The sequence below is a fragment of the Gordonia sp. G4 genome, from assembly GCF_057770005.1.
This window is the reverse complement of the sequence record NZ_CM173442.1, coordinates 4,881,406-5,342,778: the sequence shown is the minus strand read 5'-3', so window position 1 is coordinate 5,342,778 and position 461,373 is coordinate 4,881,406. Positions and strand designations below refer to the sequence as shown.

Annotated in this window: 416 protein-coding genes, 5 tRNA genes, 1 other RNA gene, 8 pseudogenes and 2 riboswitches (1 of these 432 only partly in view); of the genes and pseudogenes, 271 read left to right on the top strand and 159 right to left on the bottom strand. The window is 68.3% G+C overall.

Going from position 1 to position 461,373, the window contains the following annotated elements:
• Positions 1 to 157: 157 nt before the first annotated feature.
• From AC3B5T_RS24170 to AC3B5T_RS24125, 10 genes are all read left to right on the top strand, one after another.
• A complete protein-coding gene (locus AC3B5T_RS24170; RefSeq protein ID WP_488358794.1) occupies positions 158 to 673 on the top strand; it encodes a DM13 domain-containing protein in 516 nt (171 codons plus the stop codon).
• Positions 674 to 677: 4 nt separating this feature from the next.
• On the top strand, positions 678 to 1,778 hold the full coding sequence (dapE, locus tag AC3B5T_RS24165; protein ID WP_055475891.1) for a succinyl-diaminopimelate desuccinylase: 1,101 nt from the start codon (positions 678 to 680) through the stop codon (positions 1,776 to 1,778).
• 46 nt (positions 1,779 to 1,824) lie between these two features.
• Positions 1,825 to 2,616, top strand: a complete 792-nt coding sequence (locus AC3B5T_RS24160) for an LOG family protein (protein WP_010841403.1) — start codon at positions 1,825 to 1,827, stop codon at positions 2,614 to 2,616.
• Positions 2,617 to 2,659: 43 nt separating this feature from the next.
• The gene (locus AC3B5T_RS24155; protein WP_010841402.1) at positions 2,660 to 3,196 is read left to right on the top strand and encodes an LOG family protein; all 537 of its coding nucleotides are present in this window, start codon (positions 2,660 to 2,662) and stop codon (positions 3,194 to 3,196) included.
• 76 nt (positions 3,197 to 3,272) lie between these two features.
• Positions 3,273 to 5,075 carry a long-chain-acyl-CoA synthetase gene (locus tag AC3B5T_RS24150; protein ID WP_488358024.1) on the top strand — a complete coding sequence of 601 codons (1,803 nt, stop codon included), beginning with the start codon at positions 3,273 to 3,275 and terminating at the stop codon, positions 5,073 to 5,075.
• Positions 5,076 to 5,089: 14 nt separating this feature from the next.
• Positions 5,090 to 5,971, top strand: coding sequence for a dihydropteroate synthase (gene folP, locus AC3B5T_RS24145; protein ID WP_035717038.1), 882 nt, complete (start codon positions 5,090 to 5,092; stop codon positions 5,969 to 5,971).
• Positions 5,968 to 6,999 carry a glucosyl-3-phosphoglycerate synthase gene (locus AC3B5T_RS24140; protein WP_010841399.1) on the top strand — a complete coding sequence of 344 codons (1,032 nt, stop codon included), beginning with the start codon at positions 5,968 to 5,970 and terminating at the stop codon, positions 6,997 to 6,999. Before folP ends, AC3B5T_RS24140 begins: the two co-directional genes overlap by 4 nt.
• A 112-nt stretch (positions 7,000 to 7,111) precedes the next feature.
• Positions 7,112 to 7,495, top strand: coding sequence for a DivIVA domain-containing protein (locus AC3B5T_RS24135; RefSeq protein WP_044508070.1), 384 nt, complete (start codon positions 7,112 to 7,114; stop codon positions 7,493 to 7,495).
• 102 nt (positions 7,496 to 7,597) lie between these two features.
• Positions 7,598 to 7,765, top strand: a complete 168-nt coding sequence (locus tag AC3B5T_RS24130) for a DUF3117 domain-containing protein (RefSeq protein WP_004019232.1) — start codon at positions 7,598 to 7,600, stop codon at positions 7,763 to 7,765.
• 2 nt (positions 7,766 to 7,767) lie between these two features.
• Positions 7,768 to 8,739: a putative RNA methyltransferase gene (locus AC3B5T_RS24125; RefSeq protein WP_488358023.1), complete on the top strand. Its 972-nt coding sequence runs from the start codon at positions 7,768 to 7,770 to the stop codon at positions 8,737 to 8,739.
• Here AC3B5T_RS24125 and glgA read toward each other — a convergent pair.
• Positions 8,718 to 9,884: a glycogen synthase gene (gene glgA / locus AC3B5T_RS24120; RefSeq protein ID WP_488358021.1), complete on the bottom strand. Its 1,167-nt coding sequence runs from the start codon at positions 9,882 to 9,884 to the stop codon at positions 8,718 to 8,720. The two genes, AC3B5T_RS24125 and glgA, sit on opposite strands and share 22 nt — an antisense overlap.
• A gap of 130 nt (positions 9,885 to 10,014) precedes the next feature.
• Here glgA and glgC point away from each other — a divergent pair, with 130 nt between their 5' ends.
• Positions 10,015 to 11,229, top strand: coding sequence for a glucose-1-phosphate adenylyltransferase (gene glgC / locus AC3B5T_RS24115; RefSeq protein WP_010841395.1), 1,215 nt, complete (start codon positions 10,015 to 10,017; stop codon positions 11,227 to 11,229).
• Here glgC and AC3B5T_RS24110 read toward each other — a convergent pair.
• Genes AC3B5T_RS24110 through cofD form a run of 3 tightly spaced genes read right to left on the bottom strand, consistent with a single transcriptional unit; the run spans position 11,226 to position 14,202 of the window.
• A complete protein-coding gene (locus AC3B5T_RS24110; protein WP_055475899.1) occupies positions 11,226 to 11,822 on the bottom strand; it encodes an NUDIX hydrolase in 597 nt (198 codons plus the stop codon). The genes glgC and AC3B5T_RS24110 overlap by 4 nt on opposite strands.
• Positions 11,819 to 13,168, bottom strand: coding sequence for a coenzyme F420-0:L-glutamate ligase (locus AC3B5T_RS24105; protein ID WP_055475900.1), 1,350 nt, complete (start codon positions 13,166 to 13,168; stop codon positions 11,819 to 11,821). Before AC3B5T_RS24105 ends, AC3B5T_RS24110 begins: the two co-directional genes overlap by 4 nt.
• Positions 13,165 to 14,202: a 2-phospho-L-lactate transferase gene (cofD, locus tag AC3B5T_RS24100; protein ID WP_055475901.1), complete on the bottom strand. Its 1,038-nt coding sequence runs from the start codon at positions 14,200 to 14,202 to the stop codon at positions 13,165 to 13,167. The genes AC3B5T_RS24105 and cofD overlap by 4 nt, the downstream gene beginning before the upstream one ends.
• A 691-nt stretch (positions 14,203 to 14,893) precedes the next feature.
• Here cofD and AC3B5T_RS24095 point away from each other — a divergent pair.
• The gene (locus AC3B5T_RS24095) at positions 14,894 to 15,151 is read left to right on the top strand and encodes a WhiB family transcriptional regulator (protein ID WP_171011557.1); all 258 of its coding nucleotides are present in this window, start codon (positions 14,894 to 14,896) and stop codon (positions 15,149 to 15,151) included.
• An 87-nt stretch (positions 15,152 to 15,238) separates the two neighbouring features.
• Here AC3B5T_RS24095 and AC3B5T_RS24090 read toward each other — a convergent pair whose 3' ends face one another.
• The gene (locus AC3B5T_RS24090; protein ID WP_035717019.1) at positions 15,239 to 15,760 is read right to left on the bottom strand and encodes a metallopeptidase family protein; all 522 of its coding nucleotides are present in this window, start codon (positions 15,758 to 15,760) and stop codon (positions 15,239 to 15,241) included.
• 122 nt (positions 15,761 to 15,882) lie between these two features.
• On the opposite strand from AC3B5T_RS24090, the gene AC3B5T_RS24085 reads away from it, so the two are divergent.
• The 3 genes from AC3B5T_RS24085 (at position 15,883) to manA (ending at position 19,093) form a co-directional block, all read left to right on the top strand.
• Positions 15,883 to 16,392 (top strand): DUF3499 domain-containing protein, encoded by a 510-nt coding sequence (locus AC3B5T_RS24085; RefSeq protein ID WP_014927557.1) that lies wholly within the window; start codon positions 15,883 to 15,885, stop codon positions 16,390 to 16,392.
• A gap of 260 nt (positions 16,393 to 16,652) precedes the next feature.
• On the top strand, positions 16,653 to 17,810 hold the full coding sequence (locus AC3B5T_RS24080; protein WP_488358020.1) for a hypothetical protein: 1,158 nt from the start codon (positions 16,653 to 16,655) through the stop codon (positions 17,808 to 17,810).
• On the top strand, positions 17,807 to 19,093 hold the full coding sequence (gene manA, locus AC3B5T_RS24075; RefSeq protein WP_035717018.1) for a mannose-6-phosphate isomerase, class I: 1,287 nt from the start codon (positions 17,807 to 17,809) through the stop codon (positions 19,091 to 19,093). The genes AC3B5T_RS24080 and manA overlap by 4 nt, the downstream gene beginning before the upstream one ends.
• Positions 19,094 to 19,127: 34 nt before the next feature.
• Here the strand turns inward: manA and eccE are convergent, their stop codons facing one another.
• Entirely contained in the window at positions 19,128 to 20,843 is a 1,716-nt protein-coding gene (eccE, locus tag AC3B5T_RS24070) for a type VII secretion protein EccE (RefSeq protein WP_488358019.1), read from the bottom strand.
• Positions 20,844 to 21,066: 223 nt separating this feature from the next.
• Between eccE and eccB the strand changes: the two genes are divergently transcribed.
• Entirely contained in the window at positions 21,067 to 22,563 is a 1,497-nt protein-coding gene (gene eccB / locus AC3B5T_RS24065) for a type VII secretion protein EccB (protein ID WP_488358018.1), read from the top strand.
• 24 nt (positions 22,564 to 22,587) lie between these two features.
• Here eccB and hpxO read toward each other — a convergent pair whose 3' ends face one another.
• A complete protein-coding gene (hpxO, locus tag AC3B5T_RS24060; RefSeq protein ID WP_488358016.1) occupies positions 22,588 to 23,745 on the bottom strand; it encodes an FAD-dependent urate hydroxylase HpxO in 1,158 nt (385 codons plus the stop codon).
• Between the two features lie 109 nt (positions 23,746 to 23,854).
• Complete coding sequence (locus AC3B5T_RS24055; protein ID WP_488358014.1) at positions 23,855 to 24,481, bottom strand: TetR/AcrR family transcriptional regulator; 627 nt, start codon at positions 24,479 to 24,481, stop codon at positions 23,855 to 23,857.
• A gap of 117 nt (positions 24,482 to 24,598) precedes the next feature.
• Here AC3B5T_RS24055 and AC3B5T_RS24050 point away from each other — a divergent pair, with 117 nt between their 5' ends.
• From AC3B5T_RS24050 to nrdF, 6 genes are all read left to right on the top strand, one after another.
• On the top strand, positions 24,599 to 25,156 hold the full coding sequence (locus tag AC3B5T_RS24050) for an NAD(P)H-dependent oxidoreductase (protein WP_010841382.1): 558 nt from the start codon (positions 24,599 to 24,601) through the stop codon (positions 25,154 to 25,156).
• 395 nt (positions 25,157 to 25,551) lie between these two features.
• A complete protein-coding gene (locus AC3B5T_RS24045; RefSeq protein WP_004019249.1) occupies positions 25,552 to 25,785 on the top strand; it encodes a redoxin NrdH in 234 nt (77 codons plus the stop codon).
• A gap of 196 nt (positions 25,786 to 25,981) precedes the next feature.
• A complete protein-coding gene (nrdI, locus tag AC3B5T_RS24040; RefSeq protein WP_238553925.1) occupies positions 25,982 to 26,449 on the top strand; it encodes a class Ib ribonucleoside-diphosphate reductase assembly flavoprotein NrdI in 468 nt (155 codons plus the stop codon).
• A gap of 85 nt (positions 26,450 to 26,534) precedes the next feature.
• Positions 26,535 to 28,727, top strand: coding sequence for a class 1b ribonucleoside-diphosphate reductase subunit alpha (gene nrdE / locus AC3B5T_RS24035; RefSeq protein ID WP_035717016.1), 2,193 nt, complete (start codon positions 26,535 to 26,537; stop codon positions 28,725 to 28,727).
• Positions 28,728 to 28,905: 178 nt separating this feature from the next.
• Positions 28,906 to 29,820, top strand: a complete 915-nt coding sequence (locus AC3B5T_RS24030; RefSeq protein ID WP_055475912.1) for a hypothetical protein — start codon at positions 28,906 to 28,908, stop codon at positions 29,818 to 29,820.
• A gap of 283 nt (positions 29,821 to 30,103) precedes the next feature.
• Positions 30,104 to 31,111 (top strand): class 1b ribonucleoside-diphosphate reductase subunit beta, encoded by a 1,008-nt coding sequence (nrdF, locus tag AC3B5T_RS24025; protein ID WP_055475913.1) that lies wholly within the window; start codon positions 30,104 to 30,106, stop codon positions 31,109 to 31,111.
• A 49-nt stretch (positions 31,112 to 31,160) separates the two neighbouring features.
• On the opposite strand, the gene AC3B5T_RS24020 is transcribed toward nrdF, so the two are convergent.
• A complete protein-coding gene (locus AC3B5T_RS24020) occupies positions 31,161 to 31,973 on the bottom strand; it encodes an SWIM zinc finger family protein (protein ID WP_055475914.1) in 813 nt (270 codons plus the stop codon).
• Complete coding sequence (locus tag AC3B5T_RS24015) at positions 31,970 to 34,972, bottom strand: DEAD/DEAH box helicase (RefSeq protein ID WP_055475915.1); 3,003 nt, start codon at positions 34,970 to 34,972, stop codon at positions 31,970 to 31,972. Before AC3B5T_RS24015 ends, AC3B5T_RS24020 begins: the two co-directional genes overlap by 4 nt.
• Before the next feature lie 180 nt (positions 34,973 to 35,152).
• Between AC3B5T_RS24015 and AC3B5T_RS24010 the strand changes: the two genes are divergently transcribed.
• Complete coding sequence (locus AC3B5T_RS24010; RefSeq protein ID WP_193748540.1) at positions 35,153 to 35,323, top strand: hypothetical protein; 171 nt, start codon at positions 35,153 to 35,155, stop codon at positions 35,321 to 35,323.
• A 9-nt stretch (positions 35,324 to 35,332) separates the two neighbouring features.
• Here the strand turns inward: AC3B5T_RS24010 and AC3B5T_RS24005 are convergent, their stop codons facing one another.
• Both AC3B5T_RS24005 and AC3B5T_RS24000 read right to left on the bottom strand, forming a co-directional pair.
• On the bottom strand, positions 35,333 to 35,821 hold the full coding sequence (locus AC3B5T_RS24005; protein WP_055475916.1) for a beta-class carbonic anhydrase: 489 nt from the start codon (positions 35,819 to 35,821) through the stop codon (positions 35,333 to 35,335).
• Positions 35,822 to 35,956: 135 nt separating this feature from the next.
• Entirely contained in the window at positions 35,957 to 36,997 is a 1,041-nt protein-coding gene (locus AC3B5T_RS24000) for an ABC transporter substrate-binding protein (protein ID WP_197282778.1), read from the bottom strand.
• Positions 36,998 to 37,288: 291 nt separating this feature from the next.
• Here AC3B5T_RS24000 and ctaD point away from each other — a divergent pair, with 291 nt between their 5' ends.
• From ctaD to AC3B5T_RS23980, 4 genes are read left to right on the top strand one after another with little or no spacing between them, the layout of a single operon-like run.
• Positions 37,289 to 39,073 (top strand): aa3-type cytochrome oxidase subunit I, encoded by a 1,785-nt coding sequence (gene ctaD, locus AC3B5T_RS23995; protein WP_055475917.1) that lies wholly within the window; start codon positions 37,289 to 37,291, stop codon positions 39,071 to 39,073.
• A gap of 3 nt (positions 39,074 to 39,076) precedes the next feature.
• Entirely contained in the window at positions 39,077 to 40,318 is a 1,242-nt protein-coding gene (gene serB / locus AC3B5T_RS23990; RefSeq protein WP_055475918.1) for a phosphoserine phosphatase SerB, read from the top strand.
• A 15-nt stretch (positions 40,319 to 40,333) separates the two neighbouring features.
• Positions 40,334 to 41,095 (top strand): peptidyl-tRNA hydrolase, encoded by a 762-nt coding sequence (locus AC3B5T_RS23985; RefSeq protein ID WP_055475944.1) that lies wholly within the window; start codon positions 40,334 to 40,336, stop codon positions 41,093 to 41,095.
• The gene (locus tag AC3B5T_RS23980; RefSeq protein ID WP_055475919.1) at positions 41,092 to 41,541 is read left to right on the top strand and encodes a cupin domain-containing protein; all 450 of its coding nucleotides are present in this window, start codon (positions 41,092 to 41,094) and stop codon (positions 41,539 to 41,541) included. Before AC3B5T_RS23985 ends, AC3B5T_RS23980 begins: the two co-directional genes overlap by 4 nt.
• Positions 41,542 to 41,545: 4 nt before the next feature.
• On the opposite strand, the gene AC3B5T_RS23975 is transcribed toward AC3B5T_RS23980, so the two are convergent.
• On the bottom strand, positions 41,546 to 42,550 hold the full coding sequence (locus tag AC3B5T_RS23975; protein WP_035717013.1) for an LLM class flavin-dependent oxidoreductase: 1,005 nt from the start codon (positions 42,548 to 42,550) through the stop codon (positions 41,546 to 41,548).
• A gap of 122 nt (positions 42,551 to 42,672) precedes the next feature.
• On the opposite strand from AC3B5T_RS23975, the gene AC3B5T_RS23970 reads away from it, so the two are divergent.
• Positions 42,673 to 43,509, top strand: a complete 837-nt coding sequence (locus tag AC3B5T_RS23970) for an ABC transporter ATP-binding protein (RefSeq protein ID WP_055475945.1) — start codon at positions 42,673 to 42,675, stop codon at positions 43,507 to 43,509.
• Complete coding sequence (locus AC3B5T_RS23965) at positions 43,509 to 44,333, top strand: NUDIX hydrolase (RefSeq protein ID WP_055475920.1); 825 nt, start codon at positions 43,509 to 43,511, stop codon at positions 44,331 to 44,333. The genes AC3B5T_RS23970 and AC3B5T_RS23965 overlap by 1 nt, the downstream gene beginning before the upstream one ends.
• Before the next feature lie 11 nt (positions 44,334 to 44,344).
• On the opposite strand, the gene AC3B5T_RS23960 is transcribed toward AC3B5T_RS23965, so the two are convergent.
• Complete coding sequence (locus tag AC3B5T_RS23960; protein WP_055475921.1) at positions 44,345 to 44,944, bottom strand: maleylpyruvate isomerase family mycothiol-dependent enzyme; 600 nt, start codon at positions 44,942 to 44,944, stop codon at positions 44,345 to 44,347.
• A gap of 108 nt (positions 44,945 to 45,052) precedes the next feature.
• On the opposite strand from AC3B5T_RS23960, the gene AC3B5T_RS23955 reads away from it, so the two are divergent.
• Positions 45,053 to 45,457: a MarR family winged helix-turn-helix transcriptional regulator gene (locus tag AC3B5T_RS23955; RefSeq protein WP_035717031.1), complete on the top strand. Its 405-nt coding sequence runs from the start codon at positions 45,053 to 45,055 to the stop codon at positions 45,455 to 45,457.
• Here the strand turns inward: AC3B5T_RS23955 and ligD are convergent.
• Positions 45,438 to 46,418, bottom strand: coding sequence for a non-homologous end-joining DNA ligase (gene ligD, locus AC3B5T_RS23950; RefSeq protein ID WP_010841364.1), 981 nt, complete (start codon positions 46,416 to 46,418; stop codon positions 45,438 to 45,440). The two genes, AC3B5T_RS23955 and ligD, sit on opposite strands and share 20 nt — an antisense overlap.
• Before the next feature lie 101 nt (positions 46,419 to 46,519).
• Here ligD and AC3B5T_RS23945 point away from each other — a divergent pair, with 101 nt between their 5' ends.
• From AC3B5T_RS23945 to AC3B5T_RS23935, 3 genes are all read left to right on the top strand, one after another.
• A complete protein-coding gene (locus tag AC3B5T_RS23945) occupies positions 46,520 to 47,308 on the top strand; it encodes an enoyl-CoA hydratase/isomerase family protein (RefSeq protein ID WP_055475922.1) in 789 nt (262 codons plus the stop codon).
• A gap of 63 nt (positions 47,309 to 47,371) precedes the next feature.
• The gene (locus tag AC3B5T_RS23940) at positions 47,372 to 48,346 is read left to right on the top strand and encodes a class I SAM-dependent methyltransferase (protein WP_055475923.1); all 975 of its coding nucleotides are present in this window, start codon (positions 47,372 to 47,374) and stop codon (positions 48,344 to 48,346) included.
• A gap of 170 nt (positions 48,347 to 48,516) precedes the next feature.
• Positions 48,517 to 49,716, top strand: a complete 1,200-nt coding sequence (locus AC3B5T_RS23935; RefSeq protein WP_055475924.1) for a class I SAM-dependent methyltransferase — start codon at positions 48,517 to 48,519, stop codon at positions 49,714 to 49,716.
• A 25-nt stretch (positions 49,717 to 49,741) separates the two neighbouring features.
• Here AC3B5T_RS23935 and AC3B5T_RS23930 read toward each other — a convergent pair whose 3' ends face one another.
• A complete protein-coding gene (locus AC3B5T_RS23930; protein ID WP_055475925.1) occupies positions 49,742 to 51,079 on the bottom strand; it encodes an outer membrane protein assembly factor BamB family protein in 1,338 nt (445 codons plus the stop codon).
• Positions 51,080 to 51,208: 129 nt separating this feature from the next.
• Between AC3B5T_RS23930 and AC3B5T_RS23925 the strand changes: the two genes are divergently transcribed.
• Positions 51,209 to 51,955, top strand: coding sequence for an acyltransferase (locus AC3B5T_RS23925; protein WP_010841357.1), 747 nt, complete (start codon positions 51,209 to 51,211; stop codon positions 51,953 to 51,955).
• Between the two features lie 120 nt (positions 51,956 to 52,075).
• Here AC3B5T_RS23925 and AC3B5T_RS23920 read toward each other — a convergent pair whose 3' ends face one another.
• From AC3B5T_RS23920 to AC3B5T_RS23910, 3 genes are read right to left on the bottom strand one after another with little or no spacing between them, the layout of a single operon-like run.
• Complete coding sequence (locus AC3B5T_RS23920; RefSeq protein WP_055475926.1) at positions 52,076 to 53,416, bottom strand: glycosyltransferase family 4 protein; 1,341 nt, start codon at positions 53,414 to 53,416, stop codon at positions 52,076 to 52,078.
• On the bottom strand, positions 53,413 to 55,020 hold the full coding sequence (locus AC3B5T_RS23915) for a 1,4-alpha-glucan branching protein domain-containing protein (RefSeq protein ID WP_055475927.1): 1,608 nt from the start codon (positions 55,018 to 55,020) through the stop codon (positions 53,413 to 53,415). The genes AC3B5T_RS23920 and AC3B5T_RS23915 overlap by 4 nt, the downstream gene beginning before the upstream one ends.
• Positions 55,021 to 55,023: 3 nt before the next feature.
• Positions 55,024 to 55,842 carry a class I SAM-dependent methyltransferase gene (locus AC3B5T_RS23910; protein ID WP_055475928.1) on the bottom strand — a complete coding sequence of 273 codons (819 nt, stop codon included), beginning with the start codon at positions 55,840 to 55,842 and terminating at the stop codon, positions 55,024 to 55,026.
• Positions 55,843 to 56,027: 185 nt separating this feature from the next.
• Between AC3B5T_RS23910 and AC3B5T_RS23905 the strand changes: the two genes are divergently transcribed.
• From AC3B5T_RS23905 to ligA, 10 genes are all read left to right on the top strand, one after another.
• A complete protein-coding gene (locus AC3B5T_RS23905) occupies positions 56,028 to 56,813 on the top strand; it encodes an electron transfer flavoprotein subunit beta/FixA family protein (protein ID WP_010841353.1) in 786 nt (261 codons plus the stop codon).
• 53 nt (positions 56,814 to 56,866) lie between these two features.
• Positions 56,867 to 57,823: an electron transfer flavoprotein subunit alpha/FixB family protein gene (locus tag AC3B5T_RS23900; protein WP_010841352.1), complete on the top strand. Its 957-nt coding sequence runs from the start codon at positions 56,867 to 56,869 to the stop codon at positions 57,821 to 57,823.
• Between the two features lie 100 nt (positions 57,824 to 57,923).
• Positions 57,924 to 58,910, top strand: coding sequence for a GNAT family N-acetyltransferase (locus AC3B5T_RS23895; protein WP_055475929.1), 987 nt, complete (start codon positions 57,924 to 57,926; stop codon positions 58,908 to 58,910).
• Positions 58,907 to 59,851, top strand: a complete 945-nt coding sequence (locus AC3B5T_RS23890) for a lysophospholipid acyltransferase family protein (protein ID WP_488358013.1) — start codon at positions 58,907 to 58,909, stop codon at positions 59,849 to 59,851. The genes AC3B5T_RS23895 and AC3B5T_RS23890 overlap by 4 nt, the downstream gene beginning before the upstream one ends.
• 61 nt (positions 59,852 to 59,912) lie before the next feature.
• Positions 59,913 to 60,392: a DUF4334 domain-containing protein gene (locus AC3B5T_RS23885; RefSeq protein ID WP_010841349.1), complete on the top strand. Its 480-nt coding sequence runs from the start codon at positions 59,913 to 59,915 to the stop codon at positions 60,390 to 60,392.
• A 143-nt stretch (positions 60,393 to 60,535) separates the two neighbouring features.
• Positions 60,536 to 61,756, top strand: a complete 1,221-nt coding sequence (locus AC3B5T_RS23880; RefSeq protein WP_488358012.1) for a cysteine desulfurase family protein — start codon at positions 60,536 to 60,538, stop codon at positions 61,754 to 61,756.
• Positions 61,756 to 62,874 (top strand): tRNA 2-thiouridine(34) synthase MnmA, encoded by a 1,119-nt coding sequence (gene mnmA / locus AC3B5T_RS23875; protein ID WP_055475931.1) that lies wholly within the window; start codon positions 61,756 to 61,758, stop codon positions 62,872 to 62,874. The genes AC3B5T_RS23880 and mnmA overlap by 1 nt, the downstream gene beginning before the upstream one ends.
• Entirely contained in the window at positions 62,871 to 63,890 is a 1,020-nt protein-coding gene (locus tag AC3B5T_RS23870; RefSeq protein ID WP_014927516.1) for a uroporphyrinogen decarboxylase/cobalamine-independent methonine synthase family protein, read from the top strand. Before mnmA ends, AC3B5T_RS23870 begins: the two co-directional genes overlap by 4 nt.
• Positions 63,891 to 63,931: 41 nt before the next feature.
• The gene (locus tag AC3B5T_RS23865; protein WP_010841345.1) at positions 63,932 to 64,318 is read left to right on the top strand and encodes an MmcQ/YjbR family DNA-binding protein; all 387 of its coding nucleotides are present in this window, start codon (positions 63,932 to 63,934) and stop codon (positions 64,316 to 64,318) included.
• A gap of 171 nt (positions 64,319 to 64,489) precedes the next feature.
• The gene (gene ligA, locus AC3B5T_RS23860; RefSeq protein WP_488358011.1) at positions 64,490 to 66,580 is read left to right on the top strand and encodes an NAD-dependent DNA ligase LigA; all 2,091 of its coding nucleotides are present in this window, start codon (positions 64,490 to 64,492) and stop codon (positions 66,578 to 66,580) included.
• A 4-nt stretch (positions 66,581 to 66,584) separates the two neighbouring features.
• Here the strand turns inward: ligA and AC3B5T_RS23855 are convergent, their stop codons facing one another.
• Both AC3B5T_RS23855 and AC3B5T_RS23850 read right to left on the bottom strand, forming a co-directional pair.
• Positions 66,585 to 67,100: an O-acetyl-ADP-ribose deacetylase gene (locus AC3B5T_RS23855; RefSeq protein ID WP_055475933.1), complete on the bottom strand. Its 516-nt coding sequence runs from the start codon at positions 67,098 to 67,100 to the stop codon at positions 66,585 to 66,587.
• 29 nt (positions 67,101 to 67,129) lie between these two features.
• Positions 67,130 to 67,798, bottom strand: a complete 669-nt coding sequence (locus AC3B5T_RS23850; protein ID WP_035717011.1) for an ACT domain-containing protein — start codon at positions 67,796 to 67,798, stop codon at positions 67,130 to 67,132.
• Between the two features lie 176 nt (positions 67,799 to 67,974).
• On the opposite strand from AC3B5T_RS23850, the gene gatC reads away from it, so the two are divergent.
• Together gatC and gatA are read left to right on the top strand one after the other, a co-directional pair.
• The gene (gatC, locus tag AC3B5T_RS23845; RefSeq protein WP_010841341.1) at positions 67,975 to 68,286 is read left to right on the top strand and encodes an Asp-tRNA(Asn)/Glu-tRNA(Gln) amidotransferase subunit GatC; all 312 of its coding nucleotides are present in this window, start codon (positions 67,975 to 67,977) and stop codon (positions 68,284 to 68,286) included.
• Positions 68,283 to 69,788: an Asp-tRNA(Asn)/Glu-tRNA(Gln) amidotransferase subunit GatA gene (gene gatA / locus AC3B5T_RS23840; protein ID WP_010841340.1), complete on the top strand. Its 1,506-nt coding sequence runs from the start codon at positions 68,283 to 68,285 to the stop codon at positions 69,786 to 69,788. The genes gatC and gatA overlap by 4 nt, the downstream gene beginning before the upstream one ends.
• 41 nt (positions 69,789 to 69,829) lie before the next feature.
• On the opposite strand, the gene AC3B5T_RS23835 is transcribed toward gatA, so the two are convergent.
• Entirely contained in the window at positions 69,830 to 71,074 is a 1,245-nt protein-coding gene (locus tag AC3B5T_RS23835; protein ID WP_055475934.1) for an alpha/beta-hydrolase family protein, read from the bottom strand.
• On the bottom strand, positions 71,071 to 71,772 hold the full coding sequence (locus AC3B5T_RS23830; protein WP_231632715.1) for a hypothetical protein: 702 nt from the start codon (positions 71,770 to 71,772) through the stop codon (positions 71,071 to 71,073). Before AC3B5T_RS23830 ends, AC3B5T_RS23835 begins: the two co-directional genes overlap by 4 nt.
• A gap of 165 nt (positions 71,773 to 71,937) precedes the next feature.
• On the opposite strand from AC3B5T_RS23830, the gene AC3B5T_RS23825 reads away from it, so the two are divergent.
• From AC3B5T_RS23825 to AC3B5T_RS23815, 3 genes are all read left to right on the top strand, one after another.
• A complete protein-coding gene (locus AC3B5T_RS23825; RefSeq protein ID WP_055475936.1) occupies positions 71,938 to 73,230 on the top strand; it encodes a sensor histidine kinase in 1,293 nt (430 codons plus the stop codon).
• Positions 73,231 to 73,239: 9 nt separating this feature from the next.
• Entirely contained in the window at positions 73,240 to 73,890 is a 651-nt protein-coding gene (locus AC3B5T_RS23820) for a response regulator (protein ID WP_010841336.1), read from the top strand.
• Positions 73,891 to 74,039: 149 nt separating this feature from the next.
• Entirely contained in the window at positions 74,040 to 75,074 is a 1,035-nt protein-coding gene (locus AC3B5T_RS23815) for a 6-phosphofructokinase (RefSeq protein ID WP_014927505.1), read from the top strand.
• 14 nt (positions 75,075 to 75,088) lie between these two features.
• Here the strand turns inward: AC3B5T_RS23815 and AC3B5T_RS23810 are convergent, their stop codons facing one another.
• The gene (locus tag AC3B5T_RS23810; RefSeq protein WP_010841334.1) at positions 75,089 to 75,322 is read right to left on the bottom strand and encodes a PspC domain-containing protein; all 234 of its coding nucleotides are present in this window, start codon (positions 75,320 to 75,322) and stop codon (positions 75,089 to 75,091) included.
• Between the two features lie 133 nt (positions 75,323 to 75,455).
• On the opposite strand from AC3B5T_RS23810, the gene gatB reads away from it, so the two are divergent.
• The gene (gene gatB, locus AC3B5T_RS23805) at positions 75,456 to 76,961 is read left to right on the top strand and encodes an Asp-tRNA(Asn)/Glu-tRNA(Gln) amidotransferase subunit GatB (RefSeq protein ID WP_055475937.1); all 1,506 of its coding nucleotides are present in this window, start codon (positions 75,456 to 75,458) and stop codon (positions 76,959 to 76,961) included.
• A gap of 287 nt (positions 76,962 to 77,248) precedes the next feature.
• Positions 77,249 to 78,334, top strand: a complete 1,086-nt coding sequence (locus tag AC3B5T_RS23800) for an IS110 family RNA-guided transposase (RefSeq protein ID WP_014924910.1) — start codon at positions 77,249 to 77,251, stop codon at positions 78,332 to 78,334.
• Positions 78,335 to 78,682: 348 nt separating this feature from the next.
• Here the strand turns inward: AC3B5T_RS23800 and AC3B5T_RS23795 are convergent.
• Both AC3B5T_RS23795 and AC3B5T_RS23790 read right to left on the bottom strand, forming a co-directional pair.
• Positions 78,683 to 79,901, bottom strand: a pseudogene (locus AC3B5T_RS23795) (IS110 family RNA-guided transposase).
• Positions 79,902 to 80,345: 444 nt separating this feature from the next.
• On the bottom strand, positions 80,346 to 81,542 hold the full coding sequence (locus AC3B5T_RS23790; RefSeq protein ID WP_231632676.1) for a PQQ-dependent sugar dehydrogenase: 1,197 nt from the start codon (positions 81,540 to 81,542) through the stop codon (positions 80,346 to 80,348).
• Positions 81,543 to 81,649: 107 nt separating this feature from the next.
• Between AC3B5T_RS23790 and AC3B5T_RS23785 the strand changes: the two genes are divergently transcribed.
• Entirely contained in the window at positions 81,650 to 82,849 is a 1,200-nt protein-coding gene (locus AC3B5T_RS23785; RefSeq protein ID WP_055475520.1) for a DoxX family protein, read from the top strand.
• A gap of 69 nt (positions 82,850 to 82,918) precedes the next feature.
• Here AC3B5T_RS23785 and ilvD read toward each other — a convergent pair whose 3' ends face one another.
• The 3 genes from ilvD to AC3B5T_RS23770 all read right to left on the bottom strand — a co-directional run bounded on the left by ilvD (position 82,919) and on the right by AC3B5T_RS23770 (position 86,960).
• Entirely contained in the window at positions 82,919 to 84,763 is a 1,845-nt protein-coding gene (gene ilvD, locus AC3B5T_RS23780; protein ID WP_014927502.1) for a dihydroxy-acid dehydratase, read from the bottom strand.
• A gap of 273 nt (positions 84,764 to 85,036) precedes the next feature.
• Complete coding sequence (gene mgtE, locus AC3B5T_RS23775) at positions 85,037 to 86,383, bottom strand: magnesium transporter (RefSeq protein WP_488358010.1); 1,347 nt, start codon at positions 86,381 to 86,383, stop codon at positions 85,037 to 85,039.
• Between the two features lie 97 nt (positions 86,384 to 86,480).
• Positions 86,481 to 86,960: a PH domain-containing protein gene (locus AC3B5T_RS23770; protein ID WP_010841328.1), complete on the bottom strand. Its 480-nt coding sequence runs from the start codon at positions 86,958 to 86,960 to the stop codon at positions 86,481 to 86,483.
• 346 nt (positions 86,961 to 87,306) lie between these two features.
• Between AC3B5T_RS23770 and AC3B5T_RS23765 the strand changes: the two genes are divergently transcribed.
• The 3 genes from AC3B5T_RS23765 (at position 87,307) to ilvC (ending at position 90,901) form a co-directional block, all read left to right on the top strand.
• Entirely contained in the window at positions 87,307 to 89,271 is a 1,965-nt protein-coding gene (locus AC3B5T_RS23765) for an acetolactate synthase large subunit (protein ID WP_044506995.1), read from the top strand.
• On the top strand, positions 89,268 to 89,771 hold the full coding sequence (gene ilvN / locus AC3B5T_RS23760) for an acetolactate synthase small subunit (protein WP_004019305.1): 504 nt from the start codon (positions 89,268 to 89,270) through the stop codon (positions 89,769 to 89,771). The genes AC3B5T_RS23765 and ilvN overlap by 4 nt, the downstream gene beginning before the upstream one ends.
• Before the next feature lie 116 nt (positions 89,772 to 89,887).
• Positions 89,888 to 90,901 carry a ketol-acid reductoisomerase gene (ilvC, locus tag AC3B5T_RS23755; protein ID WP_010841326.1) on the top strand — a complete coding sequence of 338 codons (1,014 nt, stop codon included), beginning with the start codon at positions 89,888 to 89,890 and terminating at the stop codon, positions 90,899 to 90,901.
• Between the two features lie 292 nt (positions 90,902 to 91,193).
• On the opposite strand, the gene AC3B5T_RS23750 is transcribed toward ilvC, so the two are convergent.
• On the bottom strand, positions 91,194 to 91,859 hold the full coding sequence (locus AC3B5T_RS23750; protein WP_010841325.1) for a chymotrypsin family serine protease: 666 nt from the start codon (positions 91,857 to 91,859) through the stop codon (positions 91,194 to 91,196).
• A 342-nt stretch (positions 91,860 to 92,201) separates the two neighbouring features.
• On the opposite strand from AC3B5T_RS23750, the gene serA reads away from it, so the two are divergent.
• Positions 92,202 to 93,797 carry a phosphoglycerate dehydrogenase gene (gene serA / locus AC3B5T_RS23745; protein ID WP_010841324.1) on the top strand — a complete coding sequence of 532 codons (1,596 nt, stop codon included), beginning with the start codon at positions 92,202 to 92,204 and terminating at the stop codon, positions 93,795 to 93,797.
• A complete protein-coding gene (locus AC3B5T_RS23740) occupies positions 93,794 to 94,801 on the top strand; it encodes a 3-isopropylmalate dehydrogenase (RefSeq protein ID WP_014927493.1) in 1,008 nt (335 codons plus the stop codon). Before serA ends, AC3B5T_RS23740 begins: the two co-directional genes overlap by 4 nt.
• 155 nt (positions 94,802 to 94,956) lie before the next feature.
• Here AC3B5T_RS23740 and AC3B5T_RS23735 read toward each other — a convergent pair whose 3' ends face one another.
• Positions 94,957 to 96,186 (bottom strand): MFS transporter, encoded by a 1,230-nt coding sequence (locus AC3B5T_RS23735; protein WP_055475511.1) that lies wholly within the window; start codon positions 96,184 to 96,186, stop codon positions 94,957 to 94,959.
• A gap of 149 nt (positions 96,187 to 96,335) precedes the next feature.
• Here AC3B5T_RS23735 and AC3B5T_RS23730 point away from each other — a divergent pair, with 149 nt between their 5' ends.
• From AC3B5T_RS23730 to AC3B5T_RS23710, 5 genes are all read left to right on the top strand, one after another.
• Positions 96,336 to 97,106, top strand: a complete 771-nt coding sequence (locus tag AC3B5T_RS23730; protein WP_010841321.1) for a fumarylacetoacetate hydrolase family protein — start codon at positions 96,336 to 96,338, stop codon at positions 97,104 to 97,106.
• Positions 97,103 to 97,927 (top strand): alpha/beta fold hydrolase, encoded by an 825-nt coding sequence (locus tag AC3B5T_RS23725; RefSeq protein ID WP_014927491.1) that lies wholly within the window; start codon positions 97,103 to 97,105, stop codon positions 97,925 to 97,927. Before AC3B5T_RS23730 ends, AC3B5T_RS23725 begins: the two co-directional genes overlap by 4 nt.
• 46 nt (positions 97,928 to 97,973) lie before the next feature.
• Positions 97,974 to 99,452: a glutamate--tRNA ligase gene (gltX, locus tag AC3B5T_RS23720; RefSeq protein WP_488358008.1), complete on the top strand. Its 1,479-nt coding sequence runs from the start codon at positions 97,974 to 97,976 to the stop codon at positions 99,450 to 99,452.
• 86 nt (positions 99,453 to 99,538) lie between these two features.
• Positions 99,539 to 99,610, top strand: a tRNA-Gln gene (locus tag AC3B5T_RS23715).
• Between the two features lie 54 nt (positions 99,611 to 99,664).
• A tRNA-Glu gene (locus AC3B5T_RS23710) sits at positions 99,665 to 99,737 on the top strand.
• Positions 99,738 to 99,868: 131 nt separating this feature from the next.
• Here the strand turns inward: AC3B5T_RS23710 and AC3B5T_RS23705 are convergent.
• Complete coding sequence (locus AC3B5T_RS23705) at positions 99,869 to 100,366, bottom strand: PPOX class F420-dependent oxidoreductase (protein ID WP_010841318.1); 498 nt, start codon at positions 100,364 to 100,366, stop codon at positions 99,869 to 99,871.
• 60 nt (positions 100,367 to 100,426) lie between these two features.
• Positions 100,427 to 101,161: an IclR family transcriptional regulator gene (locus AC3B5T_RS23700; RefSeq protein WP_010841317.1), complete on the bottom strand. Its 735-nt coding sequence runs from the start codon at positions 101,159 to 101,161 to the stop codon at positions 100,427 to 100,429.
• Between the two features lie 108 nt (positions 101,162 to 101,269).
• Between AC3B5T_RS23700 and leuC the strand changes: the two genes are divergently transcribed.
• The 3 genes from leuC to AC3B5T_RS23685 all read left to right on the top strand — a co-directional run bounded on the left by leuC (position 101,270) and on the right by AC3B5T_RS23685 (position 104,181).
• Entirely contained in the window at positions 101,270 to 102,733 is a 1,464-nt protein-coding gene (leuC, locus tag AC3B5T_RS23695; RefSeq protein WP_488358006.1) for a 3-isopropylmalate dehydratase large subunit, read from the top strand.
• Between the two features lie 51 nt (positions 102,734 to 102,784).
• Complete coding sequence (gene leuD, locus AC3B5T_RS23690; RefSeq protein ID WP_010841315.1) at positions 102,785 to 103,378, top strand: 3-isopropylmalate dehydratase small subunit; 594 nt, start codon at positions 102,785 to 102,787, stop codon at positions 103,376 to 103,378.
• 173 nt (positions 103,379 to 103,551) lie between these two features.
• Entirely contained in the window at positions 103,552 to 104,181 is a 630-nt protein-coding gene (locus AC3B5T_RS23685) for an HU family DNA-binding protein (RefSeq protein ID WP_488358004.1), read from the top strand.
• A gap of 117 nt (positions 104,182 to 104,298) precedes the next feature.
• Here the strand turns inward: AC3B5T_RS23685 and AC3B5T_RS23680 are convergent, their stop codons facing one another.
• The 3 genes from AC3B5T_RS23680 to cofC all read right to left on the bottom strand — a co-directional run bounded on the left by AC3B5T_RS23680 (position 104,299) and on the right by cofC (position 108,265).
• The gene (locus tag AC3B5T_RS23680) at positions 104,299 to 105,216 is read right to left on the bottom strand and encodes an NUDIX domain-containing protein (protein ID WP_488358002.1); all 918 of its coding nucleotides are present in this window, start codon (positions 105,214 to 105,216) and stop codon (positions 104,299 to 104,301) included.
• A 44-nt stretch (positions 105,217 to 105,260) separates the two neighbouring features.
• Positions 105,261 to 107,459, bottom strand: coding sequence for an RNA degradosome polyphosphate kinase (locus tag AC3B5T_RS23675; protein WP_035717008.1), 2,199 nt, complete (start codon positions 107,457 to 107,459; stop codon positions 105,261 to 105,263).
• A 74-nt stretch (positions 107,460 to 107,533) separates the two neighbouring features.
• The gene (gene cofC / locus AC3B5T_RS23670; RefSeq protein WP_231632674.1) at positions 107,534 to 108,265 is read right to left on the bottom strand and encodes a 2-phospho-L-lactate guanylyltransferase; all 732 of its coding nucleotides are present in this window, start codon (positions 108,263 to 108,265) and stop codon (positions 107,534 to 107,536) included.
• A 144-nt stretch (positions 108,266 to 108,409) separates the two neighbouring features.
• Here cofC and AC3B5T_RS23665 point away from each other — a divergent pair, with 144 nt between their 5' ends.
• The gene (locus AC3B5T_RS23665) at positions 108,410 to 109,417 is read left to right on the top strand and encodes an NAD(P)H-dependent glycerol-3-phosphate dehydrogenase (RefSeq protein ID WP_488358000.1); all 1,008 of its coding nucleotides are present in this window, start codon (positions 108,410 to 108,412) and stop codon (positions 109,415 to 109,417) included.
• A gap of 18 nt (positions 109,418 to 109,435) precedes the next feature.
• Here the strand turns inward: AC3B5T_RS23665 and AC3B5T_RS23660 are convergent, their stop codons facing one another.
• Together AC3B5T_RS23660 and AC3B5T_RS23655 are read right to left on the bottom strand one after the other, a co-directional pair.
• On the bottom strand, positions 109,436 to 110,038 hold the full coding sequence (locus AC3B5T_RS23660; protein ID WP_010841309.1) for a DUF3515 domain-containing protein: 603 nt from the start codon (positions 110,036 to 110,038) through the stop codon (positions 109,436 to 109,438).
• Positions 110,039 to 110,122: 84 nt separating this feature from the next.
• Complete coding sequence (locus AC3B5T_RS23655; RefSeq protein ID WP_014927483.1) at positions 110,123 to 110,368, bottom strand: Lrp/AsnC ligand binding domain-containing protein; 246 nt, start codon at positions 110,366 to 110,368, stop codon at positions 110,123 to 110,125.
• 228 nt (positions 110,369 to 110,596) lie between these two features.
• Between AC3B5T_RS23655 and AC3B5T_RS23650 the strand changes: the two genes are divergently transcribed.
• Genes AC3B5T_RS23650 through AC3B5T_RS23640 form a run of 3 tightly spaced genes read left to right on the top strand, consistent with a single transcriptional unit; the run spans position 110,597 to position 112,895 of the window.
• Positions 110,597 to 111,637, top strand: coding sequence for a thiamine-phosphate kinase (locus AC3B5T_RS23650; RefSeq protein WP_488357998.1), 1,041 nt, complete (start codon positions 110,597 to 110,599; stop codon positions 111,635 to 111,637).
• Positions 111,638 to 111,663: 26 nt separating this feature from the next.
• Positions 111,664 to 112,185 (top strand): gamma carbonic anhydrase family protein, encoded by a 522-nt coding sequence (locus AC3B5T_RS23645; protein WP_010841306.1) that lies wholly within the window; start codon positions 111,664 to 111,666, stop codon positions 112,183 to 112,185.
• A 26-nt stretch (positions 112,186 to 112,211) separates the two neighbouring features.
• On the top strand, positions 112,212 to 112,895 hold the full coding sequence (locus AC3B5T_RS23640) for a uracil-DNA glycosylase (protein ID WP_010841305.1): 684 nt from the start codon (positions 112,212 to 112,214) through the stop codon (positions 112,893 to 112,895).
• Between the two features lie 220 nt (positions 112,896 to 113,115).
• Here the strand turns inward: AC3B5T_RS23640 and AC3B5T_RS23635 are convergent, their stop codons facing one another.
• The 3 genes from AC3B5T_RS23635 to rpmB all read right to left on the bottom strand — a co-directional run bounded on the left by AC3B5T_RS23635 (position 113,116) and on the right by rpmB (position 115,878).
• The gene (locus tag AC3B5T_RS23635; RefSeq protein ID WP_488357638.1) at positions 113,116 to 114,504 is read right to left on the bottom strand and encodes an IS1380 family transposase; all 1,389 of its coding nucleotides are present in this window, start codon (positions 114,502 to 114,504) and stop codon (positions 113,116 to 113,118) included.
• A gap of 226 nt (positions 114,505 to 114,730) precedes the next feature.
• The gene (locus tag AC3B5T_RS23630) at positions 114,731 to 115,579 is read right to left on the bottom strand and encodes an enoyl-CoA hydratase/isomerase family protein (RefSeq protein ID WP_488357996.1); all 849 of its coding nucleotides are present in this window, start codon (positions 115,577 to 115,579) and stop codon (positions 114,731 to 114,733) included.
• Positions 115,580 to 115,686: 107 nt separating this feature from the next.
• The gene (gene rpmB / locus AC3B5T_RS23625) at positions 115,687 to 115,878 is read right to left on the bottom strand and encodes a 50S ribosomal protein L28 (protein ID WP_004023092.1); all 192 of its coding nucleotides are present in this window, start codon (positions 115,876 to 115,878) and stop codon (positions 115,687 to 115,689) included.
• Positions 115,879 to 116,159: 281 nt separating this feature from the next.
• Between rpmB and AC3B5T_RS23620 the strand changes: the two genes are divergently transcribed.
• The 3 genes from AC3B5T_RS23620 (at position 116,160) to AC3B5T_RS23610 (ending at position 120,960) form a co-directional block, all read left to right on the top strand.
• Positions 116,160 to 117,809: a DAK2 domain-containing protein gene (locus tag AC3B5T_RS23620; RefSeq protein ID WP_055475499.1), complete on the top strand. Its 1,650-nt coding sequence runs from the start codon at positions 116,160 to 116,162 to the stop codon at positions 117,807 to 117,809.
• Positions 117,810 to 117,817: 8 nt separating this feature from the next.
• Positions 117,818 to 120,052, top strand: coding sequence for an ATP-dependent DNA helicase RecG (gene recG / locus AC3B5T_RS23615; RefSeq protein WP_055475529.1), 2,235 nt, complete (start codon positions 117,818 to 117,820; stop codon positions 120,050 to 120,052).
• 119 nt (positions 120,053 to 120,171) lie between these two features.
• Positions 120,172 to 120,960 (top strand): HNH endonuclease family protein, encoded by a 789-nt coding sequence (locus tag AC3B5T_RS23610; protein WP_055475498.1) that lies wholly within the window; start codon positions 120,172 to 120,174, stop codon positions 120,958 to 120,960.
• 2 nt (positions 120,961 to 120,962) lie between these two features.
• Here AC3B5T_RS23610 and AC3B5T_RS23605 read toward each other — a convergent pair whose 3' ends face one another.
• The gene (locus AC3B5T_RS23605; RefSeq protein ID WP_010841300.1) at positions 120,963 to 121,301 is read right to left on the bottom strand and encodes a DMT family transporter; all 339 of its coding nucleotides are present in this window, start codon (positions 121,299 to 121,301) and stop codon (positions 120,963 to 120,965) included.
• Between the two features lie 246 nt (positions 121,302 to 121,547).
• Here AC3B5T_RS23605 and AC3B5T_RS23600 point away from each other — a divergent pair, with 246 nt between their 5' ends.
• The 10 genes from AC3B5T_RS23600 (at position 121,548) to AC3B5T_RS23555 (ending at position 131,321) form a co-directional block, all read left to right on the top strand.
• Positions 121,548 to 122,861: a glutamate-5-semialdehyde dehydrogenase gene (locus AC3B5T_RS23600; protein ID WP_055475528.1), complete on the top strand. Its 1,314-nt coding sequence runs from the start codon at positions 121,548 to 121,550 to the stop codon at positions 122,859 to 122,861.
• The gene (locus AC3B5T_RS23595) at positions 122,861 to 123,805 is read left to right on the top strand and encodes an AAA family ATPase (protein ID WP_197282763.1); all 945 of its coding nucleotides are present in this window, start codon (positions 122,861 to 122,863) and stop codon (positions 123,803 to 123,805) included. The genes AC3B5T_RS23600 and AC3B5T_RS23595 overlap by 1 nt, the downstream gene beginning before the upstream one ends.
• Entirely contained in the window at positions 123,805 to 125,202 is a 1,398-nt protein-coding gene (locus AC3B5T_RS23590) for a vWA domain-containing protein (RefSeq protein WP_010841293.1), read from the top strand. The genes AC3B5T_RS23595 and AC3B5T_RS23590 overlap by 1 nt, the downstream gene beginning before the upstream one ends.
• A gap of 48 nt (positions 125,203 to 125,250) precedes the next feature.
• Positions 125,251 to 126,030 (top strand): nicotinate-nucleotide adenylyltransferase, encoded by a 780-nt coding sequence (gene nadD / locus AC3B5T_RS23585; RefSeq protein ID WP_010841292.1) that lies wholly within the window; start codon positions 125,251 to 125,253, stop codon positions 126,028 to 126,030.
• A gap of 10 nt (positions 126,031 to 126,040) precedes the next feature.
• Entirely contained in the window at positions 126,041 to 126,403 is a 363-nt protein-coding gene (gene rsfS, locus AC3B5T_RS23580; RefSeq protein WP_010841291.1) for a ribosome silencing factor, read from the top strand.
• Positions 126,400 to 127,113: a histidine phosphatase family protein gene (locus AC3B5T_RS23575; RefSeq protein WP_010841290.1), complete on the top strand. Its 714-nt coding sequence runs from the start codon at positions 126,400 to 126,402 to the stop codon at positions 127,111 to 127,113. The genes rsfS and AC3B5T_RS23575 overlap by 4 nt, the downstream gene beginning before the upstream one ends.
• Positions 127,114 to 127,127: 14 nt before the next feature.
• Positions 127,128 to 127,925 (top strand): diglucosylglycerate octanoyltransferase, encoded by a 798-nt coding sequence (gene octT, locus AC3B5T_RS23570; protein WP_055475527.1) that lies wholly within the window; start codon positions 127,128 to 127,130, stop codon positions 127,923 to 127,925.
• Positions 127,926 to 127,956: 31 nt separating this feature from the next.
• Complete coding sequence (locus AC3B5T_RS23565; protein ID WP_055475496.1) at positions 127,957 to 128,817, top strand: DegV family protein; 861 nt, start codon at positions 127,957 to 127,959, stop codon at positions 128,815 to 128,817.
• Positions 128,818 to 128,936: 119 nt separating this feature from the next.
• Positions 128,937 to 129,920: a ComEA family DNA-binding protein gene (locus tag AC3B5T_RS23560; RefSeq protein WP_055475495.1), complete on the top strand. Its 984-nt coding sequence runs from the start codon at positions 128,937 to 128,939 to the stop codon at positions 129,918 to 129,920.
• A gap of 3 nt (positions 129,921 to 129,923) precedes the next feature.
• Positions 129,924 to 131,321 carry a ComEC/Rec2 family competence protein gene (locus AC3B5T_RS23555; protein WP_055475494.1) on the top strand — a complete coding sequence of 466 codons (1,398 nt, stop codon included), beginning with the start codon at positions 129,924 to 129,926 and terminating at the stop codon, positions 131,319 to 131,321.
• A 31-nt stretch (positions 131,322 to 131,352) separates the two neighbouring features.
• On the opposite strand, the gene AC3B5T_RS23550 is transcribed toward AC3B5T_RS23555, so the two are convergent.
• On the bottom strand, positions 131,353 to 132,765 hold the full coding sequence (locus tag AC3B5T_RS23550) for an amino acid permease (RefSeq protein ID WP_010841285.1): 1,413 nt from the start codon (positions 132,763 to 132,765) through the stop codon (positions 131,353 to 131,355).
• 165 nt (positions 132,766 to 132,930) lie between these two features.
• Between AC3B5T_RS23550 and holA the strand changes: the two genes are divergently transcribed.
• Positions 132,931 to 133,899, top strand: a complete 969-nt coding sequence (gene holA, locus AC3B5T_RS23545) for a DNA polymerase III subunit delta (RefSeq protein ID WP_010841284.1) — start codon at positions 132,931 to 132,933, stop codon at positions 133,897 to 133,899.
• Between the two features lie 116 nt (positions 133,900 to 134,015).
• Here the strand turns inward: holA and rpsT are convergent, their stop codons facing one another.
• Complete coding sequence (gene rpsT, locus AC3B5T_RS23540; RefSeq protein WP_010841283.1) at positions 134,016 to 134,276, bottom strand: 30S ribosomal protein S20; 261 nt, start codon at positions 134,274 to 134,276, stop codon at positions 134,016 to 134,018.
• Between the two features lie 239 nt (positions 134,277 to 134,515).
• Here rpsT and AC3B5T_RS23535 point away from each other — a divergent pair, with 239 nt between their 5' ends.
• From AC3B5T_RS23535 to AC3B5T_RS23520, 4 genes are all read left to right on the top strand, one after another.
• Positions 134,516 to 135,661, top strand: coding sequence for a hypothetical protein (locus tag AC3B5T_RS23535; protein ID WP_055475493.1), 1,146 nt, complete (start codon positions 134,516 to 134,518; stop codon positions 135,659 to 135,661).
• Positions 135,662 to 135,754: 93 nt separating this feature from the next.
• The gene (locus tag AC3B5T_RS23530) at positions 135,755 to 137,605 is read left to right on the top strand and encodes a circularly permuted type 2 ATP-grasp protein (RefSeq protein WP_055475492.1); all 1,851 of its coding nucleotides are present in this window, start codon (positions 135,755 to 135,757) and stop codon (positions 137,603 to 137,605) included.
• Entirely contained in the window at positions 137,602 to 138,579 is a 978-nt protein-coding gene (locus tag AC3B5T_RS23525) for an alpha-E domain-containing protein (protein ID WP_014927458.1), read from the top strand. Before AC3B5T_RS23530 ends, AC3B5T_RS23525 begins: the two co-directional genes overlap by 4 nt.
• Complete coding sequence (locus AC3B5T_RS23520) at positions 138,576 to 139,424, top strand: transglutaminase family protein (RefSeq protein WP_010841279.1); 849 nt, start codon at positions 138,576 to 138,578, stop codon at positions 139,422 to 139,424. Before AC3B5T_RS23525 ends, AC3B5T_RS23520 begins: the two co-directional genes overlap by 4 nt.
• Before the next feature lie 13 nt (positions 139,425 to 139,437).
• Here AC3B5T_RS23520 and AC3B5T_RS23515 read toward each other — a convergent pair whose 3' ends face one another.
• Complete coding sequence (locus AC3B5T_RS23515) at positions 139,438 to 139,863, bottom strand: type II toxin-antitoxin system PemK/MazF family toxin (protein WP_010841278.1); 426 nt, start codon at positions 139,861 to 139,863, stop codon at positions 139,438 to 139,440.
• Positions 139,864 to 140,550: an alpha/beta hydrolase family protein gene (locus AC3B5T_RS23510; RefSeq protein WP_055475491.1), complete on the bottom strand. Its 687-nt coding sequence runs from the start codon at positions 140,548 to 140,550 to the stop codon at positions 139,864 to 139,866. It abuts the gene before it with no gap.
• Positions 140,551 to 140,681: 131 nt separating this feature from the next.
• Between AC3B5T_RS23510 and lepA the strand changes: the two genes are divergently transcribed.
• From lepA to AC3B5T_RS23495, 3 genes are read left to right on the top strand one after another with little or no spacing between them, the layout of a single operon-like run.
• Entirely contained in the window at positions 140,682 to 142,589 is a 1,908-nt protein-coding gene (gene lepA, locus AC3B5T_RS23505; RefSeq protein WP_269432775.1) for a translation elongation factor 4, read from the top strand.
• 31 nt (positions 142,590 to 142,620) lie between these two features.
• Complete coding sequence (locus tag AC3B5T_RS23500) at positions 142,621 to 144,669, top strand: M3 family metallopeptidase (RefSeq protein ID WP_055475489.1); 2,049 nt, start codon at positions 142,621 to 142,623, stop codon at positions 144,667 to 144,669.
• 13 nt (positions 144,670 to 144,682) lie between these two features.
• Positions 144,683 to 145,594: a cation diffusion facilitator family transporter gene (locus AC3B5T_RS23495; RefSeq protein WP_055475488.1), complete on the top strand. Its 912-nt coding sequence runs from the start codon at positions 144,683 to 144,685 to the stop codon at positions 145,592 to 145,594.
• 21 nt (positions 145,595 to 145,615) lie between these two features.
• On the opposite strand, the gene AC3B5T_RS23490 is transcribed toward AC3B5T_RS23495, so the two are convergent.
• Complete coding sequence (locus tag AC3B5T_RS23490; RefSeq protein ID WP_055475526.1) at positions 145,616 to 147,616, bottom strand: glycoside hydrolase family 15 protein; 2,001 nt, start codon at positions 147,614 to 147,616, stop codon at positions 145,616 to 145,618.
• 151 nt (positions 147,617 to 147,767) lie between these two features.
• On the opposite strand from AC3B5T_RS23490, the gene AC3B5T_RS23485 reads away from it, so the two are divergent.
• Positions 147,768 to 147,968 carry a hypothetical protein gene (locus AC3B5T_RS23485; protein ID WP_055475487.1) on the top strand — a complete coding sequence of 67 codons (201 nt, stop codon included), beginning with the start codon at positions 147,768 to 147,770 and terminating at the stop codon, positions 147,966 to 147,968.
• Positions 147,969 to 148,244: 276 nt separating this feature from the next.
• On the opposite strand, the gene AC3B5T_RS23480 is transcribed toward AC3B5T_RS23485, so the two are convergent.
• Genes AC3B5T_RS23480 through AC3B5T_RS23460 form a run of 5 tightly spaced genes read right to left on the bottom strand, consistent with a single transcriptional unit; the run spans position 148,245 to position 153,796 of the window.
• On the bottom strand, positions 148,245 to 148,994 hold the full coding sequence (locus tag AC3B5T_RS23480; protein ID WP_055475486.1) for a sirohydrochlorin chelatase: 750 nt from the start codon (positions 148,992 to 148,994) through the stop codon (positions 148,245 to 148,247).
• A complete protein-coding gene (locus AC3B5T_RS23475) occupies positions 148,991 to 150,286 on the bottom strand; it encodes a sulfate adenylyltransferase subunit 1 (RefSeq protein ID WP_055475485.1) in 1,296 nt (431 codons plus the stop codon). Before AC3B5T_RS23475 ends, AC3B5T_RS23480 begins: the two co-directional genes overlap by 4 nt.
• A complete protein-coding gene (gene cysD, locus AC3B5T_RS23470; protein WP_189340120.1) occupies positions 150,286 to 151,275 on the bottom strand; it encodes a sulfate adenylyltransferase subunit CysD in 990 nt (329 codons plus the stop codon). The genes AC3B5T_RS23475 and cysD overlap by 1 nt, the downstream gene beginning before the upstream one ends.
• Positions 151,257 to 152,036, bottom strand: coding sequence for a phosphoadenylyl-sulfate reductase (locus AC3B5T_RS23465; protein WP_055475483.1), 780 nt, complete (start codon positions 152,034 to 152,036; stop codon positions 151,257 to 151,259). The genes cysD and AC3B5T_RS23465 overlap by 19 nt, the downstream gene beginning before the upstream one ends.
• On the bottom strand, positions 152,033 to 153,796 hold the full coding sequence (locus tag AC3B5T_RS23460) for a nitrite/sulfite reductase (protein ID WP_055475482.1): 1,764 nt from the start codon (positions 153,794 to 153,796) through the stop codon (positions 152,033 to 152,035). Before AC3B5T_RS23460 ends, AC3B5T_RS23465 begins: the two co-directional genes overlap by 4 nt.
• Positions 153,797 to 154,164: 368 nt before the next feature.
• On the opposite strand from AC3B5T_RS23460, the gene hemW reads away from it, so the two are divergent.
• The gene (gene hemW / locus AC3B5T_RS23455; RefSeq protein WP_055475481.1) at positions 154,165 to 155,364 is read left to right on the top strand and encodes a radical SAM family heme chaperone HemW; all 1,200 of its coding nucleotides are present in this window, start codon (positions 154,165 to 154,167) and stop codon (positions 155,362 to 155,364) included.
• A gap of 19 nt (positions 155,365 to 155,383) precedes the next feature.
• Here hemW and AC3B5T_RS23450 read toward each other — a convergent pair whose 3' ends face one another.
• Entirely contained in the window at positions 155,384 to 155,842 is a 459-nt protein-coding gene (locus AC3B5T_RS23450) for a type II toxin-antitoxin system VapB family antitoxin (protein ID WP_055475480.1), read from the bottom strand.
• A gap of 163 nt (positions 155,843 to 156,005) precedes the next feature.
• On the opposite strand from AC3B5T_RS23450, the gene hrcA reads away from it, so the two are divergent.
• The 14 genes from hrcA (at position 156,006) to AC3B5T_RS23380 (ending at position 169,887) form a co-directional block, all read left to right on the top strand.
• A complete protein-coding gene (gene hrcA, locus AC3B5T_RS23445) occupies positions 156,006 to 157,040 on the top strand; it encodes a heat-inducible transcriptional repressor HrcA (protein ID WP_055475525.1) in 1,035 nt (344 codons plus the stop codon).
• 166 nt (positions 157,041 to 157,206) lie between these two features.
• Positions 157,207 to 158,376 carry a molecular chaperone DnaJ gene (gene dnaJ / locus AC3B5T_RS23440; protein WP_055475479.1) on the top strand — a complete coding sequence of 390 codons (1,170 nt, stop codon included), beginning with the start codon at positions 157,207 to 157,209 and terminating at the stop codon, positions 158,374 to 158,376.
• Positions 158,377 to 158,439: 63 nt separating this feature from the next.
• Positions 158,440 to 159,189, top strand: coding sequence for a 16S rRNA (uracil(1498)-N(3))-methyltransferase (locus AC3B5T_RS23435; protein ID WP_055475478.1), 750 nt, complete (start codon positions 158,440 to 158,442; stop codon positions 159,187 to 159,189).
• Positions 159,186 to 159,965, top strand: a complete 780-nt coding sequence (locus AC3B5T_RS23430; RefSeq protein WP_055475524.1) for an alpha/beta hydrolase family protein — start codon at positions 159,186 to 159,188, stop codon at positions 159,963 to 159,965. Before AC3B5T_RS23435 ends, AC3B5T_RS23430 begins: the two co-directional genes overlap by 4 nt.
• Positions 159,966 to 160,103: 138 nt before the next feature.
• On the top strand, positions 160,104 to 161,186 hold the full coding sequence (locus AC3B5T_RS23425; RefSeq protein WP_055475523.1) for a PhoH family protein: 1,083 nt from the start codon (positions 160,104 to 160,106) through the stop codon (positions 161,184 to 161,186).
• Entirely contained in the window at positions 161,183 to 161,770 is a 588-nt protein-coding gene (ybeY, locus tag AC3B5T_RS23420) for an rRNA maturation RNase YbeY (RefSeq protein WP_065631468.1), read from the top strand. Before AC3B5T_RS23425 ends, ybeY begins: the two co-directional genes overlap by 4 nt.
• Positions 161,767 to 163,191, top strand: coding sequence for a hemolysin family protein (locus tag AC3B5T_RS23415; protein WP_055475476.1), 1,425 nt, complete (start codon positions 161,767 to 161,769; stop codon positions 163,189 to 163,191). Before ybeY ends, AC3B5T_RS23415 begins: the two co-directional genes overlap by 4 nt.
• A complete protein-coding gene (locus tag AC3B5T_RS23410) occupies positions 163,188 to 163,532 on the top strand; it encodes a cytidine/deoxycytidylate deaminase family protein (RefSeq protein WP_055475475.1) in 345 nt (114 codons plus the stop codon). Before AC3B5T_RS23415 ends, AC3B5T_RS23410 begins: the two co-directional genes overlap by 4 nt.
• A complete protein-coding gene (gene era / locus AC3B5T_RS23405) occupies positions 163,525 to 164,436 on the top strand; it encodes a GTPase Era (RefSeq protein WP_055475474.1) in 912 nt (303 codons plus the stop codon). Before AC3B5T_RS23410 ends, era begins: the two co-directional genes overlap by 8 nt.
• A 56-nt stretch (positions 164,437 to 164,492) precedes the next feature.
• Positions 164,493 to 165,905 (top strand): YhgE/Pip domain-containing protein, encoded by a 1,413-nt coding sequence (locus tag AC3B5T_RS23400; RefSeq protein WP_055475473.1) that lies wholly within the window; start codon positions 164,493 to 164,495, stop codon positions 165,903 to 165,905.
• Positions 165,906 to 165,960: 55 nt separating this feature from the next.
• On the top strand, positions 165,961 to 167,820 hold the full coding sequence (locus AC3B5T_RS23395; RefSeq protein WP_197282762.1) for a pyruvate kinase: 1,860 nt from the start codon (positions 165,961 to 165,963) through the stop codon (positions 167,818 to 167,820).
• 54 nt (positions 167,821 to 167,874) lie between these two features.
• Positions 167,875 to 168,678, top strand: coding sequence for a DNA repair protein RecO (recO, locus tag AC3B5T_RS23390; protein ID WP_055475472.1), 804 nt, complete (start codon positions 167,875 to 167,877; stop codon positions 168,676 to 168,678).
• Positions 168,659 to 169,480 (top strand): isoprenyl transferase, encoded by an 822-nt coding sequence (locus AC3B5T_RS23385; protein WP_055475471.1) that lies wholly within the window; start codon positions 168,659 to 168,661, stop codon positions 169,478 to 169,480. The genes recO and AC3B5T_RS23385 overlap by 20 nt, the downstream gene beginning before the upstream one ends.
• Positions 169,477 to 169,887, top strand: a complete 411-nt coding sequence (locus AC3B5T_RS23380) for a hypothetical protein (RefSeq protein WP_010841219.1) — start codon at positions 169,477 to 169,479, stop codon at positions 169,885 to 169,887. Before AC3B5T_RS23385 ends, AC3B5T_RS23380 begins: the two co-directional genes overlap by 4 nt.
• 55 nt (positions 169,888 to 169,942) lie before the next feature.
• On the opposite strand, the gene AC3B5T_RS23375 is transcribed toward AC3B5T_RS23380, so the two are convergent.
• From AC3B5T_RS23375 to AC3B5T_RS23365, 3 genes are all read right to left on the bottom strand, one after another.
• Entirely contained in the window at positions 169,943 to 170,371 is a 429-nt protein-coding gene (locus AC3B5T_RS23375; RefSeq protein ID WP_055475470.1) for a Fur family transcriptional regulator, read from the bottom strand.
• Positions 170,368 to 170,742: an ArsR/SmtB family transcription factor gene (locus AC3B5T_RS23370; protein ID WP_010841217.1), complete on the bottom strand. Its 375-nt coding sequence runs from the start codon at positions 170,740 to 170,742 to the stop codon at positions 170,368 to 170,370. Before AC3B5T_RS23370 ends, AC3B5T_RS23375 begins: the two co-directional genes overlap by 4 nt.
• Positions 170,743 to 170,827: 85 nt before the next feature.
• Positions 170,828 to 172,366, bottom strand: coding sequence for a M28 family peptidase (locus AC3B5T_RS23365; protein WP_055475469.1), 1,539 nt, complete (start codon positions 172,364 to 172,366; stop codon positions 170,828 to 170,830).
• Positions 172,367 to 172,569: 203 nt separating this feature from the next.
• Here AC3B5T_RS23365 and AC3B5T_RS23360 point away from each other — a divergent pair, with 203 nt between their 5' ends.
• The 5 genes from AC3B5T_RS23360 to AC3B5T_RS23340 all read left to right on the top strand — a co-directional run bounded on the left by AC3B5T_RS23360 (position 172,570) and on the right by AC3B5T_RS23340 (position 178,633).
• Entirely contained in the window at positions 172,570 to 173,955 is a 1,386-nt protein-coding gene (locus AC3B5T_RS23360; protein ID WP_010841215.1) for a glycine--tRNA ligase, read from the top strand.
• Positions 173,956 to 174,090: 135 nt separating this feature from the next.
• Positions 174,091 to 174,576 carry a cold-shock protein gene (locus AC3B5T_RS23355; protein ID WP_055475468.1) on the top strand — a complete coding sequence of 162 codons (486 nt, stop codon included), beginning with the start codon at positions 174,091 to 174,093 and terminating at the stop codon, positions 174,574 to 174,576.
• Positions 174,569 to 175,885, top strand: coding sequence for a deoxyguanosinetriphosphate triphosphohydrolase (locus tag AC3B5T_RS23350; RefSeq protein WP_035716997.1), 1,317 nt, complete (start codon positions 174,569 to 174,571; stop codon positions 175,883 to 175,885). The genes AC3B5T_RS23355 and AC3B5T_RS23350 overlap by 8 nt, the downstream gene beginning before the upstream one ends.
• A gap of 149 nt (positions 175,886 to 176,034) precedes the next feature.
• Entirely contained in the window at positions 176,035 to 177,957 is a 1,923-nt protein-coding gene (gene dnaG / locus AC3B5T_RS23345) for a DNA primase (RefSeq protein ID WP_044506955.1), read from the top strand.
• Between the two features lie 124 nt (positions 177,958 to 178,081).
• Entirely contained in the window at positions 178,082 to 178,633 is a 552-nt protein-coding gene (locus AC3B5T_RS23340) for a dihydrofolate reductase family protein (protein WP_055475467.1), read from the top strand.
• A gap of 51 nt (positions 178,634 to 178,684) precedes the next feature.
• Here AC3B5T_RS23340 and AC3B5T_RS23335 read toward each other — a convergent pair.
• Positions 178,685 to 178,758 (bottom strand) — tRNA-Ile (locus tag AC3B5T_RS23335).
• A 141-nt stretch (positions 178,759 to 178,899) separates the two neighbouring features.
• Here AC3B5T_RS23335 and AC3B5T_RS23330 point away from each other — a divergent pair.
• From AC3B5T_RS23330 to AC3B5T_RS23310, 5 genes are all read left to right on the top strand, one after another.
• Positions 178,900 to 179,613 (top strand): GntR family transcriptional regulator, encoded by a 714-nt coding sequence (locus AC3B5T_RS23330; protein WP_055475466.1) that lies wholly within the window; start codon positions 178,900 to 178,902, stop codon positions 179,611 to 179,613.
• 78 nt (positions 179,614 to 179,691) lie between these two features.
• Positions 179,692 to 181,119: an allophanate hydrolase gene (locus AC3B5T_RS23325; RefSeq protein WP_055475465.1), complete on the top strand. Its 1,428-nt coding sequence runs from the start codon at positions 179,692 to 179,694 to the stop codon at positions 181,117 to 181,119.
• Between the two features lie 32 nt (positions 181,120 to 181,151).
• Complete coding sequence (locus tag AC3B5T_RS23320) at positions 181,152 to 181,856, top strand: cysteine hydrolase family protein (RefSeq protein WP_014927395.1); 705 nt, start codon at positions 181,152 to 181,154, stop codon at positions 181,854 to 181,856.
• 88 nt (positions 181,857 to 181,944) lie between these two features.
• A complete protein-coding gene (locus AC3B5T_RS23315) occupies positions 181,945 to 183,543 on the top strand; it encodes a permease (RefSeq protein ID WP_010841207.1) in 1,599 nt (532 codons plus the stop codon).
• Between the two features lie 154 nt (positions 183,544 to 183,697).
• Positions 183,698 to 183,770: transfer RNA gene (locus AC3B5T_RS23310), tRNA-Asn, on the top strand.
• A gap of 87 nt (positions 183,771 to 183,857) precedes the next feature.
• Here the strand turns inward: AC3B5T_RS23310 and AC3B5T_RS23305 are convergent.
• Both AC3B5T_RS23305 and AC3B5T_RS23300 read right to left on the bottom strand, forming a co-directional pair.
• Positions 183,858 to 184,046 carry a hypothetical protein gene (locus AC3B5T_RS23305; RefSeq protein WP_010841205.1) on the bottom strand — a complete coding sequence of 63 codons (189 nt, stop codon included), beginning with the start codon at positions 184,044 to 184,046 and terminating at the stop codon, positions 183,858 to 183,860.
• Positions 184,047 to 184,106: 60 nt separating this feature from the next.
• Positions 184,107 to 184,499 (bottom strand): winged helix-turn-helix transcriptional regulator, encoded by a 393-nt coding sequence (locus AC3B5T_RS23300; protein WP_010841204.1) that lies wholly within the window; start codon positions 184,497 to 184,499, stop codon positions 184,107 to 184,109.
• A 104-nt stretch (positions 184,500 to 184,603) separates the two neighbouring features.
• Between AC3B5T_RS23300 and AC3B5T_RS23295 the strand changes: the two genes are divergently transcribed.
• The 5 genes from AC3B5T_RS23295 to AC3B5T_RS23275 all read left to right on the top strand — a co-directional run bounded on the left by AC3B5T_RS23295 (position 184,604) and on the right by AC3B5T_RS23275 (position 188,654).
• Positions 184,604 to 185,464 (top strand): SDR family oxidoreductase, encoded by an 861-nt coding sequence (locus AC3B5T_RS23295; protein WP_055475464.1) that lies wholly within the window; start codon positions 184,604 to 184,606, stop codon positions 185,462 to 185,464.
• A gap of 175 nt (positions 185,465 to 185,639) precedes the next feature.
• Positions 185,640 to 186,287 (top strand): dihydrofolate reductase family protein, encoded by a 648-nt coding sequence (locus tag AC3B5T_RS23290; RefSeq protein WP_014927392.1) that lies wholly within the window; start codon positions 185,640 to 185,642, stop codon positions 186,285 to 186,287.
• A 114-nt stretch (positions 186,288 to 186,401) separates the two neighbouring features.
• Positions 186,402 to 187,154, top strand: coding sequence for an isocitrate lyase/PEP mutase family protein (locus AC3B5T_RS23285; RefSeq protein WP_055475463.1), 753 nt, complete (start codon positions 186,402 to 186,404; stop codon positions 187,152 to 187,154).
• 67 nt (positions 187,155 to 187,221) lie between these two features.
• Positions 187,222 to 187,647 carry a pyridoxamine 5'-phosphate oxidase family protein gene (locus AC3B5T_RS23280; RefSeq protein ID WP_010841200.1) on the top strand — a complete coding sequence of 142 codons (426 nt, stop codon included), beginning with the start codon at positions 187,222 to 187,224 and terminating at the stop codon, positions 187,645 to 187,647.
• 62 nt (positions 187,648 to 187,709) lie between these two features.
• Complete coding sequence (locus AC3B5T_RS23275) at positions 187,710 to 188,654, top strand: hypothetical protein (RefSeq protein WP_055475462.1); 945 nt, start codon at positions 187,710 to 187,712, stop codon at positions 188,652 to 188,654.
• Between the two features lie 5 nt (positions 188,655 to 188,659).
• On the opposite strand, the gene AC3B5T_RS23270 is transcribed toward AC3B5T_RS23275, so the two are convergent.
• Positions 188,660 to 189,859 carry a TetR/AcrR family transcriptional regulator gene (locus AC3B5T_RS23270; protein WP_055475461.1) on the bottom strand — a complete coding sequence of 400 codons (1,200 nt, stop codon included), beginning with the start codon at positions 189,857 to 189,859 and terminating at the stop codon, positions 188,660 to 188,662.
• Between the two features lie 200 nt (positions 189,860 to 190,059).
• On the opposite strand from AC3B5T_RS23270, the gene AC3B5T_RS23265 reads away from it, so the two are divergent.
• The 5 genes from AC3B5T_RS23265 to AC3B5T_RS23245 all read left to right on the top strand — a co-directional run bounded on the left by AC3B5T_RS23265 (position 190,060) and on the right by AC3B5T_RS23245 (position 195,402).
• Entirely contained in the window at positions 190,060 to 190,866 is an 807-nt protein-coding gene (locus AC3B5T_RS23265; protein WP_010841197.1) for an enoyl-CoA hydratase-related protein, read from the top strand.
• Positions 190,867 to 190,948: 82 nt separating this feature from the next.
• Entirely contained in the window at positions 190,949 to 192,553 is a 1,605-nt protein-coding gene (gene fadD5, locus AC3B5T_RS23260; RefSeq protein WP_014927383.1) for a fatty-acid--CoA ligase FadD5, read from the top strand.
• 229 nt (positions 192,554 to 192,782) lie between these two features.
• Positions 192,783 to 193,913, top strand: a complete 1,131-nt coding sequence (locus tag AC3B5T_RS23255; RefSeq protein WP_010841195.1) for an NDMA-dependent alcohol dehydrogenase — start codon at positions 192,783 to 192,785, stop codon at positions 193,911 to 193,913.
• 23 nt (positions 193,914 to 193,936) lie between these two features.
• Positions 193,937 to 194,755 (top strand): serine hydrolase domain-containing protein, encoded by an 819-nt coding sequence (locus AC3B5T_RS23250; RefSeq protein ID WP_055475460.1) that lies wholly within the window; start codon positions 193,937 to 193,939, stop codon positions 194,753 to 194,755.
• Between the two features lie 128 nt (positions 194,756 to 194,883).
• The gene (locus AC3B5T_RS23245) at positions 194,884 to 195,402 is read left to right on the top strand and encodes a DUF3145 domain-containing protein (RefSeq protein WP_010841193.1); all 519 of its coding nucleotides are present in this window, start codon (positions 194,884 to 194,886) and stop codon (positions 195,400 to 195,402) included.
• 188 nt (positions 195,403 to 195,590) lie between these two features.
• Here the strand turns inward: AC3B5T_RS23245 and AC3B5T_RS23240 are convergent, their stop codons facing one another.
• The 6 genes from AC3B5T_RS23240 to aceE all read right to left on the bottom strand — a co-directional run bounded on the left by AC3B5T_RS23240 (position 195,591) and on the right by aceE (position 204,116).
• Positions 195,591 to 197,042 (bottom strand): acyl-CoA carboxylase subunit beta, encoded by a 1,452-nt coding sequence (locus AC3B5T_RS23240; RefSeq protein WP_010841192.1) that lies wholly within the window; start codon positions 197,040 to 197,042, stop codon positions 195,591 to 195,593.
• A 37-nt stretch (positions 197,043 to 197,079) separates the two neighbouring features.
• Positions 197,080 to 198,348 carry a KasA/KasB family beta-ketoacyl-ACP synthase gene (locus tag AC3B5T_RS23235; protein ID WP_010841191.1) on the bottom strand — a complete coding sequence of 423 codons (1,269 nt, stop codon included), beginning with the start codon at positions 198,346 to 198,348 and terminating at the stop codon, positions 197,080 to 197,082.
• Positions 198,348 to 198,650: a meromycolate extension acyl carrier protein AcpM gene (gene acpM, locus AC3B5T_RS23230; RefSeq protein ID WP_010841190.1), complete on the bottom strand. Its 303-nt coding sequence runs from the start codon at positions 198,648 to 198,650 to the stop codon at positions 198,348 to 198,350. Before acpM ends, AC3B5T_RS23235 begins: the two co-directional genes overlap by 1 nt.
• Positions 198,651 to 198,781: 131 nt before the next feature.
• The gene (locus tag AC3B5T_RS23225; protein ID WP_010841189.1) at positions 198,782 to 199,690 is read right to left on the bottom strand and encodes an ACP S-malonyltransferase; all 909 of its coding nucleotides are present in this window, start codon (positions 199,688 to 199,690) and stop codon (positions 198,782 to 198,784) included.
• Between the two features lie 195 nt (positions 199,691 to 199,885).
• Positions 199,886 to 201,157 (bottom strand): PucR family transcriptional regulator, encoded by a 1,272-nt coding sequence (locus AC3B5T_RS23220; protein ID WP_014927379.1) that lies wholly within the window; start codon positions 201,155 to 201,157, stop codon positions 199,886 to 199,888.
• Positions 201,158 to 201,233: 76 nt separating this feature from the next.
• On the bottom strand, positions 201,234 to 204,116 hold the full coding sequence (gene aceE, locus AC3B5T_RS23215; protein WP_442902690.1) for a pyruvate dehydrogenase (acetyl-transferring), homodimeric type: 2,883 nt from the start codon (positions 204,114 to 204,116) through the stop codon (positions 201,234 to 201,236).
• Positions 204,117 to 204,268: 152 nt separating this feature from the next.
• Here aceE and AC3B5T_RS23210 point away from each other — a divergent pair, with 152 nt between their 5' ends.
• The 4 genes from AC3B5T_RS23210 (at position 204,269) to AC3B5T_RS23195 (ending at position 207,339) form a co-directional block, all read left to right on the top strand.
• Positions 204,269 to 204,886: a hypothetical protein gene (locus AC3B5T_RS23210; protein ID WP_081637169.1), complete on the top strand. Its 618-nt coding sequence runs from the start codon at positions 204,269 to 204,271 to the stop codon at positions 204,884 to 204,886.
• A gap of 216 nt (positions 204,887 to 205,102) precedes the next feature.
• A complete protein-coding gene (locus tag AC3B5T_RS23205; RefSeq protein ID WP_055475459.1) occupies positions 205,103 to 205,525 on the top strand; it encodes a DUF3052 domain-containing protein in 423 nt (140 codons plus the stop codon).
• On the top strand, positions 205,522 to 206,004 hold the full coding sequence (locus AC3B5T_RS23200) for a peroxiredoxin (protein WP_014927376.1): 483 nt from the start codon (positions 205,522 to 205,524) through the stop codon (positions 206,002 to 206,004). The genes AC3B5T_RS23205 and AC3B5T_RS23200 overlap by 4 nt, the downstream gene beginning before the upstream one ends.
• A gap of 129 nt (positions 206,005 to 206,133) precedes the next feature.
• Positions 206,134 to 207,339, top strand: a complete 1,206-nt coding sequence (locus AC3B5T_RS23195; protein ID WP_055475458.1) for an RtcB family protein — start codon at positions 206,134 to 206,136, stop codon at positions 207,337 to 207,339.
• Positions 207,340 to 207,423: 84 nt separating this feature from the next.
• Here the strand turns inward: AC3B5T_RS23195 and AC3B5T_RS23190 are convergent, their stop codons facing one another.
• The 7 genes from AC3B5T_RS23190 to AC3B5T_RS23160 form a co-directional block, all read right to left on the bottom strand.
• Positions 207,424 to 207,621: a CsbD family protein gene (locus AC3B5T_RS23190; protein WP_010841182.1), complete on the bottom strand. Its 198-nt coding sequence runs from the start codon at positions 207,619 to 207,621 to the stop codon at positions 207,424 to 207,426.
• Positions 207,622 to 207,708: 87 nt separating this feature from the next.
• On the bottom strand, positions 207,709 to 208,257 hold the full coding sequence (locus AC3B5T_RS23185) for a hypothetical protein (RefSeq protein ID WP_055475457.1): 549 nt from the start codon (positions 208,255 to 208,257) through the stop codon (positions 207,709 to 207,711).
• Positions 208,254 to 208,847 carry an Asp23/Gls24 family envelope stress response protein gene (locus tag AC3B5T_RS23180; RefSeq protein WP_055475456.1) on the bottom strand — a complete coding sequence of 198 codons (594 nt, stop codon included), beginning with the start codon at positions 208,845 to 208,847 and terminating at the stop codon, positions 208,254 to 208,256. The genes AC3B5T_RS23185 and AC3B5T_RS23180 overlap by 4 nt, the downstream gene beginning before the upstream one ends.
• On the bottom strand, positions 208,844 to 209,398 hold the full coding sequence (locus AC3B5T_RS23175) for an Asp23/Gls24 family envelope stress response protein (RefSeq protein ID WP_055475455.1): 555 nt from the start codon (positions 209,396 to 209,398) through the stop codon (positions 208,844 to 208,846). The genes AC3B5T_RS23180 and AC3B5T_RS23175 overlap by 4 nt, the downstream gene beginning before the upstream one ends.
• The gene (locus AC3B5T_RS23170) at positions 209,391 to 209,570 is read right to left on the bottom strand and encodes a hypothetical protein (protein WP_004022968.1); all 180 of its coding nucleotides are present in this window, start codon (positions 209,568 to 209,570) and stop codon (positions 209,391 to 209,393) included. The genes AC3B5T_RS23175 and AC3B5T_RS23170 overlap by 8 nt, the downstream gene beginning before the upstream one ends.
• Positions 209,567 to 209,905, bottom strand: a complete 339-nt coding sequence (locus tag AC3B5T_RS23165; RefSeq protein ID WP_055475454.1) for a hypothetical protein — start codon at positions 209,903 to 209,905, stop codon at positions 209,567 to 209,569. The genes AC3B5T_RS23170 and AC3B5T_RS23165 overlap by 4 nt, the downstream gene beginning before the upstream one ends.
• Positions 209,905 to 210,414 (bottom strand): Asp23/Gls24 family envelope stress response protein, encoded by a 510-nt coding sequence (locus tag AC3B5T_RS23160; protein ID WP_055475453.1) that lies wholly within the window; start codon positions 210,412 to 210,414, stop codon positions 209,905 to 209,907. Before AC3B5T_RS23160 ends, AC3B5T_RS23165 begins: the two co-directional genes overlap by 1 nt.
• Before the next feature lie 124 nt (positions 210,415 to 210,538).
• On the opposite strand from AC3B5T_RS23160, the gene AC3B5T_RS23155 reads away from it, so the two are divergent.
• The 3 genes from AC3B5T_RS23155 to AC3B5T_RS23145 all read left to right on the top strand — a co-directional run bounded on the left by AC3B5T_RS23155 (position 210,539) and on the right by AC3B5T_RS23145 (position 212,334).
• Positions 210,539 to 211,192, top strand: coding sequence for an RNA polymerase sigma factor (locus AC3B5T_RS23155; protein ID WP_055475452.1), 654 nt, complete (start codon positions 210,539 to 210,541; stop codon positions 211,190 to 211,192).
• The gene (locus AC3B5T_RS23150; RefSeq protein ID WP_055475451.1) at positions 211,185 to 211,652 is read left to right on the top strand and encodes a hypothetical protein; all 468 of its coding nucleotides are present in this window, start codon (positions 211,185 to 211,187) and stop codon (positions 211,650 to 211,652) included. The genes AC3B5T_RS23155 and AC3B5T_RS23150 overlap by 8 nt, the downstream gene beginning before the upstream one ends.
• Positions 211,653 to 212,196: 544 nt before the next feature.
• On the top strand, positions 212,197 to 212,334 hold the full coding sequence (locus AC3B5T_RS23145; protein WP_156354211.1) for a hypothetical protein: 138 nt from the start codon (positions 212,197 to 212,199) through the stop codon (positions 212,332 to 212,334).
• Between the two features lie 178 nt (positions 212,335 to 212,512).
• Here the strand turns inward: AC3B5T_RS23145 and AC3B5T_RS23140 are convergent, their stop codons facing one another.
• The 3 genes from AC3B5T_RS23140 to AC3B5T_RS23130 all read right to left on the bottom strand — a co-directional run bounded on the left by AC3B5T_RS23140 (position 212,513) and on the right by AC3B5T_RS23130 (position 214,237).
• Positions 212,513 to 213,079, bottom strand: a complete 567-nt coding sequence (locus tag AC3B5T_RS23140; protein WP_055475449.1) for a hypothetical protein — start codon at positions 213,077 to 213,079, stop codon at positions 212,513 to 212,515.
• Positions 213,080 to 213,350: 271 nt separating this feature from the next.
• Positions 213,351 to 213,758: a hypothetical protein gene (locus tag AC3B5T_RS23135; RefSeq protein ID WP_055475448.1), complete on the bottom strand. Its 408-nt coding sequence runs from the start codon at positions 213,756 to 213,758 to the stop codon at positions 213,351 to 213,353.
• Positions 213,758 to 214,237 carry a P27 family phage terminase small subunit gene (locus AC3B5T_RS23130; RefSeq protein ID WP_055475447.1) on the bottom strand — a complete coding sequence of 160 codons (480 nt, stop codon included), beginning with the start codon at positions 214,235 to 214,237 and terminating at the stop codon, positions 213,758 to 213,760. Before AC3B5T_RS23130 ends, AC3B5T_RS23135 begins: the two co-directional genes overlap by 1 nt.
• Positions 214,238 to 214,548: 311 nt before the next feature.
• Between AC3B5T_RS23130 and AC3B5T_RS23125 the strand changes: the two genes are divergently transcribed.
• The 3 genes from AC3B5T_RS23125 to AC3B5T_RS23115 all read left to right on the top strand — a co-directional run bounded on the left by AC3B5T_RS23125 (position 214,549) and on the right by AC3B5T_RS23115 (position 217,269).
• Entirely contained in the window at positions 214,549 to 215,442 is an 894-nt protein-coding gene (locus tag AC3B5T_RS23125) for a DUF2971 domain-containing protein (protein WP_055475446.1), read from the top strand.
• 74 nt (positions 215,443 to 215,516) lie between these two features.
• Positions 215,517 to 216,494 carry a hypothetical protein gene (locus AC3B5T_RS23120; protein ID WP_055475521.1) on the top strand — a complete coding sequence of 326 codons (978 nt, stop codon included), beginning with the start codon at positions 215,517 to 215,519 and terminating at the stop codon, positions 216,492 to 216,494.
• The gene (locus tag AC3B5T_RS23115) at positions 216,481 to 217,269 is read left to right on the top strand and encodes an HIRAN domain-containing protein (RefSeq protein WP_055475445.1); all 789 of its coding nucleotides are present in this window, start codon (positions 216,481 to 216,483) and stop codon (positions 217,267 to 217,269) included. The genes AC3B5T_RS23120 and AC3B5T_RS23115 overlap by 14 nt, the downstream gene beginning before the upstream one ends.
• A gap of 5 nt (positions 217,270 to 217,274) precedes the next feature.
• Here the strand turns inward: AC3B5T_RS23115 and AC3B5T_RS23110 are convergent, their stop codons facing one another.
• Together AC3B5T_RS23110 and AC3B5T_RS23105 are read right to left on the bottom strand one after the other, a co-directional pair.
• The gene (locus AC3B5T_RS23110) at positions 217,275 to 218,132 is read right to left on the bottom strand and encodes a hypothetical protein (protein ID WP_156354205.1); all 858 of its coding nucleotides are present in this window, start codon (positions 218,130 to 218,132) and stop codon (positions 217,275 to 217,277) included.
• 45 nt (positions 218,133 to 218,177) lie between these two features.
• Positions 218,178 to 219,431: an IS256 family transposase gene (locus tag AC3B5T_RS23105; protein WP_488357822.1), complete on the bottom strand. Its 1,254-nt coding sequence runs from the start codon at positions 219,429 to 219,431 to the stop codon at positions 218,178 to 218,180.
• Between the two features lie 541 nt (positions 219,432 to 219,972).
• On the opposite strand from AC3B5T_RS23105, the gene istA reads away from it, so the two are divergent.
• Positions 219,973 to 221,484, top strand: a complete 1,512-nt coding sequence (istA, locus tag AC3B5T_RS23100) for an IS21 family transposase (protein WP_488357390.1) — start codon at positions 219,973 to 219,975, stop codon at positions 221,482 to 221,484.
• On the top strand, positions 221,481 to 222,269 hold the full coding sequence (gene istB, locus AC3B5T_RS23095; protein WP_457138401.1) for an IS21-like element helper ATPase IstB: 789 nt from the start codon (positions 221,481 to 221,483) through the stop codon (positions 222,267 to 222,269). Before istA ends, istB begins: the two co-directional genes overlap by 4 nt.
• 743 nt (positions 222,270 to 223,012) lie before the next feature.
• Here the strand turns inward: istB and AC3B5T_RS23090 are convergent.
• From AC3B5T_RS23090 to AC3B5T_RS23070, 5 genes and pseudogenes are all read right to left on the bottom strand, one after another.
• Positions 223,013 to 223,261, bottom strand: coding sequence for a hypothetical protein (locus tag AC3B5T_RS23090; RefSeq protein WP_055476619.1), 249 nt, complete (start codon positions 223,259 to 223,261; stop codon positions 223,013 to 223,015).
• On the bottom strand, positions 223,261 to 224,346 hold the full coding sequence (locus AC3B5T_RS23085) for a hypothetical protein (RefSeq protein WP_488357993.1): 1,086 nt from the start codon (positions 224,344 to 224,346) through the stop codon (positions 223,261 to 223,263). Before AC3B5T_RS23085 ends, AC3B5T_RS23090 begins: the two co-directional genes overlap by 1 nt.
• A gap of 9 nt (positions 224,347 to 224,355) precedes the next feature.
• Positions 224,356 to 224,592, bottom strand: coding sequence for a hypothetical protein (locus AC3B5T_RS23080; RefSeq protein ID WP_156354316.1), 237 nt, complete (start codon positions 224,590 to 224,592; stop codon positions 224,356 to 224,358).
• A gap of 322 nt (positions 224,593 to 224,914) precedes the next feature.
• Positions 224,915 to 227,209, bottom strand: coding sequence for an AAA family ATPase (locus AC3B5T_RS23075; protein ID WP_055476617.1), 2,295 nt, complete (start codon positions 227,207 to 227,209; stop codon positions 224,915 to 224,917).
• 103 nt (positions 227,210 to 227,312) lie between these two features.
• Positions 227,313 to 227,441 (bottom strand): annotated as a pseudogene (locus tag AC3B5T_RS23070) (hypothetical protein); the annotation flags it as partial.
• A 334-nt stretch (positions 227,442 to 227,775) separates the two neighbouring features.
• On the opposite strand from AC3B5T_RS23070, the gene AC3B5T_RS23065 reads away from it, so the two are divergent.
• The gene (locus AC3B5T_RS23065; protein WP_055476616.1) at positions 227,776 to 229,041 is read left to right on the top strand and encodes a tyrosine-type recombinase/integrase; all 1,266 of its coding nucleotides are present in this window, start codon (positions 227,776 to 227,778) and stop codon (positions 229,039 to 229,041) included.
• Here the strand turns inward: AC3B5T_RS23065 and AC3B5T_RS23060 are convergent.
• From AC3B5T_RS23060 to AC3B5T_RS23035, 6 genes are all read right to left on the bottom strand, one after another.
• Positions 229,038 to 229,559, bottom strand: a complete 522-nt coding sequence (locus tag AC3B5T_RS23060) for a hypothetical protein (protein WP_055476615.1) — start codon at positions 229,557 to 229,559, stop codon at positions 229,038 to 229,040. The genes AC3B5T_RS23065 and AC3B5T_RS23060 overlap by 4 nt on opposite strands.
• A 139-nt stretch (positions 229,560 to 229,698) precedes the next feature.
• Positions 229,699 to 229,773: transfer RNA gene (locus tag AC3B5T_RS23055), tRNA-Val, on the bottom strand.
• Between the two features lie 184 nt (positions 229,774 to 229,957).
• Positions 229,958 to 230,665: a type II CAAX endopeptidase family protein gene (locus AC3B5T_RS23050; protein WP_055476614.1), complete on the bottom strand. Its 708-nt coding sequence runs from the start codon at positions 230,663 to 230,665 to the stop codon at positions 229,958 to 229,960.
• 51 nt (positions 230,666 to 230,716) lie between these two features.
• Entirely contained in the window at positions 230,717 to 231,808 is a 1,092-nt protein-coding gene (locus AC3B5T_RS23045) for an NAD(P)H-binding protein (RefSeq protein ID WP_055476613.1), read from the bottom strand.
• Between the two features lie 103 nt (positions 231,809 to 231,911).
• Positions 231,912 to 232,895, bottom strand: a complete 984-nt coding sequence (locus AC3B5T_RS23040; RefSeq protein WP_488357991.1) for a helix-turn-helix transcriptional regulator — start codon at positions 232,893 to 232,895, stop codon at positions 231,912 to 231,914.
• Between the two features lie 75 nt (positions 232,896 to 232,970).
• Positions 232,971 to 234,536: a serine/threonine-protein kinase gene (locus AC3B5T_RS23035; RefSeq protein WP_488357989.1), complete on the bottom strand. Its 1,566-nt coding sequence runs from the start codon at positions 234,534 to 234,536 to the stop codon at positions 232,971 to 232,973.
• 158 nt (positions 234,537 to 234,694) lie between these two features.
• Here AC3B5T_RS23035 and AC3B5T_RS23030 point away from each other — a divergent pair, with 158 nt between their 5' ends.
• Positions 234,695 to 235,519, top strand: coding sequence for a maleylpyruvate isomerase family mycothiol-dependent enzyme (locus AC3B5T_RS23030; RefSeq protein WP_488357986.1), 825 nt, complete (start codon positions 234,695 to 234,697; stop codon positions 235,517 to 235,519).
• Between the two features lie 117 nt (positions 235,520 to 235,636).
• Here the strand turns inward: AC3B5T_RS23030 and AC3B5T_RS23025 are convergent, their stop codons facing one another.
• A complete protein-coding gene (locus tag AC3B5T_RS23025; RefSeq protein WP_488357984.1) occupies positions 235,637 to 237,625 on the bottom strand; it encodes a protein kinase domain-containing protein in 1,989 nt (662 codons plus the stop codon).
• A gap of 131 nt (positions 237,626 to 237,756) precedes the next feature.
• Positions 237,757 to 238,566: a spermidine synthase gene (locus AC3B5T_RS23020; RefSeq protein ID WP_488357982.1), complete on the bottom strand. Its 810-nt coding sequence runs from the start codon at positions 238,564 to 238,566 to the stop codon at positions 237,757 to 237,759.
• 120 nt (positions 238,567 to 238,686) lie between these two features.
• Here AC3B5T_RS23020 and AC3B5T_RS23015 point away from each other — a divergent pair, with 120 nt between their 5' ends.
• Entirely contained in the window at positions 238,687 to 239,724 is a 1,038-nt protein-coding gene (locus AC3B5T_RS23015; protein WP_488357979.1) for a cobalamin biosynthesis protein, read from the top strand.
• Here AC3B5T_RS23015 and AC3B5T_RS23010 read toward each other — a convergent pair.
• Positions 239,702 to 240,696, bottom strand: a pseudogene (locus AC3B5T_RS23010) (SURF1 family cytochrome oxidase biogenesis protein). The gene AC3B5T_RS23015 and the pseudogene AC3B5T_RS23010 overlap by 23 nt on opposite strands.
• A gap of 35 nt (positions 240,697 to 240,731) precedes the next feature.
• Here AC3B5T_RS23010 and AC3B5T_RS23005 point away from each other — a divergent pair.
• The gene (locus AC3B5T_RS23005) at positions 240,732 to 241,736 is read left to right on the top strand and encodes a zinc-binding metallopeptidase family protein (protein ID WP_488357977.1); all 1,005 of its coding nucleotides are present in this window, start codon (positions 240,732 to 240,734) and stop codon (positions 241,734 to 241,736) included.
• A gap of 114 nt (positions 241,737 to 241,850) precedes the next feature.
• Here the strand turns inward: AC3B5T_RS23005 and AC3B5T_RS23000 are convergent, their stop codons facing one another.
• Both AC3B5T_RS23000 and AC3B5T_RS22995 read right to left on the bottom strand, forming a co-directional pair.
• Positions 241,851 to 242,330 carry a low molecular weight protein-tyrosine-phosphatase gene (locus AC3B5T_RS23000; RefSeq protein ID WP_010841157.1) on the bottom strand — a complete coding sequence of 160 codons (480 nt, stop codon included), beginning with the start codon at positions 242,328 to 242,330 and terminating at the stop codon, positions 241,851 to 241,853.
• 48 nt (positions 242,331 to 242,378) lie between these two features.
• Positions 242,379 to 243,065 carry an HAD hydrolase-like protein gene (locus AC3B5T_RS22995; protein WP_014927357.1) on the bottom strand — a complete coding sequence of 229 codons (687 nt, stop codon included), beginning with the start codon at positions 243,063 to 243,065 and terminating at the stop codon, positions 242,379 to 242,381.
• 30 nt (positions 243,066 to 243,095) lie between these two features.
• Between AC3B5T_RS22995 and cobC the strand changes: the two genes are divergently transcribed.
• From cobC to AC3B5T_RS22965, 6 genes are all read left to right on the top strand, one after another.
• On the top strand, positions 243,096 to 244,301 hold the full coding sequence (cobC, locus tag AC3B5T_RS22990; protein ID WP_488357975.1) for an Rv2231c family histidinol phosphate aminotransferase CobC: 1,206 nt from the start codon (positions 243,096 to 243,098) through the stop codon (positions 244,299 to 244,301).
• On the top strand, positions 244,279 to 245,421 hold the full coding sequence (locus AC3B5T_RS22985) for a Nif3-like dinuclear metal center hexameric protein (RefSeq protein ID WP_488357973.1): 1,143 nt from the start codon (positions 244,279 to 244,281) through the stop codon (positions 245,419 to 245,421). Before cobC ends, AC3B5T_RS22985 begins: the two co-directional genes overlap by 23 nt.
• An 80-nt stretch (positions 245,422 to 245,501) precedes the next feature.
• The gene (locus tag AC3B5T_RS22980; protein ID WP_010841153.1) at positions 245,502 to 246,239 is read left to right on the top strand and encodes a zinc ribbon domain-containing protein; all 738 of its coding nucleotides are present in this window, start codon (positions 245,502 to 245,504) and stop codon (positions 246,237 to 246,239) included.
• A gap of 4 nt (positions 246,240 to 246,243) precedes the next feature.
• The gene (locus tag AC3B5T_RS22975) at positions 246,244 to 246,936 is read left to right on the top strand and encodes a histidine phosphatase family protein (RefSeq protein ID WP_488357971.1); all 693 of its coding nucleotides are present in this window, start codon (positions 246,244 to 246,246) and stop codon (positions 246,934 to 246,936) included.
• 70 nt (positions 246,937 to 247,006) lie between these two features.
• An RNA gene (gene rnpB, locus AC3B5T_RS22970) (RNase P RNA component class A) lies at positions 247,007 to 247,422 on the top strand.
• Positions 247,423 to 247,503: 81 nt separating this feature from the next.
• Positions 247,504 to 248,952 (top strand): RNB domain-containing ribonuclease, encoded by a 1,449-nt coding sequence (locus AC3B5T_RS22965; RefSeq protein ID WP_488357969.1) that lies wholly within the window; start codon positions 247,504 to 247,506, stop codon positions 248,950 to 248,952.
• Positions 248,953 to 248,975: 23 nt separating this feature from the next.
• Here AC3B5T_RS22965 and AC3B5T_RS22960 read toward each other — a convergent pair whose 3' ends face one another.
• The 3 genes from AC3B5T_RS22960 to panB all read right to left on the bottom strand — a co-directional run bounded on the left by AC3B5T_RS22960 (position 248,976) and on the right by panB (position 252,390).
• Complete coding sequence (locus tag AC3B5T_RS22960; protein ID WP_010841150.1) at positions 248,976 to 250,469, bottom strand: CYTH and CHAD domain-containing protein; 1,494 nt, start codon at positions 250,467 to 250,469, stop codon at positions 248,976 to 248,978.
• Between the two features lie 68 nt (positions 250,470 to 250,537).
• Positions 250,538 to 251,521 carry a prolyl aminopeptidase gene (gene pip, locus AC3B5T_RS22955; protein WP_055476602.1) on the bottom strand — a complete coding sequence of 328 codons (984 nt, stop codon included), beginning with the start codon at positions 251,519 to 251,521 and terminating at the stop codon, positions 250,538 to 250,540.
• Positions 251,522 to 251,544: 23 nt separating this feature from the next.
• A complete protein-coding gene (panB, locus tag AC3B5T_RS22950; protein WP_055476622.1) occupies positions 251,545 to 252,390 on the bottom strand; it encodes a 3-methyl-2-oxobutanoate hydroxymethyltransferase in 846 nt (281 codons plus the stop codon).
• Between the two features lie 327 nt (positions 252,391 to 252,717).
• Between panB and glnA (AC3B5T_RS22945) the strand changes: the two genes are divergently transcribed.
• The 4 genes from glnA (AC3B5T_RS22945) (at position 252,718) to AC3B5T_RS22930 (ending at position 258,886) form a co-directional block, all read left to right on the top strand.
• On the top strand, positions 252,718 to 254,058 hold the full coding sequence (gene glnA / locus AC3B5T_RS22945; protein ID WP_010841147.1) for a type I glutamate--ammonia ligase: 1,341 nt from the start codon (positions 252,718 to 252,720) through the stop codon (positions 254,056 to 254,058).
• A 66-nt stretch (positions 254,059 to 254,124) separates the two neighbouring features.
• Positions 254,125 to 257,175, top strand: a complete 3,051-nt coding sequence (locus AC3B5T_RS22940) for a bifunctional [glutamine synthetase] adenylyltransferase/[glutamine synthetase]-adenylyl-L-tyrosine phosphorylase (protein ID WP_488357967.1) — start codon at positions 254,125 to 254,127, stop codon at positions 257,173 to 257,175.
• 77 nt (positions 257,176 to 257,252) lie between these two features.
• Positions 257,253 to 258,203, top strand: coding sequence for an endonuclease/exonuclease/phosphatase family protein (locus AC3B5T_RS22935; protein ID WP_488357965.1), 951 nt, complete (start codon positions 257,253 to 257,255; stop codon positions 258,201 to 258,203).
• A complete protein-coding gene (locus AC3B5T_RS22930) occupies positions 258,200 to 258,886 on the top strand; it encodes a biliverdin-producing heme oxygenase (RefSeq protein WP_010841144.1) in 687 nt (228 codons plus the stop codon). Before AC3B5T_RS22935 ends, AC3B5T_RS22930 begins: the two co-directional genes overlap by 4 nt.
• Before the next feature lie 42 nt (positions 258,887 to 258,928).
• Here AC3B5T_RS22930 and AC3B5T_RS22925 read toward each other — a convergent pair whose 3' ends face one another.
• The 3 genes from AC3B5T_RS22925 to glnA (AC3B5T_RS22915) all read right to left on the bottom strand — a co-directional run bounded on the left by AC3B5T_RS22925 (position 258,929) and on the right by glnA (AC3B5T_RS22915) (position 261,182).
• Positions 258,929 to 259,114, bottom strand: coding sequence for a hypothetical protein (locus AC3B5T_RS22925; RefSeq protein WP_010841143.1), 186 nt, complete (start codon positions 259,112 to 259,114; stop codon positions 258,929 to 258,931).
• Positions 259,115 to 259,350: 236 nt separating this feature from the next.
• On the bottom strand, positions 259,351 to 259,608 hold the full coding sequence (locus tag AC3B5T_RS22920; protein ID WP_044506934.1) for a hypothetical protein: 258 nt from the start codon (positions 259,606 to 259,608) through the stop codon (positions 259,351 to 259,353).
• Between the two features lie 140 nt (positions 259,609 to 259,748).
• Positions 259,749 to 261,182 carry a type I glutamate--ammonia ligase gene (gene glnA / locus AC3B5T_RS22915; RefSeq protein ID WP_010841141.1) on the bottom strand — a complete coding sequence of 478 codons (1,434 nt, stop codon included), beginning with the start codon at positions 261,180 to 261,182 and terminating at the stop codon, positions 259,749 to 259,751.
• 321 nt (positions 261,183 to 261,503) lie between these two features.
• Here glnA (AC3B5T_RS22915) and AC3B5T_RS22910 point away from each other — a divergent pair, with 321 nt between their 5' ends.
• On the top strand, positions 261,504 to 262,007 hold the full coding sequence (locus tag AC3B5T_RS22910) for an RDD family protein (protein ID WP_055476600.1): 504 nt from the start codon (positions 261,504 to 261,506) through the stop codon (positions 262,005 to 262,007).
• A 181-nt stretch (positions 262,008 to 262,188) separates the two neighbouring features.
• Here the strand turns inward: AC3B5T_RS22910 and AC3B5T_RS22905 are convergent, their stop codons facing one another.
• The 6 genes from AC3B5T_RS22905 to AC3B5T_RS22880 form a co-directional block, all read right to left on the bottom strand.
• Complete coding sequence (locus tag AC3B5T_RS22905; protein ID WP_010841139.1) at positions 262,189 to 262,929, bottom strand: DUF4191 domain-containing protein; 741 nt, start codon at positions 262,927 to 262,929, stop codon at positions 262,189 to 262,191.
• A 64-nt stretch (positions 262,930 to 262,993) separates the two neighbouring features.
• On the bottom strand, positions 262,994 to 264,070 hold the full coding sequence (gene lipA / locus AC3B5T_RS22900) for a lipoyl synthase (protein ID WP_010841138.1): 1,077 nt from the start codon (positions 264,068 to 264,070) through the stop codon (positions 262,994 to 262,996).
• A complete protein-coding gene (gene lipB, locus AC3B5T_RS22895; RefSeq protein WP_055476599.1) occupies positions 264,067 to 264,819 on the bottom strand; it encodes a lipoyl(octanoyl) transferase LipB in 753 nt (250 codons plus the stop codon). The genes lipA and lipB overlap by 4 nt, the downstream gene beginning before the upstream one ends.
• A complete protein-coding gene (locus tag AC3B5T_RS22890; protein WP_055476598.1) occupies positions 264,812 to 265,711 on the bottom strand; it encodes a TIGR01777 family oxidoreductase in 900 nt (299 codons plus the stop codon). Before AC3B5T_RS22890 ends, lipB begins: the two co-directional genes overlap by 8 nt.
• 36 nt (positions 265,712 to 265,747) lie before the next feature.
• Positions 265,748 to 267,559 (bottom strand): 2-oxoglutarate dehydrogenase, E2 component, dihydrolipoamide succinyltransferase, encoded by a 1,812-nt coding sequence (gene sucB, locus AC3B5T_RS22885; protein WP_488357963.1) that lies wholly within the window; start codon positions 267,557 to 267,559, stop codon positions 265,748 to 265,750.
• 229 nt (positions 267,560 to 267,788) lie between these two features.
• Positions 267,789 to 269,333 carry a leucyl aminopeptidase gene (locus AC3B5T_RS22880; RefSeq protein ID WP_055476596.1) on the bottom strand — a complete coding sequence of 515 codons (1,545 nt, stop codon included), beginning with the start codon at positions 269,331 to 269,333 and terminating at the stop codon, positions 267,789 to 267,791.
• Positions 269,334 to 269,515: 182 nt separating this feature from the next.
• On the opposite strand from AC3B5T_RS22880, the gene gcvT reads away from it, so the two are divergent.
• Together gcvT and AC3B5T_RS22870 are read left to right on the top strand one after the other, a co-directional pair.
• Positions 269,516 to 270,634 (top strand): glycine cleavage system aminomethyltransferase GcvT, encoded by a 1,119-nt coding sequence (gcvT, locus tag AC3B5T_RS22875; RefSeq protein WP_055476620.1) that lies wholly within the window; start codon positions 269,516 to 269,518, stop codon positions 270,632 to 270,634.
• Positions 270,635 to 270,724: 90 nt separating this feature from the next.
• A complete protein-coding gene (locus AC3B5T_RS22870) occupies positions 270,725 to 271,831 on the top strand; it encodes a branched-chain amino acid aminotransferase (protein ID WP_055476595.1) in 1,107 nt (368 codons plus the stop codon).
• Positions 271,832 to 271,859: 28 nt separating this feature from the next.
• On the opposite strand, the gene AC3B5T_RS22865 is transcribed toward AC3B5T_RS22870, so the two are convergent.
• Genes AC3B5T_RS22865 through AC3B5T_RS22855 form a run of 3 tightly spaced genes read right to left on the bottom strand, consistent with a single transcriptional unit; the run spans position 271,860 to position 275,242 of the window.
• A complete protein-coding gene (locus AC3B5T_RS22865) occupies positions 271,860 to 272,654 on the bottom strand; it encodes an adenosylcobinamide-GDP ribazoletransferase (RefSeq protein WP_055476594.1) in 795 nt (264 codons plus the stop codon).
• A 17-nt stretch (positions 272,655 to 272,671) separates the two neighbouring features.
• Entirely contained in the window at positions 272,672 to 274,549 is a 1,878-nt protein-coding gene (gene cobT / locus AC3B5T_RS22860; protein WP_055476593.1) for a nicotinate-nucleotide--dimethylbenzimidazole phosphoribosyltransferase, read from the bottom strand.
• 3 nt (positions 274,550 to 274,552) lie between these two features.
• The gene (locus tag AC3B5T_RS22855) at positions 274,553 to 275,242 is read right to left on the bottom strand and encodes a DUF3043 domain-containing protein (protein WP_010841129.1); all 690 of its coding nucleotides are present in this window, start codon (positions 275,240 to 275,242) and stop codon (positions 274,553 to 274,555) included.
• A 238-nt stretch (positions 275,243 to 275,480) separates the two neighbouring features.
• Here AC3B5T_RS22855 and AC3B5T_RS22850 point away from each other — a divergent pair, with 238 nt between their 5' ends.
• From AC3B5T_RS22850 to AC3B5T_RS22835, 4 genes are all read left to right on the top strand, one after another.
• On the top strand, positions 275,481 to 276,578 hold the full coding sequence (locus AC3B5T_RS22850) for a glycerate kinase family protein (protein WP_055476592.1): 1,098 nt from the start codon (positions 275,481 to 275,483) through the stop codon (positions 276,576 to 276,578).
• Between the two features lie 216 nt (positions 276,579 to 276,794).
• A complete protein-coding gene (locus AC3B5T_RS22845) occupies positions 276,795 to 277,154 on the top strand; it encodes a HesB/IscA family protein (protein ID WP_004022921.1) in 360 nt (119 codons plus the stop codon).
• A gap of 180 nt (positions 277,155 to 277,334) precedes the next feature.
• Entirely contained in the window at positions 277,335 to 278,312 is a 978-nt protein-coding gene (locus AC3B5T_RS22840; RefSeq protein WP_014927333.1) for a carbohydrate kinase family protein, read from the top strand.
• Positions 278,313 to 278,379: 67 nt separating this feature from the next.
• Positions 278,380 to 278,446, top strand: a riboswitch (guanidine-III (ykkC-III) riboswitch).
• A 9-nt stretch (positions 278,447 to 278,455) separates the two neighbouring features.
• Positions 278,456 to 278,770, top strand: a complete 315-nt coding sequence (locus tag AC3B5T_RS22835) for a DMT family transporter (RefSeq protein WP_010841126.1) — start codon at positions 278,456 to 278,458, stop codon at positions 278,768 to 278,770.
• A gap of 126 nt (positions 278,771 to 278,896) precedes the next feature.
• Here AC3B5T_RS22835 and AC3B5T_RS22830 read toward each other — a convergent pair whose 3' ends face one another.
• A complete protein-coding gene (locus tag AC3B5T_RS22830) occupies positions 278,897 to 280,588 on the bottom strand; it encodes a transposase (protein ID WP_488358755.1) in 1,692 nt (563 codons plus the stop codon).
• A 162-nt stretch (positions 280,589 to 280,750) separates the two neighbouring features.
• Complete coding sequence (gene asnB / locus AC3B5T_RS22825; protein WP_055476108.1) at positions 280,751 to 282,676, bottom strand: asparagine synthase (glutamine-hydrolyzing); 1,926 nt, start codon at positions 282,674 to 282,676, stop codon at positions 280,751 to 280,753.
• A gap of 403 nt (positions 282,677 to 283,079) precedes the next feature.
• On the opposite strand from asnB, the gene ctaC reads away from it, so the two are divergent.
• Together ctaC and AC3B5T_RS22815 are read left to right on the top strand one after the other, a co-directional pair.
• A complete protein-coding gene (gene ctaC / locus AC3B5T_RS22820; protein ID WP_055476109.1) occupies positions 283,080 to 284,177 on the top strand; it encodes an aa3-type cytochrome oxidase subunit II in 1,098 nt (365 codons plus the stop codon).
• A 2-nt stretch (positions 284,178 to 284,179) separates the two neighbouring features.
• Positions 284,180 to 284,596 carry a cytochrome c oxidase subunit 4 gene (locus AC3B5T_RS22815; RefSeq protein WP_055476110.1) on the top strand — a complete coding sequence of 139 codons (417 nt, stop codon included), beginning with the start codon at positions 284,180 to 284,182 and terminating at the stop codon, positions 284,594 to 284,596.
• Positions 284,597 to 284,694: 98 nt separating this feature from the next.
• Here the strand turns inward: AC3B5T_RS22815 and AC3B5T_RS22810 are convergent, their stop codons facing one another.
• From AC3B5T_RS22810 to ctaE, 5 genes are all read right to left on the bottom strand, one after another.
• Complete coding sequence (locus tag AC3B5T_RS22810) at positions 284,695 to 286,143, bottom strand: bifunctional phosphatase PAP2/diacylglycerol kinase family protein (protein ID WP_055476111.1); 1,449 nt, start codon at positions 286,141 to 286,143, stop codon at positions 284,695 to 284,697.
• Between the two features lie 200 nt (positions 286,144 to 286,343).
• Complete coding sequence (gene qcrB, locus AC3B5T_RS22805; protein WP_014927327.1) at positions 286,344 to 287,966, bottom strand: cytochrome bc1 complex cytochrome b subunit; 1,623 nt, start codon at positions 287,964 to 287,966, stop codon at positions 286,344 to 286,346.
• Positions 287,963 to 289,120 (bottom strand): cytochrome bc1 complex Rieske iron-sulfur subunit, encoded by a 1,158-nt coding sequence (qcrA, locus tag AC3B5T_RS22800; RefSeq protein WP_010843624.1) that lies wholly within the window; start codon positions 289,118 to 289,120, stop codon positions 287,963 to 287,965. Before qcrA ends, qcrB begins: the two co-directional genes overlap by 4 nt.
• Positions 289,117 to 290,013: a cytochrome bc1 complex diheme cytochrome c subunit gene (gene qcrC / locus AC3B5T_RS22795; protein WP_488357962.1), complete on the bottom strand. Its 897-nt coding sequence runs from the start codon at positions 290,011 to 290,013 to the stop codon at positions 289,117 to 289,119. The genes qcrA and qcrC overlap by 4 nt, the downstream gene beginning before the upstream one ends.
• A gap of 55 nt (positions 290,014 to 290,068) precedes the next feature.
• Positions 290,069 to 290,680: an aa3-type cytochrome oxidase subunit III gene (ctaE, locus tag AC3B5T_RS22790; protein WP_083888978.1), complete on the bottom strand. Its 612-nt coding sequence runs from the start codon at positions 290,678 to 290,680 to the stop codon at positions 290,069 to 290,071.
• Between the two features lie 153 nt (positions 290,681 to 290,833).
• On the opposite strand from ctaE, the gene AC3B5T_RS22785 reads away from it, so the two are divergent.
• Together AC3B5T_RS22785 and trpD are read left to right on the top strand one after the other, a co-directional pair.
• Positions 290,834 to 291,319 carry a hypothetical protein gene (locus AC3B5T_RS22785; RefSeq protein WP_488357961.1) on the top strand — a complete coding sequence of 162 codons (486 nt, stop codon included), beginning with the start codon at positions 290,834 to 290,836 and terminating at the stop codon, positions 291,317 to 291,319.
• Positions 291,320 to 291,416: 97 nt separating this feature from the next.
• Positions 291,417 to 292,487 (top strand): anthranilate phosphoribosyltransferase, encoded by a 1,071-nt coding sequence (gene trpD / locus AC3B5T_RS22780; RefSeq protein WP_488357959.1) that lies wholly within the window; start codon positions 291,417 to 291,419, stop codon positions 292,485 to 292,487.
• Between the two features lie 7 nt (positions 292,488 to 292,494).
• Here the strand turns inward: trpD and AC3B5T_RS22775 are convergent, their stop codons facing one another.
• Both AC3B5T_RS22775 and AC3B5T_RS22770 read right to left on the bottom strand, forming a co-directional pair.
• Entirely contained in the window at positions 292,495 to 292,773 is a 279-nt protein-coding gene (locus AC3B5T_RS22775) for an Lrp/AsnC family transcriptional regulator (protein ID WP_014927322.1), read from the bottom strand.
• A 40-nt stretch (positions 292,774 to 292,813) separates the two neighbouring features.
• Positions 292,814 to 294,646, bottom strand: coding sequence for a DEDD exonuclease domain-containing protein (locus AC3B5T_RS22770; protein WP_488357957.1), 1,833 nt, complete (start codon positions 294,644 to 294,646; stop codon positions 292,814 to 292,816).
• Between the two features lie 246 nt (positions 294,647 to 294,892).
• Between AC3B5T_RS22770 and AC3B5T_RS22765 the strand changes: the two genes are divergently transcribed.
• The 5 genes from AC3B5T_RS22765 to AC3B5T_RS22745 all read left to right on the top strand — a co-directional run bounded on the left by AC3B5T_RS22765 (position 294,893) and on the right by AC3B5T_RS22745 (position 299,966).
• Positions 294,893 to 295,123 (top strand): hypothetical protein, encoded by a 231-nt coding sequence (locus tag AC3B5T_RS22765; RefSeq protein WP_231632728.1) that lies wholly within the window; start codon positions 294,893 to 294,895, stop codon positions 295,121 to 295,123.
• A 107-nt stretch (positions 295,124 to 295,230) separates the two neighbouring features.
• Positions 295,231 to 295,462: riboswitch (cyclic di-AMP (ydaO/yuaA leader) on the top strand.
• 16 nt (positions 295,463 to 295,478) lie between these two features.
• Positions 295,479 to 296,162 (top strand): C40 family peptidase, encoded by a 684-nt coding sequence (locus AC3B5T_RS22760; protein WP_014927320.1) that lies wholly within the window; start codon positions 295,479 to 295,481, stop codon positions 296,160 to 296,162.
• A 232-nt stretch (positions 296,163 to 296,394) separates the two neighbouring features.
• Positions 296,395 to 297,432 (top strand): NlpC/P60 family protein, encoded by a 1,038-nt coding sequence (locus tag AC3B5T_RS22755; protein WP_488358793.1) that lies wholly within the window; start codon positions 296,395 to 296,397, stop codon positions 297,430 to 297,432.
• A gap of 6 nt (positions 297,433 to 297,438) precedes the next feature.
• Entirely contained in the window at positions 297,439 to 298,842 is a 1,404-nt protein-coding gene (locus AC3B5T_RS22750; RefSeq protein WP_488357956.1) for a hypothetical protein, read from the top strand.
• On the top strand, positions 298,842 to 299,966 hold the full coding sequence (locus AC3B5T_RS22745) for a glycosyltransferase family 4 protein (protein ID WP_488358792.1): 1,125 nt from the start codon (positions 298,842 to 298,844) through the stop codon (positions 299,964 to 299,966). The genes AC3B5T_RS22750 and AC3B5T_RS22745 overlap by 1 nt, the downstream gene beginning before the upstream one ends.
• 41 nt (positions 299,967 to 300,007) lie before the next feature.
• On the opposite strand, the gene AC3B5T_RS22740 is transcribed toward AC3B5T_RS22745, so the two are convergent.
• Positions 300,008 to 301,816 carry an AMP-dependent synthetase/ligase gene (locus AC3B5T_RS22740; RefSeq protein WP_010843635.1) on the bottom strand — a complete coding sequence of 603 codons (1,809 nt, stop codon included), beginning with the start codon at positions 301,814 to 301,816 and terminating at the stop codon, positions 300,008 to 300,010.
• A 108-nt stretch (positions 301,817 to 301,924) separates the two neighbouring features.
• Between AC3B5T_RS22740 and AC3B5T_RS22735 the strand changes: the two genes are divergently transcribed.
• The 6 genes from AC3B5T_RS22735 to AC3B5T_RS22710 all read left to right on the top strand — a co-directional run bounded on the left by AC3B5T_RS22735 (position 301,925) and on the right by AC3B5T_RS22710 (position 306,612).
• On the top strand, positions 301,925 to 302,383 hold the full coding sequence (locus AC3B5T_RS22735; RefSeq protein WP_488357954.1) for a hypothetical protein: 459 nt from the start codon (positions 301,925 to 301,927) through the stop codon (positions 302,381 to 302,383).
• Positions 302,383 to 302,820 carry an SRPBCC family protein gene (locus AC3B5T_RS22730; RefSeq protein ID WP_014927314.1) on the top strand — a complete coding sequence of 146 codons (438 nt, stop codon included), beginning with the start codon at positions 302,383 to 302,385 and terminating at the stop codon, positions 302,818 to 302,820. Before AC3B5T_RS22735 ends, AC3B5T_RS22730 begins: the two co-directional genes overlap by 1 nt.
• Before the next feature lie 20 nt (positions 302,821 to 302,840).
• Positions 302,841 to 304,070, top strand: coding sequence for an ArsA family ATPase (locus tag AC3B5T_RS22725; RefSeq protein ID WP_055476112.1), 1,230 nt, complete (start codon positions 302,841 to 302,843; stop codon positions 304,068 to 304,070).
• Positions 304,071 to 304,236: 166 nt separating this feature from the next.
• Positions 304,237 to 304,740 (top strand): hypothetical protein, encoded by a 504-nt coding sequence (locus AC3B5T_RS22720; RefSeq protein ID WP_055476113.1) that lies wholly within the window; start codon positions 304,237 to 304,239, stop codon positions 304,738 to 304,740.
• The gene (locus AC3B5T_RS22715; RefSeq protein WP_010843640.1) at positions 304,740 to 305,747 is read left to right on the top strand and encodes an ROK family protein; all 1,008 of its coding nucleotides are present in this window, start codon (positions 304,740 to 304,742) and stop codon (positions 305,745 to 305,747) included. Before AC3B5T_RS22720 ends, AC3B5T_RS22715 begins: the two co-directional genes overlap by 1 nt.
• 154 nt (positions 305,748 to 305,901) lie before the next feature.
• The gene (locus AC3B5T_RS22710; RefSeq protein ID WP_014927312.1) at positions 305,902 to 306,612 is read left to right on the top strand and encodes a lysophospholipid acyltransferase family protein; all 711 of its coding nucleotides are present in this window, start codon (positions 305,902 to 305,904) and stop codon (positions 306,610 to 306,612) included.
• Between the two features lie 28 nt (positions 306,613 to 306,640).
• Here the strand turns inward: AC3B5T_RS22710 and AC3B5T_RS22705 are convergent.
• Positions 306,641 to 308,211: pseudogene (locus AC3B5T_RS22705) on the bottom strand (mannosyltransferase).
• Positions 308,212 to 308,313: 102 nt separating this feature from the next.
• Here AC3B5T_RS22705 and AC3B5T_RS22700 point away from each other — a divergent pair.
• Both AC3B5T_RS22700 and AC3B5T_RS22695 read left to right on the top strand, forming a co-directional pair.
• Positions 308,314 to 308,796: a polyadenylate-specific 3'-exoribonuclease AS gene (locus AC3B5T_RS22700; RefSeq protein WP_010843643.1), complete on the top strand. Its 483-nt coding sequence runs from the start codon at positions 308,314 to 308,316 to the stop codon at positions 308,794 to 308,796.
• Positions 308,797 to 308,839: 43 nt separating this feature from the next.
• The gene (locus tag AC3B5T_RS22695) at positions 308,840 to 310,231 is read left to right on the top strand and encodes a class II 3-deoxy-7-phosphoheptulonate synthase (RefSeq protein WP_014927310.1); all 1,392 of its coding nucleotides are present in this window, start codon (positions 308,840 to 308,842) and stop codon (positions 310,229 to 310,231) included.
• Between the two features lie 61 nt (positions 310,232 to 310,292).
• On the opposite strand, the gene AC3B5T_RS22690 is transcribed toward AC3B5T_RS22695, so the two are convergent.
• Positions 310,293 to 311,507, bottom strand: coding sequence for a protein kinase domain-containing protein (locus AC3B5T_RS22690; protein WP_055476115.1), 1,215 nt, complete (start codon positions 311,505 to 311,507; stop codon positions 310,293 to 310,295).
• A 104-nt stretch (positions 311,508 to 311,611) separates the two neighbouring features.
• Here AC3B5T_RS22690 and AC3B5T_RS22685 point away from each other — a divergent pair, with 104 nt between their 5' ends.
• Positions 311,612 to 311,977, top strand: a complete 366-nt coding sequence (locus tag AC3B5T_RS22685) for an Rv2175c family DNA-binding protein (RefSeq protein ID WP_010843646.1) — start codon at positions 311,612 to 311,614, stop codon at positions 311,975 to 311,977.
• On the opposite strand, the gene AC3B5T_RS22680 is transcribed toward AC3B5T_RS22685, so the two are convergent.
• Positions 311,965 to 313,548: an alpha-(1->6)-mannopyranosyltransferase A gene (locus AC3B5T_RS22680; RefSeq protein WP_055476144.1), complete on the bottom strand. Its 1,584-nt coding sequence runs from the start codon at positions 313,546 to 313,548 to the stop codon at positions 311,965 to 311,967. The genes AC3B5T_RS22685 and AC3B5T_RS22680 overlap by 13 nt on opposite strands.
• Positions 313,549 to 313,556: 8 nt before the next feature.
• Entirely contained in the window at positions 313,557 to 314,699 is a 1,143-nt protein-coding gene (locus AC3B5T_RS22675; protein WP_055476116.1) for a polyprenyl synthetase family protein, read from the bottom strand.
• 11 nt (positions 314,700 to 314,710) lie between these two features.
• Here AC3B5T_RS22675 and AC3B5T_RS22670 point away from each other — a divergent pair, with 11 nt between their 5' ends.
• Complete coding sequence (locus AC3B5T_RS22670) at positions 314,711 to 315,688, top strand: methylenetetrahydrofolate reductase (RefSeq protein ID WP_035717842.1); 978 nt, start codon at positions 314,711 to 314,713, stop codon at positions 315,686 to 315,688.
• Between the two features lie 48 nt (positions 315,689 to 315,736).
• On the opposite strand, the gene AC3B5T_RS22665 is transcribed toward AC3B5T_RS22670, so the two are convergent.
• The 3 genes from AC3B5T_RS22665 to AC3B5T_RS22655 all read right to left on the bottom strand — a co-directional run bounded on the left by AC3B5T_RS22665 (position 315,737) and on the right by AC3B5T_RS22655 (position 319,187).
• A complete protein-coding gene (locus AC3B5T_RS22665) occupies positions 315,737 to 316,714 on the bottom strand; it encodes an LppM family (lipo)protein (protein WP_055476117.1) in 978 nt (325 codons plus the stop codon).
• Between the two features lie 176 nt (positions 316,715 to 316,890).
• Positions 316,891 to 318,510 carry a phytoene desaturase family protein gene (locus AC3B5T_RS22660; RefSeq protein ID WP_055476118.1) on the bottom strand — a complete coding sequence of 540 codons (1,620 nt, stop codon included), beginning with the start codon at positions 318,508 to 318,510 and terminating at the stop codon, positions 316,891 to 316,893.
• Positions 318,511 to 318,512: 2 nt separating this feature from the next.
• The gene (locus AC3B5T_RS22655) at positions 318,513 to 319,187 is read right to left on the bottom strand and encodes a GNAT family N-acetyltransferase (RefSeq protein ID WP_055476119.1); all 675 of its coding nucleotides are present in this window, start codon (positions 319,185 to 319,187) and stop codon (positions 318,513 to 318,515) included.
• A gap of 374 nt (positions 319,188 to 319,561) precedes the next feature.
• On the opposite strand from AC3B5T_RS22655, the gene AC3B5T_RS22650 reads away from it, so the two are divergent.
• The 23 genes and pseudogenes from AC3B5T_RS22650 to AC3B5T_RS22540 all read left to right on the top strand — a co-directional run bounded on the left by AC3B5T_RS22650 (position 319,562) and on the right by AC3B5T_RS22540 (position 347,578).
• The gene (locus AC3B5T_RS22650) at positions 319,562 to 320,035 is read left to right on the top strand and encodes an SAV_6107 family HEPN domain-containing protein (protein WP_055476145.1); all 474 of its coding nucleotides are present in this window, start codon (positions 319,562 to 319,564) and stop codon (positions 320,033 to 320,035) included.
• 165 nt (positions 320,036 to 320,200) lie between these two features.
• Entirely contained in the window at positions 320,201 to 320,605 is a 405-nt protein-coding gene (locus AC3B5T_RS22645) for a DUF3040 domain-containing protein (RefSeq protein WP_014927300.1), read from the top strand.
• A gap of 613 nt (positions 320,606 to 321,218) precedes the next feature.
• Positions 321,219 to 321,659, top strand: coding sequence for a division/cell wall cluster transcriptional repressor MraZ (gene mraZ / locus AC3B5T_RS22640; RefSeq protein ID WP_055476120.1), 441 nt, complete (start codon positions 321,219 to 321,221; stop codon positions 321,657 to 321,659).
• A gap of 243 nt (positions 321,660 to 321,902) precedes the next feature.
• A complete protein-coding gene (gene rsmH / locus AC3B5T_RS22635) occupies positions 321,903 to 322,889 on the top strand; it encodes a 16S rRNA (cytosine(1402)-N(4))-methyltransferase RsmH (RefSeq protein WP_055476121.1) in 987 nt (328 codons plus the stop codon).
• 2 nt (positions 322,890 to 322,891) lie between these two features.
• The gene (ftsL, locus tag AC3B5T_RS22630) at positions 322,892 to 323,740 is read left to right on the top strand and encodes a cell division protein FtsL (RefSeq protein WP_055476122.1); all 849 of its coding nucleotides are present in this window, start codon (positions 322,892 to 322,894) and stop codon (positions 323,738 to 323,740) included.
• A gap of 109 nt (positions 323,741 to 323,849) precedes the next feature.
• Positions 323,850 to 325,774: pseudogene (locus AC3B5T_RS22625) on the top strand (peptidoglycan D,D-transpeptidase FtsI family protein).
• A 277-nt stretch (positions 325,775 to 326,051) separates the two neighbouring features.
• Complete coding sequence (locus tag AC3B5T_RS22620; protein WP_055476124.1) at positions 326,052 to 327,728, top strand: UDP-N-acetylmuramoyl-L-alanyl-D-glutamate--2,6-diaminopimelate ligase; 1,677 nt, start codon at positions 326,052 to 326,054, stop codon at positions 327,726 to 327,728.
• A complete protein-coding gene (locus tag AC3B5T_RS22615; protein WP_010843660.1) occupies positions 327,728 to 328,213 on the top strand; it encodes a UDP-N-acetylmuramoyl-tripeptide--D-alanyl-D-alanine ligase in 486 nt (161 codons plus the stop codon). Before AC3B5T_RS22620 ends, AC3B5T_RS22615 begins: the two co-directional genes overlap by 1 nt.
• Before the next feature lie 127 nt (positions 328,214 to 328,340).
• A complete protein-coding gene (gene mraY, locus AC3B5T_RS22610) occupies positions 328,341 to 329,438 on the top strand; it encodes a phospho-N-acetylmuramoyl-pentapeptide-transferase (RefSeq protein ID WP_010843661.1) in 1,098 nt (365 codons plus the stop codon).
• Positions 329,431 to 331,014 carry a UDP-N-acetylmuramoyl-L-alanine--D-glutamate ligase gene (gene murD, locus AC3B5T_RS22605; RefSeq protein WP_488357951.1) on the top strand — a complete coding sequence of 528 codons (1,584 nt, stop codon included), beginning with the start codon at positions 329,431 to 329,433 and terminating at the stop codon, positions 331,012 to 331,014. The genes mraY and murD overlap by 8 nt, the downstream gene beginning before the upstream one ends.
• A gap of 5 nt (positions 331,015 to 331,019) precedes the next feature.
• On the top strand, positions 331,020 to 332,939 hold the full coding sequence (gene ftsW, locus AC3B5T_RS22600; protein WP_488357949.1) for a putative lipid II flippase FtsW: 1,920 nt from the start codon (positions 331,020 to 331,022) through the stop codon (positions 332,937 to 332,939).
• 153 nt (positions 332,940 to 333,092) lie between these two features.
• Positions 333,093 to 334,223, top strand: coding sequence for an undecaprenyldiphospho-muramoylpentapeptide beta-N-acetylglucosaminyltransferase (gene murG / locus AC3B5T_RS22595; protein WP_010843664.1), 1,131 nt, complete (start codon positions 333,093 to 333,095; stop codon positions 334,221 to 334,223).
• Between the two features lie 88 nt (positions 334,224 to 334,311).
• On the top strand, positions 334,312 to 335,871 hold the full coding sequence (murC, locus tag AC3B5T_RS22590; RefSeq protein WP_231632731.1) for a UDP-N-acetylmuramate--L-alanine ligase: 1,560 nt from the start codon (positions 334,312 to 334,314) through the stop codon (positions 335,869 to 335,871).
• Entirely contained in the window at positions 335,868 to 336,569 is a 702-nt protein-coding gene (locus AC3B5T_RS22585) for a cell division protein FtsQ/DivIB (RefSeq protein ID WP_055476127.1), read from the top strand. Before murC ends, AC3B5T_RS22585 begins: the two co-directional genes overlap by 4 nt.
• A gap of 312 nt (positions 336,570 to 336,881) precedes the next feature.
• Positions 336,882 to 338,048, top strand: a complete 1,167-nt coding sequence (gene ftsZ, locus AC3B5T_RS22580; protein WP_014927289.1) for a cell division protein FtsZ — start codon at positions 336,882 to 336,884, stop codon at positions 338,046 to 338,048.
• 8 nt (positions 338,049 to 338,056) lie between these two features.
• Positions 338,057 to 338,821 (top strand): peptidoglycan editing factor PgeF, encoded by a 765-nt coding sequence (pgeF, locus tag AC3B5T_RS22575; protein ID WP_055476128.1) that lies wholly within the window; start codon positions 338,057 to 338,059, stop codon positions 338,819 to 338,821.
• A gap of 25 nt (positions 338,822 to 338,846) precedes the next feature.
• Positions 338,847 to 339,614, top strand: coding sequence for a YggS family pyridoxal phosphate-dependent enzyme (locus tag AC3B5T_RS22570; RefSeq protein ID WP_055476129.1), 768 nt, complete (start codon positions 338,847 to 338,849; stop codon positions 339,612 to 339,614).
• Positions 339,615 to 339,727: 113 nt separating this feature from the next.
• Positions 339,728 to 340,435, top strand: coding sequence for a cell division protein SepF (locus AC3B5T_RS22565; RefSeq protein ID WP_010843670.1), 708 nt, complete (start codon positions 339,728 to 339,730; stop codon positions 340,433 to 340,435).
• 56 nt (positions 340,436 to 340,491) lie between these two features.
• Complete coding sequence (locus AC3B5T_RS22560; RefSeq protein ID WP_014927286.1) at positions 340,492 to 340,833, top strand: YggT family protein; 342 nt, start codon at positions 340,492 to 340,494, stop codon at positions 340,831 to 340,833.
• 325 nt (positions 340,834 to 341,158) lie between these two features.
• The gene (gene wag31, locus AC3B5T_RS22555; protein ID WP_010843672.1) at positions 341,159 to 341,974 is read left to right on the top strand and encodes a DivIVA-like cell division protein Wag31; all 816 of its coding nucleotides are present in this window, start codon (positions 341,159 to 341,161) and stop codon (positions 341,972 to 341,974) included.
• 33 nt (positions 341,975 to 342,007) lie between these two features.
• A complete protein-coding gene (locus tag AC3B5T_RS22550) occupies positions 342,008 to 342,958 on the top strand; it encodes a hypothetical protein (protein WP_055476130.1) in 951 nt (316 codons plus the stop codon).
• A gap of 353 nt (positions 342,959 to 343,311) precedes the next feature.
• Positions 343,312 to 346,455, top strand: coding sequence for an isoleucine--tRNA ligase (gene ileS, locus AC3B5T_RS22545; protein WP_425307035.1), 3,144 nt, complete (start codon positions 343,312 to 343,314; stop codon positions 346,453 to 346,455).
• Between the two features lie 223 nt (positions 346,456 to 346,678).
• Complete coding sequence (locus AC3B5T_RS22540; protein ID WP_010843675.1) at positions 346,679 to 347,578, top strand: sigma-70 family RNA polymerase sigma factor family protein; 900 nt, start codon at positions 346,679 to 346,681, stop codon at positions 347,576 to 347,578.
• Positions 347,579 to 347,582: 4 nt separating this feature from the next.
• On the opposite strand, the gene AC3B5T_RS22535 is transcribed toward AC3B5T_RS22540, so the two are convergent.
• Positions 347,583 to 348,275: a TetR/AcrR family transcriptional regulator gene (locus tag AC3B5T_RS22535; protein ID WP_055476131.1), complete on the bottom strand. Its 693-nt coding sequence runs from the start codon at positions 348,273 to 348,275 to the stop codon at positions 347,583 to 347,585.
• A 115-nt stretch (positions 348,276 to 348,390) separates the two neighbouring features.
• On the opposite strand from AC3B5T_RS22535, the gene AC3B5T_RS22530 reads away from it, so the two are divergent.
• Both AC3B5T_RS22530 and AC3B5T_RS22525 read left to right on the top strand, forming a co-directional pair.
• Entirely contained in the window at positions 348,391 to 348,846 is a 456-nt protein-coding gene (locus AC3B5T_RS22530; RefSeq protein ID WP_010843677.1) for a nitroreductase family deazaflavin-dependent oxidoreductase, read from the top strand.
• 115 nt (positions 348,847 to 348,961) lie between these two features.
• Complete coding sequence (locus AC3B5T_RS22525; protein WP_231632732.1) at positions 348,962 to 350,437, top strand: DNA polymerase IV; 1,476 nt, start codon at positions 348,962 to 348,964, stop codon at positions 350,435 to 350,437.
• Positions 350,438 to 350,473: 36 nt separating this feature from the next.
• Here AC3B5T_RS22525 and AC3B5T_RS22520 read toward each other — a convergent pair whose 3' ends face one another.
• A complete protein-coding gene (locus AC3B5T_RS22520; RefSeq protein ID WP_010843679.1) occupies positions 350,474 to 351,457 on the bottom strand; it encodes an asparaginase in 984 nt (327 codons plus the stop codon).
• A 12-nt stretch (positions 351,458 to 351,469) separates the two neighbouring features.
• The gene (locus tag AC3B5T_RS22515; RefSeq protein ID WP_156354262.1) at positions 351,470 to 351,631 is read right to left on the bottom strand and encodes a hypothetical protein; all 162 of its coding nucleotides are present in this window, start codon (positions 351,629 to 351,631) and stop codon (positions 351,470 to 351,472) included.
• A gap of 59 nt (positions 351,632 to 351,690) precedes the next feature.
• Here AC3B5T_RS22515 and AC3B5T_RS22510 point away from each other — a divergent pair, with 59 nt between their 5' ends.
• Positions 351,691 to 352,218, top strand: a complete 528-nt coding sequence (locus AC3B5T_RS22510) for a WKL family lipoprotein (RefSeq protein WP_488357947.1) — start codon at positions 351,691 to 351,693, stop codon at positions 352,216 to 352,218.
• Positions 352,219 to 352,343: 125 nt separating this feature from the next.
• Here AC3B5T_RS22510 and AC3B5T_RS22505 read toward each other — a convergent pair whose 3' ends face one another.
• The gene (locus AC3B5T_RS22505; RefSeq protein ID WP_078112843.1) at positions 352,344 to 353,291 is read right to left on the bottom strand and encodes a hypothetical protein; all 948 of its coding nucleotides are present in this window, start codon (positions 353,289 to 353,291) and stop codon (positions 352,344 to 352,346) included.
• A 40-nt stretch (positions 353,292 to 353,331) separates the two neighbouring features.
• Between AC3B5T_RS22505 and lspA the strand changes: the two genes are divergently transcribed.
• From lspA to AC3B5T_RS22480, 5 genes are all read left to right on the top strand, one after another.
• On the top strand, positions 353,332 to 353,985 hold the full coding sequence (gene lspA / locus AC3B5T_RS22500; RefSeq protein ID WP_249356492.1) for a signal peptidase II: 654 nt from the start codon (positions 353,332 to 353,334) through the stop codon (positions 353,983 to 353,985).
• Entirely contained in the window at positions 353,978 to 354,904 is a 927-nt protein-coding gene (locus AC3B5T_RS22495; RefSeq protein ID WP_078112878.1) for an RluA family pseudouridine synthase, read from the top strand. Before lspA ends, AC3B5T_RS22495 begins: the two co-directional genes overlap by 8 nt.
• Positions 354,905 to 355,002: 98 nt before the next feature.
• Positions 355,003 to 356,574 (top strand): serine/threonine-protein kinase, encoded by a 1,572-nt coding sequence (locus AC3B5T_RS22490; RefSeq protein ID WP_137808492.1) that lies wholly within the window; start codon positions 355,003 to 355,005, stop codon positions 356,572 to 356,574.
• A 218-nt stretch (positions 356,575 to 356,792) separates the two neighbouring features.
• On the top strand, positions 356,793 to 360,335 hold the full coding sequence (gene dnaE, locus AC3B5T_RS22485; RefSeq protein WP_055476139.1) for a DNA polymerase III subunit alpha: 3,543 nt from the start codon (positions 356,793 to 356,795) through the stop codon (positions 360,333 to 360,335).
• A 141-nt stretch (positions 360,336 to 360,476) separates the two neighbouring features.
• Complete coding sequence (locus AC3B5T_RS22480) at positions 360,477 to 360,746, top strand: hypothetical protein (protein WP_488357945.1); 270 nt, start codon at positions 360,477 to 360,479, stop codon at positions 360,744 to 360,746.
• Here the strand turns inward: AC3B5T_RS22480 and AC3B5T_RS22475 are convergent.
• Positions 360,689 to 361,675, bottom strand: a complete 987-nt coding sequence (locus tag AC3B5T_RS22475) for an SMP-30/gluconolactonase/LRE family protein (RefSeq protein ID WP_065632317.1) — start codon at positions 361,673 to 361,675, stop codon at positions 360,689 to 360,691. The two genes, AC3B5T_RS22480 and AC3B5T_RS22475, sit on opposite strands and share 58 nt — an antisense overlap.
• 232 nt (positions 361,676 to 361,907) lie before the next feature.
• Here AC3B5T_RS22475 and ilvA point away from each other — a divergent pair, with 232 nt between their 5' ends.
• A complete protein-coding gene (ilvA, locus tag AC3B5T_RS22470; RefSeq protein WP_488357943.1) occupies positions 361,908 to 363,284 on the top strand; it encodes a threonine ammonia-lyase IlvA in 1,377 nt (458 codons plus the stop codon).
• 147 nt (positions 363,285 to 363,431) lie between these two features.
• Positions 363,432 to 363,758: a hypothetical protein gene (locus tag AC3B5T_RS22465; protein WP_065632318.1), complete on the top strand. Its 327-nt coding sequence runs from the start codon at positions 363,432 to 363,434 to the stop codon at positions 363,756 to 363,758.
• A 45-nt stretch (positions 363,759 to 363,803) separates the two neighbouring features.
• Here AC3B5T_RS22465 and treZ read toward each other — a convergent pair whose 3' ends face one another.
• Entirely contained in the window at positions 363,804 to 365,594 is a 1,791-nt protein-coding gene (gene treZ / locus AC3B5T_RS22460; RefSeq protein WP_083207473.1) for a malto-oligosyltrehalose trehalohydrolase, read from the bottom strand.
• Positions 365,595 to 365,907: 313 nt separating this feature from the next.
• Here treZ and AC3B5T_RS22455 point away from each other — a divergent pair, with 313 nt between their 5' ends.
• The 9 genes from AC3B5T_RS22455 to AC3B5T_RS22415 are packed head-to-tail and all read left to right on the top strand — an operon-like array spanning position 365,908 to position 375,377.
• On the top strand, positions 365,908 to 366,765 hold the full coding sequence (locus AC3B5T_RS22455; protein ID WP_006868314.1) for an MlaE family ABC transporter permease: 858 nt from the start codon (positions 365,908 to 365,910) through the stop codon (positions 366,763 to 366,765).
• Position 366,766: 1 nt separating this feature from the next.
• A complete protein-coding gene (locus AC3B5T_RS22450) occupies positions 366,767 to 367,633 on the top strand; it encodes an MlaE family ABC transporter permease (RefSeq protein WP_005198851.1) in 867 nt (288 codons plus the stop codon).
• 10 nt (positions 367,634 to 367,643) lie between these two features.
• A complete protein-coding gene (locus AC3B5T_RS22445; protein WP_182371913.1) occupies positions 367,644 to 368,966 on the top strand; it encodes an MlaD family protein in 1,323 nt (440 codons plus the stop codon).
• Entirely contained in the window at positions 368,963 to 369,997 is a 1,035-nt protein-coding gene (locus AC3B5T_RS22440; protein WP_182371914.1) for an MCE family protein, read from the top strand. Before AC3B5T_RS22445 ends, AC3B5T_RS22440 begins: the two co-directional genes overlap by 4 nt.
• Complete coding sequence (locus AC3B5T_RS22435; RefSeq protein ID WP_006868317.1) at positions 369,994 to 370,983, top strand: MCE family protein; 990 nt, start codon at positions 369,994 to 369,996, stop codon at positions 370,981 to 370,983. The genes AC3B5T_RS22440 and AC3B5T_RS22435 overlap by 4 nt, the downstream gene beginning before the upstream one ends.
• On the top strand, positions 370,977 to 372,080 hold the full coding sequence (locus AC3B5T_RS22430) for an MCE family protein (RefSeq protein ID WP_182371915.1): 1,104 nt from the start codon (positions 370,977 to 370,979) through the stop codon (positions 372,078 to 372,080). The genes AC3B5T_RS22435 and AC3B5T_RS22430 overlap by 7 nt, the downstream gene beginning before the upstream one ends.
• Positions 372,077 to 373,234: an MlaD family protein gene (locus AC3B5T_RS22425; RefSeq protein ID WP_239582370.1), complete on the top strand. Its 1,158-nt coding sequence runs from the start codon at positions 372,077 to 372,079 to the stop codon at positions 373,232 to 373,234. Before AC3B5T_RS22430 ends, AC3B5T_RS22425 begins: the two co-directional genes overlap by 4 nt.
• The gene (locus AC3B5T_RS22420; protein WP_488357940.1) at positions 373,231 to 374,403 is read left to right on the top strand and encodes an MlaD family protein; all 1,173 of its coding nucleotides are present in this window, start codon (positions 373,231 to 373,233) and stop codon (positions 374,401 to 374,403) included. Before AC3B5T_RS22425 ends, AC3B5T_RS22420 begins: the two co-directional genes overlap by 4 nt.
• A 59-nt stretch (positions 374,404 to 374,462) precedes the next feature.
• Positions 374,463 to 375,377 (top strand): hypothetical protein, encoded by a 915-nt coding sequence (locus tag AC3B5T_RS22415; RefSeq protein ID WP_165629919.1) that lies wholly within the window; start codon positions 374,463 to 374,465, stop codon positions 375,375 to 375,377.
• Positions 375,378 to 375,458: 81 nt separating this feature from the next.
• On the opposite strand, the gene treY is transcribed toward AC3B5T_RS22415, so the two are convergent.
• The 4 genes from treY to AC3B5T_RS22395 form a co-directional block, all read right to left on the bottom strand.
• Positions 375,459 to 377,810 carry a malto-oligosyltrehalose synthase gene (gene treY / locus AC3B5T_RS22410; protein ID WP_165629920.1) on the bottom strand — a complete coding sequence of 784 codons (2,352 nt, stop codon included), beginning with the start codon at positions 377,808 to 377,810 and terminating at the stop codon, positions 375,459 to 375,461.
• Between the two features lie 5 nt (positions 377,811 to 377,815).
• A complete protein-coding gene (gene glgX, locus AC3B5T_RS22405; protein ID WP_165629921.1) occupies positions 377,816 to 380,407 on the bottom strand; it encodes a glycogen debranching protein GlgX in 2,592 nt (863 codons plus the stop codon).
• A gap of 115 nt (positions 380,408 to 380,522) precedes the next feature.
• Complete coding sequence (locus AC3B5T_RS22400; protein WP_055476562.1) at positions 380,523 to 382,700, bottom strand: acyltransferase family protein; 2,178 nt, start codon at positions 382,698 to 382,700, stop codon at positions 380,523 to 380,525.
• A 159-nt stretch (positions 382,701 to 382,859) separates the two neighbouring features.
• Entirely contained in the window at positions 382,860 to 383,417 is a 558-nt protein-coding gene (locus tag AC3B5T_RS22395) for a TetR family transcriptional regulator (RefSeq protein WP_055476563.1), read from the bottom strand.
• A gap of 130 nt (positions 383,418 to 383,547) precedes the next feature.
• On the opposite strand from AC3B5T_RS22395, the gene AC3B5T_RS22390 reads away from it, so the two are divergent.
• The 6 genes from AC3B5T_RS22390 to AC3B5T_RS22365 all read left to right on the top strand — a co-directional run bounded on the left by AC3B5T_RS22390 (position 383,548) and on the right by AC3B5T_RS22365 (position 389,009).
• Complete coding sequence (locus AC3B5T_RS22390) at positions 383,548 to 384,876, top strand: adenosylmethionine--8-amino-7-oxononanoate transaminase (RefSeq protein WP_055476564.1); 1,329 nt, start codon at positions 383,548 to 383,550, stop codon at positions 384,874 to 384,876.
• Positions 384,873 to 386,072 (top strand): 8-amino-7-oxononanoate synthase, encoded by a 1,200-nt coding sequence (locus AC3B5T_RS22385; RefSeq protein ID WP_055476565.1) that lies wholly within the window; start codon positions 384,873 to 384,875, stop codon positions 386,070 to 386,072. Before AC3B5T_RS22390 ends, AC3B5T_RS22385 begins: the two co-directional genes overlap by 4 nt.
• Positions 386,073 to 386,380: 308 nt before the next feature.
• Positions 386,381 to 387,064, top strand: coding sequence for an ATP-dependent dethiobiotin synthetase BioD (bioD, locus tag AC3B5T_RS22380; RefSeq protein WP_254859655.1), 684 nt, complete (start codon positions 386,381 to 386,383; stop codon positions 387,062 to 387,064).
• A gap of 41 nt (positions 387,065 to 387,105) precedes the next feature.
• Positions 387,106 to 388,143, top strand: a complete 1,038-nt coding sequence (gene bioB / locus AC3B5T_RS22375) for a biotin synthase BioB (protein ID WP_058251749.1) — start codon at positions 387,106 to 387,108, stop codon at positions 388,141 to 388,143.
• A 33-nt stretch (positions 388,144 to 388,176) separates the two neighbouring features.
• Positions 388,177 to 388,416: a biotin synthase auxiliary protein BsaP gene (gene bsaP, locus AC3B5T_RS22370; RefSeq protein WP_055476568.1), complete on the top strand. Its 240-nt coding sequence runs from the start codon at positions 388,177 to 388,179 to the stop codon at positions 388,414 to 388,416.
• Positions 388,413 to 389,009, top strand: a complete 597-nt coding sequence (locus AC3B5T_RS22365) for a DUF2567 domain-containing protein (RefSeq protein ID WP_488357937.1) — start codon at positions 388,413 to 388,415, stop codon at positions 389,007 to 389,009. The genes bsaP and AC3B5T_RS22365 overlap by 4 nt, the downstream gene beginning before the upstream one ends.
• Here AC3B5T_RS22365 and AC3B5T_RS22360 read toward each other — a convergent pair.
• Both AC3B5T_RS22360 and map read right to left on the bottom strand, forming a co-directional pair.
• Entirely contained in the window at positions 388,972 to 389,700 is a 729-nt protein-coding gene (locus AC3B5T_RS22360) for an NUDIX hydrolase (RefSeq protein ID WP_055476570.1), read from the bottom strand. The two genes, AC3B5T_RS22365 and AC3B5T_RS22360, sit on opposite strands and share 38 nt — an antisense overlap.
• 406 nt (positions 389,701 to 390,106) lie before the next feature.
• A complete protein-coding gene (gene map, locus AC3B5T_RS22355) occupies positions 390,107 to 390,880 on the bottom strand; it encodes a type I methionyl aminopeptidase (protein WP_165629925.1) in 774 nt (257 codons plus the stop codon).
• A 101-nt stretch (positions 390,881 to 390,981) separates the two neighbouring features.
• Between map and AC3B5T_RS22350 the strand changes: the two genes are divergently transcribed.
• The 4 genes from AC3B5T_RS22350 to nadC all read left to right on the top strand — a co-directional run bounded on the left by AC3B5T_RS22350 (position 390,982) and on the right by nadC (position 393,940).
• Entirely contained in the window at positions 390,982 to 391,242 is a 261-nt protein-coding gene (locus AC3B5T_RS22350) for a helix-turn-helix domain-containing protein (protein ID WP_055476572.1), read from the top strand.
• The gene (locus AC3B5T_RS22345) at positions 391,239 to 391,745 is read left to right on the top strand and encodes a DUF1990 domain-containing protein (protein WP_488357936.1); all 507 of its coding nucleotides are present in this window, start codon (positions 391,239 to 391,241) and stop codon (positions 391,743 to 391,745) included. The genes AC3B5T_RS22350 and AC3B5T_RS22345 overlap by 4 nt, the downstream gene beginning before the upstream one ends.
• 195 nt (positions 391,746 to 391,940) lie before the next feature.
• On the top strand, positions 391,941 to 393,014 hold the full coding sequence (gene nadA / locus AC3B5T_RS22340; protein WP_431839640.1) for a quinolinate synthase NadA: 1,074 nt from the start codon (positions 391,941 to 391,943) through the stop codon (positions 393,012 to 393,014).
• Positions 393,011 to 393,940, top strand: a complete 930-nt coding sequence (gene nadC, locus AC3B5T_RS22335; RefSeq protein WP_431839639.1) for a carboxylating nicotinate-nucleotide diphosphorylase — start codon at positions 393,011 to 393,013, stop codon at positions 393,938 to 393,940. The genes nadA and nadC overlap by 4 nt, the downstream gene beginning before the upstream one ends.
• Before the next feature lie 9 nt (positions 393,941 to 393,949).
• Here the strand turns inward: nadC and AC3B5T_RS22330 are convergent, their stop codons facing one another.
• Together AC3B5T_RS22330 and AC3B5T_RS22325 are read right to left on the bottom strand one after the other, a co-directional pair.
• The gene (locus AC3B5T_RS22330; RefSeq protein WP_277243790.1) at positions 393,950 to 394,141 is read right to left on the bottom strand and encodes a hypothetical protein; all 192 of its coding nucleotides are present in this window, start codon (positions 394,139 to 394,141) and stop codon (positions 393,950 to 393,952) included.
• A gap of 382 nt (positions 394,142 to 394,523) precedes the next feature.
• The gene (locus tag AC3B5T_RS22325) at positions 394,524 to 396,161 is read right to left on the bottom strand and encodes an HNH endonuclease signature motif containing protein (protein ID WP_488357933.1); all 1,638 of its coding nucleotides are present in this window, start codon (positions 396,159 to 396,161) and stop codon (positions 394,524 to 394,526) included.
• Positions 396,162 to 396,649: 488 nt separating this feature from the next.
• Between AC3B5T_RS22325 and hisD the strand changes: the two genes are divergently transcribed.
• The 26 genes and pseudogenes from hisD (at position 396,650) to AC3B5T_RS22195 (ending at position 425,882) form a co-directional block, all read left to right on the top strand.
• Positions 396,650 to 397,993, top strand: a complete 1,344-nt coding sequence (gene hisD / locus AC3B5T_RS22320; RefSeq protein ID WP_259936186.1) for a histidinol dehydrogenase — start codon at positions 396,650 to 396,652, stop codon at positions 397,991 to 397,993.
• Complete coding sequence (locus AC3B5T_RS22315) at positions 397,990 to 399,135, top strand: histidinol-phosphate transaminase (RefSeq protein WP_488357932.1); 1,146 nt, start codon at positions 397,990 to 397,992, stop codon at positions 399,133 to 399,135. Before hisD ends, AC3B5T_RS22315 begins: the two co-directional genes overlap by 4 nt.
• Positions 399,132 to 399,785 (top strand): imidazoleglycerol-phosphate dehydratase HisB, encoded by a 654-nt coding sequence (gene hisB / locus AC3B5T_RS22310; protein ID WP_488357931.1) that lies wholly within the window; start codon positions 399,132 to 399,134, stop codon positions 399,783 to 399,785. Before AC3B5T_RS22315 ends, hisB begins: the two co-directional genes overlap by 4 nt.
• Positions 399,782 to 400,420, top strand: coding sequence for an imidazole glycerol phosphate synthase subunit HisH (gene hisH / locus AC3B5T_RS22305; protein WP_010842326.1), 639 nt, complete (start codon positions 399,782 to 399,784; stop codon positions 400,418 to 400,420). Before hisB ends, hisH begins: the two co-directional genes overlap by 4 nt.
• Positions 400,417 to 400,755 carry a hypothetical protein gene (locus tag AC3B5T_RS22300; RefSeq protein WP_010842327.1) on the top strand — a complete coding sequence of 113 codons (339 nt, stop codon included), beginning with the start codon at positions 400,417 to 400,419 and terminating at the stop codon, positions 400,753 to 400,755. Before hisH ends, AC3B5T_RS22300 begins: the two co-directional genes overlap by 4 nt.
• Positions 400,756 to 400,811: 56 nt before the next feature.
• A complete protein-coding gene (gene priA / locus AC3B5T_RS22295) occupies positions 400,812 to 401,555 on the top strand; it encodes a bifunctional 1-(5-phosphoribosyl)-5-((5-phosphoribosylamino)methylideneamino)imidazole-4-carboxamide isomerase/phosphoribosylanthranilate isomerase PriA (RefSeq protein ID WP_055476580.1) in 744 nt (247 codons plus the stop codon).
• Positions 401,555 to 402,376 carry an inositol monophosphatase family protein gene (locus AC3B5T_RS22290; RefSeq protein ID WP_010842329.1) on the top strand — a complete coding sequence of 274 codons (822 nt, stop codon included), beginning with the start codon at positions 401,555 to 401,557 and terminating at the stop codon, positions 402,374 to 402,376. The genes priA and AC3B5T_RS22290 overlap by 1 nt, the downstream gene beginning before the upstream one ends.
• Before the next feature lie 67 nt (positions 402,377 to 402,443).
• Complete coding sequence (gene hisF / locus AC3B5T_RS22285; protein ID WP_055476581.1) at positions 402,444 to 403,217, top strand: imidazole glycerol phosphate synthase subunit HisF; 774 nt, start codon at positions 402,444 to 402,446, stop codon at positions 403,215 to 403,217.
• Positions 403,218 to 403,257: 40 nt separating this feature from the next.
• The gene (gene hisI, locus AC3B5T_RS22280) at positions 403,258 to 403,659 is read left to right on the top strand and encodes a phosphoribosyl-AMP cyclohydrolase (RefSeq protein WP_010842331.1); all 402 of its coding nucleotides are present in this window, start codon (positions 403,258 to 403,260) and stop codon (positions 403,657 to 403,659) included.
• A gap of 76 nt (positions 403,660 to 403,735) precedes the next feature.
• Positions 403,736 to 403,915: a tautomerase family protein gene (locus tag AC3B5T_RS22275; protein WP_004021167.1), complete on the top strand. Its 180-nt coding sequence runs from the start codon at positions 403,736 to 403,738 to the stop codon at positions 403,913 to 403,915.
• Positions 403,912 to 405,486 (top strand): anthranilate synthase component I, encoded by a 1,575-nt coding sequence (locus tag AC3B5T_RS22270; protein WP_010842332.1) that lies wholly within the window; start codon positions 403,912 to 403,914, stop codon positions 405,484 to 405,486. The genes AC3B5T_RS22275 and AC3B5T_RS22270 overlap by 4 nt, the downstream gene beginning before the upstream one ends.
• Positions 405,483 to 406,271, top strand: a complete 789-nt coding sequence (locus AC3B5T_RS22265; protein WP_055476582.1) for a TIGR02234 family membrane protein — start codon at positions 405,483 to 405,485, stop codon at positions 406,269 to 406,271. Before AC3B5T_RS22270 ends, AC3B5T_RS22265 begins: the two co-directional genes overlap by 4 nt.
• A 163-nt stretch (positions 406,272 to 406,434) precedes the next feature.
• The gene (trpC, locus tag AC3B5T_RS22260) at positions 406,435 to 407,253 is read left to right on the top strand and encodes an indole-3-glycerol phosphate synthase TrpC (RefSeq protein WP_010842334.1); all 819 of its coding nucleotides are present in this window, start codon (positions 406,435 to 406,437) and stop codon (positions 407,251 to 407,253) included.
• Positions 407,254 to 407,315: 62 nt separating this feature from the next.
• Positions 407,316 to 408,662, top strand: coding sequence for a tryptophan synthase subunit beta (gene trpB / locus AC3B5T_RS22255; RefSeq protein ID WP_010842335.1), 1,347 nt, complete (start codon positions 407,316 to 407,318; stop codon positions 408,660 to 408,662).
• On the top strand, positions 408,659 to 409,468 hold the full coding sequence (gene trpA, locus AC3B5T_RS22250) for a tryptophan synthase subunit alpha (RefSeq protein ID WP_010842336.1): 810 nt from the start codon (positions 408,659 to 408,661) through the stop codon (positions 409,466 to 409,468). Before trpB ends, trpA begins: the two co-directional genes overlap by 4 nt.
• Positions 409,469 to 409,548: 80 nt before the next feature.
• Positions 409,549 to 410,970: pseudogene (gene lgt / locus AC3B5T_RS22245) on the top strand (prolipoprotein diacylglyceryl transferase); the annotation flags it as partial.
• Positions 410,879 to 411,244: pseudogene (locus AC3B5T_RS22240) on the top strand (hypothetical protein); the annotation flags it as partial. The pseudogenes lgt and AC3B5T_RS22240, both read left to right, overlap by 92 nt.
• A 493-nt stretch (positions 411,245 to 411,737) precedes the next feature.
• Complete coding sequence (gene gltB / locus AC3B5T_RS22235; protein ID WP_055476584.1) at positions 411,738 to 416,309, top strand: glutamate synthase large subunit; 4,572 nt, start codon at positions 411,738 to 411,740, stop codon at positions 416,307 to 416,309.
• The gene (locus tag AC3B5T_RS22230; RefSeq protein WP_055476585.1) at positions 416,302 to 417,807 is read left to right on the top strand and encodes a glutamate synthase subunit beta; all 1,506 of its coding nucleotides are present in this window, start codon (positions 416,302 to 416,304) and stop codon (positions 417,805 to 417,807) included. The genes gltB and AC3B5T_RS22230 overlap by 8 nt, the downstream gene beginning before the upstream one ends.
• A 160-nt stretch (positions 417,808 to 417,967) precedes the next feature.
• Entirely contained in the window at positions 417,968 to 419,392 is a 1,425-nt protein-coding gene (gene pyk, locus AC3B5T_RS22225; protein WP_010842340.1) for a pyruvate kinase, read from the top strand.
• 64 nt (positions 419,393 to 419,456) lie between these two features.
• Entirely contained in the window at positions 419,457 to 420,335 is an 879-nt protein-coding gene (locus AC3B5T_RS22220; protein ID WP_010842341.1) for an acyl-CoA thioesterase, read from the top strand.
• Between the two features lie 24 nt (positions 420,336 to 420,359).
• The gene (locus AC3B5T_RS22215) at positions 420,360 to 420,869 is read left to right on the top strand and encodes a hypothetical protein (protein WP_055476586.1); all 510 of its coding nucleotides are present in this window, start codon (positions 420,360 to 420,362) and stop codon (positions 420,867 to 420,869) included.
• A 218-nt stretch (positions 420,870 to 421,087) separates the two neighbouring features.
• A complete protein-coding gene (locus AC3B5T_RS22210) occupies positions 421,088 to 423,076 on the top strand; it encodes an ABC transporter ATP-binding protein/permease (protein WP_055476591.1) in 1,989 nt (662 codons plus the stop codon).
• 108 nt (positions 423,077 to 423,184) lie between these two features.
• On the top strand, positions 423,185 to 425,014 hold the full coding sequence (locus AC3B5T_RS22205; RefSeq protein ID WP_055476587.1) for an AMP-dependent synthetase/ligase: 1,830 nt from the start codon (positions 423,185 to 423,187) through the stop codon (positions 425,012 to 425,014).
• A gap of 55 nt (positions 425,015 to 425,069) precedes the next feature.
• Entirely contained in the window at positions 425,070 to 425,540 is a 471-nt protein-coding gene (locus AC3B5T_RS22200; protein WP_055476588.1) for a DUF6325 family protein, read from the top strand.
• A gap of 42 nt (positions 425,541 to 425,582) precedes the next feature.
• Positions 425,583 to 425,882, top strand: a complete 300-nt coding sequence (locus AC3B5T_RS22195) for an SHOCT domain-containing protein (protein WP_055476589.1) — start codon at positions 425,583 to 425,585, stop codon at positions 425,880 to 425,882.
• Between the two features lie 365 nt (positions 425,883 to 426,247).
• Here the strand turns inward: AC3B5T_RS22195 and AC3B5T_RS22190 are convergent, their stop codons facing one another.
• From AC3B5T_RS22190 to AC3B5T_RS22175, 4 genes are all read right to left on the bottom strand, one after another.
• On the bottom strand, positions 426,248 to 427,636 hold the full coding sequence (locus AC3B5T_RS22190) for an IS1380 family transposase (RefSeq protein ID WP_488357638.1): 1,389 nt from the start codon (positions 427,634 to 427,636) through the stop codon (positions 426,248 to 426,250).
• 209 nt (positions 427,637 to 427,845) lie between these two features.
• Positions 427,846 to 428,652 (bottom strand): ethanolamine ammonia-lyase subunit EutC, encoded by an 807-nt coding sequence (eutC, locus tag AC3B5T_RS22185; RefSeq protein WP_055477268.1) that lies wholly within the window; start codon positions 428,650 to 428,652, stop codon positions 427,846 to 427,848.
• A complete protein-coding gene (locus tag AC3B5T_RS22180; RefSeq protein WP_055477269.1) occupies positions 428,649 to 430,058 on the bottom strand; it encodes an ethanolamine ammonia-lyase subunit EutB in 1,410 nt (469 codons plus the stop codon). Before AC3B5T_RS22180 ends, eutC begins: the two co-directional genes overlap by 4 nt.
• Before the next feature lie 128 nt (positions 430,059 to 430,186).
• Complete coding sequence (locus AC3B5T_RS22175; RefSeq protein ID WP_055477270.1) at positions 430,187 to 430,789, bottom strand: TetR/AcrR family transcriptional regulator; 603 nt, start codon at positions 430,787 to 430,789, stop codon at positions 430,187 to 430,189.
• A gap of 78 nt (positions 430,790 to 430,867) precedes the next feature.
• Here AC3B5T_RS22175 and AC3B5T_RS22170 point away from each other — a divergent pair, with 78 nt between their 5' ends.
• Positions 430,868 to 431,755 (top strand): alpha/beta fold hydrolase, encoded by an 888-nt coding sequence (locus tag AC3B5T_RS22170; protein WP_055477271.1) that lies wholly within the window; start codon positions 430,868 to 430,870, stop codon positions 431,753 to 431,755.
• Positions 431,756 to 431,772: 17 nt separating this feature from the next.
• Here AC3B5T_RS22170 and AC3B5T_RS22165 read toward each other — a convergent pair whose 3' ends face one another.
• Positions 431,773 to 432,000 (bottom strand): dodecin, encoded by a 228-nt coding sequence (locus AC3B5T_RS22165; protein ID WP_010842351.1) that lies wholly within the window; start codon positions 431,998 to 432,000, stop codon positions 431,773 to 431,775.
• 95 nt (positions 432,001 to 432,095) lie between these two features.
• Between AC3B5T_RS22165 and AC3B5T_RS22160 the strand changes: the two genes are divergently transcribed.
• Positions 432,096 to 432,503: a YchJ family protein gene (locus AC3B5T_RS22160; RefSeq protein WP_014927231.1), complete on the top strand. Its 408-nt coding sequence runs from the start codon at positions 432,096 to 432,098 to the stop codon at positions 432,501 to 432,503.
• 7 nt (positions 432,504 to 432,510) lie between these two features.
• Here AC3B5T_RS22160 and AC3B5T_RS22155 read toward each other — a convergent pair whose 3' ends face one another.
• From AC3B5T_RS22155 to AC3B5T_RS22135, 5 genes are all read right to left on the bottom strand, one after another.
• Entirely contained in the window at positions 432,511 to 433,443 is a 933-nt protein-coding gene (locus tag AC3B5T_RS22155; protein WP_010842353.1) for an antibiotic biosynthesis monooxygenase, read from the bottom strand.
• A 57-nt stretch (positions 433,444 to 433,500) separates the two neighbouring features.
• Complete coding sequence (locus AC3B5T_RS22150) at positions 433,501 to 434,898, bottom strand: amidohydrolase family protein (protein ID WP_055477272.1); 1,398 nt, start codon at positions 434,896 to 434,898, stop codon at positions 433,501 to 433,503.
• A gap of 49 nt (positions 434,899 to 434,947) precedes the next feature.
• Positions 434,948 to 435,943 carry an antibiotic biosynthesis monooxygenase gene (locus AC3B5T_RS22145; RefSeq protein WP_055477273.1) on the bottom strand — a complete coding sequence of 332 codons (996 nt, stop codon included), beginning with the start codon at positions 435,941 to 435,943 and terminating at the stop codon, positions 434,948 to 434,950.
• A gap of 266 nt (positions 435,944 to 436,209) precedes the next feature.
• Complete coding sequence (locus tag AC3B5T_RS22140; protein ID WP_014927228.1) at positions 436,210 to 436,842, bottom strand: DUF2461 domain-containing protein; 633 nt, start codon at positions 436,840 to 436,842, stop codon at positions 436,210 to 436,212.
• A gap of 5 nt (positions 436,843 to 436,847) precedes the next feature.
• Positions 436,848 to 437,507, bottom strand: a complete 660-nt coding sequence (locus tag AC3B5T_RS22135) for a CHAP domain-containing protein (RefSeq protein ID WP_442902739.1) — start codon at positions 437,505 to 437,507, stop codon at positions 436,848 to 436,850.
• 109 nt (positions 437,508 to 437,616) lie between these two features.
• On the opposite strand from AC3B5T_RS22135, the gene AC3B5T_RS22130 reads away from it, so the two are divergent.
• Positions 437,617 to 439,101, top strand: a complete 1,485-nt coding sequence (locus tag AC3B5T_RS22130; RefSeq protein ID WP_010842358.1) for a phospholipase D-like domain-containing protein — start codon at positions 437,617 to 437,619, stop codon at positions 439,099 to 439,101.
• A 3-nt stretch (positions 439,102 to 439,104) separates the two neighbouring features.
• Here AC3B5T_RS22130 and AC3B5T_RS22125 read toward each other — a convergent pair whose 3' ends face one another.
• From AC3B5T_RS22125 to AC3B5T_RS22100, 6 genes and pseudogenes are all read right to left on the bottom strand, one after another.
• Positions 439,105 to 439,707 (bottom strand): TetR/AcrR family transcriptional regulator, encoded by a 603-nt coding sequence (locus tag AC3B5T_RS22125; RefSeq protein WP_010842359.1) that lies wholly within the window; start codon positions 439,705 to 439,707, stop codon positions 439,105 to 439,107.
• Complete coding sequence (locus AC3B5T_RS22120; protein WP_055477275.1) at positions 439,704 to 440,909, bottom strand: NAD(P)/FAD-dependent oxidoreductase; 1,206 nt, start codon at positions 440,907 to 440,909, stop codon at positions 439,704 to 439,706. The genes AC3B5T_RS22125 and AC3B5T_RS22120 overlap by 4 nt, the downstream gene beginning before the upstream one ends.
• Positions 440,906 to 441,085 carry a rubredoxin gene (locus AC3B5T_RS22115; protein ID WP_055477276.1) on the bottom strand — a complete coding sequence of 60 codons (180 nt, stop codon included), beginning with the start codon at positions 441,083 to 441,085 and terminating at the stop codon, positions 440,906 to 440,908. Before AC3B5T_RS22115 ends, AC3B5T_RS22120 begins: the two co-directional genes overlap by 4 nt.
• Positions 441,086 to 441,144: 59 nt before the next feature.
• A pseudogene (locus AC3B5T_RS22110) lies at positions 441,145 to 441,294 on the bottom strand (rubredoxin); the annotation flags it as partial.
• On the bottom strand, positions 441,291 to 442,526 hold the full coding sequence (locus tag AC3B5T_RS22105; RefSeq protein ID WP_055477278.1) for an alkane 1-monooxygenase: 1,236 nt from the start codon (positions 442,524 to 442,526) through the stop codon (positions 441,291 to 441,293). The gene AC3B5T_RS22105 and the pseudogene AC3B5T_RS22110, both read right to left, overlap by 4 nt.
• 360 nt (positions 442,527 to 442,886) lie before the next feature.
• Positions 442,887 to 444,149: an HNH endonuclease gene (locus tag AC3B5T_RS22100; protein WP_488357930.1), complete on the bottom strand. Its 1,263-nt coding sequence runs from the start codon at positions 444,147 to 444,149 to the stop codon at positions 442,887 to 442,889.
• A gap of 110 nt (positions 444,150 to 444,259) precedes the next feature.
• Here AC3B5T_RS22100 and AC3B5T_RS22095 point away from each other — a divergent pair, with 110 nt between their 5' ends.
• Positions 444,260 to 445,498, top strand: a complete 1,239-nt coding sequence (locus AC3B5T_RS22095; protein WP_165629364.1) for an ISL3 family transposase — start codon at positions 444,260 to 444,262, stop codon at positions 445,496 to 445,498.
• 819 nt (positions 445,499 to 446,317) lie between these two features.
• Here the strand turns inward: AC3B5T_RS22095 and AC3B5T_RS22090 are convergent.
• Positions 446,318 to 446,917: a DUF8020 domain-containing protein gene (locus AC3B5T_RS22090; RefSeq protein WP_488357929.1), complete on the bottom strand. Its 600-nt coding sequence runs from the start codon at positions 446,915 to 446,917 to the stop codon at positions 446,318 to 446,320.
• Positions 446,918 to 447,286: 369 nt separating this feature from the next.
• Between AC3B5T_RS22090 and AC3B5T_RS22085 the strand changes: the two genes are divergently transcribed.
• The 4 genes from AC3B5T_RS22085 to AC3B5T_RS22070 all read left to right on the top strand — a co-directional run bounded on the left by AC3B5T_RS22085 (position 447,287) and on the right by AC3B5T_RS22070 (position 452,198).
• Entirely contained in the window at positions 447,287 to 448,897 is a 1,611-nt protein-coding gene (locus AC3B5T_RS22085) for an aldehyde dehydrogenase (NADP(+)) (protein WP_488357928.1), read from the top strand.
• Between the two features lie 25 nt (positions 448,898 to 448,922).
• On the top strand, positions 448,923 to 449,855 hold the full coding sequence (locus AC3B5T_RS22080; protein WP_488357926.1) for a 5-dehydro-4-deoxyglucarate dehydratase: 933 nt from the start codon (positions 448,923 to 448,925) through the stop codon (positions 449,853 to 449,855).
• Between the two features lie 6 nt (positions 449,856 to 449,861).
• Positions 449,862 to 451,199 carry a glucarate dehydratase family protein gene (locus AC3B5T_RS22075; RefSeq protein WP_488357924.1) on the top strand — a complete coding sequence of 446 codons (1,338 nt, stop codon included), beginning with the start codon at positions 449,862 to 449,864 and terminating at the stop codon, positions 451,197 to 451,199.
• Positions 451,200 to 451,304: 105 nt separating this feature from the next.
• Entirely contained in the window at positions 451,305 to 452,198 is an 894-nt protein-coding gene (locus tag AC3B5T_RS22070; protein WP_010842369.1) for a LysR family transcriptional regulator, read from the top strand.
• 207 nt (positions 452,199 to 452,405) lie between these two features.
• Here the strand turns inward: AC3B5T_RS22070 and AC3B5T_RS22065 are convergent, their stop codons facing one another.
• Both AC3B5T_RS22065 and AC3B5T_RS22060 read right to left on the bottom strand, forming a co-directional pair.
• The gene (locus AC3B5T_RS22065) at positions 452,406 to 452,801 is read right to left on the bottom strand and encodes a universal stress protein (RefSeq protein WP_014927217.1); all 396 of its coding nucleotides are present in this window, start codon (positions 452,799 to 452,801) and stop codon (positions 452,406 to 452,408) included.
• Complete coding sequence (locus AC3B5T_RS22060; protein WP_488357922.1) at positions 452,801 to 453,841, bottom strand: 2-hydroxyacid dehydrogenase; 1,041 nt, start codon at positions 453,839 to 453,841, stop codon at positions 452,801 to 452,803. The genes AC3B5T_RS22065 and AC3B5T_RS22060 overlap by 1 nt, the downstream gene beginning before the upstream one ends.
• 371 nt (positions 453,842 to 454,212) lie before the next feature.
• Here AC3B5T_RS22060 and AC3B5T_RS22055 point away from each other — a divergent pair, with 371 nt between their 5' ends.
• The 7 genes in view from AC3B5T_RS22055 to AC3B5T_RS22025 are tightly spaced (at most 31 nt apart) and all read left to right on the top strand, a layout consistent with a single transcriptional unit that may run on beyond the window.
• The gene (locus tag AC3B5T_RS22055) at positions 454,213 to 455,787 is read left to right on the top strand and encodes an ABC transporter substrate-binding protein (RefSeq protein ID WP_488357920.1); all 1,575 of its coding nucleotides are present in this window, start codon (positions 454,213 to 454,215) and stop codon (positions 455,785 to 455,787) included.
• 17 nt (positions 455,788 to 455,804) lie between these two features.
• Positions 455,805 to 456,731 carry an ABC transporter permease gene (locus AC3B5T_RS22050; protein ID WP_014927214.1) on the top strand — a complete coding sequence of 309 codons (927 nt, stop codon included), beginning with the start codon at positions 455,805 to 455,807 and terminating at the stop codon, positions 456,729 to 456,731.
• Between the two features lie 31 nt (positions 456,732 to 456,762).
• Positions 456,763 to 457,761 carry an ABC transporter permease gene (locus tag AC3B5T_RS22045; RefSeq protein ID WP_010842374.1) on the top strand — a complete coding sequence of 333 codons (999 nt, stop codon included), beginning with the start codon at positions 456,763 to 456,765 and terminating at the stop codon, positions 457,759 to 457,761.
• Positions 457,758 to 458,777 carry an ABC transporter ATP-binding protein gene (locus AC3B5T_RS22040; protein ID WP_488357918.1) on the top strand — a complete coding sequence of 340 codons (1,020 nt, stop codon included), beginning with the start codon at positions 457,758 to 457,760 and terminating at the stop codon, positions 458,775 to 458,777. The genes AC3B5T_RS22045 and AC3B5T_RS22040 overlap by 4 nt, the downstream gene beginning before the upstream one ends.
• The gene (locus AC3B5T_RS22035; RefSeq protein WP_488357915.1) at positions 458,770 to 459,837 is read left to right on the top strand and encodes an ABC transporter ATP-binding protein; all 1,068 of its coding nucleotides are present in this window, start codon (positions 458,770 to 458,772) and stop codon (positions 459,835 to 459,837) included. The genes AC3B5T_RS22040 and AC3B5T_RS22035 overlap by 8 nt, the downstream gene beginning before the upstream one ends.
• 28 nt (positions 459,838 to 459,865) lie before the next feature.
• A complete protein-coding gene (locus AC3B5T_RS22030; protein ID WP_010842377.1) occupies positions 459,866 to 460,585 on the top strand; it encodes a sulfite exporter TauE/SafE family protein in 720 nt (239 codons plus the stop codon).
• A 20-nt stretch (positions 460,586 to 460,605) separates the two neighbouring features.
• Positions 460,606 to 461,373, top strand: the 5' portion of a protein-coding gene (locus AC3B5T_RS22025; RefSeq protein ID WP_488357914.1) for an enolase C-terminal domain-like protein. Its footprint extends 591 nt past the window's final position; the window shows 768 of its 1,359 coding nt (coding positions 1-768); its start codon is at positions 460,606 to 460,608; its stop codon lies off the right edge, out of view.

Below are 461,373 nucleotides of genomic sequence, written 5' to 3'. Positions count from 1 at the left end.
CCACGCCCCGCCACCGACGCCGCGGCGCCGACCCGTCGTCATCCATTCGGCCCAAAGACCTGGTCACGCGTAGTGCGCCGCTCGTAGGGTCGCCACCATGACCGGTCATCCGCAGCCGCCCGCACCACCACGGCGCCGACGCCGGCGCTGGCCGTGGGTGCTCGGCGGGCTCGGCGTCGTGGTCATTGCGGCGCTGGCCGTCGGAGCCGCTGTCTTCCAGCCGTGGCTGATCTTCGTCGACACCGAGGTCGACGACGCGATCCCCGTGGCGGTCACCCCGACGACGTCGGCGCCGGGGCAAGCGCCTCCCGCCGGACCGGTGGTGGTCTCGCGGGGCGATCTGATCAGCCACGAGCACTCGACCTCCGGGACGGTCTCGATCATCGAGCAACCGGACGGGTCGCGGGTCCTGGCGATCGAGAACCTGGACACCACGACCGGCCCGGACGTCCACGTGTGGCTGTCGCAGGGGGACGTCGTCGCGGGATTCAGTGGCTGGCGCACGGCCGCCGGGGTCCCGCACGTCGACCTCGGCATGATCAAGGGGAACAAGGGCAACCAGGTCTACGAGATCCCCGCCGACGTCGACCTGGGTGACTATCCGTCGGTGTTTCTCTGGTGCGTGAAGTTCAGCGTCTCCTTCGGCGCCGCAGAGATGGGCTCACTACGGTGAAGGGGTGAGCATTCCCGATCTCGACCTGACCGCCGACCCCGTCGACCTGACCGCCGCACTGGTCGACATCGAGAGCGAGTCGCGCAACGAGTCCGCCATCGCCGACGCGGTCGAGGCCGCCCTGCGAACGCAGACAACCGGTTTCGAGATCATCCGGCACGGCAACCGCGTTCTCGCGCGCACCGATCGCGGTCTCGCCCAGCGGGTCATCCTCGCCGGACACCTCGACACCGTGCCGGTCGCGGGCAACCTCCCACACCGTCGTGAGACCCATCCCGAGGAGGGTGACGTCCTGCACGGATGCGGGACCGTCGACATGAAGTCCGGTGACGCGGTGTTCCTCCACCTCGCGGCGACGCTGCCCGAGCCCGCCTCGGATCTGACGCTCGTCTTCTATGACTGCGAGGAGATCGCGGCGGAGTTCAACGGCCTGAACGACATCGAGCGTGAGCTCCCCGAGTGGCTGGCCGGCGACGTGGCGATTCTCGGCGAGCCCACCGCGGGGCTCATCGAGGCGGGATGCCAGGGAACGCTGCGGGTTCGTCTGTCGACGACGGGCACCCGGGCGCATTCGGCCCGGTCGTGGATGGGCGACAACGCCATTCACAAACTCGGCGGTGTCCTGACCACGCTGGCGGGTTATCAGGCCCGCCGGGTCGACATCGACGGCTGTGAGTACCGCGAGGGGCTGTCCGCGGTCGCGGTCGGTGGCGGCGTCGCCGGCAACGTGATCCCGGACGCCGCGCACGTCGACGTCAACTTCCGCTTCGCGCCGGACCGCTCGGTGGACCAGGCGCTCGATCACGTGCGCGAGGTGTTCGCCGCCGATCTGGCCGACGGCACCCTCGGGCTGGAGGTCACCGATTCCGCCGCCGGCGCCCTGCCCGGGCTGGCGCATCCGGCGGCCGCGGCGCTCGTCGACGCCGCGGGCGGGCGCTTCCGCGCGAAGTACGGCTGGACCGACGTGTCCAGGTTCTCGGCGCTCGGGATCCCGGCCGTGAACCTGGGTCCCGGCGACCCCAACCTCGCGCACCGCGTCGACGAACGAGTGCCGGTGGAGCAGATCCGCGCGGTGACCGAACTGCTGCGCGCGTACCTGTCCTGACCTGCCGAGACCGTCCGGTCCGGGCGGCGCTGCTAGCGTGACCGCCATGTCGACCACGCCCGATCCCGCTGCAGCCGTCAACGAGGCCGACGAGGCCGGGGACGCCGACACCTGCTACGTCGGACCGATCCGGATCCGTCGAGACCAGCAGGGCAAGACCACCGACCGCCGGCTGCTGGAATGGGTCGACCCGCGCGACGCCGCGCGTCGTTCCGACCGGACCATGCGTGACTCCTGGCGCGTCCTGCGCATCCAGTCCGAGTTCGTCGCCGGGTTCGACGCGATGAGCGAGGTCGCCGAGGCCGTGACGGTCTTCGGCTCGGCGCGACTGCATCCGGATTCGCCGGAGTACGCGCTCGGCGTGCGCGTCGGCCGGGCGCTGGGCGAGGCCGGCTACGCGGTCATCACCGGCGGCGGACCCGGTGCGATGGAGGCTGCGAACCGGGGTGCGCACGAGGCCGGGGCGGAGTCGATCGGACTCAACATCGAGCTGCCCTTCGAACAGGGCCTCAACCCGTGGGTCGATCTCGGCATGAACTTCCGCTATTTCTTCGTGCGCAAGACGATGTTCGTGAAGTACGCGCAGGCGTTCGTCTGCCTCCCCGGCGGGATGGGCACGCTCGACGAGCTCTTCGAGGCGCTGACCCTCGTGCAGACCAAGAAGGTCGTCCGGTTCCCGATCGTGCTGGTGGGCAGTGACTTCTGGGGCGGACTCCTCGCCTGGATGCGCGACGTCCTCGCCGCGCGCGGGATGATCTCGCCGGAGGATCTCGACCTGCTCACCGTGGTCGACGATCCCGATGACGTGGTGGCCGCCATCGAAGCAGCCACGCCCTGAGGGCCGATATGACCTCGCCGGGCCGCGATGGCACGATTGCCCGGTGAGTGCTGTCTGTGTCTATTGCGCGTCCGGTCCCGTCGACCAGCCCTACCTCGATCTCGCCGCCGAGGTGGGGCGGACACTGGCCGAGCAGGGGCACGTGGTCGTCTCCGGTGGCGGGAACATCTCCATGATGGGAGCGCTGGTCAACGCCGCTCGCGAGGCCGGCGGCCACACGGTCGGCATCATCCCGCGGGCGCTGATGAAACACGAGGTCGCCGATCTCGGGTCGGGTGAACTCGTCGTCACGGAGACGATGCGCGAGCGCAAGCGACTCATGGACGAGCGCGCCGACGGGTTCATCACCCTGCCGGGCGGTATCGGGACGCTCGAAGAACTCTTCGAGACCTGGACCGGCGGATACCTCGGAATGCACGACAAGCCGGTCGTCCTGCTCGATCCTTCCGATTTCTACGCGCCGTTGCTCGACTGGCTGCGAGAGTTGTCGACAACCGGGTTCGTCGCCCGTCGATCGCTCGACCGACTGCTCATCACGCGCTCGGTGTCCGACGCGGTGGAGTTGGCAACGGCCCGGTGAGGCCTTGCTACCGGCCGGTAAGGTAGCGCGAGGGTGCGCGGGGCACTCGAAACGCCAGCGGGAGAGCGGAGGGCAGATGTCCCCAGAGGTCGAGCAGGACAGTCGGCAGCAGAGTGTGAAGAAGACGGTCGGTATCCCCGACCTTCTTCGTGGTGTGGTGAAGATGGCGCCACACGCGACCGGGATGATCAAGCACGCACCGGGGCTCATCCGACGCCCACCCGAGGCCAAGCGCACGATCGGTTCGGTCTTCCAGAAGCACGCGGCCGAACACCCCGACCGGCCCTTCGTCCGGTTCGAGGGCCGCACGACGACCTACGGCGAGGCCAACCGCCGGGTGAACCGTTATGCCGCAGCGCTTTCGGCCGACGGGGTCGGCAAGGGTGACGTGGTGGCGCTGCTGTCCAAGAACTGCACCACCGACCTGCTGCTGATGCTCGCCACCGTCAAGCTGGGCGCGATCGCCGGGATGCTGAACTACAACCAGCGCGGTGAGGTGCTCGAGCACAGCGTCGGACTGCTCGAGGCGAAGGTCCTCATCCACGATCCCGACTGCGCGGAGGCCTTCGAGTCGATCCCGGAGTCGGTCCTGCCTCGGCACGTGTACGACTTCGCCGAATTCGACGCCGCCGCCGAGGGGCTCTCCGAGGAGAACCCCGAGGTCACCGAGCAGCTGCCCGCGTCGACCAAGGCCTTCTACATCTTCACATCCGGCACCACGGGGATGCCGAAGGCGAGCGTGATGAGCCACAACCGGTGGCTGGCCAGCCTGTCCGGCATCGGTGGTCTCGCCGTCCGGTTGCGCCACAGCGACACGATGTACGTGCCGCTGCCGCTGTACCACAACAACGCGCTGTCGGTCTCGCTGTCCTCGGTCCTCGCCTCCGGGGCGTGCATCGCCATCGGACGGTCGTTCTCGGCGTCGAAGTTCTGGGACGACGTGATCCTCAACCGCGCGACGGCCTTCTGCTACATCGGCGAGCTGTGCCGCTACCTCCTCGCCCAGCCCGAGAAACCCACGGACCGCCAGCATTCCGTGCACACGGTGGTCGGCAACGGCATGCGCCCGGACATTTGGGACGAGTTCCGCGAACGATTCGGCGTCGACCGTGTCGTCGAGTTCTACGGGGCCAGCGAACTCAACCTCGCGTTCGTCAACGCGTTCAGCGTCGACAAGACCGCCGGCTTCTGTCCGCTCCCGTACAAGATCGTGGAGTACGACGAGGAAGGGAACCCGAAGCGCGGCGACGACGGTCGGCTCGTGAAGGTCGGCCGGGGCGGCAGCGGTCTGCTGCTCGCCCAGATCAGTGACCGGGTACCCGTCGACGGATACACCGACTCGGAGGAGACCGAGAAGAAGATCATCCGCGACGCCTTCAAGGACGGCGACGCCTACTTCAACTCCGGTGACCTCGTCCGCGATCAGGGCTTCGCGCACATCGCCTTCGTCGACCGGCTCGGCGACACCTTCCGATGGAAGGGGGAGAACGTCGCCACGACCCAGGTCGAAGGTGCGGTGGACTCCTACGAGGCCGTCGCCCAGTCGGTGGCGTACGGCGTCGAGGTCCCGGGAACCGACGGTCGTGCCGGAATGGTCGCGATCAAGCTGCGCGAGGGTGCCGACCTCGATCCGAGCGGGTTCGCCCGGCACCTCTACGACGCGCTGCCGTCCTACGCGGTACCGCTGTTCGTGCGGGTCGTCGACGACTTCGAGCAGACCTCGACCTTCAAGAACCGCAAGGTCGAGCTCCGCAAGGAGGGATACACCGACGTCGAGGCCGAACGGCTCTACGTGCTGCTCGGCAAGGAGAAGGGATACACCGACTACTACGACGGCTACCCCGACGACGTCGCCGCGGCCAAGGTGCCCAAGGGGTGAGTCCGACCCCGGAGGTGCCGGTGTCGCCGACGCTGTGCGGGCGTCGGGTGCCGACCGATCGCGCGCTGGTCATGGCGATCGTCAACCGCACGCCCGACTCGTTCTACGACCGGGGTGCGAGCTTCGACGACACCGCCGCCCAGGCGCACGTCGACCGGGTGGTCGCCGAGGGCGCCGACATCATCGACGTCGGCGGGGTCAAGGCCGGACCCGGTCGAGAAGTCGACGCCGCGACGGAGGCAGCCCGGGTCGTCGGGATGATCTCCTGGATCCGCGACCGCCACCCGGACGTGCTGATCAGCGTCGACACGTGGCGCAGCGAGGTCGCCGATCAGGCCTGCGCCGCCGGGGCCGACCTGATCAATGACACCTGGGCGGGGTTCGATCCCGAGGTGGTCGCCGTCGCCGCCGAACGCGGCGCGGGAATCGTCTGCTCTCACACGGGCGGCGCGGTGGTGCGTACGCGGCCGCACCGCGTCTCCTACGGGGATTCCGTCGACGCCGTGGTGGCCGATGTGCTCCGGGAGGTGACCTCCGCAGCCGACCGGGCGCTCGCGGCCGGGGTCCGTCGTGACTCCATCGTTATCGATCCGACGCACGATTTCGGCAAGAACACTCACCACGGGCTGGCTCTGTTACGCGGTGTGAAAGATCTTGTTAACACGGGCTGGCCGGTGCTGATGGCACTGAGCAACAAGGATTTCGTAGGGGAGACTCTGGGTACAGACCTAGCGCAACGATTGGAAGGGACTCTGGCCGCGACGAGTCTGGCCGCCGCCCAAGGCGCCCGGATCTTCCGCGTTCACGAGGTCGCAGCCACTCGTCGTGTGGTCGACATGGTCGCTGCCATCGCGGGAACGAGACCACCCGCCCGAACAGTCAGGGGACTCGCATGACCAAGCAGCAGAAGCGACGTAAGCCCAGCACCGTCAGCAGCCGGGACAAGGCCGCGGTGTGGCCGACAGTCGCACAGGCCCCGGGAACCGAGCAGCGTTGGTCGGCAACCCACACCTGGGAACAGCCGGAGTGGACGATCGACGAACTCGTGGAGGAGAAGCGCGGCCGGACGATCTCGGTCGTGCTCCCCGCACTGAACGAGGAGGAGACCGTCGCCGACGTCATCGCCACGATCATGCCGCTGTACGGAACCCTGGTCGACGAGATCATCGTCTTGGACTCCGGCTCCACCGACGCCACCGCCGAGCGTGCGCTCGCCGCCGGCGCCCAGGTGGTCACCCGCGAGGAGGCGGTGCCCGAGCTGGACCCGGTGAAGGGCAAGGGCGAGGTGCTGTGGCGTTCGATCGCCGTGGCGACCGGCGACATCATCGCCTTCGTCGACTCCGACCTCATCGACCCGGACCCGATGTTCGTGCCCAAGATGCTGGGCCCGCTTCTGGTCAACCCCGAGATCCAGCTCGTGAAGGGCTACTACCGGCGTCCGCTGCGCACCGGTGGTACGCACGACGCCAACGGTGGCGGCCGCGTGACCGAGCTCGTCGCCCGCCCCCTCCTGGCCTCCCAGAAACCCGACCTCACCGCCGTCCTGCAGCCGCTGGGCGGCGAGTACGCCGGCACCCGCGAGTTGCTGTCGTCGGTACCGTTCGCGCCGGGGTACGGGGTCGAGATCGGGCTGCTCATCGACACCTATGACCGCTACGGCCTCGCCGGAATCGGTCAGGTGAACCTCGGCGTCCGGACTCACCGCAACCGTCCGCTGGTGGAACTGGGGGTCATGAGCCGGCAGATCGTCGGAACCCTCATGCGCCGATGCGGTATCGGGGACTCGGGCGTCGGGCTGACCCAGTTCACCGCCGAGCCCGACGGGTCGTTCACGCCGCACACCACCGAGGTCTACCTCGAGGATCGTCCGCCGATGAACACCGTGCGGGTCCTGGACGCGAAGACCGAGGAGATGGCCTCCTAACGCGTCCCAGACGCCGACCCGGCGACGCCGCGCACCTGCACCGAGAGCGAGCCGTCGTCGGGTCTGTGCTGTGCCGGACCCTCGTCCGGCGGCTTCTGTCAGGATGGATCTCATGCAGACGCTGCTGCTGTACCTGCTGATCATGGGGCTCGTCGTCGCGGTCGTGTTCGCCGTTGTCTGGTTCGTGTTCGGACGTGGCGAAGACCTGCCGCCGGTCGAGCCCGAGACGACCCTCACCAGACTGCCGTCGGTGGGGATCACCGGCGACGACGTCCGCGCGTTGCGCTTCGCGCAGACACCGCGCGGCTACAAGCAGGCCGAAGTCGACTGGGCGCTGGCGCGTCTCGCGCATGAGGTCGACGATCTCCGCTCGGTCATCGCGCGCCTGCGCGACCGCGAGCCGGTGCCCGGGACGCATCCGGACGACCCGGCCGCCGACGGCGCCGAGAACGCCGCGGGAGCCTGGCGGTCGGGCCCGCCGACGGCCCCGGGGTAGTCGCACACCGGTTCTGCGCGGCGCGCGTGTCGCGCACTGGCAATCGTGTGAGACGCGGGCACGTATCATGTTCGGAGCAAGGACCTTGAAGGGAGCTTGAGAATGGCGGCAATGAAGCCACGTACTGGGGACGGCCCCCTCGAAGCGGCCAAAGAAGGGCGTGGAATCGTTGTCCGGATTCCGATCGAGGGTGGAGGTCGACTCGTCGTCGAGCTGACCGCCGACGAAGCAGCCGCGCTGGGCGAGGAACTCCGCGGGGTCACCGGCTGAACATGCCCCACGAGGGCAGTTCCCATGAGGCCCGGGCGGACACACCGACACCGCACCGGGCGCATGGCCTCAACTCGATCGTCGAGATCCTACGATGCCCGGTGTGCGCCGGGCCCCTTTCGGTCGACGCCACCTCGTTGCGTTGTCCCGCCGCTCACTCATTCGACATCGCGCGGCAGGGCTATGTCTCACTGCTCGACGGCCGGTCGGGCGCGTTGCGCGCCGACACCGCGGCCATGGTCGCCGCGCGGGCGCGGGTGCATGACGCCGGTTTCTTCGGCGCCGTGGTGGATTCCGTCGCCCGACGCGCCGCCGAGTTCGCGAGCGGACTCGCCAGGCCCGTGATTCTCGACGCGGGCGCCGGTGGCGGACACTATCTTCGCGCCGCGGTCGACGCGGGCGCAGCGGCGGGCGGTGTCGAACGCTCCTCCGTCGCCGGGATCGGCATCGACCTGTCCAAGTACTGCGCTCGGGCCATCGCCCGCGGCCCGCACTCACTCGCGGCGATCGTCGCCGACGTCTGGCGAGGACTGCCGGTTGTCGATGACGCTGTCTCGGTGGTGCTCTCGGTGTTCGCGCCCCGAAACGCCCCCGAGTTCGCCCGGGTGCTCGCGCCCGATGGCGCACTGATCATCGTGAGTCCGGGACCCGACCACCTCGCCGAGCTCATCGAACCGATGGGGATGCTGCGGGTGGACTCCGCGAAATCCGCACGTCTCCACGCCGCACTCGACGACGGTTTCGAGCTGGTCGACGAATCACCCCTGCGGTACACCGCGAGCGTCGACGCCGCGACCATCGGCGACCTGGTCGCCATGGGGCCCTCGGCATTTCACTCCGAGGAGGCCGATATCCGCTCGCGGGCAGATGCCTTCGCGGGGACGGGACGCGTGCCGGTGACGGTGTCGGTCGTGGTGACCACCTGCCGGCCGGCCCGCGGGCGACACCCCGGTCAGCGCCGGACGGACTCGTAGATCCCCAGGGTCTGCTCGGCGATCGTCGCCCAGGAGAATTCGGCGCCGGCGCGCTCGCGGCCGGCCGCGCCCATCGCCGCGGCCGCGGCTGCATCGGAACTGACCGCGTTCACCGTCTCGGCGAGATCGTGTTCGAAGGCCGCCGGATCGACGGGGTCGTACCGCACGAGGCGGCCGGTGACGTTGTCGCACACCACCTCGGGGATGCCGCCGACATCCGACGCCACCACCGCGGTACCGCAGGCCATGGCCTCGAGGTTGACGATGCCCAGCGGTTCGTACACCGACGGGCACACGAAGACCGTTGCCGCTGTGAGGATCTCGCGGATACGCGGGAGCGGCAGCATCTCGCGCACCCAGTGCACGCCGGGGCGTGACGCGGACAGTTCACCGACGGCCCGCTCGATCTCGGCGCCGATCTCCGGGGTGTCCGGCGCGCCCGCGCAGAGGACGAGTTGGATCTCCGGGTCGAAACGGTGGGCGGCGGCGACGAGATGCGCCACGCCCTTCTGCCGGGTGATCCGGCCGACGAACGCGACGATGGGCCGGGTCGGGTCGAGCCCGAGGGCGGTGGGCGTCGAATCGGGCCCGAACGGGTCGTCGACCGGATACCACTGTGAGGTGTCGATCCCGTTGCGCACCACGTGGACACGCTCGGGGTCCAGGCGCGGGTAGGTGTCGCAGATCTCGGTACGCATACCCGAACTGACCGCGATGACGGCGTCGGCGTACTCGACCGCGTTGCGTTCGACCCAGCTCGAGACCCGGTACCCGCCACCGAGCTGCTCGGCTTTCCACGGACGCGATGGTTCGAGCGAATGCGCGGTGAGGACGTGCGGCACGTCGTAGAGCGTCGCGGCCAGGTGCCCGGCGAGACCGGTGTACCAGGTGTGGGAGTGCACGACATCGGCGTCGGCCGCGCCGACGGCCATCCGCAGGTCGGCCGAGAGCGTGGTGATCGCCGCATTCGCCCCGGCCAGCCCCGGGTCGGGGATGTACACCGCAGCGGTCTCCCGCTCGGCACCCATGCAGTGCACGTCGACGGTGATGAGATCGCGGAGATGGCGGACCAATTCGGTGACGTGGACACCGGCACCGCCGTAGACCTCAGGTGGATATTCTCGTGTCATCATCGCCACCCGCATGATCTCGACGCTAGTGCCATCGAGCGCAGTTCGCCATCGGTGCCGGTAAACGGTGGCCGCGGCCGGGACACGCCCATTCTTCCCGCCCGGTCATCTGGCCGACGGGTTCGATCGCGGTTAAGTTGGGGGAGTGAGATCTGAGCCGCACGTCCTCGGCATCGTCCTCGCAGGCGGCGAAGGCAAGCGTCTGTACCCGCTGACGATGGACCGCGCCAAACCTGCGGTGCCCTTCGGCGGCGCCTACCGGCTGATCGACTTCGTGTTGTCCAACCTGGTCAATGCCGGTTACGAACGCATTTGCGTGCTGACACAGTACAAGTCGCATTCGCTGGACCGGCACATCTCGCAGACCTGGTGGACGTCGGGATTCCACGGCGAGTACATCACGCCGGTCCCGGCCCAGCAGCGACTCGGACCGCGCTGGTACACCGGCAGCGCCGACGCGATCTTCCAGTCGATGAACCTCATCACCGACGAACGTCCCGAGTACATCGTCGTCTTCGGCGCCGATCACGTGTACCGGATGGATCCGTCGCAGATGGTGGCCGCGCACGTCGAATCCGGCGCCGACGTCACGGTGGCCGGGATCCGCGTGCCGCGAGCGGAAGCCACGGCTTTCGGCTGCATCGACTCCGACGAGAGCGGGAAGATCACCCGCTTCCTGGAGAAGCCGACCGACCCGCCGGGCACTCCCGATGATCCCGACTCGACGTTCGCGTCGATGGGCAACTACGTGTTCACCACCGAGGCGCTGGTCGACGCGCTGCGAGCCGACGCCGCCGACTCGGACTCCGATCACGACATGGGCGGCGACATCATCCCGGCCTTCGTCAATCGCGACACCGCATTCGTCTACGACTTCAAGGACAACCAGGTCCCCGGTGCCACCGAGCGCGACACCGGGTACTGGCGTGACGTCGGAACCGTCGATGCGTTCTACGAGGCGCACATGGACCTGGTGTCGGTTCATCCCATCTTCAACCTGTACAACGGCCGCTGGCCCATCCGCGGTGAGACGCACAACCTCCCGCCCGCCAAGTTCGTCCAGGGCGGCGTCGCCGAGGACTCCGTGGTCGGGTCCGGCTGCATCATCTCGGCCGGCACGGTGCGCAATTCGGTGCTCTCGTCGAACGTCATCGTCGAGGACGGGGCGGTGGTCGAGGGCAGCGTGCTGATGCCCGGCGTGCGCGTCGGCAAGGGCGCGGTCGTCCGCAAGGCGATCCTCGACAAGAACGTCGTGGTCGGCGACGGCGAGCAACTCGGTGTCGACGTCAGCGCCGACCGCGAGCGGTTCTCGGTGAGCGCGGGCGGTGTGGTCACGGTGGGGAAGAACCTCCGCGTTTAGCGCGGCCGTCCGTCCCGTAGGGCCGCGCCGATGAGTGTCGCGATGTCGTCTCCGGCGTCGTCCGGCAGGGCGTCGACCGGCCACCAGCGCAGGTCCACCGACTCGTCGCTGCGCACGACGCGTGGGAGTTCGCCGTCGGACGTCGGAGCGGCGACCACGCGATAGCGGACATCGAGGTGGCGGGTGGGGACCCCCAGCGAGCAGGTGATCGGGTGGGTGTGGAGATGCACGATCCCCCCGCCGGGATCCGCGGGGTCTGGCGTGTCCAGCACGAGTTCGGGCATGCCCGACTCCTCCCGCGCCTCACGCAGCGCCGCGTCGGCGATGGAGTCGTCGGTCGGTTCGCAGTGCCCGCCGAGCTGAATCCACTTCCCGACCCGGGGGTGCAGGGTGAGCAGGACGTGGTGGCGCGTGGCGTCGAAGACGATCGCCGAACCCGTCAGATGTCCCGGAGCGCTGGCTCGCAGGCATCCCTCCGGGGACGCCGCGAGGAAGGCGAGGTACGTGTGCCGGAGGGTGTCCTGAGCGGGATCGGGTGTCTCCCACCGGGTGAGGGCCTCGACTGCGGATGCGTGCAGCGACTCGGCGGTCACAGCTCGACGACCCAGTCCGCGGTCGGGGCGGGCTCGCGCAGCCCCGCCGGCTCGAGGGGATGGCCGATGGCGACCGCGCCGAGTGGTTCCCAGCCCGGGTCGAGGTCGAGGACCCGGCGCACCGTCGGCGCGGCGAAGATGGTCGAGCCGATCCAGCAGCTGCCGATGTCGCGGACCGACAGTGCGGTGAGCAGGGTGGCGACCGCCCCGCCCGCTGCCACGGTGAACATCGTGTGCTCGGCCGCGTTGCGTCGTTCGTCGCGGTACTCGTGGACGCCGTCGGGAACCAGGAACGGGATCACCAGTTCCGGTGCGTCGTAGAGGATCTGGCCGCGCCGCAGCCGCTTCTCGATGGACTCGGCTGTCTTGGAATCCGATTCGAGATCGGTGCGCCACTCGTGCGCCATCGCGTCGAGCAGCTCGCGGCGCCGCGAATCCGACCGCAGCCAGACGAAGCGAACGGGATGCGTGTGGTGGGGGGCCGGGGCGGTGAGCGCCTCGCCGAGCGCAGCACGCAGCTCTTCGGGGTCGACGGGCCGGTCGGCGAAGGTCCGCACCGACCGCCGGGTGCGGACGGCCTCGCGGCGTCCCTGCGCGATCGCCTCCTCGGTACCGAGACGGAACAGGTCCTCGTCGTGGGGCCGGATCAGGTCGGCGGCGGTGGTCCCGTTCTCGGCCGGTGCGAAACCACGGACGACCGCGACGGGGACGGCCGCGAGTTTGCCCTTCACGAGGTCGGCCGCGGCGGCCAGCTCGTCGGCCACCGCGATCTCGGTGACGATCAACGGGTTTCCGTACTCGTCGACTCCGCCCTCGTACGGATGGGTGACGGCGATACCCGCGGCGCCGATGGCGACGTCGGTCTGCCCGGTCCGCCAGGCCCGGCCCATCGTGTCGGTGATGATCACCGCGACGTCGAGGCCGGTGGCGTCGGCGACGGCTCGCCGGAGCTCCGCCGCGCTGCGGTCGGGGTTCTCCGGGAGCAGAGCGAGCTGGTCGCTGCGCACGTTCGAGCCGTCGATCCCGGCCGCGGCCTGGACCAGGCCCAGGCGGTTCTCGGTGATCAGGGTCCGGTTCTTGCGTGCCAGCACGCGTACCGATTCTTGGTCGACGAGGTGACGGCGCAACGTGTCCCGCGCCTCGGGGTCGCTCGGCGCGTCGACCATCCGGCCTTCGGCCTTGGAGATGATCTTGCTGGTGACGACCAGGACGTCACCGGATTCGAGCCACGGTGCGGCGGTGAGGATCTCGCGGGCGACGTCCGAGCCGGCGGTGAATTCGGGCAGGCCGGTCACCGGACGGATCTCGAGGTGGCCCGGGGCACGATGGTCGGGGCGAGCGGTCACGCGCGGCCCTTGTTCGAATCGGGGAGCGGGACGTCGACGAGTGCGCACGCCGCGCGCACCATCTGGGCGGTGGCCGCGGGATCGGTCATGAGGAGGGGGGCGGCGCCGACGGCGATGCCGTCGACGGTGGCGTGGTCGCCCTCGGCGATCAGCCATCCGTCCAGAATCCCGTTGCCGCTGCGAGCGCCGTAATGTCCGGCGATGCCCTCGGCCGAGGACTCGACCTCGATCACCGACAGGCATTCGTCGGCCATGCCGCGCAGCGGGCGGTTGTCGATGACCGGTGAGATGCCGACGACCGGGGCCTTCGTCTGGCGCAGCGCGCTGCGCATCCCGGGAACGCTGACGATCGCGCCGATGCTCACGACGGGGTTCGACGGTGCGAGCAGCACCACGTCGGCGTCGGCGATCGCGTCGAGGACGCCGGGAGCCGGAGTGGTGTCGTCCGAACCGACCTGTGCGAAGCCGAAGGTCGGGATCTGGGCGCGATGGCGCACCCACCACTCCTGGAAGTGGATCGCGACCCGTTCGCCGTCCTCGCCGTCGGGTTTGGCGACGACGACGTGCGTCTCGTGACGGTCATCGGTCACGGGTAGGAGCCGGACGCCGGGGTTCCATCGCCGGGACAGCGCGGCGGTGACATCGGACAGCCGATATCCCGCATCGAGCATCTGGGTGCGGATCAGGTGCGTGGCGAGATCGCGATCGCCGAGGCCGAACCAGTCCGGGTCGGCGCCGTAGGCGGCGAGTTCCTCCTTCGCGTGCCAGGATTCGTCGCGCCGGCCCCATCCGCGCTCGGGATCGATCCCGCCGCCGAGGGTGTACATACACGTGTCGAGATCGGGGCAGATGCGGACGCCGTGCATCCACGCGTCGTCGCCGACGTTCACGATCGCGGTGATCTCGTGTTCGCTCGCCTGGGCGCCGGACGCGTCGTCCTGGGGGACGGGGAACGCCGTCGGGCCGAACAATTCGCGCAGACCGAGGAGGAATCGTGCCCCTCCGACGCCCCCGACGAGTACGGTCACCTTCACAGCAGGTACTCCTTCACACCGCCACTGTAGTGCGCGGTGTGAGAGGGCGGTCAGGCGCTGTCGGCGCGGTCGGGATGAGTCCTACCGGTGCCGGGGTCGGTGTGACTTTGACGTCGGGTTGAGGTCAACGTCGTGTCGAGTCACACCGTTGTCGGATCCTGGTGGTAAACAGAGAATCTTTGACTTCAACTTGACCGCGACCGCTTCGGGCGTGTGTAATCACATCAGTGTCATTCCGAGTTTGAGATCGAGAACCTCTGGATCGAAAACCGCTGGACTTCAACGGATTCGATTGTATGTTCGAACTCGGGTGAGGGTCGGTTCCGGCACTTCGCGGGCCGTCGCTCGGGCGCTGTGTGTACGTCTGATGTGGGAGTTTCCGCATCCGTAGTACAAGTGGTGTGGCAACAGTGGTGGGTGCGGCACACAGGCCGTGTTCGCAAAGGACGCAGAAACTACCAACATCCCGAGCTAGGAGGCGCCGACGATGGCTTTGGAAAACCCGATCGGCAATCCGCTTGAACCACAGAATCGCCCGCAATTCATCGCCGAATTCAATACCCTTGGCCCCGTTGACGATTCGATGATCGGTGGCACCGCCACCTCGTCGGCCGTCGGTGCCAGGGCCGATGTCGGGTCGCCACTCGGGCCCGTCGTCGACGACACGGACCCGGGCCGTCGCCATCTCTCGTTGGTGCCCAACGACTTCGACGATCTCTTCGATGCCGTCGAGGAGCAGTGGCAGGACCGCGCGCTGTGCGCGCAGACCGACCCCGAGGCGTTCTTCCCCGAGAAGGGTGGGTCGACGCGCGAGGCCAAACGGATCTGCCAGGGCTGCGAGGTGAAGTCCGAATGCCTCGAGTACGCGCTGCACAACGACGAGCGCTTCGGAATCTGGGGCGGCCTGTCGGAGCGTGAGCGCCGCCGCCTCAAGCGCGGCATCATCTGAGTCGGGTCCCCGAACGGGGATCGCTCGACATCACCGATCATCTCGCCGCGGTCGGCCGAACGGCCCCCGCGGCACTTCGACCGCGGATCACTCTGGTCCGCGGTCGATCGTGTCCTCGTCGACACCCAGGTGTGTCGCCACCTGTTGGACGAGGACCTCGTGGATCAGGTCCAGCAACTCGGTGCCCTTCTTGGCGCGGGATTCCAGCGGCCGGCGGAACAGGATGATCTGCGCACGCGTCGGCGCACCGTTCACATCCATCCCGGCGGGGATCAGCCGTGCAAGCGGGACTGCGCCGTCCGCGGTCACCTCGTCGGGCCACTCGACGGTCTCCGGGTCACGCGGCAGCAGCCTCGGTATCTCGTCGACGGCGATGTCGAGGCCGGCGATCTGGTCGTGCCATTGCGCGTCGATCTCGGCGAAGGCCTCGAGCGCCACCGCGTCGAATTCGTCGGACCGGCTGTTGTGGGCGGGGACACCCTGCGGGAGCAACGGCGAGCGCAGTCCGCGTCCGCGACGGTCTCGGTGACGGCCCACCCGCCGCCGACCGCGGCGCGCCTCCGGCAGGCCGGAGGAGCCACGTGGAGTCGGCTTCGGGTCGATACGCATGGCGAGAGTGTAGGAGGTCGGGCGAGCCCGTGTCTCCTCTGGCCGCCCGTGTGTTCTCCGGCGGCCCGCGCGGTGAGCGTGTCGTCGACGTGGTTGCGAGCGACGAGGGCTAATCTCGTCACGTGAAGCTTCCCCGACTGTGCTGCCGACCCGGCTGCGCCCGATCCGCGGTGGCTACCCTGACCTTCGTCTATGCCGAGTCGACCGCGGTGATCGGTCCGCTCGCGACGTCGCAGGAGCCGCACTCGTGGGACCTGTGCGACGACCACGCACGACGGATCACCGTCCCGCGTGGCTGGGAGATGCTGCGCAGCGAGCGTGGCTTCTCCGCACCGCCGGCCGAGGATCAGGAGCTGACCGCCCTGGCCGAGGCGGTCCGGGAGGCCGGAGCCGTCGCCGGTGGTGGACGCCCGCGCTATGTCGATCGCGGTCCGATCGACGCACTCGATGCTTTTGAGGACACCCACTTCGCCGACGCTCACCGGGACGCCGTCGAGGACCGTCGTTCGGGGCGCCATCGTGCCGGCCCGGTCGACGCACCGCCGCAGCCCGCCGGGGCGCCGCGGCACCAGACCCGGCCGCGTCCGGGGCGTCGCGGACATCTCCGGGTACTACCGGATCCGGTCGACTGACCGGTCACCACCGCGCGGGGGGCGTGGACCTCATCGACGTCGAGGAGGGACGTCGCCACCGCGACCATGCGCCGTCCCCGTCGACCGTGCGTCGTCTTTCGTCGACTGGGCGTCGATTCTCGTCGACTGGGCGTCGTTTGCCGTCGACCGTGCGTTGTTTCTCGTCGACTGTGCGTTGTTCAGTGACGACACAGTCCCGTGTTGCCCGGACTGTGCCGAGTACGTGGGCGCCGACTCCGCGACCTGGCTACCCTGGTGGCATGCGAACCGGTTCCCCCGACCTCGACAACGCCGAGGAGCTGATCTCGGCTGATGTCGACGGTTTGCTGAGATCGGTCGCACTCGCCGGTGCTCAGATACGCGCCGTCGCCGAAGCGGTCCGGGAAGGCGTGCTCGCGCCGCTCGCCGATCTGCGTCCGCGCAGCGTGGTCGTGGTCCACGGGTCCAGCGGGGTGTCCCATCGGGCCACCGACTTCGCGGTGGCCACGCTCGGCGCCCGGGTGGACGTCCCGGTGGTCAGCGGTCCGGTGTTGCCCGGGTGGATCGGGCCGCTGGACGTCGTGATCATCGCCGGCGACGACGCCGGGGACATGGCGCTCGCCGACGCCGCCGCGCGGGCACTGCGCCGGCGCGCAGAGGTCGTGGTGGTCGCGCCCGTGGCCGGACCACTCCAGGATGCGCTGGGCGGCAACGGGATCAACCTCGCGCCCCGCTTCGACATCGAACCCCGCTTCCGGTTCGTCGGCTTCGCCGCGGCGCAGCTCGCGGTGTTCGGGGCGTTGACGCAGGTCCGATTCACCGGAGCCGTGCCCGTGCTCGACGACCTCGCCGACGCGCTCGACGACGAGGCCTCCACCGGACATCCCTCGCGCGATGCCTTCCACAACCGCGCGAAGTCGCTGGCCTTGCGCGTCCAGGGGCGTCCCACCGTCTGGACGGCGGACAGCCCGGCCGGTGCGGCCATCGCCCGTCACGCCGTCGCCGGTCTCGTCGGCGTGTCCGGGATCGTCAGCGCCGCAGCCGAACTCACCGATGTCTCGCGGATGGTTCAGTTGCTCGGGGCGCGCCCGGACAGCGGGCCACCCGCGGACTCCATCTTCTACGATCCCGACTTCGACGGACCTCCGCCGGCTCCCGCCCCGCGAGTCCAGGTCATCTCGACCGGCCGGCGGGAGTGGTTCACGCGTCAGCGCGTCGCCGGCCTGGGCGAGATCGATCTGCTCGTCGGAGCCGATCGTGCACAGCAGACTTCGGCCGCCGGGGGCACGGACGGCCGGGAATGGGACGACCGGCGCCCGGCGCCGGGCGAGGATCCGGTGGCCGACGGCCCGGGGGATGTACTGGACTTCCTGATCGTGGCACTTCGGGTCGAGATGGCGGCGGTGTACCTCCGCCTGGTTGGGAACGCGATGCAATGAGGATTATCGACGGTGTGGTGCGGCCCTACGCGTGGGGTTCGCGGACGGCGATCGCGTCGATGCAGGGCAGGCCCGTGCCGTCGGCGCACCCCGAGGCAGAGCTCTGGTTCGGTTCCCATCCCGCGGGCTCGGCCCGGTGTGTGGACGTCGCCGGTATCCAGCAAGACCTCGTCGACGTGATCGACGCGGATCCGATCGGCACACTCGGCCCGGCGAGCACCGCCGCCTTCGGCGAGCGTCTGCCGTTCCTCCTCAAGGTGCTCGCCGCCGAGGAGCCGTTGTCCCTGCAGGCCCACCCGTCCGCCGAGCAGGCGCGTGCGGGGTTCGAACGCGAGAACTCCCGCGGCGTCGCCCTCGAGGCTCGCGACCGCAACTATCGCGATCCGTGGCACAAACCCGAATTGATAGTCGCCACGACCCCGTTCGACGCCCTGGCCGGTTTCCGCCGACCGGAGGACACCATCCGGTTGCTCCGTGCGTTGCAGGTGAGCGAACTCGACCCCTATCTCGGGATGCTGGCCGGCCAACCGGATTCCGAGGGCTTACGGGCGCTCTTCACGACGTGGTTGACGCTGCCCGAGTCCCTGCTCCGCCAACTCGTCCCGGCGGTGCTCGCCGGCGCGGTCGCCGTCCTCAGCGCGGGCGAGACCGAGTTCGTCGCCGAACTGCGGACGGTCTGCGAACTCGGCGAGGCGTACCCCAACGATCCCGGTGTGCTGGCGTCGTTGCTGCTCAACAACATCCATCTCGAACCCGGCCAGGGCCTCTATCTGGCCGCCGGCAACCTCCACGCCTATCTCCGCGGTACGGGTGTGGAGATCATGGCGAACTCCGACAACGTGCTGCGGGGCGGACTGACGCCCAAACACATCGACGTCCCCGAACTGTTGCGCGTCCTCGACTTCACCCCCGTCGACGTCGCCGACCTGACACCTCAGGTCCGGACGATCGGTGCCGAGCGGGTCTACCTCACCCCCGCCCCCGAGTTCCGGCTGTCGCGTGTCGAGCTCGACGGCACCGGACTTCACCACGCGTCGTCGATCTGCTTCGACATGCCGGGACCGCAGATCCTCGCCGTGCTCAGTGGTGCGGTGGAAGTCCGGCCCATGGGCGGGGCCCCGCTGACCGTGACGGCCGGACGGGCGATGTGGATCACCGACGACGACCCGGACGTCATCGTCCGCGCGGCGTCGGCTCGGGCGGTCTTCTACCGCGCCCTGGTGCCCGCTGCGGTCACCGCAGACCCCGGGCTGACCTCGACGGTGGCGACCGCGGCCGAATGAGCCGATCGCAGTGCGGGATTCGGTGCTGGGCAGATCAGCCCCGGGCGGGTACCGCCGGCGCGGCGGCCGCGGGTTCGGGGTAGCCGCCGATCAGGGTCCATTCATCGGGGGTCGCGACCATCGTGACCAGGGTCGGCCGGTCTCCGGTGTCCAGTGAGATGTCCTGTGGTGTGCGCGGATTCTGACGCAGCGCGACCGTGGCACCGTCGGCGGGCTCGCCGAGTCCCGGTGCGACGACGATCATCCGGGTGGTGTCGGGCTGGGGCGAGGGGGGACTGACCCCGTCGACGATGAGCAGGGCCGGGCCCGGGCGCGCGGGGGTGCGGTCACCAGAGAGTGACAGGGCACTCGGATCGCCCACGGCGGTGACCACCGGGGTCCACCGGTGCGGGCGGTCGGTGTGCACGCGCACCGCGGCGCCGACCGCGACTGCCCGCAGGGCGATCTGGGCGACGACGTGGATGCCCGCGGCGACCGTGACCGTCGGAATTCCGGGCCCGACGAGCCGGGTGGCGACCGCGCGACCGGCGTGATCGGCCCCGATCAGCTGTCCGCAACCACCGGCCGGAAGGCGTGCCGAGGCGAGGAACGCGTCCGCCTCGGCTCCCGCGAGCACCGGGACAGCCCGGTCGAGGCGCGTCGGGGTCGAGACGGGGAGACTGGCTGCGAGAGCGTCGAACTGGCGTCCGTCGAGAGGGATCAGCCCGGCGGGCCACTCGGTCAGTGCGCGCCGTGCGGCAGGGAACTCGTTGAAGCGGACGATCCCGGAGACCTCGACCGTCGTGAGATCACTGCGGCGCCTGCCCTCGGTCGCTCGCGGACGCAACCGGACGGTGACGGTTGTCGAGACCGCGGAGTTGACCCAGATGCCACGTAGTACGTCGGTGAGTGCGGCCGGTTCGATGGCCGCGCTGCGCATCCGCAGTCCGGCCACGCCGACCGAGTCGCGCTCCTCCGCCAGTGAGTCCAGGGTCGCGCCCTCGGTCAGCTGCGTGGCGATGGCGGTGATCTGCGCCGCCGACAGGATCGTCGTCGACAAGCCCTGCCCGGCAAGCCGTTTGGCGACGCGGCGGGTGGTCACGGTCGCGGTGCGCAGTGCACCGGTCGCGCCGCCGCCGCGACGGGCGACCGCGTCGGCGCAGTCGAGCGGGTTGAGGCGCAGGACGACGAGCACCGACCGCTGGGCCGTCGCCGACAGCGGGCCCAGGGTGCGGTCGTAGGTGGCCGGCGCGACGCCCGAACCCCACACGCGCACACCGTGGCTGATGACCTCGATGGAGCTGAGTCGGATGTCGTAGGGGCTGATGCACTCGGCCAGGACCCCGAGGGGGATCACCTGCCCCGCTTCGTCGCCCATCTCGTTGTGCCCGGGGGTCAGGTAGGTCACGGCCGGACCTCCCGGGTCGACCCGGACCACCGTCACCAGGGTGTCGCCGACCCACCGCGCGCCGATCGTCGTCGGAGCCGGTGAACGTCGTGCCGCGGCGTGGGTGCCGGGTGCCGGCAACGGGATGTCGAAGGGCGCCGGGGCCAGATCGGCGTGGTCGCGGCGCATCCGCGACCACGAGAACGAGATGTGCGCGACGATCCGGCCGAACACCGACGCCCGGCCGCCGAGCCGCACCAGACCTGCCGAGACGATCACGGCGACACCGAGCGCGCCTGCGCCCCACACGCTGCCGGACACGGTCCAGATGATGAGCCCGACCGCCAGGATCACCTCGATCACGACGAGTGTGGGCAGTGCCATCCCACGCGTGTTGCGCTCCACGGTTGCGACCCCCTCGATCACCGCTGCCGACTGCCGCGTGCCCCCCCCGACTGTGTGCACAAGCGGTGGAGCCCCACACGTCAGGGGCATGTTTGTCGGTTAGGCTACTACCGCGCGGCAGGGGGTATGCCGCAGGAGATCACAACCCGCCCGCCTCCGGACCAGGACCGACGGCGTGGAACGGGTGCGGACAGGGGGAGTCGTGGCACGTCAGCTGACGACCAAAGCCCAGGTCAACGGCTACCGTTTCCTGATCAAGCGGCTCGAGCACGCGCTGGTGCGCCGCGACGTCCGGATGCTGCACGATCCCATGCGTTCCCAGTTGCAGGCCCTCGTGGTCGGCACGGTCCTCGGTCTGCTGGTCCTCGGCGGGTGCGGGATCTGGGGCCTGATCCGACCCCAGGGCTCGGTCGGGGATGCCACGATCATCGTCAGCAAGAACAGCGGCAGCACCTACGTCCTGATCGAGGACACTCTGCATCCCGTGCTGAACCTCGCCTCCGCGCGGCTGGTGACCGGGAGTTCGGAGTCGCCGACATCGGTCGGCGACAACAAGCTCAAGCCCTATCCACGCGGGCCCCTGCTGGGCATCCCCGGTGCGCCGGCCGCCCTGCCGGGGTCGGCCCACCCGGACTCCTCGACCTGGACGGTGTGCGATTCGTCGACGGTCTCGGAGGCGCCGACCGAGGCGATCGAACAGACCGTCATCGCCGAGACCCCGCGCCTGGGCGAGTCGATCGGCGCGGCGCGTCCCGCCGATGCCGTGCTCGTCGACGCCGGTGACGAGACCTTTCTGGTGTATCAGCTGTTCCGGGACGGTGTCTGGAGCCCGGTGCGCGCCTCGGTCGACACCGGGAGCGCGCCGGTCATGCGGGCCCTCGGGCTCGACGGGGTCACGCCGCGACAGATGTCGACCGGCCTGCTGAACACCTTCCCGCTGGTCGATCCGCTTGCGGTGCCGCAGATCCCGGGTGCGGGGCAACCGGGCGCGGTCGACGGGGCGAGCATCGGCAGCGTCGTCAAATCGGTCGGTGTCGACGACACGACCACCTACCATCTCGTCCTGCGCGACGGGGTCCAGGAGATCAGTGCGCCGACCGCCGAGCTCCTGCGACTGGCCGACTCCGACGCCTCGCCCGTCGCCACCGTTGCCCCCGGACAGCTCGCCGCGCTGAGAACCGTACGTTCCGAACCCGTCTCGGACTTTCCCGAGGTCGCGCCGGAGATGCTCGACGTGAGTGGCGATCCGACGCTGTGCCGCACCTGGACGCGGGGCTCCGGGGAACCCCGGGCGCAGACATCGTTGCTCGCGGGTCGCCGACTCCCGCTCGACTCGGACGCGGTACCGGTCCGATTGACGTCGTCCGACGGTGCCGGGCCGAACCTCGACGCGGTCTACCTGCCGCCGGGCTCGGGCGAGTATCTGCAGGTGACCGGCAACGAGGCGGACAGCGCGCGCACCGAATCCCTGTTCTACGTCAACGATTCGGGAGTTCGGTTCGGCATCCCGGACTTCGAGACCGGCGGGATTCTCGGACTGGGGGACTCACCGTCCCGCGCTCCGTGGTCGGTGGTGGCCCTGCTCGCGCCCGGGCCGACCCTGTCTCGCGAGAACGCGCTCGTCGCGCACGACGGCCTGGAGACCGTCGGACTCGAGGCCGGCATGGAGCGCACCGAGGGACCGTCGGCGGGAGGCTGACCGAGGGCAACCTCCCGCTCGGCCCTACGTGAGCGGACCGCCGACGATGTTGCCGACGATGCCGCGGATGACGTTCGTGCCGTCCTCGGATCGAAGTTCCTTGTACCAGGCCGCCGTCGCCTCCGGGTCTTTGCCGTGCGTGACGTCGCATCGCTTGCGCGCGCGCAGCACGAGGTCGGCGGCCCGCTCGGTGCGTGACGCCTCGTAGGCCGCGAGTGCCGCGTCCGGGTCGTCGGCGTGGTCGCGGAAGGCGAACTGCAGCGCGATCGCATCCTCCATCGCCGAGCAACCACCCTGGCCGATGTCCGGGGTGGTGTTGTGGGCGGCGTCGCCGAGCAGCGCGATGCGTCCCTTGACCCAGGTGTGGAACGGATCGATGTCGAGGATCTCCACTCGGTTCGTGGTCGCGGGATCCAGTGTGGCGATCAGCTTCTGGACCCCGGGCGCCCAACCCGCGAACTCCTCGGCGAGCACGTCGCGAGCGGTACCGCGCTCGAACGGGACTCCTTCCGGCATGGTGACGTCGAAGAAGAAGTAGAAACGGTCGCCCGCGACCGGCATCACCGACACCCGGCGCGAATCACCCACGTAGGTGGTCCATTCGGTGGCCGGTCCGATCTCCTCGTCGATCGGCACCAGCCCGTTGAAGTTGACGTATCCCGCGTAGCGGCGTTCGACGGTGTGGCCGAGCACATGGTCGCGGGCAAGCGACTTCGCTCCGTCGGCGGCGATGACGACGTCACCTTCGGCGGTGGTGCCGTCGGCGAACTCGACGGTGGCGCGCCCCGGACCGTCGTGGACGGCGACCATCTTCTTGCCGAATCGGATCTCGTCATGACCGAAGGCGTTCATCAGCATGAGCTGCAGTTCGGCGCGGGCGATCGGATACGGCCGCTGGCCGACCTCGTCGATGAGTGGTGCCATGCTGAAGCGGCACATCGTCTCTCCGGTGAACGCGTCGACATAGCTCATCGAATCGACGATGCCGCCGAGTGCGGCCGTCTCCGCCTCCAGGCCCAGGTGGTTCAGGCACTTCACCCCGTTGGACCACACCGAGATCGCCGCGCCCACCGGCCGGTTCTCGGTGACCTGTTCGTACACTTCGACCTCGTGCCCGAGCTGTCGCAACGCGATGGCCGCCGAGGTCCCGCCCATACCGGCGCCGATGATCACTGCTTTCACAGGAACCCAGGCTAGGTGTCCCGGCGTCCCGGCGCGCGACGAGTGTCTCCGACCCCGGCCGCGACCGCCCGTACCGGGCGGATGTCGTGGACAGCGCGCAACCCGCGGGTCAGCCCCGGTGGTGTCCGGTGACGAGCGCGGTGACCATCTCTTGCCACTGGCGGGTGATCGTCTCGAGGTCGAGCCCGACGTCGACGAGCAGGTAGCGCACCGAACTCGCCGACATCGGCGCCTGGACGGTGAGCGCCAGGAAGTCGAGTGAGTCGTCGAAACCCAACTGGCGCAACAAGATCTGCACGTGCTGGGTGGACGTCCGGGCCACCGGGTGGCTCATGAAGTCCTCGGCGCCCGCGCCGGCCTCCAGCAGGACGTCCAGGTGGTCGGAGGTCAGCTTGAGGCGCGCGCGGCCGTAGGCGAGCAGGCGGTCGAGCGGGGGCGCGCCCGGGCCCAGCGGCTCGGGGCCGGACAGGTAGGCCTGCTGGATCTCGGACTCGCTGTGGTCGAGGAGGGCGAGCATGAGGCCGGTCCGGCTGCCGAAGCGACGGAACACTGTGCCCTTGCCCACACCCGCCTCGCGCGCGACCGCCTCCATCGTCACCGCGGCCGCGCCGTGGTGATCGATCAGGTTCTTCGCGGCGGCCAGCAACAGGCGCCGGTTGCGTGCGGCATCGGCACGTTCGGTCCCCGAGGGGTTGAGCGAGATGTGGAGCGGTGAGTGGTCGGGCCCATTCGGCACGTGATGAGCGTAACTCTTGACCAGATCCGGAATGAATCGGACCCTGGTCCGGTTATAGCAAGTCGTAGAAAGGTCCCGCGGACGCCCGTGGACCCCTGTGCCATCGAGAGGAATCACATGTCTGAACGAGTCGTCGAATTGGTCGCGCTGGTCGGAAGCCTGCGCGCAGCGTCGGTGAACCGCCAGCTCGCCCACGTGGCCGCGGACAACGCGCCCGCCGGAGTCTCCATCACGGTCGTCGACGACCTGGGCTCGCTGCCGTTCTACAGCGAGGACGTCGATGTCGAGGATCAGCTCGACGCGGGCGTGGCGAAGCTGCGCCAGGTGGTCGGCTCGGCCGACGGCGTGCTCATCGCCACCCCGGAGTACAACGGCACCATCCCCGCTGCGCTGAAGAACGCCATCGACTGGCTGTCGCGGCCCTACGGCACCGGTGCGCTGACCGGCAAGCCCGTCGCGGTGCTGAGCGCGGCTCTCGGGCAGTACGGCGGCGCGTGGACCCGGGAGGACACCCGTAAGTCGGTCGGCATCGCCGGCGGTCGTGCGATCGAGGAGGCCGACCTGGGCCTGCAGGTCGCCGCTCTTCCCGAGGGGGGCCTGAGCGATCCGGCGGTCGTCGAGAAGATCGTCGCCTCGGTCTCCCGGCTCGTCGACGAGGTCACGGTCAACGCCTGACCCACTCCCGACTCCGACGCCGCGCCCGGCTCTGCCCGGCGCGGCGTCGTCGTGTCCGGGGGTGCGACCGGCTCGGGTGTGGATGGTCGGTGGACACGTTGTGGACCGCCTCGGGACAACCTGTGAGCGACACGCCGAACATGCGGTGGACACGCCCGGATTTGTGATCGTGCACCGCTCCGACCTGCATGTCTTCCATCAATGTTATTCACAACCCCTTGTGGTGACCAGAAATGTCAGCCACTAGGTGTAGTGTTTGCGTTACCAGTCAGGCACAAGACGAGAAGCGGTTCGACTCCTCGACGTAGCTGCCGAGATGGTGATCCAGATCACCATCTTCACGCTGGAAAACCGCACGTCACTGGCGATTCCTACGACCCGAGGAGCACCTCCGAATGTCAATCACCGTCTACACGAAGCCGGCCTGCGTCCAGTGCAATGCCACCTACAAGGCCCTCGACAAGCAGGGTCTGTCCTACGAGATCGTCGACATCAGTGAGGATGCCGAAGCGCGTGACTACGTCATGGCACTCGGTTACCTGCAGGCGCCCGTCGTGGTCGCCGGCGACGCGCACTGGTCGGGCTTCCGCCCCGACCGCATCAAGGCGCTCGCCACTGCCGCTGCCTGATCCGTCGTCACCATGAGGGTGACGACGGCCGCCCGACTGGCGGTGCAGAGGCGATCCGACGGGGAAGCCGGATCGCGCCGCATCGAGAAGTCATCGAGGAAATGGTCACGCCGGTCACGGCGTTGATACCGACAGTGCCCGGCCGGAGATGATCTCCGGCGGGCGAGATCCCGAGAACGACCAGGTTGGAGGAGACATGGCGGCAGCGACATCGCCGTTGATCGTGTACTTCTCCTCCGTATCGGAGAACACCCACCGGTTCGTCCAGAAGCTGGACATGCGCGCCGAGCGCATCCCGCTCCTCGATCGGACCGGTGTTTTCCGTGTCGACGAGCCGTACGTCCTGGTCTGTCCGACCTACGGCGGGGGCAAGGCGACGGGGCAACCCGGCGGCTACGTCCCCAAGCAGGTCATCCGCTTCCTCAACGACGAACACAATCGATCGTCGATCAGGGGGGTGATCGCGGCGGGCAACACGAACTTCGGTGAGGAGTTCTGCTACGCCGGCGACGTCATCGCACGAAAGTGCGGGGTGCCCTACCTGTACCGATTCGAACTGATGGGCACCACCGACGACGTCGACCGCGTTCGCGCGGGGCTCGCCGAGTTCGCCCTGAGTCCGGCGTTCGCGGCCGATGTGTCGCTGAGCGCCTCGCCCGCCTGACCTGGCGCTCCGCGCGTTCCCAGGCCTGTCGTACACCATCGCTACTCTGCCTTCACCGGCCCACTACCCGCAGGAGTCATCTGTCGTGTCGCCCACCGCCGCAGTCTCGGACACCACTTCAGCCAGCAAGTCGGGCGTGCACCCCGGACCTGCGGGGCATGATCCCGGAGAGCTCGACTACCACGCGCTCAACGCGATGCTCAACCTGTACGACGCCGACGGCAAGATCCAGTTCGACAAGGATCGCGAGGCCGCGAACCAGTACTTCCTGCAGCACGTCAACCAGAACACGGTCTTCTTCCACGACCGCGACGAGAAGCTCGACTACCTCATCGAGGAGAACTACTACGAGCCCGAGGTCCTCGCGAAGTACGACCGCGCGTTCGTGAACGAGCTCTTCGACCACGCCTACGGCAAGAAGTTCCGGTTCCCGACCTTCCTCGGCGCGTTCAAGTACTACACGAGCTACACCCTCAAGACCTTCGACGGAAAGCGGTACCTCGAGCGGTTCGAGGATCGCGTGTGCATGGTGGCCCTGACCCTGGCCGACGGCGACACGACCCTCGCCCGGAATCTCGTCGACGAGATCATCGAAGGGCGCTTCCAGCCGGCCACGCCGACCTTCCTCAACTCGGGCAAGAAGCAGCGGGGTGAGCCGGTCTCGTGCTTCCTGCTGCGCATCGAGGACAACATGGAGTCGATCGGCCGGTCGATCAACTCCGCGCTGCAGCTGTCCAAGCGGGGCGGCGGAGTTGCGTTGCTGCTCAGCAACATCCGTGAGCACGGTGCGCCGATCAAGAAGATCGAAAATCAGAGTTCGGGTGTCATCCCGATCATGAAGCTGCTCGAGGACTCCTTCTCCTACGCCAACCAGCTCGGCGCCCGGCAGGGTGCGGGCGCGGTGTACCTGCATGCGCACCACCCCGACATCTACCGCTTCCTCGACACCAAGCGTGAGAACGCGGACGAGAAGATCCGCATCAAGACGCTCTCGCTCGGTGTGGTGATCCCGGACATCACGTTCGAGCTGGCCAAGGCCAACGACGACATGTACCTGTTCAGTCCGTACGACGTCGAACGCGTCTACGGCGTCCCCTTCGCCGACATCAACGTGACGGACAAGTACCACGAGATGGTCGAGGATCGCCGCATCCGCAAGACCAAGATCAAGGCCCGCGAGTTCTTCCAGACCCTCGCCGAGCTGCAGTTCGAGTCGGGTTACCCGTACATCATGTTCGAGGACACGGTGAACCGCGCCAACCCGATCGACGGGAAGATCACCCACTCCAATCTGTGCTCGGAGATCCTGCAGGTGTCGACGCCGTCGACCTTCAACGACGACCTTTCGTATGCCGAAGTGGGCAAGGACATCTCGTGCAACCTGGGGTCGCTGAACATCGCCAAGACGATGGATTCGCCCGACATCGGACAGACCATCGAGACCGCGATCCGCGGACTCACCGCGGTCAGCGACCAGACCTCGATCACGTCGGTGCCGTCGATCGAGCACGGCAACAACAATTCGCACGCCATCGGACTCGGACAGATGAACCTGCACGGGTATCTGGCACGTGAGCGCGTCTTCTACGGCAGCGAAGAAGGCATCGACTTCACGAACATCTACTTCTACACGGTGCTGTTCCACGCCCTGCGCGCGTCGAACAGGATCGCCAAGGAGCGCGGGCGGGCTTTCACCGGCTTCGAGAAGTCCAAGTACGCGAGCGGTGAGTTCTTCGACAAGTACCTCGAGAAGGTGTGGGAGCCGCAGACCCAGAAGGTGCGGGATCTGTTCGGCCAGGCCGGAATCCACATTCCCACGCAGGACGACTGGCGTGAGCTGAAGGCCGCCGTCCAGCGCGACGGTATCTACAACCAGAACCTCCAGGCAGTCCCGCCGACCGGCTCGATCAGCTACATCAACCATTCGACCAGCTCGATCCACCCGGTCGCCGCCAAGATCGAGATCCGCAAGGAAGGCAAGATCGGCCGCGTCTACTACCCGGCGCCGTACATGACGAACGACAACCTGGAGTACTACCAGGACGCGTACGAGATCGGGTACGAGAAGATCATCGACACCTACGCCGCGGCCACGCAGCACGTCGACCAGGGTCTCAGCCTGACGCTCTTCTTCAAGGACACCGCCACCACGCGTGACGTCAACAAGGCGCAGATCTACGCATGGCGCAAGGGGATCAAGACGCTCTACTACATCCGCCTGCGTCAGATCGCGCTCGAGGGGACCGAGGTGGAGGGCTGCGTCAGCTGCATGTTGTGAATGCCTGAACAGGCATGAAGAAGACTTCGGCCTGACTCCGCTGCAACGGAGCCAGGCCGAGAAGCGCCCGGAGACGCTGTGTGACTTTGTCAGTCCACGACAGCGTATCGGAAAGTTCAGTGGCATCCGGCCACATTCCGGCTCCTGGGTAGAAACTGCCTAGAAAGGGGCTGGTTTTATGAGAAGGATCACCGACTACTACGGGATTCGGGGGCCTGTACCGTTCGCCGACGTGGGTGTCGACCTGGATAACAAGCTGTACCTCGATCCGTACAAGATCCGACTCGACAGTTCGGGTGAGTCGTACGCCTTGCATGCCCGGTGGTGTTTGGATAGCTACTTCGACACCGTTGCTCGGTGCGTAATGTCTACCGACTCAGTCGAACGTGCCTACGGTGAAGCTGTTCTGAAGATGTTCTCGGAGCCCTGGGAGACTCGACTTGGTATGTCGGCAAACGGGTTTCGTGGCCGAGGGGGCGGAAACGACGTTGGCTCGTGGATCTGGGATGCCCTGAATGGAAAGCTCGACGCTCTGCTCAGGGTCGGAGTGCTCAAGTACCTCGAAGAGCTCCCGATGTTCGTTGAGGGTATTGATCGGGACATCACCTCGGACATCACAACTAGAATCGTATTTAGCGCCCTCGCTGAGTTCACCGAAGCTATGCTTGCGCTCTTCCCGGAGTTTTCTACCGGGCCGCACCGAACGATGACCATCACCCGGCAGATCTGGGATCCGAACCTGTCTCAGTGGACTGACCAGGACATGGAGGTACCTGCCGTCGACGGGAGGCCTCTCCTCCTCGTTCCGAGCGCATGGGTTGGCAACGTCCTGCTCATGTCCGCCGGTAGATACTACGAAACGACCATCTTGACGTACGCGCAGGGAGAGCAGTCGCGGTTTTCGCGCGCCGCTGACGAAGTAAAGCGGTTGCCGAAGCGGTTGGTGAGAAAACTGCCAGGGTTGGGCCGCGGACGTTCAACGAACCTGAGGGTGACAATGAGAGCGATCGATAACTCGGAGAACCTCGTCGAGGTATTCAGACGATTTGCAGCCGAGCGGCGCAAAGAGCGCGGCGACGAGGGTGTGGGCTAGTTCGATGCGTTCCCAATAGTCGCACCCGTCACACACCGTCCCCGGAGAGCTGGCGGCACACCCGTGCCGCCAGCTCTCTTTGTGTGCCAAGATATTTCAGCAACTTTCCACGCCGTGGTGCTTTTGGGCCCGGTGCCTCGCTGGTGTACGTTAGGGTCGTTAGTACGGGTCGCGGGATAGCCGCCGCGGCGTCGACTCTAAGAGTTTGAGCAGGACCTGCTTAGACACTCTGGTCGCCAATTGTCTCGCAAGGAACGACCTCGGCGAAAGAAGCTAGATCTCTATGACGACTGCGTCCACTCCCCACAGCCCCGCCGACGGAGCGCCCATCAAGCTGGTCAGCCGGGTCTCGGCGATCAACTGGAACCGCGTGCCCGACGAGAAGGACGCCGAGGTGTGGGATCGCCTCACCGGTAACTTCTGGCTGCCCGAGAAGGTGCCGGTGTCCAACGACATCCCGTCGTGGGGCACGCTCACCGAGTACGAGAAGCAGCTCACCATGCGGGTGTTCACCGGTCTCACCCTGCTCGACACCATCCAGGGCACGGTCGGCGCGGTGTCCCTGATCCCGGATGCGACCACTCCGCACGAGGAGGCGGTGCTCACCAACATCGCGTTCATGGAGTCGGTGCACGCCAAGAGCTACAGCTCGATCTTCTCGACGCTCTGCTCCACCAAGGAGATCGACGAGGCGTTCCGCTGGTCGGAGGAGAACGAGCAACTCCAGCGCAAGGCCCGGATCGTCATGGACTACTACCGTGGCGACGACCCGCTGAAGCGCAAGGTCGCCTCGACGCTGCTCGAGTCGTTCCTGTTCTACTCCGGCTTCTACCTGCCGATGTACTGGTCGAGCCGCGCAAAGCTCACCAACACCGCCGACCTGATCCGTCTGATCATTCGCGACGAGGCCGTGCACGGGTACTACATCGGTTACAAGTATCAGCGCGGGCTCGAGGTCGAGACCCCGGAGCGTCGTCAGGAGCTCAAGGACTACACCTTCGAGTTGTTGTTCGAGCTGTATGACAACGAGAGCGACTACACCGAGGCGCTCTACGACGAGGTCGGGCTCAGCGAGGACGTCAAGAAGTTCCTGCGCTACAACGCGAACAAGGCCCTGATGAACCTGGGTTACGAGGCGATGTTCCCGCGCGACGAGACCGACGTGAACCCGGCGATCCTGTCGGCCCTGTCGCCCAACGCCGACGAGAACCACGACTTCTTCTCCGGGTCGGGCAGCTCATACGTCATCGGCAAGGCCGTCAACACCGAGGACGAGGACTGGGACTTCTAGTCCCCCTGGGGATTTCGTAGCGTCAATGCGCACATGGCGCGCATTGACGCTACGAATCGTCGACGGTGAGGCGGTCGTAGAGGTCGCCGAGTTCGTCGATCGTCTCGGCGATGTCGGCGGGCGCCACGCCGGTCGCGCGCAACGCGGCGCGCAACTCCCCGCCGTCGAGCGCGGTCAGCGGATTCATCCGCGACGGCGACGGGAGCGCCGGCAGCGTCGACGTGGTGCCGTAGTAGTCGTCGGGTCGCAGGGAGTCCGATGACCCGGCGTCGTCGTCCGATGTCCGTGCCTCCGCGGGGCGCGAATCGATCTCGGCCAGCAGTGCCCGCAGGTCGGTGCCCATCACGGTGAGCAGGGTCAGCGGGGTGCGGTCGATCTCGGCGGCGACCTCGTAGCAGGTGACGAGCGCGTGGATGCACCGCGGGGCCTCGTCGGGGCAGGTGCAGTCGGTCTCGACGTCGGCGGACTCGGTGGGCACCAACAGCTCGCCCAGCGTCGGAGGTTGCTCCCCGCGCGCCAGCAGCATGAGTTCATCGACGGCGGACCGCTCGCGGATAAGGGTCGCGAGCGTGGCGGTGTCGACGGTGCGGGTGGTCAGAATGACGTCGAACGGTTCGAGCTGTGTGCCCTCGACCGAGGCGGTCACCTGTCCCGCGCCGATCCGCAGACCGCGCACATGCCTATCACGGAAATACCTGCGCGCCTTGGTGATGCGGCGACTGTCGGCGACCGACTCGCCGTCGGCTCCGCGTCCCTCCACGACGTCGACGAAGGCGCGCGACCACGAGGTGAGGCCGTAACCGCGGACCGCGATCGTGCCCCGTTCGCCCCGGCGTTGCGTGCCCTTCTTGCGCACCGTCATTCGCTGACCGCCTCCTCTCGCAGCCGGAACAGCTCGAAGAGTTCGTCGTCGGCCAGGTCTGACACCCAGTTCTCGCCGGCCGCGACCGTCAGCCTGGAGAGTTCGCGCTTCCTGGCGATCATGTCGTCGATACGCTCCTCGATGGTGCCGACACAGACGAACCGGTGCACCGACACCTTCTGCTCCTGGCCGATCCGGTAGGCGCGGTCGGTGGCCTGGTCCTCGACGGCCGGGTTCCACCAGCGGTCGACGTGGATGACGTTGTTGGCGGCCGTGAGGTTGAGTCCGGTGCCGCCGGCCTTCAAGGTCGCCAGCAGGACCGGCGGCCCGTCGTCGGACTGGAAGTCGGCGACGAGGCGGTCGCGCTCGGTGCGCCCCAGACCGCCGTGCAGCAGCGGGATCTCGGTACCGAACTCCGAACTCAGCCACGACGAGAGCATGTCGCCGAAGGCGGCGAACTGGGTGAAGACCAGAGCGCGGTCGCCCTCGTCGGCGACCGTGGAAACGATGTCGGCCAGCAGTTCGACCTTGCCGGAACGGTGTTCGCCGTCGCGGACGAGGTCGGTGCCGTCGGCGAGATAGTGCGCGGGGTGGTTGCACACCTGCTTGAGGCGGGTCAGTGCGGCCAGCACGTTGCGGCGTCGCAGGGTGCGCTGCTGTTTGTCCCGGAGTGCCGCCATCAGTTCGTCGATCACCGCGCGATAGAGCGCGGCCTGCTCGACGGTGAGGTTGGCGCGGACGGCGAAGTCGGCCTTCGCCGGGAGGTCCGCGGCGATGGCCGGATCGGACTTCTCGCGGCGCAGGATGAAGGGGCGGGTGATCGCGGACAGCCGTCGGAGCGCCGACGGATCGCGGTCCCGTTCGATCGGTTCGGCGTAGCGCGCCCGGAAGACCGATGCCGATCCGAGCAGGCCGGGGTTGACCAGGTCGATGACCGCGCGGAGGTCTTCCAGTCGATTCTCGACCGGGGTGCCGGTGAGGGCGAGTCGATGATCGGCCGGCACCGTCCGAACTGCCTTGGCCGCAATGGTGTTCACGTTCTTGAGGTGCTGGGCCTCGTCGACCACGATCCGATGCCATGGCCGGGACGACAGCAGCTCGTGGTCGCGTGCCGCGATAGCGAAGGTGGTGACAACGACGTCGACCGAGTCGCGAATCCCGGCGAAGGCGGCCCCGGACTCACGGGAGGGCCCGTGGTGGATCGCCACCCGCAGCGTCGGCGCGAAACGCGCGAACTCCCGCGCCCAGTTGCCGACCAGGGACATCGGGCAGACGACGAGCGTCGGCGTCGTGGGTTCGGAGTCGGACGAGCCGGTCGAACCGGTCCGCTCGTGGCATTCGAGGGCGATGACCTGCAGGGTCTTGCCCAGACCCATGTCGTCGGCGAGTACGCCCCCGACGCCCAGCGCCGACAGATGGGCGAGCCAGTCCAACCCGCGCTGCTGATAGGGGCGCAGGGTGGCGGCCAGATCCGCCGGCGGCGTGATGGATTCGGGACGGAGGGCGCCGCTGTCGGCGATGTCGTCGAGCCACGAGAGGCCCTCCACGCGCGAGACCGGAACGGGCAGCCGATCCGATTCGCCGGTGACGAGGTTGAACAGCTCGCCGAAGTCGCTCGGTGGTTCGGTCGCGGCCAGTGCGCGCTGGGCGGCGACGAACGCGGCCGCCCGGGTGAGCGCGGCACCCTCGGCGCGCATCCACACCCCGCGCACCCGGACCAGGTCGCCCTTCTGCCCGGACAGCTCGTCCAGATCGGCGTCGGTGAGCGTGATCGCGTCGGATGTGTCGCCGAGGGCGAGGCGCCACTCGAACTCCCGGATCTCCCGCAGACCGACCATCGCCGCCGGCGCCCCGCCGCCGGGCGGCGCGAGCGCACGCAGGGTCAGGCTCGGACGGACCTCGGCGATGGTCCGGGGGAGCAGAACCGGGATGCCGACCGCCCCCAGTGCCGCCGCGCCGGTGGCGAAGAGTTCTTCGGCGACCTCGGTCGGCAGCAGGAAGTCGAGCGAGCCGCGGTCGGGATCGGCCCGGCCGAGATCCGGGAACTCACGGACAGCCGTCGCCAGTTCAGTTGTCAGCTCGTCGATTTCGTGGGCGTCGAGCCGGTGCGGTGCGACGGGTTCGACCTGTCCGTCGATGCTCCGACGGCAGACCTGCAGCCGCCACCGCGAGCTCTCGGCGACCTCGGCTCGGCTCGGCTCGGGGACGGAGTCGTCGTCCCACGCGTCGTCCCACTGGTTCTCGGCGAGATCGTCGTACTCCGGCTCGTGCAGACGGAAGATCAGCGACCGGTCGTCTCGTGGGGCGCCGGAGTTCCACCTCGACCAGCCGCCCGCGGCGGCCGCGAGGCGTTCGGGCGAGCTGGGCGGACGGGGGTCCGCGTCAGGGAGAAGGGCCCGCACGATCGGCGACGCGGGTCGGGGTTCGCCGAGACGAAGTGCGGAACGAGCGATGGCAGAACGGCATTCGTGGTCGACGAGTTCGGCGAGGAAGTCGTCGAGGGCCGGTGCGGAACCGTTGTGCAGCAATGCGTCCGGCGCGCTTCCCACGACGACCGCATGCCAGCTGCGCCACGTCGGGGTCGCGATGACGACCCAGCGGACCATCCATTCCCCTGCGACCTGCAGCACCGACGGCACCACCGTGCCGGACCGCACGAACGACCGCACGCCGTCGAGGAGATAGCGGTACCACCGGACGTCGCCGGTCACCGCGACCGCACGCGACGAGTCGAGCAGCGTGACCGCCGACGCCATGCCCAGGGTCGCGGCGGGGACGAACCGCCGGCGACCGTCGGCGTCGACGACGGGGATCTCGCTGCGGAACCGGCGGCCGTCGAGAACGTCGCGCAGCGACGATGGCAGGTCGGACAGATCGCCGTCGATCCACACCGCCATGCCGACGCCCGGCCGCCAGAGGGCGTGCAGGGGCGCGGCGCGATGGGGCTTCGGGGCGGAGTCCGGGGGAGTCCGCCCGCTGGATGGGGAATCGTATGGCATCGAGGATCGTCGGCCAGTTTAGCCGCGGCCCCCGACACCGGTCGCCGTCGCGGACCGAGGGTGTCCGGTCGGACGGTGGTCGGCAGGACAGTGGTCGGCCGGTGGTTTGTCCCCACGACGTCCCGGGTATCGACGATCCTCGCAGCCGATACGCCGGCCGGCACGATCACGGAGGTACCGATGGGACAGTCCGAGAGCAACAAGACTTCCGGGTCAGAAGCTTCTGACAAGGAAGTGGAGAAGGATCCGCCCGGCCCGCGTGACCACGGGCGCGACGGTGGGATGGCCACCCGCGAGAACGCCCCCGAGGCGGTTCAGCGCTCCGAGGGCGGCGACTCGACGGACGGCTAGGTACTCGGGTCAGGACACCTCGCGCAGGAGTCCGGTCGCCACGTCGAAGACGAATCCGCGCAGCGACGTGGTCTTGCTGACGAACGGACTGTTCCGGATCCGGGTGCGCGACTGGCGGACGTCTTCGTCGAGGTCACCGAACGCCTCGGCCGACCAAGCTGGCTTCTGTCCGATCTCGTCCTGGATCTGCCGCTTGAAGTCGTCGTCGGTGAAGGTCAGCATGCCGCAGTCGGTGTGGTGGATGAGGATGATCTCGGTGGTGCCGAGGAGTCGCTGGCTGATGGCGACCGACCGGATCTCGTCGTCGGTCACCACGCCTCCCGCGTTGCGGATGACGTGGGCTTCGCCGTCGTTCAGTCCGAGAATTCGGTACACGTCGAGGCGCGCGTCCATACAGGCGACCACCGCCACGTGCTTGGAGGGAGGCAGGGGCAGCGGGCCGGTGAAGGTCTTGGCGTAGTCGGCGTTGTTCGCGAGGTATTCGTCGGTGACACTCATGCGCCGATCCTGATGCGTCTCCCTCGGCCCGGCGAGGGTTTGGACGCCGGTGATCTGAAGTGACCGCGACAACCCCAGCAGATGTAGCGAGTCGTAGCGCGTGCCGCAACGAACTGCGACACCTGCGGAATCGGGTCAGGAGTTCCCGTCGAGTGATCCCTTGACGTCGTTGAGGACCAGCCAGGCGGCGGCGAGCCCCGAGGACTCGTACCAGAGCGCGTCGTCGACCGCGAGGACGCGCTTCCACACGGGTGCCCCGAGACTGAGCCATTCGTCGCTCAACAGGACGTCTTCGCCGTGGGCGAGACCCTTCTCGCCCTCGAAGCTGACATAGATGAGGTCGGCGTCGGCGTCGCGGAAGTTCTCGTCGGTGACGGGGAACGAGTCCGGCACGCGCTGCGGGGCGGGGCGTTGGACGCCGATGTCGCCGAGGACCTGCCCGGCGAAGGTGTCCATCCCGGCGATCGTCTCGGAGTCCTCCCCGAATCGCACCAGCGACACCTGCGTGTGGGCGGCATCCATCCGTCGGCCGGTCTTGGTGGCCTCGGTCGTGTACTCGGCGAGCCGGGCCCGACCTGCCTCGCTGCGGTTCACGGCGTCGGCGACCGCCTGGAACTTCTCTTTCCAGGTGCCGCCGGCCGGGATGGTGACGGAACGGACGCCGGTGAACGGTCGCGCCGTGTCCGCGGTGTCGGCGGTGGTGAGCACGAGGCCGGCGTCGGCGTCGGCGACCGCTGCGGCGTCGGGGGCCGATCCGATGGTCGGGACCGCGGTCAGCTGCGGACCCAGATATGCCGGGACGGAGCCGGGGTCGGCCGCCACCGCGACGACCTCGGGGCCGAGCCCGAGTGCGCAGAGTGCGTCGAGAACGGCGGGGTCGGTGACGACGATGCGTTCGACATCGGCCTGACCGGCATCCGGCGCGGTGGGCGCGAGGCAGGTCGTTGCGTAGTCGCGGTCGGCCGAGACGATGTTCACCTCGGCGACTCGGGTGGTCACGGTGGAGATGGGGGAGCCGTCCGGGGTCGTCAGCGGCTGTTCGCCCGAACAGGCGGCCAGTGCGACCATCGTCAACCCGATCGTCGTCGCCAGGCCCGCGCGCCGGACGAGGGAGAGGCGGGTGCCGGCGTCGACACTTCTGTCAGCCTCGTTCGCGACCGTGACCCTGCGTTGCACCCGCCCAACCTAGCACCGGCCTCACAGTGCCCGGCGTAGGCTCGGGAGCGCACACCGCGGCACCGGACACCGGCGCCCGGGAGGCTGCTCCGAGAGCCCCGCGCGTCGTCGAAGAAACCGCCGATGAGCACTGCCGATCCGGCGGCTCCGACATCGAATACGACAGATCGTAGGACCCGCTCGGCTCGGGCACCGGTGAGGGTTTAGGATCAGTAACCAGCGCTCGGTTTGTTCATGTGCCGACCCACGTCCGAAGGGGTTCGGAGTGGGTTTCGGGCAAGAGGAGGATCTGTGACCGCGGTAGACCAACCCACCACGCAAGTGGCTCCAGTGCGTCCGTTCCCGGAGCGCTATCAGCCCAAGGGTTCGTTCATCTACAAGCTGCTGACGACGACCGATCACAAGTTGATCGGCATGATGTACATCTCTGCCTGCTTCGCGTTCTTCCTCATCGGCGGCCTCATGGCCCTGCTGATGCGCGGCGAGCTCGCGATGCCGGGCATGCAGTTCTTGTCCACTGAGCAGTTCAACCAGCTCTTCACGATGCACGGCACCGTGATGCTGCTGATGTATGCGACCCCGATCGTGATCGGCTTCGCCAACTTCGTGCTGCCGCTGCAGATCGGCTCGCCCGACGTCGCCTTCCCGCGACTCAACGCACTCGGCTTCTGGCTGTTCGTCTTCGGTTCGACCATCGCGATCGCCGGCTTCATCACCCCGGGTGGTGCCGCCGACTTCGGTTGGACCGCGTACACCCCGCTGACCGACGCCGTGCACAGCCCCGGCATCGGTGCGGACCTGTGGATCATGGGCCTGGGTGTTTCGGGTCTGGGCACCATCCTCGGCGCGGTCAACATGGTCACCACCGTGGTCTGCCTCCGCGCACCCGGTATGACGATGTTCCGCATGCCGATCTTCACCTGGAACATCCTGGTGACCAGCGTTCTGATCCTCCTCATCTTCCCGCTGCTCACCGCGGCGCTGATGGGTCTCGAGGTCGACCGCCAGTTCGGCGCCCACATCTACGACCCGGCCAACGGCGGCGTCATCCTGTGGCAGCACCTGTTCTGGTTCTTCGGACACCCCGAGGTGTACGTCATCGCCCTGCCGTTCTTCGGCATCGTGTCCGAGGTCTTCCCGGTCTTCTCGCGTAAGCCGATCTTCGGTTACTCGGGCCTGATCTACGCCACCCTCGCCATCGCCGCCCTGTCGGCCGCGGTGTGGGCGCATCACATGTACGTCACCGGCGCAGTGCTGCTGCCGTTCTTCTCCTTCATGACGTTCCTGATCGCGGTGCCCACGGGCGTGAAGTTCTTCAACTGGATCGGAACGATGTGGCGAGGTCACATGACGTTCGAGTCCCCGATGCTGTTCTCGGTCGGCTTCATCGTCACGTTCCTCTTCGGTGGTCTGACCGGCGTCCTGCTCGCCAGCCCGCCGCTGGACTTCCACCTGTCCGACAGCTACTTCGTGGTCGCGCACTTCCACTACGTGCTCTTCGGCACCATCGTGTTCGCCACCTACGCCGGCATCTACTTCTGGTTCCCGAAGATGACCGGACGCATGCTCGACGAGCGTCTCGGCAAGATCCACTTCTGGATGACGTTCATCGGCTTCCACATGACCTTCTTGGTGCAGCACTGGCTGGGCAACGAGGGCATGCCGCGTCGTTACGCCGACTACCTCCCGTCGGACGGCTTCACGACCCTGAACATTATCTCGACGGTGGGTGCGTTCATCCTCGGCCTGTCGACCCTGCCGTTCCTGTGGAACGTCTTCCGCAGCTACCGCTACGGCGAGGTCGTGACCGTCGACGACCCGTGGGGCTTCGGCAACTCGCTCGAGTGGGCCACCTCGTGCCCGCCGCCGCGCCACAACTTCACCGAGCTGCCCCGCATCCGGTCGGAGCGTCCGGCGTTCGAGCTGCACTACCCGCACATGATCGACCGGATGCGTGCCGAGGCGCACGTGGGCCCGGGTCACGAAGCGGGCAAGGACCGTCAGATGGAAGAGGCTCGTCGCGAGCCGTTCACCGTGGGAACGCACGAGGGGTCTCCGGATCCCGACCCGCGCTGACCGGTGAGCAAGGACTCGACAGCCAGTTCCGGTACGACCGTCCTGGTCACTGTCACCGGTCCCGACCGGCCGGGCGTCACCTCTGTTCTCATGGGTGCCCTGGCCGGTCAGGCCGTTGCACTGCTCGACGTCGAGCAGGTGGTCATCCGGGGTCAGCTCACCCTCGGTGTCCTGGTGTCCTCCACCGGCGACCCCGAAGCCCTGCAGGAAGTCGTCGAACAGGCGATGGCGTCCATCGGTTTCGACGTCCGCGTCGAGATCGGGGTGGATCCCGGTAGCAGATCGCCGTCATCGCACGCCGTCGTCATCCTCGGCAGCCCGGTGACAGCGACCGCCTTCAGTGCGGTGGCCGCGAAGCTGGCGAGCCAGGGCGGCAACATCGACTCGATCCGCGGGATCGCCGACTATCCGCTCACCGGTCTCGAATTGATGGTCAGCGTCGCCGGTCGCGGGGGCGTCGCGGCCGACGCGGCCCTTCGCAAGGGCCTCGCCGAGGTGGCGGCGAAACACGCGGTGGACATCGCGGTGGAGCGTGGCGGCCTCGCCCGGCGTGCCAAGCGGCTCATCGTCTTCGACGTCGACTCGACCCTCATCCAGGGTGAGGTGATCGAGATGCTCGCCGCGCATGCAGGTCGCGAGGCCGAGGTCGCCGCGGTGACCGAGGCGGCGATGCGTGGCGAACTCGACTTCGCGCAGTCCCTCCACGAACGTGTCAAAGCACTGGCCGGCCTCGACGCGAGTGTTCTCGACGACGTCGCCAAGTCACTCGAGTTGACCCCCGGCGCGCGCACGACGATCCGCACGCTGCACCGGCTCGGCTTCCACTGCGGTCTCGTATCGGGTGGCTTCCGCCAGGTCATCGACGGCCTCGCGCACGAACTCGAACTCGACTTCGTCCGGGCGAACACCCTGGAGATCGTCGACGGCAAGCTCACCGGCCGGGTCATCGGCGAGGTGGTCGACCGGATGGGCAAGGCACACGCCCTGCGGTCGTTCGCCGACCAGGTCGGCGTCCCGATGGAGCAGACGATCGCCGTGGGTGACGGCGCCAACGACATCGACATGCTCAGCGTCGCCGGACTCGGCATCGCGTTCAACGCCAAGCCTGCGCTGCGCGAGGTCGCCGACGCCACGCTGAATCACCCGTTCCTCGACGGGGTCCTGTTCATCCTGGGTGTGTCCCGCGACGAGATCGAGGCGGCCGACGCCGCCGACGGTGTCTATCGCCGGGTGCCGCTGGGCTGAGTGCGTCCGCTCTCCATGGATGTCGAGGCGATCGCCGCCGATCATCGTCGGCTGGTCGGTTATGTCGGTGGCGGCGATGACCCGTCCGATCCCGCCGACGTCCTGGCGATGGCGATGGTGCTGCGGATCGAGAAGAACGATCCTCCCGACCGCACCGAACTGCTGACCGCTGCGGCGAGAGCTGTCGCGCTGCTGTGCCTCGACGAACGCTGTGCCGGCGAGGGGCCGTGGGCCTCGGCGATGGACGACTGGTGCAATGCGCGCATCCGGAAGATCGCGCGACGCGCGCGTGGAGCGCAATGGGCTGCCGCGCAAGAGGTCTGGGGTGTGACCGCGACTGAGGGCGGCGCATCGGCGCGCGCATTCGTACCCGGACGCGTGGGCGACCTCGACCGTCGTGTCGCGAAGCTGCAGATCGGCGGGACCGACGTCGAGGGGGCGCTGTCCGGCGAACCTCCCGAGCGCGGGGTCGTGCTATGGACCAGTCCGGTCCTGGAGATGACCGTCGGCAAACTGGCCGCGCAGGTCGGGCACGCGTCGATGCTCGCCGCGAAATTGCTGACGACCGAGGAGGCGATTCGATGGCGATCGGATGAGTGCCCGCTCGTGGTTCGCCAGTCCGGTTCCAAGCGATGGCGCGAGCTCCTCGCCGCAGACGCGGCCGGGACGGCGGTGGCCGTGCGCGATGCCGGCTTCACCGAGATCGCGCCCGGATCGGTGACCGTGATCGCCGAAGTCGTGCGTCACGATGGGAAGACGGACGGAGAGCACGGATGAGCGCGGCAGAACTGCCCGACTGGGTGCGTGAACTCGACCTGCAGCCCCACCCCGAAGGGGGCTGGTACCGGCAGACCTGGCGAAGCGAGGTCGAGATCCCGCGCGACGCGCTGCCGGCGGAGTACAACGGCGAACGGGCCGCCGGGACCGCGATCTACTTCGTCCTCATGCCGGGCGACGAGTCCGCGTGGCACACGGTCCGCGGCGCCGAGTTGTGGTTGCACCATCGCGGCGCCCCGGTCGAACTGGACCTCGGCGGCGGCGCCGACGCCCCCGGCGACCCGACCACCGTTCTCGTCGGGCCCGACATCGAATCCGGACAGCATCCTCAGGCGCTCGTGCCGCCGGGTGTGTGGCAACGGGCCCGGCCCGCCGGCGACGAACCGTCGCTGGTCAGCTGTATCGTGGTGCCGGGCTTCGACTTCGAGGACTTTCGGCTGGCCTGAGCGACTACCGGGCAGCTGCCAACGGTGTGTTCACCGGGGCCAGATGACCGAACGTCGCCATCCAGGACTCGCGGTCGGGTGCGAATGACGCGACGATCAGCTCGTCGGCATCGGCATGGCCGGCGAACCAGGTCAGGTACTCGCGAACCTGCTCGGGTGTGCCGACGCCCGTGTAGGTCGACATCTCGTCGATCTGGCGGCCCTGCGGCATCGACAAGATGGCATCTGCCTCGTCGTCGGTGAAGGTGCGACCGCGGCCGAAGAGCAGCGACACTCGTTGGCGTTTCGAGATCTGGAGTAGTTCCTTCGCGCGGTCGCCGTCGTCGTCCGCTATGGCCCCGACACCTGCGATCACGTAGGGCTCTGCGAGGACCTCGGAGGGCCGGAATTCGCGGCGGTACAGCGCAACAGCCTCGGTCAGGGCCTGCGGTGCGAAGTGGGACGCAAAGGCATAGGGAAGACCGAGCGCGGCGGCCAGCTGGGCGCCGAACAGCGAGGAGCCCAGGATGTACAGCGGGACGTGCGTTCCGGCGCCGGGGGTGGCGCGGACGCCCTCGATGCGGGACTCGTCGCCGAGAAACGCCTGCAGCTCCAGGACGTCGTGCGGGAAACGCTCGGCGGAGGCGTGCGTCCGTCGGAGGGCGGTGAAGGTCTGCTGATCGCTGCCCGGGGCGCGTCCGAGACCGAGGTCGATACGTCCGGGATGAAGCTCGGCCAGTGTGCCGAACTGTTCGGCGATGGTGAGTGGGGCGTGGTTGGGAAGCATGACCCCACCGGCTCCGAGGCGGATGGTCGAGGTGTGCGCCGCCACGTGAGCGATCAGCACGGCCGGCGCCGACGACGCGATCGTCGGCATGTTGTGGTGCTCGGCGTACCAGATCCGACGGTAGCCCCACTCTTCCGCGCGCTGCGCGAGTTCGACACTGGCGGAAAGGCTTTGCTGAGCCGTCTCGTCGGGACCGATCTGCGCGAGGTCGAGGATCGACAAGGGGAGGTTCGAAGACGTCACGAATGAGGTCAACCGTGAGCACGCCCGTTCCTATTCCCGTGCGGTTGTGGGGTTTCCCGATCACCTCGACGGCGCCGAGAGTCGACACGTCCGGACGCGGGGTCGTGGTGCAGGATGGGGGAGTGACCGATTCCGATCCCGACCTCCTGATCGATTTTCGCGATGTCGCCGTCGTCCGTGGCGGCAAGACCCTCGTCGGCCCGCTGTCCTGGCAGGTGGAACTGGACGAACGATGGGTGATCATCGGACCCAACGGCGCAGGCAAGACAACGCTGATCCGGCTGGCCGGTGCGGAGATCCATCCGACCTCGGGAACCGCCTTCGTGCTCAACGAGAAGCTCGGCCGGGTGGAGATCCGCGAACTGTCGACCCGGATCGGTGTCTCCAGCCCGTCGCTGGTCGACCGGGTGCCGCCGGAGGAGATCGTCAGCGACGTCGTGATCTCGGCGGGCTACGCGGTCCTCGGCCGCTGGCGGGAGAGTTATGACGCGATGGACCGCGCGCAGGCCGTCGAGTCGCTGGAATCGATGGGTGCCGAGCACCTCGCCGACCGCCGCTTCGGCACGCTGTCCGAAGGTGAGCGCAAGCGCGTCGTGATCTCGCGCGCGCTGATGACCGATCCCGAACTCCTGCTGCTCGACGAACCCGCCGCGGGCCTCGACCTCGGCGGACGCGAAGAGCTTGTCGACCGTCTTGCGCGTCTGGCCGCCGATCCCGACGCCCCGGCCATCGTGTTGATAACCCACCATGTGGAGGAGATCCCCGAGGGTTTCACCCACGCACTCATCCTGTCCGAGGGTGGCGTCGTGGCACAGGGTCTGCTCGAAGAGGTGCTCACCAGTGAGAATCTCACCGCCGCCTTTCGGCAGCAGATCGTTCTGGACAAGGTCGACGGTCGGTACTTCGCGCGGCGACGGCGCCGCGCGGGCGGCCATCGGCGAGCAGCAGGAGGTAATTGATGACGTCGACGGAACCGGGTCCGGGAGTCGTGTCCGCGCCGTTGCGGGACGCCGCGACGGTCGTGCTCGTCCGCGACGCCGCCGAGGGCATCGAGGTGTTCCTCCAACGCCGCGTCAAGCAGATGGCCTTCGCGGGCGGCATGACGGTGTTCCCGGGCGGCGGGGTGGACAAGCGCGACGCCGACGCCGACCTGGCGTGGACCGGTCCCGACGCGGCCTGGTGGGCCACGCAGTTCGCCAGTGACGCCGAGACCGCGCAGGCGCTGGTGTGCGCTGCGGTCCGCGAGACCTTCGAGGAGTGCGGCGTCCTGCTCGCGACGGACGCCGACGGCGCGTTCGCCGACCCTGCCGGCCTGGCCGACGATCGGCGACGCCTCGTCGAGAAGTCGTTGTCGTTCGCGCAGTTCCTCACCTCGCGCGGGCTCACGCTGCGTGCCGATCTTCTGCGGCCGCTCGCCCACTGGATCACCCCGGTCAACGAGAAGCGACGCTACGACACCCGGTTCTTCCTGGCGGCGATGCCCGACGGTCAGCATGCCGACGCCGAGACCACCGAAGCCGAGGTCGCGAGGTGGGTGAATGCCCGGGTCGCGATCGACTCATGGGCGGCGGGCGCGCATTTCCTCATGCCGCCGACGTGGTCGCAGCTCAACTATGTCTCCGGGTTCTCGAGCATCGACGAACTGCTCGACGCCGAGCGCGTCATCGAACCGGTCCTGCCCGACGTCACGCCCGGCGCGGGACTCGCCGGCCTCGGTTTCCCCAACTCCGACGAGTACTTCCGAACGCTCGGCGATCAGAAGCCGCCGGACATCACGCTCTGACGCAGACGCTCTCAGAGGGAGGGCGCCAGCACCCCGGCGGCGCTGGACCGCCCGCCGAACAGCATCACGATGTCGCGAATCGGTGCCTCGACGACTTCACCTTCGCCGACCGCGAACCCGCTGTCGGTGGCCACGAACCGTCGTCCGGCGTTGCGTCGCCGCGCATGGAACGGAAATCCGGTCGACCACAGGTAGGCGGCACACGCCGTCGCGGCGTCGTGCGGCATCGTCCGGTCGATGGCGAGGGGCACCGTGATGTCCTGCCCGTGCAGCAGTGAGTCGAGGAGCGGAGCCATCGGGGTCGTCCCGATCGGATGACGGCGGGACCCGACCATGGCGCGCAACGTGGCGGCCGCCTCGTCGGCCGAGGTGTGGTCGCGCAACGCGAGTTCGCGGATCATCGTGTCGAACCGGAACCCGTACCGGCATGCGGCGAGCATCGCGCGTATCGGTGAGGTGTGTGAGTGGGTGAGGTGGACCGCGACGTCGCGCACCGTCCACGCGTCGCAGAGCGACGGGGTGGCGAGTTGTTCGGAAGTGAGGGTCTCGATCAGCGCGGCGAGTTCGAGCCGTTGCTCGTCGATGTGTTGCCAGATGAGGTCGGTGTCCATGATCGCTCCCACTACGGATCGATAGTCAGGTTCCCTGACTGATATTAGTCAGGTCTTCGTACTAACGTCAATGGGGTGTCCGACGACCAGCCGCAGATCGCCGTCCTGATGTTCATCGCCCACCGTGCGACCGAGCGTCGGGTGTTGGCACGGATCGCCGAAGAAGGGGCCGGCGACATCACCCCGGCGCAGTCCCGGGTCCTGCAACGGCTGGCGCCCGAGCCGATGCGGCTGACCGACCTCGCCGAGCAGGCGGGTGTCACCAAACAGACCGCGGGCGGCATCGTCGACCAGCTGGAAGCCGCGGGCTACCTGACCCGGGTGCCCGACCCGACCGACCGTCGCGCGCGGCTGGTGACCCTGAGCGAACGGGGTGTGCGGCTGTGTGAGGTCGCTGCCCGCGAGGTCGAGGTGCAGGAGCAGGAGTGGCGCGAGCATCTCGGTGCCGAACAGTTCGCCGCCCTCGAGGAGGCGATGCGGTCGTTGCGCGAGGTCACCGATCCATATCGATGACCTCGGCGCCCTCGTCGTCACCGATGTCGTCACGGTCGGCCCAGTCGATGAGCGTGTCGAGGCGGTGGGCGACATCGTCGATCTCGCCGTGGAGGTCCCCGAGTTCGGCGAAGCGGGCCGGCACGGTGGCGATCGTGAAGTCGTCGGGTTCGATGTCGTCGATCTCGGCCCAGGTGATCGGTGTCGACACGGTGGCCCGTTCGTTACCGCGCACGGAATAGGCCGAGGCCATCGTGTGGTCGCGGGTGTTCTGGTTGTAGTCGACGAAGACCGCGGCGGGGTCACGGTCCTTGCGCCACCACGTCGTCGTCACGTCGTCGGGCGCCCGGCGCTCGACCTCCCGCGCGAACGCCAGCGCGGCGCGTCGGACCTGGGGGAAGCCCCATTCCGGTGCGATGCGGACATAGATGTGCAGGCCTCGACCACCCGAGGTCTTCGGGAACCCGCGCATGCCCAGCTCGTCGAGCACCTCTTCGACGACGTGCGCCACGCGGCGAACCCGCGGAAACGTGCACTCGGGCATCGGGTCGAGGTCGATTCGCCATTCATCGGGGGTCTCGGGATCGGCGCGACGCGAGTTCCAGGGGTGGAACTCCACGGTCGACATCTGCACCGCCCAGATCACCGACGCCAATTCGGTGACGCACAGTTCGTCGGCGGTGCGGCCGAACCGCGGGAAGTAGATCTCGGTGGTCTCCAGCCAGTCCGGTGCGCCGGCCGGGACGCGTTTCTGGTGCACCTTGTTGCCGCTGACGCCCTTGGGAAACCGGTGCAGCATGCACGGGCGGTCGCGCAGGGCGCGCACGATCCCGTCGCCCACTGACAGGTAGTACTCGGCGAGGTCGCGCTTGGTCTCGCCGCGCTCGGGAAAGTAGACGCGGTCCGGGCTCGACAGCCGGACGGTGCGTCCGCCGACCTCGAGTTCGATGGGATCACCTGCGGAAGCCGACGTTTTCGCCATGTCCGTCACTGTATGACTCCGGCGTCCGCGGCGGCGGACTCTGCGGGCCGCGTCTCCGGGCTGGGGCATCGACGGGACTTACCAACCGGTAGCCTTCGACCATGCCTGAGTTCGTGACCCTCGAGTGCTCCGACGCTCATCCGGGCGTCGGCACCATCCTGCTGCAGCGGCCACCGATGAACGCGTTGAGCCGGCAGGTGCAGGCCGAACTGGCCGCCGCGGCCCAGGAGGCGTCCGTGCGCACGGACATCAAGGCGGTCGTCGTCTACGGCGGCCCGAAGATCCTCGCGGCCGGCGCCGACGTCACCGAGATGCGAGACATCGGCTACGCCGAGATGAGCCGGGTGGCGGGTCGTCTGCAACGCGATCTCGGCGCGATCGCCGCGATCCCCAAGCCGACCGTCGCCGCCATCACCGGATACGCGCTCGGCGGCGGGCTCGAAGTCGCGCTGGGTGCCGACCGTCGGATCGCCGGCGACAACGCGAAGCTCGGCCTGCCCGAGGTGCTGCTCGGGCTGATCCCCGGCGGCGGCGGAACCCAGCGGCTGGCTCGCCTCATCGGCCCGTCGAAGGCCAAGGACCTGATGTTCACCGGGCGATTCGTCGACGCCGAGGAGGCGCTGGCCATCGGACTCGTCGACGAGGTCGTCCCGCCCGACGAGGTCTACAACGCCGCGCTCGCCTGGGCCGGGCAGTTCACCGGCGCCGCCTCGGTGGCGCTCGCGGCGATCAAGAAGGCCGTCGACCAGGGGTTGGACGTCGACCTCGACACCGGACTCAAGATCGAGGAGCAGCTGTTCGCCCCGCTGTTCGCGACCGAGGACCGCGCCATCGGCATGGCGTCGTTCGCCGAGAACGGCCCGGGGAAGGCGGAATTCGTCGGCCGTTGAGCCGGCGGAGTCACCGCGATCCCCGACTTCATCACCGACACCACCACGCAACAGGAAGCGATCATGACCACCGATGCCACGCCGGGCACTGATCCGGCTCCCAACCCGCACGCCACCGAGGAGCAGGTCAAGGCGGCACTCACCGACACGAAGCTCGCCCAGGTGCTCTACCACGACTGGGAGGCCGAGACCTACGACGAGAAGTGGTCGATCAGCTTCGACGAACGGTGCATCGACTACGCGCGTGGCCGTTTCGACGCCGTCGCCACCGACGAGCCCCTCCCGTACGGCCGCGCGATGGAACTCGGTTGCGGCACCGGCTTCTTCCTCCTGAACCTGATGCAGTCGGGGGTCGCGGCCAAGGGATCGGTGACCGACCTCTCGCCCGGCATGGTCAAGGTCGCGCTGCGCAACGCGGAGAACCTGGGGCTCGACGTCGACGGTCGCGTCGCCGACGCGGAGAAGATCCCCTACGACGACGACACTTTCGATCTCGTCGTCGGACACGCTGTGCTGCACCACATCCCGGACGTCGAGCAGGCACTTCGTGAGGTGTTGCGGGTGCTCAAGCCCGGCGGTCGCTTCATCTTCGCGGGTGAGCCGTCGACGATCGGCGACTTCTATGCACGCTGGATGAGCCGCGCCACCTGGTTCGCCACGACGAAAATCACCAAGCTGGGCCCGCTGCAAGGATGGCGGCGCCCGCAGGAGGAACTCGACGAGTCCTCCCGCGCGGCCGAACTCGAGGCCGTGGTCGACATCCACACCTTCGATCCCGACGAGCTCGCCGGCATCGCCCGCGCCGCCGGTGCGCACAAGGTGGACACCGCCACCGAGGAACTGGCCGCCGCGATGCTCGGCTGGCCGGTGCGCACCTTCGAAGCCGCGGTGCCGCCGGAGAAGCTGGGGTGGGGCTGGGCTCGGTTCGCCTTCGGCGGATGGAAACGCCTCACCTGGCTCGACGAGAACGTGCTGCGCAAGATCGTGCCGCCAAAGTTCTTCTACAACGTCGTGGTGACGGGTGTGAAGCCGCAGTAGGCGGAACCCCGTCAGGTCCGCCCGGCCCTGGCGAGCGGCCCGGCGATCAGTGGTCGCGCGTCGCCGTACTGCCACTCGGTCACCCAGGCGCCCTCGTCGATGAGTGTGTCGGACGTCGCCCAGATGGTGTGTGACCGCGGCCGTGAGCCCGACGGTAGCCTGCAAGCATCATGGGCTACTCCTTCAGTCTCGACGACGTCGCGTTCCTGCGGTCGCGGCACGGTGAGAAGGCGGTCGAGACGGTGTCCGGACTCGATCTCACCCCGTCGACCATGCTGTCCGACATCACCGAGGTCCGCAGCCGGTACGCGCCGCACGATGCCGCGCTCATCGAGACGGTGCGGTGCCGCCGGCGAGCGCGCTCGAAGCTGCGTGACGCCGATGGCCTCCTGCTCACCGACGACGCCGGGCAGCAGGCGACCGCGTCGGTGGTCGCCGCGCACCGCGCCGCCGAGGTCGCGGGACGATTCCCGGGGTCGGTGGTGCACGACCTGACCTGCTCGATCGGCGCGGAACTTCGAGAGCTGGTGCGTGTCAGCGGTATTCGTGGTGTCATCGGCAGCGACATCGATCGGGTCCGGCTCGCGATGGCGCGGGCGAACGTGCCCGACGCCACGTTGCTGATCGCGGATGCACTCACCCCGACATCGACCGCAGACGTGCTCCTCGCGGACCCGGCACGGCGGTCGGACGCGGGCCGGACCTTCCGGCTCGATCAGCTGACGCCACCGCTCTTCGAGCTGCTGACCACCTATCCGGGCCGCCTGATGATCGTGAAATGCGCTCCCGGACTGGATCATCAGATGCTGCGGAACCGCTTCGGCTTCGACGGCGAGGTCCAGGTCACCTCGCTCGACGGCGGCGTGCGGGAGGCGTGCCTGTGGTCGGGGCCGGGTGTGGAGCCCGGTCGCCGGGCCACCGTCCTGCGGACCAGGCCTGACGGCACGGTCGCCGAGGTCGAGATCACCGATCGCGAAGACGACGACGTGCCCGCCGGTGAGGTCGGGGAATGGATCGTCGACCCGGACGGGGCGATCGTGCGGGCGGGGCTGGTCAGGCACTACGCCCACCGGTTCGGACTATGGCAGCTGGATCTGCAGATCGCCTACCTGACCGGCACTTCCGTCCCCGAAGGAGCGCGCGGATTCCGGGTGATCGAGCAGACGGGGGTGACCGAGAAGTCGCTCCGCAAGGCGCTCGCCGCGCTGGACTGCGGCCCGCTCGAGATCCTTGTCCGCGGACTCGACGTCGACCCCGATCGGCTGCGAAAGAAGCTCAAGCCCAAGGGCTCCCGCTCGCTGTCGGTGGTGCTGACCCGGATCGGACGCAAGGGCGTCGCGTTCATCTGTGAGCCGGGAGTCCGGTTCTAGACCGCTTTCGCCGGTCTACCGGCGACTATTCGAGGTTGGCCTTGCTGTCGAAGAAGTAGACCTCTCCGAGGTTGGTCGCGGTGGCGATCTGTCCGGAGTAGGACACCGAGACCCCGGTCGCGAAGCCGCGCGATTCAGGCAGCGGGAGAGTGCGCTTCGTCGCGCCGTCGGCGGTGGACACCTCGACCAGGGACAGGGTGTCCTTGCCCGGATCGCGCGCCACCGTCCACGCGGTCTGCTGCTGGGTCAGCGCCGACAGGCTCACCGTCGCCAGATCGGTACGCTGCCAGACCTGTTCGGCTCGGTCGCCCTGGTCGCGCAGCAGGGTCAGCGGGGCGCCCAGTGAGCCGGTGGGGATGATCAGGCCGTCCGGTGAGACGGTCATCGTCGCAAAACCGTGCCCGCCGATGTCGTAGGTCCACCGCGTCGATCCGTCCTCGGCGTTCAGCGCGACGATCTTGCCGTCGCGTGAGAATGCGTAGACGGTCGCGCCGTCGGCTGACAGCGTCGGGGTCCCGACGACGCCGCTCGGGACGTCGGCCTGCCAGGCGGTGCGGACCTCGCGCGCGCCGGCGACCTCGCCGTATTTCATCGCGCGGATCTGTGAGGTCGCGGCGCCTTCGGGAAAGAAGTTGAGGTAGAAACGTTCTCGTTCGGTGTCGACGGCGGCGGGAGCGGGAATCGCGCACTGCGGCCCGTTGCGCACGCAGTCTCCGAAGCCGCGGAGAGGCTGCGCGGGATCGGCGTCATCGCGCAGGTTCACCTCGGGAGCGAGGAGTTCGTTGCGCTGGGTGTCGATCAGCAGGATCTGTCCCTGGGTGGTGACGACCAGCACCGCGCTGGGGGCCGCGAACTTCGCCGAGAGCGGCACGCCGATCACGCCCGCGCGCCAACGGATGGCGCCGCCGGCGTTGAAGGCGAGGAAGGTCGTCTCCTCACCGAGATAGGGCTGGTCGTACTGGTCGACGAGCATCGCGCTGATCTCGACACCGGCGCGCATGTCCTTGCAGAAGTTCTTCCGTCCCGACCGGCTGTCGAGCACGAGGACGTTGCAACCCTCGGCCGCATTGGACGTCACACCCACGTTGCCTTTGCCCGAGATGGTCACCGGCGCGGTGACGGGACCGCCGGTCGGTCGTGTCCAGCTCAGCGTCAGATCTTCCGGCACATCGGCATACGCGAAGTTGGCGTTGCCCGGGACACCGCCGTAACTGGGCCAGCCGACGCTCGGGACGGACCGGACGTCGATGTGGCCGTCCGAGCAGGCGGCGAGGACCAGCGAGCACACGGCCGTGAGCGCGACGAGCAGGCGGGTCAGCGCAGATCGGCGGCGTCGAGACACCTGCGGTCGTGCGAAAGCCATCCTGCTCCTCGTCGTCGTGTCCGGAGTCGTCGTCGAACCAAGGCACCGGACATGCCATCGAACCGGCACCCGACGTGCCAGCAGTGAGCCTATCGTGCGCGAAATTCGCGTCGATTAGGGTTTCTCGTCATGACCACCATGTGGAATGCCTCGTACCGGTCCCGCCGGCGCGCAGGCCGACGCCGCGACCCCGACCAGGCGCGTTTCCTCACCCTCGATTCGCTGCGCTGGGTGAAACGCAATCGCGCGTACACACCGTGGTACCTCGTGCGCTACTACCGTCTCGCCCGATTCCGCCTGGCCAATCCGCACATCGTGCTGCGGGGCATGGTGTTCCTCGGGCGCAATGTCGAGATCCACGCGACACCGGAGCTCGCCCGCATGGAGATCGGGCGCTGGGTACACATCGGCGACGGCAACTCCATCCGCTGTCACGAAGGCAGCCTCCGCATCGGCGACAAGACCGTCTTCGGCTGCAACAACGTGGTCAACTCCTACCTCGACCTCGAGATCGGCGGGTCCACCCTCATCGCCGACTGGTGCTACATCTGCGACTTCGACCACAAGATGGACGACATCACGCTGCCGATCAAAGACCAGGGCATCGTGAAGGGCCCGGTTCGGATCGGCCCGGACACCTGGGTCGCGGCCAAGGTGTCGGTCCTGCGCAACACCATCGTGGGCCGCGGATGCGTGCTCGGCTCGCACGCGGTGGTCAAGGGCGTGATCCCCGACTACGCCATCGCGGTCGGCGCGCCCGCCCGGGTGGTCAAGAACCGGATGGACGACTGGGCGTCGAACGCGGCGGAGCGCGCCGAACTCGAACGCGCTCTCGCCGACATCGAACGAAAGAAGGCCGCGGCCGAACGGGAGTGACCCTTCGTGACGCCCTCCGCAGGCTCCGGGCTCCTCAGGGAGCAGTGGGTCGCGCTCGCTGAGGTGCGGGTGTGCGGCCTGCCCGCTCCCTGAGGTGCGAGCGAAGCGAGCCTCGAAGGGCTACGCCTGGCCCGGGTCCCGTTCCGGCAGAGGACGTTCGGGAATGTCGGGACGTCCGATCGCGTGCCGGACCCGACGCTTCGCCGCGAGGTGCACGCTCGCGGTCCGCTCGGCGACCTCGGCCCAGGAGAACTCCGCGGTGAGCCGCGCCCGGGCCCGCAGTGCCCGTTGCGCCGCCGCGCCCGGATCGGACAGCGTCGCACGGACCGCTGCCGCCAGACCGGCGACATCGGCAGGCTCGAAGGTCAGTCCGGTGTCGGGCTCGCGGACCGCCTCACCCAGACCGCCCGCGGTCGACACGATCAGCGGCGCGCCGGTCGCCGCAGCCTCCAGCGCCACGATCCCGAACGGCTCGTAACGGCTGGGCAGAACGATGGCGTCGCATCGGTGCATCAGCGTCACCAGCTCACCGTGGTCGACCGGGCCGACGAAGGTCACCGCCTTGCCGACCCGGTGCCTGCGCGCCTGCTCCATCAGCCAGTCCCGCTGGGTGCCGTCACCGGCGACGGTCAGCGTCGTACGCGGATGGCTGCGCCGGATACGGGGCAGCGCGGCCAGCAGATCCTGCACGCCCTTCTCGTATTCGAGCCGTCCCGCGAACAACAACTCGGCCGGTCCGCCCGTCCGCGGACGCTCGGCGAACGGCCACGTCCGGATGTCGATGCCGTTGTGGATCACCGTGATGTCGGCCGCGTCGTACCCGAACAACCGGTTCACCTCGTCGCGCATCGACGCCGAACACGTGATGAGAGCATCGGACTCCGACACCAGCCACCACTCCACCGAATGCACCTGACGGTTCGTCCGGCCGCTCACCCAGCCGCTGTGCCGCCCCGCCTCGGTCGCGTGGATCGTGGAAACCAAAGGCACATCGAAGAATTCGGCCAGTGCGATGGAGGGATGGGCGACCAGCCAATCATGCGCGTGCACCACGTCGGGCACCCACCGCGATGCCGATCCGCTCCCGGCGCCGTGCAGATTCGGCCCGCTCGCTCCGCTCCCGGCGCCGTGTGGATCCGGCCCGCTCGCTCCGCTTCCGGCGCCGTGCAGAATCCGCAGCCCCGCCCGAACGAACGCATGCCCCATCGCGAGCGTCCAGGCCATCATGTCCTGCCCGAACTCGAACTCCGGCGGATCCTCGGCGACCGCCACGACGCGCACACCCTCGACGACGGTGTCCGTCGTGGGATGACTCACCGCATCGGTTCCCGACGGTCGACGGGTCAGGACCACCACGTCGTGACCCGCGGCGGCCATCTCGGTCGCCAGGTGATGCACGTGCCGGCCGAGTCCGCCCACCACCACCGGCGGGTACTCCCACGACACGAACAACACCCTCATCCGATTTCCCCCTCGGTGTCGATCCCCCCTGGGCCGATGTCCGCTGGACGGCCGGTCTCGGTGCCGATCCCGTCGGCGGTCAGCGTGGTCTGCAGACGGCGCGCATCGAGAGCGGGGAACAGATTGTCGGCGCGCGACCAGTTCGCGGCGAGCGTCTCGGCAGCGTCGTCGCGGCCTCGCATCGCCGCGTCGCTGATCTCGCGGGTGGCGTGCGCATGCGTGTGAGCTCGCGACACAGCGTACTGCGCGGCAGTGTCCTTCGACACCATGAACGGCCAGTCCGACGACACGGTCAGCAGTGCCTCCCGCACGATCTGATCGGCCACGCGACTGCGCTCGCCGCCCCGGTGCCGCAGCTTGGCGACGGCGTCGAGGGCCGTCTCGGTGACCTCGGCGTTCAGGTCGACCAGGTGTTGTACGGCCGGGCCGTTCCACACCCGCCAGTCCTTGCCCGACCCCCACGACGACCGGGGAAGGTCGAACGGTGCACCGACGAACCCGGCTCGTGTCGCGCCCGCGAGTGTTCCGACGGTGACCCCGACCTCGGGCAGGCGGCGGAGCACGCGTTCGAGCCAGACCGGCCCCTCGTGCCACCAGTGGCCGAACAGCTCGGTGTCGAACGCCGCGACGACCAGCGCCGGGCGGCCGATCCGGTCGGACTCGTCGACGAGGCGGGTGCGCACGTGCGCGACGAAGTCCTCGACGTGCCGGTCGAGAACCGCGTCGACCCGTGCCGGGTCATAGGGCTTCTTGTCCTCGCCCGACACGGTCCGGCCGGTGACGCGGAACCGCTTGAGCCCGGTCTCGTGGTCGTACGTGTGGAAGTCGCGGTAGGCGCCGTGGCCCGGATAGCCCGACTTCGGCGACCAGACGCGATAACTCACCGTCAGGTCACGGCCGTAGGCGACGACGGCGCTGTCGCCGACGGGGCGTCCCAGCGCGGTGTCACCGTGCAAGGCGGGTCCGTCGACCATGAAGTGACGCACACCTGCGCGGTCGTACTCGGTCTCCATGCCCGGCGCGAAGGCACATTCGGGAGCCCAGATGCCGGCCGGATCGAAACCCCAGCGTGAATGGGCGTCGGCGAGCCCCTCGGTCAGCGAGAAGTGGCGCAGTCGCGGGTCGAGCAGCGGCGCGAACGGGTGGCCGAGTGGACCGCCGAGGATCTCGACGACCCCGCTCGAGGCCAGCCCGCGGATCAGCGGCGACGCACCGTGACGCCATCGGCTCGCGAAGGTGTCGAGAGCGCGCTGGGCATCGAGGTACTCGCGGCGTCCGGCCGCAGCACGGTCGGCGTCCCGGGACATCGCGGCCTGGGTGGCCCGCAGTTGCCAGTCGGCGAGCCACTCGTACATCGACGACGCGCAGTGCGGGTCGTCGAGCTGCGCGGCCAGTACCGGCGTGATGCCCAGCGAGAGCTGATCGGTGAAACCGTCGGCGGCCAGACGCTCGAGCATGTCGACCAACGGCAGATACGACGCCGCCCACGACTGATACAGCCACTCCTCGCCGACCGGCCAGCGGCCGTGATTGGCCAGCCACGGCAGATGCGAATGCAGGACCAGCGTGAACTGGCCGGGAACGGGCGCGGTACCGGTGATCACCCGTCAGCCCCGCAACGCGACCGCGAACAGGTCGAGGGAGGCGTCGATGTCGCACTCGCGCGAGTCGACGACCTCGAAGTCCTCGGCGACCACGCCGGCGACATCCGCGGTCAGCTCGTCGGGCCACGGCTCGCCGGCGAGCGCGCGCTCGATCTGGGCGTCGATGAGTGAACCTCCCCACTTGGTGTCGAGCGCCCGCAGCCGCGGACCGTGGACGACGCCCAGCATCGCGTTGACCACGAAGTCCCCGCCGAGAAGCAGGTCGGTGAGTTCGGCCGCGTCGAGCTCACGGGTGTGGAACGGGTTGAGCGGTGTGTCGCGACCGGGGGAGAAGGTGATGCGGTTGGGCGTCGACATCAGCAACAGCCCGCCGGGGCGCAGCACGCGGTGACACTCGGCGACGAAACGTGGCTGATCCCAGAGGTGCTCGATCACCTGGAAGTTGACCACGACGTCGACCGAGGCGTCGTCGAGCGGGAGGTCGACGAGATTGCCCTGGTGGACGACGAGTTCGGGGTAGCGGCGACGGGTGTGCTCGACCGCGGCGGTGTCGTAGTCGACGCAGACCACCGACGACGCCCCGGCGTCGGCGATCATCGCGGCGCCGTAACCCTCGCCGGACCCGGCTTCGAGAACGGCACGGCCCGCGCACCGGTCGGCGATGTGGCGATAGGCGATCTCGTGGCGCCGGAACCAGTAGTTCTCGGCGGGGATCCCCGGGACCGTGCGCTCGCCGGTGAGCGCGAGTTGCTCGTCGGTGTCGAGCGCCTCGAGACCAGTGGTTGCCGTCCCGCGCGACGATCCGAGGTCTGCGTCAGTCATCTGAGAGAGACTAGGGCATGCCCCGCCGGTCACCGGGTCCGTCGTACCGAGCGAGCGAACGGTCGCCGCATTGTGTGAGGTAGTCGATGTTTAGTGAGAGGATAGGAGACGCTAAAGTGGTGAGGACCCATGGCCTTACCCGCCGGTAAGTTGCCGAACCCGATGCAGGAGGTCGACGAAGACCCATGACAAACATTGTCGTACTGATCAAGCAGGTTCCCGACACGTGGTCCGAGCGCAAGTTGTCCGACGACGACTACACCCTGGACCGTGAAGCCGCTGACGCCGTCCTGGACGAGATCAACGAGCGCGCCGTCGAGGAAGCGCTGAAGATCAAGGAGGCAGACGGCGGTGAAGTCACCATCCTGACTGCGGGACCCGAGCGCGCGACCGACGCCATCCGCAAGGCGCTGTCGATGGGTGCGGACAAGGCGATCCACATCAAGGACGACCTCATGCACGGCTCGGACGCGGTCCAGACCGCATACGTGCTCGCGCGGGCACTCGGCACGGTCGAGGGTGTCGAGCTGGTCATCGCCGGCAACGAGGCCACCGACGGTCGCGTCGGCGCCATCCCGGCCATGATCGCCGAGTACCTCGAGCTCCCGCACCTGACGCACCTGCGCAAGCTGACCCTCGAGGGCGAGACCCTCAAGGGCGAGCGCGAGACCGACGACGGCATCTTCCATGTCGAGGCCACCCTGCCGGCCATCGTCAGCGTCAACGAGAAGATCAACGAGCCGCGCTTCCCGTCCTTCAAGGGCATCATGGCCGCCAAGAAGAAGGAAGTCACCGTCCTCACCCTCGCCGAGATCGACGTCGAGGCGAGCGACGTGGGCCTGGAGAACGCCGGCTCGGTCGTGACGGCGAACACCCCGAAGCCGCCGAAGACCGCGGGTGAGCGCGTCACCGACGAAGGCGACGGCGGCACCAAGGTCGCCGAGTACCTGGTCGGCCAGAAGATCATCTGACCTTCTCGACGCAGACCACCGGCGAACCCCCAGACATTCAGGAGAGAACCACCATGTCAGAAGTACTCGTGCTCGTGGAGCAGGACGCCGAAGGCGCCCTGAAGAAGGTCACCAGCGAGCTCATCACCGCCGCCCGCGCTCTCGGCACCCCGTCGGCAGTCGTGGTCGGCAAGCCCGGCTCGGCCGACGGCATCCTCGACGGCCTCAAGGAGGCCGGCGCGGAGAAGGTCTACGTCGCCGAGTCCGACGACGCGGGCAATTACCTCATCACCCCGCAGGTCGACGTGCTGGCCTCGATCGCCGAGTCGGCCTCGCCGGCCGGGATCCTGGTCGCGGCGACCGCCGACGGCAAGGAGATCGCCGGCCGGTTGGCCGTGCGTCTCGGCTCCGGCGTCCTCGCCGACATCGTCGACGTCAAGGAGGGTGGCGTGGGCGTCCACTCCATCTTCGGTGGCGCCTTCACCGTCGACGCGCAGGCCAAGGGAGACGTGCCCGTCTTCTCGATCCGCCCCGGTGGTGTCGAGGCGGCTCCGCAGGCCGGCGCCGGCGAGCGTGTCGACGTCGAGGTCCCCGCTCAGGGCGAGGGTGCGGTCAAGATCACCAAGGTCGAGCCGAACGTCGGCGGCGACCGCCCGGAGCTGACCGAGGCGTCGATCGTCGTCTCGGGTGGCCGCGGTGTCGGCAGCGCCGAGAAGTTCTCGGTCGTCGAGGAACTCGCCGACGTGCTCGGTGCCGCTGTGGGCGCCTCGCGTGCGGCCGTCGACTCCGGCTACTACCCGGGCCAGTTCCAGGTCGGCCAGACCGGCAAGACCGTGTCGCCGCAGCTGTACGTCGCCCTGGGCATCTCGGGCGCCATCCAGCACCGCGCCGGCATGCAGACCTCGAAGACGATCGTGGCCGTCAACAAGGACGAAGAGGCCCCGATCTTCGAGATCGCCGACTACGGCATCGTCGGTGACCTGTTCAACGTCGCGCCGCAGCTGACCGAAGAGGTCAAGAAGCGCAAGTGATCATGCGCTGATCCGCTCAGAAACCCGGTGACCCCCGACCCCGTGTCGGGGGTCACCGTGCGTTCGGGGGTCGTTCACCCGCTCGTGGCCGTCGCGGGTCGTGTTCACCCGGTGGCGGCCCGAGTTCACCGAACCCGCACCGACACGACACACTGCGGTGGTCCCGCCGATGCCCGGTCTGGCTTTCATTCGAGTCATGAACGCCATGCAGTCGCCAGTCCGCACCGGCCACGTCTCGCGCGCACCGTTCACGCGAGCCGAGCCGAGGACCCTGCTCACCGCGGGGCCCATCCGCGTCCTCGTGTCCGACGACCCCGCCGACATCGTCGCCGCGCAGGAGTTGCGGTACCGCGTCTTCGCCGATGAACCCGGTTTCTCCGATCGCATCGGTGACTCGGCCACCGGCCGGGACGTCGACCGCTTCGACGCCTTCTGCGAGCACCTCATCGTCCGCCACGCCGACGACGGTGTCGTCGGATGCGCGCGAGTCCTCGCCCCGGCCCGGGCGATCGCCGCCGGCGGGTGGTACTCGGCGACCGAGTTCGATCTTCGCGAGATGAACGACATCGTCTCCGCCACAGTCGAATTGGGGCGTGCCTGCGTGCACTCCGGGTACCGCGACGGCTCGGTGACCGCGCTGATGTGGGCGGCGCTGCTCCAGTACATGGACGACGCCGACCTGCGCTACCTGATGGGGTGCGTGTCGGTGCCGCTGCACAGTCCGGGGGAGTGGCTGCCGGGGTCGTCGCTGCGCGCCCTGCGGGATCGACTGCGCGACGAGCATCGGGATGCGCGGCGTCAGGCCCACCCGCTCGTGCCGGCACGCGTGGGCGGACGCCTGCTCGACGACATCGTGCCCTCGGACACGGTCGCGATGCCGCCGCTGATGCGCGGATACCTGCGCCTCGGTGCCCGGATCTGCGGCGAGCCGGCGGTCGACGACGTCTTCGACGTCGCGGACTTCCTCACCCTGCTCGACCGCGAGGGCGCGAACAGACGCTACCTGGACCGGCTGCGATCGAGTGCCAGACGGCTCGGCTCGCCCCGCACGGACGCCGCGCCGGAGCCCGGGGGCGCGGCACGATGACCGCGCTGCTGGCCGGTCCGGTCTCACCGCGCACGGCTGGTCCGCGACGCGGCCACGCACAGTGCCCGCCGGCCCGCCCGCCCGGCGCGCTCACGCATCCGTGGTTCCCGATCAGCACCTGCGGCGAAGGATGCCTCGGCCCGACGGTGGCGCGGCGCTTCGACGCGATCGCCGACGCGACGATCGTCGGGTGGCGCCTGTGCCGGCTCGCGGCGGTCGCGATGTGGATCGTCTGGGCCGTCCTGACCGCTCGGGCGGTGGCGGGTCTGCGTCGACGACCGCCACGTTCGCTCCGCGCCCCTGCATCGAGTGCACTGCTGGCGGCCCTGGGGATCTCCGTCGACGTCGAGGACCGCCGAGCAGACCCTGCCCGAGCGGGGCTGGTGGTCGCCAATCACATCTCCTTCCTCGACGTGCTCGCACTCGCGCTGATCAGCCCCGCGCACGTGGTGGCCAAATCCGATGTCGTCGGGATGCCGGTGGTGTCCTCCCTCGCGCGCAGGTTCGGCGTCATCGCCGTCGACCGCGGCACACTCCGCGGGTTACCGGAGACGGTCGGCGAGGTCGCCGGACGCCTGCACCGCGACTCGTCGGTGATCGTGTTCCCCGAGGGCACCACCTACTGCGGTCGATCCGGCGGCGCGTTCCGCCCGGCGTTCTTCCAGGCCGCGATCGACGCGGATGTCCCGGTGGTGCCGGTGAAGCTGCGATTCGTCGGCACCGACGGGACCACCGCGACGGCGCCGAGTTTCATCGGCGCCGACACCCCGGCCGACACCCTCCGGCGGGTTCTGCGGGCACGTGGCCTGGCCGTCACGATGGTCATCCACCCACCCGAGGCGCCCGGCCGGGATCGTCGCGAGCTGGCGGGTCGATGCGAGCGCGTCGTGGCGGGCCTTCCCGCCGCCGCGGAAAGTGACATCATCCGTTCTCTCATATAGGTTTCACCGGTAGCCGTCCGCAGGTCTGTGGACGATAACCGCGTACCTCCAGGAGGCGACGATGACGTCCACCCGAACCCGAGAAGCCGCGCGCACCAAGTTCTTCGAACTCCGCGATGTCGACGGCCGGGTCGACGACGCCGATCTCGACACCGTCTGGGCCGGATTGTCGACGCTCCGGCCCGAGGAGATGCTCGGCGCCTGGAAGGGTGGCGAGTTCACCACCGGACACGCCATCAACGGCACGCTCGCCAAGGCCAACTGGTTCGGCAAGACCTTCACCTCGCGCAGCGACGTCCAGCCTCTGGTGTGCCGTGACGACAACGGCAATCTCTTCTCCAACACGAAGCTCGGCAAGGGCGAGGCGAGCCTGTGGGCGATCGAGTTCCGCGGCGAGATCACCGCGTCGATGGTCTACGACGGCCAGCCGGTCATCGACCACTTCAAGCGGGTCGACGACACCACGGTGATGGGGATCATGAACGGTAAGGGCGGCGTCATCGACGGCCGTCACCTGTACTTCTATCTCGAGCGGGTCTGAGCGCGACCGGTCGCCGGAGTGGCCTCACACCTCCCGACGTGCGCGTTCGGCGTCGTGCGGCCGCTACCGGGTCGGCAGGCCGGCGATCGGCGGCCCGATCGCGGAATTTGTCGGCGACCTACGCGCGTTTATCCTTGCTAGCGATGCCCGTGCCAAGCCGACCGCCCGTGAAGGCGCCTGTCTACCTCGATCACGCCGCTTCGACGCAGATGCTGCCCGAAGCCGTCGAGGCGATGACGGCCGTCTTCGCCCAACCGGGTAACGCCTCGTCGCTGCACGGATCCGGCCGCACCGCGCGCCGTCGGCTCGAGGAGGCGCGCGAGGCCATCGCCGCGGCTGTCGGCGCCCGGCCGTCCGAGGTCGTGTTCACCGGGGGCGGGACGGAGTCCGACAACCTGGCGGTCAAGGGCATCTACTGGTCCCGGCGGAACGCCGACCCGCGCCGTCGCCGGATCATCACCTCCGCGGTCGAACATCATGCCGTCCTCGACCCCGCTCAGTGGCTCGCCGACGAGGCCGGCGCCGATCTCGTACTGCTACCCGTCGACGCCGACGGTGTGATCTCGCCGGCCGACCTGCGTGCCGAGCTCGAGGCGCACGCCGACGAGACCGCCCTCATCTCGGTCATGTGGGCCAACAACGAGGTCGGCACGATCCAGCCGATCACCGAGATCGCCGCGCTCGGGTCCGAGTTCGGCATCCCCGTGCATTCCGACGCGATCCAGGCCGTCGGCCATCTGCCGGTCGATTTCGCGGTCAGCGGCCTCTCGGCGCTCAGCCTGGCCGCCCACAAGTTCGGCGGGCCGCAGGGTGTCGGCGCCCTGCTGCTCGGTCGGGACGTCGGGTGTGTGCCGCTGCTGCACGGCGGCGGCCACGAACGCGACGTCCGGTCGGGAACGCAGGACGTCGCCGGCGCGGTCGGCATGGCCGCGGCGCTGTCGTGGTGCGTACAGAACCTGGACACCAACACCGCCCACCTGCGTGCGTTGCAGACCCGTTTGACCGAGGTCCTGCTCGGCGTGGACGGAGCGGTGCGCAACGGGGCCGACGGTGCCGGCCGCCTCCCGGGCAACGTGCACGTGTCGTTCGCCGGGTGCGAGGGTGACTCGTTGCTGATGCTCCTCGACGCCAAGGGCGTCGAATGCTCGACCGGATCGGCCTGCACCGCCGGGGTGGCGCAGGCCAGTCATGTGCTCCTCGCGATGGGGCTGGACATGGCCGACGCACGGTCGTCGTTGCGGTTCTCCCTCGGCCACACCACCACCGACGCCGACATCGACGCGGTCGCCGCGGTCATCGACGAGGTCGTCGACCGGGCACGAGCCGCGGGCCTGGTATCGGTCCCCGGCGGAAGGATCTCCTGATGCGAGTACTGGCGGCGATGAGTGGCGGCGTCGACTCGGCGGTCGCCGCGGCACGAGCGGTCGAGGCCGGTCACGAGGTGGTCGGTGTTCATCTGGCGCTGTCAACGGCTCCGGGTGCGCTGCGCACCGGGTCGCGCGGATGCTGTTCACGTGAGGACGCCTCCGACGCCCGCCGGGCGGCCGATGTCCTCGGAATCCCGTTCTACGTCTGGGATTTCGCCGACCGCTTCAAAGACGATGTGATCGACGAGTTCGTCGAGGCGTACGCGGCCGGACGCACACCGAACCCGTGCCTGACGTGCAACGAGAAGATCAAGTTCGCCGCCCTCGCCGACAAGGCGGTCGCTCTCGGTTTCGACGCGCTGGCCACCGGCCACTATGCCCAGCTCGTCGACGGGGAGCTACGGCGTGCGGTCGACGCCGACAAGGACCAGTCGTATGTGCTCGCCGTCCTGACGCGTGATCAGTTGTCGCGGGCGATGTTCCCGATCGGCGACACCCCGAAGACCGAAATCCGAGCCGAGGCGGCCCGCCGCGGGCTGGCCGTCGCGGACAAGCCGGACTCCCACGACATCTGCTTCATCCCGAGCGGCGACACCCGCGCGTTCCTCGGTGCCCGCATCGGTGTTCGGCCGGGGGCGATCGTGGACGCGGCGTCGGGTGAGCGTCTCGCCGAGCACGACGGAGTCCACGGTTTCACCATCGGTCAGCGCAAGGGCCTCGGGGTCGACGCGCCCGCCGCCGACGGCAAGCCGCGCTATGTCACCGAGATCGATCCCGATTCGGGGACGGTCACCGTCGGGACGGCAGCCGACCTGCAGGTCTGGGGGATCACCGCCACCCGCGCGGTCTGGACCTCGGGTGTCACTCCCGGCGAGCCCTTCGACGCGATGGTGCAGGTCCGCGCCCACGGCGGACTCGCGCCGGTGCGCGCGACCGCGACCACGATCGACGGGGGACCAGGTATCGAGATCGTCCTGCAGGAGCCACTCACCGGCGTCGCCCGCGGTCAGGCCGCGGTGCTGTACCTGCCCGATGCCCGGCGCGGCGACCAGGTCGTCGGGTGCGGGCGGATCGCCACCACCTCGTCGCAGCCGACTGTCGTGCCGACTCCGTGACCGGATCATCGGCTCTGCCCACCGGTGTGGGCACCGGTGTGGGATCGATGCCGGGCACCGACGCGCGAGCCGCGGCCGAGGTGGTCAACGGCGAACTCGACCTCACACACCTCGTCGAACTCCCCGGCCGAGGTATCGGCTCGGATCTGATCGGCCGGATGGCGGCGATCCTCGTCGATCTGCCGATGGACACCGCGACGTGGGGATACCGTCTCGCGCAACGCCACTCCCGCCTGGCACGGCGTGCATCCGACCTCCTCGCCGAGGACCTCGACGTCGTCGAGGAGCTCTGGGAGACCGCGGGTTTCGTCGGCACCGGACGCCCGTTCAAGGTGCAGGTCGCCGGTCCGTTCACCACGTCGGCGTCGGTCGAGCTGGCAAACGGGCAGCGAGTCCTCAAGGATCATGGCGCGGTCCGCGACATCGTCGAGTCGACGGCCGAGGGCGTGCGCGCGCACGTCGCCGAGGTACAACGCCGGCTCGGCGCGCGCGTGGTGGTCCAGCTCGACGAGCCGATGATCGGTCAGGTCATCGACGGCACGGTGAAGCCGCTGACGCGCTTCGACCCCATCCGGGCGATACCGGTGGTCGAGGTGGCCCGTGCACTCACCGAACTCATCGACCATGTCGGCGCACCGGTGATCCTGCACGACTGCGGCAGACCGCGATGGGAACTGATCGAACACCTTCCCGGCGTCGGCTATTCGATCGACCTGACCAAGCCCTCCCCGGCCGATCTCGACGGCATCGGCATGCTCGTCGATCGCGGCGGCGTGCTGCTCGCGGGACGCGTGCCGTCGACCGCACCCGATCGCCCGTTGGCCGCCGAACACGTGGCGACCGAACTCGCCGCGCTCACCGATCGCATCGGTCTGAGCCGGAAAGTGTTGTCGGACAACATCATCGTGACCCCGACCTGCGGTCTGGCCGGCGCGTCGACGAGCTGGGCCAAGACGGCGCTGGCGGTCACCGCGAAAGCCGGTCAGCTACTCGGCAGCGATCCGTCGGCACTCTGAAACCCCTGCAGGCCCGACCTCGCAGACCTATCCTCGTCGGTATGCCGCACCCGATCATGTTCGACGACGCGGACCCCTACCTGGTCCGCGTACGGACGATCGCGCTCGCGCTGCCCGACGCGACCGAGGTCGTCGCGCACGGCCGCCCGACCTTCCGCTGCGGCAAGATGTTCGGCAACTACGGCGGCGGGGTCAAGGGCAGCAAGATCCGTCACGACCAATCGATCCTGGTCCTCGCCGACGACTCCGAACGGCCCGCCCTGCTGGACGATCCGCGATTCTTCCTGCCCGCCTACCTCGGCCCCGCCGGCTGGGTGGGCCTGATCCTCGACGACGACACCGACTGGGACGAGGTCGCCGAACTCCTCGACACGAGCTACCGCCAGATCGCACCGAAGCGGTCGCTGGCGAAGCTGGACCCTTCGTGACGCCCCCTCCGCAAGCTCCGGGGCTCCTCAGGGGGCGGGGTGTGACGCCGCTCTGCTCCCCGAGGAGCGAGCGTGCGGGTGTGTCTCCTGCGCCCTGAGGAGCGAGCTTGCGAGCGTCACGAAGGGTCAAGACCTGCAAGACCTGTCCTAACGCTCCGATACCCTCGGAACGTGGCAGAAACAACGGAGTCGGGTCAGCCGGTCACCGAGCAGTCGGGACCCGAGAGCGATCTGCGCGAGGAGTGGACCGCCCTCGCCGAGGAGATCCGCGAGCACCAGTTCCGCTACTACGTCAAGGACGCGCCGATCATCACCGACGGCGAGTTCGATCTGCTCCTGCGGCGTCTGCAGTCACTCGAGGACGCGCACCCGGAACTCGCGACCGCCGACTCACCCACCAAGCTCGTCGGTGGCGGCTTCTCGACGGCGTTCTCCCCGGTCGACCACCTCGAGCGAATGATGTCGCTGGACAACGTCTTCGACCACGACGAGATGCGCACCTGGGTCGACCGGGTGTTCGCCGACGCCGGGGCCAGGGCGGACTTCCTGTGTGAACTCAAGATCGACGGGGTGGCCCTCGCGCTGGTCTACCGCAACGGAGTCCTCGAGCGGGGTGTCACCCGTGGCGACGGCCGGACCGGCGAGGATGTGTCCCTCAACGCGCGCACCATCGACGACATCCCGATGCGCCTGACCGAGTCCGCGGAGTACCCGATCCCCGACGTCCTCGAGGTGCGTGGTGAGGTCTTCTTCCGCGTGGAGGACTTCGAGGCGCTGAACGCCTCGCTCGTGGCGGAGGGCAAGGCGCCCTTCGCGAATCCGCGCAACTCGGCCGCCGGATCGCTACGCCAGAAGAACCCGCAGATCACGGCCCGTCGCAGGCTGCGGATGATCTGCCACGGCATCGGGCACACCGAGGGCTGGCGCCCGGCATCCCTGCACGACGCCTACCTGGCGCTCGGCGCCTGGGGTCTGCCGGTGTCGACCCACACCACCAAGGTGTCCGGCGCCGAGGAGATCATCGACAAGATCACCTACTGGGGCGAGCACCGCCACGACGTCGAGCACGAGATCGACGGCATCGTGGTCAAGGTCGACGACTTCGGGGTGCAGCGACGCCTCGGTTCCACCTCGCGGGCGCCGCGGTGGGCGATCGCCTACAAGTACCCGCCCGAGGAAGCCACCACCAAGCTCTCCGACATCCAGGTCAACGTCGGGCGCACCGGCCGCGTCACCCCTTTCGCGGTCCTCGAACCCGTGCTCGTCGCCGGGTCCACGGTCGCGCGTGCGACCCTGCACAACGGTTCGGAGGTCAAGCGCAAGGGCGTGCTGATCGGCGACACCGTCACCATCCGCAAGGCGGGCGACGTGATCCCCGAGGTCCTCGGGCCCGTCGTCGATCTACGCGGCGGCACCGAGGTCGAGTTCGAGATGCCGGAGCTGTGTCCGGCATGCCAGACGCCGCTGCGACCGGAGAAGGAGAGCGACGCCGACCTCCGCTGCCCGAACCAGGAGAGCTGCCCGGCTCAGCTGCGCGAGCGGCTCTTCCATCTCGCCGGCCGGGGCTCCTTCGACATCGAGGCGCTCGGTTACGAAGCCGCGTCGGCCCTGCTGTCGGCGGGTGTGCTCACCAACGAGGGTGATCTCTTCTCGCTGACCGCCGACGATCTGGTCCGCACCGACCTGTTCACCACCAAGGCGGGGGCGCTCTCGGCGAATGGCAAGAGGCTGCTGGCGAACCTCGACAAGGCCAAGGACGTGGCGTTGTGGCGCGTGCTGGTCGGGCTGTCGATCCGCCATGTCGGGCCCACCGCGGCCCGGGCCCTGGCCACCGAGTTCGGTTCGCTCGAGGCGATCGAGGCCGCCGACATCGACCAGCTCGCCGGCGTCGAAGGGCTGGGGATGACCCTCGCGCAGTCCATACACGACTGGTTCACCGTCGACTGGCATCGGGACATCGTCGAGAAATGGCGCGCCGCAGGCGTTTCCATGGAAGACGAGCGGGACGAGTCGATCCCGCGGACCCTCGAGGGCAAGACGATCGTCGTGACCGGATCGCTGGTGGACTTCTCGCGCGACGGCGCCAAGGAGGCAATCCTGCAGCGCGGTGGCAAGGCGTCGGGTTCGGTGTCGAAGAAGACCGACTACGTGGTGGTGGGGGAGTCGCCGGGCACCAAGGCCGACAAGGCCGAACAGCTCGGCGTGCCGGTGCTGGACGAGGACGCGTTCAAGAAATTGCTGGAGACCGGCAGCCCGGAGTGACCGATCAGGCCAGTGCGGCCTCGAACGCGCGGTAGGCGCGCTGGTCGAAGAGGACGAACCGGACCTCCTCGATCGAGGTGTCCGGCACCGCGGCACGGACCGTGTCGACCGCCTTGCGGGCGCCGTCCTCCATCGGCCAGCCGTAGACGCCGGTCGAGATCGCCGGGAAGGCGATCGTGGTGGCCCCGAGTTCGGTTGCGACACGGAGTGATTCGCGGTAACAGGAGACGAGGAGGGCGGAGCGGTCCTCGTCGTAGGAGTGGACCGGTCCGACAGTGTGGATGACCCAGCGCGCAGGCAGGTCTCCCGCGGTGGTGGCCACCGCCTCGCCGACCGGCAGTCCGCGGCGGTAGGAGCCCGCGCGTAGCTCCTTGCACTCCGCGAGGATCGCCGGGCCGCCGCGCCGGTGGATCGCGCCGTCGACCCCGCCGCCACCGAGCAGGGTGGAATTGGCGGCATTGACGATCGCGTCGACGGACTGCGTCGTGATGTCGCCCTGTACCAGCGTGATGGACGTCATATGTCCATGATGCCCGACGACCGTCGGGACTAACTCTCGGCGCGTAGGACGGTGCTGACGATCCCGGCGAGGTAACCGAGCCGGGCGACCTCCGACGGCCGGAAGTCCGGCCCGCCGATGCGTCCGAGCAGGATCGCCTTCGACTCCGAACCCAGCGGCGCCGCGGCAAGGCGGGTGTCCATCTCCTGCCACGCACCCGGAACCCAGTCACCCTCGGCGTCGAGCTCGGTCGCTCTCTCCAGAGGAAGCCAGTCGGCCCTGGTCAACGGGGTCTCCGGGGCTCCAGATGAGCCGAAGAGTTGCAGCACGCCGCCGCTGGCGGGGGTGATCACCATCGCCCACGAGACGCGCAGCACCCGAGGTGCGTTGTCCACGAGGACCTGTAGCCGGTCACGACCGGCGGTGGCCACCCGGTCGACCAGCTCGAGTTCGCGGTGGGTGTCCAGGACACCGGAGTAGGGCCGGATCGAGTCGACGCGGACACCGTTGACCTTCTCCGCCGCGGTGATCAGGCTGTCGGGAAGCGAACCGGGCGCCACCTCGACGACGAGATCGTCCACGGCGTAGCCGTTGCCGCGCTCGACGACCTCGAGTGACAGGATGTCTGCACCGACCGAGCCGAGCTGCACGGCGAGCACGCCGAGGCTGCCCGGCCGGTCTTCGAGGTAGACCCGCAACAGGTAGGACACGTGCGACATTCTCGCACCCGCGTGCGTGCCGCGCGCAGCGCCCGCGGCGCAACCGGTGGCTGGGGTGAGTCCCTCTCGTGGGTTCCCATAGTCTGGAGACGTTGTGCGAGCCGTGTCGACGACGCGATGAGGCGAGCACAGATGACGACAGATGAACGAACAGTGATGTGAGGAAGGACGCTGCAGTGGCTGGCGAACCGAAGTCCATATCGCGGGATGAGGTCGCGCATCTGGCGCGATTGTCACGACTGGCCCTGAGCGAGGACGAACTCGATGTCTACGCCGAGCAGCTGGACTCGATCCTGACTCACGTCGCGTCGGTGTCGGAGGTGGCAGCCGACGACGTGCCCGGTACCGCTCACCCGGCCGAACTCGCGAATGTGCTGCGTCCGGATGTCGTGGTCCCCGGGCTGACGACCGACGCCGCCCTGTCCGGTGCACCGGCGGTGGAGCAGGACCGTTTCGCCGTCCCGCAGATCCTGGGAGAAGAACAGTGAGTCCCGAGTCCAGTGCCGCAACCCCGCGTCCCGCTGGTGATCTGACCGGGTTGTCCGCCGCCGAACTCGCCACCAAGATCGGCGCGCGCGAGGTCAGCTCGGTGGAGGTCACCCAGGCCCATCTCGACCGCATCGCCGAGATCGACGACCAGCTCGGCGCGTTCCTGCATGTGAGCGGTGCCGAAGCTCTGGTCGCCGCCAAGGCGGCCGACGATGCGATCGCCGCCGGCGAGACCCCATCGGCGCTCGCGGGTGTGCCCATCGCACTCAAGGACGTCTTCACCACCACCGACGCGCCGACGACCTGCGGCTCCAAGATCCTCGAGGGATGGGTTCCGCCCTACGACGCGGCGGTCACCGAACGTCTTCGCGCCGCGGGCATCCCGATCCTGGGCAAGACCAACATGGACGAGTTCGCCATGGGCAGCTCGACCGAGAACTCGGCGTACCAGTTGACCCGGAACCCGTGGGATCTCACCAAGATCCCGGGCGGCTCGGGTGGCGGTAGCGCGGCGGCACTGGCGTCGTACGAGGCCCCGCTGGCGATCGGCACCGACACCGGCGGCTCCATCCGCCAGCCGGCCGCGGTCACCGCGACCGTCGGCGTCAAGCCGACCTACGGCACCGTCTCGCGCTACGGCCTCGTCGCCTGCGCGTCGTCACTCGACCAGGGCGGCCCGTGTGGCCGCACGGTTCTCGACACCGCGATGCTGCACGAGGTCATCGCCGGGCACGACCCGCGCGACTCGACGTCGATCAACGTCCCGGTACCCGACGTCGTCGCGGCCGCCCGCGAGGGCGCCGAGCAGGACCTCAAGGGCGTGAAGATCGGTGTCGTCACCGAACTGCAGGGCGAGGGTTACCAGTCGGGCGTACTCGACTCCTTCCACCAGGCCGTGAAGTTGCTCACCGAGCGTGGCGCCGAGGTCATCGAGGTGAGCTGCCCGCACTTCACCTACGCGCTCGGCGCGTACTACCTGATCCTCCCGTCGGAGGTGTCGTCGAACCTCGCACGGTTCGACGCGATGCGCTACGGGTTGCGTGTCGGCGACGACGGTTCGCATTCCGCCGACGAGGTCATGGCGCTGTCCCGCGAAGCCGGCTTCGGCCCAGAGGTCAAGCGCCGCATCATGATCGGCACCTACGCCTTGTCGTCGGGTTACTACGACGCGTACTACGGTCAGGCGCAGAAGGTCCGCACCCTGATATCGCGCGACTTCGCCACGGCTTTCGAGAAGGTGGACGTGCTGATCTCGCCGACCACGCCGACCACCGCGTTCCCGATCGGGGAGAAGGTCGACGATCCGCTCGCGATGTACCTGTTCGATCTGTGCACGCTGCCGGTGAACCTCGCCGGCATCGGCTCGATGTCGGTGCCCTCGGGCCTGTCGGTCGATGACGGGATGCCCGTCGGTCTGCAGATCATGGCTCCCGCCCTTGCCGACGACCGCCTGTACCGGGTCGGCGCCTCCTACGAAGCGGCTCGCGGCCCGATCGTCTGACCGGCACTGCACGGCTCATCGGTGTGCCGGCCGGCGGACCGTCAGCCGCGCAACGGATGTGGCGGCCCGGCCTGTTCCGTCCCGTATCGGTGGCCGACGCCGGCCGCCCCGTCGAGCGCGCCGAGCAGGTCGATGCTCGTCTGCACGAAGCTGACCACGGGTAGCCACGGTGCGTCGGGAACCCGCGGACCACGGATGTGGGTGTCGCCGGTCGCCCGGTGCGGTCGCCACAGTTCGGCGAACGACCAGCGCACGACCGGATCGCTGGAATTGGCGAGGACCGCTCTCGGGGTACGGGACACCGCGGCGACGGTGCCCGCCGGCGGCGCGACCAGCACGGTCTCGTCGAGCAGCGCGGGATGCTCGTTCTCCAGCCACACCCGGGCGGCGTCGGCACCCACGGCGCCGAGACTCTGCCCGTAGAGAACCACTCGCGGACGTTCGTGCTCGGGCACACGATCGAGAACGGTCGCCAGCGCCGACACCACGGCGATCGCCGATTCCGCGGCCCTGGTCCGGTCGGACAGGAAGGCCTGCCAGGACGGCACCTGGGCGTACGGGAGGGTGAGAACCCGGACATCGCCGGCGAAACGGCTGGCGTAACCGTCGACGGCTGCGGAATCGACCCACCCCGATCCGGTCGGCACCGCGACCACGACCGCGCGCGCCGAAGGTCCGTCCGACACCGCCCACGTCCGCGTCAGTTCCGCTGCGGCATCGTCGAATCGGCCGTCCCTGAGCTCGCCGCGCAGCACGATGCGCGAATCCTGCTGCGCCGACGACGAGACCGGCAACGGCTGCCCGTCGGCCCCGGCGTCGGCGGGCGCCAGCAGTCCGGCCGTGAGTGCGAGGCCACCGGCGGCGGCCATCGCGGTGATCCGCGGGACGGCCACGATCGCCGCCACGATCAGCGCGGACGGCAACGTCGCCGCAGCGCACCACCCGAGGCCCGCGGGTACGGCGTCGACCGCCGACCGGATGAGGTTCTGCCACCAGAGCGCCACGCCGACCGCGCATCCGAGGATCACCACGCACGAGCCGAAGACGACGCGCCGGGCCTGTTCCTCCGGCTGCCGACGGGTACGCCGCGCGAGAATCATGCCGGTGCACGCTCCCAGAGCGCTGAGCAGAACGGTCAGGATCGCCGTCGTCGTCGCGTCGCGTGGCAGTGTGCCCGGGTAGAGCGCGACGAGGTGGCCGAGCGTGGCGGCGACACTGACGGCCGGGTGCGGCCACGATCGGAAAGTGCTGTCGCGCAACCACCGCGCGTCCCGGTGCGACGTCATCGCCGCACCTCGTACTCGTCGGGGTCGACCAGGGCGCGCTCGATGGTCGTGCCGACCAGCGCGGGCAGCGACTCACCCCGGGCCGGGGGACCGCCGTACTGACGCCAGGTGTTCCACGCCAGCCCGATGCGGGCCCCGTGCGCGGCGATCGTGCAGGCGGGCGAGCCGCAGGAGGCGTACATCCGGTCGATCAGCATGCGGTCCAGCGCGATCCGGGCCCACGCGCCGAGCGGTGCACCGTCTCGCTCGGCCGCCCGCAGCAGGTCGTAGCCGAGATCATGGGTGCGACACAGGGATGTGAACTGCGCCGGCAGGGGGACCGGTGACGAGCAGTCCCCGTCCGGGTCGACCGGGTATCCGTCGACGATTCGGGGCGAGTACCCCTGCGCCACGACGAAGGTCGGAGGAAGGAGCGTCACCGCGGTGGCCGGGTGCGGTCCCACGAGGGCGACGACCGCGGCCGCGTAGGGGTTGTGCGCATCGTCCGATGGCGCCGCCACCGACGTGCTCGTCGCTCCGAGAAGCGGACCCGCCACGGCGTGCGCGGTCGAGACCCACTGCCCGGCGAGGAGCGCGGTGAGGGTGAGCATCGCGGCCCACCAGTGCGAGCGCCGCCGGCGGTCCGGTGCGAAGGAATCGAGGGAACCGTGGAAGCCGTTGTCCAAAGGTGGTTTTCGGAAATCCTGTGATCCGGTCATGGTCATCGACGCTATGAGGTCGGACCCAACCGGCACATCGCTCCGCGGAGCCGTCCGAGGTCGTCCCCAGGCCGGTCCGCCGGCGCCGGACCCGTACGCCGGTATCGGGTAGTCTCCCTCGAAAGTATGAGGTCTTCGGGTCGTCGGCGGGCCTAGGGTGAGTGCATGTTCGGATACCGCAAGAAGCTCCGCGCGGTGGGGGCGTCCTCACTGGAATGGGTGTCGACCGCACCCGTGGCCCAGGACCCCGCGGTGCGGCACTACTTCTCGTCGCGCCTGAACTGGTTCTTCCTGTTCGTGGCGCTCGTCATGTACTCGGTCGCCTGGCCGACACTGCCCATCACCCACTCCATGCCGGTGTTCGTGCTTCCCGTGGTCGCCGCCTTCGCCGCCCTGCCGATCGCCCTCGCGTGGTCGGCCCCGCTGCTGGGATGGGCGATCTCGGTGGTCTCCGCGCAACTGATCGGCATCGTCGTCCCGGTTCGGGGTACGTGGGAGCTGACGATCCAGGTGACCCATCTCATCGAACTGCTGGTCCTCACGTTCATGGCCTTTCTCAAGTGCCCGCTGCGGTGGATTCCGGTGGTCTGGGTCTCGACCTCCATCGTCATCGCGTTCGCCGTGCAGCCGACCGCGCGCGTCGGGTGGGTCTTCGGGATCTCCGTGCTCGCGGTCGTGGTCGCGTTGTTGCGCGGCCTGATGGCCTCGCGCCGGCAGCTGGCGGTTCGCACCGAGCAGACCGAGGCCGCCGAAGCAGAGGCAGCCGTGCTCCAGGAGCGGGCGCGCATCGCCCGGGACCTGCACGACGTGGTCGCCCACCGGATGTCGATGGTGGTGGTGATGTCGCAGACCGCGAGATATCGCCTGCCTGATGTGAGTCCCTCGGCCGCAGCGGAATTCGAGGCGATCGCCGACGCGGCACGTACGTCCCTCGATGAGGTCCGGCAACTGCTCGGGGTCCTGCGCGTCGAGGGTACGGACGCCTCGCCGGCACCGAATCCGGGCCTGGGCGAACTCGATTCGCTGGTCGCCGAGACACGACGCGCCGGCGCCGAGGTCGCGCTCGTACTCGACGTCGACGCGGACGAGGTCGGTGAATCGGCTGCCCTGGTGATCTATCGAATCGTGCAGGAGTCGCTGGCCAACGCGACCCGACACGCCCCCGGCGGACGCGTGGACGTCGAGGTGTCGCGGACCGACGACGGCCTCGTCGACGTCGCCGTCGTCAACACTGCCGCGACCGCCGAGCCGCTGCAGATCGGTGGGAGTGGTGTGGGTATCCCCGGGATGATCGATCGTGCTCAGGCAGTGGGCGGTTCGCTCATCGCCTCGCCGACCCCGGCCGGGGGATTTGAGGTACGCGCCCGAATCCCGGCGTCGCCGCGACGTGAGGTCGTCGTTCCCGAGCCGATCGTGACCTCGTCGGGTTCCGGTGAGCCGCGGTCGCGACGACGGTAGCGTAACGGCGTGCCGATCACCGTAGTCATCGCAGATGACCAGGCCATGGTGCGTCAGGGCTTTTCGGCTCTGCTCGCCGCGCAGCCCGATCTCTCGGTCCTCGGCGACGCCGCCGACGGGGTCGAGGCCGTCGAGGTGTGTCGCCGCGTCCGTCCCGACGTCGTCCTGATGGATGTGCGCATGCCGCGCAAGGACGGTTTGTGGGCGGCCGAACAGATCCTCTCGTCGTCGTCGGAACCGCCCACGCGTGTGCTGATGCTCACGACCTTCGACATCGACGACTACGTGTACGAAGCCCTGCGGATCGGTGCCTCGGGCTTCCTGCTCAAGGACGCACCCGCCGACGAGCTGGTGCGGGCGGTGCGGGTGGTGGCCGCGGGCGAGGCGTTGCTGGCGCCGTCGATCACGCGGCGCCTGATCACCGAGGTCACCGCCAACCGTCGTCGACCGTCGCGGGACGACAAGCTCGACACCCTGACCCCGAGGGAACGCGAGGTCCTCGATCTGGTGGCGGACGGCAAGTCCAACGCAGAGATCGGTGCCGACCTGTTCGTCACCGAACAGACGGTCAAGACGCACGTGAGCAGCCTCCTGAACAAACTCCGACTCCGGGACCGAGCCCAGGCGGTCGTGTTCGCCTACGAGAACGGCATCAAGTGATTTCGCGGCCAGCGCCCGGCTCACCGGGGCACTAGATTGGGGATGTTCGTGCCGCGTGCTCGGCACCGGCCGTGTCCCCGGAGATGACGTCAAGGCTCCGGAGATGACGCAGGTTCGACGGATGACGACAGGGAGGGTGGTCTCACCAGATGGCCAAGAGGTTCGGCATTCTGACGTCCGGGGGAGACTGCCCCGGACTGAACGCGGTGATCCGCGGCGCAGTGCTCAAAGGTGAGACCGTGTACGGCCACGAGTTCGTCGGGTTCCGGGACGGCTGGGCCGGACTCGTCTACGGCGACATCGTCGAACTGAACCGGTCGACGGTACGCGGCCTGTCCAATCAGGGCGGCACCATCCTGGGCACGAGCCGGTTCGGTCCCTACTCCGAACCCGACGGCGGACCCGAGAACATCAAGAAGGTTCTGAAGAACCTCGAGATCGACGGCGTGATCGCGATCGGCGGCGAGGGCACCGCGGCGGCGTCGAAGAGACTGTTCGACGACGGCATCAACATCGTCGGGGTTCCCAAGACCATCGACAACGACATCGCCGCCACCGACTACACCTTCGGGTTCAACACGGCCGTGGAGATCGCCACCGAGGCCATCGACCGGCTTCGCACCACCGGCAATTCGCACAAGCGGTGCATGGTGCTCGAGGTGATGGGCCGCCACGCCGGCTGGATCGCCCTGCACTCCGGGATCGCGGGCGGCGCGCACGTGATCCTGATCCCCGAGAATCCGGAGAGCCTCGACCAGATCTGCGCCTGGGTCACCAGCGTCAAGTCGCGCGGCCGTTCACCGATGGTCGTCGTCGCCGAGGGCTTCACCCTCCCGGAGATGAAGGAGGCCCACTCCACCAAGGGCCTCGACGGCTTCAACCGCCCCCGGCTCGGCGGTGTGGCCGAGGTGCTCGCCCCGCTCATCGAGGAGCGGACCGGCATCGAGACCCGCGCCACCGTTCTCGGGCACATCCAGCGCGGCGGGGTGCCGTCGGCCTACGACCGGGTCCTGGCGACACGGATGGGGATGGCGACCGCCGACCTCGTCGCCGAGAAGGGCTGGGGGCAGATGGTCGCCCTGCACGGCACCGAGATCGCGCGGATCACCTTCGACGAGGCGCTCGGCGAACTCAAGACCGTGCCGCTGGATCAGTACAAGGAGATCCGGGTCATCTTCGGTTGAGCTCGGTGGCCGCGTCAGGCGACGGGCGCGGCCGTCGCGGCGGGCTCGCGCGGGATGATGATCCAGAGTGCCAGGTAGAGCAGCACCTGGGGTCCCGGCAGCAGCATCGACAGGATGAACAGGACGCGGACGAGCGTCGGGTCCCAGCCCCAGCGTTCGGCGATGCCGCCGCACACACCGCCCAGCCAGGAATTGGTGCGTGAACGCATCAGGCGTGGGCCGGTGTAGGCGGGTTGTGGGGTGGTCATCTCGTCCTCCTGGGTGGGCGTCCGTTGCGACGTTGTCCGTCGATGTCGTCGACGCTACGAGCGGGCGCACCTTTCCGGCATCGGTGATCACCCTGAACGTGCCCCTGGGATATCGCCGCATAAACTGACTGCCATGACTTCCGCAGCCGTCGACCTGTTGGACTACGACGACGTCCTCGCCGGTTTCGATCCGGTGATGGGCCTCGAGGTGCACGTCGAGCTGGGCACCGCGACCAAGATGTTCTGCGGGTGCCCCACCGAGTTCGGCGCCGACCCCAACACCCAGGTCTGCCCGGTGTGCATCGGCCTCCCCGGCTCGCTCCCGGTCGCCAACGCCAAGGCCATCGAGTCCGCGATCCGCATCGGCCTGGCACTCAACTGCGCCATCCGGCCGTCGAGTGTCTTCGCGCGGAAGAACTACTTCTACCCGGATCAGCCGAAGAACTACCAGATCTCGCAGTACGACGAGCCGATCGCCTACGACGGTTTCCTCGACGTCGTGCTCGGTGACGGCACCACATGGCGGGTGGAGATCGAGCGCGCCCACATGGAGGAGGACACCGGAAAGTCTCTGCACATCGGCGGGTCCACGGGCCGGATCCACGGGGCCAGTCACTCGCTGCTCGACTACAACCGCGCCGGCGTGCCGCTTGTCGAGATCGTCACGCGGCCCATCGAGGGCGCCGGGGAACGTGCACCGGAGGTCGCCAGGGCGTATGTGTCGGCGCTGCGTGATCTGCTCAAATCGCTGGACGTGTCGGACGTCCGCATGGACCAGGGGTCGATGCGCTGTGACGTCAACCTGTCGCTGAAGACGAAGGACGCCACCGAGTTCGGCACCCGCACCGAGACCAAGAACGTCAACTCGCTCAAGAGCGTCGAGGTGGCCGTCCGTCACGAGATGCGCCGCCAGGGCGCCATCCTGCGGGCCGGGGGTGAGATCGTCCAGGAGACGCGGCATTTCCACGAGACCGACGGCACCACCTCGGCCGGCCGTCGCAAGGAGACCGCGGAGGACTACCGCTACTTCCCGGAGCCGGATCTGCCGCCGGTGCAGCCGGACTCGGCGTGGATCGAGGAACTCCGAGCAACCCTGCCGGAACTGCCGTGGCTGCGTCGTGCCCGCATCCAGGAGGAGTGGGGAGTGTCCGACGAGGTGATGCGTGACCTCGTCAACGTCGGCGCGGTCGACCTCATCATCGCCACCGTCGACGCCGGGACATCACCCGAGGCCGCACGCGGATGGTGGGTGTCCTTCCTTGCGCAGCAAGCGAACTCGCGTGGAGTGGAACTCGCCGACCTGCCCATCACGCCCGGCCAGGTCGCCGAGATCATCGGGATGGTCGACGAGGGCAAGCTCACCACCAAGCTCGCGCAGCAGGTCGCGACCGCCGTCCTCGACGGTGCGGGTGAACCCGCACAGATCGTCGCCGACCGCGGTCTCGAGGTGGTTCGCGACGACTCCGCTCTCCAGAAGGCCGTCGACGACGCCCTCGCCGCGAACCCCGACATCGCCGAGAAGATCCGCGGCGGAAAAGTCCAGGCCGCCGGCAAGATCGTCGGCGATGTCATGAAAGCGACTCGCGGACAGGCAGACCCGGCTCGCGTGAAAGAACTGGTCATCGCGGCCTGTTCCTGACGGCTGACCGCAGAACTCCCGCTCCCTGAGGAGCGAGCTTGCGAGCGTCACCCCGCTCCCTGATCCGAATGAGCTACAGGTCCTTTGCTCCCTGATTCGAGTGAGCTGCAGGTCCTTTGCTCCCTGATTCGAGTGAGCTGCAGGTCCTTTGCTCCCTGAGGTGCGAGGAGCGATAGACGGTATGAGGGCCTTGGGGCCGAAGGCCTCAAGCTGCAAACACATCGTGGGTTGCTGCTGCTGAGTTCACACTCGGCGGTAGCACCACATTGCAGATCAGGAGGCCTCCGGTGATTGTTCAGGGTACAAGTGTCGGATTGGATGTTCACGCACGTTCGGTGGTCGCTCACGCCATCGATGAGGACAGCGGCAACGTGATTCGGGAGACGTTGGTTCCCGATGCGGCGACCATCGTGAGCTGGCTTCACAGCTTGGCTCCGCCTGTGCGGGTTGCCTACGAGGCCGGTCCGACGGGTTTCGGATTGGCTCGGGCGATCACTGCGGCCGGGATGGAGTGTGTGGTTGCCGCGCCCTCGAAGCTGCAACGGCCAGCCGGGGACCGCGTCAAGACCGATGCCCGAGACGCTGCGCACCTGGCGAAGTTGCTGCGCCTGGGCGAGGTAGTCGCGGTCGGTGTGCCCGAGGAGGGTACCGAAGCGGCCCGTGATCTGGTCCGCGCCCGCGAGGACGCTCGCAGCGACCTGATGCGGGCGCGGCATCGATTGTCCAAACTGCTTCTGCGCCAGGGGATCGTCTACTCCGGCGGGAAACCCTGGACCGGTGTTCATCAACAGTGGCTGCAGCGTCAACGTTTCGAGCTGCCGCTGTTGCAAGCCGCCTTCGACAACGACCTGGACGCGGTGTTGAGCGTGACCGCACGCCGAGACCGCCTCGATGAGCTGATCGAACAGACCGCGGCCACCGATCCGTGGCGGGCTGTGGTCACCCGATTGTCATGTCTGCGGGGTGTGTCGACGCTGACCGCGTTCGCTCTGGCCGTCGAGATCGGCGACTGGTCGAGGTTCAGTGGCGCCACGATCGGCCCCTACGCCGGGTTGGTGCCCTCGGAATACTCGACCGGCGGTACCCGCAGTCAGGGATCGATCACCAAGGCCGGGAACGCCCACGTGCGGCGGTTGCTGGTCGAGGCGGCCTGGCAACACCGGCGGCCCTACGGCACGCCCGGACAGACCATGCGCCGTCGGTGGGAGGCCGCCTCACCCTCGGCCCGCGCCCGTGGCCATGCCGGCAACCGACGGCTACACAAGCGTTGGCAACAATTCGACCGCCGCAGCAAACATCCCTGCGTGGCCAACACCGCGATCGCTCGTGAGCTCGCCGGCTGGTGCTGGTCGCTGGCGGTGCTCGACGACTAACCAGCACTGACACACAATCTTGGCCACCCGCCGCGACTGCGCTGTGGTGAACAGGGAACGAATCCACGGCGTCGCTATGTGCGCCAGCACCTCTGGGTGCACGGTACGCACGCTTACATAGACCCGTCGGTCAGCGTTTTCATCTCCTGTCGAACACCGTTGAGCGGTAACCAACCCGCGTATATCAGTCCGACAACACCGTCGCGAGTAACGACCACCACACACCGCGGCGGGTGGCCAACCCCCCACTACAGCCCCCTAGCAAGGAGGCCAACTCGCCATGGAACTTGACAAAGCAGCACTACATATCAGCGACGAGCCACGAAGACATCCCAGGGGTGCTAGGTGTCAAGCGGCGAGGTTGGTGCGGTGGTTCCAGGCGGTGTGTTCGTTGTAGGGGGGTGCGGTGTTTGAGGCAGCCGTGGAGGATGCCGATGAGTCGGTTGGCGACCGCACGCGATGCTTGGCTGTGGGACTTCTTCTGGTCTCGGAGGCTGTCGTAGTAGGCGCGGGCGCCGGGACTGCCGGTCAGGGCGCTTTGCGCCATCCGTAGGGCGGCGTCGTTGAGTCGGGTGTTGCGGATGTGGCGGGCCAACACGACGTGTCCTTTGCCCGAGGCGATGGTCCGTGGTGAGGTACCGGCGTAGTTTCTGCGAGACTTGGCGGTGGCATAGCGTTCGGGGTCATCCCCGAACTCGCCGAGCATCCGGGCGCCGGTGATGTCACCGACTCCGGGCATGGACAGGTAGATCGCGGCGTCCGGATGCGCTTTAAAAGACTGAGCCATAGTGGTTTCGAGTTGAGTGATCTGGGTGTTGAGAGCGGCCAGCATTTCCACGGTCGCGGTGACTGTCGCCGCATAGGCTGCGGTGAGTGTCTCCGGTGCGCTCAGGTGGCCGCCACCGCGTAGAGCCTGCTGGATGTCGCGGGCGCGTTGGTCGGTATTGCGTTGCCGGCCACCCTTTTTCAGGGCTGATCGGATTGCCGCGACCGTCAGTGCCGCCCCCTGTCGTGGGGTTGGAGCGCGTCGTAACACGCTCAGGCAGTCGGTGTGGGCGAGGTCGCCGCCGAAGGCATCGACCGCGGCCGGATAGTAGGCGCCGAGTTGGGAGCGCAACACATTCTGTTGTGCCGAGCGCGCCCACACCAGGTTCTGATGGGTGCGGGCCATCACCGTGATCGCCTCGGCAGCGACAGTATCGGCGGCGACGAGCCGATGGTTGTGCCGGTCGGTACGCACCAGATCAGCGAGGGTTTTGGCATCGGCCTTATCGGATTTGGTGCCCCCGACATGGTGGCGGTCACGGTAGCGCGACACCGACAACGGGTTGATCGCGAACACCAGATAGCCCGCACCGACCAGGGCGGTGACCCACATGCCGTGATCGGTTTCGATACCCACCGCCACCTCGGTGGGATCCTGGGCATACCGGGCGATCAGTTCATGCATTGTGGTGACACCTGCAGCGGTTTCGGGTAGGCGGCGGGTGGCCAGGATGGTGCCGTGCTCATCCATCACGCACACGTCGTGATGATCTGACGCCCAGTCGTTGCCCATAAAGATCATGACACTCGTTCACCTCGTCTTCAGTCGTCTCGACGATCTCGATGTGAACCTGCGGGAGTCACCCTGGACGCGGCCTAATGGATCAGTGCTCACCCACATGTTTCGGGGGCACGACATCCCAGAAGCGTTCTAGCGGGTGATCCTCGCCCGGCCGGGCCACGGTCTTCGTGTAGAAATCCGACCACCGTTTCAGGGCCTGGCAGTGGTCACCGACCGGGGAGGCTCACACGACCAGCATCCCCTCCAAGAGGAAGCCGATCCACCCCCATTAGGGCTTGGTGACGCAGGTTTCGGAGCCCTTCGCGGCTCGCTTCGCTCGCACCTCAGGGAGCAATGGGGGCGCTTCGCTCGCACCTCAGGGAGCGGTTGGGGCCGCTATAGCTCCTCGCACCTCGCACCTCGGGGACAGAGGGTGTGCGGGTCCGCGGTACTGAGAGCCGAGCGTCACGTCCGGTCGTTGCCACCGCCGGCGGGCAGGAAGCGGAACACGCGGTCGTCGGTGGGCTTCGGTGTCCCCACTTCTTTGTTGACGGTCGCCACCTGCAGCAACCCGTTGGGCAGCGCGGCCATCCGGCCGAGTGCGCCGTACCGGCGTTCGAGCACGACGGCCGGTGCGGTGATCGTCGGCTCCTCACGCGTCGGCTCGTTGATGGCCTCGATGCGCTGCGTCCGCGTCGTCGACACGAAGATGCTGCCGGCGGCGACACCGCACCCGGCGATCTGTGGCCGGTCGGGCCAGGTCCACAGCACCTTGGGTCCACCTTCTTCGAGCACCTGCACGCGATCCTCGGTGGCCGTCTGGTCGGCGACGTAGACGGTCCCGGTGGAAGCGTTGGGGCACAACGACACCGTGGACCCGAACCCGGATGCGAGGATCGCCGGACGGGGACTCGCGCCCGAGGTGAACGAGGTGACCAGCAGCACCTTGCCGGCAAGCGAAGACGGATCGTCGGCGGCCGCGGGATTCCCGGCATTGCCGGTGGCGACCACGAGTTCGGTCGGCGACCGGAAGTACATCGCGCCCATGTTCCCGGTGGCGCCCTTCGGGATGCCGGTGAGGATCGGCTTGGGCACGTCACCCGGCGCCAGGCGGACGATCCGATTGTCCGACGGGGTCGTGATGTAGGCGTAGATCAACCGGTCCTGGGAGTAGGTGGGGGAGAAGGCGAAATCGATCAGACCGCCGTCACCGGACGCGTCGACCGGCGCCTCGCCCAGGGTCCGGGCGGGACCGTAGCGCTTGGTGGTGAGGATCTTTCCGGTCGTGCGTTCGGCGACGACCGTCACCTCGCCCTGCTCGTCGCCGGGCATCACACCGCCGGTCGACGCGAGGCAGGTGGCGATGACCGCGGGGTCGGGGTCGACGCACGGACCGGTCGGCGGCGGCTGTGTCTCCCGAGGGGTCTCGGGGGGCGGAGTCGGCTCGGGCTGGCCGCTCGGCCGGTTGTTGGGGCTGAACGCGCCGGCCTCGCGCTGGTTGTCCTGCGCGGTGAAATCCGCACAGCCGCCGACCAGGACGACCACCGCGGTCAGCACCGTCAGCAGGGTGCGCCACCGAACCCGTACCCGTCGATCCGCCGAGGCGGGTGAACTCGGCCGGCCGGCATGACCGCGCGTGCCCGTCGGGCGCCCCTTCCACATGGCGTCCACAGTAGTGGTGCCCCGGCTCGTGGTGCCCGAGCGTGGTGCCCCGACTCACCCCGCCGGGGTGCGAGGGCCGCGGTGCGCGAGCCTCTAGAGTCGGGCGTGTGAGCGAACGCGACACGTCGGGCACCAGCGGGCGCGACACACCGGCGACGAGTCCCTACGACGAACCGACCGGACAGATTCCGGTCCCGGGTACCGGGGGTGGAGTGCCCAGCGCGGGCACCGGCCCGGGGGCCGCGCGTCCCGAGGCCGGTCCGCCGACACCACCGGCGGTGACCGACCGCGACGACTTCTACAACCGGCACGCCCGGCGGTCCCCGGCGCCCTATTCACGAGTGGACGACCTCGACGACCTCGATCCCGGCGACGTGGAGACCCGTCCCGCCGCCGCGGGTCCGCCGACGACCTCGAGTCCTGCCGCACCGCCCCCACGCTCCGCCGCACCGGCCACGGGCCCGGCAGCGCCGGCGGACGACGATTTCGAGACCGTCCAGTTCGCGAAGCCTCCCGGGCCCGCGCGCGTGCCGCCCGCGGACGACGCGATCACCACCCCTGAGCCCGCCCTCCCGCCGGCCGGCACCGCGCGCTACGACTTCCTCGATGACGACGACGATGCGTCATCCCGCACCCGTGCCCGCGACGAGTCGGCGGCCACCGAGGTGTTGGACGACGAGCCTCGCGCGCGTCGTCGGTTCGGCCGTCGCCGAACCGACGACGACACCGACGTCCGGCCGGACGCGGCGGCCGACGACCTGGAGGAGGCCCTCGCGAAGTCGCGGCGCGGCACGATCGACCTGGGTCTGCTGGTACTGCGCGTCGCGCTCGGCGGTCTGGTCGGAGCCCACGGGCTGCAGAAGCTCTTCGGACTGTGGAACGGCCCGCGACTCAGCGGATTCGAGTCGATGCTCGTCGACGCCGGGTTCACCGCCGACTATGCGCAGATCCTCGCGATCGTCGGCGCCCTGTCGGAGACGATCGGCGGACTCATGGTGATCCTCGGCCTCCTGACGCCGATCGGGGCGTCGGCGATCCTCGGCACGATGCTCGTCGCCGCGGCCTTCAAGATGTCGATGGCGGACGGCTTCTCGTTCTTCGCCGCTGCCGGCGGAGTCGAGTTCGAGCTCTTCCTCGCGGTGGCCGCGGCGGTCGTCATCCTGACCGGACCGGGTCTGTACTCGCTCGACTATCCCCGAGGCTGGGCGCGGCGGCCGTTCGTCGGCTCGTTCCTCTGGCTCATCGTCGGCGCGGCCGCGGCCGTCGCGGTCTGGGTGCTCGCGAACGGCAGCAATCCACTGGTGTGACCCGAGCGGACAACGAATGCGGGGTACGTGTCGGATTCCGACACGTACCCCGCATTCTGTGGTGAGGGGTCAGTCGACCTGACGCACCGCGCCGCGGTCGGCCGACGTTGCGAGCTTGGCATAGGCGCGCAGCGCGGTGGTGACCGTGCGCTGGCGGTCCTTCGGCTGCCACGGACGCTCGGAGGCCTCCATCTTGGCGCGGCGCTCAGCGAGCACGTCGTCGTCGACGAGGACCTCGAGACGGCGGGTCTTGACATCGATGAGGATCCGGTCGCCGTCCTCGACGAGCCCGATGGCACCACCCGACGCGGCTTCGGGAGACATGTGGCCGACCGACAGACCCGACGATCCGCCGGAGAACCGGCCGTCGGTGATGAGGGCGCACTTCTTGCCCATCCCGGTGCCCTTCATGAAGGCCGTCGGGTGGAGCATCTCCTGCATTCCGGGGCCGCCCGCGGGACCCTCGTAACGCACCACGAGGACCTCGCCGGCCTGGATGGTCTTGGACAGGATGACCTGGACGGCGTCCTCCTGGCTCTCGACGACGCGGGCCGGGCCCTCGAAGTGCCACAGGTCCTCGTCGATGCCCGCGGTCTTCAGGACCGCCCCGTCGGGCGCGAGGTTGCCGCGGAGCACGCACAACCCGCCCTCGACGGTGTAGGCGTGCTCGAGGTCTCGGATGCATCCGCCCTCGGCGTCGGTGTCGAGCGAACTCCACCGGTTGGCCGTCGAGAACGGGGTGGTGGTGCGGACGCCGCCCGGTGCTGCGTGGAAGAGTTCGACGGCCTCGTCGATCGCCTTGCCGCCGCGGATGTCCCAATCGTCGAGCGCCTGGGCCATCGTCGGGGTGTGGACGGTCGAGGCGGTGTCGTCGAGCAGACCCGCGCGCCGCAATTCGCCGAGGATGGCCGGGATTCCGCCTGCCCGGTGAACGTCCTCCATGTGGTAGTCGGAGTTCGGCGAGACCTTCGAGAGGCACGGGACGTTCCGGCTGATCTCGTCGATGACCGTGAGGTCGAAGTCGGCGACCTCGCCCTCCTGCGCGGCGGCGAGGATGTGCAGAACGGTGTTGGTCGAGCCGCCCATCGCGACGTCGAGTGCCATGGCGTTACGGAAGGCGGTCGGCGTCGCGATGTTCCGCGGGAGCACCGACGCGTCGTCGTCGCGGTACCAGCGCGTCGCGGCGTCGACGACGACGGTGCCGGCGCGCCGGAACAGGGCGCGACGTGCCTCGTGCGTGGCCAGGGTCGAGCCGTTGCCGGGCAGGGCGAGCCCGAGCGCCTCGGTCAGGCAGTTCATCGAGTTGGCGGTGAACATGCCCGAACACGATCCGCAGGTCGGGCATGCCGCCGCCTCGACCTCGCTCAGGCCCGCATCGTCGACGTCGCTGTTGGCCGACGCGGAGATGGTGGTGATCAGATCCGACGACGGGTGCGCGACATCGCCGACGACGACGGCCTTGCCGGCCTCCATCGGTCCGCCCGAGACGAACACGGTCGGGATGTTCAGGCGCATCGCGGCATTGAGCATGCCCGGGGTGATCTTGTCGCAGTTCGAGATACACACGAGCGCGTCCGCGGTGTGGGCGTTGACCATGTATTCGACGGAGTCGGCGATGATCTCGCGACTGGGCAGCGAGTAGAGCATGCCGCCGTGACCCATCGCGATGCCGTCGTCGACGGCGATGGTGTGGAACTCGCGTGGCACGCCACCGGCTGCCCGCACGGCCTCGGCCACGATGTCGCCGACATCCTTCAGATGTACGTGCCCCGGCACGAACTGGGTGTACGAGTTGGCGATCGCCACGATCGGCTTGCCGAAATCGTCGTCGGTCATCCCGGTGGCGCGCCACAGGGAGCGGGCGCCGGCGGCTTCACGGCCGACGGTGGTGGTGCGTGACCTCAGGGCAGGCATGGCTTCCTCGAATCGATCGTCTGGCTCGGGTGGGCCCGGCGCGATCGGACGTGCGATGACGGACCGGCGCCGGACTCTTCGGCTCAACACCGCGACCCCGGGTGTTGTTTCCCACGGGCTGTGGCCGGGACGAGGCTGTGTTGACGGGCGCCGCCTCGCTGAGGGTGGGCGTGGGGGAGCGCCGAGAAGTCAGGCTACTCCGCCGTGAGATGGGGGAACAAAACGATTCGGACGTGCCCGGCACGACGTCGCCGGCACCACGTAGCGGCGGTGTCAGATCCCCAGCACCGCTTTGGCGATCGAGAAGTAGACGAGGAGGCCGGTGGCGTCGCAGAACGTGGAGATGAACGGTGTGGAGAAGACCGCGGGATCGACGCGGATGGACTTCGCGACCAGCGGCATCACGCCGCCCACGGTCGCGGCCAGCGCGCACACCGACAGGATCGTCAGACCGATGACCACACCGATGTCGAGGCCGTACACGAGTGCGGCGACGGTGAAGCCGGCCAGTCCGAGCAGTGCGCCCATGGTCAGCCCGACGCGGACCTCCTTGGCGGCGACGCGGGTGACGTCGCGTGGGGCGACCTCCTCGGTGGCGAGTGCGCGGGTCACGGTCGTCGCCGCCTGCGAACCGGTGTTGCCGCCGATCCCGGTGAGCAGGGGGATGAACAGGGCCAGCGCGACCCGCTGTTCGAGGGTGCCCTCGAAGATCTCCAGGACGTTGACGGTGAGGATGGCCGACACCGCGAGGACGAACAGCCACACGATCCGGGCTCGGGTGATCGACAGGATGGAGGCGAACAGGTAGGGATCGCGGAGCGGTTCGCGCGCGCCGGCCCGAGCCTCGTCGGTGTCGCGGGCCTGCTCGACGACTTCGACGGCGTCGTCGATGGTCAGGACCCCGACCAGGCGCCGGTCGTTGTCGACGACCGGCATCGCGAGAATTCCGCGGTCCACGCACCGCTGCGCGGTGGCCTCGGCATCGTCGTCGGCATGCGCGAACATCGGTTTGTTCATCAGGTCGCGGACGGAGTCGGCGGGATCGGCCAGGAGGAGATCGCGCAGGCTGACCACACCGCACAGGGAACGGGAACCGTCGAGGACGGGGACGGTGTAGATCGTCTCCGCGGCGTGTCCGCGTTCGCGCACGCGAGCCAGGGCGTCGCCGGCCGGTTCGTCCTCGCGCGCGTGGACGAACTCGGGACTCATCCGGCGCCCCACCGAACCTCTCGGATAGCCGAGGACGACGGCGGTCATGTCGCGTTCGGCGGGGGAGAGTTGCTGGATCAGCGACTTGGCGACTCCCGCGGGCAGCTCGTCCAGCAACTCGGCGCGGTCGTCGGGGTCGAGACGGTCGAAGGCGGCGGCCACCTCGACGGTTCCGAGATCATCGATGAGGCGGCGCTGCGAGCCGGCGGACAGGTCGTCGAACACCTCCACAGCGAGGTCCTTGGCCAGCAGGCGGAACGCGACCCCGCGGGATTTGTGGGGGAGCCGGTCGAGCAGGGCGGCGATGTCGCCCGCCGGCAGCGTTGACAGCATCGTCCCGGCGTCTGCGAGGCGTCCTGCCGAGATCAGTTCGTCGAGTTCACCGGCGTCGAGTGTTCGGGCGTGCTCCACGGCCGCACTCTATCGCCGCCACGCCGGGCGACGAGATGAGGGAACGAGATCAGAAGAAGGCGCGGCGGTGCTCTGCGATCGCGCGTGCCGCCGACGACTATTCGGCGGAACGGGCCGCCTCGAAGGGGTCCGGGATTCGACCGCCGCTGACGATCGACAACGCCGGGAGATCACGGAAACCGATGGCGGGCAGACGGACTCGACTGCCGTCGGTCAGCACCGCCCGCACCGAACTCCATTTCGGGAACTGCAGCCCCGCGACCTCCGGCCAGGCGATCTCGGTCGTGGAGAACATCCGGACGGCGCGCAGGCCGTCCTCGGTGACCACGGTCCGCAGCCGGTGGATCCACAGCCACAGCACCACCGGCACGACCAGGGCGAAGGTGAACCACGGAGAGGCGCCGACCAGCAGCACGACCACCAGGGCGACCATCGGGACCGTGAAGTAGGCGATCCGATTGATACGGAACGTCACCGGGTAGTCGAACGTGACGTCGTCGTCGGCCGGGGCCGTGCTGGTCTTCGGGTCTGTCGTGGCGGTCTTCGGGTCTGCGGGGTCGGTGGAATCTGTCGGCACTCGTCCATTGTGCCAACCTCGTCGGAGTCTCCCTGTCGACGGGTTCGTCGCGCCGGACCCGATGGGCACTGCGGAAGCGACCGGCACGACCTGTGCGTTCCCACAGTGTGGGACGGCATGGTCCGGAGTTTGACTCAGAACCGAACACAGTCCTACCGTGAACGCGTGATGCAGAACGGGATCCTCGTAGTAGTCGGCTGGCGCGTCTTCGCCTGACCGGTCACTCGCAGACCCCCAACCGGCATCGACGCGCCACCCTCGAACAGCGGAAGCTGTCGGGGGTTTTTTCATGCCAGGTACTTCCATCACCGATATCGGATTCCACAACCAAGATGAGGATCGTGCAGTGAGCGCACCAACAGCACGCACCGACGCCGGCCGCACCGAGCCGTCGCGTAACGCAGGACTGCGGCAGCAGTCTCCGGCGGCGGGCAACCTCCGTGCGGTAAACCAGCACACCGTTGCGCCCGAGCGCGTCAGCGGCGCCCAGTCTGTGGTTCGTTCCCTCGAGGAACTCGGTGTCGAGGTCGTCTTCGGCATTCCGGGTGGCGCGGTCCTGCCGGTCTACGACCCGCTCCTGGACTCACAGAAGGTCCGGCACGTCCTCGTCCGTCACGAGCAGGGCGCCGGCCACGCCGCGACCGGGTACGCCCAGGTCGCCGGACGCGCAGGCGTCATGATGGCCACGTCCGGTCCCGGTGCCACCAACCTGGTGACCCCGCTTGCCGACGCCCAGATGGATTCGGTGCCCGTCGTCGCGATCACCGGCCAGGTCGGACGCGCGCTGATCGGCACCGACGCGTTCCAGGAAGCCGACATCTCCGGTATCACCATGCCGGTCACCAAGCACAACTTCCTGGTCAGCCGGGCGATCGACATCCCGAAGACCATCGCGGAGGCGTTCCACATCGCCGAGAGCGGTCGTCCCGGCGCGGTCCTGGTCGACATCCCCAAGGACATCCTGCAGGCGCAGACCACGTTCTCGTGGCCGCCGCAGATCGACCTGCCCGGCTACCGTCCGGTCACCAAGCCGCACGGCAAGCAGGTTCGCGAGGCGGCCCGCCTGATCAACGCCGCGACGTCGCCGGTGCTCTACGTCGGCGGCGGTGTCATCAAGGCGAACGCGTCGGCGGAACTGCTCGAACTGGCCGAGCTCACCGGTATCCCGGTGGTCACGACTCTGATGGCGCGCGGCGCGTTCCCCGACAGTCACCAGCAGCACCTGGGCATGCCGGGCATGCACGGCACGGTGGCGGCGGTCGCGGGTCTGCAGCGCAGCGACCTGCTGATCACCCTGGGAGCGCGCTTCGACGACCGGGTCACCGGCCAGCTGTCGTCGTTCGCGCCGAACGCGAAGGTCATCCACGCCGACATCGACCCTGCGGAGATCGGCAAGAACCGGCCCGTCGACGTGCCGATCGTCGGTGACTGCAAGGCGGTCATCGAGGAGCTCACCGAGGCCCTGCGCGACGAGCGGGCGACCAGCGGCTCGACTCCCGACATCTCGCAGTGGTGGTCCTACCTCGACAACCTGCGGCGGACGTACCCGCTGAGCTACGACCGTCAGACCGACGGTTCGATGTCGCCGGAGTTCGTCATCCAGGCCCTCGGCAAGGCCGCCGGACCGGACGCGGTGTACTGCGCGGGCGTCGGCCAGCACCAGATGTGGGCCGCGCAGTTCATCTCCTACGAGAAGCCGCGCACGTGGCTCAACTCCGGCGGTCTGGGCACGATGGGCTACGCGGTGCCCGCCGCCATGGGCGCCAAGGCCGCCGACCCCGACGCCGAGGTGTGGGCGATCGACGGTGACGGCTGCTTCCAGATGACCAATCAGGAACTCGCGACCTGCGCGATCGAGGGAATCCCGATCAAGGTGGCGCTGATCAACAACGGCAACCTGGGCATGGTTCGTCAGTGGCAGACGCTCTTCTACGAGGAGCGGTACTCGAACACCGATCTGTCGACCCACTCGCGGATGATCCCGGACTTCGTCAAGCTCTCGGAGGCGCTGGGCTGCGTGGCATTCCGCGTCGAACGCGAAGAAGACGTCGACGAGGTGATCGCGAAGGCCCGGGAGATCAACGACCGTCCGGTGGTCATCGACTTCATCGTCGGCAAGGACGCCCAGGTCTGGCCGATGGTCGCCGCCGGTACCGGCAACGACGAGATCATGGCCGCACGCAACATCCGGCCGCTGTTCGACGACGAGGAGTCGGCGTCGGGTCCGGTGGAGATTCACCAGACGATGGACGGCCATCAGACGGTCGAGAACGCACCGGCCGACCGCGCAACCGAGAAGGACGAGCAGTGAGCACCACCCATACCCTCAGCGTCCTGGTCGAAGACCGGCCCGGCGTCCTGGCGCGCATCTCGGCGTTGTTCTCGCGGCGCGGGTTCAACATCGAGTCGCTCGCTGTCGGCCCCACCGAACTCAAGGGCATCTCCCGGATGACGATCATGGTCTCCGTGGAGGACTTCCCGCTCGAGCAGGTCACCAAGCAGCTCAACAAGCTGATCAACGTGATCAAGATCGTCGAGCAGGACCCGGGGAGTTCGGTCTCGCGCGAGCTGATGATGGTCAAGGTGCGCTCGGACTCGACGGTGCGCACCGAGGTCATCGAGGTCGTGAATCTGTTCCGCGCCAAGGTCATCGACGTCTCGCCCGAGTCGCTCACCATCGAGGCCACGGGTACGTCGGAAAAGCTCGAAGCACTTCTGCGGATGCTCGATCCGTATGGAATCCGGGAGATCGCGCAATCGGGTGCGGTGACCCTCGGTCGAGGACCGAAGAGCATGTCGGCCAACCGCTGACAGAGAATCCCGCTGTCGTCGTGCGCATCTGAGCACCGGCGATGAGCGACAAGAGAATTACGTCCCCGGCGGATTCCGAAATCCACCGAGGACACCACATATCGAAGGGAAACATAGTGGCCATCGAACTGTTCTACGACGACGACGCGGATCTGTCGATCATCCAAGGTCGCAAGGTCGCGGTGATCGGCTACGGCAGCCAGGGCCATGCGCATTCGCTGTCGCTGCGCGATTCCGGCGTCGATGTCGTGATCGGCCTGCGCGAGGGCTCCAAGTCCAAGGCCAAGGCCGAGGAGCAGGGCCTCAAGGTGCTCACCGCCTCCGAAGCCGCCGCATGGGCCGACGTGATCATGGTCCTGGCGCCCGACACCTCGCAGGCCTCGATCTTCACCGAGGACATCGAGCCGAACCTGCAGGACGGCAACGCGCTGTTCTTCGGCCACGGCCTCAACATCCACTTCGGCCTCATCAAGGCGCCCGAGAACGTGACCGTCGCGATGGTCGCCCCCAAGGGCCCCGGCCACCTCGTGCGTCGCCAGTTCGTCGACGGCAAGGGCGTTCCCGCGCTCATCGCCGTCCACCAGGATCCCAAGGGCGAGGGTCAGGCACTCGCTTTGAGCTACGCCAGCGCCATCGGCGGTGGTCGTGCCGGAATCATCAAGACCACCTTCAAGGAAGAGACCGAGACCGACCTCTTCGGCGAGCAGGCCGTGCTGTGCGGCGGCACCGAGGAACTGGTCAAGACCGGCTTCGAGGTCATGGTCGAGGCGGGTTACGCCCCGGAGATGGCCTACTTCGAGGTGCTGCACGAGCTCAAGCTCATCGTCGACCTCATGTACGAGGGTGGCATCGCCCGCATGAACTACTCGGTCTCCGACACCGCCGAGTTCGGCGGATACGTGTCGGGCCCGCGGGTCATCGACGCCGACACCAAGGAGCGCATGCGCGGCATCCTCACCGACATCCAGGACGGCACCTTCGTCAAGCGCCTCGTCGCCAACGTCGAGGGCGGCAACAAGGAGCTCGAGGGTCTGCGCAAGGAGAACGCCGAGCACCCGATCGAGGTCACCGGCAAGAAGCTGCGCGACCTGATGAGCTGGGTGGATCGCCCGATCACCGAGACCGCCTGAGTCGCAACGACAAGCGGGCCCGCACCGAAAGGTGCGGGCCCGTTTTCGTCTCCGCAAACCCACCCCTTTTCGTCAAACCCACCGGGATCTCGGGGGGAGGAAATACCGAAAAAGGGTGGATTTGGCTAGCCGTCAGTGGGCCGCACGACTCGTCGCCACGGAACTCCGCTGACGGGCGGTGCCGTCCCGCTCACGACGATCCACTCACGGATGCACGAGATCCGCCCCAGAACACGACGACGCCCCGGAGGAGAATCATCCGGGGCGTCGGTGGGGGTGGGACTCGGAGTCGTCAGGCGACCCGGAAGCCCCGGTAGGCGTCGAGCGAAGCGATCCGCTTGAGGATCGGCTGGATGTTGGTTCCGGTCTCGGGGCCGAGGCAGCCGAGGAAGTAGTAGGCGTTGACCATTCCGACGAGGCGATCGCCGACGACGACCGGGCTGCCGGAGTCACCTTCGATCACGCACATCTGGCTGACGTGGACGTCGCCGTCGGAAAACCAGGCGATACCGCAGGTGTTGCCGGTGGTCCGGCCTTCTTTGCAGGCGATCGTCGGGAAGGCGAGGGGCTTCGGGTCGACCGAGCGGATCGTCACGCCGCGCACGGTACGCAGCGGCACGACGCGCGAGGCGTCGAATTCGATGATCGCCATGTCGAGATCGGGAGCGGTGTACGTGATGGTGCCCGCCTGGCCGCGATCCTGGAAGGTCTCGGAGTACACCTTCTGACCGGGTGTGCCGCAATGTCCCGCGGTGACGCCGATGAGCTTGTTGGTCTTCGAGCGGCCGATGGTGGTCATCGTGCAGGCCGCGGCCGAATTGCCGCCCTTGAGCACCAGGATGCCGGAGCCGCCTCCCAGGAAAATCTTCGCCGGTGCGGCGACCGCGACGCCCCCTCCCCAGCCGGCCAGCACCGTCGCAGCCAAAACCGCCAACAGCACTGTCAGCTTCTTCGTCATCCGCACTCCACTTCTCGGGTCCAACCAGTTCTCGGTCACGGGCATTCGGCCACCCGTCGGGACTTCGAAACTGGCGGCAAGCACACCGTACCGGTCCCCCCGGGCGCTCACGGCTGCGTGGGATCGACCCGCGGTCGGTTTGCAACACTTCCGTGATGCTCCATGCAAGGTAACCGTAATGCGGGTCACACTCTACCCATGCAGGAGGACAGGACTCCGAATTCGGGGTAGGCCACGTGCTCGGCGGCACCTACCACACCTTTAAGCTGTCGTACGGAGTCGTCACCGACACTCCGCATCGCCGATCGTGAAACCGCACTCCCCGAACCTGGAGAAATGACTGTGAGCTCTGCTGGCCGCCCGGTTGTACTCATCGCCGACAAGCTGGCGCCGTCCACCGTGGAAGCACTCGGTGACGGTGTCGAGGTGCGATGGGTCGACGGTCCGGATCGTCCCAAGTTGCTCGAGGCGGTCGTCGACGCCGACGCCATCCTGGTCCGCTCCGCGACGACCGTGGACGCCGAGGTCCTCGACGCGGGCAAGAAGCTGAAGATCATCGCCCGGGCGGGTGTCGGTCTGGACAACGTGGACGTCCCCGCGGCCACCGAGCGCGGCGTCATGGTCGTCAACGCCCCAACCTCGAACATCCACACTGCCGCCGAACACGCCATCGCGCTGCTGATGTCGGCGTCGCGTGAGATCCCCGCTGCTGACGCAACCCTGCGTGAGAAGACCTGGAAGCGTTCGTCGTTCAACGGCGTCGAGATCTTCGACAAGACCGTCGGCGTCGTCGGGCTCGGCCGGATCGGTCAGCTCGTGGCTGCCCGGCTGGCCGCTTTCGAGACCCACATCATCGCCTACGACCCCTATGTGTCGCCCGCCCGCGCGGCCCAGCTGGGCATCGAGCTGGTCAGCCTCGACGAACTGCTCGAGCGCGCCGACTTCATCACCGTGCACCTGCCGAAGACGCCGGAGACCCTGGGTCTCATCGGCGCCGAGCAGCTCGCCCGGACCAAGAAGGGCGTGGTCATCGTCAACGCCGCCCGCGGTGGCCTGATCGACGAACAGGCCCTCGCCGACGCGATCACCTCCGGTCAGGTCCGCGCCGCCGGACTCGACGTCTTCGCCACCGAGCCCTGCACCGACTCGCCGCTGTTCGAGCTCCCGCAGGTCGTCGTGACCCCGCACCTCGGTGCGTCGACCAGCGAGGCGCAGGACCGCGCCGGCACCGACGTCGCCAAGAGCGTGCGGCTCGCGCTGGCCGGACACTTCGTCCCCGACGCGGTGAACATCACCGGCGGCGCCGTCGACGAAGAGGTCGCGCCGTGGCTCGAGGTCGCCCGCAAGGCCGGCGTCCTCGTCGGTGCCATCAGCAAGGAACCGCCGACGTCGCTGGTCGTCGATGTCCGCGGCGAACTGGCCGCGAAGAACGTCGAGGTGCTCGGTCTGTCGGCGCTGCGTGGCCTGTTCTCCGCCGTGCTCGACGAGCCCGTCACGTTCGTCAACGCCCCGGCCGTCGCCGAGAGCCGTGGCGTCACCAGCGAGGTGACCACCGCACCGGACAGCCCCAACCACCGCAGTGTCGTCGACGTGAAGGCCGTCTTCGCCGACGGCTCGGTGCACAACGTGTCGGGCACCCTCACCGAGCCGCGTCTCGTCGAGAAGATCGTCAACATCAACGGCCGCAACTTCGACCTCCGCGCCGAGGGCCACAACCTCATCGTCAGTTACGCCGACCAGCCGGGTTCGCTGGGCAAGATCGGCACGCTGCTCGGCAACGCCGGCGTCGACATCCTCGCCGCCGGCCTGTCGCAGGACGCCGAGGGTGGCGGCGCCACGATGATGCTGCGCGTGAGCAGTGTCGTCGACGACGGCGTCGTCGCCGCGATCGGTGACGCCGTCTCGGCAACCCTCATCGAACAGGTCGACCTCGCATGAGACTCGCAGTCATCGCCGGCGACGGCATCGGACCCGAGGTCATCGGGGAGGCGCTCGGCGTCCTCGAGGCGGTCGTTCCGTCGGTCAGCACCACCGAGTTCGATCTCGGAGCGCGCCGCTACCACCGCAACGGCGAACTGCTGACCGAGGACGACCTCGAGTCCCTCCGCCGTCACGACGCAATCCTGTTGGGCGCCATCGGAGATCCGTCGGTGCCGTCCGGTGTGCTGGAGCGCGGGCTGCTCCTCACCATGCGATTCGCCCTCGACCACCACGTCAACCTGCGCCCGTCGCGCCGTTTCCCCGGTGTCTCCTCGCCGCTCGCCGGTGACCCCGACATCGACTTCGTGGTGGTCCGGGAGGGGACCGAGGGTCCCTACACGGGCAACGGCGGTGCCATCCGGGTCGGCACCCCGAACGAGGTCGCCACCGAGGTCAGCGTCAACACCCGCTTCGGCGTCGAGCGTGTGGTGCGCAACGCTTTCCAGCGCGCGCAGCAGCGTCGCAAGAAGCTGACGCTGGTCCACAAGACCAACGTCCTGACCTTCGCCGGGTCGATGTGGAGTCGCGCGGTCGACGAGGTCGGCGCCGAGTTCCCGGACGTGACGACCGACTACTGCCATGTGGACGCGGCGACCATCTATCTGGTCACCGATCCCGGACGCTTCGACGTCATAGTCACCGACAACCTGTTCGGCGACATCATCACCGACATCGCTGCTGCGGTGAGCGGCGGCATCGGACTGGCCGCATCGGGCAACATCGACGCCACCGGCGCCAACCCGTCGATGTTCGAGCCCGTCCACGGGTCGGCTCCCGACATCGCCGGTCAGGGCAAAGCCGATCCGACCGCCGCGATCCTGTCGGTCGCACTCCTGCTCCAGCATCTCGGCGACCTCGACGCCGCCGCCCGGATCGAGAAGGCCGTCGCCGACGACCTCGCCGACCGCAGCGGCACGTTCGGCACCGCTGAGATCGGGGCACGCATCCGCGAACGGCTGTAGTTCCGGCCCCGCGCCGACCACTCTCGCGACCGACAGACCTCAACTCGACTGGTGGACTTCGATCGAAGTCCACCAGTCGAGATGAGGTTCATCGGTCGGGTTGGTATTCAGCACAGTATGTTCGCGCATCCTGCTCTGTCAGAACAGCTCTGCATTCACGCGTCCACCAAGTCGTCGGCTCCCGGCGACCGGTCGCGGGGGACCAGCGGTGTCGCGACGAGCGGCGCGAGGGCGGTGGCCGCGAACGCGATGGGGAAGCCGACCGCCGCGATCAGTGCCCCCAGTAGGGGTGTGGTGGCCGCGGTGACCAGATACTGCCCGGTGTTCTGGACGGCGAGGCCGCGCCCGCTCCATTCCGGTCCCACGTATTCGGCGATGGCGGTGAACGCCAGGCCGTTGTCGGCGACGGAGATGATGCTCGCCACCGCCATGAGGGCGGGTGCCAGCGGACTGTCGAACCAGTCGGCGATCGCCAGCGCGGACATGGCGGCGACACCGGCGACCGCGATCACCCGTACGGGTCGCATACGCGACAACCAGGCATCCGACCATCGTCCGGCGACTATCCGGCCCAGCGCACCGATGACCTGGGTCACCGTGATCAGCGTGCCGGCGCCGACCGGTGACCATCCGTGCGCGACGATGAGCCAGGTGGGTACGAAGGTCCACAGCATCGACTGCGGGATGACGAGCAGCATGCTGACGATGTGGACACGCGCGAGGAAAGAATTGCCGCGGTAGGGATTCGCACGTGCGGGAGAGTCGTCGACCACCGCGGCGGGTGTTGTGCGGCGCGGTGGGTCGGTGATGCCGACGACCACCGCGACCAGGCCTGCGGCAGTCACGATCGCTGGGATCGCCAGTGCCGCAGCAGGTCCCGAGCCCGCCGCGACAACCGGCATGGTGAGTGCGCAGACGCCGATTCCCAGCGGCTGGGCCATCTGTCGGATGCCCATCGCGGTCCCGCGCTGATGGGCGGGGAACCAGCCGACGACGATGCGGCCGCTGGCCCCGTTGGCAGCTCCCGAACCGAGACCGCCCACGAAGAGTGCGGCGCCCACGACGAGGTACGACGCGTCGGCCGCCGCGGCGACCGCGGCCGCGATCGCGCCGCTGAGGGAGATCGACAGCGACAGCAACAGGATGCGGCGTTCGCCGTAGCGGTCCAACAGGATCCCCCAAGGGATCGTCGCGGCCATCAGGCCGATGGTCGGGATCGCGGCGAGCGTCGACGCCTCGGTCAATGAGAGTCCGGCGTCGGTGTGGAGCGCCGGGATCAGGTAGGCGACACCGCTGACCACGCACGTCGTGGTGAGTGCGGCGAGGAGCGAGCAGCCGAGGATGACCCACCTTCTGGCAGTGGTGATGTCGTCGACATCGGTCATGTTCTGCTCACCTCGCTGTCTGATCAGACGGACGCCCGTGGTGCGGATCTCAATATATGAAACTCGGCGTCCACATTCTAAAACCGGCTCGGAGGTCTGCCAACTCGGCTCCCAACGTGTGGGATCGACGGTGCGATAAGGTCTGGGACATGCGCTTAGGTCGAATTGCGAGTCCTGACGGCGTGGCATTCGTGTCCGTCGAGGGCGATGGTGACGACGCCGTGATGAAGGAGATCGCCGAGCATCCCTTCGGCACGCCGACGTTCACCGGCCGCTCGTGGAAGGCGGCAGATGTGCGGATTCTGGCACCGATCCTGGCCAGCAAGGTGATCTGCATCGGGAAGAACTACGCCGCGCACGCCGCGGAGATGGGTGGCGAGGCGCCCGCCGATCCGGTGATCTTCCTCAAGCCCAACACCTCGATCATCGGGCCCGAGCTGCCCATCGTGCGCCCGCCGTCGTCGGAACGCGTGGACTACGAAGGTGAACTGGCGATCGTCATCGGACGTGCATGCAAGGACGTGAAGGCCGCGCAGGCCAAGGACGTGATCCTCGGTTACACGGTCGCCAACGACGTGACCGCCCGCGACCACCAGCAGGCCGACGGACAGTGGACGCGGGGGAAGAGCTACGACTCCTTCTGTCCGCTCGGTCCGTGGATCGACACCGCGTTCGACCCGGCCGATGTCGAACTCGTGACCGAACTCGACGGCGAGGTCAAGCAGCGGACCCGGACGTCGTTGATGCTCCACGACGTCGGTGAGATCGTGGAGTGGATCTCGCGCGTCATGACCCTTCTGCCGGGTGACGTGATCCTCACGGGTACCCCGGAAGGTGTGGGACCGATGGTCGCCGGCCAGCGTGTCTCGGTGACCGTCGAAGGAATCGGTACGCTCTCCAACCCGGTGGTGGACAAGTGACAGCTCCCAGCACGGCACGAGTCAACGGCATCGACATCTCCTACAGCGTGGCCGGTTCCGGCCCGCTGGTCGTCATGGTGATGGGGACCGGTAGCCCCGGACGCGTGTGGAAGGCCCACCAGGAACCGGCGTTGGTCAAGGCCGGGTTCACCGTGGTGACCTTCGACAACCGCGGTGTCGCCCCGTCATCGGAGTGTGCCGAGGGATTCACCCTCGACGACATGGTCGCCGACACGGCCGCCCTGATCGAGCACCTGGGTCGCGGTCCGGCGATCGTGATCGGCACCTCGCTCGGCGCCCGGATCACCCAGGAGCTGGCGCTGGCGCGGCCGGATGTGGTCAAAGCGGCAGTGATGGTCGCGACCTATGGCCGCAACACTCCACTGCAGGAGGCGATCTCGGCCGGGGAGCGGGCGCTCTACGACAACAAGATCAAGCTGCCGCCCGAGTACGAGGCCGCGATCACCGCCCATCTGAACCTGTCGCCACACACGCTCGACGACGACCGCACCGCGCGCGACTGGCTCGACATCATCGGGTTCTCGCCGCAGACGATCACCCCGGGTGTGCGTGCGCAGCTCGAACTCCACAACAAGGAGTCCAACCGCCTCGCGGCCTACCGCGGCATCACCCGGCCCGCCCTGGTCGTCGGTTTCGCCGACGATCGGACGCTGCCGGCGAAGCTGGCGCGCGAAGTCGCCGAGGCCATTCCGGGCGCGCAATACGTCGAGATCGAACGAGCCGGTCATTTCGGGTATCTCGAACAGCCGGCCGAGGTGAATCGGGTCCTCGTCGAGTTCTGCGAGGCGCACCGGGCCTGACGGCGGGCATGTCGGGGGCGTGGCACGGCTTCGATACCCTGAGCCAATGACCAGTACTGAGGGTGTGCGCGTCCGATTCTGTCCGTCTCCGACGGGGACGCCGCACGTGGGGCTCGTGCGGACGGCGCTGTTCAACTTCGCCCAGGCCCGCCACGACGGCGGCACTTTCGTCTTTCGCATCGAGGACACCGATGCCGCGCGCGACAGCGAGGAGTCCTACGCGGCGATCCTCGACGCGCTGCGCTGGCTGGGACTCGACTGGGACGAGGGGCCCGAGGTGGGGGGACCCTACGGGCCCTACCGGCAGTCGGAGCGTCGGGAACTCCATGCCGACGTCGTCGCCCGGTTGCTCGCAGCGGGCGAGGCCTATGAGGCCTTCTCCACACCCGAGGAAGTCGAGGCCCGTCATCGCGCCGCCGGCCGTGACCCGAAACTGGGTTATGACAACTTCGACCGCGACCTGACTCCCGATCAGCGCGCTGCGTACGTGGCCGAGGGGCGCAAACCCGTTGTCCGACTGCGCATGCCGGACACCGACATCTCGTGGGACGATCTCGTGCGCGGTACGACGACCATCAAGTCCGGGACCGTGCCGGACTTCGCCCTCACGCGCGCCTCGGGCGATCCGCTCTACACCCTGGTCAATCCGGTCGACGACGCCATGATGAAGATCACGCATGTGCTGCGCGGCGAGGACCTCTTCTCGTCGACCCCGCGCCAGCTCGCACTGTACGACGCGCTGATCCGCATCGGCGTCGCCGATTCGGTTCCGTCCTTCGGCCACCTTCCGTTCGTCATGGGGGAGGACAACAAGAAGCTCTCCAAGCGCGACCCGCAGTCGAATCTGTTCCACCACCGCGACCGCGGGTTCATCCCCGAAGGCCTGCTCAACTACCTCGCGCTGCTCGGCTGGGGTTACAAGAGTGATGTCGACGTCTTCAGCCTCGACGAGATGATCGCGGCTTTCGATGTGCGGCAGGTCAATTCCAACCCCGCGCGCTTCGACCAGAAGAAGGCCGACGCCATCAACGCCGAGCACATCCGCCGGTTGGACCTCGGCGACTTCACCGCCCGGCTCAAGTCGTATCTCGTCGCGCAGGGCAAGCTCGCCGAGACCGCCGACGACGAGACCTTCGCAGCTCTGGCCGAACTGGTGCAGACGCGCATCCAGGTCCTGGGTGACGCCTGGGATCTCATCCGGTTCGTCTACGCCTCGGACGCCGACTTCACGATCGACGAGAAGGCGGCGAGCAAGAACCTGGGTGCCGACGCGGTGCCGGTTCTGGACGCCACCATCGCCGCGATCGAGTCGCTGGATTCCTTCACCACGACCGCGCTGCAGGACGCGCTGAACGCCGCCCTGGTGGACGATCTGGGACTCAAACCGCGCAAGGCGTTCGGTCCGGTGCGCGTGGCCGTGACCGGTTCGCAGATCAGTCCTCCGCTGTTCGAGTCGATGGAGATCCTGGGTCGCGACAAGACGCTCGCGAGGCTGGCCTCGGCCCGGCGGATTGCAGCCGAATAAGGGGTCTGAGCTGCACGTTTGTGGACTTCCGGCAACCCTTTGATACTCTCTTTCTCGGCAGTTTTCCGCAAGGAGAACCACGCCAATGGGGTATGGTGTAATTGGCAACACAGCGGTTTCTGGTACCGCCATTCTAGGTTCGAGTCCTGGTACCCCAGCGGACAGAAAGAGATCGAGACCGTGCTAAGGTCTTGATCGCCGGAAGTTCCCATGGCCCCGTCGTCTAGCGGCCTAGGACGCCGCCCTCTCAAGGCGGTAGCGCGGGTTCGAATCCCGTCGGGGCTACGAGATACACCCTCCCTCTGCACTGCAGGGGGAGGGTGTTTTGCTATGCGCCACAGGCCATCTCGTCCGAGTCACGCTGATCACATCGCGACGCGGACGGAGCTGGGTCGGCGTCTGTCACCGTCGTCGGGTCACAGGAACTCGGCGGTGCTCCCGGAGGCGGGCATCTCGGGGATGCCGAGCTTGCGGTGATCCCAGGAACGAGTGCGAGACGGTCTGATCCGGACGGCCACGCGCTTGTTCATCATCTGCTCCACGAAGGGCCGCGATTCCTCGGTGTAGGGCGCGGTGTAGCGCTCCCAGACGCTGATGCCGACCTTCAGGCACGAGTCGGGGTCGTCGAGGATCTCCGCGTTGCCCTCGAACGCGACGCCCCGGAGGGTGTCGTAGGTGTCGCCGTCTTCGATCATCACCGAGCACCGGCTGTTGCGGCGGATGTTGACGGCCTTCTGCGACTTGGATTTCGTCTCGAACCAGATGTCGCCGTCGACGATCCCGTACCACATCGCCACCAGGTGGATGTTCCCGTCGGGTCCGGTGGTGGCGAGGGTGGCGGTCCGGCTGCGCGCGACGAACTCGGTGATCTCGGCCTCGGACATGACGATCTGACTGCGTTGATTGACTCCCATTCCCCGACGCTAGCCCACCGACGGGTGCATCGGAACGGCACCGGGTGCAACGGCTCTGGGTCAGGGGCGTGCCGCCTGGAGGCGTTTGTGGATGGCGTCCGCGGCGGCGAGCAGATCGGCGGCCCAGCGCGCACCCGGCCGGCGGCCCATGCGGTCGATCGGCCCGGACACCGAGATCGCGGCGACGACGTCACCGTTGCCGTCGCGCACGGGAGCCGACACACTCGCCACTCCGGCGGCGCGTTCGCCTGCGCTCTGCGCCCACCCTCGGCGGCGGATCTCGTGGAGCGCGCGCTCGCTGAAGATGCTGTCCGGCACGAGCGCACGTTGGGTCGCGGGATCGGCCCAGGCGAGCAGGACCTTCGCCGCCGACCCCGCGCTCATCGGGAAGCGGGTGCCCACCGGCACGGTGTCGCGCAGTCCGGTCGGTGGTTCCATCGCGGCGACGCAGACGCGTTCGGCTCCTTCGCGGCGATAGACCTGGACCGATTCGCCGGTGATGTCGCGGAGCCGGGGGAGGACCATCAGGGCCGACTCGGTGATGGGATCGTGTGCCGAGGAGGCGAGTTCGCCGAGGACGGGGCCGGGCTGCCAGCGCCCGGTGACGTCCCTGGTGAGGAAGCGGTGGGTCTCGAGCCCGACCGCGAGCCGGTGCGCCGTCGCCCGCGGCAGGCCGGTTCGTTCGCAGAGCTCCGACAGGTTGCACGGGGCCTCGGCGATCGCGTGCAGCACCGCCACGGACTTGTCGAGCACGCCGATTCCGCTGCTGACCGCAGATGCGGTATCCTTTCCCATAGGACGATACTAGCTGTCCAAATAGTGAGATGCACGTTCGAAAGCCAGCCAGAACGTCGAGACCGCGTGCAGAGTCCGAAGAACCCGAGACAGATAACGAGTGCAGCCATGAGCAACAGCCCAGCCCAGCCGCTAACTCTCGCCGAGAAGGTGTGGCGCGATCACGTCGTGGTCCCCGGTGGCGCCGACGCGTCGGGCACCAACGATCCCGACCTGATCTACATCGACCTCCACCTCGTACACGAGGTCACCAGTCCGCAGGCCTTCGAGGGCCTGCGTCTCGCCGGGCGACCGGTCCGGCGACCGGACCTGACGATCGCGACCGAGGACCACAACGTCCCGACGATGGACATCGACAAGCCCATCGCCGACCCGGTCTCGCGCACTCAGGTCGACACACTTCGCAGCAACTGCGAGGAGTTCGGCATCCGCCTGCATCCGATGGGTGATGCCGAGCAGGGCATCGTCCACGTCGTCGGGCCGCAGCTGGGCCTGACCCAGCCCGGCATGACCGTCGTCTGCGGCGACAGCCACACGTCGACACACGGCGCCTTCGGAGCGATCGCGATGGGAATCGGCACCAGCGAGGTCGAGCACGTGCTCGCGACACAGACCCTGTCGCTGCGGCCGTTCAAGACGATGGCCATCAACGTCGACGGCGAGCTGCCGCCCGGTGTGACGAGCAAGGACCTGATCCTCGCGATCATCGCGAAGATCGGCACCGGCGGCGGACAGGGCTACGTGCTGGAGTACTGCGGCGAGGCCATCCGGAAGCTGTCCATGGAAGCCCGGATGACGGTGTGCAACATGTCGATCGAGGCGGGGGCCCGGGCGGGGATGATCGCGCCCGACGAGACCACCTATGAGTTCCTGAAGGGGCGCCCGCATGCCCCGTCCGGTGCCGATTGGGATGCCGCGGTTGCCTATTGGGACAGCCTGCGCACCGATCCCGACGCCACCTTCGACGCCGAGGTGCACATCGACGCCTCCACGCTGACCCCCTTCGTCACGTGGGGAACCAACCCGGGCCAGGGTGCGCCGCTCGGCGCCGCGGTACCGGACCCGGCCGATTACGGCGACGAGGTCAAGGCAGGCGCCGCGGCGAAGGCGCTGGAGTACATGGGCCTGGAGCCCGGAACGCCGCTGCGCGACATCAAGGTCGACACGGTCTTCGTCGGCTCGTGCACGAACGGCCGGATCGAGGATCTGCGCGAGGTCGCCGACATCCTGAAGGGGCGCAAGGTCGCGGACGGCATGCGGATGCTGATCGTCCCCGGCTCGATGCGCGTACGCGCGCAGGCCGAGGAAGAAGGACTGGGTGAGATCTTCGTCGCCGCCGGCGCCGAGTGGCGGCAGGCCGGGTGCTCGATGTGCCTGGGCATGAACCCGGATCAGCTCGCCCCGGGTGAGCGGTGCGCGTCGACCTCGAACCGCAATTTCGAAGGGCGCCAGGGCAAGGGTGGTCGAACCCACCTCGTGTCACCGGCAGTGGCGGCGGCCACCGCCCTGCGCGGCACCTTGTCCGCGCCCGCCGATCTGGACTCACTGCCGGCGACCGCCGATCTCGGTTGAGTCACGGTCCGAACCACATCCCGGCCACATCATTCGAACAGGGGCATTCTCATGGAACCGTTCACCGAACACACCGGCATCGGCGTCCCGCTGCGCCACAGCAACGTCGACACCGACCAGATCATCCCGGCCGTCTATCTGAAGCGGGTGACGCGCACCGGCTTTGAAGACGGTCTCTTCGCCGGCTGGCGAACCGATCCCGACTTCATCCTCAACAACGAACCCTGGAGCCGCGGGTCGGTCCTGGTCGCCGGCCCCGACTTCGGCACCGGCTCCTCGCGTGAGCACGCGGTCTGGGCCCTGTCCGATTTCGGCTTCCGCGTGGTGATCTCGTCCCGCTTCGCCGACATCTTCCGCGGCAACTCGGGCAAGGCGGGTCTGGTGGCCGCCCAGGTCGAGCAGTCCGACGTCGAGCTGCTGTGGAAGCGGCTCGAGGAGACTCCGGGCCTCGAACTGACGGTGAGCCTTGTCGATAAGACGGTCACCGCCGGAGACCTCGTGGTGCCGTTGGCAATTGATGACTACACGCGGTGGCGTCTGATGGAGGGTCTCGACGACATCGGCCTCACGTTGCGCCAGGTAGACGCGATTTCCGAGTACGAGTCGACGCGGCCGGGATTCAAGCCGCGCACCCTGGCGGGCTGATTTCTCGCCGCCGCGACGGGGCGATCCCGTCGCGGCGGCACCGTCGTGAGCTGCCATGCCATTTCGCAACACGGCGTCCTAATTGGCGTGGAAGATGGACGTTTTCACATCCGACGTTTACCGTGTGTTGGTAGCTGGCCGAAACTCGGTCAGATCAGCTTGCGGAGGTACTCATGAACAAGGCGGAGCTCATTGATGAGCTGACCAAGAAGCTCGACGCGGATCGCAAGACTGCGACAGAAGCGGTCGAGCTCGTCGTCGACACGATCGTTCGCGCAGTCAACAAGGGCGAGAGCGTGACGATCACCGGCTTCGGCGTATTCGAAAAGCGGAAGCGCGCACCGCGCGTCGCCCGCAACCCGCGGACCGGCGAGACCGTGAAGGTCCGCGCAACATCTGTTCCGGCATTCCGTCCGGGAGCTCAGTTCAAAGCCGTTGTGGCCGGCAAGCAGAAGCTGTCCGCCACCGGTCCGGCTGTGAAGCGCGGCAGCGGAACCACCACCACGGCAGCCAAGAAGGCTGCGCCGGCGAAGAAGACCGCCGCCAAGAAGGCGACCACCGCGGCCAAGAAGACCACCGCGGCCAAGAAGGCTCCGGCCAAGACCACGGCGGCCAAGAAGACCACGACGGCCGCGAAGAAGGCTCCGGCCAAGACCACGGCGGCCAAGAAGACCACCACGGCCGCGAAGAAGGCTCCGGCCAAGAAGGCCGCGCCGGCGAAGAAGGCCACGGCCGCGAAGAAGGCTCCGGCCAAGAAGGCCCCTGCAAAGAAGACCGCAGCCAAGAAGACCACCCGTCGCTGACCCGCGGACTACCGCGTCGACAACCACAGTTCAGCCCCCGGCGTACTTCCCCCGCCGGGGGCTGAACTGTGTTCGGACGATCACCGGAGGCGGTGTCGTCCGCGTGCCGACTCCGACTCAGGTTGCGGGAAGCGGTCCGGCGATGTGGTCGGCCGCCACGAGGCGGCCGTCGTACAGGGACAGAACCCATACGCTCCCCTTGCGATTGGACGCCTTGGGAAGCGAGATCGAGTCCCGGTCGGCCCACCACTCCATGAGGGGCGGAATCACCTTGCCCTGGCTGCAGACCGCCAGGGTCGACGTCGTGTCGGCAGCGAGTCGAAGGATCCGGTGTTGCGCCGCTGCCGGATTCGTCCGGTACGTCTCCTCCGACAGGTCCGGCTCGGCATGCAGCTCGACGCCGAGGCGGTCGCGCAACGGTTCCAGGGTCTGCTCGCATCGCACGCGATCAGCCGAGTGGACGCGGCCCGCCCCGAACGCCAGCAGCAACGGGACGAGGGCGGCGGCCTGCGCCCGGCCCAGCTTGTCGAGGGGGCGCAACCGGTCGTCGCCCTTGTACGTCGAGCGCCGGCCGGCCTTGGCGTGCCGGACCAACAAAAACGTGTGCAGGTCCGCGGGTAGTCGCACGAACTCCTCCAGGATCGTGCGGTCGAGCGGGTAGCTCAAGGCCTCCCGGGCCCTGTCGACCGAGAGCCAGTGCAGATCGTCGACCTCGCTGCCGGTGACGAAAGCCCCGTCGATGGCCCGTGCCGACCAGTAGCGCACATGCTTGCGGGTGCCACCGAGGTCGTAGTGGACGTCGTCGAGGTGCCGGCCGAGGACGACGTGTTGTCCGGTCTCCTCGGCGATCTCGCGCACCGCGGTGTCGATGAGCGTCTCGCCCGGCTCGGCCTTTCCCTTGGGTAGCGTCCAGTCGTCGTACTTCGGGCGGTGGACGACCGCGATCTCGACACCGTCGGTCTCGGCGGAACCGGAGACCCCCGGCCGCCAGACCACGCCGCCCGCGGCCCACACCTCATTCGTCTTCTTCGCCATATCGGTGGTGATGGTAGAGGCCGAAGGTTACGCGTCGGTGCCGGTCACGAACTGGTCTCCGGCCGACGACGATTGCGCCGCATCATCTGTCGCTGATGGTCGCGCACCTCCTCGCCCTCGGCGGGTGAGGCGACCCAGCTCCCGTCGGAATGCAGAACCCAGCAGCGGGTTCGGGGGTCGAGCGCGGAGGCGAAGATGTCGCCGAGTTCGCCGGCCAGACGTTCATCACGGACGTTCACCATCACCTCGACGCGTCGATCCAGGTTGCGATGCATCATGTCCGCGCTGCCGAACCAGTACTGGTTCTGCGCACCGAAGTACAGAATTCGCGAGTGCTCGAGGAACTGCCCCAGGATCGACCGCACGTGGATGTTGTCGCTGTAGCCCTCGACCCCGGGCCGCAGGGCGCTGATGCCCCGGACGACGACATCGACCGGTACCCCGCTCTGGGAGGCTCGGTAGAGCGCATCGATCACCTGCTCGTCGACGAGGGCATTCGCCTTGAGCTGGATCCGCGCTCGAGTGTCCCCCTCGCGGAAGAGCTCGATCTCGCGGTGGATCCGCTTGATGATGCCGGCCCGGATGCCGTGCGGCGCAACGAGGATGTTTCGATACTCCTGCTTGCGTGAATAACCGGTCAGGGTGTTGAACAGGTCGGTCAGATCGGCGCCGATGTCGGGAGCGGCGGTCAGCAGGCCCACGTCCTCGTAGAGCCGTGCTGTCTTCGGGTTGTAGTTCCCGGTGCCGATGTGGCAGTACCGCTTGATCGTCGAGCCCTCACGACGCACCACCAGGCAGGTCTTGCAGTGGGTCTTGAGTCCCACGAGGCCGTAGACGACGTGGACGCCGGCCTGCTCGAGCTTGCGTGCCCACTTGATGTTCGCCTGCTCGTCGAAGCGTGCCTTGATCTCGACCAGGGCGACGACCTGTTTGCCGGCCTCGGCGGCGTCGATGAGCGCGTTGACGATCGGGGAGTCGCCGGAAGTGCGGTACAGCGTCTGCTTGATGGCGAGTACCTGGGGGTCGGCCGCGGCCTGCTCGATGAACCGCTGGACGCTCGTCGAGAACGAGTCGTACGGATGGTGCACGAGCACGTCGCCGTCGCGCAGTGTCGAGAACACGCTCTTGGGTGTTTCCCGCTCGCCGAACGCCGGATGGGTGGCGGGGACGAACGGGCGGTCCTTCAGGTGCGGGCGGTCGAGCGCGTAGATCTCGAAAAGTGATGACAGATCGAGGAGTCCGGGCACCTGGATGACATCGGCGGGGTCCACCTCGAGCTCGCGCAGCAACAACTCGAGCATGTGCTCGGTCATGTCATCGGCCACCTCGAGCCGCACCGGGGAGCCGAACCGGCGCCGGGCGAGTTCACGCTCCAGGGCCTGGAGCAGATCCTCGTCCCGGTCCTCCTCGACTTCGAAGTCGGCGTTACGGGTGATCCGGAACACGTGGTGCTCAACGATTTCCATCCCCGGGAACAGATTGCCGAGGTTGGCCGCGATCAGACTCTCCAGCGGCAGATACACCGCGCGTTTGGCCGCCTTGTCGTCGGTGCCCCGATACGGCGACAACCGGTCGACCCGGATGAAGCGGTTCACGTTGTCGGGGACCTTGACCCGCGCGAAATGCTCGCCGCTCTCGTTGACGTCGCGGACCGTGACGGCGAGGTTCAACGACAACCCGCTGATGTACGGGAACGGGTGAGCGGGATCGACGGCCAGCGGCGTCAGGACCGGGAAGACCTCGTCCTGGAAGTAGTCCGTCATCCGCGCCTGTTGCTCGTCCGTGAGCTGTGACCAGGTCACCACGTAGATGTCGTTGTCGGCCAACGCCGGTCGGACCGAGTCGAGGAATACGCGCGCGTGGCGGTCGGCGATGGTCTGGGCACGGCCGGCGATCCGCATGAGCTGCTCTCGAGGCGACAGCCCGTCCGCGGACCGGACCGACAGGCCGGTCTCGTCACGACGTTTCAGCCCGGCCACCCGGACCATGAAGAACTCGTCGAGATTCGAGGCGAAGATCGCGAGGAACTTCGCGCGATCGAGGAGCGGCAACGAGGTGTCCTCGGCGAGCGCGAGCACGCGGGAGTTGAAGTCCAGCCAGCTCAATTCCCGGTTGAGGTAGCGGTCCTCGGGCAGGTCGGCGGACTCGTCGGGAACCAAGGTGGCGGCCGGCGGTGCGTGGGGTATCGGTGACATGGTGAACGTGGTGGTGGTCTTGGAGGAGTCGTCGTCGGCGGGGCTCACCCCCCAATGATGACCCATCTCGGTCCTCGGCGTACACGCCCGCCGGATAGACCGGGATCGATGCCGTGTGCGGGTCAGAGATGACGCAGCGCAGCGGTGGTGTGTGGTCCGAGACCGAGTTCGCGGGCGACGGCGAGGTCCGTCGCGGTGTCGACGTCGGTGCGCAGGTCGGGCCAGTTCCGGCCCGCGGGATCGAGTTCGACGGCGCCGGCGGATCGGTGTGCGGCCGCGGAACCGGGGCCGAAGCGCGGTGCCGCGTCGTCGGCGACGGTTCCGTGCAACAGGACCGTCCCGGTGCCGTCGCGGTCGGTGAGGAAGCTGGATCGATGGTGCTGTGCCTCACGCAGCACGGCGGTGATCGACGTGCTCGTCGCGGCGGGCAGGTCCGCCTGGACGTACATCATGCCCGTCGACTCGGGCCAGGCCTCGCGTGCCCATCGTGCGCCGTCGACGAATGCGGCATTGAGTCCCGCATCCGCAGGAGCCGCCGACTCCCGCAGGCCGCGCATGCCCGAACGCCGCGCCGCGGCGAGGACCTCGTCGTCGGGGCTGACGACGACGATGCGGGAGATCCCCGCGCCGCGCAGGGCGTCGACGGTGTCGAGGAACATCGCGAGCACCAGCGAGCCGCGGGTGACCGGATCATCGCCTTCGAACGCGGTGGACAGGGTTGCGGCCAATCGCGACTTCGCGCGATGCAGGCTCTTCACCGCCAGCACAGCCGCGACGGTCGGCGCGACGGGCTCGCTGCCCCCCGCGTCGACGATCGTCGGGTCGGCGTCCGCGCCGACAGTGCCGTGTTCCATGCAGACCATCATGATGCACCGGTCGATGGCCGGTGACATTCCGGGTCGGTCACACCGGGGAGGGCACTAGGGTGAGCAGGGTCGCCACGGCCAGGAGGCCGCCGGTGTGGATGTGGAATTGGGCTTGCCCGGTGGGAGGTTGCGGTGCGCGCGGCGGTGATGGGAGCGGGTTCCTGGGGAACCTCGGTGGCGAAGGTGCTCGTGGATGCCGGGACGGACACCGTGATCTGGGCCCGACGCCCCGAGCTCGCCGAGGCCATCAACACCGAGCACGTCAACGCCGACTACCTACCCGGGATCACGCTGCCCGGTGCTCTGACGGCGACGAGTTCGGCGGTCGACGCCCTGATGGGTGCCGACATCGTCGTCTGCGGTGTGCCCTCGCAGTCGTTGCGCCCCAACCTGACGCAGTGGACCCCGTACATCGGTTCGGATGCGTCCCTGGTGTCGCTCGCCAAAGGCATCGAATCGAACACGCTGTTACGGATGAGCGAGGTCATCGCCGAGGTGACCGGCGTCGACGACAACCGGATCGCGGTGCTGACCGGTCCGAACCTGGCCCGTGAGATCGCCGAGGGGCAGCCCGCGGCGACGGTCATCGCCTGCGCCGACGAGGCGCGGGCGGTGACTCTGCAGAGGGCGTTCAGTACGCGGTACTTCCGGCCGTACACGAACAGCGACGTCGTCGGATGCGAGATCGGCGGTTCGGCCAAGAACGTCATCGCGCTGGCCTGTGGGATGGCGAGCGGCATCGGGTTCGGTCAGAACACGTTGGCGACGATCATCACGCGCGGGCTCGCCGAGACGATCCGCCTGGGTGTCGCGGTGGGCGCGCAGATCGAGACCTTGGCCGGCCTGGCCGGGATCGGGGACCTCGTTGCGACGTGCTCGTCGCCGTTGTCCCGCAACCGGTCGTTCGGTGCACGGCTGGGGGAGGGCGCCACCATGGCGCAGGCTCAGGAGGCCACGAACGGACAGGTAGCCGAAGGCGTCAAGTCGTGCTCGTCGGTGCGCGCGCTGGCCGAGCGGCATCAGGTGCCGATGCCCCTCACGGACGCGGTCCACCAGGTCTGCCACGAGGGGATGTCGGTGGCCGACGCCGTCGACTCGCTGCTCGGCCGCAGTACCAAGCCGGAGATCTACCGGGACTGATCTCCCCGGCTCGGAGGATCAGCCGAAGTCGAGCGGTCCTCGTTCGAGGGTGCGGTCGATCAGGCCCGAGATGTCGGTGATGGGTCCGTTGCCGGCGTTCGCCGGAATCCACATCGCGACATACGGCCGGTGATCGACGCACACGTAGGCCTGGCCCGAGCCGTCGACGGTGTCGGTGATGAACCACTGGACGCCGGCCTGACCGACCGCGTGGATCTCCTGGAGATTGCTCGTGGGAGACAGCTCCGCCGGCCGGGTCACCCCGCACCGCAGTGTCATGTCGTCGCCAGAGCCGGTCGCCGGCCACGTCGCGCTGTCGCCGGACACCTCTTTCGTGCCGAATCCTTCGAAGGTCTCCGGTGCTTCGGCGAGGAGTCGGCTGCACCCCTCGGCGACCGGGCCGGCGGAGTCGTAGGACTCGATCGGGGTCACCGGGTCGGGACGCAGCGCGGCGAACACGATGAACCCGGCGAGCACCATCACCGGGATGGCGACCAGCGTCGCGACGAGTGCCGGGCTGAGCCGCCCGCCGCCGCCGTACCGCGAGGTGTCCTCGGTGGGGTCGTCGGGATCGCTGCCGAGGGGGCTCTGCGGAGTGTCATCCGAACCTGCTGACGTCACCCCACAACAGTAGGAGTCCGATTGTCGGACCCGCGCGCGGGGACCTGTCGCCCGGAGATGCGCGCGGACGGCGGCCGCCGAAGGTCAGCGTGTGGTCGTGACCACCGGGCAGGTGAGGGTACGGGTGATCCCGTCGACCTTCTGGATCTGCGGAACCACGTTCTCGGTCAGATGCGTGACATCGGCCGCATCGACCCGGACGATCACGTCGTACGGCCCACTGACCTCCTCGGACGAGGCGACCCCGGCGATCTCGGCGATGGTCGCCGCCGCGAGTGCGGCCCTGCCGACCTCGGTCTGGATCAGTATGTATGCCTGAACCACGGACATCCTCTCCGTCTGTGTCGTACCCGGGCCACCATCATCTGGGGCACATCGCCGACACGGGCTGTCGATACCGGCGGCTCGGCGCGTGCACGATCGTCGGGCAGTGTACGACGCCGTCGGCCGACCCGGGGTCTGCTCCGAACCGGTCTCGCCCGGCGGCCCATACACTGTGGCACACATTGTCACCGACAACCCCGTGCGCGCGCGACCGGAAGAGGAAAGGCCCGACGAGTGACCTTCGACGAGACCGGTCGGTCCGATCTCCCGATCGACCGGACCGCCACGGTCGGTGCGATCGGTGAGCGTGCCGTGATCGCGGCGCTGACCGCATCCGCGACATCTGGTGAGCCCACGCAGGACATCGTGATCGGATCGGGTGACGACGCAGCCGTTCTCGACATCGGCGGGTCGGCGGTGATCAGCACCGACACCGTCGTCGAGGGTCGCCATTTCCGGTTCGACTGGTCGACGCCACAACAGGTCGGTGCCCGCGCGGTGGTGCAGAGTTCGGCCGATGTCGCCGCGATGGGTGGTCGCACAACGGGTCTCGTCGTGTCCATCGCATGTCCGGCGGAAACGCCGGTCGGCGTGGTCCTCGACCTCAACGACGGCGTGGTCCGTGCGGCGCACGACCTGGGCGCGCGGGTACTGGGCGGTGATCTGGTCGCCGCGGGTCAGGTGGTGGTGAGTGTCACCGCGGTCGGTGCCCTGGAGGACCGCCGCCCGGTGTCGCTGGGTGGCGCGCGAACCGGTGATGTCCTTGCCGTGAGCGGTCCGCTCGGAGCCAGTGCGGCGGGGCTCGCGGTGCTGTCCGATCCGCGTGCCGCCGACGAGGATTGGCCGGAACTCGTTGCGCTGCATCGTGTGCCGGCTCCCGACCTCACCCAGGGGCCGGTCGCCGCAGCGGCGGGCGCGCACGCCATGACCGACATCTCCGACGGTCTGGTCGAAGAACTGCTCACGATGTCGAGAGCCGCGGGGCTCACGATGACCGTCGATTCCGATGCCGTGCCGCGACGCCCCGATCTGGCCGAGGCGGCAGACCGGCTCGGGGTGGACGTCGCGCGGTGGGTTCTCGCGGGGGGCGAGGACCATCACCTGCTCGCCGCGTTCGAGGCGACGTCGGTGCCCCCGGGCTGGAGTGCGATCGGCTCGGTCGGTGCGAGGTCGTCGTCGGCGCCCGAGGTCTGGGTCGACGGCCGGCGCGTCGGCGGACCCGACGGACCGGACCTGCACGGGTGGCAGTCCTTCGCCGACCCGACCGGTGACTAGCGAGACGCCCCACTAGAGTCGCCGTCATGGCGATCTACGCACTCGACGATCGAGAACCGGTCCTGGGACAGGACACCTACGTGCACCCGGACGCGGTGGTGATCGGCGCGGTCACCCTGGGCGACGGGGTGTCGGTGTGGCCGGGAGCGGTCCTGCGAGGCGACTACGGGACCATCACCGTCGGTGCTCGCACCAACATCCAGGACGGCACCGTCATCCACTGCACGGTGTTCGAACCGACGGTGATCGGCGAGCGGTGCGTCGTCGGCCACAACGCCCACATCGAGGGCGCGACGATCGGTGACGACTGCCTCATCGCATCGGGCTCGGTGGTCTTGAACGGCTCGACGGTCGGCGACGGCGCGATCGTCGGCGCCGGCGCGGTGGTCCCGTTCAAGTTCGACGTCCCGCCGCGACGGATGGCGCTCGGTGTGCCGGCACGGCTGCGCGACGGCTACGAGGTCCCGCAGGGGCACACCGAACTCAACTGTGAGATGTACTTCCAGAACGCACAGCACTACCGCACCGCGCTCAAACGACTGGACTGACGACCACGCACGACGGAGGCAATCGAGTGACCGCACCACCCAAACCCCTCGCCGAACTGATCGACCCGGGTTGGGCGCAGGCGCTGGCCCCGGTCGAGCCGCTCATCACCGAGATGGGCCGGTTCCTGCGCACGGAGATCGCCGAGGGGCGCCGCTATCTGCCTGCGGGACAACATGTCCTGCGGGCATTCACGCGTCCCTTCGAAGACGTGCGCGTCCTGATCGTCGGGCAGGATCCGTACCCCACGCCCGGACACGCAGTCGGACTGAGCTTCTCGGTGGCGCCCGACGTGCGTCCGATCCCTCGCTCACTGACGAACATCTACACCGAGTACTGCGCGGATCTCGGCTACCCGACACCGACCACGGGTGATCTGACGCCCTGGGCGGACAATGGTGTGCTCCTGCTCAACCGTGTGCTCACGGTGGCGCCGGGCGAACCGGCCTCCCATCGTGGCAAGGGCTGGGAAACGGTGACCGAGTGCGCCATCAAGGCGCTCGCGGCTCGCGACGAACCACTCGTCGCGATCCTGTGGGGCCGGGACGCCGCGGGTCTGGAGAAATGGCTTCCCGATGTACCGACCATCGTGTCGGCGCATCCGTCGCCGCTGTCGGCCTCGCGCGGGTTCTTCGGCTCCCGGCCCTTCAGCCGGGCCAACGAGGAACTGCTGGATCTCGGCGCGGAGCCGGTGGACTGGCGCCTGCCCTGACCCTTCGAGGCTCGTCGCTATCGCTCCTCGCACCTCAGGGAGCAGGGGGCGACGCTCGCGCTCCTCACGCCTCAGCCTGGATCCGTGGATGGTTATCCGGGGGTGTGGTTGGTGATGGCTGAGTGTCTGATTGTGGTGTGGGCGTCGGGTATTCGCTGACCTTGTGTCAGCTTTTTCACTGGGGTTCCTGGTCGTGGTTGGGCAGTGTGGAGTTTGGGTGTCAGGTGGTGTTCACTGCGGTCCACAACGCGGTGAAGGCGTGTTGTGCTGGCCAGTGGCGGGGTAGGTGCAGGACGGGTGTTCGTGCTGGTCGGGCCAGTCGGGCGGGCACGGCGATGAGTGTTCGGCGCAGCGTCGCCCCGCGTGCGGCGCGCAGTGCCGGTGCCGCGCTGAGCGCGGCGAGGGCGCGCAGGAGGTTGTGGCTGATGGCGGCCAGGGCCAGCCAGGCTGCGTTGGCACCGAACACTCCGGAGGGCAGATGTGCCAGTGGTCCGTCGATGAGGTCGGCGAACACGGTTTCGATGATGGCGTGGCCGCGGTGGTTGATGTCGGCGGTGACGGTGTCGTCGGTGGTGTTGGTGAAAAATGCGTGGTACCGCCAGGCGGGCATCAGGGTGTCGGTGTTGGCGGGGTGGTGGGCTTTGACGCGGCGCACGATGAGTCGGGCGGTGATCGGGTGAGGCGACTGGGGTTTCACGGTGTAGGTGGTTTCGGCGACTTCGGCATCAGAGATCAGTTCGCCGGTGTCGGGGTCGGTGACCGCGCCGGGATAGTGCACCGGTGTCCAGGCATCGTCTTTGATGGCCGTGATCGCGCGGGCGATCGCGGTGTTGGTCCGCAGGACCAGCGAGAACGTGGCTCCCGCACGCTCGCAGGTCGCCATCACCTCGGCCGAGCCGTAGGCCGAATCCCCGCGCACCGTGATCTCGCCGGCGGCTCCGGCGCGGCGTGCGGTGGTGATGGTTTCGGCGATCATTTTTGCTGCCCCGGCACCGGAGGCGGCGCGCCCGGCGCGCAGCCACGCGTTGGCGATCACAGGTGGATGCCCGGGCGCGCAGACGGTGGCGATCAATGGCGACAGGCCCCGGCGCAGGAGTTCACGTCCGGCGATCTTGGCGTGGCCGTAGGAGCCGCCCTGTTTCTGATAGCCGTAGACCGGGCGCAGCAGCGAGTCGATATCGACAAACACTCGGGCGCCGTCGGTGGGTAACAACCCTGCCCGCGCGCACATCGCCGGTAAGGTCCGGGTCATCACGGCGTTGAGTTGTCGCACATGACCGGTGGTGAACTCGCGCAGGGTCTGTCCGATCGTGGCCGGGGCGTACACGCGGTCGAACAGGCGGGTGTGCCCACCGGCGCGGACGAGGTTGAGGTCGTCGATACTGTCGGCGCCGCAACAGAATCCGGCGATGACGGTCAACAGCTTCGCGTCCAGGTTGGCCCCGGCAGAGGCGACTTGGGTGGTGCCCAAATCGACTCGCTCAGCCAGCTGGGAGGCCAACCCCGTCGAGTGGGCCAGTCGCATCACCGGTACTAGCCCGGCATGCGACACCAGATTGTCGTCATCGAAGACAGCGGACTCGGTAGTGAACTTATGCGATACTTTCACTGAAAGTGCCTTTTGACTGGATTGTTTTGTTGTCTCAACACCACCAATCATCCCAGCTCAAAGGGCATTTTCTTGTCATCGACACCCCAAACTCATCCACGGATCCAGGCTCAGGGAGCAGGGGGCGACGCTCGCGCTCCTCGCGCCTCAGGGAGCAGGGGGCGACGCTCGCGCTCCTCGCACCTCAGGGAGCAGGCGGGCCAGCGCGTCTGACGGTTCTCTGGGATCAGGGAGCAGTGTCGGCGCGCCCGCGGGTGAAGTCCGGTGCACGCTTGCCGACGAAGGCGTCGACACCCTCGATGCCCTCGGGCAGCCCGGACCGCTCGGAGATCGAGCGGGCCTCGAGAGCGAGGTGCTCGATCAGCGTGGTGTCCGCGGAGACGGCCAGCAGATGCTTCGTGGCGGCGTCGGCGGCGCGGGGGCCCGACGCGATGGTCTCGGCTGCCGTGCGCGCGGCGGATTCGACCTCGTCGTCGGCGACGATCTCCGAGAGCAGCCCCCACTGCTGGGCCTCCTCCGCGGTGATGACGCGGTCGGTCAGGATGATCTGTCGCGCACGGGCGGCGCCGACGGCGCGCGGGAGTGTCCACGTGAGTCCACCGTCGGGGGTCAACCCGATGCCGCGGTAGGCGGGCCGGAGCCTGGTCGACGAACCGCCGATGGCCACGTCGGCGTGCAGAACCAGGGACATGCCTGCACCGGCGGCCCAGCCCTTGGCAGCGACGACGACGGGTCGGTCGGCCTCGTAGAGGGCGCCGACGAGCCGATGGAAGTTGTCGGCGATCTCCCGGAGATAGGTCGGACGGTCGTCGGCGCCGGCGAAGGCGCGGACGTTCCCGCCGGCGCAGAAGTTCTTGCCCGGCCCGACCAGCAGGACGGCACCGACGTCGCGCTGACCGCGCGCGACCTCGCGCAGCGCCTGTGTGCCCGCGGCGACCGCCGCGTCGTCGAGCGAGTTGCCCGCGCCCGTGGTCGACACCGCGATGGTGAGTACTCCGTTGTGTTCGGTCACCAGGGCGTCGGTGTCCGCCTCGGCAGCGGTTCCGGTGGGGGCGGCGTGGTTCGATGAGGCCATGTGCGAAACCCTATCGCGCACACGACAAAGACCCGACGCCGGGGAGCTTGCGCTCGCGGCACCGGGTCTCGCGTCTCGGCTTCTGCACCCGCGGGGGGTGCGGAAGATCAGACAGCTGCGGTCTTGCCGGCCTTCAGGCAGGAAGTGCAGACGTTCTTGCGCTTGCGGTTGCCGGGGGCGACCTCCACGCGAACGGACTGGATGTTCGGGTTCCAGCGTCGGTTGGTACGGCGGTGCGAGTGAGACACCGACTTGCCGAAGCCCGGGCCCTTGCCGCAAATATCGCAGACGGCAGCCATCGTCGAACTCCCTTGGTAGATGATCATGGTCTGTGGTCAGCCTCTCGGATCGATCGGCACCACCTGGAGGTGTGCACGCCCGAGGCGAAAGGCAACCCTGCAAGGATAACCAGGTCGTGGGAGCGTGACCAAATCCGGGTCGATCCCGGCACGCGGTCCAGCTCGGTCGCGTCGCACGGTCGGACACCCCGAGTAGCCTTGCACACAACCTCACCCGCCGGTCACGTCGCCCGCGAGAGCACTGCCCGTCGCGCGCCGCGTCTGCAAGAAAGAGTCACCGTGTGATCGCCCGCACCGTCAACCCGCAGTTGCTGCGCGACTGGGCCCGTGCCTCGGTCGACCAGCTCGAGTCGCTGCGCGGTGAGATCAACGACCTGAATGTCTTCCCGATCCCGGACTCGGACACCGGCAGCAACATGCTCTTCACGATGCGCGCGGCGGCCGAGGCAGTGGAGAAGACCCCGCCCGACGCATCCCTGCCCGAGGTGGCGCGTGCGATGGCCGACGGTGCGGTGGCGCAGGCGCGCGGCAACTCGGGGATCATCCTGTCCCAGGTCCTCGTCGGCTTCGCCGACGGTGCGGAGATCCTGGGCGACACCGACGCGCTGACCTTCGCCGAACTGTCGACGCTGGGTCTCCGGCTCGGTTCGCTCGCCGCGACCCGCGCCGTGAGCGAGCCGCGTGAGGGCACGGTCCTCACCCTCGTGCGGGTGGCCGCCGAGTCGGCCGCGGCACACGAGAGCGAGTCGCCGGCCGACCAGGTGCGCGCGGTGGCCGACGACTGCGCCGAGGCGCTCGAACGCACTCCGGAACAGCTGTCGGTGCTCGCGAACGCGGGTGTGGTGGATGCGGGCGGGCGCGGATTCCTCGCGATCGTCGACGCCATGGTCAAGGTGATCACCGGGGTCTCCCACCGCCGGCGCCGCTACCGGGGCATCCTCACCGACAGCACCACGCTCGGACACGGGCCGGACGACAGCTGCGTCGACGGCAGTGACCAGGACTTCGAGGTCATGTACCTCCTGGACGGGGCGGCCGGTGAGCAGATCGCCGAACTCCGCGCCCGGCTCGACGACCTCGGTGACGCCGTGGTGATCGTGGGCGACAGTTCCAGCGATGAGGGCGAACGCTTCTCGGTGCACGTCCACACCTGCGATCCGGGTGCGGCGGTCGAGGCCGGCGCCGGGATCGGCCGGCTCTCGGACGTCCGGATCAGCTGCTTCGCGCTCGACGCCATTCGGGCACAGGCTGATTCGTCGGAGCCCCCGCCTCGGCACAAGCGTGCGGTGGTGGTCGTCGTGTCCGGTGACGGTGCGGCCGAGTTGTTCGGCGAGGCCGGCGCGGTCGTGCTGCGCGCCGACGAGGGTCTGTCCGCCCACGACCTGGGGCGGGCGATCCGCGACACCGACAGTGCGCACGTCGTCGTCATGGCCAACGGGGCGTTGACATCTCAGGATCTCGTCACGGTGGCCACCGAGGTGCGCTCCACCCAGCGTTCGGTACTCATGCTGCCGACGTCCTCGATGACCCAGTGCCTGGCGGCGCTCGCCGTGCACGATCCGAGTGAGGTGCCCGACGTCGACGCCTACGCGATGGCCGAGGCCGCGGCCGGTGCGCGGTGGGGCTCGCTGCAGTCGGCGACCACGAGGATGATGACGCTGGCCGGGATGAGCGACGTCGGCGACGTGTTGGGGTTGATCGGCGACGACGTGCTCGTGGTCGCGCCGGATCAGACGTCGGCGTGCACCGCCCTCGTCGACCTCATGCTCTCCACCGGAGGCGAACTCGTCACGGTGCTCGCCGGCGTCGACGTCGACGAGGCCGCCCTCGAGGCCGTCGCCGAACAGATGAGGCGCAGTTACCCCGGTATCGAGCTGGCGGTGTATCGCACCGGGCAGCGCACCGATCTCGTCCAGGTGGGTGTGGAGTGACGGAGCTGATGCTGTCGGATTCGCTGGCCGACGTGCTGGGGGTCAAGCCCGCCGAACAGCTCGCCAACGTGGGAGTGCACACGGTCGGCGAACTGCTGCGGTACACGCCGCGCCGATACATACGACGCGGCCACGTGGCCGACCACGAACGTCCCGAACCCGGTGAGTGGCTGACGATCGTCGGGCGGATCACCAAGTCCGATCTCATCAAGATGAGGAGCCGCAAGGGATCGTTCCTCAAGGTGAAGATCACCGACGACAACGACATCTACGAGGCCAGCTTCTTCAACCCGTACCGGATCAAGGGACTGCTGCGTCCCGGTGCGCGGGTGATGATGGCCGGCGCGGTCAAGTACTTCCGCGACCAGATCCAGTTGTCCCATCCGGAATGGATGATCCTTCCCGACGGCGACCCGGAGATCGAGGACGTCGTCGGTTCCAAGATGCTGACCGAGATGTACGCGATCGAGGAGCAGGTCACCGGAGAGCACGGTGACCATCCGCTGATCACGATGTTCGACCGGGACATCCTGCCGATGTACCCGGCCAACAAGAACATTCAGACCTGGGACATCCTCGGTGCGGTCCGGCGGGTGCTGAGCGAGAGTGCGCCGATCCCCGATGCGCTCACCGAGTCCGAACGACGGGCGCGGGGACTTGTGAGCACCGACGAGGCGATCCGCAAGATCCACCTGCCCGAGTCCGAGGACGACGTGAAGATCGCGTCCCATCGGCTGAAGTTCGACGAGGCACTGGCCATCCAGACCGTGCTCGCCCAGCGTCGGCTGGCGGGACGGAATGAGTCGGCGCCACCGTGTCCGCGTGTCCCCGGCGGTCTCGAGGACAAGTTGCGTGACCGACTCCCGTTCACGCTGACCGATGGTCAGGTCGAGGTGGGGGAGGAGCTCGCCGAGGATCTCGCCCGCGCACAGCCGATGTCTCGATTGCTGCAGGGTGAGGTCGGCTCCGGCAAGACCCTCGTGTCGTTGCTCGCGATGCTCCGGGTGGTCGACAACGGTTTTCAGTGCGCGATCCTGGCGCCGACGGAAGTTCTTGCCGCTCAGCATCATCGGACGATGAGGACGATGCTGGGCGACCTCGCCGAGGCGGGTGAGCTGACCGCCGCCGAAGGTGCGACGCGAATCGCGCTGCTGACGGGTTCGATGAAGACCAAGGGCCGGCGCCAGACGCTGCTCGACGTGGTCACCGGGCAGGCGGGGATCGTGATCGGGACGCATGCGCTCCTCGAGGACAAGGTGGAGTTCTTCGACCTCGGCCTCGTCGTGATCGACGAACAGCACCGATTCGGTGTGGAGCAGCGAGACGTCCTGCGCGGCAAGGGGCGCAACGGACGCATTCCGCATTTCCTCGTGATGACCGCGACGCCCATCCCGCGAACCGTCGCCATGACCGCCTTCGGCGATCTGGACACCTCGGTACTCCGGGAACTACCGCGCGGCCGTCAGCCGATCACCACCTCCGTGGTGCCCACGAGCAGAGCCTCGTGGGTCGACCGGGTCTGGTCGCGCGCCAATGAGGAGATCGCGGAGGGTCGCCAGGTCTACGTGGTCTGTTCGCGCATCGGCGACGGCCCCGAACCCGAACCGGACGGGGACGAGGAGAAGGGCCCGAAGACGACGTCGGTGCTCGAGCAGTACGAGGCCCTCGTCTCCGGACCGTTCGCACACCGGCGGGTGGAACTCTTGCACGGCCGGTTGCCCGCCGACGAGAAGAACGCCGTCATGGACGCGTTCGGCCGGGGCGAGATCGACGTCCTGGTGTCGACGACCGTCATCGAAGTGGGTGTCGACGTACCCAATGCGACCACGATGGTCATCGTCGACGCCGATCGCTTCGGCGTGAGCCAGCTGCACCAGTTACGCGGTCGCGTGGGGCGCGGTCGGCATGCCGGACTGTGCCTGCTGATGACGAACGCCCGGGACACGTCTCCGTCGATGGACCGCCTGCGTGCCGTCGCGGGATCGAACGACGGATTCGAACTCGCACGAGTCGATCTCGAACAGCGGCGGGAGGGCGATCTGCTCGGGTCGCTGCAGTCGGGCGTGAACACCTCGTTGCGGTTCCTCTCGCTGCTCGAGGACGTCGAGGTCATCGAAGACGCGCGCGAACTCGCGGAAGACGTTGTGAGCGAGGACATCACGTTGCTCGAGCATCGGCCTCTCGCCGACCTCGTCGACGGCATCCTCGTCCCGCACAAGATCGCGTACCTCGACAAGTCCTGACGGACACGACCGGCGCTCAGTCGTAGTGCGCCGTTGCGCGGGGCGCCACGATCTGCGACACCTGCGCGCGACCGCGTTCCCGACGGAACCGGATGCGCATCGCGTGCGTCTGAGCATGCATGGTGGTGCGCGATCTTCGGCTGCGTTCGCCGGCACTGCGGCGCCTGCGCATGCGGGTGCGATGGATGCTCTCGAATCCGCGGAACGCGCCGTCCTGGCCGACGCGCCGGTGGGCGGCGCTGGTCGCTGTCGTCGTGACAGCGGTGGCGGTCGCTGTCGGCGTCGACGGTTTTCGGGCCGATCCCGACGTCGGTCCGAGGATACGAGCGATGGCGAGTGCGGCGGCAGCGTCCCTGGCCGCGATACCGGTCTCTGCGAGCCGTACCGACCGCGAGGACTACGACCGGTCCGCGTTCGGCAGTGCCTGGTCCGACGCCGCGTCCGTACCCGGGAGTGCCAACGGATGCGACACGCGCAACGACGTTCTGGCGCGAGACCTGCGCGAGGTCGACGCCGGCCCGGTGTCGAGTTGCCCGCGGGCGGTGCTGGCCGGCGAGCTGCGGAGTCCCTACACCGGCGACTTCGTCGTCTTCCGACGAGACCGAGGCGCGTCTGCGGTACAGATCGACCACATCGTCCCGCTGTCCTACGCCTGGGACATGGGTGCGTGGTCGTGGACAGCCGCCAAGAGACTGGACTTCGCGAACGATCCGGCCAATCTCGTTGCTGTCGACGGGCATTCGAATCAGGACAAGAGCGACTCGGAACCGGCGCGCTGGATGCCGCCCGCGACGGGCTTCTGGTGCCAGTACGCGATCCAGTTCGTGATCGTCACCGCCGCCTACGGATTGGCGATCGACGAACCATCACGTCGCGTCTTGTCCGAGGCGTTGCGGTGCGGGGGATAGCGTCAGTGCGCCTCCGCGCCCGCCGTGTTGTGCAGGAGATTCAGTCCGACGACCCCGATCAGGATCAGGAAGATACATCCCAGGCGAGCGAGACCGGCGGGTTCGCGCAGGAACAGGATGCCGTAGATCGCCGTGCCGACCGCGCCGATCCCGACCCAGACCGCATAGGCCGTGCCGAGCGGGATCGAACGGATCGCATAGGCGACACCGGCCATGCTGATGACGACGCCCACGACGAACACCGCCGTCCACAACGGGCGTGTGAAGGTGTTCGACTTCTCCAGGGCTGCCATGTAGATGATCTCGACCAGACCCGCGGTCACCAGGACAAGCCACGCCACTTCGCGATACTCCCGTCGTCGGACATCCGTACCGGCGTCACAGTAGGCGGGTGACGGGCGGGATGCGCGCCGAGATCAGTCCGAGAACGTCGGGGGTCCTCCCGCAGGCCGCTTCACCGGTCAGAAATCAACTGAGGGGGTGGAGACCGGTACATCTCGTTGGGTACTCCGAACCGCCGGCGCTACTCTTGAGAACGGCACTTTCCGGCGATGCCGCCCGGAACCACCGCGAAGTCGAGGATGTTGATGAGCGCACCCACCGCAGAGCAGTCCGTCGCAGGAGGCGGGCCCGGCTCCGAGAAGTCCGCCGGCGAGAAGTCCGACATCGAGAAGGTCGTTCTCGGACTCGCCCGAGCGGCCCGGTCGGCGTCCCGCTCGCTGAGCGGTCTGACGACAGCCGCCAAGAACGAGGTCCTGCTCGCCGCGGCCGACGCCGTAGAGACCGCGACGGAGACCATCCTCGCCGCCAACGCCGAAGACATCGCGCGTGCCGAAGAAGCCGGCACCGAGGCGAGCCTGCTCGACCGTCTGCGGCTCGACGAGTCGCGCGTGGCGGGGATCGCCGACGGTCTGCGGCAGGTCGCCGTGCTCCCCGATCCGATCGGCGAGGTGGTCGCGGGCAAGACCCTCCCCAACGGTCTGCAGCTGCGCCAGCTCCGTGTACCCCTCGGCGTCGTGGGCATCGTGTACGAAGCGCGGCCCAACGTCACCGTCGACGCATTCGGGATCTCCTTCAAGTCCGGCAACGCGGTCCTGCTGCGTGGCTCGTCGTCCGCTGCGTCGTCGAACGCCGAACTCGTCCGCGTGCTGCGGGAGACCCTCTCGTCGAAGGGCGTCAGCGCCGATGCGGTCTCGTTGCTGCCCAGCGACGACCGGTCCAGCGTGACCGCACTCATCCGGGCGCGCGGACTCGTCGACGTGGTCATCCCCCGTGGTGGCGCCGGGCTCATCGAAGCCGTGGTGTCGAATGCGACCGTGCCGACGATCGAGACCGGTGTCGGCAACTGCCACGTCTACGTGCACGCACTCGCCGACCTCGACGTCGCGGCGCGTGTCATCCTCAACTCCAAGACCCGCAGGCCCAGCGTCTGCAACACCGCGGAGACCGTGCTCATCGACAAGTCTGTCGCCGCCGACGCACTGCCGCGGATCACCTCGGTCCTGCAGACACAGGGTGTGGTCATCCACGGCGACGAGCCGGGCATGGAGCCGGCAACCGAGGACGACTGGTCCAAGGAATACCTGTCGATGGACATCGCCATGAAGGTGGTCGACGACCTGGACGCGGCCGTCGCCCACATCGACACCTACGGGACCGGCCACACTGAGGCGATCATCACCACCGACCTGTCGGCCGCCGACGAGTTCACCCGGCGCGTGGACGCCGCGGCGGTGATGGTGAACGCCTCCACGGCTTTCACCGACGGCGAGCAGTTCGGTTTCGGGGCCGAGATCGGCATCTCCACCCAGAAGCTCCACGCCCGCGGCCCGATGGGTCTGCCGGAACTGACCTCGACCAAATGGGTGGTCTGGGGCAACGGCCACGTGCGGCCTGCCTGATGAGCGGCACCACCCCGGGCGAGGGGACTGCTCAGTACACGGGTTCGGGACCGGCCGTCGTGCCCTCGTTCGAGGGTGTCGACGACGTCGTCGGGCGTTTGCGGGCGACGGGTTATCTCGCCGACGACGCCACCGCGACGTCGACCTTCCTCGCCGATCGGCTCGGCAAGCCGCTTCTGGTCGAGGGGCCCGCGGGTGTCGGCAAGACCGAACTGGCCCGATCCATAGCGGCGGCCACGGACGCCGAACTCATCCGACTGCAGTGCTACGAGGGCATCGACGAGGCCCGCGCCCTCTACGAGTGGAATCACGCCAAGCAGATCCTGCACATCCAGGCGACGGGGGACCGCGCCTGGGATGAGGCCAAGGCCGACATCTTCTCCGACGAGTTCCTGCTGCCGCGGCCGTTGCTGAAGGCGATCTCGCGCGAGGGTGCCACCGTGCTCCTCATCGACGAGGTCGACAAGGCCGACGTCGACATGGAAGGCCTGTTGCTGGAAGTCCTCAGCGACTTCGCCATCACCATTCCGGAGATGGGAACCGTTGCCGCGCAACGGCGTCCGATTGTGTTGCTCACGTCGAACGCGACCCGCGAACTGTCCGAGGCGCTCAAGCGCCGGTGTCTCTACCTCTACATCGACTTCCCGGACGCCGAGCGCGAGAAGGAGATCCTCGCGTCGCGGGTGCCCAATCTCTCGGACTCGCTCAGCGCCGAACTGGTGCGGATCGTCGGTGTCCTGCGCACCTTGGACATCCGCAAGAAGCCGTCGGTCGCCGAGACCATCGACTGGGCCAACACGCTGCTGGCGCTGGGAGCCGGCGAGAAGGCAACTGCGCGAAGCGGGGGCGGATTCGACGACGGGCTCATCGCCCGCACGCTCGGTGTGGTCCTCAAACACCGACCGGACCTCAAGACGGCCCTCAAAGAACTCAAGCTGGGCTGATGACGGCTCCGCTCGTCGCGCACCTCACCGACTTCGTCGATGAACTACGCCGACGCGGAATCGTGGTCGGGCCGTCGGCGCTGATCGACGCGGCCGGTGCGATGGAGGTTCTCGACCTCCTCGAACGTCCACGGCTGCGGGAGGGCCTGGCGACGACGCTGCTCGTCGATCATGCTCATCGCGGTGTGTTCGACCGTGTCTTCGACCTGTGGTTCCCGGTCGGTGCCGGAATGCGCACCGTCACCGAGGATCTGCCGCGTACGCCCGACGGCCGACTCGACATCGACGCGGTGCGGGACGCGCTCGCGGAGATGCTCGCCGACGACGCGGCAGCCGGCGACGGCCGGCTCGATCAGGCCGTCGCGATGATCGTCGACGAGTTGGGGCGATACGGATCGACGCGCGGCGAGGCGTTCTCGGCCTACCAGGCCATCAACGCGGTGAGCCCGCAGACGCTGATCGCGAAGATCGCGGCGGCCATGGCCGGCGAGTCGGGCGGTGATGACGGCGGACGAGCCGGCACCGAACCGCTGTACCGGCGGGCGGCGCGCCAGAAGGCCGGCGATCTGCGTGCGGCGATCGAGCGAGAGACGCAGCGACGCATGGCCGACCGCAACGGTCGCGAGAAGGTCGGCGCCTACGCGGTGCCGCCCCTGCCGGAGAACGTCAACTTCCTGTCGGCGGGTGCCAAGGAACAGGTCGAGATCCGCAAGACCATCGAACCGCTGGCCAGATTGCTGGCCGCGAAGCTCGAGACTCGTCGACGGCGAGCTCATCGAGGCGCGGTCGACGTCCGGAAGACGTTGCGCGCGTCGATGTCCACCGGAGGCGTGCCCATCGAACTCAGCCACCGCAAGCCACGGCCGGGGCGTCCGGAACTCGTCATCATCTGCGACGTGTCGGGCTCGGTCGCCGGGTTCAGTCAGTTCACGTTGCGGCTGGTGTACGCACTGCGACAGCAGTTCTCGAAAGTGCGGGTGTTCGCGTTCGTCGACACCGTCGACGAGGTGACGGACTACTTCGACCACGGCGAGGAGGACTTCGGCGCGGCAATGCACCACATGATCTCCACCGCGCGGATCTCGACCCGCGACGGTCACTCCGACTACGGCAACATGCTGGCCGGGTTCGTCGCCGACTACGGCGACTCGCTGACCCACCGGGGTGCGTTGCTGATCCTCGGTGACGGCCGGAACAACTACCACGACCCCCACGCAGCCGCCCTGGCGGAACTGGTCGAACGTGCCCGCCACGCCTATTGGCTGAACCCGGAGGCCAAGCAGCACTGGGGCACGGGGGACTCGGTCGCGACCGACTACGCGGATGTGATCGACATGTTCGAATGCCGCAACGCCACGCAACTGGGCACGGTCATCGCCGACCTCCTGCCGATCTGAGCAGCGCCGCCGTTTTCGATCAGCGCCCGACGCGTAGACTGACCGTCCATGTCACCCGACCGCCCACGTGCGCGCCGTATCGGCGTGATGGGCGGCACGTTCGACCCGATCCACAACGGGCACCTCGTCGCGGCCAGTGAGGTCGCCCACCGGTTCTCGCTGGACGAGGTGATCTTCGTCCCGACCGGCCGTCCGTGGCAGAAGATCGGCGAGCAGGAGACCGTGAGTCCGCCGGAGGATCGCTACCTCATGACGGTCATCGCAACCGCGTCGAATCCGCAGTTCAGCGTGAGCCGCGTCGACATCGATCGCGACGGCGACACCTACACCGTGGACACCCTCCGCGATCTTCGGGCGCTGCTCCCGGAGGCCCAGCTCTACTTCATCACCGGTGCCGATGCGCTGGAATCGATCCTGTCGTGGCAGGACTGGGAAGAACTGTTCGGGCTCGCCCGGTTCGTGGGCGTCAGCCGGCCGGGTTACGAACTCGACGCCACACACCTGGCGCACCACCTCGAAGCCATGCCCGAGGACACCCTCCACCTCCTGGAGATCCCGGCTCTGGCGATCTCGTCCACGGAGTGCCGGACGCGCGCGTCGCTCGGACGGCCCGTCTGGTACCTCGTGCCCGACGGCGTCGTCCAGTACATCGCGAAGCGGAAGCTGTATCGTGCGCCTCGGGCGTCGTCACCGGGTGTTTCCGCCCCCGCTCTGCCGGGGGCCAACCGCCCCGAGAAGCTCCCGGCCGAAGAGTTCCGGCCGGGGGAGTCGACGGACGGTACCGATCGATCGGGCCGGGCCGTGGGTGAACAGGCCGTAAGCGAATGAGAGGACAAGTGTGACTGCGTCAGCTGAAGCGCTGGAGATGGCCAAGGTGGCCGCCCTGGCCGCGGCCGAGAAGCTCGCCCACGAGGTGACGGTGATCGACGTGTCGGAGCAGTTGGTGATCACCGACGCCTTCGTCATCGCGTCGGCGGACAACGAGCGCCAGGTGAATTCGATCGTCGACGAGGTCGAGGAGAAGCTGCGGGAGGCCGGTCACAAGCCGCTGCGGCGTGAGGGCACACGCGAGGGTCGCTGGGCGCTCCTCGACTACGCCGACATCGTGGTGCACATCCAGCACACCGACGAGCGGCGCTTCTACGCGCTGGAGAGCCTCTGGAAGGACTGTCCGGTGGTCGAGGTGGAAGGGCTGTCGTGAGTGGCGGTCCGGATTCACATGACACCGCTGTCGAACGTCTCACCCCGGTGGTCCGACGCCTGATCCTGTTGCGGCACGGGCAGACCGAATACAACGCGGCGAGTCGGATGCAAGGCCAGCTCGACACCGATTTGTCCGAACTCGGTGTGAAGCAGGCCAATTCGGCGGCAGTGGAGCTCGCCAAGCGCCAACCGGTGGTGATCTGGTCGTCGGATCTGCGGCGGGCACGTGACACTGCCGAAGCGCTGGCGCAGCGCACCGGGTTGCCGGTGACCACCGACGCCCGCCTGCGCGAGACGCATCTGGGTGAGTGGCAGGGGCTGACCCATCTGGACGTCGATGCCGCTATGCCGGGGGCCCGTGCCATCTGGCGTGACGACGCGACATGGACGCCGCCGGGCGGGGAGAGTCGCGTCGACGTCGCCCGACGATCCACCCCGCTGGTCGACGAGTTGATCGAGCAGCTGCCGGAGTGGGGTGTCGGCGACAATCCGGAGGCTCCGGTGGTGCTCGTGGCCCACGGCGGCGTCATCGCCGCGATGACGGCGGCACTCCTCGGACTGCCGGTCGAGAACTGGCCCGCCTTCGGAGGCCTCGCGAACACGAGTTGGGTGCAGCTGTCGGGTCACGGTATGCCGGGCGAACTGCCGCGATGGCGCCTGGACGTGTGGAACGCGTCCGCCGAGGACTCCGACCCGGCGGTGCAGTGAACTCCGGTCTTGCGATGAGCGGGACTGCCGGCGGTTCTGGTCCGCCCGCCGACGCGCCGGACCGGTGCGTGCTGGTCCTCTCCGACTCGCTGGCCTACTACGGCCCGCAGGGCGGCCTGCCCGCCGACGACCCCCGTATCTGGCCGACGCTCGTGGGGGCCGCGACCGGTTCGCCGGTGCGGCTGTTCGGCCGGATCGGCTGGACCAGTCGGGACGTCTGGTGGGCGCTCACCCAGGATCCGAACATCTGGGCCACCGTGCCCCGTGCCGATGTCGTGGTGCTCGCGTTCGGCGGGATGGACACCTTGCCGTCGCCACTGCCCACGGCGTTCCGGGAACAGATCCGCTATATCCGGCCGAATGGATTGCGGCAGAAGATCCGTGAGGCCTACGCCTGGGTCCAGCCGCGGGGCGCGCGCCTCGGGTGGCCGCTCGCATTGCCGCCGCGCGTCACGATCGAATACCTCGAGAAGATCCGGGCGGCGCTCACCCAGTTGCGACCGGATCTCCCGATCGTCGTGTGCCTGCCGCCCACCCACCGCAGTCCGTACTACGGCAACGTCCACACCGGCCGGATCCCGACGACCGCGGCGATGTCCCGGTGGGCGTCGCGCCATTCGCTGCCGTGCGTCGACTTCTACCCGGTCACCCGGGACTCGTTCGACGACCCGGAGGTCGAAATGAACCCGGACGGGATCCACTGGGGATTCGCGTGTCATCGCGGGATCGCCGAGCTGGTCTCCCCGGTCGTCGACGCGGTCCGGGGGAGCAGGGACCGCGACGTCGAGGGGCCGACGGCGACGCCCGTGTGAGCTCGGCGCGTGAACCCGTTAACGTAGACGCGTGCCTGTCGTCGTCGTCACAGACTCCTCGTCCCGACTGCCGCGGTCGGTGACCGAGCATTACGGGATCCGGCAGGTCCCGCTGCACGTCACGGTGGATGACAAGGACTACCGCGAGGGCGTCGACGACATCCCCACCGACATCGTGTCGACGCCGGGCGTGACCACATCCGGGGCGAACCCCAGCGATCTGTCCGAACACTTCGACGCCGCGCTCGAGGCGAGTCAGGGCGACGGGGTGGTCGCCGTCCACATGTCCCGCCGACTGTCGGGAACGTGGAGTTCGGCCCGGATGGCCGCGGAGAAGTTCTCCGGGCAGGTGCGTGTCGTCGACTCCCGATCTGTCGGTCTCGCAGTCGGTTTCACCGCCGTCGCGGCCGCCCAGGCCGCCGCGGGCGGAGCCGACCGCGACCGGGTGTACGAGTCCGCCATCCGGCAGGCCGCGACGGTCGACTCACTGCTGTGCGTGCAGCAACTCGACAATCTGCGCAACAGCGGCCGGATCAGTGCCGCGGGCAAGCTGTTCGGGTCGGCGCTGTCGATCAAACCGATCCTGCACATGGTCGACGGCACCCTGACGCTCAGGGAGCGTCATCGTACGTTCTCCAAGGCGCTGGACAAGATGGTCGACGCCGCCGTCGACTCCGCGGGTGGCCGCGCGGTGACGGTCGGGATCCAGCACTGCCAGAGCCCCGTTGTCGCCGAGGAACTGCGAGCCGCGGTCCACGCCAAGCTGCGGGTGGTGACCTCCGAACTGATCGTCGACCTCGGACCCATCCTCGGCACCCACGTCGGCCCCGGTGCGGTGGGCGTCGTCATCGCCGCGCACCTCGACCCGATCGAGGGTCTCGAGGAGCACTGAGAACGGGCAGGCCCGCCCGTCCGGCACCATCCACAGGTCTCAGTGACCGTCCACAGATTCCGGTGTTCGCCCGTCCGGACGTGAAGAAGTGGTGGTGACGGGACCTACCGTGTGGCGTCATGAGCGCATCAGGACGGCGGAATCCGCTGGACCGGCTGGCGCCGGTGGGGGAGCTGCCGGGCCGCCGGAACGGCGCGGCAGGGATCGATCCTGATTCCCCGGCACGCGCATCGGAGACCGATGACCCGGCCGGACCGGTCGGGGAGCCCGAGCACCCCGGGTGGGGGATCGGCGGAATGCCGACCTGGCTCGACACCCCGCCGGCGCGATCGCCGCGTCGGCGAACGGACCCTGACGACGTCGACACCGAGGACGATGACGACGCCGACGACGATCCCTTCCCTCGACGGCGCTTCGCGGTCGCACCGCCGGCCGCTCTCGCACTGATCGCGGTCGGTGTCGTCGTCTGTGCGGTGGCGGCGTTCGGGCTCTTCCGTGGTTCGGAGTCGGCGCCCGTGGTGGATTTCGGTGCGGTGGCCGGCACGTCGCAGGTGCCGGATTCGTCGCCGCCTGCGACGCCGGCCGAGCCGACTCCGGCGCAGATGGTCGTCAGTGTCGTCGGGCTGGTCCACAAGCCGGGGCTGGTACGCCTGGCGCCGGGGGCGCGGGTCGCCGAGGCGATCGACCGGGCGGGTGGGGTGCGCAAGAATGCCGACCTGCTGTCCCTGAATCTCGCGCAGGTGCTCCGGGACGGCGATCAGATCCTCGTCGGCTATGCGGGCGGCGAAGGACAGATGTCGTTGCGCAGTGCCGTCGTCGGGGCTGCCGGCGCGCCATCCCCGCCGGCCGGTGAGAACCCGACCGGTGCCGGTGCTCCCGCCGGCGGTGCGGGAAGTACGCCGGACACCGGTGGACTCGTGAACCTCAACACCGCCACCGAGGCGGACCTGGACGAGCTGCCCGGAGTCGGACCCGTCACCGCGAAGGCCATCCTGTCGTGGCGGGAACGGAACGGACGCTTCACTTCCGTGGACCAGCTCGCCGAGGTCGAGGGGATCGGTCCGGCACGTCTGGCCAGACTGCGCGACCTCGTGACGGTGTGAGGGGTGGACTTCCGCCTGCTCGTGCCTGCGGCGGCGGTGTGGTCGGTGACGGCGCTCGGGCTCGCGGTGCCGACGGCGTACACGCTCGCGCTGGCGATCTGCTCGGGCGCGGTCGCGCTCGCCGGCACGGTGGCCTGCCTCACCGGTCGGATCGGTTGGGACACGGTCGGTCTGGTTGTCGTGGTCGCCGGACTCGCGGCGGTGTGCGCGACCTCGCTGGCCCTTCGGCAGGAGGCCCGCACCGAACATCCGCTGGCGGCGACGACGGGCAAGGCGACGGTCGTGCTGACCGTGCGCGGCGACCCGACGATCGTCGGACAACCGTCCGCAGGGCGGGTGCGCGTCCGGGTGGGGGTGGAACAGATCGGATCGCAACGAGTTCGACCGGCTGCTGCCGATCTGATGGGTGATGTGCAGGAGTGGTCGGGACTGTTGCCCGGCCAGCGGGTGGTGACGATCGTACGGGTACGACCGCCGCCCGCACACTCACTTCTCGTGGCGACGGTGACGGCACAGCGGCCCCGGCCGGTCGGACCACCGCCCGGCCACCAGGAGGTGGCCGGTGCGATCCGAGAGCGGCTGCAGACGCTGGCCGCACGAGGACTCGACGCGGATGCGGCCGGACTCCTGCCCGGGCTCGTACTCGGCGACGAGAGCTCCCTCGACGACGGCCTACGCGACGACTTCCGCGACGCGGGACTCAGTCACCTCACCGCGGTGAGCGGCAGCAACTTCGCGATCGTGTGCGGCGCAGCACTTCTGGTGGTACGCAGTGTGGGTGTCCCGCCGCGGGCGGCCGCGATCGTCGGACTGGTCGTGATCGTGGGGTTCGTCGTGCTCGTCCGCCCGTCGCCGAGTGTGCTGCGTGCCGCCCTGATGGGCGCCGTCGGGGTGCTGGCGCTGTTCGCCTCTCGTCGAGCGCAGGCTGTTCCGGCGTTGGGTGCAGCGGTCGTCGGCGGCCTGCTGTGGTGGCCCGAACTGGCACTGCAGCCGGGGTTCGCGCTGTCGGTCGCCGCGACCGGAGCCATCGTGGTGTGGGCGCCGAGACTCCGGGATCGGCTACGCGAGTGGCGATGTCCGCCCGGCGTGGCCGAGGTGATCGCGATGGCGGTCACCGCCCAGGTGGTGACGGCGCCGATCGTCGTCGTGGTGACCGGAACGTTCTCGGTGGTGGGGATCGTCGCAAACCTCCTCGTCGCGCCCGTCGTCGCCGTGATCAGTGTGATCGGCACCCTCGCCGCACTCATCGGTGCGATCGGGCCGCCCGACGGGCCCGGGGCGCTCGTGGGCGAATTGCTGGTGCGCGCCCTCGCGCCCGAGCTGTGGTGGATGGTCGCCTGCGCGCGCACCCTCGGCGGGGTGAGCTGGGCGAGTGTGGACGTGTGGTCGCCGTTCGGGTGAGGGCGTCGGATTCGCCGGCCGACCTCGGCGGTCAGACCTCGCGGTCGGCCAATTCGCCCGCGGTACGGTTCCACACCAGGTAGCCGATGCCGACGGCGGTGAACCAGACCGCCCCGACGACGAGCGCGATCCGGCCGTCGCGGTCGAAGAACAGCAGGACGAACACGAGCGCGAGGAAGCCGAGTGCGAGCCACGTGGTGACCGGGGCGCCGGGCACCCGGTAGTCCGAGCGAGGCAGTTCGCCGCGCGCGACCTTGCGGCGGTAGGCCATCTGGCACAGCAGGATCGTCGACCAGATGACGATGATGCCCACCGTCGACACCGCGGTGATGTAGGCGAAGGCGTGCTCGGGGTCGATGACGTTCACCACGACGCCGATCGCCATGACCGCGGCGCTCAGGGTGATGCCCGCGGCCGGGACCTTGCGGCTCGAGAGCCAGGTCAGCTGGCGCGGGGCGTCGCCGGTGTGGGCGAGGGAGCGCAGCATGCGACCGGTGGAGTAGATGCCGGAGTTGCACGACGACAGGGCGGCGGTCAGCAGGATGAAGTTGACGATGCCGGCCGCGCCGGGGATGCCGATGTAGGAGAACACCGAGACGAAGGGGCTCTCGCCTTCCTGGAAGTCCTTCCAGCTGCGGACCGAGAGAATCACGATCAGTGAGCCGACGTAGAAGATGCCGATGCGGAACGGCACGGTGTTGATCGCCTTGCGCAGCGTGACGCGCGGGTTCTGCGCTTCGCCCGCGGTCACGCCGACGAGCTCGACACCGACATAGGCGAACATCACGATCTGCAGGCTCAGCAGGGCGTTGCTGAACCCGGTCGCGAAGAAGCCGCCGTCGTTCCAGAGGTTCGTCACCGACGGCCCGGTCTCGGGTCCGAGTCCGGCGATCGGGAGCAGCACGCCGATGCCGACGATGATCATGCCGAGGATGGCGGTGACCTTGATGGCGGAGAACCAGAACTCCGCGCGACCGAACACCCCGACCGAGATCAGATTCGCGCCGAACAGCACGATGAGCGCGATGAGGGCGGTGACCCAGACCGGAACCGACGGCCACCAGTAGTTGATGTACTTGCCCGCCACGGTGATCTCGGCCATGCACGTCGTCGTCCACACGGCCCAGTAGGTCCAGCCCTGGCTGAAACCGGCGAAGCGGCCGAGGAACTCGTCGGCGTACTCGCTGATGCCCCCGGAGACGGGCCGGTAGATGAGCAGTTCGCCGAGGGCGCGCATCACGATGAAGATCGCGAGCCCGGCGAGCGCGTACGCCAGGATGAGTGCGGGTCCCGCCTTCTCGATCGCACCACCCGCGCCGTAGAACAGTCCCGTGCCGATCGCGCCGCCGATGGCGATCATCTGCACGGTGCGGGCGGTGAGGCCGCGCTGGTATCCCTCGTCGGTGTCGGCACCCGTGTCGGTGCCGGGATGCTCCACAGTCACGCGGGCGACTCCCTGAAATGTCGGTGGACCTCTGGCAGAAGCTCACCGTAACGAGCCGCGATCACCCCGATTCATTCGGCCACAGGCGTTGTCCACTTTGTCGTATTCGGCCGACCTGGTGGCGGTCCGGCGATCGTGTCGGGTTCGTCTGGCACCATTGTCGCCGTGACCGATCGCCTGCACCTGCTGCTCGGAGACGACGACTTCCTCACCGGCCGGGTGATCTCGGCGGTGGTCGACGCCGCGACGAAGGCTGCGGGAACCCCCGTGCCGGTGACCCGGGTGCGCGCCGGCGATGTGAGCGAACACGAACTCGCCGAACTGCTCAGTCCGTCCTTGTTCGCCGAGGAGCGGATCGTCGTCGTCGAGGCCGCCGCCGAGGCGGGCAAGGAGCCGGCCGGGCTGATCGTCGCGACGGCGTCGTCACTGCCCGAGGGCATCACCCTGATGGTCGTGCACCACGGCGGAGGGCGGGCCAAGTCGATGGTCCCCGCACTCAAGAAGGCCGGTGCCGTCGAACACGAGACCACGGCCCCGAAGTGGCCGTCGGAGCGGATGACATTCGTGCGCAACGAATTCCGGTCACTGGGCGTGAAGGTCGGCGCCGACGTCGTCGAGCAGGTCGTCGAAGGCGTGGGATCAGAACTGCGCGAGCTGGCCGCCGCGTGCGCGCAGCTCGTGGCCGACACGGGTGGCAAGGTCGACCGCGACGCCGTGCGGTTGTACTACCAGGGTCGTCCCGAGGTGACCGGTTTCGAAGTGGCCGACCGTGCGGTGACGGGCGACCGCGCGGGCGCGCTGGAGTCCCTGGCCTGGGCCCTGCACCACGGAGTGCCACGGGTGCTGCTGGCCGACGCCCTCGCCGAGGCCGTGCATGCGATCGCACGCATCCGGCCGATGGGGTCGATCAACCACTTCGATGCGGCCCGAGAGCTCGGCATGCCGCCCAACCGGGTCAAGAACGTGCAGGCGAAGGCCAAGGCGTGGGATTCGGAGTCGATCGCGCGCGCGATCGGCGTGGTGGCCGCGCTCAACGCCGATGTGAAGGGGCAGGCCGCCGACCCCGACTACAGCCTCACCCATGCGGTCGCGACCGTCGCCGAGCTCAGGCCCGACGGGCGTCGACGCAGCTGACCCACCTGACAGAACGCCGCTCACCCCGGCAGCTGCGTGGACGCTGCCGGGGTGAGCGGAGATATGAAGGAATGGCGACGGGTCAACCCGCCGGGCCGACCGGGGTCGGTGCCAGATCAGAGCTTGTTGACCGCGAGGGCGATGGCCGACTTCTTGTTGGCGGCCTGGTTGGCGTGGATGACGCCCTTGCTGGCAGCCTTGTCGAGCTTGCGGCTGGCGGTCTGCCCGAGCTCGGCAGCCTTCGCCTTGTCGCCGGAGTCGACAGCCTCACGGAAGCTGCGGATCGCGGTACGAAGGGCCGACTTCACCGACTGGTTGCGCTGGCGGTTCGCTTCGTTGGTGCGATTGCGCTTGATCTGAGACTTGATGTTTGCCACGCGTGTTACCTCTGTCGTTGCTGGTGGATACGTCTGTCTGTTCGGGTCGGGCGGTCGGCCTGGGAGGTCGAACTCGCACCGGGCGGCGTCGGCGCGTGAAGCATCTCCACGGCGTCACCGCAACAGCGCACAACATTACCAGTCGGGGTCAGCCCGCCAAAATCCACGCCGCGGACACGCTCCGTGCTCGCGCCGCACGATAAGAATCATCGTGAACGAAAGTCTACAGTGGACTCATCATGTCCGTCGTTTATGTGCACATCGGCCTCCCCAAGACCGGGACCACCCATCTGCAGGATCGCCTCTGGCGAAACCGCGACCTGGCGTTGCAGTCGTCCGGACTGCTGTACCCGGGAAATGTGATCTCCGATCACTTCCACGCCGCGGTGCACCTGCAGCCCGAGCGATACCTCGACTGGGTCGATCCCGCCTTCGCCGGCACCTGGCCGAAGCTGCTCGGTCAGATCCGCGCCTGGCCGCAGATCTCCCTGCTCTCCCATGAGCTGTACAGCACCGCGACGGTCGACCAGATCGAACGGCTGATGACCGATCTGTCCTTCGCCGACGAGGTCCACGTGATCGCGACCGTCCGCGACCTGGGCCGTCAGCTGCCCTCCGTGTGGCAGGAGAATGTCAAGAACCAGCGCCGGGCCTCGTTCGACGAGTTCGTCGATTCGGTGGCGTTCGCGTCCGAGGGGCGCCGCAACGGCGGACCCGTCACGGCGGATGCCTCGGACGAGGAGCCGTTCTGGGAGTTCCAGGACTACATCGGCATCCTCGAGCGCTGGTCTCGATTCGTCGGCCCCGAGCGTGTGCACGTGGTCACCGTGCCGGGGCGTGGGGCCGCGCCGGGTGGCACCTTGTGGGACCGGTTCCTGGGGGTGATGGGCATCGACCCGACGCCGCTGCGCATTCCCGTCCCCAGCCTGAACAGTTCCCTGTCCGCGCCGCAGGCGGAGTTCCTGCGTGGCCTCAACCGCCGGCTGCAGCCCGAGGTCATCGAATGGCGCCGGTACGAGCGGATCATCAAGGGTCAGCTGATCGGCGAGATCCTGTTCGAGGCGCCGTCCGGTCCTCCGCAGGGACTCTCGGACAAGAGTCGGGAATGGGCGGCGGGGGAGTCCCGGCGGATGGTCGCGGCGGTTCGTGAGGCCGGCTACGACGTCGCCGGCGACCTCGCCGACCTGGTGGTGTCGGCAGAACACGACGCCACGGACGTACCGTCGCCGTCGGACGGCGAGGTGCTCGACGTCGCACTCGACACGATCGCGGCGATGGTGCTCGCGGCGCCACTGCCCAAGGTGGGTCCTCGTGCGCGGACCCGCGCGGCGAACGTACTCAGGAAAGTCAAACGGCGGGTGATCGCCGCGCGCCGATCGTCCTGACCGGCGACCTCCGCGCGACGTTCGGGGCCTCGTCGATGACACGGCCGGGCGACGTCGTGCCGATTTCGACATTCTGTAGCACCATGGCAGTTTATGACCCCCGCATCGACAAGTGCGCCTACCAAGAAGGCTGCGCGTAAGTCCGCAGCCGCGAAGTCGGCGTCTTCGAACTCATCAGGCCGTGCTGCATCCGGACGTAACGGCGCGGCGAAGGGCGCTGGTTCGGGTGGCAAATCGGCGAAGTCGACGACCGTGGACAATTTCACCGGCAACTTCGGCGGATACGCAAAAGGCCCGTACGGCAAGGCATATGACGAGATGTTCGACGCCGCCGGCGAGGTGCGCACGCCGTACCGCGGCATCTACAAGGCGATGGCCGACGAGGATCAGTCCGACCTGGTCGAGGCCCGTGTGGAAGCCCTCGGACGTGCCTACCTCGACCAGGGCGTGACCTTCTCGCTCTCCGGCAAGGAACGTCCGTTCCCGTTGGACGTTGTGCCACGGGTGATCTCGGCGGCCGAGTGGAACAAGCTCGAGGCCGGCATCACCCAGCGGGTGCAGGCCCTCGAACTGTTCCTGGACGACATCTACGGCGAGCAGGAGATCCTGCGTGACGGGGTGTTGCCCAAGCGACTCGTCCACTCCTGCGAGCACTTCCACCGGCAGGCCGCAAACATCCGGCCGCCCAACGGTGTTCGCATCCACGTCGCGGGTATCGACCTGATCCGCGACGAGAACGGTGACTTCCGGGTCCTCGAGGACAACCTGCGGTCGCCGTCGGGTGTGTCCTACGTACTCGAGAACCGGCGGGCAATGGCGCGTGTGTTCCCGGACCTGTTCTCCAAACACAAGGTGCGTGCGGTCGCCGACTATCCGAGTCATCTGCTCCGCGCACTGCGCGCGTCGGCGGCGTTCAACGAGGCCGACCCGAACATCGTCGTGCTCACCCCGGGCGTGGCGAACTCCGCCTACTTCGAGCACTCGCTCCTGGCGCGGCTGATGGGCGTCGAACTGGTGGAGGGCCGGGACCTCTTCTGCCGCGACAACGTCGTGTACATGCGCACGACCGAAGGTGAGCAGCGGGTCGACGTCATCTACCGGCGCATCGACGACGACTACCTCGATCCCATGCAGTTCCGTCCGGATTCGATGCTGGGCGTGGCCGGTCTGCTCAACGCGGCCCGCGCGGGCAACGTCGTGATCTCCAGCGCCGTCGGCAACGGCGTCGGCGACGACAAGCTGATCTACACCTATGTCCCCGAGATCATCCAGTACTACCTCGGGGAGAAGCCGAGCCTGCAGAACGTGGACACGCTGCGGTGCTGGCTGCCCGACGAGTGCGAGGAGGTGCTCGACCGCATCGACGAGCTCGTCGTCAAACCCGTTGAGGGATCGGGTGGTTACGGCATCGTCTTCGGGCCCGACGCCAGCGGGGCGGAACTGGATGCGCTGGCACGCAAGGTCCGCAACGATCCGCGCGGATGGATCGCCCAGCCGGTCGTGCAGCTGTCGACGGTGCCGACCAAGATCGGCGACGACATTCGCCCGCGTCACGTCGACCTCCGTCCGTTCGCCGTCAACGACGGTGAGTCCGTGTGGGTCCTGCCCGGGGGGCTCACCCGGGTCGCGCTGCCGGAGGGATCGCTCGTCGTGAACTCGAGCCAGGGTGGCGGTTCCAAGGACACCTGGGTGCTGGCCTCGCGCACCTCCGAGGGAGACCGCGAACTGTCGGGCGCCAAGGTCGTCACGACGAGCGGGGTCGCCGCCGCCCGGCCCGCCGAGAGCGCTCCCGATCCGGTCCACACGCAGACCCAGCAGCAACAGCAGGGCGCCATGACACAGCACATGGGCGGCATGACGCAGCAGCTGACCCCGATGTCCCAGTCTGCCTCGATGTCCCAGTCCGGCTCGATGACGCAGCGCGAGGACGGTGATGTCCGATGATGCTGGCGCGGAACGCCGAGTCGCTGTACTGGATCGGCAGATACGTCGAGCGCGCCGACGACATGGCGCGGATTCTCGACGTCGCGATCCATCAGATCCTCGAGGACACCACGGTCGACGTCGACCGGCAGGCGCGGCTGATCATCCAGGTGCTCGGGCTCACCGCGCCGGAGGACGACGAGGAACTCGACGTCTGGTCGCTCACCGAACGCGTCGCCTACGACGCCGACGCGGTGGGATCGATCGTCGACCTGATCCGCGCGGCGCGTGAGAACGCCCGCGGCGCACGCGAAGTCACCTCCAGCGAGTTGTGGGAGTGCTTGAACACCACCTACAACGGGCTCGACGCCGCCGAACGTCGTTCGCGTCGTCTCGGTCCCCACGAGTTCCTGTCGTATGTGAAGAACCGGGCGGCGATGTTCGCCGGGTTGGCCGACGCCACCCTCAGCCATGACGACGGTTACCGGTATCTGTTGCTGGGCCGGTCGGTGGAGCGGGTCGACATGACGATCCGGATGTTGCTGTCGCGCGCCGGGGATCGGACGTCGTCGCCGGCGTGGGTCAACGTGCTCGTGAGTGCGGGCGGGCACGACACGTTCCTACGGACATACCGAGGGGTGCTGGATGCAGAGAACATCGTCGAGTTCATGCTTCTCGACCGGTTGTTCCCGCGGTCGATCTTCCATGCCCTCAGCGTCGCCGAACACAATCTGGGTCAGCTCGAGAAGGGGCCCAGCCGTGTCGGTGCGCAGGCGGAGGCCCAGTTGCTCCTGGGCCGCGCGCGCAGTTCACTGGAGTTCCTCGAGCCCGGCAAGTTGCTCGACGATCTGCAGGACCGGCTCGTCGACCTGCAGGACACCTGCCGCGCGGTCAACGAAGCCGTGACGAAACAGTATTTCCATGTGTCGCCCTATGTCTCGTGGGCGGACGCCCGGGTGAGCGACGGGAATGTCATCGAGGAGAGTGAGCTGTGAGCTGGCGTCTGCGTGTCGTCCATTCCACCGGTTTCGCCTACCACAGTCCTGTCACCTCGTCGTACAACGAAGCCCGGCTCACCCCGCGCAGCGACACCCGGCAGAACGTCATCGTGAACCGGGTCGAGACGGTCCCGGCGACGAGGTCGTACCGCTACACCGATTACTGGGGCACGGCGGTCACCGCATTCGATCTGCATGCGCCGCATGACGAGCTCGAGGTGTCGGGTCTGTCGGTGGTCGAGACCGAACGCGGACATCGTCCGTCCGAGGACGACGAGGCGTCGTGGGATGACATCAACGGCGACGCCGTGAAAGACCGGTACGACGAAATGCTCTCGTACACAGAATTCGTGGCGAGAAACAGGCAGTTGTTGTCGACAGCCAAGAGAGTGACCAAGGGCCTGACGCCGCAGGAGGCGGTCGAAGAAGTGAGCCGGTTCGTCCACACCGAGATGGAGTACGTGCCGGGGACCACCGGGGTGCACACCACGGCCGTCGATGCGTGGACCGATCGTAAGGGCGTGTGTCAGGACTATGCGCACCTGACCCTGCTGATGCTCCGTGGTCTCGGCATCCCTGCTCGGTACGTATCCGGTTATCTCCATCCCGAACCCGACGCCGAGATCGACAAGACGGTGCAGGGGCAGAGCCACGCCTGGATCGAGGCGTGGACGGGTGGCTGGTGGGGTTACGACCCCACCAACGACACGCCGATCACCGAACAGCATGTGTCGGTCGGGGTGGGCCGTGACTACGCCGACGTGTCGCCGCTGAAAGGGATCTACACCGGCGGGGGTGCCACCGACCTCGACGTCATCGTCGAGATCACCAGGCTCGCCTGAGGATTCACGCCGGTCAGCGCCAGCCGTGGTGTTCGCGCAGTTCGTTCGCGACGGCGTCGAACATCGGACGACCGAGGATCGCGCCCTCCCGGCGGATTCCGTCGTCGTCGACGACGAGTACCCGGTCGAGCCGCACGAAGCTCGGCCGGCCCTGAGGATCCCACGCTCCCGATCCGACGGGAAGCCAGTTGCCGTCGGATCGGTGGTCCTTGCTCGACAGCATGAGACCGAGCACGGAGTCGGGTCGTCCGGCGCGGGCGTCGCGGCCGACGACCAGCACCGGCCGGTCCTTCCCCTGGCTCGGGTCGTCTTCGTAGGCAACCCAGGTCCACACGATCTCGCCGGGATCGGCGTCCCCGTCGAGGTCGGGGGAGTAGCTGATGGTGCGGGCGAGATCGGTGGTCGGCCGGAGGTCGGGCCGGGCGTCGCGGATCGTCACTTACGCATCTCCTCGGTCTGACGGGAACAGGGGCATCAGGAAATCCCGGACCGCGTCGGCGGTGAGGGCGGCGGTCGGCTTCTTCTTCGGATTGAGGTCGTGCCCGACCTTCTCCAGTTCGACGATGTGCGTCGGCGCATCGATGAGGCCGACCGCGCGGCTCATCTCGTCGGTGGTGCCGAACGGGTCGGTACTGCCGTGGACCACGAGGGTGGGGACCGTGATCGACGGCAAGTGCTCGGTGCGCAGCCGGTCGGGTTTTCCCGGCGGATGCAGCGGATACGACGTCAGCAGCAGGCCGTCGGCCAGGTCGGCCCCGTCCTCGGCCACGGCCATCGAGGCCTGCCGGCCGCCGTAGGAATGCCCGCCGACGATCAGCGGCCCGTCGGACTCACCGCGGAACATCGCGCACGCGGCGCGGATGCCGTCGCGGTCGCCCGGTGAGGTGGACGGGCTGGGCGGCCCCTTCGGCCGGCGCCGCCGGTACGGCAGGTCGATGCGGGCCACGACGTATCCGCGGTCGCACAGCTCCTCGGCCAGCGCGCGGAGGATCACGGCGTCACGGTTGCCCCCCGCGCCGTGCGCGAGGACGAGCGTGGCCCGGGCCGGGCTGCCCGGACGGTGGACCTCGGCGGCGACGTCGTCGGTCTCGATGGTGGTGACGGTGGACGCGGACACGGCTGCCACCGTAGCGCCTCACCGCGTGTGCGCGGACTTCCCCGATCCCTGAGGAGGCCCGGAGCTTGCGGAGGGCCGTCTCGAAGGGAAACGTGGCCGGGCGCGGTGCGTCGGCGGGTCATGAGAAACTGGACCACAACCTGTATCCGCGCCCGTTTTCTACCGCAGTTCTCGTTCGAGGAGTAGTTCCCATTCCCAACTTCGCCGACACCACCTTCACCGATCCGGCACGTATCCGGAACTTCTGCATCATCGCCCACATCGACCACGGCAAGTCGACGCTGGCAGACCGGATGCTGCAGCTCACCGGCGTCGTCGAAGAGCGGCAGATGCGGGCGCAGTACCTCGATCGAATGGACATCGAGCGCGAGCGCGGCATCACCATCAAGGCGCAGAACGTCCGTCTGCCCTGGACGGTGAAGTCGGCGGAGGGCGACGAGGACTACGTCCTGCACCTCATCGACACCCCCGGGCACGTCGACTTCACCTACGAGGTGTCCCGCGCTCTGGAGGCGTGCGAGGGAGCTGTCCTGCTCGTCGACGCCGCGCAGGGCATCGAGGCCCAGACCCTCGCCAACCTGTATCTGGCGATGGAGAACGACCTCACCATCATCCCGGTGCTCAACAAGATCGACCTGCCCGCGGCCGACCCCGAGCGCTACGCGGCCGAACTCGCGCACATCGTGGGTTGCGAGCCGGAAGACGTGCTGCGTGTGTCGGGCAAGACCGGCGTCGGGGTCACCGAGCTGCTCGACGAGGTCATCCGGAAGGTGCCGGCTCCGGTGGGCGATTCCGACGCCCCGGCGCGGGCGATGATCTTCGACTCGGTGTACGACACCTATCGCGGCGTGGTCACCTACGTCCGTGTCGTCGACGGCAAGATCGTGCCGCGGGAGAAGATCCTGATGATGTCGACCGGCACCACGCATGAACTGCTGGAGGTGGGCATCGTGTCCCCGGAACCGAAGCCGACCACGGGGCTGGGTGTCGGCGAGGTCGGTTACCTGATCACGGGTGTGAAGGACGTTCGCCAGTCGAAGGTCGGTGACACCGTCACCACCGCCCGCCGGGGTGCCGAGCAGGCGCTGACGGGGTACCGCGAGCCGCGACCGATGGTCTATTCGGGGCTGTACCCGCTCGACGGGTCCGACTACCCGGTGTTGCGCGAGGCGCTCGAGAAGTTGCAGCTCAACGACGCCGCACTGACCTTCGAGCCGGAGACCTCGGTCGCGCTTGGGTTCGGCTTCCGCTGCGGCTTCCTCGGTCTGCTGCACATGGAGATCACCCGCGAGCGTCTCGAGCGCGAATTCAACCTCGACCTGATCTCGACGGCCCCAAACGTCGTCTACCGGGTGGTCATGGAAGACGGTTCGGAGCATGTGGTGACCAACCCGTCGGACTGGCCGGAAGGCAAGACCCGGCACATCTACGAACCCATCGTCAAGACCACCGTGATCGCGCCGAGCGAGTTCATCGGCGCGATCATGGAGCTGTGTCAGTCGCGTCGAGGTGAGCTCGGCGGGATGGACTACCTGTCGGAGACGCGCGTGGAACTGCGGTACACGCTGCCCATGGCCGAGATCATCTTCGACTTCTTCGACGCCTTGAAGTCGCGGACGCGTGGCTATGCCAGCCTCGACTACGAGGAGGCGGGCGAGCAGGAAGCCGATCTGGTGAAGGTCGACATCCTGCTCCAGGGCGAGGCCGTCGACGCGTTCAGTGCGATCGTCCACAAGGACGCCGCCTATGCCTACGGCAACCGGATGGCGATCAAGCTCAAGGAGCTCATCCCGCGCCAGCAGTTCGAGGTTCCGGTGCAGGCCGCCGTCGGCTCGAAGATCATTGCGCGCGAGAACATCCGAGCCATCCGCAAGGATGTGCTCGCGAAGTGCTACGGCGGCGACATCAGCCGTAAGCGCAAACTGCTCGAGAAGCAGAAAGAGGGCAAGAAGCGGATGAAGACCATCGGCCGCGTCGAGGTCCCGCAGGAGGCCTTCGTGGCCGCGCTCTCCACCGACGCGGTGGGTGACAAGCCGAAGGGGAAGTGATGGGCGACGGGCAGACCGGGAGCGGGAGACGATGACCGCAGCACAGGGCGCCAATCCGGTACTGGCGCAAAGCGGCCTGCCCTACGACCTCCCCGACTTCGCGTCGATCTCCGACGACGACTTCCTGCCGGCGTTCACCGAGGCCATGGCGTCGCATGTGGCCGAGGTGCAGGCGATCGCGGCCGATCCCGCGGCGCCCACCTTCACCAACACGATCGAAGCCCTGGAGTTGTCGGGGCGCGACCTGGCCTGCGCGTCGGGGATCTTCTTCAACCTCGTCGGACCCGACACGAACCCCAGACGCAACGCGATCTCCCAGGAGCTGTCGACGCTCCTGACCGATCACTCGAACACGATCGCAATGAATCCGGTTCTCTTCGAACGGATCTCCGACCTCCACTCGCGCGCCGACGAACTCGATCTCACCGAAGCCCAGCGCCGGCTGCTCGACAAGCGGTACCGGGAATCGGTCCGCGCCGGAGCCGGACTCGACCCCGACGCACAGGGTGAGATGCGGGAGATCGCTTCCCGCCTGGCCTATCTCACGACGACGTTCTCCCAGAAGATCCTCGACGACACCAACGACTCGGCGGTGCTCGTCGACGATGCCGCCGAACTGGACGGTCTGTCGGCCGGACAGATCGCCGCCGCCCGCCGTGCCGCCGGCGAGGCCGGGCACGACAGCGGATACCTCCTCACGCTCGAACTGCCGACGAGTCAGTCGGTGCTCACCGAAGTGACGAATGCCGATGTGCGCCGGCGGGTGTTCGACGCGTCGGTGGGGCGGTGCGCCCGAGGCAACGAACACGACACCCGGGAACTGGTCCTCGAGATCGTCCGCCTGCGGGCACGCCGAGCAGAGATGCTCGGCTACCGGGACCACGCCGAATACGTGATCGCCGAGCAGACGGCGCCGGACCCGGGGGCCGTCGACGACATGCTGCGCGAGCTCAACTCCTCGGCCATGCGTGCCGGTGGCCGCGAACTCACCCGGCTCACCGAGTTCGCGGGTGACGCGCCGATCGGCCCCGCCGATCTCACCTTCTGGCTCGATCGGGAGAAGCGGTCGCACTCGGCGGTGCCGCTCGACGACTTCGCGAACTATTGCGAACTGGACGCGGTGCTGACCAGGGGTGTCTTCTTCGCCGCGAACAAGCTGTACGGCCTCAGCTTTCGGGAGATCACCGATCTCCCGCTGTACCACCCGGATGTGCGCGCCTGGGAGGTACGCGACGACGCGGGCGTCGGTATCGGGCTCTTCCTCGGCGACTTCTTCGCCCGACCGTCGAAACGCGGCGGGGCGTGGATGAACAACATCGTCGACCAGTCGTCGGTCCTGCACACCCAGCCGATCATCGTGAACGTGCTGAACCTGACCAAACCCGATGCCGGACAACCGTGTCTGCTCACGATGGATCAGCTCACCACGCTCTTCCACGAGTTCGGGCACGCCCTGCACGGGTTGCTGTCGTCGGTCGACTACCCGTCGCAATCCGGGACGTCGGTACCGCGGGACTTCGTCGAGTTCCCGTCGCAGGTGAACGAGATGTGGGCGCTGCACCCGGACGTGCTGGCGAACTATGCCCGGCATCACGAGACCGGAGAGCCGATCCCGGCCGAGCTCGCCGATGCGGCGCGGGAGTCGGCGGGAGCCGAGTCCGCGCACGGCACCATCGAATACCTCGCCGCATCCTCGCTGGACCTGGCCTGGCACCGGTTGTCGGTGGCGGAGGCCGAGGCGGTGGCCGATGTCGAGGCCTTCGAGGCGCGGGCGCTCACCGACGCGGGCCTGCACACCGAACTGATCCCGCCGCGCTACCGGAGCTCGTACTTCAACCACATCTTCGGTGGCGGCTACTCCGCCGGCTACTACAGCTACATCTGGTCGGAGGTACTCGACGCCGAGACCGAGCAATGGTTCCTTGCCGAGGGCGGGCTGCGTCGCGAGAACGGCCGCCGGTTCGCCGACGCCACTCTCTCCCGCGGCGACAGCGTGGATCCGCTTGTCGCACATGAGGGCCTGATCGGTCGCCGGCCGCGTATCGAACCGCTGCTGCGGCGCCGGGGGCTCGCGGCCTGATCGGGTCCCGGTCATGACGACGACGCGCACCCCGCGCCGGGACCTGTCGGCGTTCGCGGTGCTGAGCATCGTGACCGCGATCGTCGTGATCGGTCTCAAACTAATCGCCTGGCGGGTCACCGGCTCGGTCGGTCTGCTCTCCGACGCGCTGGAGTCCACCGTCAACCTCGTTGCGGCGATCGGTGCGTTCGTCGCGCTGCGGGTGGCGGCGAAGCCACCGGACCGGAGCCACAACTTCGGGCACACCAAGGCGGAATACCTCTCGGCGGTGTTCGAGGGGGTGATGATCGTCGTCGCGGCGGTCGTCATCGTCGCGACGGCCGTCGACCGCCTGCTCCACCCGGAGGAACTGGACGAAGTCGGCATGGGACTGGCGATCTCGGTGGGCGCGACGGTGGTCAACGCGGTCGTCGGCTGGGTGCTCATCCGCGCCGGTCGACGTCATCGGTCGCTGACCCTCGAAGCCGACGGCCGGCATCTCATGACCGACGTGTGGACGACGGCCGGCGTGGTGGTCGGTGTGTTCCTGGTCGCCGTGACCGGCTGGCTGCCGCTCGACCCGCTGATCGCCATCGCGGTGGCTGCCAACATCCTCGTCGTGGGCGGACGGTTGGTCTGGCGATCCGGTGCGGGACTGATGGACTCGGCGCTGCCCGACGACCTGCGCGCCGCGATCGACGCCGTCCTCGCGCGTCACCGCGCCGACCGGATCGACTTCCACGACGTCCGCACGCGGGAGGCCGGCCACGAACGGTTCGTCCAGTTGCACATGCTCGTCCCCGGTGACTGGTCGGTGCAGCGCGCGCACGATCTGGCCGAGACGATCGAGGACGAACTCCGCGCCGCGGTCGACGATCTCACCGTGACCCTGCATGTCGAACCGATCAACGACCCACGCGCCTACGAGGACTGGCGGTTGGACTGAGCGCGTTTCGGCTCGTCGCGCTCAGTGATTCGCCGGCTGGAAGGTGGCCTGGTGGGCGGCTTCCTCGGCGCGGATCACATGCATCACCGCGTTGATGAGGGCGAGGTGGGTGAACGCCTGCGGGAAGTTGCCGAGGTGCTGTCCGGTCTTGGCGTCGATCTCCTCGGCGTACAGCTTGAGCGGGCTCGAGTAGGACAGCAGTCGTTCACACAGCGTCTTCGCCCGTGGCAGTTCGCCGATCTCGACGAGGGCCGACACCAGCCAGAACGAGCAGATGGTGAACGTACCCTCTTCGCCGCTGAGGCCGTCGTCGGTCTCCTCGACCCGGTAGCGGAGCACCAGTTCGTTCTCGGTGAGTTCGTCGGCGATCGCGAGAACCGTTGCGCGCACCCGGGGGTCGTCCGGCGGCAGGAATCGCAGCAGCGGGACGAGTAGTAACGAGGCATCGAGCGCGTCGTCGCCGTAACGCTGGGTGAACACCCCGCGCTCGTTGACCCCGTGCGCCAGGACGTCGGCCTTGATCTCCTCCGCGATCGCGGCCCACTCGCGCGCGTGGGCCTGCTCGCCGTGCATCGTCGCGAGGCGTGACCCGCGGTCGAGGGCGACCCAGCACATGACCTTCGAGGACGTGAAATGCTGCGGCTCCCCGCGCACCTCCCAGATGCCGCGGTCGGGATCCTTCCAGTGCTTGATCGCTTCTTCGACCTGGGCCTTCAGCACGGGCCACAACGTCTCCGGCACCGCTTCGTGCGACTTGATGTTGAGGTACACCGAGTCGAGCATCGTGCCCCAGATGTCGTGCTGTGCCTGGTTGTACGCGCCGTTGCCGATACGGACCGGCCGGGCGCCGTCGTAGCCCGAGAGATGGGTCAGCTCTTCCTCTTCCAGGGTGCGTTCGCCGCCGACGCCGTACATCACCTGCAGCGGATGACGTTCCCCGTTGGTGATGCCCGAGACATCGGCGATGAAGGAGAAGAAGTCGTCGGCCTCGCGGTCGAGACCGAGCGTGTACAGACCCCACAGGGCGAAGGTCGAGTCCCGCACCCACGCATAGCGGTAGTCCCAGTTGCGCTCGCCCTGAGGCGTTTCCGGCAGCGACGTGGTCGCGGCGGCGAGCAGCGCGCCGGTCGGGGAGTAGGTGAGTCCCTTCAGCGTGAGGGCCGAACGCTGCAGATGTGAGCGCCACGGATGATCGGGGAAGCTGCCGATGTTGATCCACTGCCGCCACGACTCGCTTGTCGCCCACATCTTCTGGGCGGCTTCCTCGAAGTTCTGCGGCGCCGGCTGCCGGGACCAGCTGAGTGCGACGAAGCGGTTGTCGCCTTCGACGAGCCGGGTACGTGCCCGCGCTTCGCGACCCTCCAGACCCAGCCGGAGGTCCGTGGTGAGTTTCAAGGTGGGCGTGTCGGCATCGGTGTCCTTGGCGGTCGCGATCGCCTCGCCGTAGGCCGGGCCCGAGTACTCCCACTTCGTCGTCCCGCGGTGGTAGTCGAAGGCGGGTTCGCAACTCATGTGCAGTTCGACGGTGCCGGACACGCAGCGCACGGTGCGCAGCAGGATGTGCTCGGCGTCCCAGTCGGTGGGCGTCCGGCGGTGCGTCTTCGAACGACGTTCGTTGTCGTGCCACGGACCCATGACCAGTGCGTCACGGACGATGATCCAACCGGTGTCGGTCTGCCAGGTGGTCTCGACCATCAGGCTGCCGGGCAGGTAGCGCCGATCCACCGGGACGTTCACGCCGTAGGGCGCCAGTCGGAAGTGGCCGGCACTACGGTCGAGGATGGCGCCGAAGACGCTCGGTGAATCGGGCCGGGGTATGCACATCCACTCGACGGAGCCGTTGCGCGCGATGAGACAGTTGGTCTCGGTGTCGGACAGGAACGCGTAGTCGCCGATCGGCGGGAAGGCGCTCGTGTGCGACGGAGCCGGAGGAGCCGCCGGGGAGACGTCGGCCGCGGTCCCGGATGCCCGCGGCGGCACGGTCGGCAGGGACGTTACGGTGGAGTCATCTGCGACAGACATGAGTTCCATCATCGCGACGGGTTCTCGCCGACGCCACTCGGCTCCCGTGAGGGAGACAGTGGCGGTGATCACGGACTCGGAGCGACGCAGACGCCGCGGACGGATATACGGCTGCCCGCGGGAACGAATGCACAGATGACGGGGTGATGAGGTGTCGGCGTTCTTCGACTGGTGGGACAGCGTGGAGGAGTGGCTCACGGGCCTGTCCTTCGTGCCCCAGTTGCTGGTGACCGTCGCCGTCGTGATCCCGGTGGCGATCCTCATCGCCTACGTGCTCAGTTTGCTGGTCGACGCCGCTGCCACGCTGGTCGACCGACGCCGCTTCGCTGACGACGACGGGACCGGATTGTGAAGAAGATACTGCGCTCGCCGGTCACCTTCGCGCTGCTGGCGCTGCTGGTCCTGGTCATCATCGCCTGGCTTGTCACGGGCTGAGCGTCATCCGCTTCGCGGCTTGTTTCTCATGCTCCCTGAGGTGCGAGCGAAGCGAGCCACGAAGGGGGTGGTGACGTGCCTCGCCCGCCCTTCGTGGCTCGTCGACCTCGACGCGCTCCTTCGTCGCTTGCTCGGCCCGGCGGCTTGCGCTCCTCGCACCTCAGGGAGCAGGGGCTGGGACCTGAGGGTCCCCTCAAGGAGCGGGGTGGTACCCAGCGGGCACCACTCGTTGATCCGCCGCCGTGCGGTAGAGCGACCCGATCGCCTCGATGACGTCCGGATGGGTGCCGAGGGGACCGGCGACGAGGGTGTCGTCGACCAGGGCGTCGAGCGCCGACTCGACCCGCTCGGTGAGCAGTCCGGCCGACAGGAAGTACGGACTCACCGCGATACGTCGGGCACCGCCGGCGCGGAGTCGGCGCACGGCCGAGACGACGGCGCGATCGTGCGGCCCCAGCTTGGTCGCGAAGACCACCTCGACCGGACGGTGGAGCCGTGTCGACAGTTCGATCGCCCGTAGGCGCACCGAACGATCGGCGGCCGGGTCGGAGGACCCGACCGCGGACAGGATCACACCGTCGTGCGGGCCGAGGCCGGCCTCGATCAGACGGTCCGCCAGTGCCCCGGCCAACGACCGGGTCCCCATGACGTCGGTCTGCCGGGCGGTCGGTCGTCGCGACGCGATGATCGACGGTAGGTCGATCTTGTGGTGGTACCCCGCCGACAGCAGCATCGGTACGACGACCGGACCGTGGTGCGTCGAATGCGCCCCGTCGAGCTGTCCGAGAACGTCGCCCACGAGTGGCTCGTCGAGGTCGAGATAGGAAAGCACCACCTCGACACCGGGCAGGCTCGACGCGACGGCGTTCCGCACACGGCGCGCGGTCGCGCCGAAGCGCGGATCGCGACTGCCGTGTGCGGCGAGGACGAGAGTCGGTGTCACACCAACTCTTTGAGATGGAGCGGCGCCAAGGCGTCGCCCACGAGGCCCGCGGCCAGCGTGTTCCCGCCCTGCGGGTCGATGACCAGGAAGCTGCCCGACTCCCGGTTGACCTGGTAGTCGTCGGCCGGGATCGGCTCGGCGGTCTGCACCGAGATCCGCACGATCTGGTTGAGCTCCACCGATTCCGGAGCCTCCACCAGGGCGAGGTTCTGCTCGTCGAACAGCGCGTCGAGGGCGCCGACGATCGCCTGGGTGGTCTTGGTGCCGTGCTTGAGGAGCAGGCGAGCGCCCGGGCGCAGCGGCTTCTCGGCGAGCCAACAGACCGTTGCGCTGAACTGCTGCAACGGTTCCGGGGCGTCAGCGGCGGCGGCGATGAGGTCGCCGCGCGAGATGTCGACGTCGTCTGCCAGCAGAATCGTGACACTGCGTCCGGTGTGCGCGGTGGGCAATTCGCCGTCGGCGGTGTCGATCTGGCTGACGGTGGTCCGCTGCCCCGACGGCAGGACGACCACCTCGTCGCCGACGGAGACCCGGCCGGCGGCGATCTGACCCGCGTAACCACGGTAGTCGGGGTGTTCCGGCGTGCGGGGACGGATGACGTACTGGACCGGGAACCGCAGGCCGACGTCGTTGCGCTCCACCAGATTGGGCACGGTCTCGAGATGCTCGATGAGTGTCGGCCCGTCGTAGAAGGCGGTGGTCTCCGAGCGGTGCGCCACGTTGTCGCCGTGCAGCGCCGACACCGGGATCGCGGTGACCTGCTCGGCGGACCAACCCAGCGACCGGGTGAGATCGGCGAATTCAGCGGAGATCTCGGCGAACACCGACGCCTGATCGGTGACGAGGTCGATCTTGTTGACCGCGAGCACCAGCTGGGGCACGCCGAGCAGTGCCATCACCGCGGCGTGGCGGCGGGTCTGGGCGACGACGCCGGTGCGGGCGTCGACGAGCAGTATCACCAGTTGCGCAGTCGACGCACCCGACACCGTGTTGCGGGTGTACTGGACGTGCCCGGGGGTGTCGGCGAGCACGAACGAGCGCGCGGGAGTTGCGAAGTAGCGGTAGGCGACATCGATGGTGATGCCCTGTTCGCGCTCGGCCCGCAGCCCGTCGACGAGCAGCGACAGGTCCGGGGTGTCGAGACCGCGGTCCACAGAAGCCTTCGTGACCGCGTCGATCTGGTCGGCCAGAACGGATTTCGTGTCGTACAGCAGGCGGCCCACGAGCGTGGACTTACCGTCGTCGACGCTGCCCGCGGTCGCGATGCGGAGGAGATCAGGAGCGTGCTTCATCAGAAATATCCTTCGCGCTTACGGTCTTCCATGGCTGCCTCGGAGACCCGGTCGTCGCCACGGGTGGCGCCACGTTCGGTCAGCCGCGACGCCGCGACCTCGGCGAGCACGGCCTCGTTGTCCGTGGCGTCGGAGAGGACCGCGCCGGTCGAGGAGCCGTCGCCGACGGTGCGGTAGCGCACCGAGAGTCGCTGCACCTCTTCGCCTTCGCGGGGACCGCCCCAGACTCCCGAGGTCATCCACATGCCGTCGCGCTGGTAGACCTCGCGCTCATGGGCGTAGTAGATCGACGGGAGGAGCACCTGCTCGCGAGCGATGTAGCGCCAGATGTCGAGCTCGGTCCAGTTCGACAGCGGGAACACCCGCACGTGCTCACCCGGGGCGTGGCGGCCGTTGTAGAGGTTCCACAGCTCGGGGCGCTGTCGCTTCGGGTCCCACTGGCCGAAGGCGTTGCGCAGCGAGAAGATCCGCTCCTTGGCGCGCGACCGCTCCTCGTCGCGCCGACCGCCGCCGAACACCGCGTCGAAACGGTTCTCGGTGATCGCGTCGAGCAGGGGGATGGTCTGCAGCGGGTTGCGGACCCCGTCGGGGCGCTCGGTGAGCCGGCCGTCCGCGAGGTAGTCCTCCACCCTGGCCACGTGCAGCCGCAGGTTGTGCCGTTCCACGACCTGGTCACGGAACTCGAGGACCTCGGGCAGGTTGTGCCCGGTGTCGACGTGCAGCAGCGAGAAGGGCAGGGGCGCAGGCCAGAACGCCTTGAGCGCGACGTGCAGGAGCACGGTGGAGTCCTTGCCGCCGGAGAACAGGATCACCGGCCGCTCGAACTCTCCCGCGACCTCGCGGAAGATGTGGATCGCCTCGGACTCCAGGGCGTCGAGTGTGGTGAACTCGTCGGCCTCCGCGGCGGCGCCGCTCGTCTGGGCAGCGGCGGCGCCGCTCGTCGCCGGAACGGACGGTGTTTCGGTCACGGTCATGCGTGCAGCCCACATTCTGTCTTGGCGCGACCGGCCCAGCGGCCGCTGCGCGGATCGGATCCGGGTTCGGGTTTGGCGGTGCACGGTGCGCACCCGATCGAGGGATATCCCTCGTCGACGAGCGGATTCACCAGCACGCCGTTGGTGTCGATGTAGTCCTGCATCGTCTCGTCGGACCAGGCCGCGATCGGGTTGATCTTTACCAGTCCGAAGCCCTCGTCGAAGGAGATGAGCGGCGCGTTGGCCCGAGTCGGTGCCTCCACACGACGGATGCCCGTGATCCACGCGTCGTACCCGGCGAGTCCGGCCTTGAGCGGCACGACTTTCCGCAGTCGGCAGCATTCGCCCGGGTCGCGGGCGAAGAGGTTGCGGCCCAACAGTTCGTCCTGCTCGGCGACGCTGTGCTCGGGGGTCAGGTTCACCATCTCCACGCCCGGTCGAGCGAAGCGAGGGGCAGAATGGTTATACACCTGCTCGACGGCGTCGCGGGTGCCGATGGTCTCGGCGAAGTGGTATCCGGTGTCGAGGAAGAGCACCTTGACCGGGTCGCCGTCGAGCAACTCACGGTCGATGTTCTTCACGGCGAGGTCGACCAGGGCCGCGTCCTGCATGTTCGACGCGACGACGAAGTTGGTGCCGAAGGTCTGCGCGGTCCAGCGGATCAATTCCTCCGGGGTGGCGTCGGAACCGAGGTCCGCAGCACCCTTCTCGGCGATGTCCCGCAGCTGGTCCTCGCTGAAGCGCCGGCCCGTACGGGTGGTGGTCTCGATGGTCATCGCAGCGCCTCCTCATCGGCACGAACGGCCCACTGCGCGAACCGTTCACCCTCTTCGCGTTGGTCGACGAAGTTGCGGACCACGCGCTCGATGTAGTCGCCCAGTTCGGTACCCAGCACCTTGTGCTGGCGCAACTTGCGACCGAAACCCGAGTCCAGGCCCAGGCTGCCGCCGAGGTGGACCTGGAAGCCGTCGGTCTGGTTGCCGTCGGCGTCCTCGACGAGCTGTCCCTTGAAGCCGATGTCGGCGATCTGCGACCGTCCGCAGGAGTTGGGGCAGCCGTTGATGTTCACCGTGATCGGCACGTCGAGCTTCGCGTTGATGTCGGCCAGCCGCTCGTCCAGTTCCGGGGCGAGGACCTGCGAGCGCTTGCGGGTCTCGGTGAACGACAGCTTGCAGAACTCGATGCCGCTGCACGCCAGCAGGTTCCGGCGCCACCGCGTGGGCCGGCCGTGCAGGCCGAGCGGCTTGAGCTCGTCGATCAGCCACTCGACCTTGTCGTCGGGGACGTCGAGGACGATCAGCTTCTGGTACGGGGTGAAGCGCACACGGTCGGAACCGGCCGCGGCGACCGCGTCGGCGGTCTTGGTCAGGATCGTGCCCGAGACGCGACCGGCGATGGGGGAGAAGCCGATCGCGTTGAGTCCGTTGCTCAGCTTCTGCACACCGATGTGGTCGATCGGACGCTCCGGCTTTTCCGGCGCCGGGCCGTCGATCAGCTTGCGCCCCAGGTATTCGTCCTCGAGCACCTGGCGGAACTTCTCGATGCCCCAGTCCTTGATGAGGAACTTCAGCCGCGCCTTGGCGCGCAGACGCCGGTACCCGTAGTCGCGGAAGATCGAGACCACGGCCTCCCAGACGTCGGGCACCTCGTCGAGCGGCACCCAGGCGCCGACGCGCTGGGCGAGCATCGGGTTGGTGGACAATCCGCCGCCGACCCAGAGGTCCAGTCCGGGGCCGTGCTCGGGATGCACGACGCCGACGAACGCGACGTCGTTGATCTCGTGGACCACGTCCTGCTGGCCCGAGATCGCGGTCTTGAACTTGCGCGGCAGGTTCGAGTACTTCGGGTCGCCGATGTAGCGGCGGACGATTTCGTCGATGGCCGGGGTAGGGTCGAGGACCTCGTCGAGGGACTCGCCGGCGAGAGGCGAACCCAGCACGACGCGGGGGCAGTCGCCGCAGGCCTCGGTGGTCTGCAGCCCCACGCCCTCGAGGCGCTCCCAGATGGTCGGGACGTCCTCGATGCGGATCCAGTGGTACTGGACGTTCTCCCGGTCGGAGAGGTCGGCGGTGTCGCGGGCGAACTCGGTGGAGATCTCACCGAGGGTGCGCAGCTGAGCAACGTTGAGCGCACCGCCGTCGCAGCGCACCCGCATCATGAAGTGGCTGTCCTCGAGGATGTCGATGTTCTCGTCGCCGGTCCAGGTGCCGTCGTAACCCTCGGCGCGCTGGGTGTAGAGACCCCACCAGCGCATCCGGCCGCGCAGGTCCTGTTTGTCGATCGAGTCGAAACCCTGCTTGGAATAGATGTTCTCGATGCGCGCACGCACGTTGAGCGGGTTGTCGTCCTTCTTGACCTGCTCGTTGGGGTTCAGCGGCTCGCGATAACCGAGCTTCCACTGACCCTCGGCGCGGCGCTTGGTCGGACGAGCCTTGCGGGCCGGGCGCGCGGGCTTCGCGGCGGCCGGCTCTGCAGCGGCAGCGTCGTTCGGTGCACCCGGACCGGAAGCGGCGGGGGCGTCGGTGGTGGACGTCATGAACTCTCCTGTGCCGGCGCACAGGGCCGGCGTTCGTTGCACGAGTTACGGGCTGAAACGTGCCGGCATCCCCAGGGAATCGGGGACAAATCGGGGCCGAGACGTCGCTAGATGCGACAGAAAGCGCTGTTGACGCGCTTGAGATCAATGTGGCGTCGAGCTGCGAGCCACACCCCGGGGAAAATCACGCGGTCCATAGTGCCACGCTCCCTATCGGCTCGTCTACTTGGGGTTATTTTCCATCATGATGATGGAAACCAGGCCGGCCTCCACGCCTGCCTGCGCCGCACAACGCCGTCGAGTACTGCGCTGTTCCCGATCTGGGCGACGATTTCCGTCCACGTCGCCGCGATCGGCATCATGGAACGGTGAACGTCGACACCACCACCATCGCAGCCGACCTGGTCGCCGCTGCGTGCCGCGAGGTCGACACGGACGTACCACTCGCGCTGTACCTGCACGTCCCGTTCTGCGCGACCCGGTGTGGGTACTGCGACTTCAACACCTATACGGCGGGCGAACTCGGTTCGTCGTCGTCGCCGGAATCGTGGCAGCACGCGGTCGCCCGCGAACTCGAGGCGGCGTCGCGGATGCTGGCCCCCGGCCGGCCGGTCTCGACGATCTTCGTCGGCGGGGGCACGCCGTCGCTGCTCGGCGGCGACGGCCTCACACGACTCCTCGACGCCGTCCGGGTCCACTTCGACCTGTCCGACGACGTCGAGATCACCACCGAGTCGAATCCGGAGTCGACCTCGCCGGAGTTCTTCGACGACCTCCGCTCCGCCGGTTTCACCCGCATCTCGCTCGGCATGCAGTCGGCCGCCGCACACGTGCTCCGGCTGCTCGATCGCACGCACACCCCGGGTCGGGCGGTTGCGGCCGCCAGGGAGGCACGAGCGGCCGGGTTCGACCACGTCAACCTCGACCTGATCTACGGCACGCCCGGCGAGACCGACGCCGACCTGCACGCCACCGTTGATGCGGTGCTCGACGCCGGGGTCGACCATGTGTCGGCCTACGCGCTGATCGTCGAGGACGGCACCGCGCTCGCCCGCCGCATCCGGCGCGGGGAGATGCCAGCACCCGACGACGACGTCCTCGCCGACCGCTATCAGATCCTCGACCGTCGTCTGCGTGCGGACGGACTCGACTGGTACGAGGTGTCGAACTGGGCGCGCGGCGAGAAGTCGGTGTGTCGTCACAACATCGCCTACTGGCACAGCAACGACTGGTGGGGCATCGGTCCGGGGGCGCATTCCCACGTCGCCGGCGTGCGCTGGCTGAACGCCAAACATCCTGCGCGCTATGCGAAGTCGCTGGCGGACGGGGTCTTGCCGATCGCTTCGGCAGAACAGCTGACCCCCGAGGACCGGCACCTCGAGGCCGTCATGCTGACCACTCGGTGCCGCAGCGGACTGCCGCGCGACCTCCTCGACGACGCCGAGACCGCGCATGCCGAACAGCTCCGGGCCGCCGGACTGCTCACCGCGGCCGACGACGCCTACGTGCTCACCGACGCGGGTCGGTTGCTGGCCGACGGCGTGATCCGCCGCGTGCTCTGGGGCTGACGCGGGGCCGGTTGTCGGCCTACCAGCTCTGATCGGGGCGAGGCGGACTCGTCCAGCCCGTCGATCGCGCACCGCGCCGATGCGCACCGGGGCCGTCGGGCGTGGTCGGGGGCCGGCGCGCCGGGATCTCGGCGGTGTCTTGGAGTTGCTCGTCGAGGGGTTTGGCCGCGTCGGACAGGTCCAGGGCGTCGAGGTCGAGGGTGCGGGCGTGGATGATGTGGCGGTTGCGCAATGCCGACCGGACGGCGCGATGCAGGCCGTCCTCCAGATAGAGCTCGCCCTCCCACCGCACGACGTGGGCGAACAGGTCGCCGTAGAAGGTGGAGTCCTCGCTGAGGAGCTTGTCCAAGGCGAGGACCTTGGTGATCGGCGTCAGCTGGTCGAGCCGGAGTTGCCGCGGCGGGATCTTGGCCCAGCCACGCGTCGACAGCCCGTGGTCGGGATAGGGCTTGCCCTCCCGCACCCCCTTGAAGATCATGCGAACTCCTCCGACGCCCGTGCCTCGACGATTGCTGATCTGCGACGACGCGTCGACGGTCAGTGCGCGACACCACGCCGTGGCACGGTGATCGCGATCCCATTTCGTACTATGGAACGCACCCAACTGTATGGCAGGGGATCCGAGTCAGGAGGTGTGCCGCGTGTCTACCACCGATGATCGTCGCTTCGAGATCTTGCGGGCGATCGTGACCGACTACGTCGACACACAGGAACCGATCGGTTCGAAGGCGCTCGTGGAGCGACACCAGCTGGGGGTGTCGAGTGCCACCGTCCGCAACGACATGGCGGTCCTGGAGGCCGAGGGATACATCACCCAGCCGCACACCAGCTCCGGCCGGGTACCCACCGACAAGGGCTACCGGATGTTCGTCGACCGGATCAGCGAGATCAAGCCGCTGTCGGCCGCCGAGCGCCGGGCGATCCTCTCGGTGCTCGACTCCGGCGTCGACCTCGACGACGTGCTCCGGCGCTCGGTGCGGCTCCTCGCCCAGCTGACGAGACAGGTCGCGGTCATCCAGTACCCGGTGCTGTCGGCGGCGACCGTGCGTCACCTCGAGGTCGTCACCCTGTCTCCGTCGCGTCTGCTGCTGGTCGTCATCGTCGACAACGGCCGGGTCGAACAGCGCATGGTGGCGCTGAGCGAAGACCACGACGAGGACGAGATCGCCCGGTTGCGCGATCTGTTCTCGGCCGCACTGCACGGCAAACGGCTCGAAGCCGCGTCGGCCGCGGTCGCCGAGCTCGCCAACTCCGCGCCCGAGGATCTGCGCGGTGCGGTCCTCAACATCGCCACCGTGCTGGTGGAGACCCTCGTCGAACGCGGTGACGATCGGCTGGTGCTGGGCGGCACGTCGAACCTCGCGCGGTCGGCGGCCGACTTCACCCCCGTCGTCGGCGGGATGGACACCGTTCTCGAGGCGCTCGAGGAGCAGGTGGTGGTGCTCAAGATCTTGGCGACGACCCAGGACATGGGCCAGGTCACGGTGCAGATCGGCGAGGAGACCCGGACCGAGAACCTGCGTGGGACCTCGGTCGTGTCGACAGGGTACGGTGCTTCGGGAACCGTGTTCGGCGGCGTCGGTGTGCTCGGCCCCACACGGATGGACTATCCGGGAACCATCGCCTCGGTGGCGGCCGTTGCCAAGTACATCGGCGAGGTGCTCGCCGAACGATGATCGCTGTTTCTCCATGATCGCTGTCGGGCACACCGCAGCGTCGACGGCGGCCGCTCGCGAAGAGGAGCCGGGACGACGGCGGGGACGGCCGGTCCCCGCGCGAGTCGCGCGATCGTGAGAGCACCCGCCGCCAGGCACCAACTGAGACCGAAGGATCACTACAACCGTGGCACGTGACTACTACGCAATCCTGGGAGTGGCGAAGGGCGCCAGTGATCAGGAGCTCAAGCGCGCCTACCGCAAGAAGGCGCGGGAGCTGCACCCCGACGTCAACCCGGGCAAAGAAGACGAGTTCAAAGAGGTCAGCACCGCCTACGAGGTGCTGACCGATCCGGAGAAGCGTCGCATCGTCGACGCCGGCGGCGATCCGCTGGCCGGCGCCGGTGCGGGCGGCTTCGGCGGTTTCGGTGGCGGCGGCGGGGGATTCGGCGACGTCTTCGAGGCGTTCTTCGGCAATGGCGGTGCCTTCGGCGGCGGTGGCGGGGGCTTCGGCTCGGGCCGCGGACCCAAGTCCCGTGTCCAGCCGGGTGAGCCGGCGCTGGTGAACGTGACCCTGGATCTCGCCGAGTGCGCCAAGGGGGTCGCCAAGGAGATCACCGTCGACACCGCGATCCTCTGCGACGTGTGTACCGGCTCGGGAACCAACGGCGACAGCAAGCCGGTCACCTGCGACATCTGCAAGGGCGCCGGGGAGATCCAGTCGGTGCAGCGCTCCTTCCTCGGGCAGGTCATGACCGTGCGCGAGTGCCCGACCTGCCACGGCGTCGGCGAGGTCATCCCCGACCCCTGCCACAAGTGCGGCGGCGACGGACGCTACCGCTCGCGACGCACGATGACCGTGCGCATCCCGGCCGGAATCGAGAACGGCATGCGGGTTCGCCTCACCGGTCAGGGTGAGGTGGGTCTCGGCGGCGGCCCCGCCGGCGATCTGTACGTCGAGGTCGCCGAACGGCCGCACGAGGTGTTCCTGCGCGACAAGGACGACCTGCACTGCACCGTCAAGGTCCCGATGGCCGACGCCGCGCTCGGTGCCGAGTTCGAGGTGGAGACGATTCTCGGCGATCCGGTCACCGTGACGGTCGCGCCCGGCACGCAGCCGGGCCAGATCGTGAAGCTGCGCGGGCAGGGCATGCCGCACGTCAGTTCCGGTGTGCGCGGCACCATGCACGTCCACCTCGACGTTGTCGTGCCGACCAGACTCGATGCGGCGCAGACCGAAGCACTGAAGAAGTACCGCAAGATCGCCGCCGACGAGATCGAGGTCGTCAACACCTCGGCGGCCGCGGCGCCCGGCGGCCTCTTCTCGCGGCTGCGCAACGCGTTCGCCGGGAAGTAGGCACCTGGTGTCCGCGGCGGCGATCTCCGAGTGGATGTTCGCGTTCGGGACGGCGGGTACGCGGTGAGTCCACCGCTGTTCTGGGCGGACTCCGTGCCCGCGCCCGGCGCTGACCTGATCCTGAGCGGCGCCGAGGGTCGTCACGCGGTCACCGTCGCCCGGCTGGGCGTCGGCGAACGGATCCTCGTCGGCGACGGCGCCGGCTCGGTCGGCGGTTGCGAGATCCGGGAGATCACCGCCAAGGACACACTGGTGGCGACCGTCCACGACCTCGCGTTCGAGGCTCGCCCGACCCCGCAGGTGACCGTGGTGCAGGCGCTCCCGAAGTCGGAGCGGTCCGAGCTCGCGGTCGACCTCGCCACCGAGGCCGGCGCCGACGTCATCGTGCCGTGGCAGGCGCTGCGGTGCGTGTCGCGGTGGACGGGCAAGGCGGACAAGGGCGTTGCCAAATGGCGGGCCGCGGCCTCGGCAGCTGCCAAACAGAGCCGTCGACCATGGATTCCGGAGATCACCGACCTCGCGACCACCATCGACGTCCGGGCCCGCTGCGCGGACGTCGTGGCGCGGGGAGGGGTCGTCGCCGTCCTGCACGAGGAAGCCGCGCAACCCCTGGCCCGGCTACCCCTCGCCGACGCCACCGAGATCCTGCTCGTGGTCGGGCCCGAGGGCGGACTCGATGCCGGCGAGGTCGCCGACCTGACCGCGCTCGGTGCGCACTCGGTCGTGCTCGGCCCCGAGGTGTTGCGTACGTCGACGGCCGCCGCGGTGGCCCTCGGCGCGATCGGGGTGCTCACCCGCCGGTGGGCCCGATGAGTGTCGTCGGACGCCGTCCGGTGCGTCGGACCAAGATCGAATACGGCTCTGCGCCTTCCCAATTCGGGCACCTGTACGTGCCTTCCGAGGGGCTCGGCGCCGCGACGCCGACGCGGCTCGTGGTGCTCGTCCACGGCGGGTCCTGGTCTGTCGAGTTCGGGTCGACGACCCAGACCGCGATCGCCCGGATGCTCGCCGAACGCGGGGCGGCGGTGTGGAACATCGAGTACCGCCGGGTGGGCGAAGAGGGCGGCGGGTGGCCGAACACCGGCCGGGATGTCCTCGACGCGCTCGGTGCCCTGGACGGTCCCGTCCGTGACCTGCTCCCGCCCGGCGCTGTCGACTTCGCCTCGACCGCGGTCGTCGGGCATTCCGCGGGTGGTCAGCTCGCGGTCTGGGCCGTCGGTCAGCTCGGAGCCCGGACCGCCACGGCCACCATCACCACCGTGATCGCCCAGGCGGCCGTGCTCGACACCGTCGGTGCAGCGGACCGGGAGTCGGTGCGGGCGTTCATGGGTCGGCCGTTCAGCGAGTCGCCGCGCCGCTACTCCGACGCCTCACCACTGCTGGCACCGGTGGTCGACGCCCACGTCGTCGCGATCCACGGCGACGCCGATGACCTGATCCCGGTCGAGTCCAGCCGCCGGTACGTCGACGCCGCGATCGCACGCGGACAGTCCGCCGAACTCATCGTCGTCCCCGGTGAGGGGCACGACGCCTTCGTCGAACCGCGCAGCGTCGGCACGCGACAGACGATCCGCGTGCTCGGGATCTGACGGAAATATTGCCTGCTGATCGGCTGTTGCACCGCGATACACTGACCACACCCCTGCCGCCGCGACCGCGTCGGCCGGGGGCGCCGCATCCAGAACCGAACATCCATCCGGACCAGAACACCAGGAGTGATTTCATACGTGAGTGACGACAACCCCGACCAGAGCGGGCAATCCAGCCGTACGCAGCCGCGCCGGTCTGGGGTCACATCCACTGTCGAAGTCTCTCCCGGAGTCGTGTTCGGGCTGCTCGGCGCGAGTGACGTCAACCTGCGTACCCTCGAGCAGCTCCTGCCCGCCGACATCCACGTCCGCGGCAACCAGGTGACATTGACCGGTGAACCCGCCGAGGTAGCCGCGTCCGAGCGCGTCATCGCCGAACTCGTCGACCTCGTCGGGCGCGGAACCCCGCTGACACCAGATCTCGTCCGGCACAGCGTCTCGATGCTGTCCGACGGCACCGAGGAATCGCCCGCCGATGTGCTGTCACTGGACATCCTGTCGCGCCGCGGCAAGACGATTCGGCCCAAGACACTCAACCAGAAACACTATGTCGACGCGATCGACGAGCACACCATCGTGTTCGGACTGGGCCCGGCCGGCACCGGCAAGACCTATCTGGCGATGGCCAAGGCCGTGCAGGCGCTGCAGTCGAAGTCGGTCAACCGCATCATCCTGACGCGGCCGGCGGTCGAGGCCGGCGAACGTCTCGGCTTCCTGCCGGGCACGCTGAGCGAGAAGATCGACCCGTACCTGCGCCCGCTGTACGACGCGCTGCACGACATGATGGACCCCGACGCGATCCCGAAGCTGATGGCGGCCGGGGTCATCGAGGTCGCGCCGCTGGCCTACATGCGCGGCCGCACCCTGAACGACGCGTTCATCATCCTCGACGAGGCGCAGAACACCACGAGCGAGCAGATGAAGATGTTCCTCACGCGCCTCGGTTTCGGTTCCAAGGTCGTCGTGACCGGTGACGTAACGCAGGTGGACCTGCCCGGCGGCGCCCGCAGCGGTCTCCTCGCCGCGTCGGAGATCCTCGAGGGCATCGACGACATCCACTTCGCCCGCCTCACCAGCCAGGACGTGGTCCGGCACCGCCTGGTCGCCGACATCGTCGACGCCTACGGGCGGGCCGAGGAGGCGCAGCGGGGTCTGCCCAACACGGCCATCGGCGGCAATCGCGCGGCACGCCGGGCGGCGGCGCAGGGTCGTCGCTCATGAGCATCGAACTGGCCAACGAATCCGGGGTCGAGGTCCCGGCCGAGTTGATCATCGACGCCGCGCGTTTCGCGGTCACCGCGATGGACGTGAACCCGGCCGCGTTGCTGTCGGTGCTGTGTGTCGACGAGGACACCATGGCCGACATGCACGTCCAGTGGATGGACCTGCCGGGCCCGACCGATGTCATGAGTTTCCCGATGGACGAACTGGTGCCCGGCGGCCGGCCGGATGCGACCGACCCGGGCCCGGCGATCCTCGGGGACATCGTGCTGTGCCCGGACTTCGCCCGGAAACAGGCGCGCGAGGCCAAGCGGTCCTTCGAGCACGAGCTCGCCATGCTGACCATCCACGGAGTGCTCCACCTCCTCGGCTACGACCATGCCGAGCCGGAGGAGGAGCGCGAGATGTTCGGACTGCAGAACCGCATCCTCGACGCGTTCTACGCCGACCGTCACCGTCGCGCCCAGGAGCAGCGACAGACCGACCGCGATTCCCGGCTGCTGTCCAACATCGGGTTCACCGGAGCCGAGGGAGATTCACCGACCCCCGGTGCGCCGGCGCGGTCCGAGGAGGACCGAGGGTGACCTCCGACTACTGGTTCATCGTGGCGGCAGTCGTGTTGATCGTGGTGGGCGGCGTCTTCGCGGCCGTCGACACCGCGGTGTCGACGGTGTCGAACGCCCGGGTCGACGACATGGTCCGGGAAGGGCGCGCCGGTGCGCGCCGCCTGGCGGGCATCCTCGAGGCACGTGCGACCTATGTCGGCCTCGTGGTGCTGCTCCGAGTCGTGTGCGAGGCCGCGGCGGTCGCGCTCGTCGCGGTCGCCGCGACGCAGCTGATCGGCGTCGGCGGGGGACTGGCGGTGGCCATCGCCGCCATGACGGTCGTCTCGTACGTCGCCGTCGGCGTCGGCCCCCGCACCCTCGGCCGGCAGCACGCGTACACGATCGCGCTGTCGTCGTCGTACCTGTTGTTCGCGCTCGGCGTGCTGCTCAAACCGCTGACCCGGCTGTTGATCCTGATCGGCAACGCCCTCACCCCGGGCCGCGGGTTCCGCAACGGTCCGTTCGCCACCGAGGTCGAGTTGCGCGAGGTCGTCGACCTCGCCGAGGCCTCGGGCGTCGTCGCGGCCGACGAGCGCCGGATGATCCAGTCGGTCTTCGACCTCGGCGACACCAGTGCCCGCGAGGTGATGGTCCCGCGCCCGGAGATGGTGTGGATCGAGGCCGACAAGACCGCGCTGCAGGCCACGAATCTCGCGACGCGGTCCGGACATTCGCGGATCCCGGTGATCGGGGAGAACACCGACGACGTCCTGGGCATCGTGTACCTCAAGGATCTGGTGGCGCGCACGGTCGCCCAGCGGATCGATCCCACGACCCTCCGCGTGGTCGACGTGATGCGCGAGGCCGAGTTCATCCCCGACTCCAAGCCACTGGACCGGGTCCTCGCCGACATGCAGCGAGAGCGCAACCACATGGCGATGCTCGTCGACGAGTACGGCGGCATCGCCGGGCTGGTGACCATCGAGGACGTGCTGGAGGAGATCGTCGGCGAGATCACCGACGAGTACGACATCGACGAGCTCGCACCGGTCGAAGACCTGGGCGACGGGTCGTACCGGGTGTCGGCACGACTGCCGGTGGAGGATCTCGGCGAGCTGTTCGGCGTCGAGATCGCCGAGGAAGAGGTCGAGACGGTCGGCGGACTCGTCGGTCTGGAACTGGGGCGGGTGCCACTGCCCGGCGCCCGGGTGGAGTCGCACGGGCTGCAGCTGGTGGCCGAGGGTGGGCCCAATCGCCAAGGGCGCCAACGCATCATCACGGTGCTGGTCACCCGGGTCCCCGACGCGGACGAGGATTCCCGACGCGACGAGCACGGCGGGCAGTCGAGTCGATCGCAGGGACGTGCCGAGCGCACCACGGGCAACGCCCACGACGACCAGGACACGGACACCGCCGGCCAGGAGCGCGCAGGCGAGTCGAGAGCAAGGATGAACCAGTGACCGAGACCCTCTCCGACGAGGATCGCAAGCTCGTGGTGCTCGCCCGAGGTGCGCTGGCGCGCGCCGAGTCGCCCTCGGGCGCGGCGGTCCGGGACGGCGACGGTCGCACCTACGCCGGGGCCGACGTGCGGACACGCTCGCTGACCCTCACCGGACTCCAGGTCGCGGTGGCGTCGGCGATCTCGAGCGGCGCCCGCTCCTTCGAGGCGGCGGTCGTCGTCAACGGTGACGCCGACGACCCGGGCCTGGACACCCTGCACGAGCTCAGCCCGGAGGCGTACGCGGTTCTCACCGACACCGCGGGGCGTCCTCAGCATCGGGTGGGGCGCGCGGATGCCTGAGTTCCGTTCGGGCTTCGTCTGTTTCGTGGGCCGGCCCAACACCGGTAAGTCCACGCTCACCAATGCCCTGGTCGGCGAGAAGATCGCGATCACCTCGAATCGTCCGCAGACCACCCGCCACACCATCCGCGGGATCGTCAACCGGCCCGACGCCCAGCTGATCCTCGTCGACACCCCGGGCCTGCACCGACCGCGCACCCTGCTGGGTCAGCGCCTGAACGACCTCGTCCGCGACACCTACTCCGAGGTCGACGTGATCGGAGTCTGCATACCGGCCGACGAGGCCATCGGTCCGGGTGACCGGTGGATCATCTCGCAGGTCCGCGAGATGGCGCCGCGCACGACGATCGTCGGGGTGGTCACCAAGATCGACCGGGTCGGGCCGGAGCAGGTCGCCAAACAGCTGCTCGCGCTGTCGCAGGTACTCGGGCCGGACTCGGAAGTGGTTCCGGTGTCGGCGAAGTCGGGCAAGCAGCTCGACGTGCTGTCCGACGTGCTCGTGAGCCTCATGGAGGAAGGCCCCGCGTTCTACCCGGACGGCGAACTCACCGACGAACCCGAACAGGTGCTGATGGCGGAGTTCATCCGCGAGGCCGCGCTCGAGGGGGTGCACGACGAGCTGCCGCACTCGCTGGCCGTCGTCATCGAGGAGGTCATCGATCGTGAGGACCGCGACCCCGACCTACCGCCGATGGTCGATGTCCACGCCGTGTTGTTCGTCGAACGCGACAGCCAGAAGGGCATCATCATCGGCCGCAAGGGCGCGCGTCTGAAGGAGGTCGGTACAGTTGCCCGCGCACAGATCGAGCGGCTGCTGGGCACCAAGGTGTACCTGGATCTGCACGTGAAGGTCGCCAAGGACTGGCAACGCGACCCCAAGCAGTTGCGTCGATTGGGTTTCTAGCAGCGTGTTCCTGACGGCCTGACGCCGGCAGGGGCGGACTGCGGGGAGGTACGCCGATGGGAACGCACGAATCGCCACAACAACCGGGAGACGATTCCGGTAGGGGAGCGCACGAGGCGCCCGACACCGACCAGCCGACCGGACGCACGATCGCCGGCGTCCTCGGATCGCCGCGTTTCTGGCTGGCACCACTCGCGTTGGTCGCGGTGATGTTCTCGCTGATGGCCGCGCTGTACATGGCGGCGGTCGTCGACCCGCAGCGCCACCTTCACGACTTCCCCGTCGCCCTGGTGCAGGAGGACGCGGGTGGTGAGGTGCAGAACGCAGACGGACAGTCCACGCCGCAGAACTTCGGCGACCAGGTCGCCGAGGGCATCATCTCCTCGGCGGCGCAGAATGGGATCGTCGTGACCCGCACCGACCGCTCGACCGCGCTGTCCGAACTCAACAGCGGCAAGGTGTACGGCGTCATCGTCGTCGGGTCCAATTTCACGAATCGGGCGGTCGCACTGGGCCGGTCGACGGTCCTCACCGCCGAACCGGCGAAACCGACCATCGACATCTTCATCAACCGGGGCTCCGGGGCGTTCGCGTCGTCGATCACCACCACCCTCGCCGATCAGGTCCGTGAACGGGTCAACGAGCAGGTGGGCGCGCAGCTGACCGAACAGGTCCGTACCCAGCTCGAGCGCAACGACATCACCTTCACCGGCGCGGCGCAGGTCGCGCTCGCGACCCCGGTGGCCGTCGAGGTGTCCGAGCCGACCCCGCTTCCCGAGGGTGCGGGCAACGGATTGTCAGCGTTCTATCTGACCCTGCTGCTCGTGCTCGCCGGCTTCACCGGGGCGATGATGGTCAGCATCGTGGTCGACGGCATGCTCGGCCAGACCCCCATCGAGTACGGGCCGTTCTATCAGCTGCGCGAGCGGCTCGCGATCAGCCGGTGGGCGACGCTCGCGGCGAAGTGGACGATCATGTTCCTGGTCGCAGTGGTGCTCTCGACCCTGTTCATCGCCGTCGGCGCGATGGTCGGGACGTCGATCCCGAACGGCTTCGTGCTCTGGATGCTCTCGGTCCTCGGCATCTTCGCCGTCGGCGTGAGCGCGAGCGCGATGATGGCGGTGTTCGGCAACCCCGGTCTGCTGTTCAATCTGCTCTTCTTCGTGGTGTTCGGCCTGCCGTCCTCGGGCGGGACGCTACCGCTGGAGGCGAGTCCGCGCCTCTTCGAGTGGATCGCCGCGATCGAGCCGATGCACGTGATCTACCTCGGCGTGCGTGCTGTCCTGTACTTCGACGCCGACCTGTCGGCGGGGTTGGGCCGATCGATCATCCAGTGCTTCATCGGCTTGCTCGTCGGCGTGCTCCTCGGTCTGCTCGGCACCAAGTTCTACGACCGCAAGGGCTGGCACCGATACCCGGGTGGGATGACGCTGTCGCCGAAGCTGGACAAGATCGTCAACGCCGGCTGACACGGGCGGCGCCGCCTCGCCCCGACCGTTCACCTGGGTCTGACACGGTGGCCGGATGGGTAAACCCGTCGTCATGTCGATCCCCGAATTGTCCTCGGCCCTGCACGAACTGCGGGACGACCTCGATCGCGCCGAGGAGCAGGCCGCCTCGCTCATCGCCGCGGTCGCCGACCAGCACCGGGACAGCGCCCGCAACCTCGTGCACTACGTCGCGGTGCGACGCCGCGATCTGCGTCCGCTGCAGGAGTCGATGTCCGCGCACGGACTGTCGAGTCTCGGCCGGATGGAGTCGATCGTCTATTCGTGGATCGAGACGGTCATCGAGACGCTGGACGCCCTGGTCGAGGGGCGCACCCGGCATCCGATCTGGGGTGACCTCGCGGGCGGGGTGCGGACCCTGACGCGTAATCGCGACCGGCTCCTCGGGCGCGTGCATCCCGGTGGCGGCGATGACGCCATCGTCGACGGACCCGGTGACGAGCACGGCGAGCGGGCCACCCGTGTGATGGTCACGATGCCGACCCAGGCCGCCGACGACCCCGACCTCGTCCGCGCCATGGGTGCCGCCGGAATGGACGTCGCGCGGGTGAACTGCGCACACGACGGCCCGGCCGAGTGGGCGCGGATGATCGAGTCGGTGCGTGCTCTACCCGGCCGGGTGCGGGTGGCGATGGATCTCGCCGGTCCGAAGTTGCGCACCGGCCCGCTCGAATCGGGACCGAAGGTGATCAAGGTCAAACCGGTCCGCGCCGACGACGGCACCGTCGAACGGCGGTCGCGGGTGCGGCTCAGTGCCGCACCGTTCGATCCCGGCGCACGCCTGCCCGACGGCATCGACGCGGTCATCCCGGTACGCGCACTCGCCGACGTCGTGCAGGGAGACCGGTTGCGCCTACGGGACGCTCGTGGTCGCCGACGGCGACTCGAGGTGGTCGCGGTGTCCGAGGCGGGGATCGACGTCGAATGCGATCGCACCGTCTACTACGAGACGGGTACGCCGATCGGGTTGTCGGGCTCTGCCGACGCCGCTCCGATCGTCGTCGACGATCTGCCCGAGAAGCGTCAGCATCTGCTCGTGCGCACCGGTGACGAGATCCGGTTGCAGCGCGACCTCACGCCGACACCGGCGACCCGGACCGGGCCGCATCGGATCGGATGCGAGCTCGGGGACGCCTTCGACGACGTCGAGGCGGGCCATCGGGTGTTGTTCGACGACGGCAAGATCGCCGGGCGAGTGCGGGAGAAGGTCGACGACGAGATCGTGGTCGACGTCGAGCGTGCCGCGCCGGGTGGGACGAAACTCCGCGCCGAGAAGGGCATCAACCTTCCGGACACGACGCTGCACATCCCGGCGCTCACCGCGTCGGACCGCGATGACCTCGAGTTCGTCGCGGTACATGCCGACATGGTGAACTGCTCGTTCGTCCGGTCGCCGGAGGACGTGGCCGACCTCATCGACGAACTGAACCGTCGCGGTGCGTCCGATGTGGGCATCGTGCTGAAGATCGAGACCCGGGCGGCCTTCGAGTCGCTCCCGCAGATGCTGCTCGAGGCGATGCGCTGGGACGCGGTCGGGGTCATGATCGCTCGCGGCGACCTGGCCGTCGAGGTCGGGTTCGGCCGGCTCGCCGAAGTGCAGGAGGAGATCCTCTGGCTGTGTGAGGCCGCGCATGTGCCGGTCATCTGGGCGACGCAGGTGCTCGACGGACTGGCCAAGAAGGGCGTGCCGTCCCGGGCCGAGGTCACCGACGCCGCGATGAGCCGGCGTGCGGAGGGCGTGATGCTGAACAAGGGGCCCTACATCGTCGAGGCCATCGAGGCGTTGACGTCGATCCTCGATCGGATGGGTGGTCACGTCGAGAAGAAGCGCTCGCTGCTGCGGCCGCTGACCTCGTTCGACATCGATCCGGGGTAGGCCGGCGGGCATGTCGGGGCACGTCGTGTCGGTACCCGGTGGGAGAATGCCCCGGTGAGGTTCTACCGGGATGAGGCCGTCGTGCTGCGCCAGCACAAGCTGGGCGAAGCCGACCGCATCATCACGCTGCTCACCGCCGAGCACGGTCTCGTGCGCGCGGTCGCCAAGGGCGTGCGGCGGACGCGGTCGAAGTTCGGCGCCCGCCTCGAACCCTTCGCCCACATCGACGTACATCTGTATCCCGGCCGCAGCCTCGACGTGGTCACCCAGGTCCACAGCCTGCACGCCTTCGCCGACGCCATCGTCGCCGACTACGGGCGCTACACCACGGCCTGCGCGGTCCTCGAGACCGCCGAACGGCTCGCAGGCGAGGAACGAGCGCCCACCCGTCAGCTGCACCGGCTGACGGTTGGGGCGCTGGCCGCGCTGGCCGACGACCGCCGGCCGCGTGAGCTGATCCTCGACGCCTACCTGCTGCGCGCGATGTACAGCGCGGGCTGGATGCCGGCGCTCGAGGAGTGCGCGCGGTGCGCGACACCCGGTCCTCACCGCGCTTTCCACGTCGCCGCCGGCGGCGCCGTCTGTCTGCCGTGCCGGCCACCCGGATCGGCGACCCCCTCGCCCGGCGTGCTCGACCTCATGGAAGCCCTGTTCCGCGGTCGGTGGGATGAGGTCGTCGACGCCACGCCGTCGCTGCGTCGACAGGCCAGCGGACTCACCGCCGCGCATCTGCAGTGGCATCTGGAACGCCAGCTCCGAACCCTGCCGCTGATCGAACGCACCGCCCCTCATAGGCTGATGGAGACGGGTGTGGACACGGGCGTGAGGAGGGTCGACGATGGCGTTGCGGCCGGGTAGTTCGGGAAAGGCACGCAAGGCCGCGAGTCTCCGCGCCGATGTCCGTCCACCCGACCCGCATCCGAGCGGTGCGCGGCCACCCGCCATTCCCGCCGAGTTCGTACCGAATCACGTTGCGCTGGTGATGGACGGCAACGGACGCTGGGCGACCGATCGCGGCCTCCCGCGTACCGAGGGGCACAAGCGCGGCGAGGCCGTGCTGATGGACACCGTGTGCGGCTGTATCGAATTGGGGGTCGGCTGGTTGTCGGCCTACGCCTTCTCCACCGAGAACTGGTCCCGCAGTCCCGACGAGGTGCGGTTCCTCATGGGCTTCAACCGCGACGTCATCCGGCGCCGGCGCGACGAGATGCACGAGATGGGGGTCCGCGTGCGCTGGGCCGGACGCCGACCACGCTTGTGGCGCAGCGTGATCCGCGAACTCGAGATCGCCGAGGAGATGACCCGGGACAACACCGTGATGACGCTGACGATGTGCGTCAACTACGGCGGCCGCGCCGAGATCGCCGACGCCGCACGTGAGATCGCGCGGCGCGCGGCGCGCGGGGAGATCGATCCCGAGCGGATCTCGGAGTCGACGTTCGCGCGGTACCTCGACGAGCCGGACATGCCCGACGTCGACCTCTTCCTGCGCCCGTCGGGGGAGCAGCGGATCTCGAATTTCCTGCTGTGGCAGTCGGCGTACGCCGAGATGGTCTATCAGGAGAAGCTCTTCCCGGACTTCGATCGTCGCGACCTGTGGGCCGCCTGCCTCGAATACGCCTCGCGCGACCGGCGTTTCGGCGGGGTGAAGCCGTCATGACCGGCGCCGCGGGCCTCCTCGACCGCACGGCGGAGATCGTCGCCGAACTCGGACCCGTCGACCGTCCCGACGCCGATTCGCTCGTGGTGCAGGTCGGTCCGACACGCGCGTCGATCCGCGTGCTCACGCTGGCCGATGGGCTCGACGTGCTCGCCCTCACGCAGATGGTGGCGATGGACCTGCCCAACACCCCGTCCCTGCGCGACGACGTCGAGGCGTGCGCCGCGCAGCTCAGCTTCGGCAGCCTCCGACGATCCGATCGTGCCGGGGTCACCACAGATGTGTTGCAGTACTACACATTTCCGGCCGGGCAGCTCGACGACGTGCCGCTGCTGACGGTGTTGCACATCGTGCTCGCCGCGGGTGTCGACGCCGCCGAACGACTGGTGGGCCCGACCTCTGCTTGAGGCGACCACCCCCTCGGCTCAGGGAGCAGGGTGGAGTGTCGACAACCGTTCTCGTTCAGTCGTTTCCGGCGACCCGACAGTCACTGCATCGTCCGAAGACCTCGACGGTGTGATTGATGTCGGTGAAGCCGTGCTGGGCGGCGATCTTCGCGGCCCAGCGCTCGACCGGCTCGGCCTGCACCTCGACGGTGGTTCCGCATTCGCGGCACACGAGGTGGTGGTGGTGTCCCGACGAGCAATGGCGGTACCGGGTCTCGCCGGAGCCGTCCCACAGGACGTCGATCTGCCCGGCCTGACTCAGCGCCTGCAGATTGCGGTAGACCGTCGTCAGGCCGATCGATTCGCCCCGGCCCTTGAGGATCTCGTGGAGTTCCTGGGCGGAACAGAAGTCATCGGTGCCGGCGAGGGCGTCGGCGATCGCGGCCCGCTGGCGGGTCGAGCGGATGCCCGTGACCGGCTGCGGTCCCGAGGCGACCCCGCTCATTCGTTCACCGCTCGGGAGGTCTCGGACGGCACGGCGCGGCCGTCACTGGTCTCGTTCGCGTGGATCAGGGCGTCGCCGACGATGTGCGCGACGTGGTCGTCGAGGAGTTCGTAGGTGATCTCGCGACCGTTGCGCTGGCCGCGGACGACGCCGGCGTCCTTCAGGACGCGCAGGTGCTGGCTGACCAGTGGCTGACTCAGGCCCAGGTGCCCGACGAGCTCGTGTACGCACTGCACCCGCTCGCGCAGCGACAGCACGATCGCGACGCGGGTGGGGGAGGCGAGGGCGCGCAGGAGATCGGCCGCGGCTTCCCGCGCCGCGGCGTCGGCCGCCTCGGCAGGGTCGGGCCCGTCCAGTGGTTGGGTCGACATCGCGCTCCTCTCGCCTGGCTCGCGCCTTTGATCCGCCCATTCTAACGGAAATGGTTTTCAATCCATGTCCGGGTGTCGTGGCAGGTCAGCCGCCGTCGGCGCGTCGTCGTTCGGCGACGGGCGGCACCCCGTTCTCTCCCGCGGTCGACAACGCGTAGGTCGCCACCGCGTACGCGACCGCGGACGAGTTGACGGCCAGGAGATCGGTGTTGACGTTGTCGAGGGTGTCGCGCGCGGTGTGATAGGCGGGATCGAAGGCCTCTCCTGCCCGGCCGCCCCACATCTTCGCCTGCGCCTCGCTCTTCTTGCTCTCCGCGCCGGTGAACACACCGCCGGCGGGGATGCCCACCGCGATGAACGGGCCGTAGTCGGAGCGCCCGTCGAAGTCGTCTGGGGCAAGGGGGATCCCGCGATCGGCAAAGAACTTCTCGAAGGTCCGCTCGATGCCCCCGGAACCGTCCGGGCCGGCGCCGGCTCCCTCGCGTTCGGAGTCGTCGCCGTCGTGGGTGAAGTAGCCGCCGTTGGGCGAGGCGAGCATGTCGAAGTTCAGGTACAGGGCCACCGCGGCACGGGCGGCGGGGTCGAGCCCCCGGACGTACTCCGCCGAACCCACCAGCCCGTCCTCCTCCGCGCCCCAGAACGCGAACCGCACCCGATGCGGAACGCGGGGGGTCGAACCGAGCCGCAGCGCGGTCTCGAGCACGGCCGCAGTGCCGCTGGCGTTGTCGTTCGCGCCGGGCCCTTCGACGACGCTGTCGAGGTGCGCCCCGGCCATGACGACGTCGTCGGCGGTGCCCGTGCGAGTCTCGGCGATCAGCGAGCGCGTGCTGATCGCGGTGGTCTTCGCCTCGACCTCGAGAGTCACCGATCGTGCAGACCGCACCCGTTCGGCGTCGTCCGCGGAGATCCCGAGGACGGGGATCGACGGGCGGTCGTCCGGCCCGAGCGTGGCACCCGTGAGTGGGCCGGGCTCGTTGTTGACCATGATGGCCGCGACCGCGCCGGCCGACTGCGCGTTGCGCGCCTTGTCGGCGAAGGTGCAGGTTCCACGGACGATGACCGCGACGCTCCCGCGCACCGAGCCCGGGTAGTCGGTGCTCGCGCATCCGAGTCCCGCGACCGCCACGGGCGCGGCGGTGACCGGGGTGTCGCCGGTCCCGGCCGAGTACTCGACGATGCGCGTCGCGACCTTCAGGTCGTCGGCCGTCAGGCTCACCGGCCCGCCGTCGAAGCGCTCGTAGTCGACGGTGGGCGTGGTCACGTCGAAACCGGCCGCACGCAGCAGACCGGCGACGTAGTCCAGTGAGGCGTCGTACCCGGATGTGCCGGCCGCCCGGTTGCCGCCGTTGTTGTCGGCGATCTGCTGGAGGGCGCGGACGTGCGCCATCACGTTCTCGATCCTGACGGCGTCGCTCAGCGCGGCCGGGGTGACCTCGTCTATCGGCGGTGCGGGGGTGGGGGTGGAGACCGGTGCCGACGAAGGCCGATCGACCTCCGCGGTCTGATCGTCCCCGCAGGCCGCGACCAGCGACAGGGTCAGTACCAGGGACGCGGCGAGGGACACCGACCGGCGATACCGGGCCGGAGCGTTGACGCCGACGCGTCGTCGAGCTCGAACGATCACAGTGCCACTCTGGCAGTTCCGGTCCGCCGGTGTGTGCCCTACGGTTCGCGACAGGGGGCTCGGTTGCCGGTGCTTTCGGGAAACGGGACACCTGCTCGGTAGTCTGTACGGGTTGCCGCCTGTATCTCGTGGATGCACGCCGAGCACCGAGCGTCAGCACGACCGTCCCAGCCGAACACTCAACCCGTGGAGAGCAGTTAACCGTGGCCGCCCAGTCCAATGTGGAATCCGTCGTCAACCTCGCCAAGCGTCGGGGCCTGGTCTACCAGTGCGGTGAGATCTACGGCGGTACCAAGTCGGCGTGGGATTACGGCCCGCTCGGCGTCGAGCTCAAGGAGAACATCAAGCGCCAGTGGTGGCGCGCGATGGTCATCAGCCGTGAGGACGTCGTCGGACTCGACTCGTCGGTCATCCTGCCGCGCCAGGTCTGGGAGGCCTCCGGCCACGTCGAGGTGTTCACCGACCCACTGGTGGAGTCGCTGCACACCCACAAGCGCTACCGTGCCGACCACCTCATCGAGGCCTACGAGGCCAAGCACGGGCACCCACCGGCAAACGGTCTGGCCGATATCAACGACCCGGAGACCGGGCAGCCGGGCAACTGGACCGAGCCCAAGGCGTTCAGCGGTCTGATGAAGACGTTCCTCGGCCCCGTCGACGACGAAGAGGGCCTGCACTATCTGCGGCCGGAGACCGCGCAGGGCATCTTCGTGAACTTCAAGAACGTGATGACCACCGCGCGCAAGAAGCCGCCGTTCGGCATCGCGCAGATCGGCAAGAGCTTCCGCAACGAGATCACGCCGGGCAACTTCATCTTCCGCACCCGCGAGTTCGAGCAGATGGAGATGGAGTTCTTCGTCAAGCCGGGCGAGGACGAGGAATGGCACCAGTACTGGATCGACCAGCGCTTCGACTGGTACGTGAACCTGGGCATCGACCCGGAGAACCTGCGGCTCTACGACCATCCGAAGGAAAAGCTGTCGCATTACTCCAAGCGGACCGTGGACGTCGAGTACAAGTTCGGCTTCACCGGTAACCCGTGGGGCGAACTCGAGGGTGTCGCCAACCGCACCGACTACGACCTGTCCACGCACAGCAAGCATTCGGGCGAGGATCTGTCGTTCTTCGATCAGGCGTCGGGCGAGCGCTACACCCCGTACGTGATCGAGCCGGCGGCCGGCCTGACCCGCTCGCTGATGGCGTTCCTGTGCGACGCCTACACCGAGGAGGAAGTGCCGAACGCCAAGGGCGGCACCGATACTCGCACCGTGCTGCGGCTCGACCGGCGTCTGGCGCCGATCAAGGTCGCCGTGCTGCCGCTCTCGCGCAACGAGAAGCTCTCGCCCAAGGCCCGCGACCTCGCCGCCGAACTCCGCAAGCACTGGAATGTGGAGTTCGACGACGCGCAGGGCATCGGCAAGCGTTACCGCCGGCAGGACGAGATCGGCACGCCGTTCTGCGTGACCGTCGACTTCGACACCCTCGACGACCAGGCCGTCACGGTCCGTGAACGGGACACGATGAGCCAGGAGCGGGTCGCGCTCGACAAGGTCGCCGAGTATCTCGGCGGCAAGCTCCTCGGCGCCTGAGCGCTCTCGCGTCGCCACGGGCGTACGCTCTCGATTCCGCCTGACCTGCGGATGTCTGTCACAATTGATGGCGAGTTGTCGCGTGACGTAGGGCATGGGGTCCGGCGTGCATGCGACGAGAGAGTGAGTGGAGTCGTGTCTGTCAGCGGGAAAGTCGTTCATTACGACGCGAATCGGGGCTTCGGATTCTTGGCGCCGGAATCGGGCGGTGCCGATGTGTTCCTCCACATCAACGACATCGACATCGACGAGAACTCGTTGAAGCCCGGCGCGAAGGTGTCCTTCGACGTCGAGGAGACCGACCGTGGTTCGAAGGCGGTCAACGTCGCGGTGACCGAGGCCGCGCCCGCCGACGAAGCGGGCGCCCGGGCGCATCGTCGCGAGGATCACCACGGCCGGGATCGGGGCGAGCGGGGTGATCGCGGCGACCGCGGACGCCACGACGACCGCGGCAGCCGTCGTCCGCGCGCTGGTGGTGGTTCCCTGGACGCCGCCGCGTTCACCGAAGAACTCACCGAGCTCCTGCTCGATGCCGACGGCGCCCTCACCGCGCGGCAGATCGTGGCGATCCGGCAGCGGGTCACCGACTTCGCAGTCGCCCGGGGCTGGGTGCTTGACTAGCACCCGCCATGGGCCCGAGACCGTCGGGCATGTCCTCCCGGCGGTCGCCACCTACGCCGACGAGGCCGTCGAGCGATACGTGCCCGAGGGGGCGAAGGTCGCGAGCCTGCCCGGCACCCGGACCGATCATCGGAGCGACTTCGCCCGGGACCGCGCGCGGGTCCTGCATTCCGCCGCGCTTCGCCGGCTGGCCGACAAGACACAGGTCGTCGGCCCGCGCGAGGGTGACACCCCCCGTACCCGGCTCACGCATTCGCTCGAGGTCGGGCAGATCGGCCGCGGGATCGCGATCGGTCTCGGCGCCGAACCCGACCTCGTCGAACTCGCCGGACTCGCCCACGACATCGGGCATCCGCCGTACGGGCACAACGGCGAACGCGCGCTCGACGAGGTGGCCGCCGACCACGGCGGTTTCGAGGGCAACGCGCAGAATCTCCGGATCCTGACCAGGCTCGAGCCCAAGCTGCTCGACGCCGACGGGCAGAGCGTCGGCCTCAATCTCGCGCGCGCGTCGCTGGACGCGACCCTGAAGTATCCGTGGACCCGGCGCACCCCGGGTGGGAAGTTCGGGGCCTACGACGACGATGCCGGGATGCTCGAGTGGATCCGTCGGGATGCGCCCGGGACCCGTCAGTGCGTCGAGGCCCAGATCATGGACTGGTCCGACGACGTGGCGTACTCCGTGCACGACCTCGAGGACGGCGTGATCGGCGGGCGGATCGACCTGCGAACCCTCGGCGATCCGCAGGATCAGCGCGCGCTGGCCGACATCGGCGCCAAGGAGTTTCCCGGCCTCGACCCCGAGGCACTGGTCGACGCCGCCGGCCGACTGCACCGCATGGACATCGTGCGTTCGGTGGGTGTCTTCGACGGAACGCTCGACTCCTACGTCGCACTCAAGCGACTGACCAGCGAGTTCATCGGCCGATTCGCGTCGGCCGCGATCACCGGTACCCGCGAGGTGGTGGGGGACCGGCCGGTGTCGCGCTACGACGCCGATCTGGAAGTGCCGGAACTCATCGCGGCCGAGGTGTCGATGCTCAAGACCCTGGCCCTGCGGTTCATCTTCTCCAACGAACGCCACAAGGCGACCCAGCGTCGCCAGCGGGAGCGCATCCACCGGGTCGCGAACTGGTTCGCCGAAGCGGCGCCCGGAGGACTGGACCCGGTGTTCGTGCCGTGGTGGAACGCCGCCTCCGACGACGCCGCCCGCATGCGCGTCATCGTCGACCAGATCGCATCCATGACCGAAGGCCGGCTCGAGCGCACCGACAAGCACAACTCGGGGGCCCAGGCGCACCTGGGGTAGGCCGGGGTCCGTCGGTCCGCGCCGAAGGGGTTGTCGTCAGAGTCGGAGCCCACCCCTGGTACCCGCCCGGGACGTCGGCCCCGGTCGGGTGGACGACCGGTGTCGAGTACCAGGTCGGGCCGGCCGCGCGGCGTCACTACACTGGTCGCGTGGCAGGCCGAATTCCCGATCGCGACATCACGGCGATCCGTGAGCAGACGAGGATCGAGGACATCGTCGGCGATTACGTCGCCCTGCGCCGTGCCGGTGCCGACAGCCTCAAGGGCCTGTGTCCGTTTCACGACGAGAAGTCGCCGTCGTTCCACGTCCGGCCCAACCACGGTCACTTCCACTGCTTCGGCTGCGGCGAGGGCGGTGACGTCTACAGCTTTCTGCAGAAGCAGGAGCACGTCAGTTTCGTGGAGGCGGTCGAGCAGCTCGCAGACCGCATCGGTTACCAGATCAACTACGAGGGCGGTGGCACCGCCATCAAGCGCGACCGCGGTACGCGCGCCCGCCTGGTGGCGGCCAACGCGGCCGCCGCGAAGTTCTACGCCGCCGCGCTGCAGTCACCGGAGGCGCAGCCGGCGCGCGATTACCTGAAGGAACGCGACTTCGACGCGGTGGCGGCCGTCCGATTCGGTTGTGGCTACGCGCCCGCCGGCTGGGACACGATGACCAAGGCCCTGCTGTCGCAGGGATTCGAGTTCAGCGAGCTCGAGGCGGCCGGTCTGTCGAAGCAGGGACGCAAGGGGCCGATCGACCGGTTCCACCGCCGTCTGCTGTGGCCGATCCGCAACCTGGCCGGCGACATCATCGGCTTCGGCGCCCGCAAACTGTTCGACGACGACAACCTCGGCAAGTACATGAACACGCCGGAGACCATGCTGTACAAGAAGTCTCAGGTGCTGTTCGGACTCGACCACGCGAAGAAGAGCATCGCCAAGGGACATCAGGTGGTGGTCGTCGAGGGCTACACCGACGTCATGGCGATGCACCTGGCCGGCGTCACCACCGCGGTCGCGTCGTGTGGCACCGCGTTCGGTGAGGACCACCTGGCCCTCATCCGGCGTCTGATGATGGACGACTCGTACTTCCGGGGCGAGGTCATCTACACCTTCGACGGTGACGACGCCGGTAAAGCGGCTGCCCTCAAGGCTTTCGAGGGAGAGCAGTCGATCTCGGGTCAGACGTTCGTGGCGATCGCACCCGATGGGATGGATCCCTGTGAACTGCGTCAGGAGAAGGGCGACGCCGCCGTCCGCGATCTGATCGCGCGGCGGGTGCCGATGTTCGAGTTCGCGATCAAGGCGCTGCTCGCCGGACACGACCTCGACACGGCGGAGGGGCGTGTGCACGCCTTGCGCGACACCGTCCCGGTGGTCGCCCGGATCAAGGACATCGCTCTCCGCGACGAGTACGCGCGGCAGCTCGCCGGCTGGGTCGGGTGGGAAGAGGTCTCCCAGGTTCTCGGGCGAGTGCGCGAGGAGGGTGCCAGAATCCGGAAGGCGCAGGGCGTCAGCACTTCCGGAGGTCGGGGAAACGCGCGCGGCGCCCGTAACCGACCGGAGGCGGAGTCGGCACCGACCTCGGCGCGGCCCCAGCCCAACGATCCGCGCCTGTGGCCGCAACGGGAAGCGCTGAAGGCGGCGCTGCAGTATCCGGCGATCGCCGGCACGGTGTTCGACTCGCTGCCCGTCGAGTGCTTCAACGAACCGGCCTACGCGATCGTCCGCCAGGCGATGACCGGGCTCGGCGGGACGTCGGCCGGCATGGGTGGCGCGGCCTGGGTCGACGCCGTGCGCAATGCCGTCGACGACCCGATCATCGATCCGCTGGTGACCGAACTCGCCGTCGAATCGATGCCGGTCGACGAGGACAACATCGCCCGCTACATCTCGAGCGTGCTGGCCCGGCTGCAAGAGGTGTGGGTGGGCACGCAGATCGCCGACATCAAGTCGCGCCTGCGCCGGATGGCGCCCAGCGACGACCCGGACGGTTACAACGCGGTGTTCGGAGATCTGGTCGCTCTCGAGGCCTATCGTCGCAGCCTGCTGGAACAGGCCGTCGATCCCATCGTCGGCGCGGGCTGACGGGCTCACCGACGTCGAGAGCTGCGCGACCGATCCGCGCGTGGGCGCGACACCGATGAGTTCCCGCCTCCGCGGAGGTCTGCACCGTGGACACCCCGACTCGACCGGACGAAGGCAGGAGTACATGGCGACCACCATCTATTCGGCGACGGCATCTCTCGACGGATTCATCGCCGGGCCCGGCGGTGACATGTCCTGGCTGACGCCGTTCTTCGACGCCCCGACCGACGAACGGACCGAGGCCGCCGCCGATGCCGCCTCGCGGCTGATGCGGGGGACCGGCGCGCTACTGGTCGGCAACCGGTCGTTCGGCGGCGACGATCCCAACAAGGGAACCGACCGCGAAGGCGCGTTCGGCGGTGAATACGACGGGGACGCAGTCGTTCTCACCCACCACCCGCCTGCGGAGGCCGTCGCTGGCGTCACATTCGTCTCCGACCTCCACGATGCGGTCGAGGCCGCCGCGCAGATCGCGGGCGATGCCTACGTCACCGTCATCGGGGCCGATGTCGCGCGACAGATGATCGATCACGGGCTGCTCGACGAGGTCCTCGTGTTCTTCGTCCCGGTCTTCCTCGGTGCGGGCGTGCGACTGTTCGACCGGCCAGACGGCGGCGAGGTCCGGCTGACGCCGATCCCCGGCGAGACCGAGTACTGGTGTCGCGTCGAGCGATGAGCTCGCGCGGTGTCCGGGAACCGGAATCGAACCGTCGGTGCGGCTGATGAGTGGGGAGTGCGGGGCTCGAACCCGCGACCTACGGATTATGAGTCCGCGGCTCTAACCGACTGAGCTAACTCCCCGCGCAGATGTCGCTGCCTGCGGGAGGACAATACCGCACCTCGGAAGAACGACGACAGACGAGTGCGTGCAAAACGGTCGACTGTCGACGCCGCTACACTGGCCGCAAAATCGGGCACGAGTGTGGCGGGAAGTGGTACCAGATGACGGTCGAGGACGGGGTCGGTGGTGACCTGCCGGAGAGCCTGGTGGACGTCGCCGCGCGGCGGCTTCGTGACGCGATACTGAGCGGCGCACTCGAACCGGGACAGAAGATCGTCGAAGAGACGTTGTGTGCAGATCTCGGGATCAGCCGGGCTCCCGTTCGCGAGGCGTTGCGCCTGTTGGCGCAGCAGGGGCTCGTCGAACATCAACCGCGGCGCGGGGTCCGGGTGGCCGAGTGGTCGCCGACGGACATCCTGCAGCTGTTCGAGATCCGCCAGGTGCTCGAACGCCATGCCGTGGAAACAGCGCTACCGCTGACCGATCCCGACCGCCAGCTGGAACCCGTGCGCGAGGCGATCGACGCGATGCGTCGCGCGGGTGACGATCTGGAGCGCGACGATGCCCACCGCCGTTTCCACGCCGCGGTGGTCGCGCTGGCCGGGAACCGCCAACTCGACGTCACCCTCGCGCCGATCCTGCTGAAACTGCAACTGCCGATGGCGGTCAATCTGCGTTCCGAGACAGCTGACCATCACGGACCCGCGGACGGGTTCACCCGGCATCAGGCGATTCTCGATGCACTCGAACGCAATGACGCCGAAGCGGTCGTGGCCGCGCTCGGCGACCACGGGCATCTGCACTACCTCGGGTTGGTGTCCGCGAGCGCGGGCGAGTCCCCGGAGCACGTTCACGGGCACTTGCACACGCCCTGACCCGCCGACGGCGATGCCCTAACACGATCGACACACAGCCGTTCCGCAAGCGCCATCATTCTGTCGACAATCGACGTTATGACGAAAGCTGCCGGTCCGACGACGGGGCCCACGGTCGCCGAGATACTCGACTCGCACCTCCACGGAAGCGGGTCGCCGACCCGCACCGCGCGAGCCGTCCTCGATGCGATCGAGGCGCGAGGTGACGACGGCACCTGGCTGTCCACGGTTCCTCGGGACGAGCTCATCGCCGCGGCTGCGGCTCTCGAGAACCGTTCCGACGCACGGGACCTGCCGCTGTACGGCGTCCCGTTCGGGGTGAAGGACTCGATCGATGTCGCGGGGGTGCCCACGACGTTGTCGTGTCCCGCGTACGCGTACGTCCCCGAGACCACCGCCCCGGTGGTCCAGAAACTCCTCGACGCCGGTGCGCTGTATGTCGGCAAGACCAATCTCGACCAGTTCGCCACCGGACTCAACGGGACGCGTACCCCCTACACCGTGCCGCGCGGGGTCTACGGCAACGAGATGATCTCCGGCGGTTCGAGTTCCGGCTCCGCGCTCGCGGTGGCGCACGGGGACGTCCCGTTCGCCGTCGCCACAGACACCGCGGGATCCGGGCGTGTGCCGGCGGCGCTCAACGGCATCATCGGATACAAGCCGTCCCGCGGACTGATCAGCACGACCGGCCTCGTGCCCGCCTGCAAGTCGCTCGACTGCATCACCGCGATGACCTCGACCATCGCCGACATGGACGTGATCATGAACGTGATGATCGGCCGCGACGACGCGGATGCCTGGTCGCGTGACAGGGGAGCCCGCCACTCCGGCGGCACCCTCACCGTCGGCCTGCCCGCTCCGGCCGAACTCGAGTTCTTCGGCGACGATGCCATGCGCGACGCCCACCTGTCGTTCCGGGCGCGGTTGGCGCATCTGGCGGTGCCCGGGGGTCTCGAGATCGTCGATGTCTCGCTGGCCCCGTTCCTCGCAGCGGGGGAACTGCTGTACTCGGGGCCCTGGGTCGCCGAAAGGCTCGTCGAATTCGCCGGCTTCCTGGCCGAACGGCCCGACGACATCCACCCGGTGGTCCGCGAAATACTGCGCGGCGGCGACAAATACACCGCAGTGGACGCCTTCTCCGCACTGCAGCGGTTGCAGGAACTGCGCGCCGAGGTCGGCCGGTTGTGGCAGGAGATGGACGTCCTGGTGGTCCCCACCATCGGCCGCACCTTCACCGTCGACGAGGTGCTCGCCGAGCCGATCGCGACCAACACGATGCTCGGTCACTACACCCACTTCGGGAACCTGCTGGACCTCACCGGTGTCGCCATCCCGCAGGGTCTCACCTCCGACGGGCGGCCGCACAGCGCGATGCTCCTCGGCGATGCGCTGACCGACGACGCCGTGCTGCATCTGGCGGCCGCACTCCTCGACGAGCCGCGCGCCCGACCGGCGGATGACACGCCGGCACGCGCCCCGATCACCTCCGCCGCTCCGACCCCCTGAAGTCCGACGACACCGTCCCCCGAAGGAACCCCATGTCCGACACCGTCACACTCGACGCGCAGCCCGGCCCCATCGAACTCGACCTCGCGCACACCGCCCTCATCATCATCGACATGCAACGGGACTTCCTGCTGCCCGGTGGTTTCGGCGAGACGCTGGGCAACGACGTCAGTCAGTTGCAGCGTGTCGTCGCTCCGCTGGCAGGTCTGCTCGACGCCGCCCGCGCGGCCGGCATGCTCATCGTCCACACGCGAGAGGGGCACCTGCCCGATCTGTCGGACTGTCCGCCCGCCAAGCTCAACCGCGGGCTCCCGTCCAAGCGGATCGGTGATCCGGGAGCCTTCGGCCGCATCCTCATCCGGGGCGAATACGGCCACGACATCGTGGACGAACTCGCACCGCTCGACACCGAGGTCGTCATCGACAAGCCGGGCAAGGGCGCCTTCTATGCCACGGAGCTGGCGGCGATCCTGGCCGACAACGACATCACCCAGTTGCTCGTCACCGGTGTGACCACGGAGGTCTGCGTACACACGACAACGCGCGAAGCCAACGATCGAGGGTTCGAGTGCGTCGTCGTATCCGATTGTGTCGGTTCGTATTTCCCTGAGTTCCAGCGTGTCGGACTGGAGATGATCGCCGCGCAGGGCGGCATCTTCGGCTGGACCGCACCGAGCGAGGACGTCATCACCCTGCTGACGCCCGCCACCGCTGAGGACGTCGTCGGTTCGGCGTGAGCCGTCCGGGACCGACGACTCCGATTCCAGACCCCTTCTCGAGACACCGGCGTCTCGTACTCCCAACTCGACCACCCCGGAGGAAGTCATGAGCGCCACCACCGATCCAGCCCCTACGGCCGACCCGCCGTCACCCCCGCAGCAGTCCAAGGTCGCCTGGTGGACGCGCGGGGACACCAACGCGTTCTTCGGTCTCGGGTTCAACATCCTGGTCAACGTGCTGACGCTGACCGGACTGATGATCGGGGTGATCGGTCTCAGCGCGGAGAACGTCCTCGGTACCGTGCTGCCCGCCCTGGGGGTGGCTCTGATCCTGGGCAACCTGTACTACACCTTCCTGGCACGACGCCTCGCCGCGCGTGAGGGACGCGACGATGTGACCGCGCTGCCCTACGGTCCGAGCGTGCCGCACATGTTCATCGTGGTGTTCGTCGTGATGCTGCCGGTGTACCTGAACACCAACGACGCGATCCAGGCGTGGCAGGCCGGTCTGGCGTGGGCGTTCATGATCGGCGTCATCGTGATGATCGGCGCCTTCGTGGGTCCCTACGTCCGCAAGCTCACCCCGCGAGCGGCGATGCTGGGAACCCTGGCGGGCATCTCGATCACCTTCATCTCGATGCGGCCGGCCGCGCAGATGTGGGAGGCGGCGTGGATCGGCCTCCCCGTGCTGGCGATCATCCTCATCGGGTTCTTCACCGACGTGAAGCTGCCCGGCAACATCCCGGTCGGCCTGGCGGCGCTGCTCGTCGGCACGGCGATCGGCTGGGCGGGCGGGTACATGTCCGTGCCCGACCTGACCTCGGCGGTGGAGAACGTCGCGATCGGCATCCCGGATCAGCGTTTCGATCTGCTGTTCAACGGACTCGGTGATCTCGCACCCCTGCTGGGCACCGCCATACCGCTCGGTGTCTACAACTTCACCGAGGCGATGAGCAACGTGGAGAGCGCCGCGGCGGCGGGGGACAACTACAACCTGCGCAGCGTCCTGCTGGCCGACGGTGCCGGCGCGTGTATCGGTGCGGCTTTCGGGTCTCCGTTCCCGCCCGCGGTCTACATCGGACATCCCGGCTGGAAGGACGCGGGCGGGCGCGCGAGCTACTCCCTGGCGAGCGGTGTCGCCATCGGACTGTTGTGCTTCCTTGGCATGTTCGGAGTGCTCAACGCACTGTTGCCGGTCCCGGCGATCGTCCCGATCCTGCTGTTCATCGGCTTGCTCATCGGCGCTCAGGCCTTCCAGGCGGTGCCGCGCCTGCACGCGGTCGCGGTGGTGGCGGCACTGCTGCCGAACCTCGCCGAATGGGGTCGAGGGCTCATCGACAACGCGCTCGCGGCGGCCGGCACCACCGCCGACGAAGTGGGTATGGAGGCGCTCGGCGGTGCCGGGGTGATCTACGAGGGCCTCAAGACGCTGGGCGAGGGTGCGGTGCTCGTCGGTCTGGTCCTCGGCACCATCGTCACGTTCATCCTCGAGAAGAAATTCCACTACGCCGCGATCGCCGCGTCGGTCGGCGCCGTCCTGTCGTTCATCGGCCTGATCCACGCGCCCGAGGTGTCGTGGGCGGCGGCCCCCGCGGTCGCGCTCGGCTACCTTCTCTTCGCAGCAGTGTGCATCGCGCACTGGTTCCTACCGGGGGCGCGCACGCCCGTGGTGGTCGACGAGTCGGACGTGGTCGCCGGTCACTGACCTCGATGACCAGGTGGTCGGGCCGGTGTGACACACCGGCCCGATCGCACCGATATCTGCTGACCGCGCGTTTTGTTCTCCGGCGCGACCATGCGCTAGAGTCTGACCTCGGTTCTGGTGAAGCATCCGCGGGTGCCGAACGGAGCCGGAGCAATCCCCCATAGCTCAATTGGCAGAGCATTCGACTGTTAATCGAACGGTTACTGGTTCGAGTCCAGTTGGGGGAGCAGAAGAGCCCGTCACCTGCGAACGCAGGAGACGGGCTCTCTTCTTCTGTCGTGTGGCTCGTCCACCCAGGGCCCCGGCCCGCCGAGTTATTCGCGGGGGTAATCCTCGGGGTCGGTCTCGACCTCGGTGGCCTGCTCGGCGGCGTCGGCGTCGTTGGCATCGAACGGCACGGTGGGCTCCGCCGCCTCGGCGGGGTCGGGGTCCGTCGGCTGGGCTTGCTCGATCGCGTCGGCCTCGTTTGCCTCGATCGGCAGGTCGGCTTCCGGTGACGTCATCGGGTTGATCCTCTCGTCGTCGAACTCCTACGTATCCACGTGTACCCGACGAGATGGAATTCAGTCTCCGCCGCTGTGTCGCCCGTCGTACTGCGCCTGCGCGTCCCGGACGACGGGCATGTTGTCCTGCACGAGTTCGATCAGTCCGCTCAACTGGTCGGCGACCTGGCGGCCCAGCGGGGTGAGGTGATACTCGACCTTCGGCGGGATGGCCTCGAGGACGGTGCGTACGATCATGCCGTCGCGCTCGAGGTTCTGCAGGGTCTGCGACAGCATGCGTTCACTCACGCCGTCGACGCGTCGTCGCAAGGCGCTGAACCGATAGTTACTCTCTCCCAACGCCATCAGCACGAGGCTTCCCCAGCGACCGGTGACGGTCTGCAGCGTCGTCCGAGATGAGCAGTCTCGGGCGAAGACATTCGCTTCGAGGGACTCGTCGCTGGTCTCGGTCACGTCCTCAACGGTAGTCGAAGCGACGAGATCTTGCTAACACATCGTATTGCACTTACTAAAAGTTAGTGCATACTGGGGCGACCACCACCCAGAAAGAGGACACCATGACCACAGCAGTGACCGGCGCGACAGGACATCTCGGCGGACTCGTGATCGAGGAACTACTCGCTCGTGGCGTCGCGGCCACCGACGTCGTCGCGATCGTCCGGGACGAGTCGAAGGCGTCGAAGCTCGCGTCGCAGGGCGTCTCGGTCCGCGTCGCCGACTACGACGACCCGGAGTCGTTGCGGACCGCACTCGCCGGAGTCGACAAGCTGCTGCTCATCTCGGGCGCCGACATGGGCCGACGTGTCGCCCAGCACACCAACGTGATCGAGTCCGCGGAGGAGAACGGCGTCGCACTCATCGCCTACACCAGCCTGCTTCACGCGGACACGAGTGGCTTGAGCCTGGCCCCTGAGCATGTCGCCACCGAGGCCCGGCTGAGCAAGTCGCCGGTTTCCACCGTGATCCTGCGCAACGGCTGGTACTGGGAGAACTACCTGGCGGCCATCCCGCAGGCGGTGTCGACCGGGACGCTCTTCGGGGCGGCCGGTGAGGGAAGGCTCGCGGCCGCTGCCCGTGCCGACTACGCGGCCGCGGCCGCGGCTGTCCTCACCGCCGATTCCGATCAGGCCGGCAAGGTCTACGAGCTGGGTGGGGACGAACGGCTGACGTACGGAGAGTTCGCCCGCGCGATCGGTGAGGCGGCGGGTTCGACCGTAGAGTACCGCGACCTCTCGGAGTCCGATTACCGGGCGAGTCTGGTCGGCGCGGGCCTGCCCGAGCCGGTCGCCGCGATGCTGGCGAGCTCGGACGCGGGGATCAGTCGCGGCGAACTCGACACCACCTCCGGTGATCTCCGGTCGCTCATCGGCCGGTCGTCGACCCCCGTCGCCGACGTCATTGCCCAGGCGCTCGGCTGACGCTGCTTCGCTGTCGCCGCCTCCGGTCATCCGTATCGGTCACCTCCGTCGTGGGTCCGCAGGCGGCGATCGCGGCGTGGATCATCCGGTCTGCGCCGCGGCGATGAGTTTTCCGGCGCCACCGGGTCTGTCCGCATATATTGCTCGTGCCGACAGACGACGGGAATGCCAAGCCATGCCGCAACTACTCAGAGTCCAGAACTTCTCCATCTCGCAGGACGGGATCGGGGCGGGGGAGAACCAGACGTTCGAGCGTCCCTTCGGTGACCGCGTCGAACCCTGGGAACTGATGTCATGGGCGGGTGCCACCGCCGGCTGGCCCAATCGGACCGACCCGGGTGGCACGCGGGGCCTCGACGACTACTTCACGCGCGACTTCTCCCACAACATCGGCGCGGAGATCATGGGCCGCAACAAGTTCGGCCATCAGCGCGGCCCGTGGACCGACCATGAGTGGCAGGGTTGGTGGGGCGACGAACCGCCCTTCCACACGCCCGTCTTCGTGCTGACGCACCACGTGCGACCGTCGTTCACGCTCGGCGACACCACTTTTCACTTTCTCGACGCGACACCCGCCGAGGCTGCCGAGCAGGCGAAGGCCGCGGCCGACGGCAAGGACGTACGCATCGGCGGCGGCGTGAGCACCGTGCGGGAATTCCTCGACGCCGGCCTCATCGACACCCTGCACATCGCCGTCGCGCCGGTCACGATCGGGGAGGGGCTGAAACTCTGGGAGTCGCCCGAGGAACTCGAGGACCGGTACCACCACGAGTCGGTCCCCAGCTCCAGCGGGGTCACTCATCACCTGTTCTGGCGCGAGTAGCGCCGGCCGGCCGGCCGCTACCCGGTTGCGTTTTGTCCCGGCATCCGGGACAAACCACAACCGGATGGCGGCGGCGGTGGAATGCGATCGCCGATCGGCGTAGTTGTAGGGACCATGACGGAACTCTCCAGCAAGGCCACGACTCTGCTCGACCTCCACCAGCCCGGAAATCCGGTCATCCTGCCCACGGTCTGGGATGCGTGGTCGGCGAATCTCGCGATCTCCGCGGGGTTCACCGCGCTCACGGTCGGCAGTCATCCGGTATCGGACTCCATCGGCAAACCCGACAACGAGGGCATCACATTCGATGAGCTGACCACCCGGATCCGGCAGATCACCGCCGCCGTCGACGTCCCGATCTCCGTCGACATCGAATCCGGCTACGGGGAAGACCCGAAGACACTCATCGACGGCTTGATCGCGGCCGGCGCGGTCGGCCTGAACATCGAGGACACCGTGCACAGCGAGGGCGGTCGCCTCCGCGAGGCGCAGGAGCACGCCGACTTCGTGGGCGCATTGCGGGCCGCGTCCGACGCCACCGACGTCCACGTGGTCATCAACGCGCGTACCGACCTCTTCGTGAAGCAGGTCGGGGACGAATCCGATCGCGTCGACCGCGCCATCGAGCGACTGAAGCTGGCCGCCGAAGCCGGTGCGGATGTGTTGTACCCGGTCGGTTTCCACGAAGACGCCACGCAGAAGCGGCTCACCGCGGAGCTGCCGTTGCCGGTCAACGCGATCGGGCATCCGACCAAGAACTCGAAGTCGGCCTTGGCCGAACTCGGCGTCGCCCGGGTCAGTTTCGGGCCGATCTTCCAGATGGTGCTCGCCGAGCGCGCCGCCGAGGTACTCGAACCCTGGAAGTAGCCAGAACATCCCGTCCGGGTCGAAAGAACACGGACGGGATGTCGGTGGTGCGGTCTACCGTCGGCACATGGCACTCACGAAATCCGAACGAGAAGCGTTCCTGTCCGAACCCCACGTCGCGGCGTTGTCGGTGGAGGCCGAGCCCGGCCGGGCGCCACTGACCGTCCCGGTCTGGTACCAGTACGAGCCGGGTGGACGTCCCTGGCTGCTCACCGGGACCGAGTCGCGCAAACTGCAGCTCATCCGGGCAGCCGGGCGTTTCACGCTGATGGTCGACGAGGTGACGCCGCGGCTGATGTACGTGGCCGTGTCGGGGGATGCGGTCGACATGGTCGCCGGCACTCGCGCCGACCTCCAGGAGATGGCGGCGCGCTACCTCCCGCCCCAGGCGGTGGACCCCTACGTGGAGATGGCCGAGAAGGACCACGGCCCGCAGACGAAACTGTTCCTCGAGCCGAAGCAATGGGTGTCTCTGGACCTCGGCAGCCTCTGATCGTCGGGCACTGATCCGGCAGCGAGACGAACCGGCCGGGAACGTCTCGCTACATTGAACGCATGCCGAAGCCGCGTTCCACGTCCGACCAGCCCGACGCCGGGGGCACCGCACCCGGTGCCGAGTCCGATCAGTCCGTCGACCCCGGCTCGGCACAGGCGAATCCCCCCAGCGACGCCGCGGAGGTGAACCCTCTCCACGGCGCCGAGTTCCTGCAGGCCAACCGCAGCAACCGCGACAAGTACCGCGCCGAGGCCGAGGCCAAAGCGGAGAAGGCGGCTCGCAAGGCCGGTCGCAAGCGTGGCTCGGAGGGTTCGGGTCCCGCAACCCGTTCGGCGGCGACCGATTCCGCAGGCCCGGACCCCGCCGCGCCCACCGACGACCCGCCCACCGACGACCCGAAGTCCACCGACACCGATGCGGACCGCACGCCGCGCAAGATCGACCCCGCGGCGTCCGGTCGTCGTGGCTCTCGGTGGACCGGATGGACCTCGGCGGTCGGCGCCCGGCCCTGGGCCGTGATCGCGCTGATCGTGGCGGTCATCGCCCTCGCGGCGTCGACCGCGGTACTCGCGGTGGCCTATGTGGACGCCGACGAGCGGGCCGAGACGAGCGCGTCGGCCGGCGCCACGTCGTCGCTGCTCGAGACGGCGCGCCGGTACGCGGCCGAGATCTCCACCTACAACTCCGCCGATTACGCCGACCTCGACCGGCGCATCCGGGAGATCTCGACGCCCGCCTTCACCCAGACCTACATCGAATCCTCGCAGGACGCGAGACGCGGATCGACTGCGGCCGAATCGGTCTCGACCGCGAAGGCCGACAACGCCGGCATCATGTCCGTCGACGACGGCAAGGCCGTCGTGCTGGTGACGCTCGACCAGACGCTGAAATCGCCCCAGACCGCCCAGGAGTTTCCCGAGGGATTCCCGTACCAGTCGCGGGTCAAGGTCACTCTCGTCGAACAGGACGGCCGCTGGCTGATGGACGACTTCGCGGTGCTGTAGGGGCGTCAGTCGGCCACGTGTGGGCCGAGCAGTATCCGCATCGCGAGCGCTTCGATCCGCTCGGGCGAGGGCGGCGGGGACTGGCGCGACAGGTCGGTCACCACGTCGAGTGCCGCGTGCACGAGGAACCGGGCCTGTGAGAGCGACAGTTCCTCGCGGTCCCGGGTGAGCCACGTGGCGAACTCGTCGACGGTGATCCGTTGCTGATTGCGCAGTTCGGCGCGAGCCTCTGGGGTGGTGTGCCCGATCTCGGTCTCGTAGATCGAGATCAGATCCGTTGTGCTGGAGCTCAATCGGATGTAGGCGGCGAGTATCGCGACGATCGCCTCCCGGGGCGTCGTCGATGCGGCGAGGGCGTCGGCGATCGCAGACGTGACCCGATCGGTGGCGCGCCAGAACGATGCCTCGAGGATCGCGACCTTGCTCGGGAAGTGGCGGTACACGCCCGACGCGGGCAGGTCGGCCGCGTGTGCGATGTCCTCGATGGTGACGTCCCGGAACCCGCGGGCGGCGAAGAGTCCGATGGCCTCGGTCAGGATGACCTCACGTTTGGCGGCGGGGGCGAGTCCGGTGACCGTCGGTCGTTCGCGAGCGGTGGGGGCGGGTAACCCGACGTCGAGCAGGCCGATCGCGGCGCCGGACATCAGCGCCGTCGCCTCACGGGCGGGCAGCGCGGCGCGGTGCGTCGTGGGACTGGCCGCGACGCTGATGATCGCCGCGGCGACGAGATTGGCGTCGGAGTCGTTCAGCGACGGCCGCAGTCGCCGGGCGGCCGCCCGCACGCGACGGTGCTGGTGCACGACGACGTCGCGGACGATCGCGACGTCGGCGGGCTCGAGGTACCGCGATTCCCAGCGATACAGCCCGCCGCGGCGCCGGTTGTCGAACGAGGTGGCGGTGATCGCCTCGAGGAGCGCGTGCAATTCCTCCGGGGACCCCTCGGGGACGGTGTCGAGTACGTCGCGCAGGCCGGTGGCGAGTTCGGCGGTGGTCTCGGCGAACAGTGCGTACTTGTTCGGGAAGTGCCGGTACAGGGCCGGCGCGGAGATGCCGACGGCCTCGGCGATGTCGTCGAGTCGTACCGCGTGATATCCGCCGTCGCTGAACGCCTTCGCCGCGGCGTCGACGATCATGCGTCGCCGGTCGGCGGGGCGACGACGCCGGACGCCCGGGTCCGGGCGTGACGTCTGCGGGCGGGCGGTCATGACGACACAGCCTAGCCGGAGACCACGTTCTCGTGACAGATTTCCGGACCAGACGGTAAAACCGCAGTAGAGGAGCACAAAACGATCTGATAAGTTAACGAGAATTCTCGTGATCTGCGTCGCATTGTGATAGTAGTCTAGGCGATGGCACAGATGCGGGGCACTGTGTCTATCGGAACCGGCATGAATGGGGAGTGGTAGTGAGCGACGAGATCACGCACGACGGAGTGGTGACGTCCGTGGACGATTCCGGGATCGGACGTCTGACGATTTCTCGACCGGAACGGATGAACGCCCTCGACGGCCGGGCCGAAAAGGCGATCGAGGAGACCTTGTCGGAGTGGTCGAAGCGGGATGACGTCCGCGTCGTCGTGATCGACGGCGCCGGTGGCAGTTTCAGTGCCGGTGCCGACGTCCGGGGGTTCGCCGAGCGGTCGACCGAAGGTGGCGCGTCCGGCTTCACCCGGGAACAGGCCCGGGCGATCATCTCCGGTGGCTCCGCCCTCGTACGTGCCGTGCGTTCGGTCCCGGTCCCGGTGATCGCCTCCGTCGACGGCGCGGCTGCCGGGATCGGTGCGTCACTCGCACTCGGCGCCGACCTCATCTACACGACGGCGCGGTCGTACTTCCTGCTCGCATTCGTCAACATCGGTCTGATGCCCGACGGCGCCGCGTCGATGTCGTTCGCCACGGCGGTCGGTCGCGTACGCGCCAACGAGCTGGCACTCCTCGGCGAGAAGCTGCGTGCCGCAGAAGCTCTCGAGGCCGGACTCGTCAACGGGGTCGTCGACGACCGTGCCGCGCTCGACGAGGTGGTCGGCACTGTGGCCCGAAAGCTGGCGGGCAAGAGTGCCGCTGCGCTCCGGCTCACGAAGGCCGCGCTCGACGCGCACACGATGTCCGGTTTCGACGCCGCCATCGAGCGAGAACTCGACGGCCAGACCGAACTGCTCCAGTCCCCGGAGTTCCAGGCGGCGATCAGTGCCTTCGCCGGCGCCTCCCGGTGATTTTCGCGCCACGCCGGAAGAACCACACACCACCCGTCCCGACCCCATCACCACCAGAGAAGACAACGAGGAGACCGATCGTATGACCGCGACCGTCGACACCTTCAGCGACCTGGCCACCGAGCCACTGCGTTCGCGCCGCAACCACTGGAACAACCAGATCCGCCGCCACGCCTTCATGACCCCGGACAAGCCGGCGCTGAAGTTCCTGGGCAACGTCACCACCTGGAAAGAACTCGATGAGCGCAGCCGGGCGTTTGCCGCCGCGCTGAGCCGACGCGGCGTGCAGTTCGGTGACCGGGTCCTGATCGTCCTGCTCAACCGCTCGGAGTACGTCGAAGCGGTTCTGGGCGCCAACCTGATCGGCGCCATCCCCGTGCCGGTGAACATCCGGATGAGCCCGGCCGAGGTCGCCTTCCTCGTCAACGACAGCGGTGCCAAGGTGATCGTCACCGAGACCCTCCTCGCGCCGCTGGCCGACGCCGCGGGCGCCGCCACCGGCGCGATCGAGCACACCATCGTGGTCGGCGGATCGGACAAGGAGAATCACCTCGACTACGAGTCGCTGGTTGCCGAGGATTCGTCGGATCTCGAGGAGATCGACGTTCCCGAGGACACCGTCGCGCTGATCATGTACACCTCGGGCACGACCGGAAAGCCCAAGGGCGCCATGCTCACCCACACGAACATGCAGGCGCAGGCCGTCACCTGTCTGCAGGCTCTGCAGACCCGGTCCGATGACATCGGCTCCTGCGTCGCGCCGATGTTCCACATCGCCGGCCTCGGCGCGATGGCGCCACTGTTCTACATGGGTGCGCTCTCGGTGATCCATCCGCTCGGTGCGTTCGACCCCGACGACATGCTCGACACGATCGAGAAGGAGGGCACCACCTCGATCTTCCTGGTGCCCGCGCAGTGGCAGGCCGTCTGCGCCGCGCAGCAGGCCAAGCCGCGCGACCTCAAGCTGCGGGTGATCAGCTGGGGCGCCGCCCCGGCGTCGGACACGGTCCTGAAGGCGATGAACGAGACCTTCCCGGAAGCGCTGAACGTCGCCGTCTTCGGGCAGAGCGAGATGTCTCCGATCACCTGTGTGCTCGAGGGCCGGGACGCGCTGCGCAAGATCGGCTCGATCGGCAAGGTCGTCCCCGCGGTCACCGCCCGCATCGTCGACCCCGAGGGGAACGACGTGGCGCAGGGTGAAGTCGGCGAGATCGTCTACCGGGGCCCGAACATGATGAAGGGGTACTGGCAGAACGAGCAGGGCACCGCCGACGCCTTCGCCGGCGGCTGGTTCCACTCCGGCGACCTGGTCCGCGCGGACGAGGAGGGCTTCCTCTACGTCGTCGACCGCGCCAAGGACATGATCATCTCCGGTGGTGAGAACATCTACTGCGCCGAGGTCGAGAACGTGCTCTTCGGTCATCCGAGCATCACCGAGGCGGCGATCATCGGTCGGGCGCACGAGAAGTGGGGCGAGGTGCCGGTGGCCGTGGTGGTGCTGGCCGACGGAGTCGACGACCTGACCCTCGCCGACCTCGAGCCGTACCTCAACGAGAACCTCGCCCGGTTCAAGCATCCGAAGGACATCGTCATCGTCGACGAACTGCCGCGCAACGCCGGCGGCAAGGTCGTCAAGCCGACGCTGCGTCAGAGCTACGGCAGCAAGGACGCCGGCCTCTCCGACTGACGCCACCCTCCAGACCGACACCCTCCGACCTGGGCGCGAGCACTCGCGCCCAGGTCGTCGTGGTCTCGTCCGTCTCGATCGCACCGGGCGACTGCGCGGCCTGGAAACACGTACTAGAACACGTTCCAATTATGTGGTTGAGTGATGACTGTCACGTCATGGCGGCAACCGTCGGAGTGAGTAGATCCTCCCGGTGTGAGACGTCGCCGGGTTCGAACGGAGGAGTTCAGTGAAGACAAAGGGTGCACTGCTGCGGGAGCACAACAAGCCGTGGGCGATCGAGGACATCGAGATCGGCGATCCCAAGGCCCACGAGATCAAGATCAAGATGGAAGCCGCAGGCATGTGCCATTCCGATCATCATCTGATGACAGGTGGCATCCCGATGGCCGGGTTCCCGATCCTGGGCGGACACGAGGGTGCGGGAGTCGTCGCCGAGATCGGCGAAGGCGTCACCGACTTCGAGGTCGGCGACCACGTCGTGCTGTCGTTCATCCCATCGTGTGGCAAGTGTCCGTCGTGTCAGTCGGGGATGGCCAACCTGTGCGACTTCGGCGCCATGCTGCTGCAGGGTGAAGCCGTGTCGGACAACACCTTCCGCATCCAGACCGCATCCGGCGAGAACGTCTACCCGATGACGCTGCTGGGGACCTTCGCGCCGTACATGGTCGTGCACGAGGCGTCCGCGGTGAAGATCGACAAGGACATCCCGTTCGAGGTCGCCGCGCTGTGCGGTTGCGGCATCCCCACCGGTTACGGCTCCTCGACCCGGAGCGGCGACGTGCGCCCGGGCGAAGACGTCGCCATCGTCGGTGTCGGCGGCGTCGGTACCGCGGCACTGCAGGGCGCGGTGATCTCCGGTGCCCGCAACCTGTTCGCCATCGACCCGGTCGAGTGGAAGCGCGAGCAGGCGCTGAAGTTCGGGGCCACCGCGGCGTTCGCCTCGGTCGAAGAGGCTGCCATGGCGATCGCGGAGACCACGCACGGCGGCATGTGCCAGAAGGTGATCGTCACGGTCGGCGAGGTCCACGGCAAGGACGTCGACCTGTGGATGGGTATCACCGCCAAGGGCGGCACCTGTGTCCTGACCGGTATGGGCAACATGCTCGAGAGCGATGTGAACCTGAACCTCGCCATGCTGACCCTGCTGCAGAAGAACCTGCAGGGCTCCATCTTCGGCGGCGCCAACCCGAAGCTCGACATCCCGCAGCTGCTGTCGATGTACAAGATCGGCAAGCTCAACATCGCCGACATGATCACCCGCCAGTACCGGCTGGACCAGATCAACGAGGGTTACCAGGACATGTTGGACGGCAAGAACATCCGCGGTGTCATCCGCTACACCGAAGAGGACTGGTGAGCACCCGGGTAACGTGACCCGATGTGTCTGTCCTTGAATCTCTGACGGAATGGCCCGTCGACCACGCGTCGGCGGCGATCATCACCCGTGACGGGGTCGCCGACCAGTTCGGCGACCCCGCTCGCGTCTTCGAACTCGCCTCGGTGACCAAGCCGCTGGTGGCCTACGCGGTTCTCGTGGCGGTCGAGGAAGGTGCCGTCGAACTCGACGACCCGGCGGGGCCGTCGGGATCGACTCTCGCTCACCTTCTCTCGCATGCGTCCGGACTGGCCTATGACACCCGCGAGGTCGAGGCGCCGCCGGGGGAGCAGCGGATCTATTCGAGTTCGGGCTTCGAGGTGGCCGCCGAGGCCGTGGCGGAAGCTACCGGTATCGAGTTCGGCCGGTATCTCTCCGAAGCCGTGTGTATGCCGCTGGGGTTGTCGTCGACGACCCTCTACGGGTCGGCCGGGCATGCGGCGCGCTCGAGTGCGGCGGATCTGGCGGTCTTCGCTCGAGAGCTGTTGAATCCGCGGCTGCTGGCGCCGGAGACGTTCGGAAAGCTGACGTCGGTCCAGTTCCCCGGTCTCGACGGATTCGTTCCGGGTTACGGCAAGCACCGCCCCAACGACTGGGGGATCGGCTTCGAGATCCGCTCGGAGAAGTCGCCGCATTGGACCGGGACACGGAATTCTCCGCGCACGTTCGGGCACTTCGGGCAGGCCGGGACGTTTCTCTGGGTGGACCCGGTTCTCGACGCCGCATGCGTCGTGCTGACCGACCGGCCGTTCGGACCATGGGCGAAGCCGCTGTGGAGCGAGTTCAACGATCGTGTCGTTGATGAACTCTCGTCACAGAACTGAATTTTTCTCGCACCAGAAACTGGCGCAACACGTGCCTCATGAGGCACAATTGATCTCACGAGTGTGATATCCGCTGTCGCGAGGTGTGTTGGGGAAGACGTTCCTCGTCGACAACGGAGGTGAACAAGGTGCGCAATCTGAACCAGTTTGCGGACATGACAACAGGAGTGGTGTACATCCACTCGGCGCCGGTGGCGCTGTGCCCGCATGTGGAGTGGGCTCTGTCGTCGACCCTGAATGCGCGCGCCAACCTGAAATGGTCGGCACAGGATGCCGAGCCGGGCATGCAGCGTGCCACTGTCGACTGGGCAGGGCCGGTCGGCACTGCCGCACGTCTGGTGACGGCTCTCCGTGAGTGGTCGGCGCTTCGCTTCGAGGTGACCGAGAATCCGAGCGAGGGCGTCGACGGCGAGCGGTTCTGCTACGTCCCGGGACTGGGCCTGTGGCGCGGCTCCACGAGCGCCAACGGTGACGTCATCATCGGCGAGAACCAGTTGCGCTCGATGATCGAATCGCAACCCGACAGCGCCGGCCTCGCCGGTGAACTCGAAGGCGCACTCGGTACCGCGTGGGACAACGCCCTCGAGCAGTACCGCATGGGCGGCGCCGGCGCCGAGGTCACCTGGTTGCAGCAGCGGGTGGGCTGACCCTTCGAGACGCCCTCCGCAGGCTCCGGGCTCCTCAGGGAGCGGTGGTGGCGTGTCCTCCGCAGGCTCCGGGCTCCTCAGGGAGCGGTGGTGGCGTGTCCTCTGCACGCTCCGGGCTCCTCAGGGAGCGGTGATGACAAGTGCCCCGGTCCTCGAAGGACCGGGGCACTTGTCGTTGGTGCGACGCGTCAGAGCGGGATGTTCTTGTGGCGTCCGCGGCGTGCGGGTGCTGCCGCGAGCGCTTCGGCGATGATGCTGCGCGTGTGCGCCGGGTCGATGATCTCGTCGACCACCCCGATGGACTGAGCGCGGCCGACACCGCCGGCGATGGCCTCGTGCTCGGCGGCGAGGCGGTCGTGCAGAGCCTCTCGCTCATCGTCGGGTGCGGCGGCGAGGGCCTTCTTGTGGAGGATGCCCACCGCGGCCTTGGCGCCCATCACGGCGACCTCCGAACCCGGCCAGGCGAAGACCGCGGTGGCGCCGAGCGCACGCGAGTTCATCGCGATGTAGGCACCGCCGTAGATCTTTCGGGTCACCAGCGTGACGCGGGGGACCGAGGCCTCGGCGAAGGCATGCAGCAGCTTCGCGCCACGCCGGACGACGCCGTTCCACTCCTGGCCGACGCCGGGAAGGTAGCCCGGTACATCGGTGATGACGATGAGAGGGATTCCGAAGGCGTCACAGAGGCGGACGAAACGCGATGCCTTCTCGGCGCTCTCGGAGTTGAGGCAACCGCCCATCCGCAGCGGGTTGTTCGCGATGACACCGACGCTGCGTCCGGACAGCCGGCCGAAGCCGACGACGATGTTCGGCGCCCACTTCGCTTGCAGCTCTTCGAAACTCGAGATCTCCGTCTCGCCGTCGGCGGCCACACCGGAGTCGAGCAACTGCTCGACGACGGGGTGGACGTCGTAGGCGCGACGATTCGACTCGGGCAGCAGGGCCTTGAGGTCGGTGTCGCCGGCCCGGGCGTGATCGCGGTCGAAGTGTCCCTGCTGGGTGAACGTCGACACGAGACGCCGCGCCCGCCACAGCGCATCGGGCTCGGAGTCGGCGACGATGTGGCAGACGCCGGACTTCTTGCCGTGTGTGGTCGGGCCGCCCAGCGACTCCATGTCGACTTCTTCGCCGGTGACGCTCTTGACGACATCCGGCCCGGTCACGAAGACCCGGCCGGCCGGCGCCATGATCACGACGTCGGTCAGCGCCGGGCCGTAGGCCGCGCCCCCGGCCGCGAACCCGACGACGACCGAGATCTGCGGGATGTAGCCGGAGGCGCGCACCATCGCCTCGAAGACCTGGCCGACCGCGTGCAACGCCTCGACACCCTCGGCGAGGCGAGCGCCACCCGAGTGCCAGATGCCGATGACCGGCGCCTGCTCGGTGATGGCGGTGTCGATGGCGTTGACGATGTGCGCACACCCCACGACACCCATGGCGCCACCCATCACGGTGCCGTCGGTGCAGTAGGAGACCGTCCGGACCCCGTGGACCAGACCGACGGCGGCCTGGACGCCCGACTTGTCGCGTGGATGGAGCAGCGACATCGTGCCTTCGTCGAAGAAGTTGGTGAGCCGCAACAGGGGGTCGCGGGGATCGGCGGCTTCTTCGCGGCCGGCAACGGGAGCCAAGGTCGTCATCGATGTCTCCTGGGTGTCGGGGGTGTGGCGGGAGTGCTCAGTAGCGACCGAAGGCGAGCGCCACGTTGTGCCCACCGAAACCGAACGAGTTGTTGATCGCGTACTCGATCTGCCCGTAGCGGGGCTCACCGTGCACGACGTCGATGTCGCATTCCGGGTCCAGATTCTCGAGGTTGAGGGTCGGCGGGATGACGCCTTCCTCGACACTCTTGATGGTCAGGACCGACTCGAGCGCCCCGACGGCACCGATGGAGTGTCCGAGCGCGGACTTCGGTGCGTACACCGCCGCGTGCTGGCCGATGGCGGCGAGAATGCCCGCGGCCTCGGCGGTGTCGCCGATGGGGGTCGACGTGGCGTGCGCGTTGATGTGGGTGATGTCGGAGCGCTGCAGACCGGCGGTCTGCAGGGCCCGGGTCATCGCCCGTGCATTGCCCTGTCCACTGGGGTCGGGGGCGACGAGGTGGAATCCGTCGGAGGTGATGCCGGAGCCGAGGAGGCGGGCGTGGATGTGCGCGCCGCGTGCCCGTGCATGATCCTCACGCTCGAGGATCAGCATCGCCGAGCCCTCGCCGAAGACGAACCCGTCGCGGTCCTTGTCGAACGGCCGTGAGGCGGCCGCGGGATCGTCGTTGCGCGTGCTCATCGCACGCATCATCGAGAAGGCGGCGATCGGCACCGCGTCGATGTGACCCTCGACGCCGCCGGTGACGACCATGTCGGCGTCACCCATGACGATGTGGCGCCAGGCGTGTGCGATGGCCTCGGCGCCCGATGAACAGGCCGAGACCGGGGTGATCACGCCGGCGCGGGCGCCGACGTTGAGTCCCGCGACGGCCGCCGGTCCGTTCGGCATCGCCATCGAGACGGCGAGCGGGGACACCTTGCGGTAGTTCCCGGTGGTCTCCATGGCCTGGACCGCGTCGACCATCGCGTCGGCGCCGCCCTGACCGGTACCGATCACGACGGCAAGGCGGTCCTTGTCGACGTCGGGTTCGCCGGCCTGGGCCCAGAGGCGCTTGCTCATGACGTGCGCGATGCGCTCGACGTAGGCCATCCGCCGGGATTCGACGCGCGTGACCTCCTCGGCGGGATCCTGGAGGAGACGACCACCGATGCGCACCGGGAGGTTGTACTTGGTGATGAAGTCGTCGGTCAGCTCACGGATTCCCGATTCGCCGGCCAGCAGGTTCTTCCAGGTCGAGTCGAGGTCCCCGCCCAGCGAGGTGGTGGCCACCATGGAGGTGACCACCACACTCGGGAAGTTCCCACCCAGCGTGGAGTACTCGCGGAGGGAAGAGGGAGTCATCAGTTCTCGTCTGCCTCGACCTGCGCCTTGATGGCTGCAGCGGCCTCGGGGTTCTCGTTCTCGAGCTTCTGGATGTAGGCGACGGCGTCGCCGACGGTGCGGAGGCCGGCGAGATCCTCGTCCGGGATCTTCACGCCGTACTTGTCCTCGGTCTGGACCGCGATCTCGACCATGGACAGCGAATCGATGTCGAGGTCGTCGACGAACGACTTCTCGAGGGTCACCTCGGACGGCTCGATGCCGGTGACTTCTTCGATGATCTCCGCGATGCCGGCAATGAGTTGTTCCTGGGTGGCAGCCACTGTGGCGTTCCCTTTCCTTAGCTTCGTTGACTTGATGGTTCCGGAGCGCATGACGGACAGGAGAGTCCGCGCGCTTGGACACGCCGGCTCTAACAGCCCACGTTCCGGGGGTCGCGGACTACCCGCGACCTCTATCCAAGTTCGGTGATCTTCGTGATGTCGCCGGGCTCCTTGAGCGCCAGCGCGGGAGTGCCCTTGAGTTCGCGCTTGGCGATACCCACCAGCGTCCCCGCCGGGGGCAGTTCCACCACGGCGTCGGCCGAGTGGTCCCGCAGGTACGCCGAGCAGAGATCCCAGCGGACCGGCCTGGTCACCTGTCCCACCAGTTTTGTCAGCGCGTCGGCGCCGTCCGTTACAGGCTGACCGTCGGAGTTCGACAGCAGCGTGCGGACGGGGTCGGACGGGGTGATCTGTGCCGCGGCAGCGGCGACGGCCTCTTGGGCCGGAGCCATGAAGTGCGTGTGGAACGCGCCGGCGACGGCGAGCTTGCGGATGCGAGCCTTCTCCGGCGGCGACGCGATGAGTTCGTCGATCTGGGCGACCGCGCCGGCGGCGACGATCTGACCCGCCGCGTTGCGGTTGGCCGGGACGAGGTCGAGTTCGTCGAGGCGCGCGAGCACCGCGGCCTCGTCGCCACCGAGAACGGCAGCCATGGTCGTGGGCTCGAGCGCGCAGGCCTTGGCCATCTCGGCACCGCGGATCGCGGCGAGCGTGACCGCTTCGTCGGCGGAGATCACACCGGTGATCGCCGCGGCGGCCAGTTCACCCACCGAGTGTCCGGCCACGACGGCGTCGGCAGGCAGCTCGCCGTTCTTGCGGACCTCGTCGTAGGCCAGCAGCGCCGCGACCACGACGAGCGGCTGGGTCACCGCGGTGTCGGTGATCTCCTCCGCGGTGGCGGTGGTGCCGAGCCCTTCGAGGTCCAGCTGGATGAGCTTGGACCAGGTGGCGAGCTGGTCACGCGCGCCCGGCAGTTCGAGCCAGGGCACGAGCATTCCGGGTGTCTGTGAGCCCTGTCCGGGGGCAAGCATCGAAAGCACGTGACCAGAGAACACCCTTTGCCCGTGGGATGTGGGTGTGGAGAAGCATGAACCTTGTCGCCGCCTTTTGTGGGGTTCCCACAAAGGTGACCTACAGGTCACCTGGTTCGTCACCAGTCCGAGATTTGTTACCGAACCGTGTTCTTAAGGCTCCTATCAGCACAAACGGTGAATCGGACATGAAACCGGTGTGACTCATGTGGCTGATGAATGCGATTTGTGCCGGAAGTGTGTCAGTCGACCCACCGTCGACGCGACCCTCAGAACGTAGGCGTCGCGAGGGTTAGTTGGGTCACGTCCTGTGATTTCTGAAATTTTCTTCAACCGATAGCGGACCGTATTTGGATGTATGTACAGAATCCGAGCGCACGACTCCACCGAGCCGCCGGAGTCGAGGTAGGCATCGAGCGTCGTCGTCAACGTCGAGCCGCCCTCGGCCAGCGGTAGGACGAGGGATTCCACCAAAGCGGTCATCGCTGACTCGTCGCCGTTGAGCGCGCGTTCGGGGAGCAGTTCGAGACTGTGGACCGGGCGCGGGGCGTTCGGCCAGCCCGCGACCGCCTCTATTCCGGCCATCGCCTCGGTCGCACTCGTGTGCGCACTGCCGAGGTTCGGCATCGTCGGTCCGATGACGACCGGGGCATCGGCGAAGTGGGACAGCAGCGCGCCGACGAACTTCTCGGTCGGACGGGCCGGACCGCTCACGATGGCCACCAGTACCGAACCCTGCACCACCGAGAGGGCCGACCGGTCGAAGGACTTGGCCGTGTTGTGGATCGCCAGCGGCACCGAGACGTTCTGTTCCGGCGGCGGGGTCCCGACGATGACGGTGGCGGGTGCATCCGATTCCCAGTTGAGCGCTGCTGCGCGAGACAGCAACTGGGCGCCGGTGTCCCCGCGGACGACCGCGTCGACGACCAGGGCCTCGAGCCGGGAATCCCACGCACCCCGCGACTCCGCGGCCGAAGCGTAGATGGATGCCGCGGCGAAGCCGATCTCCCGTCCGTACCGCAGCACCGACTCGGTGAGCGCGCGGAGCTGGGCGTCGTTGCGGGCCAGGAGCGGGAGCCACTTCTCGAAAAACTCCATCGCCACGCGGACCATCTCGACGGTCTGCAGGAGGGTGATCCGGCGGGCGAGATCCTGGGGGACCACCTGGAAGGCCTGGACCGTGAACTTCACGTTGCCCTCGGGGTCCTGGATCCACTCGACGAAATTGACCACCGCGGTCTGCACGACGAGTTGCACACTCGCGCGCTGTGCCGCGTCGAGATCGGAGAAGTACGGCAGCTGGTCCTGCATCGAGTGGACCGCCTCGGTGGCGAGCCGGCCGCTGTACTGCTTGACCCGCCGGAGCAGTGTGTCCGGGAGCGCGTCGTGCACGGTGGCGGGGGCCGGTACATGGGCGCCCCGCTCACCGAACACATCAGCCGGCGGTGGCTTCCTGTTCACGCTGGCATCGGACACGACCTCAATCTAGACCCTCGGCCGGCCGGAGTCGCCGACCGTGGGCGAGACGAGGCCGCGTCCGTCGACGCGACGCTCAGGCGACACCCGGATCGCTGGTCTGCTCGGGCGCGGCCGAGACATCGTCGATCCGGTACTTGTCGGCGGCCTGCTTGGCGACCGACATCTCGATGTTGCCGTCCCGGGCGAGCGCGACGAGCACGGCGACCACGATCGACTCGGCGTCGACGTTGAAGAACCGGCGCGCCGCCGGACGGGTGTCGGAGAACCCGAAGCCGTCCGTGCCGAGCGTGAGGTAGGTGCCCGGGAGGTAGGCCCGGATCTGCTCCTGGACGCCACGCATGTAGTCGCTGACTCCGACGAACGGGCCGGCGGCGTCGGCGAGCAACTCGGTCAGGTAGGCCGGGGCCGGTTCGGCCCCCGGATCGCGCACCGCCTCGCGGTCGGCGCGGATGCCGTCGCGGGCGAGTTCGCTCCACGAGGTGACCGAGTAGACGTCGGCGCCGACGTTCCATTCCTCCGCGAGCATGTCTGCGGCGCGCAGCGCGTCGGGCATGGTCACGCCGGAGACGAGGATGTTGGCCGGATGCTGCTTGCCCTCGGGAGCCTTCTGGAACCGGTACGCGCCCTTGACGATGCCGGCCGGATCGAGCCCCTCGGGCTTGGCCGGCTGACTGATCGGCTCGTTGTAGACGGTCAGGTAGTAGAAGACGTTCTCCGGGTCGTCGCCGTACATGCGCTCGATGCCGCGCTCGACGATGTGGCCGAGCTCGTAGGCGAAGGCCGGGTCGTAGGCGACGACCGCGGGGTTCGTGGCGGCCAGCAACGGGGAGTGCCCGTCGGCGTGCTGGAGCCCCTCGCCGGTCAGTGTGGTGCGCCCCGCGGTCGCGCCGATGACGAAGCCTCGCGCCATCTGGTCCGCGGCCGCCCAGAAGCTGTCGCCGGTGCGCTGGAAACCGAACATCGAATAGAAGATGTACAGCGGGATCATCGGCTCGTCGTGGGTCGAGTACGACGTGCCGACCGCGGCGAAGCTGGCCGCCGACCCGGCCTCGTTGATGCCCTCGTGGAGGATCTGGCCCTCCGAGCTCTCCTTGTAGGCGAGCATCAGTTCGGCGTCGACCGAGGTGTAGAGCTGCCCGTTGCGGTTGTAGATCTTGAGGGTCGGGAACCACGAGTCCATCCCGAACGTGCGCGCCTCGTCGGGGATGATCGGGACGATGCGCTTGCCGATCTCCTTGTCGCGCAACAAATCCTTGAAGACACGTACGAGCGCCATGGTGGTGGCGACCTGCTGCTTGCCCGAGCCCTTCGCGGTGGCCTTCAGCGCCGAACTCATGTCCGCCTTCAGGACTTTGGACTTCGTGCGCCGGCTCGGCAGGAAGCCGCCGAGGGTCTTGCGCCGGTCGAGCATGTACTGGAGTTCCGGCGAGTCCTTGCCGGGGTTGTAGTACGGCGGCAGGTACGGGTCTTTCTCGAGCTGCTCGTCGGTGATCGGGATCCGCGTGCTGTCGCGGAAGGCCTTCAGGTCGTCGAGCGTCAGCTTCTTCATCTGGTGCGTCGCGTTGCGACCCTCGAAGTGCTTGCCCAGCGTGTAGCCCTTGATGGTGTGGGCGAGGATGACGGTCGGTTGTCCCTTGTGGGTCATCGCCGAGGCGTAGGCGGCGTGGATCTTGCGGTAGTCGTGACCGCCCCGCTTGAGGTTCCAGATGTCGGCGTCCGAGAGATCCTTGACGAGTTCCTTCGTACGCGGGTCGCGGTTGAAGAAGTGTTCGCGGACGAACGCGCCGTCGTTGGCCTTGTAGGTCTGGAAGTCGCCGTCGGGTGTGGTGTTCATCAGATTGACCAGAGCGCCGTCGCGGTCGGCGTGCAGCAGCGAGTCCCACTCACGGCCCCAGATGACCTTGATGACGTTCCATCCGGCGCCGCGGAAGAAGGACTCGAGTTCCTGGATGATCTTGCCGTTGCCGCGCACCGGGCCGTCGAGACGCTGCAGGTTGCAGTTGATGACGAAGGTCAGGTTGTCGAGACCCTCGGTGGCCGCGAAGCTGGCGAAGCCGCGCGACTCGGGCTCGTCCATCTCGCCGTCGCCGAGGAAGGCCCACACATGCTGATCGGAGGTGTCCTTGATCCCGCGGTCGTGCAGGTAGTGGTTGAAGCGCGCCTGGTAGACGGCGTTCATCGGGCCGAGACCCATGGAGACGGTGGGGAATTCCCAGAAATCGGGCATCAGGCGCGGATGCGGATACGACGGCAGGCCGCCGCCCTCGCCGGCGTGGCTGTGCTCCTGGCGGAAGCCGTCCATCCGGGCCTCGTCGATCCGGCCCTCGAGGTAGGCGCGGGCGTAGATGCCCGGTGAGGCGTGGCCCTGGATGAAGATGTGGTCGCCGCCGCCGGAGTGGTCCTTGCCGCGGAAGAAGTGGTTGAAGCCGACCTCGTAGAGCGACGCCGACGAGGCATAGGTGGAGATATGGCCGCCCACACCGACACCCGGCCGCTGGGCGCGATGCACCATGATCGCGGCGTTCCACCGGATCATCTGACGGAAGCGGCGTTCGACGTCCTCGTCGCCGGGGAACCAGGGCTCGGCCTCGGTGGGGATGGTGTTGACGTAGTCGGTGGAGGTGAGTGCGGGGATCGACACGCGCTTCTCGCCGGCCCGCTCGAGAAGTCGCAGCATCAGGTACCGAGCGCGACCGGGTCCCGCGGCATCGAGGAGGGCGTCGAACGAGTCGAGCCATTCGTCGGTCTCGTCTGGGTCGATGTCGGGCAGATAGGACGCGACTCCTTCGCGGATGACCCGGACTCGTTGTCCGGCGGCGCGTCCGTTCGAGCGGGGGCCGGTGTTCCCGGCGGGTTCGCTCGGCGAGACGTCCTGTGTCGCATGGTCCATCTGGTTGGTCACGGTGATGCCTACTCCCTCTGACAGGCCGGACTCGGGGTGGTGGTCCGACTGCATGGCGTCGGGCACCGCGCTCCGATGTTGTGCGGTGCCTCCCCTCATCGTGCCCCATGTGGGGTGGCTTGGCACCGGGTGGATCCGTGTCGGCTGTCGCGATCGCGTCGATGCGGTAGCGTCCAGAAACTATTACTGACCAGTAGGGGGAGTGGATGCCGGAGCGAGGAGCGGGAACGGTGGGGCGCCGCCGGGGCCGCGTCATCCGGTCGGCGACCGCGGCCACGATCGCCCTCGGGGCGGCGCTGTCGGGTGCGTGTGCCTCGACGGTCGGTGGCGCGGGCACCCCGGCGCCGGGCGAGGTCGCGGTCTACCGGTCCGAGCTGTCGGCCTCGGCGGCCGCCGAGGTACGGGCCGAGGGGGTCGAGCTGTGCCGCGAGTCGATGGCGTCGATGGTCGTGATGGTCCGGGGGTTCAACGCTTTCGTCACCCGTCTGAACGTCGCACAGTCGTATCCCGGGGTCGGCGATCTCGACGAGAAGGCACGGGCCAGTCTGATCGCCGGCGCCGATCAGATCCGTCCCAAGATCACCGAGACCGCGCCCGCGGACGTCTCGACGCCGGCGCGGACATTCCTGGAGTCGACCGCACGGCTGGAGAACGCGATCCGTCGTGAACTGAGTGCCGGCCTCAACCCGGTGTCGGGTCAGTGGTCCCGCGACAAGCAGCGGCTGCTCGACGTGTGCGGTGGTTACACGCCGCTTCCGGCGGCCTCCTCGGCCACCCCGCGCCCGTCCGTCCCGTCGACGACGTCGGACCGTCCCGGCGGGTAGCGTCGCCGCCCCGCGATGATTGGGATCGTGGCACCCGGGGTACCGGTTGTGCACAGGCGATCGCGAAACGCCCGAAATCCATGACGGCGTTCGGCTTGCAATGTGAGGCTTTAGGCTGTTGCCTATGCTGACAGGCGAACAGCGTGCGAGAACGTACGCTGATTCGGCACAGACGACGCACACAACGATCCACACATCTTCAGGAGGTCACGCGCGGTGGTAGCCGCCACAGACGGTAACAACGCCCAGAAACTGGGCTTGACCGCAGGCTTGGTCGTGCAGGAACTCGGCTGGGACGAGGACACCGACGACGAACTGCGCGCTGACATCGAGGACGCGATCGACGCCGAGATGGTCGACGAGGATGCTGATGACGTCATCGACGTCGTGGTCCTCTGGTGGCGCGACGGTGACGGTGACCTCGTCGACGCCCTGATGGACGCGATCGGCCCGCTCGCCGAAGACGGCTTCGTGTGGGTGCTCTCGCCGAAGACCGGCAAGTCCGGCTATGTCGACCCGAGTGAGATCGCCGAGGCGGCCCCGACCGCGGGCCTGACCCAGACCTCGGCCATCAGCCTCGGCGACTGGTCGGCGGCCCGACTCGTCCAGCCCAAGGCCCGCGCGGGCAAGAAAGCATGAGCGGTGCGCTGCCTTCTGCGCCCCTGACCGTCGGCGATCGGGCACCGGACTTCGCCCTTCGCGACCAGAACAACCAGCTCGTGTCGCTCTCGACGCTACGAGCCGACCGCAATGTGCTCGTCGTGTTCTTTCCGCTCGCATTCACCGGCACTTGCCAGGGCGAGCTGGGCTACATCCGCGACCAGCAACCGCGCTTCGAGAACGACGACGTGACGACGGTGACCGTGTCGGTCGGCCCCTCGCCCACACACAAGGTGTGGTCGGCGGCGCAGGGATTCCTGTTCCCCCTGCTGTCGGACTTCTGGCCGCATGGTGACACCGCGCGCGCCTACGGCGTGTTCAACGAAGACCGTGGTTACGCCAACCGCGGCACCTTCCTCGTCGATCGAGACGGCACGATCGTCTTCGCCGACATGGTCGGCCCGGGTGAGGTACGCGAGAACGCGGTCTGGGACAAGGCTCTCGGCGTCATCGGCTGATCGGGTCCGGCCGTCCTCGGATCAGAGTGCCGAGCGACATGGCAGGAGAAAACCGTTTGCCGCCCGGAGGATTCGACGGTGTGATGTGAGAGCCCGTCGACCCGGGCGCTCACGAAAGGACGATCCTCCATGCCGACCAAGTCGTCGCCCAAGGTGCTGAACTACGCATCGCACGTGGACGACAACACTCTGAACCAGGCGGCCGAGACCGCCCGAATGCCGTTCGTGCACCCGCACATCGCCCTCATGCCCGATGCCCACTTCGGGAAGGGTTCTGCGGTGGGCACGGTCATCCCGACGACCGGTGCGGTGATCCCCGCGGCCGTCGGCGTCGACATCGGCTGCGGCATGATCGCGGTGCAGACGCGACTGCGCGCCGCGGACATCGACGGAATGGACCTCGGCCGACTGCGAGGGAAGATCGAGGATGCGATCCCACTGTCGCCCGGCAACTACAACCGCGGTCTGGACCGGTTCGGTTTCACGCGGGCCCGGATCGACTCGCTCGACGAGCAGGCGACGAACGACGGTGTGGACCTCTCACATTCGCCGAAGTGGCGGGAACAGCTCGGATCGCTCGGCGGCGGCAACCACTTCATCGAACTGTGCCTCGACGAGCGGGACGTGGTGTGGCTGTTCCTCCATTCGGGTTCGCGCGGCGTCGGCAACAAGATCGCCCAGAAGCACATCAAGATCGCTCAGCGGCTGTGCCGCCAGTGGTGGATCAAGCTGCCCAACGCCGACCTCGCGTACCTGCCGCAGGGAACGCCGGAGCTCACGGCGTACCTGCGGGATCTGTCCTGGGCTCAGCGGTTCGCGTTCGAGAACCGCGCGGAGATGATGGATCGATTCGTCGCGGTGTTCGCCGAGTGGTTCGGCGACAACGTCTCCGGTGACCGCGATGCCGGGGCGGAGTCGCTGGAAGTGGACCGGATCAATTGCCACCACAACTACACGGTGCGGGAAACGCACGCGGGTAAGGACGTCTGGCTGACCCGGAAGGGTGCGATCGACGCCCATGAGGGCGTCCGGGGCGTCATCCCGGGGTCGATGGGCACGCGGTCGTACGTCGTGCGCGGCAAGGGCAATCCGGCAGGCCTGTGCTCGGCGCCGCACGGTGCCGGTCGGCGGTACTCCCGCAGCGAGGCGCGGAGGCGGTTCACCGCCGAGGATCTCGCGGCCCGGATGACGGGAATCGAGTACCGGCACGGCGACGAGTGGGTCGACGAGATCCCCGACGCCTACAAGGACATCGATCAGGTGATGGCCGACGCCGTGGACCTGGTGGACATCGAGCACACCCTGCGGCAGATCCTCAACGTCAAGGGGACGTGACCGGCCGCGTTCGGCCATGAGAACGAGACGAATCCCGAAGGTGCTGAGCACCTTCGGGATTCGTCTGTCGAGCTGGCAGAGATTTCAGTTGCCGGACAGCTTGTCCTTGATGTTCGACGCGGCGTCCTTCACGCTCTCCACGCCGTCCTTGACGGCCGCGGAGAGCTGATCGCCCTTGCCCTCGCTCTTGAGCTGGTCGTCACCGGTCACATCGCCGGCGGTCTCCTTGGCCTTGCCCGAGAGGTCCTCGGCCTTGTTGCTGACCTTGTCGCTGAATCCCATTTCTCTTCTCCTTCATCTCATGTGTTCATTCATGTGTTCGACGACAACCTCGGGTGAGGTCGTCGGTCGATGCGGGTGTCTGCCTGTTCACCGATCGAGGTGGACGAAGGCCTGCACGTGTACTCCGGAGTCGCCCAGCGCGGTCCGGATCGCGGTGACGGTGTCGGCGACCGGTGCGGTGACCTCGTCGAAGCTCCGGTTCGGCCTCGCCGACACCTCGAGCCGGATGATGCTGCGCGACCGGTCGTCGATCGCCTTCGCGGACACCTTCTGGAACAACGGGTTGCCGGCCAGTTCCGCCGCGGCCGCGTTCGCGATCAGTTTCGGTGCGACGGTGAGCGTTCCGGTCTGATCGGAGCCGTCGAGCACGGCGTCGTCGACGGCGCGTGGCCTGATGATGGTGGCCAGCAACAGCAGACCCCAGCCGACCGCGATCACGGTGAGACCGGCCAGCGCCCAGATCCACCAGGACGCCTGTGCCGCATCGAGAGCGGCGCGCTCGTCGAGACGTTCCACCCATCCGGCCACCGGCTCGATGCCGACCCGCCAGGCCATGGCCGCCGCACCGACGACGATGAGCAGCACGGCCACGAGCCCGACCGACAGTCGATGTGCGATGGCGGGAAGACGATTCATCGGACGCTCCTCGTTCCTTGCACGCGCAACCGCACGACGACCTTGGGGGACGACCGTACTTCGGCGGCCGTGTGAGCGACGGTGTCTTCGATCAGCTGGCGGTCGACACCCTGTGGCCGGACCGCCACCGTGCACCGGATCTTTCGCCGGGTCACCACCGTGTCGGCGTCGAGTACGCCGGGTAGGTCGGAGACGGCAGCACTGCACCGCCGCGCGACGTCCCCGGGGCGGGTCCACATCCCGTCGCCGGCGAGGGCGAGATGTGTCCTGCGCCGTGGTTTGACCGCGACCCACAACAGGATCAGACCCAGCACGACGGCTCCGACCGCGGCGGGCCACATCCAGTTCTGCCACTGCAGGTCCGAGATCCATTCGGCGGCCGTGACCGACCACTCGCGTCCGTCGAGCCAGTTCGCGCGGACGGCGATGTCGCGCACGGCCACCGCGCCGAGCGCGATGAACCCGAGCCCGAGTGCGGCGCCGGCGATCGCGGCGCCCGGAAGGGCCGCGGGCGGAAAGACGTGTTCCGAACCGGTGTTCCGCCCGCTCCCGAGACGTGCGGTATCCGGATCGAGTGCGGTCTGCGTCATCGTCGTACCCCCGGGTCGGTGGTGATGGTCGAGGTGAGCGTCGCGGTGTCGTGCTGCGGGCGCTGTGGGTCCGGCCCGTCCGACGGGACGCGGTCCGTGCGCGGGGCCTCGATGTGGGGGTCGTCGCCGACCGGTGGCAGGTCGACGTAACCGCGTTGGCGTCGCCGGATCGCCTGTCGTGGCTCGAATTTGGACACCGTCACGTCGACGCGTGTCGGTGCGATCCCGGCGAGGCGTTCGACCTCCGCGGTGACGTGGTCGCGCGTGCGACGGGACACCTCGGCGACTGCACACGGCCACTCGAGGGCGAGGGACACCGTGATCCGGGTGCCGCCCGCATGAACGGTCGCGTCAGGTAGGGCGGACCTCTCGCCGATCGCCCCCAGGACCGAGCCGACGCCGCCGCGATGACGGACGACGCCCGGGATGTCGAGGGCCGCCCGGGCCGCGATCTTCTCGAGGACGCGGTCGGCGACGGTGAGTGTCCCGGGCGGCGAGTCGTCCCCGGAGGGGACGCCACCCGTCACCGGCCCGCCGGTGTGCTCAGCCACGACCCCGGCTCCGCAGGAGGGCACCCAGGTCGATGGCGCCGTCACGGTTGAGCCCCAGGACGAGTCCCGCGGCGCCGAGCACGACGGCCAGCAGGAAGCCCGCCAGTCCACCGGCGACGGCGGCCAGTGCGAGGAGCAGGCCGACGAACAGACCCACCACTGCGTTGTTCATTTCGCTTCTCCTTCATGCGGACTCGGCTTCGAGCTGACACTGATGTCGGCCACGGTCACCGAGATCGGTCTCGCGGCGAGCGTTTCGGCGATGTCGCGGACCTGTGCGGCGACGCCCTGCAAGTCGTGCGCGGCGTCGACCACGATGTGGATCTCACCGCTGTCGTCGGCGAGGGACACGCCCGAGACCCGATGTCCGGGCAGGTAGGTGGCGATCTCCCCGAACAGACCGCTGTGCAGGTCGTGCACGCCCGGTACGGAGAGCACGGCGGCGGCGAGGCGATCTGCCAGTGAGCCGCCGTCATCCGTCCGCGCCGCCGGGAGGTCCGACGTCATCACTGGACCCGCGGGGTGGTGTTCGATTCCTGCTCGTCGTCGCCGAACGCGATGTCGTGCACGGTGACATTGACCTCGGTGACCTCGAGACCGGTCATCTGCTCGATCGCGGTGATCACGTTGCGTCGGATGGCAGCTGCCAGTTGATGGATCGCGACGCCGTACTCGGCCACGATGGAGACGTCGACGGCGGCCTGGCGCTCGCCGACCTCGACCTCGATGCCCTGGGTGGTACTCACCGTCGTGCCCGGCAGGACGTCGCGAACCCGGCCGACCACGCGTTCGGTGGTGCCGCCCAGATCGTGGACGCCGTCGATCTCCCGCGCGGCGATGCCGGCGACCTTCGCGACGACGATGTCGGCGATGGAGGTGCGTCCCCGATCGCCCGACGAATCACGGCGGGCGATAGCACGACCCGTGGCGGCGTCGGCGGCGCCGGTGCTCGACGCGCCGAGGGGGGCGGCGTCGTCCTTCGTGGCGTCCTTGGTCGGGGTGGCGCTTGCGGACATGTCGAACTCCTTCGGTCGTCGTGTCTTCTTCGTAGACGGACCGCCTTCGGATGATGCGCTATCGCAAAGGCTGTTCACGATCCGTCTGTAAGGTCAGTCGGGACGGACGGGGGGAGTTGCACGCATGGGACCCAGTGATTCGGCTCACAGACAGTCGCTCGACCTGTCCGAGCTCGGCGATGACGAACTCGCGGGCGCGGCCGCTGTCGGCGACACCGAGGCATTCGACGTCCTCGTCCGACGCGTGACGCCGGGTCTGCTGCGGTACATGCTGCGGATGGTCGACGGGCAGCAGACTGCCGAGGACCTCACCCAGGAGACGTTGCTCGATGCGTGGAAAGGGCTGCCCGACTTCGCATTCCGAAGCAGCTTTCGTACCTGGATGTTCGCCATCGCGCACCGGAAGGCGGTCGATTACCACCGGCGCAGGCGCGATGTACCGTTCGACGACGAACGGTTCGCCGAACTCGAGGCCGCCGGACCGTTGCCCTCCGACATGGCGGAGCGGAGTCTGCTGATCGACGCCCTGCGCGCCGAATTGGACAATCTGCCCGCGACGTCGCGCGCCGCGTGGTGGCTCAAGGAAGTCGAGGGGCTTACCCTCGAAGAAATCGGACAGGTGTTGCGCATCACCACCGGATCGGTGCGCGGCCACCTCCAGCGCAGCCGGAAGTTCCTGTTGACCCGTTTGGCACCGTGGAACCCTGGTAAACCGACAACCACACCGACGGCCACGACGATCGTCGGCGACGCGGAGGGAGGCGAGGACCGTGCCTGACAAGCACATCCGCGACGCTGACATCGCCGACGCGTGGCTGGTCGAGGCCACGCAGCGGCTGGCCGACGAGCCCGCGAACGACGTCGACCGCCTGATCTCCTCGATTTCGGGAAGCCTCCAACGCATCCGGCGGCCGGCCCGAACCCTGGCCACCGACGGGCTCCGCATCACCACCAGCGACCGTGTCGTCAAACAATTGATCGCCGTCCGCACCCGACGCGAACTCGGACGACTGACGGTCTTCGTGTCGGTGGACGGGGCCGGCGACACCGTCGACGGCGTGCGCGTCGGCCTCATCGCCCGTTACGCCGACGACCTCCCCGCGCTGTCCGACGACGTGCGCGACATCGTCGACGAGGTTCTGATCGAGACTCTCGGCACCGAGACCAGCGCCGCCGCCCGACGAAACATCTCGGTGCGCTGGCAGGACGTGTACACGCGAGAGTGGCTCAGCCGCTAGCGATTTCATAACTCGAAGCCGCGCTGGGCGCGGGTTGGGGCTATGGGATCGGGGTGGTGCGCGCAAAGGGATTCGAACCCCTGACCGCTGGTGTGTAAGTTGCGCTATCTGCGAAAACAGGCCTTACCGGGGTTTACCGACCTTTGCCTAGAATTACCCTGTATGCGCAGGTAGTGGCGATTTTCGACCTGGTTCTTTACCGGCGTCTACTTTGCCTTGCGTCGCCTTCTGCGGACTGGTTGCGGACTGGCTGCGGACTGAGAACGCGACTTTGGACAACCGGTCGGCGCTGGTCATAAGCTCGGCCTAGCGCGCTCGGGTCCTTCGATACCTCCCCGGCATCAGCGGCCGGGCGCGTCAGCCCCACCCTCGATACCTTGCGGGCCTCCGGGGTGGGGCTTCCAGATTCTCGGGACTTCTTCCATGTCGGCGGCGAGCCCGCGATAATGCGCGGATGACCCTCCCGTTTGGCGAACCACGTACGTATATCAACCGCTCAGGCAATCAGACGACCGAGTGGCCCGATGGCCTGAAGGTCGTTCGCATGAGTGATGGTCGGGTCAAGATCGGTCGGCAGGGCTCGCACCTCCGCGGGGGACCGAAGAACGTCAAGGTGCAACAGTTCTCGGACGGTAGCAACCCGACCGCCCACATCATCGCTGCGTTCGACGCCAACGACTGACACTTACCGTCGACCGTGGTGCTCGCTCTCGTCATCGGGCGGTCGGTAGCGTGAGAACCCGTAGCGCTGGTCCTGTCGCCGGAGTTCAGCGTCCTGGCGCTGCTCGGCAATCCACGCGGCATAACCCCGCGGTGCGGTGTCTGGGTCTGGTCGAGTGGTCATCTCTGTTATCCATCTGTTAATCGCCTGCGGCGAACCCAAATTCGCGTGTCTGTCGTGTCCTAGTGTCGTCAGCGCGGAACGCGGGGTCGGTGTGGTTCTTGGTCCCGATACGGACGATTTCGGCCCGCTTGCGCCGCGATGCGCGGTGGAGTCCGGCAAGGATCACCGGCGGCGGCTCGGCGTCCTCGTCGTGCGCGTCTCGCCATGCGGCGAGGTCGGCCCGCTCGGTGTCGCTGCCGCGTTCGTAGTCGAGGGTGTCGCCGTCCTCCTCGTCACCGGCGACAACCTCGACCGCGACGACCTCACGGCCGAACAACCGAAGCGCGATCAGCGCGCGACCCCACCCCTCGCGGCCGACATCGCGGGCCCGGATCGCGGCCGTCGACGCTTCGGCGTCGCGCCGTCGCTGCGCAGCGCGCACCCGGGCGTCGCGTAGTTCGATCTCGTCGAGCTCGCGCGCAATTGCGGCCCGGTGCTCGGTCTCGACCCGTTTCCGTTCGCCCCGGCTTGCTGCTTCACGCTGATCGCGAAGCTCGGGTGTTGGGTCCGGGTCGGTGAACTGCCACCCGCTCGCGAACGCCACCCGTGACCACCAAGCGCCGTGCTCGTGCGGCCACGCGGCGCCGCGACGGTGGAACCTGCCGCCTGTCTGCTGTCGTGAAAACGCGGTTTCGTCGAGTAGCTCGCCCGCGGGGTCTCGACGTCGGCACCCCAGTGAGCACAGTGCAAGGCGATCCGCAGGCAGCGCAAGCACTCCCACCCCGCCGGTGTCGCACCGGCGAGGTGAACATGCGTTGTGCGTGGGATGAGTTCGTGCCCGAAGCGGCGGCAATGGGCCGGAACCGTGAGTGTCGTCATCCGGGCACCACCCCCAGGCGGAATGCCTCGGCAAACTCGCGAGGGGGTCGCCCGTCGTCGCCGAGTAGGTTCCGGTCCGCGCACCACGCGTAGAACCCGTCGCGGCGCCGCTCGTGGGCGAGGGTTGTGCGCCAATGCGGCCAAGCGTCGTGGGTCCGAGGGGTGGGTGTCGGTGCGTTGGGATCGCGGAACGGGTTGTCGGGGTAGCCCTGCGCTACCTCGGCGGCAGTCATGCCGTCGTAGGCTGCGCGGAACTCTTCGTCGGTGACGGGGTTGCCCTCGCCGTCGCCGATCTGGTCGAGGTAGAACGTCGAGGTGGGCAGGAACCTGTCGGGAACCGCGGCGGGAGTGAGTGCGAGCCCGGTCGTGCCCGCTAGCTCCCCCGCACCTGCGAGGCGCGCCACTACCGAGCCTTCCGGGTGCGCGACGGCCGACGAACGGCGGCGTTGCGGCGGTCGGCCTGGCCGCGCTCGCCGCCGTCCCCGGCATACGGTCCGCGAAGAGCCCCGGGCGGCGTACCCCGAGAGGTCAGCTTGCCCGCGTTGGCTGCGGTCGTGAACCGGTGTTCGACGAGTTGCTGCAACTTGGCGAGCGCGAGCCGCTGTTGGCGGATCTCGGTTGTCGCCGGGTTGTTCTTGACCCCGCCGGTGGGAGACACGATGACGGCGCCGTTACTGTCGATCGAGCGCTGCAACGCGGTGATGGTGGCGATCGTGGCGCAGGCGTTCTCGATCAGGATCTCGTCGGCGTGATCGAGCACCAGGCCCAATCGGACGGCTTCGTCGACGTAGAACTGGCGCAGCGCACCGGCGGACATGTCGACCCCCGCGGGCTTGGCCTTCGAGGCGGTCTTTCTAGGCGAGGCTGCGTTCTGCGCGATCATGCTTCGATGATTGCACGGTCTGTCAAAAGGTAGTTCGGAGTGAAAGGGGCTGGCGTACAACGCGTATGGTTGCCGATCAACTCGAAAACTAGACCACACCATTTGTCGGCTCGATTCACCGGGGAAGGTGTCGGCGACGATTCATCGGGAGTGCTGCGGGTCACAACTCGGCGAGTCATCCACATCGGGCTCGCGGGGGATGCGAGGATGCCGACCAAGCGACACGACGGCGACCGGTGCGACCCGCCTGTCGGCTGATCTTCCGCGAAGCCAGGCCGAGCTTATGGAGGACCACTGTGACGGTGCCCGCTATGCCCGAGTTCGGGCCAGTTCTGTACCACTACACCGACATATACGGTGTCGAAGGCATCATCGGCGGCGAGAACCTGCGAGGCACTGATATCAGGTTCATGAACGACCTGTCTGAACAACGTTTCGGTGAAGGGCTTCTTGACAGGGCATTCGACGAATGCGGTTCGGAGCTGCAAGCAGAGGCGAAATCAGGTGATCCGCTAATCGCCGCGGCGGTGGACTCGCTTACCGATCTCCACGGAACGACGCGGATGTTCCGGGGGGACTATGCGCCACTCGCGATGGAGTACTTTGCGGTCTGCTTCTCAGAGTCGCGCGATCAACTCAGCCAGTGGCGCGCGTACGCGCGAGAAGGTTACTGCCTGGCGTTCGACACTGCCGAGCTGTTCACCTATCTACGCTCGACTCCCAATACGGGCAGTAGCGCCGATGCCCCGCTCGCGACTGACATGAGGCGAGTTTCTTACGGTGACTCGGGTTTTGCGGATCTAAAGGCATTCATTCGAGGCCGTGTCCTCGCAGCGGCCACCGAAGATATCGAACACGGGCTCGTGGGTTCGAGTTCCCGCACAGGTCATCGCAACGATTGGGGAATGGGCGTAGCACTGGAGGCCGTCTTCCACAAGGACCCTGCTTTTGCCGAGGAACGGGAAGTCCGTGTTCTGCTTGGTGGCGCCGCAGACGCACACACTCCCGGTCGCTTCGGCATGGTTCCGCGGGCTCATGTTCCGCTTCAGCGACAATTGGTCCGGTCGGTCACCGTCGGACCAAACACATATGCGGACCTTCAGGCGACATCGTTGGAGAGCTACGCGGTCGCCACCAGGTGGTGGGGCGGTCACCCAACCGGTCAGTTCAGTGTGCTGAGGTCTGAGATTCCCTACCGCGGCTAGCAAAGTTGACATAGGTGCCGGGGTGTCGACGGCCATCCTGGCGGGAGCCGACATAGTGTCTCTGGGTGACCGCGATGTTCGAAGTTGTCGACCTTGACGACGGATGGGTTCGCGGAGCTTCTGAACCGGGCGGTGACGAGCGCAAACGATGGTTCCACGGCCCGGAGTCCTCGCAGTACGCCGGGCACTGGCTGTTCAAACCCCGGACCGAAAAGACGCTGAAGTTGTCGAAGGCACGCCAGGTGCAGGGTGATAGTCCGGATGTCCTGATCTCGGGCGAGGACTGGGCAGAGAAGGTGAGCTATGAACTCGCGCTGTTGGTCGACCTGCCTGCGGCCGAGACAGAATTGGCAACAGTCACCCCGCCCGATGAACACCGAGTGTTGGGGTCGATGAGTCGGGACATGCGGCCCGAGGTTTCGGAAACCAAGCGATCGCAGAGGTGGCCCTGGTCCGCGGGCGGGTCGTTGGTCGCTGAGGTCGACGCCGCGTTTGATGCCGACACGTGCGTTGGCCACACGTTGACCGCAGTGCGAGACGTCCTCACAGACGGCGGGGTCACCGGTCCGATCGGTACCCGATTCGTCGACTGGCCCGCGTTCGATGTGTGGGCCGGATACCTGATGCTCGACGCGTGGATCGCGAACACCGACCGGCACGCCCACAACTGGGGTGTTGTGCAAAATCCGACCTCGGGCGCGACTTACCTTGGTCCGAGCTTCGATCATGGGTCGGCGCTTGGTGGAGTGATGGCAGAAGCAAACCGCACAAAATGCGTGGTCGACGATTCCGTCGCTCAATGGTGCGCAAAGGGCAAATCGAAGCGGTTCTACGGCGGTGAACCTCGGGACTTGGTCGACCTGGCGGTTGAGGCGTTGTCGCTGTGCTCACCGACCGCGCGGACACACTGGGTAACGCAAATCACTGCCGTTGACCTCGCGATATGCGACTCTGTCATCAGGCGAATCCCAGATATGTCCGACCAGACCCGTACGTTTGTGCAGACCGTAGTCACCACGAACCGAAAGCGACTGTGCGATGCTCTCCACTGATCTGCTGGACCTGTCATCGGCCTATGCCGATGATCAGTCGGCGGCGTCGCGGTTGATCGTGACCCGCCGAGGGGTGTACGACGGCACATATCGAGCGATCGGTTACCTCGATAGGGTCCGCCGCGACGACGGCGACACCTACGAGTTCAGCTACCTCGCGGCGTCTGCCGAGCAAGCGGGGTTCGTCCCGATCATCGGCTTCCGCGATGTCCACCGGCGCTATTCGTCGCCACGGTTGTTCCCATCGTTTGCCGAACGCGTCATCAGCGCCAAGCGTCCCGATCGGCCTCAGTATCTCGCTACGCTCGATCTCGATTCAGACGCCGATGCATGGGAGATCTTGTCGGCTTCTGGCGGTCACCGCGAGGGCGACCCGATCGAGCTGATCTCGCTGCCACGCTATGACGGCGACACCGGGGTGACGTCGGCTCACTTCCTCGCTCACGGCGTCAGGCACCGCGGGGAGCACACGAGCGCGCACATCACCGGCCTCGCGGCCGGTCATCGGCTGACCCTCTTGCCCGAACCGGCAAACGAGCATGACCCGCGTGCGGTCCAAATCATGGACGGAACGATGCACCTCGGGTATGTGCCGAGCCCGCTGCTCGACTACGTTCACTCGGTCATCGAGTGTGACGACCACACCCTGACGGTGGTGCGGGCGAACCCACCAGAGACCCACTCGCACTTGCGGTTACTGCTTCGTCTCGAAGGACGTTGTGACGAGTATGTGTTCGATCGCGCCGAATGGTGCCCGGCACGCCACGACGGCTAATCGACCTAAACGTCGTTCCTCGACGCGTCCACTATCACGTCCGTTAGGGATGTCAGATCATGCAAGACCGTGGTGCCGTGTAGTTCTGCCAGGCCTAACTGGTCGATGTGCCTAGCCCATTGACGCTCGGTGACCACAACGTCGCAATAGGGAATCGCAATCGACAGGAACGATAGATCGTTGAGGTCGTTCCGCGTCCAAGGTTGTTGAGGGTTGCGCAGACGAACCCGCCGTAGTTCGCTCATCACCCACCGGCTGGGGATGCCCTTCAGAAGATCGTATTGCGCATGCTTGCTGGCGATCAGATCGTTGAGGTCGACTCCGCTGCGGTCACACTCGGACATCAGCGGGTCGATAACGTCCGCGAGTTCCGACATGACCGCCACGTCGCCGAGGCGGCCTCCCAGCTTTTGTTCGACAACGGCCCTGCTCAGTTTGGTTTGACCGTCCGCGAAGAGCTGCGAGCTGGAATGTATCTGCGAGGCTGTTTCGAGCATCTCGCGGGCAGCCTCGGGTGCATCTTCGGGCGCGGCCAAGATGAACTCTTCGGCCTTGTTGCGGATGAGTGCCTTGACCTTTGCCCGTATGGCGGGCGGCAACGTTTCCTCGTTGGTCACCTTGAAGCCTGCGACTAGATCTAGGTCGGCGTCGAAAGCGTGCTTGAATCCGACCCCGAAGATGTTGATCTGTGATCGCAGGGGCTCGCCGGTGAGGTACTCCCGAATCTCGGCCGGGACAATCTTCTGAACCGGGGCGATTGCGTGAAACTTGGTTAGTTCGGCCATGGTCTCGCCGAGTTCACGACGGCTGCGCCCTGTCCCGCGGCGCTGAGTCTCGTAGTAGTGCGCAGACGACAGGGTCAAGTCCCAAGTAGTGGTGTAACTCGTTTCTGATCCTTCGTCGGGCTTTCAGGCAGGCAGTTCGATCAGCGGGTCGGTAGTGGCCTCCGTTGTTGTGGTGGTGTCGGTGGTCAGGGTCAGTCGGCATCGGTTGAGGACCTCGAGGCCGAGGTATCGGCGGCCTTCGGCCCACTCGTCGGTCTGCTCGGCCAGGACCGCGCCGATGAGTCGGATGATGGCGTCACGGTTGGGGAAGATACCCACAACGTCAGTGCGGCGGCGGATTTCGCGGTTGAGTCGTTCGGTGGGGTTGTTGGACCAGATCTGTCGCCACACGTCATCGGGGAAGCCTGTGAAGGCCAACAGGTCCTCTCGAGCGTCACCGAGATGGTCAGCAACCTTGGGGAGTCTGCCTTCGGTGTATTCCAGGAGTCGGTCGAACTGCTCGTGCACGGCGGTGGCGGTGGGCTGGTCATAAACGCTGTGCAGCATCGCTTTGACCGCCGGCCACATGGACTTGGGGCACACCGCCATGAGGTTGGCCGCGTAGTGGGTACGGCACCGTTGCCACACGGCGCCGGGCAGGTTCGCCGCGATCGCCTCGACCAGTCCGGCGTGGGCATCAGAGGTCACCAGACGCACCCCGCCCAGCCCGCGGGCGACCAGATCGGCGAAGAAGGTGTTCCAGGAGGCTTTGGTTTCGCTGGTCGCTACTTGCATGCCCAACACTTCACGGTGGCCATCGCCGTTGACGCCGGTGGCCAGCAGGACAACGGCTTTGACGACCTGCTTGTTCTCGCGGACTTTGATCGTCAGGGCATCTGCGGTGACGAAGGTGAACGGCCCGACCTCGTCGAGGCGACGATGGCGGAACGCTGTGACCTGCTCGTCGAGGTCGGTGGCCATGCGTGAGACCTGTGACTTCGACAGCGAGTCGATGCCGAGAGTTTTGACCAGCTTGTCCATCCGGCGGGTCGAGACTCCAGCGAGGTAGCAGTCGGCCACGACGGTGATCAGTGCTGACTCGGCCCGCTTGCGGCGTTCGAGGAGCCATTCGGGGAAGTAGCTGCCCGAACGTAGTTTGGGTACCGCGATATCGACGGTCCCGACGCGGGTATCCAGTGGCCGGTGGCGGTAGCCGTTGCGGTGGTTGGTGCGCTCTGGTGTGCGTTGGTTCCATTCGGCTCCGCAGACCGCGTCGGCATCGGCCGACAGCAGCGCGTTGATCATGGTTTGCAGCAGCTCACGCATCAGATCTGGTGATGCCTCGGCCAGGGCTTGGCCAAGAAGGCCTGCAGGGTCGACAATGTGGGGTGCGGTCATCGCGATGACTCCTCGAGGATTCTGTGGAAGGTTGACTCGAAGGATCACGCGGTGGCCGCTCTGCATCCGTTAACGACACGACGTCGATAACGAACTCGGCCACCGAGTTACACCACTCTATGGGGCGCTACCGACGACAGGACAAACGACACCTGTCCTTGTGCTACGGCCGTCCTCGCGAGGTCGAAGATGTCGGTGTACGGAGCGCCGTCAGGCTTGCCTACGCGGCACTTGGTGAGGGCGATCCACTCCGACTGATCTAGGTAGATCCGAATCATCCGTTCATTGTCTCGTAGACGTCTGACATCGTCGCTGTTGCCTTCTGCCGTTGCGCAACCCGCTGTCGCGGTTCATGATTGACGTCAATCCGCACGGTCTGTCCATGGCCATGAGAAAGTCCCCATTGGTGGCCAGGTCGAGGTCCCCGCTGGTGGCCAGATAAAAGTCCCCACCCTGTGTTCGTCGTGTCGACCCGGAACTGAGGGCCCAGGCGATGACGGTGAAGGTGCCAACCGATCACCATCACCGCCTGGGAGTTCCATTGAAGTCTGCGAAGGACCGTATGGACATCATTTCTGCTTACCGAGAACTCGGAAGCTATCGCGCCGCAGCCGAGGTGTGCGGCACCACCCACAAGACCGTCAAGCGTGTGGTCGACCGGTTCGAGGCCGACGATCAACCACCCGACCGCAAGGAACGGGCCCGCAACTACGATGCGGTCGCCGAGTTGGTCGCTGAGCGAGTCGAGCGGTCACACGGCCGGATCACCGCCAAGCGACTGCTGCCGGTAGCACGTGCCGCGGGCTATGAGGGCTCGGCCCGCAACTTCCGTCGTCTCGTCGCCCAGGAGAAAACACAGTGGCGCCGTGATCATCATCGTGGCCGCCGCCCGGCGGTGTGGGCTCCGGGTGACTACCTGGTCATCGATTGGGCCGTAATCGGCGGGCTGCACATGTTCTGCGCGGTGTTGGCGTTCTCGCGGTGGCGGTTCGTTCGGTTCGCCACCAACGAAACATCCATCACCACACTCGGATTCATCGCCGAAGCGTTAGAAGAGATCGGTGGAGTGCCCAACAAGGTACTCGCTGATCGGATGGGTTGCCTCAAAGGTGGAGTCGTCGCCAACGTCGTCGTACCCACCCCCACGTATGTGCGGTTTGCCACCCACTACGGGTTTTCCCCGGACTTCTGTCACGGCGCCGATCCGGAATCGAAAGGGATCGTGGAGAACCTCTGCGGGTACGCGCAGTCGGATCTGGCGCAGCCGTTGTGGACCGAAGCCAAGATCGCTGCTGGTCGTGACGACGTGCAGCTGGATGTGCACGCAGCGAACCGGGCCGCGCGGGACTGGTGTGTCGAGGTCAACACCCGCCGTCACAGCGACACACTGTGCGTGCCTGCTGACCAACTCACGATCGAACGAGACACATTGAGCCCGTTGCCGTCTCTGCGGGCCCAGGTCGGTCCACCGCCGGTCACCCGTAAGGTCGATCGCCTCTCCTGTATCCGGTACGCCTCGGCCCGCTACTCGGTACCCAACCGGCTCATCGGCACCACCGTGACCCTCATCCAGGACGGTGAACGGCTCCTGATCGCCGAACCTGCCTCCGGTGAGGTGGTCGCCGATCATCTGTTGGCCGCACCCGGAGAGGTCGTCCTCAACGATGCCCACTACGGGGGGCCACGCACCCCGCCCAGTCGTGCACCACGACCCAAAACCGCAGCAGAGAAGCAGTTCTGCGATCTCGGTGAGGTTGCTGAGCAGTTCCTGGTCGGTGCCGCGGCCATCGGGAACACCCGCCTGGGCGGTGAACTCGACGACATCCTCGGGCTCGTCACCTCCCACGGCCACGAACAGGTGCTCACCGCCCTGACCAGGGCGGTGGCATTCCGACGGTTCAAGGCCGCCGATGTGCGCTCGATCCTCGATGCCGGAGCCGGCACCCCCAACCCGCGACCGGCCGGCACAGCACTGCTCGGGCACCTGCCTACCGCGCCCACCCGCTCGCTGGATGCCTACAAGCTCGGCGCCGGCGACAAGGAGGTGTCATGACCACCACAACATCGACACCCGTTGCACCTCAGACAGTGCCGCCACTACCGGCCGACCTCGACCAAGCGCTACGCCGATTGAAGCTCGCCTCGATCCGCCGCACCGCACCCGAGGTCCTGCTCACCGCGAAAACCCAGCGATGGACACCCGAAGAAGTACTGCGAACCCTGGTCGAAGCCGAGATCGCCGCTCGTGATGCCTCCAACATCCGCAACCGACTAAAAGCTGCCGGGTTCCCGGTCACCAAAACCTTGGAATCGTTCGACGTGGCCGCATCCTCCATCCCGGCCAATACCTTCGAATACCTATCCTCACTGGAATGGGTTCGAGCCCAACACAATCTGGCCTTGATCGGCCCAGCCGGGACGGGTAAGAGTCACACCCTGATCGGGCTGGGGATCGCCGCAGTACACGCCGGACACAAAGTGCGGTACTTCACCGCCGCCGACCTCGTGGAGACCCTGTATCGCGGACTGGCCGACAACACCGTCGGCAGAACCATCGACACCCTGCTACGCCAAGATCTGCTCATCCTCGACGAGATCGGATTCGCACCACTCGACGACACCGGCACCCAACTACTGTTCCGGCTCGTCGCCGGCGCCTACGAACGCCGATCTCTCGCGATCGCCAGCCACTGGCCCTTCGAACAATGGGGACGATTCCTGCCCGAACACACCACCGCCGCCAGCATCCTCGACCGGCTCCTACACCACGCCACCATCGTCATCACCGACGGCGACTCCTACCGCATGACACACCGAACGGAGGTGCCACCCACCTAGAACATCCCGCACAGGGTGGGGACTTTTACCTGGCCACCAGCGGGGACATCAAACTGGCCGTTGACACGGTCTGTGGCTTGCCCTCACCCGCTGATCTGCCGGAAGGCCCCCGTTGCTCGCCCTCTTCGTTGTGTGTCCTCGCCGTGGAGATGTCCGCGGTCGGTGTCGTCTCGTGGGCATTGAGCATGTCGTCGGGTGTGGCGAGAAGCAGGCATCGGCACCGGTTTCACCCGCTGAGTGGGTTGCTGGGTGTGCTCACCGCCGACGGTTGGCACCCGGGTCGTCCGTATCGCTCGCTATGCGCCCCGCTCGCGGGCTTTCGACCCCTGTAGGTGTCCGCCAACCGTCTACGGGCGTCTGGGGGCTTACAGGCGACACCCTCACCTGCGGATGGCGTGGCGCCGGGTCGGCATTTGGATCTGGTGGGCGGCGGGTGGGTTCACGCTCCGCCAAAATCGCCGCGCGACAACGACTCCCGCGGCGCGGATTGAGGACTTTCGACGGCCGGACGGCCCTGTGAGGCGCTCGACGGGCTCTCAGGGCGCAGAAAACCGCTGTTCAGGGGCGGTTTCGGGCACCCCGGCAGGGTACGGTTCAACGGCGCGCTCGGCCGGCGACAGTACGGGGCGGTGCCCTGCGTGATCTACCCGGGGAGGGGTGACACCCCCCGTGCCGGACGCGACGAGACCCCGACACCACACGAGGCAGTATCGGGGTCTCAGATCGACGTACACGGCTAACCGTCAGTCGGCGAGGTATCGGCCGAATCCCTTGCCGTCACGGCTGACCCGGTTTCCTCCGGTCCTCGGCGGCGGACGGTGCTCGCGACCGTCGGCGGCGTCCTCGTTGTCGTGATCGGCGACAGTGTCCCGGCCGCGTTGCGCGCGCTCACGGTCCGCCTCGGCCGCGGTATGCGGTCGATCCCGCATCGCATCGTCGAGGTAGCGGCCAAAGCCCCGCGCGTGTCCCTCGTGGTCGTCGTAGAGCGCCATCACTTTCCACCCTTTCGATTGTCGAGGTCGGCAGCACCACGCGGTGCCGGTCGCTGCGCTTCGCTGAGGTCGACCCACCATCGCAGTGCCTCGTGAGACCCCTTGTCTGCCAGCCACCCCGGCGCAGTGGACCCCTCCCACTGCGACCCCTGGGTACGGGCCTCGGCCTGCGGGCTGTTGTGCGCGCGCGCCTCCGCGTCGGTGAGGAATGCGCCAGAGCGCACCCGCGGCGGCGACACCACGCGGAGTACACCGTCATGGACCTCGAACCCGCGGTCGAGCACAGCGGCAACCCATTGGCGTACCGCCTGCACGTTGTCCCAGCGGGATACCGACGACCGCCACAGCCGCACCGCGGACAGCGCGCCGTCGTCGCCGTTGTCGATCACCTCGTCGAGAGTGACATCGACCGACAGCGCGGCCAGCTTCAGACGCTCGTGTGCCTGCACCGTGTCAGACAGGACACCGTGTGCCTCGTCGAGCACCGCGGCATCGATCTCGTCGAGGACTCCGCGGACAGCGGACAGCGCGCGGTCTGCGGCTTCCTTCTGAATCGTCAGGCGCAGGCCCATTTCGACGTCCTGGTCGACATGGTCGATTCGGCTGTGCTGCCACGTCAGGATCGGTCCCAGAACCTCGGGCACCCGTTCCTTGCGTTCGGCGGCGTCGAGCGCAGCACCAGCGGCGGCGGTGGTGCGGGCTCGCAGGTTGTCGACCGCGATTTGCTCTGACAGCTCCCGGCTCTCCTCGGCGACCCGGGCGAGCGACCGGGACAGTGCGCCATCGACCCGGTCGAGCCGCACGAGGTCGAGCACCGCTGCGCCGATCTCGCCAGCTTCGACCAGCTTCAGCGTCGGGGGGTGCGGCGGCACGGTCCTCGGCACCCTCGGGGTGACGCTGGCCCTTGCGGTCTCGTGGGCCATGCGCGCGTCGGAGTTGCGCGCGGCCGTGTTCGCGTTCATCCGCGCCATAGCGGCGCGCTCGGGCATCGCGGTCCCGGCGTCGTTGTGGCCGCGCTTGCGGGTGAACGCCTCATCGCTCGGCGGCGCAGCGGGATCGTACGGGTCATGGGGGGTCTTGGTCATGGTGTCCTCTCATTCTCCGGCCGTGCGGCCGGTGGTCTCGGTGTGTGCGGTCTCGTGCTCGGCGACCCGGGCCGCGTAATCGGCGTCGGTGTCGCTCGGCCAGCGGTAGAGCGGGTGCCACGTGGTGCCCGGCATCGGGTTCCTTATCTGCCGGTCGCAATAGCGCTCGAACTGCGCGCGGCGGGCCATCTGCCGCTCGACGTCCTTGGCTCGACGGGGTCCGCTGCCTCCCGTACTCGCGGTCATCGCTGCGCCTCGCGGGGAGCGATTCCGGGGTCTCTTTGGAGGGTCTGAACGACTCGAAATCCTGGCGCCGTCCAGCCCCTTAGGAAACCTAAGACGGACGGCGTCAGAAACGCGCCGGTCCGAGTCTGGGGAAGTCTGGGACCGTCCGAGTGTCTGGACGGCGTCAGAAATCCGCCCTGAACTGCGACGATGGGGCGATTCGAGTCTGGGGAAGTCTGGGACCGTCCGAGTGTCTGGACGGCGTCAGAACGGTTCGGCGAATCCTGGGACCGTCTGGCACCTTGGACGGTGCCAGAAATTTCCCTCTGACCTGCGAAAACGATCATTTTCCCGACTCTTCGTCATCGTTGCTGGACTTGTCGCGGTTGACGCTCAACGAGATCGTTGTCGGCGCGAGCGAATAGATGTGCTTCGATCGCATCTGCCCGCGCTTGGTCTTGTACTGCTGAGCGTCGACAACGAGGCGACCGTGCGACACGAGGCGATCGAACTCGGCCCGCGCTCGGGTCGAGTTTCCGCCGACAAGGTCGATAGCCGCGGTCTTGGTCAGCCCGTCCGGGTTATCGCGGAAGACCTGCAACAGCTCGTCACGCACTCGCGTGTCTGGCGAAGGTGCGACGGCCACCGCGACCCGGCGATGCCCCAGCGGCCCGTCGACCCGGTCGAGCACCACCCGCATGGGGTGCCCGTCGTGGCCGTTGCGCATCTTGCCGCGGGTCGGGTCCGACGAGAGCTCCAACCGGTTCGGATCGCGTTCGGGGTCGCGGACGGTGAGTACCCATTCGACATCAAGTTTCGCCTTCTTGGCACTGCCACCGCGCGCGCGTTCGCCACCGTGCCCTGCATGGTCGGCGTAGACCAGCGTGAATCCGGCCCGCTTCAGTGGCAGGGTCACCAGCCGGTCGAAGTCGGCCCACGTGTCGTTCGAGTTCTCCTCACCGCCAACGAAGGCGCTCAGTGTGTCCACGATGACGACGTCGAGCCCGTCGAGTTCGTCGTCGAGGTCGCTCACGAAGTCCACGAACTCCGCTGCGCCGATCGGCGTGGACAGCGCTCCCCACGTCGGCGCGGAATCGGTGAGGGTGACGACGTGGAAGCGAGGCAAACCCGACGGCGCGGCCAGCTTGTCAAGCGTCCGGTGCCACCACCGCGGACCCAGCTCGCCGTCGATGTAGAGCACATGCACCGGCCGGGACAGCCTCCGCGACCGACCGGACTCATCGACATCGAGCGCGGAACGGCCCAATGACCAGTTGACCGCGCAGTGAGCGAGCAGAATCGACTTCCCCGCTCCAGACACCGACGTCAGCTTGTTGACCGCATCCATCTCAAAGATGCCGGTCTCCAGCCACTCACGTGGCGGAAGCGGTTGCGCGCGGAGCGATTCGAGGTCGAGTAGACCGGCCGACGCCGGGCGATTGTCCGCGTCGCCCGCGTCGTTGAGACCAAGACTCCGTCGAAACTGCGCTAGCTCGTCGTCATCCTCGGGACCACCCGCTACGGCGGCCGCGCGCCTGCTGAAACCCCCGGACCTCGCCGCGTGGGTCGGTGATCCCCAAGGTCTCGGTAATGCGTGCCAGCAGGCCGTCCCATGGCGACGACACCGGCTCACCAGCCCCTCGACGGCGAGGACGTCGACCACGATGCTCTGAAACTCACGCATAGCGTGCTCGACAGACCGACCGATGGCCTCGCCAGACCGCTCGCGTCGGTCCAACTCACCGACGAACGCGGCACCCAACACCATGAGGCAACTCGGCAGACCGGCGTCGCCTTCCAGCGCCAACCGCACCGCGTGCGTTACCGAGTTGTGGATGGTCGGGTGCAGACTCCCGGTGAGGGCGGCCGCGTAGGTTCGCGGATCCCCAATTACCGACAGCATCGCCACTGACGGCTCGCCGTTGGGGAACTGACAAAGCACCGCGGCCAGGTCGGACTCCCCAATGAACGCTTCGCCACCGGTGGTGTGACGCCGCGGGATTCGATCCCGTGCGCGCAATGCGGTCGCCGCGTCCGCGGGCAGCTCCGCGATCGGTCGGCGCAGCTCTCCGAACCGATACAGCTCACCGGTGTCCGGGTGGACCGAACCGGGTCCCACCAGATAGCCCTGCGAGTGCGTGCGCACCGCGTCGATACCGCTGTCCTTCGGTCTCGACAGCGCCGACCTACGGGCGTCGTCGGGCAGCCTGTAGACCAGGTGGCGGCCACCCTGACCAGTCACAACCGTCAGTGTGTCTGGCAACTCGACGGCGGCGGCGAACGTCGCGAACTGCTGTGCCGCATGAGGTTTGTACTCGTCGAGGTCGAGCACGGCGATGCCAACGGGCGGCCGCCAGCCGACCCCGGTCACCCGCGGGCTCGCGTCGGCGTAGTCGGCCATCTCCGCGAACCCCGGGTCATCGACCGTCACGAAGTCGTAGAACCCGTGGGGGGTGGTCGGGGTGGTCGGCTCCTTGCCAATGAGCGGGCCGACGGTCGCGTCGGCGATAGCGCGTGCGATGGTGGCGAAGTGTCCGACGATCGACGTATCGTCGAGTCGGGCAATCTCCTGCTCACCGCTCAGCGCGGCGACGGGGCTCGGTGGGGCAGCCGGGCCCCGTTCCTCATTTTCGGACAAGGTTTCTCCTGTGTGTATTGCGCGCGAACGGATTACGCGCGGTTGCTGGCGTGACTGACGGCCCCGGGGCAATGGGCGGGCGGCGAGCGGTCAGGTCGTGCGGTCAGCCAGCGACGAGCGTCGCGGCCTTGCGCTGCGCGATGTAGAGATCCAGGTCTCGGCGGTCGTACCGGAGCCGATTCCCGATCAAGTAGGACGCCGGACCTGCGCCAGCCGAGCGGAGGTTGTAGAGCGTCTGCCGCGATCCCGAGGTAGGCGGCGGCTTCGGTGACGGTCAGTGCGTCGTTGGTGTCGTTCATGGTTGGTCTCCCTGGTTGTGTCCGGCGGTCATCGGAGCGGTCTGAGATCAGTTAGACACGCCGAAACACGTTTGTCGAAAGTGCCTGTCTGTCAGTGCAATTGATGTCAACCGTGACAACTTGCATCGGTGCTGGCAGGAGGCAGATGGAACGGTTGTCGATCAACCGTGACAACCTCGCGTGAACTGGGAAAACAGTTCTCAAATGTGATGTACGGCACAGTTTGCGCCCGACCTCCTAAAGTGGGTCCGCGGTTACGATCGCTTCATGTCGATCACCCCCGAATCTGTCCCGACCAAGCGCGTCACGGGTGCCCGCGTCGAGGACCGTTGGCGACGTCGGGACGGGTCTCCGTCGGCCCGCGACGGGCAGGGAATGCGCTATCTGGCGCGATACGTCGGCACCGACGGCCGCGAGCACACGAAAAGCTTTAGGGACAAGGCGAAGAAACAGGCCGAAGCATGGTTGCGCGAACAGTCGGCCGCGGTGGTGCGCGGCGAATGGGTGGACCCGTCGAAGTCGGCCGTCACGGTCGGCGAGGTTGCAGAGACCTGGCGCGCGGGCAACAAGGCGAAGACGGCCGCGACCGAGGCGAGCTATGAGAACGTGTGGACCAAGCACGTCAAACCACAGTGGGGGCATGTCCCGCTGGCACAGGTCGACCACGATGAGATCGTTATGTGGGTCGGCGGACTCACCGACGGCACCGCCGAGACGTCTGACCGCAAGCTCTCGGCGTCGTCGGTCCGGCACTGCCACGCGGTGCTGCATCAAATCCTCGGGCTCGCAGTGCGGTCGAAGCGGCTGCGGTCGAATCCTGCTAGCGACGTCCCGCTCCCCGCAATGACGCGAACTGACAAGGTGTTCCTCGACCCCGCCGAGATCGAACGGCTCGGACGCGCAGCCGACTACCTCGCCGCGACGCGGTCGGCCCGGATCGCCGCGGGCAAGGCGAGCAAAGCGTCCGCCGACTGGTCGGCCGTCGAAGCCCCGGTCTCAGCGAATGGTCTCGCGCTGCGGGTGCTCGGTCTGTGTGGCTTGCGCTTCGGCGAGCTTGCCGGTCTGCGGGTTTCGAGGGTTGAGCTCGACAAGCGACGTCTCATCATCGACACCGCCGTCTCTGAGGTCTCGGGGCGCGTGGTCGTCGGCGTGCCGAAGAATCGCAAGACGCGCGAGGTTCCCATACCAGCGGCGTTGGTCGATCCGTTGCGGGTCCAGATCACTGACCGTGATGCGGGGGAGTACGTGTTCACGACTACTGCCGGTGGGCCGTTGCGCCGCGGGAACTTCAGCAAGCGCGTGTTCGCTCCGGCGCGGGACCTCGCGGGCGTCGACGGCGACGCGACTCTGCACTCGCTGCGCCACTCGTTCGCGTCGATCACGCTCACGTCGGGCGTCCCGCCGAAGCAAGTTCAGGACTGGATGGGGCACCATTCGCTGAAGCTCACGGCCGACGTTTACGGACACTTGTTCGCGTCGGAGACTGACCGCGCGCTCTCGCTTCTAGACCGTGCGATCAGTGGCAACAATTAACCGCGAACGACGTAGTCTCGGTCCCGCCATTTCCCAAACAGGTCAGGATCACGACGCACCCCTAGGTCGTATCGCACCGCTCTCCGGGTCTCACCGAGGTCACCGAACGCGTCGCGGCGCGGGTTTGCTGGCGGTTCGCCGACGACCGCATCCTCGACTGCGATGTAGACGTCTAGCCAGGTTGGAAACAGCTCCCGTTCCATCGAGAGAGAGACCCTCATCGACGCCACCAGCATCGTTCGTTCGTACTGGTCCTTGAATCTCTGTGCTGTGTCATTCAGCTCCGTGACCTTCTCGGGTGTGACGGTCGGCAAGTCGAGGTAGCGGCTGTAGGTCTGTGTCAGGGCGTGAAAGGTTCCGAAAAGGGCATCGTAGGCTTCGAACTTCGTGTGTCTCAGCCAATCCCGATGCGAACGCCTGCTCTCCGCTCCGGTCGTGAGTAGGACGCTAAACAACGCAACCAGCGGCGCAGCCAACCCGAGCCCGACGAAAGCCCACAACGGCACGGAACTATCCATGGGGCGAATAGTACGAAACAGGAGCGCCAAGTAACGCCCGACGAGAGGTTCACGTGTTTCGTACTGCGGACTGGTTGCGGACTGCAGACCTATCGGTCTCAGCGCTTGCGAGGCGTTGGGCCTTTGAACTGCGATTATATGGTGCGCGCAAAGGGATTCGAACCCCTGACCGCTGGTGTGTAAGACCAGAGCTCTACCGCTGAGCTATACGCGCGTGCCGTGCCGACGTTCGTGGCGCTGCGCACCCGAATTTAGTCGGTTCGGCGCCGATCGCCCAAACCGGGTCTGACCGCGGCCGGTGATGTGGGTCGCCGGCCCTTCGAGGCTCGTCGCTTGCGCTCCTCGCACCTCAGGGAGCAAAGGGTTGCTCATGCGCTCGCACCTCAGGGAGCGGGCGGTCAGGCGAAGACCGGCGGAAGGGCGATGACCATGACGGCGCCCCAGATCACGTGGGTGATCGCGGGTGCGAGGATGCCTGCGGTGCTGCGTCGGAGGATCGCGCACACGGTGCCTAGCACCGCGCCGGCGAAGCCGAGCATCACATTGCCGCTGGCCATGGTGACCAGCACGTAGATCACCGTCGACACGAGGATCGGGTTGTGCGGGCGCGCCGCCGAATAGACCGAGCCGCGGAAGAACAGTTCCTCGGCCAGGCCGTTGATCATCGTGATCGCGGTGACCACCGCGAGGCTGCCGTAGTCGGCGAAGGCGAGCACCTGATTGGCCAGGTCGCTGACGCCGGGGATCATCCTGGCGACGAGACCGCCGACCAGGAACGCCCCGCCCACCGCCACGCCCACGACGACACCCAGCCCGATCGCGCCGATGCGTCCGGGCGGGCGTGAGGGCGTGGGGCTGAAGGCGCCGAGCCGGAGCGGACCGGACAGGAACGCGCCGACGATCCAGACCGCCGCGAGCGCGAGTGTCAACGGGTAGAACGCCGCGTCGCCCGGTTCGACACGCAGCGACACGCCCAGCACGACGGCGCCGATGACGAGGAAGACGCCGACCAGCCAGCGTCGTCGGACGTAGTGGGCGCCGGGATCGGGGTCTCGGTCCGCGGCGACGGACTCGTACAGGTCGCGCGCCAGTGAGGTCACCAGCACATCACCACCTAGTTCGATCGGTCAGGGAATCGGTCGATCAACGGTTACCGGTCACGACGCTACATCGGGGCGCGGCGGGCGGAGGACCCCGACGACCTTGGCCGCCACTCCGAGGGACGTGCCGATCGTCTCGACGACGCTGCGCTTGACCCGCAGCCAATCGCCGCCGGCCCAGGCCGGGTCCGTGTCCGCGAGGTGATGCAGGTCGTCGAGGTCGCACACCGATCGCGGATACGGCGACCGTACCGAGGCGTGAATGGCTTCGCGCATCGGCGTCAGACCGCCCGCCGGTGGCGGGACGAGATCGCGGATACGGTGCTCAGACGCCGTCATCGGGTGGTCGAGCGAGGTGACGAGCTCTTCGGTGAGCGACGAGGGGACCGGCACGAGCATGCCACCCACCCGTCCGGCAAGGCGGGTCGAGATCCCGAAGACCGGCAGCCGCAGCCTCGGCATCCGGATCGCCGACACGTACTCGTGCAGGATCGAGATGTAGCGCGCGCTGTCGGGCCCCGAGATGTCGTAGTCCCCGGCGGGCAGAACGGACGAGTCGCACGCCGCGGTCAGGTAATGGACGGCATCGCGGATGGAGATGGGGTCCATCTCGTTGGTGATCCAGCCGGGCTCGGGAATCACCGGCAGCCGGTCGGCCATGTACCGGATGATCTCGAACGACGTCGAGCCGGCGCCGATGATCACGGCGGCACGCAACCACACGAGTTCGGGCCCGCCGTCGACGACGAGCCCCTCGGCGACGTCGGCCCGGCTCTGCAGATGGGTCGACAGCTTGTCGTCCGACGGCACAAAACCACCGAGGTAGATGATGCGGCCGACTCCGGAGTCGCGGGCCGCCTCGGCCACGTTGCGTGCCGCGTCACGGTCGCCGTTGGCGAAATCGCCCTGGCCGATGGCGTGGACGAGGTAGTAGATCGCGTCGATCTGCCCCGCGTCCGACATCGCCTTTCTGACCGAAGCCGGGTCGTCGGCGTCCATGGTCACCATGCTGACCTGGGACGACCAGCCGAACGTCGCGAGCTTGCGGGTGTCCCGCGAGGTGACGACCACGTCGTGTCCCTGTTTGAGCAGTGCGCACACCAATCGGGAACCGACGTACCCCGTGGCGCCAGTGATGAGAAGTCGCATGACACCGACGGTAGAGACATTCGACGGAATGGGTCGGCCTACGGACTCGCATGTGACAGACACGGTGCCGGTGTCACGGCGAGATCACGAGGTGTGACCGTGGTCACGGCTGCGCGTCGACCGCCCGACGATACCGCTCGGCGACCTGGTCGTGGTACTCCGCAGCCGCCACCAACTCGGCACGGAGCTCGACCGGTTCGATGACGGTGAAGTCCGCTCCGAAGGCGTACATCCAGCGCGCGATCGATGTCAGCGACGTGCTGTAGAGGGTGACCTCGCAGCTGTGTTCGTCGCCGGACTCGAGAGCCCCCCACGACTCGTGGACCATCGCCGAGACCTCGTCGAGCGGGGCGTGGATGCGCACCCGCGCGGTGGCCCGCCGGTACACCGAACCGAGACCGCGGAGCACGAACGCCGCGGCGCCGCCCTCGGGTGGTTCGCGCGGGGTGAAACGCGGCCCGGTCGGCACCTTCGGTTCCATCCGGTCGACGCGGAACGATCGCCACGCCGCGCGCTGGACGTCGAAACCGACCAGATACCAACGATTTCCGTTGCGGACGAGCCGATAGGGTTCGATCTCGCGCCGACTCTCCTCGCCGTCGTTGCGCCGATAGTCGAACCGCAGGCGCTCGTTGCGGTGGCACGCGGTCGCGATCTCGGTGAGGCGGTCGGCGGACACCGCGCTCGCCGGTGCGGTGCGGGGCACGGCCTCGATCCGCAGGGCGTCGAGCCGGTGGCGCAGCCGCGACGGCATGACCTGCCGGAGCTTCGCGAGCGCCCCCGCCGACGCCTCGGCCATGTCGGCCACCGCGCCGGTTGTCACCGCGTCGAGCCCCAGGGCGACCGCGAGGACCTCCTGGTCGTCGAGCAGCAGTGGGGGCATCTCCGCGCCGGCGCCCAGTCGGTAACCGCCGCGCGAGCCGACGTTGGCGTCCACCGGATAACCCAGTTCGCGTAGCTTGTCGACGTCGCGGCGCACGGTGCGGGTGGTGATGTCGAGCCGCTCGGCGAGTTCTCGGCCCGACCACTCCCGTCGTGTCTGCAGCAGTGACAGCAACGCCAGCAACCGCGCGGAGGTTTCCAACATGCATCACATCGTGCCCGATGATGCGGACAGTTTCGGTCCTTGTTCGGCGCGGCGTCACGCCGGGCCGGCCGAAGGTCAGCAGGTGATCAGCGATGCCGGGTCGGTGGTGTAGTCGAGCCATTTGCCATACGCGGCGCCGCCGATCCGGTTGCGCAGCGTGCAGATGTCGTCGAGCGCCGGGCCGGCGACGTAGTAGACCGCGTAGATCGGGGTGCCCACGTCGCTCACCTGCTTCAGCGACGGACACGACTGGTCGGTGCGGAGGTAACTCGCTCCCGGGTATCGGTTCAGGTAGGACTGCACCTCGCCGGGGTAGTTCCCGGGTGCGATCGCGTTGGCGACCACGACGATTCCCGTTCCGTCGCACGCCGGCCGGGTCATCGGCACGGTGAGACCGAGATCGCCGGGGACGATCGTGCGCGGGACGCCCGCCGATGGCCCGGGGCCGGGTTGCGACGACGGACCCGGTTCCGATGTCGGTCCGGGACTCGGGCCGGTTGCAGTCGAGGCCGACGTCGACGGGAGCGTGGCGTCGGCGGTGGTCGGCAACGGCGCGGCATCACCGGCGGTGCCGGCCGGCTGGTCCTGTTGGGTCGTGGCGATCGCCCACGCGACGATCCCGGCGCAGATCAGCAGTACGACGACCGTGGCCACGATGATCGGGATCAGAGGTGATCGCCGTCGGGGCGGTGCGGTCCATCCCGCGGCTCTGGTGGCATCCCACGGCGTGCCCAGACCGGGCGGTCCACCGGGTGTGGACACGGTCGGAGCGACGGGCACGGCGGGCGGGGGTCCGCCCGGAATGATCGTCGGGGCGCCGCCGAGAGGCTCCGAGCGCAGGGCCGCGCCTGCGTCGGCGACCAATTCGGCAGACGAATGCTGCCGTTGCGCGGGATCTTTCGCCATTCCGCGGGCGATGACCTGGTCGACGGCCGCGCCGAGCCGCGGCGGCGGGGCGGTGAGATGAGCGGCGATCAGCCGCTCGATGGTGGTCGCCGAGGCGAACGGGTGTGTGCCGGAGAGGCATTCGAAGAGCACGCACGTCAGCGCGTAGATGTCCGCGGGCGCTCCCACGACGCCGTCGCCGAAGCGTTCCGGCGCCATGTACCCGAACGAACCGACTGCGGTGCCGGTGCTCGTGAACCGGGTATCCGTGTCCGCCTGCGCGAGGCCGAAATCCACGAGGTACGCGAAGTCGCGATCGTCGACGAGGATGTTGTCGGGTTTGACGTCGCGGTGGACAAGCCCGGCACGATGTGCCGCGTCGAGGGCGTCACCGATCTGGCCGACGATCCGAAGCGCGCGTTCGGCCGGGAGAGGACCGTCTTGGAGAAGCAGCGTGCGCAGGTCGCGACCGTCGACCAGGCGCATGTCGATGAACAACCGCCCGTCGATCTCGCCCCAGTCGTGGATCGGGATGACGTGTGGATCGTTGAGGCGGGCTGCAACGCGTGATTCGCGATGGAACCGGTCGCGGAAGGCGGGATCGTCGGCGACCTGGGGGCCGAGCAGTTTCAGGGCGACGACCCGATCCTTGCGGGTGTCGGTGGCGCGGTACACCTCACCCATTCCGCCCCGGCCGATCAAGCCCTCGATGAGGTAGGGACCGAGCCGGTCGCCGGCGCGTAGGGATGCTGACACGCGGACAAGCGTAGGGGGCCGTGGTCGTTCACCGACGCCGACACCGCGCGATGTCGCCCGTTCGGCGGGTTCCGGGATCCGCGGAGCGGTCCCCGATACGGTTGTCCCGAGTGAGCCGTCGGCGACGTTGTCGCCGGCACGGACCCGAGGAGTGGACGATGGGGACGACGATCCTTCCGATCGGCGAGGTGACCGGGGCGCTGATCGCCCAGTGGGGTGCGCTCGGTGAGCTCGCCCGCGCGCTCGGTGACGACGCGTGGTCGGCGTCGTCGGTCCTGCCCGGTTGGACCAACGCCGACATCGTCGCCCACATCGTCGGCACCGAGAGCATGCTCGAGGGTCGTGATGTCGAGGCCACCCGCACGGTCAGCGCCCTCGATCACGTCCGCAATCCGATCGGCGAATTCAACGAGAAGTGGGTCGACCACTACCGTCCGAAGCCGCGTGCCGAGGTGGTCGCCGCCCTCGACGAGATCGTCGGTGTGCGCACCGCGGCGCTGAAAGCGATGTCGCAGGCGGACTTCGACGCCGAGGCGATGACGCCCGCGGGACCCGAGACCTACGCTCGCTTCATGCGGATCCGCATCTTCGACTGCTGGGTGCACGAGATCGACCTGCGTGACGGCACCGACCGTTCCGCGGTCGTCGATCCGGCGCCGGCGTCGTTCGCACTGGACGAGCTCGCCGCGTCGCTCCCGTTCGTCGTCGGCAAGCGGGCCGATGCGCCGAAGGGCAGCACCGTGCTCTTCGACATCACCGGGCTGTCCCCGCGAACGGTACGGATCACCGTCGGGGACCGGGCGGGCATCGTCGACGAGTTCGACGGCGGCGACGACGCGGCCGATGTGCGTATCCGGTTGGACGCGACCAACCTGGCGCGGTTCGCCGGTGGTCGACGCGACGCGGACCCGTCCGCGGTGGAACTGCACGGCGATCAGGCTCTGGGACAAGCGATCCTGAGTCGGATGAACTACGTGATCTGATCGGCGGTCCGTCGAGATCGTCACGCCGCGGTAACAGCCGGCTGGTCTCGAAGTTCCGGTTGCGCTTTGTCCCGGTATCCGGGACAAAGCGCAACCGGATCACGGTGTGCTCGCGCGTTATTCGCTGACGGTGGCCTTCTGGATCAGCAGGTTCTGGTTCGGCGGCCCCGACGCGGCACCGGGGCGGGTCGGGGTGAAGCCGCCCGCCAGGACCTTGTCGAGGACGGCCAGCCCGGACGGGTCGATGGTGCCGGCGATCGAGTAGGTCAGGGGGAGCCGGGTGTCGTCGGCCAGCAGGAAGAACGTGGTCGATCCGGTTGCGCCTTCGTCGTCGGGTAGGTCGAGGATGCCGACGGAGCCGCGCGGATAGGTGACCTGCGGTACCCCGTCGTCGTCGGTGCCGGCCGACGGCAGGTTCTCGGGCAGCTCGTCCGGGCTGGTCCAACCCGGATTGGTTCCCTCCCGGCCGCCGGAGGAACCGCAGATGAGGTACTGCCGCGAAGCGCGGTGACATTTGCTGTTGTCGTAGAAGCCGGACTTGATCAACGAGACCACCGCCCCGACGTTGCAGGGCGCCTCCGCGCGGTCGAGAGTCAGATCGATCGTGCCCTGGCCCGCGATGGGGATCTGCGCCTCGACCGTTCCGGTGTTCGGCTGGGTCGCGGCCGGTGCGGGCTCGGTGATTCCGCCCACGGCCGTGCGCTGGCGGTAGTCGCACGTCACGGTGCCCGCCGGCATCGCGCTGGTCGACGTGTCCGGGGCGGCCGTGTCGTCGTCGCCGCCGGAACCGGCCAGGACGACCACGATCCCGGTGACCGCCAGCACGATCACCACCAGCCCGACTCCCACCGCGATGGCGACATTCCGTCCGGTGTTCGACTTCCGCGGCGGGGGCGTCGGCGCACCGCCATAGGGATTCGGGCCCGAGAAGTACGGGCCGGCAGAGGATCGCTGGGGACCGGAGAACTGTTGGGGACCGGGAAACGGCTGGGGCCCGGAGAACTGCTGGGGGCCCGAGTGTCGATGTGGGCCCGATGGTCTCGGTGGGCCGGAGGATCTCTGCGGGCTGGGACTCCCGGGCGGCGAGAGGAAGCCTCGCGCGGCGCCGGCCGGGCCCGGTGGGGGCGTGCCGGGCGAGATGATCGTCCGATCCGAGGGGACCGGCCCGCCGGGCGTCGCGGGTGCGCCCGAGCCGGACCCGCCCGGTGCGTACGTCGGCGGTGACATCGTTGGTGGGGCCATCGGCGGGGGTGTCACGATGCGGGGTGTCACCGTCGGTGGCGCTGACGGGGCGGGCGGCTCGGTGAGCGCGGTCGACGCGGCCCGGATCAGTTCGCGCGCCGTGGGGTAGCGCTGGGCGGGGTCCTTGGCGAGTCCGCGTGCGATCACCGGGTCGAGCGGACCACCCATCGTCGGCGGTTCCTTGGTGATGTGCGCGGCCATCAGACCCTGGTCGGTCTTCGCCGGGTACGGCGGCTGACCTGTCACACACTCGTAGAGCACGCAGGCGAGTGCGTAGTTGTCCGAGCTCGGCCCGGCGGGATCGTCACCGAAACGCTCCGGCGCCATGTACGCGAGTGTCCCGAGCGCCGTCCCGATCTGGGTGAGCCGGCTGTCGGTGGTTCCCTGCGCGATCCCGAAGTCGACGAGGTAGGCGAAGTCGTCGGAGTCGACGAGGATGTTGTCGGGCTTGATGTCTCGATGGACGAGGCCGCCGCGGTGTGCGGCGTCCAGCGCGGAAGCGACCTGACCGAGGATCGAGATCGCGCGGGTGGCAGGCAGTGGACCGGAGGCGAGCAGTGCGCGCAGGTCTTGTCCGTCGACGAGTCGCATGTCGATGAACAGGACGCCGTCCTTCTCGCCCCAGTCGTGGATCGGGATGACGTGCGGGTCGGAGAGTTTCGCCGCGGTCTTCGACTCGCGCTCGAATCGTTCGCGGAAATCCTTGTCGTGCACCAGATGTGGGGGAAGGAGTTTCAATGCGACCCGGCGTTCGCGGACGGTGTCGAAGGCCTCGTACACCTCGCCCATGCCGCCGCGACCCAGGAGTCTGTCGATGCGGTACGGGCCCAGCGTCGTCCCCGCCCGCGACGATGGATCGCTCACGTCATCCTCGGTTCCTCGGCGTCGGGATCGAGTAAACCCTATCCATTCACCGAGATCGACGTGCAGCGCGCCTCGGCGCTCGGGATCTCCGAGGGACGGCCGCTCCGGCGGTACCTCACGGCCGCCGAGCGTCACGCCTCGTCGACGAGGGCCTCGCCGCGGGCGAACTCCCGCGCTCGACCTCCGGAGAGGATCTGGGCCGGCAGCGGATCGCTGAGCAGGGTGCGGATCAGCGTTGCCGACGGGTCGAGCGGGACATCGCTGCCCGCGATCACGATGTTGCCCGTGCGTCGACCCTTGAACATCGCGGCGTCGGCGATGAGCGCGAGATGATCGAACACCGCTCCGACGGTCGCGGCCTCGGCGCGGGCACCGGCGAGGTCCCGGCTGTCGCCGCAGTTGGCGAGGTACAGACCACCGGGGGTGAGGACGTCGCGGACGCGTTCGGTGAACTCGGTGGTCGTCAGATGTCGCGGGGTGCGATCGCCGGCGAAGGCGTCCCGCACCACGACGTCGCGCGTGCCGGGTTGGAGTGCCTCGACGACCTCGCGCGCGTCGCCGACGCGGATACGCAGCTTCGGCGCTCGGGGTAGGTCGAACCATTCGCGTACGAGGCGTGCGAGTTCGGCGTCGATCTCGACGGCCACCTGGCGGGCGTCGGGATAGCGATTGTCGAGGTGGCGTGCCAGTGCGCACGCCGCACCGCCGAGGTGCAGGACCCGGAGGCGTTCGGTGGCGGGGTGGCGTTCCTCGATGACGGCGGCCATCTGTCGCAGATACTCGAAGTCGAGCGCGGTGGGGTCGTCGGGGTGGATGTGTGAGCTGTGGGCTCCGTTGATCGTCAGCAGCCAGCCGCCCGCGATGGTGTCGGGGCTCAGCTCGGCGACGCCCGTGTCGATGTCGTACCGACCGGGTGTTGGCTGTGCGTGTGTCCGGGCCACGGGGGCCAAGTGTCCCAGCCGGCGCCCGGAGCGGAGCGAGCGGGCCGAATGACGCCGGCGCCGGGAGCGGAGCGAGCGGGCTGAATGATGCCGGCGCCGGGAGCGGAGCGAGCGGGCTGAATGTGTACCGGCCCGGGTCGATACCATCGCGCGGTGCCCAGACCACCGCGTGTTCATCGCCCGCGTCCAGATCGCCGGCGCGGTGCGGTGACCGCGGCGGGGATGCTGGTCGGTTTCGTGCTCGACGGTCTGTTCGGGGATCCGTCCCGTGGACATCCGGTGGCCGGGTTCGGTCGGCTGACCAGCGCGGTCGAGCGCTGCCTCTACCGGGATTCGCGGAGAGCGGGTGCGGGTCTGGTCGGGGTGATGGTGGGGTCGACGGTGGTCCTGGCGGCGGTGCCGGATCGGCGCGCGACGGGCGTCGCCGGTGTCGCGGTGACCGCCGCGGCGACGTGGGTTGCCCTGGGTGGCACCTCGCTGTGCCGGGTGGGCGACGCGGTCGCGGAGGCGTTGGAGGCCGGTGACATCGACGCCGCGCGTGCGCTCATCCCGAGCCTGTGCGGCCGGGACCCGGAGTCGCTCGACGAGGCGGGTCTGTGCCGTGCGGCTCTGGAGTCGATCGCGGAGAACACCTCGGACGCGACGGTCGGGCCGCTGGTGTGGGGGGCGCTTGCCGGTGTTCCCGGCGTGCTCGGGTACCGGGCGGTGAACACGCTCGATGCGATGGTCGGCTACCGGAACCGGCGTTATCGGAACTTCGGTTGGGCGGCCGCGCGCCTGGACGACCTCGCGAACCTGCTGCCGGCGCGATTGGCGGGTTCGTTGCTGGTGATTCTCGGCGGTGCTCCGCGCCGGACGATCGCGGCCTGGCGTCGCGACAGCGGTGCCCACCCGAGTCCGAACGCCGGCGTCGTCGAATCCGGGTTCGCGGGTGCGCTCGGGGTGCAGCTCGGCGGACGGACGGTGTACCCGCACGGCGTCGAAGTGCGTCCGACCCTGGGTTCCGGATCGGCGCCGGGGCCGGCGGATCTCCGCGCCGCGGTCGCCCTGTCGCGACGGGTGCAGCGGGCCACCGTGCTGACCTGTGCGGCCGTCGCCCTGGCGCGACCGGGGGTGACGGCCGCGTTGCGCCGGCTCAGCCGCCGTACCGCCGGGTGAGTTTGTCGCGAACGTCGCGGGACTCGTCGGCGGTCCGCGGCCCGTGGCCGATCTCGCCGACCTGCTGGGTCATCGTGGTTCCGGCGGCTGCCCGGAGCTCGTCGCGACGGTGCTGGCGGCGCTGAGCGCGCGATTCGGCGGCCGGACCGGGAGCGGCCGCCGGGGCGGACGAGGGTCGGAGTTGGTACCGGGCGCGGTGGCGTCTGCCGTGCTGGCGGACGCCGAGGCCTCGGCGGCAGCACGGCGTCGGGCGCGGATCTCGGAGAACAGGAAGTATCCGACGCCGAGGGGCGCCATCACGCCGAAGGCGAGCCACTGCAGGCCGTAGGACAGGTACGGGCCGGTGTCGAGCTGCGGGAGCGAGATCTCACCGAGTGACCCCGGCTGGTCGGGGGAGAGCTGGAGGTAGAAGTCGTCCATCGGCGTCGAGGTCGCGTCGGCGACCAGGCCGGGGTTGATGGTCGCGACGGTCAGTGCGCCGTTCTCGACGCGGGCGCCGCGATCCGTGCTCACACTCTCGGCTGCGCGGATCCGGCCGTCGACGGTCTGTTCGCCGGCCGGCGGCGCGGGGATGTCGGGGACCGCACCCTCGACGGGTCGGACGTACCCGCGGTTGACGAGGATCACCCGATCGGACCCGCTGACCGCGAACGGGGTGAGTACTTCCACCGCGGGACGCTGGTCGATGTTGCGGAGCCGGACGAGGGCCTGCCGGTCGGTGAGATAACGACCGGTCACCGCGACCGACCGCCACTCGGAGGACGGCACGAAGGCCGACGACGGCGCCACCTCGGCCAGTGGGGCCGTCTCGATCGACGTGGCGGTGCGGATCAGGTCGTTGCGGCGCTCGGTGTCGGAGTTCTTGCCGAGCTGCCAGGGCGCGAGGAGGGTGAAGCAGGCCACCGCGAACGCAGCGACCACGACACCGAGGGCAATCCACCCGGGCCGAAGGATCGTTCGCAGTACGTGCACACCGCCAGGCTACCGAGCGGGGTAGCCTGGTCGAAATGCGAGACTTCCTCTGCTTGAACTGCGGTCAACGTCTCTCCTTCGAGAACAGCCTGTGCCTGAATTGCCGGAGCCCTCTCGGCTTCTGGCTGAAGACCAGGTCGATCCACGTCCTCGACGACAAGGCGCGCGCGGAGGTGGACGGCGTGCTGCTCGAGCGCTGCGCCAACACCAAAGTCGCGCAATGCAACTGGATGGTGAAATGGACCGGCAAGCCGACCATGTGCGAGTCCTGCCGACTCACCCGCACCCGGCCCGGTGACGACGACACCGAGGCGCTACCCATCTTCGGCCAGACCGAGACCGCCAAGCGTCGTCTCATCCTGGAGCTCGACGAGTTGGGGCTGCCCATCGAGACGCGGGATGAGAACCCGCAGTCCGGACTGGCTTTCGACCTCCTCTCCAGCGCGCAGCAGTCGGTGATCACCGGCCACGCGAACGGGGTCATCACGCTCGACCTCGCCGAGGGCGACGACGTGCACCGGGAACAGATGCGCGTCGAACTCGCCGAGCCGTATCGCACCGTCCTAGGGCACTTCCGGCATGAGATCGGTCACTATTACCAGTTGGTCCTCATCACCGACGACCGTCGTCCGGGCTTCGAGGAGCTGTTCGGCAACCCCGACGACGACTATCAAGCGGCTCTCGACCGCCACTACAGCGAGGGCGCCCCCGAGGGCTGGCAACAGGACTACGTGTCGTCCTACGCGACGATGCACCCAGCCGAGGACTTCGCCGAGACGTTCGCGCACTACCTGCACATCCGCGACACCCTCGACACCGCGGCGGCGTTCGCGATGGCGCCCGCCGGAGCGACTTTCGAGGGGGTGCCGCCCGGCGACGTCGGCTTCGATCGCCTCCTCGACGAGTGGCTACCGCTGACGTGGGCGCTCAACCAGATCAACCGGTCGATGGGTCACCCGGACCTCTATCCATTCGTGTTGCCCGAGAAGGTGCTGACGAAGATCCGCTTCGTGCACAACCTGGTGGCCCCGGCGCCCTGAGGCTGTCGTCTCGGTCCAAACACCACAACGCCCTGCTCCTCGCACCTCAGCTCAGGGAGCAGGGCGGGCGCACCGTTCGCGCGTCAGGCTTAGCGCGTGACTTGCGGATCGAGCTCAGGACACCCCGAGTTCGCCGCGTACCCAGTCGATGAGACCCGGCATCGAACTCTCGATCTGTTCGCGCGTCACCACGAAGTCCTCGGTGGTGCCGTAGTAGGGGTCGGCGAGATCGAGGTCGTCGGCGGGAGCAGAGGGGTCGAACGAGCGCAGCAGCCGTGTGCGGTCGCCGAGCCGCTTGCGTTCGAGTTCGCGCACGTGGCCCTCGTCCATGGCGAGCAGGAGGTCGGCGTCGAAATGCTCGGGTCCGAGCAGGGCGGCGACATGGGCGTCGGAGTAGCCGTGCGCGACCAGCTCGGTCCGCGCGCGGTTGTCGGCTGGTTCGCCGACGTGATAGCTGCTCGTCCCGCCGCTGGACACACGCACCTTGCCGCCGAGCCCAGCGTCATCGAGTGCGGTCCGGAAGATGTTCTGCGCCATCGGTGACCGGCAGATGTTGCCCGTGCACACGAAGCAGATGTGAAGTTCGTCAGCCACTGCTACCTCACAAGTCGATTCGCCGCCAGCCGGGATTCGGGGTGCGGATCACGCACCCAGGACGTCGCGCAGTTCGGCCACGGACCCGACTGCCCAGGTCGCGCCCTGTTCCTCCCCGCCCAGAGCGTAACCCCAACGCACGAGAATCGCTGGGATGCCGAATGCCGCTGCGCCCAGCACATCATGGCTGCGATCGCCGATCATCACGACCGGACCGGTGACGTGCCCGGTCTGTGGGTCGGTGGGTATCCGGAGTTCTTCCAGCGCAGAGGCGATCACGTCCGATTTCTCGCGGCGGGTGCCGTCGTCGCTGGCACCGGCGATGTAGCGGAAGTGGTCGGCGAGACCGAAGTGCTCGAGGATCCGGCGCGCGGTGGTCTGGTTCTTCGACGTGGCGATCGCCAACGTGCGGCCCGCGGCGGCCAGATCGGCGAGCAATTCGCCCATCCCGTCGAACACCGAGTTCTCCAGCCAGCCGACCTCGGTGTATCTCTCTCGGTACGCGCGCATCGCCTTGTCGGCCACCTCGGACGAGAGCCCCAGCGCATTGAGCGTGTCGATCATCGGCGGGCCGGCGATCCCGGCCACGAGGCGCGGGTCGGGCTCGGGTGCTCCGACCGTGGCGAGCGCGTGCCGAAAGCTGTTCTCGATTCCTGCGAAACTGTCGGTCACCGTGCCGTCGAGGTCGACGAGTAGGACGGTCTCGGGGTGGCGTGGGTCCGGCGTCGTCGTCACGTCTCCATCGTGCACGTAAGGTCTGAACACATGACAGCTGGGTACGACGCGCTCGATGTCGAGACCGGGCCCTCGCGTCCGTCCGCGTCCGACGGACGGACACGCGCCGGTCACGCCGGTGCGGGGCCCGCCCAGACGCACCCTCCGCGCGCCGATCTCACCGACCCGGAACGCCACGGTGACCAGGACGCCGCCCCGGGACTCGTCGACTTCGCGGTGAATGTCCGTTGTACGCCGCCCGCATTCGTGCTCGACGCCATCCGGTCGGGACTCGACGACCTCGCGCGGTATCCGACCGGAGCGCAGGAGCGACGTGCCGTCGACGCGATCGCCGCGGCACACGACCGCCGCCCCGAGGAGGTGCTGCTGCTCTCCGGAGCCGCCGACGGATTCGAGATGCTGCCGCGGCTGGGGTCTCGGCATGCGGCGCTGATCCAGCCGTCGTTCACCGAACCGGAGATCGTGCTGCGAGCCGCCGGCATCCCGATCTCGCAGGTGGTGCTGACCGAACCCTGGCACCTGCCCGCACCGGACGGGATCGGGACCGCCGCGACCGTGCCGGACGACGCCGACCTGGTGATCCTGGGCAACCCCACGAATCCGACCTCGGTGCTGCATCCGGTCGAGGCCGTTGCCGCGTTGCGCCGCCCGGGCCGGATCATCGTCGTCGACGAGGCCTTCGCCGACCTCACGCTGAGCGCCGACGCAACGCCCGAACCGCAATCCCTCGCCTCCGCGGACTGGCCCGATCTGCTCGTGATCCGAAGCGTGACAAAAACATTCGGACTGGCCGGTTTGCGTGCGGGCTACCTGCTCGGACCGGTCGGCCTGCTCGACCGGCTGCGCGCCGGGCGCCGACCGTGGGCGGTGTCGACCCCGGCGCTCGCCGCGCTGACCGCGTGCGTCGAGGAGCAGGGACAGCGATACTGCGCCGAGACCGCGCGGACGGTCGCCGAGGAGCGCGCCGACATGGTGGACGAACTCACGCGCGTCGGGCTCCGCGTGGCGGCCGAGCCCGCGGCGCCGTTCGTCCTGGTCGAGATGCGCGACGCCACCGAGGTGAAACAACGTCTGATCCGCCACGGTTTCGCGGTCCGCAGCTGCGCCAACTTCGTCGGTCTCGGTGATTCGCACCTTCGTCTCGCCGTCCGTCGGCTTCCGCAGGTTCGGGCGCTCACGCGCGCGATCGAGCTGGTACGAGAGGAGATCGACCGTGAAGTCGGAACCCCGCGCTGACCCGTCCGTGACGGTCGGCGACGTCGTCGACGTGGTCGAGCGTGCCTATCCACCCGCCCTCGCCGAATCGTGGGACGCGGTCGGTCTGGTGTGCGGCGACCCGGCCGACTCCGCGCGCGGTGTGCTGGTGTGCGTGGACGTGACCGATGCGGTGGTCGACGCCGCGGTCGAGGCCGGCACTGGGATCGTCGTCGCCCACCACCCGCTGCTGCTGCGCGGCGTCACGTCGGTGTCCGCCGACACCCCCAAGGGACGGATCGTTCATCGGCTGATCCGCAACGGGATCGCGCTGCTGTGCGCACACACCAACGCCGACAGTGCGCGGCCCGGCGTCTCCGACGCGCTCGCCGACCGTCTCGGACTGCGCGGCACCGTCCCCATCGAGCCGAAACCGGTTGCAGCGATGGACAAATGGGTCGTCATGGTGCCGGAGGGAAACGTCGAGCAGGTGAGTGAGGCGATGTTCGCCGCGGGCGCGGGGGCGATCGGCGACTACCGGGACTGCTCCTGGACGGTCGTCGGTACCGGACAGTTCGAGGCCGGTGAGGACGCGTCGCCGACCATCGGCGAGATCGGGATGCGCACGCATGTCGACGAGGCGCGGGTCGAGATGGTCGCGGCACGAGGGCTGCGCGCCGGTGTCCTGCGCGCCCTGCGTAACGCGCACCCCTACGAGGAACCGGCCTTCGACGTGTTCGAGCTGGCCGACCTCGGCAGCGACGTCGGGCTGGGGCGGGTCGGGTCGCTCGAGGAACCGATGACCCTGCGCGACTTCGTCGACCGGGCCGCCCGGGTGCTGCGCAGTCCGACCGGCGTCCGCGCCGCGGGTGACCCGGATGCGCTGGTGCGGACCGTTGCGGTGTGCGGCGGGGCCGGGGATTCCTTGCTCGGACGTGTCCGCGGTCTCGGCGTCGACGTCTATCTGACCGCCGACCTGCGTCATCACCCGGTCGACGAGAGCCTCCGCGACGGCGGGCCGGCAGTGGTCGACGCCGGGCACTGGGCGACCGAGTTCCCGTGGTGCGCTCAGGTCGGGGCGCTTCTGGAGGCCGAATTGGGCACGCCGGTGAGTGTCTTCGAGGCCCCGACCGATCCGTTCGCGCTGCACAGTGCGGGCTGAGTCACCGACACCGAGCCGCCGCCGACTCTCCCGCACCTCCCGCGTACGGTAGGGGGACTTTCGCCGAAGAGGAGACCGCAATGAAAGTCGACGCCGCCGTGCAGCGACTGCTGCTCGATCTCGCGGACTCCGATGCCGAGATCAACCGTCTCGTCCATCGCCGCAAGACCCTGCCGGAGGACGCCGAGATCGCCGAGCACAATTCCGCGATCGACGCCGCGCGTGACGACCTGGTGCGCGCGGAGATCGCCGCGGAGGACCTGGGCCGCGAGTACCGTCGGATCGACTCCGAGGTGACCGGCATGGCCAACCGCGAAGCCAAGGACTCGGCTCTGTTGACCGGCGGTGGCCTGGCGCCGAAAGCCTTGTCGGAGTTGCAACACGAGCTCGCCGGGCTGGGTCGTCGGCGGGCCGTGCTGGAGGACGAGATGCTGTCGCTGATGGAGCAGCAGGAGGCCGTCGAGTCCGAACGCACCCGCGCGGCGGCGACCATCGGCCACCTCGAGGAGAAGGTCGCCGAGGCGCAGGTCCGGCGAGACCGGTCGCTGGAGTCCATCGACGAGGACCTGTCGCGTGCCCGGGAGCGCCGGGAGTCCCTCGAGGCCGAGATCGATCCGCCGCTGCTCGCGGTGTACGAGAAGCAGCGTGCCGGAGGCCGCATCGGTGCCGGCCTGTTGCGGGCCCGCCGGTGCGGGGCGTGCCGGATGGAACTCGACCGCGGGACCATCGCGGCCATCGGTGCGGCGCAGTCCGACGAGGTCATCCGATGCGAAGAGTGCGGCGCGATCCTGGTGCGCACTGTCGAGTCCGGAATCTAGATCCATGACGGCAACGGCCGAAGGGTCTGTGCCCGAAAGCGATTCGGCGGCGAAGGCGCCGTCGTGGCAGGGACGGCGCGGGGAGCCGACGCGGTTCATCCTGCTCCGGCACGGACAGACCGCGCTGTCGGTCGGACGACGCTACTCCGGTCGCGGCAATCCCGAACTCACCGACGAGGGCCGACGCCAGGCCCGCGCGGCCGCGGAGCGCGTCGTGCGCGAGGACGGGATCGCCGCGATCGTGACCTCGCCGTTGCGGCGTGCGCGCGCCACCGCCGAGGAGGTCGGCGCGCTGACCGGGATCGAGGTCGTCGAACACGCCGGGCTGATCGAGAACGACTTCGGCGACTGGGAAGGCCTGACGTTCACGGAGGCGTCCGCGCGTGACCCGGAGCTGCACCGCTCCTGGCTGTCCGACGTCACCGTGCCGGCACCGGGTGGGGAGAGCTTCGCCCAGGTCGCCGAGCGCATCGCGCAGACGAAAGCCGAACTGCTGGACAGGTATCCGGGGCAGACGGTGGTCCTGGTCTCGCACGTCACCCCCATCAAGACGATGTTGCAGGATGCGCTCGGCGTCGGACCCGAACTGTTGTTCCGGCTGCACCTCGACCTCGCTTCGGTGTCGATCGCCGAGTACTTCGACGACGGCGGGTCCGTGGTCCGGCTCGTCAACGACGCCGCACACTGGCGCGTCTGACCGTCGCAGTCCGGTGTCAGAACACCGGTGCCGTCGACTCATAGTCCCGGGCGTATCCTGAGTGCGCGAACGAGTCGGCCGGGCGGCCGCGGTGCGCGGAACGGGCGGTTTCCCGCCACGCCGCGCATCGAGGAAAGTCCGGACTCCGCAGAGCAGGGTGGTTGTCAACGGCAACCCGGGGTGACCCGCGGGACAGTGCCACAGAGAACAGACCGCCGGCCGCAAGGCAGGTAAGGGTGAAACGGTGCGGTAAGAGCGCACCAGCGGCACGGGTGACCGTGCCGGCTAGGTAAACCCCACCCGGAGCAAGGCCGAAGCACGCACCTCGCGGTGCGTGTGCGCGGGCGTCACGAGGGCTGCTCGCCCCAGCCCGCGGGTGGGCCGCTCGAGGTACCCGGCGACGGTGTGCCCAGATGGATGGTCGCCACCCGCATCGGTCTCACGACCGTGCGGGTACAGGATCCGGCTTACGTGCCGACTCGTTCGCCTCTCTCGTCCGGTCGACGCCGTGCCCATCGGCGCGCGTCGCGCCCCACCCGGGTCGTCGTGCTCTCTAGGGTTGGGGGAGTGAAGCGCATTCTCTCGGCCCCCGACATCGACTTCGCCGGTATACGCACCGAACTGGGCGTCGACGAGGAGTACGGCGAGGATGCCCTCGCCGAAGCACGGGCCACCGCGGAACTGATCGAATCCGGCGCCGCGGGCGCCGACCGGTACGCCGATGTCCGCGAGGACCACACCGAATTGCCGTTCGTCACGATCGACCCGCCGACCTCGCGAGACCTCGACCAGGCGGTGCACATCACCGCAGACGGGGGCGGGTTCGTCGTCGACTACGCGATTGCCGACGTCGCAGCCCTGATCACCCCGGAGGGCGCCCTCGACCAGGAGAGCCGACGACGCGGCACCACCGTGTACTTTCCGGACGGCTCGGTCCCGCTGCATCCTCGCGAACTGTCCGAGGGCGCGGGTTCTCTTCTGCCCGAACAGGTCAGGCTGTGTGTGCTGTGGACGATCCGGGTGGACGGAGACGGATCGGTGGCCGATGTGCGGGTGCGACGATCCCGAATCCGGTCCGTCGCGCGCCTCGACTACGCCGGCGTCTCGGCCGATGCGACCGCAGGCCGGCTGCATCCGTCGATCGCGGCTCTGCCCGCGTTCGGCGAACTCCGGCACGAGGTCGCGCTGGAGCGGGGCGCGGTCGAACTCGACCTGCCCGATCAGACGGTCACCCGCACCGACGACGGGTGGCGGCTCGATCTCGAGGCGCACACACCCGCCGACATGTGGAACGCGCAGGTGTCGCTGCTGGCCGGGATGTGCGCGGGCACGCTGATGGCCGAGGCCGGTGTGGGGCTGCTGCGCACACTGCCGCCGGCCGAGGACGACGCGGTCGAGGACCTGCGCGCCGCCACCCGGGCGCTCGGCGTGCACTGGCCGGACGGACTGTCGGTGGGACGGTTCCTGGCGGGTCTGCCGGGTGACGAGCCGAGCACGCTGGCCCTGCAGTCGGCCGCCGGGGGCCTGATGCGGGGCGCCGATTATCTCGCGCTCACCGGGGCCGGTGAAGCCGATCGCGTCGACGACGCACTCATGCGGCATTCGGCCATCGGTGGTCTCTACGCACATGTCACCGCGCCCCTGCGTCGCCTGGGCGACCGGTTCGCCACCGAGGTGTGCCTGGCGGTCACCGCTGGTACGCCGGTACCGGACTGGGTGCAGCGTGCGTTGCCGACACTTCCCAAGATCTTGCGGTCCGCCGACACGCTCGGCGCCACCGCGGATCGGGCGAGCATCGACCTCGCCGAGGCCGTCATCCTCCGGGAACGGGTGGGTGAGCGCTTCGAGGCGGTGGTGATGTCCGGCGCCACCGAGCGACGGCCGGCCCAGATCTTTCTGGCCGATCCACCGGTCGTGGCGCGGTGCGCGGGTGATCTCCGGCCCGGCGACCGCGTCGTCGTGGAACTCGTCAAGGCCGACGAGGTCAGCCGGACGGTGGAGTTCCGCCGGGTCTGACCTGTCGTGGCTGCGCCGGCGGGTCAGAGTTCCTTCGCGACCCGACGGTACGCGGCGATCGCACGGTGTCCGTCGGCCTCGAGCCGGGCGTCGATCCGGCCGAGGACGAACATGTCCGGGCCACCGAGGTTTCCGGCCGCTGCGATCTCCGCGAGTCGCGTCCGATTGATCCGGGTGTCGTTGAAATCCCCCAGGGCGGACTGGATCTTCTTGGCAGCCGAGCCGACCTCGCGGTACTTCTTCTTGCCGAGCGGTTCGGTCGCGTCGATGCTGTAGCGCAGCCGCTTCGCCCGCTTGCGGATGGTGTGCAGCTGCTCTTCCCATTCGTCGGAACCCTCGGTGAACCCGGCGAGGCGGGCCTGCGCTCGATGAATGTGCTTGCGGCTGCGGGCGATCGCCTTGTCGACGACCGTGGTCGCCGGTAGGTCGGCGTCGGGACCCGGAGGGGGCGAGGCGATCAGGCCGTCGATGCTGTCGAGCAGGGTGAAGTACCTCTTCGACGACATGGCGGCGTGCGCCGCGCGAAGTGCCCGGTCGTGCGCGGTGACCTCGGTGCCGGCGAGCTCGGCGAGCAGTTCGGGCGAGGCGTTCTCGCCACGCAGCAGCGACTCGCTCAACTCCAGCTGCACCTCCGAATCGCGCGCGTCACCCAGGATCTGGGCGAGCAGCTTCAGTTCGGCGCCGACGTGCGCGGTGCGCTCGGCGTCGAGGACGGTGGGGAAGCCCGACAACACGCTGCGCAGGCGTCGGCACGCCACGCGCATCTGGTGCACCGCGTCGGGGGCGTCGACGCGCACCAGCGGGTCGTAGGCGACCAGTGAATTGCGGTGGAGCGCGATGTCGGTCACGACGAGTTCGAGTGCGGTGGGCCGCTTGGAGAGTCGCGGCTCGTGCACGGTCGGTGTCGCGCCGATCGCCCGGGCGAGCTTCGACGCGCTCGACGCCTCACGACCGCCACCGGCGCGCAGCGCCTTGTCGGCCGCCTTGAGCAGCTTGGGCGTGCCGCCGGAGAGCAGTTCGAACTCCCACTCCGCCCACTGCTGGCAGTGGCCACCCGGCAGGAGCGACTGCGCGGTCACCAGATCCTCGGCGAGCTCGGCGAGCGGCTCGTCGTCGGCACCCAGCAGCCGGGTCACGGTGCGCGTAGTCGAGATCACCGCGACCGGGATCAGCGTTCGCGCGCGGATGTGGGCCAGGACCGGGCCCGACAGCGCCTCGGGAACCTCGCCGTCCGCGGGCGCCTCGTCGAAACCCACCTGCAATTCGCGCCGTGCCCCGGGAATGTCGGTGGGGCGCTTGAGGTGCCAGCCCTCGTCGGTCCCGCCGGTACGCCGGCGCATGGTGATCTTGTTACCGGCGAGATCGAGATTCTCGGTGTCGAAGTAGGTGGCGTCGAGGGAGAAGGTCTCGGGGGTCGTCGCCGAGACGACGCCCGGCAGCGCCCGCAGGTCGGGGGCCGCGTGGCCGGCGTCCACATCGAACTTGAGCTCCACCTCGACCTGTTCGGATGCGGCCACCTGTTCCTCCTGAAGTCGTCGACGGCTGTCCGTCGAGTCTAGTGACCTCGGCCGACCGTCGGCGTCGGCTACCGCGCGAAGCGGTCGGTCGCCTCGATGAGGTGATGGCGGATACCCGGTTCATAGGACGCGTGTCCGGCGTCGGCGACGATGTGCAGATCGGCGGCCGGCCACGCCCGGTGCAGGTCCCACGCGCTGCGCGCCGGGCACACCACGTCGTACCGGCCCTGGACGATCACTCCGGGGATCGAGGCGATCCGGTCGATGTCGTCGAGGAGCTGGCCGTCGCGGAGGAATCCGTGGTTGACGAAATAGTGGTTCTCGATCGACGCGAAGGCGAGGTCGAAGCGGCCGGTGTCCCCGGTCTCGGCGTCGTCTCCCGAGGAACCGTCCGAACCCTCGTCGGGGCGGGGGAGGAGGTAGCTCGTCGCCTGCTCCCAGCCCGTCCAGGCGCGGGCGGCGGCGCGAGCGGTCGCGGCATCGCCGGAGGTGAGCAGCCGGTGGTACGCCTCGACCAGGTCGCCGTCGCGCTCGTCGACCGGTATGGGTTCGAGGTAGCTCTCCCACAGGTCGGGGTAGATGTGTGCGGCCCCGCCGTTGTAGTACCAGTCGATCTCGCTGCGCCGCAGGAGGAAGATGCCGCGCAGCACGAGTTCGGTGACCCGCTCGGGATGTGTCTGCGCGTAGGCCAGTCCGAGCGTCGAGCCCCACGATCCGCCGAAGACCTGCCAGCGCTCGATCCCGAGATGGGTGCGGAGCCGTTCCATGTCGGCGATCAGGTGCGGCGTCGTGTTGACCGTCAGGTCGGCGCCGTCGGCGATGTGGGGCCGCGACTGTCCGCAGCCGCGCTGGTCGAACAGCACGATCCGGTACTTCGCCGGGTCGAAGAACCTGCGTTGCGCGGGGGCGGTTCCGCCACCGGGCCCGCCGTGCACGAAGACGGCGGGTTTCCCGTCCGGGTTGCCCGACGTCTCCCAGTAGATCTGCTGGCCGTCGCCGACGTCGAGGTGACCGGCGGCGTAGGGCTCGATCTCCGGGTAGAAGTTCCGCATGGACGCCAGCGTAGGCGCCCCGATCAGTAGCTGTGCTCGGGACCCGGGAACACCCCGCGGCGTACCTCGTCGGCGTATTGCTCGGCGGCCGAACGCAACTCGCCACCGACATCGGCGAAGCGCTTGACGAATCGGGCGGTCTTGCCGTGGGTGAGGCCGGCCATGTCCTGCCACACCAGGACCTGGGCGTCGGTCTCGTTGCCCGCGCCGATCCCCACAGTGGGGATGGTGAGCTTGCGGGTGATCTGTCCGGCGAGGTCGGCCGGGACCATCTCCATCACCACGGCGAACGCACCCGCCTCCTGGACGGCGATGGCGTCGGCAATGAGCTGATCGGCGCCGTCCCCGCGGCCCTGGACGCGGAATCCGCCGAGCCCGTTGACACTCTGCGGGGTGAAACCGATGTGCGCCATGACCGGGATCCCGGCGGCGGTCAACGCGGCGATCTGGGGTGCCACACGCTCGCCGCCCTCGAGCTTCACCGCGTGTGCGCCGGTCTCCTTGAAGATGCGGAACGCGTTTTCGAGGGCGTGCTGCGGACCCATCTCGTAGCTGCCGAACGGCATGTCGGCGACGACGAGTGCGTGCGGTGCGCCGCGTACGACGCCGCGGATCAGCGGGATCATCTCGTCGACGGTGATCGGGATCGTGGTGTCGTAGCCCAGGACGACGTTGGCCGCGGAGTCGCCGACGAGGAGCACGGGGATCTCGGCGGCATCGAAGATGCGGGCGGAGGAGTAGTCGTACGCGGTGAGCATCGACCACTTCTCGCCTTCGGCCTTCATCTGGGCCAGGTGGTGGATGCGGGTCACGCGACGCTTGGCGGACTGGCCGGAGGCGGGCGCACCATAGACCGAGGAATCGGACATCATTGTCTCTTTTCTGCCTCGAGTCCCGACTGGCCGGAGATCGGCGCGGCGGGTACCCGGGTTGAACACGGACGTAGGCCATTGTTTCACCGGCGCGGCCCGTTGTGACCGGTCGTCTCTATGCGATTGGTCACACGTGCGAGCGTCCCGACTTTCGGCGTATGCGACTCTGGACACCGAGCCGGCGGTACGACTGTGCCGTGCCGGATCCCAGGTGACCGGCCAGCCGTCTCATCATGTGGGATGGCGTCGGCAAAGCCGCTGCACAGCGAGTTGGATTCGCGCGTGTAACACGGATTTAACAGCGTACTTCTAAGGTCGGCGACCATGGATCGCCAAAAGGAATTCGTGCTGCGGACCCTCGAAGAGCGCGACATCCGTTTCGTCCGTCTGTGGTTCACCGACGTCCTCGGTTATCTGAAGTCCGTGGCGATCGCCCCCGCCGAACTCGAAGGCGCGTTCGCCGAGGGGATCGGCTTCGACGGCTCGGCCATCGAGGGCTTCTCCCGGGTCTCGGAGGCCGACACCGTCGCCAAACCCGATCCGTCGACCTTCCAGGTGCTGCCGTGGACCACCTCGGCCGGCCGGCACCACTCGGCACGCATGTTCTGCGACATCGCGATGCCCGACGGCACCCCCAGCTGGGCCGACTCGCGTCACGTCCTGCGCCGGCAGCTGAACAAGGCCGCCGACCTCGGCTTCAGTTGCTACGTCCATCCCGAGATCGAGTTCTTCCTGCTGAAGGAGGCCCCTCTCGACGGGTCGGTGCCGACCCCGGCGGACTCGGGCGGCTACTTCGACCAGGCCGTCCACGACGCCGCGCCGAACTTCCGGCGGCACGCGATCGAGGCGCTCGAGTCGATGGGCATCTCGGTCGAGTTCTCCCACCACGAGGGCGCTCCGGGCCAGCAGGAGATCGACCTGCGCTACGCCGACGCCCTGTCGATGGCCGACAACGTCATGACGTTCCGCTACCTCATCAAGGAGGTCGCGATCAACGAGGGCGTCTGGGCGACCTTCATGCCCAAGCCGTTCAGCGAGCATCCCGGGTCGGCGATGCACACCCACCTGAGCCTCTTCGAGGGCGACATCAACGCCTTCCACAACCCCGACGACCCGATGCAGCTCTCCGTCACCGGCAAGAAGTTCATCGCCGGCATCCTGCACCACGCCTCGGAGATCAGCGCCGTCACCAATCAGTGGGTCAACAGCTACAAGCGGCTCATCCACGGCGGTGAGGCGCCCACCGCGGCGACCTGGGGTGGCGCGAACCGGTCCGCGCTGATCCGTCTCCCGCTCTACACGCCGAACAAGGCGTCCTCGCGGCGCGTCGAGGTCCGCAGCCCCGACTCCGCCTGCAACCCGTATCTGACCTTCGCGGTCCTGCTGGCCGCCGGACTCAAGGGCATCAACGAGGACTACGAGCTGCCCGACGAGGCCGAGGACGACGTCTGGGCCCTCACCTCGGCCGAGCGTCGCGCGATGGGCTACAAGGAACTGCCCGGAAGCCTGGCCGACGCGTTGAAGGAGATGGAGAACTCGGAGCTGGTCGCCGAAGCACTCGGCGAGCACGTCTTCGACTACTTCCTCCGCAACAAGTGGACGGAATGGACCAACTATCGCAGCCTCGTGACACCGTTCGAGCTGAAGAACTACCTGCCGCTGTAGGGGTGCTGCGGCCCGGTCCGGGACCGCGATGTCGTATTCGGCGGACCCGGTCGCTACTTTTGTGATGTGACAACACGATCGGGACCACCCCCGGCACGGTCCGGACTCCCTGGGCGAGCCGGACGCAGCACGGTCCCCAGCGCGGGCCGCCTGGGTCTCCTCGACGACTCCGCACCCCGGAACCTGGCCGATCTCGGCTGGAACACGCCCGAATCGGTCGACGTGTTGTGGGCGCTGTCGCGATCTCCCGACGCCGACCTCGCGCTGCGAACCCTCGTCCGGCTGCGCGGTGCGGTCGGCGACGAGTGGTCCGAGATCGACGCCCTGGTCCGCGCACAACGCTCGTTCCGCGGGCGCCTGTTCGCGGTCATCGGTTCCTCCGACGCACTCGCCGATCACCTCGTCGCCGAACCGTCGAGCTGGCGGCTGCTGGTCCCCGACGAGTTGCCCGACCGCGCCGAGGTCGACCGGCTGATGCTCGCCTCGGTCGATGCGCAGCCCGTGCCGGGTGAGATCGAGAAGGGCAATCGGGTGTACCGGGCCCGGCTCACCGGCCCGAAGGCCGTGGTGGCGCTGCGTCTGGCCTACCGAAACCTGATCCTGCAGCTCGCCGCACACGACGTCGCCTCGACCGTCGAGGACGAGCCGGTGATGTGGCTGCCCGAGGTCGGGGCGTACCTGTCCGACCTGGCCGACGCCGCCCTCACCGCGGCACTGGCCGTCGCCTTCGCGGAGGTGTGCGGGGACAAGCCGATCTCGGTTCGCCTCGCCGTCGTCGCGATGGGCAAATGCGGTGCGCGCGAACTCAACTACGTCAGCGATGTCGACGTCATCTTCGTCAGTGACCCGGCCGACGGCACCGCGGCGCGCATCGCCGGCGAGATGATGCGCATCGGTTCACTCGCCTTCTTCGAGGTCGACGCCGCGCTGCGGCCCGAGGGGAAGTCCGGCGCGCTGACGCGGACCCTCGAATCGCATGTCGCCTACTACGAGCGCTGGGCCAAGACCTGGGAGTTCCAGGCGCTCCTGAAGGCACGGGCGATGACCGGCGACATGCAACTCGCCGACGACTACATCGCCGCCGTCAAACCGATGGTGTGGAAGGCCGCCGAGCGACCCGACTTCGTCCCCGAGGTGCAGAAGATGCGACGCCGGGTCGAATCGCTGGTGCCCGAGGCCGAGCGGGAACGCAACCTCAAACTGGGACGCGGCAGCCTGCGCGACGTCGAATTCGCGGTCCAGCTCCTGCAGATGGTGCACGGCCGGGTCGACGAGAACCTGCGAGTGATGCCGACCGTCGACGCACTGGCCGCGCTCACCGCGGGCGGTTATGTCGGACGCGACGACGCCGCGAATCTCAGTGCGTCGTACCAATTCCTGCGTCTGCTGGAGCATCGTCTGCAGCTGCAGCGGATGTCCCGGACCCACCTGCTGCCCCAGCCCGACGACCACGAGGCCCTCCGGTGGCTCGCGCGCGCCGCGCACATCCGGCGCGAGGGCGAACTCGACGCGACCGGGGTGCTGCGCGAACAGATCCGCCACCAGAGCCTGCGGGTCCGGCGCCTGCACCAGAAGCTGTTCTACCGGCCGCTGCTCGAAGCGGTCACACGCTTCAAGACCGACGAGCTGACCCTGACCGACACCTCGGCCGAGAGACGGCTGGCCGCACTGGGTTACGCGAAGCCCGAGCGCGCGCTGAGTCACATCCGCGCGCTGTCGAACGCGCCGGGGCGGCGTGGCCAGATCCAGCTCCTCATCCTGCCCCAGTTGCTCGAGCACATCGGGGACACCCCCGATCCCGACGCGGGTCTGCTGAACTATCGCCGGCTGTGCGAGGTCATGGAGGACACCGACTGGTTCCTGCGGCTGTTGCGCGACGACGGCGTCGTGGCGGCGCGGCTGATGAAGGTGCTCGGGACGTCGGAGTACATCGCGAACATGCTGATGCGTTCGCCCGAGGTGATCCACCAGTACTCCGACGGGCCCGACGGACCCAAGCTGTGCAACGTACGACCCGAGGACGTCGCCAAGGGCCTCATCGCGTCGACCGTCCGCCAGCAGGACATGAAACGCGCGGTGGCCGTGGCCCGGTCGCATCGACGGGCCGAGCTGGTCCGCATCGCTTCGGCCGACGTCCTGGGGCTTCTCGACGTGCCTGCCGTCTGCAACGCGCTGTCGAGTGTCTGGGCGGCGGTGCTCAACGCCGCCCTCACCGTAGCTATCGACATCTCCGAACGCGAGCGGGGGAGCCGGGCGCCGGCCCGCATCGCGGTGATCGGCATGGGCCGGCTGGGCGGCGGTGAGCTGGGCTACGGTTCGGACGCCGACGTGATGTTCGTGTGCCAGCCCGATCGGGACGCCGAGGAGTCCGAGGCGCTCAAGTGGGCGCAGACGATCGCGGAGAACGTGCGGTCGATGCTGGGCAGTCCCAGTGCGGATCCGCCGTTGGAGGTCGACACGGGTCTGCGCCCGGAGGGCCGGAACGGTCCCATCGTGCGGACCCTCGCGTCGTATGCCGCGTACTACGCGCAGTGGGCGCAGCCGTGGGAGGTCCAGGCGCTGCTCCGCGCGCACCAGGTCGCCGGCGACGAGGCGCTCGGCATCGACTTCCTGCACATGATCGATCACGTCCGCTATCCGGCCGGCGGGGTCAGCAACGACGCCGTCAAGGAGATCCGCCGGATCAAGGCCCGGGTGGACGCCGAACGTCTGCCGCGCGGTGCCGATCCGGCCACCCACACCAAACTCGGACGCGGCGGCCTCGCCGACATCGAGTGGACCGTGCAGCTGCTCCAGCTCAAGTACGCGCACCGCTACCGCAGCCTGCACAACACGTCGACCCTCGACTCGCTGGACGCCATCGGCGCCGCGGAGCTGTTGTCGGAGAACGACGTCGCGCTGCTCAAGGACGCCTGGACGACCGCGACGAAGGCGCGCAACGCGCTGGTCCTGGTCCGTGGCAAGCCGATCGACCAACTCCCCGGACCGGGCGCACAGCTGCGTCAGATCGCCTTCGCCGCCGGATGGCCGGAAGACCAGGCCAACGAATTCCTGGAGAATTATCTACGGGTCACGCGCCGGGCCAAGGCCGTGGTGCTCAAGGTCTTCGGGGCCTGACGCGCCGACGCGACTGACCAGGCCCGAGAAGGGCACAGACGAATCCGGCGGGGGACACCGGACCATTTGGGGGAGCGATGACGAGATTTCTGTGGGCGGCCGCGTACGTCCTGGGGTGGGCGATGCTCGCCGGCGTGGTGCTGGGCGTGTTCCTGCACTTCTACCCGTCGCGCGGCGACGTCGCGCTGTACCTCACGAGCGGGGTGCAATTCGCCCTCATCCCAGGGTTGATCGCGATCGTCGTCTTCGGGGTCCTGCGACGCTGGTTCATGCTGGCGCTCGCGGTCGTGGCGGCCGGCGCGCTGGCCTACACCCAGGTGCCCCTCGTCGTCGCCGAGCCCGTGCCGGCCGGCGAGCGGTTCACCGTGGTGTCGTCGAATCTGCTCTTCGGCGGTGGCGACCTCGGTGTGCTCGGGAAGATCGTCGCCGACGCCGATCCTGATCTGTTGTCGCTCCAGGAGGTCACACCGGAGGCGTTGGAGCGCCTGCGGCGCAGCGAGATCGGCCGCGCGCTGCCTCATCAGTTCGCGATCCCGTACACCTACGCGGCCGGCACCGCATTGTTCAGCAAGAAGCCGCTCGACGAGCGGTACAACATCCCGGGTACCGTGCTGCACAATCTGCAGGCCCGTACGGATCTGCCGGGGGCGGCGGGGACCCAGGTGCTGGCGATCCACCCGGCTGCTCCGCTGTGGGGCCGGAACTGGGACTGGCTCGCCGACATGGACACCCTCGCCGAGCATTTCGAGCAGCTTCCACCCGGGCGGGTCATCGCGATCGGGGACTACAACTCGACCTGGAATCACGCGAAGTACCGCAACCTGCTGACCAACGGACTCGTCGACGGGACCGACCTCGCGGGCGCGGGCTTCCTGCCGAGCTATCCCACCGACAAGCGGATCGGCAACCGGCCGCTGGTCGCCATCGACCGGGTCATCCTGCGCGGCTTCGTGGCGACCTCGATGGACACCCACTACCTTCCGGGTTCCGATCACCGGACTCTGGTGGTATCACTGGTGGCATCATGACCCCCGATCCCGAGAAGGCCGGACCCCAGACCGCCGACGGCCCGAGTGTTCCCGAGTACCCGAGTATCTCCGCGCGACTCCGATCGGCGACCGCGGTGGCGCACGAACGTGCCGAGCATGCTCCGTTCATCGACGATCTGATGTCGGGCCGGCTGGACACCGGGGAGTATCAGCGTCTCGCGATCCAGCTCTACTTCGTCTACGAGGCACTCGAGCGCGTCGGTGCGGAACTCGCCGGGGACCCGGTCGCCGACGCCGTGCTCGACCCGAAACTGCTACGCCTGCAACGACTGGGTGCCGACCTCGCGTCGTTCGGCATCGACCCGTCGCGTGAGACGCCGTTGCCGGCCGTGCGGCGTTATGTGACAGCGATCGAGTCCACCCGTGCCGATCCGGCGCGCTATGTGGCCCATCACTACACGCGTTACCTCGGCGACCTCAGCGGCGGCCAGGTGGTGGCCCATCGCATGCGGGAGCACTACGGCGTCGACGACGACGCGCTGAGTTTCTACTCGTTCGACGAGATCGACAAGCTCAAGCGCTACAAGGACGCCTACCGGGCGCGGCTCGACGCGCTACCCCTCGACGCGGACGGGATCGATCGTCTCGTCGACGAGGCCGTGGCGGCGTTCGATCACAACCAGGCAGTGTTCGGCGATCTCGACGGTGCCCGGGCAGCCTGACCCATAGGTCCGCCCGAGCGGCCGGGATCTGTCGAGCTCGGCTCAGTTGACCTGCAGCTTGACCGTGCGGTGCAGCACGACCTCGCTCACATCGTCGTGGCCCTTCACGAGCTCGATACGCAGCTGGTTGTCGTCGAGACGACTGGTGGTGCGAACCACGCGAGGGGTGCCTTCGAGGCTGATCCGGTCGCCGGGTACGAGGTCTTCGACATATACATCACGGGTCATCCGTCCAAACTACGGTCGTACCTTGTGAGTCGGCAGAGCAACAAGTCCTAAAAGTGATATGGATCACGTGTGAGGGTCGCCACGCCGGCGACCGATGCTTCGACGATCGCCGTTCACGGTCTCACCGTGAGACGAATCGTCGGCGCGATCGAGCTTGCTCTACGGGCCGGGCCGGCACACGTCAGGAGTCGGCGAGGAAAGCTGCGACGGCCATGCGCCCGAGGTGCGTGGCGCCGTTACTCTCTCGCCTCGGAGATGGACAGCACGACGGTGGTTCGCTCGTCGGAGTCCAGCGTGTCGTCGTCGGGAGTGTGATCGACCAACGAGAGGTGCGCGACGTTGGCGAGGTTCACGAGGTGAGCCGATCCCTCGAGTTCGAGGGCGATCGGTTCGCGTTGCCGGACCACATCGCGGACGAACTGCATCACCTCCGGGACCGACTCCGCGAACAGCAGGCGGATCTCGAACTCGTCGGACGTCAGAAGTGTGCCCATGCGGCTCATCGTCGCACGGTGCGCCGGTCGAATTGGGCGCCTCGCGCGGATTGACGTGCCGGTAGATGTACAACGAAACGGCCCGCTCGGCGATCGGAGTGCGATCGCGGAGCGGGCCGAGTCGATATGAGCCGAGTGGCTCAGCAGTCGTAGTACAGCGAGAACTCGTACGGGTGCGGACGGATCTGCACCGGCTCGATCTCGTTCTCACGCTTCAGCGCGATCCAGGTCTCGATGAGGTCCTCGGTGAACACGCCACCGGCGGTGAGGTACTCGTGATCCTCTTCGAGGCGGTCGATGACCGCGGCCAGCGAGGTCGGAGCCTGCGGGATGCTCTTCGCCTCCTCCGGCGGGAGCTCGTAGAGGTCCTTGTCGACGGGCTCGTGCGGCTCGATCTTGTTCTTGATGCCGTCCAGGCCGGCCATCATCATCGCGGCGAACGCCAGGTACGGGTTGCCCGAGCTGTCCGGGCAACGGAACTCGAGGCGCTTGGCCTTCGGGTTGTTGCCGGTGATCGGGATACGCACACAGGCCGACCGGTTGCGCTGGCTGTAGACGAGGTTGATGGGGGCCTCGTAGCCCGGCACCAGACGCTTGTAGGAGTTGACCGTCGGGTTGGTGAAGGCCAGCAACGACGGCGCGTGGTGCAGGATGCCGCCGATGTAGTAGCGCGCCAGATCCGACAGGCCCGCGTAGCCGGCCTCGTCGTGGAACAGCGGCTTGCCGTCCTTCCACAGGGACTGGTGGGCGTGCATGCCCGAGCCGTTGTCACCGAACAGCGGCTTCGGCATGAAGGTGACCGACTTGCCGTTCTGCCACGCGGTGTTCTTGATGATGTACTTGAACAGCTGCACGTCATCGGCTGCGTGGAGCAGCGTGTTGAACTTGTAGTTGATCTCCGCCTGGCCCGCGGTGCCGACCTCGTGGTGGCCGCGCTCGAGCTCGAAGCCCGAGTTCTGCAGGTTGGTCGACATCTCGTCGCGCAGGTCGACGTAGTGGTCGTACGGAGCGACGGGGAAGTAGCCACCCTTCGGGCGGACCTTGTAGCCGAGGTTCGGGCTGCCGTCGGGATCGGTCGGGGACGCGGTGTTCCACCAGCCGGACTCGGACTCGACCTCGTAGAAGGTGCCGTTCATCTCGGAGCCGAAGGACACCGAGTCGAAGATGTAGAACTCGGCCTCGGCGCCGAAGAAGCAGGTGTCCGCCACGCCGGTGGAGGCGAGGTAGTCCTCGGCCTTGCGGGCGACGTTGCGCGGGTCGCGGCTGTAGGCCTCACGGGTGAACGGATCGTGGACGAAGAAGCTGAGGTTCATCGTCTTGGCCTTGCGGAACGGGTCGATCCGCGCGGTGGCCGGGTCGGGCAGCAGCATCATGTCCGACTCGTTGATGGACTGGAAGCCACGCACCGACGAGCCGTCGAATGCCAGACCGTCCTCGAAGACGTCCTCGTCGAAGGCCGACGCGGGGATCGAGAAGTGCTGCATGACACCGGGCAGGTCGCAGAATCGGATGTCGACGTACTCGACACCTTCCTTCTTGATGCCCTCGAGTAGTTCTTCTTTACTGCTGTACACCGTGCGGTGACTCCTTCGTGATCGGTGGTCCGTGTATGGGGACACGCCACATCCGCCACTGAGAAACAGCAGCGGATCTCAGCGGCAACCGTATGGAGGCGAAGTTGCCCATGCGCTAAGTCCGTGTTTCCCCCGTGTTACACGCGAGTGGTATTCGCTACACGGTGTGTCCGGGGCGCGACGCACTCGGCGCACCCCAACCCTAGCGGGAGGCCCGAACGGGCGGGACGGGTCGCCACAACCAGCGACTACGATGGTTCCCAGTGCGGCGACGACGCGGACCGAGGGGGTTGCGCGGTCGCGTGAGAGGAGTCATCACCGATGGGACGAGTCACGGGTTCCTGGCTGTCGGGACCGCAGATCGGTCCCGCGACCGGCGTGGACAACGAGTACCGAGGGCAAGATCTCGGCCTGCCGGAGAGCGGTCCCGGTTCGCTGGCGACCGGCTGGCCGCGGGTCGCGGCTCTGCTCGTCGACTGGCTGATCGCCGGTGGTCTGGCAATGGCGTTCGTCGGGTTTCCCTCGCCCCACCTGGGCACCACCCAGCTGGGCATCTGGTTCGTCATGGGCGTCTTCGCGGTGACGCTGTTCGGCTTCACACCCGGCCAGCTCGTCATCGGGATGCGAGTTGCGCGAGTCGACTTCGGCGTTGAACGCAACACCGCGGAGGCGACCGGCGAACAGAGCCCGGCTGCCGTCGGGATCGTTCGGGCCTTCTTCCGTCAGCTGCTGATGGTGTTCCTGGTTCCGGCCCTGATCAACGATTACAACGGACGCGCTCTCCACGACCGCGCGACCGGCACCGCGCTCGTCCGGACCCGCTGACAGGCGCCGAGCCGCCCGCGGACCCACCACTCACCGACAAACCCACCACCGGATCGGACTTGGTCCAGATCGGTGGTGGGTTTGGTCGTATGCAGGGCGCACAGTCGATGGGATTCAGCGCACGGTCGACGGAATCGGGCGCCCAGTCGACGGGATTGACGCCCAGTCGACGGGTGTGGCGTCAGCCGCGGCGGCGTGCCGTCCGCTGCATGCTGCGCATCTTGGCGTTCCCGGGCAGGGGCCCCTTCGGCATCCCGGGGCCGGGAGCCTTGCTGCCGAGGGCGGAGAGCCGTCCCTCGAGGGTCTCCATCCGCTTGCGGTCGATGTTGCTGGGCAGCTTGTTGAGGTGCCGCTCGAGCTTCGACAGCGGGACCTGGCCGTCGTCGTTGCCGACCATGATCTCGTAGATCGGGGTGTCGCCGACGACGCGCGCGACCTTCTTCTTCTCCTGGCCGAGCAGGGACTTGATGCGCGTGGGCGAGCCCTCACCCACGAGGATGACGCCCGGCTTGCCGATGACCCGGTGCACGGCGTCGAGCTGGGACGTCCCGGCGACGGCCTGCTTCACCCGCCACTGTCCGCGCATGTTGCCCAGCGCCCATCCCGCGGCGCCCGGCTGTCCCTCGGCCTTGGTGTACACGTTCTTCTGGACCCGGCGGCCGAACAGGATGAACGCGCCCAGGATGCCCAGCACCACGCCGAGGGGGATCAGCAGCCACGGCGAGCCGAGCACGAACCCGAGGACGGTGAAGACGGCGATCGACAGGACGATCACACCCACCATGTAGGGGATGAGCCGTTTGTCTTCCTTGCGCTGCATCTGGAAGGCCTGCCACAGCTGCTGGCGCCGTTCCTTCGATGCCGCCTTACGGGCCTTCTTCTTCTCGGCCTTGACCTCTTTGTTCACCTGCGCCTTTGCCATGAGGCCAGTTTACGTCCGCGCGTCCGGCGACCGCCGGAAAGGTCACCGGACGCCGCACGAGGGGTCAGCGGGCGAGGCGTGCCATCAGGCTGGAGGCCTCCTGGCTTGCCGATCCCTCGGCTGCCAGGTGGGCCAGAGCGGGTGAGATGTCGCGGCCGTGGTGGGCCATCGCCTGCGCATAGAGCCGGCCTGCCCGGTACGACGAGCGCACCAACGGACCCGCCATGACACCGGCGAAACCGACCTCGGTGGCGAACTCGGAATGGTCGACGAACTCCTCGGGCTTGACCCAGCGCTCGACCGGATGATGCCGCGGCGACGGGCGCAGGTACTGCGTGATGGTCAGGATGTCGCAGCCCGCCTCGTGCAGATCCACGATCGCCGACTGCACCTCCTGCGGTGTCTCACCCATGCCCAGGATTAGATTCGACTTCGTCACCAGACCGAAATCGCGTGCGGCGGTGAGGACTTCGAGGGACCGCTCGTAGCGGAACGCCGGGCGGATGCGCTTGAAGATGCGCGGCACGGTCTCGAGGTTGTGTGCGAGCACCTCGGGCCGGGCGTCGAAGACCTCGGCCAGCAGATCGGGCTTGGCATGGAAGTCCGGAATGAGGTTCTCGACACCGGTGCCGGGATTGAGGCGATGGATCGCGCGGACGGTCTCGGCGTAGAGCCAGGCACCCTCGTCGGGCAGGTCGTCGCGGGCCACGCCGGTGATGGTCGAGTAGCGCAGGCCCATCGCCTGCACGCTCTCGGCGACGCGGCGGGGTTCGTCGCGGTCGAGGGCGGCGGGCTTGCCGGTGTCGATCTGGCAGAAGTCGCAGCGGCGGGTGCACTGTTCGCCGCCGATGAGGAAGGTCGCCTCGCGGTCTTCCCAGCACTCGTAGATGTTGGGGCAGCCGGCTTCTTCGCAGACGGTGTGCAGGCCTTCACGCTTGACCAGGCCCTTGAGTTCGGTGAACTCCGGGCCCATCGTCGCGCGGGTCCGGATCCACTCCGGCTTGCGTTCGATGGGGGTCTGCGCGTTGCGCACCTCGAGGCGGAGCAGTTTGCGGCCTTCGGGGGCGGGGTTTGAGGGTGCCGTTGCCGAGGGTGTGGCTTCGGGGGCACCGGGTCCGGGGGTGAGGGGGGACGCGGTCACTGTATCGATCCTACGCTTGCAGAAGTGGGTGTTCCGGACTGTGTGGCGGCGGTCGCCGGGGTGCCGGTGGTGTCGGAATGGGTGACGTCGAAAGTGGGTGCGTCGAGTGCGGACAGCACCGCGTCGGCGGTGACGTCGAGCACGTCGTGCACCGACAGCGGCCGCGCGAGTTCGCGGGCGAGCGAGGTCACCCCGGCGTCGGCGATCCCGCAGGGGACGATCGCCTCGAAGGCTGCCATGTCGGGGTCGACGTTGAGCGCGAACCCGTGCAACGCGACTCCGCGCGCGACGCGGATACCGATCTGCCCGAGCTTGCGTTCCCCGGCGTCATCGGTGATCCACACTCCCGACCGGCCGTCGACGCGCCCGGTCGTCACGCCGAGTCCGGCGCAGACCGAGATGAGTGCTGCCTCGAGCCGCCGTACGTACTCGACGACGTCCAGCGGCTCGGCGAGCTTGACGATCGGGTAGCCGACGAGCTGCCCGGGGCCGTGCCAGGTGATCCGCCCGCCGCGGTCGACGTCGACCACCGGTGCGCCGTTCGTGGGCCGGTCGGAGTCCTCGGTGCGTTTGCCCGCGGTGTAGACGGAGGGGTGCTCCAGCAGGAGCAGGACGTCGTGGTCGAGGAGGCCGTCCGCGCGTTCGGTGGCCAGACCGTGCTGCATGTCGTAGGCAGCCTGGTAGTCGAGGACGCCGAGCCGACGGATCTCGACCGGTTCGGTACTCGCGCGGATCGGACGATCAGTCATGGCGATTGGTTCCGGTGGCGTAGGCCAGGGCCTCGTCGACACCGGGATGGGTGAAGGTGAATCCGTGATCGGTCAGCACCTCAGGTGCAACGCGTTGACTGAACAAAATCATTTCCTCGGCCATCTCGCCGCCGACCCGGCGCGCCGCGAAGGCCGGAACCTTGAGCACCGTCGGGCGGTGTACGGCGCGGCCCAGCGCCGACGCGAACTCGCCGAACGGCACCGCGCCGGGCGCGCTCAGGTTCACGGGCCCGGACACGTCGGAGTCGAGGAGGAACTCGATGGCACGTACCTCGTCGATGAGGCTGATCCAGGAGAAGTACTGCTTCCCGTCGCCGATGGGTCCGCCGAGCCCCAGCTTGAACAGCGGACGAAGCTTGCCGAGAAGACCGCCCTGCGCACTCAACACCGGTGCGGTCCGCAGGAGGACCAGGCGCGTGTCGGTGCCGACGTTGGTACGGGCGGCGGCCTCCCAGTCGACGACCAGGTCCGCGAGGAATCCCTCTCCGGGACCGTCGGTTTCGACGGCGGGACGGCTGCCTGTGTCGCCGTAGAAGCCGGACGCACTGGCGCTCACGAACGTGGGGATGCCGAGATCACGCACGGCCTCGGCGAGGACCTCGGTCGGCGTGACCCGGGAGTTCCGCAGCTCCTGTTTGAAGCGCCCGGTCCACCGGCCGTTTCCGACCCCCACGCCGCCGAGCGACACCACCGCCTCGACGCCCTCGAGACTCTCGGGCGGCACGCCGATGGTCTCGGGATCCCAGCTGAACTCGTCATCGGCGCGTGCCTCGCGGCGGACCAGACGGGTGATCGTGTGGCCCGCCGCGCGCAGCGAGTTGACCAGGGCGTTGCCGATGAGCCCCTGCGAACCTGCGACGGCGATGCGCATCGTGAGTCCTCGGTGTGCCGTAACCGGAGATCCGGGCTAGAGGCCCAGGTCCGCGGCGAAGGCGGCCTCTTCGAGGCGCTTCTTCACCGTGGTGAGGAAGCGGCCCGCGTCGGCGCCGTCGATGAGGCGGTGATCGTAGGTCAGCGGCAGGTAGGACATCGACCGCACTGCGATCGACTCCGAGCCGTCCTCGCCGGTGATGACGACCGGACGCTTGACGATCGCTCCGGTACCGAGCATCGCGGCCTGCGGGGGGACCAGGATCGGGGTGTCGAAGAGCGCACCCTGACTGCCGATGTTGGTGATGGTGAAGGTGCCGCCGGCGAGCTCGTCGGGCTTGAGGCCGTTGGAGCGTGCCCGCGCCGCGATGTCGGCGATGGCGCGTGCCAGGCCGGCGATCGACAGGTCATCGGCGTTGTGGATCACCGGCGACAGCAGTCCCTGCGGGGTGTCGACTGCGATGCCGAGATGCACCTTGTCGTAGTAGGTGATCTCCTTCTTGTCCTCGTCGATCGAGGCGTTGACGTTGGGATGCGCCTTCAGCGCCTCCACGACGGCCTTCGCGATGAACGGGAGGTACGTCAGGTTGACACCCTCGGAGGCCTTGAAGTTCTCCTTGGCCGCCTTGCGGAGTCCGGCGATGCGGGTCATGTCGACCTCGAAGACCTGCGTGAGCTGTGCGCTCTGCTGCAGCGACTCGCGCGTCTTCTTGGCGGTGATCTGACGGATGCGGTTGATCTTCTGCGTGGTCCCGCGCAGCTCGGCCAGCTCGGGGCGGATCTCAGGCGATGCGGACTTCCCGGCCGATGCCGCGGGTGCCGACGGAGCAGCAGCGGCGGGCTTCTGCTCGGGGGCAGGTGCCTTGGCCTCCTCGGCGGCGGCGAGCACGTCCTGCTTGCGGATCCGGCCACCGACACCGGTGCCCTTGATCGCGTTGAGGTCGATGTTGTTCTCCGCGGCCAGCTTGCGCACCAGCGGGGTCACGTACGGAGTCGACTCGACGGTCGGCGGATCGGACTTCTCCGCGGCCTGCGACTTGGGCTCCGAGGTCTTCGGTTCGGCCTTGGGTGCGGGCTTCTGCTCCTCCTCGGGGGCGGGCGCCTGCTCGGGCTCGGGTTCCGGCTCCGACTTCTGCTCGGGCTCGGGCTCGGGCTCGGGCTCGGGTTCCGGCTCCGGTTCGGGCTCCTTCTTCGACGGTGCTGCCGAGGCATCACCGATGACGGCGAGCTTGCCGCCGACCTCGATCACGTCGTCCTCCTGCGCGAGGATCTCGAGCAGGGTGCCGGCGACGGGGGAGGGGATCTCGGTGTCGACCTTGTCGGTGGAGACCTCGAGGAGCGGTTCGTCGGCGGCGACCTCGTCGCCGACGGACTTCAGCCAGTTGGTGACGGTGCCCTCGGTGACCGATTCGCCGAGTTCGGGCATGAGCACGTCGGTGCCCTCTGCGGAGCCGGAACCGGTGTCGGCCGTTGGCTTCTCGGCGGGAGCGTCCTCATCGGTGGAGGGCTCCTCGGCGGCCTGCTCGGGCTCGGGCTCGGGGGCGGCCTCGGTCGGCTCGTCGCCGCCGGCGGAATCCGAGCCGGAATCGTCCGAGCCGGAATCGGCCTCGTCGGCGTCACCGATGAGGGCGAGGTCGCCGCCGACCTCGACGACGTCGTCCTCCTGGGCGATGATCTTCGTCAGCACACCCGAAGTGGGCGCCGGGATCTCGGTGTCGACCTTGTCGGTCGACACCTCCAGCAATGGTTCGTCGGCCTCGACGGTGTCGCCCTCCTCCTTCAGCCACCGGGTGACTGTCCCCTCGGTGACACTTTCACCAAGGGCGGGCATCTGGACGGAGAAGGCCATCGTTGTGAACTCCTGAACTCGACGTGGTGGTCTGTAGGTGATGCCCAATGGTGTGTGCGCCGTGGGCACGGGGTCGGGGGCGGTTCGGAGCCCGCGCAGATGAGTGGCGGATCAGCCGCTCATCCCCGCGGCCAACCCTACCCGTAGGGTGCGTCGCCGACTCGGTTCGGCTCGTACTCGTCGGTAACGATTCTCATCGGGCCGGTGCGCGGGTGCCGGTTGCTGTCGGTCAGCCGTTCGCGGCGATGTCCTCGAGCACCGCGGCGATGGTCCGGACGGGCACGCCCGTACCGCCTTTCGTGGTGTAGCCCCAGGCCCCTCCGGTGTTGAAGGCGGGTCCGGCGATGTCGATGTGGGCCCACTGCACGTCCTCCGGCACGAACTCCTTCAGGAAGATGCCGGCGGCGAGCATCCCGCCCCAGCGGTGCGGGGTCACGTTCGCCAGGTCCGCGACGCGGGACTTCAGGTCGGCGCGGAGTTCCGCGGGCAGCGGCATGGCCCAGGCGTTCTCGCCGACATCGGCCGACCGGGCCGCCACGCGGTCGCGGAACTCGTCGGTGCCCATCACGCCGGGAGTTCGGGTGCCGAGCGCCACCATCTGCGCGCCGGTCAGGGTCGCGGTGTCGATGAGGTAGTCGGGATCGTCCTCGCAGGCCCGCACGATGGCGTCGGCGAGGATCAGACGACCCTCGGCGTCGGTGTTGAGGACCTCGACGGTCCGTCCGCCGTACTGCGTCAGCACATCACCGGGCCGCTGCGCGGTCGACGACGGCATGTTCTCGGCCATCGGCACGGTCGCGGTGACCGTGACGTCGACGTCGAGGCGGGCGGCCAGGATGGTCGCGGCGATGACCGCGGCGGCGCCACCCATGTCGGAGGTCATGGCGTCCATGTTCGCGGCGGGCTTGATCGAGATGCCGCCGGTGTCGAAGGTGATGCCCTTGCCGACCAGCGCGACCTTCTTGGGCGACTTCTTGGCGGTGTGGGTCAGTCGGACCAGGCGCGGCAACCGGGAGGATCCCTTGCCGACGCCGATGATCCCGCCGTAACCCTGGGCCTCGAGCTGTTTGTCGTCGAGGATCTCGACCTTGAGGCCGGCCTTGCTCCCGAGCGTGCGGGTGCGGGCGGCGAACTCCTCAGGATAGAGGTGACTCGGCGGGGTGTTGACGAAGTCGCGGGCGATGGCGACGGAGTCGGCGACCGCGACGGCCCGCTCCAGGCCCGCCCTGGCCTCCTTGGACTTCGATTCGACGAGCAGCGTGATGCGTTGCGGCGGAGTCCTCTTCGGCTTCGACTTCGCCGAGCGGAACTCGTCGAACCGGTAGGCGCCGAGGAACAGGCCCTCGGCCGCGGCGGCCAGGTCGATCGCGGAGAGCGTGGTGGACACCGACTCGTGTCCGTCGAGTTCGCGGGCGACGATGCCCGCTGCCTGCCGGACCTGATCGGCGTCGTCGAGGTTGTCGGCGTCGCCGAGGCCCACGGCGACGACGACATCGACCGGCAACGAATCGGGAGCCGCGGTCCGGGTGACCTCGCCGTGCGAGCCGGTGGCCCCGAGCGCGGTGAGGGCGGCGCTGATGGCGGCCGCCTGGGCGTCGTCGAGGATGCCGTCACCGATGGCCAGGGTCGGTTCGGTGGCGGGGCCGTCGGCGTCGTCGTCGGGGGACGACGTGCTGATCAGGCCGATGACCAGGGCGGAATCGTCCTTGCCGATCGAGGTGGACAGTTCGAGTTCGGGGCCGCGCGCGCGGTCGACGGTGTCGTTCTTGCTCACCCGCTCAACTCTGCCACAGCGCCGACGCGGCGGGGCTGCCACGAACCTCATCGGCCGGGACGCGGCGTCTCGGGTGCATGCGTGGACAACGGCCGGCCGGTACCACCCGTGGCGTTCTGCGCCGCCGCCGGCGCGGATGGTCCGCGCCCCGGCGGCACGGATCGCCCGATAGCGTGGACGCCATGAGTGAACTCCTCGCCGGGCCGATCGCCGACCGTCATGCCGCACTGGGGGCCACCTTCGCCGAGTTCGGTGGCTGGAACATGCCGGTGTCGTACTCGGGCACCGTCGCCGAGCACGCGGCGGTGCGGGAGAGCGTGGGCATCTTCGACGTCAGCCATCTCGGCAAGGCGCTGGTGTCCGGGGCGGGCGCGGCGGCGTTCGTCAACTCGACGCTCACCAACGACCTCGGCAAGATCGTCCCCGGCAAGGCTCAATACACGTTGTGCTGCAACGATTCCGGTGGTGTCGTCGATGACCTGATCGCCTATCTCGTCGGTGACGACGAGGTGTTCCTGGTGCCCAACGCGGCGAACACCGCGGCTGTCGTGGCCCAGCTGCAAGCCGTTGCGCCGGAGGGTATCTCGATCACCGACCGGCACCGCGACCTGGCCGTCCTGGCGGTACAGGGGCCGAGATCGCCCGACATCCTCACCGGGCTCGGGTTGCCGGCCGACATGGAGTACATGGCCTTTGCCGACGCCGATCTGGCGACGGCCGACGGTCCGGCTCGCGTGCGGGTCTGCCGGACCGGATACACCGGTGAGCGGGGGTACGAGATCGTGCCGCGATGGGACGACGCCGGTGCAGTCTTCGACGTCCTGCTGGAGGCGATCACCGCGGCCGGCGGGCTGCCCGCGGGACTGGGCGCCCGGGACACCCTGCGCACCGAGATGGGTTATGCCCTGCACGGACACGAGCTCGGTCCGGACATCTCGCCGGTACAGGCGCGTTCGAGCTGGGCGGTCGGCTGGGACAAGCCGTCGTTCTTCGGCCGCGACGCGCTGCTGGCCGAGAAAGAGGCCGGTCCGTCGCGTCGTCTGTATGGGCTGCGGGCGACCGGGCGCGGGGTGCCGCGGGCCGGATGCGCGGTTCGTCTCGCGGGCGACTCCCAGAGCGGGGGGCAGATAGGGACCTGTACGTCGGGCACGTTCTCGCCCACGCTGAAACAGGGCATCGCGCTCGCGCTGCTGGACACGGCGTCGGGTGTGCGCAAGGGCGACGAGGTCGTGGTCGACGTCCGCGGCCGCGACCTCGCGTGTGAGGTCGTGATCCCGCCGTTCGTGCCGTCGCACGTGTGACCTGCGGCCACCGGCACGAGGCCCCGCCCGGGTCCGGGGGTGACCCACGGGGCACGGAATTGCTTTTGTGGCCGGCGGTACGATGGCGCCATGACCTTGGAGTTCAACCGTACCAAGCACCCGCACCCGGTGTCTGAGGGCCGGCGCGCGGAGATCTTGTCCGCCCCGGGATTCGGGCGCCACTTCACCGACAACATGGTGATGATCGACTACGACGCCGAGGTGGGTTGGCACAGCGCCACGGTGAAGCCGTACGGTCCGATCGCGCTGGACCCCGCCGCCACGGTCCTGCACTACGGCCAAGAGGTGTTCGAGGGACTCAAGGCCTATCGGCAGCCGGACGGTTCGATCGCCGCGTTCCGGCCGGAGGCCAACGCGGCACGGCTGCAGCGCAGTGCCGAACGACTCGCGATGCCGGCGCTGCCGGTCGAGGATTTCATCGGCTCGCTCAAGGCCCTGCTGGCCGCGGACAACGAGTGGGTGCCCGCCGCCGGCGGCGAGGAGTCGCTGTACCTGCGTCCGTTCATGTTCGCCTCGCAGGCGAGCCTGGGCGTGAATGCTCCGTCCACGAGCTACATCTATTCGGTCATCGCCTCACCGGCGGGCGCCTACTTCGCCGGCGGCATCAAGCCGGTGAGCGTCTGGCTCTCCACCGAGTACGTCCGCGCGGCGCCGGGCGGCACCGGATTCGCCAAGTGCGGAGGCAATTACGCCGCGGCGTTCCTCGCGCAGCGGCAGGCGACCGAGCAGGGTTGCGACCAGGTCGTGTGGCTCGACGCGATCGAACGCCGCTTCATCGAGGAGATGGGCGGCATGAATCTGTTCTTCGTGTTCGGTTCGGGCGCCGACGCCCGACTGGTGACCCCCGAACTGTCGGGGTCACTGCTGCCGGGGATCACCCGTTCGTCGCTGCTCACGCTGGCCACCGACGCCGGTTTCGAGGTCGAGGAACGCAAGATCACCACCGAGGAGTTGCGCAAGGGCGTGGCCTCGGGCGACATCACCGAGGTGTTCGCCTGTGGCACCGCCGCGGTCATCACCCCGGTCGGTCGGGTCAAGGGTGAGAACGAGGACTACACCATCAACAACGGCGAGACCGGCGAGGTGACGCAGGCATTGCGTGACACCCTGACCGGCATCCAGCGGGGGACGTTCGCCGACACCCACGGCTGGATGACGGAGCTCTACCGCAGCTGAACGTTCGCGTGACGGGTCCCGTGGCGGGTCAGAGCAACAGCCCGACGACGGCGAGTGCGACCCCGACTTCGATGGTCGCGCCCAGTACGTCACCGGTGATCCCGCCCATCCGGCGCGCACAATGCCGGGTGAACCACCAGGCGAACGCGGCGACACCGAGCACGATCGCGATTCCTCGGACGACGGCGGCCACCTCGAGGTGGCCGCCGTCGAATCCGTTGGCGGACAGTCCGAGTGGGACGGCCGCTACGAGCGCGAGAACCAGCCACACGGCGACGGAGAGATGTTGTGTGCCCGCGACCAGGGCGCCGAAACCGTTGGGGTGGGCCGGTTTCAGCGACCTCCGGGTGCCGACGACGGCGCCGATCCGGCCGAGGCCGATGGCGAAAGCCAGGCCGTACCACTGTGACTCATCGGCGAGTGCGGCGAAGCCGGTCGACTGCACAGCGAGTACCAGGACCAGGGTGGCCACCCCGAAGGGGCCGACGGTGCCGCTGCGCATCACCTCGGTGACCCGATCGGGTGGCCCGTAACACCCCAGTCCGTCAGCGGTGTCGGCGAGCCCGTCGAGGTGCATGCCCCGGGTGGCCGCGGCGAGCAGGACGACGACGAGCACGCCGATCAGCAAGGTCGGGAGTCCGGTGTGGGTGAGCCCGAAGGCCACAAATGCCGACGCGGCACCCAGGAGCGCGCCCACCACCGGGACCGACGCCATCACCGCCGCACCCAGCGACCGATCGGGCGCGTCCGACGCGTGTCCGCCGACGGGCACGACCGTCAGCCAGCTGACGGCCGTACGGAGCGCCCGGGTCGGCGGAATCATGGCGGATCCGTTCGGCGTCAGGATGTCTCGGCGTCGTTTGCGGTGTCCCCGGCCGGGGTGCTCTTGTCGGACACGCCGGCTTCGTCGAAGGTGGCCATCGAGACGAGCAGGTCGGCGGCCGCCTGCACGATCGGCAACGCCAGAACGGCGCCGCTGCCCTCACCGAGCCGCATCGACAGATCGAGAACCGGGACCAGATCGAGGTGTTCGAGCGCGATCTGATGGGCGGGTTCGACCGACCGGTGCCCGGCGATCCACCAGCGCATCGCCCCCGGCGCGAACTCGTTGGCGACCATGGCCGCGGCCGTGATCACCACGCCGTCGAGGATGACCGGCGTCCGGCGTAGGGCCGCTTGTGCGAGGAATCCGACCGTGGCGGCCAGGTCGGCTCCGCCGACGGCGGCCAGCAAGGCGAGCGGGTCGTGGATCACCTTGCGCGCGCGGCGCATACCGTCACGGATCGCGGCTGTCTTGCGCATCCACCCGGCGTCGTCGACACCGGTTCCCCGACCGACGATCTCGACCGGTTCGCGCCGGGTCAGCGCGCCGATGAGGACCGTCGCCGGGGTGGTGTTGCCGATGCCCATCTCACCGGCGATCAGCAGATCGGTGCCCGAGTCGATCAGGTCGTCGGCGATCGCGCGCCCGGCGGCCAGGGCCTCGCGCGCCTCCGCGAGAGTGATCGCGTCGGTGGTTCGGAGGTCGTCACTGCTGCGACGGACCTTATACCGCGACAGTTCGGGTGCGGTGTCGGCGTCGACGGACATGTCGACCACCTTGACCGCCGCGCCGACGCGTCCCGCCATGACGTTCACCGCGGCACCGCCCGCTGAGATGTTGGCGACCATCTGCGCGGTCACCTCGGGCGGGAACGCCGACACTCCGCCGCGGGCGACGCCGTGGTCGCCGGCGAAGACGACGACGGTGGGGGAGGTGAGGGGTGCGGGCGGGCACTGGCCCTGGCATGCGGCGATCCAGACGCCGATCTCCTCGACGCGACCCAGTGATCCCGGCGGCTTGGTGAGCGTCGCCTGTCGGTTGCGGGCGTCCTGGGCGACCAGCTCGTCCGGCGGCCTGACGGGCGCGAACACCTCGGCATCGGTGGGGTCCGGCCGGGGACGCTCGGAGAGCCCCACGCCCCCAACGGGTTCGGGAGCTTTGGAAACGGTCGCGGCGACCGGGTCCGACGGTGCCGAGGCGGGCTCACCGCGGTCCGGCGTCGTCGCCACCGGCGCCGGGGTGTCTGTGCTGTCGGTCGTGTCCTTCTCGGTGGTGTCCGTCTCGGTGGTGCCCGGGCCCGGCGCCTCGACGCCCGCCGCCGGGCCGTCAGGTGTGCTGGTCGTCGCGGGCTGCGGTTCGGCCGGGAGATGGAGAACCCGGCCGGCGACGACGAGATCGACGCGCTCGCAGACCTGCGCCACCCGGACGTTGAGGGTGCCGAGCAGGTCCTGGAAGACCCGACCGGCGGGGGTGGGGGGAACGAGCGAGAGCCCGGCTTCGGGGCTGATGAGCACCACGTCGGCGGTCATGGCGGCCAGGGCGTCGCAGAGGTCGTCGATCGGACCGTCGAGGTCGATCTCCGAACCCGAGGTCCAGCCGTGCACGGCGTCGATCTGCGCGGTGAGCCAGTTACCCAGATCGTCGACCAGGGCCGGGATGTCGGGCGCGGCGCGCAGAGCGTGTCCGAGGTCGGTCGTCTCGATCGTCGTGTACCGGTCGTCGCGGCGCTCGCGATGTAACCGAACGCGGTCCATCCAGTCCCCGTCAGAGGACGTCAGCGGGCCGGTGGCGAGGTAGCGGATCTGCCGGTGGTCGCCGAGAAGCGACTCGCCGTGCGCGGACTTACCCGAGCGCACGCCTCCCAGGACGAGGGTGCGCACTGCGCGATCGGTCATCGATCAGACTTCGTCGCCCGGTGAGACCATCGGTTTGGGGGCGCGCATCTTGCGCAGCTGCATCGCACGGGTGAAGGCATACCAGCCCAGCTTGAAGCCCCCGTCGCTGGACTCGGGGAAACGTTCGGCGACGCGCCGGTTGACCATGCGGCCCAGGATCACACCGTCGATGGCCATCAGCACGACGAAGGCGACCAGGATCAGGTTCGTCAGTGCGGCGGCCTGCGGGACCAGGAACATCAGCACGATCAGCAGGATGGCGAACGGCATGAACAGCCCGGCGAAGTTGCGTCGCGCGTCGACGATGTCGCGGGTGTAGCGCCGCGAGGCGCCCTTGTCGCGCGGCATGAGGTAGGCCTCGTCGCCGGACATCATCCGTTCCCGCTGCTGGAGCCGCTTCTCGCGTCGCTCGGCGGAGAGTGCGCGCTTCTCCTCCTTGGAGAGCGACGACTTGAGTTCCTTCTTACGGGCGCGAGCCTCGGAGCGGTTCGTCGGCGGCGGCGCGACCGGACCGCGACGCCGGTTCTCGGCCTGGCGACGAGACGGCGTCGGGCGTCCCTTGCCCGGGGTGTACTTGCTGCCCTTGGCGGAGGGCGCGACGTCGGTGCCGGACTCGTCGTCGGCGGTGTAGGTGGAGACCGAGCTGTCGCCGGAATCCGCCTGGGTGTCGTCCTTCTTCCATGGCAGCTTCACGCCTGTAGAGCCTAGGTGATCGGTGTTGCGAGACAAACGCGTGGTCGTCGCTTTTGGGTGGTCGTCTCCCGCAGCCGGGGAGACGGCGGGGCATCCGGGGTCTCGGCGTCGTCCCGTGGGGCCCGCCCGGCTCCGCCGAGCGCTGCCGGGTTCTGTCCGGCTACCTATACTCCGTGCTCATGACCGGGAATGATGCGCCGCGCGGTGCGACGACGACGGAGTCGGCGACGGGATCAGGGTGCGCGTCCTGATCGCGCCGGACTCGTTCGGCGACACCATGTCCGCGGTGGTCGCCGCGCGTGCGATCGCCCGGGGGTGGGGTGCCGCACGGCCGGATGACGAACTCGTCGTGGCCCCGCAGTCGGATGGCGGCCCCGGATTCGTCGACGTCCTGGCGTCGCGGTTCGGGACCGTGATCAGGGAATCGGTGACCGGGCCGCTCGGCGCGGGGGTCACCGCCCGGTGGCTTCTCGACGAACCCTCGACCACCCCCGACGAACCCTCGACCGCCTACATCGAGTGCGCGCAGGCCTGCGGTCTGCACCAGCTCGGTGGCACGCCGACACCGCGAACCGCGGTGGCGGCCGGCACCCACGGTGTCGGTGAGCTCGTCGCGGCGGCGCTGGCTCGTGGGGTGGGCCGGATCGTGATCGGACTCGGTGGCAGTGCCTCCACCGACGGCGGTGTGGGCCTGGTCGAAGCCCTCGGGGGCGGCGATCACGCCCGTGAACGACTCCGTGGGCTGGAGCTGATAGTGGCGTCGGACGTGGAGAACCCACTCCTGGGGCCGCTGGGCGCAGCAGCCGTGTTCGGTCCGCAGAAGGGTGCCGACCCGGACACCGTCGCCCTTCTCGAGAAGCGACTCGACGACTGGTCGCGCACCCTGGGTGCGCTCGCCGGCCGGGACATCGCCGACGAGCCGGGCGCCGGTGCCGCGGGTGGCCTCGGTGCTGCGCTCCTCGCTCTCGGCGCTACTCGCGTGTCCGGTGCCACCGTGGTCGCCGAGGCGACCGGCCTGGCCGCCGAGGTCGCCGCGGCCGACATCGTCGTCACCGGGGAGGGGAAGTTCGACTCGCAGACGCTGCAGGGGAAGGTCGTCTCCGCGCTGCATTCGGCAGCCTCGTCGCTCGGCGCCCGTGGTGCCGGTGCCGCGACGATCGTCCTCGCGGGGCAGGTCGCCCTGGGTGCCGACGAGATCGCCGCGGCCGGTGTCGCGGCCGCGCACGCGATCGTCGACGTCGCGGGTTCGGTCGAGGTCGCGATGGCCGACGCGGAGAACCAGCTCGCCGCACTCGCCGAATCGGTGGCGTCGGACCTCGGGGACGCGCGCGGCTGACCTCGCGCTCGTGCGAGACGAGCACACGGCGCGGACCTCGCGGAAACGCCCGTCCGACTGGACGGGAATACCACGGGGAGGAGTACGGTTGTACGCACGGGCACAACCGGTCGACCTCCCGGCGAGCGGGGTGAATCCCGAACGACGTGCGGGGCCGCAACCCACCACGGCATCGGGCCACATTGCACCGGGACCACACCACTTACAGGAGCATCCATGACCGTGCAGAACGAAACGAGCACAGCCACGAGCACCGGCGTCGTCCTCAGCGACGCTGCCGCGTCCAAGGCCAAGGCGCTGCTCGACCAAGAGGGCCGCGACGACCTCGCGCTGCGTATCGCCGTACAGCCGGGTGGTTGCGCGGGGCTGCGCTACCAGCTCTTCTTCGACGATCGCACCCTCGACGGTGACATCACCACCGACTTCGGCGGAGTGACGCTCGCCGTCGACCGGATGAGCGCCCCCTACGTCCAGGGAGCCACCATCGACTTTGTCGACACCATCGAGAAGCAGGGCTTCACGATCGACAACCCGAACGCCACCGGCAGTTGCGCCTGCGGCGACTCGTTCAACTGACGCGACGACTCGCGTCAGAGGCTTTCCGGCACCGGCCGCATCCCATGGGGGTGCGGCCGTTGTCATGTGCCGGGAGGTGAGTAGCGTGGACACCTGTCTGTGTCGTCGTCATCACCTGCCTGGGTCACCACCTGCTGGGCACCATCCATCGGGCAACCACATGAAGGGCTGAGATCTCCAGTGGCAATCGTTGTGTGCGGATCCATCGCGACCGATCATCTGATGAAGTTCCCGGGCAAGTTCTCCGAGCAGTTGCTCGGCGATCACCTCGAACACATCTCCCTCAGTTTTCTGGTGGAGGATCTCGTCGTCCGGCGCGGCGGTGTGGGAGCCAACATCAGCTACGCCATGGGTCAGCTCGGGGGCACGCCGGTACTCGTCGGCGCGGTCGGCTCCGATTTCCACGACTACCGTCAGTGGCTCGAATCCAACGGCGTCGACTGTCGAGGCGTCCGGGTGTCGGAGACCCACCACACCGCTCGCTTCATGTGCACCACCGACGAGACGATGGCCCAGCTCGCGACCTTCTACGCCGGCGCGATGAGCGAGAGCAAGGACATCGATCTCTCGTCGGTCTTCGCGGAGGTGGGTTCGCCCGATCTGGTTCTGATCGGTGCGGACGATCCGGCCGGGATGATCCGCCACACCGAGGAATGCCGGACTGCCGGCATCCCCTTCGCCGCCGACCCGTCGCAGCAGTTGGCACGGCTCGACGGCGAGCAGGTGCGCACGTTGATCGACGGCGCGACCTACCTGTTCACCAACGAGTACGAGTGGGGTCTCCTGCGCCAGAAGGCCGGACTGTCCGAAGCGCAGGTCGCCGAGATGGTCGGCGTCCGCGTCACGACGCTCGGCAAGGACGGCGTCGAGATCGTCGACCGCGACGGCACACGCATCCACGTGCCCGTCGTGCCGGAGACGGAGAAGGTCGATCCGACCGGTGTCGGCGACGGTTTCCGCGCCGGGTTCCTGTCTGCGCTGTCCAAGGGACTCGGCTTCGAGCGGGCCGCGCAGGTCGGGTCGATGGTCGCGGTGCTGGTGCTCGAAACTGTCTCGACGCAGGACTGGGCCTGGGATTCGAACTCGGCCCTCGCTCGGATCGAAGGCGCATACGGCGCCGAGGCCGCTGCGGAGATCAGCGCGGCGTTCGCCGGCTGAGCCCGGTCCGCCGGGGGGTGGTGACCCGTCTGACGTTGCCACTCCCGGCCCGGCGTGAGACGTTGGAGATGAGCCCCGATCGAGGGCTCCCGGACGAGGGGTGCTGTACCCGGTGCGCGACAAGACGGCCCGGAGGAGGCGTCATGTCGTGGCTGATTCTGGTCGTGTCCGGTGTCCTGGAAGCCGTCTGGGCAACCGCACTGGGCAAGTCGGAGGGTTTCAGCAAGCTGGGTCCGACCGCCGTGTTCGTCGCGGCGCTGGTCGCCAGCATGGCCGGCCTGGCGTACGCGATGCGCGACCTGCCGGTCGGGACCGCCTACGCGGTGTGGGTCGGCATCGGTGCGGTGCTGACCGTCGTCTATGCCATGGCCACCGGTGAGCAAGCCGTGTCGGCGCTCAAGGTGTTCTTCCTGCTGATGATCGTGGGCGGAGTCGTCGGTCTCAAGCTCGCGCACTGAATCCGCTGGAACGACAACCGCCCCAGAAATGCGCCCTCCGCGGGGAAGTCCGCGACATATCGGGCTGTTGCGTAAACGGGTCGGCGGGCGGGTTGGGCGTGATGGCCGGTCGCGGAGCGTCCGGTCTCAGGCGGTGGTGGGGGTCAAAGCGGCGGTTCCGATGGCTTTGAACAGGTTGTGGACGAGGGCGTGGAAGCTGAATTCTGCTGTGGCTCTGTCGAGTCCGCGGCTGGTGAAGCGACGGAAGCCGAGGTTGTGTTTAGCGTGGGCGAACGGGGTTTCAGCGATGTGGGCGCGTTGACGGTAGAGCGCATGTCCCTCGGGTGTGGCCAGCCGGTGGGTCATGGCCTGGATCGGGGAGGCTTCTGATGGTGGCGGCCCGTGTGTGGGTGCGTGCTGCGCGGCGTGGGCCACGGCCCGGTGTTTGCCGGTCGCGATGAGCCGGTCTGGTCCGGGTGCGGTGAGGTTGTGTTCGGAGAGGTAGCCGGCATCAGCCAACACGACCCCTATTCCTGGTGAGACCGGCGGTTCGGGGCGGTGGGTGTCGATGAGTGCGGCGGCGGTGACGGCTTTGTCGAGCATGGTGGTGAAGGTGGTGACATCGGCAGGGTTGTTGCCCACGCCGGTCGCGATGATCAGCCCGTCATCGCTGGTCACGGCCTGGCAGTTGAAGCCTTGGAGCCAGCCGCCGCCGCGCAATCCCATCATCCGTGATTGCGGGTCGGTGATGTTACGGCGGGGTTCCCGTGACGGTGCAGCCGCGGTCGCGGTGGTCGGCGGGGTGCAGACCGCAGCGGGCCGAGCCGCTGCCGCGGCGTCACGTTGCTGCTGCCGCTGCTGTGCCCGCTCGAGTGCTCGTTGGGCGCGCCTGACGTAGTAGTTCGTCTCGACCGGCCCGGGTTTGCGGCCTCGCTGACCAGGTCGATAGTGGTCGATCTTTGCTTGGTGGGTCGCGATGGCCCGCGCCAACGATTCGGTCAGCACCTCGACCTCGATCTCGATCGGCAACGATCCCTTGCCTGTGGCGGGCCCGCCCGCAGCGCGGCGTTCCCGCGCCCGCTCGATCTTCTCCTCGCGGGCCTGCTGGGACTTCTCGGCGGCCTGGTCACGTTCGTTCCTACGCTGCGCGGCCACCGCTTCGGCGTTGGTGAGTTGTTCAGTGTGGGCAGCCAGATCAGCCAGCGCCGCGGCGATCCGGGCCTGCCGCGACCCCGGATCGTGCAGCCCGCGGGGTAACAGGTCACCGCGGTCATCACCATGAACATCATCGTCGGCGGTGTCAGCGGCTGCGTGTTCGGCCGCGGCGCGCGCAGCCTCACTGGCCAACGCTTCCCGCAAGCCTTGCTCGGTGCGATTGGCGCTGAGCGAGGCGTTCGAGGCGATCTTCACTCCGTCGAGGGCCACCACCCCAAGTCGGCCCATCCCGACCCGCGAGCACAGCATCAACACCTGGGTGAACAGGTCCTCGATCGCGGGTGCGCAGTCCGCGCGGAACCGGGCGATCGTGACGTGATCAGGGACCTCACCACCGCAAATGATGCGGTAGGCGACGTCGCGGTGACACAACCGTTCCAGCTGCCGCGAGGACCGTTGGCCTTGGGCCCACCCCCAGATCAACAAGGTCAACAACATATCCGGGTGATAGGCGGCGCGACCGGCTCCACCGGTCTTGCGTACCGCCCGTATCGCCGCGGTATCCAGCGAGGCGACCGATTCGATGACCAGCCACACCGGATCATCGGCCGGAAGCCATTCCCGCATACTCGGCGGCATCAGAAACTGCTGATCACGCTGCACCGGACGATAACCCTTGGCCACCAACACATCATCGCCGATACCCACCACACACCGCTCCCGACAAGCCGTCGGCTGACACCGGAATTTTGCAACAGCCCGATATCGTCGTCGACTCCGCTGTCGCGGGCGGGTTTCGGGGGCGGTTGTCGGGGGCGGTTGTGCTGTCTGAGAAGGAATCCCGGACTAGACGCGGACCGGGTAGGTGTGGTCGATGATCTCCGGAACGATGGTGCCCTCGACGAAGATGCCGTGCCAGACCATGAACATCAGGACAGTCCAGAGACGACGGCTGTTGTCCACCACGCCTTCTCGGTGCTCGTTGAGCATCGCGATCACCGCGTCCTTGGCGAAGATGTGATCGGTCTGGGACTGCGCGACGGTCTGGTGCGCCCAGTCGAACATCTCCGTCCCGGCCAGCCAGTGCCGGATCGGCACCGGGAAGCCGAGCTTCTTGCGGTGGAGGACGTGCGCCGGGACGATCTGCTCCAGCGCCTTGCGCAACGCGTATTTCGTGGTGCCGTGCGAGATCTTCTCGTCGTGGGGGAGGCCTTCGGCGATCGCGAAGACCTCCGGATCGAGGAACGGCACGCGCAACTCGAGCGAGTTGGCCATCGTGATCTTGTCCGCCTTGACCAGGATGTCGCCACGCAGCCAGGTGAACAGATCCAGATGCTGCATGCGCGCCACCGGATCCCATCCCTCACTCATCGCGTAGATCGGGGCGGTGACGTCGGTGTGGGTCCACTCGGGACGGTAATCGCGGAGCACCGCGCGAAGCCGCGCGTCGTCGAAGCTGCGGGCGTTGCCGTAGTACCGCTCCTCGAGCGTGAGTGACCCGCGGTGCAGCAGGCTCTTACCGCGGGTTCCCTCGGGGATGCGGTCGGAGATCTTGCCGGCCGCCCGGCGCAGGGGTCGGGGCAACCGGTCGAAGGCCGCGAGCGACAGCGGTTCCTTGTAGATCGTGTACCCGCCGAAGAGTTCGTCGGCGCCCTCACCGGACAGCACGACCTTCACATGCTTGCGTGCCTCGGCCGCCACGAAGTAGAGCGGGACGAGTGCGGGATCGGCGACCGGGTCGTCGAGGTACCAGACGATCGAGGGGATCGCCTCGATGAACTCCGACGGCCCGACGACCTTCACGACATGCCGCGCGCCGATCGCCTCCGCGGACTCGGCCGCGACGTCGACCTCCGAGTAGCCCTCGCGCTCGAAGCCGGTGGTGAAGGTGATGAGGTCCGGGTTGTGCCGGATCGCGAGCGCGGCGATGGCTGTCGAGTCGATGCCACCGGACAGGAACGACCCGACCGTGACGTCGGCCCGCATGTGCTTGGCGACGGAGTCGGCGAGCACGTCGGCGATCTCGTCGTAGCGCTTCTGCCGGGTGGCGTCGGTGACCGGTCGGACACCGAACTGGGGAGTGAAGTACCGCCGGACAGACAGGGGACTGCCCGGCGTCGCGGTGGCGTGACAGCCCGACTCCAGACGCCGGATCGAGGCATGGATGGTCTCGGGCTCCGGGACGTACTGCAGCACCGTGTAGTGCTCGATCGCGCGGGGATCGAGCTCCGACGACAATCCGACGCGCTCGATCAGTTCGAGCAGGCTCTTCTTCTCGCTGCCGAAGATCAGCCCGCCGGGACCGGACGCCACGAAAAGGGGCTTGATGCCGAACGGGTCACGCGCGAGGAACAGCGACCGGTTCTCGGTGTCCCAGATCGCGAACGCGAACATCCCGCGCAGCCGCCGGACCGCGTCGGGTCCCCAGTGATGGAAGGCGGCGACGATCGCCTCGCTGTCTCCCTCGGTGCGGAACAGCGCGCCCTCGTCCCTGGCGAGTTCCGCACGGATCTCGAGGTAGTTGTAGATCTCGCCGTTGAACACGAGCGCGTACCGATCGGGATTCTCGGGCGGACCCCAGCGGAGTGGCTGGTGTGAGTGTTCGATGTCGATGATCGAAAGGCGGTTGAACCCGAACACGATGTCGTCGTCGTGCCAGGTGCCGGGTTCGTCGGGTCCGCGATGCCGCATGCAGTGCGAGGCCACCGCCACCGGTTCGACGACCTCGGCGGCCGTTCCGTCGGATGTCAGCAGGCCGAGCAGACCACACACGTCTCGTTCTCTCCGTTCAGTTACCGGTCCACAGCAGGTTCTCCACCCCGCGCCGGATCGCGTCCGAGTATGCCTGAAGCACACGGTGGAGCGCCGACGTGGCGGGGTGGGGCGAGTGCGCGGCCGGGCCGTCGTTCACGCGTCGACGACACCGGCGCGGGACGGAAAGCGAGAGGACACGACCGGATCGCGCCCCGATTCCGTCAGCGTCCCCGGGTTGGTCTACGCTGCGTAGTACTAGGTGCAAGAATTGCTGTGTGTTGACGGCAAGACCTTGCCCCGTGCAGGTCATGTGGCATGCACTCACCTCGGCGCGAGGGCGCCGGTGAGCGAGCAGGAAGGCGTGAAATTGGCACACGGTGGACGGCCCCGAGCGAGGCGTGTCTCATCAGCGTCGCGGACGATGAAGCGACTGGGATTCGTCGCCACTCTCGGCCTCGGCGCACTGCTGATGTCGGGTTGCGACGCCAGTGAGGCGATGCGTTTCGGTTGGCCCGAGGGCGTCACGCCCGATGGCAAAGAGATGGTCGATCTGTGGACCTGGTCGGTCATCGCGGCTCTGGTCATGGGCATCCTGGTGTGGGCACTGATCTTCTGGACGATCACGTTCCACCGTGCGAACGACGCGAAGAAGGGCGTGTTCCCGCGCCAGACCGCGTACAACGTGCCGCTGGAGCTCACCTACACGGCGATCCCGTTCGTGATCATCGCCGTGCTCTTCTACTTCACGGTCATCGTGCAGAACAACGTCGAGAGCAAGAACGACGACTCGAAGGTCGTCGTCGACGTGACCGCGTTCCAGTGGAACTGGAAGTTCGGTTACAACCAGGTCGAGTTCTCCGACGGCACCACCTACAACGGCTTCGAGCAGAACGGCAACCCGTTCGAGGTCCAGGCCCAGACCGGTAGCGGTGCCGAGACCGAGCACGCCGGCAGCGACGAGGGTGGGGAGCACGGTGAGCTTCCCGGTCCGGCCGGCGGTCGTGACGACGACATCCGCGACTACCTCCAGTTCGACAAGATCGAGACGGTCGGCTCGTCGTCGGAGATCCCCGTGCTGGTGCTCCCGACCGGCAAGCGCATCGAGTTCAACATCGCCTCGGCCGACGTCATCCACTCGTTCTGGGTGCCGGAGTTCCTGTTCAAGCGCGACGTCTTCCCCTTCCCGGAGCAGAACGCGACCGACCCGGTCTTCCAGATCAAGTCGATCGACCGGACCGGAGCTTTCGTCGGCCGCTGTGCGGAGATGTGCGGCACGTACCACTCGATGATGAACTTCGAGGTCCGCGCGGTGTCCCCGGAGGACTTCGACAGCTACATCCGGTTCCGTGAGTCGAACCCCGGTGCCACCAACGCGGAAGCGCTCGCAGCGATCTGCCAGGCGCCCGAAGCGGTGACCACGGTGCCGTTCGACACGCGCCGCGCCACCGACGGCAGCGTCGGCGCGACCGGTGACCGGGACAACCCGGCCCTCGCCAACTGCACCAAGAAAGTGAGCTGACGATGAAGATCGAGGCACGCCTCTTCGAGATGCTGACCGCCTTCTTCTTTCTGACGGGCGTCGCGTACACCCTCTTCACCGCTTTCACCAGCAAGGGCATCGAGTGGGTCGGCGTCGTCGGCCTGTTCTTCGCGGCGGGCCTGACGCTCATCGCGGGCACGTTCTTCCGGTTCGTCGCACGGCGCGTCGAGATCCGCCCGGAGGACTACGAAGACGCCGAGATCGAGGACGGCGCAGGCGAGCTGGGCTTCTTCAGCCCGCACTCCTGGTGGCCGATCCTGATCGCGCTCGGCGCCTCGACCTTCGCGGTCGGCTTTGCCACCGGCAACTTCTGGCTGTCGATCTTCGCCGTGGTGGTGATCATGGGTACCGCGGCGGGACTCGTCTTCGAGTACCACGTCGGCCCCGAGAAGCACTGAGCCCACGCGCACCGCGCGATCACGAACCGAGACGAAGCGCCCCACCGGTGATCCGGTGGGGCGCTTCGCTGTCCCGCGGTCGGGGCGTGTCGCTCGGGTCAGGACCGCCGGCGGGCGGCGGGCCGGAATACCTTGAGGGCGCGATAGTCCACGCGGAAGTCGGCGTGGGAGTACGAATCCTCGACCTCCCCGTCGTGCGAGACCGCGACCGGACCGTCGACCGCGGTGAACCGGAACTCGGGCACCTGCATCTCGTGGTAGAGACGCGAGCGTTCGAGGCGTCCGGCGGCCAGCGAGCCGAGCAGCCGCAGCGTCGCCCAGCGATGGCTGGTCTCGAGGATGCGCACGTCGAGGAGTCCGTCGTCGAGCCGGACACGACGGGAGGGAAGGAATCCGGTGGGCTGATAGATCGAGTTGCCCACGAGGAAGAGCGACGCGTCGAGCACACGGCCTTCCACCTCGATGCGCACATGGGGATCCTTGCGGAGGACGTGCAACACCGCGGCAGCGGTCGCGAGCGGACGGCTGATCCGCCGCTGCAGACGCCGGCGTACCCGGACGAAATCGGGGTGAGCGCCGATGCTCGCGGTGTTGAGGATCAGTCGGGAATCATTGAGCCACATAGCGTCGACCCGGGACGCCGACCCCGCGCGGATGGCCTCGATGGTGGCGTCCACCGTCCCACACCCGATGTCGCGGGCGAAGTGGTTGAAGGTGCCGGCGGGGAAGACCGCGAGGGGGATGTCGGCGGCGAGCGCCGGCCCGGCCGCGCACGCCGCGGTACCGTCGCCACCGGCCACCCCGAGGATCGTCGCGCGGGTCGCGACTTCGGCGAAAACGGCTGCCATGTCGTCGGTCTCGTCGAGCTCGACGATCTCGGCGGCCGGTAGCCGGCCGCGGATCGTCTCGACGACACGACGCCCCCGGCCATCCGCGGAACCCGGATTGACGACGACGACCAGACCTGCCCCGTCCGGGTTGCGGTCCACGTCGACGACGGACGGGGCGGCCAGGGACAGCGACGGCTCGGTGATGGGCGGAATGACGCGCGCGCCGATGGTCGCGATCACGGCCCCGATACCGAGCCCGGCGACCACGTCACCGGGGTAGTGGGCTCCGGTCGCCACGCGGGACAACCCGACGAGCCCCGCCAGGGCGGACAGCAGCAGGCCCGCCGGCGGATTCTCCACGCCCACCCCGACCGCGAACGCCGCAGCGCTGGCCGAGTGACCCGAGGGCAGCGAGTTCGACGTCGGACGCCGACTGCCCTGTCGTGGCACCGGAATGAGGCCGTGGGCGGGGCGCGACCGTCGGCGCACACGCTTGGCGCCCTGATTGGTCACCAGGCTCGTCACGGCGAGCGAGACCATCCCACGTGCGGCACCGCGCTGCAGCGACGGACGCCCGGACACGGCCAGACCGGCGGCGACGGCCATCCACAGTTTGGAATGGTCGGCGGCACGCGTGAGCGCCGGCATCGTCACGTCGAGCAGGGGGCTCGGGGAGCGGGCGATCGAATCGTAGATCTCGGCGTCGAGAGTGCCCATCCCGCGGGTGATCTGGGACAGACCGGAACTTCGGGGAGGTAGCCGGTGCATGGGGTCCACCGTGCCACATCGACGACCTGTCGCCGACCGTGACGTGGGGGAGGGGAGTGCGACGTCCCGGAAACGCACCGCGGGCCGTCGTGCACTCGATGGTGCTCGACGGCCCGCGGTGGGTCGTGCGTGGAACTTTTCGCGCGTGGCTACTCGCCGAAGGGGTAGCCGCCCTTGGCCTGCAGCTCGCGGAGAGCCTTGCGTTCGCCCGCCTCGATCTCGTGCTCGAGTTCGACGTTGCGCAGCTGCTCCTCCGGCGGATCGGCCGTCAGGATCGAACCGGTACCCGGCGCGCCCGCGGAACCCAGCTTGTTCATCCGCTTGGGCAGAGCCGCACCCTCGTAGGGGAGCGGGATCGGGTGACCGTGGCTGTCGACCGGGCCGAGGGGCTGGTGGACCTCGATGTACTCACCCTGCGGGAGCCGCTTGATGATGCCGGTCTCGATGCCGTGTGCGAGGACCTCGCGGTCGCTGCGCTGCAACGAGAGTGCCCAGCGGTACGCGATGAAGTACACCAGCGGCGGCAGGATGATCAAGCCGATGCGTCCGATCCAGGTCGTCGCATTGAGCGAGATGTGGAACTTGAACGCGATGATGTCGTTCATACATGCGATCGTCAGCAGGATGTAGAACGAGACCGCCATGGCACCGATGGCGGTCCGCACCGGTGCGTCACGCGGACGCTGCAGCAGGTTGTGGTGCGCATCGTCGCCGGTGAGCTTCTTCTCGATCCACGGGTACGCGAACATCAGGCCGAAGATGATCGTCATGATCAGCACGACCCAGTTCGACATCGGCACCGTGTAGTTGCCCAGGTAGAGCTCCCACGCCGGGAACAGACGTATCAGGCCGTCGGTCCACATCATGTAGATGTCGGGCTGGGAGCCCGCGGACACCTGCGCCGGGTTGTACGGACCGATGTTCCAGACCGGGTTGATCTGGAAGATGCCCGACATGACGGCGAGCACGCCGGTGACGAAGGCGAACATCGCGCCGGCCTTCGCGGCGAACACCGGCATGATCCGGACGCCGACCACGTTCTTCTCGGTGCGGCCGGGGCCGGGGAACTGCGTGTGCTTCTGGTACCAGACCAGCGCGAGGTGCGCGCCGATCAGCGCCAGGATGATGCCCGGGAAGAGCAGGATGTGCAGCACGTACAGGCGCGGGATGATGATCACGCCGGGGAAGTCGCCGCCGAACAGCGCCCAGTGGATCCAGGTGCCGACCACCGGGATACCGAGGACGATGCCGCTCATCGCGGCTCGGACGCCGGTACCCGAGAGCAGGTCGTCGGGGAGCGAGTAGCCGAAGAAGCCCTCGAACATCGCCAGGATCAGCAGGAGGCAGCCGATGATCCAGTTGGCCTCACGCGGACGGCGGAACGCACCGGTGAAGAAGATGCGCAGCATGTGGATGATGATCGACGCCGCGAACAGCAGTGCTGCCCAGTGATGGATCTGACGGACGAACAGACCGCCGCGCACCTCGAACGAGATGTTCAGCGTGGTCTCGTACGCCTTGGTCATCATCACGCCGTTGAGCGGCTGGTAGGCGCCGTCGTAGACGACGCGGGTCATCGACGGATCGAAGAACAGCGACAGGTAGACGCCGGAGACCAGCAGGATGATGAAGCTGTACAGCGCGATCTCACCCAGCATGAACGACCAGTGGGTGGGGAACACCTTGTTGATCTGGCGGCGCATGCCCGCGGCCAGGTGATACCGCGAGTCGACTTCTTCGGCTTGAGTGCCGAGGCGTTCGGCGATGCTCATGACTTACGCTCCCAGAATGCCGGTCCGACGGGCTCGATGAAGTCGCCTGCAGCAACGAGGTAACCCTCATTGTTCACCGTGATCGGCAGCTGTGCCAGGGCACGGGCGGCCGGTCCGAAGATGGGCTTGGCGTACTCGAGTGCGTCGAACTGCGACTGATGGCAGGGACACAGGATGCGGTTGCTCCGCTGCTCGTAGAGCGATGCGGGGCATCCGAGGTGGCTGCACACCTTGGTGTAGGCGAAGTAGTCACCGTAGTTGAAGCTCTCCTGCCCCTTGCGCTTCACAGCGCGGGCCGCGTCCTCGGGACGCAGACGGATGAGCATCACGGGATTTCGGACCTGGTGCAGGCCCTCCTCCAACAGGTGGCGGGAGTGTTCGGACTCGCCGAACCCGTCCGAACGACGCCACGGGAACACGGTTTCCATGCCACCGGCGTCGAGATCTTCCGGCCGGACCAGTGCGACCTGGAACGGATTGCCGGTGTCGCGCCGCAGGTAGATGGTCTCGTTGGGTGCTTCCGGCGGGTTGTAGATCGGCGACCAGCCCGAGTGCCACAGCGGCGAGTCGGGACCCTCGGCCCACGGGTTCTTGATGAAACCGCCGAGGAAGGCGACGAGTCCGGTGACGGCGAAGGCGCCGAGACCGAAACCGGCCGAGCCGATGATCATCTTGCGACGACCCAGGGTCGAGGTGGTGCCGGTGTCCTGCAGAAGCCCGACGATCGTCTTCTTGTCGACCTCGGTCGACCCACCGTCGTGACGGTCCTGGACCGAGATCTCGGCGGGGATGAACTTCTTGGTGATGAGGATCATCGCGACGCCGATGGCGAACACCGAGAGGCCGAACGTCACGCCGAGGAGCGGCGTGTTGAACGTGTACCACCAGTAGTTCGGGTCATCGGGGAGGGCGAACTCCCAGTGGTTGAACAGGAAGATGCCGAGGCAGGCGAGTGCGGAGACACCGGCGATGGTGAACCAGATGGCCACCTGACGCTCGGCGCGCTTCTCGACCTTGGTACCGGGCACCGTGTAACGCTCGGACCGGTGGATGATCTCGACGCCGTCGAGATTGGTGCCGAGTTTGACGAGCTCGTCGGTGCTCATCTGGTCGAGTTCGTCCCGCGACGGGACATCCTTGTCGTTCGCGCTCATGCTCGAGATCCCATCCACATGGCGCCTGCGACTATGGCGATGACGCCGACGAACCACATGACCATGCCTTCGCTGGTCGGACCGAAACCACCCAGGGCGAGGCCGCCGCTCGGCTTGGCCTCGGAGACGTACTTGACGTAGGCGATCACGTCCTTCTTCTCTTCCGGATCAAGCTGGCGGTTCGAGAACTTGGGCATGTTCTGCGGACCGGTCAGCATCGCGGTGTAGATCTGTGCCTCGTTGACGCCGTCGAGGTTCGGTGCGAACTTGCCCGAGGACAGCGCGCCGCCGCGACCGGTGAAGTTGTGGCACGACGCGCAGTTCAACCGGAACAGCTCGCTGCCCCGACCGATGCTCTCGCCGCGCAGGGACTCCTGCGCGACCGTTCCGTCGGCGTTGCGCGGAACCTGCGGTCCGCCGCCCTCGGCCTGGATGTAGGCGCCGAGCTGATCGATCTGCTCGGTCGTGAACTTCGCGGGCTTGCGCTGGGCCTGGGCCTCGCCGCGTGCCGCGGGCATACGGCCGGTCGACACCTGGAAGTAGACGGCGGCGTCACCGACCCCGAGCAGTGCGGGACCGCGGTCCGGCACACCCTGGAGGTTGGCGCCGTGGCAGGTGATGCACGAGGTCTCGTAGAGCTTGCGACCGTCGTCGATCATCGCGGCGTTGCTCTGGTCGGCGACCGCGACCTGGGGGTCGGGGGTCAGGACCGAGGCGAGGACGCCTGCCATGACGAGACCGGCCAGCAACACGATGGTGCCGGTGGCGCGCCGACGGAGCTTGCGTCGTGTCTTGGCGCGGCGGCCGGCGTCGCGTGCAGAGGAGCGTCGGGCCGAGGCATCGGGTCCGACCTCGGTGCCGCTATCCGACGGACGCGGTGGAGATGAACTCATCTGTGACTCTCTACTAAGCGGGACGGGCTGTTCTTCTAATGCGAGGTCGCCGGTGTCATCGGATGAAGTAGATCGTGACGAAGAGTCCGATCCACACGATGTCGACGAAGTGCCAGTAGTAAGAGACAACGATTGCGGCGGTTGCCTGCGCCGGCGTGAACTTCGACAGCTTGGTCCGGATGAGCAGATAGACGAACGCGATCAGACCGCCGATGACGTGGAGGCCGTGGAAGCCGGTCGTCATGTAGAAGACCGAACCGTACGCGTCCGACGACAGGGTCGTGCCGTGCTCGACCAGGTGGTAGTACTCGTACGCCTGGCCGCAGACGAAGAACGTGCCCATCGCCAAGGTGATGACGTACCAGCGGCGCAGGCCGAAGACGTCGCCGCGCTCGGCGGCGAAGACGCCCATCTGGCAAGTCACCGAGGAGAGGATCAGCACCGTCGTCACCGGGATGGCGAGGGCGAGATTCAGCTCGGTCGGCGGCGGCGGCCAGCCGACCGCCGAGTTGGCACGGGCGACGAAATACATCGCGAAGAGGCCAGCGAAGAACATGAGCTCACTGGACAGCCACACGATCGTGCCGACGCTGACCATGTTGGGCCGGTTCAGCGAGTGCACGCGCGAGGTGATGGCTGTTCCTGAGGTACCTACAGCGCTTGTCACATGTGAAGTATGACGGTTCGTAGTAAGCGGTGGCCACCCGGGTCGGAAATTGCCCCCGGGTAATTCTCCCGCCGCAGGTCCGAGCCCCTATCGGGCGGCCGTCGGCGTGTCCGATGAGCGCGTACTGCGGGCCCGCCTCGCTACCGTGTGTTCATGTCGAATTCGGTGCCATCCGGCCCCCGTGATCTCAACGGCCGGGTGGTCGAGCAGGGCCGCCTGGCGCGGCTCCGTTCGCGACTGCGTCCGCGGTCCGAGGCGGGGCCGCTGACGCTGGACGAACGGGTGGAGGTGGTCGCCCGGTCCGACGACGACGCGATCGCGAGTTCGGTCGCGCTGGACGCCTCGTCGTGGCGCGCGGCCGAGGAGGTCATCCTCCGTCACCACGTCGAGGTGCCGCCCGCCCGGCGCGCCGACGCGGCGGCGGTGGCCGCGCTCGACGGTTACGAGTCCGTCGACGATGACCGCTGGGGGCCGAGTCCGCCGGCACTCGAAGACGGGTTCGTGGTCCTGGTCCTGGCGCGGGTCCAGTTGCTCGACGCGATGCATCTGTCGCAGGAACGATCCCGCATGGCAAGCCTCGGCTCGCGACACGGCGGATTCGCCCGCGAGTGGGCCGTCCTCCAGCGTCCGCCGGGCTGAACAGGAACCGGTGGTGTGTCTGGAGAATCAAGCGACTGGTCTCCGGCGTTCGACACCGGCCACCTGATTCCGAGACACACCACTAGGCTCTGTCCTCGTGAGCACCGCACAGTCCGACTTCAGCTGGCCGCAGATCCTCGGCAAGATCATCGATCGCCTCGACCTCAGCACCGACGAGGCCGCCTGGGCGATGAACGAGATCATGACCGACAGCGCGACCGGAGCTCAGATCGCCGCCTTCGGCGTCGGTGTGAAGATGAAGGGGGCGGCACCGGCCGAACTCCTCGGATTGTCGCGCGCGATGCTCGAGCACGCGACGCTCGTGGACGTCAGCCGTCCGGCGGTCGACGTGGTCGGTACCGGCGGCGACCGGTCGCACACGGTCAACATCTCGACGATGACGGCGATCGTGATCGCGGCCGCGGGTGTCGCGGTGGTGAAGCACGGCAACCGCGCGGCGTCGTCGAAGAGCGGTGGTGCCGATGTGCTCGAGGCGCTCGGAGTGAACATCTCCCTCGACGCCGCGGCGGTGGCGCGGTGCGTCGACGAGCTCGGGATCGGGTTCTGTTTCGCGCCGGTGTTCCATCCCGCGTTCCGGTTCACCGGTCCACCGCGCAAGGAGATCGGCATCCCGACCGTCTTCAACGTGCTGGGGCCGCTGACCAACCCGGCGACGCCGTCGCGCGGGCTGATCGGTTGCGCGTTCGCCGACCTCGCCCCGGTGCTGGCGCGGGCCTTCGCCGAACGCGGCGGATCCGCCCTCGTGGTCCGCGGCGACGACGGACTCGACGAGGTGACGACCACCACCACGTCGACGGTGTGGCAGGTCGTCGCCGGTCAGGTGAACGAGCTGACCGTCGATCCCACCGATCTGGGGATCGCACGAGTGGAGTTGTCGTCCCTGCAGGGCGGCGACGCCACGGTCAACGCCGCGATCGCCCGCGAACTGCTGGCCGGGACCACGGGACCGGTCCGCGACGCGGTGCTGCTCAACTCGGCCGGCGCCATCGTCGCGTTCGAACAGGAGGCGCCGATGAGTTCGGCGGAACTGACCGACGCGCTCGGGGAGGCACAGGGCCGCGCCGCCGAGGCCATCGACAACGGCTCCGCCGCGGACCTGCTGCGGCGGTGGGCCGAGCTCAGCCGGCAGCTCGCCGCACCCGCCTGAGGGTGCGTCAGCTCTCGCCGATGGAGAATCCGCCCTCGACGTCGGAGCTGGAGTAGCTGCGGAAGGCGATGTGTGTCGCGCTCTTGAGCACGCCCGGTAGGCGGTTGATCTTGCCGGTGACGACCGTCGCGATCTGTTCGTGGTCGCGGACCCGGATCTTCGCGATCAGATCGACGTCGCCCGCGCAGGAGTACACCTCTTCGACCCCGGGGATGTCGGCGACGGCCTGCGCCGTCTCCGGGATGCGGTGGATGTCGGCCTGGATGAGGACGATGGCAGTGATCATGGCGCAAGCCTAGTGGTGCTCCCCAGGACCAGGCGGCCGGTCAGCTCGCCTGTCGCACGCGAGGTTCCGTGGCGGGCCTGGCCGTGCGCGCGTCGTGCGCTGATCGCGACCAGTCGAGGCGTCGTTCGGCCGAGTAGGCCGGCAGCGCGACCGGCTCACTGGTCGCGACGATCCGCGCGCCCGGTTCGGTCATCCAGCGGTAGACGAGCCCCACCTCCTCGGCGGGCGCGCCGCGCAGCGGACCGTCTCCGGGCACCACGGTCTCGGCCGCGGCGACCAGCGCGTCGACGACGGGCATGGGGGAGACGCCGCGTCGCGCGCGTCCGGCCGCCGCGAGCCGCCCGTGCCGGATCACCGCGAACTGCCATCCCCGTTCGCCATCGGGCCGGGCGACGACGATCTCGGCGATCGCGCACAACGCGGCCAGTCGCTGACACCGGGCGAGGGTGTCGATCGTGAGCGCGAGCCGGTCCCGATGGCGTGCCGCGGTCTCGAACATGTGGGCCTGCGCGAGGTCGGCGAGGCGTGCGGTGAGCCCGTCGAGGAGTTCGTCGGCCTCACCCCGCATGAGTCGGCGGGCCGCGGTGACCCGCGGGGAGTAGTCGGGGACCGTCTGCGGCTGCGCGGTGGCCGCTCGGCACGACCCGGGGCGTCGTCTCCCGTCGGCATCGGGACACCAGTGGTAACCGTTGGCGCCGAGCCGCTTCGTACACGTGCGCAGACCGGCGGCCGCCGAGATCACATCGGCGACGGTCGCCGCGCCGGTGCGATTCCCGACCGGGCCGATGGACTCGTCGGTGGGTGTGCGGCTGACCTTCAGACGAGGGAAGCGTTCCTCGGTCAGGGTGACCCACCATCCCTTGTGCGGCTGTGTCGACCGCCGGTTGTACGCCGGCGCGTGTGCGCCGAGCAGCCGCAGTTCGCGTACCGCCGCCTCGAGCGGGTGGGAGCATTCCACGATGTCGACCCGGTGCGCGAGGAGCACCATCTCGGCGATGCGGCGGCGGGGGTCGCCACCGGTGAAATACGACCGGACCCGACGGCGTAGGTCCACCGCGGTACCGACGTAGAGGACCTCGTCGGACGGGCCACGGAAGAGATAGACGCCGGGACGCGACGGGATGTGGTCGGCGAGACCGCGTTTGGCCCGGAGTCGCGGGTCGGTCCGCGGCAGATAGGACGTCAGGTCACCGACGGTGGCGATGCCCTGGTTGCCGACGCGCTCGAGGAGCCGGTGGAAGACCTCCACCGTGGCGCGGGCATCGTCGAGTGCCCGGTGCGTGGGGCGCACGGAGACGTCGAACAGGTCGGCGAGGGCGCTGAGCTTGACCGTCGGCGCCTCGTCGCGCGTGAGGATTCGCCGGGCCATGGTCACCGTGCACAGACTCAGGCTGAACGTCCACGGGAGCTGGAGCCGGATCGCGTTCTGACGCAGGAAGCCCATGTCGAACCGGGCATTGTGCGCCACCAGGATCGAGCCGCGGGCGAACTCGAAGAACGAGGGCAGCACCGACTCGATACGCGGTGCGTCGGTCAGCATCGCGGTGGTGATTCCGGTGAGGGTGACGATCTGGGGCGGGATGGGTCGACCGGGGTCGACCAGGGTGGCGAACTCGCCGATGATCTCGCCGCCACGGATCTTCACCGCGCCGATCTCCGTGATCCGGTCACGGGCCGGATCGGAGCCGGTGGTCTCGAGGTCGACGACGACGAGGGTCGTGTCGAAGAGCGAGCGGTCGCTGAACTCGTTCGATGACTCGCCGGTGACCCCCTGATCGGCGGCCTCCAGGTCGGCGAAGGTGAGCTGCCCCGCGGAGGAGCCGGCCACGCTGGTCTGCGTCACCCGGCGAACATTAGTTCGATCCACCGACATCGCGATGACGGCACACCGCGTACTCGGCCTGTGACTGGTGTGACTGCTGGGTCGACGACTGTTCGACGGGATTTGTCGGTGGGTGCTCCTAGTCTCCACCTGGACGTGAGAAATGCGGTGCTCTCACGGTGACCACGACCCCTACGAGGGCCGACACGGCCCCGCCTCACCAGATGAGATGGAGATCACACGATGTACGTCGACTGTGCACGATGCCCCGCCCGTCCCGTCGCTTGCGACGGGTGCATGATGACGGTGCTGTTTGGCGGTCCGAGCTGGGACGATATGCCCGACGAAGGTGGAGTTTCGGTAACGGCGGCGACGGTCGAGGCGGACGCCGAGATCGACCTCGCGATCGACGTTCTGCAGGCTGCTGCAATGGTGACGAGTGGCGCTGCACGATCTGCAAGATCGGCGAAAACCGCAGTTCAGGCACCAGATCGACGCGCCTCTGTGACGGTCCTCAGGGCCGGCTGAAAATCGGCCGAGGTTTGGCTGTCTGTCGCTTAGTGGACAGAGCGCATCCGATTTCGTAACCTTTCTGAGACCTTTGCGGAGCGTCCCGCTTCAACAGAAGTGGTCCGCAGTAGTCACCGCTCAATCGCCCTTGCGGCGAACCGGGGAACCACAACCTTCGGGCGGGCTCGTCGGAGCGCATCACCACGGATGCGTCTCACGCGAATCCGTTCCGAATCGGGGTGAATCGCGTTGCCACGCATGAGTGTCCAGTGGATACCTCATGCGCGAAACACGCGTAGGGCCACTCTTCCGGCCCGAACCCGACAGCTAACTCGGTCGGCGGTAGAGGAAGATCTGAAGGAGAACTCGCTTCGTGGCCAAACATCGTTTGGAACAGCCCAATCGTGGCAGCACGGTCGCCAAGAAGGCGGTGATCGCCGGATCGATCACGCTCGGTTCGCTCGCCGCAGCCGCCGGCCCTGCTCTCGCCGCCCCGGTCCACACCCCGCTGGGGACTTTCGAGATCCCGGCCCTGCCCGGTGCGAAGGCCCCGGACGCCAAGCCCGCACCCCCGGCGACGCCCGTGAAGAAGTCGCCCGCGGCCACGGTCGAGATCCCCAACCTGGGACAGTTCACCGTGCCGGGCATCGCCCCTGACCAGATTCCCCAGCAGTTCCGTCCGCAGGGCGGCGCGCCCCTGGGCCAGCCGCAGCTGACCGCGGGTGAGAAGGCCGTCAAGGCCGCTGAGAGCAAGATCGGCTCGCCGTACTCCTACGGTTCCGCCGGCCCCAACGCATTCGACTGCTCGGGTCTCGTCTACTGGTCCTACAAGCAGGCCGGCAAGAACATTCCGCGCGACAGCTACGGCCAGCTCGGCGGCGGACGTGCGGTGTCCTACTCCGAAGCCAAGCCGGGCGACGTCATGATCTTCAACGGTGGCGGCCACGCCGGCATCTATGTCGGCAACGGCCAGTTCGTCCACTCGTCCAACTACGGCACGCCGGTCAAGCGCGACGCCGTCAAGGAGTGGACCCTGACGGGAATCCGTCGTTACTGACGACAACCGAACACGGACAGACTGAGCACGAGGGTCTCGGGACGGGCGGATCGCGTGGATTGCGATCCGCCCGAACCAGTCCAGGGGGCCTGTCGGCGCCCTAGGGTGGTCGACGGGACGTGGGGCACGGGTGACGGGAGGCCCGGGTTGCTCAGGATCGACGAGCACACACGAGGGAGTGAGTAGGACCGTGCTGATCGGGGAGGGGCGGGCTCGCGTCATGCGGCCACCCATGCGTTCGCGTCCGCTGATGTTCGCGGTCTGCGTCCTGTCGGCGCTCGCCGTGCTCATACCGACGATCTCAGGTGGTGTCGGGGACGCCCGTGCGGTGCCCGCGCGCTCGGCCGATCAGCTGCTCGACCGCTACAAGCAGCTCGGCATCGACGCGGAGAAGACCACCGAGGCGATGCACAACGCGAAGATCGAGTACGACAAGCAGCGCGGCATCGTGGCAGCGGCCAAGAGGGCGGCGGCCGAGGCGCAGCAGACGCTCGACAGGAGCCGCGCCCAGCTGGCGGTGCACCAGAACCGCGTCGACGCCATCGTGCGCGCCAGCTACCAGGGCGCTCGCGTGAGTGGCCTCTACGCGGTGATGATCAGCGACTCGCCCCAGGCACTTCTCGACCAGATGTCGGGCCTGGACATGATCTCGCGTCAGGCGTCGGCGGATCTCACCGCCATCAAGAAGGTTCGCGCACGCACGGAGATCGCGAAGAAAGACGCCGAGCAGACGGCGGTGGCGGCCTCCGAGGCGGTCTCCCGCGCCGAGCGGGTCCGCGGTGATCTGCAGACGAAACAGGCCGACCTGCAGCTCCAGGCGATCCAGATCCGGGCGATCTACAAGTCCATGACCGGAAAGCAGCTCGCCGCGCTGCGCGGACCCACCTTCGACTTCGATCCGCGTCTGGTGCCCAGGGGTACCGCGGCCGGACTGATCGCGGTGCAGGCCGCACTCACCCGGATCGGTGACCCGTACGTGTGGGGCGCCACCGGACCGAGCTCATTCGACTGTTCCGGCCTGATGGTCTGGGCATTCAAGCAGGCGGGCAAGACCATCCCGCGGTCGAGCGAGGCCCAGATGGGTGGCGGGACCGCCGTCGACCGCAACGATCTGAAGCCCGGCGACCTGATCATCTACTACCCGGACGCGCATCACGTCGGCATGTACGTCGGCGACGGATATGTCATCCATGCCTCGACCTTCGGCGTCCCGGTCAAGGTCGTGCCGATCGACGAGGCAGGCCCGTACAACTCCGCTCGCCGGTTCTAGACCACGGTGATCTCACGGCGTCGGCGTGCCGGCCTGTCGTCGGCGGTCGTCGCGCTGGTCGTCGTCGGCACGTTCACCGGATGCGGCACGGGTGATCCGCTGGGGGGAGCGAGCCCATCGGCAGGAGCGGAGTCGACGCCGAGTTCCGAGGTCAACGTCTACGAGCGTGATCGTGCCGCGGGGGTGACCAGGCTGCTCGACTCGCTCACCGAGACCGTGCGTTCCGGCGACATACGGGCGATCGGGACCCTGTTCGACACCGCCGCCACCCCCGCGTTCAAGAACAGATTCCTCACCGCGACCAGTACGTTCGCGCCCCGCCGGTTCACGCCGCGCAACGATCGTTCCGGCACTCTGCGGTTCGCGAGGTTCCGGTATCAGCTCGCGCCCACCGAGGAGGCGGAGGTCCTCGTCCCCGGCGAGCTCCAAGAACTCCTCGACGCCGGGGGGAGTTCGGACTCGTGGGTGGTACCGGTGGAGCTGCGCTACGCGCTCGGCGGCGAGACCGTTCCGGGCATCGCCGAGGCCGAGGTGGTCGTCGGCACCCAGTTCGTGGTCGCCCGCCACGGCGACGAGTGGCGCCTCGTCGCCGATGCCGAGGCGCTGGGTCGTGACCCGTCGCCCACCCAGATGTGGGAGCTGCCCGGTCTCCAGGTCGCCGACACCGCGACCGCGGGCGGCACGTCGGTGGTCGCGTCGTACCCGCGAACCGGACCGGCGGTGACGGCGCTGCGGCGTGAGCTGCCGGCCGCGGTCGATGCCGTCAGTGACTTCTGGGGCGACTCCTGGGATCGCCGCGCCGTCATCGTGGCGACCGCGACCGACGACGAGTTCAGCGCGCTGGTGCCCGACGGGCGCGCGGCCACCGACACGGCGGCGGCCGCGACGGTGTACAGCAGTGTCGACCTGGTGCAGCGCACCGCGACCGGACAGCGGATCATCCTGACCCCGGCGGTCCGGGAGCTCGCGCCCCCGACACTCGCCGTGGTGCTCCGGCACGAGCTGACGCACGTCGCCGCCCGCACCTCCACCGCGCTCGACGCGCCGCTGTGGATCACCGAGGGGGTGGCCGAGTACGTCGGCCGCAAGGGCACCTACACGCGGTTCGCCGACGCCGCTCCCGATCTGACCGCGACCGTGCGCGCCGGCGCCGTGCCCGCGGGCCCACCCGCCGACGCCGACTTCGCGATGGACGGGCAGACTTCACAGGTGGCTTATCAGAGTGCGTGGTCGTTGGCGGCCTACGTCGCCGATCGGTTCGACGAGGTCCGACTGAAGAAGATGTACGTGGGGGTCGCGGCGTCGGCCGTGCCCACGGCCCAGGACGCGGCGATCGCCTCGAGCCTCGGGCTGACGCGTGCCGAACTGCTCGCCGGGTGGCAGCGCTGGCTGGTACGGCAGGCCGGCTGATGGCCCGGACGTTGCTGCTCACCAACGATTTCCCGCCCCGGCCCGGCGGCATCCAGTCCTACCTCCAGAATCTCGTGGACCTGCTGCCCCCGGAGGACGTGGTCGTCTACGCGCCTCGGTGGCGGGGCGACTCGCACGAGAAGTTCGACGCGGCGGCGGCATACCGGGTGTACCGGCACCCGACGACCCTCATGCTGCCCACTCCGTTCGTCGCGCGGCGCGCCGCCGAGATCGTGCGCCGAGAACAGATCTCGACGGTGTGGTTCGGGGCGGCCGCACCGCTGGCCGTCCTGGCGCCGGCGATGCGTCGTGCGGGCGCGCAGCGGATCGTCGCGAGCACACACGGTCACGAGGTCGGCTGGTCGATGCTCCCGGGCGCGCGACAGGTGCTGGGTCACATCGGTCGCCACACCGACGTGATCACCTTCGTCAGCCGCTACACCCGCGGCCGTTTCGCATCGGCCTTCGGTGCCCGCGCGGCCCTGGAACATCTGCCCCCAGGCGTCGACACCGAACGTTTCGCCCCGGATCCGGTGCTGCGTCAGCGGTTTCGTGAACGTCTCGACCTGGGGGAGCGGCCGACGATCCTCTGTTTGTCGCGACTTGTGCCGCGCAAGGGTCAGGATGTCCTGATCCGCGCGTTGCCGTTGATCCGGCGCACGATTCCCGACGCCACGCTCGTCATCGTCGGCGGTGGTCCCTATGCGAAGACCCTGCGCGACCTCGCCGCCGACACGGGGGTGGCGGGTGAGGTGATCTTCACCGGTTCGGTGCCCGCCGACGAACTCGCCGCCTACCACAACATCGCGGACGTGTTCGCGATGCCGTCCCGCACGCGGGGTCGTGGTCTGGACGTGGAAGGGCTGGGCATCGTCTACCTGGAGGCGTCGGCGTCCGGCGTGCCCGTGGTCGCGGGCCTGTCCGGGGGTGCCCCGGAGACCATCGAGGAAGGGGTCACCGGCACCGCCGTCGACGGCACTGATGTCGACGCCGTCGCCCTGGCGATCCTGTCGATCCTCGGTGATCGCGCCGCAGCCGCCGAGATGGGCCGGGCGGGACGGCGATACGTCGTCGAGAACTGGCAGTGGAGCCAGATGGCGGCCCGCCTACGCCAGTTGCTCTGAGGAGCAACCGGCGCAGGCGGCCCACGCCGCCGGCGCCGGGCTCAGCGCTGGTAGATCGCCTCGATGTCGCCGGCGAACTTCTGCACGACGACGTTGCGCTTGACCTTGAGGGTCGGCGTCATCTCGCCGGTCTCCTCGGTGAAATCGGTCGGCAGGATCCGGAACTTCTTGATCGACTCGGCGCTGGACACCGTCTTGTTGGCGAGATCGACGGCCGACTGCACCTCGGCCCGCAGGTCGGTGTCGTCGGCGAGATCGGCGACCGTCGCGGACGCCGGCTTGCCGGTGCGTTCCTTCCACGCCGGGAACGCCTCGGGATCGATCGTGATGAGTGCGGCCACAAACGGTTTCGCGTCACCGACGACGGTCGCCTGCGAGATCAATGCATTGGCGCGGATGACGTCTTCGAGTCCGGCGGGGGAGACGTTCTTGCCGCCCGCGGTCACGATCAGCTCCTTCTTGCGGCCGGTGATGGTGATGAATCCATCGGCATCCACGGTGCCGAGGTCACCGGTGTGGAACCATCCGTCGACGACCGCCGATGCGGTGGCCTCCGGATTCTGCCAGTACTCGGTGAAGACCACTCCGCCGCGCAGCAGCACCTCGCCGTCGTCTCCGATCCGAACGGCGTTGCCCGACAACGGCTTCCCGACGCTGCCGATCTTCGATGCCGACGGTGTGTTCACGCTGAAGGCCGCGGTGGTCTCGGTCAGCCCGTAACCCTCGAACACGGGCACGCCGACGCCGGAGAAGAAGTGGCCCAGGCGGGCGCCGAGCGGAGCGCCACCGGAGATCGCCATCTGGCACTCGCCGCCGAGGGCGGCGCGGAGCTTCTTGTAGACGAGCGCGTCGAAGACGCCGTGCTTGACCTTCAGCGCGAGGCCGACCTGCCCCTTCTCCTTCGCCTGCGAGTAGGCGATCGCGGTGTCCGACGCGGCGTCGAAGATCTTGCCCTTGCCGCCGTCGTGGGCCTTCTGGCGTGCGGTGTTGTAGACCTTCTCGAAGACGCGCGGCACCGACAGGATGAGCGACGGTTTGAAGACGGCGAATTCGTCCACCAGGTTCGGGATGTCGCTGGTGTGCCCGACCTCCGCGCCGGCTTCGATGGCGACGAGCGTGATGGCCCGGGCGAGCACGTGGGCGAGGGGCAGGAACATCAGCAGGCGCTTGGAGTCGCGAGCGATGACCTTGTCGAGGATGTCGCCGGCCAGGACCGCCCGTACCTCGGACAGCATGTTCGCGTGGGTGAGCTCGCAGCCTTTCGGGCGTCCGGTCGTGCCCGAGGTGTAGATCAGGGTCGCCGGGTCGGCGGCCTTGACGGTGGCCCGGCGGGCCGCGACCTCGTCGTCGTGGACGTCGGCGCCCGCCGCGACGAGCTCGTCGACCGCCCCCGGCGCGCCGGTGCGGTCGATCTGGAAGACGGTGACCGGCGCGGTGAGGGAATCGATGGACTCGAACTCGGCGCGATGTCCGTCGTCCTCGAGGACGATCGCCACGGCACCGGAATCCTGCATGATCCACTCGATCTGACCCGCGGAGGAGGAGTCGTAGATCGGAACAGTGATCGCGCCGGCCGACCAGATCGCGAAGTCGAACAGGTTCCACTCGAGGCGGGTGCGCGACAGCAGCGCCACCCGGTCGCCGGGATTGACGCCGGATGCGATCAGCCCCTTGGCGATCGCGGAGATCCGGGAGGCGGCGTCGGCGGCAGTCACCGGTTCCCACCGGTCGCCCTGCTTGTGGCGGAACACGATGTGCTGCGGTGACCGCTCCGCCAGGCCGAAGATGATGTTCGTGCAGTTCTCGTCGTCGGCGATCGAGAACTTCGCGGGCACGCTGTACTCACCCATCGTGGTTACCCTCCAGTAGACATCAGTGACCGAATCGTATCCCCGCTGCTGAACGGGACTGATCGCGACGTCGGTTTCGGGTGCACTACCCTGCGTCGACGCGAGTATGTGAAGCTAGTGGGCGTGACGAGCATCCAGGTGGCCGACGAGGTCTTCGTCGCCGCGGCACCGCCGTCGGCAGCCGCCGTGATCGGCGACCCCGCCAACTGGCGCAAATGGTGGCCGGACCTCCGTCTGGCGGTCACCGAGGACCGGGGCGAGCAGGGCGTGCGCTGGCGGGTCGAGGGTCCGGTGTCGGGGACGATGGAGATCTGGAACGAGGCGGTCCTCGACGGCTTCGTCCTTCATTATTTTCTCCACGCCGAGCCCACCGGCCCGCTGCCCGAGGACGCGCGAGCCCGGGCCGACGTGCTGGCCGAGGTGAACAAGCAGCGCCGGGTGACGGGCAAGGACGTCTCCTTCGAGGTCAAGAGACTGCTGGAGGACGGCCGTGTCGTCGGTGGGCCGGCGGCCGGTCACGAGGCCGCCGCACCAGGACGAGACGCGTCCGCGGCCGGGACACGGTGATGGCCGACCACACCGAACGCGACATCGTCATCGGCGCCGACGCCGACGCCATCCTCGCCGTCATCGCCGACTTCGAGCACTATCCCGAGTGGGTGACCGCGGCTCGCGAGGTCGAGGTGTTGCGCACCGATGAGTCCGGCCGCGCCACCGAGGTCCGGTTCATGCTCGACGCCGGAGTCCTGCAGGACACGTATGTGCTTGCCTACGAATGGGATCCGAACACCACAGCGGTCTCGTGGCGCCTGGTGTCGAGTGATCTGCAGAAGGATCAGCGCGGGCGTTACGTACTCACCCAACAGGTTCCGGGATCGACGAAGGTGACCTATGAACTCATGGTCGACCTGCAGGTGCCGATGATCGGACAGCTGAAACGGCGCGCCGAGAAGGCCATCACCGATGCTGCGCTGAACGACCTCAAGAAGAGGGTCGAAGGCTGATCGATCTCACACCCATCCACGTGGTGCTCGGTCCGGGGGGCTCTGGTGTCTCCGCGATCGCAGCCGCCGGCGCGACCCAGCGCCCCGTCGCGAACCGGGCGGCGCGACCCTCGGCCCGATCGGGCCTCGCCGCCGCCGAATCCGACACCCTCCTCATCACCGTCGACCGCTGGTCGCCGGTGCACGAGTGGGCACGGGTGTATCGCCGGCCCGGGGAGCCCGTCGTGGTCTCCAAGTACCTCCACCTGCTGAGCCTGGACCGGCTGGACCTCACCGAACGCACGTGGTCGGCTTTCGTCGACGTCCTCGAGCACACGGTGAGCCGCAGCAAGACGATGCTGCCCGGGGTCGGCACGCTGGCCGGGATCGACGCCGCCGAGCTCACCTCGCTGCCGGGGATCGACGACTTCCTCCTGCTGCGGCGTATCCGGGACGAGGCGGTCAGCGGCCGGTGGCAGCGGATCGTCGTCGACTGTTCCGGGTGTGGTGACCCGCTGCAATTCCTGCGTGGCGGAGCAGTTCTCAGCCAAGCGCTGAATCGGTTCTGGCCTCGGCACCGCCGTCTCGCGATGGCCGCCGAACGTCCGGTGGTCGCCCAGCTGACGGCCGCCGTCGACGCCATCGACCGCGATTGCCTCGACATCGCCGAACTGTTCGCCGACCCCCACGCGGTGGCGGTGCACCTCGTGCTCGCCGCCGACGACCGGAGCCGGCGACTGACCGGTCATCACCTCGCCGCCGCCGACCTCATGGGGCTGCCCCTGGCCTCGGTCCAGCTCAACGGTGGCGTCGGCGCCGAGCCCGTGGCCGAGATCGCCGAGATGGTGCAGGCCGAACTCGCGGCTGCCGACGGCTCCCCATCCGTCCGCGTCCAGGTCGTCGAGAAGTCGGCCGACACGATCGATCGCATGGCCCGGCTCCGCAAGCTCGCGGTGTCGCTGCCGGCGCCGCACGGCATGCCGCGGGGGTCGGCCGCGGCCGAGGTCGAGGCGGGGCAGGGACGCGTGGGCGGCGGGCCGGCCGGCCCGGTGTATCGGCTGTCGTGGCCGCAGCGCCTACCCGATCCGGATTCGCTGGCCCTCGGGCGCAGCGGAGACGACCTGCTGGTGACGATCGCCGGTTTCCGCCACCCGGTGCGCCTGCCGTCGGTGCTGCGGCGATGCACGGTGGTCGACGCCGACTGGGACGGAACGAACCTGGGCATCGGGTTCGTCCCCGATCCGTCGGTCTGGCCCCGGCCCCAGAACTGATCCGGTCACTCTCGGCGCGGAACGGCGATGGTGGAATGAATCCGCCCGAGCGGGGTACGTTCGCCAGACCGCACCGAGTGACTCGGCACGGTACGGTGCCGGTGATCCGGACGACAGACATGCGGGTGGGTGTACCCGTGGGGCCAGGAGAAGGGGAGAGTTCGCGATGGGCACGGACGACGAGACGTTCCGCCAGGCCGGTGAGGGGTCTGCGCACGAGCGTCGAGACGATTCCGCCGACCCGGTGCGTGACCTGCTGCTCGGACTGGCCACCCAGATCGACCACCTGGCCGCGCTCTTCGCGCCGGCCCCGCAGACGGCGGCCCCCGGCGGTGGGACTGCGGCCGGGGCCCGGCCCGGTTTCGCGGCCTTCGCCGACGGTGGCCCGCTCGGACACGCTCTCGCCGGGGCATCGGGGGAGATCACCTCGCTGCTCGCCGAGATCGGCGACCTCGTCGCCCGGCTGATCGCGGCGGTCATCGCCGTGCTCGAGGCCGTCGCCGAGGCGCTGCGATCCTCACCCACCGCGTCGTCGGCGCCCCGCCAGTACGAGCCGATCGCGGTGCGATTCAACGCCCCGGCAGGTCGCGACGCCGCGGCGCCGCGTCCCGGTGACACGCCGCGACGGGCCACGCCGCCCCCCGAACCCGGTCCCGGGCAGGAGAACTGATGGGCGACCTGACGATCGGCATCGACATCGGCGGCACCAGCGTGCGCGCGTCGGTGGTCGACGACCGCGGGACGATGCTCGACACGCTCCGTGCGCAGACCCCGCCCACGGCGGCCGCGCTCGAACACTGCCTGGACCGGCTCGTCGGCGAGCTGACCTCCCGGTGGGATGCGAAGGCCGTCGGGCTCGCGATCGCCGGTTTCCTCACCACCGACCGCCGGATCGTCCGGTTCGCGCCGCACCTGCCCTGGCGTGAGGCGCCGGTGGCCGAGGAGATGACCCGGCGCGTGGGTATCCCGGTCTACGCCGAACACGACGCCAATGCCGCCGCGGTGGCCGAATGGCGATTCGGCGCGGCTGCGCGCGGTCACAACACCGTCGTCCTTGCGATCGGTACCGGAATCGGTGCGGGATTCGTCATCGACGGGGAGATCTACCGCGGAAGTTATGGGGTGGCACCGGAACTCGGACATCTGACGATCGTCCCGGACGGGCGTGCCTGCGCCTGCGGCAAACGCGGCTGCTGGGAGCGGTACTGCAGCGGGACCGCATTGGTGGACACCGTCGTGGAGTTGCTCGCCGACGGCGACTGGGGACGCAGTCAACTCGCGGCGGACGTCGCGGCCGATCCCGGGTCGCTGACCGGCCGGCGGGTCGCCCGGGCCGCCGCCGACGGGGACGCGGTGGCGCTGGCGGCGTTCGGACGGTTCGCGACGTCGCTGGGCCAGGGGCTCGCGATGATCGCCGACATCTTCGACCCCGACCTCATCGTGCTGGCCGGCGGTGTCGGCGCGGCGTCGGGTCTGTTCCTCGACGAGGCCCGGGAACACTACGCCCGGCAGGTCACCGGCGCCGGGCACCGCCAGCTCGCTCGCATCCGCGGTACCCAGCTCGGCGAGACGGCCGGCGTCGTCGGCGCGGCAGAGGTTGCGCGCCAGGCGATCCGGGCGACCGCCCGCTCCCTCGCCGAACCCGGCCCCGAGTCGCGTCCGGTCTCCGGGCTCTGAGCTTGCCGGCGAGGCCACGGCCGGTCCCGGCCGGGCGGTAGAGTTCGACGCGGGTAAGGTCTTGGCGTCGGGCCACCCGTCGGTTCCGCGGTCTCCGCGGGTCGATCGGCCGGCGGATGGTCATCGGGTCGGTGTGCGCGGCGAGGAGAATCTCATGTGGTACTGGGCGTTCAAGTACATCTTCATCGGCCCGGTGCTGCGGGTCCTCGGCCGGCCGTCCATCGAAGGGCACGAGAACATCCCGACCGACGGTCCGGCGATCCTGGCCAGCAATCACCTCGCGGTGATGGACAGCTTCTTCCTCCCGCTGATGGTCAACCGACGGATCTACTTCCTCGCGAAGAGCGAGTACTTCACCGGCACCGGACTCAAGGGGAGATTCCAGCGCTGGTTCTTCACCGCCGTCGGACAGATTCCCATCGACCGATCCGGAGCGCAGGCGGCTGAGGGCGCACTCACCGCGGCACGCCGCCAGCTCGACAAGGGCAAGCTGATGGGGATGTATCCCGAGGGCACCCGATCGCCCGACGGTCGCCTCTACAAGGGAAAGACCGGGCTCGCCCGGCTGGCCATGGACACCGGGGTTCCGGTCATTCCCGTCGCGATGATCGACACCCACAAGTTCAACCCGCCCGGCAGTGTCCTCCCGCGACCCACCCGGGTGGCGGTCCGCATCGGCAAGCCCCTGGACTTCTCGAGGTACGAGGGCATGGAGGGCAACCGCTTCATCGAACGCGCGGTCACCGACGAGATCATGTACGAGCTGATGCAGCTGTCGGGTCAGCAGTATGTCGACGTCTACGCCGCGAGCCTCAAGAACCAGGCACCGCCGGTCGATCCGCCGGCGGCCGACGCCGCCGCCTGAGGCGCACCTGACGCCGGGCCGCCGCTGATCAGCCGGTGTCGCCCACGGGGGTGCCGTCGAGGACGGCGCACAGCTCCGGAATCCAGTCGCGATCGGCCGGGACGATCTCGGCGACGTCGAAGAGTCGTAGTTCGTCGGCGGAAAACCACCGCACGTCGAGGTGTTCGAGTGCCGTCGGCGTCCCCGAACGCAGCCGTGCCACGTAGGCGTGCAGGGTCAGGTCACCGGGCAGCGCCACCGGGGAGCCCACCCCCTCCGCCGGTTCGACCTCGGCGCCGAGTTCCTCGCGGATCTCCCGGACCAGCGCCGCTGCATGCGTTTCCCCGACTCCACGCGGCCGCCGGGTAGTTCCCAGCGGCCGGCGAGTTCGGCCGGGCGCGACCGCTGCGCGAGGAGCAACCGGCCGTCGACGATGATGGCCGCGGCGACCACGTCGAGCGGTCGGGTGCCCGCGGTGTCGTCGCGCGCGGCGCGAGTCGCGATCATCCAGGCGAAGGTGACGAAGGTGGCGACCGGCCACGCGGCCCCGAAGATCGCCTCGAGTGCGGCCGGGAGCTGGGGACCGTACTCGATGGTGACGCGCAGCAGCCACGGGATGCCGAGTCCGGCGACCGCCACCCACATCGCGAGCACGACCCGCGCACCCCGACGCCGCGATCCGGCGCCGTGGACGAGCCAGATCGCCAGCGGGATGACCCACACCCAGTGATGCACCCACGAGATCGGCGACATCAGCAGCCCGAAGAACTGCACGACGAGCAGGATGCCCAGCGCGTCGGACACCGACCGCCAAGCGAACACGGCCACCACGAGCGCGATCAGGACGCCGACCATCCAGATCCAGCCCGTCCCCACGTCGAAGCCGACGAAGCGGGACAGGGTGCCGCGCAGGCTCTGGTTGATCACCGCCTCGACCGGACCGATGCGCTCGGCGTCGCCGAAGAGGGTTCCGTAATAGGTGCGGGTGATGTCCGGGAAGAGCAGCAGGCACCCGAGGACCGTGAACACGAACGCGCCCGCGGCGGCCACCGCACCCAGGGGCTTGCGGGCGGCCAGATACCAGAGACCGGTGATCGCCGGGGTCAGCTTGATGCCCGCCATCAGACCGATGAGCGCGCCGCCGGCCAGCACCCCGCGATCGCTGCGCGCCCACGACACCGCCAGCAGGGTGCCCAGCATCAGGAAGACGTTGATCTGGCCGTAGTCCAGGGTGACCCGCACCGGCTCGCACCAGATCGCGGGCGCGGTCCACAACGCGGCCATGGCGTAGACGTCGGTGGTCGATCCGCACAGGCGCAACGCGAGCACGATGCAGGCGTACAACGCGCCGAAGGTCGCGAGCTGCCAGCCGATCGCCACCAGGTCCCACGGCACGAGCGACAACGGGTACAGCACGACGGCCGCGAACGGGGGATAGGTGAAGGGCAGCGCGAAGTCGGTCTCACCGGCGTAGGTGAAGACATAGAGCGACCCGTCGGCGAGACCCGCCGAACCGTCGCGGTAAACGTGCAGGTCCACGAAGTTCCTGCCGTTCACGGTCAGCGTGTCCCAGACGAGCCGCGCGATGATCGACGCCGCCAGGAGAGCGGTCGCCAGCACAGACCTGGAGCGCACGAAATACCAGGGTAGACAGCCAGGGGGCGGTATGGCGAAACGGTGCGCGGTGCGCGGGTCGGCGCGAGGGTGTGTGAATCTTGACCCATGCGCTTCTTCTACGACTCGGAGTTCATCGAGGACGGCACCACCATCGAGCTGGTCTCGATCGGGGTCGTCGGTGAGGACGGTCGCGAGTTCTATGCGGTGTCGACCGAATTCGACCCCGGCCGCGCCGGGGACTGGGTGCGGGCCAACGTGTTGCCGAAGCTGCCGTCGCCGTCGTCGTCCGCGTGGCGGGACCGGCGCCGGATCCGTGAGGATCTGCTCGAGTTCCTCACCGCCGACGGCACCGACATCGAGCTGTGGGCCTGGGTGGGCGCCTACGACCACGTCGTGCTCTGCCAGTTGTGGGGTCCGATGACCGCGCTACCGCGTGAGATCCCGCGGTTCACCCGCGAACTTCGCCAGCACTGGGAGGCAGCGGGCCGGCCGCCGCTTCCGCCCACGCCGTCGGACGCACACGACGCGCTGAGCGACGCCCGGCACAACCTGCGCCGCTGGGAGGCGATCGAGAAAACCCGCGTCTGACCCGCGAACGGGTCGTGCGCCCCGCCTCCATTACCCTGGACGGGTGGTGAACTGGACCGTAGACGTGCCGATCGACGAGCTCCCCGAGCTTCCTCCGCTCCCGGGTGATCTCCAATCGCGTTTCGACGACGCGCTCAGCCGCCCGGCGGTGCAACAGCCGAGCTGGCCGGCCGACGAGGCGCGCAAGATGCGAACCGTGCTCGAGTCGGTTCCGCCGATCTGCATGCCCGCCGAGGTCCAGACACTCGCCGCGCAGCTGGCCGACGTCGCCGAGGGGCGTGCGTTCCTCCTCCAGGGCGGTGACTGCGCGGAGACCTTCGCCGACAACACCGAGCCGCACATCAAGGGCAACATCCGAACGCTGCTCCAGATGGCCGTCGTGCTCACCTACGGCGCCAGCATGCCGGTGGTGAAGGTCGCGCGGATCGCGGGCCAGTACGCCAAGCCGCGATCGTCCGACACCGACGCGCTGGGTCTGCCCTCCTACCGCGGGGACATGGTCAACGGATTCCCGGCCGACGCGGCGGTACGCGCGCACGATCCGTCGCGACTGGTGCGTGCCTATGCGAACGCGGCCGCCGCGATGAACCTGGTCCGCGCCCTGACCCAGGCCGAGGCGGATCTGAGCCGGGTCCACGACTGGAATCGTGAATTCGTCCGCACGTCGCCGGCCGGCGCGCGCTACGAGGCGCTCGCGTCGGAGATCGACCGCGGTCTGCGGTTCATGGACGCGTGCGGCGTCACCGACTCGAACCTGAACTCCGCCTCCATCTTCGCCTCGCACGAGGCACTCGTCCTCGACTACGAGCGCGCCATGCTGCGTCTGGCCGACGACCCCGACGGTCCGGGCAAGGTGCTCTACGATCTGTCGGCCCACTTCCTGTGGATCGGTGAGCGGACCCGTCAGCTCGACGGTGCGCACATCGCGTTCGCCGAGCTCGTCAGCAACCCGATCGGGGTGAAGATCGGGCCGACGACGACCCCCGAGCAAGCCGTCGAGTACGTCGAACGTCTCGATCCCCACAACGTGCCGGGTCGACTCACGCTCGTCGCGCGGATGGGCAACGGCAAGGTCCGGGACGTGCTGCCGGCGATCGTCGGCGCCGTCGAGGCGACCGGGCACAAGGTCATCTGGCAGTGCGATCCGATGCACGGCAACACGCACGAGGCGTCGACCGGGTTCAAGACCCGGCACTTCGACCGCATCGTCGACGAGGTGCAGGGCTTCTTCGAGGTCCATCGGGCGCTGGGCAGCCATCCCGGCGGCGTCCACGTCGAACTGACCGGCGAGGACGTCACCGAGTGTCTCGGTGGCGCACAGGAGATCTCGGATCTAGACCTCGGCGGCCGCTACGAGACCGCCTGCGATCCCCGGCTGAACACCCAGCAGTCGCTCGAACTGGCCTTCCTCGTCGCGGAGATGCTGCGCGGCTGAACCTCGCTTCGCTCCGGCCCGCGGCCCGCGGCCGGCGGGTCAGGCGGCGCAGAGCAGCCGGTCAGCCGATGGCCAGGAACGTGCTGCCGACCCAGAATCCGACGGCGCCGAGCCCGGCGGTCAGCAGCAGCACGACGACGATCCACAGCACCGCCCCCAGGCGGCTGCCGCCGACGAGTTCGGGCTCCACGACCTCGGGCCGGGTGCGGCGACTCACCGGACGAGACGGCGGTGCGAGGTCGTCGCGGTCGGCCGCCGGTTGCTCGACCGGGGTGTCGGCGGTCGCCGGCCGCACCGGCTCGGACGCCGGGGTGTGCGGACCGGGTACCGACTGCACCCGTGTGCCGTGCCCGGCGGGATCGTGGCCTCGGTAGCGGGACATCGTCTGTCGCTCGGCCGACCGGCGCGGGGCCGGCACCGTGAACGGCGGGAGATCGAGTTCGTCGGCGACCGTGAGCAGCGCCCGCTGCATGTCGAAGCCGTCCACGTACCGGTCGGCGGGGTTGCGTTCGGTTGCGCGCAGCACGATCTCGTCGAACTCCTCGGGCACCCCGGCGATCACGTCACCGGGCGCCGGGACGTCGAAACTGAGGCGCTGGTAGGCGAGTGCGAGCGGCGAATCGCCGGAGAAAGGTGTTCTGCCCGTGAGGAGTTCGAACATCATCACGCCCATGGAGTAGACGTCGCTGCGGGCGTCGGCGTGGGTGGACTCGACCTGTTCGGGGGAGAGGTAGGCGGCGGTCCCGAGGATCACGCTCGCCGAGGTGACCCCCGCCTCGGCGACCGCCCGCACCAGTCCGAAGTCGGCGACCTTGACCTCGCCCTCGTCGGAGATGAGCACATTCTCCGGTTTCACGTCGCGATGGACCAGGCCCGCGGCGTGTGCGGTGCCGAGCCCGCCCAGTACCGGCGCGGCCACCGCGACGACGGCATGGGGCGGCATCGGGCCGCGTTCACGCAACAGTTCTCGCAGACTGCCCCCGTCGACCAGTTCCATCACCAGGAACGCGATGCCGTTGTCGATGCCCTGGTCGTACACGGCGACGAGCCCCGGATGCTTCAGACCGGCGACCGCGCGTGCCTCGAACTCGAAGCGGCGCAAGAACTGTGGGTCGCCGGAGTACCGGGAGTCCATCACCTTCACCGCCACGTCGCGTCCCAGCCGCAGGTCGACCGCGAGATAGACCGCCGACATGCCGCCGCGCGCGATGGGCGCGTCGATCCGGTACCGGTCCTCCAGGACCGCCCCCAGCATGGCGTCGACGGGAGAGTTCACGGTGTACGAATCTACCTGCCGCCCGGGACGGTCGGGGGCAGGCAACGCGGTGCACGTCACGCCGCAGGTTTCACCCGACCCCGATGACCCGCTAGGCTTTCGGCGTGGGTTCCCTACCTCTCTCGCCCGACAAGCTGCCCGCCGATCTCGAGGTGCTGTCGGTCGACGACGTCGCCGACCGGCTACACGTGTCGACAAACCGGGTCCGGACACTCATCCGCGATCACCACCTGCTCGCCGTGTCCCGCAACGGTCATCCGGTGATCCCGGCGGTGTTCTTCGACGACGACGGTGTCGTCAAGCACTTCTACGGTCTGGTCGAGGTGCTCCTCGACGGCGGATTCACCCGCGACGAGGCGATGTCGTGGCTGTTCACCGAGCACGACGACCTCGGCCTCCATCCCGCCGCGGCGCTGCACACCCACTCCGCGCGTGAGGTCATCCGGAGGGCCCAGGCTCAGGCCTTCTGACCTGTCCCGTCCCGCACCGTGTGCCCGTCCGCGCCCGATGTGTCCGGCGGCCCACCGACCGCCCCGGCCCATCGGCCGAACCGGCCCAGCCGCAACGGGTCCCGATGGGACAGCGACCAGGCCGCGAGTCCCGCGAGTGCTGCTGCCAGCGCCACCTCGACCGGCTTGTAGAAGACGATCGCGTCGTCGGGCTGGAACACGATCAGCAGGAACGTCGACGCTCCTACGACCGTCGCCCGCACCCACACCGGCAGGTCGAAGGCCACCACGATCACCAGCACCCACGTGTAATACCAGGGCAGAGTCGACGGTTCGAGCAGCAGTACGGCCAGCATCGCCCAGGCCATTCCGGCCACCGCATCGCGGACGTCGTGCCGGTGCCGCCACCACACCGCGACGAGCGTCACCGCGAGGACGACCGAACCGATCGCCCGCGTGACCTCGAGGACCGGTTGCAGGTTGAGCGCGACGAACGGTGCGGCGACCAGGGTCACGAGATGGGCGGCGAGGGTGGGGATGGTGAACCAGTTGATGATGACGTCGGCCCACCCCAGGCCGGTGAGCCAGCCGAGTCCCAGACCGATCGCCAGGGTCCACACCCCGAACACCGCCACCGCGATCCCGACGATCGACGCGAACACCGTCACGACGTCGCGGGGTGTCACGGGTCGACGAGAGCGAATGTGCGACAGCCAGATCCACAGGACGAACGGCAACGCGATCCCGGCGGTGATCTTGATCGACACGGCGAGCGCCAGGACCGACGTGCCCACCACGTGCCGGCCGTCGACCACCAGGACGATCCCGGTGACGAGGACGCCCATCATCAGCAGCTCGACGTGCGGCCCGGCCACGAGGTGGATCAGCACCATCGGGTTGAACAGCACCAGCCAGAGTCCGGCCTGGGGGGAGGCCCCGAACCGTTCGGCCAGTCGCGGGATCGCCCACAGCGACAAGAAGAGTCCGGGCAGCAGCACGAGCCGGATGGCCAGGACGCCCAGGATCACGTGATCGCCGGTGATCTCGGTGACCACGCGCAGCATCCCCATGAAGAACGGGCCGTACGGGGCGGTCGTCGTGGCCCAGACCTGCGCCATGCTGTCCACGAGTGGACCGGGAACATGAGCGGGACCGTCGGCGTAGGGGTCGAAACCGGCACCGAACACGGCGCCCTGCGCCAGATAGGCGTAGACGTCGCGGGAGTACACCGGCACCGCCACGAGCAGCGGGGCGGCCCACACCAGCACCCACCGGCGCAGCACCCGGGTCGTCGGCACGGCGTCCGGCTCATCGGCGACGGTGTCCGGATCGGCGGCGCGGTTCGCTTCGATGATCCGACGACCCATCCGGACCCAGCCGAACACCATCAGGAACACGCCCAGCCAGAACAGGGTGCCGAAGACGTTCTTCCCGTGTCCGTAGGTGATCCAGCTCAGACCCAGGTCCGAGAGGAGGGCGGTGTTGCGCGGCGGGTCGCCGACGCCGAAGCTGCCGAGACAGACGAGCACAGACCCGATAGCACCGAGGACGAGATCGCCCCGGCCGGCGCCACCGGCGGCGGCGCGCGTCACGGGAGCGTTCACGCCTCGCGGTGCGCGACGCGATGCGCGACCGCGATCAGCTCGGCCCTGATGTCCTCGCCGATGTCGGCGGCGTCGAGGGCGGTCAACGCCGACCGCAACAGCTCGTCGATCGAGTTCTCCACCTCGTCCACCGCGCCGACCTCGACGAAAATGGCTCGCGCGGAGTCCAATTCGTCGGCATCCAGGGAGCGCCCGAGATAGGAACGAAGGCGGGCGCCGAGGTCGGGGTCGGCCGCATCGGCTCGCTGCAGTGCAGTCGCCAGCAGCGCCGTGCGCTTGCCGGAGACCAGGTCGTCGCCGGACGGTTTCCCGGTCCGATCCGGATCGCCGAAGACGCCGAGCAGATCGTCGCGGAGCTGAAACGCGACCCCGAGATCGTGCCCGATCGAACGCAGGCTCGACACGAGCTGTTCGGACGCACCCGCCATCCGTGCACCCAGTTCGAGTGGTCGCGCGACGGTGTAGGCGGCCGTCTTGAACTCCATCACCCGGTACGCGGCCTCGGTCGAGTCGTCTCCGCCGGCCTCGTTCACGATGTCGAGGAACTGGCCGCCGAGCACCTCGGTCCGCATCGCCGCCCACGTCGCGCCCACGTCGACGGGCAACCGACGGTGGCCGCCGGTCTCGGGCGAAACCCCCGGCCGGTGCCCGTGGACCAGGTCGTCCGCCCACGCGAGCGCGAAGTCGCCGGCGAGGATCGCGGCCGCGACCCCGTGCGCACCGGGGTCCCCGGCCCACGCGGCGTCCGCGTGGCGCGACTCGAACTCCCGGTGCACTGTCGGATGCCCGCGCCGGGTGTCGGACCGGTCGATGATGTCGTCGTGGATGAGCGCGCAGGCCTGCACGAGTTCGAGTGCCGCGCAGACCCGCAGTGCGTCACGCGGGCCGGGTGCGGCGTCCCCGACGGGGGTGCGGTCCGACGACGATGTCCCGCAGCGCCATCCGGCGAAGACGAAGACCGGCCGGATGCGCTTGCCGCCACGCAGGACGAACTCCCGGATCAGTTCGGCGGCCTCGCCGACCACCGGCGCGATCGCGGCGGTGGCGGGGACCGCGTCGGCGAAGAAAGCACGTAATTCGGCCTCGACGGCGCCCGGGACCGCATCGAGCGAGGTGGGCGTGGGGATCGTGGAGGTCACCCTGCCAGGCTATGCGACCAGCTCCGTACACTGTGCGAGTGACCCCAACCGCTCCCGCACCCTCGATCGTCGAACGCCTGTCCGCTCCGCACCGCGGTCCGGTCCCGTTCTCCGTCGAGTTCTTCCCCCCGCGTGACGCCGAGGCCGAGTCCCGGCTCTGGCGCGCGGTGCGCATCTTCGAGCGGTTGTCCCCGGCATTCGTCTCGATGACCTACGGCGCCGGCGGTTCCACCCGAGACCGCACCGTGCGTATCACCGGCGAGCTCGCCGCGCAGACCACGCTGCTGCCGGTGGCCCACCTGACCGCGGTCAACCACAGCGTTGCGGAACTTCGGGCGCTGGTCGGCGCCTACGCCGACCAGGGCATCACCAACATCCTCGCGCTTCGCGGCGACCCGCCCGGTGACCCGCTCGGCGAGTGGGTCGCCCATCCCGACGGCGTCGAGTATGCCGAGCAGCTCGTCCGGCTCATCGACACGCTGGGCGACTTCCACGTGGGAGTGGCGTCGTTCCCGGAGACCCATCACCGGTCGCCCGACATCGATCACGACACCCGCACGCTCGTCGACAAGCTACGAGCCGGAGCCGAGTACTCCATCACCCAGATGTTCTTCGACGTCGAGCACTACCTGCGACTCCGTGATCGCGTCGCGGCCGCCGATCCCGAGCAGGGAAGCAAGCCGATCATCCCCGGCATCATGCCGGTGACCTCACTGGCCACCGCGCGGCGGATGGTCGAGCTGTCGGGTTCGGTGATCCCGCCCGACGTCGAGGAACGCTTCGCCAAGGCCGCGGGCAACGGCGCCGAAGAGGACCGCGCGTCGGTCCGCGCCGTCGGCATCGACTTCGCCACCGAGATGGCGCAGCGCCTCATCGCCGAAGGTGCGCCCTGCCTGCATTTCTGCAGCCTCAACTTCGCCAAGGCCACGACAGAGGTACTGGGCCGCCTCGGCGTGGACGTCGACGCCGCGTTGCACGTTTCGGCCTGATCGGGAGGACCCGTCCCGCCGCGCCGGCTTCGACGCGGCCGGCCGGGATCACTTGTCGGCGGGCGGTGCCGTCCGGTCCGGTGCCGGCGTTCCCGAGGCCGGACCCGACGCGGGATCGGCGGCAGCGGCGAGTCCTTCGCCCGAGATCGTCGACGGAGCTGTCGTCGTCGGGACCGGACGTCCGGGGCGTGGTCCGCGGTAGCGCTTGGTGTAGGCGATCCGGACGATCACCAGGACGACCGCTACGCACAACAGCGCGACGAACCACGACCAGCTGCTGACCGCGGCGGTCGCCGGATCCGGATAGGTGGCGTCGGCGCTGAAGTCCGACGGTTCGCCCGGTGCGGGTGTCCAGGTCACGGTCGATTCGCCGACCTGCTCGCCGTTCGTCGCGGTCACCGGCCCGCCGAAGGTGACGGTCAGCTGAACATAGTCGCGGTTCGGCACGAGCTCGGTCAGGTCGGTGTCACCGCGGAAACGCACCACCTCACCGCTGCGTTTGGCGGTGAGGTCCATCGTCAGCGAGGTGTCGCCGTAGGCATCGGCCACGATGTCGCCGAGCTGGGCGAACTGTCCCGCGGTGAGATCGCTGAACGTTGCCCGCGCGCCCACTCGGGTGGCGGGATCGTCCTCGTCGGGGTTCCCCTCCGCGCCGGCGTCGTCGTTCCCGGCGGTCTCGGAGGGGGAGGGGGATTCCGGTTCGGTCGTGTCCTCGGGTCCGGCGCCGGGGGTCGACGACGGGTCGTCGGGTCGGTCGGGCGCCTGCCGGTAGTCGGTCACCGAGACCTGTCCGGCCATCGACTCGGGCAGATCGAACTGCGGTGTGCCGCGTGGATTGTCCGGGGTGGTCGCCACGACCACGCTCCCCGAGTAGCGGTCGCCGACCGTCGTCGACCGCTCGAGACAACCGGCCATCAGGGGGGACAGGGCGACGAGGGCGACGGCCACCGCGGACGGCAGCAGTCGCCGGGCACGGCGGGACCCGGGCGCACCCGGTACGGGATTCGACGAACGCACGGTGCTCATCGTGCCAGACCCCGGCCGGAGCGCGGGTCACCGATCGCGCCGCGCCGCGTCGGGCCTCCGGCCTGAAAACCACCCCGGCGATACGCCCCGCACAAGCGCAGCGGTGTCATATCGCTGTCGGCGGTCTCGCGTAGGGCACTTACCCGGGGCGCTCGCGGATCGGATGGTCGGAGACTTTAGGACCGACGGCCGAACCCCCGTCGCCCGCGTCGCAGGACCGCGTGGGCGGCGATGTACCCGCTGGCGCCGGTGACACCTCCGCCGGGGTGAGTCGACGCGCCGGCGAGGAACAGGCCGTCGGCACCGGGGACGCGGTGGCCCGAGAGGTCGGGGGTCGGGCGCCACATGAACATCTGGTCGATGGACATCTCGACGTGCATGATGTTGCCGCCGATCAGACCCAGTTCGTCGGCGAGGTCTCTCGGCGTCTGGATGTACCGGTGCGCGATCGAGTCGGCGAAACCGGGTGCGTGGCGGTCGACCTCGTCGCAGACCGCCTTCGCGGCGCGGTCGGCCGCGGCGGGCCAGTCGCCCTCGGCCAGCCGGTACGGATGCCACTGTGCCCAGAGATTGATGACGGAGCGGCCCGGCGGTGCGAGCGTCGGGTCGATCGCCGAATAGCTCATCGCGACCACGGCCGGACGCGGCGGGAGCTCGCCCACCGACGCCGCGGCGTGGGCCCTGGTGAGGTGGGCGCGGTCGGTGACCAGCAGTCCGAGAGCGGAATGGACGCCGTGCTCGGGCAGGTCGCCGGGCAGATCCCGGTAGTCGGGCAGGCTCGTCGTCCCGAGCCGCACGGCCATCCCGATCCCGTTGCCCACGACGATGGAGCGTCGCCACCGGTCGATGATGCCGGCGTCGTAACCGCCGGCGGCGAGCAGATCCAGCGTGGTCAGCACGTGGCAGGCGCTGATGACGGTCCCGGTGCAGCGGGATTCGCCGCTGCGGGTGACCACTCGCCAGTGGTCACCGCAACGGGCGACGGAGACCGCGGGGTCGCCGCACGAGACCACGCCGCCGTCCGCGCCGATCCGATGGACGAGCGCATCGGTGAGGGCACCGCTGCCCCCGATCGCGCGACCGGGCGGAATCCGGTGCATGAGTGCGGCGAAGCCGATCATCGGTGCGGTGCCCGGCGCGCTCATGGGCGGACCCGACTGGGCGCCGAACCACGCGAGTCCGGCCTTGAGCTGCTCGGAGTCGAAGTACTCGTCGAGCAGGGAATCGCCCGAGGCCATCAGTTCGGCGGTGAGGTTGAGCACCCGGCCGCCCCGCCGACCGAAGACCCCGGTGCGCGCCGTGGTCGCGGTGCCGCCGAGGCCGCCGAAGGCACGGCCGAATCTGCCCAGCGTCGCGGGTTGGTAGAACGCGTCCATGACCGCCCGCGCACGCGGCGTCCACGTCGCGACGAATCTCCGGTAGGCGGCGGCATCGGCTGCGCCACAGGCATTCTCGATCGACGCGCAGGTGGCGTCGAGGTCACTCCGGAAGATGATCGGCGGGGCCGTCTCGGTCGCCGGGACGAATGCCCACGGGTCGCAGTCGACGTATCGCAGGCCGTGCGCGGCCAGGTCGAGGTCGTCGAGGACGGGGGAGTGCCGGATCATCAGGTGCGACGACGACCCGCGGTCGACCCGGTGTCCGGGGAACCGTTCGACGGTCGAGACGGCGCCGCCGGGGATCTCGTCCCGCTCGAGGACCTCCACCTCCCGCCCGGCCTGCGCCAGATAGGCCGCGGCGATCAGGCCGTTGTGGCCCCCGCCGATGACGACGGCGTCGCGCCGCGTGCCGTGCATCGCTAGCTCCCGGTTCCGGTGCGTCGGGCCGCGGCCGGCGGTTGCAGCTCCAGCGGGAGCGGGCGTCCGAGGAAGGCGAACGGACGTGGGTCACCGGTGAAGGTGAAGTGACGCAGGACGTCGGTGAATCCCATCCGCCGGTACAGCGACCATGCGCGGTTGTCCTCGGCGGGGATCTCCGGTGTCGAGAGCAGGACGTGGCGCTCGGGGCGGTCGGCGAGGAGCCGGGCGAGCAGCCCCTGTCCGATCCCTCGTCCCTGGGCGGTCGGATGCACGTGTAGCTCGGTGAGTTCGAAGTAGTCGCGGGCGATCGCTTCGACCATCTCGGGCGGCCGGCCCGTCTGGCGGAGGCCGAGCCGCAGCTGCTGATTCCACCACTGGCCCGTCGCGCCGGTGTAGCCGTAGGCGATGCCGACGAGCAGGTCGTCGGGTCCGATGCCGACCGGCGGACCGACCCGACGTCGCGCGGCCGGCATGGTTCGCGCCTCGTACGGGCTCACGGTCTCGACCGCGCCCACCGCACGCCATCCGGGCCGGGCCATGTGCTCGCGCCAGAGCCCGGCGCGGTGGATCTCGGTACCGCGCGGATAGTTCATCGCGGTCACGTAGATCTCCAGTGCGGGCTCGAGCCAGGCCCGGGCGTCCTGGCCGGTCAGGCTCACCAGACGGATCGTCAACGGACTCCCGTTCTCTGCGTCGTCATCCTGTGGGGCGTCGTCGGCCCGCGTATTCCGGTCGCCGGCGCGGGGGCGGCGGAGCCGTCCTCTCCCGGGCATCGCATGGCGGGCCACTTCCGGGAATTGTCCTCTCGATGATGCACACTCGGCAGGAATCGGGTCGCAGGTGGTGGCGTTGTACTTCGCGGCGGTGGTTTCGGGTCACAGATGTCTTGAACCCCGACGCCGGGCTAGCTATATTGAACTTGTCGAACGGATGTTCGATGAATGTGCCTCCGCAAGCTGTTCGCGCACATCCACGACACGGTCCGGCGGTGGACGAGGGAAGCGTCTGCCGCCGGACGACAAACTTCACGCACGAGGAGGAGAACGCCATGGCCAGGCATCGCAGCGCCACAGCTCTCACCCACGCGGTACCCGTCGATCCGGTGATGGTCGGCCGCGCCCGCGACCTCCTCGAGCGTGCGCACCTGCTCCTCGACAACGCGGACGGCGTCGAGGACGGCGCCGAACGTTTCCGTCAGCTCTATCTGGTGGCCCTTCGCGCGTCGGGTGCGGCCCTTGCCGTCCACGAGCCGGTGGGGACCATCCGGCGCAAGACGTCGAACGCCTGGACCCGCATCGGCGTGGTCGCACCAGAGCTGGCGCCGATCGCCGCCCGGTTCGCCTCCCTCTCGCCGGTTCGGATGAAGATCGAGTCCGGCATCATCCGTACGGTCGATCCCGACAGTGTGGCGGGGATGCGACTGCTCGTACTCGATTTCTCCCGACAGGTCGAGACGATGGTCATCGCCTATGAGCAAGGAAAACTCGGTTCCGACGCCCCTCAGATCGGGGCTACGGCGTGAATCCGGCCACACTTGGTCGGTTATCGCACCGGCCTGTCATCCGCAACGGCGAGTAATGGTGGTCGCGGTCGATTTCACCTCGTATCATGGGACGATATAGGCGCAGACGCCTTTCCGGTCGCGGGTGACCTTCGTCGGCGTCACGGATCAGTAGAAGGAGGGTCGGTGCCACTTTCGGAGCACGAGCAACGCATGCTCGAACAAATCGAGAGCGCGCTGTACGCGGAAGACCCCAAGTTTGCGTCCAGTGTCAAGCGTCGACGTCTTGGGAGGTCGAGCGGTCGTCGTCGCCTGCAGGCGGCAGCGGTCTTCGTCGTCGGCCTGGTGATGCTGGTCGGCGGACTCATCGTCGACATCACCATCGGCGGGTTCCCGATAGTGAGCCTGCTGGGCTTCCTGGTGATGTTCGGGGCCGGCCTCTTCGCTCTCTGGGGGGACAGCGGCACCGCAGACTCCGGTTCGTCGGCGCCCAGGGCCGGGAAGAAGCAATCCGGGCCGTCCGGCGGCGGCAAGCGCAAGCTGTCGGAACGCATGGAAGAGCGATTCAATCGCAGGTTCGAGCAGGAGTGATCCGCTGATCTCGACTCCGCGTTCGTCGATCGGCTGACCGACCCCGGCGACAACCGCGTCGCCACCGCGACAACCGCATACGACAAGAGCCGCGTACCCCACGGGTACGCGGCTCTTTCATGCTGCCGTTCGCCGCCTGTGCACGGGACGGACCATGCGGCGCACGATCGACGGGATTGGACGCCCAGTCGACGGATCTGGACGCACAGTCGACGGGATCGGACGCACAGCCGATGGATCTGGACGCACAGTCGACGGATCTGGACGCACGGTCGGCGGTCCCCACGACGCCCCACCGGCGTTCCCCGCTTCTCCCCACACGGGCGCCCCACTATGCCCCACCTTCGCATTTGTCCCGGTCATTCCAGCCCCTCTGGTAACGCCAGACGCCCCTTGCCACGGGTACGAGCGCAGAATTCCGTCGGCGACGCGCCGCGACACGTGCTTCACTTGCCGCGTTTCACTGCTCTGAACTGCGAATTTGTTGAGCGTGGGGGAATCGGGGGGTGGTGGGGGTGGAAAGTGGTGGAAAGTGGGGTACTGTGGCATCACTGGGTGAAGCGGTCCACCACAGCGCAGGAAGCGCAGATCCCGGTGGGCAGGAGGTGTCGACGTGTCCGTGCGATTCGTCGGTACCTACACGCCCAAGTTGGATGACAAAGGGCGGCTCACGTTGCCCGCCAAGTTTCGCGATGCACTGGCAGGAGGGGTAGTGGTCACCAAAGGCCAAGATCACAGCTTGTCGGTGTACCGGACCGAGGAGTTCGATGCGATAGCGGCACGGATCGTCGAGGCGTCCCGAAACGACCCCGATCTGCGTGCGTTTCAGCGAACGTTCTTCGCCGGTTCGGAAGAGCAGCGACCGGACGGTCAGGGCAGGATCAGCCTGTCCGCCGACCATCGCGTGTACGCGGGACTGTCGAAGGAGTGCGTGGTGTTCGGCAGCCTCGATCACCTCGAGATCTGGGATTCGGCCGCGTGGAACGAATACCAGACCCGGCACGAGGAGAACTTCTCGGCCGCCAACTCCGCGGCACTGAACGCGGTGCTGTAGCCGGACACCTGCGCCGGTTGCCGACAAGACACAGACCGAAGAGACAGCAACCGATGGGCGAGTTCGGTGCCCAGAGGCTTCGGGTGGCACGAGGCCCCGGCCCGGTGGCGACCCTGGCGTACTTCCCCAACGCCAGGTGCGCGATCGGGTCGGGACCCCGCTCCATCCGACCGCCTGCTCTCGCCGACCCGAAGCAACCGCCCACCGCCGATACCGCACACATGCCGATGGGGGGTCTTCATCATGGTCGATGCAGGTGACGAACCGCGCCGGTCCGGCGAGTTCGGGCACGTACCGGTGATGGGCGCTCGCATCGTCGAACTGCTTGCCCCGGCCCTGGATTCCGACGATCCGCGGATCTTCCTCGACGCCACCCTCGGCGCCGGCGGACACAGTCAGCTCGTTCTCGAGTCGTTTCCGAACGCCCGGGTGGTCGGCATCGACCGAGATGCCTCGGCGCTCGAGATCGCTCGTGAGCGACTGAGCCCCTACGCCGACCGGATCTCGCTGCACCAGGCGACGTTTCACGAGATCGGCGAAGTGATGGACGCGGCGGGAGAATCGGCTCTCGACGCCGCGCTGTTCGATCTCGGCGTGTCCTCGATGCAGCTGGACCAGGCCGGGCGCGGATTCGCCTACGCGGTGGACGCGCCGCTGGACATGCGGATGAACGCCGACGATCCGCTCACCGCCGCCGACGTGCTCAACACGTACTCGCACGGCGAATTGGCCCGTGTCCTCTCCGATTACGGGGAGGAGCGCTTCGCCGGCCGGATCGCATCGGCGGTGCTGCGGGAGCGTGACAAGGAGCCGTTCACGACAAGTGCGCGTCTCGTCGAATTGCTCTACGACGCGATACCAGCCGCCACCAGACGGACCGGTGGACATCCGGCGAAGCGGACCTTCCAGGCGCTGCGCATCGAGGTCAACCACGAATTGGACGTCCTGCGTGAGGCATTGCCCGCGGCCCTGGACTCGCTCGTGGTCGGCGGTCGGGTCACCGTGATGAGTTATCAGTCGCTGGAGGACCGGATCGTCAAGCGCGAGTTCGCCACGCGCACGTCGTCGACGTCGCCTCCCGGGCTGCCGGTCGAATTGCCCGGTACCGCACCAGAATTCCGTCTCGTCACGCGCGGCGCCGAACGGCCGGACGAGAACGAACTGGCCACCAACCCGCGCTCGGCGCCGGTTCGTGTCCGCGCGATCGAACGAGTCGAGAAGAAGGGCTGAGCATGACCATCCTGCACGAGGCCCCGTCGCGTGCCGACGACGACCGCGACTCCCGACGGTCACGCCGGACCCGCATCGAGTCCGAGCGGGCGACCCGATCGCGCGCCGCCCAACGCGCACTCGACCGGCGCCACCGGCGCACCGCGGCAGGTCGTGCCGCACCGTCGCGTCGTACCGGCGGTGGACTGTCGATGACCGGGGTGTCCCTGCGAGAGCGATTGCAGCACACCCCCTTCGTCGTACCGGTCATCGCACTGCTGGTGCTCGGGCTCGGCCTCAGCCTGTGGCTGTCGACCAAGGCGGCGCAGGACTCCTACAAGCTGGGAATCGAGCGCACACAGAATCAGTCCCTCATCGATCAACGCGACGCCCTCAAGCGCACCTATGAATCCGGCAATTCGGCACCCGAATTGTCCGACAAGGCAGCGCGTCTCGGCATGATCCCGGCCGACAACCCCGCCCGCATGATCGTCGACGACCCTCGGCGGCCGCGAGTGGTGGGCAAGCCGGTACCGGCCTCCGGCCGACCGATGGGGAGTCTGAACCCCGACACCGCACCGGATCCCGCGGACCAGGTCGACCCGAGCCGGGTCGATGACTCGATCGGTCTGGGTGGACGGTCGGGTTCTGACGGGCCCGACGCGGTTCCGACGACCACCCCGCAGCCCACACCATCGCAACCGACCGGCGGACAACCGGCGCCGTCGCAACCCGCACCGTCGCAAACCGCCCCGCCCGGCGCGAATCCGCTGCCGTCCGGGACCGATTCGGTGCCGTCCGGAACGAGCGTGGTTCCGCCGGCCGCGTCGTCGACGCCGACTCCCGCGCCGAATGTGGTGCCCGCCCCGTGAGTTCATCGGCGGCCCGGCACGCAACGTGCGCCGGGTCTCCGGCGTCATCTCCAACCCGCCGGGGTCAAATCCGGTGTAACCACGTTGAAGCGGTGAACAATTGACGACCATGACACGTGCGACCTTCGAGCGGCTCGGCGCGGGGCCGGCACGACCGGGACGCCGCCCCGGGCGGCGGCCCGCCGCGGGGTCGGGGGACCGAAGCGTCCGGGGACCGGCGGACGGAACGGCCGGGGACCGCAGACCTTCGTGTTCCGTGCGCGCGCGGCGGGAGTACTGGTACTGCTCGTGGTTCTCGCGGTCGCGGTCAAGATGATCGTCGTGCACACCGTGCAGGCCGGGGCGATCTCCGCCGAAGCGGCGCAGCAGCGCGAGTACACCCAGGTGCTCACCGCCAAACGCGGAGCGATCCTCGACCGCAACGGGCGGCCGCTCGCCTACACCGACGAAGCCAGATCGTTGACGTTCCTGCCCAAGGCCGTTCGCAAGACGATCGAGGAAGAGCATCGCAAGAATCCGGCTCTGCCGGACGTCGACACCAGGCTCAAGGAGATCGCGAAGGGGGTGTCGGTGGCCCTGGGCGGGTCGATCAGCGAAGCGGATCTGCTCGAGAAGGTCACCGGCGAGGACACTTTCGTGTACCTGGCCCGCTCGGTGAGCCCCGATGTCGCGTCACGGATCACCGAGGAGTTCCCCGAGGTCGGCGCGGACCCGCAGAGCATCCGTCTCTACCCCGGGGGATCGCTGGCCGCGAACGTGGTCGGTGACGTGAACTACGACGGCAACGGCCTCATCGGACTCGAGGCGTCGCTTGACTCCATCCTGTCCGGAACCGACGGTTCGCGGACCTACGACCGCGGATCGGACGGCGCGATCATCCCCGGCAGCATGCGCAACGTGCATCCGGCGCTCAACGGTGCGACGGTGCGGCTCACCCTCGACTCCGACATCCAGTGGTTCGTCCAGAGTCAGATCATGAAGGCCAAGCAGGCATCTGGTGCGCAGGGGGCGTCGGCGGTCGTGTTGGACGCGAGGACCGGCGAGGTGCTGGCGATGGCGAACGACGGGACCTTCAACGCGTCGATCCCGCTGTCCGAGCAGCCCGATGCCGAGTTGGGCAACCCCGCCGTCACGTCCCCGTTCGAACCGGGCTCGGTCAACAAGCTGATCGCTGCCGCGGCGGCCGTCGAATACGGGATCACCCGGCCGGAGACGGTTCATCGGGTACCCGGGAGCATCCAGATGGCCGGTGTGACCGTGCGCGATGCGTGGCCGCACGGGGTCGAGCCGTACACCACCACCGGGATCTTCGGTAAGTCGTCGAACGTCGGCACCCTGATGCTCGCGCAGCGGATCGGTGAGGAGCGCTTCGCCGACATGGTCAAGAGGTTCGGTCTCGGACAGCGGACCGGGGTGGGACTGCCGGCGGAGAGCGCGGGGGAGGTGCCCGCACTGAGTCAGTGGTCGGGCGGTTCGTTCGCCAACCTGCCCATCGGGCAAGGGCTTTCGATGTCGCTGTTGCAGATGACCGCCATGTACCAGGCGATCGCCAACGACGGGCTGCGTATCCCGCCGCGGATTCTGTCCTCCGAACAGCGCGACGGGTCGACACCCGACCAGCGGGCGCGGCCCCAGCCGGTCCGGGTCGTGAGCGAGTCCACCGCGCGCACCGTGCGGGACATGTTCCGGTCGGTGGTGCAGGACGATCCGACGGGTGAACAGCAGGGCACCGGCACCAAGGCGGCCGTCGACGGCTATCAGGTGAGCGGCAAGACCGGCACCGCGCAGCAGGTCGATCCGGCGTGCGGCTGCTACTCGAACTCGCGCTACAACATCACGTTCGCGGGCATCGCCCCGGCCGACAACCCGCGCTACGTCGTCGGCATCATGCTCGACAACCCCCGGCGCAGTTCCGACGGGTCGGGCGGTCAGTCGGCCGCTCCGCTGTTCTCGACCATCACCTCGTGGATGCTCCAGCGCGCCCAGGTGCCGCTGTCGACGCCGACACCGCGACTGACCCTGACCGCGCGGTAGTCCGGCGGCGGCCGCCGCCGACCGGTCGGGCGATCCGGACACGTGTGGCCCCGGGCGCACCGTGTGCCGGGACCGTCCGGGCGGGTCGGTATCGTGAGTGCGATTCCGTGCCCCCGGAGAGGGCCGACGCATCGTGCGGCCCGCCCCATCCGATGTCGCGCCACCGACCCCGGCACCGATCCGTCACGCCCGACCAGCACCGGCCGGCACCAGCGAGCACACCCCGCTCGCGCAGCGCAGAACCGCGAGAGAAGAACCGAGGAGGCGAGGAGCACCGATGGCGTCTCGTCGACGATCACAAGACCCGCGTGGTGGACCCATCCGTCCCAGCGACGTCACGCCGACACTTGTGTCCGTGCTGTCCACCGCCACCGGGGCCAGGCTCGACCTCGTCGGCGGCGCCGACGCCGAGTCGACCGTGACCGGGGTGACGCTGCGTGCCCAGGAGGTCCGGCCCGGTGATCTGTTCGCCGCACTGCCCGGGTCGAGCACGCATGGCGCGCGATTCGCCGACCAGGCCGTGGCGGCCGGTGCGTCGGCCATCCTCACCGATCCGGCCGGCCGGGCCGAGCTGGCCCGCGTGCTGCCGCCGGAGACCGCCGTCGCGGTCCTCATCCATCCGGCGCCGCGCACGGTCCTCGGCAACGTCAGTGCGCGCGTCTACGGCAACCCGTCGCAGCGGCTCAAGCTGATCGGTGTCACCGGCACGTCGGGTAAGACCACCACGTCCTACCTCGTCGAGGCCGCCCTGCTGGCCGCCGGCCACTCCGTCGGACTGATCGGCACCGTCGAGACGCGCGTGAACGGCGTCGCCCAGCCGAGTTCGCTGACCACCCCGGAGGCGCCGACCCTGCAGGCCCTGCTCGCGGCGATGCTCGAGGACGGCGTCGACATCGTGGTCATGGAGGTGTCGAGTCACGCGCTGGCGCTCGGCCGCGTCGACGGTGCGCATTTCGCGATCGGCGCGTTCACCAACCTCTCGCAGGATCATCTCGACTTCCACCAGACGATGCGCGCCTACTTCGACGCCAAGGCGCAGCTGTTCGTCCCGTCCGCCCCCACCCATGCCGTCCGGGCGGTCGTCTGCGTCGACGACGAGTGGGGTCGACGGATGGCCGAGCTCGCCCGGCGGCCGGGAGAGTCCGCCCATCTGCAGCCGGTCACGGTGTCCACCGGGCCGACGCCGGCCCACTGGCACGCGGGTGAGTCGTCGCTCGATCCCGACGGTTCGTCGCGCACACCGTTCTCCGAGCCGGACGGCACCCACGAGCTCCGCATCCCGCTGCCCGGCCGGTACAACGTGGCCAACGGTCTGCTCGCCGTCGCCGTCGCGCACGCCGCGGGGGTGTCGGTGCCGACCGCGCTCGAGGCGGTGGCGTCGGTGAGCGTGCCGGGACGGTTGCAGCGCATCGACCGCGGACAGCCCTTCCTGGCCCTGGTCGACTACGCGCACAAACCGGGAGCGGTCGACGCGGTGCTGACGACCCTGCGCGGGCAGTCGACCGGACGGGTCGCCATCGTCATCGGTGCCGGCGGCGACCGGGACACCGGGAAACGTCCGCTGATGGGGGAGGCCGCCGCGCGCGGCGCCGAACTCGTCGTCGTCACCGACGACAACCCCCGCACCGAAGATCCGGGCGCGATCCGCGCCGAGGTGCTCGCCGGGGCGCACGCCGTGCCGGTGACCGAGCGACCCCGTGACGCCGAACCCGTCCGCGAGATCGGCGATCGCGCCGCGGCCGTCGAGGCGGCGATCGCGTGGGCGCAGCCCGGTGACATCGTGCTGGTCGCCGGCAAGGGACACGAAGCAGGTCAGGAGATCAACGGCGTGAAGCATCCGTTCGACGACCGCGAGGTCGTCGCCCGTGCGCTGGAGTCCCGCGCGGCGACATCGTGGGCGACGGGGACCACCCGCGCCCCCGGGGGCCCCGACGCGGCGTCCGAGGAGCGGTGATGACGACGCCATCGGTCACGGTCATCCGTGGGAACCCGCCGGTCTCGGTCGACGACGCCCGCCTGCTGCTCCGGCGCCTCGCCGAGTCCGCCGGCGCGGGTCGTACCTGGGCGGTCATCGCCGAACTCGCCTCACCGGCGGGCCTCACCGAGAACCAGCGGGTCGTCGAACACGATCTGCTGGGTCGCCTGGCGGTCCGGCTGGCCGTCGACAAGACTCTCTGCGTGGGCGACTCACGTTCGGTTCACGCCCTCCATCAGGGCGCGGTCATGGAGGGTTCCTGGGGTGACGAGGCGCGCATCGTCGCGACCGCCGACGAGGCCGCAGGTCTCGCCGACATCGACCAGGACTGGCGTCCCGCCGCCGGTGACGTGATCCTGCTGGCGACGGCGACCGCCGACCTCGATGCGGTCATCGCCGCGTGGTCGGAGAGCGCGGGATGGCGGGTCGTCGACGCGACGACCGGCGAGGAGGCGGCACCGTGACCCGCGGGGCGGGGACGAGCAGGTCGGCGACACCACACCGGCTCGGGGCACAGGACAGGTTCGGGGAGACGATCGTGGTCGAGGACAGAATTCCGGTCGGGTACGGAGAGGATGCGGGGGCAACGCGGTGACACAGATACTCCTCGCGGGCGCGATCGCGATCGCGGTGTCGATCCTGCTGACGCCGGTCCTCATCAAGGTGTTCTCCCGGCAGGGATTCGGGCAGGAGATCCGGGTCGAGGGTCCGAAGAGTCACCAGACCAAGCGCGGAACCCCGTCGATGGGCGGTGTCGCGATCCTCGCCGCGCTGTGGGCGGGCTACTTCGGTGCCCATCTCGTCGGGGTCTTCACCGACGCCGGGAACGGGCCGACCGCCTCCGGCCTGCTCGTCCTCGGACTGGCGACCGCGTTGGGCGTCGTCGGCTTCCTCGACGACATCATCAAGATCCGCAAGCACCGCAACCTGGGTCTGAACAAGACCGCGAAGTCGATCGGTCAGTTCGTCGCCGCCATCCTCTTCGGCATCCTGGTGCTGCAGTTCCGCAACGACTACGGCTACACCCCGGCGAGCACCAACCTGTCCTACGTCCGCGACATCGACGCGATCACGCTCGGCTCGGTGGTCTTCGTGGTGTTCTGCTGGCTCGTGGTGGCGGCGTGGTCGAATGCGGTGAACTTCACCGACGGACTCGACGGCCTGGCCGCCGGGTCGATGGCGATGGTCCTGGGCTCCTATGTCCTGGTCACCTTCTTTCAGTTCGTCAACGCCTGCGCGGGTGGCGCCAAGCCGCCCAGCGAGATCACCACCGGCTGCTATCAGGTGCGCGACCCGCTCGACCTCGCGCTGATCGCGGTGGCCGGCGGCGGGGCGTGCCTCGGCTTCCTCTGGTGGAACGCCGCACCCGCCAAGATCTTCATGGGTGACACCGGCTCGCTCGCCCTCGGCGGGATGCTCGCGGGCCTGTCGATCACCACGCGCACCGAGCTGCTCGCGGTCGTCATCGGCGCGCTGTTCGTCGCCGAGATCATGTCGGTGGTGATCCAGATCGCCTTCTTCCGGACCACCGGGCGACGCGTGTTCCGGATGGCGCCCTTCCACCACCACTTCGAACTCGGTGGCTGGGCCGAGACCACGGTGATCATCAGATTCTGGTTGCTCACTGCCATCGCCTGTGCCCTCGGGCTGTCCCTGTTCTACGGCGAGTTCCTGACCACCAATGCCTGATCGCCCGGTGCCGGATCCGAACCCGCCCGGACCCGACGCACGCGACCTGGCCGGCCGGACCGTCGTGGTCGGCGGTGCCGGGACCGCCGGCCTGTCGGCCACCCGGTTCCTGGTGACGCTCGGCGCCGATGTGCTGCTCGCCGACGACCGGTTCGCCGCCCGCGATGCGTCCCCGGCCGATCGGGAGGCGGCGACGGCCGCGGTCGCCGGGGTGGCGGAACTGGTGTCGCACGGCGTCGAGGCGATCGCCGTGTCGGATCTGCTCGCCGATCCCGCACGGCTCGCAGGGGCCGCGGTGGTCATCGTGTCGCCCGGCTTCGCGCCGACCCACCATCTGGTCCGGGCGGCGGCCGACGGCGGCGTCCCGGTCTGGGGCGAGGTCGAACTGGCCTGGCGCGTCGACGCGGCGGGTCTGCTGGGCGAACCACGCACCTGGCTCGTGGTGACCGGGACCAACGGCAAGACGACGACCACCTCGATGCTGGCCGGGATCGTCGAGGCCTCCGGTCGTGCGGGTGCTGCCTGCGGCAACATCGGTCTCCCGGTTCTCGACGCGATGCAGGCCGAGCCGCGGGTGGACGTGCTGTGTGCCGAGTTGTCCTCGTTCCAGCTGCACTGGGCGCCGTCGATCCGTCCGCATGCCGGGGTCGTGCTCAACGTCGCCGAGGACCACCTCGACTGGCACGGCACGTTCGAGGCGTATGCGCTCGCCAAGGCGGGTGCGCTGCGCGGTGCGGTGAGTGTCGTCGGCCTCGACGACCCGGTCGCGTCCGGGCTGCCCGCCGCGGGTCGACGCATCGGCTTCACGCTCGGCGAGCCTCGGCCCGGCCAGCTCGGCGTCAAGGACGGGCAGCTGACCGACCGCGCCTTCGACGCCGGCCACCTGTTCGACGCCGATGCGGTGCGGCCGGCCGGCCCGTCGGGTGTCGCCGACGCGCTGGCCGCGTCGGCGCTGGCGCTCGCGGTCGGCATCGGACCCGATGCGGTGCGGGCCGGCCTGACGGCCTTCCGGCCGGCCGGCCACCGCGGTGAGGTCGTCGCGTCCCGGGACGGTGTCGCCTTCGTCGACGACTCGAAGGCCACCAATCCGCACGCCGCACAAGCCGCCGTGGCCGCCTTCGACCGGGTCGTCCTGATCGCGGGCGGCCTGCTGAAGGGTGCCTCGATGGACGAGATGCTCTCGGCGGTGGGTGCTCGGCTGGTCGGCGTGGTCGCCATCGGGCGCGACCGCGACCTTGTGATCGAGGCGATCGCGCGACACGCCCCAGAAGTCCCAACAGTCACAGTATTCACAGGAGACGATGGCACGGTGAACGTGCATCGTCCGGGACAGGCCGGTCCCCACACCTCAGCGGTTGATCTCCCGGGTACGGGCTCCTCGGCATCGGTGGCGGTCATGGACCGGGCCGTCGAGGAGGCCTGGGCGCTCGCCGTCGCGAGCTCACCCGCACCCGACGCCGTGCTCCTCGCCCCCGCGGCGGCCTCGCTGGACATGTTCGCCGGTTACGGAGCGCGCGGCGACGCCTTCGCCGCCGCCGCGTGCCGGATCGCCGGCTCTTCCACCGCCGGTCGGTGAGTCGGATGAGCAGCCGGACCCCGGCCGCGGACAACGACCCCGACGATGCCGACGGCGTCACCGGCGTCGAGGACACCGAGGCCGGCACTGACACCGACACCGGCACGAAGGCCGAACGGCGGGGAACCAAGCGCGCGGCCGGCACCGCGTCGGCGACCGGTGACGCCTCGAGCCGATCGGCGGGTGCCGCGGCCGCCGCGTCGGTCCCGGCGATCGTCGCAGAGGCGATCCGCAATCTGCTGGCCCGACCGCTCGCGTCGTATCAGCTCATCCTCACGATGTCGTTCCTGCTCACCACATTCGGTCTGGTGATGGTGCTCTCGGCGTCGTCGGTCGAGGGCTACTCCAAAGAGGGATCGGCGTACGGTCTGTTCGCCACCCAGGTGATCTTCGCGTTGCTGGGACTCGTGGTGTTCTATCTGATGCTGCGCGTCCCGGTGCGGCTCCTCCGGCGGTTCGCCGCCCCCGCCATGTTCGTCGCGGTGGTGTTGCTGGCCCTGGTCCTCATCCCCGGCGTCGGCACGCTCAGTCAGGGCGCGCGGCGCTGGTTCGTCATCTACGGGCTGTCGGTGCAGCCGTCCGAGCTGGTCAAGGTCGCGCTGTGCATCTGGGGTGCCCACCTGCTGGCCTCCCGGCGGCGGGACAACGCCTCGCTGCGTGAGCTGTTGGTTCCGCTCGTTCCGGTGGCCATGCTCGTGTGCCTGCTCATCATCCTCGAACCGAACCTCTCGACGACGATCACCATCGCGATCATCGTCGGCGCGCTGCTGTGGTTCGCGGGTCTGCCGATCAAGGTGTTCGCGTCGTTCGCGGTGTCCGGCATCGTGCTGGCCGTGATCCTCGCCCTCGCCGAGGGCTACCGGTCCCAGCGCGTGATGAGCTTCCTCGGCAACGTCGACGACCCGCAGGGCGCGGGCTATCAGGCGCGCCAGGCGACCTACGCGCTGGCGAACGGCGGGGTCTTCGGCGTGGGACTCGGCCAGTCGAGTGCCAAGTGGAATTATCTGCCGAACGCGCACAACGACTTCATCTTCGCGATCATCGGCGAGGAACTCGGGCTGCTCGGCGGCCTCATGGTGGTGTTCCTCTTCGTCGTCCTCGCCTACATCGGCTTCCGGATCGCGCACCGCTCGACCGATCCGTTCCTGCGCCTGATGTCGGCGACCATCACGGTGCTCATCATCGCGCAGGCATTCATCAACATCGGGTACGTCATCGGATTGCTTCCGGTGACCGGAATCCAGCTGCCGCTGGTCTCGGCGGGCGGCACGTCGACGCTGACGGTCCTCGCGATGCTCGGGCTGCTCGCCAACGCGGCCAGACACGAACCCGAGGCGGTGGCGACCCTCACCGGCGGATCGCCGAGCCGCGTCGCACGATGGCTGCGTCTGCCGACACCCGTTGCCTACCGGCAGACGCGCGCGGAGTCGCTGCGCGACCGGCTGGACCAGCGACGCACCGGAGGCCCGCGTGCGACCGCGGGCGCCGGTCACAGTGCTCGAGGGCCGGTGACGCGTCGCCGGCCACCGAGCGGACGGGCGCCATCGGCGGACGCCGGTCGCGGCCGACGACGTTTCCCGCTGCCCTGGAAACGGGCCGCGAAGACGACGCAGTCCCCGCCTAGCGATCGCCGCCACGGCCGGTCGTTCCCGCGCGCAGGCGGCGGCAACACCGGGGGCGCCCGATCGACGGCCACCGGCCGCGGCGGTGGTGCGGGACGTGGCCGACCTGGGCCGTCTCCGCGGGGCGGCGTGGACTACGGTGTCGGGTATCGGGGGAGCGCCCGCGCCGGGAGCGGAGCGAGCGGGCGGGGTGAGTACCGCGCCGGGAGCGGAGCGAGCGGGCGGGGTGAGTACCGCGCCGGGAGCGGAGCGAGGCGGGGTGACCACCGCGGCGCGAGCGGACGAGGCGCGGGTCGCTGGTGACACGGCGGCGCGGACGTGCGACTGCCGCCGGAGACCCGCCGGACGCGGGTCCCGCGCAGATGTGATCAAAGGCTGAATGGAGTGACGACGCCGGTGAGTTCGGGTGCAGTACACGCTGATACGACAGGGCGGCCGAAAGGCCGTCCGCTGTCGGTGGTCGTCGCCGGCGGCGGTACGGCCGGTCACATCGAACCCGCCCTCGCCGTCGCCGACGCGGTCAGCCGACTCGACCCGACCGCCCGCATCACCGCGCTGGGCACCAGCCGGGGCCTCGAAGTCGATCTCGTTCCGGAACGCGGATACGACCTGAAGCTGATCCCGCCGGTCCCGTTGCCGCGCAAACCCGGCCTCGATCTGGCCCGTACCCCCGGCCGCCTACTCGGTTCGGTGGCCGCCACCCGCAAGGTGCTCGACGAGGTCGACGCCGACGTGGTCATCGGCTTCGGTGGTTACGTGTCCGTGCCCGCATACCTGGCGGCGCAGATGCACCTGCGCCGGCGCAATCGGATCCCGATCGTCATCCACGAGGCCAATGCCTCGGCCGGCATCGCCAACAAGGTCGGTGCCCGGTTCGCCGACCGCGTCCTGGCCGCCGTCGACGGTTCGGGTCTCGACGCGACGGTCGTGGGGATCCCCGTCCGTGGCGTGCTCGCCGAACTCGACCGGCCGGCGCTGCGCGCCAAGGCACGCCATTACTTCGGACTCGACGACGATGCGCCGACGCTGCTCGTCTTCGGCGGTTCGCAGGGGGCGCAACGACTCAACGACGCGGTGTCCGGCGCTGCGGAGACGCTGGGCAGGTCCGGCATCGGCGTGCTGCACGCCTATGGCCCCAAGAACTCGATCGACCCCGCGGTCGTCGACGACGCGCCGCCCTACCGCGCCGTCGGATATCTCAAGCGCATGGATCTCGCGTACGCCGCCGCCGATCTGGTGATGTGTCGCTCCGGTGCGATGACGGTCGCCGAGGTGTCGGCGACCGGGTTGCCCGCGATCTACGTCCCGCTGCCGCACGGGAACGGTGAACAGCGACTGAACGCACTGCCCGTCGTGGAGGCCGGCGGGGGACTGCTCGTCGACGACTCGACGGTGGATGCCGACTGGGTCGCCCGCGAAGTGCCCGCGCTGCTCAAGGATTCGGCGCGGCTGCAACAGATGTCGGTCGCCGCCGCGGGTACCGGACACCGGGACGCCGCGTCGGCGGTGGCCACCGCCGCGATCGAACTCGCGCGGGATTTCCGTGCCGGTCGCCGTCGGGGCGGGAGGTCGTCCCGTGAGCGATGAGACGACGGACGACCAGACAGCGAACGACGAGACGGCGAGCGTCGAGACGGCGCCGGGGGCGCTGCCGGATCAGCTGAGACGTGTGCACATGGTCGGCATCGGCGGCGCCGGGATGTCGGGACTGGCACGCATCCTGCTGGCCCGCGGTGGTCAGGTCTCGGGGTCGGACGCCAAGAACAGTCGCGGCATCCTCGAACTCCGCACCCGCGGCGCCAGGGTCCAGGTCGGACACGACCCGTCGGCGCTCGACCAGATCCCCGGTGGCCCGTCGGTCGTGGTGACCACGCACGCCGCGATCCCGAAGACCAATCCCGAACTCGTCGCGGCACGCTCGCGCGGCATCCCGGTGCTCCTGCGTCCGCGCGTGCTGGCCCAGCTGATGGCGGGCTGTCGCAGCCTGCTGATCGCGGGTACCCATGGCAAGACGTCCACGACCTCGATGGCCGTCGTCGCGCTGCAACACGCCGGAACCGACCCGTCGTTCGCGATCGGCGGCGAGTTGAACGAATCGGGGACCAACGCCCATCACGGTGGTGATCCGGTCTTCGTCGCCGAGGCCGACGAGAGCGACGGCTCGCTGCTCGAGTACACGCCCGACGTCGTGGCGGTCACCAACATCGATGCCGACCACCTCGACTTCTTCGGTTCGATCGAGGCCTATGTCGAGGTGTTCGACCGATTCGCCGCGCGGATCACGACAGGCGGTTCGCTCATCGTGTGCCTCGACGACCCGGGGTCGGCGGCCCTGGCCGGCCGCGTCGCCGAGTCGCTCACCGCGCGCGGGGTGGAGGTCCTCGGATACGGACGCGGGACGCATGCCGCGCTGGCGCCGACCGTCCCCAACGTCGCGACCATGCTGTCGTGGGAACCGCGCGGGTCGGGGGGATCGGCAACGGTCCGTTTCACCTCCCCGCTCCGCCCGGATGTCGAGGACCGCCGGCTGCTCCTTCCGCTTCCCGGAGAGCACATGGCGCTCAACGCGATCGCCGCGGTGATCGGCGCGGCTCGCGTCGGCGCACCGGCCGCCGACGCGGTGTCCGGTGCCCCGGGCCGGTTCGACGGCATCCTCGCCGGGATCGGCTCGTTCGGTGGCGTCCACCGGCGTTTCGAGTTCCGCGGACAGCGCGGCGGTGTCGAGGTCATCGACGACTACGCCCATCATCCGACCGAGGTGCGCGCCGTGCTGTCGGCGGCGCGGGACATGGTCTCCGCGCGCGGCGGGCCGGACGGCTCGCGCGGGCGTGTCATCGCCGTGTTCCAGCCGCACCTCTACTCGCGCACCGTCGAGTTCGCCGACGAGTTCGCCGCGGCCCTCGACCTCGCCGACGCGGTCGTCGTCGCCGACGTCTACGGAGCCCGCGAGGCCCCGATCCCCGGGGTCAGCGGGCGGACGATCTCGGACAAGCTGACGGTGCCGGGCATCTTCGCCCCGGACCTGTCACGTCTGTCCGCGCAGGTCGCCCGGCTGGCACGCTCCGGCGACGTCGTCCTGACCCTGGGCGCGGGTGACATCACCATGCAGGGACCGGAGATCCTCGCCGCGCTCGAATCGGCGTCGGCGTCCGACGCCGCCACCGAGACGGATGCGGCCGGATCTGCCGTCGGCGGCCCGGGGGAGTCCGACGACCGGACGGGGCGGGTGTCGTGATCCGGTGGCCGGAGCGCCGCCGGTCCCGCATGGTCCTCGGCACGCTCATGGTCGTCGCGGTAGGGGTCGGGCTGGTCCTGATCGCCTACCTCACTCCGCTGATGTCGGTGCGCGGCACCGACGTCCGCGACAACGGGTCGATCCCCGCGGACGAGATCCTGCGGGTCGCGGCCGTGCCGTCGGGCACCCCGCTGTTGCAGGTCGACACCCGGGCGGTGGCGCAACGCGTCGCCACGATCCCGTCGGTGGAATCGGCGCGGGTGCAGCGGAGTTATCCGTCGTCGCTGACCATCACCGTCGTCGAGCGGGTGCCGGTGGTGATCGTGATCAACGGCGACGACGTCCACGTGCTCGACAGGTCCGGGGTCGCGTTCCTCGACTTCGACCGCACCCAGGGGGTCCCGCCCGAGGTCCTCAAGCTCCCGGTGCTCGACACCCCGAATCCGGGGCCGGCGGACCCGACCACCAAGGAGACCATCGCGGCGGTGGCAGGGCTGCCCGAATCGTTGGCGCGGCAGGTCATCCGGGTCACCGCGACCTCACCGGTCGACATCGAGTTCACCCTGTCGGAGAAGCGGACGGTGGTGTGGGGGGACAGCGACCGCGGTGCCGAGAAGGCCCGCACTCTCACGCATCTGCTCACCCGCAAGGCGACGATGTACAACGTGTCGAGCCCCGAGTTCCCGGCCTATCGCTGATCTCGCGGCGGTCCCGGTCGTCCCGGGTTCGCGTCCGTGGGCGGTGCGGAGCTGCGTCGCGGGAGCCGAATGTTTCCGAATATCGACGAAAAGCCGGGATTTCCGGCGGAATTCGGGTGCGACTTGCCGACACGCCGAGGGCGGATCTGGATACCTGGGCCCTCGATGCCTAGCGTCATGACCACAACGAGTTACTTGACATAACTCTAAATCTATGGTTCAGGTTTAGGGTTTGTCGCGAGCGGACCGTGGACCAGCAGGTCCACACAGACGAATCACCACGAGATCGACCCACACAAGGAAGGCGAGCGCATGACGCCACCGCACAACTACCTGGCCGTCATCAAGGTCGTCGGCATCGGCGGTGGCGGCGTGAATGCCGTCAACCGGATGATCGAACAGGGACTCAAGGGAGTCGAGTTCATCGCGATCAACACCGACGCGCAGGCGCTACTGATGAGCGATGCCGACGTCAAGCTCGACGTCGGCCGCGACTCGACCCGCGGTCTCGGCGCGGGCGCCGATCCCGAGGTCGGCCGCCGCGCCGCCGAGGATGCACGCGACGAGATCGAAGAACTGCTCAAGGGCGCCGACATGGTGTTCGTCACCGCGGGTGAGGGCGGCGGCACCGGTACCGGCGGTGCGCCGGTCGTCGCGCAGATCGCGCGGAAGCTCGGTGCGCTGACCGTCGGCGTGGTCACCCGTCCGTTCTCCTTCGAGGGCAAGCGTCGTGGCGGACAGGCCGAGGCGGGCATCACCGCCCTGCGCGAATCGTGCGACACCCTCATCGTCATCCCGAACGACCGTCTGCTGCAGCTCGGTGACGCGCAGGTCAGCCTGATGGACGCGTTCCGCAGTGCCGACGAGGTGCTCCTCAACGGCGTGCAGGGCATCACCGACCTCATCACCACCCCCGGCCTGATCAACGTCGACTTCGCCGATGTGAAGGGCGTCATGAGCGACGCCGGTAGCGCGCTGATGGGCATCGGTTCGGCCCGCGGTGAGGAGCGTGCGCGCAAGGCCGCGGAGTCCGCGATCAACTCGCCGCTGCTGGAGGCCTCGATGGAGGGCGCCCGGGGCGTGCTGATCTCGATCGCCGGCGGCAGCGACCTCGGCCTGTTCGAGATCCACAACGCCGCGACCCAGGTGCAGGAGGCCGCCCACGAGGACGCCAACATCATCTTCGGCACGGTGATCGACGACAACCTGGGCGACGAGGTGCGGGTCACCGTCATCGCGGCCGGATTCGACGGCGGTACGCCCAAGAAGCGTTCCGATGTGCCGTCGGCCGCGGGACGCACCGCGGTCGGGCAGGGCCAGGCCGGCGCCGTGACGTCGCCGCCGAAGAACGATCCGCTCTTCGGGGACATGCCGAAGGGCGCGGGTGATCCGTTCGAGCAGGAGCCGGAACCGCCCCGCCGCAACACCGTTCGGCTGGACGACGACGACGTCGACGTGCCGTCGTTCATGAAGCGCTGAGTCCGCGGATGCGGGTGCGGCGTGTCATCACCACCCGTGCCGGCGGGGTCTCGGTGTCACCGTACGAGTCGTTCAATCTCGGTGATCACGTCGGAGACGATCCGGAAGCGGTGGCGGCCAACAGGATTCGACTCGCCGAGCAGATCGGGGTGGACAGCGGCTCGGTGGTGTGGATGGAGCAGATCCACAGTCGCAACGTCACCGTGGTCGACGGGCCGGTCGCCGAGCCGGTGCCGGCCACCGATGCACTGGTCACCACCACGCCCGGCCTCGCCCTCGCGGTGTTGTCGGCCGACTGCGTCCCGGTGCTCCTGAGCGACGACGAGGCCGGCGTGATCGCGGGAGTCCACGCGGGACGTGTCGGCGCCCGGATCGGCATCGTGCCCGCCACTCTGCGCGCGATGGTCGAACTCGGCGCTCGCATCGAGTCCATCGGAGCCTTTCTCGGACCGGCGGCGAGCGGTGACCACTACGAGGTCCCACCGGCGATGCAGGCCGACGTCGAGAAGCATCTGCCCGGCAGTGCCGTCCGGACCAAGAAGGGCACCACCGGTCTCGACCTCCGCGCCGGTCTGCGACGCCAGCTTCTCGACGCGGGGGTCGGGGGAGTGGCGGTCGATCCGCGCTGCACCATCTCGGACCCGAATCTCTTCAGCCATCGTCGGGGCGCGCCCACCGGACGCCTCGCGTCGGTCATCTGGATGGACCCGACCACGGACTCCGACGAGACGAACGACGATCGTCCCGGCGAGCGGGGCCCGCTCGGGGAATGACCCCAGAGGCGAGAAGGATGGGGACATGACCGGGTCATCTGATGCGCGCACCGTCGAACTGGGGGACCGGCTGGCGGCCGTGCGCCGTCGCCTCGAGGCCGCGGTCGAGGCCGCCCAGCGTCCGGCCGGATCGTGCGAACTCCTCGTGGTGACGAAGTTCTTTCCCGCGGACGACGTCCGCAGGCTGCTCCAGCTCGGGGAACGTGCCTTCGGGGAGTCGCGCGAGCCCGAAGCGGGACGGAAGGTGGCCAGTGTGCTCGAGGACTGGGTGCTCGGCGACTGGGAGTCGCCGGACCCCGGCGACGTCCCCGTCTTCGACATGATCGGCTCGGTGCAGTCCAAGAAGGCACGGTCGGTTGCGCGGTGGGCGCGCACGGTGCACTCGGTCGACCGTCCGAAGGTCGTCGAGGCCCTCGACCGCGCCGCCGCCGCCGCGCTGGACGACGGCGACCGGGCCGACCCGCTGGGCATTTTGCTCCAGGTCAGCCTCGACGGCGATCCGCACCGCGGCGGCGTCGTCGAGGACGACCTGACACGTCTGGCCGAGCAGGTCGTCGACGCGGAGCCGCTCCGGCTGCGCGGGCTCATGGTCATCGCGCCGCTACACGGCGAGCCCGAGCACTGGATGGCCGAGACGGCGCGGATTCACGCGGCGTTCCGGGGTCGGTTCGACGACGCCGCGGAACTGTCCGCGGGCATGTCCGGTGACATGGAAGCGGCGATTGCCGCGGGCTCGACATGCGTGCGTGTCGGAACCGCGATCATGGGCGAGCGGCCGCTAGTCTCTCAGTAATCACATTGGTAACACCAGAACCAAGTGACTCAAGAACCGCAAAGAACTCACTGACCACAGATGCACCACCCCGCACGGCAGAAACCGGCGTCGCACTACCAGAGAGGCCGTCAATGACCACGATGCAGAAGTTCAAGGCTTACTTCGGCATGGTGCCGCCCAGCGAATACGAGGACGACTACCTCGAGGAGTCGGCCCCGCCGCTGCGTGAGCGGTCTCGTGAGCGTGCCTACCGCGACGACTACTACGGTGACTCGTCCTACGATCCCGGCTACGAACCGTCGTTCCGGGATGCCGGCTACCGCGAGGAGATGGCGTACCGCGACGAGCTGGCCGACCGCCACTACGACGCCGGCTTCGACCTCGCCGCGGAGTACGCCTACGCCGCCCCGCGCGCGGCGGGCGACGGCCCGATGCGGGCGCCCGCTCGTCTCGAACCCCTGCAGCGCTCGTCGAGCGCGTCCCTGCGCGCCGCCACCGCACCGCGTTCGATGGGCGCCGACCCGCGCGTCGAACTCGAGCGCGTCTTCGCCGACAGTCCCCTGCAGAAGATCACGACCCTCCGGCCGTCGGACTACGGCGAGGCGCGGACCATCGGCGAGCGGTTCCGCGACGGCAACCCGGTCATCATGGATCTCGTCGACATGAGCAACGACGACGCCAAGCGCCTCGTCGACTTCGCCGCCGGCCTCGCATTCGCGCTGCGCGGGTCGTTCGACAAGGTCGCCACGAAGGTCTTCCTGCTGTCGCCCGCCGACGTCGACGTGTCGCCGGAAGACCGCCGCAAGATCGCCGAGACGGGCTTCTACAACCACGCCTGACCGGCGACGGGTACCTCGGTTCGCCGTCGCCCGTCATGTTCAGGCACTCTTGACGCGTGGCTGCGATTCTGTTGAGCGTCTTGTACTACATCCTGCTGATCTTCTGGTTGCTCCTCCTCGGCCGGCTGGTCGTCGAACTGGTCCGCACCTTCGCTCGCGAATGGCGTCCGACCGGCGCGGCGGTCGTCGTCATCGAGATGGTCTTCACCGTGACCGATCCCCCGATCAAGGCCCTGCGTCGCGTGCTCCCGCCGATCCCGCTCGGTCCCATCCGGCTGGACCTGTCGTTGATGATCGTGATGCTCGTCGTGATCATCGGCATGAACATCGTGAACGGTCTGCGCGCCGACGCACTGGCCGATTCGCTGGCGATCGCCGCACATCTCATCCGATCCTGATCTCGTCCCGTCCTATCCACACTGCGACGGTCACCGGGGCTCGTCGCCCGCGAGTGGCGCCCCGGTCCGGCGGCGGGTACCCCGCGTTACCGAGATGGTCTACCGTTGTAAGTCATCTTCGGATGACTGTTTCATTTCAACAGCGCATCGCAGAGATGCAACCAACGGTTCGCGTGTGACAGGATTGGACGCCAGTTACAATTTTTGACTGGTATGAATAGTTAGTGACAACCTGTATTGGTCGAACGACTCACCGTCGCGCGATCCGGGTTGGACGGCCCGCCAACTGAACACAAGTTCACCACCAGACACGAGGGGAACCGACATGCGGCTGACTCCAGCTGATGTGCACAACGTCGCGTTCAGCAAACCGCCCATCGGTAAGCGCGGTTACAACGAGGATGAGGTCGATCAGTTCCTCGACTTCGTCGAAGCCGAGCTCGCCCGGCTGATCGAGGAGAACACCGACCTCAAGCAACGCGTCGAAGAGCTCGAGGGTGAGCTCGCCGACGCCCGCTCCGGTGCCGGCTCGTCGGCGGACGACCGAACGCAGATGTTCGCCAAGCCCGCGGCGGCACCCGAGCCTCCCGCCCCGGCCCCGACGCCGGCCCCGCAGCCGACCAACGACGATGCGAACGTGCGCGCGGCGCGCGTGCTGGCCCTGGCCCAGGACACCGCGGACCGTCTGACCGGGAGCGCCCGCGCGGACGCCGACGCGATGCTGTCCGATGCTCAGACCCGCGCCGACACGCTGGTCTCCGAGGCGCAGACCAAGTCCGACGCCATGCTCGCCGATGCCCGCCAGCGGTCGGAGGCCATCCTCGCCGACGCGCAGACGCGGTCGGAGGCGCAGCTGCGCCAGGCGCAGGAACGTGCGGACGCGCTGCAGAGCGACGCCGAGCGCAAGCACAGCGAGATCATGGGCACCATCAACCAGCAGCGGGGCGTTCTCGAGGGCCGGATCGAACAGCTCAAGACCTTCGAGCGCGAGTACCGCACGCGTCTGAAGACCTACCTCGAATCGCAGCTCGAAGAACTCCAGCAGCGCGGCAGTGCGGCTCCCGTCGAGGGTGGCCGGCCCGATCAATCGTTCTCCAACGATCCGGGTAATGGTGGATTCAGCAGCTACTCACCCAGCTGACCTGGGCGAACCGGTGCGCACTAGGCTGGTGATGTGCTGACCTTGGCCCTGGCCGCGACCCTTCTGGGGTTCGTGCTGCTCATCCTCGGCCTCATCACCGGGACCGTGTGGCTGGCGGTGGCTTGCATCGTGGTCTGTCTCGTCGGCCTCGGTTTCCTGCTGGTGGATGTGTTCGCCGGTCGTAAGGGCGATGCGGGCCGGTCACTCGAGGACATGGTCCCGGGTGCCGGTCGTGACACGCCCGACGAAGATTCGGCGAAAGCCGCCTCCCAGGACTCCTCGGTCCGGGCCGAGAACGGGTCGGCCGAGGGCTCTGCCGATGCGCCCACCCGCCGGTACTCCGTGCCCGACCCCGCCGCATCGGACGATTCCGAGACCGTGGCGTACCGGCCCGGCTCGTTCGAGCCGGGGATGGCGGCGCCGGAGGGTTCCGCGCCCCCGAATCGCCCCGCCCCCGAACGTCGCGAGGGCAACCTGGAGGACTATCTGCGCTCGGTCGGCGTCGACGCCCCGAGTGCGGGCGCCCCGACACACAGCGGAGCCCCTGAAGGTGTCGCAGCCCCGGGTGGACGCCCCGATCCGCGGGGCCGGCCCACTCCGCAGCCCTACGGTTCTCCACCACCCGGCGGGGTTCCGCAACGGCAGCATCCCGGAGCCGATCAGCCTTCGTGGACGCAGCAGCGTCGCGCGCCGGGACAATTCGGGCCGCCGCCCGACCCCCGAGAATCCGGCCAGTCGCAGTCGCCACGTCAGCCCGGTCGACCGGCGGTGTCGGGACAACGCCCGCCGGCCGCGCCGTCACCGGGTCGAGGCCCGTTCGATCCGGCGCAGTCAGGGTGGGTCGGAGAGGACGTGCCCGGCGGTGACGCCGCCGGACCGGACGACTGGGCAACTTCTTCCGAACACCCCGACGATTCCGCGTCGCGCCGTCGGCGAGCGGATTTCGATCCGCTTGATCCGAATTGGCACCCACCACCCGACTGATCGGTCGAGTGGCGCATCCCGGTGCTCGGGTAACCCCCTGGCTCCATCGGACGGGTCGTCGCTACACTGGTTGACGCGTTGATCCGGCCATCACCGGGGAGCACCCGGAAGAACAGGCCCTCGGGTCCTCAGTAGAACCGGGCGGGCGCGGCCCGTCACAGCCGCAGGATCGTCCGGTCACCCACCGTGGCGGTTCGTCGAGTGGCGCCGGATCCCCGGCGCAAGCGGGGTGGTACCGCGCAGTCCTCCGGAATGCGTCCCCGTGCCGATGAGACATCACCAGGCACGAGGAGACCAGCGTGAGCGACGCGACCGACCCCACCCAGAACGCACGGGTGTACCCGAAGGTCGACATGACCGGGGGCACCGGGCGCAGCGCCCCCGACTTCCCGTCCGTGGAACAGCGGGTGCTGCAGTACTGGGACTCTGATTCGACCTTCGCCGCGTCGATCGAGAATCGAGCCGACGCCGAGGAATTCGTCTTCTACGACGGCCCGCCGTTCGCGAACGGACTGCCGCACTACGGTCATCTGCTGACCGGGTACGTCAAGGATCTGGTGCCGCGGTACCAGACCATGCGCGGCAAGAAGGTGGACCGTCGATTCGGCTGGGACACACACGGTCTGCCCGCCGAACTGGAGGCCGAACGCCAGCTCGGGATCACCGACAAGTCGGAGATCGAGAAGATGGGCATGGCCAAGTTCAACGAGTACTGCCGTGACTCGGTGCTGCGGTACACCGGGGAGTGGCGTGACTACGTGACCCGGCAGGCCCGCTGGGTCGACTTCGACAACGACTACAAGACCCTCGATCTCGACTTCATGGAGTCGGTGATGTGGGCGTTCAAGGCGCTCTACGACAAGGGGCTCATCTACCAGGGTTATCGGGTGCTGCCGTACAGCTGGTACGAGCAGACGCCGCTGTCGAACCAGGAGTCCAAGCTCGACGACGCCTACCGGATGCGGCAGGACCCGGCGGTCACCGTCACGATGCCGCTCTCGGTGCCCGACGGTCCGCTCTCGACGCTGGACGGTGTCAACGCGCTCATCTGGACGACGACGCCGTGGACCCTGCCGTCCAACCTCGCCATCGCCGTCAACCCCGACGTCACGTACGTGCACGTCAGGGCCGGTGACGGTCAGGAGTATCTCCTCGCTGAGGCGCTGCTCGGGGCGTACGCGAAGGAGATCGTCGACCCGGAGGTGCTCGGCACCCACCGCGGCGTGGAACTGAAGGACCTGTCCTACACACCGCCCTTCGATTTCTTTGCCGGACACCCGAACTCGCACCGGGTGCTGCTGGGCGACTACGTGACCACCGACAGCGGCACCGGAATCGTCCATCTCGCACCGGCTTTCGGTGAGGAGGACATGGACCTCGCGACCGCCAACGGCATCGAGGTGGTGCAGCCGCTCGATCCGGGCGGACGTTTCACCGCGCAGGTCCCGCCCTACGAGGGGTTGATGGTCTTCGACGCCAACCCGGTGATCATCAAGGACCTCAAAGAAACCGGGCGCATCCTCCGCCACGAGACCATCGAGCACTCCTACCCGCACTCGTGGCGGTCGGGCCAGCCGCTCATCTACATGGCGGTGCCGTCCTGGTTCGTCGCGGTGACGCAGTTCCGCGACCGCATGGTCGAGCTGAACAAGCAGATCGTCTGGGTGCCCGAACACATCCGGGACGGACAGTTCGGCAAGTGGCTCGAGGGCGCGCGGGACTGGAACATCAGCCGCAACCGTTACTGGGGTGCGCCCCTTCCGGTGTGGGTCTCGGACGACCCCGAGTTCCCACGTATCGACGTCTACGGTTCGCTCGACGACCTCGAACGCGACTTCGGAGTACGGCCGGACAATCTGCACCGCCCGTTCATCGACGAGCTCACCCGCCCGAATCCCGATGACCCGAGCGGGAAGTCGACGATGCGGCGCGTGCCCGAGGTCCTCGACTGCTGGTTCGAATCGGGCTCGATGCCCTTTGCGCAGGTGCACTATCCCTTCGAGAACCGCGACTGGTTCGACGGGGGAGACTCCGCCCATGCCCCGGCACACAATCCGGGCGACTTCATCGTCGAGTACAACGGCCAGACCCGCGGCTGGTTCTACACGCTCCACGTGCTGGCCACCGCCCTGTTCGACCGCCCGGCGTTCAAGACGGTCGCCGCGCACGGGATCGTGCTCGGTGACGACGGCCAGAAGATGTCCAAGTCGAAGCGCAATTACCCTGACGTGAACGAGGTCTTCGACCGCGACGGTTCGGATGCGATGAGATGGTTCCTCATGGCCTCGCCGATCCTGCGCGGAGGCAACCTCGTCGTCACGGAGCGAGGCATCCGCGAGGGGGTCCGTCAGGCGCTCCTGCCACTGTGGAACGCCTACAGCTTCCTGCAGCTGTATGCCGAGCGGCCGGCGACCTGGCGGACGAACTCGGAGCATGTGCTGGATCGCTACATCCTGGCGAAGCTGGCGACGACCCGCGACTCGATGACCGAGGCCCTCGACATCTACGACATCGCGGGGGCGTGCGACGCCTTCCGCGAGTTCGTCGAGTCGCTCACCAACTGGTACGTGCGACGTTCGCGGGCTCGCTTCTGGGCCGGTCAGGACGAGGACACCGACGCGTTCGACACCCTGTACACCGTGCTCGAGGTGGCCTGCCGGCTCGCCTCGCCGTTGCTCCCGCTGGCGACCGAGGCCATCTGGCGCGGTCTCACCGGCGAGCGCTCGGTTCACCTGACGGACTGGCCGACGAGCGACGAACTCCCGGCCGATGCCGACCTGGTCACTGCGATGGACCAGGTCCAGGCGGTGTGCTCGACGGCGTCGAGTGTCCGCAAGGCCAACCGGCTGCGGGTGCGACTGCCGCTGCCGGGCCTGACGGTCGCCTCGCCCACAGCGGGGTCGCTGGAGCCGTTCGTCGACCTGATCAAGGACGAGATGAACGTCAAGACCGTGACTCTCGCCGCCGACGCCAGTGAGTACGGACGCCACGAGATCGCGGTCAACGCCCGCGCCGCCGGACCGCGCCTCGGCAAGGACGTGCAGCGCGCGATCAAGGCGGTGAAGTCGGGGAACTGGACGGTGAGCGACGGTGCCGACGGGTCCGAGGTGGTGGTCGCCGACGGGATCGAGCTACGCGAAGGAGAGTTCACCCGCCGCCTGGTGGCCGTCGAACCCGATTCCACCGCGGAGCTGCCGGGCGGGAACGGTCTGGTCGTCCTGGACACGACGGTCACGCCCGAACTCGAGGCCGAGGGCTGGGCCAAGGACCGGGTCCGCGAGCTGCAGGACGCCCGCCGCACTCTGGGACTCGACGTCTCCGACCGGATCGCGGTGCGCTTCGTCGTGCCCGCCGAACGTCTCGAGTGGGCGCGGACGCACGCCGACCTGATCGCCGGCGAGGTGCTCGCGGTGCGATTCGATGTCACCGGCGACGGTGACGCGGGCAGCATCGAGCTCGGTGACGGCGTGACGGCCGACGTCACGAAGGCGGGCTGACAGGTCCGCCGCGCCCGGGCCTCGACGATCGCGTGACCGCGCCGGGAACGGGACGAGATCTCGCTTTCGGCCGTGCGATGTCGAGATGTCGCTGTACGGTGTGGACCGTTGCCTCGCGGCGCCACCGCGGTCCCCATCGCAGTGGCGGCGAACCGATCCGTTGGCGTCGGTCCGGTTGCCGCGGCGCGTTCCCCGGTCATCGATGAGAGGTTCAGCACCACCCATGAGCGGCACCGACGCGGAGCGGCGGGTCGCTCGTCCCGACCCGCTGCGGCCACTGCTGTTCACCGTGGCCTACGAGATCCTGGGTTCGGCCACCACGGCCGATGCCATCGTCGACCGGGATCTCCGGTGCGAGCCGGCGGTGTCCACGCCTCGCGATGACCGGCGCTCCCGGATCGGAGCAGTGGCCCGGCAGTCGCTCGACGCCCTGCAGTCGCGCCAGAGTGCGGAGGGGCAGTACGTGGGACCGTGGCTGCCCGAACCGATCCGGCTGGACGGCGACGACCTGACGGGCGACCCGGTTCTCGCCGAGTCGATCGCCACGGCCACCCTGGTTCTCCTCGAATCCCTTGCGCCCGTGGACCGTACGGTGCACGTATTGGGTGATGTGTTCGGCGTCGGCGATGCGGAGATCGGGACGATCCTGTCGCGGCCCGCGGGTGAGATACAGCAGGCCGCGCTTCGCGCCCGATCCCACGTCGAGGCGCACCGTCCCGCGTTCGAGCCGGTGGACAGCGCCCGCACCGTGGCGTTCGTCGACGAGTTCCTGGCCATCGCCGAATCGGGTGATCTCGGCACCCTGATGACTGTGCTCGCGCCGGAGGTGGTGTTCACCGCTGACAGCGACGGCAAGGTGGTCGCGGTCCGCCAACCGGTCCACGGCGCTCGCGATGTGGCACGCGCGATGTCGGGGTTCGCGCGGATCGGTGGGGTCTTCGAGGACTATCGCGCTGAGGCGTCGGTGTTCAACAGTCAGCCGGGGATCGCGGTCTACTACGACGGTCGGTTGCAGACCGTGTTGACGCTGCGCCTGGCCGGAGGTCTCGTCGACCACGTCTACGTGATGCGCAACCCCGACAAGCTCGTCGGGGTGGAGCGTCTCCGGTCCGTGGCCCGGTGAGATCTCAGGCGAAGAGCGTCGACAACGTCAGGTCGATCTGGGAGCGGAAGAGCGCTTCGGGGTGTGCGAAGGTGTCGGTCCCGTACTGGCCGAAGGTCTCCAGGCTGATCGCGCCGACGAGCACCGCCCACAGCGTGGTGGCCGCGGCGAGGACCGCGGCCGGCGTGTCGAGGTCGAACTCGTCCCGGATGGCCGCCATGTCCGCGACGACCTCCGCCGTCGGGGCGGGCAGATCGGGACGCAACAGTCCTTCGTGATGGGCGGCGGCGCACTCGCGGAGGAGCCGAACGGGGACACGTGTGCCGGGGCCGATGGTCCGCTCGCCGGGGGCGGAGTAGCCGGGCACCGGACTTCCGTAGATCAGGGCCCATCGGGCGGGGTCGGCCAGCGCCCAGTTCCTCGCCGCCGCGGCCGCGGCGGCCAGCCGGTCGCGCCGGTGGGATGCATAAACGGCGTCGGCCGCCGCATCGACCGCATCCGCGACGTCGGTGTAGGCCTCGACGAGGAGCATGGTCAGCAATTCGTCGCGGCTCGGGACGTAGCGGTACACCGCCGAGGAGACGACCCCGAGGTCGCGCGCGATCGCGCGCAGTGAGAGCCCGGCCGCCCCGTAGGTGGTCAGGTGTTCTCGTCCCAGCCGACGGATCTCGTCGGTCATCATCGCGCGGTTCTCCGCGCGGTTCCGTCCGGTGGCCATGCCGACGATCCTGCCACAAACGAGAGCGGTGCTCTTGATTTTGCGCGGCCACGCTCGCATACTTACGACGAGAGCACTGCTCTCGAATGTCAACACCTTCGACGAAAGGCCGGCCATGACTGCGACTTCCCACTACAGGGCCCCGAGCGGATTCGATGCCGCGTTCAACCGCGTGGTCCGCTGGCTCGCCGACCGCGGGGTCAATCTGGCCGGGGCGCAGACGCTCACCGTCGTCGGTCGGCGGACCGGCACGCCGCAGCGGGTGCCCGTCAACGTGCTGCGACTCGACGGGGCGGAGTATCTCGTCGCCGTCCGCGGCGAGACGCAGTGGGTGCGGAACGCGCGCGCGGCGGGGACCGTCGAGCTGCGCCGTGGGCGTCGCCGGACCGTCGTCACGCTCACCGAACTCGACCCCGGGCGTCGCCCGCCGGTCATCCGGGACTATCTGCGTCGCTGGGGTTGGGAGGTCGCCCGATTCCTGCCCGCGGGTCTCGAGGTCACCTCGTCGGACGAGGAACTCGCCGCGCACGCCGCCCTGATCCCCGTCTTCACCGTCACCCCAGCTCACTAGACTCGGTGAGGTGTCACGTCTCGAGTCTGATCCGCCGCAGCCGGGCGGTGCGGTGTCGGGGCACCCCTTGGCTGCGGTGTCGGGCCAGGGATCGGAGCGGAGTCCGCGCTGGGTGATGCACCTCGACATGGACGCGTTCTTCGCCTCCGTCGAGCAGCTCACCCGGCCGACGCTGCGCGGCCGTCCCGTCCTCGTCGGCGGGTCCGGCGGACGCGGGGTGGTCGCCGGGGCCAGCTACGAGGCCCGCGTGTTCGGAGCCGGCTCGGCGATGCCGATGCACCAGGCGCGCCGGCTCATCGGCCCCACCGGGGTGGTGATCCCGCCGCGCGGATCGGTGTACAGCGTGGTCAGCAAACGTGTCTTCGCCATTGTGCGCGACGAGGTTCCGGTCATCGAGACGCTGTCGTTCGACGAGGCGTTCGGCGAACCGGCGGAGCTCGCGGGCGCGACCGTCGACGAGGCCCGCGATTTCGCCGAGAGGCTCCGCTCCCGAATACGCGGGGAGGTCGGACTCGCCGCGTCTGTCGGACTCGGCAGTGGCAAGCAACTGGCGAAGATCGCCTCGGGGATGGCCAAACCCGATGGGGTGATGGTGATCCCGCCGTCCGGTCAGCTGGCCTTCCTGCATTCGCTCCCGGTTCGCAAGTTGTGGGGCATCGGACCGGTGTCGGGCGATCGGCTGGCGCGCCTGGGAATCGCGACCATCGGTGACCTCGCGGCGATGTCGCCGGTCGAGGTGGCCTCCGTGCTCGGCGGCACCGTCGGACCCGCCCTGCATCGTCTCGCCCACGGCATCGACGACCGTCCCGTCGCCGAACGCGCCTCCGCGAAGCAGATCAGCGCCGAGTCGACCTTCGCCGAGGACATCGTCGAACTCGACGCGCTCCGTCCCGCCATCCGCAAAGCCGCGACCGACGCTCACCGCCGGCTGCGGGCAGACGGTCGGGGTGCGCGCACCGTCGTGCTGAAACTGAAGAGATCCGACATGTCGATCCTGACGCGCTCGGCGACGACCGCCACGGCCACCACCGACTTCGACGACCTCGAGCGGACGGCGCAGCGACTCGCGCTCGATCCGCGGTCGATCGGGGCCATTCGCCTTGTCGGCGTGAGCTTCTCGGGACTGACCGCGGTACAGCAGTATGCCCTGTTCGACGACGTCGGTGGGGAGGATGCGAGCGATGTCCAGACCACCCACCACGACACCGCCGACGGTGTGACGGACACCGGTGACGGGGTCGCGGTGCCGGTGCAGGTGGACGCGGCCGACGCGGCGCCGACCGAGCCGCGAGCCGACGGTGCCGTCGTGCCGCCCGCCGACCAGACGACGGATGCGTCCTCCGCACTCCCGCGGTTCGCGCCGGGTGGCAGTTCGATGCCCGCCGGACGCTTCGGGCCCGGGGCCGATGTGACCCATCCCGACCACGGGCACGGCTGGGTCCAGGGCAGCGGGCACGGCGTCGTCACCGTCCGGTTCGAGACACGGACGAGCGGGCCCGGACGCACGCGTACCTTCGCGGTCGACGACCCCGACCTCCGTCCGGCGGATCCGCTCGACAGCCTCGAATGGGTTCTTCCCGACCGCGACTGACCGGCGATCCGCGCGCGACGGGCCCGGCCGTGTTCCTCAGTGGTGTTGTGCGAGAAAGTAATCTGTGATCGCGCCGTGGTCGTGACCGGAGGTCAGCAGGGCGATCAGGGCCATGCGCGCCTGCGGGGCGCGCAACCAGGGGGACACGATCGCCCCGGCCCGACCCAGATCGACGGCGCCGCCGCCTCCGCCGTAGGTCGCCGACACCTCGCCGTACGGGACACGGCTCGTCACGACGACGGTCACCCCGCGCTGCACGGCGAGTGCCACCTCCGCGGTGATGTCGGGGTGCGTGTTCCCGGAACCGGTGGCCGCCAGGACCAGACCCGCGGCGTTCTGGGCGACGGACGCGGCGATGAGGCCCGGCGACACGCCCGGATACAGGGTGAAGGCGTCGACCCGTGCCGCCCGCCCCGGCGGCACCGGTCCGGTCAGCACCCGTCGCGGCACCGGCGGGCCGTCCGCGCGATCGACACCCCACACGGTGTCGAAGGCGGCGAGGTCGGTGGTGGAGACCTTGAACAGGCCGCAGGCAGGGAGAAGCCGGCCGCCCATCGCCACGAGCACCCCACGGCCGCGGGCGGCCGGGTCGTCGATCGCGGCCAGCGCGGCGGTGAGATTCGACGGACCGTCGGCCGCCGGGGAGTCCGAGGGCAGCATGGCGCCGGTGAACACGACCGGCCGTTCGTCGGCCGCGTACAGGTCGGCGAGGAAGGCCGTCTCCTCCATCGTGTCGGTCCCGTGAGTGACCACCACGCCGCGGACGGCGGGGTCGGCGAGCGCGTCGGCGATCGCGCGGACCACGGCGAACTGGTCGGCGACGGTCATCGCCGAGCTGTCCACCGACATCAGATCGACGGTACGGATCGCCGGCCCGGTGGCGGGCGTCCCGGTGGAGGTGAGGAGATCGGCGGACCCGAGTGCGGGGACCGCGCCGTCGGCGGTGGTGTGGGCGGCGATGGTGCCTCCGGTGCTGATCAGCACGATGGCGGAGGTGCCGGGGGGAGGGGTGCCTGTCATGGTGCCCAAGGGTCACCGGAACCCGGCCGGGCCGTCAAGCGTTGCCGGCTCGGCGACGCCCCCGCCGGCCGGATCGTCGTCGCGTGTCGACGGCACCGGGGACCCCCGGTCCTCGTTGTTTGGCATAGTGGTGTGGGCCGTCGCCGGGTCGTACCCGGCAGACACGTCCGGCATCGCGGTACGAGAGCGCCCACCGGCGCACCCCATGCCCGAGATCACAGTGAGGGAGATCGTTGAAGTATCGGAAATTTCTTGGCGCGACCATGATCGCGGCAGCGTTGATGACCACCGTCGCGGCCTGCGGGGGCGACGACGCCGACGCGCCGCCCGCACCGACGCTCACCAGCACCGACACCGCCGCTGCCGGCGGGGATGGCTCCGAGATCACCGACGGCAGCAACCCGCCGTCGATCGCAGCCCTCAACGAGCTGGTCGACCAGGCTGTCGACCCCGACATCCCGCGGGCCGAGAAGGTCGAACTGGTCGAGGGTTCGGAGAAGGACCCGGCGATCTTCGACGAGCTGGTCAAGGCGCGTGCCGAGAACTCCGACGTCGACTGGGTCCTCGTCAACCCCGTGATCAGCGCCGGCCCGAACAAGGCTCGCGTCAAGGTCCGGATCGAGACCGCGGGCAACCCCCCGACCAACGCCGAGTCGACCATCGTCTTCGACGACGGACGCTGGAAGCTCTCGAACGAGACCGTGTGCAACCTCCTCGGCCTCTACCAGGTCGAGAGCGCCATGTGCGCTCCCGCGAGCTGACCTCTCCTCGCCTCGCCACCGAGACCGGTGGTGTACGCGACGGCGCCTTCCGGCTCGTCTCTGGCACAGCATGATCCGCGGCCCCGCGTCGCCGACCGAAGTCGGTGACCCGGGGCCGTCGGCGTTCAGCGCCAGGCCACGGCCAGTCCGGTCCGCTGCACCAGCGGCCGGTTCGGGTCCGCGCCGACCAACTCGCGGGCGCCCCGATAGGTGGCCTCGCCGGCGATGGGCAGCCCCCGGGTCAGGTCGACGGTCACCGACCCCTGACCGGAGTAGCTGTAGCGGCTGATGGTGAGGCTGTCACTGCCGCCGGGGATCGCGAACACCGAGTTCACCGGGGTCTCGTCGGCGGTGTACTCGATGGTCAATCGGTTGCCGTCCCAGGCGGTGAGCCGTGCCTCGATGGTCTGGGTGACGGTCGCCGCGGCCGCGATCACCCGCTCGCTCCGCCACGTCGCACCCACCGCGACCGGTTCGGTCGGGAGCACGACCGCGGCGTTGAACGCCGACACCAGCGCCTGCTCGACCGCCAGTCGCGCCTCGCCGCCGGCCGGCTCCGGCGGCGCGATCCGCAGCGACACCGGCGCCAGGCCCGGACCGAGCGTGAGACCGGCTTTCGCGCCGGCCATCGCCGACAGTTCGTCGTTCAGCGTCGTGTCGGGGGACGTGACCGTGCCGAGGTCGAGTTCGAGGTCGGCGGGGTCGGCGCACTCGAACCGCGCGGTCAGCGGCATCTCGACGGTCTGCGCGTCCGAGGTGCCCGGCGACGCAACCTCCGAGGTCGTCACCAGGGTCACCGACTGGGCGGTCGCGACGTCCGGCGCGGCCGTCGGCACGCGGCGCTCCCCGGTTCCCGCGTCGACGATCGTCACCGTTGCCGGTGCGATCGGGACCGGCGCCGCACCGGCGGCGCGGGACGGCGAGTCGGTGCTGCAGCCCGCCGATGTGCTCGCCGTAGGAGCGCCGGGCGTCTCGTCGGGACCCGATGCGCATCCCGCGACCAGTACGGACAGCGCGGTCACCGCCCCGATCGACGAGACGACGGACCGGAGGCGACGGGGATGCGGGGACACGGGTAGCCAGCGTATTCGACGTGTCGTGGACAATGATGCTGTGGATGACCAACCCCTGACGGATCGAGAGCACGTGGACCCGCACGACCGTGTCGAACCCGGGGCCGACCGCCGACCCGACGACACCGACGCCGCCGCACGTCCCGGCCGCCGGGTGCCGACGGCGACGATCGTGGTGCTCGGCGTCGCGCTCGTGGTCCTGGGACTCGACCAGCTGACGAAATCGATCGCGGTCGCCGCGATCGACCCGATGCGCCCGGTGGAGATCATCGGCGACTTCGTCACGCTGCGTCTGGTCCGCAACAGCGGCGCGGCCTTCTCCATGGCCACCGGATACACCTGGGTGCTATCGATCATCGCCCTGGTGGTCGTGCTCGTGATCATCCGCTACAGCAGCCGGCTGCGCTCCTGGTGGTGGGTGGCGGGGCTGGCCCTCGTGCTCGGCGGCGCCATCGGCAACCTGACGGACCGCATCTTCCGTGCCCCGCAACCACTTCAGGGCCATGTCGTCGACTTCGTGTCGGTGGGGTGGTGGCCGGTGTTCAACGTCGCCGACTCCGCCGTGGTGTGCGGCGCGATCCTCCTGGTCGTCCTCTCCGCGCTCGGTTTCGACTACGACGGCACCCGCACGGGCTGGGCGGCCCGCCGTGAGCAGCGCGACCCGGCCGGCACCGAGGGCGGCGCGCATGCGTGAATCGCGGTTCCTGCCGGTGCCCGACGGCCTCGACGGGATGCGCGTGGACGCCGGTGTCTCCCGGATGCTCGGGCTGTCGCGCACCGTCGTCGCCACCCTGGCCGAGGAGGGCGACGTCGTCGTCGACGGCGTGGCGGTGGGGAAGTCGCACAAACTCGCCGCGGGCACGATGCTGCACGTCACGCTGCCCGAACCGGAGGAGCCGCTGCGCGTCGAGCCGACCCCGGTCGAGGACCTCGAGGTCATCTACCACGACTCCGACATCGTCGTCGTCGACAAGCCGGTGGGTGTCGCCGCGCATCCCTCGCTGGGCTGGAGCGGCCCGACGGTCATCGGGGCCCTCGCGGCTGCGGGTTTCCGGATCTCGACCTCGGGAGCGCACGAACGTCAAGGGATCGTCCACCGTCTCGATGTCGGCACGTCGGGGGTCATGGTGGTCGCGGTGTCCGAACGGGCGTACACGTTGCTCAAGCGGGCGTTCAAACAGCGGACCGTACACAAGGGTTACCACGCGCTCGTCCAGGGGCACCTCGATCCGCCGTCGGGGACCATCGATGCGCCGATCGGCCGCCACCGCGGCAACGACTGGAAGTTCGCGGTGACCGCGAACGGCAAACCGAGTGTCACCCACTACGACACCCTGGAGATGTTCGCGTCGGCGTCGCTGCTGGACGTTCACCTCGAAACCGGTCGCACACACCAGATCCGGGTTCACTTCTCGGCCCTCCACCATCCGTGCTGCGGTGATCCCACGTACGGCGCCGATCCGGTGCTGGGCAAGAAGCTGGGTCTGGAACGCCAATGGCTGCACGCGCGGTCGCTCGGGTTCGCCCATCCGGCCGACGGCCGACAGGTGGAGTTCACCTCGTCATACCCCGAGGACCTGCAGCACGCGCTCGAGGTCCTGCGCGCGACCTGACCTCACGAGGCGCCGGGAGCGGAGCGAGCGGGCCTGAGGCCTCCCGCGACCAGGCCGTTCGATCGACTATTTCCGAGACACACCGCTAGATTGGGGGAGTGCTCGAGCCGGGAACCCTCGTCGCCGGGTACCGCGTCGAACGGGTACTCGGCAGCGGCGGCATGGGTGCGGTCTTCCTCGCCCGGCATCCGGAGCTGCCCCGGTACGACGCCCTGAAGGTGCTGAAGGCCTCGGCCGGGCTCACGGACAGCAACTTTCGCCGGCGGTTCCTGCGTGAGGCGGAGGTCGCGGCCACGCTCGACCACCCGAACATCGTCACCGTGTTCAACCGCGGACGTGCGAGTGTGCCGGTGGCGTCGAGGCCGGACAAGTCGGCGGAGGCCGATCTGCTCTGGATCGCCATGCAGTACGTCCCGGGAACCGACTGTGCGCGCGAACTCGCCGGACGCGGCCGCCTCGCCCCGCGTCGCGTGGTGCACATCGTGTCGGAGGTGGCGCGGGGGATCGACCACGCCAACCGGCGCGGACTGCTGCACCGCGATGTGAAACCCGCCAACATCTTGCTCGCCGAGGTCGACGAGGATTCGTCGTTCGACGAGCAGCGGGTCCTGCTGACCGACTTCGGGGTCGCCAAACTGTCCGACGAGACCGAGGCGCTCACCTCGGTCGGCACGGTCCTCGCCACGCTGTCGTACGCGTCGCCGGAGCAGCTGACGGGTCGTCGACTCGGTGGCCGGACCGACCAGTATTCGCTGGCGGCCACCACTTTCCACCTGCTCACCGGACGCGTGCCCTTCGACGACCGCGACAACGGCGCCGTCATCGGAGCACATCTGAAAGAACCCGTACCGCGGGTTTCCGAGCTCGTGCCCGGACTCTCGCCCGACGCCGACGCGGTCATCGCGCGTGCGATGGCGAAGTCCCCGGACGAGCGCTTCGCCAGCTGCCGGGAGTTCGCCGATGCGCTGGCGACGGGTCTGCGGAACGTGCGGCCGAGGTCGGCCGCCGACCTCGACGCGGAGACGGTCCGCGGCCTCCCCGGTCGGATGGCCGGCGGCGCCGTCCCGGGTCCGCGCACGCCGGACATGCCGGGACGGTTCGACCGGCCGACACCGCCGCCCGCCGGTCGCGCCGCGACCCCCGACCGACCACCCGCGGAACGTCGATCACGGCCGGGGCCGGCCGAGCCCCGCCGACCCGGGCCCGGCCGTCCCGCGGCGAACGTGGACCCGGCACATGAAGCGACGCAGCGCGCGGCCCCGGCGCGGGGCGGTCCTCCGAACGCCCCACCGGGTGCGGCCACGCCGTCCTCCGGCCCCGCGCCGGGCTCGCGGGTGCCCGGGCGCGGCCCGAGATCGAGGCCGACGACCGGTGCCGATCCGGCGGTGTGGCAGCACCTGCCGTCGAATCCGTTCCGGCAGAGCAACGACCACCTGCGGCCCGACCGGAGCCGCCCGGGCGGCGTCGGCCCGACACCGGCCGGCACCCCGCCGCGCGGCCTGGATGCCGCGGGACCCGGCGGGCTGCCCGGTCAGGGTGCCCGGGGCTGGGCCGGGCCGGCGGGTCCGACTTCATCGACGCCGTCGTCGTCGAACCGGTTGCCCATCGTGCTGGCGATCGTCGCCGTGGTGTTGCTGGTCGCGATCGTCATCGTGTTCATGGCCCTGTGAGCGCGGTGAGCGAACCGGCTCCGCTACCACAGCTGTCCCATCCGTCACGACGCGGAGTGGGAGCCCGGCGGTGTCGGTGCACGCGCCTAGAGTGGACCCGGACTCGGACCCGCCCGACCGCCTTCGGGCGCACTCTCCGGGTGCCGATGACCGCCGACCGAACCGACATCTGACGACTGACCCGACATCTACCGACTGATCTCGACAGAAGAGGCGCCGTGACGGACTCGTTTGTACACCTGCACAACCACACCGAGTACTCCATGCTCGACGGTGCGGCGAAGGTGTCCCCGTTGTTCGCCGAGGCAAAACGTCTGGGGATGACCGCGATCGGCATGACCGACCACGGAAACATGTTCGGCGCCAGCGAGTTCTACAACACGGCGGTCAAGAACGACATCAAGCCGATCATCGGCATCGAGGCCTACATCGCCCCCGGCTCGCGATTCGACACCAAACGAATCCAGTGGGGCACCCGCGATCAGAAGAGCGACGACGTCTCCGGCTCGGGTGCCTACACCCATATGACGATGGTCGCCGAGAACGCGACCGGGCTGCGCAACCTGTTCAAGCTGTCGTCCCTCGCGTCGATCGAGGGGCAGCTCGGCAAGTGGTCGCGGATGGACGTGGACCTGATCGCCGAGCACGCCGAGGGGATCATCGCGACGACGGGATGCCCGTCCGGTGAGGTGCAGACCCGGCTCCGGCTCGGCCACGACCGCGAGGCGCTCGAGGCCGCGGCGAAGTGGCAGGAGATCTTCGGCAAGGACAACTTCTACCTCGAACTCATGGAGCACGGGCTCGAGATCGAGCGGCGTGTGCGCGACGGTCTGCTCGAGATCGGTCGCAAGCTGGGCATCAAGCCGATCGTCACGAACGACTGCCACTACGTGACCAAGGAGCACGCCGCGGCGCACGAGGCGCTGCTGTGCGTGCAGACCGGCAAGACCCTCTCCGATCCGACCCGGTTCAAGTTCGACGGCGACGGTTACTACCTGAAGTCCGCGGCCGAGATGCGCGAGCAGTGGGACTCGATCGTCCCCGGGGCGTGTGACAACACCCTGGAGATCGGCGAGCGCGTCGAGTCCTACAAAGAGGTCTTCACCCACCGCGACCGGATGCCGGTCTTCCCGGTCCCCGACGGCGAGACGCAGCAGACGTTCCTGCGCAAGGAGGTCGCGAAGGGACTCGCGGAGCGCCGTTTCGCCGGCACCGAGGTGCCCGAGGAATACCTGCAGCGCGCCAACTACGAACTCGACGTCATCATCCAGATGGGGTTCCCGGCCTACTTCCTCGTCGTCGGCGACCTCATCCGCCACGCTCTCGAGGTCGGCATCCGGGTCGGCCCGGGCCGTGGCTCGGCGGCCGGTTCGCTCGTGGCCTGGGCGCTGGGCATCACGAACATCGACCCGATCCCGCACGGCCTGCTCTTCGAGCGGTTCCTCAACCCCGAGCGGGTGTCGATGCCCGACATCGACATCGACTTCGACGACCGTCGTCGAGGCGAGATGGTGCGGTACGCGACCGACCGGTGGGGCAGCGACAAGGTGGCCCAGGTCATCACGTTCGGCACCATCAAGACGAAGGCCGCGATCAAGGATTCGGCGCGCGTCCAGTTCGGTCAGCCGGGATTCGCGATCGCCGACCGCATCACCAAGGCGCTGCCGCCGCCGATCATGGCCAAGGACATCCCGGTCTGGGGTATCACCAACCCCGAACACGAGCGCTACAACGAGGCCGCCGAGGTCCGCACGCTCATCGAGACCGATCCGGACGTCAAGAAGATCTACGACACCGCGATCGGACTGGAGGGTCTGATCCGCAACGCCGGTGTGCACGCGTGTGCGGTGATCATGTCCTCGGAGCCGCTGACCGACGCGATCCCGGTGTGGAAGCGCGCGCAGGACGGCGCCATCATCACCGGCTGGGACTACCCGTCGTGTGAGGCGATCGGCCTGCTGAAGATGGACTTCCTGGGTCTGCGCAACCTCACCGTCATCGGTGACGCCCTGGAGAACATCAAACTCAACCGGGGAATCGATCTCGACCTCGACTCGCTGCCGCTCGAAGACGAGAAGACCTACGAACTACTCGCCCGTGGTGACACCCTCGGGGTGTTCCAGCTCGACGGCGCCGCCATGCGCGAACTCCTGAAGATGATGCAGCCCACCGGGTTCGAGGACATCGTCGCCGTGCTCGCGCTGTACCGTCCCGGGCCGATGGGTGTGAACGCCCACACCGACTACGCCAAGCGCAAGAACGGTCTGCAGGAGATCAGGCCGATCCATCCCGAGCTGGAGGAGCCGCTCAAGGAGATCCTGTCGGAGACCTACGGCCTCATCGTCTACCAAGAGCAGATCATGCAGATCGCGCAGAAGGTCGCCGGGTACTCGCTCGGACAGGCCGACCTGCTGCGTCGCGCGATGGGCAAGAAGAAGAAGGAGATCCTCGACGAGGCCTACGACGGCTTCGCGGAGGGCATGCGCAACAACGGTTTCTCCCAGGCCGCGATCACCGCGCTGTGGGACACCGTCCTGCCGTTCGCCGGCTACGCGTTCAACAAGTCGCACGCCGCCGGCTACGGGCTGGTGTCCTTCTGGACCGCGTACCTCAAGGCGAACTATCCCGCCGAGTACATGGCCGGCCTCCTGACCTCGGTCGGCGACGACAAGGACAAGGCCGCGATCTACCTGGCCGACTGTCGCAAGCTCGGGATCACCGTGCTGCCGCCCGATGTCAACGAGTCCCAGCGGAACTTCGCCGCGGTCGGCAAGGACATCCGATTCGGCCTGGCCGCGATCCGCAACGTCGGCTCCGGCGTCGTCGGTTCGATCATCTCGGCGCGCGAGGAGAAGGGGAAATTCACCAACTTCTCCGACTACCTCGGCAAGATCGACGTCACCGCCTGCAGCAAGAAGGTGACCGAGTCGCTGATCAAGGCCGGCGCCTTCGACTCACTCGGACACCCGCGCAAGGGTCTGTTCCTCGTACACGGGGAGGCCGTCGAATCGGTCATCGGAACCAAGAAGGCCGAGGCGATCGGACAGTTCGACCTCTTCGGCGACGCCGGCGGTGCCGACGACTCGATGGCCGAGGTGTTCGCGGTCAAGGTGCCCGAAGAGGAATGGGACACCAAGCACAAGCTCGCCATCGAGCGGGAGATGCTGGGGCTCTACGTGTCCGGCCATCCGCTCAGCGGCGTCGAGCACGCGATCGCCGCGCACACCGACACCTCGATCTCGACGCTCCTCGAGGGCAACGTCGCCGACGGCGCCCAGATCACCATCGGCGGCATCATCTCCTCGGTGACCCGGCGGGTGAACAAGAAGGGCGAGCCGTGGGCCGCGGTGACCCTCGAGGACATGGTCGGTGGAGTCGAGGTGTATTTCTTCCCGCGGGCCTATGTCGCGTACGGGATGGACATCGTCGCCGACAACATCGTCCTGATCAAGGCGCGCGTCAACCTGCGCGACGACAGCATGATGATCAGCGCGAACGATCTCGCGGTGCCGGATCTGGAAACCGCGGGGGCGACCAAACCGGTGGCCCTGACACTGTCGGCGCGACTCTGCACCCCCGACCGCGTGGCGGCGCTCAAGCAGGTGCTGACCCGGCATCCCGGCATGGCCGACGTGCACGTGACGCTCGTCAGCGACAAGCGGCAGACCCAGCTGAAACTGACCGAGTCGTTGCGTGTGGCCCCGAGTTCGGCGCTGATGGGCGACCTCAAAGCCCTCCTGGGGCCCAGCTGTCTGAGCTGACGCGGCTGAAGTGAGGGACGCCTGCTCGACCGACTTCACCCGGCCGTGACGCAGGATTCGGGTACCCGAACATTTTCCTTCGCCTTCCGCTACACTCGACGTCACGTCCAGCGCACCCGGCCAGTGAGGGAGTGATCCGACATGGCGACTCTGATCGACGTCGACCCCGGTCGTCCGGCATCGCGACAGCCCCGCACCGTCGATGTCCTGGGTGCGCAGTGGCCGGTCCACAAGGCGCACGCCGTCGCCGCCGCGGTCGTGGTGGCACTGGTCAGCCTCGTTCTTCTCGGCTCACTCGCGGTCACCGCCTGGGCGAGCGGAATGACGCTGCTCGCGGTGTGGTGGGGCGAGCGCTACCTGCCGGGGACGGCGGCCGTCGCGCCGGCATCGAACCCGCCGGGGATCTCGTAGATCCGTCCGTCGAATCCGGCGCGGAAGAGACGTCCGGCCGAGAACCCGCGGTCGCCTCGTCCGTAGGACACGACGCTCGAGGTCGGTAGGCCCGTCGCGAGCACGCAGTAGCTTCCGGGCGCCGTCACGCGCACGATCTCACCCGTCGCGTTGAACGGCACCACAGGTCGGTCGCGTGAATCGAGGGTCAGTCCGTCCGGCGTCGATGGCGCACCCACGTTGAGCAGGTTCTGCACGACACGCGGATTCGCGGTGGAGATCCGGCTGACGCCCGGGTTCACGAAGGTCCTCGACACGTACAGCCACCCGTCGCCGCGTCCGAGAACTGCTCCGTTCGCGCTCGGCAGCGCTCCCCAGGCGGCCTGCACGGCGCCGGTGGGGCTCACCCGACCGATGAGATTGCCGAAGTCGTTGGTGGCGTACACATTTCCGCGCGCCGACACGTCCATCCCGTTGGCCGCCGAAAGTCCCGTCACCCAGGCCCGCAGTGCGCGGGTGTTGATGTCGAGCCGGGCGATGGATGCGTGTCGCAGCGCGTCGCCCACGAAGACACGCGGGTCGGCGCCGTATCCGACCAGCAGGGTGCCGCCGGGGGTCCACGCCAGCGCACCCGCTCCGCTCCCGCCCGGCACGCGTGCGATCGGAACCGCAGGTGCGCCCGGTCCGGCCAGGCGATACACGCGACCGGTGATCAGGTCGGTGGTGTAGAGGCGTCCGGCGGCGTCGACGGTCAGGCCCTCGAGCGCCGCGCCGGGCACCGACCCGACGAGTCGCGCCGGCTGCCCGGCACCCGCGCACACGGGGGCGGCCGCGGCCGGGGCGGGGTCCACGGCGGCGCCGAGCCCGACCGCCAGGGCGGCGGCTGCTCCGAGCGCGGCCAGTCGCGACAGGCGTCGCGTGCGGGGTGGGAAGGTTCGACGAGCTGTCATGGCTGCTCCCTGGTCGGTGAGGCTGGTCGCCGTCGGCGATGGCTGGGCGAGACGGTTGTCGGGAAGATTCCCGTCCGGCTCGCTGTCAAACGCACCCGTCCAGTGTTACGCCATCGGGTGCGCGAATGTGCCGCGATGCGATTCATCCGGCGCCGCGATGCCACCACCCACGACGCGGTCGCGGACGGGCGTCGGAACCCGCGACATCGGATCACCGGCAGACAGTGAGAACATGGCTGTCGTGAGTACGCACCACGTCCCGGTCCATCAACAGGCGTTGTCGGTAGACGCGATCGAAGCCGCATCGATCCGTATCGCCGACGCGGTGGCGCGTACCCCGCTCGAGATCTGCCCGCGGCTGTCCGCCGACACCGGGGCCGAGATCTTCCTGAAGCGCGAGGACCTCCAGGCCGTCCGTTCCTACAAACTGCGCGGTGCCTACAACGTGATGGCGCAGCTGTCGGCCGAGGAGCTGTCGCGTGGCGTCGTCGCGGCCAGCGCCGGCAACCACGCCCAGGGGGTCGCGTTCGCATGCCGGAGCATGCAGGTGCCCGGACGCATCTATGTCCCGACCACCACGCCCAAGCAGAAACGAGATCGAATCCGTTGGCACGGTGGGGACTTCGTCGAACTCAAGGCCGTCGGCGACACCTACGACGCCGCCGCGGCCGCTGCTCAGGACGACGTGATGCGTACCGGGTCCGCGTGGATCCATGCATTCGACGACCCGCGGACCGCGGCCGGTCAGGGGACCATCGCGCACGAGATCGTCGAACAGCTCGGTCGTGTTCCCGACGTCGTGGTCGCACCGGTCGGCGGCGGGGGATGCCTGGCCGGGATGGCCACCTACTTCCGCGGCCTGTCCGAGGACGTCACGATCGTCGGTGTCGAACCGACCGGCGCGGTGTCGCTGAGCGCCGCCCTCGTCAACGGGGGACCGGTGACCCTCGCCGAGATCGACCCGTTCGTCGACGGGGCAGCGGTGAAGCGCATCGGGACCATCGGGCACCGGGTGCTGTCGGAGATGGGCGCGACAGTGACCGATCACCCGGTGCTGGCGAGCATCACCGACGTCCCGGCCGCACGCGTGGTACCCGACGAGCGTCACGCGCCCGTGCCGGGAACCGCGCATATAACCCACGTCGATGAAGGCGCCATCTGCTCGGCGATGCTCGAGCTCTACCAGAACGAGGGAATCATCGCCGAACCCGCGGGTGCTCTCGCCGTCGCGATCCTCGACAAACTGCAGCTGCCCGCGGACTCCACCGTGGTGTGCCTGGTCTCCGGCGGCAACAACGACGTGTCCCGGTACGGCGAGATCATCGAGCGCTCGCTGGTGCACCGGGGACTCAAGCACTACTTCCTGGTCGACTTCCCACAGGAGCCGGGTGCGCTGCGGCGTTTCCTCGACGAGGTTCTCGGACCCGACGACGACATCACGCTGTTCGAGTACGTGAAACGCAACAACCGGGAGACCGGCGCCGCCCTCGTCGGCGTCGAGCTGGGACACCGCGACGGGCTCGGCGACCTGATGGACCGGATGGCCCATTCCCGGCTGCACTGTGAGCGGCTCGAGCCGGGTAGTCCGGCGTACGCCTACCTGACCTGAGAATCGGGGCCGCGAAACTCCGGCGTCGACCATTCGGATGACTCACCAGACCACGGGAACATTCGCGTCCGGTGCCGCCTCCAAGTACATGAACCGCCCAGAGGCACTGCACCACCACAGCGCCTCGTCACTTGGAAGGACAACCCCATGAGCACCGAGATCCCCGCCGACGCCGTTCTCGTCGACACCGATGGCGACGGAGCCGTCGACGCCGCACTCACCGACGTCGACGGTGACGGCACCACCGACGCCATCCTCGACACCGACGGCGACGGCCAGGCCGACTCCATCGCCTATGACACCAATGCTGACGGCGAGATCGACGTCATCGAGGCCGACACCGACGCCGACGGCCTCACCGACATCGCGGTCGCCGACACCGATTGCGACGGCATCTTCGACACCGCGGTCGACGACGAGGGCAACGTCGAGGTCGGCGACTTCGGCAGTATCGACGGCGGCGACGCCGTCTGACCACTTGACTTCATGGCCCGGAGCCGCGGTACACGCGACTTCGGGCTATGAGCCGTCACCACGGCGGCCGACGATCACGTTGTGACCCGGCGAGGCGAGCTCGGAGCCCTCGGAACTCGGTGACTGCCACGCCAATTCGACGTCGAGCGAGATCGGGACGGTCACCGGTGCGGCGCCGGGAACGCAGACCACCGACCAGTCACCGCGATGCATCGCGAACCATCCGGCCGCCTCGTCGAAGTCGACGGACACCGACGAGAAGGCCGGATCGGACAGCGCGGCTTCGGCTTTCCGCAAGGCGATGAGAGTTCGATAGAAGTCGAGCACACGCGCGTGTGCGGGATCGTCGAGTTCGGTCCAGTCCAGCTTCGACCGCTCGAACGTCGCCGGGTCCTGCGGATCGGGCACGTCGTCGCTGTCCCAGCCGTGTTCGGCGAATTCCGATTTGCGCCCCTCCGCGGTGGCTCGGCCCAGTTCGGGCTCCGGGTGGGAGGTGAAGAACTGGAACGGTGTCGCGGCCGCCCACTCCTCACCCATGAACAGCATCGGGGTGAACGGGGACAGCAGGACCAGCGCCGCCTTGATCGCCAGCTGTCCGCCGTCGAGGTAGGCGCTCGGGCGGTCGCCGATCGCCCGGTTGCCGATCTGATCGTGGTTGCAGGTGTAGGCGAGGAGGGCCGACGCGGGCAGCCGGTCGGTCGGGATCGGTCGTCCGTGACGGCGTTTCCGGAACGACGAATAGGTGCCGTCGTGGAAGAACCCGCCGGTGAGAACCTTCTCCAGGCAGCCGTAGCTCCCGAAGTCGCCGTAGTAGCCCTGCCGTTCGCCCGACACCAGCGTGTGGATCGCGTGGTGGATGTCGTCGTCCCACTGCGCGGTGAGCCCGAGTCCGTTGACGCTGCGCGGGGAGATCATGCGGGGATCGTTGAGGTCGCTCTCGGCGATCAGCGACAGCGGTCGCCCGAGTTCGACGGCGAGATCGTCGGTGGCGGCGGCGAGTTCTTCCAGTATGTGCACGGCGCGGTGGTCGGCCAGCGCGTGTACCGCGTCGAGGCGCAGGGCGTCGACATGGAACTCGGTGAACCACCGCAGGGCCGTACCGGCGATGAACGCACGGACCTCGTCGGAGTCCGGATCGGACAGATTGACCGACGATCCCCAGGATGTGACGCCCTCGGAGAGGTAGGGCCCGAAGTCGGGTAGGTAGTTGCCGGACGGACCCAGATGGTTGTAGACGACGTCGAGGACGACACCGAGTCCCCGGGCGTGACAGGCATCGACGAACCGGGCCAGCGCTGCCGGTCCGCCGTAGGTCTCCTGCACCGCGTACCAGCCGACGCCGTCGTAGCCCCAGTTGTGAACCCCGTTGAACGCGTTGACCGGCATCAGCTCGACGAAGTCGACCCCCAGGTCGACGAGATGGTCGAGCCGGCCGATGGCGGAGTCGAGCGTGCCCTCCGGGGTGAAGGTGCCGAGATGGAGCTCATAGACCACCGCTCCCCGGATGTCGCGACCGGTCCAGTCTGCGTCGGTCCATCCGGCGTCGTCGACGGTGAACAATGCCGACAGTTCGTGCACCCCGTCCGGCAGGCGCACGGCCCGCGGATCAGGACGCACCGGTCCGCCGTCGATCGAGAATCCGTAGCGCAGTTCCTCGACGGGTTCGGTTCCCGGTGCGGTGTCCACCTGCCACCACCCGCCCGCGCCTGCCGTCATGGTGATCCGGTCCGCGGCCGGGTCCTGCGCGGACGACCCGATCACCAGCTCGACGACCTGCGCATTCGGTGCCCAGACCCGGAGTTCGCCCAGTGATCGCGGTGATCGGAAGGGCTCCACATTGGAACGAAGTGGTAGGTTTTGTTCCCGCTGGTCGTCCGACCAAGTTATCGTGCTCTGGGCAACAGCGGCAGCGGTCGGGGGATTCGTCACATCATGCAAGGTATGTCGGACCTCGGACAGGTGCAGTCGGGCGCTAGTGTGAGGCCGGACACATTCGGACGAGGGAAGTGGGGTATGTTACCCGCGGCGCTCATGCCCACGGGGGGCACGCGAAGCGGGTCTGCGGGAACGAGAACGCGCGTCGACGTCGACACGCGCCATCGCGACCTGACGGCCGGTGAACGGGTAAGCCGAGACGCAAGGGTAGGGATTGAGCACAGACGCAGTCACCTCGGATGACGAGGAGGTCGGTCGGAAGAGACCGGGTGCGGTTCGGTCGTGGTTCGACAAACATGTCGTCGCGTCCTTCGACACCTTCGGACGCCAGTTGGGCATGTTCGTCGAGGTGTTCCGCACACTCTTCGCCGATCTCTTCAAGCGGCGTTTCCCGTTCGGGGAATTCATCCGCCAGTGTGCATTCATGGCGAGCACCTCGGTGTTCCCGACCCTGCTCGTCGCCATCCCGATCGGCGTCATCGTGTCGATCCAGGTGTCGAACATCGCCGGTCAGGTGGGTGCTACCTCGTTCTCCGGCGCGGCCACCGGCCTCGGCGTGATCCGTCAGGGCGCACCCCTGGTCACCTCGCTGCTCCTCGCGGGCGCGGTCGGTTCGGCCATCGCGGCCGACCTCGGTTCCCGCACCATCCGCGACGAGATCGACGCCATGAAGGTCATGGGCGTGAACCCCATCGAGCGCCTCATCTCGCCGCGACTCCTCGCCACGATGGTGGTCAGCTTCCTGCTCTGCGGCTTCGTCTGCTTCGTCGGCTTCATCACCGGTTACGTCTTCAACGTGTACTTCCAGGGCGGTACGCCAGGCAGTTACACGGGCACCTTTGCGTCCTTCGCGACCACCGCGGACCTGATGTTCGCGTTGGCCAAAGCGGTGATATTCGGCGCGATCGTGGCGATCGTCGCCTGCGATCGCGGCCTCTCGACGAAGGGCGGTCCCGCCGGCGTCGCCAACTCGGTGAACGCCGCGGTGGTCAACTCCGTCCTGCTCCTGTTCACCGTGAACGTGATCCTCACGCAGTTGTTCGCGATCCTCTTCCCGGCGAAGGTGGTGTGAGATGACCGCGTCACGGTATGTGCCACCCGCGCTGAAACCCTTGGAGGCCGCCAAGGCCGTCTATCGCGGTCCGCGCGACGCCCTCGCGGCGATGGGGCACCTCATCACGTTCCTCGTCCGCTCGATCGGCGCGGTCCCGCTGGCCTTCCGGCACTACAGCAAGGAAGTCTGGCGCCTGCTCGCCGACGTCGCGTGGGGCAACGGCGCGATCGTCGTGGGCGGCGGCACGGTCGGCGTCATGGTGATCCTCGGGGTGATGGGCGGCGCGACCGTCGGCATCGAGGGCTACACCGCGCTGAACCTGCTCGGCATGTCTCCGGTGACCGGTGGCCTGTCGGCGTTCGCGACGACGCGTGAGATCGCCCCGCTGCTCGCGGCGACGGCGTTCACCGCGCAGTCGGGTTGCCGCTTCACCGCGCAGCTCGGTTCGATGCGGATCGCGGAGGAGATCGACGCCCTCGAGGCGATCGCCATCCGCCCGCTGCCGTACCTGGTCACCACCCGCATGCTGGCCGCGGTCATCGCGATCGTCCCGCTGTACTCGGTGTCGCTGGCCGCCAACTACCTTGCCTGCCAGTTCATGTTCATGCTGCAGAGCGGGCAGGGCGAGGGCACCTACCTGTACTACTTCAACCAGTTCATCGTGTCCTGGGACATGGTGTTCTCGTTCATCAAGGTGATCGTCTTCGTGCTGCTGACGACGTTCATCCAGTGCTACTACGGATACTTCGCCGCTGGAGGGCCCGAAGGTGTGGGCATTGCTGCCGGACATGCCATCCGACTCGCGATCATCGTCATCGTGTTCGCGAACCTGGTCATGACACTCGTCTTCTGGGGCACCTCGCCCGGAATCAAGATCTCGGGATGAGGGGGAGCCGGTGAACATCGCGACCGACGGGCGCAACCCCTCACTACTGCAGTACGTGCTGCGCGGCGTCGCCTTCCTGCTGGTCCTGCTGGTGATCTTCGTGCTGCTGTTCATGCGGTACCAGGGCACCTTCAGCAAGACGGTGGAGGTGACCGCCGACCTCGTCGACGTCGGCGACGGCCTGACCTCCGGCGCCGACGTCCGCTACAACGGGCTCATCGTCGGCGCGGTGAAGTCGATCTCGGTCGCCGACTCCGGCGACCAGGTGGACGCCGCGAAGGTCATCAAGAAGGTCGAGATCGACATCGTGCCCGCGCAGGCCGAGGGCATCCCGGCGTCGGTGACCGCGCGGACCGTGCCGTCGAACCTGTTCGGCGTCAACTCCGTCGAGCTCGTCCGACCTGCCGATCCGGGGACCGAGCGACTGTCGTCGGGTGACACGATCCCCGCCGACAAGTCGCTCGAGACGATCAAGCTGCAGGATGCGCAGAACGAGTTGAGCGCCATCCTCGACGCGGTGCCGCCGGAGGAGCTCGCCCAGGTGCTCGGTGTGGTCGCCGACGCCCTGAAGGGCGGCGGATCGGTGTTCGGCTCCTTCGTGGGCGTGCTGCGGACCTACTTCGACGCGATCAACGCCCAGTTCCCGCCGGGTGCACCGCCGGGGTTCGACAACTTCGACGCCGCGATCAGCGGTCTCGCGGAGTCCGCGCCGGAACTGCTCGACACCCTGGGCCGCAGCGTGATCCCGGCGGTGACCATCGCCGAGAAGCAGCGCGACCTCTCGGCACTGCTGAGCGGCAACCAGGGACTGCTCGACCAGATCCAGCTGATGTTCGCCCGCAACGGCAATGGCGGTCAGCGACTCGTCACCGACCTGAACCGCATGCTCGGCGCAACTGTGCTCGAACCGAATTCGTTGCCGCAGGCGATCATCGCGCTCAACAATCTCGCCGCCCGGGTGCTCACGGTCTTCACCGGGACGAACGGGCACGTACAGCAAAACATCGGCGTCAGCTTCGGCGCGTTCGTCCGCTACACCCGTCAGAACTGCCCGGTGTACAACGGCGGCCCGTACGGCACGTTGCGTGGGCCGGGTTGTGTGGGACCGGGAACCGGTACCGGACCGACGATGTCGGGTCCGCTGCAGATCTACCCGTCCGACGGCATGCGCAAGAACCGTCCCGTGGGGATGGTGACCACCGGCTCCGACAACAAGACGCTCGGCTCGGTTCTGCGCCGGAAGCCGTCGGCCGCCGACACGATCATGCTCGGACCGCTGGTCCAGTCGATCGACGCACGTGATGGAGCCACAGATCAGGGAGGAGGACGATGAGCGCGGCCTCGGGTTCGATCCGCAAACCGCTGATCGGCTTCACGATCTTCGGTCTCGTCGCGTTGCTCGTGACGTACGTGATCTTCTCGACGCTGGAACGATCGGTGTCGGGGTCGACGAACAACTACACGACGTTCTTCACCGACGCCTCGGGGCTCGCCGCCGGCGACGACGTCCGCATGGCCGGCGTCCGCGTCGGGCGCGTCGACAAGATCGAACTCGACAACGGTCGCGCCCGAGTCGAATTCGAGGTGCAGAACGACCAGCAGGTCTACACCAACACGCGTGCGGCGATCCGGTATCAGAACCTCATCGGCCAGCGGTATCTCAACCTGACGCTGGTCGAGGGGCGCGACAGCAGGCCGCTGTCGCCCGGGTCCACACTGGAGCTGCCGTCCGAGGACTCCTTCGACATCACCAAACTCCTCGCCGGATTCCAGCCGGTCTTCGAGACCCTCGACGCCGACCAGGTCAACGCGCTGTCGCAGGGACTCCTCGAGGCGTTCCAGGGCAATTCGGTCTCGCTGAGCTACACCGTCGCCGAGGTGGGCCGGCTCGCCGAGGACACCGCCAACCGCGACATCGTGATCGGCGCGATCATCAACAACCTGAGCACCGTGATGCGTGACCTGTCCCGTCAGGGCGGCCAGCTCGGCACCGTCATCGAGTCGATGTCCGCCCTCATCGAGAACCTCAACTCGAACTCGGCGGCCTTCGGCAGCGCGGTCGCCGACATCGGGCGCACTGCAGACGGTTTCGCCGACGTTCTCAGCCGCAGCCGGGGCAGCCTCGCCGCCGCCGCGACGAACGGCCGCGTCGCCACCAACACACTCATCCAGAACGGCTCCAAACTCGACCGGATGGCCGTCGACGCGCCGATCTTCCTCGGCCACTTCCCGCTCGTACTCGGAGAGGGTGCATACGTGAACATCTATGCGTGCGACCTCGACGTCGCGATCGGTGATGTCCTGCTGCCGCCGGGGATCTTCAACAAGATCGGTGGCACGAATCATTCGGTGGTGTGCCGATGAACTGGTTCCGCAAGAGATTCCGCAGCAACACCCGCGTCTGGTACGGCGTGATCGGCGCGGTCGTGATCGTCGCACTCCTGCTGGGCGTGACGGCGCTGGCCGGTGCCCATCTCGGCAAGAAGACGCTCACCGCCGACTTCGCGCAGGCCGGCGGGATCCGACCGGGCGACAAGGTTCGGGTGGCCGGTATCGACGTCGGTGAGGTCACCGACACCGAACTCGCCGGCACCCACGTCGCGCTCACCATGAAGGTCGACACCGACGTCCGGGTCACGAAGAACGGCATGGCCGAGATCAAGATGTCGACGCTGCTCGGCCAGCGCTACGTCGATGTGTCGCTGGGGGATTCGCCCGAGGAAGCACCCGACGGCCACATCGAGAAGACCGCGGTGCCCTACGACCTGAACCGCACCATCGAGGAGGGCGCGCCGATCCTGACCGGGATCGACGACCAGACCCTCTCGCAGAGCATCCGCACGCTCAACCGTCAACTCGCCGGTGTTCCCGCGATCACCGAGCCGACGTTCGAGGCACTGACGCAGATGTCCGAGGTCATCACCAACCGCAAGGATCAGATCAACCAGCTGATCGCCGACACCAAGACGATCACCAACATCGTCAACGACAACCAGGCGCAACTGGCGGTGATCGTCGGCCAGGGACGCGACCTGACCCAGAAGATCGTGGCCCGTGAGGAACTGGTGACGCGCCTGCTCGACGGCATCGCCGAACTCACCGAACAGACCAGTGCGGTGGCGGGGGAGAACGCCAACCAGTTCGCCCCCATCATGGCGAACCTGAACACCATCACGCAGGGCCTGGAGAAAAACCGCAACAACCTGCGCAAGCTGCTGGAGATCCTGCCCGTGACAGCACGTCTGACCACCAATGTGATCGGCGACGGCCCGTACGCGAACGGCTACCTGCCGTGGGGCATCTTCCCCGACAACTGGCTGTGCCTGGCCCGGGTGGTGGACGGATGCTGAACCCGCAGAAGCTGCGTCGTTCGACGCTCCTCGTGTGCATCTCCCTGCTCGGCATCCTGGGCCTCTCGGGATGTTCGATGATCCCGGGCAGCTGGAAGGCGGCCTTCGGGCAGGCGATCGAGGTCACCGCCTACTTCGACAACGTCGCCGGCCTCTATGTCAGCAACGACGTCGCGGTTCTCGGCATGCCGGTCGGACAGGTGACGGCCGTCGAGCCGCAAGGCGATCGGGTCAAGGTCACCATGACCATCGACAAAGACGTGCCGGTGCCCGCCGACGCCACGGCGGCCATCGTCAACACCTCGATCGTGACCACGCGCCACGTCGAGCTGACCCCGGCGTACGAGGGCGGACCGAAGCTCGAGGACGGCTCGGTGCTGAAGGAGACCAAGGCCCCGGTGTCGGTCGGCGAACTGTTCGACGCCATCGACGGTCTCGTCGTGGGTCTGAAGGGGGAGGGGCCCGGCCCCGGCCCGCTGGCGGACATGATCGACATCACCTCGGGGATCGCCACGGGTAATGGCGAAGAGATCCGTGCGGCGCTCGATCAGCTGGGACAGGCGTCGAATGTCATCTCCGGCAACAGCGACGCCCTCGTCGACATCATCGAGACCATCGAGGGTCTGAGCACCACGCTGGTGAAGAACTACCCGAAGATGACGGCGTTCTCGAAGTCGGTCAACGAGGTGTCCGAGCTGTTGGGGGCCCAGTCGCCCGGCCTCGTCGCGACCCTGCGAAACCTGAACCAGACGCTGCAGAACACGACGGCCTTCCTGCAGAACAACACCAACACGATTTCGGTCTCCTTCGACCGGCTCGCCGCGTTGACCGCCAACCTGAGCGACTACTCGCGGCAGGTGGTGGAGACCATCGATGTCGGTCCGCTGCTGTTCCAGAACCTGAGCAACTCGATCTCCGCAGAGCAGGGCGCCTGGCGCGCACAGCTGCTGCTCGACAAGTCGCTCGTCGACAACGAGTTGCTCGCCAAGTTCTGCGAGTCGATCAACCTGCAGAAGGACGGCTGCCGCACCGGCAAGCTGAAGGACTTCGGGCCGGACATGGGCATCTACTCGGCGATGCTGGAGCTGACGAAATGAGAGCGGTGACCAGCGCCTCGCTGCGCAGCACGGTGCCAGAACCGGCACGACGCCGCTCCCGCGCGCGACGCGGCGCGGTGACGGCGTTGCTGCTCAGCGCACTGATGGGACTCACCGGCTGTGGCGTGTTGCCCGGTCTGACCGTCGAGCAGATCCCGCTGCCGGCCCCCGGCGGCATCGGCGACTCCATCCGGCTGACGGCGAACTTCGACAATGCCCTGAACCTGCCGACGCGCGCCAAGGTGAAGCTCAACGGCACCGACGTCGGGCAGGTCGACACCATCGTCGCCAAGGACTACTCCGCGATCGTCACGATGGACGTCAGCAAGAAGACCGAGTTGCCGGTGGGCACGGGAGCCGAACTCCGCCAGGCGACCCCGCTCGGCGACGTGTTCGTGGCCCTCCTGCCGCCGCCGAACGCGCCGAAGGGATTCATGACCGACGGCGACACCCTCACCGGCCCCACCTCCGCGGCGGCGACGGTCGAGGACCTGCTCATCAGCATGAGCGGTGTGGTCGACAGCGGTTCGCTGAACTCGCTCACGGTCATTCTCACCGAACTGAGCGCGGCCGTCGCGACCAATCCGACGGACCTCAACGGTGCGATCCGCGGCCTGACGACCGGCATTCGCAAGCTCAACCAGAGTTCGGCGCAGGTCGACCGGTCGCTGGCGAACACCCGGATCCTGACCGGTCAGCTGGCCGACGGCCGAGCACAGATCATGGCGTCGATCAACAAACTCGGTCCTGCGCTGCAGTCGCTGAACGGTCTGATCGGCTCGATCCTGACCTCGCTGGACAAGGCCCAGAAGGTGACCTCGGCGACCAACGACTTCCTCCGCACCGACCAGGACAACCTGGTGGAGATGCTCGGTCATCTGTCGACGGTGCTGGCCGGCCTGCGGCAGGCGGCCGGCCCGCTCGGTTCGCTGGCCGACAACCTGCACACGCTGACCCCGAAGTGGATCAAGTCCACGCCGGGTAGTGCGGCAGCTGTGTCGGCGAAGGTGTACTGGCTCAACCCGGGTGTCGGATTCGACTCGGCGAGCAGGCTTCCCGAGCTCGAGGACGTCGATTCGGGCTCGGCGGCGCTCCAGCAGACGCTCACGCGACTGCTGGCCCGACTCACCGGAACCAAGGGGTGCTGCGGATGAGCGGCGTATTCGGTTTTCTCCGCAGGCATTCCGTGCTCGTCGGCAACCTCGGGCTCGTCCTGGTCATGGTCGTCGGGCTCGGCTACCTCTCGCTCGGTACGTTGCGGTGGGAACCGTTGGCGGGCAAGTACAAGCTGACCATCGAGTTCCCGATCTCCGGCGGCCTGCAGGAGACGTCGGGGGTCACCCTGCGCGGGGCGCGCATCGGCGAGGTCGACACCATCCGCGTCGAACCGGATTCGGTGACGGTGAAGGTCTCGGTCGACGACCGGTACAAGATCAACCGCAACACCCAGGTCGCGGCGCTGGGGTTGTCGGCGGCCGGCGAGCAGTACGTCGATTTCCAACCCACCACCTCGGAGGGGCCGTACCTGAAGGACGGCGACGTGATCAAGGCCGGTCAGACCAAGGTCACCGTGCCGTTCTCCGATCTCCTCGAGTCCGCGCTGGAACTCATCCAGCAGATCGACCCGGCCGAACTCCGTTCGGCCGTGGACAATCTGAAGATCGCGCTGTACTCCGAGGACGGCACCAACGACCTGAAGGTGCTGTTCAACTCGGGCGGCACGATCTTCGCGCGGTTGTACACGGCACTGCCCGAGACCACGAAACTGATCCAGAACGCGGGCACCATCTTCAAGACGACCGCTGACATCCAGCCCGACTTCGGGAACACGGTGTCGTCGCTGAGCGACCTGATCAACTCCGCCGCGGCCTCCGACCGGGAACTGCGCACGTTGCTCGATCGGGGTCCGTCGCAGATGACCAGCCTCGCCGGTTCGATCAACCAGCTGACCGACCCGGTGACCGACGTGATGAAGCAGTTCCTCGACATAGCCGAGCAGGGCGCGCTGCGCGCACCGGCCCTCGCGACGCTGATGCCGTCGATCCGGGACGCGAGTATCAAGAGCCTCACCATGTTCCACGACGGTGCGTTGTGGGTCTTCGGTTCGGTGTACCCGAGGCCCAGTTGCAACTACCCCGTCACCCCGCGTCGGCCGACCCAAGTCCTCGAGTTGACCATCCCGACCAATCTGTACTGTGTGACCGAGGATCCGAACCAGCAGATCCGTGGCGCGGCCAACGCACCACGACCGCCGGGCGACGACACCGCGGGGCCGCCACCGGGTTACGACCCGAACGCCCGCACCGTTCCGCTCGACAAGTGATGGGCCGCTCGACGACTGACGGCCACTCGACGACGACAGACAAGTTGTGTGACCTGTAGATGACTGACCGGAATGACCCAGATCGTACTGATACCGACGTGAATCCGACGGACGAGAAGGCCGACAGCACGTCGCCCGAGAGCGGGGCTGTCGCAGCCGATCACACCGATGGGGCGACGAGCGCGGAGGACACGAATGACGCCGGGACCGCGGCGACGCCGCGGGGGAAGTCGGCTCGACGGAGCGGAACCGGCACGGCGGCGAGCACGTCCAAGACCGACGGTGTCGACGCCTCCGGTGCCGCGGGTGACCCGTCGCCGGCAGCATCATCGAAGGCGGGTTCGGATCGCCGCGAGATCTCGTTCACGGTCACCGGCGGCGGGATCAAGAAGGTTCTCGCCGCCATCGTCGCGGTTGCTCTCATCGCGCTGGTGGCGTTCTTCGGCTGGCGCGCCTACGACCTCCAGCAGGAGGCCGACGCCTTCGCCGATTCCAAGGCGGCTTCGGCCGACTTCGTCACGAAGCTCGTGACGACGCTCAACGCCGACAACGCGGGCAACTCGAAGGAACTGCTGGGTCCGCTGTCGACGGGGGAGTTGCGCAACCGCCTCGAGCAGGAACGGGCCGACACCGAGGCCAATGTGGAGTCCCTCAACATCGAGGTGTCCTCGACGATCAGTGTGGTCGCCGTCGAGACCGTCGATGCCGACACCGCCAAGACCGTGGTGATGGCGGAGGTGACCGGCCGCAGCGTCAAGTTGCCCAGCGGCGGTACCAGCCTGATGGTCTTCCGTTTGGACCTCAGCAAGGAAGACGGCAAGTGGCTGGTGTCCGAGGTCGACGGTCCGCCGGGGAGCCCCAGCGGTCAGATCGATCCGTCGCAGTCGCTGCCCGGCGCCGCAGGTGCGCCGGCACCCCAGCCGTCGCCGGCACCCCAGCCGTCGCCGGCACCGCAGCCCGCGCCGGGCGGCTGATCCGGGCCGACACACTCACCGGCAATGGACGAGCGCGCCACCGATTCGGGGGCGCGCTCGTCCATCAGTGGTGGGTGGACGTCACGTTCGGACAAGTATCGCCACGGGGTGTTCGCCACGGGCCGAGGCGAGGTCGACCGATCCCTCGTACACCGATCCCGTTCGGTCGTCGCGCCACCGGACGCCCGGCGGCAGGGTGATCGACGTCGCGGCCGCGGCATCGTGGTCGAGGCTGTGGGTGAACCGGGCGGTCACCACGACGACCGAGGGGGTGTCGCCGGTGCCGCGCACGAACGCGATGGTGTGGTCGGCGGCGGGCCCGTCGGCGGTCAGCCGTTCATAGGTGCCCGCAACGGCGAACGCATCGGGATGCGCGGCCCGGGCACGTAGAGCTTCCTGGACGAGTCGGGTCTTCGGGTGCTCGGTCGACCGGCCGAAGTCGACCGGTCGTCGATTGTCGGGATCGACGAGGGAGTCCTCCCACCACTCGGTGCCCTGATAGATGTCGGGGACCCCGGGCCCGAGGATCGCGATCGCCTTGCGCGCCAGCGCTTCCTGCTCCCACGCCGGTCCGATGCGGTCGACGAGTTCGGCGACCGAGGATGCGACGTCCCCGCTGGTGACCTGGCCGATCCAGGTCTCGACCGCGGTCTCGAACTCCTCGTTCACCTCGGTCCACGTGGTGCGTAATCCGGCCTCGCGAGTCGCCTTCCGGGCGTACTCGATCAACCGGCCCCGCAACTCGTCGGTGACCGGCGCGCCGGTGGGCCAGACCCCGACGATGTTCTGCAGCAGGAAGTAGCCGGTCAGGTCATCCGGCACGTCGGTCTCGCGCCAGACCTTCTCGACGAGCTGGGACCAGCGGTCGGGGATCTGGGCGAGCACCGCGATCCGCGCGCGCACGTCCTCACCGCGTTTGGTGTCATGCGTCGACGTGGCCGTCATGGCCAGCGGCCACTGTGCCGCGCGCTCGGTGTTGTAGTGATGGAAGTCGGCCAGCGACAGCACCGGATTCGCGGGATCGCCACCCACCTCCTGGGCGGAGACGAGCCGGGCCGTCCGGTAGAACAAACTGTCCTCGACGCTCTTCGCGGTCACCGCCCCGCAGGTCTGCGCCAGCCTCGATGTCGCCTCGCCGGGCACCGCCGTCTCCCGCACGATGAGGTCGAGCGCGGTACGCAGTTCGGGCTTCGCCTCGGCGATCTCGGCGGCGACGGCGAGCAGGCGTGGACGCAACGACGGGTAGTCCGCCCGGTAGACCCCGAGCGCGGCGATCAGTTCGGCGCAGGCGGTGGCGATCACGTCCGGATCCGAGGCCGGTGATCCCTCGACGCGCGCGGTGACGGCGCGTACGAGACGTCTGAGCTCCGCAGGGAACGACTCCCGCACGGTGCGGAGTTTGCGATCGTGCTCGGCGGCCTCCACCCACCGCGCGTCACCGCTCTCGCCGGTGATCCGTTCGTGTAGCTCGGTGAGCTGGGCGACGCCGGCCGGCGCCACGAACACGGCATCGATCACGCGCATGTGGTCGTACCCGGTGGTGCCCTCGACCGGCAGGGTCGGTTCGAGGGGCTCGTCCGGCGCCAGGATCTTCTCGATGTACAGGAGACGATCGTCCCCGACGTCCGCGCGCAGCCGGCGCAGATAATCCTGGGGGTCCCACAGACCGTCCGGATGATCCACGCGCACACCATCGATGAGGTCGGCGTCGAGTAGCTCACGCAGCCACTGGTGCGTCGCGTCGTAGACCTCCGGGTCCTCCTGGCGCAGACCGGCGAGTTCGTTGACCGTGAAGAAGCGCCGGTAGCCGATGAGGCCGCTGTCCCACGGCACGAGCCGATAGTGCTGGCGGGAGTGGACCTCTTGCGGTGTGCCGCCGGCGCCGGGAGCGGAGCGAGCGGGCCGAATGTCTCCCGCGGTGCCGGGGGCGATCGGGAACGCGTGATCGTAGTACCGCAGATTCCCGTGCTCGTCGATCTCGAGTGGGCTCAGGTCCCCATCGGCGGCGACGATCGGCAGGGCCAGCTTCCCGTCGGCACCGTTGTCGTCGCTGAAGTCGGCGTCGAAATAGTGTGCGTAGTCCGATGCGGGCCCGTGGCGGAGCAGGTCGGCGAACCACGGGTTGGCGAGCGCATCGGCGACTCCGGTGTGGTTCGGGACGATGTCGATGATCAGACCCAGACCGCGTTCGGCGGCGGCGGAACGCAGTGTCCGCAACCCGTCGATCCCACCCAGCACGGCGGAGACCGCCGGCGGCGGCAACCAGTCGTAGCCGTGCGTCGACCCGGCCGACGCCGTGCCGATCGGGGAGAGGTAGACGTGGCTGATCCCCAACTCGGCGAGGTGGTCGAGATGTGCTGCGGCATCGGCGAATCCGAAGTCGCCGTGTAGTTGGAGCCGGTACGTTGCGCGCGGGGTCGGACGATTGCCCATAGGAGTCACGAGGTCTTTCGCAGGACCAGGACGGAGCGGGCGCCGACGGTCACCGACTCGCCGGCGGAGGCCGTCAGTTCGGTCTCACCGACGGGATGCGTCGTGTCCAGTTCGCCGACCCACTCGTTGCCGTACCACGTCGGCGGGAGCGTGAAGTCCAGGTCCTCGTAGTGGGCGTTGAAGCAGATGAAGAAGGAGTCGTCGACGACCAGCTCGCCGCGTTCGTCCTTTTCGCCAAGTCCGTTTCCGTTGAGGAACACGGCAAGGCTCTTGCCGAACCCACTGTCCCAGTCCTCGGAGGTCATCTCCTGGCCGGCCGGCGTGAGCCAGGCGATGTCGAGTGCCTGGTCACCCCACCTGATCGGCTTCCCGCCGAAGAACTTTCGGCGCCGGAACACCGGATGCCGGGTGCGCAGCGCGATGGCCTTGCGGGTGAACTCCAGCAGGTCGGCGTTCTCCTCGGCGAGAGTCCAGTCCATCCAGGACAACTCGGAGTCCTGGCAGTAGACGTTGTTGTTGCCCTGTTGGGTACGCCCGATCTCGTCGCCGTGCGCCAGCATCGGCGTCCCCTGCGACAGGAACAGCGTCGCCAGGATGTTCCGCTGCTGCCGCGCGCGGAGGGCGTTGATCTCGGGATCGTCGGTGGGTCCCTCGACTCCGCAGTTCCACGACCGGTTGTGGCTCTCGCCGTCCCGGTTGTCCTCACCGTTGGCCATGTTGTGCTTCTCGTTGTAGGACACCAGGTCCCGCAGCGTGAAACCGTCGTGCGCGATGACGAAGTTGATGCTCGCGAGCGGCCGTCGGCCGGTCGCCTCGTACAGATCCGACGATCCGGTGAGCCGGGAGGCGAACTCGCCCAGGGTGGACGGCTCGCCGCGCCAGTAGTCGCGGACGGTGTCGCGGTACTTGCCGTTCCACTCGGTCCAGAGCGGCGGGAAGTTGCCCACTTGGTAACCACCCTCGCCGATGTCCCAGGGCTCGGCGATCAGTTTCACCTGACTGACCACCGGGTCCTGCTGCACCAGATCGAAGAACGCGGACAGCCGATCGACGTCGTGCAGTTCGCGGGCCAGCGTGGACGCGAGGTCGAAACGGAAGCCGTCCACGTGCATCTCGAGGATCCAGTACCGCAGCGAATCCATGATGAGCTGCAGCGTGTGCGGATGACGACCGTTGAGGCTGTTGCCGGTTCCGGTGTAGTCCATGTACATCTCGGGATCGCCGTCGACGAGCCGGTAGTAGGCGGCGTTGTCGATGCCCCGGAACGACACGGTGGGTCCGAGGTGGTTGCCCTCGGCGGTGTGGTTGTAGACGACGTCGAGGATGACCTCGATGCCGGCGTTGTGGAACTCACGCACCATCGCCTTGAACTCGGTCACCGCGCTGGCCGGCTGGTCGGGGTTCGACGAGTACTCGATGTGCGGTGCCAGGAATCCGAAGGTGTTGTAGCCCCAGTAGTTTCGGAGACCCTGATCGCGCAGGACGAAGTCCTGCATGAACTGGTGCACGGGCATCAGTTCGATGGCGGTGATGCCCAACTCCTTGAGGTGGTCGATGATCACCGGATGGCACAGCCCCGCGTACGTGCCGCGCAGGTACTCGGGGATGTCGGGATGGGTCGCGGTCATGCCCTTGACGTGCGCCTCGTAGATGACCGTCTGGTGGTACGGACGATTGGGCGACCGGTCGTTCTGCCAGTCGAAGTAGGGGTTGATCACCACCGAGACCATGGTGTGCCCGAGTGAGTCCAACTGCGGCATCGGATTGACCGGCTCGGGATCGGGGATGTCCTCGTGCTCCGCGGGCGCGGCATCGCCGTCGGACTCGCCTGCCTCATCGGCGGGATCGGCCGCATCGCCCGCCTCGGCGGTCGGCTCGTCGGCATCGTCGACCGCGCCCTCGTCGGTCCCGCCACCGCCGGTCCCGGTGTCGGCGGCCCCGGTCTCGGGGGTTGCGGGTGCGTCGTCGTCGACCGCCGATTCGTCGGTGTCCTCGGGCGGCGTCGGGAGCGGGTAGGAGAACAGCGATGCGTCGCCGTCGAATTCGCCGTGGAAGGCCTTGCCGTACGGATCGAGCAGGAGTTTGCTCGGGTCGCAACGCAATCCCTGCGACGGGTCGTACGGCCCGTAGACGCGGAAGCCGTAGAACTGGCCGGGGCCGACGTTGGGCAGGTAGCAGTGCCAGCAGTAACCGTCGACCTCTTCGAGCCGGATCCGACGCTCGTGGCCCTCGCGGTCGATCAGGCACAGCTCGACGGCTTCGGCCACCTCGGAGAACAGCGAGAAATTCGTTCCCACACCGTCATAGGTGGCGCCGAGGGGGTATGGAGTACCCGGCCACACCGGGATCGGGGCCGGTTCCGGCTGGACCAGCGCCTCGGCCTGGATCGGGTCGGACGGCATCGGTACGGGGTCGGCGATGGTCTTGCCACCACTCGGAGGTGCTGCCGTCGTCGAGGTGGTGTCGTACTCCGGTGCGTGGGGCTCCGAGGGGGAGCCGGGATCGGCGGTGGAATCTGAATCGGGAGTGGAGTCGGGATCACCCGGCTGTTCACCGGGGGCCGGCGGTCCGGTCTTACCCGCCTTCGACGACGTCATGGGTCGACCCTAGTCGCGTTGCCGCGGACGGTCATCTCAGGACGCGGCCGGTCGGGTCAGATGTGGGCTGCCCCACCCGCCGCTTCCGGAGGAAGCCCGCGACTTCCGCCGACCGTCACGGCACCGCGGGACCAGCCCACGGCAGTTGCGCCTCCATCTGGCGCCCCAGCTCGTCGGTGAGGCTGCGGACATAGGTCGCACTCAGGTGGTGTGGGTCTTTGTAGACGGTGATGTTGCCGACGATCGCCGGGCACCGCTCGGCGTCGCAGATCCCGTCGGACATGTCGAGGGGGTGGAAGTCGGGTCGCGTGGCGGCCAGCTCCGCCGCCGGGTCCTCGGGTGAGAGGACAGCACTGCGGCGCGACCCGCAGCTCTCGGCGTCGCCGCCGTCGGCGAGGCAGATCGGGGTGTCGATGGTGCCCTTCGCGTTCTTCGGCCACGGGGTGTCCCGCATGCCCAACACCGGCACCCCGGCGTCGAGGAAACGGTCGAAGATCGGCACGTAGTCCGGTGGCACCCAGTCGCCGGGTTCGTAGTCCCGCGGTCGCGTCGAATTCGTCAGCACCGCGTCCGGCTTGTCCGCGATGACGCGATCGATGACGCGCTGTCCCCAGTCGTAGCACTCCGGGTAGGGCACGCCGCGCTGTTTCGGTACCCGGTTCGTCGACAGCGGGCACCCCATCTTGAGGTAGGTCTTCACCTTGAAACCGTTGCGCTTGCCGAGAATGTCGAGCGCCGAGATCCACATCTCGGCATGCGAGCCGCCGGCGAGCGCGATGGTGCGCGTCGCGGTCGGATCGCCGTAGGTGCCGACGTGGATCTCGTTGTCGGTGAAGTCGCTCATGTACCCGTCGGTGGAGGTCTCGGGGAAGTCCTTGATGACCTCCAGCGCCGACGGTTGTGGATCGAGGGCGGGCACCGGCCAGCCGTCGAGCAGTGCTCGGGCCCCCGGGTACGACCTCGGGTCGAGGTTCTTGGTGTCGACGACGATGTTCGCGACGTGCCGCTCCCACACGGTGATGCCGACGCCGGTGACGAGCGTCGCCACCACGAGGATCGAGGTGACGACCGACGTGTACGACAGCCACCGCGACCGTCCGTCGCGGCGGCCGCGGCTCAGCGCCGAACGATCGCCGCCGCGCAGCGGGTCCTCGATGTAGCGCTTGGTGAGCCACGCGAGCCCGACCGACGCCGCGAGGATGAGCACGCCCTCGACGAAGTTGGCATGGTTCTTGTCGCGCCAGGTCAGATAGAAGATCAGCAGCGGCCAGTGCCACAGATACAGCGAATACGCGATGGTCCCGAGCCAGACCGGCCACCTGCTCGCGAGCCAGCGGTTCGTGACGGGCATCTCGGTGGCCGCGGCATGGGACCCCCGAGGTGGCTTCTGCAACGCCGTCGCGCCCGCCCAGATGATCAGCAGCGTCGCGCCGACCGGCACCAGCGCCATCGGACCGGGGTAGGCGTTGACACCGTCGATCCAGAACCCGCAGCTGACGATCAGCGCGAGCGCGAAGACGGTCGCGATGTTGCGCAGCCAGTTCGGGATTCGCAGGGACGGCAACCAGATCGCGAGCAGGCCGCCGGCCAGCGGTTCCCACAGACGGGAGATCGTGTCGTAGTAGTTGTACGGCTGGTTGATCGCCAGGCCGCGGTGCGCCCAGTAGAACGAGGCGAGCGCGACGACCAACACCGCGCCGCCGACGAGGAACCTGATGACCCGCGGGTCGGCGAACGGCCGGGCGATGCGGGCACCGACCTTGAGCAACGTCGCGAACGCGAGGGCGACGAGCAGGGTCAGGACGAAGAACTGGCCCTGCACCGACATCGACCAGATGTGCTGCAGCGGGCTGTTCGCCGAACTCGCGGCGAGGTAGTCCTGGGAGTTCTGCGCGAGATACCAGTTCTGGTAGTACAGCGCGCTCGCGATGACCTCGCGGCCGACATTGGCCCACCGGGTCTGCGGGAGGATCAGCAGAGTCAGCACCGTGACCGCGATCAGGACGGTGAGCAGCGCCGGTAGCAGCCGTTTGAGGAGCCGTTTGAGACGTGGCCACGGGTTGAGGGTGTCGCGGAACGAGACGTGCGGAGCCTGGCTCGTGATCGCGTGCCGCAGCAGCGACCCGACGAAGAAGTATCCCGAGAGGGTGAGGAAGACGTCGACGCCGCCGGAGACCTTGCCGAACCACACGTGGAAGCAGGCGACGAGGGCGATGGCGATACCGCGCAGGCCGTCGAGGTCGGTGCGGTATGCGGGCGTTGTCGGCGTCGAGGGGGACGACTCCGGCGCCACTACTCGCGTCGTCGATGCCACAGGGCGTGTTCTTTCCGGTGGGGGACAGATCGGTCTCGGGGCCGGGATGACCGGCTAGCAATGTACTCGCCGAAGCTGTGAAACACCGATTCGGACGACCGCGACACTCGCGCACCGGTCTGCGGGGCCGCGCGGGGTTCACCGCGAGCGGCGCGTCCGGGCTCCGTCGAGGATGATGGCCAGCCCGTCGCGGAACTCGCCCGCGAAGTCGCGACCCGACGGCCCGGTGACACCCAGACGCTCCATCTGCGCGCGTGTCTGTTCCTCGATGGTGAGCCCGATGACCAGCTGACACAGTGCGGTGCTGACCGCCTCGGCGTCGCGGACGGACAAACCGCCGGCCGTGCCGGCGGCGATGATGTCGGCGGTGATGGCCTTCGACGACAGGCCGCTGGCCCAGCTCGACGACACGACCTCGGCACTGTCGGGAACTCCGAGGAGCGCGCTGCGCATGTCGGTCGCGAGCAGATCGAGGCGCTCGTCCCAGGCCAGCGAGGTGTCGGGGATGGCGACCGCGCCGAGGATGTCGTCGGCGAGTGCGGCCAGCAAGGTCTGCTTGTTGGGAAAGTGCCAGTACAGCGCGTTGGGACGGACGCCGAGTTCGGTGGCGAGGCGTCGCATCGACAGGTCGGCCAGGCTGTGCTCGCCCAGGATGTCGCGGGCGGCGCGCAGAACGTCGGTGCGACTGTTGCTCACCCGCGTCAGCGTAATGACCCGGCAGTGGGCATCGAACCCCGGGCCTGTACAGCGTTCAGGATTCCCTGTACGGTGTTCAGGACCCTGGACGGTGTTCAGGACTGCCTAACGACAGGCCGGGAGGTGCCTCATGGATCACGACGCGATCAGTCGCATCGATGCCGACCACATCTGGCACCCCTACGGTGCGCTGCCGGCGGCCACCCGGCCGTTGGTCGTGGCCTCGGCCTCGGGTGTCCGCTTCGAACTCGCGGACGGCCGATCGGTGGTCGACGGGATGAGCTCCTGGTGGGCGGCGATCCACGGTTATGGACACCCCCGACTCGACTCCGCCGCGGCCGCTCAGCTCGGTCGGATGTCGCACGTCATGTTCGGCGGTCTGACCCACGAACCGGCCGCCCGGCTGGCGCAGCTCCTCGTCGAGATCACCCCGGCCGGCCTGGAGAAGGTGTTCTTCTGCGACTCGGGGTCGGTGTCGGTCGAGGTGGCGGTCAAGATGGCGCTGCAGTATTGGCGCAGCCGCGGTCGGTCCGGCCGCACGCGTCTGCTCACCTGGCGTGGCGGCTACCACGGCGACACCTTCACCCCGATGAGCGTCTGCGATCCCGACGGCGGCATGCACGCGATGTGGAAGGGTGTTCTCGCACAACAGATCTTCGTCGACGCACCGCCGGCCGAGTTCCGGCCCGACTACGTCGCCGAGTTCGAGCGCACCGTGCGCGCGCACCACGACGAGCTCGCCGCGGTCATCGTCGAACCCGTGGTCCAGGGCGCGGGCGGCATGCGATTCCACGACGCGGCATATCTGCGTGCGCTCCGGGAGATCTGTGACCGACACGACGTCCTGCTGATCTTCGACGAGATCGCGACCGGATTCGGCCGTACCGGAACGTTGTTCGCGGCCGACGCCGCCCCGGGGGCCGACGCGGCGCCGGGCGCCGGCGTCGCGCCCGACATCATGTGTGTCGGCAAGGCGCTCACCGGTGGCTACCTCACGCTCGCCGCGACCCTGTGCACGTCCGAGATCGCTCAGGTGATCAGTGCGGGGGAGGCGGGCGGACTCGCGCACGGCCCGACCTTCATGGCCAACCCGCTGGCCTGCGCGGTGGCCGTCGCAGCGATCGAACTGCTGCTGGAAACGCCGTGGGCCGAGCGGGTCTCGGCGATCGAGCGGGGGCTCCGCGACGGACTCGAACCGATGCGTGATCGCCACGGCGTCGTCGATGTGCGGGTCCTCGGCGCGATCGGCGTCGTCGAACTCGATCGCCCGGTCGACATGGTGGCGGCCACCGACGCTGCCGTCGAGGCCGGGGCATGGCTGCGGCCGTTCCGCAATCTCGTCTATACGATGCCGCCGTTCATCTGCACACCCGAGGACATCGGGGTGATCGTGCGCGGAGTGTCCGCTGCCGTGCATGCCACGGTCGGCGATCGCGAGCCGGCAGTGGTGCGGTCATGACTTCGATTCAGGTGCAGCCGGATTCGAGGGTCGACGGCGATGCGCGGGTCAGCGGCGGGGGAGAGATCGGTCTGGCGTGGCTGGCCGGCGCCGCCCGTGCGCGCGCCGAGGCCGGCCTGCATCGCAGCCCACACGTCCGCAGGGCGGCCGGCGACGAGATCAACCTCGGTTCCAACGACTACCTCGGGTTGTCGACCCACCCCGCAGTGATCGCGGGTGCGCGGGCCGCCGCGGAACGGTGGGGAGGTGGCTCGACGGCGTCGCGCCTCGTCGTCGGCACCACCCAGGCACACGTCGATCTCGAGCACGATCTCGCCGACTTCCTCGGATTCGATGCGGCACTGGTCTTCTCGTCCGGTTACCTGGCGAATGTCGGTGCGATCACCGCGCTGGCGACACGCGGCGACCTGATCGTCAGCGACACCGGCACCCATGCGTCGCTGATCGACGGCTGCCGGTTGTCGCGTGCCCGGGTGGTGGTCGTCGACCGCGGCGATCACGAGGCGGTCCGGCGGGCCCTCGCCGAACGTACCGAGGCCCGGGCGCTCGTCGTCACCGATTCGGTGTACAGCATCGACGGTCAACCGGCGCCGGTCGCGGATCTGTATGCCGCGGCACGCGCGCACGGGGCCGTCCTGCTCGTGGACGAGGCCCACGCTCTCGGGGTACGTGGTCCGGGTGGTCGCGGACTCGTCGCCGAACAGGGACTTTCGGGTGCTCCCGATCTCATCGTCACGACCGTGCTGTCGAAGTCGCTCGGCGCGCAGGGCGGTGTGGTCCTCGGGTCGGAGCTACTGCGCTCGCACCTCATCGACTGCGCCCGCACCTTCATCTTCGACACCGGCCTGAACCCGGCCGCGGTCGGCGCCGCGCATGCCGCACTGACGATCCTGCGGGCGCAACCCGGGTTGCCGGACCGACTGCGCGACAACGCCCGTCGCCTGGCGCTCGCCTGTGGCGTCGAAGAGCCCGCCGCGGCGGTCATCTCGATCGTCGTCGGGGATCCGCAACGCGCGGTGGCGGCTGCTGCCGCGTGCCGGGACCGTGGCGTCCTCGTCGGGTGTTTCCGTCCGCCCTCGGTCCCGGTCGGGACTTCGAGGCTGCGGATCACGGTGCGCGCCGACCTCGAAGCCGCTGCCCTCGACCACGTGGCCGCCGTCGTCGACGCCGCGCTGCGCGAAGTCGGTGCGCGGTGACCGCCGCACGCCGCGGCAGGGTCCTCGCCGTCACCGGGACCTCGACCGACGTCGGGAAGACCGTCGCCACCGCGGCACTCGCCGCTGCCTGCCTGCTCCACGAGGTGGCCGACCCTCTGCTCCCTGAGGTGGCCGACCCCCTGCTCCCTGAGGTGCGAGGAGCGCAAGCGTCTGCCCATCCTCTGCTCCCTGAGGTGCGAGGAGCGCAAGCGTCTGCCCATCCTCTGCTCCCTGAGGTGCGAGGAGCGCAAGCGTCTGCCCATCCTCTGCTCCCTGAGGTGCGAGGAGCGTTAGCGTCTGCCCATCCTCTGCTCCCTGAGGTGCGAGGAGCGATAGCGACGAGCCACGAAGGGCGCGTCGCCGTATGCAAACCGGTACAAACCGGCGTCGGTCCCGACGAACCCGGCGACCTCGCCGAGGTGCAACGCCTGGCGGGCGACGTCACCGCGGTCGAGCTCTTCCGCTACCCGGAACCCCTCGCGCCCGACACCGCCGCGCGCCGCGCCGGGATGCCACTGGCCGATCCGGCGGTGATCGTCCGCGCCGTGGACGATCTGGCCGCGTCACACGACCTGACCCTCGTCGAGGGCGCCGGCGGAGTGCTGGTGCGGCTGGGGGAGTCGGCCACGATCCTCGACATCGCCGCGGCCACTCTCGTTCCCGACACCGTCGACGGTGTGCTGGTCGTGGTGGCGCCGGGGCTGGGCGCGCTGAATCACGCCGAACTCACCGTGAACGCGGTGCGGGCGCGCGGTCTGCGTCCCGCCGGGCTCGTGATCGGTTGGTGGCCGGACGATCCCGACCTCGCGATGCGGTGCAACCGCACCGACCTGCCGCGGGTGACCGGGGTGCCGGTCGTCGGGGTCCTCCCCGCCGGCGCCACGCACCTCGAACCCGGCGAGTTCCGCCGCCACGCAGCGTCGTGGTTCGACGACGAGTGGCTCGCGACCCTTTCTCCCAGCCATCCGGAACAGCTCGTCCGGACGCCGTAACACGTTCCCGCAGCGGAACAATCATCCAAGGAGTATCACCAGTGACCCAGGCAACAGTCGACGCCGCCACCTCGGCACCGGCGTCGGACGACATCCTCGCAATCGCCCGTGACCAGGTGCTCGACCGCGGCGAGCCGCTCGATCAGGAGCAGGTTCTCCGGGTTCTGCGGTTGCCCGACGACCGGCTGACCGAACTGCTCCAGCTCGCCCACGATGTGCGGATGCGCTGGTGCGGGCCCGAGGTCGAGGTCGAGGGCATCATCTCGCTGAAGACCGGCGGGTGCCCGGAAGACTGCCATTTCTGTTCCCAGTCCGGACTTTTCGCCTCGCCGGTACGAAGTGCGTGGATCGACATCCCCTCCCTCGTCGAGGCGGCCAAGCAGACCGCGAAGACCGGTGCGACCGAGTTCTGCATCGTCGCGGCGGTCCGCGGTCCCGACAAGCGGCTGCTCAGTCAGGTCGCGGCGGGAATCGAGGCCATCCGCAACGAGGTCGACATCCAGATCGCGTGCAGCCTGGGCATGCTCACCCAGGAGCAGGTCGACCAGCTCCGCGACATGGGCGTGCACCGTTACAACCACAATCTCGAGACCGCGCGCAGCCACTTCCCGAACGTGGTGACGACCCACACGTGGGAGGAGCGCTGGGACACCCTGCGCATGGTCCGGGAGGCGGGCATGGAGGTCTGCTGCGGCGGCATCCTCGGTATGGGTGAGTCCCTGGAGCAACGGGCCGAGTTCGCCGCCGAACTGGCGACGCTCGAGCCCGACGAGGTGCCGCTGAACTTTCTGAACCCTAGGCCTGGCACCCCGTTCGGCGATCTCGACGTGCTCCCCGCCGCGGAGGCCCTCAAGTCGGTGGCCGCCTTCCGTCTGGCGCTGCCGCGCACCATCCTGCGCTTCGCGGGCGGTCGTGAGATCACGCTCGGCGACCTGGGGGCCAAACAGGGCATCCTCGGCGGCATCAACGCCGTCATCGTCGGCAACTACCTGACGACCCTCGGCCGGCCCGCCGAGGACGACCTCGATCTGCTCAGTGATCTGTCCATGCCGATCAAGTCGTTGAACGACACGATCTGACGGGTTCGTCGCAGCGATGGGTAGCGTGTTCTCATGATCGACACCGTCCCGGGTCCTCTCGCCGAGCCGTGCCGGTTCGGTGTGTTCACCGGACTCGAACTGGAACTGCAGGCTCCCGACGCCGTGCCGCCGGCCGCCCGGTTGGGTCTCGAACCCCCTCGCTTCTGTGGGCAGTGCGGTCGCCGGATGGTGGTCCAGGTGCGGCCCGACGGATGGGATGCCCGCTGCTCGAGGCACGGGACGGTTGACTCGTCGGAGCTGGGTCGCCGGTGAAACCGCCGGTCCGCACGGTCTCGCGACTGGCCGCGGTCGCCGTCGGCGTGGCCCTGATCGGCGTGGTCGCCGGGGTGGTCTGGGCGCTCCTCACCCCGCCGACCACCGGCGTCGTGTTCGAGGGTCTGCGTCGCGAGGACATCCCCGCCGACTTCGCCGGCGTGGGCGCCTTCGCCCTGACGATGTTCGCCTACGGCGCGGTCACCGCCATCGTCGTGTGGTTTGCGGCCCGGACGTGGCGCGGGGTCGCCGGATTCGTGTGGCCCGCCCTCGCGACGGTGGCAGGTTCGGCGCTTGCGGCGTCGGTCGGGATGTGGGTCGCGGGCTCACGGTTCGACGACGATCCGACCGCACTGCCGGTCGACGCCGTCTACCGGGTCGCGCCGGAGCTGTGGCTCGACGGCGCGACGCGGTCCGGCCCGGCCGAGCCGTGGACGCTGCTCATCTGCGCCCCGTTCGCGTTCGCCGTGGTGTACCTCGTCTGCGTGTTGTCCTCGCGGACAGCCGATCTGGGCGTCGGAGATCTCGAGTCCGACGAGCTGCCGGCGGACGTGTTCACATCGGTGGGCGCAGCGTCGCGAACTCATCCGTGACGCGCAACTCCTTCTCCGCGAAGGCGTAGAGCGCCGGCGGGCGACCCCCGTTACGGCCGGTCTTGCCGACGGTCCCGGTGGCGACCACCACCGCGCGCCGGCTCAGGATGCGGAGCAGGTTGGTCGTGTCCACGGGATAACCCAGTGCGGCGCAGTAGATCTCCGACAATGCCGACATCGGGAACCGGGCGGGGGCCAGCGCGAACGCGATGTTGGTGTAGGAGAGTTTGGCCGCAAGTCGATGCCGGGCGGCCTCGACGATCCCGGCGTGATCGAAGGCCAGGGGCGGTAATCCGTCGACGGCGAACCAGCCCGCGGCGTCGGGGGGTGTCGCGTCGGCGTCGGAGGGCACGAGGCCCATGTAGGTCGACGCGATGGTGCGGACCGTGGGCACCCGGTGCGGGTCGGAGAAGACCGACAGTTGTTCCAGGTGCGCGATCTCACGGACGTCGAGCGCGTCCGCGACGAGCCGGCGTGCGCTCGCCGACAACGTCTCCTCGGCGCCGACCCCGCCGCCGGGAAGTGTCCACACGCCGTCGGCGGACCGCGACAGCAGGACGCACAACGACGGGTCGTCGGTGTCCGACGTGTTCCGGGTCTGGGGTACGCGGATCTGGAAGACGACGCTCAGGACTTCCACCCGGAGGGTCGCACCGTCGGCGATGGGTGGCTCGGACCCGGCGGATGGCATGCGCCCGATTGTAGGGTGCGCCCTGCTGCTGACCCCCGCTGGTTGAGTTGGAGCCCCCGGCTGGCGCCCCTGCTGGTTGAGTCGACGCCTCCCTGCTAATTGAGCCAGTGCCCCACCTGCTAATTGAGCCGGTGCCCCCCGCTGGTTGTGCTGGTGACCCCCGGCTGGTTGTGCTGGTGACCCCCGGCTGGTTGTGCTGGTGACCCCCGGCTGGTTGTGCTGGTGACCCCCGGCTGGTTGTGCTGGTGACCCCCGGCTGGTTGTGCTGGTGACCCCCGGCTGGTTGTGCTGGTGACCCCCGGCTGGTTGTGCTGGTGCCTCCGCTGGAGGAGTCGGCGACCCCCTGCTGGTTGAGCCGGCTCCGAGCGAAGCGAGGCGCCGTGTCGAAGCCACCTGGTGACCTCGACTACCCGCCCCCGTGCGAGGTGAGGACCAGCGCCTCGCCATCGGTGACGGCGATCGTGTGTTCGCTGTGCGCGCCGCGGGAGCCGTCGAACGACCGGATGGTCCACCCGTCGGCGTCGAACTTGATGCGCTCGGAACCGAGCGTGAACCACGGTTCGAGCGCGAGGGTCAGGCCGGGGCGTAGTTTCATGCCGCGTCCGGCCCGGCCCACGTTGGCGACGTGGGGATCCTCGTGCATGGTGCGGCCGAGTCCGTGTCCGCCGAACTCGGTGTTGACCCGATACCCGTGTGCGGCGGCGACCGCTCCGATCGCGGCCGAGATGTCGCCGAGCCGACCGCCCGGACGAGCGGCGTCGATGGCTGCGGCCAGTGCTTCTTCCGTGGCCGCGACGAGGCGCTGATCGTCGGGCTGTGGGGTGCCGACGATGACGCTGCGCGCGGAGTCGGCCACCCAGCCGTCGATGGCGACGGCGATGTCCATCGAGAGCAGGTCTCCGTCGGCGAGGACGTAATCGTGTGGGAGTCCGTGCAGGACAGCGTCGTTCACCGACAGGCAGATCACATTGCGGAACGGGCCGCGGCCGAAGGACGGCGAGTAGTCCCAGTAGCAGGACTGTGCACCGCGGTCGTTGACGAGCTTCCGCGCGCGTTCCTCGAGCTCGAGGAGGTTGACCCCGACGTCGGCGCGTCCGGCGAGGTCGTCGAGGAGATCTGCGATGAACGCCCCGGTCACTCCCATGGCGGCCACCTCGGCAGGCGACTTCAGTTCGACCATTCCCGTCCTCTCGTGGTCATTGCGTTCTTTCGGATCGCTGGTCGGTATACAAATACCACCGCGTCTCGGTATTTGTATACCGGACCCGCTAGGATCGCCACATGGTGCGTAACCCCCTGACCCCGGAACAGATCGCGGCCGGCCGCCGGCTCGGCGCCCGTCTCCGCGAGTTGCGCGGCGACCGTCCGCTGGGCGATGTGGCGTCGGGCGCGGGTATCTCGCCGGAGACCCTGCGCAAGATCGAGACCGGACGCATGCCGACGCCCGCTTTCGCCACGATCGCGGCGCTTGCTCGCGCGCTGGGTACCTCACTCGACGATCTGGCGCTCGTGCTCGACGCCGAGGTGGCACGAGTCGGGTGACCGCGAACCGATCGGATCTCACCTATCCCGAGGTCGGCGCGACGGCCGGGACGCTCCCGTCCGGTTACCACCATCTGCGCCGGTCACGGGTCATCGGCTCGGGAGCTGCCTGCTTCTCCACGGCCGGCCGGCGAATCATGAATTGGGACATGCATCGTCGTGCCGGCTTCGGTGTCGACGAATCGACGCCCGCGGCCACTGTCGACGCCGACGTCGACCTGCGTGCCGGTCTCGGCCCCCTCGCGATCACCGCACGGTGCCGGGTCGTCGAGGTGATCGACGCCCCGCGCGAGCGCGGCTTCGCGTACGGCACGCTGCCCGGCCATCCCGAGATCGGCGAAGAGCGCTTCTGGGTGGAATGGCTCGACGACGACACCGTGGTCGGGCATGTCGTCGCGTTCTCGCGTCCGGGGCGTTGGTTCACGCGTCTGGGCGGGCCGATCGGGCGGGTTGTGCAGTCGCGATTCGGCGAGCGCTACCTCGACGCTCTGTTGTGTGGTTGAACTCGTCGTCCGCCTGAATCGCGCGCCGAGAACGCCGGCGACGAGGTCATGGGAATGCCGGGAGTGTGGCGAATGTTACGATGCATAGCGTTTTCGACCATGAGTCGAAAACCTGCCTCGGACACACGGCCCGTGATCTGGGGAACCAGCGTCCCGGGGACGGAACTCGTCGCCGGGTAGCCAGAGGAGTGGCACATGAGCATCACCAGTGATCGCCTCACGTCGATGACCGCGCCCGCAGTCGAGGACTCGGCGCTCGTCGATGCGACGTGGTACGACGCGCCGGGCGGTTACACCGGCGTGGAGCCGACGCAGGAGTGGGCGGACGAGGTCCGCCGCCTCGCCAAGGCGCGCAACGCGACGCTGCTCGCGCACAACTACCAGCTCCCGGCCATCCAGGATGTTGCCGACCACGTCGGCGACTCCCTTGCCCTCTCGCGGATCGCCGCCGAGGTCGACTCCGACGAGATCATCTTCTGCGGCGTCCACTTCATGGCCGAGACCGCCAAGATCCTGAGCCCCGAGAAGCGGGTCCTGATCCCCGACGAGCGCGCCGGATGTTCGCTGGCCGACTCGATCACCGCGGACGAACTCCGGGCCTGGAAGGCCGAGTTCCCCGATGCGCTGGTGGTGTCCTACGTGAACACCACCGCCGAGGTGAAGGGCCTCACCGACATCTGCTGCACGTCGTCGAACGCGGTCGACGTGGTCGCGTCGATCGATCCCGACCGCGACGTCCTGTTCCTGCCGGACCAGTTCCTCGGCGCACACGTCAAGCGCGAGACCGGCCGCCAAAACATCCACATCTGGGCGGGCGAATGCCACGTGCACGCCGGCATCAACGGGGACGAGCTGACCGCGCAGGCGAACTCGCACCCGGACGCCGACCTGTTCATCCACCCCGAATGCGGGTGCGCGACCTCGGCGCTGTATCTGGCCGGCGAGGGTTTCGTGCCCGAGGAGAAGGTGAAGATCCTGTCCACGGGCGGCATGCTCGACGCCGCGCGCGAAACTGGCGCGAAGCAGGTGCTCGTCGCCACCGAGGTCGGGATGCTGCACCAGTTGCGCAAGGCCGCACCGGGTGTCGACTTCCAGGCGGTCAACGACCGGGCATCGTGCCCCTACATGAAGATGATCACCCCGGCGGCCATGCTCCGGTGCCTACGGGAGGGTCGCGACGAGGTGTTCGTCGACGCCGATGTCGCCGAGAAGGCGCGCACGAGCGTCGAGCGCATGATCGCGATCGGCAACCCCGGATCGGGCGAGTGAGCAACCCGGCCACCTCGACGACCTCACCGGGCGACGGCTTCGTCGGTCAGGCCGCGGGCGGTGAACTGGGCGCCGCGGTCACCGACGAGGTCCGCGCGTTGATCCGGACCGCGCTCGACGAGGATCTCCGATACGGGCCCGACGTCACGACCGCGTCCACGGTGCCCGACGACGCGGTCGTCGACGCGGCGATCATCAGCCGCGCGCATGGTGTGATCGCCGGCGTGCCGGTGGTCGAGGCGGTCTTCGACGAGGTGATCGGGGCGGGCGAGTACACGATCACGTCGCGCGTCGACGACGGAACCCGCGTTGAACCCGGCACCGTCGTACTCGCCGTCCACGCTCCGACGCGAGCGCTGCTGACCGCGGAACGCACGGCGCTCAACCTGATCTCGCACCTGTCGGGGATCGCCACGACCACCGCGGCCTGGGTGGCGGCGGTGGAGGGTACGGACGCCCGAATCCGCGACTCGCGCAAGACACTTCCGGGTCTGCGGCATCTGCAGAAGTACGCGGTTCGTGCCGGCGGGGGAGTCAACCACCGGATGGGGCTCGGCGACGCCGCCCTCATCAAGGACAACCACGTCGTCGCCGCGGGTTCGGTCGCCGCGGCGCTGGAGGCGGTCCGGGCGGCGGCGCCGGGCCTACCGGTCGAGGTCGAGGTCGACTCGCTGACCCAGCTCGACGAGGTCCTCGGACTCGAACCGCAGTTGGTCCTGCTGGACAACTTCGAGCCGTGGGAGACCCAGATGGCCGTCCAGCGCCGCAACACCCGTTCGCCGGGCACCAAGCTGGAGAGCTCGGGAGGCCTGTCGCTCGACGTCGCGGCCGACTATGCCCGCACCGGCGTCGACTACCTGGCCGTGGGCGCCCTGACGCACTCCGTCACCGTCCTGGACCTCGGTCTGGACATCCCGACGCCCTAGGTCGCTCGGCTACCCGGTGTCGGTTCGGACGTCGACGTCGAAGACCTCCGTCCGGGCGATCACCCGGTTCCGTTCGTCCGCGAGCGCCACCCGGCGCGGATCGGCGAGATAAGCCTCGAGTGCGTCGCGGTCGGCGATGCGCAGGACCTGCACCTCGTGCGGCGAGCCGTCGTGTCCGTCACCGACCACTCGGCTGAGCACGACGCCTTTGTGCTCGGGGAGCAGGCCGAGAACGGTGTCCTCGTATCGGGTCAGGGCTTCGGCCGTGTCGGCGCGCCCAGAGCAGGCAGCAGAGGTGGATCGGCGATAGTGAGTTCGGCACTACCGGAGGCTATCGAGGTAGACCGCGACCGGCGACGGGCTTGTCGGCGTCGTCCGCCGGTATGACTTGCACATCATCTCGCATCGTCTTTGGCCAGCCAGCCAGCCGGCGAGCCAGCCAGCCAGTCACTCACGCACCTCGCTGTGGCTGATCGAGATGCGCTGGCCGCTGGTCCCACCTCCCCAAGGGTTCTGGGCTCGTTTGGCCGACGACTCGGGACCGCCGGAATCCTGTGCCAGCTGATCGTGATCTCAGATGCGGTCAGAGGGTGGCGAGTAGCTCCATGAGGTGGGCCTCGACGAGGGAGGGCCGGGATAGGGGTGGTCCGGATCGTGGTGGTCGGACGTCGATGACGTGACTGGTTTGCGACCATGAGCGGCGCGCGTCTTGGTGGTGGGTCGGCTCGGGGCGCGACTGGTCTGGGCGTGCTTGATCGCCGGACCTTGTTAGTGGTCCGTGGATTTCGTCGCGCACGGTGTTCAGATGCTCTGCGAACCGCCGGGGTATGTCGGGTCGGCGGTTGAGGCGCTCGGGGTTGGGCGGTGCGCCGGGTTCGGCGTTCAATCGCCAGGCGCAGCGGCCTTCGTCGGGTCCGGATCGGGCGATGCGGGTGGTGTATTGGCCGGGGTGGTCGCCGACCATTCGGTTGTGGCGTGGGCAGGCGGGGGCGAGGTCGTCGATGTCGGTGAGACCACCCTTCGCCCAATCCTTGTGGGCGTGATGCATGTCGACGTGGGTAGCGGGCTGATCACACCCGGGCGCCGAACATACTTCACCGTCGGGGCGGGCGAAGGAGACGAGGCGCTGTTCACGGGTGGCGAGACGCTTTCCCCGCCCGAAGTGCAGCGGGACAGCGGTGGCGTCTTTGAAGATCGCCAACCACGGTTGGACCTCACCGGCCATCGCGATCAGGTCCGGGATGGGCAGCAGGGTGCCGGTCGCGGTGGTCGCGAGACCGGCTTCGCGGATCAGGTCGCCGAGGTCGGCTTTGACGATCAGTTGCACGGGCAATCCGCGGTGCGACTTTCCAAGGGTCCCGTCGGCGAAACCTGCGGCCAGGGCGGCGTCGAGCGCGTCGTGATTGATCTGCGCGGGAGTACGGCTGTCACGGTCGGCTGCGGTGGTCAGGGCGTCGGGGTCAGCGGCCCCGGCCGGTCCGGACGGTGAGGCGGGGTCGTCGGGGTTGTTGAGTCCGGGTTTGCCCCACACGGCGAACATCATCGTCAACCGGGCGGCGAGTTCGGGGGTCAGCGAGCCCGATATTTTGGCGGTGCCGTCGGCGCGTTGGCGGCCGATCCACAGGTTGCGGCGTCGTTTCTGGTCGGTGTCATCAGCCAATGTGCCGTCGGGGTCGAGATGAGCCAGCAGCCGAGCGCCGAGTTGGGTGATGTCGGCGGGTGTGTGGTCGGTGGCGATCTCGGCCATCTGGCGTTCGGCCGCGACTTTCACGTCGTGGTCGATTCCGTGGGGGATCTGGTCGAGGACATCGAGGGCGGCCTGCACGTGTGCGGAGCCGACCGCTCCGGCGGCGAACGCTTCGGCCAGGGTGGGGTGTTCGGGTTCCAGGATGTCGCCGCCGAGGCTGGTGCGGGTGGCGGTGGCGTCCATGTGCTTACGGCGTCGCATCGGGTTGGAGACGCGTAGCCGGTGGGTCATGTACTGCATGAGTGTTCGGCACCCCGCTTTGCGGGGCAGGTCGCGGGCCTCGGCCTGATCGATCTGCCGGTCACCGGCAACAGTCAACCGTGCGATCGCTTTCTCGGTATCGGCGGCCACTTCAGCGAGTTCGGCATCGGTACACGGCGACAGATCCACCGACTGCATTTCGTCGAGGATCGCGTGCAGCTCGCTCGCCAACTCGACGGCACGCGGTTGCGGCGTCGCGGACTCGTCAGACATGGCCAACCCCCCAAGAACCGTTGCTGCGAATGTACGTTCGAGTGTACACGAAAACCGGGCTGCGCTGGATTTGAATCATATTGTCGCACAGAGTATTAATACGATACGCGGGCGGCGGGAACTGTCGGTGTGCTGTGATAGGCGCCATTCAATCCGGCTGACCACAGACATCAGGCCGGCGTGTGGGCACCTTCCCGACACCTACGCGCCGTGGTCGAGCAGCGAGTCGCCAGGATGTGCGCGCCACACGCGCTAGTCGCGGTGCCCACTGATCGCAGTCGAGGGTCGTCACCGAACGAAAACAGGGCGTCCTCCTCTTTCGCGATGCGCCGGTGGAGTCCGTCGACCTCGCTCCGGCATCCGGCCCGCTCGCTTCGCTCCCGGCGCCTGGCTCCACCTCAGGAGAACCCCGCATCACCCGCACCAGAAATCCGCTGGCAGCCGACACGTATCCTTGTCGGGTACATCAGCAGCCACCAGGAGAGATCATGCTCGCCCGAATTGACCTGCGCGGTAGCACGCCGACACTCGCCGAGTTGCGTCGCGCGCTGCCCCGCGGGGGTACCGATGTCAATGCCGTCCTCGACACGGTGACACCGGTCGTGCATTCGGTGGCGGAGAACGGGAGCAGCTCTGCGCTCGACTATGGCGAGAAGTTCGACGGTGTCCGCCCCGCGTCGGTGCGGGTGCCCGCCCAGGTCATCGCCGATGCTCTGGCCGGGCTCGACCCGCAGGTTGCCGAGGCGCTGCGCGAGTCGATCACTCGCGCGCGCAAGGTTCACGCCGACCAGCGACGGGAGACCACCCGCACCCAGGTCGTCGACGGCGGCGTCGTCAGCGAGAAGTGGATTCCGGTGCGCCGCGTCGGCCTGTACGTCCCGGGCGGAAACGCCGTCTACCCGTCGTCGGTCATCATGAACGTCGTCCCCGCCCAGGAGGCCGGCGTCGGCTCGCTGGTCGTCGCCTCGCCTCCGCAGAAGGACTTCGGCGGGTGGCCGCACCCGACCATCCTCGCCGCCTGCGCGCTCCTCGGCGTCGACGAGGTGTGGGCGGTCGGCGGTGCCCAGGGAGTGGCCCTGCTCGCCTACGGTGGCGCCGACACGGATTCCGCGGACGAGCCGAATGCCGTTCTCGACCCCGTCGACCTCATCACCGGCCCGGGCAACATCTACGTCACAGCGGCCAAGCGTCAGTGCCGCAGCGTGGTCGGCATCGACTCCGAGGCCGGACCCACCGAGATCGCGATCCTCGCCGACGACTCGGCGGACGCGGGCATCCTCGCCTCCGACCTCATCAGCCAGGCCGAGCACGACGTCCTCGCGGCGTCGGTGCTCGTGACCGACAGCGCCGAACTCGCCGACGCCGTCGACGAAGCTCTCGAGCAGCAGGTCGCGGCCACCAAGCACCGCGAACGCGTGACCACCGCCCTGTCGGGCGAGCAGTCGGGCGTCGTTCTCGTCGACGATCTCGACGCGGGGCTCGCCGTCGTCGATGCCTATGCGGCCGAACACCTCGAGATCCAGACTCGCGATGCGGCCGCGGTCGCCGACCGGGTGCACAACGCGGGCGCGATCTTCGTCGGGCCCTATGCTCCCGTCAGCCTCGGTGACTACTGCGCGGGCTCCAATCACGTTCTGCCGACCTCGGGTTCGGCCCGTTTCGCGTCCGGTCTGTCAGTACAGACGTTCCTCAAGGGCGTTCATGTCATCGACTACGACGAGGCCGCGCTGCGCGAGGTCGCCGACAAGGTGGTGACCCTCGCCGACGCCGAGGACCTGCCCGGTCACGGTGATGCGGTGAAGCAGCGCTTCGTCGGGAGCGCGGGCCGGTGACGACCGCCGATCCGGTGACGGCAACCCCGGGCAGCTCGATCACCGTCGACGACCTGCCGCTACGTGAGAACCTCCGTGGCAAGAGCGCTTATGGCGCACCGCAACTCAGGGTTCCGGTGATCCTCAACACCAACGAGAACCCGCACGCGCCGTCGCCGGCCCTGATCGGCGATGTCGCCGCGTCGGTGCGCGAGGCCGCCGCTGAGTTGCACCGCTATCCCGATCGCGATGCCGTCGCCCTCCGTGCCGACCTCGCCGCCTACCTGACCCGGGCCACCGGTGTGCAGCTCGGCGTCGAGAACCTGTGGGCGGCAAACGGTTCCAACGAGGTTCTGCAGCAACTGCTGCAGGCCTTCGGCGGTCCCGGCCGCAGTGCGCTCGGGTTCGTGCCGTCGTATTCGATGCATCCGATCATCTCCGACGGCACCGACACCACCTGGCTGGTCGCGGCGCGGGCGGGCGACTTCTCACTCGACACCGACTACGCGGTCGCCGAAGTCGCGAACCGCGAACCGGACGTCGTCTTCGTGACCTCGCCCAACAACCCGACCGGCGGTTCGATCCCGCTCGCGGACCTGCGTCGCATCGTCGAGGCGGCTCCGGGCATCGTGATCGTCGACGAGGCCTACGCCGAGTTCTCGGCGGCTCCGAGCGCCGTCGAGCTCATCGACGAGTTCCCGGCCAAGGTCGTCGTCAGCCGCACGATGAGCAAGGCCTTCGCCTTCGCCGGCGGCCGGCTCGGCTACCTCGCCGCAGCGCCCGCCGTCGTCGACGCGATCCAGCTGGTGCGGCTCCCGTACCACCTGTCCGTGCTGACCCAGGCCGCCGCGCGAGCCGCGCTGCGCCACAGCGACGACACCCTCGCCGGCGTCGCCGCGATCCGGTCCGAACGCGAGCGCGTGGTCGCGGCGCTGACCGCCTTCGGGTACCGCGTCGTGGACTCCGACTCGAACTTCGTGCTGTTCGGCGGCTTCCGGGATGCTGCGGCGTCGTGGCAGCGTTACCTCGACCATGGCGTCCTGATCCGCGACGTGGGCATCGCCGGTCATCTGCGGGTGACCATCGGCCTCGCCCCGGAGAACGACGCCTTCCTCGACGTCAGCCGCACGCTCGCCACCACAGATCTGGAGAACACTCAGTGAGCAACAGCCCTGCGAGCACCCCCGCACCAGGGAGCCCGACACCGCGCATCGCGAAGGTCGAACGGACCACCCGGGAGTCCTCGATCTCCGTCGAACTGAACCTCGACGGCACCGGCGTGACGAACATCTCCACCGGCATCGCGTTCTTCGACCACATGCTGACCGCCTTCGGGCAGCACGGCAGCTTCGACCTCACCGTCGAGGCGAAGGGTGACATCGAGGTCGAGGGCCACCACACCATCGAGGACACCGCGATCGTGCTCGGCCAGGCGCTGGGTCAGGCGCTCGGCGACAAGAAGGGCATCCGTCGCTTCGGCGATTCCTGGATCCCGATGGACGAGACCCTCGCCCAGGCCGTCGTCGACGTCTCCGGTCGCCCGTACTGCGTGCACACCGGCGAGCCCGACCACATGCTCGCCGCCGTCATCGGCGGCTACCCGGGTGTGCCGTACTCGACCGTCATCAACCGGCACGTTTTCGAGTCGATCGCACTCAACGCCCGCATCGCGCTGCACGTGCGGGTGCTCTACGGCCGCGACCAGCACCACATCACCGAGGCGGAGTTCAAGGCGGTGGCCCGCGCGCTGCGCGCCGCGACCGAATACGACGCACGCGTCTCCGGGGTGCCGTCGACGAAGGGTGCGCTGTGAGCGTCGACGTCACCATCCTCGACTACGGGTCGGGCAACCTGCGGTCGGCGCAGCGCGCGCTGGAACGGACCGGGGCCCAGGTGACGGTCACCTCCGACTTCACCACCGCCCTGGAGGCCACCGGACTCGTCGTGCCCGGCGTCGGCGCGTTCGCCGCCTGCATGGAAGGTCTCCGCGCCGTCAAGGGCGATCGGATCGTCGGTCGGCGACTCGCCGGCGGCCGGCCGGTGCTGGGCATCTGCGTCGGCATGCAGATCCTCTTCGAGCGCGGCGTCGAGTTCGGTGTCGAGGCGGAGGGTTGCGGAGAGTGGCCGGGCAGTGTGACGCAGCTGCCGGCGCCGGTGCTGCCGCACATGGGCTGGAACACGGTCGACGCCCCGGCGGGTTCGGTGCTGTTCGACGGACTCGACGCCGACACCCGCTTCTACTTCGTGCACTCCTACGCCGCGCAGACCTGGGAGATGGACAACGAGGGTTCGCCTCTGGTCGCACCCCGACTGACCTGGGCCGAACACGGCGGCCGGTTCCTCGCCGCAGTCGAGAACGGGCCGTTGTCGGCCACGCAGTTCCACCCGGAGAAGTCCGGTGACGCCGGCGCCCACCTGCTGGAGAACTGGGTTCGGGGACTCTCGTGACCGACGGCACGCCGCGCCCCGGCCACGACGGCGGGTTCGGCGACGGGCACGGCGGGCCGCCGCCCGAATCCGTGCCGAAGGACTCCGCGTCGGCGTCGACCGGTTTCTCGATCGCCAAACTCGCCTTCTACGCTCTCGGGGCGGGTGTGCTGGTCCTCATCGCGTCCGTCCCGATCATCGCGCTGTGCGCGCACTGGTCGCCGATCGCCGGGCTCGTCGCCGCGCTGGTGGCGGTGGCGGCGATGATCGCCGCGATCGGTACCGTTGCCAACCGCATGGTCGACCGTGCGCGGGCGGACCTGATCGCGGCTCGCGACGGTCACGACCCCGCCTGACCACCCGTCCCACAGCCGCTCACGCTCGATCCAGAACAGACAGGACAGATTCACCCATGGGTAGCACCCTCGAACTCCTTCCCGCCGTCGACGTCGCCGACGGGCAGGCGGTCCGCCTGGTCCAGGGCGCGGCCGGCACCGAGACGTCCTACGGCTCGCCGCGCGATGCCGCGCTGGCGTGGCAGCGCGACGGCGCGGAGTGGATCCATCTCGTCGACCTCGACGCCGCCTTCGGCCGTGGCGACAACCGCGACCTGCTGGCCGGCGTGGTCGGCGAACTCGACGTGAAGGTCGAGTTGTCCGGCGGCATCCGTGACGACGATTCGCTGGCGGCCGCCCTCGCGACCGGGTGCACCCGCGTGAACCTCGGCACCGCTGCCCTGGAGAACCCGGAGTGGTGTGCCCGCGCGATCGCCGAGCACGGCGACCGCATAGCGGTCGGTCTGGACGTCATCCGCGACGGCGGGTCCTACCGCCTGCGCGGACGCGGCTGGGTCACCGACGGAGGCGATCTCTGGGAGGTCCTCGAGCGACTGAACCGCGACGGGTGCGCGCGGTACGTGGTCACCGACGTGTCCAAGGACGGGACGCTGCAGGGTCCGAACCTCGACCTGCTCGCCGAGGTCGCCGCGGCGACCGACGCCCCGATCGTCGCCTCGGGTGGAGTTTCGGCCATCGACGATCTGGTCGCGATCGCCGGCCTCACCGGCAAGGGTGTGGAGGGCGTCATCGTCGGCAAGGCGCTCTACGCGGGCCGTTTCACCTTGCCGGAGGCGCTGGCCGCGGTCGCCGGGGTCTGATGAGCGCGGCGGACACCTCCCTCGACCTGCCCCGGCTGCTCGACATCGCCGGGTCGATCCTCGACGCCTCCGTCGAGCGGTTCGTCGACGGTCAGGGCGCGCCGAGCGCGATCAACAAGGGCGGCACCGACTTCGCCACCCAGATCGATCTGGACCTCGAACGCCACATCGGGGCCGAGCTCGCCGACCGCACCCAGATCCCGGTTCACGGCGAGGAGTTCGGCGGCGCCGATGTCGTGGACGGTCCGGTGTGGGTGCTCGACCCGATCGACGGGACTTTCAACTACTCCGCGGGGATGCCGCTCACCGGCATCCTCCTCGGTCTGGTGGTGGACGGTGAGGCCACGCTCGGAATGACCTGGTTGCCTCTCGTGGGACGTCGCTACGCCGCGCACGTCGACGGTCCGCTTCTGGTCGACGGTGAGCCCGTCCCGCCGGCCCCCGACATGGAGCTCGCCGAGGCCGCCATCGCGTTCGGTCCGTTCGACGCACGCGGCGGCGGCAGGTACCCGGGCACCCGCCGCGCCGACCTCCTTCGCGAACTGAGCACGCGAGCCGCACGGATCCGGATGACGGGTTCCACGGGTGTCGACATGGCGTTCACCGCGGCCGGCGTGTTCGGCGGGGCGATCGCATTCGGCAGGCACCCTTGGGACAACGCCGCGGGCGCGGCCCTGGTCCGCGCCGCCGGCGGCGTCGCGACCGACATCGCGGGCCGACCGTGGACCGTGGCGTCGCCGTCGCTCGTCGCGGGTACGCCGACCGTGCATGCCGGGCTGATGCGTGTCATCGGCGACACGGTCCGGGAATGGTCGGCGTGACCGCGCCGGGAACCGTGTTGAGGACGTCTGTGAGTACCGAAGCCACCACCCCGAAGGAGACCCGACGATGACGCTGGCGACCCGGGTCATCCCATGCCTCGACGTCGACGACGGCCGCGTGGTCAAGGGCGTCAACTTCGCCAACCTGCGCGATGCCGGCGACCCGGTCGAACTGGCCGAACGCTACGACCGCGAAGGCGCGGACGAGTTGACCTTCCTCGACGTCACCGCGTCGAGCTCAGGACGTTCGACGATGATCGACGTCGTCAAGCGCACCGCCGACCAGGTGTTCATCCCGCTGACCGTCGGCGGTGGCATCCGGACCGTCGACGACGTCGACACGATGCTGCGCGCCGGGGCCGACAAGGTCAGCGTCAACACCGCGGCCATCGCCCGCCCGGATGTGCTCGCCGAGATGAGCCGGCGGTTCGGATCGCAGTGCATCGTGCTGTCGGTGGACGCGCGGACCGTGCCGGAGGGGTCGGAGCCCACGCCCTCGGGCTGGGAGGTCACCACGCACGGCGGCCGCAAGGGCACCGGTATCGACGCGGTCGAGTGGGCGGTCCGCGGCCAGGACCTCGGTGTCGGCGAGATCCTCCTCAACTCGATGGACGCCGACGGAACCAAGCAGGGCTTCGATCTGCGCATGCTGACGGCCGTGCGCGCCGCGGTGTCGGTGCCGGTCATCGCCAGTGGCGGCGCCGGACGCATCGACGACTTCGCCCCGGCCGTGCAGGCGGGCGCCGACGCTGTCCTCGCGGCCTCGGTCTTCCACTTCGGCGAACTCACCGTCGCCGAGGTGAAGACGGCCATGCGCGACGCCGGGATCATCGTCCGATGAGGCGCCGCGCCTGTTCTCGCACCGATCAGGAAGGTCGCTGATGGCACTCGATCCCGATCTCGCCGCACGCCTCAAACGCAACGCCGACGGCCTGTTCACCGCGGTCGCCCAGGAACGCAGCACCGGCACGGTGCTGATGGTGGCCTGGATGGACGACGTCGCTCTCGAGCGCACGCTGTCCACCCGGAAGGGGACCTACTACTCCCGGTCACGCCAGGAGTACTGGGTGAAGGGGGAGACCAGCGGGCACACGCAGTACGTGCACGACGCCCGGCTCGACTGCGACGGGGACACCGTGCTGCTGGTCGTCGACCAGGTCGGCGCGGCCTGCCACACCGGCAATCACAGTTGCTTCGACACCGAGTCGCTGACCTTCGGGATCGACGCGGCGCCGGGTTCCGGGGCCGACGCCGGGCGGGGCTCGCCGGGCACAGCAGAATAGAAGTCCAGACGCGAGTCCCGGGGGAGACCTCCCGGGTGCTCGTCACAGCTCGAGACCTTCGAAAGGCGGTGCGTCCATGCCCCTCATCCAGATCTCGCAGACGCCGGGACTGTCCGATCGCGTAAAACGCGAGACGATTGCCGCGGTCACCGAGGCCTACGCCAAGGCGACCGGCAAGAACCCCGACTCGGTCTGGGTGACGATCACGGAGGTGCCGCGCAATCAGTGGGGCGTCGGCGGCGAGCCGCTCGGATGACCGCCACCACCGGCGGCGCGGCCGCCACCACCACTCTTCCGGAGTTCCTCGATCTCGCGCGTGATCACCGCGTCGTGCCGGTGACGCGCAAGGTCCTGGCGGACTCCGAGACACCGCTGTCGGCCTACCGCAAGCTCGCGGGTGACCGTCCGGGAACCTTCTTGCTGGAGTCCGCCGAGAACGGGCGATCGTGGTCCCGCTGGTCGTTCATCGGCGCCGGCGCGCCGTCGGCCCTGACCGTCGTCGACGGGCAGGCGCACTGGTGGGGTTCGGTGCCCGTCGGCGCTCCCGAGGGCGGCGACGCGCTCGAAGTGCTGGCGGAGTCGCTGCGCCTTCTGCAGACCGACCCGCTGCCCGGGATGCCGCCGCTGACCGGTGGGTTCGTCGGGTTCATGGCCTACGACATGGTTCGGCGGCTGGAACGTCTTCCCGAGACCACGGTCGACGACCTCGGCCTCCCCGACATGATGATGGTGCTGGCCACCGACCTCGCCGCGGTCGATCACCACGAGGGCACGATCACCCTCATCGCGAACGCGGTCAACTGGGACGGCTCCGATGACCGGGTGGAGCACGCCTACGCCGACGCCCTCGCCCGGCTCGATCGGATGACCGAGGCACTCGCCGCACCCGCGCCGTCGACGGTGTCGACCTTCGACCGCCCGCGCCCGGAGTTCTCCGCCCAGCGGTCCCTCGCGGAGTACAGCGAGATCGTCACCGACCTGGTCGGCGAGATCGAGGCCGGTGAGGCCTTCCAGGTCGTGCCGTCGATGCGCTTCGAGATGGACTCCGACGCCGACCCGCTCGACGTCTATCGCGTCCTGCGCGCGTCGAACCCGAGTCCGTACATGTACCTGCTGCGTATGCCCGGCACCGAGGAACACAGCGACACGGGCTCGCCCGATGCCATCGCCCGCAAGCCGTTCACCATCGTCGGCAGCAGCCCCGAGGCACTGGTCACCGTGGCCGACGGGGTTGCGACCACCCACCCGATCGCGGGGACGCGCTGGCGCGGCGCGACCGAGGAGGAAGACCAGCTGCTCGGCAAGGGCCTGATCGAGGACGAGAAGGAGAACGCCGAACACCTGATGCTGGTGGACCTCGGACGCAACGACCTCGGACGCGTCTGCGTGCCCGGCACGGTCAAGGTCAGCGACTACCGGCACATCGAGCGGTACAGCCACGTCATGCACCTCGTCTCGACCGTGTCGGGGACCCTCCGCGACGACAAACACGCCCTCGACGCCGTGACGGCCTGTTTCCCGGCCGGAACCCTCACCGGGGCACCGAAGGTGCGGGCCATGGAACTCATCGACGAACACGAGATGACCCGTCGTGGGCTCTACGGCGGGATCGTCGGCTACATCGACTTCGCCGGCAATGCCGACACCGCCATCGCCATCCGCACGGCACTGCTCGCGCGCGGCAAGGCGTTCGTCCAGGCCGGCGGCGGTGTGGTGGCCGACAGCGAGCCCGAGTACGAATACAACGAGGCGCGCAACAAGGCCACCGCGGTGCTCAACGCGGTCGCCGCCGCCTCGACGATGCGACGGGTGGGTGAGACCTCATGACCTCTGCCGAGCCAGGTGCCGGAGCAGGGCCCGACGCCGAGGCGTTGCGCCGCAAGTCCGTCCGCCGAATGCAGGTCCTCGCGGCCGTGCTGATGGCGGCCGCAGCGGCTGCGTTCTGGGGTGCGAGCCGGTTGACCTGGGCCACCGTCTCCGCCGAGGACGGGTTGTCCCCGCAGCGCGCGTTCGAGGTCAACGGCGGGGACTGGAGTCCGTGGCTCACCCCGCTCGCACTGGTCTATCTGGCGGGCATCGCCGCGGCGCTGTCGGTGCGCGGCTGGGCGCTTCGCGTCGTCGCGATCCTCGTCGCCGTCGGCGGGGTGCTGGCCGCCTTCCCGGCGATCTCGCTGATCACCGGCGGCGCCGACTCGAACTATGCGGCAGATGCCGGCAGCATTCCCGATCGCTATGTCGTGCTCTACGTCGACACCAACCCCCTCGCCGCACTCGTCGTCCTCGTCGGCACCCTGTTCGCGGTGGGCGCGGCGGTCGCGCTGCTGCGCGTCGCGAAGGGGGCGACCAGGCCGTCGAAGTACACGACCCCGGCGGCACGGCGCGAGGAGATCGAGACCCAGATCTTCGCCGACTACGAGCGCCGCAAGGCCGCCCAGACGGAGACCGGAACCCCCGCACCCGAGACGACGACCGGCGGGTCCGGCAAGCCGGGGGCCGCGGACGACACCGACTCGCCGGACCCGACGCCGCCGGGCGCGAACGAGCGCATGATGTGGGACGCGCTCGACACCGGCATCGACCCGACCGACCCCACCGATCCCGACCGACGCTGAGCCACGCGCGGATGCCGGGGTGTGCGAACTCACTGTCCGAGCCGGGACATGGCCGCGCACCCGTCGGCGCGACGAGGTCACAGATCGGCCAACCCGGCCGCAACCGGCCCCAACGGCCCGTCTACCCTGAGAACACACCTCGAGCGGAAGGGAGCAAGTCGCTGTGAGCGTGCCCAACGTTCTCGAATCGATCATCGAGGGAGTGAAAGCCGACGTCGCGGCTCGCGAGGCCGTGGTCGACTTCGCGTCGGTCAAGGCGGCCTCGGCCAAGGCTCCCGCACCCAAGGATGCACTGGCCGCCCTGCGCCAGCCCGGAATCGGCGTCATCGCCGAGGTCAAGCGCGCGAGCCCGTCGAAGGGTGAGCTCGCCAGCATCGGTGATCCCGCCGAACTCGCCCGCGCCTATGAAGAGGGCGGTGCGCGCATCATCAGCGTGCTCACCGAGGAACGACGGTTCCGCGGTTCACTCGCCGACCTCGACGCCGTTCGCGCCGCCGTGAACATCCCGGTGCTGCGCAAGGACTTCATCGTCGGCACCTACCAGATCCACGAGGCCCGCGCCCATGGAGCGGACGTCATCCTGCTGATCGTGGCCGCTCTCGAGCAGAACGTGCTCGCCTCGCTCCTCGACCGCACCGAGAGCCTCGGCATGACCGCGCTCGTCGAGGTGCACACCGAGGAAGAGGCCGACCGCGCCCTGGAGGCCGGCGCCTCGGTCGTCGGCGTCAACGCGCGCAACCTCAAGACCCTCCAGGTCGAGCGTGACACCTTCTCGCGCATCGCACCCGGTCTGCCGACCGAGACCATCCGCATCGCCGAGTCGGGTGTGCGCGGTACCGCCGATCTGCTGGCCTACGCCGGTGCCGGCGCCGATGCCGTACTCGTCGGCGAAGGTCTCGTCACCAGTGGTGACCCGCGTGCCGCGGTCCGTGAGCTCGTCACCGCGGGTACTCACCCGTCGTGCCCGAAACCTGTTCGCTGACAACGCGTCCGGGCCGGTCTCGGTCCACGTGATCCTGTCGGCCCGATCGTCTGTGAGATGAAGTGACCGCGCATCCTGATTCCGCCCACACCGATGTCACCGGGGCCACCCCGCTGCCCACCGCGAGTGTCGGGCTGACCACACGCACCTCCGTGGAACCCGATGAGCAGGGACATTTCGGCGTCTACGGTGGGCGCCACGTCCCCGAGGCGCTCATGGCCGTCATCGACGAGGTCACCACGACCTTCCAGAAGGTCCGCGCCGACGACGATTTCCTCGCCGAGCTCGACCGTCTGCAGCGCGACTATGCCGGCCGCCCGTCCCCGCTGTACGAAGCGAAGCGGTTGTCCGAGTTCGCCGGTGGGGCGCGCATCTTCCTCAAGCGCGAGGACCTCAACCACACGGGGTCCCACAAGATCAACAACGTTCTCGGACAAGCACTCCTGGCCCAGCGGATGGGCAAGCACCGCATCATCGCCGAGACCGGCGCCGGCCAGCACGGGGTCGCCACCGCCACGGCCTGCGCGCTCCTCGGCCTCGAGTGCGTGATCTACATGGGCCGGGTCGACACCGACCGCCAAGCGCTCAACGTCGCCCGCATGCGTCTCCTCGGTGCGGAGGTGATCGCCGTCGACAACGGCTCGGCGACGCTGAAGGACGCGATCAACGAGGCCATGCGTGACTGGGTCACCAATGCGCACAACACGTATTACTGCTTCGGCACCGCCGCCGGACCGCACCCGTTCCCGGTGATGGTCCGCGATCTGCAGCGCATCGTCGGGCTCGAGGCGCGCGTCCAGATCCTGGACAAGGCCGGGCGCCTGCCCGACGCGGTGACCGCTTGCGTCGGTGGCGGTTCCAACGCGATCGGCATCTTCCACCCGTTCATCGACGACGAGGGTGTGCGGCTCGTCGGATTCGAGGCCGCCGGCGACGGCGTCGAGACCGGCCGGCACGCCGCGACCTTCACCGGCGGGACGCCCGGCGCGTTCCAGGGCGCGTACTCCTACCTGTTGCAGGACGACGACGGCCAGACCATCGAATCGCATTCGATCTCAGCGGGTCTGGACTATCCGGGCGTCGGGCCGGAGCATGCGTACCTCAAGGACACCGGGCGTGCGGAGTACCGGCCGATCACCGACACCGAGGCGATGGACGCGCTCGCCCTGCTCAGCCGCCGCGAGGGGATCATCCCCGCCGTCGAGTCGGCGCATGCGGTCGCGGGCGCCCTGAAGCTCGGGCAGGAGCTGGGTGAGGGCGCGATCATCGTGGTCAGCCTGTCCGGTCGTGGCGACAAGGACGTCGACACCGCCGCACGCTGGTTCGGATTGTTCGACACCCCGCCCTCGCAGGACGAGGCCACCCTCTCGGCATCGGCCGACGTCCAGAAGCCCGGAGAGCAGGCATGAGCACCCAGTCTATCCCGTCCAAACTCGGCCCCGTGTTCGCCCGCTGCCGGGAGGAGGGCCGCAGTGCGCTGATCGGTTACCTCCCGGTCGGTTTCCCGACCGTCGAGGAGTCGCTCACGTCGTTCCGGACGATGGTCGACGCCGGATGCGACATCATCGAGGTCGGGGTGCCCTACTCGGACCCGGTGATGGACGGCCCGACGATCCAGGATGCCGCCGACCTGGCCCTGACCAACGGTGTCCGCGTCCGTGACGTGTTCACCGCGGTCGAGGCCATCACCTCCGCCGGTGGCAACGCGGTGGTCATGAGCTACTGGAATCCGGTGCTCAAGTACGGGGTCGAGAACTTCGCCCGCGATCTGGCCGCGGCCGGCGGCGCGGGTCTGATCACCCCCAACCTGATCCCCGAAGAAGGGGCGCAGTGGCACGAGGCGGCCGACCGGCACGGTCTCGATCGCATCTATCTGGTCGCGCCGTCGTCGACGACCGAGCGGATCGCCCTCACCGTCGACGCCTCCCGCGGTTTCGTCTACGCGGCGTCCACGATGGGTGTGACCGGTGCGCGAGATGCGGTGTCGGACATGGCCCCCGAGCTGTGCGCACGGGTTCGCGAGTACTCCGACATCCCGATCGGCGTCGGGCTCGGCGTTCGCAACCGTGAGCAGGCTGCGCAGATCGCGTCGTACGCCGACGGAGTCATCGTGGGATCGGCACTGGTGACCGCGGCGAACGCAGGGCAGGATCGGCTGGCCTCGCTGGTCTCCGAACTGGCCGAGGGTGTCCGCTCGCGCCGGGCATCGGTCTGACCCGAGCGCGCTGTTCTGATCGTCACGGCGGCTTCCGGTCGAGGCGGGGAGCGCCGCGGCCGGTCGGCTAGGGTGGCAGCGTGATCGCGCCGACCTCGACGATGATGGCCTACCTCCCCAGTCCGCCCCAGGGCGTGTGGGACATCGGACCGTTTCCGCTCCGTGCGTACGCACTGTGCATCATCGTCGGCATCATCGTCGCCGTCTGGTGGGGCAACCGCCGGTGGATGGCGCGTGGTGGACAAGACGGCGAGGTTCTCGACGTCGCGATCTGGGCCGTGCCGTTCGGCCTCATCGGTGGTCGGCTGTATCACGTCATCACCGACTGGAAGACGTACTTCGGTGCCGATGCCCTGAAGGAGCCGATCGACGCCCTGAAGATCTGGGACGGCGGTCTCGGTATCTGGGGTGCGGTCGCGCTCGGCGCGGTCGGTGCGTGGATCGGCGCTCGTCGCCGCGGTATCCGCCTGCCCGCCTTCGGTGACGCCATCGCGCCGCCGATCTTGTTGGCGCAGGCCATCGGTCGTCTCGGCAACTACTTCAACCAGGAGCTCTACGGCCGCGAGACCACACTCCCGTGGGGCCTGGAGATCTACGAACGCGAGAACGCCGCCGGGTACTCCGATCCCGGGCTGATCGACGGCGTCTCCAACGGCGTCGTCGTCGCGGTGGTCCACCCGACCTTCCTCTACGAGCTGTTGTGGAACGTGCTCATCGTCGTCCTGCTGGTGGTCGTAGACCGGTACTTCCGCATCGGGCACGGCCGACTGTTCGCGCTCTACGTCGCGGGCTACTGCCTGGGCCGGTTCTTCGTGGAACTGCTCCGCGACGACCGGGCAGCCGTCGCCAATGACATCGCGGGCATCCGGCCGAACCTCTTCACCGCGGCGCTGGTGTTCCTCGCCGCCGTCATCTACTTCGTCCTCGCGCCCAAGGGCCGCGAGCAGGGTCTGGAGATGTACCACGACGACCGTGCCGCCGAGCTCGCGGAACAGGGCGTCGCCGGGTACGTCGACGACTGGTACGACGAGGACCTCGAGCCCGAGACGACGTCGGCGGTCGCCGCCGGCGGGGTGGCGACGGGCGCGAGGGCATCGTCCCTGTTCGACGCCGACGACCCCGACCGAACGTCGCCGGATCCCGAGGTAGCCGAGGTAGCCGAGGTAGCCGACACCGATGAAAGCGGGGACGCGCCCGTCACCGCGGCGACACCGGGACAGACCGAGGCCGCAGCGCAGACCGAGACCGACGCCGAATCGGACGCGCCGGTACCGCAGGCTGAGGCCGACGACGACTCCAGTGACGAGGGAGCTCTCACCAGCGGCGTCCTCGACCCAGAAGCCGTCGACCCAGAAGCCGTCGACCCAGAAGCCGTCGACCCAGAAGCCGTCGACCCAGAAGCCGTCGACCCAGAAGCCGACGACCCAGAAGCCGTCGACCCAGAAGCCGGCGACGCGGAACCCGACGATCCTGAAGGCGTCGATCCGGGAGCCGACGACACGGAAGCCGTCGGCCCGGAAGTGGTCGACGCGGAAGCCGGCGACGCGGAAGCCGTGGATCCGGAAGCCGGCGACGCGGAAGCCGTCGATCCGGGAGCCGACGATCCAGAAACCGTCGATCCGGGAGCCGACGATCCAGAAGCCGACGGCCCGGAAGCGGTCGACCCGGAGGCCGTCGATCCGGAGGCCATCGATACGGAAGCCGGCGGTCCGGAAGCCGTCGAGCCCGAAACCGGCGATTCAGAAACCACCGAGCCGGACGACCCCGCGGACCTGACACCGACCGAGCAGCTCGCCACAGAGCCGGAGTCGGAGACATCCGCGGACACCGCGTCCCACCCGACGGATGATTCCATCGCCGACGAGGCCGCGGAGTCGCCGAGTCCCGACACCGACGACCCGTCCGACACCGACGACACGACAGATCCCGACGACACGACAGACCCGGATCCCGATTCCACCGGGGACAAGTCCTGAGCGTCCGGTCGGTGTCACCGGCTGATCAGGGTGCTCGTCGCCGCGGTCACCGGCGTCACAGGTCTCGGCCGACGACGGCCGCCGGGGTGTTCGGATAGGATCGGATCTCACGGTGTGCGATCCCTCCGCCCCGGTACCGACAGTTCCAGAGCCCGTGACCGCTCAACGGTTCTGACTCAGCCCGGTACCGATCTCGGCACGGTCATTCGTACGCCGCGCAATGCTCCACGGGCCAATGCTGTCCCATTGGACACTCAGCAGCGAACCGTTCGCCGGTTCGAGTGGAGGTAGTGATGCTGTTTTCTGCGCTCCCGGCCAAGCAGGGTCTGTACGACCCGGAGGCCGAGGTCGACTCGTGTGGCGTGGCCATGGTCACCGACATCCACGGTCGCCGTTCGCATTCGATCGTCGCCGACGGACTGCTGGCCCTGGAGAACCTCGAGCATCGAGGTGCGGCCGGAGCAGAGACCAACAGCGGCGACGGCGCGGGAATCCTGATCCAGCTCCCCGACGAGTTGCTGCGCGCCACCGTCGACTTCGACCTTCCCGAGCCCGCCGCGGACGGGTCGAACAGCTACGCCGCGGGTACCTGCTTCCTGCCCATGGACCCCGACCTCCGTCGGGCCGCGATGGAGCGGGTCGAGGCGCTCGCCGCCGACGAGGGCATCACCGTCCTCGGCTGGCGCGATCTCCCGGTCGACCACGAACACGCCGACGTCGGCGGGACCGCCGTCGCGTGCATGCCGTACATGATGCAGCTGTTCGTCACCGTCGACCCGGCTCCCGGCGCCGAACGACTCGCCGGGGTGACCCTCGATCGCTACATCTATCCGTTCCGCAAGCAGGCCGAGCGCGTGACGCCGGAGATCGAGGAGGCGGGCACCGGCCTGTACTTCCCGTCGCTGTCGAGCCGCACGATGGTCTACAAGGGCATGCTCACCACGATGCAGCTGCCGCTGTACTACGAGGACCTGCGAGATGACCGCTGCCTCAGCGCGATCGCGATCGTCCACTCGCGTTTCTCCACCAACACCTTCCCGTCGTGGCCGCTCGCGCACCCGTTCCGGTTCGTGGCGCACAACGGCGAGATCAACACCGTGCGGGGCAACCGGAACCGGATGCGCGCCCGCGAGGCGCTCCTCGAGACCGACCTGATCCCGGGAGACCTCAAGCGCGCGTTCCCGATCTGCACCCCGGAGGCCTCCGACTCGGCGTCGCTCGACGAGGTCCTCGAACTCCTGCACCTCGGCGGTCGCGACGTCCACCACGCGGTGATGATGATGGTGCCCGAGGCGTGGGAGAACGTCCCCGACATGGACCCCCGTCGCCGGGCGTTCCTGCAGTTCAACGCCTCGCTGATGGAGGCGTGGGACGGGCCGGCCTGCGTGACGTTCACCGATGGCACGGTCGTCGGCGCGGTCCTCGACCGCAACGGCCTGCGCCCCGGCCGGTGGTGGCAGACGCGCGACGGCCGGGTCATCCTCGCCTCCGAGTCCGGTGTGCTCGACGTCTCGGTGGACGACGTGATCAGCAAGGGTCGCCTGGAACCCGGCCGCATGTTCCTCGTCGACACCGCTCAGGGCCGGATCATCCCGGACGAGGAGCTCAAGGGTGAGCTGATGAACGCCGAGGCGTACGGCGAGTGGCTGCATGCCGGTCTGCTCGACATCGCGACGCTGCCCGACCGGCCCGTCTTCCAGCCCAACCACGACACTGTGGTCCGCCGCCAGATCTCCTTCGGCTACACCGAGGAAGACCTGCGTGTACTCCTGACCCCGATGGCGGCGTCGGGCTACGAACCGCTCGGGTCGATGGGCACCGACACCCCGGTCGCCGTCCTGTCGCAGCGTTCACGTCTGCTCTACGACTACTTCGTCGAACTGTTCGCCCAGGTCACCAACCCGCCGCTGGATGCCATCCGCGAGGAGATCGTCACGTCGATGAGTCGCGTGATGGGCCCGGAGCAGAACCTGCTCCGCCCGACCGCGGCGTCGTGCCGGCAGATCATGGTGCACTGGCCGGTGCTGGACAACGCCGAGCTGGCCAAGCTCGTCCACATCAACGACGACGGCGACAACCCCGGTCTGTCGGCAAAGGTGCTCCGCGCGCTGTACGAGGTGTCCGAGGGCGGTGCGGGTCTCGCTGCGGCACTCGAGGATCTGCGCCTGAGGGCCAGTCAGGCGATCGCCGAGGGACACACCACCCTGGTGATCTCCGACCGGCTGACCGATTCCGATCACGCGCCCATCCCGTCGCTGCTCGCCACCTCGGCCGTGCATCATCACCTGGTCCGCACCAAGGAGCGGACGCGGGTCGCGCTGGTGGTGGAGTCCGGCGACGCCCGCGAGGTCCACCACATCGCCACCCTGATCGGCTTCGGCGCGGCCGCGGTCAATCCGTACCTGGCGCTGGAGACGATCGAGGACCTGATCGCCGAGGGTGAGCTCACCGGTGTCACGCGTGCCAAGGCGATCGGCAACTATCTGGAGGCGCTGGGCAAGGGCGTGCTGAAGGTGATGAGCAAGATGGGGATCTCGACCATCAGCTCCTACACCGCCGCACAGGCTTTCGAGGCCGTGGGGTTGTCCTCGGAGGTGGTGCGCGAGTACTTCACCCGCACGGTGTCGCGCATCGAGGGCGTCGGACTCGACGAACTGGCCGAGGAGGTGCGGATTCGCCACCACCGGGCCTTCCCGGAGAACCCCACCGAGCAGGTCTACCGTCGGCTCGAGGTCGGTGGCGAGTACCAGTACCGCCGGGAGGGTGAGCTGCACCTGTTCTCGCCCGAGACCATCTTCCTGCTGCAGCACGCCACCAAGACCGGCCGGGCCGAGATCTTCCGCAAGTACTCCGACGAGGTCGATCGGCTCTCGCGTGAGGGCGGTACCCTCCGCGGCCTGTTCGACTTCGATCTCGACGCGCGCGAACCGGTCCCGCTCGAGGAGGTGGAGCCGGTCGAGGCGATCATGAAGCGGTTCAACACCGGGGCGATGAGCTATGGGTCGATCTCCGCGGAGGCCCACGAGACCATCGCGATGGCGATGAACAGGATCGGCGGTCGCTCGAACTCGGGGGAGGGCGGCGAGGACGTCGAGCGTCTCTACGATCCCGAGCGCCGCAGCGCGGTGAAGCAGGTCGCGTCCGGGCGTTTCGGCGTCACGAGCGACTACCTGATCAACGCCACCGACATCCAGATCAAGATGGCGCAGGGAGCCAAACCCGGTGAGGGCGGTCAGCTCCCGGCCTACAAGGTGTATCCCTGGATCGCCAAGACCCGGCACTCGACGCCGGGTGTCGCGTTGATCTCACCGCCGCCGCATCACGACATCTACTCGATCGAGGATCTCGCGCAGCTGATCCACGACCTGAAGAACGCGAACTCGCAGGCGCGCATCCACGTGAAGCTCGTCAGCGCGGTCGGCGTGGGCACGGTCGCAACAGGGGTGTCGAAGGCGCACGCCGACGTCGTTCTCATCTCCGGGCACGACGGCGGAACCGGGGCATCGCCCCTGACCTCCCTCAAACACGCCGGCACGCCATGGGAGATCGGCCTCGCCGACGCCCAGCAGACCTTGATGCTGAACGGCCTGCGCGACCGCATCACGGTGCAGTGCGACGGAGCGCTGCGTACCGGACGCGACGTGATCACCGCGGCCCTGCTCGGAGCGGAGGAGTACGGATTCTCCACTGCTCCGCTGATCGTGGCCGGATGCATCATGATGCGTGTCTGTCACCTGGACACGTGCCCCGTCGGCGTGGCGACGCAGAATCCGCAGCTGCGGTCACGCTTCACCGGGCAGGTCGACCACCTGGTCAACTTCTTCCGATTCATCGCCGAAGACGTTCGGGAACATTTGGCGCGGTTGGGTTATCGCACCCTCGACGAGGCCATCGGGCAATCCCAGCGGCTGCACACCGACACCGCGGTCGCGCATTGGAAGTCCAAGGGACTCGACCTCAGTCCGATCTTCCGCAAGGTCGAGGACAAGGGACCGACTCGTCGGGTGCGGGGTCAGGAACACGGCCTCGACCGTGCGCTCGACCAGACCCTGATCCAGCTCGCCGAGGGTGCGCTCGAGGACGCGCACCCGGTGACGCTGGAATTGCCGGTGCGCAACGTGAACCGGACGGTCGGAACCCTCCTGGGTTCCGAGGTGACGCGCCGGTACGGCGCGGACGGACTCGCCGAGGACACGATCACGGTCAAACTCGAGGGTTCGGCCGGGCAGTCACTCGGTGCGTTCCTCCCGCCCGGCGTGACGATCCGGTTGACCGGTGACACCAACGACTACGTCGGAAAGGGGTTGTGCGGAGGCAAGATCGTCGTCACCCCCGATCCCGACTCGTTGTTCGTCGCCGAGGATCAGGTGATCGCGGGCAACACCATCCTCTACGGGGCCACCTCCGGTGAGGTGTACCTCAGAGGTCGTGTGGGCGAACGTTTCTCGGTGCGAAACTCGGGCGCCACGGCCGTCGTCGAAGGGGTGGGCGACCACGCCTGCGAGTACATGACCGGTGGCCGGGTGGTCGTTCTCGGACCGACCGGGCGCAACCTCGCCGCCGGCATGTCGGGTGGGATCGCGTTCGTCCACGATCTCGATCAGGCGAAGGTGAACATGGCCATGGTCGAACTGCTGCGTCCCGACCCGGAGGACCTCGCCTGGCTCAAGCGCACCATCGTCACACACACGGAACTGACCGGTTCCGCGATCGGCGCGTCGATCCTGGCCGACTGGCCTCGGCGTTGCCTGGCGTTCACCAAGGTGATGCCCACCGATTACAGACGTGTCCTCGACGCGGCCCGGATGGCCGAAGCCGAAGGGCGCGACGTCGATTCAGCGATCATGGAGGCGGCACGTGGCTGACCCGCGCGGATTCCTGGAAGTCCCGAAGAAAGAGGCGAAGTACCGTCCCGTCGCCGAGCGCGTCCACGACTGGGACGACGTGTACGAGCACGCCGACAACCCGATCAAGGTCCTCGACGAGGTCAGCGCACAGGCCCGCCGGTGTATGGATTGCGGTATCCCGTTCTGCCACTCCGGAACCGCGGGGTGTCCGCTGGGCAACCTCATCCCCGAGTGGAACGACCTGGTCCGGCGCGGCCGGTGGGATGCGGCGAGCAGCAGGCTCCACGCGACCAACAACTTCCCGGAGTTCACCGGGATGGTGTGCCCGGCGCCGTGCGAGGCCGCCTGCGTGTTGTCGATCTCCGAACAGGCGACCGGCGGCAGTGTGACCATCAAGCGCATCGAGAAGACGATCGCGTACGAATCGTGGGCCGAAGGTGTCATCGGGCCCGAGCCGCCCGAGTCCACGACCGGTAAATCGGTCGGCGTCGTCGGCTCCGGTCCGGCGGGTCTCGCCGTGGCGCAACAACTCACCCGTGCCGGTCACGATGTGACCGTCTACGAGCGCGACGACCGCCTCGGCGGGCTGCTGCGCTACGGCATCCCCGAGTACAAGTTGCAGAAGTCCGACATCGACCGGCGCATCGCCCAGATGCGTGCGGAGGGAACGACGTTCGTGACCAACTGCGACGTGGGGACCGACCTGTCGGTCGAAGATCTGCGTTCGACCCACGACGCGGTGGTCCTGGCCATCGGTGCGATGGAGGCGCGGGACAACCCGGTGCCGGGCCGGGAACTGAACGGCATCCACCTTGCCATGGAGCATCTCGTACCCGCCAACAAGGAGTGCGAGGGGGACGGCCCGTCACCCATCACCGCGGCAGGCAAGCACGTCGTGATCATCGGCGGCGGCGACACGGGAGCCGACTGCCTGGGAACGGCACACCGTCAGGGTGCGGCCTCGGTCGTGCAGCTCGACTACAACCCGGAACTACCCGGCGAACGCGACGACGAACGGTCCCCGTGGCCGACCTGGCCGCTGATCATGCGGACCTCGAGCGCGCACGCCGAGGGCGGCGAACGGCTGCACCAGGTCGCGGTGCAACGATTCGAGGGTGACGACGACGGCAACGTCACGACGATGGTGCTCGCCGAGGTGGAGGTGAGACGGGACGCCGAGGGTCGCCGCGAGATCACGCCGGTCGGTGACGAGTTCGAGATCCCTTGTGAGTTGGCGCTTTTCGCGATCGGTTTTGCCGGTGTGCGCGGCGGCCGGCTGCTGTCCGATCTCGAGATCGAACCCAATCCGCGCGGTGTGATCTCGTGCGGAAGCGACTGGCAGACCGACGCCCCGGGCGTGTTCGTCTGCGGCGACGCCCACCGCGGCGCGTCGCTGGTGGTGTGGGCGATCGCGGAAGGCCGGTCGACCGCGCGTGCGGTGGACGAGTTCCTCGTCGGCGAATCGGATCTTCCCTCGCCGGTCCGTCCCGCGTCCCTGCCGTTGTCCGTGCGGTGACAGGGGGCGATCGTCGCCGAACACGCGCGGCCGCAACAAGTTAAGTTAATTTCATACTCGGCGGTAGCGGGCCGCCACCAGCGGTAACAGCCGGTGGCGTCCCGGTGACAAGTCGCCGCCGACATAGAGATGCACGGCTGATGAGGACTAAGGTGTTCTTGTGACACGCCGAACCAAGATTGTTTGCACGCTGGGCCCGGCCACCGCGAGTGATGAGCGTTTGAAAGAGCTTGTCGAGAGCGGTATGGACGTGGCTCGGATGAATTTCAGCCACGGTACGCATGAGGACCATGCGGCCGTTTATGCGCGCGTTCGTAAGGCTTCGGACACCACGGAGAAGGCGGTCGGTGTTCTGGCCGATCTGCAGGGTCCGAAGATCCGTTTGGGCCGTTTCGATGGCTGTGATGGGTCGACGGTGTGGGAGACCGGTGAACAGGTACGTATCACCGTCGAGGATGTCGTGGGCGAGCACGACCGGGTCTCCACCACGTACAAGCAACTCGCCGAGGACGCGAGCCCGGGAGATCGGCTGCTGGTCGATGACGGCAAGGTCGGTCTGGCCGTGTCTGCGGTCGAGGGCAACGATGTCGTGTGCACGGTGACCGAGGGCGGGCCGGTCAGCAACAACAAGGGCCTGTCGCTTCCGGGGATGAGTGTGTCGGTGCCGGCGATGTCGGAAAAGGACATCGCTGATCTGGAGTTCGCGTTGGAGCTCGGGGTCGACATGGTGGCGCTGTCGTTCGTGCGTAGTCCCTCGGACATCGAGTTGGTCCATGAGGTGATGGATCGGGTGGGCCGTCGGGTGCCGGTGATCGCGAAGTTGGAGAAGCCTGAGGCGATCGAGAATCTCGAGGCGATCGTGTTGGCGTTCGACGCGATCATGGTGGCTCGCGGCGACCTGGGGGTCGAGTTGCCGCTGGAGCAGGTGCCGTTGGTGCAGAAGCGGGCGATTCAGATGGCTCGGGAGAACGCCAAGCCCGTGATCGTGGCGACGCAGATGCTCGATTCGATGATCGAGAACTCGCGTCCGACGCGGGCGGAGGCCTCGGATGTGGCCAACGCGGTGCTCGATGGTGCGGATGCGGTGATGCTCTCGGGGGAGACCTCGGTGGGCAAGTATCCGTTGGAGACGGTTCGGACGATGGACCGGATTTGTCGTGCGGTCGAGGGTGGTCCTCGTGATGTGCCGCCGTTGTCGCATGTGCCGCGCACCAAGCGGGGTGTGATCTCGTATGCGGCGCGTGATATCGGTGAGCGTTTGGAGGTGAAGGCGTTGGTGGCGTTCACCCAGTCCGGGGATACTGTGCGGCGGCTGGCTCGTCTGCATTCGCGGTTGCCGTTGCTGGCGTTCACCCCGACGCAGGCGGTGCGTAGTCAGCTCGCGTTGAGTTGGGGTACTGAGACGTTCATCGTCGACCACGTCGACACGACGGATCACATGATCGATCAGGTCGATCATCAGTTGTTGCGGATCGGGCGGCTCAGTGAGGGTGATGTGGTGGTGATCGTCGCTGGTGCTCCGCCGGGGACGGTCGGTTCGACCAACCTCATCCACGTGCACCGGATCGGCGAGCAGGACCACTGACGGCGTCTCCTCCTGCTCGGGGCGGTGCACGATGCCGCGGCGGTCGGGTTCTAGGGTGTGAGGCATGACCGTGGAACAGGCCGGAGATCTCGGGAAACTGCTCGCGTTGCTCGACGTCGAACGTCAGGGCGACGACCTGTTCATCGGGCACCACCCCGAGCAGGTCACCGCCCGGACGTTCGGCGGGCAGCTGCTCGGACAAGGCGTTGTCGCGGCGGCGCGGAGCCTGACCCGGGGCAATCCGCCCATCCACGCCCTGCATGCACATTTCATCCGTGGCGGGGACGTCACCGCGCCGATGGAGTACCACGTCGATCGCTTCCGCGACGGCAGGTCGTTCGCCAACCGGCAGGTGACCGCCAAGCAGGGCGGCGAAGAGATCTTCACGATGCTGGTCGCGTTCCAGGACAACACCTCCGGGCTCGAACATGCGGTGGAGATCCCGAACGTGCCCTATCCGGAGGAGTTGCCTACTCTCGGAGAGCACTTCAAGGGTTACGAAGACCGCATCGCGACGTTCGTGAATGCGTTGCATCCCATCGACATCCGCTTCGCCAACGACCCGAGCTGGAAGGCCAAGGACGCGGGGGAGAAGCTGACCGACAACCGGGTGTGGATGAAGGCCGACGGCACGATGCCCGACGACCCCGTGATGCACGTCGCGGCAATGTGTTACGCCTCCGACACCACGGTGCTGGATTCGATCATCACCACCCACGGCCTCTCGTGGGGCATGGACCGGCTGTTCGCGGCGACCGTGAATCATTCGATGTGGTTCCACCGCGAGTTCCGGTTCGACGACTGGCTGCTCTACGCGACGCGGTCGCCGGTCGCGACCGGGTCACGCGGAATGGGCTCGGGCCGATTCTGGATGCGCGACGGCACTCTCGCGACATCGGTCGTGCAGGAAGCGCTCATCAAGTACTTCCCGCCCAAGAAATGACCGCGCCGGTCTGCGGGGGAGCTGATGGATCGCGAACGGGGTGAGTCGGTGACACCGGGGTACGGCCCCGCCCACGAGATGTGGCTCGACCCCGGCCCGCCGCTTCCCCGGCGGACGTGGCAGCGGCGCACCAGGGTCCCGGTCATCGTCGCGACCTCGATCGCGATGGTCGGGTTCGCGGTGGTCGTCATCGCCGCCGTCATCGCGGGTCTCCTCACGACACCGGAGTTCACCGCCAAGGGCGGAGTGGTCGCCGACTGTGCGACAGAGGTCGCAGCGGTGCCGGGTGGGGGCACCCTCGCCCGTGGAGCCCGGGTCGTCATCTATGACGCTGCCGGCGGCGAGGTGGCGACCACCACGCTGTCGAGGTTCCTCCGCGGCGACGATGGTTGCCGGCTCACCTTCGAGGTGAGCGGTGTGGAGTACACCGACGCCGGCTATCTGGTCACCGTCGGCGACGCCGACGGCCGGTTCTCGGAGTCGATCTCGACCGCGGCCCTGCAGCAGGGCGCAGTGCTCCGGCCACTGGGCTGACGCCCGAATCGCCGACGAAAACCGACAATCCACGCGCTCGGCGCAGATGGCCGGTGCAACGTCGCCGTGGTTGCCCGGACACCGGGTGAACGGCGGGTTAAACTGCGCCGGATCATCATCGGAGTCACCGAACCCGTTGCGGCGGCCGGGACCTCGATGACATCGACCGGGGATGTCGAACCCGGTCTCCGTCGGGACGTCCGTAGCGAGGAGTGTGCGTGGAGTACAGCATCGACTGGGGCAACGAGGTGTGGGCCAGTCTGAAATGGTTGGCCATCGCGTTCGCCATCTCGGCCGCGGTCATTCTCGTGATCGGCTACCTCCTGGCGAGGTTCAGCCAATGGGGCACGCCGCTGTGGCGGGTGATCGGCGGGTTCTTCACCGACCGGGAGACACGGGTCAAGGCGTGGGGGCTGGCGGCGGCCCTGACCTTGCTCGCACTGCTGGGAGTGCGGGTCACCGTGCTCGTCTCGTATTGGAGCAACGACCTCTTCACCTCGCTGCAGACCGCCGGTGAGGGCCTCGCCGCGGGCGGCCCCCAAGGTGCCGAGATGCTCCAGATGGGCAAGGACGCGTTCTGGCACTCGATGGCCGTCTTCGGAATCCTGGCCACACTCCATGTCGTCCGCACGATGGTCGAGATCTACGTGGGCGCCGCATTCGAGATCCGGTTGCGCTACTGGCTCACCGAGGGTGCCACTGCGGACTGGATGGAGGGTCGCGCCTTCTACCGCAACCGCTTCGTCGATCTCAGCGCGGGTCTGCTGCGCCGCAGGCTGTTTCGCCGCACTGAGTCGAACGTGAACCGTCGGGCGGCCGCCGACATCCATCCCGGCGTCGACAACCCCGATCAGCGCATCGAGGCCGACATCACCACCGTCGTGTCATCGGGTTCGTCGCTGTTCTGGGGCGGCGGCGGGTCCTCGACCAATGGTGTCTTGCCCGCGTGCGTGTCGATCGTGTCGTTCGCTATCGTCCTGTGGGACCTCTCCGGTCCCGTCACCCTGTTCGGTGTCGAGATCCCGCGAATGATGATGTGGCTGGTGCTGGTCTACGTCCTCGTCGCCAGCGTGGTCGCATTCGCGATCGGACGCCCGCTGATCCGATTGAACTTCTGGCGCGAGCGCCTCACCGCGAACTTCCGTTATGCACTCGTCCGCATCCGCGACGGCGCCGAGAACGTCGCGTTCTACAGCGGCGAGCGCGTCGAACACACCAACCTCATGACCAGGTTCCGTGCGGTGGTCAGGAACTTCTGGCAGATCATCCACGTCCAACTGGCGTTCGTCGGCTGGAACTTCAGCGTGACCCAGCTGTCGGTGGTGTTCCCGTACCTCGTGCAGGCACCACGATTCTTCGACGGCCAGATCAAGCTCGGTGACGTGTCGCAGACCTCGTCGGCTTTCGCCGAGATGCACGATGCGCTCTCGTTCTTCCGGAACGCCTACGACGACTTCACCGTGCTGCGGGCCGCGATCATCCGTCTCGACGGCCTGGCCGACGCCGACGCGCGCTCGCGGGTCATGCCGGAGGTGACGACCGTGGATCGTGAACGCGCCGTCGCGCTGTCCGATGTCGACGTCAAGACCCCCAGCGGCGACGACCTGATCACCGCGCTGAACCTGTCCCTCGCGCCCGGCGCGGCGCTCGTCGTCAAGGGACGGTCGGGCTCGGGGAAGACGACGCTGCTCCGTGGGCTCGCCGGGCTGTGGCCGTTCATCGACGGCGAGTTCGCCCGGCCGCCAGGTGAACACACGCTGTTCCTGTCCCAGATGCCCTACATCCCGCTGGGGGACCTGCGGACCGCGGTCGCCTATCCGGCCCTGCCCGACGACGTCGGTGACGAGGCCATCAAGGTCGCGCTCGAGAAGGTGTTCCTCCCGCATCTCGTCGGCCGGCTCCACGACGAGGAGGACTGGGTCAAGGTGCTCTCGCCGGGCGAGCAGCAGCGCGTCGCCTTCGCCAGAATCCTGCTGACACGACCACAGGCGGTGTTCATGGACGAGGCCACCTCGGCGGTCGACGAGGGTCTCGAGTACTCGCTCTACTCGCTGATCCGTTCGGAGTTGCCGGAGACGATCGTGGTATCGGTCAGCCATCGGAGCACCACCGATCAGCATCACACGGACCTGCTCGAACTCACCGGCGGCGGGGCCTGGAACCTCGAGTCGCTGACCAACGGTCCTTCGCTGGACAAACGGTCCTGATCTGGGTTTTTTGCCAAGCGGTTACCAATCGCCGGATCCGTGCATGACCCCTGCCTCCACTCGCTAATGTGACGTGCAACACATTACTTCGGCAAGTCGAGGACTCTCATGACCGCTGCAGAGACCATCACATTTCCCCATCAGACCGGCGTCGCCGTCGCGACGCTACCCGCCGCGTTCCAGCAGACGGTCACCGTGCGACCGGACGCCGTCGCGCTCCGCACCGTCGGCGGGCTGCAGGAGATCACCTGGGCGGAGTACGCCCGCCGGGTCGAGGCCATCGCCGGTGGACTCGCGGCGTTGGGCGTCACACGCGGCGACACCATCGGGATCATGCTGACGAACCGTCCCGAGTTCCACCTGGTGGACGCCGCCGCACTCCATCTCGGGGCCGTCCCGTTCTCGATCTACAACACGAGTTCGCCCGAACAGGTCGAATACCTCTTCGGAAACGCGGAGAACGCGGTCGTCGTCACCGAGCAGGTGTTCCTGCCGGTGCTCACGGCCGCGGCGACGGCCGTGTCCACCACGGTCGTCGTCGACGGAGTGGCGACGGGCGCGATCTCACTCGCCGACGTCGAACAGACGCCGGCGCCGGAGGGCTTCGACTTCACCGCGTCGTGGCAGGCGGTCAATCCCGACGATCTGGCGACGCTGATCTACACCTCGGGCACCACCGGCCCACCCAAGGGCGTCGAGATCACCCATCGCAACATCGTCGCGGAGATGGCCGCGCTCGCCGAGATCGTCCAGGCGGGGTTCGACGACCGGGCCATCTCATACCTGCCCGCGGCGCACATCGCCGACCGCGTGTCCTCGCATGCGGCGAACATGATGCGCGGCATCCAGATCACGACCGTGCCCGATCCGCGCGAGATCGCCGCAGCGCTTCCCGACGTGCATCCCACCTTCTTCTTCGGGGTGCCGCGGGTGTGGCAGAAGATCCGTGCCGGCATAGAGGCGAAGCTGGCCGAGGAGTCCAGTCCGGTGAAGAAGGCACTCGCGGGCTGGGCGTTCCGCGCCGGGGCGTCGGCAGCCCAGGCCCGGATCGACGGAAAGGGATCGGGTGGCCTCGCCTACGGTCTCGCCGACCGTCTGGTGCTGCACAAGGTCCGTACCGCGTTGGGGCTGGACCAGGTCTCCTTCGCCGGTTCCGGCGCGGCCGCGATCCCGCCCGAGGTCCTGAGATTCTTCCTGGGCCTGGGCATTCCGGTCCTCGAGGTGTGGGGGATGTCGGAGACCACCGGCGTCTCGACGATGACGACCGACGACAATCTGCGGATCGGCACCGTCGGCACACCGGTGCGTGGCGTGGAGGTGCGGCTGGCCGACGACGGTGAGCTCCTCGTCCGTGGACCGGTGGTGATGCGCGGCTATCGCAAACAACCCGACAAGACCGCCGAGACCATCGACGCCGACGGGTGGTTGTCGACCGGCGACATCGCGACGATCGACGACGACGGAAACGTCACCATCGTCGACCGGAAGAAGGAACTCATGATCAATGAGTCCGGTAAGAACATGTCGCCCACCAATATCGAGAACGCGATGAAGGCGGCCTCGTCGCTGATCGGTCAGGTGGCCGCGATCGGCGACGCCCGGCCCTTCGTGTCGGCACTCGTGGTGCTCGACCCGGATGCCGCGGCCGCGCGCGCCAAGAAGCTCGATCTGTCCGGCGGCGACCTGGCCGAATTGTCCACCCATCCCGACGTGGTCGAGGAGGTGGCGGTGGCAATTCGTGCCGGGAATCGGTCACTGTCCCGCGTGGAACAGGTCAAGCGATTTACCATCGTGCCGACCGCCTGGGATCCCGGCGGCGACGAGCTCACCCCGACGATGAAGTTGCGCCGCAAGCCGATTGCGACAAAGTATGCGAACGAGATCGGTGAGCTGTACGAGGCGCAACCGGGACGGTCGGTGGTGGACCTGCGGTCGTGACCGGGGTCGATCGACGACGGTCTCACCGCCGGAACCAGACAGACGAGGAGAAGGAATGGACGACCAAGCAGGTGTCGACCAGACGGCAGATCGCGAACTCGGACCCATCGACTACATCGTGGTCGAGTGGACGGGCAAGCAGCCGACCGGCGAGGCGCTTCCGCATCTGATCGATCTGATCGACCGCGGCGTCGTGCGGCTGATCGACATCGTCTTCATCACCAAGGACGCCGACGGCACCGTCGCCCGGCTCGAGATCAACTCGCTCGGAGCGGAGTTCGCGATCTTCGACGGGGCAGCGACCTCGCTGCTCGACGACTCGGACCTCGCGGAGGCGGCCACCGTCATCGATCCGGGCTCCAGCGCGGCCGTCCTCGTCTGGGAGAACGCGTGGGCCGCTCCGTTCGCCACCGCTGTCCGCAACGGCGGCGGACGACTCGTTGCGTCGGGCCGGATACCGGTGGATGCTCTGCTCGCACAGCTCGATCTGGTCGACGAGGCGACACCGGCCGCACCGACCGCGTAGCTTGCCGTCGACAACCGATCTGACACCTCGAAAGGACAGAACATGCCAGGACTTCTCCGCGGCGTCGCCCGTACCGCCGTCATCTCCGGTACCGCGACGGCGGTGAGCAATCGCGTGTCCCGACGCCAGGCGAGCAAGTGGGCGCAGCAAGGCGCACAGGACCCTCGGTCACAGCAGCAGTACTCCCAACCGCAGTACTCCCAGCCGCCACCCCAGCAGGCGCCCGCCCCGAGCCCCACGGACACGATCTCGGCGCTGAAGGAACTCGGGGCGCTCTATCAGCAGGGCATTCTCACCGAGGCAGAGTTCGCCGCCCAGAAGGCAAAGATCCTCGGTACCTGAGGCGCCCCCTGCTCCCTGAGGTGCGAGGAGCGTTGGCGACAGCCCCTGCTCCCTGAGGTGCGAGGAGCGTTGGCGACAGCCCCTACTCCCTGAGGTGCGAGGAGCGTTGGCGGCAGCCTCCTGCTCCCTGAGGTGCGAGGAGCGTTAGCGACGAGCCACGAAGGGTCCTGGTGAGCAGCCGCTCGGGAACCCTTCGTGGCTCGCTTCGCTCGCACCTCAGCCTGGATCCGTGGATGGTTATCCGGGGGTGTGGTTGGTGATGGCTGAGTGTCTGATTGTGGTGTGGGCGTCGGGTATTCGCTGACCTTGTGTCAGCTTTTTCACTGGGGTTCCTGGTCGTGGTTGGGCAGTGTGGAGTTTGGGTGTCAGGTGGTGTTCACTGCGGTCCACAACGCGGTGAAGGCGTGTTGTGCTGGCCAGTGGCGGGGTAGGTGCAGGACGGGTGTTCGTGCTGGTCGGGCCAGTCGGGCGGGCACGGCGATGAGTGTTCGGCGCAGCGTCGCCCCGCGTGCGGCGCGCAGTGCCGGTGCCGCGCTGAGCGCGGCGAGGGCGCGCAGGAGGTTGTGGCTGATGGCGGCCAGGGCCAGCCAGGCTGCGTTGGCACCGAACACTCCGGAGGGCAGATGTGCCAGTGGTCCGTCGATGAGGTCGGCGAACACGGTTTCGATGATGGCGTGGCCGCGGTGGTTGATGTCGGCGGTGACGGTGTCGTCGGTGGTGTTGGTGAAAAATGCGTGGTACCGCCAGGCGGGCATCAGGGTGTCGGTGTTGGCGGGGTGGTGGGCTTTGACGCGGCGCACGATGAGTCGGGCGGTGATCGGGTGAGGCGACTGGGGTTTCACGGTGTAGGTGGTTTCGGCGACTTCGGCATCAGAGATCAGTTCGCCGGTGTCGGGGTCGGTGACCGCGCCGGGATAGTGCACCGGTGTCCAGGCATCGTCTTTGATGGCCGTGATCGCGCGGGCGATCGCGGTGTTGGTCCGCAGGACCAGCGAGAACGTGGCTCCCGCACGCTCGCAGGTCGCCATCACCTCGGCCGAGCCGTAGGCCGAATCCCCGCGCACCGTGATCTCGCCGGCGGCTCCGGCGCGGCGTGCGGTGGTGATGGTTTCGGCGATCATTTTTGCTGCCCCGGCACCGGAGGCGGCGCGCCCGGCGCGCAGCCACGCGTTGGCGATCACAGGTGGATGCCCGGGCGCGCAGACGGTGGCGATCAATGGCGACAGGCCCCGGCGCAGGAGTTCACGTCCGGCGATCTTGGCGTGGCCGTAGGAGCCGCCCTGTTTCTGATAGCCGTAGACCGGGCGCAGCAGCGAGTCGATATCGACAAACACTCGGGCGCCGTCGGTGGGTAACAACCCTGCCCGCGCGCACATCGCCGGTAAGGTCCGGGTCATCACGGCGTTGAGTTGTCGCACATGACCGGTGGTGAACTCGCGCAGGGTCTGTCCGATCGTGGCCGGGGCGTACACGCGGTCGAACAGGCGGGTGTGCCCACCGGCGCGGACGAGGTTGAGGTCGTCGATACTGTCGGCGCCGCAACAGAATCCGGCGATGACGGTCAACAGCTTCGCGTCCAGGTTGGCCCCGGCAGAGGCGACTTGGGTGGTGCCCAAATCGACTCGCTCAGCCAGCTGGGAGGCCAACCCCGTCGAGTGGGCCAGTCGCATCACCGGTACTAGCCCGGCATGCGACACCAGATTGTCGTCATCGAAGACAGCGGACTCGGTAGTGAACTTATGCGATACTTTCACTGAAAGTGCCTTTTGACTGGATTGTTTTGTTGTCTCAACACCACCAATCATCCCAGCTCAAAGGGCATTTTCTTGTCATCGACACCCCAAACTCATCCACGGATCCAGGCTCAGGGAGCGAAAGGTGGCTCGCTTCGCTCGCACCTCAGGGAGCGAAAGGTGGCTCGCTTCGCTCGCACATCAGGGAGCAGCTGGTACCGCAGCCACTCTCACGACTCGTGCGGGAGCACTTCTGCGTCGTCGATGGCGTCGGGTGTTCCGTTGTGCGACATGTCCTTCAGAGCGACGCCGGACCGTCCGAGTCGTCGGGCGCCGTCGATGAGCGCGGCGGTCGTGGCCGCGGCGGCGTCGTAGTGCAGTCCGTCGGGCGGGTGGATGTTGGAGATGCAGTTCCGATCGGAGTCGGCGCGTCCCGGTCGGGGCAGGTGCGTGAGGTAGATCCCCAGGCTGTCGGCGACCGAGAGTCCGGGTCGCTCACCGATGATCACGATGAGGGTGGTGACGCCGAGGGCCTCGCCGATGTGGTCGCCGAGTGCGACGCGAGCCTCGGTCGCGATGACCGGCGGGGCGATGGAGTACCGGCCGTCGAGCCGGCGGAGGAGGGCCGCGAGGAGACCGTGGCCGTGATCGGCGAGCGCCCGGGGTGACAGTCCATCGGCCAGCACGATGCCGATCTCGGCGTCGACCCGTGGGACCTGCGACAGATCCTCGGGCAGCCGACCCAGGTCGGGTCGGCGGAGGTATTCGCTGCGTGTCGCCGCGCGGCTGGTGACCGTGACCGGGGGATCGAGGTCGAGTTCGCCGATCGAGCGCGTGAACCCCTCGACGTCGAGCGGCTCGTGAACCGCGTCGCGGGCGGCGGCATGAGCGGCCTGGAATTCGAGGACACGCCGCGACGGGAGCGAATTGCCGGCGCGTCCGAGGCCGATCCGCGCCTGCGTGCTCCGGCGAAGTTCGGTCCAGGGGTCGGGTTGCGGAGCCTGATCGTCCGCGGGTGCGGGCCGGGCCGGCGTCATCGTCCGGCCGTCAGCGGCAGGAGGGGAGACTCGGCCGGATCCACCGGCAGGATGCGTCCGGCGCCGTCGGTCATGCCGAGTCGCGCGAGCCAGGACTCGAACTCGGGGGCCGGCCGCAATCCGAGTGCGGCACGGACGTAGAGCGCGTCGTGGAACGACAGACTCTGATAGCCGAGCATGACGTCGTCTGCTCCGGGAACGGCGATGACGAATGCGGCACCGGCGACGCCGAGCAGCGTGAGCAGGGTGTCCATGTCGTCCTGGTCGGCCTCGGCGTGATTGGTGTAGCAGACGTCGACACCCATCGGCAGCCCGAGTAGCTTGCCGCAGAAGTGATCTTCGAGGCCGGCGCGGATGATCTGCTTGCCGTCGTAGAGGTACTCGGGACCGATGAATCCGACGACGGTGTTGATCAGCAACGGGTTCAGCACTCGTGCCACCGCGTAGGCGCGGGTCTCCAGGGTCTGCTGGTCGACCGGTTTGCCGCCGGTCCCGAGGTGTGCGCCGGCCGAGAGTGCCGATCCCTGACCGGTTTCCAGATACATCACGTTGTTGCCGACGGTCCCGCGGCGCAGTGACCGTCCCGCCTCGTCGGCGTCGCGCAGGATGTCCAGCGTCACGCCGAACCCCTTGTTGGCACCTTCGGTGCCCGCGATCGACTGGAACACGAGGTCGACGGGCACCCCCTGTTCGATGAGGTCGACGGTGGTCGTGACATGGGACAGAACGCAGGACTGCATCGGGATCTCGAAGCGCTGCCGGATGTCGTCGAGCATGTGCAGGAGTTCGGCCGTCGCGCGCGGTGAGTCCGACGCCGGGTTGATCCCGATGACCGCGTCGCCACACCCCATGAGCAGGCCGTCGAGGGTGGCCGCGGCGATGCCCCGCGGGTCGTCGGTGGGGTGGTTGGGCTGCAGCCGCGTCGCGATCCGGCCGGGCAGGCCGATGGTGGTGCGAAACGCCGAGGTGACCCTCGCCGCCGCGGCGACCAGGATCAGGTCCTGGTTCCGCATGATCTTCGACGCGGCCGCCACCATCTCCGGCGTGAGGCCGGGGCCGACGCGGGCGAGACGTTCACCGGCGTCGGACCGGGTCGTGATCTCCAGCAGCCAGTCCCGGAAACCGCCGACGGTCAGATGGGCGATCTCGGCGAACGCGGTCCGGTCGTGGGTGTCGACGATGAGCCGGGTCACCTCGTCGGATTCGTAGGGCACCAGCGCCTCGTCGAGAAATCTGCTGAGCGGAACGTCGGCGAGTTGCCATGCGGCAGCTGCCCGTTCGGCATCGGAGTCCGCAGCGCAACCGGCGAGCTCATCGCCGGACCGGCGTGGGGTCGCCTTGGCCATGAGCTCGACGAGGCCGTCGAACTCATGGGTCGTGCCGGCGATCGTCTGGGTGTATCTCATCGGATGCCCCGGGCGGAAGGGGAGTGGTCGCGCGTCATGGTCCCCCGAAGTCTAGGTTCGGTTCCGCGAAGCCGCATGCCGAATGCGGGACCGTCCCGGGCGTCGCACGGGCCGGATGACGCGGCGGGTCAGGCGGGAGCTCCGCTGTTCTCCGGGTCGGCCGTCAGCGCTCGCGCGTAGCCGCCCATCGCGTGTCCGGCAGCGAGGATCGGAGCCGTCGACCGCTGCGTCCGAGCGAGGATGAAAGCGCCCTCGAGGGAGGCGATGACGGCGAGGATCAGCGTTCGCGCCTCCGGCTCGGGCAACCCGTGTGTTCGGTACAGCGCGGTGCCCTGGTCCACCCAGGCGTCCATCACCTCTGCGGCCACCGCCCGGAGCGCCGGCTCCGTGTCGGCGACTTCACCGGCGACGGTCGCGACGGGACACATGTTGAGCCATCCGCTCTCGGCGATGGTGTCGGCTGCGGCGACGAAGGCCGCCTCGATGCCGTCGGCGATGTCGTCATACGGGGCGAGCAGCATCCCGACTAGCTCGCCGTACGCTGCGCCGGACTGACGCAGCGCGGCGGCCGCGACGTCCCGCTTGCCGCCGCTGAAGTGGTGATAGATGGACCCGATCGGGGCGCCGGCCGCGTCGACGACCTGTTTGATCCCGGTCGCGGCATAACCCTGCCTGCGGAGTAGCTCGGTCATCGCGACCACGATGCGTTCGTCCGTCTTCACCCTGGCCATTCTAGAGCATCTGTTCTAGAGTGATCGTTCTAGAAGCTCCAGACCACGTGCTCGGGTATCCGATCCAAGGAGATCGACATGGAACACCACGACCAGGCGAGAGTGGATCGGTCGACGACGATGCGGCGGGTCGACACGCCGGCCGGAGTCATCGAGTACGCGGACGACGGCGTCGGCGCGCCGGTCGTGTTGCTCCACGGCCTGTTGATGGACCACGAAGTGTGGGATGCGGTGGTCCCGTTGTTGCCCAGCGGGTTTCGGTACATCCGGCCGGTCCTGCCGCTGGGGTCGCATCGGATTCCCCTCGCCGCCGATGCCGACCTGACGCTGGACGGCATGGTTCGGCTCGTCGCCGATGTACTCGACGCGCTCGACCTCGACGAGGTGACTCTCGTGCATTCGGACTGGGGTGGCGCACTATTCCTGACCGCACTCGGCCTCGACCGGCGGATCGGGCGGATGATCGTTCTCCCGTGCGAGGCGTTCGACAACTTCCCACCGGGTCTGCCGGGGAAGATGGCGACGCTCGCGGTGCGCCTGCCCGGCGGGATCACCCTTGCCGCACGCCAGTTGCGCATCGGATGGTTGCGGCGGCTGCCCATGCTCTGGGGCTGGATGGTGAACGGCCCGGTCGACCCGGCCCAGATGCGGCGCTGGACGGATCCGGTGCTCACCGATCCCCGGATACGCCGGGATGTCACGAAGTATGCGACCACCGATTTCGATGCCGCCGAACTCATCCGCCGCACCGAGGCGCTGTCCGGCTTCGAGGGCGAAGCTCTCGTGCTGTGGTCGCCCGACAACCGCGTGATGCCACCCGCCCACGGGCCGCGGCTCGCCGAACTCCTACCGCGCGGGCGTTACGTGCCGATGCCGGGCGCGGCGGTCCTGCCCATGCTCGACGACCCGCAGACCGTCGCCGCCGGGATCGGCGCGTTCCTCACCGACGCGAGACCCGCGTCGTGAGGAACGCGCCGTGACGATCACGGTGTCGCGTCGCCGGAGCCCTCGATCTTGAAACCGACCTTCAGCGTGACCTGGAAGTGTGCGATCTGACCGTCTTCGATGTGGCCGCGGGTCTCGGTCACCTCGAACCAGTCGAGGTGACTGACCGTCGCAGAGGCACGGGCGATCGCGTTACGGATGGCGTCGTCGGTGCCAGAGGCCGAGGACCCGACCACTTCGATGACTCGATACACGTTGTCCGACAAGGGAGTCGCTCCAATCATGAGAACCTACGGGCAGGGGGCGCGGTGGGTCCGCGGCGCGGACGACCGCTCCTCCTGTCTACCCCTAAGATCGAGAGGTGACCAGCAAACCGGCAAACCGAGACGTCCCCGCGAGGTGCCCGTGTCTGTCCGGTCTCGTGCTCGACGACTGCTGCGGACCCGTTCTCGCCGGTGAGCGTGCCGCACCGACAGCCGAGGCGTTGATGCGCTCGCGTTTCACCGCTTTCGCGCTCGGAGATCGGAATCACCTACTCGCCAGCTGGCACCCCGACACCCGTCCCGCCGCGCTCGAGCTGGACGAGTCGATGCGCTGGTACCGCCTCGACATCGAGTCGAGCGTCGGTGGATCACCGTTCGACACCGAGGGTGAGGTCACGTTCACCGCGTATCACCGACGCGGCGCGGAACGGGGATCCCTGCACGAGCGCAGTCGTTTCACGCGATCGGAGGGCCGCTGGGTCTACGTGGACGGGGTCGTCGGGTGAGTACGACTCAGGAGTCGGCGTAGTCCCAGAACTGCAGCCACGTCACGTTGGCGAACACCGTCAGACACAGCAGATAGATGAGCAGGACCGCTCCCGCCCCCGCGATGTTGCTCCGCCGGTTGTTCCCGTCGACCGGATCGAGCCATCGCCGGAACGGGCGTGACGCCCACGGCATCAGCCACCATTGCATGAGAGAGACGCTGACGACCTGACTCAGCCACAACGCCAGCCACGGCTGGGCGCCGAAGCGGTCCAGGGTGGGGCCGAGAAATCTCGAGAGTGTCATCACCGTGGGGTAAAGCACCAGCAGCACCATCATCGCCGACTTCCAGTTCGGCGTCTGCAGGATTCGGCCGCGGTCGGTGCGCACGGTGGTGCCGAATGCCGTCGTGCTCGCCATCGTCTCGAAGTCGTGGGTCAGACTCGAACGCAGCCCGGCGAGCGCTTCGCCGCGTCGGCTCGACGACACCCAGGCCGCCAGCTGACGGTCCGTGCGGAACCGCAACACCGACAGCGACGTCTCTCGCTGTTCGTCGATGAACAGCGCCGTGCCCTCGTAGCCGCCGAAGCCGCTTGCCGCGTCGGTCAACACGTGTTGCGCCGCGACGAAGTCGCCGACCGCGCCCGCGACGATGTCATGCCGGAAGGCGCCGACACCCGGCGGCGGCGACCGGCCGTCGACGAGCTCGAGTACGGGCGTCGCCGGTAACCAGCCGTGCGCGCGTCCGGCGTCCAGCGCCGCGCGGTGGTGCGGACCGTCGAGCCACCGGTCCAGGGCGTCCTCGTCGACGAACGTGGTCGCGACCGCCGGATCGAAGTGCCCGTCGGTCACCGCCGAGATCGCGGTTCCCAGGCAGCCTCCGGAGTCGGTGGCCGAGGCGGCCAGCGTCGCGGCCCACTGTGCGAAGTCATCGGCTGGGCCGGCGTGGAACACCGACACCGCGATGATCGCGGTGCCGGCGGCGTCGTGGTTGGTGACGATCGTCGTGTCCGCCGGTCAGACGGTGACCCGACGCCCCTGGACCCAGACCTCGGCGATGGACGACTCGCGAAGGCCCATCAGCAGGCCGAACAGGGTCTGGTCGCGGGCGAGATCGGGATCGTCGGAGCGGACGGCGTTGTCCAGTGTGGACTTCAGGGCCTCAACGGGTTCGATGACGAGGAAGTCGGCTTCCTTCCCCTGATCGAAGTTTCCGAAGCGGTTCTCCATGTCGAGGGCGCGGGCCCCGCCGACGGTCCCGATGAACAGCATCTCGGCCGGGTGCATCGAGACCCCCGCATCTCCGGGTTCGGTGATGTGCTGTTTGAAGGCGTCACCGAGGACGCGCGGGATCAGCCATTCATCGCCGCCGCCGAAATCGGTTCCGGCGGAGATGTTCACGCCCGCCGCCACGGTGCGCTTCCACGGCATCGTGCCCGACCCGAGGAACAACTGGGACACCGGACAGTGCGAGATCGAGGTGCCGGTCTCGGCCATCCGCGCCAGTTCCGCATCCTGGCAGTGGACGCAGTGCGCGAGGATGGTGCGCGGACCGAGCAGGCTCTTGCCGCCGACCTCGGATCCGGGCAGGAACTTGCCGTCGTAGGTGTCGAGGTAGGAGTCGACCTGGTAGACCTCCTTGGTGGTGTCGACCTCGCCGGTGCCGGGGCGGTTGTTCTCGTTGAGGTGGCTGTGGACGTAGACGCCCCGGTCGCGGTACTCGTCGTACAGATCGCCGAGATTCTTCAGCGTCTCGGTGGTCACCGACAGCGAGAACCGCGGCACGATCGCGACGTGGAGCAGCGCGGTCCGGTAGTCGCCGGTGTCGGCCGCGTGCCACTTGTCGATCTCGGCCCGGGTGAGGCGGATGGCCTCTTCCTCCGAGGTCAACAGCGGCTTGGCGGTGTCACCACCGACGGTTTGGATACCGCGCCCGGCGACGATCCGCAGGCCTGCCTTGCGGGTCTCGGAGAACAGGGAATCCTGGGCGTGGGGGAAGGCGGAACCGAACACCATCATCGCCGTCGTACCCGCGGCGACCCGTCGTCTGGTGAACTCGACCGCCGCGGCCTGGGCGAACTCGGGGTCGGCGAATTTCGACTCGGACGGGAAGATGCAGAGGTTGAGCCACTCGAGTAGCTGTCCGCCGCCATAGGAGTCGCCGGCGTAGGTCTGCGGGAAGTGGATGTGGGTGTCGACGAAACCCGGTATGAGGTATCCGCTCGGATGGTCGTGCGACTCGGCCGACGCGAATTCGTCCGGGAGGTCGGCCTTCTCACCGGCGAACTTGATCGTGCCGTCGTCGCCGACGACCAGTGCTCCGTCGGGTATCGACACCAACGCGTCGACCGCCTCGGTGATGGCGGGACTGCCGGCCAGATGGAAGATGTGTCCGTAGTGGACGGTCTCGGTCATCGGTGCTCCTCGGTTGGTGTGCGTGCGGTCGGTGCTGTCTCGGCGAGACTCACGGCAGTGTCCAGACCTGGACCGTGATCAGGTAGAAGATCGCGACCCAGGCCGCGTTCAGCGCGAGGATGAACAACGCGCCCCGGATGTTCGTCCGAGGTTGGGGCGCTCCCGGTCGTGGATGCAGCCACCACCCCAGCACCCGATTCACGTAGAAGGGCATCGTGAGATAACTCATCGCGAAGCTGGACAACAGGTTTCCGACCAGCATGCCCAGCCAGAGCGGCATCCCCAGCGGTGCGGTCATCAGGGTGAGGAACACCACCGTGGGGTAGAGGCCGACCCAGACCGCCACGGAGGTCTTGACATTCGACGGCGGTGGCGCGTCGTCGTCGCCGTGGGAGAACCAGTTGCCGAAGGAGTGGTCGATCCGGCGCAGCGTGAACTCACCGAAGTCGTCGGCCTCGGCCAGGAGTCGGGCTCGCTCGCCGGACGTCAGCCAGGCGTCGAGGTGCTCGGCGGTGTCGAAGCGGTAGGAGATCGTCCACTCCTCTTGGACGCCGGCGATCGGCCGGAACAGCTCGGTACCGCGGAACCCCGGAAAGCGGTTCTCGGCGGCGTCGACCTGCCGTTGCCATGCCAGGAAGTCGTCGACCTTGGCGTCGGCGACCCGGTGCGAGACCACGACGGTGACCAGGGTCTCCGGCTCTGCGGTACCCGGCGCCAGCACGCGGGCGGTGGCCGGACCGTCGAAGAGGGGTTTGCCCTCGTCGACGAGGTCGAGCCGGACGGCGCTGTTGAGCCAGTCCTGCAGGTGACTGACCGAGTCGAACCCGTAGATGGCCGTCCAGTCCGGGTGGCTGGGATCGGGGGCCCGAAGCTTCGACCCGACGTATCCGGGGAAGCGGGTGGCCGCGGTCTCGATCTTCCCGTACCACTCGCGGTAGCGGCTTTCCATACCAGCGTGGACGCGTTGCCCGATGACGAGGGTTGCGGCACCTTCGGCAGCTCCGGACTTCCGCCCCGTCTCGGGACGGGAGATCTCGTTGGTCATGGGTCCTCCGGTGCGAAGTGTCCCGGATCTGCACCACACGTGGGGGGTTGCGCCGGCAGGCATCGGGAAAGAAGATGCGGGACAGGAACTCTCGACGACCACGCGATCCGGGTGGGTCCGCGTTTCCCGCCGACGCGTCGTCGGGATGCTCGGGTGTGATCTCGGACGCGGTCGGCGCCAGTATCACCCCGCGCCGTCCCTGAGCGCGCGCCGAATCGGAGAACTCGTCGTGAATTGGTCCGGGCGGACCGGTGCGATCTCGGGGGTCAGCTGCCGGTCCGCACCGCGATCCATTCGACCAGGGGCACCGTCGCGCGCCAGTCCCGGCGTATGCGATCGACGAGTGCCGCCGAATGGATGATCTCGTCGAATCCGTAGTCCCGGCCCACCGACAGCGATCGGTGGCGGAGCAGTTCGATGCGCGGGTGGTCGACGTCGTATCCGCGGGGCGCGGTCTTGAGCCGGTCCCCGGCGATCTCCCAGCCGTCGGTGGTGAGCCGCCGCAGGAGGCGTTCGAGCTCGGGCCCGCTCCGGTCGTGGTCGATGGACTTGCGCAACTCGGCGAGCCGGGCCGGAGTGGCCTCGTAGAAGCCGGCGCCCACGCGGACACCCGGCGCCCCGATCTGGACGTAGTAACCGGTGGCCGGAGCCACCGCGACGAACGCGCCCTGATGGGTCTTGTACGGCGCTTTGTCCTTCGAGAATCGGACATCGCGATGTGGCCGGAAGATCTTGGCCGGGCCGAACTCGTCGGCCAGCGCGTCGGTCAGTGCCCTCATGGGCTCGGCGACCGCGGAACGGTAGACGTCCTTGTGGTCTTCCCAGAACACCTTGGAGTTGTCGATCTCCAGATCGTCGTAGAAGTCGAGTGCGGCTTCCGGGAACCCGGTGAAGTCCATCGCCGTCACCCGGGAACACCGCGACCGAATCCGACGACACCGCCGTCGGATCGCCAGTCCAGCGAGTGGATCCGGATGCGGCCCATCTCGTTGCCGCCCACGGTGACGGCGGTCTCACCGTCGACTGCCACGACGATGTTGGTGTGCTGTCCGAAGCCCGACGACCGGTCGTAGAGCACGACATCACCCACCCGGGGGGCGCGGTCGCCGACGGCTTCGAAGCGGCCGGCGGCCTCGTAGTACTCCTGCAGCGTGTACACGCCGGGGATGCGCCAGTGACCCGAGTGGGGATTGACCAGCGGACTGCCCGCCGCCCGCATGATCCAGCTCACGAAGTTCGCACACCACGGCTCGTCGGCGCCCTCGGAGAAGAACGTTCCCGGTCGCTGGGCGGCGTGTTCGCGCCGCACCGCTTCGACGATCCGCAGCTGACCCGGCGTGAGTTCCGACGCGTCGACCTGCGGAAATTCGGCGGTGTCCCACGGCAACCAGCGTTCGGGCACGGCCTGCCACGCGACCAGGCCGACGCCGGCGACGACGACTGCGACCAGCGCCGCGGCGATCGCGGTCCGCCGACCCCGCCGACGTACCGGGCGTGTGCGCGCAGCGGCACCCGCGGGTCGGTCGGCAGTCGGGTCGGCGCTCACCTCGACGAGTGTAGGCATCGTTCGCGCCGACCGGACCCGACCCGGCCTCGCCCGCAGGGGCCGCACGCGGTCTTGGCACAATGGGACGCCGGTCGGGGGGCGCAAGGCGATCCAAGGAGAGAACGCGGTGGACGAGTCAGCTCACGAGCCGATCCTGCGTGCGGGGGACACGTGCCGGGAGATCGCGACCGCGGATCGCGTCGCGTGCATCGTCGACGCCGCGGACTATTTCCTGCATGCGAAGTCGGCTCTCATGCAGGCGCGGCGGCGCATCGTCCTCATCGGCTGGGACGTGGACACACGCATCAGGCTCGACCCCCGTACCGCCGACGACGAGGTCCCGGACGTGCTCGGTGACTTCCTGCGGTGGCTCATCGACAACCGCCCGGAACTGGAGATCCACGTCCTGCGCTGGAGTACCGGCGCGTTCACCGGAATCCTGCGCGGAGTCGCGCCGCCCTTCGTCCAGGACCTGCTCACCGGTCGCCGGCTGCACTACCGGATCGACGCCGCGCACCCCGTCTCCGCCGCCCATCACCAGAAGATCGCGGTGATCGACGACCAGTTCGCCTTCTGCGGCGGCATCGACATGACCGTCAACCGCTGGGACACGTCGGAACACCTGTCACACAACGAGTTCCGTCGAGACCCCGACGGCCGACCGCACGGTCCGTGGCACGATGTCACCGTCGCCCTCGACGGTGACGCCGCACGAGTGGTCGCCTCCGTCGCGCTCGACCGCTGGGAAGCCGCCACGGGCGAATGCCTCAAGCCCCTCGTCGACACCGACGGCCCCGACATCTGGCCGACGGATCTCGACGTCACGTTCACCGACTGCGACGTCGCGGTGGCGCGGACGATCCCGCAGTACGACAACCGGCCCCAGGTCGAGGAGATCCGGCTCTTGTACCGCGCTGCTTTCGCCGCGGCACGCCGCACCATCTACATCGAGAGCCAGTACCTGGCGGCCCGGGAGGTCGCGGATGCGCTGGCGGAACGTCTGGCCGAGCCCGAGGGGCCCGAGATCGTCCTGGTGCTGCCCCGGAACGCGGACAGCCCGGTGGAACGACTCGCCATGGACGGCGCGCGGCACAAGCTCCTGCAACTCCTGTGGCGCGCCGACAAATACGACCGGTTCCGCGCGTACTACCCGGTGACCGCCGACGGTGACCCGATCTACGTGCACGCCAAGGTGCTGATCGTCGACGACGTCCTCCTGCGCATCGGATCGTCGAACCTCAACAACCGGTCGCTGGGATTCGACAGTGAGTGCGACGTCGCCATCGAGGCCGATCCGCACGATCCGGCGGACGGGAACCTGCGGGAGACCATTCTGTCCATGCGTACGCGCTTGTTGTCCGAACATCTGGGCGTCGACGGCCAGGTGTTCGACGATGCTGTGGCACAGGAAGATTCACTCGTGCGCGCAGTCGATCGCCTGACCGGGCCGGGGCGGACACTCGAGGCGTTCGATCGCGAGACGATCGACGGCGAGCAGTCCCTCATCGCGGAGAACGAACTCGTCGACCCCGAGGACGCGAGAGTCGGCACGATCGACCGGCTCTATCGCGCGGTCATCCGGCGCGGCACTCGGAACCTGTTGCGCCGCTGATCGTCACACGCGTGCGCGGGCGACTTCGACGGCCGGGGCGATGATCGCGGCGAGGTCGGACGCCACATCCCGATCGCCTTCGGGAGGCATCGCGATGTAGCTGAGCGCCATCCGGGTGATCGCACGCGAGATCCGCACCACGTCGGAGTCGTGCATCGACAGCCAGGTGGACTCGCGGAAGGCGTCGGCCAACCGGTCGGCCGCCGTGGTGATGATCGGCGCGGCGTCGGTGGTGATCAGCTTCATGAGGTCGGGTTTGGCCTCGCCGGACAGCAGCGAGGCGATCAGCGGATCGGTGGCGACCCCGGCGAAGAACTCACCGAAACCCTTGTGCAGGGCTTCGGTGACGTCGCCGACGGAACCGGCAAGCGAATCCGCCACATGGCCCGCGAATCGGCCTGCCAACCGGACCGCGTAACCCTGCGCGAGTCCGTAGCGGGACCCGAACTCGTTGTAGACGGTCTGGCGGCTGACCCCGGTGGTGGCCGCGACATCGGACATGCGCACCTCCGCCCAGTCCCGTTCCAGCAGCAGGTCGTGCAGTCCATCGAGCAGCGAGTTGCGCAGCAGGGCCTTGCTGTCCTGTGCGTAGTTGCGGGTGGTCATCCGCCGACGCCGGCCGGCTGGAGGGAGGACTCGATCTCGGCGCGCAGGGACCGCCCGGAACCCCCCCTTCCGATGCAGACCGCGCCGACGAGTCGACCGGCGGAGAACGAGCGGACGATCGAACTCGAATCGTCGAGCTCGACGTCGACACGATCTCCCGCGTTCGGCCACCCGACGAGCTGGATGTTGGTGGAATACTGCATCGTCCAGGCCAGTGGCACACGCGGCACGGGTGCGGCGGTGTCGGCGTTCAGCCCGAGGTCGGCGGCGATCGTCATGGCGACCAGTCTGCCGTGCTCGGTCGCGGTGAGCCACTGCTCCGCACGCATCGGCGCCCCGGTCAAAGGATGCGGACGCGCGGCGACGTCACCCGCGGCATAGACGCCGGGCACACCCGTTCGCAGCGAATCGTCGACGACGATGCCGGCCGGATCGACGGGAAGTCCAGCGCTGCGGGCCAAACCGAGCTCGGGTTCCATCCCGATCGCACTGATCACCGTCCCCGTCAACGTGCGCCCGTCAGACAGCGTCACCGAGTGTGGGCCGGTGGCGACGGGCACCGCGCCGGTGAGAATCCGCACACCACGTTCGCGATGCAGCGTTGCCACCGCCTCGGCCACCGTCGGCGGGACGACACGGGACAGGAGCGATGAACCGCGCTCGACCACGGTGACGCGCGATCCCTCACCGGGTGTCGCGACCGCCGCGGCGATCTCCAGACCGATCAGTCCGCCGCCGATGATGATCACTGGTCCGTCCGCGATCGCCTCCCGAAGTCCCTCCGCATCGCGCCGGGTGCGTAACGAGGAGGAAGGCGACGACTGGCCGGGCAACCGCCGGGCCCGTCCGCCGGTGGCCAGGACCAGCGCGTCGTAGGCGACCTCGGTGACGTCGGCGAGGCGGACCCGTCGCGACGAGGGGTCGACGTCGACGACTCGGGTCGAGGTCACGATGTCGATGCCCCGCTCCGACCAGTACCCGGGTGGACGGAGCGTGATCTTGGTGTCCGACAGGTCGCCGGCGACGAGGTTCTTGCTCAGGGCAGTCCGACGGTAGGGGAGGTGTGGCTCCTCTCCGAACACGGTGATCGTCCCGTCGAAACCGTTGCTACGCAGTGTCTCCGCGGCGGTGATGCCGGCGACGCCGGTACCGACGATCACCACCGATTCGCTCCCGGGGCCGCCGGCACGGGCGACGCTCACGGGCGGGCCACCTCGATCATCTCGAAATCGGCCTTTGCCGCACCGCAGTCCGGGCAGCTCCAGTCGTCGGGGATGTCGACCCAGCGTGTGCCCGGCTCGATGCCGTCCTCCGGCCAGCCGAGCTCCTCGTCGTATTCGAAACCGCAGACCTCACAACGGAAGAGCTTGAAGTTCATCGGACTGACACTCCTTCGCCGGAACCGCTCGGCCCACTCGCTTCGTCCTCGGCGCCGAGAAAGTCGACCTTCTCTCGCACACCGCAGTCAGGACACGCCCAGTCGTCCGGGACGTCGGACCATGCGGTGCCGGACGGGAACCCCTCACGGGGTGCGCCTGCGGTCTCGTCGTAGACGTAATCGCACACCGGGCAGCGGAATGTGCTCATCGCGGCGACACCCCGTGCTCGGCGAGGACGCGCTCCCGGCGATGCGGTGCGATGTTGATGCGTTCGACGTCTCCGTCGTAATGGTCGAGCACCCGCTTGTCCATCACCCGCCGCCAGATCGGCGGGAAGTAGGCGAGCGTGATCATGCTCGCGTATCCGCTCGGCAGATTCGGGGAGTCATCGAAGCTGCGGAGGGTCTGGTACCGCCGGGTGGGATTCGCGTGGTGATCGCTGTGCCGCTGGAGGTGGTACAGGAAGATGTTCGTGCAGATGTGGTCGGAGTTCCAGCTGTGCTCGGGTGTGCATCGTTCGTAGCGTCCGGTCGTCGTCTTCTGGCGGAGCAGACCGTAGTGCTCGAGATAGTTGACGGTCTCCAGCAGCGAGAACCCGTAGACGGCCTGGATCACGAGGAACGGCAGGATCTGCCAGCCGAAAGTCGCCATGAGCGCACCCCAGAGCACTATCGACATCGCCCACGCGTTGAGGACGTCGTTGCTCGGGTGCCAGAAGGGCTTGCCCGCTCGCTCGAGCCGCTTGCGCTCGAGTCCGACGGAGGACTTCAGGCTTCCCCAGACGCTGCGGGGAAGGAAGCGCCAGAACGATTCTCCGAAACGTGAGCTGGCCGGGTCCTCGGGCGTTGCGACCCGTACGTGGTGCCCGCGGTTGTGTTCGATGAAGAAGTGCCCGTAAAAGGTCTGGGCGAGAGTGATCTTCGACAGCCAGCGTTCGAGGTCGTCCTTCTTGTGGCCCAGTTCGTGAGCGGTGTTGATCCCGATCCCGCCCATCGCGCCGACCGACAGGGCCAGCCCGATCTTCGAGGCGAGACCGAGCCCGCCGTCGATACCGAGCCAGCTGAGGTCGTCGGCCGTCCACAGATAGCAGGCCATCACGAGGCTCGCGATCTGGAACGGGATGTAGACGTAGGTGCAGTAGCGGTAGTACTTGTCGTTCTCCAGCTGCTCCATCAGCTCGTCGGGCGGATTCGATCCGTCGGGCCCGAAGAAGACATCGAGGATGGGCAGCAGGACATAGACCAGCATCGGCCCGATCCACCACCAGACGGGCGAGAGGACCTCGAAGCCGTGGCCGACGGCATTGAAGCCGGCGACGAGCACCATCGCCAGGAAGATCGACGTCGGTGGTATCAGGCCGAGCAGCCACAGATGGCGCTTGCGGTCCTTCCACTCGAGGTGGGAGTCGTCCGCGGTGGATGGGGTCGATGCGGTACTCATGGGCGCTCCTGTAGGGACGGGGCTGTGACGTACAGCACTGGACATTAACCAAGACAATGTCCGTTGTCTAGACATAGTTGGTGATTTGTAAAGCGTGATTGCGAAGGCGGAGTCCGCCGAGGGCCTCGCTCATCCACGGCCGGTCGTTGTACAGGGGGTCGACCTCGCTCGCGATTGTGGGTGTTCGCGCTCGTTCGGTGTGTACTCAGATCCCCGGGACCCTCGTTCCCGCTCAGCGGTGCCGAGCGGGAATGAGGCCCGAGCGCCTCTCACTATGGAGTTGTCAAAGGACGGTCGCGGTCCCGGACGTCAGCCGGGTGCGGAAGGTGCTACGCGAAATTGTCTGCTGGTTGGGTGTGGTCAGGCGGCGTTGTCGAGTCGCATGGTGCGCCGGTTGTAGGCGGGTAGCGGACGTCGTTGTGGGTCAATGTCGGCGGGCGGGATGAGCCAGGGGTGTCGGTCGTAGCCGAGGACGATGTCCCAGCCGTGGTGGTGGACTTGTGTGTGGCAGCGTTGGCAGAGTAGACACCCGTTGTCGAGGTCGGTGGGTCCGCCATCAGCCCAGTGCTCGATGTGGTGGACTTGCGTATGCGATGGCGGTGCACCACATTTGATGCAGCAGCCATCTCTGACGATCACGGCTTTACGTAGGTGCGCCGGGAACAACCGCCGGGCGTGCCCCATCTGCAATGGAACTCCCTCACTGTCGAGAACGATCTCGGTCAACGACCCGTCGCACGACAGTCGTTTCGCGGTGGCCTGGCTGACGGATCCAGTCCACGGCAGGGTTGCCGGGTCGGCGCCGGCGGCGGGGATGGTCACCAACAGCTGCGTGCGGGGACTGCCGATGCTGTCGATGCTCGCACCCAATGCGGCTTGGTCGAGGATCAACTCGAAGGCGTCGGCGCGGCGTTGCTCGGCGGTGCGTCGGTCGTCTGCGCCGTCGGGTTCAGGTCGTGGGCAGGATCGTTCGTCAATCATCGCGAGGAACTTCTCGCCGACCGTCTGGGTCAGGTCGGCGCGGATGTCGATGCGGCCGTCGTCGATGGTGTGGACGTTGACGGTGTTCAACGACGAGTCGTCGGCGGCGGGGATACCGGTGACGGTGGCGTCGGCAAGGGTGTTGGCGATGGTGCGGGCGTGTTCAACCACTTGTGCCGGCGTCGCGCCCGAGAGTGCTTGACCGATGAGTTCGATCTCGTAGGCACTCTTGTCGTTGTCGGAAAGTCCTTCGGGACAGCGTTTGTCGATGTGCGACATCCCGCGGACGATGGCATCGACGACTTCGGATGACAGGCGTCCGTCGGCGGCGTGACGAGCCAGGGCGGGCAGCGTGGGTAGGCCGTCGACGCTTCGCATGATGCGTGAGGCGATGGCGGGTGCATGTCCCATCTCGATCAAGAGCTGCCGGGTGGTGCCACCTGCCTTGTGTGCGACTCCGCGTTCGTCGAGTTGTGCTGTGTGGGTAGTGATCTGGTGATCGACGGCGTTGCGGATCAACCGGAGCACGTTCAATGCGTCGAATGTTGCTGTGCCCGTGGGGTCGTCGGCGGGCGGTGCGGTCTCGATGAGCTGGTCGAGGAGGGTGGTGAGCTCTGGCATGACTCCAAGGTACAGGAACATTCGTGGCTCTTCTGACGTCGAAGTGGGTTCCTTTTCGCGAGCCTAACGCACGCAACGCCCAGTCTCGCTTAGGTTTTGATTTGCGAAGAACAAGACCAAAGGAGTGGGCGTTGCGCACTGTCAGAGTACTGCAGAAGTTGCTCGGAATCGAGCGTGCCCGTGTTGTGGGTGTCAGGTTCGATGAGGATGACCGCGGGCAGATGGTGGTCGTGTCGCTGGAACTGCACAAGAACGCACGATCACGGTGCCCGCAATGTAAGAAGCGCTGCCCTGGTTACGATCAACCTGCGGCGCCGCGACGGTGGCGACATCTCGACATGGGCGGTTGGCGGTGCTTCCTCGAGTTGCCCGCCAAGCGTGTGCAGTGTCCTCGCCATGATGTGAAGACTGAGTTGGTTCCGTGGGCACGTCCGGAAGCGAAGATGACCAGGGCGTTCGACGACACCGTCGCATGGCTGTGCGCGCACGCCCCGATGACCGCGGTCAGTGCCTATCTGCGGGTCTCCTGGCGGACGGTATCTCGTATCGTCGAGCGCGTGGTCGACGACCATGTCGGACTCACTAAACGCTTGAACGGGTTGCGGCGCATCGGTATCGATGAGATCGCCTATCGCAAGGGCCGCCGGTACCTGGTTGTCGTGGTCAATCATGACACAGGTCAGTTGGTATGGGCGGGTGAGGGCGCCAAAAAGGAGACGATCGAGCGGTTCTTTGATGAACTGGGTGATGTGCGCGCACGCAGGATCACCCATATCAGTGCTGATGGCGCCGAGTACATCGGTGCGGTCCTCGCCGAGCAGGCGCCGGGGGCGTACTGGTGTATGGACCCATTTCATGTGCTGCAGTGGGTCAATCAGGCGTTGGACCGGTGCCGGTCTCGGGTGATGAGTCGGATAGCCGGCTTGTCGAAGGTGGAACGTGGCCGGTTGAGGTGGGCGTTGTTGAAGAATCCTGACAGCCTCACCGAGAACCAGGAGCGGTTGCAGTCCATCGTGGTCAGCGATGCCAACAGTGTGCTGGCCCGTGCGTATCAGATGAAAGAAGAGATACGGCACATACTTTCAGGTGCCTACTTGTCATGTTGGGCGCCGTTGCGGCGGTGGTTGAAGAAGGCGGAGGCTTGTGACATACCAGAGATTCGCACCCTGGCGCCGAGTATCCGTAAACGTGAGGTCCAGATCTTTAACGCGGTCGAGTGTCAGATGAGCAATGCGCGAGTCGAAGCAACGAACTGCCATCTGCGGTCATTGACAAAGCGGTCGTACGGATTTCACACTCCCGACGCTTTGATCGCGATGGCGAACCTCACCAGGGGCGGCGCATGCCCAGAACTCCCACATCGAAACTGACCGAAAACCGCCCACTTTCAGATCAGGAGATCCACATTCGTTCGATTTCGAGGATTTTCCACAAGCCGGGGATCGCGAAATTTTCGACTGTGCAGTCGATTTCGTCGACTGTGCGTAAACCGTTGACAGTGGTGAACTACCGTCACACCCGTCTCGCAAACCGGCCCGAATGGGGGCGCATTTCAGGATGAGTCGGTTCGAGTTGGGGAACATGCGGAGTGCGTCCCGCCGGGCCTTCGCGCTCTCGCCTTGGGTTGCAGTCGCACGTCCCGTTGCTCCGTTTGAGCTGGCGGCATCTCACTTGAAGGACCTGAACGGCAGAGGATACTGCCCGCGCCGCATGGGCGCACGCTCGGCGAGCTCACTGGTTCCACAGCATGCCCGCGCGGAGTGGAGCAGCGGTCGGTGGCTGTAGGACCGGAGGCCGGCGCGTAGAGACGGGCGCTGGTCTCCATTGATTCGCAGCCACATTCACGCGCGTATGTGCTGATCTCGGTCGCCCTGTCGCGTCGCGAGGTAACCCGCTGATCCGCGACGCCCCGGCCGGGTCCACTGTCCGCGGACGACGTGCAGTGTCGACTTGTGAACGCATGACTCGGCCAGAGGTGTGGTCAAGTAGTGCGGGCGGGTGGGACGCGTGTCCGCTGTCCTGGGCAGGCGACCGGTGCGCGACCGCCCTCCATCACGACGGAGTCCAGCCACTCGCGGACCGCGCATCGTCGAAAATGAAGAATCCCCAACCCCGCTCAGCGGAGTTGGGGATTCGGTGTCAGGCCGCGGTCCGGTGGGATACTCGGGCAGCGGTGTCTTTGCTCGGTCTCAGGGCGTGTTGATCCAGTCCAGGATCGACTGGCCGGCGCGGGGATCGCCGTTGTTGATGCCGATGACCGCGCCGATGGCAGCGCCGACGCCGGCGCCCCAGACGCAGCCGACGATGATGATGCAGCCGATGACGAGTCCGGCGAGCGCGCCGATCGCGGTCGTGACGTTTCCGCCGCGGTTCCAGCCATTGGTGATGTGCCAGATCATCTTCTGGTAGGCGCGGTCCTTCTTCGCCGACGCCGGGCGGACGCCGGCCGCGATCGCGGCGCGCGCCTCAGGGGAGAGGATCGGCGTGAACGTCGCCTGGGTGCGATCGGCGGAGACCTGCGCGCGCATCGGAACCGCGGCGCCGTCGAAAGGCAGCACGAGTCCGATCCGTTCGATGGTCCGTCCGCGGGAGTCGACGACCTGGAGCTCCTGCTCGCCCGCGACGAACGTCGCGTTGCGCAGCTGGGAGACGATGGAGGTCCCGTCGGCGGACGCGCTCGAGTGGTGGGACGGCAGCGCGGGCGCGGGTGCGCCGTTGGCGGTGCCGAAGGAGATGGTGAGTGCCGAGATGGCCAGGGCCATGACGGCGATCAGGCGATTGCGCTTCATCGGTTCTGGATTCCGCTTTCGTCGAGTGGATGGTGTGCGCGATCCGACGGACGGCACATCAGGTGTGGCTCGGCGAATGTGCGTTATGTCGGGTTCGGCGCAGTGATTGTCCCATCAGAGGTTGTCTTCCGTCCGACCGGAGGCTCGGCGTGGGCCGTCCGGATGACGCATCGGACATCGGTCGGCCGCTCCCGGCGCGAGCGAATCACCTGGAATGATTCATCATCCGCATTGATGGCGTCACTAATTGACTTGGACATGAATGGATGACCGACTCTACGGTCGGGACATGGCCGAACTCGGCGCGAGGCCGTCGCCGACGGCGACCGCCACTCCGGCAGACGCAGACTCACAAGGAATGGGACCACGATGACCATTGCGCACCGACCCGCACCGCTGACGACGCAGGACCTCACCGGCCAGCTGATCATCGCGGGTGAGCGGGTGACCGGCTCCGGGAATGCCGTCCACGGCATCGACCCCACCACCGGTGGGCGACTGCTGCCCGCATACGCACACGGCACCGAGGCCGATGTCGTCCGTGCGACCGCGGCCGCGGCGGACGCCTTCGCGCCCTACCGGGCGACCTCGTCGGAGGACCGGGCGCACTTCCTCTCCACGATCGCCGACAACCTCGACGCCGCGACCGAGGTCCTCGTCGAGCGCGCGGTCGCCGAGACCGGGCTCCCGGCGGCGCGCATCACCGGCGAGGTCGGTCGTACCTCGGGCCAGCTCCGCCTGTTCGCCTCGGTGCTGCGGGAGGGCAGCTGGCACGGCGCCCGGATCGACCCCGCACGCCCGGACCGCACGCCACAGCCGCGCGCCGACATCCGGCAGCGCAAGATCCCGCTCGGGCCGGTGGCCGTCTTCGGCGCCAGCAACTTCCCGCTCGCGTTCTCGGTCGCCGGCGGCGACACCGCATCGGCGCTCGCGGCCGGGTGTCCGGTCGTGGTCAAGGCGCACGACGCCCACCCCGGCACATCGGAACTCGTCGGCCGTCTGATCACCGACGCGGTCGCCGTCACCGGGATGCCTGCGGGTACGTTCTCGCTGCTGTACGGCGCCGGACCCGAGCTCGGCATCGCACTTGTCACCGACCCGCACATCAAGGCGGTGGGATTCACCGGATCACGTTCGGGTGGAACGGCTCTCGTCGCAGCCGCGGCATCTCGGCCCGAACCCATCCCGGTGTATGCGGAGATGAGTTCGATCAACCCCGTCTTCCCGCTCGATGGTGCGCTGCGCGCCGACGCGGCGGGCCTCGGCCGCGCGTTCGTCGGCTCACTGACGATGGGATCGGGACAGTTCTGCACCAATCCCGGCCTCGTCATCGCCGTCGACGGCCCCGACCTCGACACCTTCGTCGCTGCGGCCGCCGAAGCGATCTCCGCGTCCACCCCGACGCCGATGCTGACTCCGGGAATCGCTGCGAGCTACGCGTCGGGTGTGGACGAGTTCGTCTCCGCCGCGGACGTCATCGCTCGGTCGGAGGAGTCGAATGCGCCCAATACGTGTCGGGCCGCGCTCTTCGGCACCGATGCCGAGACCTTCCTCGCGTCGGCGACGTTGCAACAGGAGATCTTCGGGTCGTCGAGCCTCGTGGTGCGATGCCGAGATGCGCAGCAGGTACGAGAGGTGGCCGCAGAGCTCGAAGGTCAGCTCACCGCGACCGTCCATGCCGTGGACTCCGACCGGGAGGATGCCCGCATCCTGCTCGAGGCCCTGGAACTCAAGGCCGGCCGAATCCTCTTCAACGGGTGGCCGACCGGTGTCGAGGTCGGACACGCGATGGTCCACGGCGGACCGTATCCGTCCACCTCCGACAGCCGTACCACCAGCGTCGGGTCGCTCGCCATCGAGCGATTCCTGCGACCCGTGGCCTATCAAGACGTTCCGCCGGCACTGCTGCCGCGGCCGATCGCCGACGGCAACCCCGACAACATCTGGCGCCGCGTCGACGGCGAACTCATCCGCGACTGAACCACACCCCATCCAAGGAGTCCCAATGCTCAACGGCGTCCTGTTCTTTCCCGTCACACCCTTCGACAGCAGCGGTGAGGTGGACTACCGGCGCCTCGCCGAACACATCGACCGCGGGGTGGCGGCCGGCCCCGGTGGCGTCTTCGTCGCCTGCGGCACCGGCGAGTTCCACGCGCTCGGACTCGAGGAATTCGGCCGGATCGTCCGGTGCGCGGTCGAGACCGTCGCGGGTCGCGTCCCGGTGTTCGCCGGTGCCGGCGGCTCGATCATCCAGGCCCGGGAGTTCGCGGTGAGTGCGAAAGCCAATGGCGCCGAGGGTATCCTGCTGCTGCCCCCGTACCTGGTGACGATGCCACCGGCCGGCCTCGCCGAGTACACGCGATCTGTCGCGGCGGCCACCGACCTGCCGCTGATCGTCTACAACCGTGGCAACGCGGTGTTCGACGAGGAGTCGGCGATCAAGGTCGCCCAGCTGCCGACCGTCATCGGTTTCAAGGACGGCACCGGGGACCTCGACAACGTGTCGCGCATCGTGATCGCGGTGAAAGAGGCGCTGGGGGACTCCAAGGAGTTCCTGTTCTTCAACGGCCTGCCCACCGCGGAGATCACGCAACAGGCCTACCGTGCCATCGGGGTGACCCTGTACTCGTCGGCGACCTTCGCCTTCGCCCCGGAACTGGCTCTCGCCTTCTACAACTCGCTGGAGAACGGCGACGTCGAGTTGACCGAGGCGTTGTTGCGAGAGTTCTTCCATCCCTTGGTCCGTCTGCGTAACACCGTGCCGGGGTACGCCGTCGCGCTCGTGAAGCACGGTGTGACGATGGAAGGGATCGAAGCCGGCCCGGTACGCGCGCCGTTGGTTCAGCCGACGCCTGAGCACCAGGCCGAGCTCGAGCGGATCACCGCAGCCGGCCGGGCGGTGCTGGCAACCACTCTCGCCGTCCAGGCCGCGGTCTGAGAAGTCATGTCGACGAACACGATGGACACGGCGCCGGTCGGCTTGTCCGCCATCGAGACTCCACGGGCCGACACCACGATCGCGAAGGTCACCGTCACCCCGGTCGCCTTCGTCGACCCGCCGTTGCTCAACACGGTGGGTGTTCACCAGCCCTACGCACTCCGGGCGATCATCGTGATCGAGACGGCCGATGGTGTGCGCGGACTCGGCGAGACCTACGCCGACACCGCCCATCTCACCCGGATGGAGGCCGCCGCCGAGGCGATCATCGGTCTCGACGCGTTCGCACTCCACCGCCTCCGGGACGCGATCGACGCCCGGATCTCGACGCTGACGGTCACCGGAGGCGACGGGGTCGCCGGGATGATCACCACGGCCAGCACGACCGATCGTGTCTTCTCGCCGTTCGAGGTCGCCTGTCTGGACATCCAGGGCAAGACCCTCGGCCGCCCGGTGAGCGACCTGCTGGGCGGACGTGTGCGGGACCGGGTTCCGTTCAGCGCGTATCTGTTCTACAAATGGGCGGCCCACCCCGGCGCCGCCGGCACCAACGGTCTGCCGGACGAATGGGGTGAGGCGATCGACCCGGGCGGCTTGATCCGACAGGCCCATCGGATGATCGACCGGTACGGGTTCACCGCTATCAAACTCAAGGGCGGGGTGTTCGACCCCGACGAGGAGATCGCCGCGATCAAGGCGCTGCACGCGGAGTTTCCCGGCATGCCGCTACGTCTCGACCCCAACGCGGCGTGGACCGTGGAGACGTCGCTGCGCGTAGCGGCGGAGCTCGAGGGCATCGTCGAGTACCTGGAGGACCCGACCCCGGGCCTCGACGGGATGGCCCGGGTCGCCGAGCAGGCGAGCATGCCGCTCGCGACCAACATGTGTGTCGTGGCCTTCGACCATCTCGAACCCGCGGTGCGGAAGCGGTCGGTCTCGGTCGTGCTGTCCGACCACCACTATTGGGGCGGACTGCAGCGGTCGCGCCTCCTCGGCGGAATCTGCGACACCTTCGGACTGGGCCTGTCGATGCACTCCAACTCCCACCTGGGTATCAGTCTCGCCGCGATGGTGCATCTGGCGTCCGCGACACCCAACCTCACCTACGCCTGTGACACCCACTGGCCCTGGAAGACCGAGGATGTGGTCAAGCCAGGAGCCCTCCGCATCGTCGACGGTGCGGTACCGGTCCCGACCGGCCCGGGACTGGGTGTCGAACTCGACGAGGAGTCGCTCGAGGCGCTGCACCAGCAGTACCTCGACTGCGGCATCTGCGATCGGGACGACACCGGCTACATGCAGTCCATCGATCCCGGCTTCGTGAACTCCAGCCCGCGGTGGTGACCACCGGACGCGGTCTGGATGAACCCTCGACCGGCACCGGAGACGTCGGCTAGCGTCATCCACACCACCCCGTAGATCACGGGCCACGATGCCGAAAGTGGATCGATGTTCTCTCTGTCGCGCCTGTCCTGCTTCATCGCGGTCGCCGAGGAGCTGCATTTCGGCCGAGCCGCCGAGCGGCTGCACATGACGCAACCCCCGCTGAGCCGGCAGATCCAGCAGCTGGAGCACGAACTCGGCGTCCAGCTGATCGAACGCAGCAGCCGGGCGGTGTCGCTCACCGCGGCCGGTGCGGCATTCCTTCCCGACGCGCGGCGGATCGTGGCGCTCGCCGAGGGGGCGGCGCTGACCGTCCGCCGCGTGCCGGCCGGCGACCTGGGGACCGTCAACATCGGTTTCACGGGTGCCTCGGCGCGGGCGGTGTTGCCCCGCCTCATGCAGACCGCCCGTGAGAAGCTGCCCGACGTACGGCTCGTGCTGCGGGAGATGGTCACCGTCGCGCAGGTCGAGGCGCTGGTTCGTGGGGATCTCGACCTCGGCATCGTCCGGCCACCGATCTCCCGGCCCGGTGTGAATTCTCGTCCGCTGCACCATGAACGGCTGGTCGCCGCCTTGCCCGCCGATCACGAGTTCGCCGACGTCGAGCACCTGGCGATCGAGGACTTCGACGGTCAGGCGGTCATCATGTACTCGCCCACGGACGCTCGGTACTTCAACGAGCTGCTCATCAGTACGTTCACCGCGGTCGGGGCATCGCCCCGCTACGTCCAGTACGTCACCCAGGTGCACACCATGCTCGTGCTGGTGCATTCCGGGTTGGGTATGGCGCTGGTGCCGGAGTCAGCGATGACCATGCACCCCGACGGCGTGGTCTTCAAGGAGGTGACCGCGATCCGCGATCGCCCCGTACAGATGAACATCGCCTGGCGTGCCGACAACGCCAACCCGGCCCTGGCGCGGCTGATGAGAGACGTTCTGCCTGAACGGGAATGGATCTGACGGCGACCTGGGTTCTCGGAGAACCGATTCCCGTCGACTGTGCGCCATTCCCGTCGACTGTGCGTCAATTCCCGTCGACTGGACCGGCAGAACTCACTTCGTCGACGCTACCTCGATCGAAGTCGCGTCGACGAAAGGAAGTCTGCTGGTCGATCTCCGCCGGAAGGTGGTGATCAGGCAGCTGAGACCGACGCTCCGGAGAGCCGGTCAGACTGCGGCGCGTACCGGAGGCTTGACCGCGACCACCGGACACTGTGCGTCGAGCAGCACGCGCTGGACCACGCTGCCGGTCAGCAGTTTGCCGACCGGTGAACGCCTGCGCTGGCCGATCACCAGGAGCTCGGCCGCGTCGTCGTAAGACGCGTCGATGAGTTGATCGGCGTGCGACAGACCCGGATCGTTCTCGGCGACACGGTAGTCCACCTCGCCGGCCGCCGCGACGTCCCGGGCCTCCTCGAGATCGATCAGGAACTGCGGGGACGCGGCATCATCACCGTCGGCCACGACCACGACGTCGGTGCCGCGCATCCGGGCCTCGGCGAAGCCGAACGGAAGTGCGCCGCGACCTTCGGGTGTCGGGAGATAGCTGAGGACGACAGACATCAGATGTCCTTTCGCAGCGCGGGATTCGGGGCGACGACCGGGGTCGACAGATCGCCTGTCCGGAGGAACGACTCGAGGTTGGCGAGGGTGAGTTCTTCCATGGCGGCACGGGTCTCGACCGTGCCGCTCGCGAGGTGGGGGAGAAGCACGACGTTGTCCATCGACAGCAGCTCCGCGGGTACCTCCGGCTCGTGTGCGAACACGTCCAGGCCGGCGCCGGCCAGTCGTCCGTGCCGAAGCAGGTCGACGAGCGCGTTCTCGTCGACGACGCTGCCGCGGGCCACGTTGATGAGGTAGCCGTCGGGACCCAACGCCTCGAGGACGTCTCGATCGACGAGATGGCGCGTGTTCGCTCCACCGGCGGCCGCGACGATCAGCACGTCTGCCTGCGCGGCGAGCTCGACCGGTGACGCCGCGTAGCGGTACGGGGAGCCGGCCACCGGGCGCCGGTTGTGGTACGAGATCCGGCAGCCGAAGGCCTCGAGACGGTGGGCGATCGCGGACCCGATGCGCCCCAGCCCGAGGATGCCGATGTCGGTACCGGAGACCTTGCGGGTGAGGGGCACGTTGCCCTCCGCGGGCCAGCGTCCGGCGCGGACGAACCGATCGGCCGCGGAGAGTCCCCGCATCGTGTCGAGCAGCAGTCCGACGGCGGTGTCGGCGACACAGTCGGTGAGGACGTCCGGGGTGTTGCTGACCCCGATGCCGAGTTCGGTTGCTCGAGCGACGTCGGTGGTGTCGTATCCGACGCCGAAGTGGACGATGGCGCCGAGGTTCGGCAGTGCGGCCATCAGGCCGGCGTCGACCCCGGTCCGGCCGGAGGTCACGACCGCGGTCACCGCCTCTGCATTGCGTGCGAGGAAGGAAGCCCGCGTCTGGTCGTCGTCCGGCAGTCGCTCGGCGCCATAGGTGTCGGCGAGGCGCTCCTCGAGCGAGGGCTTGAGGGGTCCGACTCGCAGAACAGAGCCGTGCTGAAATGAAAAAGACTCTGGTGCAACGGGTTCCGGTGCTGTCACGGTACCGGCCGAACTGCTCGTCATGATTGACCTCCAGGAGTGCAGGACACAGACCGGTCCTTCGGTGGATGGGTTCCACGCTAGAAGCGGGCACGGATACCTGTCCAACACGCAAATAACATGGATCGATACTCAAACAGTATGGATGCGGCGTCGTCGATTCGGAAGGCGGAACGCCGGAGAGGAAAACTGTCAGGTCAGCGGCGTTTTCGAGCGATCCGGGCGTCGGCCCGGATGCTCTGCGGGAGGGGCCAAAAGCCGCCGAAACGGCCTTCTACTGGGCTTTTGCTCTGTTGACGCCGTCATTCCCACGCTCATAGCGTGTGTCTACCGTCACAAACGCGGTCGAGCCCACCGCGAGATCACCCCCAGCTTCTCTGTCAACGGAGGTTCCCATGCAGATCGCAGCCCTGCGATCCCGGAAGCGCCCCGCGGCGTGTCTGATGACCCTGTCCGCGGTGGCCGTGCTCGCCGCCAGCGGTTGCAGCGTCGCGAACACGACCGCCGGCGAGAGCGCCTCCCCGGACACCCTGCGCATCGTCCTGCCCCAGGAACCGCCCACCCTGGAACCCTGCGATGCCTCCCTCACCGCGACCGGCGTCGTCGTCCGATCCAACATCACCGAGCCCCTCATCGAACGAAACCCGGACAGCGGCGCCCTGGAGCCGAGTCTCGCGACCGCGTGGAGGCAGGTGGAGCCGAACGTCTGGCGATTCACCACGGCCTCGGGGGTTGAGTTCAGCAACGGGCAGCCGTTCGACGCCGAGGATGCCGCGTTCTCGATCCGCCGCACGTTCAACGGCGCTATCGGTTGCGACGTCAACGGCTACGTCTTCGACGACAGCACGCGCGAGGTGAGTGTCGTCGACCCGAACACGATCGAGGTCCGGACGGAAACGCCCGATCCGATCCTCCCGCTGCGCCTGTCCTTCATCGAGATCGTCCCGCGTACCACCGTTGCCGATGACAAGGTGCGCGTCCCGATCGGGACCGGGCCCTACATGGTCGACTTCTGGGATTCCGGCCAGCGGGTCGCGCTCAAGGCGAATCCGAACTATCACGGCGACGCGCCGCAGTTCAGCCGCGCGGTGTACCAGTGGCGCGGCGAGGGCAGCGTGCGCGCCGCGATGGTGACCAACGACGAGGCGGACATCGCCACGTCGCTGGGGCCCGAGGACGGAGCAGGCGATCTCGGCACCGCCTACACCAACAACGAGACGACGGCGCTGCGCATGCAGGCCACCGATGCCCCGCTGAACGATCAACGGGTGCGGGAGGCCATCGATCACGCCATCAATCGCGACGGTATCGTCAGCGCGCTGTTCCAGGGGCTCGGCACCCCCGCGGCCCAGCTGGTCGGCAAGGGCATCGTCGGGTACAACGATCGGCTCGAGCCGACCTCCTACGACCTGGACCGTGCGAAGGAACTGGTCGACGAAGCCCGGGCCGACGGTGTACCGGTCGACCGCACGATCCGGCTGATCGGGCGTACGGGCCAGTTCCCGAAGATCAACGAGACCATCGAGAACATCCAGTTCACCCTCGACCGGATCGGCCTGGACGTCGACATCGAGATGATGGACACGTCCGGTCAGATGCAGTACCAGACAAGGCCGTTCGTTCCCGGATCGGGACCCGTGCTGTTGATGATCATGCACGGCAACCAGGCCGGTGACACCCAGTTCACCCTGGACCAGTACATGTTGTCCGACGGCTACCAGAGCACCTACGGCACCGCGGCGTACGACGAGCAGATCCGCGCCGCCGAGGCGCTGACCGGAGCGGTACGTCAGGATGCACTCGCCGCGGTACTGGCGGCCGAACCCCGCGAGATCCGCCAATATGCCTACATCGCGCACATGCAAGCGGTCCTCGGTAAATCGAGTCGTATTGCCTACCAGCCCAATTCGGCCACCGGCGATGAGATGCGTCTCGCCGAGATGACCCACGCGCCAGCCCAGAACGACTGAAACAGAGGCGATGACCGATGCTCACCTTCCTCCGGCGCCGGATGTTCACCAGCCTGATCCCGCTGATCATCGTCTTGTTCGGCGTGTTCTTCATGGCTCGGCTGACCGGCGACCCCACCAATCTGTACCTACCCGTCTCCGCCACCCCGGATCAGCGTGCCGAGTTCGCCGCGGCCAACGGGCTCGACAAGCCGATCTGGCAGCAGATGACCGACTATCTGACCGGGGTGCTGCACCTCGACTTCGGTGAGTCGCTCAAGACGGGGCAGGAGGCGGCAGGCATGGCGCTCCGCGCCTTCCCGGCCACCCTGCAGCTCGCGTTCGTCACGTTGATCCTGTCGATCCTCGGGTCGATCGTGATCGGCTGCTGGGCGGCCTACCGGCCGAACTCCCTCGCCGACCGCTTCTCGAGCCTGCTGTCGATGACCGCGGCCAGCGTCCCCGACTTCTGGTTCGCGATCACCGGGATCTGGATCTTCGCGGTGGTGTTCGGCTGGTTGCCGACGTCGGGGACCGGCGGGATGCTGGCCTGGGTCCTGCCCATCGCGACCCTGATGATCCGGCCGCTCGGCGTACTCACCCAGGTCGTGCGCGGTGCCATGGTCTCCGCGCTCTCGGCGCCCTACGTCAAGGTGGCACGCAGCAAGGGGGCGGGGGATCTGCGGATCGTCACCCACCACGCCCTGCGCAACGCGGCCGCCCCGGCCCTCACCGTCGCAGGCGATCTCGCGGTCGGCCTGATCAACGGTGCGGTCATCGTCGAGGCCATCTTCGGATGGCCCGGCATCGGCAAGCTGATGATCGATTCGATCCTGCAACGTGACTTCGCGGTCCTGCAGGCAGCGGTGCTCCTCACCGCCATCAGCATCTTCATCCTGAACATCGTCATCGACGCGGGTCTCGCCCTTCTGGACCCCCGCGTTCGTGACAAGGCCACGGTCTAGTCGCCGGCGACCATCGAGGAGTTCTGACAAAATGTCCATCGTCACCGATCCCGTCGACACGACGAGTCCCGTCGCCTCGACCGACATCACCGGCGACTCCGTCGCCACCAAGAAGGTGCCAGCCGGGCAGCTGCCGTTGTGGCGGTTGCTGTTCCGCGACAAGTTCGCGACGGTCGCGGCGGGCATCCTGACCATCGTCCTGCTCACCGCGATCTTCGGTCCGTGGCTCGTCGGCGACGCCGCCACCGACCAGAACCTCGACGAGTCGAATCTCCCGCCGTTCAACCTGGACACGGGTTGGATGAACGTCCTCGGCACCGACCCGCTCGGACGCAGCATGCTCGCCCGGCTCATCGTCGCGTGTCAGACCACGCTGATGGTCTCTCTGCCCGCGGTGATCATCTCGTGCGTCGTCGGTTCGGCGATCGGCATGTGGGCGGGATACCACCGCGGGTGGCGGGAGACCACGGCGATGCGCATCGCCGACGTCATCATGAGCTTCCCGTCCCTGCTGCTCGCCGTCGTGATCCTGTACGTGTTCTCACCGAGTGCCGCCAACATCATCGCGGTGCTGGCGATCACCCGCATCCCGATCTACCTGCGGACCGCACGAGCCGAATCCGCCGAGCTCCAGAGCCGTGTGTTCGTCGACGCGGCAAGGACATTCGGCGCGAGCAGCGGTGCCATTCTTCGTGGTCACGTGATGCCGATCCTGCTTCCGACGCTGCTCACGGTCGCCACCCTCGACTTCTGTTACGTGATGCTCGCCGAGTCGTCGCTGTCGTTCCTCGGCATCGGAATCCAGCCGCCCGACATCAGCTGGGGACTGATGGTGTCGCAGGGCCGGACCTACCTGCAGACCGCCTGGTGGCTGTCGTTCTTCCCCGGCCTGGCCATCGTCATCACGACCGTGTCGGCCACGATGCTGGCCGCATGGGCGCGGATCGCGACCGATCCCGGCCAGCGGTGGCGACTGACCACCCCGAACGCCCGCAAGCGGTTCTTCTCCTCACGAAAGGCGCTGCGATGAGTGCTCCTGCCCTCGACCGGCCCGATGCCGGCACCGACGACCGCGTCGCGCTCGACGTCGTCGACCTGACCGTCGATCTGCGGACCCCCACCGGGACCGTCCGCGCCGTCGATCATGTCTCCTTCTGTGCCCGGCGCGGCGAAACGCTGGCGCTGCTCGGCGAATCCGGGTGCGGCAAGTCGATGACCGCGCAGGCGCTGGTCGGTCTGCTCGACCCGATCGCCTCGGTCTCCGACGGGTCGATCACGCTCGACTCCGTCGACCTGGTCTCCGCGTCGCCGTCGAAGCGGCGCAACATCGCCGGCACCGAACTCGCGATCGTGTTCCAGGACGCACTGACCGCGCTCAACCCGGTCTACCCGGTCGGCACCCAGCTCGCCGAGCCGTTCCGCATCCATCGCCGGATGTCGAGGAAGAAGGCCCGCCTCGAGGCGATCGAACTGATGCGTCACGTGGGCATCCCGGAACCGGAGTCCCGGGTCGACTCTTATCCCCACCAGTTCTCGGGCGGGATGCGGCAGCGTCTGCTGATCGCGATGGCGGTGGCGCTGAGCCCCAAGGTGCTGCTCGCCGACGAACCCACCACCGCGCTCGACGTCACGGTGCAGGCCCAGATCATGGCCCTGCTGAGCCGCCTCCGCACCGAGCACGACATGGCGGTCGTCCTGATCACCCACGACCTCGCGCTCGTCGCCGAACAGGCCGACCGCGTCGCGATCATGTACGCCGGCAACGTCGTCGAGACCGGACCGGTCGCCGAGGTCTTCGGCAGTCCGAAACACCCGTACACCAAGGGACTTCTCGATTCGGTACCCGTCAGTGCCGAACGGGGCGCCGACCTGAAGTCGATCGGCGGGACCCCGCCCGACCTGCACTCCATCCCGGCGGGCTGCGTGTATCAGGCGCGGTGTCCGCTGGCTCGGGCGCGGTGCGTCCAGCAACGCCCGACCCTCACGGCCACCGGCGCCGACCGCGCCGCCGCCTGCCACTTCTCGGAGGAGATCGACAATGCCTGAGACGACGACGAGGTTCGACAAGGCCCCGGCTCCGGCGGGCGGGGTCGCCCCCGACACGAGCCGGGTCCTCGAGGTGCGCGACGTCGGAAAGACGTTCGCGGTGTCCGGCAAGGGCGGACGCAAGCAACTGCGGGCACTCGACGGGATCGACCTCGAGCTCCGCCGGGGCGAGACACTCGGACTCGTGGGCGAATCAGGTTGCGGCAAATCGACTCTCGCACGGACGCTGATGATGCTCGAGCGTCCCGACTCCGGCACCGTCCGTTGGGACGGCACCGATCCCTATCGGCTCAAGGGCAAGGACCTGCTCGCCCTGCGCCGCAAGGTGCAGATGGTGTTCCAGGATCCGTACGCCTCACTGAACAACCGCATGACGGCGGCCGAGATCATCGGCGAGCCGTGGCGCACCCACAAGGATCTGTACCCCCGCAAACGGGACCGGGCAGCTCGGGTACGCGAACTGCTGCACCTCGTCGGGCTGCGTCCGAGCGACGAACACCGCAGTCCCCAGGAGTTCTCCGGCGGTCAGCGTCAGCGGCTGGGGATCGCTCGCGCGCTGGCGCTCGATCCCGAGGTGATCATCTGCGACGAGCCGGTGTCCGCCCTGGATCTGTCGGTACAGGCACAGGTGCTGAACCTGCTCAACGAACTCCAGCAGGAACTCGACATCTCCTACATCTTCATCTCCCATGACCTGTCCGTGGTCCGGCACGTGGCCGACCGGGTCGCGGTGATGTACCTCGGCAGGATCGTGGAGACGGGCAGCACCGAAGCCGTGTTCGACCATCCCGCGCACCCCTACACCGAGGCGCTGATGTCCGCGGCGCCGACCCTCGACGCCGAGAACCGCCGTGAGCGAATCCTTCTCAGCGGCGAGGTGCCCTCGCCGCTCAACCCGCCGTCGGGATGCCGCTTCCGGACGCGCTGCGCCCATGCCACCGACGTCTGCGCGACCGCCCTCCCGCCGGCCGTTGCCGACGGGCACCAGGCGGGTCACGTCGCCGAGTGCTACCACCCCCGCGGACGGGCCGCGCTGGGCATGCCCGCGCCGGCGGCATGAGTGCGCCCAGCATGAATGCCTCGGCCGCGTGAGCGTCGTCGCATGCGTGGTCATCGCCGTCGCCGTCTTCCTGGCGTCGTGCATGCAGGCCTCGATCGGCTTCGGGATGGGCATGCTCGCGGCACCGGTGGTTGCTCTGGTGGCGCCGACGCTGCTTCCCGGCATGTTGATCGCCTCCGCGACGACCGTGACGTTGCTGGTCGTCATCCGCGAGCGGGGGAGCCTGGACCTGCGCGGTACCGGGTGGGCGCTGATCGGCCGGGTCCCCGGGACCATCGCGGGCGCCCTGTTGCTGGTGTGGTTGCCGACCCGTGGGCTGTCGCTGTTGCTGGCCGCGGTCGTCCTCGGCGGGGTCGCGGTCGCGTCGGTCGGGTGGCGGCCGGCACCTGTGCGCCGCAACCTGGCGACCGCTGGCGCGGCGTCGGGATTGCTCGGCACGGCGACGTCCATCGGTGGACCACCCATGGCACTGGTGTACTCAGGCAAGGAGAACGCACACGTTCGCAGCAACATGAGTGCCTTCTTCCTCGTCGGAAGTCTGATGTCGCTGGGCGCACTCGCCGCGACCGGGAGCCTCCGAGCGGAGATCCTCTGGGCATTCCTCGCACTGACACCGATCGTCGTCCTGGGCTTCGTCGCCTCCCGCGTCGTCAACCGGGTGCTCGACCGGAACCGGCTGCGCACCGTGTCGATCACGGTGTCGGCCATCGGCGCCGCCCTGCTCATCGGGCAACAGATCTTCTTCTGACACACGTGAAAGGACCAATCATGACGACAGCGACTTCGGCGCCGCGCGCCACGACGACCCCGGTCGTCACCGAGATGCGGGTGATCCCGGTTGCCGGACGGGATAGCATGCTGCTCAACCTCTCCGGTGCGCACGCCCCGTTCTTCACGCGCAACCTCGTGGTCCTCACCGACTCCGAGGGCAACCAGGGGGTCGGCGAGGTCCCCGGCGGTGAACCGATCCGGACCACGCTCGACGATGCGCGTCCGATCGTCGAGGGGCGCGGTATCGGCGAGTACAACGCGGTCCTGCAGGACATCCGGCGGACCTTCGCCGACCGCGACCGGGGTGGACGCGGAGACCAGACCTTCGACCAGCGCATCACGATCCACGCGGTGACAGCCGTCGAATCGGCGCTGCTGGATCTCGTGGGCCAGCACCTCCGGGTACCGGTGGCCGCTCTGCTGGGAGAGGGACAGCAACGCGACCGGGTCGCCGCGCTGGGCTACCTGTTCTTCGTCGGGGACCGCACCAAGACGAACCTGGACTATGCCGACGGTGCCGGCGAGGCCGACGACTGGTTGCGCCTGCGCCATCAGGAGGCTCTCGACGCGGAGGGTGTCGTCGCGCTCGCCGAGGCGGCCCAGAAGCGCTACGGTTTCGCCGATTTCAAGCTGAAGGGCGGAGTACTGTCGCCCGATGAGGAGGCCGATGTCGTCACCGCGCTCGCCGAGCGCTTTCCGACGGCGCGGGTGACCCTGGACCCCAACGGCGGGTGGTTGCTCGAGGAAGCGATCCGGATCGGTGGA

Coding starts and splice junctions, on each gene's coding strand:
- AC3B5T_RS23315 (WP_010841207.1), top strand. CDS start 181,945: ATGAGCGCCACCACCGATCCAGCCCCTACGGCCGACCCGCCGTCACCC.
- wag31 (WP_010843672.1), top strand. CDS start 341,159: ATGCGGCTGACTCCAGCTGATGTGCACAACGTCGCGTTCAGCAAACCG.
- AC3B5T_RS23125 (WP_055475446.1), top strand. CDS start 214,549: ATGCCCGAGTTCGGGCCAGTTCTGTACCACTACACCGACATATACGGT.
- AC3B5T_RS24160 (WP_010841403.1), top strand. CDS start 1,825: ATGTCGACCACGCCCGATCCCGCTGCAGCCGTCAACGAGGCCGACGAG.
- AC3B5T_RS23305 (WP_010841205.1), bottom strand. CDS start 184,046: ATGACGTCACCGGAAGCCGACCTGCCGATCGAGGCAAACGAGGCCGAC.
- AC3B5T_RS22570 (WP_055476129.1), top strand. CDS start 338,847: ATGACCGGGTCATCTGATGCGCGCACCGTCGAACTGGGGGACCGGCTG.
- AC3B5T_RS22665 (WP_055476117.1), bottom strand. CDS start 316,714: ATGAGCACCGTGCGTTCGTCGAATCCCGTACCGGGTGCGCCCGGGTCC.
- AC3B5T_RS22385 (WP_055476565.1), top strand. CDS start 384,873: ATGACTTCGATTCAGGTGCAGCCGGATTCGAGGGTCGACGGCGATGCG.
- AC3B5T_RS24125 (WP_488358023.1), top strand. CDS start 7,768: ATGCCCCACGAGGGCAGTTCCCATGAGGCCCGGGCGGACACACCGACA.
- ileS (WP_425307035.1), top strand. CDS start 343,312: ATGACCGGGGGCACCGGGCGCAGCGCCCCCGACTTCCCGTCCGTGGAA.
- AC3B5T_RS23235 (WP_010841191.1), bottom strand. CDS start 198,348: ATGACTCCCTCTTCCCTCCGCGAGTACTCCACGCTGGGTGGGAACTTC.
- AC3B5T_RS22620 (WP_055476124.1), top strand. CDS start 326,052: ATGGCGTCTCGTCGACGATCACAAGACCCGCGTGGTGGACCCATCCGT.
- AC3B5T_RS24150 (WP_488358024.1), top strand. CDS start 3,273: ATGTCCCCAGAGGTCGAGCAGGACAGTCGGCAGCAGAGTGTGAAGAAG.
- AC3B5T_RS22525 (WP_231632732.1), top strand. CDS start 348,962: ATGCACCTCGACATGGACGCGTTCTTCGCCTCCGTCGAGCAGCTCACC.
- AC3B5T_RS22415 (WP_165629919.1), top strand. CDS start 374,463: ATGACTGACCGGAATGACCCAGATCGTACTGATACCGACGTGAATCCG.
- AC3B5T_RS22090 (WP_488357929.1), bottom strand. CDS start 446,917: ATGAAGCGCAATCGCCTGATCGCCGTCATGGCCCTGGCCATCTCGGCA.
- AC3B5T_RS24015 (WP_055475915.1), bottom strand. CDS start 34,972: ATGCCATACGATTCCCCATCCAGCGGGCGGACTCCCCCGGACTCCGCC.
- AC3B5T_RS22535 (WP_055476131.1), bottom strand. CDS start 348,275: ATGGCCACCGGACGGAACCGCGCGGAGAACCGCGCGATGATGACCGAC.
- AC3B5T_RS23910 (WP_055475928.1), bottom strand. CDS start 55,842: ATGACTGACGCAGACCTCGGATCGTCGCGCGGGACGGCAACCACTGGT.
- AC3B5T_RS23280 (WP_010841200.1), top strand. CDS start 187,222: ATGGCACTCACGAAATCCGAACGAGAAGCGTTCCTGTCCGAACCCCAC.
- AC3B5T_RS23180 (WP_055475456.1), bottom strand. CDS start 208,847: ATGACGCAGACCGCACTCGATCCGGATACCGCACGTCTCGGGAGCGGG.
- AC3B5T_RS22270 (WP_010842332.1), top strand. CDS start 403,912: ATGACCGCCACCACCGGCGGCGCGGCCGCCACCACCACTCTTCCGGAG.
- AC3B5T_RS23825 (WP_055475936.1), top strand. CDS start 71,938: ATGTTCGGATACCGCAAGAAGCTCCGCGCGGTGGGGGCGTCCTCACTG.
- cobT (WP_055476593.1), bottom strand. CDS start 274,549: ATGACCGATCGCGCAGTGCGCACCCTCGTCCTGGGAGGCGTGCGCTCG.
- manA (WP_035717018.1), top strand. CDS start 17,807: ATGAGGATTATCGACGGTGTGGTGCGGCCCTACGCGTGGGGTTCGCGG.
- octT (WP_055475527.1), top strand. CDS start 127,128: ATGAGCGGGACTGCCGGCGGTTCTGGTCCGCCCGCCGACGCGCCGGAC.
- AC3B5T_RS22100 (WP_488357930.1), bottom strand. CDS start 444,149: ATGTTCCTGTACCTTGGAGTCATGCCAGAGCTCACCACCCTCCTCGAC.
- AC3B5T_RS22710 (WP_014927312.1), top strand. CDS start 305,902: ATGTGGTACTGGGCGTTCAAGTACATCTTCATCGGCCCGGTGCTGCGG.
- AC3B5T_RS22275 (WP_004021167.1), top strand. CDS start 403,736: ATGCCCCTCATCCAGATCTCGCAGACGCCGGGACTGTCCGATCGCGTA.
- AC3B5T_RS22925 (WP_010841143.1), bottom strand. CDS start 259,114: ATGACCCGTGATGTATATGTCGAAGACCTCGTACCCGGCGACCGGATC.
- AC3B5T_RS22180 (WP_055477269.1), bottom strand. CDS start 430,058: ATGAGATACACCCAGACGATCGCCGGCACGACCCATGAGTTCGACGGC.
- murC (WP_231632731.1), top strand. CDS start 334,312: ATGGTCGGCATCGGCGGCGCCGGGATGTCGGGACTGGCACGCATCCTG.
- AC3B5T_RS22070 (WP_010842369.1), top strand. CDS start 451,305: ATGTTCTCTCTGTCGCGCCTGTCCTGCTTCATCGCGGTCGCCGAGGAG.
- AC3B5T_RS22935 (WP_488357965.1), top strand. CDS start 257,253: ATGACGAGATTTCTGTGGGCGGCCGCGTACGTCCTGGGGTGGGCGATG.
- trpA (WP_010842336.1), top strand. CDS start 408,659: ATGAGCACCCAGTCTATCCCGTCCAAACTCGGCCCCGTGTTCGCCCGC.
- istB (WP_457138401.1), top strand. CDS start 221,481: ATGACCACCACAACATCGACACCCGTTGCACCTCAGACAGTGCCGCCA.
- AC3B5T_RS22755 (WP_488358793.1), top strand. CDS start 296,395: ATGCGTTCGCGTCCGCTGATGTTCGCGGTCTGCGTCCTGTCGGCGCTC.
- AC3B5T_RS22200 (WP_055476588.1), top strand. CDS start 425,070: ATGGACGACCAAGCAGGTGTCGACCAGACGGCAGATCGCGAACTCGGA.
- AC3B5T_RS23330 (WP_055475466.1), top strand. CDS start 178,900: ATGACGGTCGAGGACGGGGTCGGTGGTGACCTGCCGGAGAGCCTGGTG.
- AC3B5T_RS23385 (WP_055475471.1), top strand. CDS start 168,659: ATGGCGTTGCGGCCGGGTAGTTCGGGAAAGGCACGCAAGGCCGCGAGT.
- AC3B5T_RS23890 (WP_488358013.1), top strand. CDS start 58,907: ATGACCGCGCTGCTGGCCGGTCCGGTCTCACCGCGCACGGCTGGTCCG.
- AC3B5T_RS23145 (WP_156354211.1), top strand. CDS start 212,197: ATGAGTGATGGTCGGGTCAAGATCGGTCGGCAGGGCTCGCACCTCCGC.
- AC3B5T_RS22615 (WP_010843660.1), top strand. CDS start 327,728: ATGACGACGCCATCGGTCACGGTCATCCGTGGGAACCCGCCGGTCTCG.
- AC3B5T_RS22980 (WP_010841153.1), top strand. CDS start 245,502: ATGAAAGTCGACGCCGCCGTGCAGCGACTGCTGCTCGATCTCGCGGAC.
- AC3B5T_RS22650 (WP_055476145.1), top strand. CDS start 319,562: ATGGCCAGGCATCGCAGCGCCACAGCTCTCACCCACGCGGTACCCGTC.
- AC3B5T_RS22720 (WP_055476113.1), top strand. CDS start 304,237: ATGGGCACGGACGACGAGACGTTCCGCCAGGCCGGTGAGGGGTCTGCG.
- AC3B5T_RS23105 (WP_488357822.1), bottom strand. CDS start 219,431: ATGACCGCACCCCACATTGTCGACCCTGCAGGCCTTCTTGGCCAAGCC.
- glgA (WP_488358021.1), bottom strand. CDS start 9,884: ATGCGGGTGGCGATGATGACACGAGAATATCCACCTGAGGTCTACGGC.
- AC3B5T_RS23085 (WP_488357993.1), bottom strand. CDS start 224,346: ATGACCAAGACCCCCCATGACCCGTACGATCCCGCTGCGCCGCCGAGC.
- AC3B5T_RS24020 (WP_055475914.1), bottom strand. CDS start 31,973: ATGACGGTGCGCAAGAAGGGCACGCAACGCCGGGGCGAACGGGGCACG.
- AC3B5T_RS23275 (WP_055475462.1), top strand. CDS start 187,710: ATGCCGAAGCCGCGTTCCACGTCCGACCAGCCCGACGCCGGGGGCACC.
- AC3B5T_RS24030 (WP_055475912.1), top strand. CDS start 28,906: ATGAGAAGGATCACCGACTACTACGGGATTCGGGGGCCTGTACCGTTC.
- ftsZ (WP_014927289.1), top strand. CDS start 336,882: ATGACGCCACCGCACAACTACCTGGCCGTCATCAAGGTCGTCGGCATC.
- pip (WP_055476602.1), bottom strand. CDS start 251,521: ATGCGGAACTTCTACCCGGAGATCGAGCCCTACGCCGCCGGTCACCTC.
- AC3B5T_RS23965 (WP_055475920.1), top strand. CDS start 43,509: ATGACGTCGACGGAACCGGGTCCGGGAGTCGTGTCCGCGCCGTTGCGG.
- AC3B5T_RS22670 (WP_035717842.1), top strand. CDS start 314,711: ATGCGACCAGCTCCGTACACTGTGCGAGTGACCCCAACCGCTCCCGCA.
- AC3B5T_RS22430 (WP_182371915.1), top strand. CDS start 370,977: ATGCTGAACCCGCAGAAGCTGCGTCGTTCGACGCTCCTCGTGTGCATC.
- AC3B5T_RS22035 (WP_488357915.1), top strand. CDS start 458,770: ATGCCTGAGACGACGACGAGGTTCGACAAGGCCCCGGCTCCGGCGGGC.
- ybeY (WP_065631468.1), top strand. CDS start 161,183: ATGAGCATCGAACTGGCCAACGAATCCGGGGTCGAGGTCCCGGCCGAG.
- AC3B5T_RS22495 (WP_078112878.1), top strand. CDS start 353,978: ATGCGTGAATCGCGGTTCCTGCCGGTGCCCGACGGCCTCGACGGGATG.
- AC3B5T_RS23195 (WP_055475458.1), top strand. CDS start 206,134: ATGCCGACCAAGTCGTCGCCCAAGGTGCTGAACTACGCATCGCACGTG.
- AC3B5T_RS22125 (WP_010842359.1), bottom strand. CDS start 439,707: ATGACCACCCGCAACTACGCACAGGACAGCAAGGCCCTGCTGCGCAAC.
- AC3B5T_RS23240 (WP_010841192.1), bottom strand. CDS start 197,042: ATGACGACCTTGGCTCCCGTTGCCGGCCGCGAAGAAGCCGCCGATCCC.
- AC3B5T_RS23155 (WP_055475452.1), top strand. CDS start 210,539: ATGGGACCCAGTGATTCGGCTCACAGACAGTCGCTCGACCTGTCCGAG.
- AC3B5T_RS22220 (WP_010842341.1), top strand. CDS start 419,457: ATGACCGTGGAACAGGCCGGAGATCTCGGGAAACTGCTCGCGTTGCTC.
- AC3B5T_RS22740 (WP_010843635.1), bottom strand. CDS start 301,816: ATGGGTGAGTACAGCGTGCCCGCGAAGTTCTCGATCGCCGACGACGAG.
- ftsW (WP_488357949.1), top strand. CDS start 331,020: ATGAGCAGCCGGACCCCGGCCGCGGACAACGACCCCGACGATGCCGAC.
- AC3B5T_RS23450 (WP_055475480.1), bottom strand. CDS start 155,842: ATGATCTTCAAGGGGGTGCGGGAGGGCAAGCCCTATCCCGACCACGGG.
- AC3B5T_RS23735 (WP_055475511.1), bottom strand. CDS start 96,186: ATGACCGATGTCGACGACATCACCACTGCCAGAAGGTGGGTCATCCTC.
- AC3B5T_RS23810 (WP_010841334.1), bottom strand. CDS start 75,322: ATGACCACCCCACAACCCGCCTACACCGGCCCACGCCTGATGCGTTCA.
- hisD (WP_259936186.1), top strand. CDS start 396,650: ATGCTCGCCCGAATTGACCTGCGCGGTAGCACGCCGACACTCGCCGAG.
- AC3B5T_RS22150 (WP_055477272.1), bottom strand. CDS start 434,898: ATGACCGAGACCGTCCACTACGGACACATCTTCCATCTGGCCGGCAGT.
- AC3B5T_RS23730 (WP_010841321.1), top strand. CDS start 96,336: ATGCGCTTAGGTCGAATTGCGAGTCCTGACGGCGTGGCATTCGTGTCC.
- AC3B5T_RS22865 (WP_055476594.1), bottom strand. CDS start 272,654: ATGATTCCGCCGACCCGGGCGCTCCGTACGGCCGTCAGCTGGCTGACG.
- AC3B5T_RS23065 (WP_055476616.1), top strand. CDS start 227,776: ATGTCGATCACCCCCGAATCTGTCCCGACCAAGCGCGTCACGGGTGCC.
- AC3B5T_RS22730 (WP_014927314.1), top strand. CDS start 302,383: ATGGCCGACCACACCGAACGCGACATCGTCATCGGCGCCGACGCCGAC.
- AC3B5T_RS22440 (WP_182371914.1), top strand. CDS start 368,963: ATGAGCGCGGCCTCGGGTTCGATCCGCAAACCGCTGATCGGCTTCACG.
- AC3B5T_RS22060 (WP_488357922.1), bottom strand. CDS start 453,841: ATGACGAGCAGTTCGGCCGGTACCGTGACAGCACCGGAACCCGTTGCA.
- AC3B5T_RS22975 (WP_488357971.1), top strand. CDS start 246,244: ATGACGGCAACGGCCGAAGGGTCTGTGCCCGAAAGCGATTCGGCGGCG.
- nrdF (WP_055475913.1), top strand. CDS start 30,104: ATGACGACTGCGTCCACTCCCCACAGCCCCGCCGACGGAGCGCCCATC.
- AC3B5T_RS23740 (WP_014927493.1), top strand. CDS start 93,794: ATGAGACTCGCAGTCATCGCCGGCGACGGCATCGGACCCGAGGTCATC.
- AC3B5T_RS23680 (WP_488358002.1), bottom strand. CDS start 105,216: ATGGCGAAGAAGACGAATGAGGTGTGGGCCGCGGGCGGCGTGGTCTGG.
- AC3B5T_RS23495 (WP_055475488.1), top strand. CDS start 144,683: ATGACGACGACGCGCACCCCGCGCCGGGACCTGTCGGCGTTCGCGGTG.
- AC3B5T_RS22290 (WP_010842329.1), top strand. CDS start 401,555: ATGAGCGCGGCGGACACCTCCCTCGACCTGCCCCGGCTGCTCGACATC.
- rpmB (WP_004023092.1), bottom strand. CDS start 115,878: ATGGCTGCCGTCTGCGATATTTGCGGCAAGGGCCCGGGCTTCGGCAAG.
- aceE (WP_442902690.1), bottom strand. CDS start 204,116: ATGCAGTCGGACCACCACCCCGAGTCCGGCCTGTCAGAGGGAGTAGGC.
- AC3B5T_RS23865 (WP_010841345.1), top strand. CDS start 63,932: ATGCCGCACCCGATCATGTTCGACGACGCGGACCCCTACCTGGTCCGC.
- qcrB (WP_014927327.1), bottom strand. CDS start 287,966: ATGAGCATCGCCGAACGCCTCGGCACTCAAGCCGAAGAAGTCGACTCG.
- pgeF (WP_055476128.1), top strand. CDS start 338,057: ATGCGGGTGCGGCGTGTCATCACCACCCGTGCCGGCGGGGTCTCGGTG.
- ilvA (WP_488357943.1), top strand. CDS start 361,908: ATGGCTGTCGTGAGTACGCACCACGTCCCGGTCCATCAACAGGCGTTG.
- AC3B5T_RS23285 (WP_055475463.1), top strand. CDS start 186,402: ATGACGGAACTCTCCAGCAAGGCCACGACTCTGCTCGACCTCCACCAG.
- AC3B5T_RS23900 (WP_010841352.1), top strand. CDS start 56,867: ATGTCAGAAGTACTCGTGCTCGTGGAGCAGGACGCCGAAGGCGCCCTG.
- AC3B5T_RS23325 (WP_055475465.1), top strand. CDS start 179,692: ATGACGAAAGCTGCCGGTCCGACGACGGGGCCCACGGTCGCCGAGATA.
- AC3B5T_RS23185 (WP_055475457.1), bottom strand. CDS start 208,257: ATGAATCGTCTTCCCGCCATCGCACATCGACTGTCGGTCGGGCTCGTG.
- qcrC (WP_488357962.1), bottom strand. CDS start 290,013: ATGAGTTCATCTCCACCGCGTCCGTCGGATAGCGGCACCGAGGTCGGA.
- AC3B5T_RS23535 (WP_055475493.1), top strand. CDS start 134,516: ATGTCCGTCGTTTATGTGCACATCGGCCTCCCCAAGACCGGGACCACC.
- AC3B5T_RS23015 (WP_488357979.1), top strand. CDS start 238,687: ATGTGTACCGGCCCGGGTCGATACCATCGCGCGGTGCCCAGACCACCG.
- AC3B5T_RS23750 (WP_010841325.1), bottom strand. CDS start 91,859: ATGACGAAGAAGCTGACAGTGCTGTTGGCGGTTTTGGCTGCGACGGTG.
- AC3B5T_RS23960 (WP_055475921.1), bottom strand. CDS start 44,944: ATGGACACCGACCTCATCTGGCAACACATCGACGAGCAACGGCTCGAA.
- hisI (WP_010842331.1), top strand. CDS start 403,258: ATGGCACTCGATCCCGATCTCGCCGCACGCCTCAAACGCAACGCCGAC.
- AC3B5T_RS23090 (WP_055476619.1), bottom strand. CDS start 223,261: ATGGCGCTCTACGACGACCACGAGGGACACGCGCGGGGCTTTGGCCGC.
- AC3B5T_RS23985 (WP_055475944.1), top strand. CDS start 40,334: ATGGATGTCGAGGCGATCGCCGCCGATCATCGTCGGCTGGTCGGTTAT.
- AC3B5T_RS22870 (WP_055476595.1), top strand. CDS start 270,725: ATGACCTTGGAGTTCAACCGTACCAAGCACCCGCACCCGGTGTCTGAG.
- AC3B5T_RS23210 (WP_081637169.1), top strand. CDS start 204,269: ATGCCGGAGCGAGGAGCGGGAACGGTGGGGCGCCGCCGGGGCCGCGTC.
- AC3B5T_RS23080 (WP_156354316.1), bottom strand. CDS start 224,592: ATGACCGCGAGTACGGGAGGCAGCGGACCCCGTCGAGCCAAGGACGTC.
- gcvT (WP_055476620.1), top strand. CDS start 269,516: ATGAGTGAACTCCTCGCCGGGCCGATCGCCGACCGTCATGCCGCACTG.
- AC3B5T_RS22080 (WP_488357926.1), top strand. CDS start 448,923: ATGCTCAACGGCGTCCTGTTCTTTCCCGTCACACCCTTCGACAGCAGC.
- AC3B5T_RS22040 (WP_488357918.1), top strand. CDS start 457,758: ATGAGTGCTCCTGCCCTCGACCGGCCCGATGCCGGCACCGACGACCGC.
- gltX (WP_488358008.1), top strand. CDS start 97,974: ATGACCAGTACTGAGGGTGTGCGCGTCCGATTCTGTCCGTCTCCGACG.
- leuC (WP_488358006.1), top strand. CDS start 101,270: ATGAGCAACAGCCCAGCCCAGCCGCTAACTCTCGCCGAGAAGGTGTGG.
- AC3B5T_RS23490 (WP_055475526.1), bottom strand. CDS start 147,616: ATGTCTGTCGCAGATGACTCCACCGTAACGTCCCTGCCGACCGTGCCG.
- AC3B5T_RS22890 (WP_055476598.1), bottom strand. CDS start 265,711: ATGCGCATCGCCGTCGCAGGTTCGCAGGGGCTCATCGGCAACGCCCTG.
- era (WP_055475474.1), top strand. CDS start 163,525: ATGCCTGAGTTCCGTTCGGGCTTCGTCTGTTTCGTGGGCCGGCCCAAC.
- AC3B5T_RS22215 (WP_055476586.1), top strand. CDS start 420,360: ATGGATCGCGAACGGGGTGAGTCGGTGACACCGGGGTACGGCCCCGCC.
- AC3B5T_RS22135 (WP_442902739.1), bottom strand. CDS start 437,507: ATGCCTACACTCGTCGAGGTGAGCGCCGACCCGACTGCCGACCGACCC.
- AC3B5T_RS22050 (WP_014927214.1), top strand. CDS start 455,805: ATGCTCACCTTCCTCCGGCGCCGGATGTTCACCAGCCTGATCCCGCTG.
- AC3B5T_RS23320 (WP_014927395.1), top strand. CDS start 181,152: ATGTCCGACACCGTCACACTCGACGCGCAGCCCGGCCCCATCGAACTC.
- AC3B5T_RS23060 (WP_055476615.1), bottom strand. CDS start 229,559: ATGGATAGTTCCGTGCCGTTGTGGGCTTTCGTCGGGCTCGGGTTGGCT.
- AC3B5T_RS22515 (WP_156354262.1), bottom strand. CDS start 351,631: ATGCCGGACGTGTCTGCCGGGTACGACCCGGCGACGGCCCACACCACT.
- AC3B5T_RS23600 (WP_055475528.1), top strand. CDS start 121,548: ATGAGCGCACCCACCGCAGAGCAGTCCGTCGCAGGAGGCGGGCCCGGC.
- AC3B5T_RS23885 (WP_010841349.1), top strand. CDS start 59,913: ATGACGTCCACCCGAACCCGAGAAGCCGCGCGCACCAAGTTCTTCGAA.
- AC3B5T_RS23835 (WP_055475934.1), bottom strand. CDS start 71,074: ATGACGTCGCACCGGGACGCGCGGTGGTTGCGCGACAGCACTTTCCGA.
- glnA (WP_010841147.1), top strand. CDS start 252,718: ATGGATCGCCAAAAGGAATTCGTGCTGCGGACCCTCGAAGAGCGCGAC.
- AC3B5T_RS23040 (WP_488357991.1), bottom strand. CDS start 232,895: ATGTTGGAAACCTCCGCGCGGTTGCTGGCGTTGCTGTCACTGCTGCAG.
- AC3B5T_RS23370 (WP_010841217.1), bottom strand. CDS start 170,742: ATGTCGACCCAACCACTGGACGGGCCCGACCCTGCCGAGGCGGCCGAC.
- AC3B5T_RS23830 (WP_231632715.1), bottom strand. CDS start 71,772: ATGACCGGATCACAGGATTTCCGAAAACCACCTTTGGACAACGGCTTC.
- AC3B5T_RS23855 (WP_055475933.1), bottom strand. CDS start 67,100: ATGACGTCCATCACGCTGGTACAGGGCGACATCACGACGCAGTCCGTC.
- AC3B5T_RS23790 (WP_231632676.1), bottom strand. CDS start 81,542: ATGTGGAAGGGGCGCCCGACGGGCACGCGCGGTCATGCCGGCCGGCCG.
- AC3B5T_RS23630 (WP_488357996.1), bottom strand. CDS start 115,579: ATGGCCTCATCGAACCACGCCGCCCCCACCGGAACCGCTGCCGAGGCG.
- AC3B5T_RS22700 (WP_010843643.1), top strand. CDS start 308,314: ATGCGCTTCTTCTACGACTCGGAGTTCATCGAGGACGGCACCACCATC.
- fadD5 (WP_014927383.1), top strand. CDS start 190,949: ATGACCGCGACCGTCGACACCTTCAGCGACCTGGCCACCGAGCCACTG.
- AC3B5T_RS23475 (WP_055475485.1), bottom strand. CDS start 150,286: ATGAAGCACGCTCCTGATCTCCTCCGCATCGCGACCGCGGGCAGCGTC.
- cobC (WP_488357975.1), top strand. CDS start 243,096: ATGACAGCTGGGTACGACGCGCTCGATGTCGAGACCGGGCCCTCGCGT.
- treY (WP_165629920.1), bottom strand. CDS start 377,810: ATGGGCAATCGTCCGACCCCGCGCGCAACGTACCGGCTCCAACTACAC.
- AC3B5T_RS23130 (WP_055475447.1), bottom strand. CDS start 214,237: ATGATCGCGCAGAACGCAGCCTCGCCTAGAAAGACCGCCTCGAAGGCC.
- AC3B5T_RS23700 (WP_010841317.1), bottom strand. CDS start 101,161: ATGGGAAAGGATACCGCATCTGCGGTCAGCAGCGGAATCGGCGTGCTC.
- mnmA (WP_055475931.1), top strand. CDS start 61,756: ATGCGAGTACTGGCGGCGATGAGTGGCGGCGTCGACTCGGCGGTCGCC.
- AC3B5T_RS22480 (WP_488357945.1), top strand. CDS start 360,477: ATGGCGACTCTGATCGACGTCGACCCCGGTCGTCCGGCATCGCGACAG.
- AC3B5T_RS23655 (WP_014927483.1), bottom strand. CDS start 110,368: ATGTCCGTGGTTCAGGCATACATACTGATCCAGACCGAGGTCGGCAGG.
- AC3B5T_RS22770 (WP_488357957.1), bottom strand. CDS start 294,646: ATGTCGGTGGATCGAACTAATGTTCGCCGGGTGACGCAGACCAGCGTG.
- AC3B5T_RS22045 (WP_010842374.1), top strand. CDS start 456,763: ATGTCCATCGTCACCGATCCCGTCGACACGACGAGTCCCGTCGCCTCG.
- AC3B5T_RS22205 (WP_055476587.1), top strand. CDS start 423,185: ATGACCGCTGCAGAGACCATCACATTTCCCCATCAGACCGGCGTCGCC.
- AC3B5T_RS22660 (WP_055476118.1), bottom strand. CDS start 318,510: ATGCACGGCACGCGGCGCGACGCCGTCGTCATCGGCGGGGGCCACAAC.
- AC3B5T_RS23595 (WP_197282763.1), top strand. CDS start 122,861: ATGAGCGGCACCACCCCGGGCGAGGGGACTGCTCAGTACACGGGTTCG.
- AC3B5T_RS23045 (WP_055476613.1), bottom strand. CDS start 231,808: ATGCGACTTCTCATCACTGGCGCCACGGGGTACGTCGGTTCCCGATTG.
- AC3B5T_RS23270 (WP_055475461.1), bottom strand. CDS start 189,859: ATGACCGCCCGCCCGCAGACGTCACGCCCGGACCCGGGCGTCCGGCGT.
- AC3B5T_RS23460 (WP_055475482.1), bottom strand. CDS start 153,796: ATGACGTCCACCACCGACGCCCCCGCCGCTTCCGGTCCGGGTGCACCG.
- AC3B5T_RS23590 (WP_010841293.1), top strand. CDS start 123,805: ATGACGGCTCCGCTCGTCGCGCACCTCACCGACTTCGTCGATGAACTA.
- AC3B5T_RS22715 (WP_010843640.1), top strand. CDS start 304,740: ATGGGCGACCTGACGATCGGCATCGACATCGGCGGCACCAGCGTGCGC.
- ctaC (WP_055476109.1), top strand. CDS start 283,080: ATGAAGCGACTGGGATTCGTCGCCACTCTCGGCCTCGGCGCACTGCTG.
- AC3B5T_RS22565 (WP_010843670.1), top strand. CDS start 339,728: ATGACCACGATGCAGAAGTTCAAGGCTTACTTCGGCATGGTGCCGCCC.
- AC3B5T_RS23560 (WP_055475495.1), top strand. CDS start 128,937: ATGAGCGCATCAGGACGGCGGAATCCGCTGGACCGGCTGGCGCCGGTG.
- AC3B5T_RS24045 (WP_004019249.1), top strand. CDS start 25,552: ATGTCAATCACCGTCTACACGAAGCCGGCCTGCGTCCAGTGCAATGCC.
- ilvD (WP_014927502.1), bottom strand. CDS start 84,763: ATGCCTGCCCTGAGGTCACGCACCACCACCGTCGGCCGTGAAGCCGCC.
- AC3B5T_RS23645 (WP_010841306.1), top strand. CDS start 111,664: ATGGCGATCTACGCACTCGACGATCGAGAACCGGTCCTGGGACAGGAC.
- AC3B5T_RS22435 (WP_006868317.1), top strand. CDS start 369,994: ATGAACTGGTTCCGCAAGAGATTCCGCAGCAACACCCGCGTCTGGTAC.
- AC3B5T_RS23165 (WP_055475454.1), bottom strand. CDS start 209,905: ATGACGTCGGACCTCCCGGCGGCGCGGACGGATGACGGCGGCTCACTG.
- AC3B5T_RS22920 (WP_044506934.1), bottom strand. CDS start 259,608: ATGGGCACACTTCTGACGTCCGACGAGTTCGAGATCCGCCTGCTGTTC.
- lipB (WP_055476599.1), bottom strand. CDS start 264,819: ATGACTGATCGTCCGATCCGCGCGAGTACCGAACCGGTCGAGATCCGT.
- eutC (WP_055477268.1), bottom strand. CDS start 428,652: ATGACGCCGGCCCGGCCCGCACCCGCGGACGATCAGGCTCCGCAACCC.
- AC3B5T_RS23940 (WP_055475923.1), top strand. CDS start 47,372: ATGACCACCGATGCCACGCCGGGCACTGATCCGGCTCCCAACCCGCAC.
- gatB (WP_055475937.1), top strand. CDS start 75,456: ATGACTTCCGCAGCCGTCGACCTGTTGGACTACGACGACGTCCTCGCC.
- priA (WP_055476580.1), top strand. CDS start 400,812: ATGGGTAGCACCCTCGAACTCCTTCCCGCCGTCGACGTCGCCGACGGG.
- AC3B5T_RS23685 (WP_488358004.1), top strand. CDS start 103,552: ATGAACAAGGCGGAGCTCATTGATGAGCTGACCAAGAAGCTCGACGCG.
- AC3B5T_RS22170 (WP_055477271.1), top strand. CDS start 430,868: ATGGAACACCACGACCAGGCGAGAGTGGATCGGTCGACGACGATGCGG.
- AC3B5T_RS23340 (WP_055475467.1), top strand. CDS start 178,082: ATGGCGACCACCATCTATTCGGCGACGGCATCTCTCGACGGATTCATC.
- AC3B5T_RS22910 (WP_055476600.1), top strand. CDS start 261,504: ATGGGACGAGTCACGGGTTCCTGGCTGTCGGGACCGCAGATCGGTCCC.
- AC3B5T_RS23980 (WP_055475919.1), top strand. CDS start 41,092: ATGAGCGCGGCAGAACTGCCCGACTGGGTGCGTGAACTCGACCTGCAG.
- AC3B5T_RS24080 (WP_488358020.1), top strand. CDS start 16,653: ATGCGAACCGGTTCCCCCGACCTCGACAACGCCGAGGAGCTGATCTCG.
- AC3B5T_RS24130 (WP_004019232.1), top strand. CDS start 7,598: ATGGCGGCAATGAAGCCACGTACTGGGGACGGCCCCCTCGAAGCGGCC.
- AC3B5T_RS23935 (WP_055475924.1), top strand. CDS start 48,517: ATGGGCTACTCCTTCAGTCTCGACGACGTCGCGTTCCTGCGGTCGCGG.
- sucB (WP_488357963.1), bottom strand. CDS start 267,559: ATGGCCTTCTCCGTCCAGATGCCCGCCCTTGGTGAAAGTGTCACCGAG.
- AC3B5T_RS22325 (WP_488357933.1), bottom strand. CDS start 396,161: ATGTCTGACGAGTCCGCGACGCCGCAACCGCGTGCCGTCGAGTTGGCG.
- recG (WP_055475529.1), top strand. CDS start 117,818: ATGCTGTCGGATTCGCTGGCCGACGTGCTGGGGGTCAAGCCCGCCGAA.
- gltB (WP_055476584.1), top strand. CDS start 411,738: ATGCTGTTTTCTGCGCTCCCGGCCAAGCAGGGTCTGTACGACCCGGAG.
- nrdI (WP_238553925.1), top strand. CDS start 25,982: ATGGCGGCAGCGACATCGCCGTTGATCGTGTACTTCTCCTCCGTATCG.
- AC3B5T_RS23530 (WP_055475492.1), top strand. CDS start 135,755: ATGACCCCCGCATCGACAAGTGCGCCTACCAAGAAGGCTGCGCGTAAG.
- AC3B5T_RS22105 (WP_055477278.1), bottom strand. CDS start 442,526: ATGAGTACCGCATCGACCCCATCCACCGCGGACGACTCCCACCTCGAG.
- AC3B5T_RS22845 (WP_004022921.1), top strand. CDS start 276,795: ATGACCGTGCAGAACGAAACGAGCACAGCCACGAGCACCGGCGTCGTC.
- AC3B5T_RS23500 (WP_055475489.1), top strand. CDS start 142,621: ATGACCGCAGCACAGGGCGCCAATCCGGTACTGGCGCAAAGCGGCCTG.
- AC3B5T_RS22475 (WP_065632317.1), bottom strand. CDS start 361,675: ATGACAGCTCGTCGAACCTTCCCACCCCGCACGCGACGCCTGTCGCGA.
- cofC (WP_231632674.1), bottom strand. CDS start 108,265: ATGGAACACGGCACTGTCGGCGCGGACGCCGACCCGACGATCGTCGAC.
- AC3B5T_RS22930 (WP_010841144.1), top strand. CDS start 258,200: ATGACCCCCGATCCCGAGAAGGCCGGACCCCAGACCGCCGACGGCCCG.
- panB (WP_055476622.1), bottom strand. CDS start 252,390: ATGTCCGATTCCTCGGTCTATGGTGCGCCCGCCTCCGGCCAGTCCGCC.
- AC3B5T_RS22175 (WP_055477270.1), bottom strand. CDS start 430,789: ATGGCCAGGGTGAAGACGGACGAACGCATCGTGGTCGCGATGACCGAG.
- nadD (WP_010841292.1), top strand. CDS start 125,251: ATGTCACCCGACCGCCCACGTGCGCGCCGTATCGGCGTGATGGGCGGC.
- glgX (WP_165629921.1), bottom strand. CDS start 380,407: ATGACGTCGTCGAAGGCGGGTAAGACCGGACCGCCGGCCCCCGGTGAA.
- AC3B5T_RS22465 (WP_065632318.1), top strand. CDS start 363,432: ATGAGCACCGAGATCCCCGCCGACGCCGTTCTCGTCGACACCGATGGC.
- AC3B5T_RS23295 (WP_055475464.1), top strand. CDS start 184,604: ATGACCACAGCAGTGACCGGCGCGACAGGACATCTCGGCGGACTCGTG.
- AC3B5T_RS23880 (WP_488358012.1), top strand. CDS start 60,536: ATGCCCGTGCCAAGCCGACCGCCCGTGAAGGCGCCTGTCTACCTCGAT.
- AC3B5T_RS22540 (WP_010843675.1), top strand. CDS start 346,679: ATGAGCGGCACCGACGCGGAGCGGCGGGTCGCTCGTCCCGACCCGCTG.
- AC3B5T_RS22085 (WP_488357928.1), top strand. CDS start 447,287: ATGACCATTGCGCACCGACCCGCACCGCTGACGACGCAGGACCTCACC.
- qcrA (WP_010843624.1), bottom strand. CDS start 289,120: ATGAGCGCGAACGACAAGGATGTCCCGTCGCGGGACGAACTCGACCAG.
- AC3B5T_RS23925 (WP_010841357.1), top strand. CDS start 51,209: ATGACCACCATGTGGAATGCCTCGTACCGGTCCCGCCGGCGCGCAGGC.
- nadA (WP_431839640.1), top strand. CDS start 391,941: ATGAGCATCACCAGTGATCGCCTCACGTCGATGACCGCGCCCGCAGTC.
- rsmH (WP_055476121.1), top strand. CDS start 321,903: ATGGTCGATGCAGGTGACGAACCGCGCCGGTCCGGCGAGTTCGGGCAC.
- AC3B5T_RS22745 (WP_488358792.1), top strand. CDS start 298,842: ATGGCCCGGACGTTGCTGCTCACCAACGATTTCCCGCCCCGGCCCGGC.
- AC3B5T_RS22815 (WP_055476110.1), top strand. CDS start 284,180: ATGAAGATCGAGGCACGCCTCTTCGAGATGCTGACCGCCTTCTTCTTT.
- AC3B5T_RS23945 (WP_055475922.1), top strand. CDS start 46,520: ATGCCTGAGTTCGTGACCCTCGAGTGCTCCGACGCTCATCCGGGCGTC.
- AC3B5T_RS22775 (WP_014927322.1), bottom strand. CDS start 292,773: ATGATCACTGCCATCGTCCTCATCCAGGCCGACATCCACCGCATCCCG.
- AC3B5T_RS23815 (WP_014927505.1), top strand. CDS start 74,040: ATGGCCAAGAGGTTCGGCATTCTGACGTCCGGGGGAGACTGCCCCGGA.
- AC3B5T_RS23030 (WP_488357986.1), top strand. CDS start 234,695: ATGGGGACGACGATCCTTCCGATCGGCGAGGTGACCGGGGCGCTGATC.
- hisF (WP_055476581.1), top strand. CDS start 402,444: ATGACGCTGGCGACCCGGGTCATCCCATGCCTCGACGTCGACGACGGC.
- AC3B5T_RS22140 (WP_014927228.1), bottom strand. CDS start 436,842: ATGGACTTCACCGGGTTCCCGGAAGCCGCACTCGACTTCTACGACGAT.
- AC3B5T_RS22450 (WP_005198851.1), top strand. CDS start 366,767: ATGACCGCGTCACGGTATGTGCCACCCGCGCTGAAACCCTTGGAGGCC.
- AC3B5T_RS23115 (WP_055475445.1), top strand. CDS start 216,481: ATGCTCTCCACTGATCTGCTGGACCTGTCATCGGCCTATGCCGATGAT.
- AC3B5T_RS22835 (WP_010841126.1), top strand. CDS start 278,456: ATGTCGTGGCTGATTCTGGTCGTGTCCGGTGTCCTGGAAGCCGTCTGG.
- AC3B5T_RS23850 (WP_035717011.1), bottom strand. CDS start 67,798: ATGTCGCACGTGTCCTACCTGTTGCGGGTCTACCTCGAAGACCGGCCG.
- AC3B5T_RS23395 (WP_197282762.1), top strand. CDS start 165,961: ATGGGTAAACCCGTCGTCATGTCGATCCCCGAATTGTCCTCGGCCCTG.
- AC3B5T_RS24010 (WP_193748540.1), top strand. CDS start 35,153: ATGGGACAGTCCGAGAGCAACAAGACTTCCGGGTCAGAAGCTTCTGAC.
- AC3B5T_RS24050 (WP_010841382.1), top strand. CDS start 24,599: ATGTCTGAACGAGTCGTCGAATTGGTCGCGCTGGTCGGAAGCCTGCGC.
- AC3B5T_RS23400 (WP_055475473.1), top strand. CDS start 164,493: ATGGGAACGCACGAATCGCCACAACAACCGGGAGACGATTCCGGTAGG.
- AC3B5T_RS23375 (WP_055475470.1), bottom strand. CDS start 170,371: ATGAGCGGGGTCGCCTCGGGACCGCAGCCGGTCACGGGCATCCGCTCG.
- bsaP (WP_055476568.1), top strand. CDS start 388,177: ATGATCGACACCGTCCCGGGTCCTCTCGCCGAGCCGTGCCGGTTCGGT.
- AC3B5T_RS22075 (WP_488357924.1), top strand. CDS start 449,862: ATGTCGACGAACACGATGGACACGGCGCCGGTCGGCTTGTCCGCCATC.
- leuD (WP_010841315.1), top strand. CDS start 102,785: ATGGAACCGTTCACCGAACACACCGGCATCGGCGTCCCGCTGCGCCAC.
- AC3B5T_RS22425 (WP_239582370.1), top strand. CDS start 372,077: ATGAGAGCGGTGACCAGCGCCTCGCTGCGCAGCACGGTGCCAGAACCG.
- AC3B5T_RS22265 (WP_055476582.1), top strand. CDS start 405,483: ATGACCTCTGCCGAGCCAGGTGCCGGAGCAGGGCCCGACGCCGAGGCG.
- AC3B5T_RS23705 (WP_010841318.1), bottom strand. CDS start 100,366: ATGGGAGTCAATCAACGCAGTCAGATCGTCATGTCCGAGGCCGAGATC.
- ligD (WP_010841364.1), bottom strand. CDS start 46,418: ATGGCGAAAACGTCGGCTTCCGCAGGTGATCCCATCGAACTCGAGGTC.
- AC3B5T_RS24135 (WP_044508070.1), top strand. CDS start 7,112: ATGCAGACGCTGCTGCTGTACCTGCTGATCATGGGGCTCGTCGTCGCG.
- eccE (WP_488358019.1), bottom strand. CDS start 20,843: ATGGCACTGCCCACACTCGTCGTGATCGAGGTGATCCTGGCGGTCGGG.
- AC3B5T_RS22905 (WP_010841139.1), bottom strand. CDS start 262,929: ATGGCAAAGGCGCAGGTGAACAAAGAGGTCAAGGCCGAGAAGAAGAAG.
- AC3B5T_RS24005 (WP_055475916.1), bottom strand. CDS start 35,821: ATGAGTGTCACCGACGAATACCTCGCGAACAACGCCGACTACGCCAAG.
- AC3B5T_RS23920 (WP_055475926.1), bottom strand. CDS start 53,416: ATGAGGGTGTTGTTCGTGTCGTGGGAGTACCCGCCGGTGGTGGTGGGC.
- AC3B5T_RS23120 (WP_055475521.1), top strand. CDS start 215,517: ATGTTCGAAGTTGTCGACCTTGACGACGGATGGGTTCGCGGAGCTTCT.
- AC3B5T_RS22145 (WP_055477273.1), bottom strand. CDS start 435,943: ATGACCAACGAGATCTCCCGTCCCGAGACGGGGCGGAAGTCCGGAGCT.
- AC3B5T_RS22390 (WP_055476564.1), top strand. CDS start 383,548: ATGGATCACGACGCGATCAGTCGCATCGATGCCGACCACATCTGGCAC.
- AC3B5T_RS22810 (WP_055476111.1), bottom strand. CDS start 286,143: ATGGGCACTCTCGACGCCGAGATCTACGATTCGATCGCCCGCTCCCCG.
- AC3B5T_RS22520 (WP_010843679.1), bottom strand. CDS start 351,457: ATGACAGGCACCCCTCCCCCCGGCACCTCCGCCATCGTGCTGATCAGC.
- AC3B5T_RS22195 (WP_055476589.1), top strand. CDS start 425,583: ATGCCAGGACTTCTCCGCGGCGTCGCCCGTACCGCCGTCATCTCCGGT.
- AC3B5T_RS22065 (WP_014927217.1), bottom strand. CDS start 452,801: ATGTCTGTCGTCCTCAGCTATCTCCCGACACCCGAAGGTCGCGGCGCA.
- cysD (WP_189340120.1), bottom strand. CDS start 151,275: ATGTGGGCTGCACGCATGACCGTGACCGAAACACCGTCCGTTCCGGCG.
- murD (WP_488357951.1), top strand. CDS start 329,431: ATGCCTGATCGCCCGGTGCCGGATCCGAACCCGCCCGGACCCGACGCA.
- map (WP_165629925.1), bottom strand. CDS start 390,880: ATGGTCGAACTGAAGTCGCCTGCCGAGGTGGCCGCCATGGGAGTGACC.
- AC3B5T_RS23525 (WP_014927458.1), top strand. CDS start 137,602: ATGATGCTGGCGCGGAACGCCGAGTCGCTGTACTGGATCGGCAGATAC.
- AC3B5T_RS24090 (WP_035717019.1), bottom strand. CDS start 15,760: ATGCGTATCGACCCGAAGCCGACTCCACGTGGCTCCTCCGGCCTGCCG.
- AC3B5T_RS23610 (WP_055475498.1), top strand. CDS start 120,172: ATGGTGGTGCGCGATCTTCGGCTGCGTTCGCCGGCACTGCGGCGCCTG.
- AC3B5T_RS23930 (WP_055475925.1), bottom strand. CDS start 51,079: ATGGCTTTCGCACGACCGCAGGTGTCTCGACGCCGCCGATCTGCGCTG.
- AC3B5T_RS22055 (WP_488357920.1), top strand. CDS start 454,213: ATGCAGATCGCAGCCCTGCGATCCCGGAAGCGCCCCGCGGCGTGTCTG.
- AC3B5T_RS22115 (WP_055477276.1), bottom strand. CDS start 441,085: ATGAACTTCAAGCTCTTCCGTTGTGAGGTCTGCGGTTTCGAATACGAC.
- AC3B5T_RS22420 (WP_488357940.1), top strand. CDS start 373,231: ATGAGCGGCGTATTCGGTTTTCTCCGCAGGCATTCCGTGCTCGTCGGC.
- AC3B5T_RS24140 (WP_010841399.1), top strand. CDS start 5,968: ATGACCAAGCAGCAGAAGCGACGTAAGCCCAGCACCGTCAGCAGCCGG.
- AC3B5T_RS23005 (WP_488357977.1), top strand. CDS start 240,732: ATGCGAGACTTCCTCTGCTTGAACTGCGGTCAACGTCTCTCCTTCGAG.
- AC3B5T_RS23160 (WP_055475453.1), bottom strand. CDS start 210,414: ATGTCCGCAAGCGCCACCCCGACCAAGGACGCCACGAAGGACGACGCC.
- AC3B5T_RS23290 (WP_014927392.1), top strand. CDS start 185,640: ATGCCGCAACTACTCAGAGTCCAGAACTTCTCCATCTCGCAGGACGGG.
- AC3B5T_RS22350 (WP_055476572.1), top strand. CDS start 390,982: ATGGTGCGTAACCCCCTGACCCCGGAACAGATCGCGGCCGGCCGCCGG.
- AC3B5T_RS23955 (WP_035717031.1), top strand. CDS start 45,053: ATGTTCATCGCCCACCGTGCGACCGAGCGTCGGGTGTTGGCACGGATC.
- AC3B5T_RS23905 (WP_010841353.1), top strand. CDS start 56,028: ATGACAAACATTGTCGTACTGATCAAGCAGGTTCCCGACACGTGGTCC.
- ftsL (WP_055476122.1), top strand. CDS start 322,892: ATGACCATCCTGCACGAGGCCCCGTCGCGTGCCGACGACGACCGCGAC.
- AC3B5T_RS23380 (WP_010841219.1), top strand. CDS start 169,477: ATGACCGGCGCCGCGGGCCTCCTCGACCGCACGGCGGAGATCGTCGCC.
- AC3B5T_RS23190 (WP_010841182.1), bottom strand. CDS start 207,621: ATGGGATTCAGCGACAAGGTCAGCAACAAGGCCGAGGACCTCTCGGGC.
- AC3B5T_RS23170 (WP_004022968.1), bottom strand. CDS start 209,570: ATGAACAACGCAGTGGTGGGTCTGTTCGTCGGCCTGCTCCTCGCACTG.
- AC3B5T_RS23465 (WP_055475483.1), bottom strand. CDS start 152,036: ATGACCATCGAGACCACCACCCGTACGGGCCGGCGCTTCAGCGAGGAC.
- AC3B5T_RS23430 (WP_055475524.1), top strand. CDS start 159,186: ATGAGTGTCGTCGGACGCCGTCCGGTGCGTCGGACCAAGATCGAATAC.
- AC3B5T_RS23200 (WP_014927376.1), top strand. CDS start 205,522: ATGAGCGGTGCGCTGCCTTCTGCGCCCCTGACCGTCGGCGATCGGGCA.
- AC3B5T_RS22530 (WP_010843677.1), top strand. CDS start 348,391: ATGACTGCGACTTCCCACTACAGGGCCCCGAGCGGATTCGATGCCGCG.
- AC3B5T_RS22360 (WP_055476570.1), bottom strand. CDS start 389,700: ATGCCATCCGCCGGGTCCGAGCCACCCATCGCCGACGGTGCGACCCTC.
- AC3B5T_RS22765 (WP_231632728.1), top strand. CDS start 294,893: ATGATGACGGTGCTGTTTGGCGGTCCGAGCTGGGACGATATGCCCGAC.
- AC3B5T_RS22785 (WP_488357961.1), top strand. CDS start 290,834: ATGTCGAATTCGGTGCCATCCGGCCCCCGTGATCTCAACGGCCGGGTG.